A 461,373-nucleotide genomic window follows, 5' to 3' on the forward strand; every position below is an offset into this window, starting at 1 on the left:
CACAACGATGAGTTGCGTGAGCGTGCGACCCGGTTGGCGGTCGAGGCCCGCTGGGACCCGGCCAGCGCGGTGGGCGCGATCCGGCGGATCGCTGACCAGCTTGGAGTGCATCCAGAGGCGTTGCGGACGTGGGTGAAAGCTGGCAGCGAGGGTTCGACACTAGAGGATGTACAGGGACACGCACCTGTTGCCGTACATCGGAATCCCCGGCAGCCGATAGGTCCGACCGGTGGTCAGACAGCTCATGATCTTGAACCCGTAGAGCGTGGTGACCGCGAATGCCGCGGGCGCGCCGGCGCAGGCGGTCTGGTACCCCAGGGTGCCCGGGTTGTAGTCGAACTCGTACGCGGCGGTGACCGAACAGGTGGAGGCGTTGGTAGTTGTCGACGCCGTGCTGGTCGGCCACCCGGTGGCGTACCCGTCGATGACCGCGCCGGGCCGTTGCAGGCTGTAGTGCACGACACTCGGGCTCAGGAACTCCCAGCCGCCGTGGTTCGGCCACATGCGGAGTTCGGGGTCGTTGGAGCCGGACGGCAGGATCATCTTTGCCGTCTCGTGCCACGTGTCGTAGTAGTTGCGCAGTTGCAGAACCACGGTGTAGTCGCCGGGCGTCGTGTCGTGGAAGGTCGCACTGACCGTGCCGTCGCAGGCGACCCAGTAGTACGACTCGTCGTTGCCGGTGACTGTGAGCCAGGCGCACAGGCTCGGGTCGGGCGACGTGTCAGTGAGGGAGAAGCCGATGTCGCGAGTGGTGTCGCTGTCCCACCCGTACCCGTCCAGGGTGACACTCGGTATCCGCATCGAGTACGCCAACGTGCCCTGCGCGTCGGTCGGGTCCTCGTAATGCCAGCTCGCCGACCAGCCGGCGCCCGGGGGGACGCTGGTGGGCGGAGGGTGTGGCGGGTCGGCGTGGGCGGCCGTTGCCGGTAGGAGTGCGGTGGCGACGGCACTGACCACCAGCAGCGCCATGCCGATCCGCCCGTGGGTACGGCGTGCTCGGAGTGCCATGGGGGTCCCTTCCGAGGTCGAGGTGGCCCAATGGTTATCGATGTCACCGGACCGCGCCTGCCAACGTCAGCTACCGGACAGCACTGCCGCGGCTCGCGCACGCCAACGCCGGTCGTCGCCGTCCACCGCGGCCACGGCATTTCGTGAACAAGTGGGCGCATTGACCAGAAACTATGAATATAGATAGTGACGCATTTCCGATTGTCCGCAGGTTGGGCTTCATGCATTGTTTGACGTCTATTGGAAGGAACGAAAGGGGGCTCATGGGACCAACATCGTCATCGATGTCCCGCAGGGCGGTGATCACCGCGGCCACCGTAGGTTCGGTGCTTGCGCTGGCCAAGCCGGCGGCGGCGGCTCCGGGCGCCGACGCCAAGACGGCCGCCGCACTCATCGATCGAGATCAGCTCGGCACGGCCATCACCAAGTCGTCGGAAGGACGTCCAGTCACGCTGCGCTACGCGATGGACTTCCACGAGCGGCTCAGCGAGTGGCTGCGGTTCTGGTGGGCGAACGCGCCCGCGAGCTGGATCGCCCCGTTCGAGGTGCAAACGGCGGGAGCCACGCCGGACGGCCAGACATTCGTGCTGACCGGCATCACCTACACACGCGCCGACCGCCGCTACAGCGGATTTGACGCGCGGGACCGTGACGCTCGCTACTGGGCCACGGTCGCCAGCCTGTACTACCACTTCCCCACGGTGGCCCTGACTGATACGCAGGTGCGGGTGACCGACGAGCATGCCGGGTTCACCGGATCACCCGCGCAGATCGCGTTTGCCCGGGCGGCGCTCGCCAACGTTTGGCAAGACGCGTCGGCTGACTGGGAGAAGGCGGCCGAACGGGCCATCCGCTCGTCCGGGCGCGAGGGCAGCGTCACCAGCCGCGCCGGCTGGACCAATTTCACCCGGGCCACGCTTCGGCGCGGGCTCGGTACCGAACTGTGAGGAGCACGTATGGCACGTTATGACTTCCGCTTCGTGGTCGACGGCGTCGACCTGGACGAAACCGCCAAGGCCCAGATCGCGGCCGAGGTCCAGAAGGCCGGACTCGCGGCACTGCAGAACGTCGCCCGCCTGTCCAACCCGGTCGTGGTCGGACACAGCAACATCAAGCTGCGTCCGGAGTGGCTCGGCATCTGGGTTATCCATGGCCCCTACGCTGACGAGATCGGTCAGAAGATCAACGACATCGGCTTCTATCAGTAGGCGGCGAGCGAGATGACCGGTGAACCGGAGCGGATGTGCCCGAGTACCTCGGTCGAGAATTCCACCGTGTTTCTCGGCATGATCACACCGGCGCGAACAGTGGCGTACGTGACTCCTGAGGTACCGATCGATTCAGTCCGGGAAGTCCTGGACGAATCGCAGGGGCCATTGGAGGGCCACTACCGGTTCGCCGGTCCTTGCGTCACTGGCAACTGCGGCTTCTGGGCCGGTGACCACTGTGGACTGGGCGCCAAGTTGGTCGAGTCGTATCAGGGCACCGGAGAGCCTCAGCTCGATCTACCGAAGTGCGCGATCCGCCGTACCTGCCGGTGGTTCGCCGACCAGGGTCCCGCCGCATGTTCGCCATGTACATATGTGGTCACGGAGGGCCGGTCCTGAACCTCTCGGGCGCGGCTCTCGTAAACGAAGATCAAATTGGACGTCCAGCATCTACGCCAGACTTAACGATCCGCCCTAGCCAGTCTAGTGGGCCACAGCGACCCTCTGGGGTCCGGCGTGCAGTGCGATCCGCTGGAAGACCTCGGCCTGTGTCGGGTAGCAGTGAACCGTGTCGGCGAGCGCTTCCAGCGTCAGCTGGTTCGTGATTGCCAGCGTCAGCTCGCTGATCATCTCACCGGCGTGCGCCGCCACAAGCGTCGCTCCTGCGATCTCGCCGCTGCCGCTGTGCGTATAGATCGTACCGAATCCCTCCTCCTCGCCGTCGATGAACGCCCGCTCCACCTTGGCAAGGTCGAGCCGGTAAGCGTCGATGGCGACGCCTTCGTCGCGGGCTCGGCGCGGTGTCAGGCCCACCTCGGCCACCTCGGGATCGGTGTAGGTGCAGTGGGGAATGACGAGTTCCCGTGCCGGGCGATGCGCTCCGTCCAGCGCGTTCGCGATACAGAGCCGCGCTGTCGCGTTGGCCGCGTGCGTGAACTTCTGCGGGAAGGTCGCGTCGCCAGCGGCATAGATGTTGGGGTTGCTGGTCCGCAGGTATTCATCTACCTCGACGCCGTCCCTGGCGACGTGTACCCCTGCCGCGTCCAGGTCGAGATGCTCCACGTTCGCCTTGCGGCCGGTGCCGAGCAGCAGCGCATCATAGGGCAGCTCGCGTGTCCCGCCGGGGCCCAGCGTCAGCAAACGGCCGGCGTCCGCCCGTACTGCCATGAACCCAAGATGGAGCCGTATCCCCTCCTGCTCGAACCGGCGACCAATCAGCTCACCGACCTCCGGCTCATCATGGGGCAGCAGGGTCGTGGGGTGGCTGACCAGGTCCACCTCGCTGCCGAGACGGCGGAAGGCCTGGGCCAGCTCGCATCCCAGCGGACCGCTGCCGATGACGACCAGCCTGGCTGGCAGTTCGGTCAGTGAGAAGACGGTCTCGTTGGTCAGGTACTCGCCGGTCCGCAGTCCCTCGATGGGAGGCACCACGGGCTCCGATCCGGTGGCGATCACAGCCTTCCCAAATCGCAGCATCCCGCCCTCGACCTCCACGGCATTTGGCGCGGTGAAGCGCGTATGCCCGAGGTAGACCTCCGCCCCCGCTTGCTCGGCCACCTCGACCGCATCGCCTGAGCTGCTCAGGGAACGCATCCTGCGGACCCGATCCATGACCGAGCCGAAATCAGTTTCGGGTGGGCCATCGAGCCGAAAGCCGAACTCGGCCCCGCGGCTCGCATCGTGTACCGCGCGTGCGCAGCGAATCAGCGCCTTGCTCGGCGTGCAGCCGAAGTTGACACAGGTGCCCCCGGTCAGTCGCTGCTCCGTCATCGCGACGCGGTACCCGCCTGCGGCAGCAGTCGTGGCGGCGGTGAGGCCGCCCGGTCCGCCGCCGAGCACCACCAAGTCGTAGTCACCACCTTCGCGGTTGACCCAGTCAAATGGGTGGCCCTGGCGGATCGTCCGCTGGTTGTAAACGTCATCGGGGTACAGCTCGATAGTCCTCATGGCGCATCCTCCGTTCCCCGAGAATTGCCGTGGCGCACACGTGTCAGGCGGGCTGTCGTACCGCCGTCCCAAGACGATTGTCGATCAGGTACCGCCAGAGTCCATCCGCGCCGCGGCGCGCGACATCGCTTGCCGTGCCCGCGACGTGCACATGCCTGCCGTCGGGACCGGTGCCATCAATTGCCCAGTCCACCACGATCTCGGCGATATCGCCGGCAACGAACACATGGCGCGCCTTGGCCGCCAGCGGCAGGCCGAGGCTGAGATCGCGCTCGAGTTCGGCAGCGACCTCGGCGCGATCAGTGACGGTCCGCCCGTCGTCGGCGACGAGCACGGCTCCTTCGTACAAGGTCATCATCTCGCTGACCTTGCCGGAATTGAATCGCTCAATCAGCGACGGGATGACGCCTTCGGGTTCAGCGGGGAGGGAATAGGAATCGGACATCGCGCTCTCCTGTTCGTCTTGGTTAAGCGGTCTCCTGTTCGTGTTGGTTGAGCTGCGATGCGTCCCACGCTATAGCGCGGGTGATGACCTGGCTGGAGGAGAACGCGGGTGATGGCCTGGCTGGAGGAGAATCCGCGGGTCATCTTCTATTTCACCCCGGTCGGGTCGGGCTGGATCAACCAGATCGAGACCTGGTTCGGTATCTTGGCCCGCCAGTCGATCCGCCGCGCCACCACGGCAGAAGACGTGCAGGTTGATGGAGTACCGGCAGGGAATGCCTATCGCCCGACGATCGCGTCCCCGAGTCCTCACGGACGAACGCGGATGATCGTCTTCCCGCTGATCCGCTCGGTCGGGTTGAGGGCGGCGACGGCATCGTCGAGGGTTGCGGTGTTGCCGATGTTTGTCCGCAGTCGTCCGTCCCGCACCCGGTGGACAATCTCACTCAGTTGGGTGCGATCGGACTCGACGACGAAGTCGATCGCCAAGCCGTCCGCGGGCCGCGCCTCGGGCGGCCCGACGACGGTCACCAGTGTTCCTCCGGCGCGAATCAGGCCTGCAGACCGATTCTGGATGTCGCCGCCGATGACATCGAACACCAGATCAACGCCGCCGACGTCTTCCAGGGCGTCGTTGTCGAGGTCGACGAACTCCATCGCGCCGAAGTCGAGTGCCTTCTGACGGTCGGCCGCGCGCCCTGTACCGATGACATACGCGCCAGCCTCGCGCGCGAGTTGCGTCACCATCGTCCCGACCGCGCCAGCCGCGCCGTGCGCCAGGACACTCTGCCCCGCCTGAAGGCGGCCGTGCTCGAACAGCCCTTGCCACGCGGTCAGGCCCGAGATTGGCAGGCTCGCGCCCACCGTGAAGTCGACGTCGCCCGGCAGCGGCGCGAGGTTGCGTGCCTCGACGGCCACATGCCCCGCCAGGGTGCCGTCGCGATGCCAGTCCGTCAGGCCGAACACCCGCTGTCCAACAGACAGACCGGTCGTGCCGTACCCGAGAGCGGTGACCACGCCTGCCAGCTCGTGCCCGGGGATCGACGGTGTCCGGTCACGGTCGAGGCGATCGGTCCAGGTCGAGGGCCACGCCATCTCAGTCGGGACGAATCCCGACGCATGAACCTGAACAACGACGTCGTTGATCGCTGCCGACGGCTCGGGCCGCTCCACCAGCGTCATCCCGGCCGTTCCCGCAGCCTGGTCCGTCACCACAATCGCCTTCATCCGGCACCTGCCTTTGCCCCGTCCTCGCCTGCACGGCACTTTCGGTTCACCAGTGTTAGCGGCACCAGACCTCGGCGTGAGAACTATCCGGACACGTAGATCGTGTCGCCGTGCCGCACGGCCGGTGCCGACTAGCCATGGTTACGCCCGGTGTTCACCCAGGTCGCGGACCAGTCCGATGACGTCGTCCGACGAGTTGTCCGATGGCTCCGCAGAGTAGACGCTGACGGCCACGTACCTGGTCGGGTCGAGCACAAACTCGGTCGACTGCAGGTAGACGGGATCAGCTTCGATCCGTCCACTCCACTCCTGTCCTCCTCGCCGACGACACGACGAAACCGATCAAGGACGTCCAGATCGGCGACAAGGTCAATACGACCGGCAGCCAGCAGATGCGCGGCCTCACCGTCGCCAACATCCACACGTACTATGTGGGCTGGTGGTGTGGTCGTGTCTTCCTGTTTCGCCGGGTGTGCCGGAGAATCGGCGTCGTTGTTGCGGGTTTCGCACTCTGAAGTGGTGGGCGGATGCAGCCGGACTGGGTTCCCGATGGGCTGGACATTGACCGTCCTAGCGTCGCGCGGATCTACGACTATCTGCTGGGCGGGTCGCATAACTTCGCTGCGGATCGGGCGTTGGCCCGGCAGGCGATCGAGGCGATCCCCGACTTGCCGGTCCAGGCGGCGACCAACCGGGCGTTCATGCATCGGGCGGTGCGGTTCCTGGTCGACGCGGGGGTGACGCAGTTCCTCGATCTGGGTTCCGGGATCCCGACGCTGGGCAACGTGCACGAGATCGCCCAGGCCGCGGACCCGCAGGCCCGGGTGGCGTATGTCGACATCGACGACGTGGCGGTGATCCACAGCCAGCATCTACTGGCCGACAATCCGAACGCGATCGCGGTCCGCGGCGACCTGCGCCGGCCGGCGGAGATCCTCGCCGACGCCGAGGTGTCCGGGTTGCTGGATCTGTCCCGGCCGGTCGCGGTGCTGGCGATCGCGGTGTTGCACGCGATCAGCGACGACGACGACCCCGCCGGCATCATCGCCGCCCTCCGCGACGCGCTGCGGCCGGGCAGCTACCTGGCGATGGCGCACGGAGTCAACACCCGGGTTGAGGACGCGGACCTGGTGGTGGATCTGTCCAAGCGGACGACCACTCCCATGACGCTGCGCACGCCCGAGCAGGTCCAGCGGCTGTTCGACGGGTTCGACCTGGTCGATCCGGGACTGGTGTGGGCACCGCTGTGGCGGCCCGAATCCCCCCACGAGGTGCCGGACCGGCCGGAGCGGTCAGGGAACCTGGCCGGGGTCGGACGCAAGCCGTGAGGCGTCCGGAACCTGACGCGCCGGTGGTGCGGTTCGCGCGGGAGTGGATCCGCCGGCTGCCGATCAACCAGATGCCCTGGGTCCAGCGCGAAGCGCTGCTCATCGGCTTGGCCACGCAGCTCGCGGATTGTCTGGCCGCCCCGCGCTGGGACCCACGCCCGGCGCGGGCGGTCGGTATGGCGCTGGCCAGGGCCGGGTTCACCCAGCCCGACGTCGCGGCCACCACGCTGATCCTGTTCGCCGAATACGCGCATGAGCTCAGCGGCTCCGACCCCGGCGCGGCCGGCCGGCTGCTGCCGCACCTGCAGGCCGCCGTGGTCGGTGGGCACACCGCTGTGGCGCATGACCTGGCGCTGGATGGACACGAGACGCTGCTGCGCGCCGCGGTCACCGCCCGCCGGCAAGCACAAGTAGCGCTGCTCCAAGCGTCGTTGTACGACCAGGTCACCGGCCTGCCGAACCGCACGCTGTACACCGACCGGCTCACCCAGCTCATCCGCGAACGTCCCGACGCCCGGGCCGGTGTGTGCATCGTCGACCTCGACGGGTTCCGCGCGGTCAACGACAGCACCGGTTTACAGGCGGGTGACACGGTGCTGCGTCAGGTCGCCATCCGCATCCAGACCTACGTCGGTGACGTCGGCGGTTTCGTGGCCCGCCTGGGTGACGACGAGTTCGCCGTGCTGGTCGAGAACACCACAAGCCTCGAGGACGTGATCAAGGTCGCCGACCGGGTCCTCAGCCTGCTGGCTGAGCCCATCCAGGCCGGGACCCGGCGGCTGCGACTGCGGGCCAGCGCCGGGATCGTCGAACGGCCCCTGGCCGGCAGCGACGCCGGCGAACTCATCCGCGCCGCCGAGGTCGCGCTCGGCTGGGCCCAGGCGGCGGGCGGCAACACGTGGCGGCCGTTCGACCCGGCACGCAACGACACGCAACTCGCCCGGCAAGAGCTGTCCGCCGACATCCCCGCCGGGATCGACCGGGGCGAGTTCCAGCCCGTCTACCAGCCGATCGTCGCGCTCGACACCGGTAACATGATCGGCGCTGAAGCGCTCGTGCGGTGGCAACACCCCCAACAAGGGCAACTGCGGCCCGGCCATTTCCTCGATCTGGTCACCGCCACCGGCTACATGGTCCCGCTCACCGTGCGCCTGCTGAACCGGGCCTGCCACGACGCGGCCGCCTGGCCGGCGGCATCTGCGCTGGCGCCGTACCTGTCGTTCAACATCGCACCCGAGCACCTGACCCAGCCGGAGATCATCGCTCAGATCGCCGACGCACTGGACCGGTCTGGACTGGCGCCGTCACGGCTGCAGATCGAGATCACTGAGACCGAGCAGATCAGCACCAACACCGACAGCATCGCCATCCTGCGTGAGCTCGCCGCCATCGGTGTGCGACTCGTCCTGGACGACTTCGGCACCGGCAACGCCAACTACCTCGCCCTCGCCGAACTGCCCCTGCACGGGATCAAGATCGACGCCTCGTTCACCCGCAGCCTCACCGCCGGCGACCCCCGTGCCGCGAAGATCGTCCACGGGATCGTCCGGATCGGCCTCGATCTCGGCCTGAACGTCACCGCCGAGGGCATCGAATCCATTGACCAGCTGACCCAACTGCACCAACTGCGCTGCCATAACGGCCAGGGATACTACTTCAGCCGGCCAGTCGACGCAGCCGACCTCCCCGCCCGTCTCCGCGACCGCGCATAGAACAGGCGCCCGCACGAGCCCAAAGGTGGCACTGCGGGAAACCAGGGTTGTCAGCCCAGATCGCTGCGCCAGGCGTCAGATCGCGCGCAACCTGATCGCCGGGACACTGCTCAAGCTCGGCCCCATCGCCCGCAAGGCCACCGGCGTCATCTCGGGCATCGGGATCGACTACCGGGCCGCGCGACGGGCCACGGACGTCGCCCTGGCCGGCGACCCCGCCCGCCTCTACGAAGCCCTGCGCGGCGGAAGGTTCGTGCTGGTCGCGCCGGGAATGGCGGCCCACGGAATCATCGCGCCCTGGGCCGACCGAGTGACGGTCGTGGCTCCGGCCGACCCTTCCACGCCGACATGCTCGTCCGTCCCGACGCACACATCGCCTGGGCCGGCGACCGGCCCGAAGCCGGCCAGTTGACCGCGGCGCTCAACGCCGCCTGCGGCGCGCCCCACGCGGCCAACGCACGGCGGTGAGTAGCCCGGCGGTTGCCCCTCATCTCGCGTGAGGGGCATCGATCAGGTCCGCGAGCTGGTTGAGTGTGCGGGTGGACAGCACCACCCTCGGCGCCGGCCAGCTCGAAGACTTGTCCCACCTCCGCCGGACGTCCAGGAACAGTCGCGCGGGTTCCTCGCCGCGCACCCGTGAACCGCCACTGCCCTCCCAGGCGGCACTGATAAAGTGGTCGGCGTGAATGCATTGCGACTGCGGTGGATCGTTCCGGCGGCAGTGCTCGTCGCCGCTGGCGCGGTGACCGTGTTCACCTGGAAGCCCTGGAGCGCCGGCGTCATTACGGGTGCCACCGCCGGTCCGACGCTGACCGGCCACACCGACATCGTCAATGACGTCGCCTTCAGCCCCGACGGCACGACCCTCGCCAGCGGCAGCGCGGACACCAGCATCCGGCTGTGGAACGCCGCCGACGGCAACGCCGGCAAGGTACTCGTCGAGGGCGAGCGCGTCCATCGCATCGCTTTCAGCCCGGACGGAAAGAGGGTCGCCAGCACGGGCTCGGACGGGTCCGCACGGCTGTGGACGGTGAGCGACGGCAAGGTGGACCGCGAGTTCGAGCCGATCACCGAGCGGGGCCCCGGGCAGTACAGCATCTCGCTCACTGCCGGCTCGTCCGTTGCCTTCAGCCCCGACGGGCAGTCGATCGCCACCGGCGGAGGCAACCATACGCTCAAGTTGTGGACGTCCGGTGGCACAGTCCGCAGCATGCTCAAGGGCCCCGAGACCACCACGCTCAACGCGATCTGGGCCGTCGCCTTCAGCCCGGACGGCACGACCCTCGCCGGCAGTTGGGACGGCGCCGCCGAGCTCTGGCGGCTGGCGGACCCGAGCACCCGCCGCGGCCTGAAGGAGGTCGACGCCATCGTCAACGATCTCGCCTTCAGCCCCGACGGTTCAACCCTCGCCACCGCCAGCTGGGACGGCTCCGTGCGGCTATGGGAGGTGGTCAGCGGGCGGAAGGTGGCGACGTTCGACACGGGCACCGACCGGGCCAACACGGTCGCCTTCAGCCCGGACGGCCGGACCCTCGCAGTCGGCGGCGCCGACGCCGGCGTGCGGCTGTGGGACATCGCCGAGCAGCGGCCGGTCACCACGCTGACCGGCCACAGCGGGTACGTCACGAGCGTCGCCTTCAGCCCTGACGGCAAGACCCTCGCGAGCGCCGGATCCGACAAGACCGTGCGGCTGTGGCACCTGACCCGGAACTGAACGGACGTTCGCCCCGGCGACGGCAGAGTCAAGTGGCGGCGTCGGGATCTGCCCAACTACCCGCTTGTCCCAGTGATAGAAATGGATCAGACCCTTGGTGGCAGGTGAATGCCTAACGCCGACAGGTGGGTTTCGCCGACGGAGGTTATGGTCAGTGCTCGATCTGTTGCCCTGCGAGCCAGCCAGCCTTGTTCGAGCAGCGCTGCAAGGAGCGCTGAACCCAGCCGCCCAGCAAGATGTGGTGCGGACTCGGTCCAGTCGAGGCAGCCGCGAACAGCCGGGCCGGAGCCTGATGGCAACGAGGCGATGCCCAAGTGGACCAGGAGAGGGTGGTCGAAGGCCGACACGGACCCCGTTGATCCGGCAGCGAGGGGGTCGATGACCCGGCCGGTGACGAGGCGGTCGGCTATGGCGATGGACAAGTGGCCGCCGAGGTGGCTGTAGCAGGCCCGGGCGACCTGAAGTCTCGCGCCGCGCTGGGCGTCCCGTAGTGACTCCACCGGCAAGAGCGGCGCGACGGCCGCCAGCGCTTCGATGGCCGTCGCCACTTCAGCTGAAGCGAGCCGGTGCTGCTTCTGCCGCCCGACGATGTTGACGGAGATGAACCCGGCATCTAGCAGGTGCCGAAGGTGTGATGTCGCCGCCGAAGGCCGGACACCTGCGGCGTTGGCTAGGTCGCGTGCTGTGTGGGCCTGCCCGTCCATGAGTCTGAGGAGCATGGCAGCACGGACTGGGTCGGCGACCGCCTTGGCGGCAGACGCCAGGTTGTAGTCGGGCGCGTGCACTGGGCCAGACTACGGCAAGAACAGTTTCGGTCATCGTGAAGTGTTTTGCTGGAAGGCTGGCGTCATGGTGTACCAACCGATCTTCACCGAGCCCCGTCGCCAGTCCGAACCCAGCCGCACGCTGAGCGATGCGGACTTTGCCTGCCCAATCGAGGACCGGTATTTCGAGGACTACACGCAAGGAGCGGTCTACGAGTATGGCTACTACGAGGTCGAGGAGGCCGAGGTCGTCGATTTCGCAAGGCGTTTCGACCCCCAGTCCTTCCACATAGACCCCGATGCCGCTGCAAACAGCCAGTTTGGTGGGCTCATCGCCAGCGGCTGGCACGTCGGGGGCATGATGATGCGTCTTTTCGCCGACCACTACCTGACCAAGGTGGCGAGCCTGGCCTCGCCGGGTCTGGACGAGTTGCGCTGGAGCGCTCCTGTCCGGCCTGGCGATCGGCTGAAGCTGCGCACCACGATAGTAGAGACTCGCCTTTCCCAATCGAAACCTGATCGCGGTCTGGTCCGTACGAAAGCGGAACTCATCAATCAGGAGGGCGCGGTGCCGGCGATGTTCGTCGCCGTGAACTTCGTCGCCCGTCGCCCTGTTTGACTGATCTGAGCGGAATTACTCAGACGTGGTTACGGCGAGCCCGGCTGCTTCGTGCTGGAGCGGCACCTTCGCGACCAGCACCGGATGCCCGGTCAGTACCCCGAGTTGGGCAAGGTCGCCGAGGACATCGACGCCGCGATGGCCGGCGGCATGCTCACCCGGCCGATCGAGGTCTACCGCGGCCTCGACCTCTACGGCCTGATCGGCGCCGCACCGGGCCAATGGCGCGGCCGGGGGTTCCACGACCCGGCCCCGGCGCAGGTCAGCACCGACCGGGCCGCGGCCGCCCGGCACGGTGGTCGCCGTGACCGTCCCGCCCGGCGTCGGCGCGATCCGGCTCGCCGACCCCGCGGAGGAATCACGCAGGGCCGCGAGCAGCTGCAGGCACGCGAGTAGCAGGAACGGCCCGCCCGAACTTCGGGCGGGGCGTTCGTGGAGGGTGCCGGGGAAGCGGCGGGGTCAGCTGACCGCGGCGACGCCCGTGGCCTGGCAACAGACCACCTTCTGGGACAGGCGGTGACCGCATTGCTGCCTGTCGAGCCGAGTAGCCGGGGTGGGGATCATTTGGCCGTGGGGTCCGGTCGTGCTCACCATTCAGGAGGATGTCCATCGGCGCCGTCGTACCTACGCTGTTTGCGACGGACGGCTGGCGGGCCGGGGTGACGCGCGGAGGCGGGCGTGCAGTTCGACGAGCTCGACCTGACGTGGGATGACGGGGATGAGCGGCGCCGTCAATGGCAGCACCGTGCCGTCGCGCGAAGCGAGGCGCGAGCCCGCAGACGCCGGGGGTCGCGGGCATTTCTGGCGACGCTGCTGGTGCTGGCGGTCCTCGGGAGCGTCGCGGCCGGGGTGTACCTCGGTGCTGGCCGGTTGCAGAACCTGCGCGCTGCGCCCGACTACGACACCGGCGGTACCGGCGAGGTGATCGTCGAGGTCAAGCCGGGCGACACCGCGTTCGTCATTGCGCAGACCCTGCTCGACAAGGGCGTGGTGAAGAGCGTCAAGGCGTTCGTCCAGGCCGCCGACCGTGAGCCGCGGAGCACCGCGATTCAGCCCGGCACGTACCGGCTGCGCAGCCGGATGCGTGCGGCGGACGCGCTGTCGATGCTGCTCGACCTCGGTAACAAGGTTGTGAACCGTACGACGCTGCGCGAGGGGCTGTCGTATGTGGCGACGTTCAAGGAGCTGGAGAAGTCGACCGGCATCCCGTACGCCGACTTCGAGGCGGCGGCGAAGGACCCGGTGGCGCTCGGCGTGCCGGACTCGTGGTTCACCCGCCGGGACGGCAAGCCGTCGAAGAAGTCGGTCGAGGGCTTTCTCTACCCGCTCAGTTACGAGTTCGCGCCCGGCTCGACCGCCGAGTCGGTCCTCAAGGAGATGGTCGGCCAGTTCCTCAAGGTCGCCAACGAGATCGGCTTCGTCGACAACGTGCAGTCCGCGCTGTCGGTCAGTCCGTACGAGGCGCTGATCGTCGCGTCGCTGTCGCAGGCCGAGGCGGGGGTCGAGGAGGACCTGCCGCACATCGCCCGGGTCGCCTACAACCGTGCGTACAAGGCGAAGATCCCGTTGCAGTTCGATGTCACCGCTAATTATTGGCTGGAGATCAACGGCAAGGACCCGAAGCACTCCGGCAAGCTCTCCAACGCTGAGCTCGACGACCAGGCTAACCCGTACAACACGGTGAGCAAGACTGGGCTGCCGATTGGACCGATCAACAGCCCGGGGAAGGAGGCGCTGCTCGGCGCGATGAACCCGACGCCGGGGAAGAACTGGCTGTTCTTCGTGGTGATCGACAAGTCCGGAAAGTCGGCGTTCGCCGACACTGTCGCCGAGCACGACAGGAACGTCCAGCAGGCGTGCAAGAACGGCATACCCCTCTGCTGATGGGCCGGGTCGCTCAGGTCGGCGGCCGGGGGAGCCGCTCACGCCCAGCCCATGAGTCCCGCAGCGGTGACGTCCGCATGGCCGCGCAGCCTGCCGGGCCAGACGCTCGGCACGTCGCGGTGCAGCGTTCGCCCGGGCGGCCAGCTATCTCATGGCGGAGCTATCGCGCGGCTACCGTACGTCCCGCGTGGCGAGGTGGTCCTGGAGGCGGGCGTGGCGGAACTGGTACTCGGCGCCTACCCGCCGCAGGACGCCGCGGCGGTAGGCGTCGTCCAGGAAGTCCATCAACGACCATGGCAGTTCGCCGGACGCGGCCAGCAGGCACCGGGCTACCTGCAGCCGTGCCCACGCGTATTGCAGCCCGAGCAGGAGACCGGCCGCGAATCCGATCATGAGCGCGGCCATCAGCCCGTTCGCGAACCCGAACTGGTCGCCGACCAAGAATCCGAGCGCGATACCGAGCGCGGTCCCGGCGGAAAGCCCGTCGGTGAGCAGCGCCGTGCGGTCACGCCGGTAGGCAAGGCGTGGATCGAGCAGTTCGGTCGGCGATGCCATCCCGGCCGGCCCGAAGCCGAGCTTGCGCGAGAATATGCCGCCGACGCCGGCGACGATCCCGGCCGCCAACCCGCTCTTCGGCCCGATCAAAAATCCGAAGGCGATCCCGTTGGTGAGCATGGCCGCGCATTCGCCGCGCCGCAGATGCGTTCGGCGTGGCCGATGATGGCTGGCGGGATCGCCCGGGAAATCGGTGATGCGCAGCGCCGTGACCGCGATCCTGGTCAGGAGACCGACCGCGAACCCGGCCACGCCTCGACGCAGGCCGGCCGGCCGGTGCCCGCCGATGGCGTCGACGAGGTGCCACCAGGCCAGGTCGCGGGTGCGTTGCTGATCCAGATGGCGGGCAAGGAAGGCCAGCCACCGCTCGGCCTGCTGCGGCGCGTAGTCTCGCTGGGCCGGCAGGTCATCGTCACGGATGGGGGTGCCCGGGCCGTAGACGGCAGGCAAGTACGCACGGAGCAGGTGCTGCTGGATGGCGTTCGCATCGGTTACCGTGACTAGGTCCGCGGGGTCCGCGCGGACTGGGCTGTAGACGGTCCGAGCCAGATACACCATCAGCGGTGTCGCCAACGCCTGCGCGAGGGCTCCGTCCGGCTGGGCCCGCAGGTGTGCGATCACCGGTTTCCACCGATCATGCCCGTCGACCTGCCCGGTGGGTAGGTAGTCTGCGGCCTGCGCGGCGGTGACGGGCTCGATCTCGACCACGACAGCGCGGGCCAGCGGCGTGCCGGAGCCGGCGATGACGTCCTGGTACTCCTGCGCCCGGCAGGTCAGCACCAGCGGCTGGTGCGGGCCGACCGCATTGGTCAGCGCCGCGATCGCGGCCGGGCGCAGGGCGTCGGGCATCTCATCCAGGCCGTCGAGCACCGGCACGATCGCGGTCTGGTCGACCAGGATTCGTGCAGTGGTCCGGCCTTGCGCTGCCCGGGCAGTCAGGTGCGGGTACTGGGTGGCCAGGCGCTGGGCCAACCAGGTGTCCAGATGCGTGCCGGTCGGATCCCAACCGGCCAGGTTGAACAGTACCGGCACCGGGTCGCCGGACTCCCGGCGTTGCAGCAACCGGTGGACCAGCAGCACGGCCGCCGACGTCTTGCCGGCTCCCGGCGCACCGATAACCACCAACTGCCGGGCGGGCAGCCGCTGCCATACATCGGCGATTTCGGTGACGTCGCCGTGCAGCCGAAGCCGAGTCACCCGCCCTACCGCAGAGCCAAAGACTTCGGCAGGCGCTGCCGCCACCGGCCGGCCGGTCGAGGACCACCGTACCCGGATCGGGCCCGGCCGCAGCAGACCGCGTGCCTGGGCCTCCCGGTACCACTGCCGGGCGACCTGCCCGGCCAGCCCATCGGCCGCATCCCGCACGATCGCAGCCAGGTCGGCCGGCGCCGCCCGTGCCGCGTTGTGCCCCAGCACCACCGTGACGACCAACGCGGCTGCGGCCAGCACGGCGCCAGCAACGCTACCCAACTGGTCAGCGGTCGCCAGCCACGACGGCGCACCGGTAGCCAGGAACACCAGCATCCCGACCAGCGCGACCACCGCCGCTGTCCCACCGAGCATCCACCACCGCGGGCGTGTCCGACAACCGTCTGCTGGCACCGCGCCATCATGACCGGTCGACGCCAACCCCGCACCCGCGGCGCCGCATCATCGGACAACCAAGCCGACGATCACCGACCGAAGATTCGCGACAGCATGTCGCAGGGACGTTTCCGGGCTACGACCCTGACAGCCGGGATCGACAGTGCGTCGTCCTCGTCGGGGTCCGGATGCCATTCCCTCAGCGGCACGGCGCCGGGCGCCAGGATTTCCCAGCCGTCGAGCGAGCCGGCGATTCGTCGCCCGGCTGGAGCGGCTCGGATTGCGCGACGACACGATCGTCATCGTCACCTCCGACCACGGCGACATGCTCGGCGAGTGCGGACTCTGGTACAAGATGTCGCCGTTCGAGCCGTCCGCGCGCATCCCGCTGATCATCCACGCGCCCGCCACGTTTGCGCCGCGCCGCGTCCAGCAGCCGGTCTCCCTGCCGGACCTGTTGCCCACGCTGGTGGACCTCGCCGACGCTGCGCCGGCCAACACCGCCGGACGCAGCCTGCTGCGACTGGCCTGGGGCGAAGACAAACCCGGCCCCGACATCATCATCGAGTACCTGGCCGAAGGACTCGCCACCCCCCAGGTGACAGTCGTGCTCAGCCATGACGACCGAGATGGATCGGTCGAGCCCCGACCTGTCCGGGTTCACGGGCGAAGGCTTGGCATCGGCTCGTGATGTGGCGGCTAAACTGCATACACTTATTCCACTGTGGGTGCACGAACAGCAGGGAGACCGCCATGCTCGACGAACTCGTCACGGCTGCGCACACCCTCGCCCGGCAGGGCCTCGTGACGGCCTTCGGGCACGTCTCGGTGCGCACCGGCGACACTGTGACGATCACGCCTCCCGCCGACCTCGCGACGGTCACCGTCGGCGACCTGCGCCATCTCGATATCGGCACGGAGGCACTCCCGGCGGGTGTACCCCCGGAGACGTGGGCACACCTGGAGATCTATCGCAGTCGTCCCAACGTCACGGCAATCGCTCGTGCGATGCCTCCCGCTGCCTTTCCGGCGGCCGCGACGGCGGACCGCATCCCGGCCCTGCACGGCCAGGCCGCGTGGCTGGGCACCACGATCCCGGTGCATCGGCCCGCCCAGCTGCTGCGCACCCGGCAACTCGCTCAGGCGGCAGCCTCGGCCCTGGGTCCCGGCTCGGCGCTGCTGCTGCGAGGGAACGGCGCATTGACGGTCGACACGTCGCCCGGCCTCGCCGTGACCCGTATGTGGCTGGTCGAGGTGGCCTGCGATACCTGGCTGCGCGCTGCCGCCGCCGGAACGCCTCACGCCCTGTCCGAGGACGAGGTGCTGGCGTGGCAAGGCACCGCCGCATCGCTGCTGCCCCGGCTGTGGCAGAACCTCGCCCGGTAACCGCCCCGCGGCGCACCCACTCGCCGGACGGACCTGTGCGGACCGCTCAACCGGTCCGGCTGTGCGGGCAGTGGTAGAGGCGGGCCTGTCCCCGCGGTGGCCGCGATCGACGACCTTGCCGAAAGGTGGCGTCTAGTAAGGGCGGGCGCCGGGGTACGGGCCGTCCGGGTCGACGGTGCGCATGATGCGTCCGCAGATGTCGTGCAGCTGCCGGGGTTGTGCCTTGGTCAGCGGGTCGAAGACCAGGCGGCGGACCTCGGCGACGTGGCCGGGTGCGGTCTCGACGACCTTCTCCAGGCCCTCGTCGGTGAGGATGGCGAGCGTGTAGCGGCCGTCGTCGGGGTCGGGGGAGCGGCGCACCCAGCCCCGCTTCTCCAGCCGGCCGATGGCCTGCGAGAGGCGGGGGAGCGAGCCCTCGGAGATGGCCGCGAGCAGGCTCATCCGCAGCCGGCGCTCCGGCGCCACGGAGAGTCCGGCGAGGGTCATGTACTCGAAGAGGTTGATTCCGGCGTCGCGCTGGAGCTGGGCGTCGAGCGTGCCGGGGAGGCGCACCAGCACGGAGAACAGTGTCACCCAGGTGTTCTGCTCGTCCTGGTCCAGCCAGCGGGGTTCGTCGGTCACGCCGACATCATAACAACGACTTGCATGTTGAACTCACCGCGGCTACCTTCAACTTCACTGTTTAAGTCATCTCGCCTGATGGGGAATCATGAACATCGCTCTCTGGGTCGTCGCTGGGCTGGTCGCGGCCGGTTTCCTGTTCTCCGGTGTGTTCAAGCTCGTCCTGCCGCGGGAGAAGTACGTCGCCGCTCAGCCGTGGGCGGCGGATGCGCCGCTGTGGGCTCCGACGGTGATCGGTGTGCTGGAGGTGCTGGGCGCGGTCGGTGTGATCCTGCCGGCCGCGATTGGCGTCGTGCCGGTGCTGGTTCCGGTCGCCGCGGCCGGGCTGGTGCTGGTGATGGTCGGCGCGGTGGTGATGCATCTGCGGCGTGGTGAGTTCCCGGCGCTGGCGCCGAGCGGGGTGCTGCTGATCCTGGCCGCGGTGGTGGCGTGGGGCCGGTTCGGGCCGTACGCGTTCTGATCGGGGTGACGGGGGCCGCGGCGGCGCCCCGCGGCTCCGGCGCCTCGTCCTCGGGGGCGTGAGGAGTTCCTGCTCCCTGCCAATCCATTTCGCTCTCTAGTCATACGTGCCGCAGCGACGTAAAGTGTATGCAGTTTTGGGAAGGAGTGTCATGATCACCGGATTGCATCACTACGCATTGGAGGTTCCGGACCTCGAGGTCGCGGACGGTTTCCTCAACGACTTCGGCCTCGAGACCACCGACAAGGACGGCGCCCTCATCGCCTCCTGCCCCGGACGGGACCAGGAGCAGGTTCGGATGATCCGAGCCGATCACAAGCGTCTCCAACACGTCACGTTTACCGTGGCCGACGGTCAGTTGGACGCGCTACGGGAGCGTCTGGAGAGCGCCGGGGCGCCCGTCCTGGCAGAGCCGCCCGCCGGCGCGAGCGGCGAGGGCCTGTGGGTGGCCGACCCGGACGGAACGCCCGTCCAGCTGATCGAGAAAGACCCTGCGCCCGCGCGGGCGGTCACTGGCATCGCGGCGAACGTCGGCGGGCGGCGCGACCGCGTCGGGCAGCGGGCCTGGACCGAGCTGACCAAGGACACGACACCGCAACGGCTGGGCCACTCGCTGCTGTTCACCGCTCAGCCGGAGGCGATGGAAGCCTTCTACACCACCGTGCTGGACCTCCGGGTCAGCGATCGGATCAAGGGCCTGGTCACCTTCCTCAACGCGGGGCCCGGTGACCACCACGTCTTCGGGTTCATCCGCAGCAGCCACCGCGGCTTCCACCACGCCAGCTTCGAGGTCCCCTCCATCGACGCGATAGCGCTCGGCGCCGACCGCATGCGCTCGCGGGGACGAGCCGCGGGCTGGGGCCTCGGACGGCACACGGTGGGCTCGAACTTCTTCCACTACATCCCCGACCCCTGGGGCTCATGGATCGAGTGGTTCTCCGACATCGACCAGATCGACGACTGCTGGGTCGCCCAGGAATTCGACGTACCGCCACATCTGTGGGGAGCGCCGCCACCACCGGAGTTCCTGCAGAACCGCGAGCCGGCCACACCTTCCATCCACCCACGAACGGACAGGAGCACACCATGACCAACGCACAGACGATGGCCCAGGACGTCAAGACGATCTTCGCCGGCATCGACACCCTCGACCCCGCCAACTTCGTCCGCCATCTCACCGAGGACGTCGTCTTCCAGTTCGGCAACAACGATCCCGTCGTGGGACGGGACGCCGTCGCGGAAGGCGTCCGGGGTTTCTACACGACGATCGCAGGCATGCGCCACGACGTCCGCCAGGTCTACGTCGACGGCGACATCGCGATCGCGAAGGTGGACATCGTCTACACCCGCCTCGACGGGAAGTCGGTCACCGTGCCCAACGCCGACATCCTCACCTTCGAGGGCGACAAGGTGCGGGACTGGCGGATCTACATCGACCTGACTCCGGTGTACGCATGATCGAGCTGATCGACATCGCTTACGTCCGCTCCGGGGTCGCCGACCTCGACCGCGCCACCTGGTTCGCCACCGGCATCGTCGGGCTGGAGCTCGTCGAGTCTTCGGAGCGCGGGGTCGCCCATCTGCGTGCCGATCACCGGCACCACTGCCTCGCCCTGGTCGAGGGGCCGTCCGGCGTCCTCGCATCGGGATTCGAGGTCGCCGACTCCGACGCCCTGGCCCTCGCGGAGACCGAACTCGAGAGCAGGGGCTTCCAGGTCACGCGCGGCTCGGCCGAGGAAGCCCGCTCGCGTCGGGTCCGCGAGTTCATCGGCTTCGACGATCCGTTCGGCAACCACCTCGAGCTGGTGAGCCAGCAGGAAACGATCACGCGGCCGGTCGCCCTGACCCGCACCGCCGGTATCACCGAGTTCGGGCACCTGTGCCTGGACGCACCGGATGTGCACGAGGCATACCGTTTCTGGAACGGTACCTTCAACGCGCGGGTCTCCGACTGGCTCGGGGACAGCGCCTGCCTGATGCGGATCGACCCGGTCCACCACAAGCTGGCCGTCTTCCGGGGCGACGAACCGGGGCTGTGTCACATGAACTTCCAGGTGGCCACGATCGACGACGTCTTCCGGAACTGGCATTTCCTGCAGGATCACGACGTCCAGATCGAACAGGGGCCGGGCCGGCACCCGCAGTCGACGGCGATCTTCCTCTACTTCCTCGGCCCCGAGGGGTTCACCTACGAGTACTCCTTCGGGGTGCGCCGCATCGAGGACGAGGCCGGTTGGCGACCCCGCACCTTCGACCCGGCGGAGCCCGGATCCATCGACATGTGGCTCGGTCCCACCAAGCGAGTGTCGACCCAACGCCAGGTCGTCAAAACCTCCGTACGCTAGCGCATCGACCTCTGACGCGGAGCATCCATGTCACTGCACATCGAGACCGTGAGGATCGACGTCGGCGGTGTCGCCACGACCGTCATCGACACCGGCGTGCCGGCCGCCGACACCGGACACCCACCGCTGCTCCTGCTCCACGGGTCGGGGCCGGGCGTCACCGCCACGGCCAACTGGCGCGCGGTCATTCCGGCCCTGGCGCGTACGCGTCGTGTGATCGCACCCGACCAGCTCGGCTTCGGCGGCACGGCGACGGGGGAGGACCGCCAGTTCGGCCGGGCGGCCTGGACCGGTCACGCCGAGGCGCTGCTCGACACCCTCGGCGTCGGAACCGTCGACGTGATCGGCAACTCCATGGGCGGCGCCATCGCGCTCTCGTTGGCGCTGGCCCGCCCGACGGGAGTGCGCCGGGTGGTCCTCATGGGCCCGATGGGCGTGGCCATGACCCTCCCGGCGGGCCTCGACGCCGTCTGGGGATATGCGCCCGGCCTGGACAACATGCGCGCGGTCATCGATCTGTTCGCCTACGACAAGTCGCTGATCACCGACGATCTCGTGGAGATGCGGTACCGGGCGAGCCTGCAGACCGCCGTCCAGGAGTCGTGGGCGGCCATGTTCCCGCCGCCACGGCAGCGGTGGGTGGACGATCTCGCACTCAGCGGGGTGGAACTGGCCGCGATCGAGCAACCGGTGCTGATGGTGCACGGCCGCGACGATCGGGTGATGCCGTGGCGGGACTCGAGCGAGCCGCTGCTGGCCGCGCTGCCCGACAGCCGGCTGCACCTGCTCTCCGGCTGCGGCCACTGGACGATGATCGAGAAAACGGCCGACTTCCTCAGCGTCGTCAGCTCGTTCCTCGATCACCCTCGGGCCGGCTGAGATGGGCGTCGGCCTGGAGCCGCCGCTGAGGCGCTTCAGGCCGACGCGACGGCGGCGAGCGTGGCATGCCAAGCCGCTTCGTTGTTGTCCACCATCGCCACCGCCTGCGGCACGGCGCGCGGCTCGTACCCGGGAGCGCAGTCCGCCAGCACGTGCAGTGCCGTCCGGGCGAGGTGGTGGGCCAGACCGCTGGTGACGTCACTCAACCGGCGCTCGATGAGGGCGTCGAGGATCTCGGCGTGCTCGCGGTCGCCGGCCGCGTCCCATGTCCGGGGCTCTCGCGCCTGATAGATCCTGATGTAGCGCGCGGCCTGGTCGGCGTGCAGCCGCAGTTGGCGTTGGAGCGTGGCGCCCGCTCCGGCGGTCAGGGTGCGGTGGAATTCCGCGTGGACGTCGATCCAGCCCTCGATGTCGCCGCGTTTGGCGCAGGCCCGCATCTGCTTCAGTTGCTTCTGCGCCGTGCGCCGGCACTGCGTGTCGAACCGGTCGATGGTCAAGGTGATGCCCAGGACCTCCAGCAGGATGCGGCTGCCGTAGACCTCGTCCAGCTCCTCGGGGTCAAGCTCGGCGACCCGCGTACGCTGGTTCGGCTCGACCGTGACCAACCCCTCGTTCTGCAGCAGGCGCACCACCTCACGCAGCGGAGTTCTGCTCACCCCCAGCTGTTGCGCCAGGGTCACCTGGGACAGTTTGGAACCCGGCTGCAGCGTTCCGTCGAGGATCCGGTCGCGCAGGTACGCGTGGACATAGGGGATCGCCTGGCGGGGCTCCGGGATGTCGACCTTCTCGATGCCCGGGATCAGCGTGGTGCGTGGCATGGACCAATCATTCCTCACGTCGTTACATCGGCGGACACGAGCCCGAAACCTTGACGGGCCTGCAAAACTGCATACACTTTTGATATGGGTCGTGGAACTCCCGGCCCTGACCACCGGCCTTCCGGCCGGGACCACCGGCTCGTCTCCCGGGCCGCGGAGGATCCGTTCGTACACAAGGGCTTGCGCACGCGAGCTCTGGCGCCGGCGCCTCAACGAGGGCAGCCCGCAGATCCGATTCCTGGTGGGTGCCGGGACCTTCGACTGGAAGTGAGAACGCTGTGAACGTAGAAGCGGCATCACAGCCGCGCACCGTGGGAGTCATCGGCCTCGGCCGGATGGGGCTCCCGATCGCGCAGAACCTGCTCGAGCGCGGCTTTGCGGTCATCGGATACCGGCGCAGCGGCTCGCCGGAGCTGGCGAGCGCCGGCGGTGTCGTCGCCGGCAGCCCGGCGGAGGTCGCCGCGAGCAGTGACGTCCTGCTGTCGATCCTTCCCGACATCGCCGCCGTCGAACGCGTCATCGGCGGCCCGGACGGCACCCTCCGCTCGCTGCGGCCGGGCACCGTCCACGTGGAGATGAGCACCGTCGACGTCGAGGCCAAGCGCAGCCTCCGCGACGCCGTCCGGGCGCAGGGCGGCGACCTGCTCGACGCGCCGGTGAGCGGGAGCCCCGGCATGGTGCGGGCCCGCCTGGTGAAGGTCTTCGCCTCGGGCGAACAGGCCAGCGTCGAGCGGGTGAGTGACGTGCTGACAGCGGTGTCCGGACCGTGGGTCAACGTCGGCGGCTTCGGTGCCGGCGCGACGATGAAGTACATCTCCACGATGCTGATGGCGACCCACGTGGTGGCGGCCGCCGAGGCGATCGTGACGGCGCGCCTGGCGGGTCTGGACCTCGAGCTCGCGCAGCAGGTGCTGGACGGGTCGATCGCCGGGTCGGCGCTGCTGGCCCAGCGCGGTCCGGTGATGCGCCGGCGGGCCTGGCTGCCTGCTCCCGGACCGGTGGAGACGCTGCACGCGATCCTCGAACAGGCCGAGGAGTTCATCGGTACGCTCGGCCTCGACGCGCCCGTGTTCACCGCCAGCAAGGAGATCTTCGACAAGGCGGTCGCCGACGGCTGGTCGGAGCTGGACATCGCCTGCGTACACGATCAGATCGCGGGTCAGCAGGCCCTCGCGGGCGCCGAGACTCTCCGATGAGCACGGCGTACACCCAGCCGTGGTCGCTCATCTCCTATCGCGACGGTGACGCGGCATCGGCTGCGGTACTGCTGCGGGACGGGACCGTCGTCGCCCCTCCGGAACTCAAGCAGTGGGACACGATGCTCGACCTGCTCGACGACTGGGAAGCCGCCGAGCCGGTGCTGCGGCAGCTGCGATTCGAGGGAGCGCCGAGCGTGGCGGCGGAGGAGCTCCTGGCGCCGCTGCGGTATCCCCGCAAGCTCATCTGCGCCGGGGTCAACTACCGGCGGCACATCCGGGAGATGGGCGCCGAGGTCCCCGCCGAAGGATGGCGACCGTTCTTCTTCCTCAAGCCGCCGACGACGACCATCGTGGGGCCTGACGACCCCATCGTCGTCCACGACCCGGAACTCGCCCGCTACGACTGGGAGGCTGAGCTCGCCGTGGTCATCGGGCGCGGCGGGCGGGCGATCCCGGCCGCGGACGCGCTCGGCCACGTGGCCGCGTACGCCGTGGCCAACGACGTGACGGCTCGCGCGCGCCACGAGCGGACGGTGGTGCCGGGAGCGCCGTTCCGCTACGACTGGGTCGCCTCGAAGGCGATCGACAGTTCCTTCCCCATGGGGCCCGGCCTGACCCCGGCCTTCTTCGTGCCCGAGCCGCAGGACCTGCGGATGCAGCTGTGGGTCAACGGCGAACTGCAACAGGACGAGACGACCGGGGACATGATCTGCACGGTCGCCGAGCTCATCGCGGAGGCCAGTCAGGTGATGACCCTGCAGCCCGGTGACGTGATAGCGACGGGCACTCCCTCCGGGGTGGGCGCGCCCCGTGGCCGCTACCTGCGCCACGGCGACGTGGTCCGGGTGGCCATCGACGGCCTGGGCGCCATTCAGAACACCGTCTACGAGCCAGGAGCAGAAGCATGATTTTCGTGTCCCACGTACGCCCCGTCAACGAACCCGGCGAGCCGGTGCTCGACCGGACGGCGGTCTGGCAGGGGCTGGTCCTCAAGGCCAACAACGCCCTGCCCTTCGTCCCCAACATGACGTACTGCGAAGTGATCGGCACGATCTCTCCGACCGTCTTCGACCGGGAGATCGACTTCCGGGGCGACCGGTTCGTCGAGCGCATCACGCTCGAGGAGCCGCACCGGGTGGTGTTCACCCGCCTGTCCGGCCCGGTCCTCGGCACCATTGCCAATGAGATCGAAGCGGGCGAGGCCACCGGTGACCTCCGGCTGCGCTTCAGCTTCGCGCTGACGGTCTCGGGGGCGGCCGGCGGCTCCCGGGAGGAGAAGGAGTACGCCGACACCATGACCGGCGACTATCTCAAAGCCGTCCAGTCCACTTTGGAGGCCATCAGGCGGATCGCTCGCGAGGAGCGGGCCGGCGATCCGGCGACGGCGGCGCAGACATGAAAGTCATCGTGGATTCCGCGCGGTGCAACGGGCACGGGGAGTGTGTCATCGAGGCGCCCGATGTCTTCGATCTGCCGGACGACTCGGACGTGGCCCTCGTCCGTGACGAGTTTCCGGACGGTGCACGACGCGCCGCAGTGGAACGGGCCGCGGCGATGTGCCCCGTGGCAGCCATCCTGATCGAGGGCTGACATGACCGGCGTCGTTGTCGTCGGCGCGGGCCTGGCCGGCCTGCGCGCGGCGGAGTCACTACGACAGCGTGGTTACGAGGGCGCGCTGACGATCGTGGGCGACGAGGCACACGGCCCGTACAACCGGCCACCGCTGTCCAAGGACCTGTTGCGCGGTGCGGTCCCCGACGACTCCTGCCGGTTCGACACCGCCGGCCTGGACGCGACGTGGCTCCTCGGCCGCAGTGCGGTGCGACTGGACGTCGCCGGCCGCCACGTCACGCTCGACGACGGACGCCGGCTCGGGTACGAGCGGCTGCTCGTGGCCACCGGCTGCCGCGCACGGCCCTGGCCGGCGCCCGTCCCGCCGGTCGGCGTCCACATGGTCCGGACGCTCGATGACGCCCGGAAGCTGCGGGCGGCCGCACGCGAGTCGCGTCGCGCGGTGATCGTCGGGGGCGGCTTCATCGGATGCGAGATCGCCGCGACGCTCCGCGCGCTCGGTCTCGATGTCGTCCTGCTGGACACGGCCGAGCAGCTGATGACTCCGCTCGGTGCGGAGCTCGGCGAGCGCGCCCGTGCGTGGCACGAGGACGCCGGCGTCGCCATCCACCTGGGCATCGAGGTCGAGCAGTTCCTCGGTGCCGACCGGGTGAGCGGCGTGCGGCTGGTCGACGGCCGCGTGTTCGACGCCGACCTCGTGGTGATCGGCATCGGAGCCGTGCCCAACACCGAGTGGCTCGCGGACTCGGGTCTCGAACTGGTGTCCGGCGGCGTCCGGTGTGACGAGCGCTGCCTTGCGGTGGGCGCGCCCGAGATCGGCGTCATCGGTGATGTCGCCGCCCGGCCGGACCCCTGGACCGGCACACCGAGGCGGGTCGAGCACTGGACCAACGCGGTGGACACGGCGATCACCGCCGCCGCCAATCTCCTCGCCGGCCAGGGCGGCGGCACGGTTCACCGCTCGATACCCACCTTCTGGTCCGACCAGTACCACTACAAGCTCAAGGCGGTGGGATGGCTGGCGGCCACGGATGCCGTCACCGTGGTCGCCGACGAACCCGACCAGGGGCGGTTCGTCGCCGAATTCCACCGCGACGGGCAGCTCGTCGCGGCAGCGACGGTCAACGACCACCGCGCACACCTGGGCTATCGCCGGCGGCTGGCCCACGTGGCGATCCGTCCCGACCAGCTGCCGCTCTCCGCCTGACACCCCGATCCGCACCGAAGGAGCAATCATGACCGTGACCGAGTGGGTGCCGAGCACCGCGATGCAGGAGGTCGCCACCGGCACCGCGGACACCGTTCTGTCGGCCTACGAGACCATCCTCGCCGACCGTTCCGTCGCACGCTACGACGACGGCGAGGGCAACGTGATGTGGGGCATCTTCTCCTACGAGGAGGCCGAAAAGGCAGCGGTGGACTCGGATGCCTTCAGTAGCGTCACCGTGCCCGAGGGCGCACCGAGAATCCTCCCGCTGATGTCCGATCCGCCCGAGCACAGCGCCTACAAGCGGTTGTTCAACTCCTGTTTCCGTCCTGATCGCATCGCGGTCATCGAGACGCGGATGCGACCGGTCGCGGCCGAGCTGATCGACGCGATGATCGGCGCGGGCACCGCCGACGTGGGCGCCCAGTTGGCCTACGAGTTCCCCACACGCACGCTGTGCGAGTTCATCGGACTCGGCGACGAGTGGAAGTTCTACGGCCGTTGGGCCAGCGAGATGGAGAAGGCCACGGCCGCCGGAGTACGCAACGCGGGCGAGCGTCTGCCCGAAGAGCTCATGGCCGAGGTCACGCCGCCGCTCCTCGCGTTGATCAACGCCCGGCGCGAGGCACCGGGCGACGATGCGATCAGCCGGATCGTCACCGCCGGCCTCGACGGGGCACCGCTCACCGACAACGAGGTGGTCGGCCTCGTCATCGCGCTCTTTCTGGCCGGACTCAACACCACCGCCAGCGGCATCGGCAACCTCGTCTACCGCCTGGCCCGCGACCAGGAGGCCCAGCAGTTCCTGCGCGAACATCCGGACCGGATCGCCGACGCGATCGAGGAAGGTGTACGGCTCGACAGCCCGCAGCAGGAGATGCCGCGCCGGGCGAAGCGCGACGTCGAGGTCGCCGGCTCGGTGATCCCGGCCGGCTCGGCGGTCTTCCTCAACTACGGGTCCGCGAACGTCGACCCGAAGTCCTGGGAGAACCCTGACGTCTTCGACCTCGACCGCCCGGACAAGCGCCGGCACCTGGCGTTCGGACGCGGACAACACTCCTGCCCCGGCGCTCCGCTCGGACGCATGCAGATGCGGGTCGTCCTGGAAGAGCTCCTGAGCCGGACGGCGTCCTTCTCGGTGGCCGGCCCCGTCCAGCGCCTCACCTGGCCGCGGCTGTCGGTCGAGCGTCTCCCGTTGCGCCTCGTGCCCGCACATGCCGCCTGAGGGGCAGCTGACCTGGGCGATACGGGGCAGCTTCGTGGACTACATCGCCTCGCTGAGCGACGGCCGGGCCGTGCTCAGCGACGGCGCACACGTCACGCCTGGCGAAGGGATCGTCTTCCCGGTACGCCACGCCGACCTCACAGCCGGTGCCGGCAGGGTGTCCCTGCGTGGCGCGGTTCGATTCGTCGGCCACGGCGGTGCGCTGGACGTCCGTATCGCGGCCCCGGAGCTGGAGCTATCGCACTCCTCGGGAAGCATCACGATCGCATCGGCGCTCGGACGGGATCCGATCGCTCAATACGCTGTCACATCGCGGCACACACCCACCGAGATGCGCTGGCTGGCGCACGACGTCCGCCTGACCGAGGCGGGTGCCGATCTGTTCTCGGGTGTCTATCCGCCCGGCGAACAATTCGACCCGTTCACGGTGGCCATACGCCTCTAGTGCGTCATTCCGAGATCCTGCACCAAATAGTTTAGGAGGACGTCATGGGAGATGTCCGGTCAATTGTCATCGACGTTCCCGAAGCGGAGCTTGACGATCTTCGCGGCCGACTCGCAGCCACCCGATGGCCGGCTGCCGGTCCCGACGTCGGCATCGAGCAAGGACCGACTACAGCGAAGATCCAGAACCTCATCGAGCACTGGCGGACCCGGCACGACTGGCGGCAGGCCGAGCGGATGCTCAACAACTGGGGCGTGTTCCGTACCCGCATCGACGGACTCGACATCGACTTCCTGCACATCCGCTCACGGCACGATGATGCGTTCCCGCTGCTGCTCACCCACGGCTGGCCCGGTTCGGTACTGGAATTCCGGCACGTGATCGGAGCGCTGAGTGCCCCTGAGGCGCACGGCGGGCGCGCCGCCGACGCCTTTCACCTGGTGCTGCCCACGCTGCCGGGCTTCGGCTTCTCCGCCGCGCCGACCGAGACCGGCTGGGGAATCAGCCGGACGGCGGCGGCATGGGAAACACTCATGGCGCGCTTGGGATACCAGCGGTGGGGAGCGCAGGGCGGCGACCTGGGCAGCGCGGTCACTGAGGAACTCGCCCGCCGAGGGGCCTCCGGCCTGGCCGGGATTCATCTCAACATGCTCACGTTCCAGCCCACGGCGGCAGAGATCGAGGCCGCTGACGCGGCGGAACTCGAAGCCCTGGCCGACGCCGAGCACTATCGGCAGCATCTGGCCGGGTACGCGGCCCAGCAGACCACCAGACCGCAGACCATCGGCTACGCAATTGCCGACTCGCCGACCGGATTGGCCGCCTGGATATACGCCATCTTCCAGGACGCCTGCGGCACACCGGGCGACGCGGAGGCGAGCTTCGCCACAGACGACCTGCTCGACAACATCGCCTGGCACTGGTTATCCGGCTCGGCGGCGACCGCGCCGCGGTACTACTGGGAGATCGCCCGCGAGGGATGGCACCCCTCGTCCACCCCGGACAACCCCCTCGCATTGCCCACCGGGGTGACCATGACGGCACGAGACTGCATGCGCAAGTCCCGACGCTGGACCGAACGCCGCTACACCAACCTCGTCCATTTCGGAGAAGCCCCGGCCGGCGGTCACTTCGCTGCTTGGGAGCAGCCAGAGCACTTCGTGAACGACCTTCGAGCCACCTTTGCGGGCCTCCGCGGCCATGACGAAGGACTACGGAGCGACCATCGCGAATCAAGCCGCCGGTAACAATGTCCGCTCGACCACCCACGACGCATCGACCCGGGAAGCGATCGCAGCGCGGCTGGAGTAACCATTCGCATCGGTGCTGACGTACGGTGCGGTCTCGAGGGTGTCCAGGCCGTTCGTCTCGAATGCCCATGGACACCCTCGTTGCACCCTTGGCCGGTCTTGGCCCGGCTGGAATGGGCTTTCAGCCGGGCAGCAGGCTGCGGTCCCCGCCGTGCACGGGCACCACGGCCCCGTTCACGTAGCTGCTGTGGTCTGCGACCAGGAACAGCACGACGTCGGCGATCTCTTCCGGGTCGCCGATCCGGCCGCGCGCCGACAACTGGTCCATCACGTCGCCCTGGACGGCCAGCACGTGCTCCATTCCAGGGGTGCGCACCACCCCTGGCGCGATCCCGTTGACCCGGATACCAGAGCCGCCGAACTCGGTGGCCCAGTAGCGGGTCAGCGTCTCCAACGCCGCCTTCGACGCGCCGTAGACGGCACCGACCGGCCCGGTCATGTTCGCCACGGTCGAGCTGATATTGACGATCGTGCCGTGACCACGCTCGACCATTCCCGGCGCCAGCTCCGCGACGAGCTGGAACGGCGCGCGGGTGTTGACCGCCAGGTGTCGGTCGAAGCTGTCCGAGCTGGTGTTCGGGGTTGAGGCGATCTCGTACACCCCGGCGTTGTTCACCAGGATGTCCACCTGCCCCGCGTCGGCCGCCAGCCGCTTGACGTCCTGGGCGGCGGAGAGGTCGGCGGCGACGAATCGCGCCCGGCCACCCCGCTCGGCGATCGCGGACACCAGTTCGGCCCCGCGGCGTGCGTCCCGGCCGTGCGCCACGACCTCGGCGCCGTTTTCTGCGAGCCGCACCGCGACAGCCCGGCCGATACCCGACGTGGCACCGGTCACCAAGGCTGTCTTTCCTGCGAGATCAGACACGTCGATCCCTTTCTGGATTGATTGACCCGTTTGTGTGGACGCCTTTGAGGTTGCCATGTGTACGAAGCAGTACACATGACGATACGGTACTGTACACCTGTGACGGAGCGCGGGGAGGCGAGGGCGGACGCGATCCTCGACGCGGTGACTGAGCTGATCTCAGAGATCGGGTACGAGCGGCTGACCACCGACGCGGTGGTCAACCGTGCGCGAGCGTCGAAGACGACGCTCTACCGTCGGTGGCCGGGCGGTAAGCCGGAACTGGTGGCGTCGGCACTTCGACGCGCGGCCGATTGCGCACCGATCAGAGCGGGGGACACCGGCAGCGTCGAGGGCGACCTGGAGGCCTGTCTGGCCTCGATGGCGGATACGTTGGTTGGCAGGAACGGTCCTGCGTTGATCGGGCTACTCGAGGCCGGCCGTCAGGACGACGCCTTGCGCGAGCAGATGCGCCGCTCCTTCGAGGCGTCGTGTCGCGCGAACGCGGCCGCCGTGACGCGGTACGCAGCGGCGCGAGGCGAACGCGTCGATGAGCATCTCGTCTGCGAGGCCATGCGGGTCGCCTTCGCTTGGACAATGAGCCGGATGGTCTTCGACGGCACGCCCCCGGACGCGGAAGCCTGCCGAGACTTCGTAACGAGGACGCTGTCGCGTTTGGTGTCGGCCGCCTGACACTGCCTGGCCGGGGCCTTGTGGATAGATCGTGCTGGCAGTCGGAGTCATCAGAGTCTGAAGAAAGCTAGACGCCTTTGCGTTCTACCAGGTCGAGGGCGTGCTGGACGGCTCGCATGGGATAGTTGGGGGCGCAGTCGCGCAGCACGCGCTCGGCGGTGCGGGCGAGGTGGTGGGCCAGGCCGGACAGGGCGGCCTCGTGGTCGCGGGCCGCTAGCGCTTCCAAGATTGCCGCGTGCTCAACGTCGCCGGCGGCTTGCCAGCTGGCTGGCTCGGACAGCTGGTAGATGCGGATATAGCGGATCGTACGATCGGCGAACATCATGAGTTGTTTCTGCAAGGCCGTGCCGGCGCCGGCGGTGAGCAGGCGGTGGAACTGGGCGTGCGAGTCGAACCACTGGGCGAAGTCGGCAGTCTTGGCCGCCTTGCGCATCGCGGTGAGCGCTTGCGTGGCCTGGCGCTGGTGGGCGGCAGTGAACGACTCGAGCGTGAGCGACAAACCGAGCGTCTCCAGCAAGATGCGGCTGGCGTAGATGTCGTCCAACTGTTCGGGGTCGAGGCCGGCGACGCGCGTGCGCTGGTTGGGCTCGATCTCGACCAGGCCCTCTTCCTGAAGCATGCGCAGCACCTCGCGAAGGGGCGTGCGGCTGACGCCGAGTTGGTCGGCCAGGGCCACCTGCGACAGCTTGGTGCCGGGCGTCAGTGTGCCGTCGAGGACGCACTGACGGAGGTACGCGTGCAGCGCCGGGATCGCCTGCCGGACCTCGGGGAGATCCACCTTGCGGAGGCCCGGCACGAGCGTTGGGATTCGAACCATGCCGGCATTCTCTCCGATCCCTCGGCGGAACTGCATACACCTCGCAAGCGTGAAACAGACTCTTGACGCGCCCGCAAAACTGCATACAGTTTAGTTCATGACGGATCTGCTTGGGCGCGACTACTGGCTCATAAGGTCCATTCCCGCCGCGCATACCACCGACGCCGATGTCCTGGCGCACGTCGAGGAGCACCTCGACTGGCTGCTCAAGCTCGAGGCCGACGGCGTGGTCTTCCTGTCCGGACCGCTGACCAGCGGGCCCGATGTCCGGCCCGGCTCCGGAGTCACGGTCCTGCGCGCCGGCAGCGCCGAGGAGGCACGCGCGATCGCGCTGGGCGACCCGTTCGTCCGAGCCGGTCTACGCACCGCCGAGGTCTACGGGTGGCGCGTCAACGAGGGCGCGATACGCGTCCAGATCTCGCTGGGCACCGCTACCTACGAGTGGATGTGAGCTGTGACGCAGGCCCCGGGTTCGAATATCTGAGTTCCTGCCGTGTCCGACCGGCCGCCGGGTAGGGGCCGGTCGGACACGCCATTCACGTCGTACCTCAGTTCATCAGGCTCTCGGCGACGCGAGCGGCCGTACGTCGGATGATGTTCGCATCGCGGTGCACACGAGCGAGCACGAGCGCGCCTTCGACGGCACACAGGGCCATTTCCGCGCGCTCCTGGGCGTCGGCGATGCCGAAGGCGGTCAGACGAGCCGCGATCACGTCCTGCCACGTCCGATATGTGCGCGCGCAGAGGTCGCGGACCTGGGGGTCGTCCGACGCCAGTTCCAGCGCGGCTGTCGCGATCGGGCACCCCAATCGGTAATCGCTCGCCTCCAGCGCGCCGGCGAGCTCGTCTGCGAAGACGATCACCGCCGCAGCCGGCTCGATGCCGCTATCGGAGAGCGCCGTCAGTCCGTCGGATATGCGTCGGGCTTCGTAGTCCAGGGCGGCGAGCACGAGTTCGGCCTTGCCGCCGGGGAAGTGGTGGTACAGCGATCCCCGCGGCGCCCGCGCCCGTTCAAGGATCGCGAGCGTCCCGCTGCCGTGAACGCCCTGCGCACGGAACATGTAAGCCGCAGCCGCCAGCAAACGATCGCGCGTATCTTCCACGCCTGCAGTCTAGCGCCAGTAGACCGATCTACATACTCTATGGGCATGCGTTCGACGGGAATTGGCCTCTGGACAGCAAGCCTGGACGGAACGGCAGTAGCCGAGCTCCCCGGCCTCGTCGCCGACCTTGACGCCCAGGGCTGGGCGTCGCTGTGGTTCGGCGAGGCCTACGGCAGAGAGGCCACCACCACAGCCGCCATCCTGCTTTCGGCAAGCAGCCGGCTCCGCGTCGGAACCGGCATCGCGAACATCTATGGGCGCGACGCGATCGCCTGCGCCGCAGCGGCGCGCACCCTGCACGCGCTCCATCCCGGCCGCTTCACGCTCGGGCTCGGGGTTTCCCATGCTCCGTTGGTCGAACGCATGCGTGGCCACCGCTACGGCCGGCCGCTGCGGGAGATGGGCGCGTACCTCGACGCGATGCTCGCTGCTCCGAGCGTGGTACCGGGCGAACAGGAGCTGCCGCCGATCGTGCTGGCCGCCCTGGGCCCCCGGATGATCGAGCTCGCGCGGGATCGCACCCAGGGCGCGCTGCCCTATCTGGGACTTCCTGAGCACACTGCGCAGGCCCGAACGCTGCTCGGCGACGAGCCGACGCTCATCGTGGAGCAGGCCGCCGTCGTGACCCCGGGCATCGGCGAGGAAGAATGGCGCCGCCGAGCACACGTCCACCTCGAGCTCTACACCGGGCTGCCGAACTATCGCGCGTCGCTGACCCGGCAGGGATTCAGCGACGATGATCTCGTACGCGGCGGTAGCGATGCCCTGAAGCGAGCGATGGTGCCCTTCGGCCTCGATGCCACCCTCTCTCGCATCGACGAGCACCTCGCCGCCGGTGCCAATGAGGTGCTCGTCCAGGTCCTCGGGCCGCAGATGCTGACGCCGCCCCGGTCCGACTGGGCACTCATGGCAGAGGCACTCCGGTGACCGTCCCCGAGGCCAGCCAGTGGTGGGCAGCCGGCCGCACCCTGGAGGTGCCTGTCGCCGGTGGTACCCGTCGCGTCTTCATCCGAGACGAAGGCAGCGGTCCGTGCCTCACGCTGCTGCACGGCTACCCGGCGTCGTCCCTGGAATGGGCCCAGATGTGGCCGGCTTTGGCGTCCGTGCGACGGGTGGTAGCGCTGGACTTTCTCGGATTCGGCGCCAGCGAAAAGCCCAGCCGGTACTCCTATCCACTCGATGACCAGGCCGATGTCGTCGAGGCGGTGTGGCGCTCTCTCCGCATACGCGAGACCGAGGTCGTCGCCTACGACTACGGCGCGATCATCGCGCAAGTCCTGCAGGCCCGCCACGCCCCGATTTCGCAGGTCACCTACCTGAACGCCGGGCTCTTTCCCGACCTCTACCGGCCACGCCCCATCCAGCGCATCGCACCGCTGCCAGTCCTGGGGGCATTGCTCTGGCGTCGCTACGACGAAACCGCCTTCTACCGTAGTTGGCGTGCGGTCTTCGGGCCGGACCATCCGCTTGATCGCCGAGCCGCTCGTGAACACTGGGTCGCGCTGACCCGTAACGATCCCAAGGCCGGAGCAGCTCGCGCGCTGCTCTCATACATCACTCAACGTGCCGACCGGGCGGACGAGCTGGTCTCCACGTTGAGCGGGCCGACGCCTACCAGATATCTATGGGGCATGGCCGACCCGGTCTCCGGCCGGTTGGTCGCGGAAGGACTTCGCACCCGCCTCCGCGCACCGGATCTCATCGAATTTCCGACGGTCGGACATGCACCTCATCTGGAGATCCCTGACGTGATCGCCGCCGAACTTGTACGCGGATAGTTGGGGCGGGGGCAGCGGCAGTATTCCGGCACCGGCGGACGGGTCGAGCACTGCTCGCTCGGTCGCGGCGACCGGTCTGACGCTGGCCGCGACGTTCCTGCCGCCCGTGGTCCTCGGGCCGGTCGCCGGTGTGATCGTCGACCGGTGGGACCGCCGGCGGGTCATGATCGGCACCGATGTGGTCCGTGCGGGAGCAGTCGTGCTGCTGTTGCTCGTCCGTGCACCGGCCGACCTCTGGCTGGTCTACGCAGCGCTGGTGGTCGAGAACGTCGGCACGGTGCTGTTTCGATCGGCTGCCCAGGCGCACCACCCGCGATCGTCGGCACCGGTCCCGCGCTGAGCAGCGCCAGCGCCCTCAACGCCATCACGGACGGCACCGTCCGGCTCATCGGAGCCGCGCTCGTCGAACGGTCGCGCGCGCAGAATCCGTACTTCCGCCTCCTCGTCCGTGACCCGGAGATTCTGGCGGCCCGGACGAAGACCGACAACGACATCTTCTACAACGACAACGGCGGCCTGCCGCGGGCCGAGCGGGAACTGTCCGCGACCGCGGCGTCGCGGACCAACGGCTGCCTGTTCTGCGCGTCGGTCCATGAGGCCTACCTCGAGGTCGCGGTCGTGCAGTCGGTGCCGAACGCGCGGGCCTTTGTCGACGGCGTCTGGCGGGGACTGCAGTTCGCCGACCACGAGGGTATCGCCCACATCGAACGCAACTACGCACTGACCGGCCGGCCCGAGGAGTCCGGCCCGTTCACCCAGCCGGCACTGTTCATCACCGGACGGCAGGATCACGTCGTGGGGTATCGCGACGCGTGGGCGGTCGTGGGGCACTACCCGCGGGCGACGTTCGCTGTGCTGGATGCCGCCGGCCACAACACGCACATCGATCAGCTCGACGTCACCGCCGCGCTCATCACCGAGTGGCTCGCCCGGATCCGCGCCGAGTCCCAGCGATGAACACCACCGGATCGACCGCGCTGCTCAGCTGTGGGACGACGCTGAATGGTGGCCCCGCGTCGCTGGCGGTCGCGATGTCCTCGAACCGGGTTCTCCAGCGGCTGGTTCGGGATCGCCGCGAAGCGACCGGTGCGGGGCAGTCCGAGGGCGGCGACGGCATCCCAGAACGCGGGCAGCACCGGATTTCCGAAGAGCACGGACTGCAGCGATGCCGGCCAAGCCGCCGCGCGCTGCGCCCACGGGTCGGTGAAGGCCCAGGTATCGGCCGTGTCGTGCATTTGGGACCTATCTGAGCTCAGCTGGTGAATGGTTCGGCCTGCTGTTGGTGGCGCGCCGCAGCGGGCCACCAGCAGCAGCTGCTTCAGCTTTGGGCAGCCGCGGGCTGATACGGTGTCGGACGCCTTGAGCACCGCAGAGGCCAGGGCGGGCCGATCGAAAGGGCGACACAGTGGAATCCTGGGACACCTTCGCGGTCGTGGTGGGCGGGGCGGCCGCGGCGCTGCTCGGCCTGCTGTTCGTCGCCATCTCCATCCGGCTCAACGTGGTCGCGGCGTCGACCGAGCTGCGCAACCGCGCGGCGCAGACCCTCGTGTTGTTTGGCAGCGCCCTGGTGACGGCGATCCTCCTGGCGCTGCCTGGCCAGCCGCTGATTGTCTTTGGTGTCGAGTTGATGATCGTGGGTGCTCTTGCCGGGGTCGGCTTGCTCCTGCTCGATCGACGGGCCGGACGTGCGCCGACGACGCAGCCGATATCACGAATACTCGACACCGTGTCGCCGAATACGATCACTTCCCTGCTGTTCATCGCGGCCGGACTGGTGCTGGTCCTCGGGATATCCGCAGGTCTCTACGTCATGGTGGCGCCGATTCTGACCGCATTCGTCGGCGGAGTGGCCAGCGCCTGGCTGTTCATGACCCGCGTGGAGGAGTAAGCGGGCGGCTACATCTGCTACTGCCCTATGACCGGGCGTGGTAACGAGCGGGGCACGACGAGCCTGCCTCCATACACGCAGCTTATCGATGTGCGGCGGATTCTGTCCTCGACCGCGCCCCGTCGCACCGGGCACACTGAACATCGTGATTCGCATGTTGTGCCTGCATGGTTACCATGGCAGCGCGGCGGTGCTGCGCCAGCAGATGGCGCCCCTATTGGCGTCCGATGTGGATGATCTGGAGCCGGTGTTCGTGGACGCACCGTCCCTGGCCGAGGGCGACTTCGGCTGGTGGCATGCCGGATTCCGCGGCTGGGAGCGGACCCGGGACTGGGTGGCGAACGTGCTGCGGGCCGGTCCCCGGTTCGACGGGGTGTTCGGGTTCAGCCAGGGTGCGGCCCTGGCCGGGTTGGTCGCGGACCTGGCCGAATATTCCGACGATCCCGCACTGCGCCTGGACTTCGCGGTGCTGGTGGGCGGCTTCGCCGGGCCGCAGCCGGTCCGCCCGGTGTCGATCCGCTCGGCCCACGTGATCGGGCGGAACGACCTGGTGGTAGCGCCGGACGACTCGCGTGCGCTGGCCGACCGGTTCGTGGACCCGCTGCTGCTGGACCACCAGGGCGGTCACGTCATCCCGTCCGACCCTCGGCTGCTGGACCGGCTCCGGCGGTTCCTGCGAGGAACCCCGCTGACCTGATACCCGACGAGCGGTACCAGCGGGCACCTCCCCGGCGGGCCGGCAGGGCGGCCGCCGCGCCCGCACAAGCGGACTGGCCCGCATCGCCGGGCCCGTAATCCTCTGATGATGGCCAGGGCGGTACGAGTGTCCGGGTGACAAAGTCCGGCCGGGGCGATTATGTGCCACGGGCCAATGACGGTCGCGACGGCCATGGGCAGCTGGGAGACCTTGCTGGACGCGATCAGCTTGAGGTGAGCGGCTGGACCAGGGACCGCCAGGATTGCCCGTCGATGGCCACGGTGGAGAACCCGTCGGCCGGCGGCAGCGGGATCGGGCCGGGCGGCTGATCACCGCGATCGACTCGTGGGTGGTCCTCACCGCGTGCGAGCAGATCGACCGACCGCTCGTATCCGTTCTCGACCACGACGACTCGGCCACCGCGATCGTGCACATGGGCCACACCCTCGGCCTCGACATCGTGGCCAAGGGCGTCGAGACCGGCACCCAGGCCGACCTCCTTCAAACGCTCGGATGCGACGCCGCCCAGCCGGAGCGGGTCCGGGCGTAGACCAGGTCAGAGGCTGCCGCGCCCGAGCAGCGCGTGCAGCGCGGCCTGCCGCATGGTGGAGAGGAACGAATCCTCGTCCAGGCCCTTCTTCAGCGTCGCGGCCGTGTTGAGCATCGAGAACACGGACTGGGTCAGCAGGCGTACCTCGGGTTCGGACAGGTCGGGCCGCAACGGGGTCACGACGGAGATCCACTCCTCGGCGTACATCGCCATCTCGCGCCGGATTCGCCTGCGGTCGTGCTCGGGCAGCGCGTGCTCGTTCTTGGTGAAGATGAGCGTGCTCGGCGGCCCTTGCAGTATCAGCCGGATGTGGGACTCGACCATCTCCACGATGGCCGCCCCGGGGTCTGTGGTCGTCTCCCCGATCCGCCTTGCGGCCTCATGCACGGCCCGCGTGGGCTCCTCCAGAACGGCGATCAGCAGGGCCTGCTTGTTCTGGAAGTGGCGATAGAGCCCCGGCCCGGTGATGCCGGCGCGTGCGGAGATCATTTCGACGGTGACAGCGTCGTAGGAGTGCTGCAGGAAGAGCTCGGCGGCGGCCGCGATCAACCGCTCCCGGCGCCGACTGGTGGACGCGCGCTTGGTTGGCAACGGCTGAATGCTCATCGGTACGAACCATACTGCGCAGCCGGCGCGAGACAGCCCGCCGTCCCTCGCGCTGGCGTGATCCGCCCGTGGCTCCGTGACCTGGTCATGTACACGTCTCGTTTCATCCGTTGAGTTAATCCATCCTAACAGAGGGCCACCCGAGCTGGAACGCTCTCGACCCGATGACCTCCTGTAGTACGCACCGGCATCGGCAGTACCGACCTTCTCTACCAGGATGTTTCGCGGAGATCGGGCCGGAGGAAACGATCATCAGGTGACCGTTGACAAACCGGGGTACCCGGGCCGATTGTTAGTGACTATTAACACGCCGAGGTTGAAGGCGGTACAGACACATGCGGTTCATCTTCATGAGCGAGGGAGAGACCCCGCCCGGGCACACCCACGCCCAGCGCTATCGCGAGCTCATCGATGAGGTGCTCCTGGCGGAGCGGGTCGGATTCGATGCGTTCGGGACATCCGAGCAACACGTCGCGATCGGCACGGCGTCGACCTCCGCCCCCGAAGTGATCTATCCGTACCTGATGGCTCTGACCAGCCGGATCCAGTTCATCCACCTGGTCACGCTGCTGCCCACGAGGATCAATCACGCGCTGCGCGTCGCGGAGCGACTGGCGACCGAGGACATCCTGTCCAACGGCCGGGTCGCGCTCGGCGTCGGCCGCGGCAACACCACCCTCGCGCTGCACGCCTTCGAGGTCTCCCCAACGGAGAACAAGGCACAGCTCATCGAAGGCATCGAGGTCATCCGCCGAGCCCTGGCCAACGACGTCTTCTCCTTCGTCGGGGAGCACTACAAGATCCCGCCGCGCAGCCTGGTTCCCAAGCACGTCCAGCAGCCCTATCCGCCGATCCTGATGGCGGCCGGAAGCCCGGAGTCGGTCACCGCCGCAGCGCGGATGGGCATCGGCGCCATGATGGGTGGTGGCTTCGGCGGGTTCGAGTCCGTGCAGAGGATGGTCGACCTCTACGACAAGGAGCTGGCGAGCGCCGAGCACGTCTTCCCGGTCCAGGCCCAGAAGGTGGCGGTCGTGTCCGGCGTGATGCACTGCGCCGAGACGACCGCGGAGGCGGAGCGGTGGGCGGCCACCCTGGCCGAGACCGTCGCCCTGTCCACGGACGCCTACGAGCGGCTCTCGAAGCTGTCCAGCGACTACGCCTACCTCAGCAAGATCAAGAACGTCGACTTCAGTAACCAGCGCTACCTGTTCGACGAGTCGGCCAGCTTCATCGTCGGAGATCCCGAGACCTGCATCGCCCAGGTCCAGCGGTTCGCCGACATGGGCGTCGACGCGATCACGATGCGCATCGACGGCCTCCCGCACCGGGAGCTCATGAAGTCCATCGAGCTGTTCGGCAAGTACGTCATCCCCGCGTTCAAGAACCCCAGGGCGGTCGTGCGCAGGCCGGAGGAGGTCCTCACCGACATCCGAGCCGCTCGCCCCGCCCACTACGCCGAGCTCGAGGCCTATGAGCACGCCGCCAAGAAGACCGCCGGCACCGCCGCCACTGTCCCGACGGGAGAGACCCGATGACCGACCTGCCCCACGACGACGTCTTCGCGAAGTACCCCGCCGAGATCCTCATCGAGCGCAAGCCGCACGGCGTGCTGCTCATCACCATGAACCGGCCTGAGCACCTCAACGCGCTCACGATGCCGATGTTCGACGCGATGGCCGACATCTGGGAAGACGTCGACCGCGACCTCGAGACCAAGGTGGCGGTCGTGACCGGTGCCGGCCGCGCGTTCTGCACGGGTATGGACGTACGCCAGGCCGATCCGACGCTCGACTCGGCGATCGCGCTGGGCAAGAGTGAGCGCCGACGCATCACGACCCTGCTGCACATGGACAAGCCAGTGATCTCCGCGATCAACGGCCCCGCTGTTGGGTGGGGGCTGTCCATGGCCCTTCTGGCTGACATCAGCGTCGCGGCGGAGGACGCGGTCCTCGCCGACGGGCATACTGCGGTCGGCGTCGTCGCGGGAGATCACTCCTCGCTCATCTGGCCGCTGCTGGCCGGCATGGCCAAGACCAAGTACTACCAGCTCACCTCCGCCAAGCTGACCGGGGTCGAGGCTGAGCGCATCGGCCTGGTCAGCCTCGTCGAGCCCAGAGAGCGGGTCCTGGACCGAGCGCTGGAGGTCGCCACCAACCTCGCTCTGGGCTCCCAGGGGGCCATCCGGGGGACCAAGCGCTCGCTGAACATGGGCTGGCTGACCAGCGCCTTGCCCCAGCACGAGCTGTCGGCTGCCTTGGAGCTCATCGGCTTCGCCAGCGCTGACTACCTCGAGGCTCGGCAGGCCTTCCGCGAAAAGCGCCGCCCGCGCTTCCCCTCAGCCCACGGTGAGGGCCGCTCGGTCGTGGTCACCGGCTCGAGCGAGTAGAGGAAGACGCGTCCGATGACGGCTCCACCCACAGGACGCGAGAGCGAGGCGGCTGCCGGGTTGCGGACGGCGGAGCACGGGGGCGTCGTGGTCGCAACGCTCGACAGGCCACCGGCCAACGCCTTGAACCGTCCGTTGTTACGCGCCATGGCGGCGCTGTTCCGAGACCGTGGCGAGAGCGATCCGCTGCCTGTGGTGATCACTGGCGCCGGGGAGCGGTTCTTCTGCGCCGGCGGCGACATCAAGGAGTTGGATGGCGCCGCCGCCGACCAGATCGACGGCCGGATGCGGGAGTTCCACGATCTGCTCGTCGCGATGGAGCGGTACCCGGCGCCGGTGATCGCCGCCGTCAACGGTGACTGCGTCGGCGGCGGCGTGGAGTACGCGCTCTTCGCGGACGCGGTGCTCGCGGTGCCTCACGCCCGGTTCGGATTCCCGGAGATCAGACACGGCCTGCTGCCCGCTGAGAAGGGCATCCAGCGCGTTATCCGGCTGATCGGCATGCGGCCCGCGCGTGACCTGCTGCTGAGTGGTGAGCTCGTCGGTGCCGACCACGCGGCGTGGTTGGGTCTCGTCGACGCCATCGCAGAGCCCGGCCGGCTGATGGCGGAGGCGCTCGACCGGGCCCGGGAGGCCGGCCGCCGAACTCCTGTCCTCTATGCGGCGCTCAAGCACGCCATCAACGACTACGACGACCGCGAGGACCAGCGGCGAGCCGAAGTGACGCTCGCCAAGGCTGCCTCCTACTTCGACGACCCCGCGGCCAGGAGCCTCCGCGAAGGATGGCGGCAGGGCCGGGCGTCGTCGCGGCCTTCCGGCGGAAGGCTGCCAGCACCGACCACCACACCACACGCAGGCCCGACAGGCCTGCTCGACGAATCGGAGCGATGACCATGGCCACAAATCCCGTCCCCACGGCCACAGCCCGCACACGGCAGGTGCCAGCGCTGCGTGGCGCCACCGACTTCGAGGCCATCGAGCGCACCTTCGCCCAAATGGTGCAGGACCGGGCGGAGGCCGAACCCGAGGAGGTCGCGTTCTGTCACTGGGACGGAGCGCGCGCGATCCCGACCACGTGGGCGCAGTACGCCTCGGCCGTCCGCGAGGTCGCGCTCGGCCTGGCAGCCCTCGGCGTCGCGCCCGGGGACAGGGTCGCCATCATGGCGCCAGGCCGGACCGAGTGGGTCGTAACGGCGCTCGGCATCCTCTCGGCCGGGGCGATCCCGGTGGGCGTCTACCCCACGAGCTCCGCTGCCGAGGTGAGGCAGGCGCTCGGGCACAGCGAGGCCGTTGCCATCGTCGCCGGGAACGACGCCGACGTCGCAAAGATTGCCGCGGTCGCCCCGGAGCTTCCGGCGCTGAGGGCCGTGATCAGCTTCGAGGGCGCCCCGTCGGGGCTGCCCGCAACGCTCGTCAGCAAGACATGGGCCGACCTGCGCGAGACCGGTCGAGCCCACGACGCGGCCAACCCGGCACTGTTCGACGAACTCCTCGACGGCGGGGACATCGACCAGCCGGCCGCCTTGTTCTACACCTCCGGCTCCACCGGAGCCCCCAAGGGCGTCACCCACACCCACCGCACACTGCAGTACTCCGTCCTCGGCGCCGCCACGCTCTACCCGGAGTCGATCACCACCCGCCACGACGTGATCGGCTTCCTGGGCCTGTCCCACGTCTCTCCGGCCCTGTCCGGCATCTACGTGCCGATCATGACCCGGACGGTCGTCACCTTCTGCCGCATGGACCAGCGCTCCGAGGCCCTCCTCGGTGTACGTCCCAAGGGGGCCGTCTGGCCGCCGCGGCTGCACGAGAAGCTGCTCAGCGAGGTGCTGACCGCGCTCAGGGAGTCGCCCGCGCCGTTCCGGGAGGCCTACGAGGACGCGATGGAGGTGGCCCGAGAGGTCGCCGCCGTGCGCCGACGCGGCGACGCCGTGCCTGCCGAGCTGCGAGCACGCTACGACCAGGCCCTGGAGCAGGTGTTCCTGCCCCTGCGCGCGAAGGTGGGCGTGGACCGCATCAAGGTCGCCTGGACCGCGTCGGGTGCGATGACACCCGAGGTGCATGCCCTGTGGCAAATGTGGGGCCTGGACCTGCGCGAGCTGTATGGCACCACCGAGACCGGCGGCTCGGTCCTCGCGCAGTGGGACCGCTCCTTCCCGGCCCCGGGGACCGTGGGCAAGGCCATGCCCGACTCGCGATTCGCGATCAAGAGCAGCAGCGAGGGCGAACTGCTGGTGAAGGGACCCCTGCTGTTCCGCGACTACTGGAACAACCCGGAGGCGACCGCGGAAGTGATGGACGGGGAGTGGTACCGCACCGGCGACCTCGTCGAGATCGACGCCTCGGGCGAGGTCAAGCTCATCGGCCGGGCCAAGGACATCATCGTCACCAGCGGTGGCAAGACCATCAGCCCACAGCCCATCGAGTTGCGCCTCAAGGCTGGTCCCCTCGTCGATGAGGCCGTGGTCGTCGGCGACGGCCGCAAGTACCTCACCGTCCTCATCTGGCCAACCGAGAAAGGCGGCAGGCTCGACAGGGAGGCGCTGCAGGAGGGTCTGCGAGCCTGGATCGAGGAGCTCAACACCGAGCTCGCGCGCCCCCTGCAACTCAAAGACTTCCGTATCGCGCCGCGTGCACTCTCCGCCGACGCGGGCGAGCTCACGCTCAAGGGAACCATCCGTCGCGCTGCGGTCCTCACCTCGTTCAGCGCACTCGTGGATGAGATGTACAACGCCGCGGAGCACAACGAGTTCGCTCACCAGGCACGACTCCAGGGTTGAGGAGCGCCGTGAGATGAAGCACCCTGGGGGACCGCGGGAGCTGCGGATCGAGCACCTGACCAGCGCCGAGATCGCTGAGGCGATCGCTGCCGGTGCCCGCACGGCGATCCTTCCGCTGGCCGCGATGGAGCAGCACGGACCACACCTCCCACTGTCGATGGACAGCGATCACGCCGACGCGCTCGCGCTCCGCATCGCCCACCGGCTCGGCACCGCACTGGTCCTGCCCACGGTCAGGGTCGGGTACTCACCGCACCACCTCGGCTTCCCCGGCACCCTCTCGGTGCGTCCCTCCACCCTGGAGGCGATCTGCCTGGACCACTGCAGCAACCTGGCCGCGCACGGGTTCACCCGCGTCGTCCTCTTCTCCGGCCACATCGGCAACTACCCCATCATGCGCGACTTCGAGCCACGGCTGGCCGCGGCGCTCGCCCCGGCGTTGCAGGTCATCGTCTATGGAGACAATGCCGCGATCCTCGACGCGTGGCGTGAGTCCGCGCAGTCGATCGCTGGTCTGGGAAGCCACGTCGGTGGTCACGCAGACGTGGCGGAGACCTCGGTGATGCTCGTCCTGCACCCCGAGAGGGTCCGGGCCGGCCGGGCTGCGGCGGGGTACCTGGGCACGGTCGACGAGCAGTTCCTGCGTCGGGCGTTCGTCGAGGGTATCGGCACGTTCTCGGCCAACGGGGTACTCGGCGACCCCACCGGGATGTCGGCGGCGATCGGCCACGCCGCGTTGGACGCCGTGACCGATCTGGTAGTCGAGTACGCGACGGCACACGGAGCGTGAATGTCATGTCATCGATGAGCAAGCAGCTGGACAGCAGGATGCTGCGCGACGCCTTCGGCGCGTTCCCGACGGGCGTGGTGGCCGTGGCCGCGTCGATCGAGGGGAGGCTGGTCGGTCTCGCGGCTTCCTCGTTCACCTCGGTCTCGCTCGAGCCTCCGCTGGTGTCATTGTCTGTTGCGAAGGGCTCGACCACGTGGCCCGAGCTGCGCCGAGCCGAGCACCTCGGCGTCACCGTGCTGGCCGAGGACCACGGCGCATTGTGCCGCCAGCTCTCCGGCCCGGCCCAGCAGCGGTTCACCGGCGTCGCCTTCGAGATCACCGACAGGGGTGCGGTGATGCTCGCCGAGGGGATCGCCCAGTACGACTGCACCATCCGCGACGAGTTCGAGGGGGGCGATCACGTCATCGTGCTCCTCGAGCTCCACGCCGTCGCCCAGCGCCCTGGGCAGCCGCTCATCTTCCACCGTAGCGAGTTCGCAAGGCTCGCCTAGCTTGCGGGCGGTGCCCTGGATCGCCCGCAGTCGGCCGTGCTCGCGCCGGACGTGCTCACGGCCGGCGGTGCGCAGCCATGCCTCCACCTGTGGGCCGGCCTCGTCATACCACTCGCGGTGATGCGTTGCGACCAAGGTGGTGTCCGTCAATTTGAGCCCGGCAGGCGGGCTCGGGTCATGGAAGGGAGCAGCATGACGGAGCAGGGACAACAGTCCGAGCCGCTGTTCGCGATGAGCGGGGTCTCGGTCCGGTTCGGAGGCATCCGGGCGTTGACCGATGTCTCGCTGCAGGTCCGGCCGCATGACTTGCTCGGCCTGATCGGGCCCAACGGGGCGGGCAAGACGACCGCGTTCAACGTGCTGTGCGGTTTCGTCACGCCGAACGAGGGCGAGCTCTTCTACCGCGGCGAGCCGTTGCCGCGGGCGCGGCCCTGGAAGCTCGCCGAGCACCGCATCGCCCGGACGCTGCAGGCGCTGGGGCTCTTCGACCGGATGACGGTCCTGGAGAACGTCATGGTCGGCGCCGACATCCACGCCAAGGCCGGCTTCTGGTCCTCGCTGATCGGCGGCGGCAGGTCGCTGAAGGACGAGAAGGTGCTCACCGAGCGGGCCCACGCCGTCCTCGAGGAGCTCGACATCGCGCAGTACGCCGGCCGGCTGCCCACCAGCCTGCCCTACCCGATCCGCAAGCGGGTCGCGCTGGCCCGGGCGCTGGCGATCGAGCCCGAGCTGCTGCTCCTCGACGAGCCGGCCAGCGGCCTGTCCAACGACGAGATGGACGAGCTCGGCGCGCTGATCAAGACCCTGACCAGCCGGATGGCGGTGATGCTCGTCGAGCACCACATGGACCTGGTGATGAGCGTCTGCGACTACATCACCGTGCTCGACTTCGGCCGGGTGGTCGCCAACGGCACTCCCGACGAGATCCGGACCGACCCCGTCGTACTCGCCGCCTATCTCGGCGAGCAGGTCGAGCACGCCGAGCACTCCGCAGCGGAGGTCCACTGATGTTCGAGGTCAAGGACCTCGTCACCCGCTACGGCCCGGTGACCGCCCTCAACGGGGTGTCGTTCGCTGCGCCGCAGGGCAAGGTGACGGCGGTGCTCGGCGCCAACGGCGCCGGCAAGACGACGTTACTACGGACCGTCTCCGGGCTGGTGAAGCCCGAGAGCGGCCAGGTGCTGCTCGCCGGCCGGGACGTCACCGGCACCGTCGCTGAGGTGATGAGCGGGCTGGGCATGTCCCACGTCCCCGAGGGGCGCGGCGCCATCGCCGAGCTGACCATCGAGGAGAACCTCCGGCTCGGCGCCATGGGTCGTCGGAAGGGGGCCGAGAAGGTCCCGATCGAGCGGGTCTACGACATGTTCCCGATCCTCGGCCACCGCCGCGCCATGCGGGCCCACCAGCTCTCGGGCGGCGAACGACAGATGCTCGTCGTCGGCCGGGCGCTGATGGCGGCGCCCCAGCTGCTGGTCCTCGACGAGCCGTCCCTCGGCCTCGCGCCGCGGATCGTCGCGCAGATCTTCCAGATGCTGCGCGACCTGGTCGACACCCAGGGCCTGACCGTCCTGCTCGTCGAACAGAACGCCCGCAGCGCCCTCTCCATCGCCGACCTCGGCGTCGTGCTCAACCTCGGCCGCGTCGTCGTCACCGACGCCGCGGCGAAGCTCGCCGCCGACGAGCAGTTGCGCCACGCCTACCTCGGATTCTGACGGAGGAGTCCCAGTGCAACAGTTCGTCGCCACCCTGCTCAGTGGCCTCACCCTGGGCGCCGTGTACGCCGCCTTCGCGCTCGCCCTCTGCCTCATCTGGCGCTCCACGCGGGTCGTCAACTTCGCGCAAGCGCCGATGGCGATGCTGACCACCTACATCGCCCTGACGCTTATCGACCACGGCGCCAACTGGTGGGTCGCCTTCGTCGTCGCGCTCGTGTGCGGGTTCGTGATCGGTGCCGCCGTCGAGCGGGTGCTGATCCGCCCGGTGGAGGGCAAGTCCGAGCTCAACGCGGTGATCCTGACGCTCGGCCTCTTCATCGTGCTGCACGCGGTGGCCGGCATCGTCTTCGGCTCGAATTTCCGCGCGTTCCCGGCCGTCTTCGGCGTCTCCGGCGTCAAGGCCGACGGCCACTCGATCCCGATCACCGGGTTCGGCATCTTCACCATCGTCGCAGTGGCGATCCTGCTGGTGCTGCTGGTGCTGCTCTTCCAGAAGACCGGCATCGGCCTCAAGATGCGGGCGACAGCCTTCAGCCCGGAGGCCGCCCGGCTGCTGGGCGTGCGGGTCGGCCGGATGCTCACCCTGGGCTGGGCGCTCGCCGCCGTCGCCGGTGCGCTGGCCGGCATCCTCATCGCCGGTCGCGGCCCCGTCTCCCCGGGCTACATGGACTCGGTCATCGTCTACGGCTTCGTCGCCGCCGTCCTCGGCGGCCTCGACAGCCCGCTCGGCTCGGTCGTCGGCGGCCTCATCCTCGGCCTCGCGCTGTCGTTCGTGAGCGGCTACCACTGGCTCGGCGGTGCCGGCATGGTCCCGATCGCCGCGCTCGTCATCCTCATCGCCGTGCTGCTGCTCAAGCCGGGCGGGCTGTTTTCCCACGTCGCTGCCAGGAGGGTCTGACCATGGCCACGCTCTCGCTCCCCACCCGCGGCCCGCTCGCCACCCGGCTCGCCCGTCATGTCGGGATCGCGGTCATCGGCCTGGTCGTGGTGCTGGTGCTGCTGCAGATCCTCAGTCCGTTCCGCGTCACCCAGTTCACGAACATGGGCTACCTCGCCATCGCCGCCGCCGGTATGACGCTGCTCACCGGTCTCTCCGGCCAGCTCTCCATCGGTCACGGCGCATTCATGGCGATCGGTGCCTACACCACCGCGCTGCTGCTCGGCGACGGCGAGGGCAACCTGCCGCTGGTCGTCGTACTGCTGGTCGCGACGTTCGTCTCCGTCGTCGTCGGCGCCATCGTCGGCGTCGCCGCCGCCCGCCTGCACGGGCCGTACGTCGCCGGCGCCACCCTCGCGCTCGCGGTGGCCGTCCCTGCCGTGGCGATCGTCTTCACCGAGCAGCTGGGCGGTGAGCAGGGACTGACGCTGGTCGTCCCGCCCGCGCCCGGCTGGCTGCTCGACGCGTCGTTCTTCCTGACCGGCACCGAGATGGACGACACCGGCTACATCGCGCTGGTCGCCTGGGTGTGCCTGCTCGTCACGTTCGTGGTGCTGGCCAACCTCTCGCGCAGCCGGGTCGGCCGGGTCTGGCGCGCCCTGCGTGACGACGACGTCGCCGCCGAGCTGGCCGGGGTCAACCTGAGCCGGGCCCGCATCGTCGCCTTCGTGGTCAGCACCGCCTGTGCGGGACTCGCCGGCGCTGTGATGGCGCTGTCGGTGCGCATCGCCGCGCCGAGCGGCTTCGGCCTGTCGCTGTCGCTGCTGCTGCTCTGCGTCATCGTGCTCGGTGGGCTGGGCAGCCTCGCCGGAGCGCTGGTCGGCGCCGGGCTGCTGACGTTCCTCCCGCAGGTCGTCAGACAGATCGCTACGAACGCCGGGATGGACGGCATCTCGGCGGCCCAGCTGTCTCCGCTGATCTACGGCCTGGTCGTGATGGCCGTGATTCTGATGGCTCCGTCGGGACTCGTGGGGAGCATCCTGCGGGCCCGGCACCGCCGCAGGGGGCATCACACGACGATGCCCACGACCCGCCACGGCGCACCCGCCATGGCCAACCCGAGGAGGAGCGAATGACACGCATGGCGCGGACGGCGACCTCGGTCGTCTCTGTCGTGGCGATGGCCGCCCTGGTCGCCGCGTGCGGCGCCGGCAAGAGCCGGGACCACGGCGGCGGAGGTGACGCCGGCTCGACCGTCGGCGTGACCGACACGACCATCAAGCTGGGCGGCACCTTCCCGCTGACCGGTCTCGCGGCACCGGGCTACAACGAGATCCCCGACGGCGCCCAGGCCTTCTACAAGTTCATCAACGCCAATGGCGGGGTGAACGGCCGCAAGATCGAGTACATCGTGAAGGACGACGCCTACAACCCGACCAACACCAGCACGGTCACCAACGAGCTGGTCCAGCAGGACCAGGTCTTCGCCATGGTCGGCGCCCTCGGTACGCCGACCCACAACGCGGTGATCGACCGCCTCAACAGCGAGAAGATCCCCGACCTGTTCGTGACGAGCGGCTCGCCGTGGGGAAGCAACGTCGCCAAGCAGCCGATGACGTTCGGCTGGCAGCCCGACTACGAGATCGAGGGCAAGATCGCGGCGAACTACGTCAAGCAGAACATGCCCACTGCCAAGGTCGGCCTTTTCCTCCAGGACGACGACATCGGGGAGTACGCCGAGAAGGGTGTCCGCGAAATCCTCGACGGCAGCCGGATCGTCAGCGTCCAGAAGTACACGGCGGGCACCGAGGACGTGGGGCCGCAGATCGCCGCGCTCCAGGCCGCCAAGCCCGACATCGTGCTGGCGTTCGACTTAATTCAGTACACCGCTCTCTCCCAGCTGGCCGCCCTCAAGCTCAACTTCCACCCGACGTGGTACTACGGCGGCACCGGCAGCAACCCGCAGTTCGTCAGCAAGTTCCTCGAGGAGTACTCCGACGGCAAGGTCAAGGGCGCCTCCCTGCTCGACGGCGTGCTGTCGTCGACGTACATGCCCGTGGCTTCCGACACCGACGACCCGTGGATCCAGCTCTGGGAGAAGATCTGGAAGCAGTACGGCAACGGCCAACCGCTCAACACCTTCGATGTCTACGGCCTCTCCCAGGCCTACTCGGTGGTCTCGGCGCTCACCGCGGCGGGCAAGGACCTGACGCGGGAGAAGGTGGTCAAGGCGATCGAGAAAGCCGGCGCGTCGTGGCCGAGCCCCGCGTACGGCACGTTCCGCTGGTCGAAGGACAGCCACATGGGCATGAACGGCCTCCAGGTCATCGAGTTCAAGGATGGCGTCGGCGTCCCCAAGACCCCGGTGCTGGTCACCAACTTGGGCGACGCCCCGATCACCGAGGACGACTCCGCTGCCAAGGACGCGCCGCCGGCCGACGGCATCCCCCACGCCGACGTCGTGGAGTAGCACCATCCGTCCGGCGCCCCGTCCACCGGCAACCCCTGCGGTGGACGGGGCGCCGTCGATAGGCGCTTGCTGAGGGAGGTCTGTCAGTGAGACTGTCGCGCGGTTCTGACCAGCCCGCCGCCGATGATCAGGCGTTGGATCTCGCTGGTGCCCTCGTAGAGCCGCAGCAGCCGTACGTCGCGGTAGATCCGCTCCACGGGGACCTCGCGTATGTAGCCGGTGCCGCCGTGGATCTGCACGGCCTTGTCGGCGACGCGGCCGGCCATCTCGGTGCAGAAGAGCTTGGCCACGCTGGGGGCGATGCGCCGGTCCTCGCCGGTCTGGTACTTGCGTGCGCATTCGCGCACCAGTGCTTCGCCGGCTATCACGCCGGTGTACATGTCGGCGAGATGAGCCTGGACGAGCTGGAAGTCGCCGATCGGTGTTCCGCCCTGAGTGGCGGTGGCGGCGTAGGCGACCGACTCGTCCAGCGCGCGTCGGGCGGTGCCGACGGCGAGTGCGGCGACGTGGACGCGGCCGCGCGCGAGGGAGGCCATCGCGGCCTGGTATCCCGCCTGTTCCGCGCCGCCGACCAGCGCGGTGACCGGCACCCGGACTCCGTCGAAGGTGACGTCGGCGGTCCAGGCGCCCTCCTGGCCCATCTTGCGGTCGTGCGGGCCGACGACGATGCCGGGAGTGTCGGCCGGCACCAGGAACACGGCGATGCCGGGATCGTTGGCCTCGGCCTCGCGGGTGCGGGCGAAGACGACGAAGAGGCCGGCGATCGGCGCGTTCGTGATGAACCGCTTCGAGCCGTCGATCACCCACTCCTGGCCGTCGCGGACGGCGCGGGTGCGCAGCCCGGCCGGATTGGAGCCGGCACCGGGCTCGGTGAGTGCGAAGGAGGCGACGACCTCGCCCGAGGCCAGGCGGGGCAGCCACATGTCACGCTGCTCGTCGGTGCCGTAACCGACCAGGACCTGGCCGGCGATGCCGTTGTTGGTGCCGAACATGGAGCGCAGCGCGAGCGAGGTGTAGCCCAGCTCCATCGCCAGCTCGACGTCCTGGGTCAGGTCGAGACCGAGACCGTCCCACTGCTGCGGAATGGCGTAGCCGAACAGGCCGAGCTCGGCGGCGGCGGCGCGCAGGTCGGCCGGGATCTCGTCAGCGGCCATGATCTCGTTCTCGCGCGGCATGACCCGCTCCCGGACGAAGGAGCGGGTCGCTCGGAGGATCTCGGCGAAGTCCTCGGCTTCGACCTCACTCACCGCCGCGGGCCTTCATTGACGAACCGCTTCGCGATTGCCAGGCCGATGCCCTGTGCGCCGCCGGTGACGACTGCGGTTCTGCCCTCGGGAAGTCCCATCCGGTGTTGTCCTTTCATGCTGGTCATGCTGGCTTCAGTGGTGGTGTGCTCAGCTGCCGTGGCGCAAGGCGGCGTAGCGCCCGCGCAGGCCCTCGACCAGGCGGTCGAGGGCATAGTCGAAGGACTCGCGGTCGATCTGCTCGCCGAGTGCGGCGATGCGGTGCGCGTCGCGCAGGTGTGGGTAGCGGTCGGCGTACAGCTCGGGCTCCGCGGCGAATCCGGCGGCGAAGGAGGCGGTGGCCGCGCCGAAGACGAGGTACTTCGCGGCGGCGCCGATCATGGTGGCCTCCCGCGGTGGCCACCCGGCGTCGACCAGCCCGCCGTGCACGTCCTCCGCGCGTTGCAGCGCGTCGGCGCGGCGCCCCGGCGCCTGCGCGATGACCGGCACCAGCCGGGGGTGGGCGGCCAGCGCGGCGCGCAGAGACCGCGCCCAGGCGCGCAGCCCCTCCTCCCAGCCGAGGGTGAAGGCGGAGGTGTCCACATCGGCGAGGACATCGGAGGCGAGTGCTTCCAGCAGGTCGCCCTTGGTCGCGTAGTGGAAGTAGAGCGAGGCGGCCGTGACGTCGAGGGCCGCGGCCAGGCGGCGCATGCTCAGCCCGTCGAGTCCCTCGGCGTCGACCAGCGCGAGCGCGGCCGCGCGGATGCGCGACTGGTCGAGTTTCGCCGTCGTCGGCCGAGCCACGGTCACCCCAGTGCGGTCGTTGTACGGGTTACGATCGCCATAACCTAACACTGTTCGATTAGCCCCGAATACGCGCCACCCAGCCGGCTACCGAGGAGCAACCATGCGCCGTACCGTCTTCGACGGGGACCACGAGTCGTTCCGCAACGTCCTGCGAGCCTTCATCGAGGCGGAGGTCGGCCCCCACTACCAGGAGTGGTTCGAGGCCGGCCTGGTGCCGCGCGAGTTCTACTTCAAGCTCGCCGAGCTCGGCCTCTTCGGGATCAACGTGCCCGAGGAGTACGGCGGCGCCGGCCTGGACACGCACAAGTTCGAGGCGATCCAGTACGAGGAGACCTCCCGGGCCGGCGTCACCTTCGGCGGATCCGGCGTCCACGTGCTCCTCGCGCTGCCCTACCTGAAGATGCTGGCCACCGAGGAGCAGCAGCGGCGCTTCCTGCCGAAGTTCGTCTCCGGGGACGAGATGTGGGCGCTGGCGATGACCGAGCCGGGCACCGGCTCGGACCTGGCCGGGATGAAGAGCACCGCCCGCCGCTCCGAGGACGGCTTCCACTACGTGCTCAACGGCGCCAAGACGTTCATCACCGGCGGCGTGCACGCCGACCGCGTCATCGTCTGCGCCCGCACCGCGCCGCCGCGCGAGGACGACCGTCGCTTCGGCATCTCGCTCTTCGCCGTGGACACGAAGTCGGAGGGCTACTGCGTGGGACGCAAGCTCGACAAGCTCGGCCTGCGCACCTCCGACACCGCCGAACTGTCCTTCTCCGACGTCGTGGTGCCGGCCGAGGACCTGCTCGGCGAGGAGAACCAGGGCTTCTCCTACCTCGGTCGCAACCTGCCCTCGGAGCGGTGGGGCATCGCCTACGGCGCCTACGCCCAGGCCGCCGCCGCCGTCCGGTTCGCCAAGGAGTACACCCAGCAGCGCACCGTCTTCGGCAAGGAGGTCGCCTCCTTCCAGAACACCAAGTTCGAGCTCGCCGCCTGCCAGGCCAAGGTCGACGCGATGCAGGCCGTCGCCGACCGCGCCCTGGAGGCACTCGATGCCGGCGAGCTCACCCCCGCCGAGGCCGCGTCGGCCAAGCTGTTCTGCACCGAGGCCGCCGCCGACGTGATCGACCGCTGCCTGCAGCTGCACGGCGGCTACGGCTACATGAACGAGTACCCCATCGCCCGCCTGTACGCCGACAACCGGGTCAACCGGATCTACGGCGGCACCTCCGAGGTGATGAAGACGATCATCGCCAAGAACATGGGGCTGTGAGCCAATGACGTCTCTGTCGCTCGCCTCGCTGCTGGCCGAGCCGGCCCGCCGCTGGCCCGACCACACCGCGCTCGTCGAGGGCGCGACCCGGGTTACCTACGCCGAGCTGTGGCGCGACGCCCGCGCGGTCGCCGCGTCGCTGGCCGCCAAGGATGTCGCCCCGGGCGACCGGGTGGCGCTGCTGGCGCCGAACGTCGTCGACTTCGTCCGCTCCTACTTCGGGATCCTGGCCGCCGGCGCCGTCGTGGTGCCGGTGCCGACGCTGCTCAACGCGGCCGAGGCGGCCCAGATCGTGCGGGATTCGGGCGCCGGCACGGTGCTGCATCACGGCCTGTTCGCCGCGGTGGGCGCCGGCGCCGCCCAAGCGGCCGGCGCGGCGGCGTACGACATCGCCGGGCTCGGCGAGGACCATGAACCGCTGCCGACCTTCGTGACGCGGCAGGCCGAGGACCTCGCGGTCATCTTCTACACGAGCGGGACCACCGGGGCACCGAAGGGCGCGTTGCTCACCCAGGTCAACCTGGTCATGAACGCCACCACCAACGCGTTCGACAGCAACGGGCTCGTGCGCAACGACACGGTCTTCGGCGCGCTGCCGCTCTTCCACACGTTTGGCCAGACCGTGGCGATGGGCGCGACGTTCCGAGTCGGTGCCCGGCTGGTGCTGCAACCGCGCTTCAACGCCGCGGAGGCGCTCGAGCTCATGGTCGCCGAGGGCGTGACTCGCTTCCTCGGTGTACCCACGATGTTCATCCAGCTGCTCCGCGCCGCCGAGGAGCGCCTCGCCGGCGGCCGCCCGCTGCCGCGGCTGACCTCCTGCACCTCGGGCGGCTCGGCGATGCCGGTGGCGGTGCTGGAGGAGTTCCAGAGGGTGTTCGACACCGCGATCTACGAGGGCTACGGACTCTCGGAGACCTCGCCCACCGCTGCCGTCAACCAGAAGGTGTTCGGCACCAGGCCGGGCACCGTCGGCCACGCCATCTGGGGCGTCGAGGTGGAGATCGCAGACGCGGGCGTCGCGGACCGCATCGTGCTGCTGCCGTCCGGTGAGATCGGCGAGATCGTGGTCCGCGGCCACAACGTCTTCGCCGGCTACCTCGACCGCCCCGAGGCGACCGGCGAGGCACTGGTGGAGGGCTGGTTCCGCACCGGTGACATCGGCACCAAGGACGCCGACGGCTTCATCACCATCGTGGACCGGCGCAAGGACGTCATCATCCGGTCCGGCTTCAACGTCTACCCACGTGAGGTCGAGGAGGTGCTCGCCCGCCATCCCGACATCGGTCAGGTCGCCGTCATCGGCATCCCCGACACCGAGCGCGGTGAGGAGGTCTGCGCCGTCGTCGTAGCCCGGCCCGGGCACGAGATCGACGTCGACGCTCTCCGCGCCTGGGGGCGCGAGCAGCTGGCCCACCACAAGTACCCGCGGCTGGTGCACGTCCTGCCCGAGCTCCCGATGGGACCCTCGCAGAAGGTGCTCAAGCGCGACCTGCGCGCCCGCTTCACCCAGTAGTGCCCGCGCCCGCCGTCGCCTGCTCGGCAGTGAGATCGACTACGTCCCGCAGGACCCCTAGACCACCAGGAACGGCGTCGCGGCTGCTGGCCGACGTGGGACTCAGTGCAGACGACGGTGCCCTGCGACCTCACCAGTGCTCCGGCGGGATGCTGCGGCGCATCGCCATCGCCGCTGCCACCGCGCTCCGTCCCGGGTTGATCATCGCCGGCGAACCGACCAGCGCGCACTCGAACTTGCTGAGCTCGGCACGGTCACCTCGGGCGTTCCCACTGTGACCGGCCTACTGCGGTTGGGGCAGGTAGGTGCCGGGAGTTTGGCCGGTGACCCGGCGGAAGGCGGCGATGAACGCGCTGGGTTTGTGGTAGCCGATTGCTCGGGCGGTGGCGTTGACTGATGTGCCGTTGGCCAGCATTGGGATGGCGGCGCGGATGCGGACGTGGGCGCGCCAGGTGGCGAAGTTGAGTCCGGTCTCGGCGCGGAACAGCCGGGACAGGGTGCGGACGCTGGCGTGGACGTGATCGGCCCAGGCTGTGAGTTCGCGTTGGTCGGCCGGGTGGGCGATGAGCTGTTCGGCGATCGTGCGGGCTCGGGGGTCGGTGGGCAGTGTGACGTGGATGTCATGCGTGGGCAGCGGGGTGAGCAGTTCGAACATGAGCGCTTCGGCGGCCGGGCGGCTGTGGTCGTCGGGAGCGATGTGGTGCAGGTGGGTGATGATCTCGCCCAGCAGCGACCCGACGGTGAAGCAGGTGGGTTCGGTCCACGTGATGGGGCAGCGGTCGGCGGCGAAGGTGATGGTCAACATCTCGCCCGCGTGCAGGACGGCGCCGGCGTGTTCGATGCCGCCGGGTACCCAGAGCCCGTAGCCGGGCGGGATCACCCAGTCACGACCGGCGACGGTACCCATCAGTGTCGCGGTCGAACTCCAGGTGAGCATCGGTTCAGGGTGCGAGTGCAGATGCAGCAGTTCGTGGTCCTGGGCGATGTCGCGGTCAACGCTCAGGACGGGCGAGACCGCCGGCCCCACCGTCCTTGAGGTCGCTCCCGCGCGCCCCCCGTCCGTGGTACCCGTTGGCCGGGACGTCTCCGGCGAACCGCTCGCGGTCCGCCCCGCCAGGTTGGCCGGTTTGGGGTATCGATTGGCCTCTACGCGCACAGCCACCAGCATAGTTTAGGCGTGCCTAACTTGAAGCGTGGCTGATGAACGACGATCCGCCGGAACCGCAACCGGTCGAACCAGCGCCCAGGCGCCCAGGCACGCAGGCCCCAGTAGGAAAGGACGGCGCGATGGACAGCACCCGACGCGATCAGACACCTGGCGGCGGGGGTGCGGACGAACTCGCCGGCCCGGCTGGCGGTAGCAGCGCCACGGCGCCACCTGATGACGCCGCGCTGGGTGGGTTGCTGGGGCCGGTGCGGGGCAAGCTGATCGCCGGCGCGGCATGTCAGGCGGTCGGGTCGCTGGCGGCGGTGGTGCCCTACGTCGGCATCGGCGAGCTGGCCCGCACGTTGCTGCGCTCCCCGGTGGATCACGGGCGGGCGTGGACGCTGGTGATCGTCGCGGTGATCGCGTTCGTGGTCCGGTTCGCGTTCGTCGGCGCCGCCGGCTCGATCAGCCACTTCGCCGACAACGACCTGACCTATCAGGTGCGCGGCAAGCTGGCACGACAACTCGGCAAGGTGCCGTTGGGCTGGTTCGACCAGCGATCCAGCGGTCAGGTGAAGTCCGCCGTGCAAGACGAGGTGAGCGCGCTGCACACGTTGGTGGCGCACGCGACCAACGATCTGGTCGGCGCGGTCGTCACCCCGCTCGCGATCCTGGGCTATCTGTTCTGGGCGGACTGGCGGCTGGCGCTGATCACGCTCGGGCCGATCCTGTTCTTCGTTCTCGCCTACGCCCGCATCCTCAAGGGCTACGGCGAGAAGATGGCCTCGTACGTGGGCGCGCTCGGGAGGATCAACGCGGCGGCGGTGGAGTTCGTGCGTGGCATCGCGGTGGTCAAGGCGTTCGGGCAGGCCCGCCGCGCCCACGCACGATTCCTCAAAGAGACCGACGCGTTCGCCGATGCGTTCTATGCGTGGACCAAGCCAATGCTGCGGCCGTTCGCGATCGCGATGGCCGCCGTCTCCGGCCCGACGATGCTGCTGGTGATCCTCGGTGCCGGGATCGGGTTCGTGAATGCCGGCTGGTGCACCCCGGTGGACCTGGTGCCGTTCGTCGTTCTGGGCATCGGGTTGGCCGGGCCGCTGCTCAACCTGGAACAGTCCTCGAACGCGATGCAGCTGGCCCGCGGCGCCGCCACCAGTATCACAGCACTGCTCACCACCCCGACGGTGAGCGAACCGGGGCATCCGCGCGAACCCGATGGTCACCGGGTCGAGCTGCGCGGCGTCGCGTTCAGCTACGACGGCCGCACCCAGGTGCTGGACGGTGTGGACGCGGTGCTGGAGCCGGGAACGGTGACCGCGCTGGTCGGCTCGTCCGGGGCAGGCAAGTCGACGCTGGCCGGTCTGCTGCCCCGCTTCACCGACCCCACCGACGGGCAGGTGCTGCTCGGCGGTGTCGATGTGCGCGACCTTCCGACCGAGGTCCTCTACCAGACGGTCGGTTTCGTGTTGCAGGACGTCGGGCTGCTGCGCGCCAGTCTCCACGACAACATTGCGCTGGCCCACCCGGACGCCGCCCGCGAACAGGTCATCGCTGCCGCCACGGCGGCCCAGGTACACGAGGTGATCGGCGCGCTGCCGAACGGCTACGACGCGGTGATCGGACAGGATGCGCACCTGTCCGGCGGTGAGGCCCAACGGGTCACCATCGCGCGGGCGTTGCTGGCCGACACCCCCGTGCTGGTCCTGGACGAGGCCACGAGTTGGGCCGACCCCGAATCCGAAGCGGCAATCCAAGACGCGCTCTCGCGGCTTGCGGCGGGACGGACCGTGCTGGTGATCGCGCACCGGCTGTCCTCGATCACCAACGCCGACCAGATCCTCGTCCTGGACCAAGGTCGCATAGTCGAACGCGGCCGGCATCCGGACCTGCTCGCCGCGGGCGGCCGCTACGCTCAGCTCTGGGCCGCGCAGGACGTGGCGGAGGTAGCCGCATGAGCACGCCGACAACGACACCGACCGCGCGCTCACTGACCGCCGGTGTGCGCACCGGGATGTTCTGGCAGCTCGGCGTCGTCCTCGGACCCGAACGCCGCCCGGCCTACCTGCGTTACCTGACCGCCCTGGTCGTCTACAACGTCCTGCAGGGTGTGGCGTACGTGCTGCTGGTGCCGGTGCTGCGTGACCTGATCGAGCGTGACATCAGCGGGGCGGCGTGGTGGTTCGTCGGCCTCGCCGCTGCCGTGGTGCTCAGCTGGGCCACGTCCTACGTGCAGCAGCAGCTGGGGTTCGCCCTCGGACAGCAACTGTCGAAGTCGCTGCACCATCGTCTCGGGGACCATCTCGCTGATTTGCCGATCGGCTGGTTCGACGGCGACCGGGTCGGCAGCATCGGACAACTGACCAGCAAGGGCGTCATCGACATCATGGGACTGCCCGCGCACATGTTCCAGCCGCTGGTCTCCTCCCTCGTCACCCCCCTGACCGTCGTGGCCGGCATCCTGATCATCGACTGGCGCCTGGGCCTGTGCGCGCTGGCCGCGGTTCCGATCGTGTTCGCGGTGTTCTCCTGGGCGGCGCGCCGCGCGGCCAGCGTCGACGAGCAACTGCACGCGGCCGGCGCCGAGGCCGCCGACCGCATCGTCGAGTACGCCCGGCTGCAACCGGTGCTGCGCTCGGCCGGCCGGACCAGTGACGGGCACGCGCAGCTGTCGGACGCGCTGCACGAGCAGCACGTCATCGGGCGACGGCAGCTGAGCCGCACGCTGCCGGCGCTGGGCGCGAACGCGCTGACCGTGCAGCTGATCTTCACCGCGCTGATCGTGATCGGCACCGCGCTGGCCCTGCACGACCCGAGCCGGGCCGTCGAGCTGGTGGCGCTGCTGGTGCTGCTGGCCCGCTTCGCCGAACCCCTGGGCAACGCGGCCGAGTACGGCGGCGTGCTGCGCGCCGCGCGCAACAGCCTGGCCCGCATCAACCAGGTCCTGGCCACCGCGCCGCTACCCGAACCCCTCGCGCCGCCGACGTTGGACGGGCACCGCATCGACGTCGAGCACGTCAGCTTCGGCTACACCCCTGACCGGCCCGTGCTGCACGACGTCGGCTTCACCGTCGAGCCCGGCACGACCACCGCGATCGTCGGGCCCTCCGGGTCCGGCAAGACCACCCTGCTCTGGTTGCTGGCCCGCTTCCTCGACGTGCCCGACGGCAACGGCACGATCCGGGTCGGCGGCGTCGACCTGCGTCGGCTCAGCACCGAGCAGCGCTCGGCGCTGATCGCGCCGGTGTTCCAGGACGTCTACCTGTTCGAGGGCACGATCGCCGACAACATCCGCCTGGCCCGCCCCGACGCCACCGACGAACAGCTGCACGAAGCCGCGCAGCTGGCGCGGGTGGACGAGATCGTGGCCCGGCTGCCCGACGGCTGGGACACCCAGGTCGGCGAAGCCGGCGCCGCGCTTTCGGGCGGGGAGCGCCAACGGGTCTCGATCGCCCGCGCGCTGCTCAAGGACGCCCCCATCGTGCTGCTCGACGAGGCCACCGCCGCCATCGACCCCGAGAACGAAGCCGCCATCAGCAGCGCCCTCGCCGCGCTCACGCTCGCCCGCACCGTGCTGGTCGTGGCCCACCGGCTCAGCACCGTCACCCGGGCACAGCAGATCCTGGTGCTTCAGGATGGAGTGATCGCCGAGCAGGGCACCCACCGCGAACTCCTTGCGACAGGGGGCCGCTACGCGGCGTTCTGGCAGCAGCGCCGTCGAGCCGCCGGCTGGCACCTCGATACCCGGCGGGCAACCGCCACGACAGACCCGGGACACCGGCCATGACGCCGCCTCAGGCGAGTGCCCCAGCCGGGTGACGACCCGCGTGCGGGACCGTGACCAACGTGGCAACGCCCTCCGAGCGGAGCGGCAGTGAGGCGTCATGACCTGACCGACGCGCAGTGGACGGTGTTGGAGCCGTTGCTGCCTGCGGAGACCGGTCGTGGGCGCCCGCGGAGATGGGCCAGCAGAGACGTCGTTGACGGGATCCGGTGGCGGGTCCGGGCCGGAGTGCCGTGGCGGGATGTTCCTGAGGTGTATGCGCCGTGGCAGACGTTGTATCGCTGGTTTCGGCACTGGCAGCGTGATGGGACCTGGGCGCGGGTCCTGGCGGCGTTGCAGGCCGCTGCGGACGCGGGTGGGAAGATCGATTGGACGGTGAGCGTGGACTCCACGGTCAGTCGGGCTCATCACCATGCGGCGGGTGCCCGCCGAGACGGTCACCTGCAGAAGGAGCCGCCGGGCGGTGTACAGGACGAGCCCGGCGATCATGGGCTGGGGCGTTCGCGTGGTGGGTTCACCACGAAGATCCATCTGGCGTGTGAGCAGGGCCGGAAGACCCTCGCGGTGGTGATCACCGCTGGTCAGCGGGGTGACAGCCCGCAGTTCGCCCCGGTGTTGGAACGGATCAAGGTGTGTCGGGTCGGTGGTGGCCGGCCGCGAACCCGTCCGGGCCTGGTCCTGGCGGACAGGGCGTACACGAGCAAAGGCAACCGCGGGTACGCGCGCCGTCGCGGGATCAGGGTGTGTATCCCGAGCAAGGCCGACCAGGACGCTCACCGCAAAGCGAAGGGGTCCAAAGGCGGGCGGCCGCCCGCCTTCGACCCGGTCGTCTACCGACTGCGTCATGCCGTGGAATGCGGCATCAACCAGCTCAAACAGCATCGCGCCATGGCGACCAGATACGACAAGCTCGCCGTTCGCTTCGAGGCCACCGTGACCATCGCCGCCATCAACCAATGGCTCCGCGCGTTATGAAACGCGGCCTAGTCGACGGGATGCCACAGCCCGGCGCCGATGCTGAGCACGCACAACCCGACCAGCATCAGGGCGGCGTTATCGGCAAGGATCCCTGCGGGAATGCCGCACGATCCTGATGCGGTGGTCCACAACGCCGCGGTGCGCCGCCATCGGCGAACCGGGGACATGTGTGACATGGCATAGGACAGTTGCGGGTCATTCTGCTCGAGCTCGAGTTCGAGCCGGTGTAGCGCCCGTCGCTCCTCGTCGTTCACGATGCCGCGCTCCTCCGGGATGTCCGGTGTGTGCCCGTGTCAACTGTAGACGACCAGACGATCGGGTTCCGTCGTCGAAGGGCAACATTTGTGTGACTACAAGGGTCAACCGTTGCCGGCGAGGCGCTGTGGAGCGTTTGTCGCGCAACCGTCATGCGGCCGCCGGACCGCTGTCACGATGCCGGGCCAACGATGTTCATCCGGATGGGATGGCCGCAGGGTCCGGGGTCCAGGAGTCAGGGGCTTGCAGGAGGTATGGGTATGACGGTGTTGCAGGAGCCGGACGGCAACGTTTTCCGCCTCGTTTGCGACGGCTGCGGCGCGACAGTGGACCGTCTCGGTGACAACCTGCACAACTGGGACCGTGTCTGGAGCCTTATCCGGAGGCATGGCTGGATCGGCTGGATCGGTGAACGATCTCGGCAAGGTCCGCACGGCTGCCCGAAGTGCGTCTCGCGGTCCGCATACTCCGTCGACGCCTGATGGATCGGCGTACCGCAGCGGGGATCGTCACGTCACTGTCGTAAAGCCGCGACGGGATTGCCACATCCGCCGCCAAGAGTTGCATTGTGCACGCTTGATCGGGAGGTCGCATGACGGCGCTGCTGACCCGCGATGGGGCCGACTTCAGCCTGGTGTGTGACGGCTGTGGATGGGTGGCCGGCAACCTGGCCGCCTCGCTGGGTACCTGGGACGTCGCGTGGGGCCTGTTCGGCCGCGACGGCTGGCGGGGCAGCGAGCTGGCGATCGGTCCGCACGTGTGCGGCGGGTGCGAGGCGCCGGCGGCGCTGGTCGGGATGGTGGCCCGGGCGCTGGACCGGCGGTCGGTCACACCGGCTGGGCGGCCGTCGCCGCGGATGGTGGTGCAGTTGCTGTCCGACGTGCGGGCCGTCTGCCTGCGCGGTGACCTGCTGCCCGCTGACGACGCGCGCCTGTGGGACCTGCTTGGGGGTGAGCCTGGCCGGTACCGCCATCTGATGGTCGACGTGAGTGGCGTGCGGCGGCTGAGCTCGGCCACCGTCGGCGTGCTGGTCAGGGCATCGCGGCGGACGTCCGAGCGCGGCGGGCGGGCCTGCCTGGTCGGCGCTGCGGTCGGCCTGTCGAGCGCGTTGCGCATGCTCTGCTTGGATCAGGTGTTGCCTGGGCACGCCGATCAGGTCTCCGCGCTTGAGTGGCTGCGCGGTCGTCAGCCGGTGCGGAGCCTGGTTGCCTGAGTTGCTTCGTTGGACGAGTGCTGCGAGCGCGCCCGCCATTCGTCGTCGGGCAGTTCGCCGACGGCGCGAACGAGGCGTTGCAGCATGCTGAGGGCGCACGCCCGGACGCGACGAGCCCAGCCTCGTGAACGATCCTGCGCAGCTCCAGTTGGCGGGCGCGCATGACTTCGCCGACCGTTTCGCAACCCGCCGGGATGAGTCCGAGGCAGATGGTGCGGCGGTTGCCGTCGCGGTGGAACCGTAGGACGAGCCCGTTGTGACATGGCCCACCGGCGCATCCAGTGGCCGGCCGAAGCGCGCGACGGGCGCCGTCCTGGATCGACCCTTGCGCTCGACCATGCCTGAGCCGCCGGCGGCCGATGTGTTGCCTCAGCGGCTCAGCATGGCCAGTGCGGTCGCCGCCCACCAGTGTACGTCGTAGCGCAGCACCGAAGTGCGCATCTCGTGCATCGCGGGCCGGGCGTCGTGCCCGGGCTCGACCGCGGTCAGAATCGCCCGTTTGATGTCCTCGACGTCGTACGGATTCACCAGCCGGGCCTGCATGAGTTCCTCGGCGGTGCCGCTGAATTCGCTGAGCACGACCACGCCGGTGTCGTTCGAGCGGGCCGCGACGTACTCCTTCGCTACGAGGCTGGTGCCCTCGCGCAGGGGCGTGGCGAGCAGCACGTCGGCCAGGCGGAACAGCGCGACGGTGTCAACCCGGTCGAGTTGGCGGTGCACGTAGTGCACCGCGGGCCGGCCGACGGTGCTGTGCATGCCGTTGATCCGGGCGATCAGCTGTTCGACGCGACCGCGCAGCCGGTCCTGTTCGTCGGTCGGCCGCGGGCCGGGGATGACGACCTGGACCAGGGTGCAGTCGTCCGCGGGGAGCTTGCCGTCGGCCAGCAGTTCGCTATACGCACCGAGGCGTTGCTCGGTGCCGGCCATGGCGTCGAGCGCATCGACCGCGAGCAGGACGACGCGCGGTGCGCGCAATTCGCGACGCAGGGTCTCGACGCGGCGGGCGACGTTCGAGCCGGTGGCGAGCTGTGCGACGAGCCGCGCGTCGGCGCCCATCGGCAGCGTGCCGACCATCACGCGGCGATCCGCGGTCAGCACGCGGCCGTCGTCGAGCCGGTAGCCGCCGATGCCTGCCGCCAGCCGCCGGAAGTTCTCGGCGCTGCGCCGGTCGGGCAGGAGCACGGTGTCGGCGCCGAGCATGCCGTCGAGGAGCTCCGCACGCATCGGCATACGCCGGAACAACTCGGCGGGCGGTACCGGCAGCGGAAGGTAGAACGCGATCCTCAGGTCCGGTCGCTCGGCGCGCAGCAGCGCTGGGACGAGTTGCAGATCGTGGCCATGCACCCAGATGCCGGCGTTCGGGGCCGCTGCCGCCGCGGCCTCAGCAGCGAAACGCTCGTTGACGATCCGGTAGGCCCGCCGCCACCGGCGGTGGAAGGCGGCGCGTTCGGCGCCGTCGTGGTACAGCGGCGCGATCGTCGATGCGCATTGGCCCTCGAAGTGGTCGGCGATTTCGGCATCGGACAGCGGGACCGCGCGCAGTGAGACCGATTGCAGACAGGTGGGCGGCACCGGCGGACCGGCAACACCGTGCCAGCCGATCCAGGCCCCGCCGTTCATGGTCAGTCCCGGCTGCAGGGCCGCGGCCCAGGCGGCGTGCTCGCCGGTCCAGCGGGACGGTCGGCGAGCGGCGCCGGGCGGCTCGGCGGGTAGCCGGCCGGTGACGATGACCAGATCGTGGTGGCCGGCATCGGTCATGTGGGCACGCCGTGCCGCTCGGCGGCGAAGACGGACTCCCGTAGCGTATACATCAGTTGCATAGTGCTGACATTAGTCGTCCGGCACCCGCCCAGGTACCGGCGACAGTCGTGCGAATCGTCACCGCACCGGAGGTGATGTACGCCGTGTCCGCCCACGGCGGTCGGATCCGCACGCGGCTGGCCGTCGTGAAGTCCTTCGCCAGCGCGTTGTGCATCGGCGGCGGTGGTTCGGTGGGCCGCGAGGGGACGGTCGTCCAGGTCGGTTCGGCGTTCGCCTCTGCGGTCGGCCGGCTTGTCCCGAGGCGAGCCAGCTGACCGCGGGAAACCTGGCCTGCAGCGTTCCGGTTCTGCGGGCCGGCCAGTCGCTGGACGAGGCGCTCGATGCGGTGGTGCGGGCCGGCGGCGGGGTGCCGGCCCTCAGTCCAGTGGAGGCTCGGCCTCCTCGTCCATGGACGGGAATCCGAGCCACCATTCGCGTTCGGGGACCTCGCCGGCCGCGGCGGCGAAGGCGCGCAGGGCGGGTGCGACGGCCGGATGCCACACGTCGGCGGTCGCCGCGACGATGGTGGTGAGCTGCTCGAGCCGGCTGTCGGTCACCCGTTGCACGAGCCGGCGTCCGGCTGCGGTGAGGGTGAGCCGCACGACGCGGCGGTCGGACGTGGGCCGGGATCGGCGGGCCAGGCCCTTGCGCACCAGACGGTCGCACATGCGGGTGCCGGTGGACGCGGCGACCTGCAGTTCCGCGGAGATGTCGGCGACTCGCTGCGGCCCGCGAGCGGCGAGCACGACCAGCGCGCGGTACTGCGGCAGGGTGACATCCGGGTCGATGTCGGCCAGCGAGCGGGCGGCGATGCCGACCAGTGCCCGGCTGGCGGCGAGCAGCGCCTCGACCGCCTCCGGGGCGGCGATGGCGGGAGCCGGCGCGCGTGCGTCCTTGGGCATGCGATCACAGTAGCGGGGCGCCGTGCGGGACTGCGGTTCAGGCGGAACCTTGTGCGCACGGCGGGCAGCGGTGCCACCACATGCCGCCGAGCCGCTCCGTCTGCCAGCCTCGCGCTTCGGCCGCGACCCACAGTGACTGCGGGTCGGTGCGGGTGCGCCGGAAGGTGGCGCCGCAGCGGTCGCAGGAGACCGCGGCGGTGTCGGGCTGCTCGGTGACGAGCATGGTGACCACCTCCCTGGTGTTCATGCAGGTTGTCAGGCGTCGGCGGCGCTGACGGTGTGGATGGACACCCGGTGCTGGCACGGGACGCCGTCCAGTTCGAAGGCGGCCGGGAACCCGGCGTCGGCCCGGTCGATCGCGCCGGCGAGCGTGAACGACACCCGCGCGGTTAGTGGGCCGGTGCCGGTCACCGTGATCAGGGAGCCGGACTGGCTCCAGGCCGCGCCTGACGCCCGGGTGATGCGTTGCCCGGGCGGGGCCGTGAAACGCACGACCCAGGACTTCCCGACGTTGCCGTCGATCGACAGGTCGGCAGTGAACGTCGGTGGCGTGCGGTGTCCGACGTACTGCACGGTGCACATGGGCGGTGCCGGGGACGGCTCGTCGCTCGCGGTCGCGACGGGCGTCGCCCACAGTGGCCTCGCCCATCCAGCCGCGCCGATGAGCGCGACCCCGGCGGCCAGCGCGGCGCGGCGCGGCCAGCGGCGTACCGGCCGGCTCCGCCACGGCACCAGGCACGGGTGTCGTGGGCGCTCGGGGAGGTATGACGTGGCGGGCGCTGCCGGTGCGGCTTCGGTGTGCGGATGCCGGGCCAATGCCGCGCGCAGGTCGCTCGCGACGTGCTGCGCGGATGGACGAAGGTCGGGTTCGTCGGCGAGGCAGGCGTCGACCGCGGCGACGATCTCGGCCGGCACGCCCGCGGTCGGTGGCAGGCGCACCGGTCCCCACGCATGGCGTTGCCGCACCAGCACACGGCGGGCGGTGACGGTCCACGGCAGGGCGCCGGTCAGCATGTGGTACACGACCAGTCCCAGGGCATACAGGTCGGCCGCGGCCGTTACTGCCTCGTCCCGCAGCTGTTCGGGCGCCATGTACTCGGGCGTGCCGAGCAGGACCCCGGCCCGCCCAGCGTGGACCGTGCCGATGATCGAGGCGAGGCCGAAGTCCACGACCTTGACACCCGAGGCGGTGAGCATGATGTTGCCCGGCTTGATGTCGCGGTGCACGACGCCGTGCCGGTGCGCCGCCGCGAGGGCCTCGGCGACCTCGACGGCGATCCGCGCGGCGTCCGGCCAGTCCAGCGCCGAGCCGCCGACCAGGCGGCGGTCGAGGGTCTCGCCGTCGACGTATTCCATGACGAGGTACGGCACCGGCCGGCGCAGCCCGCGCAGCCGATGCCCGGCGTCGTAGAGCGCGGCCACGTTCGGATGGCTGATCCGGGCGGCCGCCCGGGCCTCCGCGACGGCCCGCTCCCTGGCCCTGGCCTCCCCGGACAGCTCGGGCAGCAGCAGCTTGACCGCCACGGTCCGGTCCAGCCGGGTGTCGACCGCGCGCCACACCTCGGCCATCCCGCCAGAGCCGGCCTGGCTTGTCAACCGGTAGCGCCGGGCAACTGTCGGCACCGCGGCACCTCCTTCGCGACGTTGGCCGTCGAGCCGCACGATAGCCACCGGGGCTCGGCGATGACCAGGCCCGGCAACGGTCCGCGGACGATTGACACGGGACCGTCACACCCGCGGACGCCGGAGAACGGAAATATTGCACTCATACAACACTTTGCGTCGCCCCATGTAATGTGCGCTGCAGCGCGGCATACTCGACCCGGGTGGATGTTCGCCCTTTCCGAGATGCAGAGGACGCGACGGCGGCATGGAGCTCGAAGGCCGGTACCGCCTGGATCGTCGCATCGGTGCCGGAGCCACCGCGGAGATCTGGCGGGGCCACGACACGCTGCTACGGCGCCCCGTGGCGGTGCGGCTGCTGCGCGCGGACCGCGCCGGCGACGCACGGCGGTTCCTCGACGGCGGGCGGATCGCCGCCCGCCTGACGCATCCCGGCGTCGTCACGGTCTACGACGTCGGCACCACCGACCTGCCCGCGCGGGGGCCGGCATCGTTCATCGTGATGGAGCTGGCTGCAGGGCCGACCCTCGCCGCGCGGCTCGACGCCGGGCCGTTGTCATGGTCCGAGACGGCGCGCATCGGGGCCGGCGTCGCCGCCGCGCTCGCCGAGGCCCACGGCCAGTGGGTGTGCCACGGCGCGCTCGTCCCCGCCAAGGTGATCCTCACCGAGGTCGGTGCGAAGGTGCTCGGTTTCGCGGGCGTGGTGTCCGACGACTTCGACGGCCCGGCCACCGACGTCCGTGCCCTCGGCGCGCTGCTGACGGCCTGCCTGGACAGTCCCGGCCCGCCGCCGCCCGCCGACCTGACGGCGTTCGTGGTCCGCTGCCTGAACGCGGAGCCGGCACTGCGGCCCGGCAGCCAGGAGGCCGCGGCCGCGCTCGCCGGGTTCGCCGACGCCACGCTCGACCTGCCGGTCGTCCGTAGCCCGAACGCGGCGACAGCGACGCGGCCGACGGGGGGCCGGCTGCGGGCCCGGTGGACTATGCGCACGGTCGCCGCCGCGTCCGGCGTAGCCGCGTTGCTGCTGGGCGCAGTGGCGGCACTTGGCCAGACTGCCCCCGGCCAGTTGCCCTGGTTCGGCCACCCGCCCCAGGTCGCGGCCGTGCCACCGGACGACGACGCATGTGCGGACGCGGCGCTCGATCACAGGGTGTGCGTGCCTGCCCCCGCGCCGACCCGCCCGTCGCCGACCAGGTCCGTGCCGCGGCCAAGCTCCTCGCCGCCGCCGACGAGCCGCCGGGCCGTCATGCCCGTCCCGCCGTCGCCGCCAGCCTCGCCGTCCCCGACGGCATCGGCCGTCCCGCCATCTGGACCGCCGCCGTCACCGTCCTCAGCGGCATCGCCCAGCGCCTCCGCCCCGGCGACGGTGTCGGGCTCGCCGAGCCTGCTCTGATCAGGTACGGTCCTACCCGGTGTGCCGGGAAGTCTGGTCGGCGAGTGGTTACGTCCTGTTGCCGATCGTCGGAGTCCCCTGGTGTCGCTGCTGCTGGTGTTCGCGGTCGTCCTGCTCGTCGCGGTGCTGCTGTCCGCGTTGGCGCACCGCACCGTGCTGTCGACGGCCGTCGTGTTCCTCGCCGCGGGTTTCCTGGCCGGCGACGGCGTGACCGGGTTGGTCCATATCGGCTCCGGCTCGCCGGAAGTGTCGTCGATGTCGGAGCTGGCGCTGTTCGCGGTGCTGTTCACCGACGGCATGCGCGTCGGCTGGAACGACCTGCGCTCGGCCTGGCGCCTGCCGGGCCGAGCCCTCGGGCTCGGGCTGCCGCTGACGCTGCTGGTTACCGCGGTGTTCGCCCGGTACGTGGTCGGCCTGGGCTGGGTGGAGTCCCTGCTCGTCGGCGCGATCCTGGCGCCGACCGACCCGGTCTTCGCCTCGGCACTGGTCGGTAACGACAAGGTTCCGGGCCGGCTGCGGCATCTGCTCAACGTCGAGTCCGGCGTCAACGACGGCCTCGCGCTGCCGTTCGTGGTGGTCCTGCTCGCCGTCGTTGCGCACGAACGGGAACTGCACGTGCTGGAGATCGGCTGGGAGCTGCTGCTGGGCGTGGCGATCGGCGTCGCCGTGCCGTGGGTCGCGATCCGCCTCGAGCGGACCCGCTGGTTCGCCGTGTCCGAGCAGTACGCCCCGCTCAACGCGGTGGCCATCGGGCTGCTCGTGCTGGCCCTGGGCAAGGCCACCCACGCCAACCTGTTCCTGGCCGCGTTCGCCGCCGGCATCACCGTCGCGACCATCGGGCACAAGGAGCGCGAGGCGTTCGAGCACTTCGGCGAGCTCGTCGCCGAGACGCTGAAGCTGGCCGCACTGCTGGTGTTCGGTGCTCTGCTGTCTCCTTCCTTCTTCGGTACGGCAGGCTGGGCGGGCTGGCTGTTCGCGGTGCTCGCGCTCGTGGTGGCGCGGCCGGTCGCGCTGTGGCTGTCGTTTCTCGGCTCCGGGCTCGCCCCGCGCGAGCAGCTGGCCGCGATGTGGTTCGGGCCGAAGGGCTTCGCCTCCGTCGTGTACGGGCTGCTCGTGCTCGCCTCCGGGGTGACCGCCGCGCACAGCATCTTCACCCTGGTGGCGCTCACCATCGTGTTGAGCATCGTGCTGCATTCCTCGACCGACATCGTGGTCGCGCGCAGCTTCGTGCCCGAGCTGATGCCCGCGTGGCAACAGCGCCTGGAGACCCGCGGCCGGCGCCTGCTGGGCCGTGGAGCCGACCGACCCGCCAGCACCGACCCAGGAGGACAGTGACGTGCGCGCCGCAGAACTCGCCGCTCCGTTTCCCACCGTGCGGTTGGACACACCGGCCATCGACGCGGCCCGGCTGCTGGCCGGCCAGGACCTGCCTGGCCTGATCGTGCTCGACGACAAGGGCTATCCGTCCACCGTGCTGGCCGGCACGCAGGTGCTACGCATGGCGGTGCCGCAGTACTGCCAGGACGACCCCGCGCTGGCCCGCGTCGTCGACGAGGAGGCCGCCGACCTCTTCCTGCGCGGCCTCGGCCAGCGCACCGTCGCCCAAACACTGCCCGCACACGGCCGGGATCTCGCCGTGGTCGGCGCGGACGCCACCGTCCTGGAGATCGCGGCGCTGATGGCGCGCACTGGCAACCCGGTCGTCGCCGTCGTCGACAAGCAACGCCGGCTGCTCGGCGCGGTCACCCTCGACGCCCTCCTCGATCGGCTGATCGGCCAGTGACCGTCACCGCCTGGATCGCCGTCGCCGTCTTCGCCGCCGCCTACATCCTCATCGCCACCGAGCTCGTCCACCGGGTCGCCGCCGCGCTCGGCGGCGCGGTCGTCATGCTGATCATCGGCGCCACCGACGGCCAGCACGCGTTCTTCGACGAACAGACCGGCATCGACTGGAATGTCCTGGTCCTGCTGCTCGGCATGATGCTCATCGTCGCCGTGCTCAAACGCACCGGCGCGTTCGAGTACCTCGCGATCTGGTCCGTCAAACGCGCCCGCGGCCGTCCCTTCCGGGTCATGACCATCCTGGTCGTGGTGACCGCGGTCGCCTCGGCGATGCTGGACAACGTCACCACGGTCCTGCTCATCGCGCCCGTCACGTTCCTGGTCTGCGAACGCCTCGCCGTGCCGGTGGCGCCGTTCCTCATCGCCGAGGCGATGGCCAGCAACATCGGCGGCACCGCCACCCTCGTCGGCGACCCGCCGAACATCATCATCGGCAGCCGCGGCGGGCTGTCGTACAACGACTTCCTGGTCCACCTCGCGCCGATCGTCACCCTGCTCGTCGTCGTCTTCGTCGGCCTGTGCCGGGTGCTGTTCCGCCGTGCGCTGCACACCGACGAGGAGCGGGTGAAGACGGTGATGGCACTGCGTGAGCGCGACGCGATCCGCGACCCGCGGCTGCTGGTGATCAGCCTGGCGGTGCTGGCCCTGGTCACCGCGGCGTTCGCGCTGCACACGCTCGTCGGCCTGGAACCGTCCGTCGTCGCCATCATCGGGGGGCTGGTCCTGCTGGCCGCCTCCCGGCTCGACGCCGGCGAGATCGTCCGCGACGTCGAGTGGCCCACCCTGACCTTCTTCGCCGGGCTCTTCGTCATGATCGGCGCGCTCGTCGGCACCGGCGTGATCGGCGAACTGTCGCAGACGCTCACCTCGGCGACGGAGGGCCGGCTACCCGTGGCCGCCATGGTGCTGCTGTGGGGCTCGGCGGTGCTGTCGGCGGTCGTGGACAACATCCCGTACGTGGCGACCATCAGCCCGATCGTCGCCGACCTCGTCCACGCCGGTGCCGACACGGGCAACTCGCACGTGCTGTGGTGGTCCCTCGCGCTCGGGGCCGACCTGGGGGGCAACGCCACCGCCGTCGGCGCGTCGGCGAACGTCGTCATCCTGGGCCTGGCCGAACGCGCCGGCAACCGCATCAGCTTCTGGCAGTTCACCCGCTACGGCCTCATCGTCGCCGGCGTCACCGTCGCCGTGTGCGTGCCCTATCTGTGGCTGCGTTACCTCGCCTTCGCCTGAGCCCGGTCCGGCGCCGTCTCGTCATCCGCGGCGCAGCTGCCGGCCGAACACCAGCGCGAACTGTTCGACGCTACGGATCAGCCCGATCAGCTGCGCGAAGTCGACCGGCTTGCGGAAGAAGTGCGTCGCGGGCACGCCGAAGTCGCGCAGCATGCGCTCCTCAACATCGGAGCCGGTGAGCACCACGACGGTCAGGCCGGCCAACCGCGGGTCGGCCGCCACACGGTCGAGCACCGTCCGCCCTTCGACCACCGGCAGGTTCATGTCCAGGAGCAGGATGTCCGGCACCGGCGCATCACGGTAGGCGCCACATTGCTGCAAGTAGTCGATGGCCTTCCGGCCGTCGTCCAGGACCGTCACGGGGTTGCGCAGCCGGTGCTCACGGAACTCGTCCAGCGTGTAGGCGACGTCCCCGGGATCGTCCTCCACCAGCAGGATCCGGGCGAGCGGCAGCGGCACCGTGGCCGCCGTCGCGTCGTCCTCGGCCGACGTGGCGTCGGTCATCGTGTCATCCTCCTGGTATGCACAGCGGATCATCACGCCGACCAGACCCCGGCATGCCGGCTGTGCCGAGGGGAGCTGCCGACAGCTGCCTAAGACACCAATTGTAGTATGCAACTAATCGGGAATGTGCCGGGGCCCGGTATCCCAGACAACGCCGGGGTGGACTCGCGCCGCGCAGGAGGGCCGGGGACGAGCGTCGCGATCGACGTCCGGGCCAGGCTGAGCGGCGACCCCGAGGTGGTCGTGCGAGGGGAACTCGACGCCACCTCGACGCCGCGGCTGGCCGCGGTGGCCGACGGGGTCCAGCGAACCAGGCCGGGACGGTTGTGCCTCGACCTCGGGCTGGTGACGTTCGCCGACTCCAGCGGCGGGTCGTCCGTGCCCGCCGCCATTGGCCCGCTCGTCGGCACCGCGACAGCGGCCACCGCTGCGGCCCTGCTCGCAGGCATCGCCACTGACCGGCCGTACGAGACCGGGCTTGTGTTAGGCCGGTGCGCGAATGAACGCGATGATGCGCTCGGCGATCGAGGGCCAGTCCGGTGAGCACCACACGAAGTGTCCGGCCGCGCGGCTCTCCACGAGTCCCGCACGTGGCAGCGCGGCGGCGAGCGCCTCGGCGTGCGCGAACGGCACGCCACCGTCTGCCCGGGAGGCGACCACCAGCGCCGGCTGGCGCACCGACCCGCACACGTCGGGCACCGGCCGCAGGTCGTGGATGAAGCCGCCGCCCGACCGCATTGCGCCGAACAGTGTCCGCAGCATGTCCCGGTCGATGTCACTGAGCCCGGCCAGCGCCGCAGGCCCCTTGGCGATCGACACGCCGCCCATCAACGGCCCGAGCGCCCGCCGCCCGGCGGCCCGGATGAACAGCCGAACCCCGGCCCAGGTAACGGACTCGATGCCGGGAGCGAACACCAGATACGCGCCCAGCCTCGTACGCCGGTCCGGCCAGGGCAGCGGGCCGACGGCGCTGAGCAGCACCAGCCGCGCGACCAGATCGGAGTGCCGGGCCGCCATCGTGACCGCGGTCGGGCCGCCGCCGGAGATCCCGACCACCGCCGCGATCCGGGTGATGCCGAGCTCGCCGCAGAGCGCTCGGATTGTGTCGGTGAAGTCGGCCACGGTGCGGCCGCTGCGCACCGGCGTGCGGCCGTAGCCGGGCCTCGACGGGACCAGGACGGTGTATCCAGCCGCCGCGAACGCATCCTCGCCCAGCGCCAGCCCGGCCCGCATGTGTCCGCCGTGCAGCACCAGTAGCACGTCGTCGCCGCGACGCTCGAGCCGGTACTCGACCGGCCCGCACGGCAAGTGCCGGACCTTGACGGGCCGCCGTACGTCCAGGGTGACCGTCGCGGGCGGCGTCGGACGTGCTCGCATGTCAGACGACGCCGACGATTGCGTGCCGGGCCGGCGTCGCGGTGCACGCTTCGCCCGGCGATGTGTGCGCAGCAGCAGCGTGGCCGCGGCCGCCGAGATGCAGGAGGCGAGCAGGATCGCCAGCCGGGCATGCTCGTCGGCGATGCTGCCGGCGCCGAAGGCGAGCTCGGCGACCAGCAGCGACACGGTGAACCCGATCCCTGACAGCAGCCCCGCCGCCACCAGGCCCCGCCGGGTCAGGCCACCGGGCAGCGTGGCCCCGGTCAGGCGACGCGTCAGCCAGGTCGCGGCGAGCACCCCGACCGGCTTGCCAAGTGTCAGCCCGGCCAGAACCCCAACGGCGACCGGATCGCGCAGGGCGGCACCGAGTGAAGTGGCGCCGGCGAGCGGTACACCGGCGGCGAAAAAGGCGAAGACCGGCACCCCGAATCCGGCCGACACCGGCCGCCATCGATGCTCCAGCCTCGCCGCGGTTTCGTCTCCGTCCCTGCGGCGAACCGGCACCGTGAATGCCAGCAGGACTCCCGCCACCGTGGCGTGGACGCCGGACGCGTGTACCAGCAGCCACACGGCCAGCGCCAGCGGCACGACCAGGTATCCGGCTAGCCGGCCGCCGTGGCGGACCAGCCAGGCGAACGCTGCCAGCGGTATGGCCGCGCCCAGCAGCGGCAGCACCGCCAGCGCGGCCGTATAGGCCACGGCGATGATGAGGATCGCCAGCAGGTCATCGACCACCGCTAGAGTCAGCAAGAACGTCCGCAGTGACGCCGGCACGCGGGAGCCCGCGACGGCGAGGACGGCAAGCGCGAAGGCAATGTCGGTCGCCGTGGGCACCGCCCAGCCGCGCAGATCGCCGCCTGTCGACGCGTTGACCGCTATATAGATCATCGCCGGTACGGCCATGCCGCCGACCGCTGCGGCCACCGGCAGTACCGCTTTCCGCGGATCGCGCAGCTCGCCCGTCAGGAACTCGCGTTTGAGCTCCAGTCCGGCGACGAAGAAAAACACCGCCAGTAGCCCGTCCGCGGCCCACGCGGTCAGTGTCAGGTCCAGGTGCCACGTGGCCGGTCCGGCCCGCAGATCGCCCAGGCGGGCATACTCGGCCTCCAATGGCGAGTTGGCCCAGGCGAACCCGACCATCGCGGCGGCGAGCAGCAACACCCCGCCGGCGGTCTCGGTGCGCAGGATCGTTGTAATGCGGCGGGACTGAGCCCATCGCGTGGTCGTGCCAGTCATGAACTCCTCCGGTGTCAGGCGGGCCCCAAACGCCGACCAGACTTCCCGGCACACCGGTGTCAAGGTTACGTGATCACCGCGCCCGACGGAAACGCTCGCGACACGCCCTCGCTCGGCAACGGCACATGCCGCACGGACGCTGTGTGGGCGAGACCCGCACGCGACTGTCGCCCCGTTGGCGGACAGGGGAGCTGAGGGAGCCTGTCAAGAATGCCCTCAGAGTTCCCCTTGTTCTTCCCCAAGTCTGAACGGCGCACTTTCCTGACGATGTTTCCGGGCCCCGGACTCGTGGGCTCGCTCATCGAGGGAGAGGTCGCCGCGCGTGAGAACGGGCCATGGCGCCACCGTCGAGGTCGCCAGAACGGCGGGCGGCACGCGGCGGACGCAGTCGCACAATACCGGAAGCACCTGCATCCGGCGAACGGCCGTCGCCGGCCGGGACAGGACGTCGTATCCCGAGGGGAACGCACCGGCCAACACCGAGCGCGGATACGCGGAGCTCGTCGCCCGGCACCGGGAGCCGGTCCGGGTCTATGTGACCCAGCTGACCGGCAACCGCGGCGCGGCCGAGGACATCGCCCAGGAGACGCTGCTGCGAGCCTGGCGTAACCGGGACTCGCTGGCTGGCCGGGAGGGGTCCGTCCGGGCGTGGCTGTTCACGGTCGCCCACAATCTCGCCGTCGACCTGATGCGCGGCCGGCGGGCGCATCCCGTCGGTGACGAAGGCTGGGACGGCGTGCTGCTCCCGGCGCGAGACCACGCCGACGCGGTGGTCGCGGGCGCTGTGCTGCTTCCCGCGCTCCGGCGTCTTTCTCTCGAGCATCGGACGGTGCTGTACGAGTTGTTCTACCGGCGCAGCAGTGTCGCCGAGGCCGCAGTCAGCATCGGTGTCCCGCCGGGCACCGTGAAGTCGCGGGCTCATTACGCGATGCGGGCGCTGCGCGCCGAACTGGTGCCATCGGCCTGAGCCCTTCGCCCATTCCCATCTCGTTCGGAAGGACCGTTGTGAGCAGGCGGCACAGCTCCGGGTTCGACATTCTCGGCCTGGCTCAGGATCCGACGCCGGGGGACCCGGATCGGATCGACGAACTGGCCCGGGACTACGAAGACATCCGCGACGACGCGCAGACCGCGCTGCGGGTCCTGGGCCGGGGCGGTTCGTTGTCCGCGGCTCGCGGTGAGTCCATGGACAAGCTGCGCGACATGCTCGACAGCCTGCCCGGCAAGCTGCAGCGGACGGTCGACTCCTTCGACGTGGCGGCGCAGGCGTATCGCCTGTATGCGCGCGCCCTGCGCGAGCAGCAGACCCGTATCGACACGGCGATGGATCAGGCCGGCCAGGTCGCGACCGTCTCCCGGCGCCGGCCGTAGGAGCCGGCGGCCGACGCGACCGATGCTGAACGTGAGACCGCCCGGCAGGCGAACGACGAGATCGCCGACGCGCAGGCGCAGCTGTCGGCCGCCCAGCGGCTCGCCCAGGACGCCCGTCGGCTGCGTGAGGCCGCCTCGTCGCGTTGCAACGACGCGCTCGACGACGCTGCGGCCAAGGCGATCAAGCCGCCGCCCAAGCGCAACTTCTTCCAGCGCATCGCCGACTTCTTCCGCAACAACCCGCTGGTGCAGCTGATCATCGACCTGGTGATCGCGGTCGTGTCCATCGTGCTGCCCGTGGTCGGCCTCGTGCTCGCCGCGGTGTCGCTGGTCATCACGGTGGTCGCCGAGGCGTCCGCCGGGAACTTCGAACTGGGCACGTTGCTGGTCGGGCTCTTCTCGCTCATTCCTGGCGGCAAGCTGCTGGGCCTGGCCGCGCGGGGCGCGGAACGGCTGGCACCCCGGCTGGTGGGGCTGGCCCGGGCCGGCGCCAAGAGCTTCGGCGAGCTGGGCAGCAACAACACCGTGATCAAAGGGATTCTCCGGGCCGGAGACCTGGGCGGTGGATTCGGCAAGCGGACCGCGACCGAGTTTGGGAAGGGGGTCACCGAGGAGGTCGCCACCAGCGGTCTGAACAACCTCACCGGCGCGAATCCGCAGCCGCTCAACGCGGCCCAGATCTTCACCGGCGCGGCGGCGGGTGCCGTCGTCGGCAGTGGCTTCGACAGTTTCGGCAAGGGGCGGGTCGATTTCGACGCGGGAACTGGCGGGCCGACCGGCTCCAGCGGAATCCTCTTCGAGGGCCGCCCGCCCGGTGACGCTCCTGCGGGTCTCGCCGGCGACGGCGGGCCGCCCCTGCCGCCGCGGCCTACGGCTCCGGACGGTGGTCCGCCGCTCCCGCCCAGGCCGGCCTCGGACGGCACGGACGGGTCGACGTTCGCTGAAAGGGTCAGGCAGCGCGCCGAAGCACAGGCCGAGGAGACCGCCAAGAAACTGACCGAGGCAGCGGTGAACATCGGCATCGCCGAAGCTGGGAGTCGTGGCGACGTCTCCGACGACGACATCGTCGACGAGGTGACCGATGCGGCGCCGGGCGCGCAGCCGGACGCCGCCGGAGACGAACTGGCCCGTCTCATCGGCAAGCGGTCCCGCAGATAGCACGCCTGCCGGCGCCCGCCGGCGGAATCACACCATGGATGCAAAGGAGTACCACCGTGCCCGACTTCGCCGTCAACAGTGACGAGACCGCACAGACCTCGGCCGCCCTGCTCAACGACTTCTCCCAGCTGCAGGACAAGCTCACCGAGGTCCGGGGCAAGGTGCAGAGCCTGCTGGCCCAGGGCTACCGCACGCCCGCCGCGCAGCAGAAGTTCCAGCCCTTCTTCGACGAGTTCGCCAAGGGCTTCGACCAGGTCAACCAGGGCCTGCAGGGGATCGGCAACTACGTACGATCCGTCGGTGAGGCGTTCGCCTCCGCCGACCAGGACCTCGGCTCCCGCCTCGGCTGAGCGGCCACGACGCCGCAAGGACCGAACACGCTCGGCGCGCGCACGCGCCGGGCGTGTTCCCGTTCAGGAAAGGAAGATAGGCGTGCGACTCAATGTAAGCCTTGCGTCCGGCGCTTCGCCGTCGGCGGAGCCGCTGGTCGTCGATGTGGAACCGGGCGCGTCGGTCGGAGTGTTCGCCACGGAGCTGGCGGCCGCCGTCGGCCGCGGGCCGGGCGTGCTGTACCACGGGGTGACACCGCTCGACCCGCGGCTCTCACTGGCCGATGCCCGCATCGGTGCCGGCGCCGAGCTGGGCCTGGACCGCCCGGCCCGCCCACCGGCCGGCCGGGCCGGGGCGGTCGAGGTGCGGGTGGTCAGTGGGCCGGGAGCCGGCGGCATCGTGTTGCTGCCGCCGGGGGAGTACGAGGTGGGCAGTGCGCTCAGCTGCCGGGTGCGGTTGGCCGCCGATGCGCCGCCGGTGGCCGCCCGGCTGCTGGTCTCCGTGGATCGGACGGTCGAGGTAACTGCCGTGGCCGGTGTGGAGATGGACGGCGTGGCGCTGGACGGCACGGCCGGGTGGCTGGCGGGACGTCAGCTGGCGGTGGGTGGCAATCTGCTGGAGCTCGCGACCGGGGTCGCGGCGCGGGCCCCGGTGACGCGGGCGCCGGACGGCTTCACCTGGGAGTTCAACCGGCCGCCCCGGTTCTTTCCGCAGATCCCGGGCGGCCAGTTCCGGCTGCCAGCCGCGCCCACGAAGCCGGACAAGAATCCGGTCCCGCTGGCCACCCTGCTGCTCACGCCGGCGATCGGTGCGCTGGTCGGCATCCTGTCGACCGGCAGCTGGAAGTTCGTCTTCCTGGCGCTGGTCTCGCCGGCGGCCGCGCTGCTGACCCAGCTCGGGAGCCGCAGGGGGCGGCGGCAGGGATTCGGCGATCAGATGCAGGCCCATGAGGAAGCGCTCGGACGGGTGCGGTCCGACATCGACGCGGCCGTGCTGGAGGAGCAACGGGCCCGCCGTTACGCCTACCCCGATCCGGCGCTGATCGGGCGGATCGCCACGCTGCCCGACGAACGGCTTTGGGAGCGCCGCCGGCGCGACGACGACTTCCTGGCGCTGCGGGTCGGTTCCAGTTCCATGCCTTCCGCGGTGCGGGTGGAGGATCCGGCCCGTGACGAGCACCGCCGGATCACCGTGCCGGAGCTGGGTCAGGTGCCGGTGGCGGTGAACGTCCGCGAGAGCGGCGTGGTCGGTGTCGCGGGCGAGCGCCTGGAGCGGCTGGCCCCCTGGCTGGTGGCCCAGGCCGCGGTCCTGCACAGCCCCGACGACCTGCGGATCTGCGTGCTCACCGACCTCGGCGGGGAGCGCCGCTGGTCGTGGGTGCGCTGGCTGCCGCATGTCCGGATCGACGGCGACGAGGCATACGCCATGATCGGTACCACCGCGGATTCGGTGTCGCGACGGATCGCCGAGCTCAACCGCATGGTGGCGGCCCGCGCGGCGGCGGACCGGCCGGACGCCGATCGCTCGGGCACGACCGCCGGGGAGCCGGACGTGCTGGTCGTTTTCGACGGGGCCCGGCGGCTGCGCTCGCTGCCCGGCGCGGTCACGCTGCTGCGCGACGGTCCGGCGGTCGGCATCCATGCGCTCTGCCTGGAGCCGGAGGAGCGGCTGCTGCCCGAGGAGTGCCGGGCCGTGGTGGTGTCGGGCCCGGGCGGCGTCTCGGTGCGAACGGCCAAGGCCGCGCTGATCTCCGGCACCCGGCCGGACGAGCCCGAGACCGGCTGGTACGAGCGGATGGCCCGGGGACTGGCACCGCTGGGCGCCGCCGGCGACGGCGACGACGCGGTGCTGCCGCCGTCGGCGCGCCTGCTCGACGTACTCAAGCTGGAACCTCCAACCCCCGAGGGCATCGAGGCCGGCTGGTCGGTCCGGCCGCGCAGCACCGAGGCGGTGCTCGGGGTGGGCCTGGACGGCGCGTTCTCGATCGATCTGGTCCGCGACGGTCCGCACGCCCTCATCGCCGGCACGACCGGCTCGGGCAAGTCGGAACTGCTGCAGACGCTGGTGGCGACGCTGGCGGTGGCGAACCGGCCGGACGAGATGACCTTCGTGCTGGTCGACTACAAGGGCGGCAGCGCGTTCGCCGAATGCGCCGACCTGCCGCACACCGTCGGCATGGTGACGGACCTGGACACCCACCTGGTGGAGCGGGCGCTGACCTCGCTCGGTGCGGAGCTCAGGCGGCGCGAGCACGCGCTGGCCCAGGCCGGTGCCTCGGACATCGTCCGCTACCAGGAGCGCCGGGCGCGGGACGCGGGCATGCCGCCGATGCCGCGGCTGGTGCTCGTGATCGACGAGTTCGCGTCGTCCGGGGCGGTGACCGCCGACATCCGGGCGAACACCAACCTGCGGATCGCGCTGCGCACCACGGACCAGGGCGAGAGCCGTGACATCATCGACGCGCCCGATGCGGGCGAGCTGTCGCCGCGCACGCCGGGACGGGCGTTCGCACGGCTCGGGTACGCCGCCCTGCTGCCGTTCCAGGCGGGCCGAATCGGCGGGAAGCGGCCCGTGCTCGGCGAGCGGGCCGACGAGGTCCGCATCGAGGTGGCCGCGGTGGAGTGGGGCCGGCTCGGGGAGCCGGTCCCGGTGCGCCGGGCCGCCGCGGGTCCGGCCGGCCCGGCCGGCACCGACCTGCGCGAGCTGGTCGGCGCGATCGTCGCGGCGGCCGGGCGGGTCGGCGTGCCGCGCCAGCCGAGTCCCTGGCTGGAGCCGCTGGCCGACGTGACACAGTGGACGGACCTGCCCCAGCCGCCGCCGGCGACGGTCGCCGGCAACCTGGGCCCGGTCGCCTACGGCATGGTGGATCTGCCGGCCGTGCAGAGCCGCGAGCCGCTGCTGTTCGATGTGGATCGCACCGGCCACGCCTTCTTCGTCGGCTCCAGCCGGAGCGGACGTTCGCAGGCTTTGCGCACCTTGGCGGGCGCGCTGGCGGTCCGGCACTCCACCGCCGATCTGCATCTGTACGCGATCGACTGCGGCAACGGGGCTCTGCTGCCGCTGGCCGGCCTGCCGCACTGCGGTGCCGTGGTGGACCGGTCGCAGACCGAGCGGCTGGACCGCATGCTCAGCTGGTTCGACACCGAGCTGACCCGCCGGCAGTCGCTGTTCGGCGAGCAGGGCGTGGCCGACCTGCCGGAGCAGCGCCGCGGTGCCCCGGCACAGCGCCGTCTGCCGCACCTGATGCTGCTGGTCGACCGGTTCGAGGTGTTCGAGCGGGAGTACGCCACCTTCGACAACGGCAGCTATCTGGAACGGCTGGTCCGGCTGCTGCGCGACGGCGTCGGCGTCGGCGTCCACGTGCTGCTGGCCGGTGACAAGGTGCTCGGCTCCGGCCGGTTCGCCGGGGCGACCGAGGAGAAGCTGGTGCTGCGGCTCAACGATCGCACCGACTACTCCCTGCTCGGCCTCAACCTGAAGGACGTACCGCCGGACCAGCCACCGGGACGCGCGATCCGGCTCGCCGACAGCGCCGAGGTGCAGATCGCCGTGCTGGGGCCGGACGTCTCCGGTCAGGGGCAGGCCGCGGCGCTCGCCGAGGGGGCGAGGCAGATCAGCGACCGCGACGCCGGCTTGCCGGCGCACGCCCGGCCCCGCCGGTTCGCCGCGCTGCCCGACCTGATCAGCTACCGCGAGGCGCGCGAGCTGGCGGCCGGGGGCGGCCGGGCGCTGACCGCGTTCGTCGGGGTCGGCGGCGACGAGGTGGTCCCGCTGGGTCCGGACCTGGCTGAGATCCCGACGTTCGCGATCGGGGGCCCGCCCCGGTCCGGCCGCAGCACCGCGCTGCTGACCGTGGCCCGGTCGCTGCTGGAGCGGGGCACCGGTCTGCTCGTGGTGGCCCCGCGGCGGTCTCCGCTGCGCGAGCTGGCCGGACAGCCGGGTGTCGGGGCGGTGGTGGAGGACGCCGGCATCGCCCGGGCGGACTTCCGCAAGCTGCTGCAGAGCATCCCGGAGGAGACCGGCGCGGTGGTGATCGACGACGCCGAGCTGCTCGCCCAGTCGGACATCGACGGCGACCTGAACACGCTGGCCCGGGGCGCGGCCGGCAACGGCTGGGGCGTGGTGGTGGCCGGCAACGCCGAAGCGCTCAGCCTCGGCATGGCGGGCTGGCTGACACAGATCAAGCGCAACCGGTCTGGCCTGCTCATCGCGCCGCAGAGCATCACCGACGGCGAGCTGATCGGGATACGCATCCCGCGGGGGATCGTGGGGCAGGCCGCCCAGCCGGGGCGTGCCTATCTGCACCTCGGCGACGGCGTGCTGACGGCCGTGCAGGTCCCGCGGGCGGACTGACGACCGAGGCCCGGGGGTGCCATGCGGTACCCCCGGGCTCGGCTTCGCCGCACGGGCTACGCGACGAACCGGAACGTGCCGGTGATCGTGTCGAAGAGCTCGTACAGCTCTGCGGCGAGCGGCAGGTTGGGGCTCATGCCCGTCACCACCAGGTACGACCCGGGCTGCGCCGGAATCGGAATGATCGTGTGCACGGCGACGACGACCGCGGAGTGCCCTCGGCGAGCTCGACGATCTCCGTGCCGGTGATCCGGGCCACGCTGCCGATCCCGGGCAGACGCACCGCACTGAGGGTGCGGTCGCCGTAACCGGTGGCGCCAGCCGGGCGGGACACCTGTTCGGCGATGTCGGCCGCGGAGAGGCTCTGCCCCTCGGGCACGGTCACGCCGAACACCGCCACGAAGGCCATCAGTAGGCCGTCGCCGTCGCGGGCGATCAGTCCGGCTGCGGAGACGGCGCCGCGCTGCCGAGCCGAGCGCAGCAGCCGGCGGGCCTGGCGGATCGCGTCGTCGGCGGCCAGCCGCTGCTCGGGAGTGGCCGCCGCCGCGCGCAGCTCGGCCCGCTGTCTGGTGAAGTCCTGCCGGGCCAGGTCGTAGTCGATCCAGCCCTCCGGTACATCGAGGAGAAACGATCCTGGAGCGTGCGCCTGCGTGGTCATCGACCGCCTCCCAGGCTGTCGCCGCTCTGGTTGTCGACGTCGGTGAACGTGCTGAGGATCATGTCGATCGCCTCCAGGATGTCGTCGCACTCCTGGCGCAACTGCTTGCGGCCCGAGTCCCACCTGTCCTCGAAGTGCTCCGCCGCGTCGCGCACCGGGCTACCCACCACCTGGTTGAAGTCCGCCGAGCTGCGCTTCACGCTGATGTGCTGCAGCACCCGCCGCATGGAGTCGGCCGCGTCCTGCAGGTCGGCTCCGGGGACCACAATGTCTGATCTCGCCATGGGTCCATCACGACCGAACCCGGGATTCGGTTCGGCGGCTATGACACGGCCCATGTTCATCGAACCGGATCGGCGGCTCGATCGTGCAGAAGGCGTCTGTAGAACCGAACACCTCTGGAGGTGCCATCGTGGCCGTGTTCTCGGCCCGCACCCTGGCCGTCCCGCTGGCCGCCGCGGCCGTGCTCGCCATGGCCGCCTGCGGCAGCCAGGCCCCCGCCGCGCCCGTCCCGTCGGCCCCGGCCGGCGGCGAGATCCAGCTGGTCGACGCCCCGGCGAAGACCGCCGGCCTCACCGGCGACGGCCGCGGCGACGCGTCCGCCGCTCCGGCCGCCTCGTCCGCGCCGGCCACCGGCGCCGCGGAACCGGCGGCGAAGTGGGTCCAGCTGTCCGCCAACACGGCGGCAATCGGCGCGACGGTGACCGACGTGCGCGGGTTCACCCTCTACCGCTTCGCCAAGGACTCGCCCGATCCGGCCACCACGAAGTGCACCGGTGTATGTGCGCAGAGCTGGCCGCCGGTGCTGATCCGGCCGGGCGGCCGGGTCTTCGTCGACGGCCTCGACGCGGCCAAGGTCGGCGCGGTCCGCCGGCCCGACGGCGGTGTGCAGGTCACCATCGCCGGCTGGCCCGCCTACCGCTCCGCCGACGACACCGTGCCCGGCGACGTCAACGGCCAGGGCGTCGACGACGCCTGGTTCGCCTTCACGCCCGCGGGCGAGGCGAACCCCGCGCTGATCGCCGCCGTCGCCGCCGAGCCTGCCGCTGCGGACAGCACCGAGGCGCTCACCGCCAAGCAGACCGGCGACGGCGCGATCATCGTCGACGACGAGGGCGCGACCCTCTACGTGAGCGCGCAGGACGGCACCGATCCACCGGCCAGCAAGTGTGCCGACGCCTGCGCCGCGCTGTGGCGGCCGGTGATCGCCAAGACCGGCGGCAAGGTGAAGCTCAACGGCATCGACGAGCAACGGGTCTGGTGGCTCAGCCGCAAGGACGGCACCAAGCAGGTGGCGCTGGACGGAGCGCCGCTCTACCGCAACGCCGCGGATAAGAGCACCGACACGGTCATCGCCAGCGCCGCCCAGCAGGGTTGGAGCCCGGCCCGATGATCCGACGACTCTTCCTGCTGGCCATCGGGTCGGCGGTGGCCGCCCTGATCCCCACATACCCCGCGGTCGCCGCGCCGGACGATGTTGTGAAGGTGGCTGTGGTACGCCCGCCGGAACAGAACGGCGGGCGCCCGGACTCTCTGGATCAGATCGCTCAGCGGACCCTCGGCGACGCCGGCCGGGCCACCGAGATCCTGAATCTCAACCGGGGCCGGCCGCAGAGCGACGGCGGCGCACTCGGCGACGACGGCGCGGTGCGCCCCGGCTGGATCCTCCAACTCCCCGACGACGCCGACGGGCCGGACGTGCGCCTGGGCCGGATCGGATCGGCGGCGGTGCCCGCCAAGCCCTTCTTCACGTGGAAGGTCGTGCTCGCCTTGATCGGCGCCGTGATTCTGGCGCTGATCACCGCCCTGATGGTGTTCCGCCGCCGGATCGTGCGGGCGGCGCGCGAGCGGTTCCGCACGTCGGCGGAGAGCGCCCGGCTGCGTCGCCGCATCCAGCTGGGCGCGCGGATGAGGGTACGGCTGGCGGCCGAGTTCGCTGCAGACCGGGCCGGTCCGGTCCTGGCCTCCCGAGCCGCCGCCGAGTTGGCGGCGGATCGGGTCGAGGCGTACGCCCTCCAGCTCGGACCGCAGCAGGTAACGGCATGGGTGGCCGCGGACCATGTCCCGCAGGCGCCGTGGCGGGCGGTTTCGGACGAGGTCTGGACGCGTCCGGCCGCTGCGGGTGGTGGCGCCGTGCCGTCCGGGGCCGTCGCGCCGTGCCTGGTCCGGGCGGGCGGCGACGAGCAGGGCGTCGTGTACGTCGATCTCACCTGGCTGGACGGTGTGCTCGCGATCGAGGGCGACACCCAGGTCGCCGCCGATCTTCTCGGGTGGATGATTGGCGACGTGACTCGGTTCCGGCCCGACCTGTTCGTGGTGTCGGTGCCGGGCCGTCACGGCGAACCGGCGGGTGTCCCGCCGGAGGCGATCCGTCTGCGGTCGGCGACGGACCTGCGCCTGCCCGGCCCCGCAGCCGAGGGCGACGACGGCATCGTGCGGCTGGCGGCTCGCCGCCGTGCGCTCGCCGGGTTGGTCGTGGTCGCCGACCGATCGGACTCGGAGGAGGCGGCACATCTGCTCGCCGCCTGCGGCCCCGGAAGCGGGCAGGTAGCCCTGGTCCTCGGCGACGTCCCGGGCGCGCACTGGCGCTGGACCGCCCACGCCGACGGTTCGGTGAGCATTCCGGCGTTCGGCATCACCGTGACGGCGCCCAGCCGGTAGCCGAGCCGCCGCGCAGCCCGGGCGGCACATGCGGCCCGGGCTGCGCGCGGGTTCCGCGCCGTCCTTGACCAGAAAACCGACCACCAGGAGACCGGAATGACTGTCATCGCGCCGCCCGCCCAACCGACCAGACTCCACCCCGCGCGGGTCGCACGCATCGTGACCTGGGCCTTTCTGATCACCAATGTCGTCATCATCCATGTGATGTACTTCTCGGTCAGCCGCCCGGCGCACAATGTCATCGGCGCCACCGGCCGTCTGCTCGGCCTGTACCTGGCCTTCATGATGGCCCTACAACTGCTGCTCGTCGCCCGGCTGCCGCTGCTGGATCGCGGGTTCGGCATGGACCACCTGACGGCGTGGCACCGCTGGACGGGGTTCTCGATCTTCTGGCTGGCCGTGCTGCACCCGATCTTCGTGCTGCTCGGCTTCGCCCGCTACGACCGGATCTCATTCCTGGCGGAGACGACGAACTTCTCCAAGCAGCTGCCGGTCCTGCTGGGCATGATCGCCGTCGGCCTGATCATCGTGGTCGTGGCGCTCTCGGTGCGGGCCGCCCGCAGGCGCCTGCCGTATGAAGCGTGGCACACCGTACACCTGCTGCTCTACGTGGTGGTTGTCCTCGGCGTCGTGCACCAGGTGTACGAGGGCACCGCGTTCAAGATCAATATCTGGACCCAGGTGTACTGGTGGGGGCTGTGGGCGTTCGCGATCGGCGCGCTGCTCACCGGGCGCCTGTTCCTGCCCCTGGTGCGCAACGCCCGCCATCGGCTGCGGGTCGCCGCGGTGGTCCCCGAATCGGAGGATGCGGTCTCGGTGTACGTCACCGGCCGGGACGTGCACCTGCTGCCCGCCCGGGCCGGGCAGTTCTTCCTGTGGCGCTTCCCCGGATACAACCCGTGGTGGCAGGTCAACCCGTTCTCGCTGTCGGCCGCCCCGAACGACCGCTTCCTGCGGCTGACGGCCAAGGGCGTCGGCGCCACCAGCCGGGGACTTCGTCAGCTGCCGGTCGGCACCCGGGTGTTCGTCGAGGGACCCTACGGCGCCTTGACCGCGTCCCAGCGGGTCCGGTCCGCGACGGTCCTGATCGCCGGCGGGATCGGTGTCACCCCGATCCGCTCGCTGCTCGAGGACCCTGACCTCACGGATGTGGTTGTCCTCTACCGGGTCCGCAACGCGGGCGAAGCCGTCCTGGGCGGGGAGTTGCTGAACCTGGCCCGGACCCGCGGCGCCCGGCTGCACCTGCTCAGCGGCCGGACCGGGCCGGGCAACCAGCCGTTCGCCCCCGAGAGCCTGGCCGCGCTCGTGCCGGACATCGTCGAGCGTGACGTCTTCATCTGCGGCCCGGCCGCCCTCACCGTGGCCGTGTTGGACGCCCTGCGCCGGCTCGGGGTTCCCAAGCGCCAGGTCCACGCGGAACTCTTCCGGCTGGCCGGCGGCTGACCGGCGGGCAGACTCATCGCTCGGCCAGAAAGGCGTCGATATGCGACAGGAACTCGGGCCAGGCCGGTTCGGCGGCGGTCAGCAGATGGTTGCGACTGTCGAGCATGACCAGCCGGCTGTCGGGAATCAGCGCGGCCAGCTCGCTGGCTTGCGCCGCCGGGACCCGCGCGTCGTCACGGGAGTGCAGGATCAGCGTCGGGCAGCTCACTCGGTGGGCGACGGCCGACACGTCGATCCGCGCGAACTCCTCCAGGAACCGCACCCCGTTGGCCGAGGAGGTCGTCTGCCGCTGGAACGCGATGAAGTCCTCCCACTCCTGCGGTGTGCCGTCGGGCAGGAACTGGGAGGCGAAGACCTGCAGGAATCTGGCGTCCTGGTGACTCCACCCGACCCTGGCCACCTCAAGGTCGAGGGCCGCCGCGTGGCGCTCGGCGTCGTCACGGGCCCGCACCTCGCGTCCCCGGGCGTACGCCCCGGCGAGGATCAACCGGCTGACCCGTTCGGGGCGGCGCGCGGCGTACGCGATCGCCACCGCGCCGCCCTGCGACACGCCGAGCAACGGGAACCGGTCGAGGCCCGCGGCGTCGACCACCGTCTCCAGGTCGTCGACCCAGTCGTCGAAGGAGAAGCTGGGTACGGTCCAGTCCGACAGGCCACAGCCCCGCTCGTCGTACCGGATGAGCCGGCGGTCGCGGGCGAGGCCGGTCAGCCAGTGCGACCACACCGGTGTCGTCCACTCCAGGTCGAGGTGCGACATCCAGTTGGCCGCCTTCAACAGCGGCTCGCCGGTGCCGACGGTGGCGTAGGCGATGCGGGTGCCGTCGTCGGCCCGGCAGTACCGGATGACCTGACGATCGGTGCCGATGGGTGTCACCGCCCGCGCGGTGCCCGACCCCCGCCCGATGCCGTCCGGCGAGCCGGAACGGACCACCGTGACCGAGGCCACGAACTGGTAGCCGCGCCGGTGCACGGTACGGATCACGCCTTGGCTGCCACCGGTGTCCCCGACGGCAAGACGCGCGGTCCGCAGCGCCGTGGTCAGCGCGGCCTCGCTGACGAACCGGTCGCCCCACACCAAGTCCAGCAGCTCGTTCTTCGGCACCACCCGGTCGCGATGGGTCACCAGATGACAGAGCAGGTCGAAGGCCCGTGGCTCGACGTGGATCGACTCGCTGCCCCGGCGCAGCAGGTGACCGGCGGTGTCCAGCTCGTACTCACCGAAACGGTACGTCTCACCAGTCATCGACGTAGCCTAATCTCCGGTGCTACTCGGCTAGGAAGGCGTACAACTCGGCCAGGAACGCGGGCCATGCCGGCTCCTCGGGGGTCAGCAGATGGTTGCGGCCGTCGAAGATGACCAGCCTGCTGTCCGGGATGAGGTCGGCCAGCTCTGCCGCCTCCGAGACCGGAATCCGCGGGTCGTCGCGCGAATGTGTGATCAGCGTTGGGCAGGCGACCTGGCGGGCGAGGTCCGCGACGTCTAGGCGGGACTGCGCCTCCAGGAACTTGGCCCCGCTGGCCGCCGGGACCGCCCGCTTCTGGTAGCTGTTGAGCTCGTCCCAGCGCTGCGGTGGGCTCTCGGCGAAGAACTGGGCGGTGAGGAACCGCTGGAAGCTGTGGTTGTGCGCGTTCCACCCGGCCAGCGAGAGCCTCAGATCGAGGTTCGCCTCCTCGCGCTCGGCCGCGTCGCGCGCCCGGGCCAGCCGGCCGCGGGCGTAGGCCGCGTTGAGGATCAGTCGGCTGACCCGCTCGGGCCGGCGCGCGGCATACGCGACCGCCAGCGGGCCACCCTGGGAGACACCGAGCAGCGGAAAACGATCGAGCCCCGCCGCGTCGGCCACGGCGTCCAGGTCCTCGATCCACTCGTCGAGGGTGAAGCTCGACCTCGGATCGGACAGACCACTGCCCCGCTCGTCATAGCGGATCAGCCGTCGGCCCCGGGTCAGCCCTTCGAACCAGTGGGCGAACAGGGGCGTGGTGCGCTCCAGGTCCATCCGGCTGAGCCAGTTGGCGGTCTTGACCAGTGGGGGACCGGTCCCCGTGGCGGCCCAGGCGATGCGCGTGCCGTCCGCCGTCCGGCAGAACCGGATCATGTCGCGCGAGCCGGCATTCGTGTCGCCGGCGGTCCCCCCGGCCGGCGTGACGGCCGTGGTCGGCTCCGCTGCCGGGCCCGATCCGGTGGGTGCGGTCGTCGTCGGAGCGACGAACTGGTAACCGCGCCGATGCACGGTGCGGATGAACTGCTGCTCCCGACCGCTGTCCCCGATCGCCAGCCGAACGGTACGCAGTCCGGTGGCGAGAGCGGCATCCGTGGCCGGCTCACCGTTCCAGACCGCGTCGATGAGTTCCTGCCGCGGGACCACCCGGTCACGGTGCTCCACCAGATAGCACAGCAGGGCGAAGGCCCGAGGCTCCACGGAGACGGGGCGCGCATCCTGACGGAGCCGGCGGCCTGCCGGATCTAGCTCGAACTGTCCGAAGTAGTAGATTGTCGAGCTCACCGACGCAGTGTATCGACTCGAGGCCCGGCGGTGGCGAGCCTCTTGCACAGGGCAAACGATGCCGTGTGCATATCCACCCGGTGGGCCGCATTCCGGAGGTCGACAGCGACCTGGTGGAAGCGGCGAACCCTGGGCCTGGGGCATGAGGAAGCGTCGCTCAGATCTGCGCGTGCGACCCTCAGAGCTTCCCCAAGCCCGGTGCGGCCGACGACGTCACGATGGGCGTGTGGCAGGGGAGGGAGATACGGTGAGCATTCGGCAGGCTCGATTGTCGGCCGAGGTCGACGTCCGGCATGCGACGACCGGCGATGCGGACGGCATCGTCGCACTGTTCGATCGGGTGTACCACGGCGGGTACCACATGCCGGAGTGTGCCGATGCGGCCCTGGTCCGGCGTACGGTGGCCAGCGGGGACCACGTCTGGGTGCTCGCGCTGGCGGCCGGCGCTGTCGTCGGGTCCGTCATGGCCAGGCATGACCCCGGCAACGGCAGCTACGAACTGGGCCGCGCGGCCATCGACCAGGAATACCGGGGACGGGCCGACGTCGGGGCCGCGCTGGACGTGCTGTTGCGCGACACGGTCCGCAGGCCGGATTGCGAGCTGCTCTACGGCAACGTGCGCTCGGAGCGGGCGCGCCGCAAGTTCGGCGGGGACCCGATGGGGTGGGCCTGGACCGGCGCCGACGGCGGGATGCACGTGCTGCACGGCGAACGCGAGGAGCACCTGTTCGGCATGGCCTTCAACCCAGAACGGCCGGTGACCAGGATCGTGCCGCACCGGTCGGTGCTGCTGCCGGGCAGTGCCGTGTCGTCCGCGATCGAGCGGCTGCGATCGGTCGTGCGCACCGGTGCTTATCCCGTGCGGATCTGCGCGCCGGGCGCGAGCGGGCACAGCCACGAGTCCGGCAACGGGCGGGTGGCGTTCTCGGTGTTTGAGCCCAGCCGCGCCGCGATCGTCACCGCCGTCGAGGCCGACACCCCGGGCGACGTCCGGCGCCTGCTGTGGGAACTCGTCGAGGGCGCGGCGCCGTCGAAAGTCGAACACTGCACAGTGCACGTGCTCGCCGACAAGCTACCGCTGATCGAGGAACTCTGCCGCCCTGACCACGCGGATTCGGCACGGCGGTTCGCGGTGCGCGGATACCTGCCCGGCTGGTACAAGGACGGCGCGTCGCGGTACGACTGCGTGACTCTGACCGCGCACGCCGGCGAGCAGATCCCGAACCGGTTCGGCCTCGATGCGCTGATCGAGGGCGTGTACCGCAGTTTTCCCTCGAGGCTGCGCTGATCGGGAGATCTGCGGGCGTCACTCCCTGTTCGCGGCAATGGTCGCGACGGCCGCCGAACGGCGGGCGGCCAGCAGTACCCGCACGACCATGGCAGGGGTGAACAGCGATGCCGGCCGTGCCAGCAGATGCTGCACCCGCAGCATTCGCCGCGACACCGGCACGGAGGTGTGGCAGGCCAGCAACACCTTGCGGAGGTATCGGTTCAGCAAGTCGGTGCCGGGGGGCTTGGGCCCGGTGGTTCTCGGGTCGGCGAAGTCGCACCTGCTGGCGATCCGCCACGGCACGTCGACCGCTCTGGCGGCGCGTCGATAGAACACACGGGGCAGCGCCGAAGAGGTCAGACCGTAGCGCGCGACGGTCCGGTCCAGTACCCGGGCCTGCAGAGCGGCCGACGACATCCCCTGCGCATGGACCGGATTGAGGCTGCAGATGGCGTCGCCGAGCACGACGAACCCCGGTGGCGTCCGGCGCAGCCGTTCCACGTGACGGCGCTGGCTGGAAGGCAACCGGTGGGTCAGCGCCGGCGTGAGCGTGCCGGCCCGGTCCAGGATGTCGGCGATGAGCGGCGACGGGAGTGAGCGGGCGAAGTCCTCGTACTCGGCGGGCTCGGTCGGAGGCACGTCGCCGTGGTAGGAACCGACCGTGACCATCCACCGGTCGCCCTCTGCGGGCAGCGCCATGCCGAGCCGGTGTCCTTGAGCCGGATCGTCGATCACGACGGCAAGCGCGCCGCAGAGGTCGTCCGGCCGCCGCGGCCCGACCCGGGTGGCATAGGCCACGTCGATGTGTACCGCCGAGACTTCGGGCGCCGGAAATCCCGCGCCGGCCAACTGGTCCAGGAAGCGGGTGTTGCGGCCCGAGCAGGCGACCACCAGATCGGCTCGGTGCTGCGCGCCGTCGACCGTGACCCCGACCACCCGGCCAAGCTCCAGGATCAGCCCGTCCACGGGCGTGTCATCGGCGACCGACACGTTTGACCGCTCCCGCAGCAGCCGCCCGCGGATGGTGCTCTCGAGCAGGGCTCGGCTCATCGACAGCGCGAGGAAGCCGAGATCGGTCGGTGCCCGATAGGCGCCGGCCTGATGCCATACCAGTTCCCCGGCGTCGATCGGCACCGCGCCTTTCGCGCGAAGCTCGTCGGTCAGTCCTGGGAACCAGCCGTCCAGCAGTCGCTGACCGGCGGCCAGCAGCGCATGGGCGTGGCGGCCCTGCGGGACACCCCGGCGGGTGGCCGCGTCCTCGGGCAGGCGATCCCGCTCCAGGATCGTCACCCGGTCGACATGGCCACTCAAGACCCGGGCGGTCAGCAGGCCGGCCATCCCCGCGCCGATGACTATCGCGCTGGTGCCCTGACGCTTGCTCATCCTCGTCCATCCCCCGATGCGGAAACCGGACCACGCGGATCTGATCGTCCGATCGTCGATTCCGTCCCCGGCCGCCGCTTGGTGAACTTCTGAGCGATTGCTGCGGGAGGACTGAGCACGCGCCTCGTTCGACGCGGGGGACGGGCACGACGTTCGGCGGGCCTCAGCCTTTCCTCAGCGCATCCTCATTCCTCGACCAAGTGCCGGGCTTGTGGAAACCCCAGTATCGAATGGTCCCGGTCCATGCCGGACCGGGGGCCGAATCGGAGGATTGGATCGAACATGAGCACGCGCAGCGGCCAGGACCCGGTGCAGGGCCGGCCCACGACGTACTGTGAGGCGTTTCAGCGGATCGCGGCGGTGGATCCCGATGCGATCGCGCTGCGTACGGTCGGGGGTGGGCAGACCGTGACGTGGCGGCAGTACGCGGATGAGGTCCGTGGGGTGGCCGCCGGGCTGAGCGCGCTGGGCGTCGGGCGGAGCGACACCGTGGCGCTGATGATGGCCAACCGGCTGGAGTTCTACCCGCTGGAGGTTGGTGCCCAGCACGTGGGCGCCACGTCGTTCTCGGTGTACAACACGCTGGCCGCCGAGCAGCTGGCCCAGGTGCTCGGCAACGCCGGCGCGAAGGTCGTGATGTGCGAGGCGCAATACGTCGAGCGGATCCGCGGCTGCGGTGCCCCGGTTCAGCAGCTGGTGTGCGTCGACGGCCGGCCCGAGGGCACGATCACGGTCGACGAGCTGATCGCGGGCGGTTCGCCGGACTTCGATTTCGACGCGGCGTGGCGGGCCGTGCGGCCGGACGACGTGCTGACGCTCATCTACACCTCGGGGACGACCGGCGAGCCCAAGGGTGTCGAGATGACCCACGAGAACCTGCTGTTCGAGCTGTACGCGCTCGGCGAGGTGCTGCCGGTGGAGTTCGGCGACCGGACCACGTCGTTCCTGCCGTCGGCCCACATCGCCGACCGGGTGGCCGCGCTGTACTTCCAGGAGACGATGGGCACGCAGATCACCGTCGTCCCCGACGCACGCCAGATCTCGGCGGCGCTGGCCGACTGCCGACCCGCGATCTGGGCGTCCGTGCCCCGCGTGTGGGAGAAGCTCAGGGCCGGCGTTCTCGCCGCTGTGGCGGCGGAGCCGGACGACGCCCGGCGGCAGGGCACGCAGTGGGCGCTGGGCGTCGCCGCGCGCACGGCCGCGGCCGGCCTGTCCGGTTCGCCGTTGCCGGCGGAGCTGGCCGCCGAATATGCCAAGGCCGACGAGTTGGTGCTCTCCGCGCTGCGTGCCAGGCTGGGGCTGGACCGGCTGCGGTGGGCGGTCTCCGGCGCTGCGCCGATCCCGAAGGAGGTCCTGGCCTTCTTCCGCGGGCTGGGCGTGCCGATCACCGAGGTCTGGGGCATGTCCGAGCTGAGCTGCGTCGCTACGGTGGTGTCGCCGGCCGAGCACCGGCTGGGCACGGTCGGCCGGCTGCTGCCCGGCATGGAAGGCCACATCGCCGATGACGGCGAGCTGTTGGTGCGAGGGCCGCTGGTGATGAGGGGCTACCGCAAGGAGCCGGGCAAGACCGCCGAGGCGATCGACGCCGACGGCTGGCTGCATACCGGCGACGTGATGACCATGGACGAGGACGGGTACCTCACCATCGTCGACCGTAAGAAGGAACTCATCATCAACGCCGCCGGCAAGAACATGTCACCGGCGCACATCGAGAACGTCATGAAGGCCGCGTGCCCGCTGATCGGCGGCATCGCGACCATCGGCGACCGGCGGCCGTACAACACCGCGCTCGCCGTCCTCGATGCCGAGGCCGCGGCCGCCTACGCCGCCCGGCACGGACTCCCGGACGCCTCGGCGGCAACGCTCGCGGCCGACGCCGGCGTGGTGGACCGGATCAGCGCGGGGATCGCCGCGGGCAACGCCCGGCTGTCCCGGACCGAGCAGATCAAGCGGTTCCGGATCCTGCCGACCTTCTGGGAGCCGGGCGGGGACGAGCTCACGCTGACGTCCAAGCTGCGCCGCAAGCCGGTCGCGCAGAAGTACGCCACCGAGATCGAGGCGCTCTATGCCCGCACACCGGCTGCGGGCGTCCTCGAGCCCCGGGCCGTGGTGGCGCCACTGCCTGCCTGACCGGACCGCCGGGCGCAGGGCATTTCAGGCGGTGACCCTGTCGTGGGCGATCTGCCATGCCTGGGAGCCGCCGATGAGGTCGGAGACGTCGTCGCCGCCGGCTCGGCGCGGCAGGCCGGCGGCGACGAGCGGTAGCCGCCGGCGCAGTGCACGACCACCGGGCGGTCGGCCGGCACCTCGTCGCGGCGTGCGGGCAGTTGGGCGAGGGGATGCGCAGCGACCCGTCGATCACGCCGCCCTCGATTTCGGCGGGGTTGCGCACATCGAGCACCGCGATCTCGGCCATGCAACCCCACCGGTGGCGTCGCCGAGTCGGGCATACCGGTGCGGGGCGTCCTGGCCGGCCGGTCGCCCGCAGCGGTGCCGGTCGGCGCCTGTGGCCGTCCTGCATGCTGTACGCGCTGCCACAAGAGCCTCCCGCTTCGAGCGGGTGCGACGGCGACCTGTAGGCGTCTATTGTTGACTTGGAGGTTCTGTGATAGCCGCCAGCAGTCCTTCAAGGTCCTCGCCGCACGGGCCGCAGGCGCGCAGGTGCGCGGCCACCTCGGGGTGGCGGCGGCGGGCCGCACCTGGATCATCGACGAGCATTTCCGCGTAGATGTGCAGCAGGTCCATCGCGGCGACGCAGCCGGCGTCCTGCGGCTCGGTCCGCAGGATCTCGTCGAGTCGTGCCCGGAGACTCATCGCTTACCCCCGTTCGCCCGGGTTCAGATAGCCGTCTGCGACGAGTACGGCGCGGAGCTTGCGGCGGGCGTCGAACATCGTCTTGTACACCGCGCCGCGGCTGCTGCCCAATTCGAGCACCAGAGCATCGAGTGGCACGCCGTCGACGACGAGGGCGACGAAGACCTTCCGCTGGTGGTCGGTCAGTTCCCGTTCAACGGCCCGTCGCAGGGCCGCCACCAGGGCACGCCCATCGGCCACCTCGGCCGGGGAGACGCCGAGCCGGTCCGGCAGCCGCAGCCAGGCGTCGGTGTCGAGCCGGCGCTCAAGGTTGGCGTCGGCGGCGTTCCAATAGTGGCGGCCGAGTTTCGCCGAGACCTCGAACATGGCGAACTTGTACACCCAGGTGGTGAAGCGGCTCTCACCGCGGAACTCGTGCAGTTTGCCCAGGACCGCGAGCATCGCGTCGGAGGCAGCCTGGTTGGCGACGTCGTCCAGCTCGGGGCCTCCGACACCGGCCCGGGACGAGCGCCGCTGCGCCTCGCGGGAGCAGGCCCGCAGCAGCAGCTGGTGCAACCGGCGTAGGCCCTCGTCGCGGTCGCGGCCGCGTGACGTCAGCTGCCGCAGCCATTCCGCGGATTCCTGGTCGACGCTGGCCACCGCGCCGTCGGAGTGCCCCGGCGTCATGCCGTCCACTCTACAAGGCCGCCAGGACGGCGACCGCCGTAACATCCGTCGCGCACCGACGTAAGAACCCGCGATCTCCCGCCACCAACATGACGTGAACCTTCTGCATCCCGGCAACATGTTTCCCGCGATCTCGCTGACGCTCCCGGGTGGCGGGACCGTGCAACTCCCCGACGCCCTCGCCGGACAGTACGGCGTTGTGCTGTTCTTCCGCGGCGCCTGGTGCCCGTACTGCAACGCGCAGTTGCGTGCCTTCCAGCGCTCGCTGCCCGCGCTGGCTGAGCTGGGCATCACGGTGATCGCCGCGTCGGTCGACGACGAAGCGACCACCGAGGCGCTGGTCGCGAAACACGGTCTCGGGTTTCCCGTCGGCCACAGCGTCGACGCCGATACCGCTGCGGCCGCGACCGGCGCCTTCGTCAACGACGAGCCGCGGTACCTGCAGTCGACCGGCTTCGTGCTCAACCCACGTGGCCAGGTTGTCGTCAGCGTCTACTCCAGCGGGGCCGTCGGAAGGCTCGTGCCGGAGGATGTGCTGGGTCTCGTCCGCTACGTACGGCAACACGCCCCCGACGGGCCGGCCTGACGTGTGCGCCCCGTGGCGCGGTCGGCCGTTGGCTGCCCGCGCTACGGCGTCGACCGCATCGGCCCGGGAATGGCGTCGGCTCACTCGAGGACGCACGTGCCACCGGGGTCTCCGCGGAGGGCGCGCAGGACGCGCCGGGGCAGCGGTCGGTACTGCCCGGCGCGCCCGGTGTTAGCGGGCCAGCTTCGGTCTGAATACGCGGTAGGAGTTGGCTGCGGCGGTCACGATGGCGGCGGCGAGTACCACCCAGACGACGGTTGGGCTGAAGCCGCTGCCGGCTTCGGCGCGTCCCTGTGCGGTCTGCAGGAGTGATCCGCTGTTGGCGATGTCCACTTCGGGTAGTGCGATCGGGGGTAGTTCGCCGTAGCGGACCAGGCCGGTGCTCTCCAGCATGGTCAGGTGGCCTTCGACGACGGTGTTGGCCTCTTGGGCGACCTTGCGGACGATCTCGTTGCGGGTGCCGGCGCGGACCGCGGCGATGATTGGGAAGATCTTGCCGTGTGCGGCGCGGAGCCGGGTGATGAAGATCTGATCGAACTCCTGGTTCGAGGAGGCGCCGCGCATCTCGTTGAGCCAGCCGGTCTGCTGGTCGGTGGGTTGGGTGGGCAGCGTGACGCCCAGCTGGTTCGCCGCGTCCGCGACGTCCTGGTCCAGCTTGACGTGCTGCTGGGCGATCATGGCACCGATCTGGCGAACCGAGGCGTGCGCGCCCCGCTCCGCGGCCATCTGCCCGGCCGGCATCTCCCACAGCCCGGCGGTGCGGACGCCGTTGAGCAGGGTCAGGTCGGCGTTGCTGAGCTGGGTCGGTATCGGTGGTGCGGCCGCTGCCACGGCGGGTACCGCGAGGGCTGCGAAACCGCCGACGGCCATCGCGATCCACACCCGCCGTAATATCGCCGTCACTGTCTGGCTGGTGGATCGTCTTGCCCTCTGCACCTGCCACCTCCTGCTCCTGCGTATCCGCGTGTTCGCGGCGCCTGCCATGCAGTTCGGGTGGGAGGCCCCGGTTGGTTCATTTCCCATGCGAATATTTCGCCAATGCAATGAACCCGGGGCCGGCTGGGTCCGTACCGGGTGACGAGGACAGCTCATGCCCGGTCTCGGGCCGGGCGGGGAGGGAGGCGGGAGCGGATGCGCGTCAGGCAGGTGGGAGACGGGCCGGTCCAGACCAGGAGCAGCCGTGAGGGGCGCTCCCGGCGTCGCGTGTGGCCGATGGTGTTCTCGACGTCCGCGGTCACCCTGTTACTGCTGGCCAGCGCCTACACGCAGGTGGGCCGGCTGGCGACCGCCTACGTGTTCGTGCTCCTCCACTACTACATCGGCGTGGTCGCGCTGGCGGCGCTGTCCCTGACGGTGATGGCCGGCCTCGCGTCCACGGATCGCCTCGTGCTGCGCATCGGTCACCGTGTGCTGCTGCAGACCGCGCACCGGGCGACGGCCATCGTCGCGGTGGTCGCGTTGGGCGTACACATCGCGGTGAAGGTGCTGGAGGCGCACGCGGCACTCGGGGACGTGGTGGTGCCGTTCTTCTCGCAGGGCCGGTCGCTGTTCATCGGCTTCGGTACCGTCGCGAGCTACCTGATGCTGCTTGCGTACTGGTCGGGTCTGGCCCGCAGCCGGTTCATCGGGCGGGTGCGCCCCTGGGCGTGGCGGCTGCTGCACAGCTGTGCCTACCTGTCCTGGGCGATCGCGATGTTGCACGGGCTCAACGCGGGCCGCCCGGCGGCGGCCTGGGTGACGGTGAGCTACCTGGTATGTCTCGTGCTCGTGGGGCTGGGCATGCTGGTGCGCATCCTGTCGCGATTCGGCCGCTACGCCGTCGGGGTCAAACCCGCGCCCGTCGTCGGCACGAACACCCAGACCGTGATGATGCCGCGGATCGCGGCCGGGCCCGCCCACACCGCCTCCCCACCGGGCTATGGCTTACCGGCCGCACTCGGTGCCGGGCGGGAACGACGAGGTCACCAGGACCCGTACGAGGACGGCCAACGAACTCCACCGATCCCGGACTACGGCTGGGATCTCGTCGACTCCGACCGACGCCCGCCGCCGCGCGGGCGGTACGACGTCTAGGCGGGGCCGATCGCCGTGGACAGCGAACAAGTGATGGGGCTGGCCTCCCTCGGCCCGGCGCGGCTGCTGGCCGGCGTGCGGGAGTACGGACGGCTGGATCTGTGGGCACAGACGAAGGTGTACGGCGAGCCGGAGCCGATCCCATTTCCGGATCTGGTCGATCTGGCGGAGCGGGTCCGGCTGTGCGGGCGAGGGGGCGCCGGCTTCCCATTCGCCCGCAAGCTCAAAGCGGTGTCCGGCTCGGCCCGCCGGCGCGGGCTGTCCACCGTGGTGGTCGTCAACGGTACCGAGGGGGAGCCGGCCGCCTGGAAGGACAAGATGCTGCTCAACCAGGTACCCCATCTGGTTCTGGACGGGGCACTGCTGGCGGCGTGGGCGCTGCAGGCCCGGGAGATGGTGATCGCGATCGCCGACGACGGGGTCGCCGAGGAGTCGCTTCTGGACGCCCTGGCGGAACGGCGCGACACGGCCGGACGGGCCAGGGTCGTGACGGTGCCGCACCGCTTCATCTCGGGCGAGGCCGGTGCACTGGTGCGCGGCATCAACGGCGAGGCGCACATCCCGCCCGGCCGCAAGGTACGGGCCAGCGACACCGGGGTGGACGGGCTACCGACCCTGGTGTCCAATGTGGAGACCTACGCCCAGCTCGCGGTGGCCGCGGCCACCGGGCCGCGGGAGTACGCCGCGGTGGGCACCGCCGAAGAGCCCGGCACCGTCCTGGCGACCGTGACCGGCTCGGCCCTCCGCCCAGGGGTGATCGAGACGCCGGTGGGGATGCCGTTGAAAGAGATCCTGCGGGTGTGCGGCGCCCCTACCGGGCAGGGCGTACTGACCGGCGGATACCACGGAACATGGATCACCGCGGAGGCCGCCGGTCGGGCCGAGATCTCCCGGCAGGGCTTCGGCGACGTCGGGGGCTCGCTCGGCGCCGGGATCATCCTGCCGTTGCCCGACGGCACCTGCCCACTGGGGGAGGTAGCCCGGGTGATGCACTACCTGGCCACCGAGTCGGCGGGTCAGTGCGGGCCATGCCGGCTCGGCCTGCCCGAAATGGCCCGGCTGCTGTCCGGCATCCTCGACGGCAGCGCCTCCCCCGAAGCGGTCCGTGGCCTGTCCGGGGCAATCCGCGGCCGGGGGGCCTGCAGCCACCCTGACGGCAGCTCCCGGTTCGTACTGTCCGCATTGGACACCTTCACCGATGACGTGTCCGCGCACCTGTACCACAACGGCTGCGGCCGTCCGGTGCGCGGCGTGCTGCCCATCCCGGACGGACCGGACGACGGCGGCGCCGGGCGGCTGTCGGTGGATTGGAGCAGCTGCGAAGGCCACGGCCTGTGCGCCCACATCCTGCCCGAACTGGTCCGGCTCGACGAGAACGGCTTCCCCTCCATCCCGGACGCGACGGTGCCGTCCTGGCTGGAAGCGCAGGCCCACCGCGCCGTGGACATGTGCCCCGCGCTCGCGCTGCGGCTGGGCGGCGTGTCCGGCCACGGCGGCGACCGTACCCCACGCCGCGCCGACCGGGCCGCCCGCCGTGGACGGCCGTCGTAGCGCGAGGTCCCGCCAGAGACTGATCGAAGCCCGGACCGCCGGCCAGCCCGGCGATCTCAAGGGCGCGGCCAAGAACAGGTGGCTGGACTTCAGACCAGCCCCGCACAGGGCTCGACACCGCCAGCGCGGGCGTGGCCGTGCTCAGGCACGTTCGCCAAGGCCGCTTCGAGCATAAGCCGGCCGGGTAAGGGAGTCTACGGCGGAGGTGCCGACCGGACCGGTGGCCGGGGACCGGCGGCGGCTGCTGGCGCTGTTCGGGGCGATGCGGTCCGGTTCTGGGTTCCTGCACGACCTGCGGCCCATGCCGGACGTCACTGCCGCGGTGCGGCAGCCGGCAATGATCGTCGCCACCCGCCGGGACGGCGGTATGCCGTTCGCGCGCTCCCGGTCCTGGCCACCTCGATCGCTCGGTCCGAGCTGGTGGAAAGGCTGCGCCGACGGTCATTTCGTCTGCTACGCCGCTGACTGGCCCGCCATCGCCCGACTGATACAGGCATTCGTGGCCGCCGCACCGTCGCTGCGCCTTACGGATCAGAGGGCCACGGGTTGAGTCCCTCCGGCAGCGCTCGAGTTGCTGACGCCCGGCCTGTGACAGGAAGGTAGGGACCCTATGGCAGAACCATGGTCGCCAGGGAGCTGGGTTGGTCCGGCTCGACGCTCGTCATTTCGCCGGCAGGGACCGGGCGTAGCCGACCCCTCGGGTAACCCACGTGGTGAGCCGGCGTTTCGTAGTCAACCCGGACGGATCGATCCGCAGCCAGCCGTCCATCTCCCGCCCGCGCATCTCGAACCGGGTGGCCTCGGGCCGTCGCACCAGGGCGGGCGTGTCAGCCGGATCGACCCGCAGGAGCAGGCCGCCCTGCCCGCTGGCGCTCAGCGCCATGTTGCCGTTGATCAGAAACGCCAGTCCGCCGAACATCCGCCTCTCGGTCACGCCCGGTTCGCCCTGCAAGATTTCCCGGATACGGTCGGCGAGGTTGTTGTCGTACACCACAGCGACAGTGTCGCACCGCTGGCCTGGTTGATACTTGCGACGGCGGCGTGGCAGGGTCTTTGCGTAGTCGATTGACAGGTGTTTGACCTGGGTGGATGTCGGTGTCCGGGCCGGGGGCCGGGCTGATACGAGACGGGTGCGACCCATCGGTGATCATGGAGTTGCTGAGACAACATGACACCGACGAAGGACCGCACCCGCTGATGCCATCATCGCTGATCGACGTGATCCGCCAGCACGTACCCACCGCTGCCAGCCTCACGATGGCGGCTCGCGTCGAGCAGCCCCGCGGCCTGCTTGCGGCCCTGGCCCGGGTGCCTGATCCGCGCGACCGGCGTGGGATCCGTTACTCCCTGGCAAGCCTGCTCGCGGTGGCCGTGTGCGCGGTCCTGGCCGGCGCGGTCACGTTCGCGGCGATCATGGACTGGGCCGACGACCTCGACCCGGCCGCCGGCCGCCGGCTCGGGTTCACCGGCCGGGTCCCCGTGCTGAGCACACTGTGGCGGCTGCTGATCCGCGTCGACGCCGCCACGCTGCAGGCCGTGCTGACCGACTGGCTGCGGTCCCACCTGCCCGTACCCCAACCGACCGTGCGACCCCACTGGCGGATCATCGCCATCGACGGCAAGGTCCAGCGCGGCGCCCGGCTACCCGACGGCCGGCAGGTCCACCAACTGCCGGCCTACGACACCACCGACGGCGTGGTCCTGGCCCAGGTCCAGATCCCGGCGAAGTCCAACGAAATCCCGGCGTTCACCCCGCTACTCGAACAGGTCGTGGCCCGGCTCGGCAGCCTGAACAATGTGGTGTTCGTCGCCGACGCACTGCACGCGCAGGTCGCCCACGCCCGCGAGGTCGCCAGACTCGGCGGGAACCTGTACGTTGCGGTCAAGGCCAACCAGCCCACGTTGTTCGCCCAGCTCAAACAGCTTCCGTGGGCGCAGGTCCCGGTCGGGGACCACCGCCGTGACCGTGGGCACGGACGCCGGGAGACCCGCACCGTCAAGGCCCTGACCGTGTGCACCCCGGGTGGTATCGCGTTCCCGCACGCTGAGCAGGCGGTACGGATCACTCGCACCCGCATCGTCGGCGACCAGCGCACCCACGAGATGGCATACCTGGTCGTGTCCCTGCCCGCAGACCAGGCACCACCGGCTGACCCGCAGGACTGGGCCTGCTCCGAGTGGCACATCGAAAATCGGCTGCACTGGATACGCGACGAAACCTTCCGCGAAAACGCCCACCAAGCCCGCACCGGCAACGGACCCGCGGTCGCAGCCGTCCTCCGCAACACCGCGATCGGATTCCACCGCAGCAACGGCGAACCCAACATCGCCCGAGCCACCAGACGCGCCAACCGCCGACCACACGACCTCATCGACGCCGTGACCAGGAACTACCCGACTACGCAATGACCCTGTCTAGGGGCCTGCGGTCAACCGAGCCGCCACATTGATGCTAAGCGCTGTGCAGCGAGGAACCAGCTCGCTACCGACGCTGAACTGTCGGGGTGATCACGGTGGTTGGGGTTCCAAGGCGAGGCCCGTTTCGGCGATGAAGGCGTCGAGGAGGCCGGCCCGGTACTGCATGCGCTTGAGCCGGGTCCGCACGAGTGCGGCGAGTTGGCCGGTACTGCAGGCGGCGAGGTTGCCCAGCCCGCGTTTGAGATGCGACCACACGCCCTCGGCCGGGTTCAGTTCCGGCGTGTACGCGGGCAGCTGGACCACGGTCAGCCAGTCGTGGGCCTGCACGAACGCCCGCATCACCGCGCTGACATGGTGATTGATGTTGTCCCACACGACGATCAACGGTGCCCGCAACTGGGCGTGGACCGCGGTCAGCAGCCGCATGTAGTCGGCCTCGCCCAGGCCCTTCGGCTCACGCTTCCGGCCGCGATACACGTGAATGCGGAAGAACAGCCGCGTCCGCAGCCCCGGCCGGGTAGCGATCAGCCCGGCCATCGACACCCGGCCCGACCCCTTCCCCGACACCGGCACCGCCGGCGTGTCCCCGCGCCGCGACCAGGTACGGGCCTTCGGCGGCCGCAACGACTGCCCGGCCTCGTCCTCGAAACACACCCACGCCCCGAGCGCGCGGGCCGTCATCTGAGGCGCGGCCACGTCTCCTCCCGCCACGCCACGGCCGCCGCCTCGTCCCGCTCCACCGCCCGATGCACCGGCACCTGCGGCGACCAACCCATCCGGTGCAGCAGATACGACACGCCCCGCTCGGTGTAGCGCACATGGAACAGCCGGCCGATCAGCACCGCGATCCGCGGCAGCGTCCACCGCTGATCCTCGACCCAGCCGTGCGCAGCCGGACCCCGCTTCAACTCAGCCCGCAACCGGGCCAGCCGTACCGCATCCAGCCGGCACCGGCCACCGCTGGGACCCCGGGACCGCAACCCGTCCCGTCCGTCACGGCGCCAGGTCTGCTGCCACTGATAGGCCGACTTGGCCGACACCCGCAGCACCGCGGCGACCCGCCCGGCCGGTACCTGCTCCTCGAACAGGTCCGCGGCCTGCATCCGCACCAGCTCACGGCGGGCCCGGCCCTTCGCGTTCAGCCCGCCACCATCGGCGTACCTCACACTCCTGGTATAGATCCCCGCCAGGCCCGGGTCACGCCGACACGCCGGACCGACATCGACTCACCTCGACACTTCGGCCTCAGTACTCTCGCGCTTGTGACGGGTTGGACGGCGATGTGGTGGGGACTGTGCGGAGGTACGGCCATCGAGGCCCTCAGCATGGGAGCACTGATCGCGAGGTGCCGGGGATTCCCTTGGAAGCGGCACAATCAACCCGATCTCGCGCCGACGATTGTGGCAATCGTGTGCAGAACGCTTCCTGGCGCCGGCTTAGCATCGGCTTTAGGGGCATCCGGGCGCGCCAACGACGCGCTGATGGCATTCGCCGTTGGCGTGGCAGCGCCGGCGATTATTGAGAAGCTTTTCCGAGCTACGACGCTTGCATCACCGCTACTACGAGACGGTCCGCCCCCGTGTCCGGCATCGGTACTCCGGCCCTCGCGGTTTCCGCCGCTTGGACCTCTCCCTCTCCCGACCGATCATCGGCCGGACCGCCTGGACGACAGGTTCTCACGTTCCACGCAAGAGCCCGGATCACGCTCGCGCCACCTCCACGCCGGACACCGCCTGGGCAGTCAGCAGGCACCTCCCAGACTCCTCCCGGGATAAGCCCACCCCGGTTCTGATGTCATCGAGTTCTCTTACGACGCGTCACCAGCGGTTCGCTCTCGCTCGCCTTCGTGACCCACACCTGACGCGCTCACGGCACGCCGTTTCCGCAACGCTCACCACCCCGGCTCATTCACCGACGCAGCTTGCGGTGGTTTGAAGCCTCCTCCTACAAGGCGACCCCGGAGGACCTACCTCCATCTCCTACGCAGCACCGCTCCAGCAGCAGCGCGTTACCTCCGCACACCGCCTTCACGTTCGTGACACACCGGCTTCGACGAATTCGAAGAATCCTGCCCCAGGCGGGCCTTCAGATCAGCGTTCTCCGCCCGCAACACCGAGTTCTGCCGCCGCAGCGCAACGTTGTCCCGCTCAAGCTTACCGACCCGAGTCTCCAACCGGGCAAACCGCTCCAGCAGCTCCACGATCGACGGCGTCCCAGGCACCCAACCATGATCCAGACATCAATCGACCCAAGTCAAACCGACTCGCCGACGGGCACCTGACCAGTCACATCTGCACATCGTCGGCATGCCTACCTGTCCATCTGTCGCACCGGCCGTCCGGGGCGAATTCGTGGACCATGCGGGTGATTCGGACGCATCGGCTTTGGTGCCCGACTGCGCGCACAACAGCATCTCGTCGTTGCGCGCAAATTGGGATGGGCGCCATCCGCGCCTCACCATGTTTCTCGACGGGTCGCGGCGCCCCAGCGATGTCGTCGCTCCGCCGATGCCGAAATCGAGGCACACCTGCACAGCCCGCGAGGTCGCACGTGAGCAAGCTTGCACGCTCAGCCGCCTTGCGCGCTTCTTGCAGCGGGCGGCCCGCCCGGTGCATAGTCGGTAGCGCAACCTGTCGCCGAGGTGACCACTGGTCATGGTCATCGGTCGGAGCATACTCACTGCCCATGACGTACGACCTCGCCGTTTGGGAAGGCGACCGCCCGGACGAGTCGGACGCGGCGGAGGTGTTCTCCGCACTGTACGACTGGTACGTCGCAGGAGGCGACTCGCCACCCACGCCGGCGATCAGGGCGTATGTGGAGGCGCTGCTCGACCGGTGGTACGAGATGGGCGACCCGCGGGATGCCGATGACACGAGCCCATGGTCCGACGCGCCCCTGCTCCAAGACCTCACGAACGTCGACCGCCACGCCCGACAAGGTAGCCGCCCTGCCACATCCGCGGAATCCGGTCCGTGCCCAGCTCAATCAGCTGCGCGCTCATGCCGCGATCGGCGCACCGAGTACCCGTAGGTGCCTCGACGATGTTTGACGCGTCCCGGGACTCGCAAACAGTGAGATGATCTTGCCTGCAGTGGCGCTTCACGATCACAATGTTCGGCGTGCACACCGATGCCGCCTGGCGGTTGATCGACGAGGCGCGAGCCGGGCTGCCCGAGCATGCAGGGGCGAACGACGTCGCCGCACGGATGGGGGCCTTGCTCACGCCACGCTGGCCGGCCGACATCCTCGGGTTCGCCCAGCCGCTGCGGGACCTGTTCGTCAACTCGTGCCAGGTCGATCTGTGGGTCGCCGCATACCTCATCAACCGCGGTGCCTCCGACGACGGCTTCGACGCCTTCCGCGGCTGGCTGATCGCCCAAGGGCGTACCACATACGAGCGGGCACTCGCATCACCGGACAGCCTCGCCGGCCATCCCGCGGTGATTGAGGTCGCGACCACCGGCGAAGACCTCTGGGGCGAAGACATGATCAACGTCGTATGGCGCGCCTACGAGACGGTCACCGGTAACCCACTACCCGACAATGCCACGACCGGCGCCTATCCGGACCTCGACCCGCTCTGGGAATTTGATTTCGACGACGACACCGAGATCCGCCGCCGCCTGCCCAGACTCGCCGATCTCTTCCTCCGCGACGGAGCCTGAACGGCCGCTGGTAACGCACCGCCGGTCCCGGCGATCTCGGTTTCCGGACATGCCGCGATCAGCTCGCTACGGAACGTCATCGAGAGCTGGTCGGCAGGCTCGCGGACATGCCGACGAGCGTTCACGCGATCTTGTCGATGTCCGATCTTTGCACTTGTGCGCCTGCTGCTGGCCGCGTAGCGATCTCACGGGTGTCGGAGCCTTTCGTATGCCGTGCGCCGCCTATGGAGCAGTCGGGTTGAGCAGCACTCTGATAGCGCGCTGTCGGCGCTCACGTAATTCGGTTCTGGCGATGATCTTGTGGTGGTCGGTGTCGGCGTGTCGGTCGATGTCCAGTGTGGACTGTGGTAGCTGGCCGCGGTGCGATCTTGAGCAATTGTTGCCGCACCTGGCAGAGATCACCATCGACCGGGTCCACGAGGCCGGCAGTCAGATCGTGATCGAGGCCAGATCCAGGCGGGACCAGGCGGCGTGTCCGGACTGCGGCACCGCATCGGCTCGGGTGCACGGCCGCTACCACCGGCGGCTGGCCGACACCGCCCTCGCAGGGCGGCCGGTCGTGATCCAGCTGCTGGTACGCCGGCTGGTCTGCCGGGAGATCGAGTGCGCTCGGGCCACATTCGCCGAACAGATTCCCGGCCTGACCAGCCCGCACTCCCGATACAGCCCGCCAGTGCGGGCGGCGTTGACCGCCATCGCGGTCGCCCTGGCCGGTCGGCCGGGCGCTCGGCTGGCCCGCAAGCTCGGCATGCCCGTCAGCCGGGACACCCTGCTCAGCCTGCTCCGCGCGGCACCGCTGCCGCAGCCGGGCACGGTCACGGCGCTCGGCGTCGACGATTTCGCCCTGCGACGCGGTCACGTCTACAGCACCGTGCTGCTGGACATGGACACCCACCGACCGGTCGACGTGCTGCCCGGCCGTGACGCTGACCCCCTCGCCGCCTGGCTGCGGGAGCACCCAGGGGCGGAGATCATCTGCCGGGACCGGGCTGGCGCCTACTCCGAAGGGGCGCGTGCGGGTGCACCAGATGCAATCCAAGTCGCAGACAGATGGCACATTTGGCACAACGTGGGCGAAGCTGTAGACAAGACCGTCGGCGCTCACGTAATTTCGTGAGCGGTGACACAAGACCGTCACCGCGCATCACACCTGCGTACGGGCCGCGATGACCGCTGAAGCCGGGCTGGAACCCAACCCGCTTCCCGATGCCGGGACGCAGCCCTCCTGCGACGCCGAACCAGCCGCAGACCCAGGACCAGCCGCAGCCGAGCCGGACGGGTTGCTCGACGTGTGCGGCCGCGAACGGTCGCTGGTCGTACGCACCCGCGAGCGCTACACCGCGGTGCAGCAACTCCTCGCAGACGGCGCCTCGCTGGCCGAGATCGGCCGACGGCTCGAGCTGGAACGCGGCACCGTGCGCCGCTTCGCCCGCGCCGGCAGTCTCGACGAACTCCTCGTCAAGGCCGTCAACCGGGCCAGTCAGCTCGACGGCTACACCCAGCACCTGACCGCTCGATTCACCGCTGGCGTCACCAACGCCGCCGTCCTGCATACCGAGCTGACCGCCCTCGGGTTCACCGGCAGCGTCCAGACGATCCGCCGGTGGCTCCACCCCTTACGGGCAGCCGCTCCCGACACGCCGAGACCGACCCGGCCGGCCCGGCCGACGGTCCCGAAACCGCGTCACATCACCCGTTGGATCATGACTGACCCGCAGCACCTGGCCCCCGATCACCACGCCCAACTCACCGACGTCCTCGCCAGCTGCCCCGAGCTGCAGGCCGTCGCCGGCCACGTCCGTGACTTCGCCGACCTCATGAACAAACACCGCGGCGACCGCCTGCCCGACTGGATCCGGCGGGTACAGGCCGACAACCTGCCCGCCCTGCACTCCCTGGCCACCGGCCTACGCCGCGACCTCGACGCTGCCATCGCCGGCCTGACCATGACCTGGAGCTCCGGCCCGGTCGAGGGCGCCGTGAACAGAATCAAAACCATAAAACGATCAATGTATGGCAGGGCTGGCTTCGATCTGCTACGCCGCCGGATCCTGCTCAGCGCCTGACGCTCGGGACCACAAGATCATCGCCAGAACCGAATTACGTGAGCGCCGACAGCCTGTCATGAAACTACCGCGCAGCGTGGCCGATGTCCTGGACCGGCATGTCACCTTCGAGATCGAGTCGATCGACAGGATGTACTGCAATGTCTACCAGCCGCTGCTGCAGTACCCACGCGGGGCAGCCGGGTTCTTGCACTTCCACCGGGGTCACCAGTTCGCGTCCTCGGCGTTGATGGCCCCGATGACCAAAGCGTTCGTGGCCAGCATCCACGATTTCATCGACCGGCACGGACTGGACCTGGTGCAGTTCGCCAAGGACCAGCGCAAGGACACCGTCGCCCAGCAGTACCTGGCCGAGCACGACGGCGCGGAGGGGGTTCTCTACGTCGGCCGCGCGCAGGAGAAGGCCAGTGTGGTGCGCACGGAACGTCGCTACGACCGCACCACCAGGGCCTCCTATGCCTGGCTGGTCAAGGCCTCCGCTTTGGTCAACCACTTCTACTTCTACTGCTTCGACACCGACTTCGGGCCGTTCTTCATCAAGTTTCTGTAGCTACTTCCCCTCCAACGCCAAGCTGTGCATCAACGGCCACGAGTGGGCCAAACGCCAGGCCACCAAGCGGGGTATCACCTTCACCGCGCTGGACAACGGGTTCGCCGCCGTCGACGACCCGGCCAAGCTGCAAGCCATCTGCGACCGGCTCGGACCAGACCAGATCGACGCCCTGCTCCGCAAGTGGCTGCGTCGGCTGCCACATCCGTTCACCCGCGCCGACTACGCCACCGGCTACCGCTACGAGATCTCCATCCTGCAGGCCGAGTTCTCCCTGACCCAGATGCTCGACACCCCGACCACCGGGCGGATCTTCTTCGAACAGGTCATCCGCGACAACCTCGACCTTGGCCGGCCCGACCAAGTCAGCCTGGTCTTCGCCCGACGCATCTTCAAACGCGGACCCCGGCCAACGCCGGGGCGATTCCGCACCCGCATCATCACCTCTGGCGTGACGCCCAGCCTGCACGTGGACTACAAACACTCCACAATCAAGCAGTACCACAAGGAAGGCCGCGCGCTGCGTACCGAAACCACCATCAACGACCCCGGCGACTTCAATCTCCGCAAAGGGCTGACGAACCTCACCGCACTGCGGAAGGTCGGCTTCACCGCCAACCGACGTCTCCTGCACGTCGAACATATCAGCCACGACCCCGCCGCCGGAGCCGCCGCATTCACCGCCGTCACCGCGCCCACCGATACCGGCGGACAACACGCCGCTGCGCTGCGGTTCGGTGACCCACGCGCCCAAGCCCTCCTCGCCGTATGGTCCTTGCCGAACTCGAAGTCCTCTTCGACCGGCCAGCGCAGACATGCCACCCGCACCAGGGTCATCAGCGGGACCGGTCGGCCTGGCGGGACGTGGCAGTAGTGGTAGGCGACCTCCCCGGTCTGCAGATGTCTGCGCAGCAACAGGACATGGTGCGGGCTGGCGGTGGCGACCCACGCCCAGGCGTAGCGTCGCTCGCCCTTGGACCCGGATACCGCACGGATCTGCCAGCCGTCCCCCGTGGACAGCACCGTGTTCACCACCGCGTCGGCGCGCATCCGGATACCCGCGGCCAGGTCGGTGCGGAACGCACGGCCCACCCGAAGCACGTACCCGATCCCGTCGTTCTCGCAGAAGGTCCGCAGTTCGCTGGACCGGCCGTAGACCTCGTCGCCGGCGCACCAGGCGGGCATCGTGGCGTCGGTGACCATGTCCTGCATGAGGTCCACGGCCAGTCGCGGTTTGGACCGGAATACCGTCGCTTCCCCGATGCCTAGCACGGCCCGGCGATCCGGGTCTGCGAGCTGGTCGGTGGGAACGTAGATCCGGGCGCCGACCAGGGCATGTCCGCCCGGGGTGGCGTAGGAGCAGTAGACCGTGTTCACCCCATTTCGCGATCCGCCCGGCGCAGCCCATGTACTGCCGCTGCACCCCGGCGGTGGCCGCACCGTCCTTCTCCTGTCCGGACTCGTCCAGCGCCGCCGCGATCAGGGGCTGAGCACCCAATGCCTCGACCACGAACCCGCGGATGACCGCCATCGCCGCGTCGTGGTCCCACACCGCGTGGTTGAGCAACCGCCGCGTCGGGTCCGGGCACGCATCACCGGCGTGTTCGGCGATCGTCCAGCCGTTCTTCCGCGGCAGGTCACTGACCAGCGCGGTCACATACTTCCCCGCTTGCTCGAACGGTTCCACCCGCCGGAAACACGACCTCAACCGCCGATGCAACACGGCCAGGTTCGCCACCGCCCAGGCACCCTCTACCATGGCAGCCGCAGCTGCCTCACGGTTTTCTTGCGTCACAACTCGATCATCGCGAGGCGGCTGCCACCATGATCACCGGGGGCCCACCCGAGTCGGCTACCAGCCAAAACCCATCGAAGTGCGGCTGCCCTATTAGGAGGAAAAAGGAATACGCCGACGGCACTGTCCGAATGTGCGCCCCGCATAACCGTACCGGCCGGACGAAACCACCGGATCGGATGGGCTGAACTGCCGTAGCATCGGGTTGGGTTTTCCGCGGTGGATCTCGAGCTGAGGGATGTCGATGGCGCATCTGGAGGTCATGGGCGAGTTCCAGGGGCCGGGTGAGGAACGCACCGCGACCAGATGCTATCCGATGTACGGATGGGGGCCCGACGTCGATGCACGCGCGATCGTCGAGCGGGAGCGGGTCGCGTTGCAGCGCCTCGACGACTTGGACCGCGGGTGGCGGGTGCAGGCGAGCTTCGTGCATGAGGCACGGCAGTGGACCGTGGTGCCGTTGGTGCCGCCTCGGCCGAGCAACAGCCTGGTGGCGTCGGTGATCCACGGCGAGCCGCCGCGCGTCGACGGGCACCTGCCGCGCGAGGTCGGCCTCAACGTGGTTCGTGACGCGTTCACCGGGCTGCAAGAGGTGCACGAGGAAGGCTTGCTGCACCGGGGCCTGCATCCACGGCGGATCTACCTGGGCCGTGGCGACCTTCCGGCGGCTGGCCGCGGCCGACGGCGTCGATCTGGCCCTCCCCGAGCTCTGGACGGCCGAGTGACCTGGGTGGTCAGGCTTCCGGCGGCGCGGTAGCCGGCCGGGGGATCGGCCAGGTACTGCGGTAGGCGGAGTCGTCGCCCTCAAGCGCGATGGTCAGCGTGCGGAGCAGGCCGATCAGCGTGTCCCGTCCCTGTTCGGGGAGCGAGGCGGTGAGGGAGCCGTCGATCTCGGCCATGCGCACGCGCCCCGCGGCGACGCCCGCCAGGCCGGTCTCGGTGAGCTCGTAGAGGATGACGCGCCGGTGCACCGGGTGCGGCACCCGGCGGACCCAGCCGAGGCGGTCCAGCTGGATGAGCGCGGTGTTCACGCTCTGCGGCGTGAGCCGGAAGAGGCGGGCCAGATCCGACGCCGACATCACGCCGAGATCGTGCAGGTGGACCACGAGGCCGAGCTGGGTCATGGTGACGCCGAGGTCCTCCAGCATGTCCTGCAGCCGCCGGTGCACGGCCTGCTGCGCTCGCCACAGGACGTACGGCAGCCCGTCCCACCACAGGCCGGGCATCTCAGCTCGCTCCTCCACGCAGTCAGCTTAAAGTGTTTCAGGTGCTTTAAAACTTATCAGTTGCCTGTTACCTTCGGGACATGGTCAGCCACGAAGACTCTCTGCAGGCGGGCATCGACCGGGCCGGCTCGCCGGTCGGGTTGTTGTGGAAGCCGAACCCGCCGGCCTGGACGCCGCCCATCCTCGAGCCGGAGTACACCGGCTGGCGCGCCGAGCAGGGCGCCTGGCTGGAGTCGGTGGCCATCGCCGACCTGTCGTACCACATGTGGGACACGTTTCTCAGCGGCCCGGGCGCCCTGCCGCTGCTGTCGGACCTGAGCGCCAACAACTACCGCGACTTCGCGTACGGGCAGGCCAAGCAGTTCCTGCCGGTGACCGAGAGCGGGCACATCGTCGTCGACGGCATCCTGCTGCGCGAGGCCGAGGACCGCTTCGTGCTCAGCGGCGTGCCACCGGCCCACAGCTGGCTGCAGTACCACGCCGACCGGGGCGACTACGACGTCGAGTGGACCTGCGACCCGTCGATGGAGTTCCGCCCCGGCGAGGTGCCCCGGCTCTTCCGCTTCCAGATCCAGGGGCCCAGGGCGGCCGACCTAATCGAGCGGGCCTTCGGCGGCCCGCTGCCGCCCCTGAAGTTCTTCCACTCGGTGCCGGTCGAGTTGGGCGGGCGGAGGTTCCGGGCGCTGCGCCACGGCATGGCCGGGCAGCCCGGCTGCGAGTTCATCGGCGACTACGCCGACCACGACCGCGTCTGGGACGCGCTGCTGGCGGCCGGCGAGCCGTTGGGGCTCGAGCGGATCGGTGCCATCACCTATCCGACGAGCAGCCCGACCAGCGGCTGGATCCCGTGCCCCCTGCCGGGCATCTACAGCGACCCGGCCCTGGCCGACTACCGGCGCACCTTGCCGCTGTTGTCGTTCGAGGGCCAGATCCCGCTGCACGGCACCTACTACTCGCCCGACGTCGAGGACTACTACGTCACGCCGTACGACCTGGGATACGGCCGGTTCGTGTCGTTCGACCACGAGTTCATCGGCCGGGACGCGCTGCTTGCCGCCGGCCGGCAGCAGCGGCGTACCAAAGTCACCCTGGTCTTCGACGCCGGACAGCTGGCGCCCGAGGACGGCGGCGTCTACACGCTGGCCATCAACCGGGTCGAGCGCGATGGCGAGCTGATCGGCACGACCGCGGTGACCACGTTCTTCAACCCGATGGGTGTCTACGTCGGGCTGGCCGTGCTCGACAGCGCCCACGCCACGCCCGGTTCGCGCGTCGAGGTCGCCTGGGGCGAGCACCCGGGGCCCGGCGCGGCGGCCGGCGTCCTCGGCGAGTTCCCGCGGCTGACGGCCACCGTCGCGCCCGCTCCCTACGACACCTACGCCCGCGCGCAATACCGCACGGGCGTGCGGCTGTGACCAGGCGCGGGGACGCCGCATGAACCGTACCTGCGCGGTCGATGAGCTGCTGGACGGCTTCTCGCTGGAGATGACCGGCCGGGACACCGGCGAGGTCGGCGCGATCCGGGACATCGTCCCGCCCGGCACCCGGATCAACGTGACGTTCCTCGGCGGCGAGGACCTGACCTTGCGCCGGTCCGCGGCCCGCGCCGTGAAAGCGGCCGGGTTCGTGCCGGTGCCGCACATCTCGGCGCGCCGGCTCGCCTCCCCGGCGGCGCTGAGCGAGCACCTCGCCACGTTGGCCGCCGACGGCACTGTGGAGTACGTCTTCGTCGTCGGGGGTGACCCGGCCACGCCGCACGGGCCGTATTCCGACGCGCTCTCCGTCATCGAGTCCGGGCTGCTGCAGGCGCACGGCGTGCGCCGGGTCAGCATCGCCGGCTACCCGGAGGGCCACCCGGACATTCCCCCGGCGGCGCTCTGGTCGGCGCTTACCGGCAAGTCCGCCGCGCTGCGCAGGACGGGGCTGGCCGGCGAGGTCATCACGCAGTTCGGCTTCGACGTCGACCCGGTCCTCGACTGGATCGAGGACGTGCGCGGGCTCGGCATCGACGCGCCGGTGCGGATCGGGGTGCCGGGACCGGCCGGAGTGCACCGGCTGCTGCGGTTCGCCGGGCGGTTCGGCGTGGGCACGAGCGCGTCGATCGCCCGCAAGTACGGGCTGTCGCTGACCAACCTCATGGGCACGGCGGGGCCGGACCGTTTCCTGCGGGCCCTGGCCACCGACTACCACCCCGACCGGCACGGCGTGGTGAAGGTGCACTTCTACACCTTCGGCGGCCTGCGGGCCACGTCGCAGTGGATCGCCGACTTCCGTGGGGGAAGACTGACATGACCGCTGACATGACCGCCGAGATGACGCTGGCCCGGCTCGCCTCGCCGACGGCGGTCCACCGGCCGCACGACCGCGCCTCGCTCATCGTCCACGGCAGCGACCGCACGGGCATCGTCGGCGCCATCGGCACCGTCCTGGCTCAGCACGGAGCGAACATCGTCGCCCTCGACCAGTACTCCGACAACCCGCACGGCGGCGCCTTCTTCCAGCGCACCGTCTTCCGGGCCGACGACCTCAAGGCCGTGCTGCCGGCCATCGAGCGCGACCTGCGCGCCCAGCCGGGCCTCGACCTTGACTTCCGCCTGCGTGACCTGTCCGTGCCGCAGCGGGTGGCGATCTTCGCGTCGAAGTCCGACCACTGCCTGCTCGACCTGCTCTGGCGGCACCGGCGCGGCGAGTTGCCGATCAGCATCGCCATGGTCGTCTCCAACCACCCCGACACCGCCGACGACGTGCGCAGCTTCGGCATCCCGTTCTTCCACGTGCCCTCGTCGGGCCCCGACAAGTCCGCGGCCGAGGCCGAGCACCTGCGGCTGCTCAAGGACAACGTCGACTTCGTGGTGCTGGCCCGCTACATGCAGATCCTCTCCGGCGCCTTCATCGCCGAGGTGGGCGTGCCGATCATCAACATCCACCACTCGTTTCTGCCGGCCTTCGTCGGCGCCGGCCCCTACGCCCGGGCGAAGGAGCGCGGTGTCAAGCTGATCGGGGCGACCGCGCACTACGTCACCGAGCACCTCGACGAGGGGCCGATCATCGAGCAGGACGTGGTCCGGGTGAACCACGCCGACACGGTCGAGGATCTGCGCCGCCGCGGCGCCGACGTCGAGCGCGCGGTGCTCAGCCGGGCCGTGGAGTGGCACAGCACCGACCGGGTCATCCGGCACGGCAACCGCACCATCGTCTTCGCGCGGTAGGTGCCGGCGGTGACCGCGGTCCGGCCGGGCCGCTCAGCCCCGGGGATCCGGGCCCTCGACGGCGATCAGGAGGGTGCGCAGGTCGTCCGGCGAGGCGGTTGAGGATGCCGGGGCCGATGCGGTCGAGGGGTGGTCCGCTGGGCGTGGTCGTTGGCGTCGATGACCTCGGCGGCGTGCTTGCGGCCCTCGTCGGTGAGGGTCACGATGATCTGGCGGCGGTCGGCGGGGTCGATGGCGCGGGTGACGTGGCTGTCGCGCTCCAGCCGGGTGATGCGGTTGGTGATCGCGCCGGCGGTGAGCTGCGCCGCGTCCTGCAGGTGCCCCACCGGCAGCGTGCCGCCCCGGCGCAGCAGCGTGGAGAGCAGCTCCAGCTCCCAGATCTCGATTTTGGACTGGGCCAGCTCCCGCCGGATCTGGGTGTCGACATAGTGCGCCGCCCGGCGCAGGCGCATGGCCACGGCCTTCGCGGTCAGGTCGCGATCCGGGTCGGAGCGGCGCACGAACGCGAGGGTGGGGTCGATCCGGTCGGGTGTCTCGGCGGTCACGTACCGGCGCTCCTGGCCATGCCCGGCTCCCGGGATACTTCTACGCTGAATAGTTCAATACGGACGCTATCATTCCGCCCGCAGCCCGGCGCGACGGTCTCCGGGCCGCCCGGCCCCGCCGGTCAGCGCGGGTCGCGGGGCGCGGCCCGGCGCGGGCCCTCGACGGCGATCAGGAAGGTGCGCAGGTCGTCGGCGAGCCGGCGGAGGATCTCGGGGTCGATGCGGTCGAGGATGCTCCGCTGGGCGTGGTCGTTGGCGTCGATGACCTCGGCGGTGTGCCGGCGGCCGTCCTCGGTGAGGGTCACGATGATCTGGCGGCGGTCGGCGGGGTCGATGGCGCGGGTGACGTGGCTGTCGCGCTCCAGCCGGGTGATGCGGTTGGTGATCGCGCCGGCGGTGAGCTGCGCCGCGTCCTGCAGCAGCGCGACCGGCGCGCTGCCGCCCTCGCGCAGCAGCGTGGCCAGCAGCTCGAGCTCCCACAGGTCCATGCCGGTCGGCGTGAGATGCCGGCGGATGCGCGTGTCCACGTAGTGCGACGCCCGCCGCAGCCGCATCGCCACGGCCTTGGCCAGCAGGTCGCGGCCCGGCTCGCGCTCCCGCAGGTACTCCAGGATCGGGTCGACTCGGTCTGGCTTCCGTTCGGGCATCGCGCTCCCCATGGACAGCAGTCTCATAGCGCTATACATTTTAACGTAAAAGAGTTTAGCGCCGATAGACCTCGGCGCGCGAGACCCGAACCGAGGGAAGGGGTGGACATGCGAGCGGCCGTCCTACGCCGACACGGCGGTCCTGAGGTGCTGCGTGTCGAGGGGGTGCCTGATCCGGTGCCCCGCGCCGGCGAGGTGCTCGTGCGCCTGCGCGCCGCCGACCTCAACTACCACGACGTGCTGCTGCGCCGGTCGGGGCTGGAGGCGCATACCTCGCCCGGGGCGGGCCCGGCGGAGTCCTGGGAGGGCGACCTCACCGCCCGGCGCGTGGTCATCATCCGCTTCCCCAGCGTCGAGCGGGCGAAGGCGTGGTACCACTCGCCCGAGTACACCGAGCTGCGCGAACAACGCCTGCGGGCCGCCTCCGGGCCGTTGCTGCTGACCGCCGGTCTCGACGAACCGTAACAGCACCGGAAAGGCGGCTCCCGTGCACACATCGAGAGCCCGCGGCGTCCCCCTCGCGGCGTCCCTGCGGCAGGCGATCGCCACGTGCGACGGGGTGGCCGCGGCGGTCGCCCGGGACGCCGGGCCGGACGAGCTCGCACAGGCCGTCGCTGCGGCGTCGGCGATGGCGGTGGTACTGCTGGATCCCGGCTTCCAGGCCGTCGCCCTCGCCGACAGCACCCCGCCCGGCGGCCTCGCCGGCTGGAGGGCCGCCGCCGGCCGCGCTCCGGCGCTGCTGCGCACCGTCGCCGAGGAGCGCCGGCCGGTGCGCATCACCCGGCCGGCCGCCGCGCGGCCGGGCGACTGGCTCGTCACCCCGATCATCGTGGCCGGCGGGCTGCTGGGCTACCTGCTCGTCGTCGACGACTCCGGCCCGGCCGGCGAGGATCTCGACCTGGTCGCCGCGAGCTACCTGGCGCGGATGTTCGGCCTCGCGCTGTCGCAGGACCGCACCGAGCGCCACCTGGGCCGGCGGTATCGGGCGGCGATCCTCAACGCGCTGGTCGGCGGCGACTTCGAGGACCGCGACGACGCCCGCGGCAAGGCGCGCGCCCTCGGCGAGGCCGGCCACGGGCGGTTCCGGATCGCCGTCGCGCGCCTGACACCCGCGTCCGGCGGAACCGGACCCGCCGACCCCGCCGTCACGCAGGAGGTGCTCGGCCGGCTCATGGACGGCGTCGCCTTCCCGTCCGTCCTGCGCGGCACGGAGCTGGTCCTGCTGCTGCCGGAGCCCGCCGCCGATCCGCCCGGCGCGGCCGCGCGGCCCGTCGCCGGGCGGCGCGACCCCGACGATCCGTTCGCGGCGCTGCGGGCCGAGCACGCCGGCCGGGTCCGGATCACCGTCGGGGTGAGCGAGGGCTCCGGGCGGCCGGAGCACGCACCGCACGCGCTGCGTCAGGCGCAGCACGCCGCGGACCTGGGGACCCGGCTGGGCCGGCCGGGCCGGACGACCCGATACGAGGACCTCGGCATCTTCCGGCTCCTGCTCAGGGTGGGCGATCTGGGCCACATGCGCGCCTACGCCGAGGACGTGCTCGGCGAGCTGCTCGCTTACGACGCGCTGCACAAGCCCGACCTGATCCGCACCCTGTCGATCTATCTGGACCAGAACAGCAGCCCGAAACAGACCGCGCGCGTGCTGCGTGTGCATGCCAACACCGTGTCCTACCGGATCCAGCGCATCGAGTCGCTGACCTCGCTGGATCTCGCGGACCCCGACGATCGGCTGAGCGCGCACGTCGCCGTGAAGATCGTCGAGTCGATGCGGGCCGACGGCGAGTCCGCCGGCCCGTCCCATTGAGAAGGGTTAATCCATGATCAGTGTCACTCACCTCGGCCACGCCTGCGTCCTGCTGGAGCTGGGCCACGGGGACTCCGGCGAGCGAATCCTCATCGATCCGGGCCTGTACTCGACCGGCTTCGAGGGGCTCACGGGCCTCGACGCCGTCCTCGTCACGCACGCGCACGCCGACCATGCGGACCTGCTGCGGCTTCCAGCGCTGATGGCGGCCAACGCCGGCGCCCGCCTGCTGGTCGACGCCGACACCGCGAAGCAGGACGGGATGGCCGACCTGGCCCTGGCCGCGCAGGTCGTCGCCGACGGCGACATCGTGGCCGTGGGCGACACCGCTGTGGCGGTCGTCGGCGGCCCGCACGCCGTGGTGCATCCGTCGCTGCCTAACGTCACCAACAACGGCTACCGGCTCGACGACCTGGTCTTCCACCCCGGCGACTCGCTGGACCTGCCGTCCGGGCGGGTGCGGGTGTTGCTGCTGCCCGTCGGCGGTCCGTGGATGAAGCTGGCCGAGGCCATCGAGTACATGCTGCGGGCCGAGGCCGAGGTGGTCGTGCCGATCCACCAGGCCGGCCTGGCCGCCGCGCATCAGCAGCTGCACCACCAGCTCCTGCGGGCCGTGGCGCCGGCCGGCACCCGGGTCGAGGTGCTCGAGCCGGGCGTCGCGCGGACCTTCTAGCGCCGCCGGTGTGGCGTCCGCCTCCTTTTCGGACAATCTTTTAGCGCTAAACTTTTGAGCGTTATAGTGAAGTAGCGCTCCGGGCAGCGCAGCCCGTTGAGAAGCAAGGAGTCCCCATGAAAACGATGTTCATGACCAGCTCGGCGATCCCGGTGACTCTGGAGGAGCGCCGCGCCAAGCGACCCGTCTCGCGCGACAACGAGGCGTTCCAGCGCATGCTGCAGGGCTACCAGAAGATCGTGCTCTGGGCCGACGAGCTGGGCATCGACGCCTTCGGCAGCACGGAGCACCACTTCCAGTACGAGGGCGGCGACTCGATCCCGAACAATCTGCTGCTCTACGCCAAGCTCGCCACGCTGACCCAGAACCTCACCTTCGTGCCGATGTCGGTGGTGCTCAACACGCACGACCCGATCCGCGTCGCGGAGGACCTGGCCCTCTTCAGCCACATGTTCCCCGGCCGGCTCGGCGTCGCCTTCGCGCGCGGCTTCCAGACCCGGTGGGTGCAGACCCTCGGGCAGACGGAGCACGCCGTGGCGCACCACCCCGAGTCGGAGGCGGCCAACCGCCAGAAGTTCGACGAGTTCCTCGAGATCATCGAGAAGGCGTGGACCCAGGACTCGTTCAGCCACAACGGGCCGAACTACCAGGCGCCGTTCCCGGCCACCGGCATCCCCGACTGGCCGCTGGCCGACTGGACCCGCGAGTTCGGCGTGCCCGGTGACGTCGACGAGCACGGCACGATCCACCGCATCGGCGTCACGCCGAAGCCGCTGAACCGGCCGGAGATCTTCATCCCCAGCACCCGCACGGAGCAGACGATTCTCGACGCCGGCCGAAACGGCCGCACCCTGTTCGTCTCCGCCAGCGGCCGGGACCGCATCCGCCAGGTCGCCCGGACCTACCGCGACGCCGCCCGCGAGGCCGGCCAGGAGGTGGAGCTGGGCGACAAGTTCGGCATCGTCGCGAAGATCGCCCTCGGCGACACCTTCGAGGAGGCATTCGACTTCGCCGTGCACACCGCCGGCTTCTGGTACCAGAACATCCTGGGGAAGTTCTGGTTCAACGAGGGCTACCGGATCGACTCCGACCCGCCCCAGCGCCCGCTGGAGTTCGCCGACGCGCGCGGCCTCACGCAGCGCATGTTCGACGCGGGCCAGCTGCTCTGCGGCACCCCCGAGCAGGTCAGCGAGCAGCTCACCGGTATGGCGACGCTCTACGGCGACGGCAAGCTCGACTGGCTGATCTGGGAGTCGTGGGGCCAGTCGATGCCCTTCGACGACTGGGACGGCGTGCAGCGCTACCAGCTCGAGACCTACGCCAAGAAGGTCATGCCGGCGTTCCGCTGAGCTCAACCTCCCCGGGCAGGGTCCGCCCCCGCCGGACTCGGCCCGGCCGCCTCGATCACACCGACGGGGAAGGGACAGAGATGGAAGACATCGCACCGTTCGACGAGGCCCGCGTCCGCGCCGTCCTCGGACACTTCGTGACGGGCGTCGTGCTCGTCACCGCCGCCGCCGCCGGCCCGCTCGGCTTCACCTGCCAGTCGTTCGCGTCGCTGTCGCTGAGGCCGGCGCTGGTGAGCCTCAGCCCCGCGCGCACCTCGACGACGTGGCCGCGCATCCGCGCGATCGGGCGCTTCTGCGTCAACATCCTGGCCGAGGACCAGGAGGCGCTGAGCCGCGCGTTCGCGCGTTCCGGCGCCGACAAGTACCGCGGTCTGGCCTGGACCCCCGCGCCCTCGGGTTCCCCGGTGCTTGACGGGGTCGTGGCGTGGGTCGACTGCGAGCTGCACGCCGAATACGACGGCGGCGACCACACCATCGTCGTCGGCCGCGTGCGGGCGCTGCACTGCGCCGCCGACCGCCGCCCGCTGCTCTACCACCGCGGCCGGTACACGCAGGTCCGGCCGGCCGGGCCGGCCGCCCTCAGCTACTGCGCCGCGTGAGCCGCCGTGGCGTCGACGAGGCGACGTAGGGCGGCCACGAACGCGCCGGCCGCGGCGAGGCCGAGCGGCCGCAGCAGGTCCTGCTCCAGCCGCTCGGCCGCCGGGGTCACGCTCGCGAGCAGCTCCCTGGCCCGATCCGTCGGCCCGGGCAGCCTCCGGCGCCGGTCGGCCGGGTCGCGCTCGACGACGATCAGGTCGCGCCGGGCGAGCCGGGCCACGATCTCGACGGTGGTGGCCCTGTCCAGCGAGCATGCCTCGCCGGCCGTGCTCTGGTCCATCTCGGGATGCCGCGACAGGCAGTCCAGCAGCCGGTACTGCGCCGGCGTGAGCACGGTGCCGACGCGGGCGTTCCAGTGCGCGCGGTGCAGCTGCTCGGCCCGGCGGATCAGATGGCCGGGCGCGGCGGGCAGCGGCAGCGCGAGTGCGGCGCCGGCCGCGCCGGTCGCTCCGGAATCGGACGGGGGCGGGGGATCGCCGGCGTAGGCGACGGCCGCCAGCGCGGCCAGGAACGGCCCGCGGGCGCGCGGCGGGAGTGGGTCGAGCAGGGCCTCCTGCACGAGCCGGACCCGCGCGGTCACGCCCGGCAGCGCCGCCCGCGCGGCCGCGGTCAACGCCAGCCGGATCTGCCGGCCGTCGGCGTCATCGCGGGTCCGGCTGACCCAGCCGTTGCGCTGCAGGCGGGCCATCACGTCGGCGGCGCTGGACCGGTCGAGCGAGGCCAGCTCGCCGGCGGCCCGCTGGCCGAGCCGCGGGGTGCCGGTCAGCACGCTCAGGACCGCATACTGCGGGCCGGTGAGCTCTCCGCAGAACTCGCGGGTCCAGCGTGCGGTGTGGACCCGCTGGGCGCGGCGGAGCAGGTCGCCGACCGGGTGCTGGGCAGCCATCGCGGGCCAGCCTACCCCCGGCGGAAGGGGCACCGGCGCGGCTCAGCGCGGCCGGACAGGGCGGACCCCGGCCGGCGGCACCGGTCCCCGCTTGGCCCCCAGGGTGGGGCAGTGCCGCGCGCCGGCGTCGCTGACGGACACGGCGAGGGTGCCGACGCGGCTGATGGTCACCGCGATGGTGTCACCGTCGTTGATCGTGCCGACCCCGGCGGGTGTACCGGTGGTGATGACATCGCCCGGCAGCAGCGTCATGACGGAGGAGACGTAGGCGATCAGCTTGGGCACGCCCCAGATGAGCTCGGCGATCGACGCGTCCTGCCGCGGTACCCCATTCACGCCGCACTCCAGGCGCAGCGCACCGAGCTCGCCGACCTCGTCGGGCGTGACGAGCCACGGCCCGATCGGCGTGAACGTGTCGAACGACTTGCGGGTGGAGCGGTCCTCGCCGCCGCGCATCGTGATGTCCAGCAGGCAGGTGTAGGCGAACACGTGGGACAGCGCAGCCTCGGCCGTCACGTGCCGGGCCTCCCGGCCGATGACGAGCGCCAGCTCGCCCTCCTGGTCGAAGCGCCGGTCGTCGTAAGGCAGCCGCACCACCCCGCCGTCGGCGCCTTGAGGAACACGCCGAGCCCGGCGATGTGACTCGACTCGTTCATCTCGGCCTGGTGGTCGACGTAGTTGACCGGCGCCGCGACGATCTTGGAAGGGTTCGGCACCGCGGGGGCGACCTCGATCCCGGCGAGCGCGACGCCGGCCGGGCCCACCCCGATCCGGGCCGGCTGACCGCCGGAGGCGGCGATGAGCTCGCGGGGGCCGCCGAGCCACGGCCGGCCGTCGAGCAGCACGTCGTGGACGGCGGGGTCGGTGGTGTCCAGGCCGAGCACAGCGCCCACGCGGAAGGCGTGTTCGTGCCGGTACGTCACGAGCCTCATCGGATTCCTCCGGTTGCCGGTCGAAGCGTGTCGTCGTCGAGATAGAGCCAGTCGAGCTCGGAGTAGTCGTCGGCGCGGCGGCCGGCGAAGACCCGGCGGCGCAGGCCCAGCATCGCCTCGTCGTCGGTGTGCCACACCTCGCCCCACGGGCGGGCGCTGAGCTGGCAGCGCGAGGCCCTGCCGATCCGCCGCCGCTCGTAGTCGGCGAGGGCCGCGGCCAGATCGGCGCGCCCGGCGACGGCGTCGGCCAGCGCGACGGCGTCCTCCAGGGCCTGGCAGGCGCCCTGCCCCAGGTACTGCAGCATCGGGTGGGCGGCGTCGCCGAGCAGCACGGCCCGGCCGTGGATCCAGGTGGCGAGCGGGTCGCGATCGAAGACCGGCCAGTTGCGCTCGGTCGAGATCAGCGACACGTGCCCCCGCACGGTCTCGCACGCGCCGGCGAAGCGGGACTCGAGCTCCTCGACGGTCCCATAGGGCTCGAGGCGCAGCCGGAACCGCTCGCTGCGGAACACCGCGACCTGGTTGTAGACCTCGTGGTCGCGGACCGGATACTGCATGAGGTGCATCGCCGGGCCGATCCACAGCCGCACCTCGTCGCGTCCGGCGTCGGGCGGGGCCTCGCGCATCGGCAGCGTGCCGCGGTAGGCGACGTAGCCGCTGTTGCGGGCGGGTGAGTCGTCGATCAGGGTCCGCACGCGGGAGTTGAGCCCGTCGGCGCCGACGAGCAGCTCCGCGCGGTATTGCGAACCGTCGGCGCAGCGGACCCCGGCCTCGTCGGCGTCGGCCCGGACCTCGGTGACCGTCTTGTCGTTCTCCAGCGTGACGAGCGGCAGCGCGCGGCAGGCGTCGAGCAGCACGGCCAGCAGGTCGCCGCGGTGCAGCACGACATACGGGTAGCCGTAGCGCTCGCGGAAGCGCGGCCCGAGGTCGAGGGCGGTCAGCGGCCGGCCGGTCAGCGCGTCCATGACGACGGCCCGGCTCGGGCGCACGGCGCCGGCCAGCGCCCGATCGAGCACGCCCAGCCGGTCGAGCATGCGAACCGCGTTGGGGCCGACCTGCAGTCCCGCGCCGAGCTCGCCGAAGCCGGGCGCCCGCTCCAGTAGGTGGACCGCGCGCCCCCGCTGGGCCAGCGCGAGGGCCGCGGCGAGGCCGCCGATGCCCCCGCCGACGACCAGCGTGCTCAGCGCGGGCCGCCTGTCCCGGCCGCTCACGCGGCGCGCTCCCGATACAGCCCGAGCGCGTCGAGCACCGGCGCGTCGGAGGTAGTGAACGCGTCGAGCTGCGCGCCGGCGGTCAGGCAGAACTCGGCCCAGGACGGCACGACGAAGATGTCACCGGGACCCACCTCGAAGGTCTCGTCGCCGATGTGCACGACGCCGTCGCCGTTGAGCACGGTGCCGACCCGCGAGCCGGTCTGCCGGCCGGGTGCGGTCCGCGCGCCCGGCCGCACCCGGGTCATCTCGCAGCGTAGCGTCGGCATGACGTCCTTGCCGCTGACCGGGTCGACGTAGCGGACCGTGCCCGACGAGATCCGCTCGCCGTCGAGCAGCGCCTCCAGCGCGCGGTCGGTGTCCGCCCAGCGGTAGGCCAGCAGCCGCGAGTACCGCCGCTCGGCCACCGCCTCGCCGGGGCGCCGCGCGACCAGGCCGGGCCCGCCGCCGTAGAGCACCTCCGAGCGCGACCGCGGGTCCGTGCGGGCCTCGACCGTCTCGCTCGGGCCCTCCTCGAAGAACACCGCGTCGAGGCCCGCGACGACCGGCAGGTCGAGCACGTCCATCCAGGTCATCGGCTCGTCGCCGGGGTTGTGGTGCTCGTGGAACGTCATGCTCGGGGTGAGCACCAGGTCGCCGCGCGACATGTACAGCGGGTCGCCGTCGACGAGGGTGAACACGCCCGAGCCGCTGAGCACGAAGCGCAGCGCCGCCGGCGTGTGCCGGTGCGCCGGCGCGAGCTCGCCGGGGCCCAGGTACTGCACCGCCGCCCACATCGTCGACGATGCGTAGGGCGCGCCGCCCAGGCCCGGGTTCGCGCAGGCGAGCACCCGGCGGTCGCCGCCGCGGTCGATGCCGACCAGCGTTCCGCTGCGCCGGGCGAGGCGGGTGAGCGTGGCGGCGGGCCACACGTGCGGCCGGGTCGCGACCACGGGCTCCGCGGTCAGCAGACCGCGCAGCATCCACAGCGGCTGCAAATCGTTCTCGGCGAGTTCGGCGTAGAGCGTGTCGAGCTCGGGTTCGTCCGCGGAAAAGCGTTTCGTCGGCACCGGGAACCCCTCCCGAAAGGGCATGAGAATCCATTATTCGTGTACGGACGATTTCCGACCGTAGGTCCGCGAAATCCCCGTGTCAATCGTGGTCGAGCGAATATCTCGTACACGGATGAAGCTTTTGTGTCGACGCCACAATGGCGGGCCTTTCATTTTGTGATGAGCGCCGACTGTTTTTGTCCGGCGCGGGCTGGCAACCTCCGTATCGGATCTGGTTCGTCACGTCGCCGAAACATTCCGTTGGCGGTGCGGGCGGCCGATCCGATCCGCGAGGAGGCGGTACATGAACGACCACCTGCGGCCCGCCGATGACGACGACGCGATCGACCTGGTCGTCCAGGGGTCCCACGCCCTCGCGGCGGCCGGCCAGACGGACATGATCTGGGGTCACTGCAGCGTCCGGGATCCGCGCGGCCGCGGCGCCTGGATGAAGAGCTCCGGCTGGGGATTCGAGGAGATCGACCAGGCGCGGGTCGTGCTCGTCGCACCGGACGGCGCGATACTCGGCGGGCGGGGGAGCCGGCATATCGAGTATCCGATCCACACCGAGCTCATGCGGCGCGACCAGAGCGTCGGTGCGGTCGTGCACACCCATTCCGCGGCCGCCAACGCCATCTGCGCCCTCGACGTGCCGCTGCGCCCGCTCGACCACGCCGGATGCCTGTTCGGGTATCCGGACCCGCCGCGGTTCACGCTGACCGGCGGGCTGATCCGCGACGCGAGCCTCGGCCGCGCGCTCGCCGACACCATCGCCGGGGCGCCGGCGTGCCTCATCCCGCAGCACGGGCTCGTCACGACCGGCTCGGACCTGCCCACCGCCGTCATGACCGCGGTCCTGCTCGACCAGGCGTGCCGCACGCAGCTGACCGCGATGGCCGCCGGCGCGCTGACCCGCTGGGGCGGACGCGAGGCCACGCTCGCGAAGCGCGCCGAGGTTTGGACCCCGCAGTCGATCCGCGGTGGCTGGGACTACCTGCTCCGGACCGGCATCGACGGCTGACGCCAAGGAAGGGAAACCGATGACATCCCCAACCACCGCACCGACCGCCGATGTCGACCCGGTCACCTTCGAGGTGATCCGGCACCGCCTGCTCGGCATCGTCGACGAGCAGTCCGCCCGGCTCTCGGCCATCTCCGGCTCGAAGAACGTCACGGAGATGTCGGACTTCAACGTCGGCATCTACCTGCCGGACGGCGCGATCGCGGTCATGGGCCGCACCATCCTGTTCCACGCCTCGTCGATGGGCTCGATGGTCCGGCACGTGATGGCCGACTGCGCCGAGAACCCCGGCATCAACCAGGGCGACATGTTTGTCGTCAACAACCCGTGGAAGGGCGCGGTGCACGGCCCCGACATGGCCATCGTGGCGCCGATCTTCGCCGGCGGCGAGCTGATCTTCTGGTCCGGCGGGCTCATGCACATGCCCGACATCGGCGGCATGCGGCAGGGCGGCATCGGCCTGGACGCGAGCGAGACCTACCAGGAGGGGCTGCTGCTGCCGCCCGTCAAGCTCGTCGACGGCGGCCGGATCCGCGACGACGTGTGGAACCTGATCCTCTCGCACAGCCGGGCCGCCGCCGCGATGGCGCTCGACCTGAAGGGCCTGATGGCGGCCAACCACGCCGCGGGCGAGGGCATCGGCAAGCTCGTGCGGCGCTACGGCGTCGACGAGCTGCGCAAGGTCATGGCCGCGCTCATCGGGCTCTCCGAGGAGCGCATGCGCCGCCGGCTGCTCGAGCTGCCCGACGTCACCGTCGAGGGCGTCGGCTACCTGGAGGTCGACGCCGCCCGGGCCGAGGTACCCCGCGTCGCGGTGACGCTCACCAAGACCGGCGACCGGATGATCCTGGACTTCTCCGGCTCGACCGACCAGCAGCCGGACGCGAAGAACTGCACGTGGGCCGGGCTCATGGCGGGCATCTCGGCGGCGCTGCTGCCGACCGTCGCCTACGACATCCCGTGGAACGCCGGGCTCTACGCGCCGCTGGAGGTCATCTGCCCCGAGGGCCGCGTCTGCAACGCCCGCAAGCCCGCCGCCGTTAGCGCGAACATCGCCGGCGCCGCCTACGAGGTGCAGATCGCGACGATCGCCGCGCTGTCGAAGCTGCTGGCGTGCAGCGACGAATACCTGGGGGAGGCGGAGGCCAGCCCGGGCGGGCGGCCCAGCATGTGGGCGTTCCTCGGGGTGAAGCACGACGACCGGCACGTCATCGGCTTCACCCTCGACAATCTCGCCTCCGGTGGCTCGGCCTACCACGACCACGACGGCGTCGCCGTGCAGGGCCACCACGACATCGAGCGCACGAACATCTCCAACGTCGAGTCGCTGGAGTTCGACTACCCGCTGCTGTACCTGTGGCGCGGCCTCGCGCCCGACAGCGGCGCCGGCCGGCACCGCGGCGGCCAGAGCATCGGCGCCATGTATCTGCCGCACAAGGTCCGCTCCCTGCTGCCGCTGGGCACGCAGGTCTTCCAGGTGCCGGACAACCACGGCGCCTTCGGCGGGCTGCCCGGCGCGCAGCCGGCACAGACCGTCGTGCGGGGCACCGACGCGCGCGCGTCCCTCGCCGCCGGGCACATACCGGGTATCGGCGAACTGGCCGGGCAGCGCGTGCCGGCCGCCGAGCTGCGCGGAGCACTGTCCACCAACGACGTGCTCGTCGTGACGGCCGAGTCCGGCGCCGGCTGGGGCGACCCGCTGGAGCGCCCGGTCGCCGACGTGCGGGCCGACCTGCGCGGCGGCGCGATCACCGCCGAGGGCGCCCGCCGGCTCTACCACGTCGCGCTGGACGCCGCCGGCGACGTCGACCCGGCCGCCACCGAGACGCTCCGGGCGGCCGTCCGCGAGCGCCGCCGCGGCCTCACCGCCCGGCGCGCACCGGCCGGGCCGGCCGCCGGCCCGCTCACCCGGGTGGGGCCGATCGGTGACCGGCTCGAGGTCGTCCGCGACGCCGAGGACCGCACGTGGACCCGCTGCGGCTGCGGCCACGTGCTGGCGCCGGCGCGGGAGAACTGGCGGCTCTACGCGGCGTCCGACGTGGCCGCCGGGCCCGACGTCGCCGTGACCCTCATGGTGCACGAGTCGGTCGAGTTCCGTCGGTACTTCTGCCCCGCCTGTGGCCGGTGCCACAGCGTCGACCTCGTCGCGGTGGGCGCCGCCGACCCCGACGACGTGCGCCTCGCCGCGACATCCCGCAAACCGCTGGAGACAACGTGAAACACGACCGCTTCTTCGTAGGCACGGACATCGGTGGCACCTTCACCGACATGGTCGTCATCGACGACCGCAACGTCGTGCACCAGTTCAAGACCCCGACGACCCCGGCCGACCGCAGCCAGGGCGTGGTCGACGCGTTCGCCTTGGCCGCCGCCGAGTTCGCGATGACGCCCGAGGAGTTCGCCGCCCGGGTGGTGTACTTCGCGCACGGCACCACCGCGGCGACCAACGCGCTCATCGAGCGCAAGGGCGAGCCGACCGGCATCATCACCACCCGCGGCATGGAGGACACGCTGCTCGTGCAGCGCTCGATGGGCTCCTGGACCGGCATCGGGCAGGCCTCCGGGCACTACAGCCGCCGGCGCAACCCGGTGCCGCTGGTGGACCGCTCGATGGTCATCGGCGTCGACGAACGCCGCGACTTCGAGGGCGACGAGATCGTGCGCCTCGACGCGGAGCAGGTCCGGGCGGCGGCGCGGAAGCTGCGCGACGCCGGGGCGAAGGCGGTCGCCATCGCGTTTCTGTGGTCGTTCGTCAACCCCGACCACGAGTGCGAGGCGGCCCGGCTCGTCGAGCAGGAGTGGCCGGACGCCTTCCTCACCCGCTCCAGCGAGATCGCCCCGGTCATCGGCGAGTACGAGCGCACCGCCACGACGGTGATCAACTCCTATCTGGGGCCGGTCATCAGCCGGTACGTCCGGCTGCTGGAACGGCGCCTGCAGGGCATGGGCTTCACCGGCGACTTCACCGTGCTGGACTCCACCGGCGGCGTGATGGACGCCGACGAGGCTGGCGACCGGGCCGTCACCATGATCATGTCCGGGCCGGCCGGCGGCGTGCTGGCCTCGGCGGCGCTGGCCCGCAAGCTCGGCTATCCCAACGTCATCACCAGCGACATGGGCGGCACCAGCTTCGACGCCGGCCTGATCGTGGACGGCGAGCCGCTGGTGACGACGAGCAGCATCGCCGACCGCTACCACCTCGCCACGCCGAGGGTCCAGGTGACCGCGATCGGCTCCGGCGGCGGCAGCATCGCCCGGGTCGACGAGGGCGGCATCCTCGTCGTCGGCCCGCAGAGCGCCGGAGCGGTGCCCGGCCCGGCGTGCTACGGCAACGGCGGCGAACGCCCGACGGTGACCGACGCCGACGTGGTGCTCGGCATCATCGACCCGGACTTCTTCCTCGGCGGCCGCTTCAAGCTGCACCGCGAGTTGGCCGAGGAGGCGGTCCGCCGGCACGTCGCCGAGCCGCTCGGGCTCAGCGTCGTCGAGGCGGCGGTGGGCATCCGCCGCGTCGCCGACAACCAGATGGCCGACCTGCTGCGCACGGTCACCGTCCAGCAGGGCTACGACCCCCGCGACTTCGTCGTCTTCGCCTACGGCGGTGCCGGCCCGACGCACGCCTACGCGTTCGCCGAGGAGGCCGGCATCGATACGATCGTGGTGCCGTACACGGGCACCACGCACTCCGCCTTCGGCGCGGTATCCTCCGACCGGTACCGCTCGTTTCAGGGCAGCGACCCGCAGCGCACCCCGCCCGGCGGCACCCGCCCGTCGCAGCATTTGGACCTCGACCGGGTCAACCGGAAGTTCGCGGAGCTCGAGCGGCAGTGCCGGGCCGCGATGCGCGACCATCCGCAGCTGCGGCTCAACCGCACCCTGTACTTCCGCTTCAACCGCCAGGCGCACGAGCTGCCGATCGCCGTCCCCGGCCACCCCCTGACCGCCGCGGACGCCGACCGGCTGGTGGCCGACTTCCGGCACACCTACGAGCGCATCTACGGACCCGGCACGAGCCTGCCCGAGGCCGGCATCGAGATCAACACGTTCCGGCTCGAGGGGCGCATCCCGTCGCAGCTCGCCGACGCGACCAACGCGGGCCGCACCACGCTCGCCGCGACGGCCGATGTGCCGGCCCCGATCGGCAGCCGCCGGGTGGTGTTCGCCGGCACGCCGCTGACCACCACCGTCTACGCCGGCGACCGGCTACCGGCCGGCATCCCGATCGCCGGCCCGGCCATCGCCGAGTTCCCCGGCACGACCGTCGTGATCGGCCCCGACCAGAAGGCCGTGGCGGACAAGGACGGCCACATCGTCATCACGCCCGCCGGCAAGTAGCGCACCGATCGCGAAGGAGACCACCGATGGCCGAGATCCTGGCGGCAATGGCGTCCTCACACGCCTACGCCCTGCTCAACCCCCAGTCCTGGGACACCCGCCGGGAGCTGAGCCGGCAACGGTTCGCCGCGAAGTACGGCACCGTCCCGGCCGAACACCCGAAGATCGCGAACGAGACCGCCGAGGACAGCGCCGAGCGCTTCCGGCGGCTCGCCGATGCCTTCCGGCAGTTGCAGGACGAGCTCGTCCGGCTGGCACCGGACACGGTGATCATCATCGGCGACGACCAAGAGGAGAACTACACCGACACCGTACCGCAGTTCGCCGTCTACACCGGTGAGCACGTCAACGCCTACGACCCCGAGTCGAAGGAGACCACCGGCTACCGGTGCGACGCGGAGCTGGCCAAGGCGCTGCACGCGGGCCTGGTCGAGCGCGGTTTCGACGTGACGTCGTCCAGCGCGTTCCCCGACGACCTGCTGATCTCCCACGCGCACGCCCAGGTGCTGACGCTGCTGCGCCCGACCGCACCCGTCGTGCTGGTGTTCGTCAACGCGATCAACCTGCCGGCCGCGACGCCCGCCCGCTGCCACGAGTTCGGCGAGGGCATCCGCGACTGCCTCGACTCGCTGCCCGACGCCGGCCGGGTGGTGCTCTACGCCTCCGGCGGCCTGTCCCACTTCAGCGCCGGGTACCCGTACCCGCAGTACGGCGGCCCGCTGTCGATGGGCGACATCTGCGAGGACTTCGACCGCAAGGTCCTCAAGTCGATCGAGCAGGGCAACGGCGCGGCGCTGAAGGAGCTGTCGTCGCGCGACCTGCTCGACAACGGCGAGGTGGAGCTGCGGCAGTGGATCGTCCTGCTCGGTGTACTGCGGGACGTCAAGCCCGAAACGCTCGTCTACGAACCGATGTACCGCGGCCTCATGGGGATGGGCGTCGGCCTCTGGCGCTTCTAGCCGGCCTGCTATGGAAGGGAGCTCACGCGTGGTTTCGCGCAAGTACACGAAGGAAGAGACCGACCGGTTCGTCACCATCGACGGCATCCGGCTGCACTACAACGAGGCCGGCGACGGCCCCGCGCTCATCTGCACCCACGGCGGCGGCCCCGGCGCCAACGCCTGGGACAACACCAAGTGGGCCCTCGACGCGCTCGCCGAGCACTTCCGCGTGTTCCTCGTCGACATGCCCGGGTTCGGGGAGTCCCAGATGCACGTCAGCCGCGAGGGCGTGCCCATGGACATCTTCTGCGCCCGGCTGAAGAAGGGGTTCATCGACCACCTCGGCATCGAAAAGACTCACCTCTACGGCTCGTCGGCGTTCAGCGCCGCCGCGCTGCGCTTCGGCATCGACTACCCGGACCGGGTGGGCCGCGTCGTCATCCAGGCCTACGCGCCGAGCCAGCACCCCGGCCTGACCCCGGGCCTGAAGGCCGTCGGCGACTTCGCCCGGGAGCCGTCGATGGCCAACATGGAGAAGATGATGGAGCAGTTCACGCCCAATCCCGAACTGCGCACCCGGGCCGCGCTCGAGGCACGCTTCCGCGCCGCCGACAATCCGGCGCACCTGCAGAGCCGCCTGGAGATGAGCGCCGCCTCCAACTCCGACCTCGTGGCGGAGCTTCGCTCCCTCACGGCCAAGGTTCTCGTGACCTGGGGCAACCACGACGGCATGATCCCCGTCGCCGGCATCCTCGCCGCGCTCGAGGAGATCCCGGACGTGCGGGCCCACCTGTGGGGCGGCAACAGCGGCCACTTCGTCGCCACCGAGCACCCCGACGAGTTCGCCCGGCTCGTCACCGACTTCCTGCTGAAGTGAGGACTCCCACCATGGACCGCGAAACGATCCCCAACCCGCCGGGCGCGCCCGAACGCATCCAGGGCATGGTCCCGGGCGTGCGCGCCAACGGCTTCATCTTCCTGTCGGCGATGCGCGGCCGCGACCCGGAGACCAACGTGCTCAGCGACGACCCGAAGACGCAGGCGCGGCAGGCGTTCGAGAACCTCAAGGTGACGCTCGAGGGCGCCGGCTCCAGCCTCCGCCACGTCGTGCACGTCATGCTCTACCTGACGGATCTGAAGCACCGCAAGGACTTCCACGAGGTGTGGCTGGAGTACTTCCCGACCGACCCGCCCGCGCGCACGGCCGTCGAGGTCTCCGACGCGAGCCCGGCCCCCGGCGGCAACGCGCACTTCGCCCTCGACGTCATCGCCCTGGCCGGCTGAGCGGGACGCCCCGCCATGCACACGCTGAGCGTGACCTACCGGGACGTCGACCGCACGCCCTACCTGTTCACGCTGCGGCACTGCGCGGCGCGGCGGGGCCTGGGGCTGCGGATCGTGCGCTACGACATGTCGCGGCTGACCGCGGGCCCGACCGGCCACGACTGGGGCGACCTGCTGCTCGACGGCGAGATCGAGGTCATCGCCGAGAACTACTGGGGCCTGCAGAGCTACCGCGCCCGCAGGCTGCCCCTGGTCTGCGTCGCCTCGACCGCGAGCCGGTGGCCGGAGAAGCTGCTCGCCGGGCCCGGCGTCGCCGCGGTGGACGACCTGCGCGGCAAGCGCTTCGCGCTGCGCTCGCCCGGCCCGCAGGCGCTGCTGCCGCAGCTGTGGGCCCGCGACGTGGGCCTCGGCTCGTCGGTCGAGTTCGTCACCTACCCCGACCGGCAGTACGGCCGGATGGGGCACTGGCGCAAGGTGGTGGAGGGGGAGTGCGACGCGTGCTTCGTGCCCAACCTCTACGCCGGCGAAGCGCTGGCCGCCGGCCTGACGGAGGTGCCCTACAAGCCGTATCCGTTCGAGGGCGCCACCGTCACCCTGACCACGACCGAGGCGGTCGCCGAGCGCAAGCGCGACGCCGTGCAGGCCCTGGTCGACGCGGCCTTCGACGCGACGGACCTGTTCCGCCGCGATCCCGGGCAGGTGCTGGGCATCATGCGGTCACAGTGCCGCGAGCTGCTCGCCGAGCACTTCGGCGAGCTCGATGACGCCGGGCTCGCCCGGCTCCAGGCGATCCTGCGCGACGAGCTGTCCGAGCTGCCCGTGCCGACTCCGGAGGGCGTGTCGATCGCCCGCCGGATCCGGCTCGGCTCGGCCCCGGAGCTCGAGCACTACAACCCGATGATCATGTGGGATCTGAGCTTCGCGCGGCGCGCCATGGACCGGCGCGCCGCCGACCGGTAGCGGCCTCATGCGGGAGTGCGCACGTCCGCGAACTCCCGCATGAGCTCGGTCTTCTCGGTGCGGTACCGCGCCACGTTGCCGAGCTTGATCTCCTCGTAGCCCCGCACGATGTCGGGCAGCGCCGCGATCCGCACGGCGAGCTCGTGGTTGTCCGCGCTCAGCCCGTCGAGCAGCGCGCCGACCGTGGACTCGTAGTCGGCGACCAGCCGCCGCTCCGTGCGGCGCACGGCGGCGAAGCCGAACGGGTCGAGCCCGGTCCCGCGCAGCCGCCGCATCGCGACGAGCGCCCGGAAGACCGGCCGCATCCACGGCCCGAGGCTGAGCTTGTGCTTGAGGCCAAGCGTCTGCAGGATCGGCGGGTGCAGCCGGTAGTGCACGCGCGCCCCCGCGCCGAAGTCCGCGGCGATCCGCTCGGCCACGCCGGGGTCGAGGGACAGCCGCGCGACCTCGTACTCGTCCTTGTAGGCCATCAGCTTGTGCAGGTTGACCGCGACCGCGTCGCCGAGCGCCGTCGCGCAGGTCACCTCGGCCTCGCGGGCCCGGACCCGATCGACGCGCTCGCGGAACCGCGCGGCGTAGCGCGAGTCCTGGTAGCCGGCGAGGTCGTCGTGCAGCCCGGGCACGTCCACCGACGCGGGCCGCTCGTCGGTCACGCCGAACCGGTACTCGTCGGCGTCGGCCGCCGGGGCGCCCGGGCCGGCCGGCTCGGCCACCAGCCGGCGTCCTAAGCGAAACGCGGCGATGTTGGCCGCGACCGCCGTGCCGTTGACGCCAGCGTCGACGGCGGCCCGCACGGCGAGGCTGCCGGAGTGCGCGAACGTGCCGTCGCCGAGGTTCTGCACGAAGTGGCCCTGCTCGACGAAGCGCGCGGCGCCGATCCACTGCGCGCCCTCGCAGCGCGGAGCCGTGAGTCAGCGGGGGAGCCGTGAGTCGGCGTAGAGTCGCGGGTCAGCGGGGGAGCGGGTTTTGTGCCATGCGTTGCTCGCCCATTTCGACGGACTCGCGGACCACCGCGAAACCGTACCGGGTCAGCCCGTCCTCGTAGTCGGCGAGCGCCTCGGGGATGGTCGCGGTGCCGTCGGCGACCTTCTTGATCTGCCGCGCGAGCAGGGCGCCGTCGCGCATGGCCAGGTTTGCCCCGCGGCCCAGCGTCGGCGTCATGGCGTGGACGGCGTCGCCGAGCAGCGTCACGTTGTGCGGCCGGTCCAGGGCGCCAGGCACGCTGGTGAACATCCCGACGCTGAAGAACGACTCCGCCTCACCGGCTTCCACCACTCGGCGGGCCGACTCCGGCCAGTCCGCGATCACCGCCAGCGCCTCCTGCTTGATCCGGGCCGGCGACATCCCCCGGAGCTCCTCGTGGGGCCGCGGGAAGTGCTCGTGGCGGCCGCCGACGATGCACACGAGGTAGTCCTCGCGCGGGCTGAGCAGGCCCGGCCGGCCGGCCGCACGGGCCGCTTCGGACGGCTCCTTGGGGAACTTGACCGCGCCCAGGCCGAGAAACACCTTCCGGTCGTCCATGCCGATCGTGAACACATCGCGCAGCGCTTCGTCCGGCACCAGGGCCTCGGCGGCCGCCCACGAGACGCGGCCGTAGATCGCCTGCACGCCGGCGTCCATGGTCCGCAGGTCCGGTGCCCGCTGTGCGCGCACGGCGGAGCGGATGCCGTCCGCGCCGACGAGGATGTCGCCGTGCGCGGTCGTGCCGTCGGCGAAGGACACCGTGATCCCGTCGCGGCCGGACTCGTAGGACACGACCCGTTTGCTGAAGGTTGCGAGCTCCTCGACGCCGTCGAGCAGGATCTCGCGCAGCGTGGAGCGGTCGACGTTGCAGTGCACCGTCTCGTCGGTGACGTACTGCGGCCAATGCTCCTTGTCCTGGCCGTCGTCCGTCGGGATCTTCTTGATCACCCCCAGCGCCGGGCTCAGGATCGTGGTGTAAATGGTCGTGCGCATCGCGGTCGTCTCGAACAGGGCGTGCCGCGCCGGCGGCAGCACCTCGCGGAGCGCGTTGAGCGCGTCGGCCTCCAGGTGTAGCCGGTAGCCCTGCGGCCGGTCCCACGGTGTCGCGTCGCGCTCGAACAGCCGCACCTCGATGCCGTGGCCGCGCAGCGCCTGGGCCAGGCACAAGCCGCCCAGGCCGGCTCCGGCGACCAACACGCTCGGCTTCGTCATGTCCAGACCTCCGCACTGACTCGATCTTGAACGCCTCCATGCAGAATCGCATCAGGGCCGGCCGCGACGGGCCGCTTTGGCCGAACCGGGTGCGCCGCGCGTGCACCGGCCGAAGGGCCGGTCGGGGCGGGTGGGTGGCTTTGGCGGAATCCGAGCCTCGCGCGTGCGTTGGACGAACATGTTCGCTACGATCGTGTTATGAGCCCGCGTCGAGTGCCCGTGAGTCGCCGTGATCGCCCGGCCAAGCCGCCGCTGAGCCGGGAGGCCCTGGTGGCCGCCGCGCTGGCGGTCATGCGGGTGGAGGGCCTGGAGCGGCTGACGGTGCGCCGGCTGGCCGCGGAGCTCGACACCGGGCCGGCGTCGCTGTATGTCTACGTGCGCAACACGGCCGAGCTGCACGGCGCCATCCTCGACGAGCTGGTCGCCGGCCTGGAGCGGCCCGGCGCGCCGGATCCGCGGCGGTGGCGCGAGCAGCTGTTCGACCTGCTGTGCTCCTACACCGACCTGCTGTATTCCTACCCCAGCCTGGCGCGTTCGGTGCTGATGCTGCGCCCTTCCGGGCCGCATTACCTGCGGCTGATCGACACGCTGCTCGGGCTGCTGCTGGCCGGTGGTCTACCGGCGAGGCAGGCCGCCTGGGGCGTCGACATCCTGCTGCAACAGGCCACCGCGATGGCGGCCGAGCACGGCAGCCGGGCCGAGTCGGTCGAGGCCGATGGCGAGGAGGAGGACCTGGCCGCGGCGGTGGCCGAGGCGAGGCCCGACACCTACCCGCACCTGGCCCGGGTGCGTGACGAAATCCTGTCCGGGACCGGTGACCAGCGCCGGCGCTGGGCCTTCGGCACGTTCATCGACGGTCTGCGCGCCGGCTGACCCACCGGGCACGACGCGTCCGGCTCACTGCGGGCCGGGCGCTGTGGGCCGATCTCGCCCGGGCGCCCCGGGCGGCGACGCAGATCCACGGAAAACATGTTCGTCGCGAACTTGTTCAGTACCGTTATTTGGGGAACTTCGCCGGATACACCCGATTCGCTGGAGGCATCGTGAGCACTCCCACCATCACCATCACCATCGTCGGCGCGGGGCTGGGCGGGCTGGCCCTGGCCCGGGTCCTGCACGTCCGCGGTATCGCCGCGACCATCTACGAGTCGGACGATTCGCCGGCCGCCCGCACGCAGGGCGGGATGCTCGACATCCACGACTACAACGGGCAGGTCGCGTTGCGCGACGCCGGCCTGTTCGAGCGGTTCCAGGCGATCATCCACCCCGGCGGTCAGGCCATACGGATCCTCGACAAGCACAACACCGTGCTGAGGGAGGAGTCCGAGGAGCAGAGCGACGGCGGACGGCCGGAGGTCGACCGGGGCCAGCTGCGGCAGATCCTGCTCGACTCCCTGCCTGAGGGCACCATCAAGTGGGGCAGGAAGGTCACCGCCGCGAAACCGCTCGGCGGCGGCCGGCACGAGCTTACCTTCGCCGACGGCGAGAAGGTCACCACCGACGTGCTGATCGGCGCGGACGGCGCCTGGTCGCGGATAAGGCCGCTGCTGTCGAAGGCCACGCCGGAGTACACCGGTGTCTCCTTCGTGGAGGTCGACCACCATGACGCCGACCGCAAGCACCCGGTGCCCGCCTCGGTCGTCGGCGGAGGCATGCTCTTCGCCCTCGCGCCGGGCAAGGGCTTCCTGGCACACAAGGAGACCGACGGCAGCCTGCACATCTACATCGCCCTGAAGAAGCCGCAGGAGTGGCTGGACGGCATCGACTGGACCGACACCGACAAGGGCAAGGCGGTGCTGCTTGAGGAGTTCGACGACTGGGCGCCGCAGCTGCGGTCGCTGATCACCGAGGCGGAGGGCGCGCTGATCCCGCGGACCATCAACGCGCTGCCCGTCGGGCACCGCTGGGACCGGACCGCCGGCGTGACGCTGCTGGGCGACGCCGCGCACGTGATGTCGCCGTTCGCCGGTGAGGGCGCAAACCTGGCCATGTTCGACGGCTCGGAGCTCGGCAAGGCCATCGCCGCCCACCCGGGCGACATCGAGGCGGCCCTTTCCGCATACGAGCGGGACCTGTTCGAGCGCAGCGAGGGCGTCGCCCGGGAGTCCGCCGAAAGCCTCGAGGTGATCTTCGACGACAACGCGCCGCGGTCGCTGATCGACATGTTCGCCGCCTTCGACGCCCCCGACGCCGAAGTGCACTGACGGAAAGGACCGCCGCGCGATGACCGCCTCACCGGCATTGACGGTGCTGCGGCCGCGGCCCGGTCTCGCGCTGAGCGTGCGCGAGGCCGGGCACGGCCACCCGATCCTGCTGCTGGACGGCACGAGCCGGATGAATCGAGAGGTTCACGTCCGGATCTGTGGGGGCGGAGCCCGAGTTCCGCAGGTAGGGGTGTTGAATAGGCCGCGGATCCGGTTGGTGACGTGCGGAAATGCGCCCTCGGCTGGTGACGGGGCGTGTGTCTAGGCGGTCGGAGGCCGTGGCGAGGTCTTGACCTGGGGTTCGGCGGTCAGGCGGCTGGGATGGCGGCCTGGACTCGCTTGGGCGGGTCGATTGCGAGCGCGGTGAACAGGTCGCGCTGGGTCTTGGTGAGCTCGGTGGTCTGCCGGAAGGTGCCGGCCGGGCCGGTGAAGGTGACGGCGTGCAGCCGGTCGGCCTCGGTGCGGATGCGTTGCCAGGTCTGTCCGGAGGTGTTCTCCGCAACGCGTATGAGCAGCAGCGCCAGCCAGCACAGCAGCACGTGGGCGCGTATACGCTCCTCTAGCCGGTGGTAGATCGGGCGCAGGTCGATGATCTGTTTCATGTCGCGCCAGCCGCGTTCCACCTCGAGCAGTTGCTTGTAGCCCAGGGCGATGTCCTCGCTGGACAGGTTCGGGTCGCAGCAGCGAAGGAGGTACTTGCCGTCCAGGTTCTCCTCGGCGGCGATCTTCTTCTTGTCGATGCGCAGCAGCCCGCCGGGCGTGGTGCGCAGGAACCGCTTGAGGTGCGGCTTGGTGGAGATGACGCCCTCCAGCTTCGCGCGCTCGGTGCCGGTGAGCGTGTCCGAGCCGGCGATCGCCTGCTCCAGCTGGGCGATCATCCGCTCGCGGGTGGCGGCGTCGCGGACGGCCTGCTCGGGGTTGTAGCAGAGCACGAACCGGTCGTCGGAGCCGATGTTGACCTCTTTGACCTGGAGGTTCTCGCGGACGTGCTGGTAGCGGCCTTGCCGGGACAAGGCGGCCTGCACCTCCGGTGACCCCGAGCGCAGCTTCTCGCCGATGATGTAGCCGCCGGCGCCGCGCATCAGCTCACGGCGGTTGCCCGATGAGGAGAAGCCACGGTCGGCGACCCACACGATCCGGGACAGCGACCAGGCGCGCATGTCGTTCTTGACCTGCCGGATCAGCTTGCTGTCGGCCGTCGATCCGGGCCAGGACCACACCCGCACCGGGATACCGTCGCGGGTGACGGCCATGCCGATGACGACCTGCGGCAGGTCGTCACGGGAGTCCTTGGACTTGCCGAACGAGCGGAACCCCGCGTGCCGCACCGCGACCGGATCGCCGGCGTCCACCACGCGGCCGTGCTCGTCGCGCCATACCGGCTCATCGGGTTCGTCGAGTTCGAAGTAGGTGCTGGTGGTGTCGAAGAACAGCAGGTCGACCTCAAGGTTCAGCAGATCGGTCACCCCGAAGTAGACCTGCTCGGCCACGCGCGCGTCCACGTCGACCAGCGCGTCCATCGCCCGGTAGCAGGCGTCGTCGGAGACTTCGGCCAGCCCGTCGATGTGCACGTCGTTGCTGATCCAGCCGGTCGCGGCCAGTTTGGAGGAGGCGGCCAGGGCCCGGTTGGCGACCAGCGCGAACAGCACCCGCTCGGTCGCCGCCGCATCCAGCCGCCGCCCGGCCAGCGCGGTGGTGACCGCCGCATCGATCCGCAGCCTGCGCCACAACGCGTCCAGGATGAACGTCCCGCCCAGCGGCCGCGAGCCGGTGACCGCCAGATCGGCCGGCGCGGTCAGCGCAGCGGCCGAGGCCGGGTCCAGCAGCCGGGACAACGCGCCGATCAGCCGCTCGATCCCGGTGCGGTCGAGCTGGTCCTCACGGCCGAAGGAGAACAGGATCCGCGGCCGCGACCGCCCGGCGTCCGCGTCCCACTCGTTGTGCGCGAGCTGTAGATACCGCACCTCGCTGCCGTCTTTGGTCCGCCGTGATGTCGTTCGTACATACACAGCTCTAGATCATATACCTATCGGCCCAGCTCAACGCTCAGTAGTCAGCCGAAGCGTGTTACTAGGCATCTTCCGCTCAGGGGCGGCTCGCCAACCCCGCGACCAGCGCTAACGCCTCAAACGGTATCTAGATCAAGCCCCGAACTGCGGAACTCGGGCGGAGGGGTGAGATTCCAGGGTCATTGCGTAGTCAGGTAGTTCCTGGTCACGGCGTCGATGAGGTCGTGTGGTCGGCGGTTGGCGCGTCTGGTGGCTCGGGCGATGTTGGGTTCGCCGTTGCTGCGGTGGAATCCGATCGCGGTGTTGCGGAGGACGGCTGCGACCGCGGGTCCGTTGCCGGTGCGGGCTTGGTGGGCGTTTTCGCGGAAGGTTTCGTCGCGTATCCAGTGCAGCCGATTTTCGATGTGCCACTCGGAGCAGGCCCAGTCCTGCGGGTCAGCCGGTGGTGCCTGGTCTGCGGGCAGGGACACGACCAGGTATGCCATCTCGTGGGTGCGCTGGTCGCCGACGATGCGGGTGCGAGTGATCCGTACCGCCTGCTCAGCGTGCGGGAACGCGATACCACCCGGGGTGCACACGGTCAGGGCCTTGACGGTGCGGGTCTCCCGGCGTCCGTGCCCACGGTCACGGCGGTGGTCCCCGACCGGGACCTGCGCCCACGGAAGCTGTTTGAGCTGGGCGAACAACGTGGGCTGGTTGGCCTTGACCGCAACGTACAGGTTCCCGCCGAGTCTGGCGACCTCGCGGGCGTGGGCGACCTGCGCGTGCAGTGCGTCGGCGACGAACACCACATTGTTCAGGCTGCCGAGCCGGGCCACGACCTGTTCGAGTAGCGGGGTGAACGCCGGGATTTCGTTGGACTTCGCCGGGATCTGGACCTGGGCCAGGACCACGCCGTCGGTGGTGTCGTAGGCCGGCAGTTGGTGGACCTGCCGGCCGTCGGGTAGCCGGGCGCCGCGCTGGACCTTGCCGTCGATGGCGATGATCCGCCAGTGGGGTCGCACGGTCGGTTGGGGTACGGGCAGGTGGGACCGCAGCCAGTCGGTCAGCACGGCCTGCAGCGTGGCGGCGTCGACGCGGATCAGCAGCCGCCACAGTGTGCTCAGCACGGGGACCCGGCCGGTGAACCCGAGCCGGCGGCCGGCGGCCGGGTCGAGGTCGTCGGCCCAGTCCATGATCGCCGCGAACGTGACCGCGCCGGCCAGGACCGCGCACACGGCCACCGCGAGCAGGCTTGCCAGGGAGTAACGGATCCCACGCCGGTCGCGCGGATCAGGCACCCGGGCCAGGGCCGCAAGCAGGCCGCGGGGCTGCTCGACGCGAGCCGCCATCGTGAGGCTGGCAGCGGTGGGTACGTGCTGGCGGATCACGTCGATCAGCGATGATGGCATCAGCGGGTGCGGTCCTTCGTCGGTGTCATGTTGTCTCAGCAACTCCATGATCACCGATGGGTCGCACCCGTCTCGTATCAGCCCGGCCCCCGGCCCGGACACCGACATCCACCCAGGTCAAACACCTGTCAATCGACTACGCAAAGACCCTGGGCCCCTAGACGGGCCGAGGTGAGCTCATCTGTTCGTAGGTGGCAATCGGGGCACCGATGTGGAAGGTTGACCCGGTCACGGCGCTCCGACCGTCTCGCGGGCCGGCGCGGCGCTCGCTGCGGACGTACTACCGTGCGTCACCACCGCCGATGAACGCCAGACCTCCCAACGCGGCATGAGAGTGCGTCAGATCAGTTGTGACAGCTGCAAATGGAGGGGTTCAAGGGCGGCTCCGGTTGAAACGGGCGGTGAATCGTGCGGTGAACAGGTCGGCGCCTTTGCGCTGGTGGACTGTCTCCGCGGTGGCCGCGACGGGGCCGTCTGCGGTCGGGAGTTGGCCGACGCCCGCGTGGGTTCCCAGTGGCAGCAGAATCCGTCGGTCGGAGGTCGGGATGTGGATCGCTTCGGGCATCTCGCCAGCGAGTTGCGCTTTGATGTTGGCGACCACGATGACGGCGTGTTCCATGGCGTAGGAGGCCATTTTCGGGTCGGGGAGGTCGGCGAGGTCACCGACGGCGTAGACGCGGTCGTGGCCTCGGACGTTCAGGTGTGGGGTTACCGGGATCATTCCGTGGTCGGTCAGGGCGGTGAGGTGTCCGTCCACCAGATAGCCGGTATTGATCTGGAGGCCGAACGCGCGGAACCAGATGTCGGCGACGATCTCCTCGTCGTTGTCGGTGGTGACCGCGAAACGGGCGGCCGTGCCGGCTGGGACCGGCGGCGGCGCGGTCAAGCTGGTACCGAGCCGCAGCTCGATGCCGCGTTCGTTCAACTGGCGGTGCAGGTTGTCACGCACCTCGGGGAGGAAGCCGGCAAGCAGCTCAGCGGCCCGGTCGATAATGATCACGCTTTTGTCCGGCCAGACGTCCGTGATCTCGCCGGCCAGCTCCAGGCCGACGGGGCCTGCGCCGAGGATCAGCGCACGGGCGGCGCCGGACAGCTCCTTGTGTGTCTCGCGCAGGTCGTCCAACTGCTCGGCTATCCCCGTTTTGTCCGGACGAGGTTTGGCCGGATACGGGTAGTCGGAACCGGTGGCTAGAACGAGGTAGTCGGCTCGAACTCGCTCGCCGGAGGCGAGTGTCACGCCGTGCGGGTCCACCGAGACCGCCCGATCACGAATGATCTGTCCCCGCTCGAGCAGGGTTGCGTACGGGAAGAACGCGTTGGGTGCCCAGTCGGGGCGGGTCAGTGCCCGCAGCGACGCGGCCGCGTTGACGAAGCCTTCCCTCGGGTCGATGAGGATGACGTTCGCGTCGGCGTCGAGTTCCTTGGCCACCAGCGTTCCGCCGTAGCCTCCGCCGATGATCACGACTGTTCGTTCCATGCCCGGGCCCTCCTAGAGTTGACGTGACAACTGTACCGACTGGAGTTGTCGCGTCAACTCCAGCGTCGGTATGATTTCGGCCATGGCCGAACCTCGCACCCTGGCACCGGAGCAGTGGGAGCTGTGGCACACCTGGATGCAGGCACAACGCTTGCTCCACCGCGAGCTCGACCGGGATCTGCAGCGGGACCACGGCATCTCCAAGGCCGAGTTCAGCGTGCTGGTGACCTTGCACGAGACCCGCGGCGGTGAGATGCGGGTCGGCGAACTGGCCGAATCACTCGGCTGGGAGAAGAGTCGCGTCGCGCATCAGCTGACCCGGATGGAGAACCGCGAGCTGGTGGATCGGACCGACCACGAGTCCAACGGCCGCCGCGCCGGCATTCGCCTGACCGCGAAAGGCCGAAGCGCGGCCCAGAACGCCATCGTGGGCCACGGAAGCAATATTCGTCGCTACTTCTTCGAGGCACTGACCTCCGACCAGGCTGCGGCCATCCAAGCATGGAGCCGCCAGACAATCGACCGCATCGAAGCCCGCGGCCCGAAGCTGACGAGCGGTACATGACACAGATGGCCGACGAGAACTGTGGTCCGCACAGTGCACTCCTCTCGGCATGAGCGGAACGCGCAAGACGGTAGCCTCAGTTAGCCCGACACTCGGGCACCGTCACCAATGGTCGTTGGGGCTTGTCAAGATTTCTTACAGTCCCGGTCGTTGAGAATCAGGTTCCGGTGGGGCGCTTTGCGGCCCGATCGCAGCAATTGCAGTTTCCCGTCCGAGTTGGACACTGCCGGCCCGCTACCGTCGCTTGGCCTATCGCCCCGCCGACTCCCCGCGTCGACCTGACCCGAACGAGGTAACGGACTGTAGCCAAGAGGGTCGGTGTCGTTAGTGTGCAGCGGTGTCTGCGTACTTCATCGGGTCGATGGTTGGTAGTGCGGTGGGGCGGGCGGTTCGCAACGAGCGGGCCCGGGCCGAGGAGGCACATTGGCATTCGCCGATGAGCCGGCTCGGGCGGTGCGGGGTGACCAGCCTCCGGTGGCGGAAGGCGACCGAGGAGGTCATGGATGCCATCGACACCGCGGCGGGCGGGCGCTGGCGGCGGGCCAACGGGGTGGCCGGGTTCGGGGTGCAGTGTTTCCTGGTCTTCGGGGCCGGTCGGGCCGCCGTCGTGTGGACGGTCATCGGGGACGACTACGTGGCTGCGGTCCAGGGCGCCGACAGCGCCGCTCGGGCCGTCGAGGCCGTGCGGGCGTTCGTCTGCCGGGCCGACCTCGCCGATGAACCGCGGGACCTGCCCGCTCCGTCCGGTCGTTCGGTGACCGTGAGCGGGCTGCCCTGGCTGGCCGGCCTGCTGCGGACCACCCTCAGTGACGGCGAGGCCCTCGTGCCGGAGGGCCTCGAGGCGCGGCTCGCGGCGGGGGAGCGGCGGCTGCTGCACCAGTGGAACGCCGACTGCGCGGCGCTGCAGTCCTGCCCGCCGCAATGGTGGTGGTACATCAGCGATCTCTACCTCGACGACGGGCTCCCGGAGCCCCTGGACCTGGTGATGGCCGGGCCCGGTGGCGTGTTCGTCTGCGGGTTCGGCAGCGGTGTCGCCGACGTAGGGCGGCAGGCGCAGCGGGTGCGGGGGTACCTGCCGATGGCCGAGGTGCTGCCGGTGATCGTCGACGAACGGGTGGAGGCGAACCGGTTCGGGCCGGCCGACGCCGCCGGGTTGCCGATCGCCTGGCTGCACCCCGACCGGCTGCTCGACTTCGTCCTGCGCACTCAGCGACGAGGGCTGGCGGCGCCGCAGATCAGCACACTGAACTTTCCGGCGCCCGACTGGTATCGGCGGCTGGACAAACGCCTCGACGGTACCGTCGAGGTGTCCTGGGGCTGGACCGTCTAGTGCTGTGAACAGGAACGTTAGCCGGGATGGGGGGGCAAGTCGGCCAATGTCCCCGATTCGGGCCTGTGCGGGTCGAGGCTGTCGGAAATGGCAGATCCCGTCCGGGCTCGACCGCCCTCCGATGACGAGGGCCGGCGGTTGCAGCAGATCGTGGTCGTGGGACCGGGCCGCCGATCCGGTGGCGGCGGGCGATGGTCATCATGGCTGGGGCCAGCGGCAGCACCGTCCCCACCATCATCGAACCGGCCTCTGCCTGACGCCCGGTGTGAGACAAATGCGTCTGGATTGCCGCAGTCAGGCGACTTCCGTCATCGAGTCGGGCCACCAGATTCCTGGGCCGTTCTCGACGCCGTACAAGATCCGCCGGCTCGCTACGGCGGCCACCTGAACCAGGCCACCGACGCCCAGCGCCACGACGACGCGGCTGGCCGGGGCTTTGCCGATCACCGTCCAGTCATCGAGTTCCTCGCTCCAGACGCATACCCCTGTGTCGGCCGCTATCGCGATGCTGATGCCACCGCGGTGGCCGACGCAGGCCACGTCTCGTGTTCCGGGCGGCGACCGAAAATCCTCTCGCTCCGCCCAGCCGTCTTTGAGCCGGTCGAGCCGCACGATCCGGTTGGCCGACGGTTCATGGACGATGCAGATCTGCACACCCCATTGATCGACTGTGACCGCCGCGGCAAGGACATCGCGCAGGCCGGTGGAAGCAAGCTCCTCGGGGGCGCCGCACAGGAGGTGCCCCCGAGGAGTCTCCACGGCGACGACCGCCTGCCCGGCTGGGCTGGTTCCGGCGGCGACCACTCGGCGGATCTCCACACCGAACTCGTGGACCAGGGGCAGACCGGGTCGGCTGCTGACCTCGATGCCCAGCAGCCGCCCGGATCCGGTCGAGACAAAGCCCATTGTCGTGCCGTCGCCCTGCGGCGTCGCGCGCACCGGCCCGGCGAGCGGGGGCGTCGGAGCCTGCTCCCACTGGCGTCCGGCCCGAACCCAGAGAGACCGCCGCCGATCGATGGCGAACAGCGCGATCCCGCCGTTGCCACGCCGCGCGGCATCGAGTGCTGTGACGTCGCGCGGCCCGGCCTCGGCTGCGGCCAACCGCCGGAACCCGGAGCGGTTGCGGCCCACCGCCACATAGCCGGTGCCGGCCGCCGCCAATTCCAGGAAGCCGTCACCGGACAGTGCAAGCGCGACGTCCGCGTAATGCGTCGGCGCTTTCGGCTGCGCAAGGAGGGCGTGGAAAGTGGTGGCCCAAGCGCTGAGCGGTCGTGGTCGTTGCTGAGGCTCGGGATGGACCAGGGCGGCCACGTGCTCGGCCAACTCCACCGAGTAGCCGGCGTAGTGGATGTCCCAGCGAGCCCGCTCGGCGGCCTGATAGATGGGCGGGTTCGCCTCGGTCAGCAGCGCGTAGACCATCGCCCCGACGGAATACCGGTCACGCGCGGGGTCCGTCCCGGCTTCGGGTGCCGCGTAACCCGGGGTTCCAACCCTGTCGGTGTCCGGAGATCCAGCGGCTCGCATGAAGGAGAAATCGATCAATGATACCGCGCCCGTGTTGTCCACCAGGACGTTGCGCAATGAGAGATCCCGGTGCACCAATCCGCGTTCGGCGACCTGATCGACGAGGTGGCACAACTGGTGAATGAGGTCGGCCTTCGACGACGGGCTGCGGCTTTCCCGGGCCAGCCAATCACCGAGTTCTTCGCCGTCCACCCACTCGCTGGCCAGGTACAACGTCTTCGCTGACGACTTCGGTGCGTCCTGCGTCGGGCGCGGCCAGACATCCTGGAAGGCCTCGTAGGTCGGCACGACGCCGCGGATGGAAGCCAATGCCCGCCCGCGGTGGACCGTATCCCGCCAGATGCCGAGCCACCGGTCGAGGGCAGCCTGCATATCGGCGTCGTTGTCGCGCAGCACATGCTTGAGCCGCAGAATCTTCAGCGCATAGTCGCGCGGCACCCCGTCCAGACTGCGGGTCGCGCGCCAGACCTCTCCCTCCCCGCTGGGCCGACCGATGCGTTGCTTGAGCCGGTACTGCCATGTGCCGCTCCCGACCAGCCAGCCGCGTTGTCCGATCTCCAACTGATCGTCGGCCATGGATGTCAGTTCATCACTGACAAGGTGGGCTGGTTACGGGACGGCACGTCACCGACCACTGTGCCCCCGCCACGGCGGGGGTGGATCGGGGTCATCGCCGGGTTCCCCGGCAGTTGTCCCGCGTCCGGCTGACAATTGGGCAGGGTATTCGCCTCCTGAACGATATCGGCCAGGGCGGCGGTCAGCCGCTTGATCAGCGCCACCACCAGCTCCGTCGGCTCGGTGCCCACTGCGCCGCAAGCGCGCGCGACCGCGGACAGATCCGGTGACTGCGTCCCGGCCGCACCCGACACGCCCTCGAGCAGTGCGCGCCAGGCTCGGATGGAGGACATCTGGTGGCCGACACCCTCGTCCGGCATCAGCACCTTGGCCACGTACAACAACGATCGCGCCGGATTGGATCCACGGACCGCTTTGCGCAGCGCTTCATCCGCCTGCCCGAACGACGTCTGTTCGATCACCGGCACGGCGAACACCCGGTGGGAAGCGGCGATGAGGTCTCGGCGGACACGTCCGTATTCCTCGGTGACCACGGGGAGCACCGCGGCGTGGTCACCACCTGGTCCGGCCGCGCGGAGCATCCGGCGCGCCTCGCTGTCGAGGTCGGCGACCGGCCGGGGCATCAACGGCGTGGTCACCCGATGGACGACGCCCGTACCCACCCCTGAGAAATACTCCATCAGAACGTCACGGCCGCCGATCCGGGTGGGGTCGCCACCACCGACCTGGAGCAATTCCGTCAGCAGGTCGTGATTGGGCACCACGCTCGGGTCGTGGACGTCGGGATAGCAGCGGTGAAACATCTCCCTGGTGCTGATCCCGATGGCATGCAGCCGGATGTTCATGTTCCGGTACAGGTGGGCCATGAGGCTGACGGGTTCCTCGGTGCCGCGCCGCAGGTCGCCGGTGCCGCGCTCGCCCGCCGGTTGCCAGTTGGCGCCGTCGCTCACCAGGACGATCAGACGCTCGTTCTTCGGGTGGCCGTGCCGGTGCAGCAGATCGGCCGCGGCGTGCAGCGCGTTGGGAATGTCCGTGCCGCCGTCGGCCTGCAGGGTGGCGACTCCGGAACGGAACTGCTCGATCACCTCCGGCGGCGACGACGCGTCCAGTTGCGCCATGCCGCCCCGCGGGGGGAACTGCGCTGTCGTCTCGGTCGTGAAGCCCAGCAGCGCTATTCGGGAGATGCGCCCAGCCACCTGGAGGCGGACCCGCAGCAGATCGAAGAGTGCCTGCTGAAGCGCCGCCTGGCGAGTCAGATGAGTCACGGGTCGGTTCGCCTGCGGAAGAGCCCGCGGCCGGTCCCGGCCGGCCGGGTCTGATCGCCTGCCGGAATGTCATCCCAGCTCATCGAGCCGCTGCAGTCGGCGAGGATGACGATGTCGACGCCGGCCTTGACCCCGGGAGCGAACACCTCGACGTTGGTGCGTGGGCCGATCCGCCCGATCACCTGCCGAGACGGCCCGACATCGATGTCGAGCACCCGGCACGGCAGGCCGTCGACATCGAGATAGAGACCACGCTCGACGTCGGGCACCCACATGACACGGTCAGCCAGGTCTGTGCGGGGAATCTGCCGGACGAGTTGCTCCGGGTCGCGTTCGGTCGGCAGCTCCAGCACCAGGTTGCTCGCCTCGACGACCGGTGCGGCCCTCAGTGACCAGCGTGCGGTCGCGACGCCACCGAGTTCTTGGTACAGATCCTCGCCGACGGCCACCACGCCGGGCGGCACTTCAGCGACCTCGTGCACGACGACTGCTGTGGGCGATCCAGGGTCGGCCGGGCCGTCGGTCTCGACGCTCAGCAGCGCCGGCCCGGCCGGGAATCTGCCCGAGATGCCGACATGCTGCCCGGCGAGCAGGCCGCTGGCAGGCAGCGGCAGCAGGCGGTACTGCTCAGATCCGATCATCGACGGCCTGCCGGCTGGTCGCCTTCGATCCGTACCCGCAGACCGTTGGGTTCGGTGTCGCTGAGCTGGTCGGCGAAGTAGCGCTGGTGCTGCCGAAATCTGGCCCGGTAAGGCTCTTCGACGTGCACGAACAGCAGCGCCGGTTGCATTTGATCGTTCCGCTTGCGCGACGGCACGTAGTCGGCCAGCCGTAGCTGCGCGGCTAGCCCTTCGCCGTCGGGCCTGATCCTTTGTGCGACCAGCTCCCGCAGCCGGACGACCAGTTGGTCACCTTCGCCCCCGGCTCGGTTGCCGTGCTTGATCTTGGCCAGCTCCTCACTCCAACTGGTGCGGCGCAGGCGCCCGGTGCCTTTGAGCCGCTCGTTAACGAGCGTCTGGAGCTTCCGGCCTTGCTGTGAGCCGCTCCCGGCTTGCCCGCCTACGCTCTGGGCGGTGGCGAGGATCCAGGCGTAGTCACCGGCTGCCTGATAGTGGTTGAGCTTCCGCAGGCTGAAGGCGAAGCCGCGCAGGGACGGCAGCGGCTCGGCGCCTGGCCGGCCGGCCCGCAGACTGGTGCCGACGATGATCTGCCGGAGGACTTCTTCTGGCCGCAACTGGCCCAGACCCTGCTTGTGCCGGGCGCACAGCCCCAGCCCCATGCTTTCGCCGCCGAATACCTGCCAGCGCCCCGCGTGCTCCGGGCAGATCCTGATACCGCACGGTCGCATCTGCTGGTCACTGGCCTCGCAGCGCACGCTGCCGATGCTGCGGCAACGGGACTGCTCGCAGGTTGGGTACTCCTCCGCGTAGCAGGTGGGGCAGTAGCTGAGGTCGGGGTCATTGGGGTGCACGACCCGATGTCGCGAGCAGTGCGCCTGCTTGGTCGCGCAGCGATCTCCAGCGCAACGGAAATGCCCCGGCGACCCACACTCGACGCAGGCGGGCCGGTGCTCGGCGCAATGCGCGAGCAGGGCTCCGTCGAGCACTTCGGCATGGTTGTCACACAACCGGCGAGCCGGATCGGCCGATCTGCACTGCGCGCACTGGAACGGCCCGTATCGCTCGATGCCCTGTCTGGCGCAGTCGGCGCACGAGTCGGTCAAAGCGGTTGGCGCTTCGAGCACAGATACGATTTGTACCCTGCTCTCAACGGTCAGCACGGAGCTGGATCCGGGCCGAACCCGGGCCAGGCGGACGTGCAATTCGCCCTGTGGACCCTGCAGCGAGTAGACCGGGCGGTCGGCCAGATCACAACCGAACAGGGCCGCTTCGATACCGGCCCACAAGTCCTCGAAATCCGCCGGAGTCTGCGGCCGGTCGGGCCATCTGCGGACGTCCAGGACGACCTCTAGGTCCGCGACGGCGTTCATGCGGAGCCTCCCGGTGTGGCACGCGGCTCCCGCTTGCGCTGCGCCGGGCGTCCACCCTGCCCGGGCTTGTTCTGCCCCGGCTGCCGCTGGTCGGTGTGCTTGGCGGGCCGCCCGCGCCGGGGGGCGATGGCCCGGCCCTCGGCGTCGACGCCACGGCGTCGGGCGATTGCGGCCGCCCATTCGTCGAGCAGCACTTGTGTCCGGCCCGGCGCGACCTGCAGCGCGGTGCTCAGACACGGGCCGCCGGCCCGGTCGTCCAGCAGCATGTCGGCCGCTATCCGGGAGAAGTGCGGTCCCTGGGTGCGCGCCCAGCCGCTGAGCAGGGCATCTTCGCTGTCGATTCGGCCCACTCCGGACTCGGCGAGATCGAGCAGGGCGATCAGCGGGAACAACTCCGCCGCCGTCGCCTGCAGATTGTCCAGCTCGACGGCCAGCGAATCGACGAGCAACTCCCGGGCCAGCACCCGTGCCGGCTGCTGGTCGGCCGCCTGGTCGCGACGCTCCAGGGTGAGCCGGGCGCGGATGCCGCGGGCTATGGCGCGGGCTCGGTTCTCCTCCAGCAGTGCCTGGTCCGGATTGGCCGTTCGGGCGCCGGCCCGGACCAGGCGCCGTGCTCGCACCCCGAACGCGGCAAGCAGCAGTGCGTGGGCGCGGGTGGCGGCCAGCGACACCGCCGCATCGATACAACCGACCGTGACCGTGAGCGTTCCGTCGGCCTCGACACTGGGGAATACGTCCATCCGGTCGATCGCCATTATGCCGTCCCGGCGGCGCAGTTCGGCAGTGACCCGAGCGAGGTGCTGCGGCGAAGTCGAGTCGAGATAGCGGGCGGCCACCTGTACATGCGAGTTGGCCAGCCGGTGCGAGCCCACCGGCGCGGCGCTGCGAAGGCTGGGTCGCCCGGTCAGCGCGATCAGCAGCGGGACGTGCTCGCGTATCAAATTGCACAGCACCTCCTGCTCAGCCGTCGAGGCGACCTCCAGAACGTGGACATCCGCGCCGGTGATCACGGGCGAGCCGGCGCCGAAATCGATACCCGGTGGAAAGCCGGCGTAGTCGGCCAGTGCTGCCCGCAAGGCGGCCGTCGCCTCCGCTCTGCTGTCCGGGCTGCCCTGCCAGCGCAGCGGCCCTGACGCCAGCCAGACGGCATCCGCGCCGCCAGCGGGCCGGATCACAACACTGCCGCGGGTCGTCGGCGAAGCGGCCCGACCCGGCACGAACGCCTTCTCGACCCGCTGACGCAATGCGCCGACCCGGATGACCGGTGCCTCGAGCATGCCCCGTTACCCCCTCGAATTACCAAACGTGTGCGGCGGTCAGTGATTCAGGTTGATGTCGGTGCCGACGACATCGTCCGAACCGTAGTCAGGCAGCACCGTGTCGGTCGTGTAACGCTGGCCGGAGAGCTCGATCTGCACGACGCCCGCCAGCCGGACGCAGTCGTCGTCGCCGATCCGCTCCGGGGTGTCGGCGGTCAGCACCTGGCCCGGCCCCCGGTCGGCCTGATACTTGCCACGCGCGGCAGCGGCACCGTCCCGGTGCACGGTCGACCCGTTCCTGGAGCCGAGATCGACCACTGTGAGCACGTCACGGGACTCCAGTTTCAACAGCAGGTGCACACTGCTGATCTTCGTAACCTCTGGCGGCATGCCGGGCACCGCTTCCAGCCCGATGCCGTCCTCCAGCCAGCCGCGTCCGAGCACGACCGGAAGCCCCTTCTCCAGCGGAAACCGCAGCAGACCGACCTCCGATCCGACGGCCGTCACGACAACCTGGCGGTAGACGCCACGCGGCCCCAGCGAGATCAGTTCCCGCTTGCACTCGGGACAGCAGGCCCGGTCGTACCTGTCGATCACCGGCCAGCTCAGCAGTTCGCCCTGGCGGTTCCGGCCCTCTCCACAAGCCCGGCTCAGACAACGCCAACGCGTTTCCAAGATCTTGTGGTGGCGCCTCGGATCGATTCGGGCGCCCTTGAATTCGGCCTCCTGCTCGGCCGCCGAGACCTTTCGATCCTGCTCGTGCTCGATGTGGCCGGTGCGGAAGACCGTCGCTCCTCCCTCCTGCTCCCAGGTCACGAACCGCTCCGGCTGCTCCTCGATCCAGGGGCGACGGCGTCGCTGGTCGACGAAATAGTCTCCGCTGATCACGGTGGCGTCCACCTCTTCGGCGTAGTCCAAGATCGGATCGTCGGCGAACGGGACGATCTCGATGCCGAATTCACGCGCGGCCGACTTGAACTGGAGCTGTTCATTCTCGGGCAGTAAGGACACGGTGCGCTTGTCGATGATGAGGCGCAACACTGAATCAGGAGGGCAGCCCGCCAATGTGCGTCAGATGCAGATCTCACGATTGAGTGCTACTAGCCGGTCTGCGTTGTAGCGCAATTCGTTCGCCGCCTGCACGCAGTTGCTTGTGGCTATGCCCACCGCTGGAGCCGTTCCGGGTCGTGCTACCTGCTACTGAGGCCGAAGTGTCGAGGTGAGTCGATGTCGGTCCGGCGTGTCGGCGTGACCCGGGCCTGGCGGGGATCTATACCAGGAGTGTGAGGTACGCCGATGGTGGCGGGCTGAACGCGAAGGGCCGGGCCCGCCGTGAGCTGGTGCGGATGCAGGCCGCGGACCTGTTCGAGGAGCAGGTACCGGCCGGGCGGGTCGCCGCGGTGCTGCGGGTGTCGGCCAAGTCGGCCTATCAGTGGCAGCAGACCTGGCGCCGTGACGGACGGGACGGGTTGCGGTCCCGGGGTCCCAGCGGTGGCCGGTGCCGGCTGGATGCGGTACGGCTGGCCCGGTTGCGGGCTGAGTTGAAGCGGGGTCCGGCTGCGCACGGCTGGGTCGAGGATCAGCGGTGGACGCTGCTGCGGATCGCGGTGCTGATTGGCCGGCTGTTCCATGTGCGCTACACCGAGCGGGGCGTGTCGTATCTGCTGCACCGGATGGGTTGGTCGCCGCAGGTGCCGGTGCATCGGGCGGTGGAGCGGGACGAGGCGGCGGCCGTGGCGTGGCGGGAGGAGACGTGGCCGCGCCTCAGATGACGGCCCGCGCGCTCGGGGCGTGGGTGTGTTTCGAGGACGAGGCCGGGCAGTCGTTGCGGCCGCCGAAGGCCCGTACCTGGTCGCGGCGCGGGGACACGCCGGCGGTGCCGGTGTCGGGGAAGGGGTCGGGCCGGGTGTCGATGGCCGGGCTGATCGCTACCCGGCCGGGGCTGCGGACGCGGCTGTTCTTCCGCATTCACGTGTATCGCGGCCGGAAGCGTGAGCCGAAGGGCCTGGGCGAGGCCGACTACATGCGGCTGCTGACCGCGGTCCACGCCCAGTTGCGGGCACCGTTGATCGTCGTGTGGGACAACATCAATCACCATGTCAGCGCGGTGATGCGGGCGTTCGTGCAGGCCCACGACTGGCTGACCGTGGTCCAGCTGCCCGCGTACACGCCGGAACTGAACCCGGCCGAGGGCGTGTGGTCGCATCTCAAACGCGGGCTGGGCAACCTCGCCGCCTGCAGTACCGGCCAACTCGCCGCACTCGTGCGGACCCGGCTCAAGCGCATGCAGTACCGGGCCGGCCTCCTCGACGCCTTCATCGCCGAAACGGGCCTCGCCTTGGAACCCCAACCACCGTGATCACCCCGACAGTTCAGCGTCGGGTAGCGACCGTTTGGCCGACTGCCGTCGATAAATTCATCGCCGGCTACCCCGGGCTGTTTCAAGAGGACCTCGATCCGCTCCTGGACACCGTACAACTCAGTGCTGCCTACGGATGGCACCGTAGTCGGGCATTGAGGTCTGCGTCTGTCCTGCGGACGAGTGAACCGGCGACCGATCCAGGGTCATTGCGTAGTCAGGTAGTTCCTGGTCACGGCGTCGATGAGGTCGTGTGGTCGGCGGTTGGCGCGTCTGGTGGCTCGGGCGATGTTGGGTTCGCCGTTGCTGCGGTGGAATCCGATCGCGGTGTTGCGGAGGACGGCTGCGACAGCAACTCCATGATCACCGATGGGTCGCACCCGTCTCGTATCAGCCCGGCCCCCGGCCCGGACACCGACATCCACCCAGGTCAAACACCTGTCAATCGACTACGCAAAGACCCTGGGCCCGCTGCGCGGACCTCGACCGATCCCCAGCGCGGCGCCGGTGGGGTCGACGCTCGCGTTACGGTCCACACCGAGGCGATGTTTGAGCCTGCGCGGCACAGTTGCGGACGCTGGGCTATAACGGTCCGCGGTCGATCATGCCGAGAGTGCCGGGTAAGGACAGCGGCGATGTGGTTCGTGGCTCGGGGCCGCAACCGCCGCGGTGTCGGCGCTGCCACGACCATCGGCGCCTCGATCGCAGACTTACATCCGCACCCTTAACGCGTGGGTTAAGGCAGCTTCACGCCACGGGACTTGCGTTGGATCCGGGCAGCTGCCAAAAGTCGAAAAGCAGTCTCTTGAAGTCGAAGCTGAGGTCCGTGTCGGCGAACGTCAGGCCGCCGCTCAGGTCGAGTACTGAGGCCGAAGTGTCGAGGTGAGTCGATGTCGGTCCGGCGTGTCGGCGTGACCCGGGCCTGGCGGGGATCTATACCAGGAGTGTGAGGTACGCCGATGGTGGCGGGCTGAACGCGAAGGGCCGGGCCCGCCGTGAGCTGGTGCGGATGCAGGCCGCGGACCTGTTCGAGGAGCAGGTACCGGCCGGGCGGGTCGCCGCGGTGCTGCGGGTGTCGGCCAAGTCGGCCTATCAGTGGCAGCAGACCTGGCGCCGTGACGGACGGGACGGGTTGCGGTCCCGGGGTCCCAGCGGTGGCCGGTGCCGGCTGGATGCGGTACGGCTGGCCCGGTTGCGGGCTGAGTTGAAGCGGGGTCCGGCTGCGCACGGCTGGGTCGAGGATCAGCGGTGGACGCTGCCGCGGATCGCGGTGCTGATCGGCCGGCTGTTCCATGTGCGCTACACCGAGCGGGGCGTGTCGTATCTGCTGCACCGGATGGGTTGGTCGCCGCAGGTGCCGGTGCATCGGGCGGTGGAGCGGGACGAGGCGGCGGCCGTGGCGTGGCGGGAGGAGACGTGGCCGCGCCTCAGATGACGGCCCGCGCGCTCGGGGCGTGGGTGTGTTTCGAGGACGAGGCCGGGCAGTCGTTGCGGCCGCCGAAGGCCCGTACCTGGTCGCGGCGCGGGGACACGCCGGCGGTGCCGGTGTCGGGGAAGGGGTCGGGCCGGGTGTCGATGGCCGGGCTGATCGCTACCCGGCCGGGGCTGCGGACGCGGCTGTTCTTCCGCATTCACGTGTATCGCGGCCGGAAGCGTGAGCCGAAGGGCCTGGGCGAGGCCGACTACATGCGGCTGCTGACCGCGGTCCACGCCCAGTTGCGGGCACCGTTGATCGTCGTGTGGGACAACATCAATCACCATGTCAGCGCGGTGATGCGGGCGTTCGTGCAGGCCCACGACTGGCTGACCGTGGTCCAGCTGCCCGCGTACACGCCGGAACTGAACCCGGCCGAGGGCGTGTGGTCGCATCTCAAACGCGGGCTGGGCAACCTCGCCGCCTGCAGTACCGGCCAACTCGCCGCACTCGTGCGGACCCGGCTCAAGCGCATGCAGTACCGGGCCGGCCTCCTCGACGCCTTCATCGCCGAAACGGGCCTCGCCTTGGAACCCCAACCACCGTGATCACCCCGACAGTTCAGCGTCGGTAGCTTGAGCTGGTTCTTGGCGACGGTATAAGAATGGCCCGAACCCAGCATGCTCCATCCGAGTTCCTGGACCACGTCGTGGCTTGGCAAGCGCAGTCCTCGCATGGCTGCCCCGAATTCGCGGGGGACGTACACGACCCTGTCGCTGAGACAGCCCAGCACAGTATCGACCCCGGCGTCCCGCAGCACACGGGCGACGCGTCCATACAGCTGTGGCGTACATGAAATCGCGACCATGGGCCCGACGTGGAGGAAGTGGTACCAGCCAACGGGCAAGTCGCTGTCGGCATTCTCCGCGGCCACCCGGAAGAAGGACGTCGTCACGCTGTCAAGGTGTTCGGATGTCCATACGAAGTACGTTGCGTAGAAGTCCGGTTGGCCGGCCGCCCTGCGGATGTCGCGGCGCATTGCCACGGGTATCTCGATCCTGACATGCAACTGGCTCGCCAGCGCTGCCACGACGGTGGCCCAGTGTGCCAGTCGTAGCAGTTCCTGGGGTGGCGGTAGTCCGTGGTCCCGCATGATCGTCTCGAATGCCGGCGCCGCGGCGATCTCGATCTCTTGCATCCAGTTGCTGTTGCAGTCGCCGCATAGGGCGGTCACCACGCTGTTTCGAATGTCGCCGCCGTGTTCGATCTCTCGATCGATGCCGCTCAACGCATGGCTGGCCGACCCAAGCCGCGTGATACCGTCGCCGGTTCCCATCAGGTCCCGGAACCGCTGCTGGAAGGGATGCGCCCTGGTGAGCTTCTCGTCTCGTCCGCAGTAGAAGCACTCCGCCATGGGCTTTCTCCAACGCGCTGGCTGACTGGCACTCAGCCTAGGCGCCGCCCCAGCAGCCAGTCATCCGAGTTAAGCGTGCAATACACCACCTGAAACGTCGCCGGACGGGCCCGCGAGCGGATGCGGCAGCCCGGTCATTGCGGCGAGGGCGGCGGCGACGGCTTGCAGGTCGGCGCGGATGTAGGTGGTGGTTGCTGGTCCGGTGGTGTCGGTGTGGCCGGCGTAGGCGCGGGCGACGCCATAACCGAAGTGCCGTTCGACCCACGTCAGCGTGGTGTGCCGCAGCCAGTGGGCGGTGATGCCGTGGGTGGCGACCCAGGGTAGGTGCTGGCCGATGCGGTGCCAGAGCTGGTCGTAGCGGCGGCTGGTCAGGGCGTTGCCGTTCGTGTACCGCAGCAGGGAGTCGGTCGGCAGGATCGCGCCGCGGACGGCGGCGTGCCGGCGGAGGTTGGCGGCGAGCTCGAGGCTGATCGGCTGCCAGCGCACCGTGCCGCCTTTCTCCCGTAGCAGGAGTAGGCCGCGTTCGGCGTCGAGGTCCTGCAGCCGCAGGCCGAGGGCGCCGCCGCGCCGGCAGGCGGTCTCGGTGTGTAGGCGCAGCAGGAGAGCGTCGAGGATGGTGTCGTTGCCGGTGGTGCGGGCGACTGCGTTGATGTCGGTGAGCTCGTCGGGGGTCAGCGCTCGCCGCGTGCTGGGGAGGCGCCGGGGTTTGGCGACGCGGTGTGCGGGGCTGTCGGCGGCTTGGATGAGCCCGTCGGCGATGGCCTGGTTGTAGAAGGCGCGGGCGGCCGCGACGAGGAGCTCGCCGGCGTGCCGGCCGTTGCGACTGTTGCGTCGGACCCGCGCGCGGTCGGTAACGCGTTGCCGCAGGGCTTGGATGTCGCCGGCCGTGACGGCGTCGATTGGGATGCCGGCCCAGGTCGTGGCCATGCGTTGCCAGTAACTGCGGTAGGCGCGCAGCGCGCCCGGGCCGGCGGCGGCGAGGACCTGTGGGAGGTAGGCGTCGAATGCCGGTCTTGGCGGTTGCGCGGAGCGCTGTAGGTCGGCGAGGGTGACGCCGAGGTCGGCCAGGAGCTTCCATGCCTGTGCGACGCGCGCCGGGTCAGCGGTCATGGCCGTCGGCTGTCAGGTGGGTGTGGAGGTTCGCGAGCAGCCGTGCGACCGTTGCCGCGGGGTGCACGATCAGCAGGTGGTGGGCGGGTTCGGCGGCGAGGACGACGAGGTCGCCGGTGCTGACGGCGCACATCTGCCGGACCGCGACGGGCAGCGCGAGGTCGCCGCGGGCACCGATCAAGTGGCGGCCGTTGGCTGTTGCCTGGATCAGGACTGCGCCGTCGATGACGTCGATGCGCACCCGGTGCCCGGGGCGCCAGCCGAGCTGGTCGAGCAGCGAACGCGCGGACACCCGGCCTGACCGGTCAAGCCGTGCGATGTCCAGCGTCGGCAGCGCCGGCACGGATTCCTGCCACGCGTACGAGCTCGTCGGCAAGGTCGGCAGCGGGCCGGTTTCGGCCGGCGGCGGGGGAGTGGTGTGGGGATCAGTGCGGCGATCATCTGCTCGGCGTCGGCCGGGATGGTGCGCTGGATGGCGGTCATCCTGGTCGCCCGCACTGGGTCTTGACGTGCGCAAACCGGGCCGGGTGGTTACCCGCTCGGTTCAGGTGGCGGGGGTGCCTGCGTGTGCGCCGGATTCTGGTCTTGGTGTTTTTCCACCAAGGGTGGTGTCGAAGGTCCGAGTTGGATTGCAACTACATGATCTTCCTTCGTCAGGAACTGCGGCTTCTCTGAGGGATGATGGGAGCGAGTCCACATCGGACTGCTGGTGGATCTGGTAGTACCTCCTCGATGCGGCCGGCCTGCAGGTCCAACTCGTCGATGCCCGTGGTGTCAAGAATGTGCCCGGCCCCGGCCAAGACGGACAGGTTGGATGCGGTGTGGCCGGCCGATCTCGTCGGGAAGGGCATGCTGCGGCCCTCGTTCGTGCCGCCCGGCGCTAATCCGGGGGGCTACGCGATTGCACCTGGATGCGGTGGACTTGGCCCGTAACTGGCAGTGGCTGGAGGAACTGCTCGAAGACGCGCTGATCAAGGTCACCGTGGTGGCCAGCAAGCTGCTGGTGGGAGATGCTGGACAGTGTGCGTGTCTTGCCGGCGGCGATTTCGATCGCCGCCGTATTCCACCCGGAGGACGACGACTACCTCGTCGACCGCGAGACCATCGTGATGCACTGCGAGGTCCCCGCCCGGCTGGACCTCGAACCGCCGTCCTTGAACGGATGACGCCCGGACAACTCGTCGGGCTGGCCATCGATGTTGCCCACGAAGGGCCGGCCGCCGGTGAACTGCCGGTGCCTGCCGGGAGTTCGGGCCGCGGATGTCTCCGTCGCGTGGCCAGTACACGGCTGGGTCCCTCCTGCAGGTCTGCGCCCAGGCCGCGGCGTGGACCAAATTAAGCTGTGCTCGCGGCACTCGGCGGCAGGATCGGGTCGCCAGGCTGCGGCGATGGTGACGGGAGACGGGAGACGGATGGCCTACTTCCGGATCGGCGGCGTTGATCTGTATTCGGAAGTCGCCGGCGAGGGCGATCCGGTCCTCCTGTTGCACGGCGGCTTCTGTTCGCTCGAGTTCATGCGGGCGCAGTCCGACGCGCTCGTGGCCGGTTACCGCGTGTTCGCCTTCGAGCGTCCGGGGCACGGCCGCTCGGCGGATATCGACGAGGAGTATGGGTACGCGCGCGGCGTCGCCGACACCCTGGCCTATCTCGATGCCGTCGGCCTCGAGCCGGTGCACATCGTCGGCTTCAGCGATGGCGCGATCATCGGGCTGCTGCTCGCGCTCGACCATCCGGCGCGGGTACGCTCGCTGGTTGCCATCAGCGCGAACCTTGATCCGTCGGGGTTCACGGATGCGGCCGAGGCCGGTGGCGGCCCAGTGCTCGACGCGCCCGCGGATCCCCCGGAGCAGGAGCCGGATGCCGAGCGGATGCAGTATGAGCGCCTTTCGCCGGATGGCCCGGAGCATGCCGATGTCGTGCTGGCCAAGCTGTTCCGCCTGTGGACGAGCGAACCGCACATCGATCCGGCCGACCTGGCCCGGATCGCGGTGCCGGTGCTGGTGATGTCGGGTGACCGCGACGCGATCCGGCCCGGCCACAGCCTGCTCATCGCCGCGTCCATCCCCGGCGCGCAGCTGTGCATCGTGCCGGGGACCACGCACCGCCTCGTCACCGAGCGCCCCGAACTCGTCAGCACACTCATCCGGGACTTCCTGCAGCAGGCGTCCGCGGGTACTGCTCAGCCGGGGGAGCGGCGGAGCAGCCAGACGAAGTAGGGGGCTCCGACCAGGGCCATCATGAGCCCGGCGGGGATCTGGGCGGGGGCGATGAGCGTGCGGCCGAGGGTGTCGGCGACGCAGACGAGCAGGCCGCCGAGCAGCATGGCGACCGGGATGATGCGTCCGTGCCGGACGCCGACGAGGGCGCGGGCGATGTGCGGGGCGACGAGTCCGACGAAGCCGACGACGCCGATCGGGATCACGCTCACGGCACCGGCGATCGCCGCGATCGCGAGCAGCGACAGTCGCGCGCCTTCGCGGCGGACGCCGAAGATGCGCGGAGTGTCCTCATCGATCGCCAGGAGGTCGAGCTGGCGGCGCATCAGCAGCACCGCGGGGGTCGCGAAGAGCAGCACGACGGCGACCGGGAGCACATCGGCGAAGGTCCGGCCGTAGGTCGTGCCCGAGAGCCAGGTGAGGATGCGTGGCGTGTCCCACGGGTCGGCGCGTAGCAGCAGGAAGGTGCTGACGTCGCTGAGCGCGTATCCGCAGCCGATGCCGATGAGCAGGAAACGGTCCGGCAGGAGACCTCCGCGCCAGGCCAGCAGCGCGATGAGGGCGAAGGTGCCGAGCCCGGTCCCGACGGCGGCGACGATGAGCGCAGGACGCCCGCTGGTCATGCCGGAGGTCACGACGATCACGGCGCCGAGGCCGGCGCCGGCGGTGATGCCGAGCACACCCGGTTCGGCCAGTGGGTTGCGCACCGTGCCCTGCACGACGGTGCCGGCCAGTGCGAGCGCCGCGCCGGCGGTGACGGCCGCCGCGACCCGTGCGGCCCGGTCGTCGAGCGCCCGGCCGATCAGCTCGGGCGCGGCGCCCCGCAGCCAGAGCGCGATGTCGCCGGTGCGCAGCCACAGGCTCCCGGCCAGCAGGCCGGCCAGCACCGCCGCGACGAGCACCACCGCCGCGACGGCTACGACGACGAGGAACCGGCGGCGGGAGCGGGTCGCGACGCGCGCCTGCGGCGCCTCGCGCGCGGCTCCCGCGTCGCGCAGCCGGAGCGAGAGGATCACGATGACGGCAGCGCCGAGCAGCGAGGTCGGAACGCCGGTGGGAATCGAGGCGGCCGCCTGGGCACCGAGAACCGCCCGGAGCACGGCGTCCGCGAGGAGCACGAGGAGCGCGCCGACCAGCCCGCAGGCCGGGATGAGGACGGCGTGCCGGGCGAGCACGCCGACGCGGTTCGCGGCGAGGCGCACGGCGACGGGCGCGGCGAGGCCGATGAAGGCGATGGGGCCGGCGAGCGTCACCGAGATGCCCGTCAGGAGGACGGCGCAGAGCACCGCGGTGACCCGGGTCGGCCCGATCAGCACGCCGAGCGAGGCGGCCGCGTCGTCGCCGAGGCCGAGCACGTCGAGCCGCCGGGACAACAGTAGGCCGGCGCAGAGCACGACGATGATGACCGGGGCGGCGCGACCGGCGGCGTCGAGGTTCAGCTGTGCGAGCGAACCGCTGCCCCAGGCGTACAGCCCGATGGTGCTCTCCTTGAACAGGATCAGCAGCATGGCGGTCGCCGCGTCGAGCGCCAGCGCGACCGCCGAGCCGGCGAGGATCAGCCGGGTCGACCCGAGGCCCGCGGCGCTCCCGGCGAGGGCGAGCACGAGTCCCGCCGCGAGCAGGCCGCCGCCGAAGGCGACGGCGCCCGAGGCCCACAGCGGCACCGCGAGACCGGCCGCGGCGACCAGGCACAGCGCGAAGTAGGAGCCGGCCGTGACCGCGAGGGTGTCCGGAGCGGCCAGGGCGTTGCGGGTGACCGACTGCAGCAGCGCGCCGGCCGTGCCGAGCGCCACGCCGACCGCGATCCCGGCGAGCACGCGCGGCAAGCGGGAGCCGGTCAGCACATTCCCGATCGGTACGCCGCCGACGTCCTCGCGCGCCCCGAACAGGTACCGCAGCAAATCCCAGAAACCAACTCCCGAGGTGCCCTGCGTCACGTGCCACAGCCCGACCGCGGCGACGGCCACGAGCAGGACAACCAGGACGGCCGCCCCGCTCGCGCCGCGACCGGGCCCGACGCGGGGCAGCGGCCGCGGCGCCGGTGTGTCGCTCACCCCTTGGTCAGGATGTTCACGTAGGCGTCAATCGCCTGCTCGTTCGACAGCGGGCCGCCGGCGCCCCAGACGCCCGCGGGGAAGGCGTACGCGCGGCCCTCCTTCACGGCCGGGAGGGAGGTCCAGATCGGGCTCTTGCGCAACTCGGCGACGTAGCTGTCCGGGGTGTCGTCGTCGGAGTAGAACAGGGTCGCGCTGCCGACGGCGGTGAGTCCCTCGATGTCGGTTTGCGCGAGACCGTAGGCGGGATCGACGCCTCCGTTGCCGTAGGTCTTGTCGATCTCGTCTGTCCAGGCCGGGGTCAGGCCGAGCTGTTCGCCGAGCTCGGTGAACAGGGCGCCCTTGCCGTACGGTCGGATGACGACGTTCCCGCCCTCGATCCAGCCGTCGAAGAACAGGAAGTTCGTCGTCTTCACGGGGACGGCCGCGACCTTCTGCTTGGCCTCGGCGAGGTGCTGGTCGAACTGCCGCAGTACCTGCTCGGCGCGCTCGGTGCGGCCGACGGCCGTGGCGATCATCGAGAAGACGTTCTTCATGTTCTTGATCTGGCCGGAGGCGTCGGCCCCGAGGGTGGCGAGCACGGGGACCCCGCGCTGCTGGAGCTTGACGAGCAACTCGTCGTCGGCCTTGAACGCTTCCACGATGATGAGATCGGGGTTCGTGGCATACAGCGCATCCAGGTCGGGCTCACCGCGCTGGCCGACGTCGACGACGCCCTGGGGAAGCGACTCCGCCTTCACATAGGTGCCGTATCCCTTCGAATCGGCGACCGCGACCGGGGTGCGGCACAGGGTGAGCAGGTCCTCGGTCTGCTGCCATTCCAGGACCGCGACCCGCTGGGCCGGCTTGGCGAGTTCCACCTTGCGGCCGACGCCATCCGTCAGCGACACCGGGCCGGTGGAGGTCTTCGTGGTGTCGTCGGCACAGCCCTGCGAGGAGGGAACGACCGCGCTGGGCCCGGTGCCGGCGGAGTCGACGTCCGTGGTACCGCAGGCCGTCACCGTCACGGCGATCGCGGCGAGCGTCGCGGCAGTGGCCGCGAGGCGGGTGGCAAGGGTCATGTGAGGTTCTCTCCCGGATGGATCGTGGATGGTGCCGAAGCGACGTTCCGGTTGCGGGCCGGATGCCGCCCGACAGGGTCGATGCGGAGGCGACCGGTGCGCGGATCGACGCCGACCTCGACGCGCAGGTCGTAGACCTCACCGATGTGCTCGGCGGTCAGGACCTCGAGCGGGTCGCCCGCGGCGTGGATGCGACCGGCGTGCATGAGCAGGAGCGTGTCCGCGACGCGGGCGGCATGGTCGAGGTCGTGCAGCACGATGCCGACGGCGACGCCGTGCTCGTCGGCGAGATCGCGGACCAGGTCGAGCGTCTCGATCTGGTAGCGCAGGTCTAGGTGATTCGTCGGCTCGTCGAGGAGCACGACGCCGGTCTCCTGGGCCAGGCAGGCGGCGAGCCACACGCGCTGCGCCTCGCCGCCGGAGAGTTCGCCGACCGGACGCTGGGCCATGTCCTGCACGCCGGTGAGCTCCATTGCACGGTTGACCGCGTTGCGGTCCGCCGCGGACGGCCCCGCGAAGCCGCGCCGGTGCGGATGGCGCCCGAACGCGACGACCTCGCCCACCGTCAGCCCGTGCGGAGCCGGACGCGACTGCGAGAACAGCGTGACCTCCCGCGCGAACTGCCGCGCGCTCAGCAGCGACACCACGCGTTCCTGCTCCCCGTCACCGCCGCGGAGCACCACGCGGCCGTCATCCACACGATGGAGCCGGGCGAGGGCACGCAGCAGCGTGGACTTCCCGCTGCCATTCGGCCCGACCAGCGCCGTCACGCGACCGGGCGACAGCACCACCGAGACGCCGCGGACGACCACGGTCTTCCCGTAGCGCAGCACCAGCTGTTCACCACGCAACGTGATCGCCGCATCCAGCCCGGCGGCCGCACGGCGATCGGCGAGAGGCGCAGACGGCGTGGGCATCGGTCGGCTCCGGATCACTGGGGGCAGCGGGCGCGCGGCACCGTTACAGAAGGTCGGGCGCGCCGCGCCGTCGTGTTCCAGGCTTGGTCGAGGCGACCGAGTCAAGTAAGGGTTGCCTTGCCTCAGCAGGCTAAGCGACGATCAAGCTGTCGGCAATCCGGTATCTGGGACAGGGGATACGGGATTCCGGACATCGGACTCGATGCCCGACCGCGTATTCGCGAGCACGCCGGGAGTCACCCTCATCACCCTGCGGAACGCGGCGATGAACGTACTCGGCTGGGCGTAGCCGAGCCATTCGGACACCCGCCGCACATCGGCGCCCTCCGACAGCAGCACCAGCGCCCCATGGATGCGCAGCGCCTGCCGCCACTGCGCGAACGACAGCCCTGTGGCGCTGCGGAACGCTCGAGTGATCGTTCGGTCGCTCAGGCCCAGGTGGGCCGCCCACTCCTGCAGGCCGCGATCGTCAGCGGGATCATCGAGCAGCGCCTCGGCGATTGCGTCGATCCTCGGATCCCCCGGCAACGCCAGCGCGAACTGTCGCTCGGAGGGCTCGAGCACGTCGAACACGACTGCCTCGGTCCGCGCTCTCGCCTCCGCATCGAGATCCTTGCGCACCAGGCGCAACAACAGCGACTCCAGCAGTGGCGTCATCGCGATCGACGTCGGCCCGGCGAACGCGACCGGCGTGCGGTCGGGAGCGAAGAACGCATCGCAGAAGTTGACCTTGGCCGTCAGCCGGCCCCCGTGGACCACTCCGGCGGGTATCCACAGGCCAAACCCCGCCGGCACGGTGAAGATCCGGTTCCCGACACGGGAGGTCAAGGTCCCGCCACGCACCCACACCAGCTCGTGCATCGGATGCGAATGCGGCGACCACTCGGTCGGGACCCCGGTCAGTTCCGACTCGGCGACGATCGCGGACGGTAGGGGGCCGCACTCCGGCGCCGACACGGCCCGGCGGACCACCGTAGTCCGTTCCCGCCGCCAGGTGCCAAGACCGATGTCATCGCGGGTCGACGGAACCATACCGACGAGCCTACGCGGCAGTGTACCCACCGCAGAGCGGGGAAGTTCGCCCATGTCGCGCCGCGAACCATGTGATGTCGACCCATACGACGGCCGGGCCCCACCCGGAAAGAATGGGGCGGCCCAGGTAGTCGACCAGGAAGCGAGCGACCGCATGAAGGCATTCGACGTGGCCGTCGTGGGCATGGGCGCTCTCGGCAGTGCCGCCGCGTACCACCTCGCTCGGCGGGGTGTGAACGTCGTCGCGTTCGAACAATTCGAGCTCGGGCACGTGCGCGGCGCCTCGCACGATACGTCGCGCATCATCCGGACCTCGTACGGGTCGCCGGCGTACGTGCGGCTCGCCAAGTCCGCCTACCGGGACTGGGCCGAGTTCGAGGCGGTCGCCGGAGAACGGTTCGTCACCATCACCGGCGGTCTGGTCTTCTGCCCGACGGAGGGGCCGTATCCCGCCGGGGATTTCACGTCCAGCCTCAGTGCCGCCGGCATCGACCATGAGCTGCTCGGCGCGGCGCAGGTGCACGCGCGGTGGCCGCAGTTCCGGATCCCCGAGCGCGTGGAGACCGTCTACACACCCGACTCCGGGATCGTCCACGCGTCCCGTTCGGTCGCTGCTCTGCAGATGCAGGCCCGCGCGCACGGCGCCGCCATCCGCGACCGCACACGGGTGGAGCGGCTGAGCGCCGGCGAACGCGGCATCGTGATGCACACCCGCGAGGGGGACGTCCGCGCGGGACGGGTGATCCTCGCGGCCGACGCGTGGACGAACCGGCTGCTGGAGCCGCTCGGCGCGCCGATCCCGCTGATTTGCATGCAGGAACAGGTCACCTACTTCAAGCCGGGGGATCCGCGGGCCTTCGACCGCGACCGTTTTCCCGTGTGGATCTGGGAGGACAACCTCTGCTTCTACGGGTTCCCGACCTACGGCGAGCCTTCGATCAAGGCAGCCCGCGACATGTCGAACAATCTGATGGCGCCGGACGAGCGTACGTTCGTGGCCTCACCGGAGCTCGTCGACGAGCTGTCCGCGTTCCTGCACGGCATCATCCCGGGCAGCGGGCAGGTGCTGCGCACGGTGACTTGTCAGTATGCGATCACGCCCAACCGCGACTTCGTCATCGGCCCGCTGCCGGAGCACTCCGACATCATCGTCGCGCTGGGCGCCGGCCATGCCTTCAAGTTCGCCCCCGCGATCGGGCGGATTCTCGCCGAACTCGCCACCGAAGGCGGGTCCGGCGATGACATCTCGGCCTTCGCGGTACCGCGCCGGATCGGGACGGCGGCGCGGTAGCGGTCCTACCGCGCGGCGAGCTCCTCGCCGCGGCGGACGGTGCGCGCGATCGCGGCGACGAGATCCGGCCAGAGCTCCCAGGGGATGAGGTGACCCATGCCGGGATGGATCTGCAGCTCGGAGCCGGGGACCGCCTCGGCGATGTCGACCGAGGAGCACCAGTGCAGCACGTCGTCGTCGCGGCCGTGGAACACGAGCGTCGGCACGTTCACCCCGCGCAGCCGCTCCAGCCGCTCGGGCGCGCGCCGCAGCGCCGACCACTGCCGGGCGAAGCCCTCGGGGGCGTACCCACGGTCGTAGGCCTCGCCGGCCGCCCAGCGGTGCCATGCCTCCTGCCGGTCGTAGCGTTGCGGTCCGGTCGTGCGGATCACGTCCATCGTGAAGGCGACGACCTCCTCGCGGGAGTGCCGCGCCGGCACGACCGTGAGGTCCTCGCGCTCGCCGTGCAGGATGTAGCGTGGGTCCTGCCCCGGGATGGTGCTGATCAGCCCCAGGCTGCGCACCCGGCCGGGATGATCGAGCGCCGCCATCTGCGCGATCATCCCGCCCATCGAGTGCCCCACGAGGTGCCCGGCCGGCACGCCGAGGGCGTCCAGCACGCGGATCACGTCGTCGCCCATGTCCGACAGCTCGTAACCGCCGTCGATGTCGGCCTCGCCCCCGAAGCGCTGGGAGTAGCCGGTGTCGCGGTTGTCGAACCGCACGACGCGGAAGCCCTGCGCGGCCAGCAGCGCCACGAAGTCCTCGGGCCAGCTGATCAGCTGCGCGCCTCCGCCGGAGACGAGCACGAGCGCGGGGCCGGCGGGATCGCCCGCCACGTCGTAGAAGATCTCGATCCCGTCGGTGTTCGCGTATGGCATCCGGTCGTCCCTTTCAGAGGTTGGCCCAGGTGAAGCCGCCGGCGACGAGGGTGGCGGCGACGGGCATGGCGCGCAGCTCGTCGCGGGTGGCGGCAGCCGGGTCGCGGTCGAGCACGACCAGGTCGGCGGGGTCGCCCAGGGTGACGCCCGTGCGGCCGCGGGTGCTGGCGGCCAGCGCGGTGGGCAGCGAAAGCCGCTGCTCGGGGTGCCAGGGCTCGCGGTCGCCGCGACTGCGGCTGGTGGCCGAGGCGATGGCGAGCCAGGGGTCGAGCGGGGCGACCGGGGCGTCGGAGCCGAGCCGCAGGGCGACGCCGGCCCGGTGCAGGGAGCCGTAGGCGAAGGCCGCGCCGGTGCGGCCGGCCCAGTGCCGGTCGGCGATGTCCCGGTCATCCATCGCGTGCTCGGGCTGCACGCTGGCGATGAGGCCGAGCGCGGCGAACCGGGCCACGTCGGGGTCGCGGACGAGCTGGGCGTGTTCGACGGTGCCCGGGATGCTCAGGGCCTCGAAGGTGTCGAGGACCTCGGTGTTGGCGCGGTCGCCGATGGCGTGGACGGCGGCGGCGATGCCGTGGGCATGGGCGTGGGCGAGCAGCTCGCGCAGCCGCTCGGGGCGCACGATCGCGGTGCCGCAGGCGTCGGGGTGGGCGGGGTCCAGGCCGGGGTACGGGTCCCAGCACAGGGCGGTGCGGGTGTTGAGGGAGCCGTCCACCACGACCTTGAGCCGGCCCATGGTGATCAGGCCGGACGGGTCGAGCGGGGCGCCGGTGCGCAGGCCGGCGGCGATGGCCGCGTCGAGGCGGTCGGGCCAGACGGACACCTCGACCCGCAGCGCGGTGACGCCGGCGGCGACCCGGGCGGGCCACTCGGCGATATTGTCGGTGTTCTCGAAGTCCACGATGCCGACCACGCCGCGGGCGGCGGCGGCCAGGGCCGCCTCGCGGAAGTCGTCGGCGGTGATGAGGCGGCCAGCCCGCAGGTCGCGGGAGGCGGCGAACCACGGGCCTTCCCGCAGTACCCCCGAAGCATCGACGGTCGCCCCGAGCATCGCCGCGGCGGGGGAGTTCAGCCACGCGCAGTGCAGGTCGCCGCTGATGAGCACCACCGGCGTCGCGGGGGCGACCGCGTCCAGCCCGGCGAGCGTCGGCGCGTCGGGCCACAGGCCGTCGCGGAAGCCGTAGCCGGTCAGCGGGCCGGGCGTGCCGGCCAGGTGGGTGCGGACCCGGGCGAGGACCTCGGCGGCGCTGGCCGTGCCGGACAGGTCGAGCCGGCGGTGCTGGATGACCCACTGCGTGAAGTGCACGTGCTCGTCCCACAGGCCGGGCATGACGAACCGGCCGTCCAGGTCCACCACCCGGACGCCGGGCGCCTCCAGCGTGCCGCGGGGGGCGACGGCGGCGATCCGGCCGCCGCGCAGCAGGATGTCATGGCGCTCGTCGGCCGCCGCGAACCGGGCGTCGCGCAGGAACAACATGGCTCTCCGATCACTGGGAAACCCGCGGGTCGATGATGCCGTAGACGAGATCGACGACGAAGTTGGCGATCACGATGAGGAACGCCGAGAACAGCGTGAGCCCGACCACGACCTGCAGATCGAGCAGCCGCACGGCGTCGATCAGCCGGGCGCCGAGGCCGTACATGGAGAACACCTTCTCCACGATGATCGCCCCGCCGAGCAGCGCGCCGAGGTCGAGACCGAAGACGGTCACCACCGGGACGATGGCGTTGCGCAGCCCGTGGCGCAGCACGACTCGCCGCTCGCGCAGCCCCTTGGCCCGGGCGGTGCGGATGTAGTCCTCGCCGAGGGCCTCCAGCAGTTGGGCGCGGGTGAGCCGGGTGTACACCGCCGCCGTCACCAGCGCCAGCGAGCACCACGGCAGCAGCAGGTGCAGCAGCCATTCCCCGGGGCTCTCCAGCAGCGGCACGTAGCCGCCGGTCGGCAGCCAGTGCAGGGTGAAGCCGAAGAGCAGGATCGCCAGCAGCCCGACCAGGTAGACGGGGGCCGACACGCCCGCCATCGACAGGGTCATGACGGTCCGGTCGAGCGGGCGACCGCGGCGCACCGCCGACGCGACCCCGCCGCCGACGCCGAGCAGCAGCCACAGCACAGCCGCGCCGACCGCGATCGACGCCGTCACCGGGAAGCCGGCCGCGATGACCTCGGAAACGCTCGCGTTCTGCTGGAACGAGTAGCCGAAGCACGGCGCGGCGCAGACCACCGCCGCGGCGCCGGTGCCGAAGGTGCGCCCGGCCACGATGCCCTTGCCGAAGGCGTACAGCTGCTGCCACCACGGCAGGTCGGTGCCCATGAACGCCTCGGCCCGGCGCAGGTTGTCCGGCGTGCACGGCCGGCCGCACGACAGCCGGGCCGGGTCGGCCGGCAGCAGGTAGAACACCGCGTAGGTGATGACCGCGATGAGTATCAGGACCAGCACCGTCGCGACCAGCCGGACCAGGACGAAACGCACCGTGCTCGCATTCATGCCCGGCCTCCGCGCGGGTCGAGGGCGTCGCGCAGACCGTCGCCGAAGGCGTTGAACGCGAACGTGACGAGGAACAGGGCGAGCCCGGGGAACACCAGATACATGGGGCTGGTCTGCATCCAGCCGACGGCGTCGCCGATGGTCCGGCCCCACGAGGGCGTGGGCGGGGCGACGCCGACGCCGAGGAAGGACAGCACCGCCTCGATGCCGATCATCCCGGGCACCACGATCGTGGTGACCACGATGACGGTCGCGGCGATGTTGGGCAGGACGTGCGAGCGGATGACGTGCCGCCGGGGCGCGCCCATGACGGTGGCCGCGGCGACGAATGCCCGCTCCCGCACGGCGAGGGTCTGGCCGCGCACCACCCGCGCGATGCCGGGCCAGCCGAACGCGCCCATGATGAGGATCAGGAACAACGGCCGCGGGAACCCGGCCGGGACGATCGTGGTCAGCGCGATGATGAACACCAGCAGCGGGAAGCCGAGGATGACGTCGACCGCGCGGCCGGCGACCCGGTCCGGCCAGCCGCCGAGGAACCCCGAGACCAGCCCGACCAGCACGCCGACGCACGCCGAGACCGCGGTAGCGCCGAGGCCGACGAGCAGCGAGGTGCGCGCCCCGTGCACGACGACCGCGAAGAGGTCGCGCCCGGTGAGGGGCTCCACGCCGAACCAGTGGGCGGCGCTGATCCCGCCGCCGAAGCCGCGCGGCACGCCCGAGTCGTCGAGCAGATCCAGATGGTACGTATACGGATCCTGCCCGGTGATCGCGCTCAGCGCGGGCGCGAGCAGCGCCGCGAGCACGAAACCCACGATCGTGACCGCGCCCGCGACGGCCCAGCGGTCGCGCAGCACGGCCCGCACGATCCGCCGCGCGCCGCCGCGGCCGGCCGCCGCCTCGTCCCCGGCGGGTCCACCGTGGACGGCGTTGTTGACGGTCATGGCGCACGCTCCAGGGTCGCGGGCGGCTCGGCCGCGCTGCGCCAGGCCGCCCGCCGGACCCGCTGCTCATCGGGGTCGGCGACCGGGGCGGCGGCGAGCAGCCGCAGCGTGTAGGGGTGCCGCGGCGAGCGCAGCACCGCGTCGGCGGGCCCCGCCTCGACGATCCGGCCGGCCCGCATGACGGCCACGTCGTGGGCCAGCCGGTGCACGACGCCGAGGTCGTGGCTGATGAACAGGCAGGCGAAGCCGAACTCGGCGCGCAACGACACCAGCAGGTCCAGCACCCGGGCCTGGACCGATACGTCGAGGGCGCTCGTCGGCTCGTCGGCGATGAGCAGATCGGGGCGCAGCGCCAGGGCGCGGGCGATCGCCACCCGCTGGCGCTGCCCGCCGGACAGCTCGTGCGGATAGCGCCGGGCGTAGCCGGCCGGCAGCTGGACCGCGTCGAGCAGCTCGGCCACCCGGGCGGCTCGCGCCGCCGCCGGCAGCTCGGACAGCAGGCGCATCGGCTCGTCGATGACGCGGCCCACCGGGTAGCGCGGGTCGAGCGACGAGGCGGGGTCCTGGAACACGTAGCCGATGCGCCGCCGCACGGCGCGCAGCGCGGCGCCCGACGCGCGGGCCAGGTCGGTGCCGCCGACGCGAACGGCGCCCTCCCGCACGCCGACCAGGCCCGCCAGCGCCCGGCCGAGGGTCGACTTGCCCGACCCGGACTCGCCGACCAGCCCCAGCGTGCGGCCGCGCACGATGCGCAGGTCGACCCCGTCGACGGCGACCGTGCGCCGCCGGCCCCAGCCGTCGCCGCCGTAGACGATCCGCGCACCGCGCACCTCCGCGATGGCCTCGCCGAGGGCCGCCTCGGGTGCCGCGCCGCCGGCGTCCGCGCGCAGCCGATCCAGGCGCGGCACGGCGTCGAGCAGTTCCCGGGTATAGCTCCGGGCCGGTGCGGCGAAGACGGTCCGCGCGTCCGCCCGCTCCACCACTTCGCCGCCGCGCATCACCACGACGTCGTCGGCGAGGTCGGCGACCACGCCCATGTCGTGGGTGATGAGCAGGATCGCGGTGCCCCGGGTGGCGCGCAACGTCCGGAGCAGGTCGAGGATGCCCGCCTGCACGGTGACGTCGAGGGCGGTCGTCGGCTCGTCGGCGATCAGCGCCACCGGATCGCAGGAGATGGCCATGGCGATCATCGAGCGCTGCAGCTGACCGCCGGAGAGCTCGTGCGGGTGCGACCGGGCGATCCGGGCGGCGTCCGGTAACCCCGCGGAGCGCAGCAGCTCGGCGACCCGCTCGCGCAGCCGGCGCCCACGCGCCGGAGCGCCGTGGGTCCGTAGCGCCTCGGCGATCTGCCAGCCGATGGTGTACGCCGGGTTGAAGGCGCTCATCGGCTCCTGGAAGATCGTGCCGATCCGCCCGCCGCGGACCCGGCGCAGCCGGCCCGGCCGGGCGCCCACCAGCTCCTCGCCCTCCAGCCGGACGCTGCCGGTCACCCGGGCGGAGGGCGGCAGCAGGCCGAGCGCCGCCATGGCGGTGACGCTCTTGCCCGACCCCGACTCGCCGACGAGCGCGAGGACCCGCCCGGCGCGCAGCTCGAAGCTCACGTCGGTCACGGCCGCGCGCGCCGGGCGGCGGGGGTCGTCCCGGTCGGCGAACGCGACCCGCAGGCCGTTCACCGCCAGGACGACCGGATCCGTCGATGCCGTCATTGCTTCAGCGACACCGTCAGGTAGTTCTGGAACGGGGGATAGGCGGCGACGAACATGTTCTGCACGTTGCTGCCGCGCAGGAACGCGTTGCGGCCGAAGGTGAGCGGTATGACGGGCGCGCTCTGCATCACGGCCCGGTCGGCCTGGGCCCACAGCTGCTGCGCCTTGGTCAGGTCGGGCTCGGCCACCGCGGCGTTGAGCAGGGTGTCCACCTCGGGGTCCTTGAACCGGGAGAGGTTGTAGCCTCCGCCGCCGATCTGGCTGGAGTGGAACAGCGGATAGACGTTGCCCCACGCGCTGGGGAAGTCCGGCAGCCACCATGACAGCATCAGGTCGTAGCCGGGGGGTGCGTCGCCGGTCGCGTCGGTGTACATCGTCGCGGGGTCCAACGGCACCATCGTCACCGCGACGCCGGCCCGCTGCAGGCCCTGCTGCACGGCCTGCCCGATCGCCTGGGACTGCTCGTCGTTGGCCACCCACAGCGTGAGCTTGAGATCCCGGTCGTGGCCGGCCTGCGCGAGCAGGCTCTTGGCCTTGTCGGGGTCGCCCGAGTCGCCCGCCGGGTAGAGGTCGTAGTCCTGCCGGCCCGGGATGCCCGGCGTGATGAGGGTGCTCGCCTTCACCGCCGCGCCGGGGCCGCCCTGGGCGATGATAACCGCCCGCCGGTCGACCGCGTACTCGAGTGCCTGGCGCACGCGCACGTCGGACAGGGCGCCGCGCTGGGCGTTCAGCGCGAGGTAGAACAGCGAACCGGCGTCGGAGGTGACCAGCCGGCTCTTGGCCGCCGCGTTGTTGTTTACCAGCGCGAGGTCCGCCGCGCCGAGCGGGTTGGCGTTGAAGGAGTTCTTCGCGTCGCCGACGTCGGCCAGCAGGGTCTGCGTGGTCGTGGAGAGGTTCTGCCCGAGCTTGAACACGATCCGGTCGGGGCCGGCGGTGCGCACGGGGTCCGTCGCGGCGCTCCACCGCTCGTTGCGCACCAGGGTCAGCGAGACCCCGGTGGTGTTGGAGTCCACTTTGTACGGTCCGGTTGCCGACGGCTTCGTGCCGTAGGTCTTCGGGTCGTCCTTGTCCTTGGGCACCGGCACGAACGCCGGCGTCGACACGATCCACGGCCAGTCGCCGTAGGGGTAGGCCAGGTGGAACACGATGGTCTTGTCGTCGGGCGTGCTGACCGCGGCGAGATCGGCGCCGTCGTAAGGGCCGGTGTACCCGCCGGCGTCCTTGAGGATCACCTTGTGGTAGGCCAGGCCGCCGGCCAGCTGGGGCGCGAAGGAGCGTTCCACGCCGTACTTGATGTCGCGCGAGGTGACGGGGGTGCCGTCCTCGTAGGTGATGCCGTCCTTGAGGGTGAACGTCCAGGTCAGTCCGTCGGCGCTGGGCTTGCCGAGGTCGGTGGCGAGGTCGGGCACCAGCTTCGGGGCCTGCCCCGGCCGGACGTCCCAGTTGGTCAGCCGCCGCCCGACCAGGCCCAGCCAGGTGGTGGGCAGGTTCAGGTTGCGGGCGGGATCGAGGTCGATGGACGTGTCCTGGGTGAGGACGTACAGCGTGCCGCCGGTCCGGCCCTGCGGGGCCGGCGTCGCGCCACAGCCGGAAACGAGCAGGACCGCCATAGCGAGGACCGCGGCGGTGCCGGTGCGTAATCCATTCATCCGGTTGCCTCCTCTTGGGGCAGATGACGGGCGGGGTGAGCAACCTCACGGCACCGCCGTAGCGGCCAGACTAGGGAGCGGCCACGGCCTGGGACACATGACGAACGCCCACTGTTGCGCCGGTGGCGTGGACGATTCGTCCATGCGCCCCGAGCCCGCCGCCGGACCGTCCACCATGGACGCCCGAGCGACGGTCTCGGGGCGCGGGCATGGCGAAGGCGGCCCGCCGCCGTGGCCGTGCCCGCCGAGCCATCCGTCGATCTGCCGGGCCGCGTCCCCCCTGTCACGGATCGGCGGGCAGGATCGGCCCAGCCAAGACCTTGCCTGCACCGGCGGGGGTGGGCATATGGTGTCCGCACCCAGGAAGAGGGGGATCCGATGGAGGAATCGCCCAAGGTCACAGCTATCGCCACGATCGTCGCCGCGGCGGGCGGCAGCGTCGCGGTCGGCCCGCGCGAGCTCGCCGCCGCGCTCGAACAGCTGGGTCTGGACGCGGCCGGGTCCGCCGGCGCCGCGGACGCGGTGCATCGCGCGCACCGCGAGAGCGTGCGCCTGCGCCGCCGCGAGCAGGAGCTTGCCGCGCTGTTCTCCAGCGCCCGCGAGCTGGCCGAGGTCCGCGACAGCGACCTGTTGCTGGACCGGCTGGTCAACCGGGCCCACGACATCATGGGCTTCGACGTCACCTACCTCTCCGTGCTGGACCAGGACACGCTGGAGCTGTATGTGCGCCGCACCGTCGGCTCGATCAGCGACGAGTTCCAGAACCTCGTCGTGCCCGCCGGTCGGGGGTTGGTCAGCGAGATCGTCGAGTCGCGCAAGGCGCGCTGGGTCGGCAACTACGACTCCTATGTCCGGTACCGGCATGAGCCGACCGTCGACCGGGCGGTGGCGGCCGAGGGGCTCGTGTCGCTGCTCGGCGTGCCGATGCTCACCGGCGCCGACGTGCTGGGCGTGCTGTTCGTAGCGACCCGGCGGGAGGCGGTGTTCACGCCGGAGCAGATCTCGTTGCTCTCGGCGCTGGCCGACCACGCGTCGATCGTGCTGCAGACCGCGGACATGCTGCGGAGCCTGCGCCGCTCCGAGGACGAGGCGCGCCGGGCGCTGGAGCGGCTCACCGATCACCTGGCTGAGCGGGACCGGGCCAACACGGTCCACCAGGAGCTGGTGCAGGCGGTCCTGCGCGGCGGCGGCTTCGGCCAGATCGCCGGCACCCTGGCCCGGGCGCTGGCCCGCCCCGTCACCATCATCGACGCCGCCGGGCGGGTGATCGCCGACTCCCAGCGCATGGCGCCCGCCACGACCCTGCTGACGCCGGGCCGCGAGGTCGCCGCCGCGATCGACGCCAGCCGGACGTCGGGGCTGTGCGCGCCGGTCGAGGGCGACCCGGCCACGGCAGCGGTGTCGGCGATGACCGCCGGGACGGACCACCTCGGCACGCTGTTGCTCGGCCCCGGCGACTTCGAGCTCGGCCCGGTCGACCGGCGCACGATCGAGCGGGCCGCCCAGGTCTGTGCCCTGGTCGAGCTGCAGATCAAGGCGGTGGCCGACACCGAGCGGCGGCTGCAGACCGAGCTCGTCGTCGACCTGCTGGAGGCGTGGCCGGAGCGTGGCGAGGACGTCACCCGGCGGGCCCGGTCGTTCGACGTGACGCTGGCCGAGCTGGACACGGTGCACGTGTTCGCGGTGCCGGGCCAGGCCCGTCCGGCCGCGCTGCAGGCGCTCATGCAGGCGCTGCGCCGGCACGGCCTGGTCGGGGAGTATCGCGGCTACATCGTCGCGATCGTCGGCTCGGACACCGTGGCGCGCGGCGGCCGGGGTGCGCGGGCGCCGATCTCGGTCGAGGGGATGCGGGAACGGATCACCCAGCAGGTCGGCGTGCCCGCCCTCGGCGTCACCGCCCCGCCCGCCGGATCCCCGGCCCAGCTGGGGGAGCGGTTCGTGCTGGCGGCGCGCACGGCCCGGCTGCTGGAGGCGATCGGCGCGACCGGCCGGTGCGTGACCACCGACGAGTACCTGCCGTATGCGACGATCTTCGACGCGGACGCCCGCTCCCTCACCGCGTTCCTCGACACCACTATCGGCGCGGTGCGCGCGCACGACCGGGAGAAGGGCACCGAGCTGATGCCCACCCTGCGGGCCTTCGTGCGCTGCAACGCCAGCCCGACCCGGACCGCGCGTATCCTGCGCTTCCACACCAACACCGTGCTGCAGCGCCTGGACCGGCTCTCGGCGATTCTCGGCGCCGACTGGCGCGACGACGAGCGCTACTTCCGCATCTCGGTCGCCGTGCGCCTCGACGAGCTGGCCGGCGGGCTGGCGGACGGCGCGGCACCGGGCGGCAACGGCGACAGGTTGAACAGCACACGATCCACGGCCAATCGTGGGTGAGCGCTCCATTCCAGGTGCCTGCGCCGCGGCCTAACTTTTGGCTGACGAACGACCGCCCCGCCGCGGCCGTCGCCGAGAGCGAAGGAGCTGCCGTGGCCGCCACCAGCCGAGTGCCGGGATTCAAGGACCGCACGGTCGAGGAGCGCCGGCGCATCGTCACCGAGCACACCCGGATACCGCGGGGGGATCTCGCCGCCCTCGACCCCGCTGCCGGCCTGAGCCTCGCCCAGGCCGACCACATGATCGAGAACGTCGTCGGCACGATCGGGATCCCGGTCGGCGTCGCCACGAACTTCACCGTCAACGGGCGGGACCGCCTCGTGCCCATGGCCACCGAGGAGCCCTCCGTGGTGGCCGCGGCCAGCAATGCCGCGCGGATGGCCCGCGACCACGGCGGCTTCCGCACGTCCAGCACCGGCTCGGTCATGATCGCCCAGATCCAGTTGGTCGACGTCGTCGACCCGTATGCGGCGCGGGCTCGCATCCTGGAGAGCACGGCCGAGATCGCCGCGCTCGCCGACGCGCAGGACCCGATGCTGCGCTCTCTCGGTGGCGGCGTGCGCGGCGTGGACGCCCGGGTGGTGGACACCCGCGCCGGGCGCCACGTGATCGTGCACCTGACGGTCGACGTCCGCGACGCCATGGGCGCCAACGCGGTCAACACCATGGCCGAGGCCGTCGCGCCGCGCCTGGCCGAGCTCGGCGCGGGCCGCGCGCTGCTGCGCATCCTCAGCAACAAGGCCGACCTGCGGCTGACCCGGGCCCGGGCGGTGTTCGACGCCCAGCAGCTCGGCGGACCGGCCGTGGTCGACGGGATCGTGCAGGCGTCGGCGCTCGCGGAGGCCGATCCCTACCGGGCGGCCACCCACAACAAGGGCATCATGAACGGCGTCACCGCCGTGGTGCTCGCCACCGGCAACGACACCCGGGCGGTCGAGGCCGGCTGCCACTCCCACGCCGTGCAGAACGGACGGTACTCGGCCCTGTCGCGCTTCGAGAAGGACGCCACGGGCAACCTCGTCGGGACGCTGGAGCTGCCGCTGGCGGTGGGACTGGTCGGCGGGGCGACGCGGGCCCATCCGGCGGCCCGGGTGGCCATCGCCATCCTGGGGGTCGCGACCGCGACGGAGCTCGCCGACGTCATCGCCTCCGTCGGGCTCGCCCAGAACCTCGCCGCCTGCCGGGCCCTGGCCGCCGAGGGCATCCAGCGCGGCCACATGTCACTGCACGCGCGCACGATCGCGGCCTCGGCCGGCGCCGGTCCCGACGAGATCGCCGCGGTGGCCGCCCGGCTCGTCGCCGATCGGCAGATCCGCGCTGAGCACGCCGAGCGGGTGCTGCGCGGACTGCGGGGCGAGGGCGACCCGGCGGCACCGGCGGCCGGGACGGCGCTGTCGTGACGCCGCGGTGGCGGCCGGAACCCATCGCCTTCCGTGCCCCCGGCGGCCTTCCCGAACAGGTGACGGTCTATGAGGTCGGACCGCGCGACGGGCTGCAGGCGGAGCCCGGTGTGGTACCCACGGCGGTGAAGGCGGAGCTGTGCCGCCGACTGGCCGCGGCCGGCGTCCGCCGCCTTGAGGTCACCAGTTTCGTGGCGCCGCGCTGGGTCCCCGCGCTGGCCGACGCCGAGGCGCTCATGGGGCAGCTGCGTGGCCGGCTCGACGCCGAGACGGTCTGCCTGGTGCCCAACCGTCGCGGACTGCAGCGAGCCGTCGCGGCCGGCGCCACTGAGGTGGCGGTCCTCACCAGCGCTACCGACACGTTCGCCCGGGCCAACCTCAACACCGATCGGGACGGCGCGCTGCGCGCCGCAGTCGAGCTGACCGGGCTGGTGCTGGACGCGGGCCTGCGGGTGCGCGGCTACGTCTCGATGGCCTTCGCCGACCCGTGGGAGGGCCCCGTGGACCCGGCCGCCGTGGCCGGGATCGGCGCCGCCCTGCACGGGGCCGGCTGCCGCACCGTCTCGCTCGGCGACACGATCGGCGCCGCCACCCCGGGCCACGTCACCGCGGTCGTGGCCGCGCTCGGCGCGGCAGGGGTGCCGACCGGTGCGCTCGCGCTGCACGGGCACGACACCTACGGCCAGGCCCTGGCGAACGTCTACGCCGCGCTGCTGGCCGGCGTCACCGAGTTCGACGCCTCCGTCGGTGGCCTGGGTCGCTGCCCGTACGCGCCCGGCGCCACCGGCAACCTTGCCACCGAGGACCTGGTGTGGATGCTGCACGGGCTGGGCATCGCCACCGGGCTCGACCTGGACCAGCTGGTACGCACCAGCGCCTGGCTGGCCGCGCGGACCGGACGGGCGGGCATCGCCTCCCGCGCCGCCACCGCGCTGCTCGCCGCCGACGCGAGCGCAACCGAGACCGAGGGAGCCGCCACATGATGCCGACCGGATCCGGGGGCGCCCTGGCCGGCGTCGTCGTACTCGACCTCTCCCGGGTGCTGGCCGGTCCGTACTGCGGCCAGATCCTGGCCGACTTCGGGGCCACCGTCATCAAGATCGAGAGTCCCCGCGATCCGGACGTTGCCCGCGGGTTCCCGCCGTTCCTGCGCCACGGCGAGGAGGAACTGTCGGGGTACTTCGCGCAGTACAACCGCGGCAAACTCGGTGTCACGCTGGACCTCGCCACCGACGGCGGGCGGCGCGCGCTGGTCGACCTCGCCCGCAAGGCGGACATCGTCATCGAGAACTTCCGCCCCGGCACGATGGACAAGCTCGGCATCGGCTACCCGGTGCTGCGCGAGGTCAACCCGCGGCTGGTGTACACCGCTATCTCCGGCTACGGCCAGACCGGGCGCAACCGCGCCAAGCCGGCGTTCGACTCGACCGCGCAGGCGGCCGGCGGGCTGTGGTCGATGAACGGTGCCCCCGGCGAGGTGCCGGTGCGGGTCGGCACGGTGCTGGGAGACCTCGCCGCGACCCTGTTCGCGCTCACCGGGACCCTCACCGCGCTGCGCCACGCCGAGCGCACGGGCGTGGGCCAGCTGGTCGACGTGGCCCAGGTCGACAGCGTCATCGCCCTGACCGAGAACGCCATCGTCAACTACACGGTCGACGGGGCCGTCGCCGCACCCGCCGGCAACCGCCACCCCTGGGTCCGGCCCTACGAACTGTTTCCTTGCGCCGACGGCCACGTCTTCTTCGGTGGCTACACCGACAAGCTGTGGCGGGTCAGCTGCGAGCTGTTCGGCACCCCGGAACATGCCACCGACCCCGAGATCGACACCATGCGCAAGCGGTTCGACGAGGAGGTCTACGAGCGGCGGGTCCGCCCGATCGTGGTGCACTGGTTCGCCGGCCGCACCAAGGCCGAGCTCGAGGCCATGGCCGGCGAGACGGTCCCGCTGACCGCGGTGCGCACGATCGACGAGATCGTGCAGGACCCCGGCACCGCCGACCGGGAGATGGTCATCAGCGTCGCGCACGACGAGTTCGGGCCGGTGCGCATGTTCGGGCAGCCGGTCAAGCTCAGCGCGACGCCGGCCGACGTCACCCGGCGGGCCAACCGCCTCGGCGAGCACACCGAGCTCGTGCTGTCCACCGTCGCCGGCTACGACACGGCGACGATCAAGGAACTACGCGAGGCAGGAGCGATCTGATGCCGCTGAGCAGCATCGTGGACACCATCCGGCGGGAACCGGCGCGGGCCTACCGCGACACGTTCGCCCCGGACGACCCGGCCGAGCCCGACCTCCTGCCGCCCGGATGGCACAAGCTCTACTTCACCCAGCCGGTGCCGCTGGACCGGCTGCGCCCCGACGGCACCCCCGCCGCGGACGGGATCGTGCCGGACGTCGGGCTGCCGCGGCGACTCTACGCGGGAGAGGAACTCATCCTCCACCGTCCGATCCGCTTCGGCGAGACGCTCGAACTCGCCACGAAGCTCGGCGACGTGCAGCACAAGCAGGGCGGGAGCGGGCGGCTGGTCATCGTGACGCTGGAGAGCAGCATCCTGGCCGGCGCCGAGATCGTCACCACGATCCGCCAGTACGACATCTTCCTCGGCGCGCCGGACCCCGGCGACCCTCCGCGAACGCCGCGCGTGACCGCGGGACCCGCCCAGCGGGACTGGGTGTGGCACACCGAGCTGACGCTCACGCCGGTGCACCTGTTCCGGTTCTCGGCCCTGACCTTCAACAGCCACCGCATCCACTACGACCCCGACTGGACCCGCCAGGTCGAGGGCCAACCCGGGCTGCTCGTGCACGGCCCGCTGCTCGAACTGCTGTTGCTGGACTTCTGCGCGCGCAACGCCCCCGGCCGCACGATCGCCCACTTCGTCATGCGCGTCGTGGCACCCACCTATGTGGACACGCCGGTGCGGCTGGTCGGCATCCCGAGCGATACCGGCGCGCGGCTGTGGGCGCTAGACCCCAAGGGCGACGTGCTCGTCACCGGCGAGACCGACTGGCTGTAGGAGGCGGGCGATGCGACACAATCCCGACTACGCGCTCACCGACCCCGGCACGGTGAAAGCGCTCATCCGCGGCAACCCCTGGTGCACGTTCGTCAGCCACGTGCCGGGCCGCGGTGTGGTGGCCTCCCACTACCCGGCCATCCTGGAAGAGTCCCCGCCGGGCGGCGCCGACGACGGGATCGTGCTGCTCAGCCACGTCGGCCGGCCCGACGAGGCCGCCCACGAGCTGGGCCGGCACGAACTGCTGGCCATCGTGCAGGGCCCGCACGGCTACATCTCGCCCGGCTGGTACCGGCGCGGCGCGGCCGTGCCGACCTGGAACTTCACCGTCGTGCACGCCTACGGCACCCCGGAGCTGCTCGGTGACGAGGAGAACCTCGCCGTCCTGGACCGGCTCGTGGACCACTTCGAGCTCCGCCTGCCCGAGCCGTTCCGGCTGAACGGGCCGCCAGGCAACAGCGCCTACGCCCGGTCGATCGTGCGCGGCACGGTCGGGTTCCGGTTGCGTGTCACCCGGTTCGAGGCCAAGCAGAAGATGAGCCAGGACGAGCCGGCCGATGTCGTCGAGCGGGTCATCCACGCCCTCACCCAGCCCGGGCCGTACCGCAACCCGCGCCTGGCCCGGTACATGTCACTGATACACGGGCTCAACCTCCAGGACGCGTGACGTGGACAGCGACGCGCTGGAACTGCGGGCGGCGGTCGACACCGACCTCGCCCGCATGTTCGCCGCCCTGCCGGTCGCCCCCGGCGTCGTCGTGGAGGAATACTCGGCGAAGGCCGCGGACGGCACGATGCTGCCGCTGCGGTGGTACCGCCGCGCAGGCTCCGCCGCGGCGTCGGCGGTCGTGTACGTCCACGGCGGCGGCATGATCTGCGGCTCCCCGGACCTCTACGACCCGGTCGTGCGCCTGTACGCCGGCCGCAGCGGCGTGCCGTTCCTCGCGCCCGGCTACCGGCGGGCGCCGGAGGCGCGCGGCAGCACCCCAGTGGAGGACGTCCACACCGCGCTGCGGTGGCTGCACGACCACGCCGGATCCCTGCGTATCGACGTCGGCCGCATCGCCGTCATGGGCGACAGCGCCGGCGGCGGCCTGGCGGCCGGCGCCGCCGTGCTGGCCCGCGAGCACGGGCCTCGGCTCGCCCGGCAGATTCTCGTGTACCCGATGCTCGACGACCGCACGACCGCACCCGACCCGGTACTGGCCCCGCTCGCGACCTGGACCTACGACTTCAACCGCATCGCCTGGCGCGCACTGCTCGGCGACGACATCGGCGGCGCGCGGATCCCGCCCGCCGTGGCGCCGGGCCGGCTCACCGACTTCCGCGGGCTGCCACCCGCCTACGTCGAGGTGGGCGAGCACGACATCTTCCGCGACGAGTCGATCGCCTACGCCGGTGGCCTGCACGCCGCCGGCGTCTCGTGCGAACTGCACGTCCATCCCGGCAGCCCGCACGGCCACGACTGGCGGGACCCGCAGGCTCCGGCCGGCCGCCGCGCGATCGCCGACCGCCTCCGTGTGATCGGCTCGCTGTAACCGTGGACCGTGGACACACCAACTCGACAAGGTTAGGCTACCCTAATATCGTGCGGACGAGCCGACCGGTGGGCCGCGCGTTCGCCGCGCCCACACGGGTCCCACCGGCCTGGTGACGGCGATGCTCGGTATCCCCCTGTTTCGTCTGGCTGCTGTGGCGCTCCGCGTCCGGATCGGTGTGTGAGCAATGGAACTGCCGTACCTGACCTTCCGCGCCCGGGTGGGGGCGCTGACCCGGCTGAGCCCGTCGTTCTTGCGGGTGACGTTCGCCGGGCCGGACTTGTCGCGCTTCGCCGACCACGGGCGCGATCAGCGGATCAAGCTCATCTTCCCGGCCTCGGCCGGCGGGTACGCACACCTGCCCGAGGGCTCGGACTGGTACTCCCGCTGGCGTGAACTGCCGCCGGAGCGGCGCCCGCCGTTACGCACCTACACCGTGCGGGCGGTGCGGCGGGCGGTGAGGGAGGTGGACGTCGACGTGGTGCTGCACGGCGACGGCGGTCCGGCCGCGCGCTGGGCGAACCGGGCTGTGGTCGGCGACGACATCAGGTTGCTCGGGCCCAACGCTCACTACGGCGGGGAACCGGGCGGGATCGAGTTCCGTCCGCGCCACGCCGGCGTGCCGCTGCTGCTGGCCGGCGACGAGACCGCGGTGCCGGCGATCGGCTCGATCCTGGCCGGGCTGCCGGCCGGGGCGCGGGGCGAGGCGCTGCTGGAGGTGCCCTACGAGCGTGACGCGCTGCCGCTGGCCGGGCCGGCCGGGGTGCGGGTGACCTGGCTGGCCCGTGAGGGCGCGGCGTACGGCGCGCGGCTGGTGCCCGCGGTGGCCGAGGCGGCCGCCCGGCTCACGCTCGCGCCCAGATCGGCCGTCGGCGATGACCTGGACGACATCGACGTCGATGCCGAGATCCTGTGGGAGGTACCGGAGCCCACTGCGGTGCCGGCCGGGGTGTACGCCTGGCTGGCCGGCGAGGCGGGCGTTGTCAGGACGCTGCGCCGGCACCTCGTCGCCGAGCGGGGCTGGGACCGCCGTTCGGTGGCCTTCATGGGCTACTGGCGGACGGGCCGGGCGGAGTCGGCGTGAGCGTGCCGGCGGGGCCCGTCCGCCACGAACGCCGAGCGGCCTGGGCCTGGTCGTCAAGCGTTGCGGCCGGCCTCGGCCGGTGGCGCAGGAGCAGTGATGTCGCCGCCGCTGCGCACGCGGCGGCCGCGCCGATGTAGGGCAGCGCGGGGCCGACGTCGAAGGCCGCTCCGGCGGCGATCGGGGCGACCACGCGGGCGGCCGCGGCGGCGGACTGGCCGATGCCGAGCGTTCCGCCGACGTCGGCGCGATTGGACCCGGCGATGAGGCTGGCGGCGGCCGTGGACAGCAGACCGTGCCCGACGGCCATGGCGCCGAGGCTGGCGTAGGCCAGCCAGTCGGGGGCGAGCGCCAGCGCGAGAAGGCTCGCGCCGAGGGTGGCGGCTCCGGCGGCTGCGGTGTTCCGGTGGCCGTAGCGGTCGCTGAGGCGTCCGACGAGGGTCGCCTGGGTCACGGCGACGGCTACGCCGACCGCGGCCAGCATCAGGCCGAGTGTGCCCGGGCCGTCACCGAAGCGGTCCAGGACGAGCAGTGCGAGGGTGGTCTCCATGCCGGCGAACGCGCACATGCCGAGAAACACGGCGGCCAGGATGCGAGCCAGCCGCGGTTGCCGGGCGGCCCGGACCAGCCGGCGCACCCGGGTCCGCAGCCCGGACGGCGGCGACGACGCCGGGACCGGTCCGCCGCGGGGCAGGAGTGTCCAGCCGAGCACGCAGTTGGCCAGCGCCAGCGCGGCGGCCGCCAGGCAGCTGCCCGCGAAGCCGATGCCGGCCGCGGTCAATGCCGCGCCGAGGGCTGGACCGGCGATGAATCCGGTCCCCACGGCGGCGCCGACCAGACCGAGGGCGCGGGTGCGTCGCCCTGGCGGAACGAGGTCGGTGGCGTAGGCCTGTCCGACTGCGATCGCCCCGCCGCAGCCGCCGGCAAGGACTCGCCCCGCCAGCAGCATGGCCAGGGAGCCCGCGGCTGCGGTCAGCCCCATGCATACCGCGGAGCCGGCCAGCGTGAGCAGCAGCACCGGTCGCCGGCCGTGCTGGTCGGACAGGGACCCGAGCAGGGGCGCCGCGACGAACTGCGCCGCCGCGTAGGCGGTGAGCAGCAGCCCGACCCAGGCGCCGGAGCCGCCCAGGTGCTCGACGTGGTACGGCAGCGACGGCAGCACGATACCGAAGCCGGTCATGTCCACGAAGACGGCGGCGCAGACGACCGCCAGTACTCCGCGCCGGGTAAGCGAGTCACCGCCGCGATCGGCTGTGCTCGCGGACGAATGCCGACCCGGCGCCCGGGCTGGTGCTGCTCGGCGTGGGTGCCGGGCTGACCGCGCCGCACCTGCTCGACGTGGCCGTCGGCGTGGTGCCGCCGCAGCGGGCCGGCATGGCCTCCGGCGCGGCGAACACGTTCTTCCCGCTCGGCACCGCGACCGGCGTCGCCGTCTACGGCGCCGTCCTGGCCGGCCGAGTGGACCGCCGGCTGCCCGACGAGGCTCTCGCCGGGCTCCCGATCAGCCCGCAGCAGGTGCGGGCGCTGGTCGCGGCCGGCCGGTTCGACCGGCTCGCCGCGCTGCCCCAACCGATTCGGCAGGCTGCCCGGACCGTGTTCACCGACGGGCTGTCGACCGTGTTCACCGTCGCCGGCATCGCCGGCCTGGTGGCCGCGGTGGCCGGGCTGCTGCTCATCCGCGCGGCCGACCAGTTCCGCGCGGAACCCGAGCCGGTGGCCGACGAGGCCACCGCCGCATGACGCGCGCGGGCCGGACGGCGCTTCGTATGCTGGTGCGGTGGGCACGGCGGGCGGCAGCGGGCGGCGCACCGGCCGCCCCCGTACGCTGGACCCGGAGCGGATCGTGGCCGCCGCCCGCGAGGTCGGAGTCGCCGAGTTCACCATGCCGGCGGTGGCCGGGCGCCTCGGGGTCAGCCATTCCACGTTGTACCGGTACTTCGCCGACCGGGACGACCTCTCCCGGGCGGTGATCGACCGCATCGTCGCGGAGCAGGCATGGCCGCAGCCGCGCGGGGACTGGCGCACCGCCGTCACCGACTTCGCCGCCGCGCTGTGGGCGGCCTTCGCGGCCAGTCCGGGCCTGGCCCAGGCGACGTGGGAGGCCACCACCATTCCCGATGCGATCGTGCCGGTGCTCGAGGCCCTCGCCGCGCACATCGTCGCGCACGGCTTCACCCCGGCCGACGCGGCGCTGCTGCTCGACTTCGTCTCCGACCTGGCGCTGAGCACGTTCATCCTAATGAGCCACCTCGACCGCCCGGCCCGGGACACGCCGGGGGCGCCGGCGGTCCGGGAGACCTACCGCCAGGGGCTCACCCGCCTCGGCGTCGTCGGGCCGCAGATCCCCGACGAGATCTGGCACGGCCGCGGCTGGTTCGACGAGAAGACGGCGATCTTCCTCGACGGCTTCGCCCTGCGCCGCGGGCGTCACCGGGCGGCCGATCGTGCCCATCCTGTCCCGGATCTGGCCGGCGACGGTGCCGGCGCGGCGCCCGGCCACCCGCCGGCGACCGAGGTCGAGGGCCGGTAGGCAGGGGCGGGCCACTGGCCCGTCACGGCGGCCGCCTCCTTGGTCGGGCTGTGCGCCAACGGCGTTCCTACCTCACACCGGAACGCAAAATTAGGTTAGCCTAACCTACTCATGTCACTGAAGGAGCGCACACCATGACCCTCTCCCTCCTCGGCTCGCCGGGACGCCCCGACGTCGGCCCCACCCGTGACACCGGGCTCGATCAGCGGTTCGCCGCGATCGTCGACGAGCTCACCCGGCGGGGTCTCCTCGCTGGAGCACTGGGCACGGCGGCGCTGGCGGGCCTGCCGGCGTGCGGCGGTAGCGACCCGGCACCGGCACGCGGCGGCGGTTCGTGGAGCTTCACCGACGACCTCGGTCGCACCGTTCGTCTGGACCGTGCGCCGCGGCGGATCGTGGCGCTCAACGACCTCCTGGCCGCGACGCTGTGGTCGCAAGGGCTCCACACGATTGTCGGCGCACCGCTCTACACCGGCAACGCCTACATCCTCGACGCGGGCGGTGTGAGCGCCGCCGAGCGCGCCCGGATGACACCGGTCAGCGGGACCGCCGGGCCCGACCCGGAGAAGGTGGCCAAGGCCGCGCCCGACCTGATGGTCACCATCGCCGACTCGGTCGAGAACTCCCTGGTGACCGCGATTCCGGCGCTCGCGAAGATCGCGCCGTGGATCGGGATCAACGCTCAGTCGGCCGGCTTCGAGGCCATCATGGCCTCCGGAGCCCGCCTGCTGGGCGCGCTGGATGTCGAGGAGGCGGACCTGTCCGCCAAGGCCGACTACGACACGCAGGCCGCGCGCCTGCGTTCCGCCCTGGCGGCGAAGCCGGGCCTGCGGATCGGCTTCGTCTTCACCGCCGATGCCAACGGCATCGAACTGATGGGCGCCGAGCAGTGGCCGTGCCTGCTCACCCTCGGGGGCCTGGGCGCCAACCTGGCGAAGATCTCCGGCTCCGACCCCTACTTCCAACAGGTCAGCTGGGAGAACGTCGCCGATCTGCCGCTGGACCTGGTGGTCTACACCGAGGGGGAAGGCGGTCAGCCCGACGTTCGGCAGCGGCCGTGGAACCAGCCGACCTGGCAATGGATGCCGGCGATCAAGAACGGCCAGTACCTCAACTCCGGCCAGAACTGGTACGTCTACAACTACGCCACCTTCGCCGGGCTGCTGCGCGATCTCGCCGATGCCGTCGGCAAGGCCGTCCCGGGCATCGGCCCCCGCTGAGCCGTCCGTGGACCATCGCGTTCGGGGGGTCGGCGCGTAGGCCGGGGCGCCGAATTGCCTGGCGGTCGCGTCGCTCCCCCGCCCGTTGGTCCGGCGCGGGAGCGCGGACTCGAGCCGTCAGGGTGATCGTGACCAGGCGCCCCACAGCTCGGCGTAGCGGCCGCCGGCCTCCAGCAACTCCTCGTGCGTGCCGTGTTCGACGACGCGTCCGTCCGCCATGACGAGGATCGTGTCGGCGGTCGTGGCCTGGGAGAGGCGGTGCGCGACGATGACGGCGGTGCGGCCGTGCACGGCGGCGGCGGCCGCCCGGTCGAGCGAGCGGGCCGTGTCGCTGCCGCCCTCGGCCGTGGCCTCGTCGAGCACCACCACGGGTGCGTCGAGCAGCAGCAGCCGGGCCAGCGCGAGGTGCTGCGCCTGGCTGGCGGTCAGCGCGGCGCCGCCCGGGCCGACCGCGGTGTCGAGGCCGTTGGGCAGGGTCGCGACCCAGCCGGCGCCGACCGTGGCGAGGGCGGCGTGGAGCTCGCTCGCCGTCGCGTGCGGGGCGGCGAGGCGGAGGTTGTCGGCGACGGTGCCGGCGAACAGGTGCGTCTCCTGGGTGACGAGGGCGACAGGGACGCGTCGCTCGTCGTCGGTCGGCTCGCCGGCCCGGGTGCCGTCGAGGGAGACCGTGCCGCCGGTGGGATGCCGGAGCCCGGCGATGAGGGACGCCAGGGTCGACTTGCCCGATCCGGTGGCGCCGATGACGGCGACTCGGTGGCCGGTGGGCAGCTGGAAGGTGATGTCGTGCAGCACCTCGGGCCCGCCGGGATAGCCGAACCGGACGTGGTCGAGCTCGACCGCTCCGCGGCCGGCGGGCGTGGTCGTCTGCGGCGGCGAACCGCTGCCGAGGGTGGTGATGCCGACCAGCCGGGCGAGCGCGGCGGCGGCCTGCTGGATGCCGTCGAAGACGCCCAGCACGGTGTTGATCGGGTTGAACAGGCGGGCGAAGAACAGCGCGGCGGTGGTCGCCGATCCGATGTCGGCGAGGTCGCCGCGGACCAGGAGGTAGGCGGTGAGCAGGATCGCGCCCAGGCCGATGAACTCGGCGAGGTTGAGCCGGCCGTAGAAGCGGGTGGCCGCGCGGACCGCGCGGACCTCGTACTCCATCGACTCGGCCGAGGCCGCCGCGATGCGGTCGCGCTGCCGCGGCCCGAGGCCGAGCGCCCGCAGCGTGGGCAGTGCGGTGAAGCCGGCCAGCATCGCCGCGGCCCGCCGCCCGTCGGCGACCCGGCCGGCGGCGTAGATCGGCCGCGAGGTGCGCAGATACCAGCGCAAGGTGTGGGCCTGCACGGGCACGGCCAGCAGGCCGGCCAGCGCGAACGCCCAGTCGAGGCTCGCCAGTCCGACCAGGGTCGAGGCGATCGCCAGGCCGGCGCGCAGGAAGCCGCCCAGGGCGCCCTCGGCGGTGCCGTTCACCCGCTCCGCGTCGCCGGCCACCCGTGCGACGAGGTCGCCGGTGCCGCCGGCCTCGATCGTGTCGACCGGCAACCGCACCGCAGTGCCCAGGGCGTCCTCGCGCAGCCGGGCCACCGCGGGCAGCACCAGCCGGGCCAGCAGCACCGTGGACGCCCAGCCGGTGACGGTCGCGGCGACCGCCGCGCCGACGAGCAGCACCACCGGCACGACGAGGGCGCCCGCGTGGCGGTGCGCCGCGACCGCCCCCGTGATCCGGCCGATCGCGACCGGCCCGGCCAGGCTCAGCGCGCTGTCGGCGATCATCACGGCGAGGGCGGCGGCGAGCCAGTGCTCACGCCCCCGTAGTAGGCCGCGCAGGTAGCCGCGGACCTGACGGGCGGTCGCGACGGGCAGCAACGCCCGCGGCCGGTTCATCGGGTCACCGCGTCGCGGTAGGTGGGGCTCGCGGCCAGCAGGTCCGCGTGGGTACCGCCGCTGCACCCCGACCGGTGCAGAAACATCACCTGCCGGCACCGGGCCAGCCACGCCGGGCTGGTCGACACGATGAGCGTGGTGCGTTCGCCGCGCAGTTCGGCGGTGCCCCGGGCGATGCGGTCCTCGGTCGCCGCGTCCACCGCGGTCGTCGGCTCGTGCAACACCAGCACCGGCGGGTCGGCCGCGAGGACACGGGCCAGAGCGATGCGCTGGCGCTGCCCGCCCGAGAGCGTCTCACCGCGGTCCCCGACGCCGGTGTGGTCGCCGTCCGGTGCCGCGTCGACGACCTGGTCGGCGAATGCCGCCCGGGCCGCCCGGCCGACGGCCGCCGGGTCGTCGCTCAGCGCGGCGAGGTTGTCGGCGATGGTGCCGGGCAGCAGGACCGCGTCGTGCGGGGCGGCGAGCACCGTGGCCCGCAGCGCCGGCAGCGGCAGTGTCGCGATGTCGCGGCCGTCGAGGAGGATTCGCCCGCCCTCCGGGTCTCGTTCCCGGGCCAGCAGCGCCGGCACCGCGGCCGCGGCGACCGGGTCCTCGCATACCAGGCCGGTCATCCCGCCCGGGTACACCGTCGCGGTGAGGTCGGCCCGGCTCCCGGCCGGCCGGACCGCCTCGAACCGCAGGGCCGCTACGCCTCCCATCTCATCGCCATGCGCGACGGGCGCATCGTCGCGCAGGGGCGGCCCGGCGAGATCATCTCGGCCGATCTCGTGGCCGAGGTCTTCGGGCTGCGCTGCGAGATCATCGACGACCCGCAGACCGGCACGCCGATGGTCGTACCGATGCACCGCCACCACCGCCGGGTGCCGCCGCGCGCCGAGCTCACCGGGGCGTCCGACGACAGCCATGGAGCCCGCCCCACCGCACCGACCCGCTGACCCAGGGAGAACCTCATGCCACCGACCATCGCGACCACGGATACCCGATTTGTACCTATCAAGAGGCCACCTACGCCGCCATCGCGAAGATCGGCAAGGCGGGCCAGGCCGACATCGAGAAGATCGCCGCGCTCAAACCCGACCTGATCCTCGGCGTCGACTACGGCACCGAGGACAAGCTCTACCCCAAGCTGACCCAGATCGCACCGACGGCGTACTTCTCCTTCACGACCACGGGCCAGTGGGAGCAGGTGGCCGCCGGCGTCACCGACGCGGTCGGCCGGGGCTCGCGCAACAGCGAGCTCGCCGCGGCCTACCGAAGCACGGCGGCGAGCCTGCGCACCACGCATCAGCGCGTCATCGACACCACGACCTGGGCCATCGTCAACGGGATGTCCGACGCCCAGTTCACCCTGTGGCTGCCCGGATCGGACGCGGGGCAGGTGCTCACCGCCATCGGCGGCCGCTTCGTGCCGGCGGCCGCGGGCGACGGCGACAGCCTGACGTTGTCCGTCGAGAGCCTCGACCGGCTCGCCGACGCCGACGTGATCGTGATCGGCGCGGACGCGTCCGGGGCGCCGTACCCGGCCACCAAAACGCTGACCGAGCAGCCCGGCTGGGGCCGCCTCCCGGCCGCGGAGGCGGGACACGTCTACCCGCTGGCCACGTTGTTCCCCTTCAGCTACCCGCAGGCCGAACAGCTGCTGGCGGAACTCGATCAGGTTTGCGCCCGGCTCGGCGGCACCCCGTGAACGCGGTGAGCGCCCGAGATCGATACTGTGCCGGCCGCACAGTATCGGCCGATTCTCCGGGCTGCCGGACCGTGGTTTGGCTTCCCGGTACCGCCCTATCGTGACGGCTATGGCTCACACACGCTGCCGGCCCTGACCGCCGATGAGCGCTCACGTGTCCGGCCGGCTGCCGGACTTCCCATGGGACAAGCTGTCGCCGCACGCCGAGGCGGCCCACGGGCACCGCGACGGCATCGTCGACCTGTCGGTCGGCAACCCCGTCGATCCGGCGCCGGCGGTCGCGCGGCACGCGCTGAGCGCGGCGGCCGACGCGCCGGGCTACCCGCCGGCGGCCGGCCGGCCGGAGGCCCGGCAGGCGGTCGTCGACTGGTTCGCGCGCCGCCACGGCGTGACCGGGCTCGGCCAGGACCAGGTGCTGCCGGTGATCGGCACCAAGGAGCTGATCGCCTCGCTGCCGCTGCACCTCGGGCTCGGCCCGAGCGATCTGGTGGTGTATCCGGAGCTTGCCTACCCGACCTATCAGGTCGGCGCCGCGCTGGCCGGCGCGCGGGCCCTGGCCTGCGACGCGCTGACGGCGATCGGCTCGCAGTCCCCCCGTCTCCTGTGGATCAATTCGCCCTCCAACCCGACCGGGCGCGTGCTGTCCAGGAATCACCTGGGGGCGCTCGTCGAGGTGTGCCGCGAGCGCGGCGTGCTGCTCGTCTCCGACGAGTGCTACCTCGAGTGCTGCTGGGACGCCGAGGCGTACTCCGTGCTGCACCCGGCCGTCTGCGGCGGCAGCCACGAGGGCATTCTGGCCGTGCACTCGCTGTCGAAGCGGTCGAACCTGGCGGGCTACCGGTGCGGCTTCGTCGCCGGCGACCGCGCGGTCGTCGCCGAGCTGCTCGAGGTGCGCAAGAACCTCGGACTGCTGCTGCCCGGCCCGCAGCAGTCGGTGCTGGCCGCCGTGCTCGCCGACGACCGGCACAGCGAGGAGCAGCATCAGCGGTACGCCGCCCGCCGGACGGTGCTGCGGACCGCGCTGGAGGCGGCCGGCTTCACGATCGATCACTCCGAGGCGTCGCTGTTCCTGTGGGCGACCAAGGGCGCCGACGGGCCGGACGACTGGGCGATGGTGGCCGAGCTCGCCGAGCTCGGCATCCTGGTCGCGCCCGGCACCTTCTACGGCGCGGCCGGCTCGCACCACGTGCGGCTCACCTTCACGGCGACCGACGAACGGGTCGCGGCGGCGGCACGGCGGCTCAGCGCCCGGCCGTGAGCCGCCGCCAGGCCAGCTCCGCCAGCAGGGCCGCCTGCTCGTCCAGCCTTCCGTCGTCGAAGACGGCCCGCTCCGAGTGCATCGGCGCGGCCGTCGCCGCGTCGACCTCCCGCGGCCGGACGCCGAGAAAGACCAGCGTGCCGGGCACCTGCTCCAGCACGTAGGCGAAGTCCTCCGAGGCCATGGAGGGCGCCGGCATCCGCACCACCAGCTCGCCGTAGCGGGCGTCGAGGAGGGCCAGGACGCGGCCGGTCTCGGTGGGGTCGTTGACGGTCACCGGGTACGAGTCGACGAACTCCGTCGCCACTTCGCACCGGTGCGCCGCCCCGAGGGCGCCGACGAGGGCGGGCAGCTCCGCGCGCACGAGCCCGAGCGTCTCGCGGGACAGCGTGCGGACGTTCACCTCGAGCTCGACCGAGGAGGCGAGGACGTTTCCCGCGACGGCGTCGGAGGACATCCGGGTCACCGAGACGACGGCCGGGCTCTGCGCGGGGACCCGGCGCGCGACGAAGCTCTGCAGCGCCAGGACGATCTCGGCGGCGACCGGAACCGGATCGACGGCGAGATGCGGATGGGCGGCGTGACCGCCGGTGCCGGTCACCCGGATGCGCAGCGCGCTCGCGCTCGCCATGATCGGTCCCTCGCGCGTCACGGCGAGGCCGCCTTCGGTGACGCAGTCCACGTGCACGGCGTACGCCGCGACGGGCCGCTCCCCGGCGGCGTCCAGGACGCCCTCCTCGATCATGAGGCGACCGCCCGCGAAGCCCTCCTCGCCGGGCTGGAACATGAAGATGACGGATCCGGGCAGGTCGTCGCGGCCGGCGGCCAGCAGCCGGGCGGCGCCGACCAGCCCGGCCATGTGCAGGTCGTGCCCGCAGGCGTGCATCGCCCGGTCGCCGGCGGCGAACGGCAGCCCGGTCGCCTCCGCGATCGGCAGCGCGTCCATGTCGGCACGCAGGAGGACCACCGGGCCGGGGCGACCGCCGTGCAGCACCGCCGTCACCGAGGTGAGCGAGGCGCCGGTCGAGACCTCCAGCCCGAGCCCGCCGATCGCGGCGAGGATCGCCGCCTGCGTGGCCGGCAGGTGCAGCCCGACCTCCGGGGTCGCGTGCAGGGCGCGGCGGAGGGCGACGAGGTCGGCGAGCAGGGCCGCGTCCGTGGCGAAGGTACTCATCGCGGTCCGCCGAGCCGGGCGAGCGGGCCGGCCGCCTTGACCGTCACCTTCACGGTCGGGCGGTCGCTGTAGGTGACCGGGGTCTCGACGATGTCGACGACGCTGACCTCCAGCGGGTCGGCGCCGGCCAGGATCGCTTTCGCGATCGCCGCCTCGGAGGCCTCCTCGATGGCCTCGGCGCGGCGTTCCATGGCGCTGATCCGGTCGGCGCGGCCGCCCGCGAGCGAGATGGCCGCGCCGACGGCGTTGGCGACGTCGCCGTGGTCGGGCCGGATGATCGGCCCGGCGCCGGGTAGCCCGTCGGGGACGAGGAACCCGCCGCCCCCGACCACGACGAGCGGCAGATCGGCGCGGCCGAGCGAGAGCCGCTCCACGGCGAGTTCGAGTCGCACGTGCGCGTGCCCGAGCGCCGCGCGCAGCGCCGACTCGATCGCGGCCGGCTGGGCGGGCAGCGTGCGTCCGCCGAGCGCCGCACCGGCCCGCACCGCGGCGTCGGTCAGCGTCGGCGTCGAGCCACCGAAGACCAGCGCCTCCCGCTCGATGCGGTGCCCGACCGAGCCGGGCCCGACGGCGCCGGTGGCCGGGTCGACGACCGTGCCCCCACCGACGGCCATGCTCAGGATGTCGGGCATCCGGAAGTTGGTGCGCACCCCGCCGATCACGCGCGGCAGCGTCGACTCCCGCGGAAAGCCGCCGACCACGACGCCGAGGTCGGAGGTCGTGCCGCCGACGTCGACGATGATGGCGTTGTCGATGCCGGAGAGGTACGCCGCACCGCGGATCGAGTTCGCCGGGCCCGACCCGATGGTGAGCACCGGATAGCGTGCCGCGTGGTCCAGCGACATCAGCGTGCCGTCGTTCTGCGCGAAGAAGGTCGTCGCGTCGAGGCCCTCCTCGGCGACGACGGTCACGAGCGCCTCCGTCACCGAGCATGCGACGCTGTAGAGCGCGGCGTTGAGCGCGGTCGCGTTCTCCCGTTCGAGGAGACCGACCGGGCCGATGTCGTGGCTCAGGAACACCCGGGTAGCCGGGCCCAGGTGAGCCCGTACGAGGTCGCCCACCTCCAGCTCCTGGTCCGGGACCACCGGGCTGAAGATCCCGGTCACCGCGACCGCGTCGAATTCGGCGAGCCCGTCGAGGAAACGCAGGATGCCGTCCCGGTCGAGCGGTGCGATGGGCGTGCCGTCGATCATGTGCCCGCCGCCGACCATCGCCGAACCGGCCAGCACGAGATCCGCCAGATCCGCCGGCCAGTCGATCAGCGGCGGGACCTCCGTCGCGGCCGGGGCGCCGATGCGGATCATCGCGATGCGGTCGAGCCGGCGTCGCGCGACGATCGCGTTCGTGGCGTGGGTCGTGCCGAGCATCACGCGGGAGACCCGTGCGCGGTCGGCGCCGAGCAAGCCGAGGACGTGCGCGACGCCGGCGCGGATGCCGCCGGTCACGTCGTCGGTGGTCGCCTGCTTGGTGCTCGCGAGCACCGTGCCGCGGGCGTCGAGGACGACCGCGTCGGTGTTGGTACCGCCGACGTCGACACCGATGGCGAGGTCTCGTTCTGTGCTCACCGGGAACCTCCGCGGAAGGGCGTGTAGGGCAGGTCGTATCCGAACGCCCGCGGGCCGGCGAGCTCGAGGCCGCGCTCGGTGCGCCAGATGGGGTCGCACGCCCAGGCGAGCACGGCGACGCGCTGGCCGTAGCGCAGTGATTCGGTCGAGATCGCGTGTCCGGTCTCGGCGTCGATGATGGTGACGTTGTCGGGAACGCTCACGAGCACCTCGCCGTCCTCGAGCACGACCAGGTTCTCGTTCTGCAGCTCGAGGCGCTGCAGTCTCCCGCGATCCGCGCCGGTGCCGGCGAGGGTGACCGAGCCGCGGGCGAAGCCGCCCTCGGTGCGGCGGTCGAGGTCGATGATTTTGCCGGTGAGCAGGATCGCGCCGTCGAGCTCTCCCGCGACCGCCGCGACCGGGTCCGGCGAGGAGAGCAGGGCGTGGCCGACGCGGATCGCGGCGCTCACCGTGCCCTCGACGACCGCACCGCGCGCGGTGCTGGCCGTGAGCGGGTAGTGGATGCCGAGGCAGATCGACCCGCTGGCGACCGTGAGGGCACGCGCATGTCGCTCCATCCAATGCAGGTCGACCGTCTTGAGTGTCGAGACGTTACCCACGACGTCGGTCAGGACGGCGAAGTCGCACGGCACGCCCGCGACGTTCATCGACACCATCGCGGCGTTGGGAAACGCGCGCCCCATCCCGTCGCCGTCGAGTACCTTCAGCCCGAGCCGCGCGGCCCACCCGATCGGCCCGACCCCGTTGCTGCCGCCGATCTCGGCGGCCATGAGCGCGGTGATGGGGCGACCCGCGACGGCCTGCCCCTCTCGCGCGAGCGTATCGATCTGGTGCGTCCCGAAGAGCATCTCGATGCCCACCGTCGGCGCGCCGATGCCGGACATGCAGATCACCAGGTCGTCGGGGCCGAGCTCGTCAACCGTGACCAGCGGCACCGGGCCGTGTTCGGTGAGCGCTCGCTCCGCCACGATCTGCGAGCTGTACACGGCGCCGCCGCCCCCGGTGCCGAAGATCGCGGTGCCGGCGGCGAGGGCCGGGATGTCCGAGGCCTCCACGGCGGTGACACGTCCCAGGGCGGGCGCGCGGAAGGATGGGTGAACCATGGCGTTCACGGTAAGGCGGCGTCGACAGGCCAGCCATGGACCATCAGCCCAGAGTATTGGGCGATACTGTGCCGATGGCACAGTTGACGGTCAGCGATCTGCGCGGCCAAGGCCCGCGCCTCGGCATCCGCCTCGCGGCGGGACCCGCGGACGAGCGCGCCGTCACGCGCGTCGACGTCGTCGCGCTCGACCGGCTCGGCACCGTGCCGCGCGGAACTCTCGCTGTGGTCCCCGCCGAACACAACCCGCCGCCGTACCGCGTCGACGTGGCCCTCCGGCACGCGAGCGCCCGCCAGCTCGCCGGGATCGTCTTCACGTCGGACCACCCGCTGCCCCAGACGGCGGCGGCGATCGCCGACCGTGGCGGCGTGCCCGTCTTCGCGGCGCCCGGTGCGAACCCGGCCGACCTCGCCATGGCCATCGACCGCTGGCTCTGCGGCGGTGCCGCCGAGGCGATGCGGCGTGCCGCGGCCGCCATCGAGCGGGCCACCGAGGCGGCTGCGGACCCCGACGCCGAGCTCGCCGGCATCATCGCCGCGGCGAGCGTCACCCTCGGCACGCCACTCGAGCTGGTCATCGACCCCACCGTCCCGTGGAGCGCGAGCGACGCCGTATGCGTCGCCGATGTACCGATCGGCCGGCTCGTCGCTTCCGATCCGGATGCCGCGGCATCCGTCGCCGTGCCCGCCATCGCATCGCTGCTGTCGCGTGCCGAGCAGCGGCGCGTGCGGGACCGCTTCGCGCCCGCTCAATCGCGGGCCGACCTCATCGTCGAGCTGGTGCTCGCCGAGCCGTCGCGCGTCGCCGGCTTCGCCGGCCCGGCGGCCCGGCTCGGCTTCCCCCTGCACCTGTCACACGTCGCCGCGTGGCTCACGCCCACGAAACTGTCCGAACCCGACGCGCGTGCACCGCGCGGCATCCAGCCCGCACTCGAGCTGTTCGCTCTCCAGCTCCTCGACGGCCGCACGGAAATGTGGCACGCCGCGTTTGTCCAGGACCACCTGCTCCTGGTCAGCACCGAGGAGGACGGCGCCGGCGACCACCAGCGGCGCCTGTGGGACGTCGCCGTGCGCGTCCAGGCACATGCCCGCACACTCACCGATCCCGAGTGGGCATTCACGCTCGGCATCGGAAGCCCGCGGGCCGGCGCCGCGGGCCTACGGACATCGGCCGCCGAGGCCCGGATCGCGGCGGAGTCCGCGATCGCCGCGGGCCGTCCCGGCAGCGTCGAATTCGCGGACATCACCGGACTACGCCGGGTGCTGCTCGACCTCTACGCGTCGCCGATCAGCCGCGGCCTGCTGCACGATCTGCTCCAACCGCTGGACGAACTCGGTCCGGAGCGCTCGCAAACCGCCGTTCGTACCCTCCTTGCCTACCTCGCCCACGGCAACTCGCTCGACAAGGCCGCGCGGGAGCTCCACCTGCACCGCAACGGGATCAGCTACCGGCTCAAGCAGGTGCGCGAGGCGCTGCGCCTCGACCTCGACGACCCGGACACGCGCCTCGCCCTCGAACTCGCATGCCGCGTCCGGCTGCTGGGCGTGAGCCGCCACTGACCACCGATGCAGCGCGCCTTGGAACGCGGCGGTCCGGTCCGGCATCAGTTCCGCGTGCAGAGCCGTGTAGCGCGTCATGAACGCAAGGCGTTCCGTTCGCCCGGCACCGCAGCGGCTTCACCCGCGACTTCGAAACCCTCACCGCGTTCCTGGCCCCAATCCCGTGCACGCCAACGACTTCCTGCCACCCGTCATTGTGATGGGCAGGCGTGTCGGGCACAGTCGGCCGGCGCCCGCCAGGTCTGCCGTTCTACGATCCCACCGACCTGACAAAGCGTCGCGCCACGAACGCTGCCGCGGTGCTCAGGTGGTGCGGCCGGAGCGGCGGTAGGCGAGCAAACCGGCGACCAGGCCGGCGAGGCCGAGGAGGAGGCCGATGACGGCGAGGGTGATGGCGGTGCCGTCGTTGTCGTCCTTGCTGTCGTTGGCGGTGGCCGCCGCGTCTTGCGCGGCGGTGCTCGAGGTGGACGTGGTCGCGCCGGCGGCCTTGGGGATCAACTTGAGGACCGGGGCGGGGTGTTCGGTCTCGGCGCCCGGCGCCGGTTCGTCGATCCAGCGCACGACGTCGCCGTCGGAGTAGGTCTGCAGGGCTTTGAAAACAATCTGGTCGGTTGCGGGTAGCGGGCCGAGGGAGATGTCGAACTCCTGGAACTGGCCGGGCTTGATGGCCGAGTTGGCGTCGGCGGTCCACGTGATCTTCGAGACGGCTCCGGTGACCTCACCGTCGTCGGTCTTGATCGGGGTGGCGAGCTTGCTTGTCTCGGTCTCGGCGGTCCAGCCCTGGACGGGTTTGAGGGAGACGGAGGCGACGGGTTTGTCGGTGGGGATGGCGATCTCGAGCTTGGTGGTGGAGGCGCTGTCCTTCTCGTTGGGTACCCGGAAGGTGACCTTGGTGTAGCCGCCCTGGGTGGCGGTGTTGGGGTTGACGGTGACGTGTGCGGAGGCGGCGGCCGGGAAGGCGAGGGCCGCCGCCGCCGCGGCGAGGGCGACGCCGGCGCGCAGCACGGGGGTCAGACGCATGGGTGCAGATCCTTTCGGAAGAGGTCGGGGAACTTTTGGGGGTGGTCCCGACGACCAACTCAGTGATGGTGCAGCGTAGTACCTACGAATCATGATTTTTCGTGACACAGGCGTTCGGCGGCTTCTGGCCGTTGCCGGTGGGCTGGCGGTGCTGGTCGCGACCCTGGTCCTCGCACTGCGCTGGGGTGGTGGCGTGCTCGGCCGTACGATCCCAGGACTGCCCTACCCTGGTCCGGCTACGGCCTGGGGGCTGCCGCTGGTCCGGGCGGCGGCCGACGCGTGTGGTGTGTGCGGGGTGGTGTGTCACGGCGGTGTTCTTGCTGCCGGGCAGCGGCGAGACCGGGTGCTACGGCGCGGGCCAACTGCTCGGCCCCTCCGGCTATCGGATGCTGCGCCGCGCGTGGTGCGCTGGATCCGTGCCGACGAGTGCGGGCAGCGCCGTCTCGACCGGGCCGCCGACCGCGCCGAGGCGACCGGCAAGAGGACGGCCTCGCCCGCTACAACGATTTTTGCGCCGAGCCGCGGAGGGTCGCTGAAAAGTCTGACGGAACTTCCTCGCGTCCGCCGGCGACTATTCACCGACACCGATAGCGCATCGGTATCGGTAAATCACCCTCGGAGGATTCCGTGTCCGTCGCTACTGACATCTCCCCATCCGCGGAGGAGTTGCCGCAACGGCCGGCCGCCGCCGCGCGGTCATGGTCGGTCGTGCCGCTGCTGACCCGGCTGCACTTCTACGCCGGCATCCTGGTCGCGCCGCTGCTGGCCGTCGCCGCGGTCACCGGGCTGCTGTTCGCGTTCAGCCCGCAGCTGGACCGGCTCGTCTATGACACCGAGTTCCACGCCGCCCAGGCCGGACCCGGCCTGCCCAAGCCGTTGTCGGAGCAGGTCGCCGTCGCGATCGCCGCCCACCCCGCGGGCAGCCTCGCCACGGTGATCCCGGCCGCCGCCCCGGACGCCACGACCCGGGTCGTGTTCAGCCTGCCGGAGCTGGGGGAGCAGCAGCACACCGTCTTCGTCGACCCCTACACGGGTGAGATTCGCGGGCAGCTGACCACCTGGTACGGCGAGACCCCGCTGATGACCTGGCTGGACGACCTGCACCGCAACCTGCACCTCTACGATGTCGGCCGGGTGTACTCCGAGACCGCCGCCAGCTGGCTGTGGGTGCTCGTCCTCGGCGGGCTGATCCTGTGGTGCAACCGGCAGTGGCGCCGCCGCGCCGAGGCCCGCAGGACCCGCAGCCGCACCGAGGCCACCCTGCTCTACGACCTGTCCGCCGCGAAGGGCGTGCGCCGCACCCGCAGCTTCCACGCGGCCACCGGGATCTGGCTCGTCGTCGGCCTGCTGTTCCTGTCCGCCACCGGCCTGACCTGGTCCCGCTGGGCCGGCGGCAACTTCTCCCTGGCCCTGGACAAGCTCAACGCCCACCAGCCGGACCTCGACACCGCGGGCGGCGGTGCCGCCCCGGCCCCGCACCACGTGGAGGCGCCGGTCGCCGCGGCCGGCGATCCCGCTCAGGTCGACGCGGTGCTGCACATCGCCCGGGCCAACGGCATCACCGGCCCGATGGAGATCGCCCCGCCGGCGGAGGCCGGTGCCGCGTGGACGGTGACGCAGACCGATAACGTCTGGCCGGTCCACCTCGACCGGATCGCGGTCGACCCGGTCGCCGGCACGGTGACCGCCCGGTCGGACTTCGCCGACTGGCCCCTGCTGGCGCAGCTGTCCAAGCTCGGCGTCCAGGCCCACATGGGCTACCTGTTCGGCCTGGCCAACCAGCTGCTGCTGGCCGCATTGGCGCTGGGCCTGCTGTGCGTCATCACGTGGGGGTACCGCATGTGGTGGCAACGCCGGCCCACGCGCACCGACCGCCGGGCCCTTGCCGGGCCGCCGCCCGCCCGCGGCGCCTGGCGGCGGCTCAGGCTCCCGCTGCTCCTCGCCGGCATCCTCGTGACCGCCGCGATTGGCTGGGCACTGCCGGCCTTCGGCGTCACGCTCCTGGCATTCTTGGTGCTGGACGTCGCCATCGGGCTGGTCCGCAGGCTGCGGCGCAAACCGCCGGTGCCGACCTCACCCGCTCCGGCCGGGGCGTGACCGCCGCCACAAGACCATACCGCCGGCCAGCAGGACGACCACCACACCGCCGGCGACGGCCCAGAGCAGCTCGGTCGAACCGTCATCGCCGGCGGCCGGACCGGCCACGGCGGTGGCCGCCGCGACGGACGTAGCCCGGGCGGGGCCGGCCACCGCCGCGGCGGTCGAGGCGGCGGCCGATGGGGCCGGTGCGGCGTTGGTGAAGGCGAACCGGCCCTCGATCGGGTGTCCGTCGGCGGACACGGTGCGCCAGGCCACTTGTACTTCTCCGGGCGGCAGCGGCTTGACCGCCTGGGTGAGCGTCGTGTCGACCGAGTGCGGTGTGCCGTCGCTGTAGGAGCGGCCGTCGGCGCCGGTCACCACGATGGTGCTGAACTGCTGCTTGACGTTCTGGTTGAACGTGAACGTCACCGCGGCCGGAGCGGCGGTCACTGTGGCGCCGTCGGCCGGGTCGGTCTTCAGCAGCGTGGCGTGCGCCCAGGCCGGCGCGGCCGGCATGAGGGGAATCAGCAACACCGCCGCTGCGGCGGCCAGGATCGCGCGGACGCTCACAGGAACTCGCATGCGTCCCATCCTGACCCCGGCGACCGCCGATGCGAAATCCGGGTGGCTTCGGTGGGATCGAGGGAACTCTTGTTGTGCGCGCGGCGACTACCCGGTGAATGTAGCCACCCTACCTAAGGATGTTCGATGTCACGCTCGCTGCGTGTCCGCTCAATGTTGGCGCTCACCGGTGCGGCCGTTGTCTTTGCATTGGCCGCGTGCGGATCCGATGACGCGCCGGCCGCAGCGCCGTCTGGAGCGCCACCGGCCGCCAGCGCCAGCGCGCAGCCGGTGCTGATGATGAAGGACCAGTGGGTGAAGACCGCCCAGTCGGGCATGTCGGCCGCGTACGGCACGCTGATGAACACCACGGACAAGGACATCGTCGTGGTGTCGGCGACCTCGACGGCCTCGCCGAAGATGGAGCTGCACGAGACCACGATGGTCGAGGGGAAGATGGCCATGCGCCCCAAGGAGGGCGGCTTCGTCATCCCGGCCAAGGGCAGTCACGAGTTCAAGCCGGGCGGCGACCACCTCATGCTCATGGACGTCACTACCCCGGTGAAGCCGGGCGACGAGGTCACCTTCACGCTGACGTTGAAGGACGGCGGCACGGTGCAGTTCACCGCGCTGGGCAAGGACTTCGCGGGCGGCAACGAGTCGTACATGCCCGGGATGGGTGACTCCAGCGGCATGCCAATGGGGAGCCCGACCGCCAGCCCGATGTCGATGGGCTGACATGACAGACAGCGTACAACGGCCGGTCAGCAGGCGTTCCCTGCTGACCGGCGGCGCGCTGACGGTCGGCGGCGCCGTTGCCGGTGCCGCCGCGACGGCGGTAGTCCGAGACGGCGGCGGCACCGATCCCGCGAAGGCGTCCACAGTGGACTTCGGCGCGCAGGTGGTGCCGTTCCACGGTGAGCATCAAGCCGGCGTCGAGACGCCGGCGCAGTCGCACGCCACCTTCGTCGCCCTCGACCTGAAACCGGGAGTCGACCGGGCCGCGCTGGTCCGGCTCATGCGGCTGCTGACCGACGATGCCGCCCGGCTCGCCCAGGGCACCGCGCCGCTCGCCGACGGCCAGCCAGAGCTCGCCGTGCTCCCGGCCCGGCTCACGGTTACGTTCGGGTTCGGGCCGGCGCTGTTCGACGCCGCCGGACTGGCCGGCCAGCGCCCGGAGTCGCTGCAGCAGTTGCCGCCGTTCGACATCGACAAGCTGCAGCCGCAGTGGTGCGAGGGCGACCTGCTGCTGCAGATCTGTGCCGACGACCCGCTCACCGTCGCCCACGCTCAGCGCATGCTCGTCAAGGATTCCCGGGCTTTCGCTACGGTCCGCTGGGTGCAGCGCGGCTTCCGCCGCGGCCGCGGGGTGCAGGACGACGGCGCGACCCAGCGTAACGTCCTCGGCCAGGTCGACGGCACTGCGAACCCGCCGCCCGGCACGGACGTGTTCGCCGGCGCTGTGTGGACCGACAGCGGCCCCGACTGGCTGCGCGGCGGCACCACCCTCGTCCTGCGCCGCATCCGCGCCGAACTCGAGGCGTGGGATGCCGCCGACACCGACGGCAAGGAGTTCGCCGTGGGCCGCCGCCTGTCCGACGGCGCCCCGCTCACCGGCCGGGCCGAGCACGACCCGCTCGACCTGGCGGCGAAGAATGCTTACGGCTTTCCGATCATCTCCGAGTTCTCCCACGCGGCCCGCGCTCATGTGCTCAGCGATCGGCAACGCATCTTCCGCCGCCCGTACAACTACGACGAGCCGCCGGACGCCGACGGCACCGCCGACTCCGGGCTCATCTTCGCCGCCTACCAGCGCGACGTCGCCCGGCAGTTCCTGCCCATCCAGCGCAACCTCGCCGAGGCGGATCTGCTCAACGACTGGATCACCCCGATCGGCTCGGCAGTGTTCGCGATCCCGCCGGGTTGCCAGCCGGGCGGCTGGATCGGCCAGGAACTGCTCGGATGATCCCGTGCCGGGTCAGGCCGCTGTTCGGCGGGGACGATCGATGCTCGCGCTGCCGTGGATGAGCCGGAGTGACGGCGGACCGGCCGGCTCAGCAGGCGGCGACTCGTCCAGGACGGCGGGCCGCCGCCAGCGCCGCGGCGGCCCCTGCCGATCCGCGGGAGGCTGTCCCGGGTCGAGACGGGACAGCATGACCACGACGACGTAGCCGGCCAGCATGACGGCATGGCTGAGCAGCCGGGTGCTGCCGACCTGCCCGGCGATGACGTCGTTGGCGCTCAGCAGGACCAGCAGCACGACGAACGCGGTCAGCATCGGCAGCACGTCGGTCGGCCGGCTGCGGCGAGCGGCGATCCAGGCGAATCCAGCGCCGATCGCGACGTTCCAGGCCGCAGACTCGTGGAGCAGGTGCCCCGAGCTGGTGCCGTGCTCGTGCGTGCCGCCGGTCCAGGACACCTGCGCCAGACCCAGCACGAACTGGACCGCGCCGAACGCGCCGAGCAGCACCCTGAGGAATTTGCTCAGCACCGGGTACCGAGGCCGGTACACCGCCAGCCGTTCCGTGGCGATCGTGCGGTGCCCGACGGGCTGGACCCGCACGAGCCGGGTAACTGAGGCGGCCTGATGCCGCCACTGCCGGCAGGACGCGCATCCTTGGAGGTGCGCGTCGAGCGTGGCGGGAGAAGTCGGTTCGTCCTCGCCGTCGATCCGCGCCGACAGTGCTTCCCGGAACTGCTCACATCCCACGGTTGGTAGTCGCGCCGGGCGGCGGGGCGGTTCCCGGTTCAGGCGACTTCGCCCGCCCGCAGTGCCATCGTCGCCTCTGCATGACGAGCGTGACCTAGTAGTACTTTGTTAGGTCGGCGTGTCGTGGGTGTCCGTCGGGCGGTTCGGGAGTTTCATGCCTTGGTGACCCCTGAGGAGCTTTCGGTTGTGCGGCAACGCCTTGAGGCGTTCGCGGCGGAGATGTTCGCATCTATGGCCCGGTCGGATCAGCGGGTGAAGGGCGAGACGTATCTGCGTGGGTTGTTGCTGGACGGTCGGCGCAAGTCGATGCAGCCGATGGCGGAGCGGCTCGGCGTGGATCATCAGGGGTTGCAGCAGTTTGTGACGACCTCGACCTGGGACACGGCGGCGGTGCGGGCCCGGCTGGCCGCCCGGGCGGTGGACCTCGTGCAACCGGTGGCGTGGGCGATCGACGACACCGGGTTCCCGAAAGACGGCACCGGGTCGCCCGGCGTGGCCCGGCAGTACTCCGGCACCCTCGGCAAGGTCGGCAACTGCCAGATCGGCGTCAGTGTGCATGCGGTCACCGACACGGCGTCGTGTCCGCTGGACTGGCGGCTGTTCCTGCCCGAGTCGTGGGACACCGTCAAGGCCGGACCGGCGGCGGTGAAAGCAGCCAAAGCCAAGCAGCGCAAGACGTTGAGCAACGCCCCACGCGCCGCCGCGCCTGCTGCGGCCACAGCTGTCGCTGTCGATGTCGAGGCGGTGACCGAGGCGGCCCGGCAGCGACGCCGCAAGTCCGGGGTGCCCCAGGAGGAGGGTCATCGTCCGAAGTGGACGCTGGCGATCGAGATGATCGACGGGCTTGCCGGGCACGGGTTGCGGCCGCCGCTGGTGGTCTCGGACTCCGGATACGGTGACAGCGGCCCGTTCCGGTCCGCGTTGGATGAACGTGGCATCGTCTACAGCGTCCAGGTCAACGGCGAAACCCTCGCCCACCCCGCCGGGGCGAGACCGGTGGCGCGCACCTGGTCCGGGCGCGGCCGGCCGCCGGCGTCTCCCCGGCCGGACTACTCGCACGACGCGATCAGCGTGGCCCAGCACGTCCTGGACGCCGGGCGTGGCGCGGCGGTCACCGTCTCCTGGCGCGAGGGCAGTAAAGGCACCCTCACCTCGCGGTTCGTGTTCCTGCGGGTCCGCCCGGCCGGGCACCGCATCCCCCGCGACGCGGACGGCAGCCTGCCCGAACGGTGGCTGATCGCCGAATGGCCCGACAACGAGGACGAGCCGGTCACCTACTGGCTGTCCAGCCAACCCGCCGACACCCCCGCCGCTGACCTGATCCGCTACGCCAAGATCCGCTGGCGGATCGAACACGACTACCGCGAACTCAAGACCGGCCTCGGCCTGGACCACTTCGAAGGCCGGTCCTGGACCGGCTGGCACCGCCACGTCACCCTCGTCACCGCCGCGCACCTGTTCATCACCATGCTGCGACTCGACCCAAAAGCGGATGCGCCGGCCTGACCCTCTACAAGGTCATCCACGAGCTGCAACTGCTGCTCGCAACCTGGACCGGCGCATGCCCCACCTGCCACCAGACGGTGAAACCGTTACACCGCAACAACCATCGACAGACCTAACAAAGCCCTACTAGTTGGGTTTGAGCCATGTTCGGGCGACTCGGCCGGAACTCGCACCTTGATTCGACGCGGGGATCGGGCGCGGTCGGGTCCCGGCGTAGGCCCGTCAGGCCTCGATGGCGGGCTTGAGGGTGTCCTGGCACCACTGGCGGAAACTGGTAGCGCCAGTCGAGTTCGGGCTCAAGGGTTCGGCGTCGTATATGCCGTTGTTCTGCGCGTCGGTCATCTCGGCCATGCCCAGCGCCATTGCCGGGCTCGCCCCGTATTGCTGCATTGTGGCCTGGTAGTCCGCGACCGGAACTTCCTGGTAGCGAATCGGGCGACCCAGAACATCGGAGATGACCTCGGCCATGGCGTCGGGGGGCAAGGTGTCCGGGCTGGCGACCGGGACTCTGGCTTGGCCACTCCACGAGGAGTCGAGCAGAAGCGCTGCCGCTGCCGTAGCGGCGTCGCGGGTGGCGACAGTCAGCAGCGGTCGATCGGCGGTGTTCGCCATCGAGAACCTTCCCTGCCCCTTGAGGTCTCGGACCTGGTGCAGCAGGTTTTCCATGAAGAACGGCAGGGCCACTGCCCGGTAGCTGACACCGGCGCCCTCGATCAGGGCGTCCATGGCCAGCGCAGCCGACAGCAGACCGGCCTTGCCCGGGTAGCCGTGGCCGAGGCTGGTAACCCCCACCACGCGAACGCCTTGGCCCGGCCCAGCCTGGACGAGAGGGCGAGTGAAGTTCAGGTAATACTCCTCGGCGCTGCTCGACGATTGGAACGAGGGCGGGGGCACGAGCCAGAACAGGCTGTCGGCGCCGGCGAGGGCTTTCGCGATCACGTCGGCGTCACCGTGGGACCCCTGCACCACCTCGGCTCGGCCGTGCACCTCCGCGGAGAGCCGGGACGGGTCGCGGGCGACGACACGTACCGCTTCGCCGCTCTGCAGCACGCGGGCCAGGACCTGCCGGCCGATGTTCCCGGTCGGTGTGGTGATGACGATCATGGGGACCTCCGTGAGAGACGGTGGGCGGCGGGACGATCGCAAGCCCGCCGCCTGATGAATCTAGCTAACCCTGAGTGACGGACGCAGGTGAAGGACCGATCCGATCACCTTTGATAGCCTGGAAGTTATGAATGATCTGGAGGTGCGGCAGCTGCGGTACTTCGTCGCGGTCGCGGAGGAACTGCACTTCGGGCGGGCCGCGGACCGGCTGGCCATGGCACAGCCCGCGCTGTCCCGCGCGATCCGACACCTGGAACGGCAACTCGGGGCGACGCTGCTGGAACGCACGACACGGCAGGTCAGCCTTACCGCGGCAGGACTGGTTCTGCTGCGCGACGCCCGGACCGCTCTGGAGGCGGTCACCGCCGCCGCCCACCGCACCCGGCAGGCCGGCAGCTTGTCGCCTCGGCTACGGATCGCACTCAAGGCCGACATCGACGGTGGGCTTCTTCCGCGCATCCTCGACGCCTACGGCGCCGATAGCGCGGCCCTGCCACCGCAGCTGATCCTCGGTGCATTCGGCGAGCAACCCCAAGCGCTACGCGACGGCCGGGCAGACGTGGCCCTGCTGCTCCACCCGTTCGACGACCGGGGCCTGGACAGCGAACCGCTGCTGACCGAACCCCTGCTGGCAGCCCTGGCCGCTGCCGACCCCCTCGCCGCCCGGACGCACCTGTGCCTGGCCGACCTGGACGGCCGCCAGCTCATCGGGGGATCCTCCGCGGGCCGAAGCCAGCCTGCCGGGTTCCACCACGACCCCCCGCTTCCCGACCACGAACAGGGCCCATCAGGCGCGCACAAGTCCTCGTCCAACCCGGCGCGGCCGGCCGCAAATCTGTCGGAGATCTTCAGCCTTGTCGAGACCGGCAGCGTGGTGTTCTTCGCCCCCGAATCGGTCGCTCAGCGCTACCCGCGACCCGGGATCGCCTACCGGCCGGTCGACGACCTCCCCGACACCACACTGGCCGTAGCCTGGCCACAGGACGCGCGCTCGCCGGCCGTCGCCGCTTTCGTACGCGCCGCCTGCACCGTCGCGACCACCGCGCACGCACAAACAGCACCTGTCATGCACAGCGCGACCACCTGAGCCTTGCAGCAGATCCAGCGACACGAGATCAGCGCATCTGAAAGCTGAAAGCCTTCGAGCGCACCTCGATCATCGGCAACAAGACCCAGATCGCCGAGCGGCTCAGACAGTACGCGGACGCTGGCGTGGGGAGGCTGTCCGTCTCCTCGTGCGTCGGCGACCTCAGCAGCGGCATCGACACGCTGCGGCTGGTCGCCGAGGCCTACGAGGATGCCAGCCTCGCGTAGTCCTGGAGCCGGTGTGTTGCCGCCGCGTCGGCGCCGGGGCTCATGGTCGGCGCAGACCCTCACGGGGGCCGGCGTTGGCCCGATCCACGAGTTCCGCGATGGTGGTCTTGTCCAGTTCGTCTTCGATGGCGTGCCGAGCGCGACGGTCGATCTCGGTCACCCAGGAGTCGATGCTGCGGCCCACCGGGCAGTCCGGGGCCCCTGTGTAGGAGCCGAGGACACGGTCGTCGCCGTGCACGATGCGCCAGACGTCGCCGAGTGTGATGGTCGCCGGGTCCTTGATGAGCTGCGAACCGCCGCCGACGCCGGGCTTGGAGGTCACCAGGCCGGCGTGACGGAACCGGCCCAGGACGCGGCGGACCTGGACCGGGTTGGCATCGGCCGACTCGGCCATGGCGTCCGACGACAAGGTCTCCGGCGCCAGGGCCGCCAGCAGCGTGAGCAGGTGGACGCCGAGGGCGAACTGTGTGTTGATCGACATGGCGGACGTCAGTCTACCGGAACCGTAGACAACACTGTTACGATCTAATCCGTAATAGTTCTGGCTACGAATTGAAGGATGATATGAGCCTCGTTGTCACCGGCGCATCCGGGCACCTCGGCCGTCGCACCGCCGAACTGCTGTTGGAAACGGGCGGCGTCGATCCCGCTGACGTTGTCCTCGTTACACGGTCGCCGGAGAAGCTGGCGGATCTGGCAGCTCGCGGGGCGGTGGTCCGCTGCGGCGACTTCGCGAGTCCTGACACGCTGCGGGCCGCCTTCGTCGGGGCGAGGCGGGTCCTGCTGATCAGCATCGACGCAGGTAGCGATCGCGTCGACCGGCACGCTGCGGCGATCGGTGCCGCGACGACGGCCGGCGCGGAGCTGATCGCCTACACTTCGTATCCGAACCCGGACTCCGGCCGCAACCCGGCGTCCGTCGTGCCCGATCACGCGGCGACTGAGGCCGCGATCCTCAGCAGCGGCGTACCCTACGTGTTGCTGCGTAACGCCATCTACAGCGAGTACGTCGGATCGTTCTCGTCTCAGCCCCCGTTGACGGCCGGGGCCTTCGTGCACAACTTCGGCGACGGCGCGAGCGCCTACGTGAGCCGTGAGGACTGCGCGGCGGCCGCTGCGGCGGTGTTGGCCGGTAGTGGGGAACACGCGAACAAGATTTACGACATCGCTGGTCCTGAGGCGATGACCGGCGCCGACCTGGCCGCGCTGTACACATCGGTCGGGCGCGTCGAGGTCGCGGCGGTGGCTGTCGACGACGCGACGTGGATTGCCGACGCTGTCGCGCACGGGCTGCCTGAGCAGGCCGCTCGAAATGTGGCCTCGTTCGGCCGGGCGATCAGGGAAGGAGCGCTCAACCAGCGCACCGGAGATGTCGAGCGCCTGACCGGTCGCAGGCCGATCAGCGTGGCCGACGTGCTCGAGGGCCTGGCCTCCGGGTCGGCGGATCGCTGACAGTGCAGCAGGGGCGATGGTCCATGGGCCGGCCGGCGCGACGCAATGGCTGAGCTGCTCGGGCCTGCCGGGGGTGGGGCCGTTGCTCGTCGCCCGCTGTGGACGGTCCGCAGGGCAGCCCACGCACGATCCCGACCAGGTCGCGTAGCCCGTCCTGGTCGGGTCCTGCCTGCTGAGGTAACCGCGACCGGTCTCGGGGTGAACCTGTCGCTGGTCGCCGTGCACCCCTCGGCCTTCACCACGAGGGACAAAACGGTCAGGTCGAAACAGAGCGGAACCCTCGATCGTCAGGGGTTCACCGTCGGGGGAAGGTGCATGACCTGGTTCAGTCCGCCGTCGACGGTGACGGCCGCGCCGTTGACGTAGCTCGCTTCGGGGCTGGCCAGGAAGGCCACGACGGCCGCGACCTCGTCGGGAGTGCCTAGTCGGCGCATGGGAATGTGCGCCGAGTACGCGTCGAGTACGCCGGGGATATCGGCCATGACACCAGTCATGCCGGTCGGGTAAATGACGCCGGGGTGCACCGTGTTCGAGCGGACGCCGTGCGCGCCGTGTTCGATCGCGATGGCGGCGCTGAGGCTGGCCGCGGCGCTCTTGGCGGCACCGTACGCGGGCTGGCCGTAGTTGCCGCGCAGCGCGTTGGACGAGCCGATGGTCACGACGTTGCCCTTCGTTCTCTTCAGGTGGGGTACGGCGGCCTTGGCCGCGTAGAAGACCGCGCTGGCGTTAACGGCGACGATGTCTTGCCAGGTTTGCGCGTCCAGCTCGGCGAACAGGCCGACGTCGGTGACGCCCGCGCAGTTCACGAGCACGTCCAAGCGGCCGAACTCGGCGGCCGTCCAGTCGACCAGTTCAACGACCGCCGCCTCGTCCCTGACGTCAACCGTTCGCGGGACGATCGTGCCACCCGCTGGCGCCTGCGCGACGGTCCGGCGCACCTTCTCGGCATCGCGCCCCGCGATGACGACCGTCGCACCTTCCTTGGCGAAACGGAGGGCGATCGCTGCCCCCATCCCGGACCCGCCTCCGGTGACCACAGCGACCTGGCCGGCAAAACGATTGAACTCCATCCTTGCCTCTCTCCTCGCCTCTCTCGTGGACTCCTGGTCCCGAGCCTAGGAAGATCGACCGGCGTACACTTGAACCCATGCGACAGGTGCGCTTGAACCAATACGTCCGCCGATGACGGGCGTACGCGGGCCCTTCCGCTTGGACACGACGGCCGCCCAACCCGTAGGCACCGGGTTCGCCGCATTCCGGGATACCTGGGGAACGCAGATCGGCGACAGCTTTCCGATGCCGGTCTTCAGCCCGACCACCGTCAACAACTACCGAGTCAAGACCCGCGCAGCCCAAGTGCACGACGTGGCCATCATCGACGGCCACAACGAGTCGGCGCTGCGAACCACGGACGCCCCGCATGCCGGGGATCAGGTGGAGCTGTTCGTCGTGCGGTGCGGCTCATGGATCCTGGGTGGGCGGGCTGTGTCGGCCGGGCAGTTCCTCCTCCAGCCCAAAGGACGGTCGACGACGTTCGAGACCGCACCGCGCACGACGGCGAGGATCTTCGTCCTGCCGGCCGCCATCCTCGCGCCCGTACTCAGGGGCCGCGCGATCGTCGGGCCGGCCGACTCGGCCGAGGTGCGACTGCTGGTAGCTCACTCGGACATGGTCAACGCGACCATGAACGAGCTCGGGCCGGCCGGCGTGGACGCCGCCCACAGCAGCCTGATCGAGCTGGCCAAAGCCGTGGCTGCGGGACGATTCGACGACGCGGAACCCCTGCTGGCTCCCGCAATCACCCAAGCTGCCAAGGATCTCGCCGAACGCCGGCTCACAGATCCCAGCCTGTCGGCGGCGATGTTAGCGCGTGAGCTGCACGTCTCCCCGCGGACGTTGCAGCGGGCGTTCGCCGCCGCCGGCGAGCTGACCGCCACCGCCTACATCCGCCACCGCCGGTTGGAACAGGCGCGGCTTGCCCTCGCCTCGCCGTCCCGCCGCATGAGCATCACCGAGATCGCCGCCCGCTGGCAGTTCGCGGACGGCAGCCACTTCACCCGGGCGTTCAAGGCCCGCTACGGCCGGACACCCACCGAGTACGTCCGCTCGGCCGAACCTCATGACGATGATCACATCGCGGTGCACCGTTCAGGACGGCGTTGACGGCCTGAGCCGTACCGCCGGCCATCGCCTCGAGCTCTCTGTCAGATGGTGACCAACGGCGGGGCGAGCAACAGCACGTCCGTGCCGTTGCCGCCCAGGTAGAGCAGCAAACCCGCGTCGCGGGCCGCCGCGACAAGCCAGACGGTGATGCGCGCGACGGGCGAGATCCTGAAGGCGGCGAGCGCACATTTCGCCTTGGAGCTCGACCCGACCCGGCGACGGTCATGACGTTTCATCGACGAACACCTGGACCGCTTCGCGGTCGCGCTCCTGTTACGAGTTCTGCAGATCTCCGCCTCCACCTACTACGCCTGGCGCAGCCGGGCCGCCGCGCCGTGCGACCGGGACCTGGTCGACCGTGGCCTGCTGTCCAACATCCACGACATCTGGACCGCCTCAGGCTGCACCTACGGCGCGGACCGGGTCCACCGGCAGCTGCGCCGCGGCGGCATCCACGTCGGCGCAAACGTATCGAGCGGCTGATGGCCGGCCAGGGCTGGCAGGGCCGCGTTCCTGCGCCGAGGCTGGCACGGCGGCTCGACCGTCTAGAACCCGCGAGCCACGCCGGCGCCCGATCTGGTCAACCGCCGGCTCGCCGCAGCCGCACCGAACCGGCTCTGGGTCGCTGACGCCACCCGCATCCGCTGCGGCGAAGGTGCGTTCTGGCTCGCCACGGTCCGCGACGAGTTCTCCAACCGCATCGTCGGCTGGAATGCCGGCGACCGCTACGACACCGACCTGTCCTCGGCGCCCTCGAGTACGGCATCTGGACCCGTGACGTTCGTGATGGTCAACTGACGCATCACTCGGATTACGCCGAGTTCTGCGTTAAGCCGAGGGATCGTGGGATGGTCGGTGCCGGAAGGGTTGTCGTGTCTGATTCCTCGGCTTAACGACGGCATGTCATCGGAGGCTGTAGAGGGCCTGGAGCCTGTCCTCGGTGAGTGGCTGCGCGGCTGGCGAGTCGATTGCAGGCGTGGCCGCCTCCACGGCTTGTCGCATCATGTCGATGGTGGCGAAGGCGTAGAACGCTGCTGTGGTCGACATGTTCTCGTGGCCGAGGAGCCGCATGATGACGGGCAACGGGATGCCCTGCTGGTAGAGGTCCATGGCCTTGGTCTTGCGCAGTATGTGGCAGTGGATGTTGTTCGGGATCGAGGGGCAGCTCTGCCGTGCGGCTGTGGCAGCGTGCGTGAGCACTGCGGCGACGGTATCGGTCGACAGCGCTGTTGGCTTGCCGTTGTGCAGGCTGTAGAACACCGGCCGGGTCGCGGGAAGCTGCGTCGTGCCTGGGTGGAACTCGGCGAGGTAGGCGCCCAGGTGCTCGATCGTCTTGCCGGTGAGGGGGACGATGCGGGTCTTGTTCCTTTTGCCGGTGAGGACGACGTGTCCGGGCTTGCCCAAGCGGAGGTCCTGCAGTGTCAGGCGGGTGATCTCACCGACGCGGGCCGCGGTGTCGTAGAGCAAGATCAGCAGCATCCGGTTGCGGCGCGATTTCGCGGTGCGGCCGGTGCAGGCGGCGAGGACGGCCCGTGTCGCGGGTTCGGTGAGGTACTCGATCGGTTTCCGCGCGCTGGCTGGCGTGCGTAGCGCCTTGGCTGCCTGACTGAGCGCGACGAGGGTGATGTCCTCGGCGGAGCAGTAGGTCAGGAACGCTTTGACGCTGGTCAGCCGCAACGCGATGGTCCTGGGCGCGTAGTGCTGCTGGTCGGCCATCCAGGCCAGCCAGCTTTTCAGGTGTGGCCGGTCGAAGTGGTCGAAGCCCACGTCGGGGCGGTCGATGTGCTCGTGTTCGGCGAGGTAGTGCAGGAAGCATTCCAGGCTGATCCGGTAGGCCTCGATCGTGTTCGGTGAGCGTCGGGCCACGGTGGGCAGGTAGGTGTGCAGGTAGTCCCGGGCGAAGCGGTAGAAGTCCGGGGCGCCGGTTGCCGGGTCACGTTTCATCGAACCCGACCTCCGGTAGCAACGACTGGCTCGTGGCGGTGAGGTCGGCGTAGGCGTGCAGGAACTCCGGCGAGGTGTGGATGTAGTAGAAGCTCGACTCGATGTCCGCGTGCCCCATGTAGCGGGCCAGGTAGGGAAGCATCGCCATGACGTCCTTGCCTTGGGCCATCCATCGTTCGACGTTGGCGTAGGCGAAGTGGTGGCGGAAGTCGTAGGGCCGGGGCTGCTGACCGCCCACCGGTCGTGGGAGACCGGCCTGGTCCCAGGCACGGTTGAACATCTTCCCGACGGTCGCGGCGGTGACCTGGTTGCCGGCCGCGGAGACGAAGAATGTGCACCGCGTTGGGCCGAAGCGTGCGCGGGTGACCCGGTCGCAGCCGGCCAGGATCTCGGCGACTTCGCCGGTGATAGGTAGGCGTCGGGAGCGGTTGCCTTTGGAAGCCACGATGTCGAGGTGCCGGTCGCGAAGGTGCACGTGTTCGGGGCGCAGCAGGCGGGTTTCCCCGGTCCGCAGCCCGCAGGAGTGCATCAGCGTGAAGAACGCGACCGCCTGCCACCGCCACGGGGAGGCGGCGTTCAGCGTTGCGGCGGCCGCGAAGAACGCCTCGATCTCGTCCCTGGTCAGCAGGTAGGGGTGGGCGGGGACGACTGCGGCCTTCCACCGATCGGACAGGACGTAGGCGTCGCGCTGCCCGTGGGCCTGCAACCAACGGCCGACGTCGCGGATGTAGGACATCCAGGACCGGTACCGCCCTGAGCGGGTCAGCTGCTGGCTGACCCATCCCTCGACCGTGTCGCGGTCGAAGACGGTCCGCTCGTGTGTGGTGCAGTAGACGTCGAACTGCTTCAGGTACCAGATCCGGGAGACGCCGTAGAAGCCCATCTTCTCCTTGAACGCGAGGTAGGCCTCCAGTTGCGGTGCGAAGGCACTGGTGAAGCGGCGGGCGTTCATGACCGCATTCCGACGGGGACGTCGAGGACGCAGTCGAGCAGACGGTCCTCATCGACGCTCAGATACAGGTCAGTCGATTCCGGGCTCGTATGGCCCAGCACGGCCGAGATCGTCGGCAACGGGACCGCCGCGCGCAGCAGCCGCGACGCGGCGTTGTGGCGCAACAGGCGAGTACCGGCCCTCACGTCGGTGACGCCAGCCTTGCCGAACACGGTGGCGATCACCCGGTGGATCGATGCGTGGTCCGACAGCCGCGTATGTGGCGCCACGCAACGCAGGAACACGTGGTCGTCGGGCGAGTCCGGCCGTTGATCCAGAACGTAGTCGGCGAGCCTGCCGACCAGCAGATCGGTCAGCGGCACGGTCAGCGGGTTGTGCGTCTTCTGCTGCACGATGTCGGCGGTCCGTGCGCGCCAGTCGATGTCGGCCAGCCCCAGGTTGATGATGTCGCACGCGCGCAGCCCCGTCGTCATCGCGAGCAGGGTGATCGCGGCGTCCCGCGCGGCGATCGCCGGTGTCGCGCATGCGTGCACGACCAGGCGTTCAACCTCGTCGGAAAGCACCGGCAGGATCGCGTGGGAACGCCTGACCCCGGCCAGCCCGGCCGCGTCGACCAGGTCGTTGCGGCCGGTGAACTTCAAGAACGGCCGGAAGTTCGACAGCACCCAGAACAGCGACGACGTCGCCCACGTGCCTGTCAACGAGTCCAGAAACCCCAGAACGCTGGACCCGTCGGCGCCACCGAGGCAGGCGATCCCGCGCGCCTCCAGAAACACCAGGTAGGCGCGGCATACCCGGCCGTAGGCGTCGCGGGTGGCCAGCGCCAGGTCACGGTCGGCCATGTCGGCGTCCCACGCGGCAGCCAGCGCGGTGAACTCGCGCGAGACCGGTCGTGAGCCACCCCCGCCACGCTTACGGCACGACAACTCCACCCGGCCGGTCAGCATGTAGGCGTCGAACACCCCGATCAGCCGGCTGTAGTCGAAGCTGCGCTGCGCACTGAACCTGCCAGTACGCGGACTGATCGTCATCGACGCGAACGCAGCACCCAGGGCAGGCGAGTAGACGCCACCGCACTCCGCGGCAAAACACGTCAACGCTTTGATCGACTTCCTGTACTGGCCGATCGTCGACTCCATGTAGCCGGCTGCCCGCAACTCCGTGACAACAACCGACCCGATCCCTGTGACCGTCGTATCCATGGCCGTCTCCTCTCCGCAACGCGAATGGACACGACGGACGGTAGCCACCAACCGCAGGATCGTTAAGCCGAGGAATCAGCCAGGGCCACCCGGCCACCACAGGCCATCCCACGATCCTCGGCTTAACGCAGAACTCGGCGTAATCGGAGTTAAACCGAAATCGGTTTAACTCCGACAGGGGCTCGAACTACACGTCGTTCCGCTTCACGCAACGCTTGTCCGACAACGGAATCCTGCCGTCGATGGGCTCCGAGGGCGACTCGTTCGACAACGCGTTGATGGGGAACTTCTGGTCCACCCTGAAGATCGAACTCGTCTACCGCACCAGCTGGCGGACCCGCGACGAGGCCGAGAACGCGATCTTCGAACACATCCACACCTGGACAACACCCGCCGCATCCAACGCGAACTCGGCTACCGCAGCCCAGACGAGTACGAGACCGCCTGGCACGCCCACGCCAAGCCACACAACCCCCACACCCGCCCCAACCGGAGGGCAGGTAACCACCGCTCCATAAAAGCAGCGGAAGCTCACGCCAGGGTTGCCAGCAGCGCGATCATGTGGACGTCGAGCGCGACCTGCGTGTTGATCGACGTGGCGGAACTCAGGTTTGCAGAATCGTAGCCAACACTGTTACGATATAATCCGTAATAGTGGTGGCTACAGATTGGGCCTGACAGTGCTGAAGGGCGATGTGACCATGGGGTCCGCAGTACACGATGCAATGGCTGAGCTGCTTGAGCGCGGCGCGGTGGGGCTGCAGGTAGCCGCCTACCATCAGGGTCGGCTCGTCCTGGATGTGCAGGCGGGCGACGTGCAGGCCGGCGGGCGTCCGGTGGGCCCGGGCACGATTTTCTGGGTCGCCTCGGCCGGCAAGGTGTCGACGGCAACGGCGCTGCACCTCCAGGTCGAGCGGGGACTGCTCAGCTACGACCAGACGGTCGCGTCGATCTGGCCGGAGTTCGGCGTCGGCGGCAAAGCGTCGTTCACCGTCCGCGACGCCCTTACCCATCGGGTAGGACTGCCCGATCTGCCCGCGGACGCTACCCGGCAACGGCTCGGAGACTGGGAATGGGTGGTGAACCGGCTCGCCGGTGCAACCCCGACCGCCGACCCGGACCACCACAACACGTACCACGCGATGACCTGGGGGTTCATCGTCGGGGAGATCGTCCGGCGCTCGGATGCGGCCAACCGCACCTTCGAAGACTTCGTTCGTGAGGAGGTGCACGCGCCGTTGGGCATCACCGATGTGTGGCACCGGCTGCCCGCTGCGACACACGGTCGTGTCGCGGTGGTCAGAGGTGATCTTCTCAAGGACGACCCCTTCACGTGGACCGTCACCGAGGACGACGCGATCAACACCCCCGAGTACTGGGATCGGGTAGATCCCAACGGCGGCTGGATGACGGCGCGCTCAGGGGCGCGGCTCTGGGCGATGTACGCCCAGGGGGGCGAGCTCGACGGAGTCCGGCTGTTGTCGGCCGAGCGGGTGCGCGAATGTCTTGAGCCGAGAGCGGGTGACCCCGCGGCCGGCGGGCTGGTCGGACCGTGGGCCTTCATCGGCCAGGGCGCGTTGATGCTCGGCGGGGCAGCTCCCGCGCACGCCGATGTCCTCGGGTTCGGTGAGCGTGTCCTGTGGCATCCGGGCGTCGGCGGCGCCCTGGGGTTCGCAGATCTTGACGCGCAACTGGCTGTGATGATCTGCCACAACGAGCTCTTCGACATCCGCCGCCTCCCAGCGCACCCGTTCGCTGGGATCGTGCGCGCCGTGCAGGCGGAGGTGCTGCACTAGCCGCGACCGAAATTGCCCCGAGGGGGACCAGGTGAAGCTTGGCACGGTTGAGTTCAACGCGACCTGTCGGCGCAGGACCGCGTTCTCATGACGGAGCACCAGAATCTCGACATCCTTGGCCGCGTTGGCACGGACGAGGAGCGTGAGTCAGCCGGCGATGCGGCAGAACACGACCGACCGGCTGCCGGCGTTGCAGCTGACGCTCGTGCTCGACGCGGTCGACCCACCAGTTGCCGCTGCCATCCGCAAATTCGAGCCCCAGCCCGCCGATCGGCGAAGCCAAAGCCGCACCTGGTCTCAGCCCGCGCCGGGGCTGCGCGACGACCCGCTGCTGTGCTGTCGGCGCCGCGCGCGCGGCCGCTGAACGCCGGCCCCCGCTGCCGGATGCGCACCGTCATGCACACCCGGACCACGGCTCTGCGAATGCGATCACGCGCTGGCATGCAGTGCGCAGCAGCAGAGTCACTCCGGCCGAACGAGCGCTGCTCGTCAATGACTTTGATGCCAATCACGGCCGCGCTGCCGGGGACCGGCGTGACGCACAACCGTCAGCCGCTACATGGCGGGGCGAGGCACGGCTATACCCCAGGATCGCGACCGCTCGCGGCGTGGTGAGGCCGCGGCCCGGTCTGGGCAGGGTCGCGGGCTGGCAGTCCTGGGTTGGAACATCGGTGTGCGGCCGGTCGTCGTCGATGGCGCCGGTGGTGGCCGTGTCGACGCTGGGCCTGGCGGCGGCGAGTCGAGTGGCCGGCGGGTCAGCCGCGGTCGTGCGAGCCGGGCGACTCGGCAGCAGGCCGGACTGGGCCTTCGCGAGTCCGACCGACTGCACATGCGGTGGTGGGCCGGGCGCGTCCGGCATGGCCGAACACGCCGACGAGCCGCGGTCTTTTGCACATCGGTGGAGCGGTTACGGCGCGCGGTAGGCCCGGATGATGGTCTGGTCGATCGTGCTGCCGGTGCTGCCGGTGGCTGCGACTCGCAGCGACAGCGGCTGTCCGGGGGCCGGAATGGGCAGGTGCGCGGTGAAGGTGTCCGCGCTCGCGCGGCTCACCGTCGCTGGCCGCCATGTGGTGCCGTCGTCGGTGGAAGTCCACAGGTGCAGCGTAGTGATGTGCTCGGTGGGCAGGCTGCTGGCCTGTCGTACGGTGAATGCGGCCGGGCCGGTGACGGGATGGTTGTCCGTGTCCAGCGGCAGCGTGTAGTCCAGCGAGAATAGCGGCACGGGCGCACTGTGCTCACCGGTTGGGCCAGTCGAGCGGAACGTCCAGGCGGTGCTCACCCGGGTGGAGATCGGCAGGATGGCGCTGTTGTCCTGAAGCTGGACCAGCCGGTACGTTCCGGTGTCCGCTGGAACGGCGAAGTCGGCGGTGAACCCGGATGCCGTCGCGATCTGGTGTCCGTCGCGGTAGAGCGTCAGCGTCGGCTGGCTGCCCGGCCAGAACGTCGCCAGGCAGTTGTACCGCTGGTGCTGATCGGTGAGCGCCACGAGGTCGACGTGCAGGTTTCCGCGGGTTCGCGCGACCGGCTGCGGTGCGCAGCCGTTCCCGCCAGGGGCGTCGAACCAGTCCGGCCGCAGCGGCTGCCGGAAGCCATCTCGGCGCTGTCGGCTGGCCGCGGGATAGACTCTCGGCACGTCCTTGGTGAGCAGCAGTGGGCCGAGCTCGGAGGCGGTGTTGATGGTCGTCTCCTCGGTCCAGGTGACGCCGGGCGTGAGGTAGTCCACTCGGTTGGCTGGCACCTCGTCGCTGTCGTTCTCGGACACCCACACGCCGTCGCTCTGTCCTCCCTTGCGGTTGTGGCCGGTGTGCGTTCCGGGCAGGTCAAGCTGGTTGAACCGTTCGTCGAGTCGGGCGAGTTTGGTTTTCGCGGCGGGATCGATGGTGTACGACGGGTCGGCCGGCACGCTGCCTGGCAGGGTTCGTACGAGGTCGTACATGAAGGGGCTGGGGCCGGCCGTCGGGGAGCGCAAGCTGAAGACCTCCGCCGTGTGCAGGAATCCGACGTCCACGGCGGCGATGGGGGTGCTGTAGACGGGCCAGCCGGCCGCGGAAGTGCCCCAGGCGACCGTTTCCTGCCACTGGAACAGGCCCCCGACTCGGGCGCCTTGCAGCGCCGAGATGCCGACCTGCTGGGCCTGCGTCTCGACGCCGGTCACCTGGGCGGTGACCGGTTGAGCCCGCGCGCCGTCCAGGAGAACCGTGGTGGTTCCTGCGACATCGACTTCGGCGGTGCCGGCGAGAGCGATACGGGGGGCCGAAGGGGTGGCGTCGAACACGTTACCCAGGACGCTGTACCGGCCGGCCGGCACCTGTACCGTGCGGTCCGTTCCGACAGCGCTGAACACCGTCTCGCTGAATCTTCCTGAATCGTCGAGGTTGGCGACGGTGGCGTACCAGGCCAGGGCGCCGTCGGGCGTGCTGGGCAGGGCGGTCGCCCGGACGGTCAGTTCGTAGCTCGCCGGCTCGACGGAGAACACGACGGGCGTGCGTAGCACTGTGCCGTCGGCCCGGGCGGTCAGCACGCCCTCGTAGTCGTCTGGATGAGCTGCGAATGCGGCCCGGTCGGCGGTGATGCTCACCGACCTTTGCTGCCCGGCCGGCAGGGTCACGGTGTTCGCCGACAGCGCGACGGATCCGTCCGGTGTGGTGAGCCCCGTGCGGTCGGTCACCGACAGGCTCAGCTGCAGCGTCATCGCCTTGCCGCCGGTGTTGACCCAGCTGACGGTGCCCGTGGTGGTGCCGGACTGTGGATAGCTGAACGTGCTGAGGTCGGCCACCGCCGTGCCACCGACAACGTCGGACAGCGCCGGGGGGATGAAGAGTTGTCCGGCGCCCTGCTCGTACAGGTCACCGCCGCGCGCCGGGCGGGCCGCGCCGGTCAACGCCGCCTTGAGCCGATCCGGCGCCCAGTTCGGATACCGCTGGCGAAGGATCGCCGCGGCGCCGGCGACGTGCGGCGCCGCCATCGAGGTGCCGGACAGGCGGGTGTGATACCGGTCAACGACTTCGCCGATACTTGTACCGGCGGCGCGAGCGGAAACGATGTCCACACCGGGCGCTACGATCTCGGGCTTGAGTCTGCGGGTTCCGCTGACTGGTCCCCGGCCGGAGAACTCGGCCAGCGTGCCTGTGCTGTCGACAGCCCCGACGGCGAGCGCCGAGGCGGCGGCTGCGGGGGTGGAGATGGTGCCTGAACCGGGGCCACTGTTGCCGGCCGCGACCACGAACAGCGTGCCGTACTGGGCGGTGAGCGAGTCCACGGCCCGTGACACCGGGTCGGTACCGTCGCTGAAGTCACCGCCCAGGCTCAGATTGACCACACTTGCCTGCGGGGCCGCCCATTCCATGCCGGCGATCACCTGAGAATCCGTTCCGAAGCCATCATCGTCGAGCACCTTGCCGATGACGAGCTTCGCGTCCGGGGCAACCCCCCGGTGGACTCCGTGTGAGGCGGCACCCATACCGGCGATCGTCGCGGCCACATGTGTACCGTGCCCGTTCCGGTCAACCGTATCGGTGGACGTCGAGAAGTTGGCACTGGCGACGATCCGGCCGGCAAGGTCGGGATGGGTCGGGTCGACGCCGGAGTCGAGCACTGCCACCCGAACGCCCTGACCCGTGAGTCCAGCCGACCACGCCTGCGGCGCGCCGATGTCGATCAGATCATCCGCGACACCCGCAGCGGCGCCGATCGGTGGGGCTGTGGTGTCATCTGTCGCACTGGCCCGCAGCCGCCGGTCCAACCAGACGTGACTCACGCCCGCCAGGTCATCCAGAACGCTGCCGTCCGAGCGGGACCGCTCGGCACCCGATGACCGCTTGGGCCGCCGGCCGGCGACTCCACCGAGGATCGGGAGCCTGCGCTGCTGGTGAAGACCCTCGCCGAACCGGGTCGAAGCGTGCCCGGCCGCATACGCGACGATGAGCGGAAGCTCGGCGGTGTGGGCGTCGTCGTAGCCGTTCTGCACCAGTTCCGTGGCATCGAACAACGCAGGGTCCAGCGTACGACCTAGCAATCCCGCGCTGTCCGCCGGCACAACTCGAACATGCCCGTCGGGCCCGCAGCTCTTGCTCACAACCCGTCCCGGGCGGGCCGGATGTACCGAGACCTGCGGGCAGCGCCCCGTTGTCCCGGTCAGCGTGACGACGTCGCCGGTCAACAACGTGACCACGTAGGAACGGCCGACAGGCAGGGGGACCGTGTCGCGGGCCGCCGTCACGACCGCCGGCGGTGATGTTGTCGCGGCCGCGAGCGGCGAGATGGTAAGCGCCGACCAGACCTGCGCGGCAACGGTTGCTGCCGCCAAGCCACCAACAATGAGAGATCTTCGCAACTCAACACTCCTTGGAAGCGGACCCGTCACCACCACATGGCCGCAGGCCGCACGCGTGTTACACCCGGCGGCGGGGAACGATCGGGGCGGCCGGAGCCCACGCACCGTCCCGCGCCGTCAGTACGGCCCGACGCACAACGCATGACAGCGTTTGCACGACTTGAAGCGACACGCATCGGGCGACGAGTCTCGACGGCGGTGTCGCCGGCGCTCGGCGGACGGGCTCAGCGACGCTGTCGTCGACAGCGCCGACAGGCAGGAGGTTTCTGGTGAGACCGCAACCCGCGTCGGTACGTCTCCGACGCCTCATCGCAATGACCTCGGCGGCGATCGCGGCGGCGGCCGCGCTGATCGCGGCCGCGTCGTCGCCGGCCCAGGGCTCCTCGGGCATCAGCCAACGTCGAGGTTGGGACGCCTGTGGTATCGGGTCCAGCGGCAACGCACAAGCGTTCTGGAGCAACACACCGTACTGGAACATGGGGCTGTACCTCGGAGGCTCAAGTTACGGCACCGGCTGTACCCAATGGACCCGGACCGGCGTGGCCAACCTGCGCAGCGAAGGGTGGAAGTTGCTACCGATCTGGGTCGGACCGCAAGCGCCCTGCAGCGGCTTCCCATCGCGGTTCAGCACAGACCCGTCAACCGCATACAGCCAGGGTTTCACCGAGGCGTCAAAGGCATACAACCGGCTGATCGAGCTGGGCCTCGACGTGAGCGGCACCCCGGTCATTTATGACCTGGAAGGATTCGACACGTCCAACTCGGCCTGCGTCAACGCCGTGAAACAGTTCGTCTCCGGATGGGTGGCCGACCTGCATCTCGCACCTGCGCAGAAGGCGGGCGTGTACGGCTCGGCGTGCTCCTCAAGCCTCAGCACGTTCAGAAGCCTGCCCAACCCGCCCGACTTCATCGACGCTGCGCAATGGGACGACAACCCGAGCACGGCTGCACTGAGTCCATGCATCCCCGCTGCGGCGTGGAGCAATCGGCAGCGGCACAAGCAGTACCGGGGAGACCACAACGAGACCTGGAACGGCGTGACGCTGAACGTGGACAACGACTGCTCGGACGGGCCCGTGTATCCCTCCCCGGATGAACTCGACAACGGTCAGGGCTGCGTGTGAAGGCGCTGAGGGGTCGCATGAAGAGACTGCTTGGCACGGTCCTCGTCGGCTGCACGCTGCTGCCGGCGGGCGGCTGTGCACGTCTGCCGGCCGGAGACGGCGCAGGAGCGGATCCGCTGCCGGTCAAAGCAGACGAGTCGCCGGTCGACGCCGCGCTGGTAACGGCCGACTTCGGCTGGGTACTGACGACCCGGCGCTTGCTGTTGACCCGTGACGGCGGACGCAGCTTCAGTGTCGCGTCACTTCCGGGCCCGGCGGGCGTAACTCGGGCGGCCGCCTTCCTGGACGACCGCACTGGGTTGACCGTCACCGCCTCAGGGGACGCCATCGTCGCCTACAAGACCGATGACGGCGGCGCTACCTGGCGTCCGACGCTGCTACGTGAGCGTTCGGGCGGCATGGCCGGATACTCGGCCGTGGCAGTCGCCGTCGGTGACTCCAGATTCAGCGCGATCCTGGCGAAAACGGCAACCAGCCAAGCGTTCTCGCTCGGAACGATCTTCGCCACGCAGGACGGCGGGGCGTCGTGGGCGGCGGCTCCCGCTCCCGAAGCGGGCCGGCTGGCCGTCGAGCCGACCGGCCGGATCTGGCTGGCCGGCGAGCAGCTCAACCTCAGCACCGATCAAGGCAGGAGCTGGACCCGCGCTGGGCTGGATCTGCCGGCCGCGACATCTGGTACCACGGCGATATCCACACCGGTCCGCGATGTCCTGCCAGTGACGCGATCCCTCGATGGCCAGTCCGAGGTCGACCTGTTGACCAGCCCTGATCAAGGGTTCACCTGGGGCCGGGCGACGCGCGTGGCGATCCGTGCGCGCACCGGCGGTCGCGCCCGGATACCTGTGGCTTCGACCGCCGAGGGACCAACCGTCTTCGACACCGTCGCCGGGCACGCATACCGCGTCAACGCCAAGCGCGAGATCGCGCCGTCCGGCCTGCCAGAGGGCGTTGACGCGGTCACGTTTGCCGCAAACGGTTCCGCCGGCTGGGCGTTGGCGCACTACGGCACCTGCTCCCACGCCAAGCGGGACTGAGTGCTGCATCACGAGCTCGTCGCGTCCGCTGACAGCGGGGCCACGTGGCGACGACTGGCCATCTGGAACGAAAGCCTGGGATAGCGGCGTCGACCGCTTCTCCGACATGGGCGCGGATCGGGAGTACGTGCGGTACCGGAACAGGTTCCGGTACCGCACGTACTACACGTGTCGCGATGCGGGTGAACACATCGTCAGCAGCAGCTGGTGCACCACCACCATGAGATCCCGGGCAGGCACGCACCCGCTTGTTGATGCCCGGACCGCCGCTGTCTCCGCGCGCTCTAGGGGATCAAGGGGTTCGGCGCGGCGAACGACTCCGGTGTCGCCATGCGAAGGCCGGCGTACACGGGTATCGGCGTGCCACTACGATCCAGGGCGGATGTGAGCTGTTCAACCGCGGCATAGGGCGCGTGTGCGGTCGTCCGGGGCAGGAGCGCCGCGACGGATGCGGCGGTGGTCCAGTGGAACTGCGACGGCACCACCGCCGTTCAGCGATGGCGCCGGCAGTCGACAGGAACAACGGTCGATGGCTGGCCGGTGTAGACACCGGTTAACGCGCAGCCGGGGCAGACCTCGGAATCACCGGCGGCAGTATCGCGCCGGGTGCCATCATCGTGCAGCGGCCGTCCGAATCAGTGCTGGTACCGGTGAGTCCTCCGAGCCGGGGCTCCGACAGAGAGAATGTGTCCGATGATAATTACGATGCCGGTCGTCTCAGGCGCGACGACATGATTCGGGTGGCGATCGTTGACGACCATCCCATCGCCCGCCGCGGCGTCGCGCAGATCCTCGCCGAGGACGGCCGGTTCGAGGTCGTGGCGGCCGCCGCCTCCCCTGGTGAGCTCGCTGGCCTTCGTACCGCCGACCTGGCCGGAGGCGGTGTGCCCGCTGATGTGATAATTCTCGATCTGTACCTTCACTCGGAGACCCCGTGCCTGCCCGCCGTCGCGGAGCTGGCCGCGAGCACCAAAGTGCTGGTGATGTCAGCATCCGGTCGGCGCGAGGACGTGCTCGGCGCGATGCAGGCTGGCGCGGCGGGCTATGTCACCAAGCACGCCAGACCGGAAATGTTCGTGGCGGCCGTCGAGACCGTCGCGGCCGGCGGGTTCGCGCTGTCCCCGCAACTCGCCGACGTCCTGCAGGCCGCGTTGCACGGCCCGAGCGAGCTGCCCGCTGAGACCAGGCGGCCGAGTGTGACGCCGCTGTCGGCGCGCGAGGAGCAGACGCTTGACTTGATCGCCCGCGGCTTCACCCATGGACAGGTGGCAACCCGTATGGGTATCAGCAAGGCGACAGTGGGCACCTACGTCGAGCGCATCCGGACGAAGCTGCAGGTCGGCAACAAGGCGGAGCTCACGCGCGCCGCGCTGGAACGTTCGCGGCGGGCTCAGCCCATGTAGCGGCGCTTCGTTGAGCATTGTCATGGAGTAGCGTATCCATCGGCATTTCTGAGGAGGTCGGACGGCGTGCGGGTAGAGCCGTGACATGCCCGCAATCTTGCGCACAGAGTGGATTCTGGCCGTCGCCGCAGTGATCACGCGGCTGGGCGTGCTTAGCCAACTTGTCCTCGCGATCGCGCAGTTGCTGCCGGGCCCCGGCTCGCGTGTCATCGTGGGTATCGGGGCTGCCGCTGTCGTGGAGACGTGCTGGTTCGCCGCGGCCGTTTGGCGGGCCCGCCGCGTAGCCTGGTGGGCCAGCCTGATCGACTGGCTGGCGTTGCTCGCCCTGCTCGGGTTGCCGGCTGTGTCCGCGCCGGCATCTCGAAGCCCGGGCGAGAGTCCGTTTTTCAACGTGGTCACGCCGGCCAGTATCACGCTTGGGCTGACCGATTGGCGGGTAATGGCGGCGCTGGGCACGGCGATGTCGCTGGCTGCCGTCAACGTGCTGCCGTCGATCGTCGCGGCGCACACTACGTATCCGGCATGGAACGCGGTCGCCGATGGCCTGGGTATCGTCAGCGCGGTGACCGTGGCGGCGGTCGTCGCGGCGCTGGCGCGTGGAAGCGCACGGGAGACCGACCGGAAACGCGCCGAGTCGGCCGCCCGTGCGCGCGACCTGGCCCGCGAGCGGGAACGCCTGCGTCAGGGCGCCATGCTGCGGCGCCGGCTGGTGTCCACGCTCGACGAGCTGGCCCGGCCTGGCGTGGTTGGCGATGACCAGATCGTGGCGCAGATCCGCAAGGATCGGCGCTGGCTGAGCGACGTTATCGAGCGCGGCGCGGTAAAGACGGGCCGTGCTGTGGACCAGACACTGTCCGGCGCGCTGTGCGAGCTTGTCGTCGACAGGGCGGCGGCAGGCCTGCACGTTCGGTTTGACCTGCCCGAGCGAGAACCGGAGCTCGGCGGTGCAGGCCGGGACGCTCTTGTCGGCGCGGTACGGGAAGCGCTGACCAACGTCAGCAAGCACGCCGCTACCGAGGCCGCCGAGGTCTGCGTCTCGGTGAGCGGCTCCGCCGTCGTCGTGGTGGTGTCCGATCACGGCCGTGGCTACGACCCGGACGTGGTCACCGAACGCGCCGGCCAGAGGGGATCGCTGCGCCGGCGGATGGCCGATGCCGGTGGCCGGGCCGATATCCAGTCCGCGCCGGGCCGTGGCACAACCATCACTCTCACGCTGTACCTGACGTCGCCATGATGCGCCGCTTCGCCGATTGGTCGTGGGCTCGGCTGTCCGGACCGGATCGCACGGTCGTACTCGCCGCCGCAGTGACCCGTGCCGCCGCCGTCCTGCTCACGGTGAGCTTTGTCAGCCTTGCCTGGACTCACCTGCGCCATCCCGGCTGGTCCGTGATGGTCGCTGCGGTCCTTGCCGTCGAGTGCGCCGCGATCGTCGCCTGGTGGCTGGGCAAGCGGCGACCCACCGCGGCGACCCTGCTCGTTGACGTGCCGACGGTCGGGGCGGCCCTGGTCGTCGCGGGCGCGTTCGCGGCCCACCCGCGTCTCGGACTGTGGGCGGGGTTCGTCATGCCGTACTCGGTCGTCGTCGCGTTCACCATCGGCCTTGCCTGCCGGACCATCCATCTGGCCGTACTGTGCGGGCTGTTGCTCGTCGCGGTCGGGACCGTCACAGCGGTCGTGTTCCAGCACCAGCGGCTGCCGGTCGCCGCCGCGGGACTGGCCATGCTGATCGTCAACCCGGTCGTGGGCGCGGCCAGCGCCCGGCTCCTTCGCCGCGGAACCGCCGAGTTGGACGCCGCGGACGCCGAAGCTCTGCGCCAGCTCGCTGACGTCACGGCCGTGCAGGAACGGGCCCGCTACGCCATGGCATTGCACGACAGGGTTTTGCAGACGTTGGAGGCGCTGGCCCGCAGCAATGTGCTCGCCGATCCGGGTCTGCACGAGCGCGTCGCCGGCCAGGCATTCTGGCTGCGCCGCTACGTGGACGTGGGCGGCGAACTGCATGACGACGACCTGGCCACTGGCATCGCGGAGACGGCCTGGGAGGTCATGCGGGGCATTGGCACGCCGATTGAGATCAACGACGCGGGGATCCGCTGGCCAGACGCCCCCGCCATCGACGCTTCGCGCCGCAAGCAGCTCATCGAGGAACTCCGCCATATCCTCGAGTTCCTGGGCACGCACTGCGAGGCGCTCGTGCTGCGCGCCACTCGATCGGACACCGGCATCCGGGTCAGTATTCTCGGCTCGGGCGGCGACGCTGGCCTCGACGTCGACCGGCTCAACCCGGCCCGCGCGCGCCTCGCCGCGGTGGGAGCGATGCTGTCCGTCGAGCCGATCCCATATGTCGAAGTGCACGTGCCAGCGGCCGGGGACGGCACGCACCCGCCCCCGGGCCAGGGACCGGATCAGTAGCAAACTTTCTGGCCCTTGCTGATCGTCTCGTAGTAGCCGGTGCCGCAGCCGAGATGCCACAAGTGCCGCGGCTGTGCGCTCTGCCCGCCATACAAGCCGCCAGCGGCGGTCAGCTTCGCGTTGTACTGCAGACCGAAATGCAGATGTGGTGCGAACCCCCCGGTGCCGCCGACCAGGCCAATGACGGTCGCATCGGTGATGTGCTGGCCCTTGCTCACCTTGACAGCGCTGAGATGACAGACGTAGCTCCACCAGCCGCCGCCGTGGTCGATGATGATGTACTGCCCGCACGTCTCCCAACCAGCTGGCGCCCAGCCAGCGTAGAGAACCGTTCCAGGGCCGCCCGGCGCGAGCACCTGATCGCCCTGCACCAGACCGAGATCCAACGCGTAGTACTGGTTCATTTGATTCGTGGTATTGCAGTTGATGTGGTAGCCCTCACCGTAGTAGCTGCCGTTCTGCCACGCGTACCCGGCGCCGCCGTTGGCGGTGCGCGTCAACGGAGTCTGCAGGAACTTGCTCGTCGGCCAGTCAACGCACCCGCTGGCCGCGGCCTGCGCGCTCGGCGTTGCCAACCCGGTCACCGCGAGGAACGCGCCGACCGACAGGAGGCGGGCCAAAATCTTGCGTCGCGATGAGTTCTTGAGCATCAGCCGCGATCCTCTCCTGACATCGATCAGAGTGACTTGATCAGTTGCTCCACGATACGTACGGCCCACGCGAGTCGTCCTGTCGTGCGTTTGCACCACCTGCTCGGGCGGTACGGCGCCGTCCACGGGTGGCGCGACGCTGTTCATGGCTCTTGCTGCGATGGAACCTCGGCGATCCCGGATGACGCCGCCGCGACGGGCGGCTGAGGACGTGCTGAGGACCTGACAGGGACCGGAGCGGTGATGATTTCCCGGCCGAATGTGTGGCGCCGTCCGGGCGGGACGCCGGATCGGCCGTACTGCCAAGGAGAATGATGCCTCCTACCAATCGCGGCGCGGCCCTGGCCGACGCCGACTTGCGGGGCCCTCAACGGCGTGGCCTGCGACTGTGCTCCGGCCTGTTCGTCGTGGTCGCGACGACCGTCGCATTGCTCCTGCCAGCTCCGTCGCTGGCCGCGCCGTCGGCGGCAGCGCCCTCGGCGATGGCCGCCACGGCGGGCGTACCGTCGACCACGGACTACCCGTGGGCCGGGCTCACTTACCGCGACGGCGCCGATCAGTGGGGCATGGCCTACGGGCAGTGCGTGTCGTTCGTCGCCTGGATGATCTACAAGAACCTCGGCGGCGCCCAACACCCGGCGGGCATCCCGTCGCGGGGCTGGTTTCCCTCTGATGGGCTTGCCAAAGGTCCCGTGCGCAACTGGTGGGGCAATGCAGGCTCCTGGAACATCACCGCAGCCTCGGCCGGGTACACCGTCGACAGGACACCGCGCGCGGGTTCCGTGGCTCAGTGGATCAACGGCGGCAACGGTGGTTCGTTCGCCGTCGGTCACGTCGCATACGTGACCGCGGTTCACGGCGACGGTTCGATCGACATTGCGCAGTACAACCTCCGCGAGGACGGCCGGTACTCGACCATGCACATGACCCGTGGCGGTGCCACGGACACATCCAACGGCAACGGCCCGTTCTTCGTTGCATGGCCGGACTATTTCCTGCATATCGGCGACGCAAATGTAGCGAAGCCCCAGGCGCCGCGACTTTCCGGATCGCCAGCCCTTGTGTATGGCGATGAGCAGCATGTGTTCGGTCGGGATGTGGCTGGGCGGTTGCATCATTGGTTCTGGTCGCCTGGCGGTGGTGGTGTGAAGGAGCAGGACTGGGGCGGCGGTCTGGCGGGTGATCCGGTCGGGTTTGTGTACGGGGATGAGCAGCATGTGTTCGGTCGGGATGTGGCTGGGCGGTTGCATCATTGGTTCTGGTCGCCTGCCGGTGGTGGTGTGAAGCAGCAGGACTGGGGCGGCGCCCTGGCCGCCCGGTAGCGCCATCACCAGGGCGGCGGCCGATGACGTCAATGCTGTAACGCGGTGACGGCATCCGACCATGTACGCGGTGGATGCGCGCACAACCCTGGTGCGCGCGAAAGGGGCACCGTGACACGAACGAACACGCCGGGACCCGTGGCCGATCCCCTAACGGACGCGTTCGGCTCCCACTACCACGACGTCTATCGCTACATCCGATCCCGGGTGGGTGACGATGCCGCCGAGGACATCGCGCAGGACACGTTCCTGACGGTGGCGAGAAGCGCAACGCTTCGCCAGGCCCTGCCGGACGCGGCGCGTCCGGTTCTCTTCGGGGTCGCGACGCGGTTGATTCGCGGGTTCTGGAGAGCCGAATCGCGTCGACACGACGCGATCGAGCGGGTGGCGCATCGGGACCATCGGCCGGACACGAGCGAAGCGGACGACGCCGATGGCAGGCTCGACGCGATGGCGCTCGGCCCGCACATCAGCCGCGCGCTGACCGGCCTGTCCGAGGGCGAACGCGAGGTCGTCCTGCTCTTCGCACTGGCCGAACTGGGCCACCGGGAGATCGCCTCGGCGTTGCGGATCAGCACCGTCGCGGCCCGGGTGCGGCTGATGCGGGGCCGGCGCAAGCTCCGCGCCCTCCTCAGCAGCGACGCCATGCAGCAGCATGCCAACCAGGGCCAACGACTTATCGAGGGAAGATCCTGACCATGAACGAGATCGAACTGCTGCAGCGGGCGTATCACCGTGTGCCCGGCCCCGACGACGAAACGGTCGCCCGGGCCAGGCACCGCTTGGACGCCGCGTCTATCGCGGCGGCGGTACCGAACCGCAGCCGGCCGCGGCGGCTCACCTTCGTCGCCGCCGGGCTCGGCCTGGCCGGCATCACTGCCGCGGCAATCGCGGCGCTCACCCCGCCACGGAGCCCGGCAGAGCACACCAGCCCGGTGATCACCGGTGTGGGCACAGGGGCGACGACCCGGGCGGTGCTGACCGCCGCGGAGTACCGGCAGGCGATGGCGGACGCGGTCCAGAACCATGACTACGTTGTCGTGCAGACGGAGGCGGAACCCAACGGGGTTTTCCGGTACTGGTACGACACCGCCACATCGGCGTCCCGCCTTCAGACGGCTGCCCGCTCCGGCGCGATCGTCTACGACATGGCCAGCCGTCCAGCATCAGGCGGTGGCACGGATATGATCGAGTACATCGGCAAAGTTAACCAGTACGCGCAGACCAGAGCCGGCACCAGTCCCGTCACGAAGCCGTCTCTACCGGCCGCGACGCCCCAGCCAACCCGGCCGACGGCGCAGGACTGGTTCCGGACCAACGTCGCCAACGGCAACCTGACCGTGATCGGACCCACCACGATCGACGGCCGGCCCGCCATCGAACTCGGCTTCACCGAAGGCTCCTCCGCCGAGCCGGGCTACAAGACCGGCCGCATCTACGTCGATGCCACGTCGTACCTGCAACTCCGCGCTGTCGAATCATTCGGGGGAGCAACACACACCTTCGACTACGAATACCTACCCCGCACGAACGAGAACCTCGCACTGCTCTGGTTCAGCGCCCAGCCCGGATGGCAGCAGGTCGCATGGGCCGACCTGCCCCGCGGTCTCATCTCCTGACCGCGCAGACACCAGGACAGACACAGCCGGACGACCGGACACGGCACGCCTGGAATCTGTGGGAGCCGGAGGGTGCGAACCCTCCGGCTCCCCAGCGCCATGGCGCACAGCCCGATGAACATGTTGAGCCAGAGACCCAGTCGTTGTGATCGCCACCTGTCGAGCAGCATGGATGGCCCCAGCGAACGAGTCCGCTGCCGAGTTCCGCCGCATGGCTTGCACTCCCGTCTCGCGTGACCCACCCTCGTCCCCCAAGGAGCGTCGTGCACCGCTGGCTGCTGCTGTTCTACCCCCACGAGTACCGACGGGAGCGGGCGGCTGAACTCCTGGAGATCGTCCGCGACGTCAGGACTGCCCGGCACCCAGTACGGGTCGCGGCAAACCTCGTTGGCCACGGCCTGCGCGCCCGGCTCGGCTGGCCGGCAAGCCGAACGGTCGTCGTCATGGCATCGGTCGTCGCGACGGCCTGTGGCCTGTTCGCCGCGTCCTTCGGCACCTGGCTCGCGTGGCTCGATTCCCGACCGTTGCGCGCGCAGGAGCTTGCGGCGGTGCTCGGCCAGCTCTATCCCGACCAGCCGGCGCTGCACGTCGACCAGGACGGTCCGCGCGCCGTGTTCCTCATCTACGGCGGACCGCTCGACTGGGGCAACGTTCGCGACCTGCTGTTCGGCGACGGCGGCGAGTACGAACTGGCATCCGTCGAGGCGTCCCTGGACCACCTGCCGGCCCACAGCCGTCCCGAGGCCCTCGCCGAGCTGCGACAGCGGCTGCGGGCCGCCGAATGGGACGTCGGCGAGCCCGTGTACTCGCCTGCATACGGCTGTCTTCCCGACGACCCGCGCTGCGACCCCACCTCGATCCCATCCGACATCACGGTGGACGCGCGGCGCGGCGACATCATCCTCGAGATCAGCATCCGCACGGAGCAGGCGAGCCCGGTCATGGGCTTCTCGATGGCGCGGGCGACCCCGTGGCCTGTGTACCCGGCCGGCGTCGCCGGCTTCCTCGTGGGTGCGGCGGGCGGCTGGATCCTCTTCGGCTGGGGCAGCCGGCGTCTTGAGCGCGGCTGCCGGGCGGCGCAGGCACTGGCGAAAGGGCTGTTCGGATTCGTGATGATCCTGTGGTACGCACCGATCCTGCTGATCGCACCTCCGACGTACCTGCACTACCTGCGGGACCCGCGATTCCGATGGGTTCCGCTGTGGGTGTGGCTCGGCCAGCCCGCCCTGTTGCTGCCGTTCCTGCTCGGCTGCGCCATGGCGATCCTCATGCTGGGCATAGCCGCCCTGCCACGCCCGGTGCGAGCCGACCAGATCGTCGCCAACGGCTGACCCGTGGTGCCCGTGCGGGCCGCACCGGGTCCCCGCTGAGGATCCGGGGACGGGGCAGGGACGGTCCGGGGACGCAATTGGGACCGTCCGAGTGACGATTCCGTCTGGCCAGACTGGCATCGTCCGGGCGTGATGCGGTTCAGCGCCCGGCTACTCACGGACCTGGATCGACGCCGTACCGCTCGGCGAGTTCCCGCACGGTCAAGGCTTGGCCGGACAGCTCAAGCAGTTGGGTGTCGGCGGCCAATGCCGCGACCACACGACCGACGCCTTGTGGAGATTCAGAGGCTGCGAGGTCCAGATGTTCGGCGAATTGCATGACTCCTTCGGTACGCACAAGACCAGGATGTAGCGCTACCGACGCCACGCCAGCCTCGCGGAGTGCAACGGCGACCGCGAGAGCAAACCGGTCGTCGGCGGCCTTGGCCATGCTGTACAACACGCCGTGCCGTGGGTCGTGCGCGGAGCCAACCTCCATTGAAACGGTAACGACGGCACTGCCGGCGGTTCGCCGCAACAGATCGGCGCACAATGCCGTCGTGACGTAATGTGCTCGCACGCCAGCATCGAACATCGACTCCCATAGGTGGATTGGTTGCTGCCAGAACGGTGCGGTCCATTCAGTCCAGCCGCCGGCGTTCAGCCTCTCGTAGCCGCCCCACACATTGTTGACAAGCAGTCGCAATGAGCCTGACTCGGCCTCGATGCGCTGAACGAGGGAACGGGTCTGCGCGTCGTCACGATGATCACAGACAACCGCCACACCGACACCACCGGCGACAGTGACTGCGTCCGCCGTTTTCTCAACTGTGCCGGGCAGATGGGAGGTGGACCCGTGGCGGGTCGAAGATCGACCGGTCACCCAGACTTGCCACCCGGCCGCGCCGAGCGCTACCGCGACACCTCGGCCGACGCCCCGACTCGCCCCGGTCACAAGCGCAACGTTCGTTCCCATAGCAAGGCACGATAGCTGGCTCACGTGCAACTCGATTCCATAGGGCGAATGGGCACCGACTACACACCAACGTTGCGACGCACCTGCAGGCGGGGTGCATGGCGCCCGTGCGGCTGTGCCGGTCCCCGCTGAGGATCGAGGACGGGACAAGGACGGGCTGGGGACGTAATCGGGACCGTCCGAGTGACAATTCCGTCTGGCCAGGCCGACATCGTCGGGCCTTTGCGGATTCGTCGCGTGGCACACGATGAACACGATGCTGCTCGTTCGTCGCCGCGGTGAAGCCGCCGTCGTTCCGTGCGGTGCTCGGATACCTGTCGTGACAGTAGCAGCGATGACAATCTATTTTGGGAGATCATGAACAGACACCTCGACAGCGGCACGTCCGATCCTGCCGACCTGCGCGTGCTCATCATCGGAGCTGGGATCGGCGGCCTGTGCCTGGCCCAGGGCCTGCGGCGCGCCGGCATCGCCTTCACCGTGTTCGATCGGGCGCCCTCGCTGGTCACGCGGCGGCAAGGCTATGGGTTCCACATCAACCAGGATGGTGATCACGCGCTGCGCGCGTGCCTGCCGACCGACCTCTACGAACTGCACCGGGCCACGTCATCGCCGGCCCCGACGGGCGACTTCGTGCTGTACAGCGCTCAGCTCCAGGAGATCTTCCGACGTCCGTTGCCCGCGCCACCGCGTGCCTACCGTGGCGTCGGTGTCAACCGGCAGACCTTGCGTGAGATCCTCTCGGCCGGCATCGATGATGCGATCCGCTACGACAGCGACTTCCAGCGTTACGGGACCAGCCCGGACGGGCGGCCCGTGGCGTATTTCACCGGCGGAGAGACCGAAGCGGGTGCGCTGATCGTGGGCGCCGACGGCGCGGGCTCGGCCGTTCGGCATCAGCTGCTCCCCGGTGCGGAGTTCGACGACACCGGCCGGGCGATCTACGGTCGGACGCCCCTGACACCGGAGCTGCGCGCCCAGATCCCGGCCGACTTCATCGAAGGTATGGCGCGCGCCCGGGACGAGCGCGGCATCGCTCTCGCAGCAGCGGCGTTCATCAGTGCCGAGCCGCTGCGCAAAGCTGGTGCCCGGCTCGCATCCGGCGTACAGCTCACCGAGGTCGGCGACCACCTGCGTTGGACGCTCAGCCGGCGCGGCGAAAGTCCAGCTGCCGACACCAGCCAGTTCTGGGGGTCAGGCGGAGCCGAGTTGCACACCGCCGTCGCGGACATGGTCGCCTCCTGGCATCCTGCCCTGCGTGCGATTGTCGACGCAGCCGACGCCGAGGCGACGTATCCGTTCGGCATCTTCTGCGCCCGGCCGGTCGAGCCCTGGACCGTGCCGGGCGTGACACTGCTCGGTGATGCTATCCACACCATGACACCGGGTCGCGGTGAGGGCGCCAACACCGCGCTGCGCGACGCGCAGTTGCTGACTGAGCGGCTCATCGACGTCGCGTCCGGTCGCAGCCCGCTGAGCACCGCGAAGCAGCTCTATGAGGCCGAGATGTTGCGCTACGGCTTCGAGGCCGTGGAACGGTCACGCGCCGCGTACTTCGCGCCGGCGATGAAACCACAAGCGGGCCCGTGAGGCCGCGTCCGGTGTGACCGGTCGGAAGGGGAGGTGGCCGTGCGGGACCTGGCGCGGCGTGTGGAGACCATGATGCGCATGACGATGGCCGACGTCGCCGATGCGGCGGACGCTTTGCCGGACGCCTACCGCCTGGAGAATGCCGATACTCACCTGACCCCGGCGCCGCATGTGCTAGCCGCGACCAGAGACGCCGTGGGAGTGGACGAGTACAACTCCTATCTGCCGCTGCGTGGCCTGGCCCGGCTGCGCCAGGCGATCTCGGACCGGTACCGCGCCGACTGGGGGATCCGATACGACCCCGACAGTGAGATCGTCGTGTCCAGCGGCGCGGGCGAGTCGCTGCTCAACGCATTGCTGGCGCTGATCGACCCCGGGGACCGCGTCCTGCTGACCAATCCCACCTATTCCGGCATGGCCCAGCGGGTCCGGCTGGCCGGTGGTGCGCAGGCGTTCGTCGGGCTCGTGCGCCGCGGCGGGCGCTGGGAACTGGACCTCGACCGGCTGCCGGCTGCGGCGCAGGGCTGCCGGGTGCTGTTCCTCGCCTCGCCGTGCATGCCGACCGGCACCGTCTTCAGCCGGGAGGAGACCGAAGCGATCGCGGCCGTGGCGCAGGCCAATGACGCGTGGATCGTCTTCAACGGACACGCGGACAAGGTGGTCTTCGGCGGGCGGAAGGTGATCTGCCCGGCGACACTGGCCGGCCTGCGGGAGCGCACGGTCCTGGTGGGTTGCGTGTCGAAGAACTTCGGTATGCCCGGCTGGCGTGTCGGCTGGGAGCTGGGACCACGGAAGGTCATGGCCGCGATGGAGGACGTCCACATCTTCAACGGCGTCATGCCAAGCGGCTTCGGCCAGGTGGGCGCGGCCGCGGCGTTGAGCGGCCCACAGGACTGGCAGCGCGAGGCGGTGGCCACGTACGAGCGCGGCCAAGCGGTACTGCTCGAGCAAGTGCACCGCTCCCCGGTGCTCGCGGCGGTGCCTGCCGAGGGCGGCTACTACTGCCTGCTGGACGTGGCCGGCACCGGCACGGACGCCGTCACCTTCGCCCGCGGTCTGCTGGCTGGGCATCGGGTGGCGGTCACACCGATGCAGGGCTGGGGTAGCGACGACTTCGGTGAGCATCTGGTGCGGCTCATCTTCACCAACGAACCGGAGGACCGGCTGCGCGAGGCGGGCCGGCGCATCGCCGCGTTCGCCGACGGGCTGGCCGGCGGTTCCTCCCCGAACCCCTGGAGCGTGTGATGCACCGACGGGTCTGGTTGGCCGTCGGTACCGCGGCGGTGCTCGCGGTGGCCGCCGTATGCTTCGTTCCCCGGGTCGCGGGGGCCTCTGCCGGTAACGTCGTCGAGGACAACTTCGTCCGCGCGGACTCGGCGCCCGGGGCGGGCTGGGGCAGCACCACCAATGGCCGCGGTCTCACCAACCGCACCTACGGCATCTACAACGCCGCCGCCACCGGCTATCACATCCAGTCGCATGCTGGGCAGCTCGACGGCGGCTACGGGCGGCAGGCCGACGCGTACATCAGCGGGTTGAGCCAGTCTGGCGGTGACGCCCTGCTGCAGTTCCGATTCGCGTCGACCGGTTCGGCACGCGCGCTGCTGGCGTTCAACGCGACGGTCGACGACGCCAACCACTTCCAGCTACTGGCCAGGTCGGCCACCAACACGCTGGAGATCAACACCCGGGTCGGTGGGGGGATCAGCAGTACCTGCGGAACGCCCTATCCGAACGTTTTCGTGGCCGGTACCGTCTACTGGCTCCGGTTCGACGTTTCGGGCGGGCGGCTCAGCGGCCGCGTCTGGCGTTCCAGTGATCCCGAGCCGCAGACCTGGCAGACCTCCTGCAACGACGGCCGGCTCGGCAGCGGCGCGATCGGAACGGGCCTGTACTGGGAGAATCCCGCGCCGGCCGCGACCGCCGCCGTCTACTGTTACGCGGTCGCCGCCGCCGGGTCCGTGGCGCAGCCCTGCGTCACCACGAAGCCGGAGGTGACCGGGTACGTCCCGGTGGCGGGTGATCCCGGATACCAGGTGACGATCAGCGGACGGGCGTTGACCCGCACCACCAGCGTGCTCTTCAACGGCGTGCCTGCGCAGTTCACGGTCCGCTCCGACACCGCGCTCAGCGCGACCGTCCCCGGCTCGGCCACGACCGGCCCGCTTGCCGTGGCCACTGCGGACGGCGCCAGCACCTCGGTCGGCGCGTTCACCGTCTATCCGCGCCCGGCGGTCGCGGGCGTGGACACCAGCCGCGACGTGCACCTGTTCATGCCGTTCACGACCAATGTCCAGGACGCGAACACGCTGGTCGACAATGACCCGCCCGTCGACCTCGTCTGGGGCTACAACCACGGCCCGGTGGCGGCCGTAGCGCAGGTTCCGAAGTTGTACTACGCGCCCTTCGACCGTGAGCAGAGCACCCGATGGTTCCCGCAAGCGCACGACCTGGCCTGGTTTCGCAGCAACCACCCGGACTGGATCGAGTACCGATGCGACCGTACCAGCGTGGCGTACGAATTCGACGCGACCACGAACGTGCCGCTCAACCGGGACGATCCGGCCGTGCGTGAATACCTGGCCAGCCAGTACTTCGTTCCCGCACTGACAGCCGGGAGTGGGTACAGCGGCATCGCCTTCGACAACCTTCAGTTCAACAATGGCGGTACCTGGAGCGGACAGCGATGCGGCCACTACGACGCGTCCGGCGGCTGGGTGGCGCAGTACAACGGGACGGCCGACGATCCCGCCTATCGTGCCTCGGTGGTCGCCTGGGCCGCCGCCATGCGGCAGTGGATGCGGGCCAGTTTCCCGGGCCAGACGTTCGGGGCGAACATGAGCCCGGATCCCAGCTATCCGGAGCAGACCACCGCCGTGTACGCGGCACTCGATTTGATCTTCGATGAGCAGGGCTTCACGAACGGCAACGCCGCCTCGCCGGGGCCGTATACGGACGGCTCGTGGCTGGCGGTCACCACGGCCTTGGCCGCCGCGGCCCGCCAAGGGCACGGCTTGGCCGTGATCAACCAGCAGCCGGTCTCCTTCGCCCAGGTCACCAAGGCGCAGGTCCAGTGGGCATTGGCCAACTACCTGCTGGTCAAGAACGCGGCCAGCGGTGTGTGGATCAGCGGGCAGCAGGAGTACGGCACGCTGCTCAACCGGCCTGAGTACGCCGCCGCCACGGTGGGCGCGCCGACCGGTGACCTCTTCGCCGACCAGGGCGTCTACCGCCGCGACTTCACCACCGGGCTGGCGCTGGTGAACCCGTCATCCGCCGGCAGCCGTACCGTCCAATTGCCCGCCAACCACGCCTGGCGCGACCTGTACGGCGGAACCGTCGCCGGCACGGTGACCCTGCCCGCGGCCGCCGGCCTGGTACTCGTCGCGGCATGACGGCAGCGGCACGGCTCACGGTTGTTCCGCCGCCGCGGCGAGGTTCGCCCGCATCCGCAGGAACATCGCGTCCAGGGCGATGATCTCGTCGCTGGTGAACCCGGCGAACAGCTGACCGGTGGCCTGCCCGAACACCGGTGGCAGAGCCGGCACCAACTCCCGGCCGGCTTCGGTGATCTCGATCAGGATGGCGCGCCGGTCCTCGGCATGCGGCCGGCGGTAGAGCAGGCCCTTGGCCTCCAAGCGATCCACCAGCCGGGTCATGCCGGCGGTGTCGGTCCCCAGCACCTTGGTCAGGTGGCTGGGACTGACCGGCTGATCGGAAGCGTGGATCAGCAGTGCGGCCTGTTGGGTGGTCAGGCCGAACCCGGCGAATCGGCGGTCGAGGACGGTGGAGTGATCGCGGCCGATCTGGCTGAGCAGCCTGGCGGCGTCCAGAGCGCGGGCCAGCTTTCCGCCGCGTCGACGGCCGGAACCCCTCGTCGGGTCTGTCATCGACCGATTCTACTGGCCCGACAGGAGCTGTTCGTACAGGTGCCGTGGCGACCGGCCGGTTGAACGGGGACGCAACGGAGCGTCCATGTAGCTAAACTGGGTTAACTAGTTTAGGTTAGCTCTGTGACTGATGACAGCGTCCTGGCCCGGGACCTGCGCCTCGCGGTCGGCCGGTTCGCCCGCCGCCTGCGACAGCTTTACGCCGAAGACGACGGGGAGCTCACGTTCCTCGAGCTTGCCGTTCTGCAACGTCTCAAGCGTGCGGGCCCGACCTCGCCGGGATCGCTGGCCAAGGAGGAGAACGTGACGTCGGCCGCCATTGCCGCCGTGCTGCGCACCCTGGACCAGAAGGGCCTGGTCACCCGGATGCGGGATCCGGCCGACGGGCGGCGCCTCGTCGTGACGATCAGCGCGGCCGGGGCCGTCGCCCTGTCCTCGCGTGAGGCCGCCAGCGTGGCCCGCGTCCACGACGCCCTCGTCGCCGCACTCGACGTCGACGAACTGCAGCACCTCGCCCGGGTAATCCCATTGATCGAGAAGGTGACCCCACTACTGTGAACCGGACCGGATGGACCGAACTCGACACCGACGTGGCGGAGTTCGTCGATGACTACGACACCAGGAATCGCATCGGCGGGGCGGAGGCGGTCTTCGCCGACTCGTTCCTCGCCCTCGACCCCGCACGGGCGGTGACCCTCACCCCGGCGATGCTCGCCCGGGTGCTGCCGGTGCGGCGCAAGATGTTCGACGACGCGGGCGTCGGCCGGCTGCGCCGCACCAGCGCCAGTCAGTTCCGGCTCGATGACCGGCACGTCCTGGTCGGCATCGGCTGGTCGGGCGACCGAGCCGGCAGCGGACCGGTCGAGCTGGACTCGACGTTCCTGCTGCGCCGCGAGGGTGATCGCTGGCAGATCGTCGTCTACCTCAACCACACCGACCTCTCCGCAACGCTCGCAACCGCCGAGGAGGCGTCATGACCACGTACGTCAGCGACGACGAGATGCGCGCCGGTATGGCGTCCACGAAGGCGTACACCGCGATCGTCCTGTACGCCGGGCCGAAGTACGGCACGCCCGAGGCGGCGCCGATCGTGTGGGAGCACGGCCGGCGGAACTTCGGTCTGCGGGCCGATGGCCTGCTCAACATCGTGTGCCCAGTAATGGACGACAGCGACGTGTGCGGCATCGGCGTCTACGATCTCCCGTTCGACGAGGCCGTCGAGCTCGCCGGGCGGGATCCTGGCGTCGTTGCCGGCGTGTTCACCTTCCGCGCCCACCCGGTGCGCAGTTTTCCCGGCGACAGCCTGCGGTGACCCGGGGCCGGTCGGGCACCGCCGGCGGTGGCTGTGCTGAGGACATTTTGGGGATCGGCCGGCACAGCATGAGCCAGACCGCCGGTCATGTCGTGTGCTGGCCGGCGGGAGCGCGATCCTTCGCGGTGCCTTTGGCCGACCTGGCTCGGAACGAGCCGACCCTTGGAGGAAACGTCGATGCGGTTCGTGATGCTCGCCGGCCTGACGGCGGCGATCTGTACCACCGCGGTGGCCACCCCGGCCTCTGCCGCGGTCACCAAATGCACCCGGACCTCCTGCCCGTACGTGGGCCAGAATCCGGAAACGACCGGTTGCTCGGCCGGTGCGTACGCCGTGGCCAACACACACGTGATCCAGCCGTCCGACCGTGTCTGGATCGGGGCGGTGAATCTCATGTACAGCCCCGGGTGCAACACCAACTGGACCGAGGCGGACAGCTACGCCCAGCCCGTTGACATCGTCGTGTGGAACACCGCGAACCAGCTGAAGTCCAAGGACAATCTGGCCAACTACGGCGGCTATGGGTTCACGCCGATGGTCAACGGCTCCTACGACGCCGGTGCATGTATCCAGAGCGACCGGTTCATCACCTGTGTCGGACAGCCGGCCGTCACCGCCCACCCGCCGTTCGGCAGCTTCTGATGGGCCGGCCGATGCGCGACGCTGCCCGCATGCTGCGGCGTGTCGCCGTGCTCACGGTTCTCGCCGTGGCGGCCGGCGTGCTGACGCCGGTCGCGGCGCACGCCGCTCCCGGCGCCGGAGTGATCCACACCATCCGCAACATCGGTGGCGAGTCGGCCCGCAGCAAGCAGCCGTATCCGCGCGTGGACGTGTGCCTCGACGCCGACACCAACACCATCGGTCGCAACGGCACCAAGGTCCAACTGTGGCGGTGCAACGACACGACCCAGCAGGATTGGTACTACCAGCCGGTGACCAGCAGCGACGGGGTCATCAAGAACACCCGGGCAGGCAGCGGCTACTGCCTGGACGCCAATGTGCACGAACTGGGCAGCAACGGTACGTCGATCACCCTGTGGTCCTGCAACGGTTCGGCCCAGCAGCGTTGGAGCGGTGTGGACACCCGGACCATCAGAAACGTCGCCGCCGGCGTCGGCTTCTGCCTCGATGCCGACGCCAACGCCATCGGCTCGGACGGCACCAAGATCACGCTCTGGGGCTGCAACAGCCGGGTGCAGCAGCAGTGGTACCTCTCCCTGCCCTACACCCGCACCTGCAAGAACTACGCCATCACCCGCGCCGGTCAATGGCAGTTCGTCGCGAACGCGGGTCAGGGCATCCACGTCGACATCGTCAACGCCAGCCTCGGCGCGGTGTCGGTGGCCGCGCAGGAACTGGGCACCACCATCTACAACGGTTCGCTCCTGCCCGAGCAACAGACAACGTTCCATTGGGCGAGTTGGGGCACCGAACCGTTCGGTCACGAGCTGGTGTTCTTCGTCAACGGGGTGAACATCGGCACGATCAACGTCACCGTCCGCTCGTACATCTGCTGACGGCTGGCTGCGGTGGTGGGGCGTGCATCGGCTGCACCACCACCGCAACGGCGCTCATCACACATCCACTCTTCCGTTCGCACAGGAGGAAACGCCCGATGAAAACACTGGAAAGCCTGGTCGGCGGCGGCCCGAGACCCGCCACCAGCATGTGTGGCATGCGGACGCCGCATACGGCCAGCGCCTGCACACTGGCCGGTACTTCGGCCCGGACATCTCAGACCGGCAATCGGTGACCGGCGTGATCGTGCGGGGAATCGACAATGTGCTGTTCGCGGTCGCCGACCTCGACGCCGCCATCGACTTCTACGCCATCGGGCTGGGCCTGCCGCTGGTCTTCCGGCTGGACGAGTCGGGGATCGCGCTCTTCCGGCTTGGCGACGAGCCGCCGGGCCTTCTCCTCCGGCGTAGCACCGTGGCCGTGACGGGCGAGGGTCGGCCACGCCTGTGGCTGGAGGTTGATGACGCCCGCGCCACCGCGAACGGTCTCGCCGTGCGAGGTATCCCTGCGTTGGCGGAACCGTTCCCGGTCGCCACCGGCTGGACTGTCGAGGTCGCGGACCCGTGGGGCAACGTCATCGGCTTCACCGACTACACCACCATGCCGGAGCGCGGCCGACCCAGGCCGGAACGCACCGCTGATCCTGTTGCCGATGTCCGCGGTAGTGGATGACCGGCTGTTCGTGACGGTTCACGGCGGCGAGCTCACAGATCCTTGATCGCGGACCGGATCCCGGCCAGGTACCGGTAGCCGAGCCATTCGTTGATGGCGAGCATCGGCTTGTTCGTCTCGTCGTTGGCTGTGAACGCGGTCGTGACGCCGAACTCGGCCGCGCGTCGCAGTGACGCGGACTTGAGCAGGCGCATGAGTCCGAGTCCGCGGTGGGCCGGCAACGTGCCGGAGCCGATGGACATGGCGCGTCCGGTGACCCGGTTGACGTCGAGCATGGTGAGGGCGGCAGGCGAACCGTCCACGGTGGCCACCATGCTCACCTCGGGATCGAGCACGTTCCAACGTCGGTCGAGCCACTCACTGTGGGCCATGCCGGCGTGCCTGATGTCGCCCGGCTCGTCTTGGCTGGCGGTGTTGTCCACCGCGTAGCACGCCGCTGGTCCGGCTTCGCCGGCCGTCAGCAGCACCACGTTGGCCGGCGCCGGCGACAGCGGTGGGAGGCTTCGTGGGTCGAGCGACAGGTAGCGCACCGTTGCGCCGAAGGTGAACCCCCGTCGCTCGGCCCAGTCCAGCGAAGGCGGCTCGAGCATCGCGTATCCCTGTGCGTGACGTGCTCCAACGCCCCGCAGATGCCCCTCCAGCCGCGCATGGATGGCCGAGCCGATGCCTCTCATGCGGAAGTCTGGCTGTACCGCGACACTCACTGAGCCCACACCGGGCTCCGCAGCATTGACCTCGAGCATGGCCACGCCGAATCCGACCACTCGTCCGCCCAACTCGGCGCATACTCGCAGGGCACGGGCGTGCGGAGGTTGAGCCCGAAGCAGCGTGCGTTGTGTCTCGAGGTCAGCGGTGTGCCACGGAAATACGGCCGAACGGATCCGGTCGACCTCTGGTAGATTATCGAGGGCGAACTCCCTGAGCCTCACACCTCGTGTCTAGCACGCCGTCCGCTTGTGTATGGATCCTGCGCCGGATTGCCGCAGCAGACGACGCGGCCGGCGAGCCGGCCGACGTCGTTGTCGGCTGCGAGTATCTACCAGGGAGCCGGATCGGTGCAGGAAGCGCTATTGTCCAGCGCACACCGGCCGATGTACGAGGCTAACGAGTCCTGCGGGCGGGGTCGTTGCGGCCCCGCCTCCCCGGCAGCGTGTGCGTTTGCCAGCTCGGCCAGCGCTGCGGCCGCTGCGGCGGACAGAGCCACCGCGGACCGGGCGCGCAGGGACCGGGCGGGTTGCCGGTCCAGCACGGCGGCCACGATCCGCAGCGGCAGTGGCAGGAATCCACACCGCGCGGCCAGTTCGGCAGCGGCCTGTGGTTCCCTGGCCACCCGGTCGTCGCCGAGCAGGCCGGCCAGCAGCGTCATCGCCTCGGCCGAGGTCAGCGCGCCCAGCCGGAGCCGTCGCACGCCGTGCGAGGCGACCAGACCGTCGAGCTGGTCCCGGCTAGTGAGCACGGTGACGCAGTCCGGGTTGCCTGGCAAGAGCGGACGCGTCTGCTCGGCGCCGGACACGTTGTCCAGAAGCACCAGCGCTCTGCGCTGGGCAAGGATTGAGCGGTACATCGCGGCGGCTTCCTCCAGGTCCGTCGGCACCTGTCTCGCCGCGACACCCAACGCGCGCAGGAAGCGAGCCAGCACTGCGACCGGGGCGACCGGCGGATCCGGCGCGTAGCCGTGGAGATCGGCGTACAGCTGGCCGTCGGGGAATGCGGCAGCGGCCCGGTGCGCCCAGAACACCGCGAGCGCGGTCTTGCCCGTGCCCGCCGCTCCGACGATCGCCACCGTGGCCGGTAGCCCACCGGCCGTCGCCGCCGTGCTCGAGTCGAGCACATCGAGCTCGGTCAGGCGTCCGGTGAAGCGACCGACGGCGGCTGGCAGCTGTCGTGGTATGGCGGGTGACGGCGGCGCTGGGATGGCGCCCGGGTCCTGCAGTGATGGGTCTGCGCGCAGGATGAGCTCGTGACGTTCGGCCAGCCGCGGGTCTGGGTCGATGCCCAGTTCCTCGTGCAGGTCGTGGCGCAGCTTGTGATACACGCTCAGCGCCCGGGCCTGTTGGCCGCCGCGGTACAGGGCGAGCATCAGGTGCCCGACGAGCTGCTCGCGCAGCGGGTTCGTGGCGACCAGCTCGGTGAGCGCGCCGAGGATCTCATTGTGGTGGCCCAGCCGCAACTGCGCATCGGCGTAGCGTTCCCACGCCACCAGCCGCTGCTCCTCGAGGTTGGCGATCACGGGGGCCAGCGCCAGGCTGGTCAGGCCGTCCAGCGCCCGCCCCCGCCACAGGCCCACTGCCGCCCGAAGCTCATCGGCTCCAGGGGAGAGCCGTCCGGCGGCGGTGAGCGCCGCGGCACGGCGCAAATGAGTGTGGAACACGTTGATGTCCAGTTGCTCATCCGGTACTACCAGCCGGTATCCGGTACCAGTGGTGTGCAGGACGGCCGGGTCGCCGGACCGGTTCAGCGCGGCCCGCACCAACGACACGCAGTTCCGGGCGGTCTTTACCGCACCTGCGGGTGGTTCACCGTCCCAGAGCACCTCCACCAGCCAGTTCACGGGGACGACCTCACCGGACCGCAGCAGCAACGCCGCCACGACCTTGGTCGGGCGGGTACCACCGAACTCCAGCGGATCGCCGGGATCGCCCACCAACAGCGGACCCAGCAGCCGGTACCGCATCATGTGTCCTTCCACTCGCTCTCGCCGGCTCACGTCGGGTGCCGCACCTGATCGGTCGCAGCGCCGGTACGACAAGGGATGCCAAGACCAGTGCCCGGTGCCGACCGGGCGCCGCTGAACGATGTGGTCAGCCGTCGAGATAGGCGAGCACGGCCCGGACGCGGCGATGGTCGTCCCCGGAGGGCGGCAGGTCGAGCTTGGTGAAGATGGCCTTGATGTGCTTCTCGACCGTTGCCTCGGTGACCACGATGGCCTGGGCGATCGCGGCGTTGGACCGGCCCTGGGCCATGAGGTGCAGCACCTGGCGCTCCCGGTCGCTCAGCGATGCCAGGGCCCGGCGGGTGCGGTCCCGGGCGAACATCTGGGTGACCGCCTCGGGGTCGAGCACAGTGCCGCCGGCGGCGACGGTGCTCAACGCGTCGACGAATTCCCGCGGCCGGGCGATGCGGTCCTTGAGCAGATAGCCGGTGGCGCCCCCGGCCGTGAGCAGGTCGCGTGCGTAGGCGGTCTCCACGTACTGGGACAGGATGAGCACCGGGGCGCCGACGGTCCGGCGCAGTGTCACGGCCGCGGCGAGTCCTTCGTCGGTGAAGGTCGGCGGTAGGCGGATGTCGACGACCGCCACGTCGGGCCGGTGCGTGTTCACTGCGGTGATGAGGTCTGGTCCGGTGTGGACGGTGGCCACGACGATATGCCGGTAGGCGGCCAGCAGCCGGGCCAGGCCGTCGGCGAGCAGCACGTGATCCTCGGCGATCACCACCCGCATGGCAGTACCGCCTCGACCATGGTGGGGCCGCCCGGGGGACTGTCGATGCGCAGTTGTCCGTCGAGCGCGGCCACCCGGTCGGCGAGACCGCTCAGCCCTCCGCCGCGCGGGCCGGCGCCGCCCACGCCGTTGTCGCGCACGCCGACCAGGCAGGCCCCGCCGTGCTGCCGGACGGTCACGTCGACCCGCGCGGCGCGGCTGTGCTTGACGGCGTTGGTCAGCGCTTCGCAGGCGACGAAGTATGCCGCCGCCTCCACCGTCTCCGGCGGGCGACGCGGCAGATCGACGTCGAGGGTGACCGGGATCGGGCTGTGCGCGGTCACCGCCTCCAGCGCTGGGCCCAGGCCGCGATCGCGCAGTACAGGCGGTCCGATGCCCCGGACCAGGTCGCGCAGCTCCGCCAACGCGGCGAGAACGCCGTCCCGGGCGTGTTCGACGAGCCAGCGGGCGCGTTGCGGATCGTCGTCGAAGCTTTCGTCGGCCAGGCCGAGGTCGGCCGAGGCCGCGACCAGGCGGGCCTGCGCGCCGTCGTGCAGGTCCCGCTCGATGCGGTGCAGTTCCCGCTGCCGATCCGCTACGGTCGCGGCACGGGTCACCGCCAAGGCGGCGACCCGTTGCCGTAGGCTGTCGTTGCGCGTCGCGCGCAGCAGCGCGGCACCGGTCCGGGCCACCCCGGCGGCGGCGGCGCGGGTCAGCCACCCGGCGGCCAGGACCAGCACGAGGCCCGCCGCAGCCCACGGCAGCGCCGTGGGCACGCTGTCGACGACGCCGTGCGCGACACCGCCCGAGTCGTACACCTTGGCCCGTCCGTCCGGCAGATACCGGTACCAGATCGGGATGGTGACCAGGGAGGTCCCGGTCAGCCACACCGCGGTGGCGAGCACCGTCGCGGCGAGGTTGAGCGGGAACGCCACCAGCAGCCACGCCAGCTCCCGCCACAGCGCCGGATCGCGCAGCGCTATGGAAGCCCGGTCGCGGCCACCGAGATCAGCTGCGGGTCGCAACGGTGGCCGGGGCCGCTCGGCCAGCACGAGACCGCACCGCCACCGCTCGATGGCGGCCATCGCCCGCAGCAGGGCGGCCAGCGGAGGGACCACCCGCAGCCCGACGACGCTCGCTGCGAGCAGTGCGCCCGCTGTGACCGCCGCCAATGCTGCGGTCAGGCCCAGCGCGGTCGACGCGACACCTAGCAGCAAGTAGCCCAGCGCCCGCCAGGCCGGTCGGCCGAGACCAGTCGTCATGTCGACCTACGCTCCTTCCGTCCACCGTGGGGACATATCGGTCAGGCGAGGACACCGATCAGGCTGACTACGATGCCGAAGCTGTTGGCCAGCACATGCATCACCACACCCAGCCGCAGGCACCGCAGCCGGACCACGAGGCTGGTGAGGATGAGCTGCAGCACGAAGATCAGCGGCCAGTTGTAGGGCTGCCAGTAATGCTGGACCGCGAACAACGCGGCCGAGACCGGTACGCCGCCCCAGCCCGCCAGCGGCAGGCGGGGCAGCAGGAACCCGCGGAAGTACAGCTCCTCGACGGCCGGGTTGACCAGCCCGTCCACCACCAGCGAGACCAGCAGCGTGGCCACGAGTACGGGCCGGGCCACACCGGCAGCGTCGTCGACGCCAGGCAACATCCAGCCGGGCAACACGCCCGACATCGGCCGGGCGGCGGCGGCACCGACCGGCGCCCAGACCACGGCGATGAGCAGGGCGACAGCGAACAGCACCGGCACCGACCACCACCAACGGCCGATCGGCCGCCGATACGCCAGCACCGCCGGGAACGCGCGCACCGACCACCGTCCCGTCACGGCATGCGCGGCGCGCAGCAGCAGCCCGAGCTCCAGCGGCGTGAGCACCACCGCGAAGGCGACAGGCAACGCAAACCCGGCGGGAAGACCGAGCCGGACCGTCAACGGTGCGAACGCCAAGGCCGCCGCGAAGGCCACGGCCGCCGGCAGCAGATGCAGCGCGACGGCACGCCCCCACCCCATCCGCCGCCAAGCCGGTGTCACCTCGACGCCCGACCGGGCTACATTCATCGATGTCATAGCATTCGACGCTACGCGGGCGACGGCTCTGCCCGATTCCCTGCGCTCCCGAGTCTTCCGGTTCGGGCTATCCCTACCCATCCAGGCGCCTCCGAGCGCGGGCCGGACCTCCCACCGCTCCAGCGACGTGGCATAAAGGTCCAGACGGTAACAGCTGCGACAGTATGTGTTGTGTCAGAGAATGTGTGTGCGTGGGGGAGTGGCCGCGGCTCACCGCGGTCTGAAGTCAGTCTCGCCGCGGGGCGTCGTCGGGGTCGGGCAGCAGGGCATGCACGTTGCCCAGCATCGTGGCCAGCGCCGCCGCGGTCGCCTTCGCGTCGACCCCACGGACCAGTTGCTTGCCCACGGCCTCGAAGATGGGCGGCAGCTTCGGAACCAATGCAACGCCCTCGGGTGTCAGCTCGACTACGATCGCCCGCCGATCGCCGGGGACCGCTGCGCGCCGAACCAGGTCCTTGGCCTCGAGCCGGTCCACCAGCCGACTCACCGACGCGGTGTCGATGCCGAGCAGGTCCGCCAGACCTTTCGGGCCGGACTGGCCGGTGAAGACGTGGATGAGCAAGCCGGCCTGCTGCGAGGTCAGGCCCAACTCGGCGAAGTGCTGGTCCAGCACCGTACGCAGATCCCGGGCCAGCCTGACGATCAGACTCGACGCCCGCACCGCCGGACCAGGCATACCCGCCCCTTGTTTGTCGCGACATCATTTGTCTAGGCTGCTATCCAGATCGTAGGCGGCGCGGGGGTCCGGCGCCATCCCCTGTGTGGGGCAGGAAGGGTGGACGCAGAACTCGTTGCTCTCGGGGTCAGTCAGCACCAGCCAGCGCCCCTCGCGCACCACGCGCGCGCCGGCCGACAGGAGCTGCTGCACTGCGGACGGGTCGAGCGTGAGATCAAGGTGGACGCGGCCGGCGGGCGCGGGCAGCCGCGCAGCGGGCGTGATCCACACGTCCGGCCGCCCGCCGGTGCCGACCAGCCGGACCGATTCGGTGGGGCTCGGGGGAGTGCCGGTCGATGCTGGGCCGGTCGGCGTCGGCGATGGACAGCCCGGTGGCCAGGCTCCAGAACTCAGCCATCCGGTACGGGTCGCGGCAGTGAATGAGGACTGCGCTGATCATGACGGCAACCTGCCGGGCATTCGGGCTCCGATCGGGGCGCTGGGGCGGCGGTGGACGGGTCAGGCGTCGTAGCCGATGCCGTCGGCCGTGCTGCTGTGAATGCCGCGCATCACGTTCTCGATCAGTGCGTCAGCGAACGCCGTGTCGAGCGGGGCATGCCCGGCCAGCAGCCGGAAGTACACCGGGCCGACGAGCGAGTCGATGGTGGTTTCGACATCCAGGTCCGGGCGTAGTTCTCCTCGGACGCTGCCCCGGCGCAGTGCCTCCCGGGCGTCGGCGCGGCGTCCGGCCAGCAGATCGGTCCGGATCGTCTCAGCGGTGCGGGGGTCGAGCTGGGCGTCGGCGATCAGGGCCGCCAACAGGCCTCCATCGCGGGGGTCGGCCATGGTGCGGACCAGCCCGGCGAGGAGCTGGTGCAGGTCGCCGCGAACCGAGCCGGTGTCGGGGAACGTCAGCTGAGCGCCGGCCCGGTCGAGCAGGACACTGATCGCCAGCGCGGCCTTGGTGGGCCAGTGCCGATAGATGGTGGCCTTGCTGACCCGGGCGGCTGCGGCAACGTCATCGAGCGTGAGAGCCCGGTAGCCGACCTGCTCGAGCAGTCCGGCGGCGGCGGTCCGAATCGCGACCCGCGCGGCCTCGCCCCGCTTGCGTGGTGCGGCGGACCGGGTCGGCATCCCAGGTTCTGGCATGACCACAGTCTAGCCTCAAGTACGGTAACATGAGTACCGTACTTAGAGTACTAAAATTGAGGAGGCGGAGATGACCCTTGACGTCCGGCCGCGGCAGCACAGTGCGAAGACGGTGATGGGCGGCTTGCAGAGCGTGCGGGTGGCGGTGGTCCAGCGCTCACACCCGTACCTGGACCGGCACGGCTGCGTCGACGCCGCCTGCGTGGCGATCGCCGAAGCCGGCCGCAATGGTGCCAAGCTGGTCGTGTTCCCGGAGAGCTGGCTGGCGGGCTACCCCTACTGGACCGACGGGTGGAACACCGACCGGGCCCGCTGGATCGAAGGGCGGGTCCGCTTCTACGACGCTGCGGTGCTGGCGCCCAGTGAGGACACCGAACGGCTCGCCGCGGCGGCCCGTGCCGCCGGCACCGTGGTGGTGATGGGCTGCAACGAACTGGACCCACGACCCGAGTCGGACACCATCTACGGCAGCCTGCTGGTGTTCGACGCGGACGGCACCCTGGTCGGGCGGCACCGCAAGCTCGTTCCGACCGGCCAGGAACGCACCTTCTGGGGTACCGGGGACGGCAACGACCTGGCCGTGTTCGACACTGCAGTGGGGCGCGTCGGCGGCCTGATCTGCGGCGAGCACTCGATGACCCTGGTCCGCGCGGCGCTGATCGCGCAGCGGGAGGATTTCCACGTCTCGGTGTTCCATGGCTCGTTCTCGCTGCAGAAGGGGCCGACGCTGGTGGAGAACGACACCCAGGACACGTTCATCGGCTGGCCACTGTGCCGCGCGCATGCGATCGAGTCCGGCGCGTTCACGCTGATGGCCTGCACCTACTTCGACCCGGCGGACTTCCCAGAAGACTTCCCGTATCGCCGGGACGAGCTCAACCTGCACCACTCCAACGGCGGCAGCGCGGTGCTCAGCCCGCTCGGGGCTCCGCTGGCCGGTCCGGTGTTCGACGCGGCCACGATCGTGTACGCCGACTGTCCATCGTGGATCCGCAAGGCCCGGGCCGCGCTGCTGGACACGTTCGGCCACTATGGACGCCCGGACCTGCTGCGGCTACTGCGGGCCACCCCCGACGGCTGGTCCGCCCTGGGCGGCGCCGGCCTGCCCGCCCGGCAGGTCTCCGACGCTGTGCGCCGGGCTGCGGAGCGCCACGAGGTCGACGAGCGGCTGGTCCTCGAGGCGTTGGATGCGACACAGCGCTGAGGGTCTACGACGGTGGCCGGCGGCCGGTCCCGCTGGCCACCGGCTCGCCTACCCCGCCGAGGAGTGCTGGCGGATCGCCGCCGCGGTGGTCTCCAGGTGGTGGTGGACGGCACTGACCGCGGTGGCGATGTCCCCGCCGCTGATCGCGTCCACGATCGCGGTGTGTTCGTCGATGATTGACGAGGTGCGGTCGTGAACCCGCAGCGCCGCGGAGCCCATGAGCCACATGGCGCCTCGAAGGGTGGCCAGCATCCGATGGGTCCGCCCCATCCCGAGCAGCATCGGCATGGACAGGTGGAACCGCTCGTCGAGCTCCAGGAAGCCGCTCGGGTCGGACGCCAGGCCGCGTTGCTGCTGGATGATCACCCGCAGCTGCATGACGTCGTCGGCCGAGGCGCGCCGGGCCAGCCGCTCGACCACCAGCGACTCGAGCGCGGCGCGCAGCTCGAACACCTCGTCCTGCTCGGCGGCCGACAGCACCCGCAGCTGGAAGCCCTTCTGCGGGATGATGTCGATGATCCCCTCCCGCTCGAGCTCGATCAGCGCCTCGCGGACCGGGGTGCGGGAGATGCCCATCGACGCGCCGAGCGCGTTCTCGGAGTACCGGCTGCCCTGCTGGAGCTGCCCCTCGCGGATCGCCCGGCGCAGTGCCGCGTAGGCGCGCTGGGCCAGCGTCTCCGGGCGGCCCAGCTCGGGCAGGGCGAACCTCTCGACAGTCACCAGCTGGCTCCCTCGCGTCGGGTCAGGACGGTCGGTGCGTCCTGGCGCATCGTGTCACACCACCGTCGGCCCGCTGGTCGGCGGCCCGGCCGGGCGGCTGCGGACGGGTCAACTACGCTGCCGGCTCCATCGGGCGCTCAGCCCGTCCAGTACCACCGGCTGTGCCCGCAGGTCGGCGATGCTGGCGGCACCGCTGAGCGTCATCGCGCACCGCAACTCGTCGAGGAACTGCTCGACGGCGTCAGCCAGGGCGGCCTCACCGCCGACGGCGGCGGCCAGCAGCGGCCGGCCGATCGCGACCAGGTCGGCGCCGAGCGCGAGGGCCTTGGCGGCGTCGATCCCGGTGCGGACGCCGCCCGAGGCGATGACGGGCACGCCCTGGCCGCGGGCCTCCAGCACGCTGATCGGCGTCGGCAGGCCCCAGTCGGCGAAGGCCAGGCCGAGCCGGTGCCGGCGGACGTCGCCGGCCCGCTGCGCGCGCTCGGCCTCGATGCGGGCGAAGCTCGTGCCGCCCCGCCCACCCACGTCCACGGCGGCCACACCGACCTCGATCATGCGGCGCACGCTGCACCGGTCCATCCCGGCGCCGGTCTCCTTGGCGACGATGGGCACCGGCGAGTCGGCCACCGCGGCGGCGAGCGCCTCCAGCCACCGGCCGGACAGGGCGTCGCCTTCCGGCTGTACCAGTTCCTCCAGGGCGTTGAGATGCACGGCGAGCGCGTCCGCCCGCACCATCTCCACCGCCCGTGCGACGTCCCCGGCGGCGCGGCCGCGGTCGCCGCCGAGCAGTTGGGAGACGCCGAGGTTCGCCAGCACCAGCGGCGGGTCGGCGACCTGCCGGACCACGGCGAACGTCGGCGCGAGCGACGCGTCGCGCAGCGCCACCCGCTGGCTGCCGACGCCGAGCGCCAGGCCGTAGCGCTCCGCGGCGCGCGCCAGCCGGGCGTTGATCAGGTGGCCGTCCGGATGGCCACCGGTCATGCCGGCCACGCACAGCGGCGCGGCCAGGCTGCGGCCGAGCAGTGTGGTGTGGATGGCGATCTGGTCGGGAGGGCCGGCGGGCAGGCAGGACGGCACCAGATGTACCTCCCGCCACGCGGCCGGCGCCCGGTCCTGCGATGCCTCGGCCAGGCCGAGCGCGACGTGCTCGGCCTTCCGGCGAGCGAGCTCCGCGCTGCTTGCGTCTGACATACTTGTATACTAGCATACAAGAAGTGAGGGAGGGGACATGCGACGAGTTGTGGTGGGGATCTCCGGCGCCAGCGGCGCCGCCTACGGCGTGCACCTGCTGGACGTGCTCCGCTCGGCGCCCGACGTCGAGACGCACGCGATCGTGTCACCCGGCGCCGAGCGGACGCTGCGCCACGAGCTGGATCTGTCGGCGTCGGCAGTTGAGCAGATGGCCACACGCCGCCACCATGACGCCGACGTCGGCGCCGCCGTGGCGTCCGGCACCTACCCGGTCCACGCCATGGTCGTCGCGCCCTGCTCGATCCGCACGCTCGGCGCGATCGCCTCGTGCCAGGCCGACAGCCTGATCACCCGCGCCGCGGACGTCTGCCTCAAGGAGCGGCGGCGACTGGTCCTGGTGGTCCGCGAGACCCCGCTGCACCTCGGACACCTGCGCCTGATGACCGCGGTGACCGAGGCCGGCGCAGTCATCATGCCGCCGGTGCCCGCGTGGTACGCCCGGCCGCGAGCCGTCGCGGACATCGTCGAGCACACCGTGCTGAAGATCTGCGACCTGATCGGCGTCGACACCGACATCGCGCCCCGATGGACCGGGCTCGACCCGGACCCGTCCTGCGACCAGCCAGCTGACCGGAGGAACCCATGACCGCCGTCGACTCACCCAAGCCGTTGCAACGCGTGATCGAGCAGGAAGGCGACACGGCCGCCTTCCTGCCCTACCCGCCGATCGGCGACGAACTGGAGCACGTGCCGATGGCGGTCCGCCCGGACGTGTTCTACTACCTGTCCCGGATGGGCTTCCTGCCCAACACCATCAAGCTGTACCTGCACGTGCCGTGGGTTGCCGAGCAGCTGTTCCGGCTCAACAACGCGATCATGCGGGACGAGCGGAACGGGCTCAGCGAACATCTCAAGTACCGGCTGTCCATCATCGCCAGCCGGGACAACGACTGCGAATACTGCACCGCCCACCACGTGGCCATCCTCAAGGGTCGATGGGGCTACGCCGAGTCCGCCGTCGAGCAGATCCTGCAGATGGAGCACGGCCAGGACGAGCGCGAGCGGGTCGCCGTGGAGTTCGTCCACCGGGCCAGCCTCGACCCGACCACGGTGCCCGGCGAACTCCGGCGCCGGCTGGCGGAGCTGTTCAGCCCGCAAGAGGTCATGGAGATCGTGTTCGTCGTGGGCTTTTGGAAGATGTACAACACGATGCACTCCGCGATGGCCGCTCCGCTGGAGGATCCGGTCAGCCAGTACGCCGGCTGGGTGCATGTACAGCCCGCGGCGGAACCCCGGGACCCGCGTCCATGACCGGGCCGGGCGTGCTGCGGTTCGACACTGCCGACGCGACGCATCAGCTGCGGCCGAACACACTGGTCGCCGCTGGCTACACCGGCCGCGACCCGGCTGCGGTGGGGCGCCACATCGCCGAGCTGGCCGCCGAGGGCGTGCCTGCACCCGCGCGGGTACCGGCCTTCTACGCGTTGCCGCCTGCGCTGCTGTGCCAGGACGTGTCTGTCGTGGTCGACACCGCGCACAGTTCCGGCGAGGTGGAGATCGCCCTGGTGCACACCGGTCGGCAGCTGCTGGTCACGCTGGCCTCCGACCACACCGACCGGGCGTTGGAACGTCTCGACGTCACCGAGTCGAAACGGGCCTGCCCCAAACCGATCGCGACCCGGGCGTGGCCCCTGGACGACGCGCTGGCCGAGCGCTGGGATGCTCTGCTGCTGCAGAGCTGGACCCATCCCGACGACACCGGGCAGCCCTACCAACAGGGCACTGCAGCGTCGCTGCTGCCACCCGAGGACCTGCTGCTGCGGTGGCGGCAGGAGCGGCCCGACGCGGCCGAGCCGTGGGTGCTGCTCTGCGGCACGGTGCCGACCACCGCCGGTGTCCGCTACAGCGGGCAGTTCGTCGCCCGGCTCACCGATCCAGTCGGCCGACGCGCCATCGATCTGCACTACCGCGTGCAATGCGGCGACACCCTGGACACCGGCAGTTCGCGGAGGCCGGCATGAGCACCGACCGGGCGCCGGGCCTCCCGTACAGCGCGCCGGCGCTGACCGAGCACGGTGGCGCCTACGCCTACCTGGTCGCACGGCCGCCGGCCGCGGGTCACGGTGCACTGGCGGGCGTCCGGCTGGCCGTGAAGGACCTGATCTCAATTCGCGGCTATCCGATGCGGGCCGGGTCGAAGGCCCGTCAGAGCGCGGTGCCGGAGACCACCACTGCGCCCGTGGTGGCCCGGCTGCTCGAGCGTGGCGCGTCACTGATCGGCGCTACGACGTTGCACGAGTTCGCGTTCGGGGTCACCGGCGTGAACGACCACGCGGGGACCCCGGCGAACCCGCGCGACCCGCGGTGTATCCCCGGTGGGTCCAGTAGCGGCAGCGCTGTCGCGGTCGCCGAAGGCAGTGCGGACCTGGCCGTTGGTACCGACACCGGCGGTTCCGTGCGGATACCGGCCGCGCTGTGCGGTGTCGTCGGGTTCAAGCCCGCCTACGGCAGCTACCCCGTCGACGGCGTATATCCGCTCGCGCCGTCGCTGGACCATGTCGGCCTGCTGGCCCGCACCGTCAGCGTCGTGGTGCGCGCTCACACGGCCCTGACTGGGCAGCGGCCCAGCCCCGCAGACCGGCTGCGGATCGGCCTGCTGCGCGCCGAGCTCGACGACGCCGATCCGCTGGTGTCCGAGTCCGTGGCCCTGGTGGCCGACGTCCTGGCCCGCAGTGGACACACCGTGTGTGAACTGCCCTGGCTCGACCCGCAGGACGTGTTCGAGGCCAGCACCACCCTCCTGCTGGCCGAGGCGGCCCGGGTGCACCGTGCGGCGATCGTCGGCGGCGCCCTCGACCGCTACGGCGCGGACGTGCGCGAGCGGCTGCTGCGCGGCGCCGCCGTCGACGCGGTCGCGGAGACGGCCGCCCGCCGCGTCCAGGATCGGCTGTGCCGGCTGGCCCGCGAGCGGTTCGGCGCGGTGGACTGCGTCATCGGCCCGACCGTCCCCGTGCTCGCCCCCCGGCTGGACGACGCCTGGCAGGCCACCATCGCGGCCCGGCTGGTGCGCAACACGAGGGCCGCCAACCTGGTCGGCCTCCCCGCCGTCACCCTGCCCCTGCCCGGGCCTGGCCTGCCTATCGGCCTGCAGATCTGCGCGGCGAGCAACGTCGCGGTGCTCGGCGCCGCACAGCGGATCGCACCACTGCTCGCCGCCGCCGACCCGTCCGTCGCTCGCCGGTCCGGAGGCACCCGATGACGACCATCACGGACCATGCGGTCGCCGTCATCGGTGGGGGACCGGCCGGCCTCACCGCCGCCATCTACCTGGCCCGGGCAGGCCTCGCGCCGGTGGTGTTCGAGGGCGACCACGGCCCGGACGGGCAGCGGCCCGGCGGGCAGCTCACCACCACCACGGCGGTCGACAACTATCCGGGCTTCAGTACCGGCGTGGACGGGCCGGCCCTGGTCGCCGACATGCGCGAACAGGCGCGCAGGTTCGGCGCCACGATCCGCACCGAACGCGTCGCGGCGGCCGATGTCCGCGGCCATCCGATGCGGGTGCGCACCGAGAACGGTGACGAGCACACCGCGGTGGCCGTGGTCGTGGCGACCGGCGCGACCGCCCGCATGCTCGGCCTGCCCAGCGAGGCCAGGTTCCTCGGCCGCGGCGTTTCCACCTGCGCCACCTGCGACGGCCACTTCTTCCGCGACCGGCACGTCGCCGTGGTCGGCGGCGGTGACTCCGCGATGGAGGAAGCCCTCGCGCTCAGCCACCTGGCCGGCGCCGTCACGGTCGTGTACCGCGGCGCACGGCTGCGGGCGTCGCACGTCATGCAGCAGCGGGTGTTGGCCCGCGCCAACGTCACCCTGCTGTACGAGACGGTCGTGGCCGACATCGTCGGCGACCAGAAGGTCTCCGCCGTGTCTCTGGTCCATCCCACCGCCCGCCAGCGGACCCTGCCCGTGGACGGGGTGTTTTTGGCCATCGGGCACGAGCCGAACACCGGCCTGTTCGCCGGGCAACTGCCCACCGACGAGCGCGGCTACCTGGTGACCGTGGGACGTACCGCCTGCACGCCGGTGCCGGGCGTGTTCGCCTGCGGCGACGTGCAGGACCCCACCTACAAGCAGGCGATCACCGCCGCCGGATCCGGCTGCATGGCCGCCCTGGACACCGAGCGCTGGCTCCGCGAACGCGACCCGGTGACCGCGAACGGATTCGGAGGCTAGGCGATGCTGGACCTGGAACAGTTCCTGGACATTCACCACGACCGGCATGTGCACGTGCGCGGTGCAGTCGAGCTCGAGCAGGTCGGCACGCTCACCGCACAGAGCCCGGAGAGCATCGTGTTCCACAACCTGGTCGGCTATCCCGGCTGGCGGCTCGTCGACCTGCTGTTCCACACTCGGCAGGCGCAGGCCCGGGTCCTCGGCTGTGCCGCCGACGCGGTCGTGCCGGCCCTTGTCGAGGTGCTGCGCCGGGGGCCCCGCCCGCTGGTCGAGGTCGACGAGGCACCCTGCCAGCGGATCGTCGTCGAAGGCGCCGACGTCGACCTCGGGCTGCTGCCGATCATCCGGCACACCGACACCGACCCGATCGCGTGCACGACCAGCTTCGCTGTGCATCGCGACCCCGACACGGGACGGTACAACCAGATGTTCCCCCGGCATGGCGTGCTCGGCCGGGCCGAGATGGTCTCCTCCTTCGTCACCGGCACCGCCATCCGATACCTGTCCCGGCACCAGGCCCGTGGTGACCTGATGCCGCAGGCCATCGTCATCGGCGCCCACCCGGCCTGGGAACTGGCCGGCACGTACACCCACCCGCATCGCGACTGGTGGGAGATGCAGCTCTTCGAGTCGATCACCGGCCAGCCCGGCCACGTCGTACGGTGCAAGACCGTCGACCTCGTCGTGCCCGCGGACGCCAGCGTCGTCATCGAGGGCTATGTGAACCCGCGGCGGGTCGCCACCGATGGGCCGTCGCCCGGCCCGACCATGCTGTTCACCCCGCACTCCGCCGAGGCGCCGGTGTTCGAGGTCACCGCGATCACCATGCGCGACCGGCCGATCTACCGCAACCACCTGATGTCGCCGTGGACCGACCACCAGGAGCTCCCGCGGCTGTTCCAGGAGGCGATCCTGTACGAGCGGCTGCAAGCCATGGGGCTCACTGTCCACGACGTCCACTTCCCGCCCGCCGGCGGCGCGCTGTCCTGCGTCATCCAGGTCGACCCGCAATGGGAGGGCCAGGTCACCGACGCGCTCCTGGCCACGCTCGGCTCCAGCTGGATCAACACCAAAATGGTCGTCGCGGTCGACCCGGACGTCGACATCTACGACCCGCGCGACGTCCACTACGCGATGGCGACCCGGGTGGACCCGAGTCGCGACGTGATCATCGTGCCCAACGCTCGCGGCTGGCCCTTCGACCCCAGCGCCCGGCCGATCCTCGACGCCGGCCCGGCCACCGCGCAGACCCGCTTTCCCAGCCTCATCGGTAAGTGGGGCATCGACGCGACCAAACCACCTCGGTACCGCGCCGCCGACCGGGACCGGTATGGGCGCGCCTGGCCGATCGGCTGGGGCCGGCTCACCCTGGCCGACTTCCTCGACCCGCCAACGCCCACCCACCCCGAGAGGCCGTCATGAACATTCCACGATGGACACCCGACGCGATGCACGACCAGGTGGCCACCGGCGTGCCGGTGCTGGTCGACCTGCGCGCCGACTGGTGCAGCCAGTGCGAACCCCAGGAGCAGGTGCTGGACCGGCTGCTGGCGGAGTACACCGGCACCGTCACCCTCGGTAGCGTCGACGTCGGCGTCCACCCGGACATTCCGGACCGCTACGGCGTCCTCGGACTGCCGTCGTTTCTGCTGTTCACCGGCGGCGAACTGCGCCAGGTCCTCAACGGCTACAAGCGCGCCCCCGAGCTGCGCCAGGCCCTGCGCGACCTGCTGCACCAGCAAGCCTGACCGACACCGAGGAGCCACCGATGCCCAAGCCCCAGTACGAGTTCCACCGACCCCGGCAGCAATGGACCCCCGCCGGCGGGCCCGTCGCCGGTGTGTGGGAACAGATCCTCGCCCGCGACCCGCACAGCGGCGACTACACCCGGCTCATGCGGTTCGAACCCGGCACCGACACGACCCCCAACGGCCCGCTCGCGCACGACTTCCACGAGGAGGTCTACATCGTCGACGGCGATCTGACCGACCTGACCCTCGGCCAGACGTTCAACGCCGGCATGTACGCCTCGCGACTGCCCGGCATGCCGCACGGCCCATGGCGCTCCGACAGCGGCGTGCTCATGGTCGAGTTCCGCCACGGATTTCCCCGATGACCGCCGCCTACCTGGTCATCTACGAGGGTCGACCGCAGGATCCGGGCGCGTTCCTGCAGTACTACATCGACACCCACGTGCCCATCATCTGGACCTGGCCCAGCATCCGCAACGTCGAGCTCGAGCTCGGTGACGACGGCGGCGACTTCTTCATGATCGCCCGATTCACCTTCGACTCCATCCAGGACCTGCGAGCGGCACTGACCTCGCCGCAGCGCGAGCACGCCCGCGCCGACCGCGAGCAATTCCCACCGTTCCACGGCACCATCCGGCACCAGGCCGTCCGGATCCGGCAGGTGACCGCGTGAGCGCACCCGCCGCCCGCGAACCCGTGCCGCTGTTCACCCCGCTGCGGCTACGTGGCATCGAGCTGCCCAACCGCATCATGGTCTCGCCGATGTGCCAGTACTCCGCCGACGACGCCGTGCCGGGCGAGTGGCACTTCGTGCATCTGGCCAGCCGGGCGGTCGGCGGTGCCGGCCTGGTCATGACCGAGGACACCGCGGTCGAACCGGCCGGTCGCATCACCCCGCACGACCTCGGCCTGTGGAACGACGAGCAGGAACGGGCCTTCGCCCACATCGCCCGGTTCATCGCCGCGCGCGGCGCGGTGCCTGGCATCCAGCTCGGCCACGCCGGACGCAAGGCGTCCCACCGCCGACCCTGGGAAGGCCGGGCCCCGCTCACCACCGCCGAAGGGGGCTGGCCCGTCGTCGGCCCGAGCCCCGTTCCCTGGCGCCCCGGCGACCTCATTCCGCAGCCCCTCACCCCGACCGGGATCACCGCCGTGATCGACCGGTTCACCCGATCCGCGCAGCGCGCCCTGCGCGCAGGCTTCCAGGTCCTGGAACTGCACGCCGCGCATGGATACCTCGCGGACTCCTTCCTCAGCCCGCTCAGCAACCGGCGCACCGACGCCTATGGCGGCTCGATCGACAACCGCACCCGCTTCCTGCGCGAGCTCGTCACCACCGTACGCACCGTCTGGCCCCATCACCTGCCCCTGTTCGTGCGGCTGTCCTGCACCGAATGGGTCGACGGTGGATGGGACCTCAGCCACACGATCGACCTGTGCCGGCGACTACAGGAACTGGGTGTGGACCTCATCGACTGCTCCAGCGGCGGCAATGCCGCGCGCCAGCAGATCAAGCCCAGCCCCGGGTACCAGGTCCCGTTCGCCCGGACGGTGCGGACCGAATGCCGCATCGCGACCGGTGCGGTGGGCCTGCTGAGCGACCCGCGCGAAGCCAACCACCTCATCGAGGCTGGAGAGGCCGACCTCGTGGTGCTCGGCCGTGTCATGCTCTGGAACCCCTACTGGCCGCACCACGCCGCCGCCGTTCTCGGCGCCGGCAACCGGCTGCCCGTGCAGTACGAGCGCGCCTGGATCCATGCCCCCGCACCAAGCACTGCCACACCTGCGACCGGCACCGCCGGCTGAGCAAGGAGAACACCTTGGTCACCTTCGACATCACGCCGCACCGCACCGCACTGCTCATCGTCGACCTTCAGCGCCTCTTTGTCGAAGGCTCACCCGTGGCCGCACCCGACGGGCCGGCGGTCCTCGAACGGCTCCGCCGCCTCGCGGCCACCTGCCGGCAGGCCGGGATCCGAATCATCCACACCGCCCATGTGGTACGCCCGGGCGGTGCCAACGCCGGCGTCATGGGTGAGGTTGTGCCTGCGGTCCGCGCCGGACTCATCGACGACGGAAACCCCATCGCCGAACTGCACCCCGGCAGCGAGGTTCACACCGGTGACGTGGTGCTGAAGAAGCCGCGATACGGCGCGTTCCACGGCACCGACCTCGAACTCATCCTACGTGGCGCCGGCATCGACACGCTCATCATCGGCGGGATAGCCACCCACGTCTGCTGCGACACCACCGCCCGCGAGGCCAGCGTGCGCGACTTCCGCGTCCTGTTCCTCAGCGACGGTACCGCCTGCTTCCCGCTGCCGGACATCGGCTTCGGCCCCGTCACCGCCGACGACCTTCAGCGTGCTGTCCTCGGCGCCATCGCCTTCGCCTTCGGCGAGGTGCTCAGCACGGAGGAAGCGACCCGCCGGATCGCCCTGAGCCAGACGACAAGATCGTCAAGTGCGCTGGCACCCAGCGGCGCCGGGGACGCCGCGGGGACCGGCTGAGGACGGTGTAGCGGAGCGTCTGGCGTCACGAAGACCTGCTGACTGGCGGGTCCACCAACGACCCCATCCGAAGGACGACCATTGAAGACGACACATCGCCTTGCCGCGTTCGCTGTGACCATCGCACTGGCTTCGGCGCTGACGCAACTGGCCTCGGCGACGTCGGCCAGCGCTGGTGCGTGCATCGCCCGGCCGATCAGGATCAGCGGACCATCGCCGAACGTGTGGTGCAACTGACTCGACGTGCCCGGGCCCGGCGTATCGTCCGTTCGGCGTGGTCCGGGCCCGTTCTCGTCGCGTCGCTGGTGTTGCTTGCGCTGATGGCGACCGCCAGCCGCTACGGCTACGACCGCGACGAGTTCTACTTCATCGTTGCCGGCGGCCACCCTGCTGCGGGCTATCCAGATCAGCCACCGCTTGTCCCGCTGGTGTGCTGGCTCATGCACTCCATCGCACCCGGCTCGCTGCCCATGCTGCGCCTGCCCTCCGCGCTGGCGGCGTCGGCAACGGTGCTCGCATCGGCCGCGACGGCACGGGAGGTGTCCAAGGACGCGATGGCACCGCTGATCGCGGCCGCCGTCGCCGGTGTTTCGGCCATCTCGCTGGCGACGGGTCATTTCGTCACGACGACGACGTTCGATGTGCTGTCGACGGCGTTGCTGGGCTGGCTCATCGTGCGTGTGATGATGCGCCGCAGCCGGACTGCGCTGGTCGTTGCCGGCCTCGTGGCCGGTATCGGGTTCGAGGCGAAGCCGCAGGTCGGCATTGCAGCCATCGCGCTGCTGGCTGCCGTAGCCCTCGTCGGGCCCCGATGGCCGTTGCGATCAGCACAGCTGGCGGTGGGCGCCGGGCTGGCGATCGCGCTCGCCGCGCCCTATCTCCTGTGGCAGCTGATGCACGGCTGGCCGCAGATCAGTGTCGCCCGCAACATCGGCGGAGACGCCGAAGGGGGCCGAGCCGGCTTCATCCCGTTCCAGATCGTCCTCGTGTCGCCATTCCTGGTGCCCATCATCGTGGCAGGCCTCGCCGTGCCGTGGCGCTTGCCCGCAGCCCGCCCGCTGCGACCGATCCCGATCGCCTTCGGGTTGCTCGCTGTGGCCTACATCGTTGGCAACGGCAAGGCCTACTACCTGGCGAGCATGTACCCCACGATCATCGCTCTGGGCGCGGTTGCCACCGCGTCATGGATCAGCAACGGCCGGCAACGCCTGCGCCATGCGGCCTTGGCCGCTGGCGTCGTCGCCGCAGGAGCGGTCAACGCGACCATTGCCCTGCCGTTTCTGCCACCCGATCGGCTCGATCACAGCGTGACGATGGGCATCAACCCGGACCTGGCCGAAGAGATTGGCTGGCCCGACTTCGTCCGAAGCGTCAGCGAGGCGTGGCATCGAATACCGGTGGCGGATCAGACGAACGCGGCCATCATCGCGAACAACTACGGCGAAGCCGGCGCCATCGACGTGCTCGGCCCCGGGCTCGGACTGCCGCACGCCTTCTCCACCCACAACGGCTACAGCCTCTGGGGAAGACCAACCGACGCACAAACACCGCTGATCCTCACAGGATTCGATGAAGAGACGGTCAATCAGCACTTCAGCGGTTGCCGCACGGTCGCCACCGTCACGAATCCTGACCGGGTCCACAACCAAGAATACGGCGGACCAATCTTCGCATGCACCGGACCGACGGTCGCCTGGAGCGAGTCATGGCCGCGCTTGCGGCACTTCGACTAACCGCAACCGGCCCCGACAAAACACGGATGGGAAAGGCTCTGACGCGTGGCTCAACACCCGGTCGACCTCTTGCCGCAGGTGACAGAACAAGATGAGATCAACATGACGGCGGCCTTCATCAACGTAACGGTCCAACAAGGAACCGTCCTCGGCGCACCGGCGGAGGAGAGACTGGAGGATCCTTGGCTCGTGGCGATCTGTCATCGCTGGGTACTCTCATTGAAGCACGCCTATACCAGCCGTGATCTGTCCGGTGCAGTGTGGCAGCAATTCGTCAGCGCCTGGGAACGCGCCCACCTGGACCGAACCGGCTACTTCGACGATCACCCCCGAGCATTTGGCTGAGGTCACCTCTTGGTAGGTTGCCCCTCCGCTGATTTTCCCGTGGATGGCCAGCCCGCACGGCGGGCGTTGCCGCCGCAACTGGGCCGTCCGCGTCCTCGTTGCGGGCGGTGCCCGACGGGCGCCGGTGGCGCGGGCCGTGCCCCGGTCGCGCGAGCCGGCAAACGGGTGCGTGTGACCATCTCCGCAGGACCGGGATGCATACCGGACCGCGTTGCGCATGTCGGCAGTCTGCCAGAGCAGCACGGCGCCGCACAGCCGACAGGACCTCCGCCGTCGAGGACGTTCCATCACCGGACGCCGCACAGCACCGCCGGTTGTCGCCGGCACGCCGGTTGCCGCCCGGCGGCTGGCCGGGCTGGGCCCGTTACGCGGCAGTGGGCTCGGTGGGCGTGGGTTGCGGCTGGTAGATGTCTGGCTCGACGAAGATCAGCGTGGCGATCGGCACCGCGGCGCGGATGCGGGCCTCGGCGCTGTTGGTGGCCTCGCTGATCTCCTCGGCGACGGTGTCGGCCGCGACGGTGACCTTGACCGCGATGAGGAGTTCGTCGGGGCCGAGGTGCATGGTGCGCAGGTGGATGATCCGGTCGAAGCGCGGCTCGTCCAGCAGCGCCTGGCGGATCTTGGCAATGTGCGTCTTCGACGCGGACTCGCCGACCAGGAGGCTCTTGGTTTCCATGGCCAGGATGACGGCGATCGCCACCAGCAGGGCGCCGATGATGAAGGTGCTGATGCCGTCGAAGACGCCGTTGCCGGTGATCACGGTTAGCCCGACGCCGAGCAGCGCCACGACCAGGCCGGTGACCGCGCCCGCGTCTTCGAGCAGGATCGTCGGCAGCTCGGGTGCTTTGGCGTGGCGGATGAACTGCCACCAGGACCGGTTGCCGCGGGTTTCGTTCGCCGAACGGGCGGCGGTGATCAGGGCGTAGCCTTCCAGGCCGATCGCGATCACCAGGATGATCACCGCGACCAGCGGTGAGCTCAGCTCCTCCGGATGCGTGATCTTGTGGTAGCCCTCGTAGAGCGCGAACAGCCCGCCGAGGGTGAACAGCACGATCGAGACGATGAACGCGTAGATGTAGCGTTCCCGGGCGTAGCCGAACGGGTGCTGCTCGTCCGCGGCCCGCCGGGCCCGGCGCCCGCCGACCAGCAGCAGCGCCTGGTTCGTGGTGTCGGCCAGGGAGTGCACCGCCTCGGCCAGCATCGACGACGACCCGGTGATCACCGCGGCGACGCCCTTGCTCACCGCGATGCCCAGGTTCGCGCCCAACGCGGTCAGCACCGCCCGGGTACTGCCACCGTCTGCCGCCACCGACACCAACCTCCACCATCGTGCGCACCGGACCCGCCTGGACCGGCTCTTCGGATCGGTCACCAGTGTCGCAGACGCGCGCCGGTGCAGCCTGGCCAGCACACGGCCGCCCGGGCGGGACAGGTGGCGGGGCCTGGCGTCAGCACAACACCAGGCCCCGCCACCACGGTAGCCAACCCGCGCCACGCCCGCGCCCGGCGACATCGAGGCGACCGGCCCGGCGGTGCCGGGGCCGGCCGGGATCGGGCAAGATGAGCGGTGTGTGCACCACGGCGGCCGTCAGACGCGTCAGCATCGGCTGCGGCACCGCCGCGGCCGCACTGCTCACCGCCGCGTACACGGCCACCACGGCCACACTGATCGTCGCGGTCGTGGCCCTCGCGATGGCCGGGCTCGTCACCCAGCTGCCCCGGCCCGTCCTCCCGGTCGTGGCACGCCCCGTCCGGCGTGACCGCCTGCTGCTGCCGCTGCTGGCCAGCGTGGCCGTCTCTACCCTCGTAGCGCTGTGCGTCCTGTGGGCGGCCGTCACCCCGCAAGGGCCGATCCCGTGCGTTGGCCCGTCGAACACCGCCCGCCTCGAGCTGGCCGCCGCGTCCGCCGTGCAGATCGGCGCCGCGGTTGTCGTGCTGCGCACCGCGAACCGCGACCGTGGGCAGGCGCCCTGGCGGGCATACCTGCGGCACAGCCCACGGATCCGCATGTCGCTGACGGTCGTGCTGCACGTGGCCGCACCGGTCGCGACGCTGGCCATCCTCGCCGGCGTCGCCGCCTGCCAGCTCAGCCACACCCGGCTGCTGGACACCGTCGCCGCCGCCACGGTCGCCGCGGCCATCACCGGCGTCGACCTGCTCCTCGCGGCCCGGCTCGTCGGCCTGGCCGTGCTCGCCCCGGCCCGTACCGCCGACACCGACAGCGTCGAGCTCGCGCTGCTAGCCGCCGACATCCGCTCCGTCGCCGACCTGCACGTCGTGCACCTCGCCCACAACGAGCTCATGGTCACCGCCCGCGTCGGCCTGCCCGCCGACGCGGACATCGCCGCGACCCTGCACCGTGCCCGCGCACACATCCGAGACTTCCTCCCCACGGCACGCCACATCTACCTGCAACCGGAGCCGCAGACCTGAACGCCGGGATCCGTCCCGCGCGACGAACCACACCGGGGCCGCCCGGGCCGGTCGGTGATCCGGATCACTTGGCACCGTCCGGACAGGGTGCGCGTTCATCCGGTCGCCGGAAAGCTTCGCCGATCGGATGAACGGGGCCCGGATCCAGCGTGCATAGGCTTCCCCGCATGGACCGGGGGAATGCGCGCGTCACCCGCGTCAGGGCTGTGACACTGCTCGTGCTCACACTCCTCGGGCCCACGGTGGCGGCCGGGGCATGTGCGGGCAAACCCAAGATCAAGCCCGGAGCTGACATCGACGCCGCCGGGCCGCACTACACCATCTCCGCCGAGCCGCCGGGCGCGCCCACCGCGCCGGTTCCAGGGCAGCAGTCCACGCCCGCCCCAGTCCCCGCTGCTTCGGTGCCGGCCTCACCGACCGGGCCGGCATCCCCGGTGGACGGGGTACGGGCGGCCGCGTTCGAGGCCGTGAGCGCCGACGACCTGGCCGCGGCGTCCACGATCGAGGTCGAGCAGCGCCCGTTCGCCGAAGACCAGCTCGTGTTCACCTGGACCGTCACCAACGATCCGGACGACCGCGAAGCCCGTGACCGGGTTCGCGATCAGGCCCTGCTTATCCTCCAAGCGGCCAAGCTCTCCGGCCTGTCCTACGGCTCCGTACTCCTTATCGCCAACGCCGCCGTCCGCGACACCGGCGGCCGCAAATCGGTGGTCACCGCCGTGCGGGCCAAATACACCCGTGAACTCGTCCAGGCCACCGACTTCACGAAAGTTGCACCGAACACCATCTTCAAGCTGCCCGACGACAAGCCCGCCGAGATCGACCCACACTTCGCGTAGGAGCCTGCCGCCGGCCTCGGCACCGGCCGTAGGCGCGACGGAGCTGGCGGGCACGAGGAGTGTCGGCGATCGCGATGCTGCAGGCGCTCCGGTCGGCCGATCGTGGCACCGCACACGTGGTCGAGGGTCATCGTCATGAGTACGTGCCGGTCGGCGACCACTCCGGGCGGAGCAGCCGGTCGAGGTCGGCCTCGATCGAGGTACCCGGCTGCTCGCCAGGGACGACTGGCGTCGGGCGAGGGTTAGGGCCGCCAGGAGGAGATGTTCCGCCGGGGCTGGCGTGCTACGGCCACGCCTCACAACGCGCAAATGCCACACCTGCGCGTGACAGCCCGGGCCATTTGACCAGCGTCGTGCACCATGGACCAACAACACGGTGGTTGCTGAGCGGGCTTCGACTATCACCGTCGCGGCGGTCGGCGCCGATCCGGGCGCTCGTCCGCTACCAGTAGTGTCGTCGTCCGGCGACGGGCCGGCCGAGCGAGCCGAGGATGAACAGCACCGCGCCGATCACGATGAGGATCACGCCGATGGTGGTGAGGATCGTGATGTGGAGGAACAAACCGAGTACTAACAGGATCACACCGAGGATGAACATCGCCGCCTCCACTCAGCTCAGCGTGAGCCGTGGCACTACCCTGCTGGCTGGTAACCAACCCTTGGAGCCGCGACGCATCGTGGTTCACAGCTGCCGCTCCGGGCACCGATGAGTTCCCAGGGCAAAGCTCAGCGCACGGCCGAACAGCCCAAGGGCGCGGGCAGGGAGCACAGTAGCGAACCTGACCAATAATGAGCGCCTGCAGGCCGAAGGCCCGGCCGGAGCAGGGCTCCGCCAGGACCAAACAGGCTGGAGACAAGGCGAAGGACGCGGCCGACAACGTCAAGGACGCCCTGAGCTGCGCCGGCAACGACGTGGGTTGCGTGTAGCGCGATGCCACAGGTGCCGCATACGCACAACGTCATCTTGACGTCGGCCTCGCCTCGCCGCATTGCCATGTCGTACGAGCCGCGCCCGGGGGAATGCTTACCGTCGGAACGTATTCGGGGCGGACACCAATGCGTCCACCATCTTCGCTGCTTGCGCCGACCGCTTCGGTGAGGGGCCGTGCGGCCTGCGGGGCGCGGTCTGCCCTTGCGCGGGGCCGAGGGCGTCTATCATCGCTGACCGCCTGCACTCGCAGCGTGGTCCGCCGGCGGTGCCTCGCTGCCAGCGGCATCTCGTGCGCGCCGCCGCCCGTGAGGCGGGCGTGCCGGGCCGGGGACAGGCGGATCATCCTGGCCCTCACACCGGAAGCCGCCGACCGTCGCATCCGCGCTGTTCCGGTTCATCGCTGTTCCCCGGGCTCGGTGTGGTCGAGACCTGTGTGGAGCCGCAGCGCGTCGCCCGCGCTACGGTATACGGTGACCGCGGGCGAGGACAGGGCCAGCATTGCCGCTGACACCGCCGCCGACGGGGCGGCGACGCGCAGGAACCCGCCGCGGTCGCGGGCCACCTGTCCCGCCGCGTGCAGCATGGTCGCGGCGGTGGCGTCCATCTCGGTCACGCGTTGCACCTCCAGCACGATGCGGGGTGGCTGGCGGCTCAGGGCCCGTGCCAGGTGCTCCTGGACGTGCAGTGCGGTCAGTGCCACGAACCGGCCTGCGAGGTGAATGAGGACGAAGCTGGCGTGCTGCTCGTGGTGTATCCGTAGCCGTGGTACCACCGGGCCGCTGGTCGTGTCGGTCATGTCGGCCGTGCCTGACTGCGGGCGGTGGTCGCGGTTGCGGGTACTGCGGGCCCGCGCCGATGCCGAGCAGCGAGGCGGAGGGCGGTATCAGGGTTTCGTCGTCGCTGAGCGCGGATCACCAGGTCGCCTGGCTGCCTGGTCGGCTGGCTGTTCGCGGCACTCGCTACGCCAGACCTGCGGTGACGCTGCGGCAGTAACGCGGCACGCGCGCAGGCGGGAGACCGTGCGGCAGGGCATTGACGTGGCCACGGTCTTGGACGGCCGGGCTGGCGTGGGCCTCGGGCGGCCGAGGATGGCAGGAGATCGACGCTCCACATGCAGGAGATGGTGGCATGTGGCGCTGGCCTTTGTCGCCGCCGGTTTGGCCTCGGCCGCGGGGATGTCGTGATCGGCAGCACGACGCTCGGGCTGCGGGCGGGTAGGCCGGCTGGGACACCCGGGGGCCGGGGCGCGTGCCGGCCTTCGCCAAGCGGTAGCGTCAGCGATGTATCGGCTCGACCTGGTCAGGGCAGGCGATAGCCTGGGTCGTCGGCCGCTTGCTGCGGCAGTTGGCGAAGTCGCGCCGTTCATCGTCACTGAGCGCGCTGACCCCCTTGCCCGGAGTGCCTGGACGATCAGTCATTCCCGGTCCCGCAGGGTGGACCTGCGCGCTGGGGATGCCCGGCGAGGTGACGTGGCGGGTCGGGACGGAGCCGGCAGGCGAGTTCGCTGCAGTGCGCACATCCGGGTCGGCGTGCGGTATGCCACGTTTACGCGACCTGACCCGAGACCGAGATCGGTGTCCGCCGTATCTGGGGGCGGATGGAAGACCGGTATCCATTGGGGGAAGATGCTGGTCTTGCGTTGACGACACCCGGCGAGCGGCGAGTTACGCACGGGGCGGCACCGGTCGCGCGTGAGCTGGGAAGCCCGCAGGCTGTAGGCATCTTGGTCGCGCATCGGCGGCGCAAAAGGCTGGATTTCTCGGGCGGGTGTGCCGATCGGTGGGCTGTGCGATGGTGGCGCGTGCTGTCGGCGTGCCGGCGGCTGGTGTGGCGGGGCGGGCTGGTGGCTGCGGTGCTGGTGCTTGGGATGGGGCTGGCGGTGTCCGCGGCGGCGGTCGTTGACCGTGACCAGCAGCGGTACGTGGCGCAGGTGATGGACCGCTACACCGCCGATGTCGCTGTGGCGGTAGCGGACGAGGTGGCGGTGTACCGGGACACTCTGGCGGATCTGGCGGCTTCCCTAGGTGCGGAGACGGACCCGACGGTGGCCTACTTCGGCGCGGTCACGTCGGGATTGAACCGGGATCGGCTCCCGGCGGCGACTGGGGTCGGGTTCGTGGTGCCGGCCACCGGCGATGCCGTCGCGGGTCTGGAACAGACGTGGCGAGGCCGTGGTGCCGCCGGGTTAGTGCTGTCCCCGGCGGGCTCGGCGACGGAGCACGCGTTTGTGGTGGTGGACCGGGTCTTCGACGGCGGCGGGTCGGGCGCCGGCCGGGATGTCAGCGCCGCCGGCGAGCCGGCCGAGGCGCTGCGGGTGGCGCGGGACACCGGTGCGTTCGCGGTGTCGCGTAGTTTTGTGCTGCTGCGGGACTGGGGACTGCCGCCGCAGCAGCGGCAGTGGTCGTTCCTGTTCGTGCAGCCCGTCTACAACGGCGTCGCCGGGCGGGCGGACGTCGGGCAGTTTCGTGGCTGGGTGGTGCTGGGGGTGCGGGGCACGGACTTTATGCAGGACGTGCTGCGGCTTGAGGCGCACGACGCGGTGCAGGTGACGCTGACCGAGCCGTCGATCGGCGGCGGCCGCGTGGTGGCATCGGTGGCTGCCGCGAGTGCCCTGTCCAGGTCTCGGCTGTTGAGCCGTCGACAGCTGGTGCCGGTGGGGCAGCGGACGTGGGAGTTGTCGCTCACCCCGACCGCGCGGCTGTTGAGCACCAACGACCGGCGCATCGCCTGGTTCACCCTGTACGGGGGGCTGCTGGTGACGCTGCTGCTGGCGGCGTTGGTGGCTACCCTGGCTGGGGCCCGGGACCGGGCCGTCGCCCAGGTCCAGGCGGCGACGGCGGCGCTGCGTGACGACATCGCCCGCCGGGAGTCGGTGGAAGAGCGGCTGCGGCGCAGCGAAGCCGAACTGCAGCAGCTGGCTCTGCATGATCCGCTGACCGGGCTGGGCAACCGGCTGCTGTTTTACCAGCGTGTCGAACGCGCGCTGGAGACGCACGGGCCGCAGCACGAGCGGTTCGCGGTGCTGTTCGTAGACCTGGACGGCTTCAAACAGGTCAACGACGGCCTTGGGCACCACGCCGGCGACACTCTGCTGCGGGAGGTCGCCACGCGGCTGCGGGCGTGCACGCGCGCTGCGGACACGATCGCCCGGCTCGGCGGCGACGAATTCGCGATCCTCATCGAACACATCACCGACGTGCAGCAGGCCCGGCAGGCCGCCGACCGCATCGTGCGCACGGTCGCGGCGCCCTGCCTCATCCCGGTGGAACACCGGCCGGGCCGAGCCGGCGACGGCACGGCGCACACCACGGAGATGCCAGTGGTAGTGTCGGCCAGCGTCGGAATCGCCATCAGCGGCGACGGCCGAGATGCTGACGACATCCTGCGCCACGCCGATACCGCCATGTACCAGGCGAAACGCGCAGGCAAAGGCCGCTACGCCCTGGCCAGCAGGCACCGGAGCCGCGACCTCCCGGCTACGTAGTGCAGCGACAGCAGCAGCGCCTCCACCGACGACCGGGCGCCCCAACCGCACACCACCGAACTGGTCGAACCGCCGACGCCAGCCACCCATGACCTCGGTGTGGACAACGCCACCCACAAGCCGCCGGCGACGCCTTGGCCGAACCCGACGGCCCGCGACCCGAAGGTGGTCGCTGTCGACGGCGAGCTACCAGCCGTCTACCGTCTCGCGTCGGCTGTCGGTCGTGGCCGGGTTCTACCGGGTCTGTGTCATCGACGCCATCCTGCCGCACTCGCCAGCCGACTACGTCCGACATCCCACCGTCCCGGCCGAGTCGCCCACGCTCGGGTTGGGACACCTGCAGGTCGAAGGGCTGATCACCACAGCCCGGCTGTCGACCCAACATCAACGACTTCGCCCTGATCGCACCACTAAGCCTGCTCGGCCTGCGGATCTTCGAAGCCTGCGGATCGAATATCGCCGATCTCGGCGAGGAACACGGCCACCGCGTCCGATGGCAGCGGGCCGCCTGACCGGTCCCTGGTGTGCGCGGGCCGGCCGTCGGACCAGGACGGCCGGCCCGATTGGCCTGCCTCGGCGGACCTGGGTGTGGCGTAGGGGGTTGCGGTTCTGCTGCGGGGTGGGGCTTTCAGGTGGCCGGTGGAGTAGTGGCGGCGCGCCGATGTTTGGCCTGTCGGCGTTCCGCCGAAGCAGGTTTGTGGCTGCGGTTCAGGTGTTGAACTGCCCGACCAGCCCGCGTAGCTCGGTGGCCATGCCGTTGAGCTCGTCGACCTGGGTCCGCGCGTCGAGCACCGCGTCGGCCGTCGCGGCGGCGGCTGTGGCCACCGTCGCGACCCGGGCCGAGATCCCGTCAACGCCGGCGGCGGCGGTCGACACGCTGCGGGTGATCTCGCTCGTGGTGGCCGTTTGCTCCTCCACCGCCGACGCGATCGTCGTCTGGTGCTCGTTGATCTTCTCGATCACATCGGTGATTGCCTCGATCGCGCTCGTCGCGTTGCTGGTGTCGGACTGGATCGTCTCCACCTTGCCGGAGATGTCGGTGGTCGCGGTGGCCGTCTCCAGCGCCAGCTCCTTGACCTCCCCGGCGACCACCGCGAAGCCCTTGCCGGCGTCGCCGGCCCGTGCCGCCTCGATGGTCGCGTTGAGCGCGAGCAGATTCGTCTGCTCGGCGATCGAACGGATTACCGCCAGAACCTGACCGATCTGCTGGCCGGACTCGCCGAGGGTCGTCATGGTTGCCCGGGTGGTTCCGGCCGAGCGTACCGCGCCGGCGGCGACGTGCGCCGCTTCCTGGGCGCTGCGGGCGATGTCGCTGATCGACGCGTTCATCTGCTCGGCCGCGGCGGCCAGCGTCTGGATCGAACGAGCGACCTCCTCGGACGCGTTCGACACCGTGGTGGCGTTGCCGGCCGAGCGGTCGGCGATGTCGGCCAGTTGTTGGGTCGTGCCGTGCAGCCGCTGCGCCGCGCCGGCCACGCCACCGGCGGTGCGGGTCACTCCGGCGACCGTGCCGCGCAGCGCCTCGACGGTGGTGTTGAGCGCGGTTCCCAACTCGGCGATCTCGTCGTGCCCGGCGACGTGCGCACGGGTGGTCAGGTCACCGCGGGCGACCGCGCCCATCGCGTCCACGACCCGGTGCAGCCGCCGGGTCATGCCCCGGACCAGCACCGCGCTCAACCCGCCGGTCAGCGCGATCGCGGCCACGATCGCCACGGCCGTCCAGATCCGGCGGCTGCGGTTGAGCGCGTCGGCCGACGCCAGGCTGGCCGCGGCATGGGCGCGTTCGGTGTCCAGCAGCCGGACCAGCAGTTCGTCGGCCTCGTTCGCGAACGGCACAGCCTTGGTCCGCTCACGGTTGTAGGAGTCCCAGTCGTCGTTGACGCCGTAGGGCATCAGTGAGCGACCGACGTCGAGGTAGCTGTGCCATGCCTGCACCATCCGGTCCAGGGCGGCCGGGTCGGCGCTGGTCGTTCGGTACGCGGCCACGTCGGTGTCGAACGCCGTGGCGGCCTTGTCGAAATTGGCCTGCTGGGCGGACATCCCGTCGGCGGTGTTGGCCACCACGTAGTTCAGCAGCGCGATCCGGCTGTCCTTCATATCGGCCCGCACCTGGTCGAGACGCTGGGTCGGCACCACGTTGTAGCGGTACATCTGCTCGGTCCGGGCGTTGAGCGTGCCGATCGTGGCCAGTCCCAGCACCCCGATGCCGGCCGCCGCGAGCAGCGCCAGCGCCACCACGCCGTACACCCGGGTTCCCAGACGCCGCCAGACCCTCACCCGCGACCGGGCGGAAGGCGAAGCACCCGACCAAACCTGCATGACCGCTCCCTGCTGCCGGACGCCACCACAACCGACATCGACACCCGGCCAGCAAAGGTGAGGAATCCGCCGGTGGGGCCGGCAACACATGGCCCGCAGACTCGGTGCGGGGAGCGACCGGACGGGCGAAGATGGCAGGTCGAGCATGGGGGAGCTCAGACATTGACCGCGCAGTCCAGCGCCAGGTCCAGCACGGCGTCGCGGACTGAGAGTTCCTCGCGTGCATCGAAGGCGATCACGGAGACCCGGTCGGCGACGGCGACGGCCCAGCGTACCGTCTCCGATCGCTGGCCAGGCGGCCGTTGAAGGCGTTCACCGCGACGACGAACGGCAGGCCCAGGCGCTCGAAGTAGTCGACCGCGGGGTAGCAGTCATCCAGGCGGGCGCTGTCGAGGATGACGAGCGCGCCGAGGGCGCCGGCGGACAGGTCGTCCCACATGAAGCCGAATCGGGCTCGTCCAGCGGGACCGAACAAATAGAGCTTCAGGGTTCAATCGATCGTGACGCAGCCGAAGCCCATGGCCACCGTGGCGGTCACCTTGTCGAGCCGGGGCCGGGGTCGTCGATGCCGACCGCGGCCGAGGTCATCTCGGCCTCCGCGGTCAGGGGCGGGATTTCGGACATCGCGCCTACGGCGGTGGTCTTGCCGACGCCGAAGCCACCGGCGATGACGATCTCGACGGGAATCGGGGCCGGGGATGGCCTGCAGCTGGGTCGGCATGCTCGAAGAGTCATCTCGTATGCCACCGTGCCCAGGTTGGCGGACCGGCTCGCCGCGTGGAGGATGGGCCGCTCGGATGTGCCCGGATCGCGCAGTATGGCACGCCCGGTACTCGCCGGGTCAGGTTCCGCGCGGCGTGGCGGGTCGCGGTGGGACCTCGACGGTGACATCTTGCTGCGGCCGGCCCACGCCGGCCTCGACCAGTGCCTGCGCGCCGCTCGGGTCGGCGTCGGACACGTGGGGTGCGGTCCGTCCCGCCCGGGTCTCGATCGGCGGCTGCGTGCCGGGAATGCGCCGGCGCAGCGCCGGGCCTTCCAGGACGGGGCAGCTCGGTGGTTGCCGCGTCCGCCGTCATCTCGGGGCGGGGCGAACGCGTTCCACGGCCGGCGCCCGTCGATCAAGCGGGTGGCCCGGGCCGTCGCCGCGATGTTGACCACCGCGCGACGACGGTTGTCCACCGTGTGCGGTAGCCGTGGTGTCGAACATCTCATCTCCCGCAGGAGCACCACAGTCGCGGTGACCCCGCCCCGGCCGTCTCGCTCAAGGCCACCCGCAGGTGCTCGGCCTGCGCGTGGTCGGCCGGCTGTCCCGCCGATACGAGAGTGTCCCCAATGCAGTCCGCCGTGGTACGTGCAGCCCGCTGCCGGACCCGTTGGTGGGTATGAGCCGGACTCCAGTGCCTGCGACCGGGTGGACCGATCGGGCGGTTGCGGAATTCCGCATCACCGACACCTGGCGAGTCGGTGGCGGGAATACTGCGGCTATCTGCTGCGCAGGCGAGGGGATTGTGATGGCGTTCTCGTCCAAGGTCGACCAGGTGGCGACGGCCGGCACCACACCGCCGGAGGTCGACGCGGGTGTGGTGTTGGGTGATCTGCGGCTGGCGCAGGCCGTTCTGGACGCGCTGCAGGCGAACGTGTTCGTCGCCGATCCACAGCTGAACCTGGTGTACATGAACCCGAAGGCGAGCCAAACCATGCGGATGCTCACCCCGGAGGTGCAGCGGGTGTTCAACATCGGGTTCACCCAGGTGCTGGGCGGCAGCATCCATCGGTTCCACAAGGACCCACGCCGAGTCGAGCAGATCTTGCGGGATCCAGCGGCGCTACCGCACGATGCGGCCTTCACCTTCGGGACGGTGACCCTGGACACGCACATCAACCGGATCGTCGGCGCGGACGGGCAGACCGCCGGATATGTGGTGGCGTGGGAGGACATCTCGGAAAAGAAGGCCTCGGACGAACGGGCCCGGGCCCTGTCGGGCCGGCTGAACGAGATCCAGGAGGTGTCGGCGGCGTTGCAGGCCGTAGCCAGCGCGACGGAGCAGATGGCGGCCAGTTCGAACGAGATCGCCCGCAACGCCGCGCAGGCCAATGACACGGTCACGTCAGCGGTGACGGTCGTCAACGTCGCCGATCAGACGATGGCGCGGCTGTCGGCGGCGTCGGTGCAGATCAGTGACATCGTGCAGACGATCAGCTCGGTGGCCAAGCAGACGAACCTGCTGGCGCTCAACGCGACGATCGAGGCAGCACGCGCCGGTGAGCTGGGTAAAGGGTTCGCCGTGGTGGCGGGGGAGGTCAAGGAGCTGTCGAAACAGACCACGGCCGCCACTGAGGACATCAACGCGATGATTGCCGGAGTGCAGCATCTCAGTGCCGCGGCGGCCGAGGCAATCACCAAGCTGGCGGAGGTGATCGATCAAGTCAACCAGAACCAGGCCTCGATCACATCAGCCGTCGAGGAACAGACCGCCACAACTGCGGAGATCTCCGGCAACATTGGCAGCGCCGCACGCCGGGCCGAAGAGATCGCCGGCTTCGTCACGGCCCACACAGTCTGAACATCATTACCGTACCGAAACCGATGGTGCCATCGACGGGAGCGGAGTGTTTCGTGGGATGGGCGGCGGTGGACCTTCGGGGTTGACCGCGCGGTCGTGGCACGGTGGCTGGTGTTCGCGCGGGGCTGCCGAGGACGCCGATCGGCACAGGCCATGTTTGCGGCGCACTCGGGGCGGGCCGTGGTTGCGGTAGCCCGCTGCGCGGGCGGCCGAGCGGCTGACGCCCGGGTCAGGATGGACGACATCGATGAGTCGTTCGGCAGATTGTGGTTGTGGGCGCGGACGAGGCATCGTTCGCCGACGATGCGGAGCTGATGCTGTTGACGGCCCAGCCGCGTGCCGGCGGCAGCGCATTCAGTGCAGTGGTCCTGCTCGGCGCGCACGATCACCACCACGGCGACCACGATCCCCGCCCAGCGAGGCGGAGCAACTGGCCGTACCCACCGAGACAGCGCACCAAGCCGCACCCGGTCAACGCTAACCCGATCCCGATATCGCCCGGCAGCCTCATAACCAACACCGGTGCTGGGCTGTGCCGCGGACGGGGGCCTGCGCTCGAATCACGACGTGACGGCCGGGTTGGTGATCTGGCCCGCAGACGGTGACCAAGTTAAGTAAGCGGTTCCTACAGCGGCGACTCGAAGACCTAACTGATGAGCAGCGGCCCGGCGCGTCCCGGAAGATCACCGACGAGCAGATCGAGGATGTGTTCGTGCAGAAGCCGCCTCGGCCAACGCCACGCACTGGTCGCGGACGTCGATGGCCGAGCATCGGGGTTGTCGAAGTCCACGGTCGGGCGGGTGTGGAAGGCGTTCGGGCTCAAGCCGCGCCTGGTCGAGCTCGGTCGGGCTGATGTGCGTTGACGTGACCGCTCACATGGCGATTCTCCAGCCGGCCCGCCGAGTAACGTAGGCCGCCGGCGAGGTGCCCGTAGTGCCGGGTCCTTTTCCCTCGACCCCTTCCCGAGCCGTGCTGATCACGTGCGCGACACACGGTTCACCAACGATCGCTGCCGGGTGGCGGGTGTTGATGCGGCCTGTGTGGGTGTCCTCGTGGCAGCCGCGGCAGATGATCAAGCTGTTGCGGCGCCGTTTGGCCGAGGTGAGCCCAGGAGGGCCTGTCGGGCCGGTCGGGCCGGTCGTGACGGTTGAGATCTAGGGCCCATCTCCGCGGCCGCCCACGCCCGTTTCTGCCGACGGTAATGGCTCCATCGTCGCCAACTACGCGTCGGTCAGGTCACGGTGCCTCGCTGCCGCTACGCTCGGCAAGAGGTCTCCGGTCTGGTATTCGGTTTGCTTGGTCATCACACCAGCTACCGGAGACCTCTTGAATAATCGATTACCGCCATGCCGAACCGAGCCGCCCCTTCGAGGCATCGCCAAGGCGAGCACCACAGCCTGGACGCGGGCGCACGTGCCGATCTTTCGTCAGCCAGGTCTGCGCCCATGAGCTGCCGCAGCTCGTACCGGTCGAGCACGGCCACGCAGCGCGCCGCTGTTCGACTTGGAGTAGGTCCGCTTCGACGCCGGTCAGGTGCGCCACCGTCATCAGCAGGGCGGGCACGTCGGCGTCACGAAGATACTGACGCACCCGCGCGTCATCAGCATGGAGCGTCATCATCGGACATCTTCCGGTCGGGACCGGCACACAGACCACCGGCGAGCCGTCGTCCGCGCGCGAAGCCGCCTGTGCCGATCCAACGACGGAAGAAACAGCGCTCGAGCCCCCGATGTACCAGCAGGCTAACATGCAGCCATGCCCGCCACGGCCGGTTGACGAAGACAGCCAACACGGGCTGCGACACCCCCAACGGCACGACCGAGACCAGCCGTGGCGGATGAGCGCGTGGCCGAACTGCGGCATCACCCGCTGGCGGCCGCGGCTGGCCGGGTCGGTGACCTGCACCGCAGCGGGCCGCGTTGCGGGCGAGCTGTCCCAGCGGGGTGAGCGGTGGGTAGCCGTTGGCGAAATCGTCCGGCGGGCCGCTGTGCGCTGCCATGATGCGCGGATGACGCAGGCCACGGGTCGTGACCGCTACCTCGATGTACTGCGCGCGGTTGCCATTGTCCGGGTCGTGACCTTCCACATGTTCGCGATCCCGTGGCTGAGCTGGCTCCCGGCGATGGGTGTGATGTTCGCGCTGGGCGGTTCGCTCATGGCGGCATCAATGCAGCGTTCCGCCGTCCGGGCGGTCGGCGGCCGGATCCGGCGGCTGCTGCCGGCGCTGTGGGTGATGGGCCTGATCGTGGTACCGGCAATGTTCCGGCACGGCTGGACCGCCGGCGACGACGGCCGTGACCGCGCCACCCTGGTGTTCTGGCTGGTGCCGCTGGCCCAGCCGCCCGGCAACGCGTGGGCCGCTGACGTGACGGTGGTGCTGTGGTACCTGGCGACCTACCTGTGGCTGGTCGTGCTGTCCCCAGTGGCATGGTGGATGTTCCGCCGCCGGCCGCTGCTCACCGTGCTGCTGCCCCTGGCGCTGCTGCCGCTGGTTGAGCACGGGCTGTCATACGGCGGCTGGCAGCTGGACTTCTTCGCGCTGAACAACCGCGCCGCCACCGTGATGCTCCACGTCGCCACCTTCGGCGCCTGCTGGTGCACGGGCTTCGCTCACCGCACCGGGGCCCTGCACCGCATGCGCCTGCCGGTACTGCTCAGCGCGGCCGCCGTCTGCATCGCGGCTGGAGCGGCCCGGGCGCTGATCCCCAACGGCGTGGCAGGCGCCGCTGACCTCGACGACATCCCGGCCGGCGAAGCGCTGTACTCGCTGGGTTTCGTCGTGCTGCTGCTGCGCGCCGCCCCGGCAATGTCCTGGCTGCGCCGCGCCCGCCCGCTGGACGCGCTGGTGACACTGATCAACGCCCGGGCCGTCACCGTGTACCTGTGGCACAACGCCGCCATCGCCGTGTGCTTCCCGATCGGCGACCGGCTCCATGCCTGGCGGGCAGGCCAGTTCGGCTACTTCGCTGTGGCGCTGGCCCTGCTCGCCGCAGTCGCCGTGGTGCTCGGCTGGGTCGAGGACCTGGCCGCGAAACGCCGGCCGGTGTTGTTCCCGACCGGCCATACCCGCACCTCGCAGCCCCCACACATCGCGACACCACCACCGCAGTCCCAGCAAGCCACCACCGGCGGCAACAGCTAGCACGAAACCCCGCCCAGCGGCAACTCGAGGGCGCAGCTGCCGTGGTTGCGGCCGCGCGGGTGTTGCGGCTTTGTCACAGTGTCTCCGCAGATTTGTCGTACTCCGCGCCAACAATGAGCGTTTGTCCAGGCTATCCGGGCGAATGGGTGTGGTGTGCGCAGCGACGACGAGCGGTGGTGTCCGCGGCAGTTGCCGCCCTACGACGGTGGTGCGCTGCGGCGCCTCCAGCAGTCCAGGCAGGCCGTTCGCCCACGGCTTGAGCTGGATGTTGCGGACCTCCTCGGTACGTGGTGCCGGCGCGGGCCAGTGGTACCCGTGACGGCGGCTGGCGCCCTACACCGGGGACGGCCGGCATGACCAACGAACAGCTGCGCAGCCCGGTCGTGTCCGGGCTGCAGGTCCACCGCGTCCGCCATCGGGGCTTCGTCCTCATCTACCTGGCCGGCCGGTTCGTGGCGCTGACCGCCCTGACGGTCGAGGAGCACCTGGCACGGGGGCTGAGCGGGCGGCTGCCGCGCATCGTCCTGGAGGCACAGCGAGTGACCGAGATGGACGTCACTGCGGCGACGATGCTGCACGTGGCGGGGCAGGTGGCCCGTGACCGCGGCGGGTTCCTGCGCGTGGCCGCCCCATCCGCGGCGGTGTCGGCGGCGCTGCGGAGCGTGTCGTCCACGGCGGTGAGCGTGTACCGCAGCGCCGGCGACGCGCTGCGGCTGCAGGCTGGCGGCGAGACCGGAGGGCGGCGGTGAGCCGGGGTGCCGCGGTGGCCCGGCGCCATCGGATGCTGGTCGGCGCTTTCCGGCCACAGCCGGCCGCTGGCCGGTGGCTGGGCGTGCTGCTCGCGCCCAGCGACCCGGCCGGACTGCTGCTGCTGGTGTTGCCGGTCTTGCCGGCGCTGGCCCTGACCGGCTGGCTGCTGACCGCGGTCCCGCTCGCCGTGCTGGGCGCGTTCCACTGGTGGACGGTGCTGCCGGCGGCCGTACTCGCCGCGGGGCTGCTGATCCGCTGGGCGCTGCCCCGGCTGCTGGTGCTGCCGGCCCGGCCCGCGCCCTGGTGGGCCCTCGGCGCGGTGGTGGCGGTCGCCGCCGGGTTCGCGGTGCTGGCCGTGCTGACCCACAGCCAGCAGGCGGTGCTGCACCGCGACGCCGGCACCTACGCGCAGATCGGGCTGTGGCTCAGCGGGCACCCCGGGCTGACCTCGCCGGTGCCGGCCGACGCGTACGGGTCCGCGAGCGACATGGTCGTCTACCACCATCCCGGCTTCTACGTCCAGAACGGCCGGATCGTGCCGCAGTTCATGACCGGCTGGCCGACGCTGCTGGCGGCCGGGTTCTGGGCCGCCGGCTGGCACGGCGCGTTCGCGCTGCCGGGGCTCGTCGGCGGCGCCGCGGTACTGGCCGTCGGCGGCCTGGCGGCCCGCCTGACCGGCCCGCGGTGGGCCCCGTTCGCGGCGCTGCTGCTGGCCCTGGCGTGGCCGATGCTGCGGGTCAGCCAGACCACCTACTCCGAGCCCCTGGCATGTCTGATGCTCGCCGGCGGCCTGTGCCTGCTCGCCGACGGCTGGACGACCGGCGCGCCGACATCGGCCCGGCGGGCCACCGGCGCCAGGCAGCGCAACACCGGCGTGCTGCTGGGGCTGGCCGGGCTCGTCCTGTCGGCCGGCGAACTGGTCCGGCTCGACATGGGCGTCGACTTCGCCCTCGTCCTGCCCGCGATCGGCTGGTGGTGGCTGCACCGCCGGCCCGGCCTCGGCTGGTTCCTGCTCGGCACCGCGGTCGGCGGCAGCCTCGGTTACCTCGACTGCCGGTACGTGACCCGGCCCTACGTCGACGTGAACTGGTCCTCCGCCCGGCTCATGATCGTCCTGCTGGCGGCGGTCGCCGCCGGCACCACGGGCGGAGCGCTGCTGCTGCGCCGCCGCCCGCTCCGGCTGAGCCCGGCCCGGCGCCGGCTGATCGCCGCCGCGGCGGTGGCGGCGATCACCGTAGCCGGCGTAGCCCTCGCGGCCCGCCCGCTGCTCTACGTGGACCACTCCATCACCGCACCGGCCACCATCGACTACGTCCAGACCCACCAGCAGGCACTCGGGCTGCCGCTCGACGGCACCCGCGGCTACACCGAGCACAGCCTGTCCTGGGTGTCGTGGTACCTCGGCTGGCCCGCCCTACTGCTGGCCTGGACCGGCATCATGCTCGCAGCCGCCGGCGCCGCCCGCGGCCGGGACTGGCGGCTGCTGCCGATCCTGCTCGTCTACGCCGGGTCCGGCGCGGCCACGCTCCTGCGCCCAGCCATCACCCCGGACCACCCGTGGGCCGACCGGCGGCTCGTGGTCGAGGTCCTCCCCGCCATCGCGCTCTTCGCCACCCTCGCCATCGCCCGCGCCACCCGCGCGTGGCTGGGCAGGCCCGCAGCCCGGGCCGTACGACTGCCGTGGCCAGCGTTGCGGGTACTGCCGCCACTGCTGCTCACGGCGGCCGCGGTGCTGCCCGCCGTACCCGTCTACGCACAGCTGGCGCCGCTGCGCACCGAACTGGGCGAGCCCCAGGCCACCGCCGCCGTATGCCGCGCCCTGCAGCCGAACGACTCGGTGATCCTCATGGACACCTGGTGGGAGCCGACCATCCGCAACCAGTGCGGCATCCCGGTCGCGACGCTGCTCGACCCCACCGTGCCCCGCATCCAGACCGTGGTCGCCGCGGTGCGTGCCACCGGCCGGGACCCCGTCCTGCTGGCCAGCACCACGATATTTCTCCTGCCCTACGGGCTGCCGCCACAACAGGTCGTGAACCACTGGGAACAGGAAGACCAGCACCAACTCCTCCAGCGGCCCAAGGGCACCACGTGGGAAAACCTGCAATGCTGGCTGGTACGCGCATAGCCTCCGCCCCAGGGCAGGCCTATCCACCACAGCCCCCGCTGGCTGATGAACAGCGGCCCGGCGTACGCGCAGCGCAGACCCGCTGCCGTCTGGCGCCGTCGATCGTCAAGGTCGTGACGTCGGCCCAGCGCGTGATGGCTGCACACCGCAGCCGGAGGTCCATCCGCTGCACACCGCCGGTGTGCCAGTCGCGGGTGTCGGCGTCGAAGCTGGACGCCAGTTGCGGTTTCCACCGCCAGTGGAGGTGTGCGTCACGGACCAGGCGGCCAGTCCCCGCCGTCGAGGAGCACCTCACCGACGACGGTGGACAACAGGGGCGGCGTGGCAGCGGCAACCACCGGGCATCCGACCGCGGCCAGCTGACCCGTTCTTCTAGCGGCGCGGATGATGTCCCACAGTTCGGTGCTGGCCGCGACCACCGGCTGGCCAGACGGGCAGCAGACCACCATTTCCCCGCCGTCCGGCGCCGCCGCGGGGGCGCAGGTGAAGTGCTGCACCCATCGTCATAGACCTCGCCGCACGGTTCGTCGAGCACGGCCGCGCCACCGGCCGCCCGGTACGCGCTGCCGAACGCCCGCCGGAGGCTGGGCTGGCCCTGGCCGACCCGTGAACCGGGCGGCGTCGGCGAGAGCCGCGTTGACACTGTTGATCGAGTCGATCGCCTTGACCAGTACCTGGCTCGGCACAATGAACTCGGCGAACCGTACTGTGACCTGGGGGTGGGCGTTGAGCAACGCCGTGAGCTTGTTGGCGCATAGGTCCCAGTCCTTCAAGGCGAGCCGCTCTTTGGTAGCCGGCCAGGAGGGTCCGGACTCGACCGATATCGCCGCGCCGCGGGACGCTGGTTGGTCGCGGTGATCAGACATTGCGGGGGACGGCCTTCCGCGACCGGTCTGCGGCTCGGGTCGTCCCACTGATCCAGTTCCTGCTTGACCGTACGGATTGCGCCAGCAGGGCCGTTCTCGAACAGATCGAGAGCGGCCCTTGGGCCCCGCGATGTCATGCAACGGTGTCAGTCACCAAGATAGACGGACCAACGTTCCGGCGGGCAGTTCCAGATGGCGCCTGGGCTTTGCTGTGCGCAGGCCTGGTAGGCGGAGAACTTGCCGACCCGGACGGAGGCTGTGTAGACAGGGTTGCCGTCGGGGCCGGCGTAGGCCGCCGCGACGTCCGACCAGTAAACGGGATCGCCGTATACAGCCCCAGGTCGGCACCCCGCTGACGTGCACTGCCTGAGCTTTACCCCGTAGTAGCCCGGAATCTGCGCCCGCACGTATCCGGACGGGTACCCGCCTGTGTACTCGACGCAGTACGCGACCGTGGGAAGACCCGGGTTGTAGCACTGCTGGTACCAGTCGTCGGCCTGTGCGGGTTTGCCGGCGAAGGCGATGACGCCGACCGCGGACAGGACGGCGAGGACACTCGCCACTGCGTGCTGCAGCCGCCTACCGATGCGTGTAGGGCGTGTTGTGAACATGGAGTCCCCGTTCTTCGAATTGCGTGAGCTTCGATATGGTCCCTTCGCGGCCTCCTGGCCATCGAGCAATGTCCAGACAATCGTGCTGGACTCTGCCCAAACCATCGGAGCCTGAGTAGCAGTGTGTCTTGACCGGCGGGCGTCTCTATTGACTGTCAACGACAACCGATTGACCGGCAGCGACAGGTGCTATTGGTCATGCGCGCCGTCGAGCCACAAAGCGGCGTCGACCATCCTCGGCCGTTCGCGCCGGACTCGCGCGGTACCTGGGCAAGGACAGCGGCGAACGCGCATCCGTCGGGTTTGTGGACCGCCCGGCCGTCCAGTTTCCGCAGATGGCGGGCGTTGCGCGGCTTGCGCGTTCCCGTGGCCGCAGTTGAACCCCTCGATTGACTCGGCCGCTTCATCGAGTCGGCGAAGGCGCATCCGCGCGGGTTGAAGCTGTCGGGTGGGGCCGGGGACGGCGAGCATGATGTGGTGACGCTCGGCGGCGGCGACGATGCGGTGGGGCCTGGTCTGGCCGGGCAGGCTGCCGAGGCCGGCCATCCACCCCGAAGCTGGAGGGCGCATGTCATCGGGCTCGGAGAAGAGGCCCGCCGGTGGCGCGACAGCGTGCCCGCGGTATTGGCCACGTTCGGCACATCCGAAGCGGTCGATGCGCTTGGCCTCGATCCACCGATTAGCCCGGGTGCGTGTGCCGCCCGGGTGATGTATCGATGTGTGCTGATTGAGATGGTCGGTGGGTGTGACGGACCCGCCGGGCGCTCCGGCGTGCTCCGCGCCGGTGGTCGGGCCCGAGGTGGGCGGTTGGTCCGGATCGGGCTGTAGCGGGTGGTGCGTGGACTCGGTCGAAGAGGGTCTGCCAGGGCTGCTGCCAGGGCCAGTGGGCGGGCAGGTGCAGGATGTGGCGGCGAGCGCAGCGGGCCAGCCGGGCCGGGATAGTGATCAGTTGCCGGCGGATGGTGGCGGCTCGGGCGGTGGCGTAGCGGGGGCCGGTCAGGCAGCCGGCAGCGCGCAGCAGGTTGTGGCTCATCGCGGCCAGGCCGAGCCAGGCGGCGTTGGCGGCGAACCGGCCCGAGGGCAGATGAGCGAGGGGTCCGTCGATAGGGTCGGCGAAGACTTGTTCGACGACGGCGTGACCGCGGTGGGTCAGGTCAGCGTCCACTGTGGATTCCGTGGTGTCGGTGAGGAAGGCGTGATACCGCCACAGCGGGAACAGTTCCTCCTGGCCTTCGGGGGCGGGGTTGCGTTCCTTGACCCGGCGAACGATCAGGCGGGCGGTGACCTTGTGGCGGTTGGACTCGAACGCGGTGTAGACCGTTTCGGCGACCTGGGCCTCGCAAGATCCAGCATCCGGTGTCCTCATCGTAGACGGCACCGGGGTCCACGCCTGCTCGTCGATGCCGGCGATCGCGGCGCGGAGCTTGGGGTTGGACTGCAGGGTGAGCGAGAAGTTCACCCCGGCCTTGCGGCAGGCGGTGGCCACCGGGCCGGAGCCGAACGCCGAGTCGGCGCGGACCAGGATCCGGCCGGGTGGCGCTGCACGTCCGCGCAGTGGCGATCGCTTGCGTGACAAGGGATGCCGTGCCGCGGGCGGAACCGGCGCTGCCGCCACGCAGCCAGGTCGCGGCGATCACCGGCGCCGCTGCGGCGGTGCTGATCGTGGCTACCAGCGGGGACAAGCCACGCAGTCGCACGCGGTAGCCGCCGACCTTGGCGTGGCCGAACGCTGCGCCCTGCTTGGCGTGGCCGTCGACCCGCCGCAGCAACGAATCCACGTCGACGTACGCCTGCCTAGCCGCGTCGGGCAGCAGCGGTGTGACCACGGCGAGGGCGGTCAGCAGGTCCCGGGCCACGGCCGCCAACTGCAGGGCATGGCCCCAGGTGAAGAACGCAGGAACGAACCCAGCGTCGAGGGCGCCTACACCCCCGTGAACAGCGTGGTCATCCCGCCGTGCCGCAACACGTCCAGGTCGTCGATGCTATCCGCGCCAGCAGCCATCCCGGCCACGACCGCGGCCGTCGTGGCGCCCGGGTTCGACCCCGTGGACAGGTCCGGACGCACCCGAGCCGGACCAGCCCGGCCAGATCGATCTGCTCGGCCAGGCCCATCACCGGAACCAGGCCGGCACACGACACTAGATTCGCCTCGTCGAACACCGCGTCCACCGCGCGGCGAGCATGCAACAATCCCACCTACGAGATGCCCTCTCGACCGGAGTGACGGAAGCCTAGAGAACTCCCATCCTTCCAGGTCAGAGGGCTTTTCCCATACCCTCTCATCTCACAACGTCGCCGTTGGTCGGTGGATCGGGGCTTAGCGCGAAGCGTCTCCGGAGCCTCGGTTCCTGCTGTACCGCCTCGCCCGCGGCCGCTTCGCCGCCGCCGAACGCTGGCGGCATCGGAACCCAGCGGACGTTGCGAAACTGCTCGAGGGCGCGGTACGCGGCGTGCCGGCCCTCGTCGCCCTGGCGGCGTTGTCGGTGCCCGTGGCGGTGCCTGCGGCTGTGTTGGCCGTGACGACCAGGCCGGGTGATCGGTATGCGGGACCTGTGCAGCGGAGAGCGGCCTGACCATGGTTCGTCGGGTGCATGCATTTGGGGCGGTTGGTCCGATGTAGCGCTGGTGGCGGCAATTGGCGGACGTCGGCCGGTTCCTGGAGAGTGTCTGTCGCGTCAGATCGCGCATATTCGGGCGTCACTCACGGTGAGGAGGCGCGGCTGGTATACCCGCTGAAGCTCAAAGTTTCATTGGAGCTGGCTGGGAATGTCATGAGACCGTCATGGACCGTGATTGTTGCCGCTGCATAGAGTCCGCTCACTGTCGTGATCGTTCAGCGGGGGAGGCTGGGTCATGCGCAATGCGCCGTGGCGCCATCGGGGTTGTTTCATTGCGTTAGCCGAGTGGTTTGGCCGTCGCCGTGGCCGAGGCGTGACGTATGCGGTGGCGCTGGTGTTGGCCGTGACACTGCTCGACGCGGTGGCCGCGCCGAATGCGGTGCAGGCTGCGCCGGCGGGCAAGCCGGCTTGTCCGGCAGACCGCGTGGATCGGGTGTCGGCGGTGATGGTGGCCCGGTTGTGCGGCGGCAAGGTGGAGGTGTCGGGGGAGAAGTCCGAGACGCTGCAGGTGTGGGCGAATCCGGATGGGTCGCTGACGGCGGAGCAGCATGCGGGTCCGGTGCGGATGCGCGATGGTAAGGGCGGTTGGAAGCCGGTCGACTTCGCGTTGCAGGCGGATGCGGATGGTTCGGTGTCGGCGAAGGCGCATCCGCGCGGGTTGAAGCTGTCGGGTGCGGCCGGGGACGGCGAGCATGACGTGGTGACGCTCGGCAGCGGCGACGATGCGGTGGGCCTGGTCTGGCCGGGCAGGCTGCCGAGGCCGGCCGTCGACGGGACGCGCGCCACCTATACGGACGTGCTCGACGGCGTCGACCTGGTGATCGAGTCGACCCGGACCGGTTACGAGCAGTTCTTCGTGGTGAAGACCCGGGAGGCGCTGTCGAGGTCGGGGAAGCTGACCCTGCGGCTGAAGGCGCCGAGGCTGACCGTCACCCCGGACGGTGCGGGTGGTCTGCTGTTCGAGGGCAAGGACGGCAAGGACGCCGGCCGGATCCCGGCGCCGTCGATGTGGGACGCCTCGGTCGGTGCGCAGTCGCTGGATCACCTGCGGGTCGGTAGCGTCGGGCTGTCCGCGGTGCAACGGGGCGCGAACATCACCCTGGAACTGGCGCCGGACCCGCAGTTCCTGGCCTCGCCGGATCTGACGTTTCCGATCACGATTGACCCGACGATCTATCCGACGTTCGACACGTTCGTGCAGACCGGCTGGGTCGATGACCAGTCCGGCTCGACCGATCTGAAGCTCGGATACTCCGACGACGGCGGGACGTGGACAGCCCGGTCGTTCCTGACCTGGAACACCGCGTTCCTGGCCGGGGCACAGGTGAACTCCGCGACGGTCTATCTGTGGAACTACTATTCGTGGTCGTGCACGGCGGCGTCGTGGGAGGTGTGGGACACCGATTTCGTGTCCACTGCCACGAGGTGGACGAACCAGCCGACGTGGAAAGCGAAGTACGGCACGTCGACCCAGACCAAGGGCTTCAGCTCGTCGTGTAACGATGGCTGGGTTTCCGCCCCGGCAACCGGATTTTTCCAGATCGGGTCGACCTACAGCGTGCTCACGATGGGGTTGCGGGCCACCAACGAGACCGATCACCTGTCGTGGAAGCGGTTCCATTCCTCGGAAGGAGCTAACCCGCCGTACGCGGTGGTGACGTTCAACGGCACGCCGCAGGTGACGGCGCGGTCGACGGATCCGTCCACGGAATGCGTCACGGGTGGCGGCCGGCCGTTCATCAACAAGACGCAGCCGAAGCTGCGGGCGCAGGTGACGGACCCGGAGGGGTCGCCGGTGTCGGCGACGTTCGAGTGGTCGGGTACGGGCGGTACGGTGCTGGGTTCCACGACGGTCGGGCCGCAGGCGTCGGGTTCGACGTTCGAGGCGACCATTCCGTCGGGGGTGATCGGCAACAACGGCACCTACCGGTGGCGAGTCCGCGGCACCGACGGCAGCACGACGGGGGCCTACAGCTCCTATTGTGAGTTCGCTGTCGACACCGCCGAACCGGGTAGCCAGCCGGGCGTATCGTCGGCGACGTTCTCGGAGAACACGTGGACCGGGCAGCTGACCGGCTACACGACCAGCACCGTCAGCACCCCGTATGTGGCCGGCACGACGACCCTGGCGCTGACCGGCGACGACAATGTGCAGCAGATCAGCCTGCCGTTCCCGGTGAGTTTCTACGGGCAGTCCTACAGTTCGGCGTGGATCGACACCAACGGCATGGTGTCCTTTGTGGACCCGCACGGTTCGCACCCGGACGATATTGTGCAGTTGCCCAACAGTGCCGACCCGAACGCCGCGATCTACGCGTTCGCGCAGGATCTGATCGTGGACGCGTCGGCCAGCATCCGGACCGCGACGAGTGGCACGGCGCCGAACCGGATGTTCCTCATCGAGTGGAACAACGCCAGTCAGTTCGCGGACCAGACCCGCCGGCAGAACGCCGAGGTGCTGTTCACCGAGAACAGCGGCACCATCAAGCTCAACTACTCGGGCATCGACAACGCCTTCGAGCAGGGCTCCCTCGCGCTGGTCGGGGTTGAGAACGCCGACGGGACCATCGCCACGCAGTACTCGTACCAGGCGTCGAGCCTGAACAACAACACCCAGGTCGTGTTCACCTACAACGCCGGGACCGCGCCCGTCTCGGCCGGTACCGCGGCGGACTTCACGTTCACCCCGACGGGCGTCGCCGATGTGGCCTCGTACCAGTACGGCGTGGATACCAACCCGCCCTCGACGGTGGTCAACGCGGCGGCGCTGGGCGGCAACGCCACGGTGTCGATCACGCCGGACTCCGACGGGCCGCACACCTTGTATGTGCGTTCCCAGGACCGGGCCGGCAACCAGTCGCCGATCAAGGCCTACCAGTTCAACGTCGGCTACGGCGGCCTGACCTCGCCGAAGACCGGCGACATCAGCGCCGGCAAGGCCGCACTCACCGTGGCCACCGGCCCCTCCGTGGTCGGCGTGACCTACCAGTGGCGGCGCGCCGACACCGATACCTGGCAGACCATCCCGCTCGCCGACGTCTCCCTCGCCGCCGGCGGCGGCGCGATCACCTGGCCGTTGCAGCGCTCGAGCGGGCAGTTCCCGAAGCTCAACTGGAACCTCGACACCACGCTGAACAACGCCGAGGCCGGCCCCGACCCGCTGGACGGGCCGCTGCAGGTCCGGGCGCTGTTCACCGGCGGCGCCTCGGTACCGGTGAAGATCACGTTCGACCGCAACCAGGCCTCGGCCGCGTCGCAGCAGGTAGGTCCGGGCTCGGTCAACCTGCTGACCGGAAACCTCGCGCTCGGCGGTGTGGACGTGACGGTGTCGTCGTACGGCTCGGACCTGACAGTGACGCGGAGCTTCAACACCCGCCAGGCCGCGGCGACCGACAAGGCCAACATGTTCGGGCCCGGCTGGGTGTCCGGGGTTGTGGTCGATGCGGCCGACGCGCCGTACACAGATCTCACCGTCACCGGTTCGCTGGTGCAGGCCGGTCTGCCGGACGGCAGCTCGCTGGGCTTCACCGAGACCGCCGTCTCCGGGTCCGGCAAGACCTACGAAGCGCAGAACGGATTCCAGCAGCTGCGACTGACCTACGCGACGGCGAGTGACACGTTCACGCTGGTTGACCTCGACGGCAACACGGTGACGTTCACGCACGTCACCGGGGCGGCGGCCGGGACCTACAACCCGACGGCGGTGACCACGCCCGGGGTGAATCAGACAACCTCGATCGGCTGGCAGAAGGTGACCGTCGGCGGCGCGGACCTGGTCCGGCCGACCCGCATGCTGGCACCGGTCCCGAGCGGGGTCTCGTGTACAACGCTGGTGAAGGGATGCCGGGCGCTGGACTTCAGCTACGCCGGCACCACGACGGCCACCGGTACCGGGGCCACGCAGTGGGGTGACTACCTGGGCCGGGTGGCCCAGGTGTCGTTCACCGCCTGGGACCCCGACGCCAGCCCGGCGGCGATGCGGACCGTCGTCGTCGCGCGGTACAGCTACGACAGCAACGGCCGACTGCGCGCGGTGTGGGACCCGCGACTGGACTGGACCGACACGAGCACCATGCCACCGACCACCCGACACCTGGCCACCACCTACGACTACGACGCGGACGGCATCGTCTCCACGCTGACGCCGCCGGCCCAACAGCCGTGGCAGTTCACCTACACCACCCTTCCGGGCGACCCGGGCAAGGGCCGGGTGGCCCAGGTGAGCAGATCGGCGCTGAGCGCCGGAACCGCGCGGCAGACCGTGGTGTACAAGGTTCCGGTGTCCGGCACTGGCGCGCCCTACGACCTGTCCGGGGCCCAGACAGCTCGCTGGGGACAGCCGGAGCAGCCGGTCGACGCCACCGCGATCTTCGACCCCGGCCAGGTCCCGAGCGCCGACCAGAGCGGCGGCACCCTGCCCGCCTCGTACGAGCGGGCCACGATGACCTACCTGGATCCCAACGGCCGGGCAGTCAACACCGTCGAGCCGGGTGGCCACACCAGCACCACCTGGTACGACAGCTTCGGCGGCACCGTGCGGGAGCTCACCGCCGGTAACCGGGCACGGGCGCTCGACAGGTCATCGAGCGACTCGGCAGTGCAGGAGGCGGCGATCGCCGTATCGCTGTCGACCGTGAACGTCTACACCGCCGACGGCCGCCGGCTGCTGGAGGCGTGGGGACCCGAACACGAGGTGGCGCTGCCGACCGGCTCGGTGGGTGCGGGGCCGCTCCCGCACCAGCTACACCTACGACCAGGGCGCCCCGTCCACGGGTGCCCCGTTCGACCTGGTCACCACCGAGACGACCGCGGTGTGCTACGGCTCTGCCGGCTGCACGCCGGTCGACGGGCGCACCACGACCACCGCATACGACTGGACACTGCGCGAACCGACCGTGTCCACGGTCGACCCGTCCGGTCTAGCGCTGGCCACCCGGACCGGCTACGACACCAGCACGGGGCTGGTCACCACCGTCACACAGCCCGCGGGCGGCACGACGACCAACACCCCGGCCACCCGGGCCACCGTCTACTACCGCGCCGGCACCGGCTCCGGCGCCACTGAATGCGACAGCCACGCCGAATGGGCCAACCTGCCGTGCCGGGTCCAGCCCGGCGGCCAGCCCGCCACCGGCCCGGAACTCCCGGTCACCGTCACCACCTACGACATCTACCAGCACCCGCGCACGGTCACCGAGAAGACCAGCGCCGGCGTCAAACGCACCACAACCACCACCTACGACGGCGCGGGCCGCCCGGCGACGGTCGCCGTCACCGGCGCTACCGGCACCGGACAAGGCGTGCCGACCACCCGCACCGTCTACGACAACGCCAGCGGCCAGGCCATTCGCACCGAATCGCTGGACCCGTCCAACACCGTGACCGCACAGATCATCCGCGTCTACGACACCCTCGGACGGATCACCTCCTACACCGACGCCGACGGCATCCAATCGACCACCGGCTACGACCTGTTCTCCCGCGTCGCTACATCCTCGGACGGTCAAGCCAGCCGCTCCTATACCTACGACGGCGGCACCGAACGGCGCGGCCTGCCAACCGAGATCAACGACTCCCAAGCCGGTATCACGACCGCTGTGTACGACGCCGACGGGCAACTCGTCACCGAGAGCTGGCCCAATGGCGTCACGGTCACCACCGGCTACCGCGAGGACGGTCAAACGGGCACCATCGCCTACAACCAGCCAGGCTGCGGGCAGAGCAACTGCACGCTCTACACCGAAACTGTCCGGACCTCGGTGCACGGCCAGGTTCGGGACGGTATCTCCTCGCTGTCCACGCAGCGTTACACCTACGACAACGCCGGCCGCATCACCACCGTCAACGACACCGTGAACGGCGCCTGCACTACCCGAATCCAGGGCTACAACACAGCGTCCGACCGGACCAGCCTCACCACCTACGGGCCAGCCGCGGGCGGCGACTGCCAGGCAACCACGTCAACCACCACGGCCACATGGACGTACGACACCGCCAGCCGCGTCAACACCACCGGCTACTCCTACGACACGCTCGGCCGCACCACCACCATCCCAGGCGCCGACACCATCACCACCGGCACCGGCAACACCACCGCCACCTACCACGTCAACGACATGGTCCGCACCCAAACCCAGGACACCCGGACCATGACCTACACCCTCGACGTGCTGCCGAACCGGTTCCGCAACTGGACCGACAACGACGGCACCAGCAGCCTCACCAGAACCAGCCACTACGCCGACGACACCGACAGCCCCACCTGGATGATCACCAACACCGGCGAGGTACTCCGCCCGATCCGCAACTTCGGCGGCGTCTCGGCGACCTACACCAGCACAACCGGCACCAGCTGGCAGATCACCAACCTGCACGGCGACCTCGTCGCCGGCATCGCGCCCACCGGATTCGGCCTGGCCTACACCGGCGACTTCACCGAACTCGGCCAGCCGCACAACCCCACCAGCGAGCAGCGCGGCTACGGCTGGCTCGGCGCCGCCCAACGATGGTCCGACACACCCGGCGGAATGGCTCTCATGGGGGTTCGGCTATATTCGCCGACGACCGGCCGTTTCCTTTCATCTGATCCGGTCTATGGCGGCAACGCGAATCCCTACGACTACTGCCACGGCGACGCGGTCAACTGCGGGGACACCAGTGGGATGGCTTCGTGCCGCCGAACCGGATCCTGGAGCAGACGGTGGTTGAGCTTCAGGGCCATCAGCGCGCGTTGTTACATAAGCGACTGGACCATCCAAGATGCCTTGAAGCGAATGAACTTCTATGCGGCTGTGTATGGGATCGTTGCCGCGGTTCTTGCATTTCTCGGGATTACCTGGGTAGCGGCGGCATTCGGTCTCGCATCCGCGATTGTCTGGGCGCTCGGGGCGTGGGCCGATTGGAGGTATCACAACAAGTGCAGAGGGAACGGGCTGAACTTTGACATCGTTGCCATGGTGGCGAAGTGGCCGCGTTTCATCTTTTGGTGGTCGCCTGTTTCTGTCCGCTGTGCATAGCTGGTAAGAGCGTCTTTCCCGGACGACAAGCGCGGCAAGAAGGTCTGCCCCGCTGGTGTGAGAACTAAGGAGAAGGCAAGGACTATGTCATCCGTGTCGTGGAGATTCGATGTGGTGGATTTACCTCTGCCTGATCATTCTGTCGTGGACGGTTCGGCGGGTACCCATCTTGTTGCAGTGCCCGCAATCGGTCGGATGGTCCGGCGGCCGCAGATCCAGCTACCACTGGATGGCGGAAGCGAGCGCCAGTTCCGTCGGTTCGATCGGAGCATGCGGATCGTGCGATGGGTTGCTCTTTTGTTGCTCGTGGCCGCCGCGTCCCTGATCGTCACCACCGCGACTGCGCCCGGTTCGAAATTTGCCTTCGTGTCGGGTGCGGTCATGGCTGCCCTCGCCTTCGGCCTATTTGCTATCTTGCTGCGTTCGGCGAACTCCAAACCGGCGCAGTATCCGCAGATTCGGCACGGAAAAGTGATACTCAACGATGTGCACCCGGAAACCGTGCGGCAATGGAAGCTGATTGCGGGAGACTTGATTATCATTGACGGATGACCGGGCCGGCCGCGCGTTGGTCTCCGTTCCTGCCCCCGGCAGCAGCGCTGGCCAGGACCTCTTCCAGGGCCGCTCCCTGCGCAGCGACGTCCAGCGGCGAGGCCGGGTACACGGTGCTGTCGAACTGGGCGTCCGAGGCGCCGCGCAGCCGGGCGAGGGCCAGCGGGTCCAGCGCGGAGAGCGCGTCGTCGTAGGCGCTGGCCTCGTCCCGACTAGTCTCCAGGCTCCACGGGCGGCGACGTAGCCGGCCCGGGCATGGCCGTTACCGGGAACTGTGCCGCGCACGCCGGGGATCGCGGTCAGGGCGAGTTCGTACTCGGTCGGCTTCGGGGGCGGCGACGTGTTGAGCCGGCGGCCGGCGTCGTCGCGTCGGCGCCGGGGGCGGGGAACTGGCTGGGGCGGGACACGATGATGACGTCGAGGATGTCGTCGCGTCGCATGAGCGCTGCGATCGTGACGTCGTGCTCCTGGGCGGGAGGCCGATGCGTCGTAGATGAACACGATGAGCTTTGTGTAGGTCGCGCGCTCGTGCAGGTAGGCGATGGAGTCCTCGAGGATCTCCTTCTCGACCTTCTTGAACTCGGCGGCCGAGCGCACGTATTTGATCTCGATGAGCAGGCCGAGTCGCGGGATGCCGACGTCCGCCTTTCGCGGGCCAGCTGACCGCAGCTTCACCACGCCGCCGTACCTGTCGCGCCGGTTCCAAGCCGCGCTGGCCACACTCGAGGATAGGTCGCTGGCGTTTCGCAGCGACGGCGCTGTGGATGCGCTGCCAGCGGCATCTCTTGCGCACCGCCGCCCGTGAGGCGGGCGGGTCCCGCACGGTTGCGATCCCGAGCCGGCGACGCTTCGTCGTGCCCGGCTTGGGGATCATCCGCTCCCGTACGGGCAACGGCCGGAACCTACGGGCCTTCAGACTCGCCCGCAACTCCTCCAGGAATCCTTCAACACCACGCTCAGCCTCGACGTAGTAGGCGCTCTGCCCATCCACGCCAGCCGTGCGGGCACCCTTGTTTCCCCGCACCCGATCCCACGCCATCAGAAGGAACGCCGGATCACAGACAAGGTTGTACAGATCATCGAACACGCGATGAGGATCGTCGTTAGCCCAACGGTGCAGCTTGGTTTGGATCTCTCGTACCCGCCGCGCAGCCGCGCCCCACAGGAGCGGCTGAGATGGCGGTGCGTCGGTATTCACCAACGACCTCCCAGCGTTCCAACCTCCGCACTGCGCACTTGCTGGCCCCCTTCGCCATGTGCACGCCTCTCGCGTGCTCGGACTACTACAGGGCCTCCGCCCAGCCTTGCGGTCGTCAGTCGGCGACGGACCTTGCCCCTCCACCGAGCTGGCTGCCCAGCGGCAAAGGCGACCACAGCGCTGCTCCCACGTTCGCCACATGACCGTTCGACGCGGGAGGTGCCCAACTCCTGCCCCGGCAGCATCGCCACGCCTACGCCGCAGACCTTCACCGTGGCCTCCTCACCGACGCAACCCACCGGCTTCGGAGTCGACCGCCCACACAGGACGGTCGTGCACTGCACCCCGGCCCCTATCTACCAGATTTGAGCCGGTGGAACGCTTACGAGGCTTAACGCTGGTTCCTCTCGTACACCTTCGCGTCTGGCTAACCGGACCCGGACCGTCTGGCAGTACCGGCCCGTCCCGACGTTGTCAGGGCTGCTTCCCACCCTTCTCGAGCCCGGGGACGGCGGTACTCTCCCGACCGGATGCCGTGCCCGATCGGCGCCTGCCGCATCACCACGGCCTGTCCCTACACCCTGCTGCAGCCACCCATCGACAGGGCTCCGTTTTACGAGGCATCAACGAAGGTTCACGCGATTCACCCGTCCGGTCTGCCCCTCACCCGTAACTCCCGGATGGAACGGGAGCCCTTCGGCTTCCTCCCGGGCTTCGCACCCTGCCGTTGCCAGCAGCGCACGCCGAGAGCGGGGCCAGGCCATGAGCACGCGCCCGGAACTACGCCACCGACATCACGCCGGCCTCCAATCAGCGAGTTCTCTCGCAAGGTGTGACTTCGTGTCGCAACGGCAGATCCGGACACGCGATCAAGCGGGGTAGGCGTGCGCGTCGAGGTCGTTTCGTTGCGGCGACGTCCGCGTCGCATTGATTCTGGATGTGGTATCGCCCTCAGCGGGCGCCCGCGCGAGTGATTAGGTTGTTCCGGGGCCTGTCGCTCGCTCTTGGCGTATCTGGTCGAGGAGTGCGGTGTCTGACGCCAGGTCGGGATGGTCGACTTGCCGGTCGAGTTCGAGGACGCGTTCGAGTTCACTGATCGCTTCGTCGAGGTTGCCTACTGCTCGGTGGATCGTCGCGATGTTGTACCGGGTGGCGGCTTCGCCGGCCCGGTCGCCGACCTGCCGGCGGATGGGCAGGGCCTGCTCGTAGTAAACGAGGGCCTGCCGCCGGTCCCCGAGCCCGTCGTACACCGCGCCGATGTTGTTGAGGGTGGCGGCGGTGTGGCCGCGGTCACCGGCCTCGCGGTTCAGGGTGAGGGCCTGTTCATAATCGGTCAGCGCCGGTCGGGGCTGCCCGGTGGCCGTTCTGGCCCAGCCTCGGGTTGACCCGGACCACGAGGGCGGCCTTGGCCCACTCGGTGTACTGCTTGGCGTGCTGCGGATCTCTCGATGTCGACGCCGGTCGCCAGCATGCGCATGGTCCAGAACTTGGCCGGACCGTAGCGCCGCTCCTCGTCCGCCGCCGCCGTCACCTCGGCTGCGATCTCATCGATGTGCCGGCGCAGGACCGCCGGCTCGGCGCACCCAGCGGTCGGCCAGGTCGGCGGCGAACAGGTAGTCGATGAAGGTACGGACGCTCGCCAGCAGCGTCGGGCTCTCCTCGGCGTTGCGGCGGCCCGGTCTGCGGTGCGAGGGGATCAACGTGCTCGTGTATGACGGGGTGGTCGCCGTCCAGACGGTCTTCCACTTCCACTGCACGTGATACCGCGGTACGCCGGGACGGTGGACCATCAAGGTCGAGACGCCCGAGCGGGAGCGGGAGCGGGCGCTGTTCGACGGTGACGCGTAGGCGATCAGGGACGCCATCGCGCCCGACGGGCTGACGAACGTACGGGCACGGGTCCGGACGGTTCGGGCGGAACGGCTGGCCCGAGCGGGTGAATCGGGGGCGACTCATGTCCAGTTCGGCCGCTGCACGCTCGACGAGGCGAGGTCGGCTGCGGAAGAGTCGAGCGGGACGAGCATGCAACAGGCGCAAGGGTGTACATGAGCGAGCCGCTCCTTCTTACCGTCGTCTACGTCGGTCAGCCGGATGAGGTGTTCGAGTTCCGGCGCGAGCATCAGCGGATGTCGTTCGGGCGGGACGACGGGTGCGACATCGTGATCTGGTCTGCGCTCAACGGGGCCGAGCTCTCCCGCGTGGCCGGGTACATCTGGCGCATGGAGGGCGAGCTGTGGCTGCGCAACGTCTCCTCGGCGCACGACATGTGGGTGGAGGAGCCAGGTACCGCGCCCGAGCTGCTACGGACCCGGAGGGCGGAGGGGTGGGATCCCGGGGCCGCCCGGTCGATCGGCGCCACCCTGGCCAACGTGAAGGCGCCGGGCGGGTGCGAGCTGCTGATCCGCCAAACCGCCGGCGGGGTCGCGGCGCGGGACCCGGACGAGGCCGGGGACCTGGCGACGGTCCGGATGCCGCCGGTACCGGAGCGACTGCGCCCGGTCGCCGCCGCGCTGTGCGAGCCGCTGCTCGACGGCGGGCAGCTGCCGGCGACCTACCGGGAGGTGTCGCTGCGGCTCGGCACGCACACCCAGAAGCAGGTTCGCACGCTCGTCGCCGAACTGTGCCAGCGGTACGAGCGTGAAGTACCCCTCCTGCACGAAAGGGTGTCGGAGCGCAGGCGGCGGGAGGAGCGGGAACTCGCGCTCACCGGGACGGCCCAGCTGCGGCGCGGCGTGTGGACCTTCGACCCGGACACCGCGAAGGAGCCCGAGGAGGAGCAGGAGGTCCGGCGGCGGCGGGCGCTGGCGCTGCCGGACTACTACGAGGTCGCGCACCTGCTGGTGCGGCGGCGAATGATCACGGCCGGCGACGTGCAGCGGCTCGGGTGAGCATGGACGACAGTCGATCACAGCACCTCGGAGACTTCCAGCTCGGAGAGAAGCTCGGCGAGGGCGGCTCGGCGGAGGTGTTCCGCGCCAGCAACGACGTCCTCGGCTGGACCGGCGCGCTGAAGCGCTGGCGGGCGCCGCTGACCGAGGACCAGCGGCGCAAGTTCCTCGACGAGTGCCGGCTGCACTGGCGCCTCTCCGACCATCCCAACATCGTCCGGCTCTACTGGGCCGACGCGAGTCCGGGCGAGCCGGCCTGGCTGGCCACCGAGCTGTGCGAGACATCCCTGGCGGCGCGGCTGCGGGAGGGGCACCGCCCCCAGCCCGCCGAGGCGTGGCGGCTCGCGGCCGACATCCTTGCCGGGCTGTCCGCGATCCACGCCGAGCGCCACCTCCACCGCGACGTCAAGCCAGCCAACGTGCTGCTGCAGGGTGGCCGGGCGCTGCTGTGCGACCTCGGCATCGCGATGGCGGCCGACGGCTTCACCCAGGACGGCGCGGCCGGCACGGCGTACTTCCTGGCCCCCGAGCTCGCCCGCGGCGGCCGGCCCACCTACCGCTCCGACGTGTACTCCGCCGCCGTCACCATCCGACAGCTGTTCGGCGACACAGGGCCGCCGGCGCTCGACGGCCTGCTCCGCCGGGCCACGTCGAGCGACCCTGGCGACCGTCCGGCCGACGCCGCCGCCTTCGCCGCGATGCTCGCCCTGGCAGCCGCACCCGCAGACAGCAGCCGAACCGAGAGAACTGCCCGGACCCCCACGATGGGGGCCGCGGACCACGCGACCGCGCGTCGGCGACGGCGGCGTTGGCCGGTGATCGCGGCCGCCGTAGGCACCTTCGGGCTGCTGGCGGCGGTCGCCGCCGTCACGCGCCTGGGCGGCGCCTGGGACCACTCGGTCGCGACGCCAGCGACGAGCATCACCGCGTCGATCGGCGCACCCTCCGCCAGCGCCACAGCCGAGGAGCGGCTGTCGCCGAGCCCGTCGGCGCAGACCGCATCGGCTGATCCGAGCCCTGAAGTGATCGTCAGTCCGACCGTCGCGAGCAGCCCGGTCGCCTCGGCGGCGCCGGCCCGGCCGTGCGGCAACCGGCCGCCGGCCGGCACGGTGATCGCCGTGACCCAACAGCTGCTGACCACGCAGCCGGACGCGGCCCGGCTTACCCGCAGCGGCGGGACGGTCCGGCTCGACTTCCAGGACAGGTACACCTGGGCCGGCCTCTTCCTGAAACTCCCGGCGGGCACCTGCTCCTACCGGTTCGACCTTGAGGCACGGATCGTCGAGCCGGTCCGCACGATGCAGAACGCCGAGGGCTGGGGCTTCGGCATCGGCCCGTGCAACCTGTGGACCAGCGGTGGCCCGTTCGGCTACTCGCTGCAGAACGCCTTCTACCGCGCGGGCACCGCCGACCAGCCGAACTCGGGCACATTCCGCAACCCTGACGTCAACGACGGGCGGGTGGTCAACGTGCCGGCGGACTACGGCTGGCATCGCTGGTCCTTCCTGGTCCAGGACAACGGCGTCACGGTGACCCGGGAGTTCGGGGTCGCCGTCACGTCCGGGGCCGTGGCCGGGGAGTCCGGCCTGCCGGGCAACTGCGGCGGTGCGGGCATCTTCCTGCGCGTCTTCAACGGGGCCGCGGAGTTCCGGGAGCTCGCCGTCACGGCCCTATGACGACGAGCTCCCGTCAACGCGGACCTAGAGCGCGAAGTACCGCGACCACTCGGCGTTGCCGGTGCTGCGCCACCCCTGCCCGTCGTTCTTCACGTCGGCCTCGATGCCGATCGCGCTAACCCGGTAGTCGCCGCGGAACCGCAGCGGCATCCAGCCACCCTCGCAGGTGTAGGTGCGGCTGCTGTCCTTCGGCCAGGTCGTCGTGAACGCCCCGACCTGGCAGGCCTGCTCGCTGCCGGCGCCGGTCGGGTCGCTCCAGGTGAGGCGCAGGTGCAGCTCGTACACGCTGAGCTGCTTGATCTTGTGCAGCTCGCCGAGGCTGCAGCCAGCCGAGGGCGGCAGCCCGACCGAACACGACGTCGGCCAGTCGATCTGCACGTTGGCGTACGGCCGCACGATGCCGCGGTCGAAGACGAAGCACACCTGCGCGCGGACCCGGGCGTAGGTGTTGCTCGTCGACCAGATCGTGCCGCCGGTGTACTCCCCGCAGGCGCTGTTCTGCACGCCGTTGTACAGCCCGTACCACTGCTGCTGCTTGCTGCCGTTGCAGCTCCACAGCTGCACCCGGGCGCCGTTGGCCGCGATGGCGTTGAGGTCGGCGTCGAGGCACTGGCCGCTGTACCCGCTGCGGATGACGCCGTTGATGACCGACCAGCGCTGCGCCGCGGAACCGTTGCAGTCCCACAGCTGTACCACCGCACCCAGCCGGCCGGCCGTGTTCGTGTCGCTGTCCAGGCACTTGTTGTTGCGCCCGACCCGGATGGTGCCGTCGCCGGCGAAGTTCCAGGTCTGCTGCGGCGAGCCGTTGCAGTCCCAGAGCTGGATCCGGGTGCCGTTGCGGTTGATGGTGTTGAGGTCGGCGTCCACGCACTTGCCGTTGTACGAGGTGTGCAGCGCCGCGGTGTTCGCGCTCGCCGGCGGGCCGGCCAGCACCATGCCGGCCAGCGCCGCCGTCAGCGCCGTGGCGAGCGTCAGCGTCACCCGGACCCATCGCCTACTCCGAGTCGTCATGCTCGATCCCCCTCCCTTGCGGTCGTGACGATCGTGATCCGTCTGGCCGATCGGCGCAGGGCAGGGCTGCCCGGCGGAAGATGTACACCTCCGGCGGTAACCCGGCGGTCGTCGGGCGATGTCGTGAATAGGTAGCGACCGATGGGAGAACGCGTGGACAGGAATCGCGACGCGGCCTTCGAGGAGTTTGTGCAGGTCCGGGCGGCTGCGTTACTGCGGTCGGTGAAACTTCCACATTTACGCGCACGGCGGCACAGACACCGTGACCCTGACGGTGACCGACGAGCTCGGCCAGAAGCGACCACCAGCCGGGTGATCCCGCTGCAGCGCGGCGAGCGGCTTGCCCGACGCGAGGGCCCGCGGCCGGCAGTCGGCCCGAATCGTCTTCCGCCCACAGGTCCTCCGTCGGGCCGTTGCCGCCGACGTAGTACACGGCGTCGTAGTCCTCCAGGAGTGCGCCGGCCAGCTCGATCGGCCGGAGCAGCTCGTCGGCGGCGTGCAACCCGCACTCGCTCCAGGGCCTTCTGCTCACCCCCGCCATCGAGGGGCACAGACTCATGACATCGACATGCGGTATGAGTAAGCCAAGATCACTATCCGACGGTCGTTAGGGTACAACGGCGACGACCTACGGACGCGATCCTCGCCGCGATCGACCGGCTGCCGGCCAGCACTGCGCATTTGCCCAGGCAAGCTCATCATCAGCGAACCCATCGCCGGACACCGGGGAGTGCGGATCCTGAGATCGAATCCGATGGCACGCGACCCCATGTAGCGCACGGCAGGGCGGCTAGGGTGCTCGGATGCACACGCGGAACTGGGTTGCAGCGCTGGCGGCCATCGTCGGCGTCGTCGCGTTGTGCGCCGGCTGGCAAGAGTTGTCCAGGCGCGACGCTGAGCGCGAACAGTACCGCAGCGACGAGACCGTCCGCCGTTGCGCCCGGCCGTGCATGAGGCCGTGGCCCAGCGGTTGGGCCTACGTGGTGACCCGCCGCCGTCACTGACCGCATGTGTCTCCGGAACCGGCATCAAGATCGAACGGCTCCGTCAGCTCACTCTGCAAGTGCGGTTCGTCGCCGCCGTATGGGTGTGGGCGCCGACGCTCGACCGAGCGCTGGATCTCGGATCCGATCCGGTCGACCGGTCCGACTACGCCGCGGCGCTGAAAGCGGCTGGCATCGCCAGGCGACCCTGGTATCCGGAGGCGGTCAACGCGCTCGCCGAGCTCTGCGGGCGCGAGCGGCGGGTCGCCACCTACCACGACCTCGACGTGACCAGGCTGGCCGGCACAGCGGAGCGGGTCGTGAACCGCGACCACCTCGGCGTAGCCGCGCTCGGCGATGTCGTCGCCGTCGCCGCCGACCAGCAACGCCCGGTGAGTCCTGAGGACGTCTCGGCCGCGCTGACCGCCCACGGCAGCAGCCTGGCTGCCGATCGGACGTGGGCATGGCGGACGGTCGCCGGACGGCGGACGCCAGCCCTGCTTCGCGCGGCACAGGGCATGCTCGCGGTCGCCGGCCGTCTGCCCGTGCCGACGGTCCATGACGGTTGGCGCCGGCGGCTATGCGGGCGCGGCGTACGTGCCGAACCGCCGGTCGAAGCAGTCGAGGCCGTGCTCCGCGCCGAAGCGTTGTTTGTCGACGACGACCGATCCGGCGACAGCCCAGCCATGGTCCGCCTGGCCCGACCGCTACGCCCCGAGCAGGTCTACCGCGGCGCGGTCACTGCGCTCATCGAAGCGATCCGCACCGCGCCAGGACACGCCCTCACCCACAGCGAACTGCAACGGATCGCGGCCGCCGCGGGCGTCGGCCCGCACAGCGTGTCCCGCTACCTGGCCTATCGCGAGGTCTTCGTCCACCACGGCTTGGACTCCTGGACCGTTGTGGGCAATCACCGAAGTCCCGAGCGCTGACTCTCTCGGCCGCCCGGCGCAGAACGCTTCCATCCGTGCAGCGTGCGGGCGAGCACCGCGCGCCGAGTGCACCGGTCGGCGGGTATGCCGACGAGGTGGACCCCGCCCTCCTGTGCCGTCCTCGCACCATGATCCACAGCAGCGTCGTCACGACCTCGTCCCGACCGTGCACCTGCCGAGTAGGCCCGTGCCGACCCGTGGTTGGCCAGGTTCCCGGCGCCGCGGGAGCCGTCGGCGCGGGCACACCGGCCCGTGACTCCGGCCGCCGGGCGATTCGCGCGTTACTTGCTGGCTCCTCATGCCGGTTATCGTTCGGCGGAGTCATCGGCCGCATTCAGGCGCCGGTAGATCTCGGCCATCGCGGCTTCGCGTGCTTCGCGGCGTTGTTCGCCGATCACTGGGAGCAAGACCATCGTGGCGCTGACGGCACTCGCCACACTGACCATCGCGGCCAGCTGCAGCAGCCGATCAACCGCCCCGGGCCGGTCCGCCACCAGAGCGGGGACACCGCTCACGACCGCCGCCACGATCGCCGTACCGGCGACACGGCGCAGCGAACGGTTGATCCGCCTCAGGTCAAAATCCGGACCACGCCGTATCCACCCGAAGCCGGTGTGACACATCACCATCGCCGCCACACCGAAGGCCACGGCCAGGAGAACCTGCCACGCATAGCCGGCGGCACGCCCGGCAGCGCCGCCGAGGACGACCCACAACACCGCATCGGCCACGGCCGTGCCGACTCCGATCGTGGCGATCAGCCACGCGGCGGTCGGCCGACGCCACCGAACGACCGCCAACAGCAGCGCCAACGCGAACGCTTGTCCTGCGGCGGCGAAGCTGCTCAGCGCGCCGCTCCACCCCAGCGCCGATGCAGGTAGGCCGCCGCGGCTGAGCACCCACGCCACGACACCGGCTCGAACCAGGCCATATCCGGCCAGCATCAGCAGCAGCGGCGTCCAATCCATCTACGGGTTGTCCACCCATCGCGGTGGCTTGGCCCGCTCGTTGTTCGACGGCATGATCGTCCCCGTCTGTCTCGACATCGCACACCGACCATAGGCAGGCTACGTGCGGTGCCCGGAGCGCAGCCAGTCCGTTACCGCGCGCCCGCCTCGTCCCACGGCGACCCAGTCGGCAGTACTCGGCGGGCTGGATCTCGGCTCGTCGCCGTTCATGAACAGGGAAGATGCGGAGTGCTGCCGGCGCGGGCTCGGCGGGTAATGCACTTGTCTGCCCGTCACGGCGCCCCGACCGGTCGATGCAGGAGGCGACTGCGGACCGGGAGCCGACGTGCCGGACGGCGACGCCCCGGACGCCAGCGGCCTCGCGACCGTCTCGCCGTCCCCGGCGGACGCTTTCCCGTCGCCGACGAGGTGCCTCTGGCCGGCGGTCGCTCACGGCACGGCACGCTGTCGACGGCGGCTCCGCGGCGGCGAACTCGTTGGTCGGTACGGTGAGCAACACCGATGATGTGTGTCCCATCCGGGTCGGCAGGGCAGGAGGTACGGTGCGCGCCACGTTGATGGATCGTGCGGACGGCGATCAGATCGACGTCATCCTGACGCATCCGGCGCACCAGCGGACCCTGCGCACCTTGATCGATCTGATCGGGGCATTGCGCGCCTGCCGCTCGGTCGAGGACATGTACCATTTCCAGGGGCGGCTCCGCGGCATGGTCCTCGAGACCGAGCAGCACCGCGCCGCGATCAGCCAACAGATCAAACGACTGGATCGGCACCGCAACCTCACCGCTGACGCGCCCGAGCTCGGCACGGGCCTCGACCGCGCCGACCGAGCGTCGTGGGTGTTGGAAGGTGACGTCTACGAGCGGAGATCTCCAACATCACGGTGTGCGGGTTTAGGCCTGCGTCGCTCATGGCCTGCCGGATGACGTGGACGTAGGCATCGCTGAGCAGCGACCGGACCGCCACGTTGATCGACACCGGGAGCGTCCGGGGCGTGCCGGCCTCCTTATTGGCCGCCGTGTACGAGTGGATCGCCTTGGTCGCCAGGATCGAGTCGCGGGCGACGATGAACCGATCGCCCCACGCGTGCGCGATCTGCAGGATGGGGAACGGTGCGCTCTGCTCGGCCGGCGAGCGGCGTACCAGGCCTCGTAGCTGTGCGGGCTGACGCCGTGGTCCTGCAACGCGATCTCGATGACCGGCTGGAACACCATGTTCAGCGATTGGAGCAACTCCTCGTAGCGGTTGAGGCAGTGGTCGTACAGCGTCAGCGGCAGGCGCCCGAAGGCCTTGCGCAGCTCGGTGAGCACCCGGACCTCCGCGTACACCGGGTCGTCGCCAACGCCGACGCCCCAGATCGCCCGCAGGGCCCCGGACAGCAGTTCGCCCATTGCCAGCAACGCCGGCGCGGGCTCCACGATCACCAGCGCGGGCGCCTCGGCCGGGTTGGGGGACGGCAGCGGCACGCACAGCATCTGGCGCCCGCCCGGGTCCGAAGCGAGATAGCCGAGTGAGGTGGTCGACCCCATGCCCGGGCGGACGAACTGCAGGCACTGCTGCAGCATCGGCCGGCTGTCCGCCTCGTTGAACCGGTCCGTGCGGTTGATGATCCGCACGTCCGGAGGTGCGAAGGAGACCCAGGCGGCGGAGTGCGCATCGAGGGCCACCTGAATGCGTTCGAGGGCGCCGGCGCCCTCGTCGCGTCCCTGTCGCTGTGCCGGAACCAGCTCCTTGGATTTGAACACCCGCTTCAGGAGTTGCTGCACCGTCCCGGTGAACTGTTCCATCGGGTTGGCACAGGGGATGATCTTGCCGATGCCGACGGGGTCGGTGAGCGGCTGGACTCTGGCGTGCCGGGATGCCGCTGGTTGAGTCAATGTGGTCGTGGTGGAGCCCCACATCGGAACCAGGTGGCCGGGCGTGGGTTGGGTGACGTGCTCCACGGCGTGCCGGGCCAGAGCGTTGAACGTCACTCGGCCGTCAGCGTCAGCGGCGGCGCCCCGCAGCGCGTTGAGCAGCTCATGGGTCAGCACCCCGTGCTGCAACTGCTCGCGTTCGCGGGAGCTGGCCTCGCGCGGGCACGACAGCAGCGCGCTGTGCCGATCCATCTGCTGCCCGTAGGCGTCGATGGCCGGGATGTGCTGGCGGCGGTTCGTGAGATACGCGCCCGCGTGGCAGCAGTCGAGGATCAGAAACGAGGTGCCGGCGAACAATTCGAAGACGTCGTGCCGGAGGAACGACATGCGCAGTCCGTGATCGGGATCATCGCGCAGCATCGACGGGTCCAGGTCGGCGAGGCCGAGATAGGCGTCGGTCTGCGGTGCCCAGTCTGGGACCAGCGCGTGCCCGGCGAAGTACACCAGCAGCACGTCGGAGGGGGAGCCACCGAGAGCGATCTCCCGTAGAGTAGTCTTCACAGCCGCCGCCGTCGCTCGATGGCCGAGCAGAAGGTGCGTGTCGGTACTGTCGAACGTTCCGATGTTGCCGTCGGTCAGCAGCGCGTGCATGTCGCGCGCGTCGTTCTCGGCGTACTTCAGGGCCGGCACCCGAACCTGGACGCCGCACTGGTTGGAGCCGACGAACATCGCCCATCGCCGGTCACTCACGTAACCCCCTTGATGCGCAGAAAGGCCGTGGTCACTTTGCGCTGAGAAGCTAACACGTAAGGTGATGGATGCCTGCTCCGCCGGAGGGAACTGCGTACGAAAAGTCATCGATGGGCGACGTTCGGTTCGGCCATTCCGTTTCGCGGGGGAGCGCCTCGGGCGGTGCCCTTCCCGCGCTTCGGCTCGTGCTTGGAGGGCTTGATGCGGGAGGCGAGGGGTACCGACCACTGATATGCCGATCGGTCGATCATTCGTCACCGCGACCGACGTGAGGTTCGTGAGGCTGCGCTGATCTCGCCGCCACCTCGGCCATGGTCAACAAAGTCACGCTCGTTCTCAGGGACATCGCGAACGAAATCACGTTGTAGTCCGAGACGGCGACGCAGCGTGGCGCATTCCCCTAGTTGATCGAGATTGGTGGGCTTGCGCCGGCCAGCGGTATTTGGGTGACGGCGTGCCAGGAGTAGGCGCGGCTGCGGCGTTCGATCACGACGAGTGCCACTTGACTGACCGGGACGGTGACGATGTCGAGTGGGCTGAGCCGCTCGACCGCGGTGATGGCCTGTGTTGCCGGTACGTCGGAGTTGCAGTACGCGATCGCTACGTGAGGATGGAATCCCGGCGGTCTGACCGGGGCCTGCGGATACGCCGACAGCGTCGCCTCGCGGAGGGTGTCGCGCAGGGCCCTGAGCGGTTCGTGCGGGACGACGCTGAATCCGAGCGCTCCTGGCGTACCCCCGAGTCCTGCGACAGCGATGGTGAACGGCCGCAAGGCGCTGCACGCTTGCGCGGCGGCAGCGACTATCGTGTCGATCTGCTCTAGTCCGATGTCACCGTCGAATGCGACCCGTTCGAGCGTCATGTGCAGCTCGGCCAGTGGTGTGAAGTCGTAGTAGGGCAGGGGAATGCCGTCTCGGCAGCGCTGTGCCAGGGACTGCAGCTCGGTGCAGTGCTCGAAAGTCAGGTACCAGTAGTAGGCGCGCCGCGTCGTTTTGCGTGCCCAATGGTTGTGCAGCTGACGAATCTCTCGGAATCGCTGGAGTTCCTGCGCTGCAACGGATCGGACGGACGATGCGTGTTCCAGGTCCGCGTCCATCAAGACAATACCTCGTCGGCGACGGCGTCATGGACGGCCCGGATCTGTCTCGTATCGCCCCATTGCCGGGTCGCGTGCCGGACGAAGTCCAGCGTCCGCTGCTGCACCGCGATGATCGGGCGGCCGGCCGAGAGGCTGACGGCGTCGATCGCCAGGCGGCTTGCGCGTTCCAGATCGCCGTGCTTGGACACCACGAGGGCGGCGGCCTGGTCGAGCATCACCAGGGAGCGGCTCCACGGCGATCCTGAACGGGTGACCTCGGGCAGCGCCAGGCCGATATAGCGCTCGACGTGATCGGCCAGGCCGAGCGACACGTAGGCGGTGGCGGCGTTACTTGCCGTCTGGGCCGGACTGTAGCAGTCGAATGACACGCTGGAGGGGAGTCCGCCCGGGGCGTCGTTGCGGCCCATGAGGTCGTACGCGCTGTCGACGGCTCGATGGACACCATCGGTGTCGCCGAGCTTGCCGAGTGCCCGGGCGACGCCGTTGACCATGAGCCGCACGCTTTGTGGACCGGCACCGGCGTGCACGAGACCGTCTTCCGCGAATCGCAGGGCGGCGTCGTAGTCCTGGGCGTAGTACTCGCAGAGGCTCTGCAGGCCGCGTGCCCATGCCTGCAGGTTTGGCGTCTGCGCGAGTTCACCGAGCTTGAACGCCTCGGCGCAGTACGCCCTGGCCAGATGGTGCTGCCCACGCCCGACGGCAAGGTATCCGAGGAGGCCCGATGCGGCGGCGCCGATCTCGAATAGCTGCTGGCGTTGCCCGGAATAGTTGCATTCGTCGAGTAGAGAGGCAATCCACGCGCGTTGGTTGACGAGGGTCGGACGGATCTCCGCGTGATCGAACTGCTCGTAGCGGGCAACAGCGTCGTTGACCAGGATGCGCAGCTGCCTGATGATCTCCGGATCGATCGTCCGATTGAGTCGATGGATACGCTGGAGGATCGCCACAGCGTCCTGCTCGGCGCTGGCGTCTGGCGTGGCGGGGGTCTGACCTGCTGCCGGCGTCGCGACGCCGGTGGCGCTCGGCAGCGGCACGGCGACGTAGTCCGGCGCCGGCGAGCTTGGCGCGATCGTGTCGTCGCGGGACGGACGGGGGTTGTAGAAGCCGATGTCGAGTGCGGTGGCGGCGCCGAGCACCCGTTGAAATGCGCTGCGCCGCACGGCGGTCGGCCAGCGGTGCAGCCCGCGCTCGAGCTTGCCGATGTAGTTGGCGTCCACGTCGGCATCGTGGACACCGGCAGAGTAGAGGTCTCGGTTCACCGCGTCGGCCAACTCGCTCCGCGACATGGACTTGCCCGGGCGGACCGGTGAGGCCAGTTGTCGCCGAGCGGCGATGAGCAGGTGGTTAGGCTGCGACGGCGTGTCGGCCTGCGGCATGACGGTTCGCCTCCCTGCTTCGACGGCGGCCTGGTCCTGCCGATAAGCATGCCAGCCGGCGTGCTGCTGCTGTAGCGCTATGGGCGGGAGGCTGGTGCGATGCGGCGACCTCACCACGGCAGTCAGGGGGCGCGCGTCGGCTGCTGGTCATGATCTGGGCTGTTGCAGCAGTTGCGCGACGGCGGCTGCGGCGATGCCGATTGCGGTGTCACGGCTGACGTCGCCCAGGAGGTACCAGATGGTGCTGAAGCCGAAGACGTCGTCGGCGAGGTCAGGGTCCAGCGAGTTGGCCTGGGTGGTCAGGCGGTCGAGGTTTGTCCGGGACACCAGGCGCGCCGCGGCGGCTTGGGCGAACGCCTCGGCAGGTGGCGGCTGATCATGCATCGTCGATCACTTCACCGGGTTGCTGCCTGTAATGGGCTCGCGATGGCCTGCGGTGGCGAGGGTGGGGTCGCCGGTCGGCGGAGCTGCTGGCCGGCCGGCGACCCCGAGAGGTGCCGTGCCACTCCCGCAATCGCGGGTTTGGCGCGTGAGCACTGCACCTCGGCTACGGATGCCGAAAGGATCATAGGGCGATCACCGCGGTGACGAGCCGGTGGTCGGATGGATACGGGGCACGGTCCGGGACATGGACGCGGTAGCTGCCGGGGATGACGTGGGGCCGCATCGCGTCGTTGACCAGCAGCCAGTCGATGAGCAGGGAGCTGCCGCCCGGGTTGACGGTGGGCGCAAAGGCTTGCTCGGGAGGCTGTCCGGCCCGCAATGCTAATTCGGCCACGGCGTGGAATCCAATGCCGCCGAATCGATTGCCGTCGGGCCCACTGCCGCAGCTCATCCATCGGCCGATAAGGTGGTCGACGGCCTCGGTGTCCACGGTCCAGGTCCCGTCGGGGTGCCGGACGCCCTTGTGGGCGCGCAGCCGGGGCTCGACCGCCGACCAGTCCGGTTGCGCCGGAAACGGGCCGCTCGCGGTCGCGTTGAGATCGCCGCCGCCGATGACGGGCAGCGGGTCGTGGCCGTATCGGTCGATCCGTTTCGCCTCATCCAGCCGTGTGGTGGCGGACCGGAAGTCCCAGTGGGCGACCAACGCGAGGAACTCCGGTCGGGTCGCCGCGACCTCAGCCGAGCCACGGACGGCGAACCGCGCGACGTTGCGCTGGTCGTCGAATGCTCCCGGCTGATCGGGCGCCCACCAGCTGCGCAGGATCAGCTGGGTCGGGTCGTAGAAGATGGCCGGAGGCATCGGCCCGCGACCGGACCAGCCCAGCAACCCGACGTAGGGGGTGCCCAGCTGGTCCTGCAGCGCCTCGGCCGCTAGTGGTCCTGCCTGTTAGTCCGTCGGTGTTTGGTCGGACCATGTGGTGGGGTCGTTGAGGTAGAGGCCGCAGGCGCAGTCGAGGGCGTCTTCGGGGCTGCCGGCGAGGTGTCCGTTGGGCAGGTAGGAGTCCTCGTAGCCGTCTTTGCTGGCCAGGTAGATGGCGAAGCCCCAGGTGCTGGCGGATGCGCCGTAGCGCAGCCGGCACAGGGGCAGGACCTCACCGTCGGGCAGGTGCCCATCGACGTAGGCGAACTGGGCGCGGAACCGTACCTCGACCCGGGACAGCGCCGGCCATCGCTCGCGGGCTCGGCGGGTCAGCCGTTGTTGCAGGCTGGTCTTGGTGGATTCCGGTGGTTTGGCCACGGCCCTATCTTGCCTGGTTCAGGTGGCAGCGGGCGGGTACCGGCCCGGCTGGTACCCGCCCGGCCTGGCGGGCCTCGATACGCTGGAGCAGGTGGTCCAGGTCGGTGCGGGTGAAGCGCCAGTCGAACGGCCGGGCGGCGGCGTTGTAGCGGGGTTCGAAATCGGTGAGCCGCTGGGCAAGCGCGTCCAGATCGGTGAAGTCCGCCGGCTTGACGACCTTGCGCTGGATCACCGAGAACACGATCTCGTCGGGTAGCCCCGGCGCATTGCTGCGCCGGGGCCCCCTCAGAACCGGCCGTGCCCGATTTCCGCGCTATCCCGAACTCTGGATAGCGCGGAGAGGCGCACGGCGGGTTCGGCGAGCGGCCTGGGGAAACGGACCGGTAGCAACACCGGCACCGCGCCCCAGGCCGACTCAACCTGCTGTGTTTCCTGGACAACACCCGCAAAGCCCTCGCGGGGATGCTGCGGGAAGGCCGGGCCGGGTCGAACTCGACCGCTGATCACACTGCGCCACGAGGCGCTCTGTCATATCCCCGGTCCAGCCGGGAGAAACTTGAAGGGAGGTTTCTGGGTCTAATGGCTCACCTGGATCTGAAAAGTGAAGGGAAACGTAGCATGCCAGAAAAGTGTCGCTCGTGTTCAGGCGTATGAAACGAGGCGATGCGGGACCCGCGCGTCATGGTCAAAGCTGGATTGCCTGAACCCCAATTCCCGGGAGGTGAAATGGCGGCACCCGCCGGAAAGACGTCTGAAACCGGCGCCGCGTCCTGCGTCGACATGATGTGGTGGTCGACGCAACCTTCAGGGCGTGGAACGACTCCCAGTGAGGGACGTTCAAGGGAATGAGTGGGGGACCTAAAACGCGCTATCACGTATGACAGAGACGAACGTGGGATCACCTGTCGGACGCGAGTCCTATGGTGACAGAGGCCCCGTAGTAGTCGTCGGAATCACGCCCGACCAGGGAGGACGGGAAGGCCGTCCACAGGGCGAAGGGGGCCAGGTGACTGGACACTCAACAACCACGAGGTATGCGGAATGCAGAACGCCGAAACGGTGCTGAATGTCCTGCGTGAACGCGGAAGGCGTGGCCTGCCGCTGCAACGAACTGTATCGACAATTGTTTAACCCGCATCTGTACCTACTGGCCTACGGGAGAATCTACTCCAACGACGGGGCGATGACACCTGGGGCCTGCGGAGAGACCGCGGACGGCATGTCCCTGGCTAAAATCGGACGCATCATTGATGCGCTGCGCCACGAACGCTATCGGTTCCAGCCAGTACGACGCGTCTACATACCGAAGAAGACCGGAAAACGGAGACCTCTCGGCTTGCCGTCCTGGTCGGATAAACTCGTCGGTGAAGTCATCCGCCTCGTCCTTGAGGCGTATTACGAACCGCAATTATCCGACCGCTCACACGGCTTCCGTGCCCGCCGCGGCTGCCACACCGCACTGACCGAGGTGGCAACCGCCTGGACTGGGACGACCTGGTTTATCGAGGGAGATATCGCCGACTGTTTCGGCAGCCTTGATCACGAGATTATGCTGTCGACCCTGGCGGACAAGATTCACGATAACCGGTTCCTTCGGCTCATCAAACAGATGCTGCGAGCCGGGTACCTGGAGGACTGGGAATACAATGCGACGCTCAGCGGCGCGCCGCAGGGCGGAATAGCATCCCCGATCCTTTCCAACATCTATTTGGACCGGTTGGACACATTCGTCGAAACAGTGCTCATCCCGCAACACACCCGAGGCGACGGCAGGGCATCCAACCCTGCCTACCAGAGAAAATCAGCCGCGATCACACGCGCGCGCGGGCGCGGGGACCGGGTCGCGGTCCGGCAACTACGCAAGGAACGACGTGGCATCCCGGGATGGGATACCCATGACCCCCACTTCCGGCGGCTACGCTATTCCCGCTACGCCGACGATCATCTTCTCGGGTTCACCGGACCCAAAGCCGAAGCCGAGCAGATCAAACAACACCTCGCCCAATTCCTGCGTGACGACCTCAACCTGGAACTGAGCCAGGAAAAGACCCTCATCACGCACGCCCGCACCCAGGCTGCGAGATACCTCGGCTACGAGATCACCGTCTTGCACAGCCAGCACCGTCCCGCGTCAACGGCAACATCTGGCTGCGCGTGCCACGGACGGTCATCAAGGCCAAGACCGCCCCGTACCTCAAACACGGCAAACCCGAATGTCGCCCGGACCTGATGAACTGCGACGACAACGCCATCATCAAGACCTACGACGCCGAGTATCGGGGCGTGGCACTGTACTACCTGCTCGCCGGCGACGTATCGAAGCTGAACCGACTCCGATGGGTCGCGGAGACCTCGATGCTCAAGACGCTCGCCGCGAAGCACCGCTCGACGGTGGCGACCATGGCCCGCAAACACAAGGCCACGATCGATACACCGCACGGGCCACGCAGGTGCTTCGAGGCCGTCGTGGCACGGCCGGGCAGGAAGCCGCTGGTCGCCAGGTTCGGTGGCATTCCCCTCAAACGGCAGAGGAAAGCGGTCATCAACGACCGCCCACCAGCCCCGATCTCCGTCCCCCGCAAAGAGTTGATCACCCGGCTCACCGCACGACGGTGCGAGTGGTGCCAGCAACACGGCCCGGTAGAAACCCACCAGGTCCGCAAGCTCGCCGAACTCGACACACCGGGGCGACCACAGCCCGCCTGGGCACAACTGATGGCCAGCAAACGCCGCAAGACCCTCGTGGTCTGCGCCGCCTGCCACCAGACCATCCACGCCGGGCAACCAACCGCAACATCCACGCGATAGTCACTGGAGAGCCACGTGCACCGAAAGATGCCCGCGTGGTTCGGACCGGGGGCCGTTGGAAAAGGGGCCGCTACAGCGGAAACCTCGCCAACGGCCTACCGGTGTTCACCGTCCTGGACGACGCCCTGGCCCAGATCCCCGACGCCTACCGGCACGGGACCCCGATCCTGATCCGGTCGGACTCCGCCGGCTGCACCTTCGGTCTCCTGGCCCACATCCGCGGGCTGCGCGAGCACGGCGTGGACGCCCGGTTCTCCGTCGGGGTCGCGATCACCGAACCGATCCGCCAGGCGATCCTGACCGCCAAGGCACGGCCCGGCGGCTGGGTTCCGGCCGTGGACACCGACGGTGAAACCCGCGACGGCGCCGAGGTCTGCGAACTCACCGGCCTGGTCCCGGACGACGGCTACCCGCCCGGGACCCGGTTCATCGCCCGCCGGGAACGACCGCACCCCGGCGCCCAGCTGTCGCTCTTCGACACGATCGAGGGCATGCGCCACCAGGTAACAGCCACCGACACCCCGCCCGGCGACCCGACCAACGGGTCTGTCCAGTACCTCGAAGCCCGCCACCGCGCCCACGCCCGCGTCGAGGACCGCATCCGCACCGGCAAGGACACCGGCTTCGGCCGGTTCCCGTCCCGCGTCTTCGCGATCAACCAGGCCTGGCTAGAACTCGCGCTGACCGGTATCGACCTGCTCGCCTGGACCCAGATGCTGCTCCTAGACGGCCAACTCGCCGCCGCCGAACCCAAGAAACTGCGCTACCGGCTCCTGCACGTCGCCGCCCGGATGACCCGCACCGCCCGCCGAACCCGCCTCCGGATCCCCGAAACCTGGCCCTGGGCAACAGAACTCGCCACCGCGTTCACCCGCCTCGCCGCACTACCCCAGCCGATCACCTGAACCGCGCACCACAACCCCGACGACCGGATGGAGCGGCCCGGCAAGAGCCGGGCGCTCACCATGCCCAGACGCGGACACGCCACCCGGAAAAGATCAACTCCAGGCCGAACAACCTAGATCAACAACGGCTAGCTTCCCGGCCACCTCGAACGCCGTGGCGGCCCCGGTCGCGACGTGGTCGTAGACGACCTTGAGGCGCCGCTCGTGATGTGAGCTCGCCGCCGACCTGGTGGATCGCCGTCTTGACGTCGGCGCGCAGCTCAGCCCGGCCGGCGGTGACGAACCTGGCGGTCCGGTGGGCTGCCCGACCGGCCAGGCCATTTCCGGTGATGAGGTAACGAGCGAATCGTCCTTGTGGACGCCGGTGCGCGGCGTATGGCGGTTTGGGAACGTGCCTATTTCGGTCGCGTAACGGGTGCCTGCCGGTCCTTACCGTTCACCTTTCGTTCGTGATCGATACCTGATCAATCCTATCGACTGGATGTAGTTTACGGCTGTCCGAGTACTCCGAGGGGTGCACGACCTTGAGCGGTGGCGTAACCACCGGGGCGGTGGCGGTGGTCGGCCTGGCGTGCCGGCTACCCCAGGCACCGGACCCCGGGGCATTCTGGCAGCTGTTGCGTGACGCCGGCGACGCGATCACCACCGTGCCGGCGGGGCGCTGGGCATACCTGCCGGCGGCGCCCGGCGCGACGCGGGGTGGCTTCCTCGACGACGTGGCCGGCTTCGACGCGGGCTTCTTCGGCGTCTCGCCGCGCGAGGCCGCGCGCATGGACCCCCAGCAGCGGCTCGCGCTGGAGCTGGCCTGGGAGGCGGTCGAGGACGCGGCGGTCCGCCCGGCCGATCTCGCCGGCGCCCGTGCGGGCGTGTTCGTCGGGGCGATGTGGGACGACTACGCCACGCTGAGCCTCGCCGCCCCGGTCGGCCACCACACCATGACCGGTACGCAGCGGGGCCTGATCGCCAACCGCGTCTCGCACTTCCTCGGCCTGACCGGGCCGAGCCTGACCGTCGACACCGGGCAGTCGTCCTCGCTGGTCGCCGTGCACCAGGCGTGCGAGAGCCTGCGCACCGGCGAGATCGACCTGGCCCTGGCCGGCGGGGTGAACCTCAACCTGTCCCCGCACCGGGCGGAGGCCGCCGCCGAATTCGGCGGGCTGTCGCCGGACGGGCGCTGCTTCACCTTCGACGCCCGGGCCAACGGCTTCGTGCGCGGCGAGGGCGGCGCCTTCCTGCTGCTCAAGCCGCTGGAGCGGGCGATCGCCGACGGCGACGCGGTGTATGCCGTCATCCGCGGCAGCGCCGTCAACAGCGACGGCCCGGCGGCCGGGCTGACCACGCCGAGCGCCGCGGCCCAGGAGGCGGTGGTCCGCGCCGCGCTGGCCCGGGCCGGCGTCTCCGCCGACGACGTGTCCTACCTGGAGCTGCACGGCACCGGCACGCCGGTCGGCGACCCGGTCGAGGCGGCGGCGCTGGGCGCGGTGTTCGGCGGCCGGTCGGCCGGGCCGCTCGCGGTCGGGTCCGCGAAGACCAACGTCGGGCACCTGGAGGGGGCCGCCGGGATCGTCGGCCTGGTGAAGGCCGTGCTCGCGCTGCGGCACGGGGAGATCCCGCCGAGCCTCAACTTCGCCGCCGGCAACCCGGCCATCGACTTCGCCGCGTGGAGCCTCGACGTCGTCCGCGAGCGGCGCCCGTGGCCGCCGGCCGGGCCGCGGATTGCCGGCGTTTCCTCCTTCGGCATGGGCGGCACCAACTGCCACGTCGTCGTCGCGGAGGCCGTCGCGGAGGCAACCGGAAGTACCCCCGCGGAAATCGGCGGACCGATCCCGTGGCTGCTCTCGGCCAGGAGTCCGGCGGCGCTGCGCGGCCAGGCCCAACGGCTGCTCGCCCGGGCCGGCGGCGACGTGCCGGTCGCCGAGGTGGCGGGCGCGCTGTGGCGGCACCGCACGGCGTTCCCGCATCGGGCGGCCGCGGTGGGTACCGACGGCGAACAGCTCCGGCGCGGGCTCGAGGCCATCGCCGCCGGGCGGGGCGCGATCACCGGCACCGCCGCGGGCCGCTCGGGGCGCACGGCGATCCTCTTCACTGGGCAGGGCAGCCAGCGGGCCGGCATGGGGCGCGAGCTGTACCACCGCTGGCCGGTCTTCGCCGCCGCCCTCGACGAGACGCTGGCCGAAATCGATCCGCGGCTCGACCGTCCGCTGCGCGAGCCGCTGCTCGGGGACGGCGACGCCGAGTTACTGGGTCGTACCGAGTATGCCCAGCCCGCCCTGTTCGCCGTGGAGGTGGCGCTCTACCGGCAGCTCACCGCGCTCGGCGTAACCCCCGCGGCGCTGGCCGGGCACTCGGTCGGGGAGATCGCCGCGGCGCACGTGGCGGGTGTGTTCGACCTGCCGGACGCGGTGGCGCTGGTGGTGGCTCGGGGGCGGCTCATGCAGGCGTTGCCCGGGGGCGGTGCGATGGTGGCGGTGGAGGCGTCCGAGGAGGAGGTCCTGCCCCTGCTGGTCGGTGTGGTGGTGATCGCGGCGGTCAATGGTCCGCGGTCGGTCGTGCTGTCGGGTGCGGCCGATGCGGTTGAGGGGGTTGTCGCCGGTCTGGGGCGGCGTAGCAGCCGGCTGCGGGTGTCGCACGCGTTCCACTCGCCGCTCATGGACCCGATGCTGGACGAGTTCCGCGCGGTCGTGGCCGGGCTGCGGCTCGACGCACCGCGGATCCCGGTGATGTCCACCGTGACCGGCACGGCCGGCGCCGACCTGACCTCGCCCGGCTACTGGGTGCGGCAGGTCCGCGAGCCGGTCCGCTTCGCCGACGCGGTGCGCGCGCTGGCGGCCGACGGCTGCGACACGTTCGTGGAGGCCGGCCCGGACGCGGTGCTCGCGGCGATGGTCCCGCCCAACGCCGGTGCGGCCGCGGTGGTGGTACCGCTGCTGCGTTCCCGGGTCGCGGACGGCACCGCGTTCGTGGAGGCTCTCGCGCGGCTGCACGCGGCGGGCGCGGACATCGACTGGACCCCGCTGCTCGGCGCCCCCGGCACCCGCCTCGCCGGGCTGCCGACCTACGCCTTCGACCGCAGCCCGCACTGGATCGGTGCCGAGGCCGAGGTCGTCGCGCCGGCGGCGGCCCCGGCCACGGACGCGACGGCCCTGGTCGCCGCGGAACTGGCGGCGGTGCTGGAGATCGCCGATCCGCGCGCCGTCGACGGCCGGGTGCCGTTCCGGGAGCTCGGCGTCGACTCGATCATGACCGTGGAGCTGGCCCGGCGGCTCGCCGCCGCCACCGGCCTGGCCCTGGACGCCTCGGTCCTGTTCGACCACCCCACCGTCGAGGACCTGGCCGCACATCTGTCCGGTGCGGTCACCCCTGACGTGGTTGTCCGCGAGCGCCCCGCCGATCCGATCGCCATCGTGGGCATGGCCTGCCGCTACCCGGGCGGCGCCGACGACCCCGACGCGCTGTGGCGGCTGGTCGCCGACGGTGTCGACGCGATCACCGGCTTCCCGCTCGACCGCGGCTGGGACCCGGCGCTCGACGGCCGGGGCGGGTTCCTCGCCGACGCCGCCGGCTTCGACCCCGCATTCTTCGGCATCAGCCCGCGCGAGGCCGTCGCCATGGACCCGCAGCAGCGGATCCTGCTGGAGGTCGCCTGGGAGGCGGTCGAGCGGGCCGGGATCGTGCCGCAGTCGCTGCGCGGCACCCGCACCGGGGTGTTCGTCGGCGGCACCGCCCAGGAGTACGCCCCGCGCCTGCACGAGGCCGGCGGCGACGTGCAGGGCTTCGTGCTGACCGGCAACACGCCCGCCGTGCTGTCCGGCCGGATCGCCTACACGCTCGGCCTGCGCGGCCCGGCGATCACCGTGGACACCGCCTGCTCCTCGTCGCTCGTCGCCGTGCACCAGGCCGCCCGCGCCCTCGCCCACGCCGAGTGCGGGCTGGCCCTGGCCGGCGGCGTGACGGTGCTGGCGACCCCGGGCATGTTCGCCGAGTTCGGCAAGCAGGGCGGCCTGTCCTCGGACGGGCGGTGCAAGGCGTTCGCCGAGGACGCCGACGGCACCGGCTGGGCCGAGGGCGCCGGCATGCTCGTGCTGGAGCGGCTCTCCGACGCCCGCCGCAACGGCCACCCGGTGCTCGCCGTGATCCGCGGCTCGGCGGTGAACTCCGACGGCGCCAGCAACGGCCTCACCGCGCCCAACGGCATCGCCCAGCAGGACGTGATCCGGCAGGCGGTGGCCGCGGCCGGGCTCTCCCTCGCCGACGTCGACGCGGTCGAGGCACACGGCACCGGCACCGTCCTCGGCGACCCCATCGAGGCCGGCGCCCTGCTGGCGACCTACGGCCGGGACCGGCCGGCCGACCGGCCGCTGCGGCTCGGCTCGATCAAGGCCAACATCGGCCACAGCCAGGCCGCCGCCGGCGTCGCCGGCATCATCAAGCTGGTCCTGGCCATGCGGCACGGCGTGCTGCCCCGCAGCCTGTATGCGGCCAACCCGACCTCCCGGGTGGACTGGTCCTCGGGCGCGATCCGCCTGCTGGCCGAGGCCGAGCCGTGGCCCGCCGGAGAGCGCCCGCGCCGGGCCGGGGTCTCGTCGTTCGGCATCAGCGGTACCAACGCACACCTCATCCTCGAAGACGTCCCGGCCGGGGAACCGGCGCCCGGCGCCGAGGCCGTGGCTTCGCCGGTGCCGCTGGTGCTGTCGGCGCGCACCGTGGACGCCCTGGCGGAGCTGCGCGAGCGGGTTCACCGGCACCCGGGCCGGGCCGCCGACGTCGGCCTGTCACTGGCCACCACCCGCGCCGTCTTCGACCACCGCGCCGTGCTCGTCGCCAGCGTCGACGGCCCCACGGAGGCGGGCGCCGGGGTGGCCGAGGAACCGATCCGCCCGGTGTTCGTCTTCCCCGGCCAGGGCACCCAGTGGGCCGGCATGGGCCGCGAGCTGCTGGCGGCCTCGCCCGTGTTCGCCCGGCGGATGGCCGAGTGCGCGGCCGCGCTGGCCCCCTACACCGACTGGACGCTGACCGACGTGCTGGACGACGAGGCGGCGCTGGAACGCGCCGACGTCGTGCAGCCGGCCCTCTGGGCCGTCATGGTGTCGCTCGCCGAGGTCTGGCGCTCCTTCGGCGTCCGGCCCGCCGCCGTGATCGGGCACAGCCAGGGCGAGATCGCCGCCGCCTGCGTGGCTGGCGTGCTGTCGCTCGACGACGCTGCCCGGGTGGTCGCGCTGCGCAGCCGGGCGATCGAGCGCACGCTGGCCGACGCCGGCGGCATGGTGTCGCTGGCCCTGGCCGCCGACGAGGCCGAGGAACTGCTCGCCGGGCGCCCCGGCGTGTCGGTCGCCGCGCTGAACGGCCCGGCCGCAACCGTCGTGGCCGGCGACCCGGCCGAGCTCGCCGCGCTGGTCGCCGAGTGCGCGGCGGCCGGCGTCAAGGCGCGGTGGCTGCCGGTCGGCTACGCCTCCCACTCCGCCCAGGTCGACCGGGTCCGCGACGAGCTGCTCGCCGCGCTGGCCCCGATCCACCCGCGGCCCGCGACCGTGCCGTTCCCCTCGACCGTGACCGGCGGCGAGGACGACGCGCGGGACGCCGAGTACTGGTTCCGCAACCTGCGCGAGCCGGTCCGCTTCCTGCCCGTCGCCCAAGACCTGGTGGCGCGGGGGCACGGCGTGTTCCTGGAGATCGGGCCGCACCCGGTCCTGGTGCCGGCCCTGGAGGCCCTCGGCGCGCAGACCCCCGTCGTCACCCTGAGCACCCTGCGCCGGGACGCGGGCGACCGGCGGCAGCTGCTCGCCGCCCTCGCCCAGGCCTGGACGGCCGGCGTGGAGGTCGACTGGACCGCCGCCTTCGAGGGCACCGGCGCCCGCCGGGTCGAGCTGCCCACCTATCCATTCCAGCGGCGGCGGTACTGGCTGGAGCCCGCCCCGCCGGCGACCGGCCCGGCCGCGGACCCGTGGCGGTACCGGATCGCCTGGACCGCGCTGCCCACCCAGGCGGCGAGGCCGCTCGACGGCGCCTGGGCGGTCCTGGCCGCCCCCGGGGACGACCTGGCCCCACCCGTGGCGGCCGCGCTGGCGGCGGCCGGGGCGGCGGTGGTCACCGTCGACGACCCGGCCGGCCTGCCCGCGGGCCTGCGCGGCGTCGTGTCCCTGCTCGCCCTCGACCCGTCCCCCGAGCCCGGGCATCCCGCGGTGCCGCGCGGCCTGGCCGCGACCGTCGACGCGGTCCGGCGGCTGCGCGACGGCGGCGCCCGCCTGTGGTGCCTCACCCGCGGCGCCGTGTCGACCGGCCCCGGCGACCCGGTCACCCGGCCCGACCAGGCGACCGTCTGGGGGCTCGCCCCCGCCGTCCGCCAGGAGCACCCCGGGCTGTGGGGCGGCGTGATCGACCTGCCCGAGACGGCCGGCGCCGACACCCTCGCCCGGCTCGCCGCGATCCTCGCCGGCGACGGCCGCGAGGACGAGATCGCCCTGCGCCCCGCCGGCCCCCTCGCCCGCCGCCTCGTGCGGGCCGCCCCGCCCCGCCGCGCCGCCGGGGAACCGTGGCGGCCGACCGGCACGGTCCTGGTCACCGGCGGCACCGGCGCGCTCGGCGCCCGGGTGGCCCGGTGGCTGGCCCGCCCCGGCGTCCACCTGATCCTGCTGAGCACCCGCGGCCCCGACGCGCCCGACGCGCCGGAGCTCGCCGCGGACCTGGAGCGCCGGGGCGCGGGCGTGACCCTCGTCGCGGCGGACGCGGCCGACGAGACCGCCCTCGCCGCCGTCCTCGCCGCGATCCCGGCGGAGCGGCCGCTCGGCGCAATCTTCCACACCGCCGCCGTGCTCGACGACGCCCTCGTGGAGGCGCTGACGCCGCAGCGGATGGCCGGGGTACTCCACGCCAAGGTGCGCGCCGCGCGCGTCCTCGACCGGCTCACCGCCGGCCTGCCGCTCGCCGCGTTCGTGCTGTTCTCCTCAGTGGCCGGGGTCGCCGCCACGGCCGGGCAGGGCAACTACGGCCCGGGCAACGCCTGGCTGGACGCGCTCGCCCGGGACCGGCGCGCCCGCGGCCTGCCCGCGACCTCGATCGGCTGGGGGCACTGGGCCGGCTCCGGCATCGGCGCCCGGGTCGAGCAGCGGCTGCTGCGCGGCGGCCTGCGCCCCCTGCCGGTGGAGCGGGCGCTGGCCGAGCTGCAGCGGGCCCTCGACGACGACGAGACCCACGTCGTCTTCGCCGACCAGGACTGGGCGGCCGCCGCCGCGACCCGCGCCAACCCGCTGCTGACCGCCCTCGTCGCGGCCGGCCCGCGGCCCGAGGCGCCGGCCGCCGGCGCCGACATCGCGAGCGTCGTGCGCCGCCGCCTCGCCGCCGTGCTCGGCCACGACGCCCCCGGGGAGCTGCCGCTGCGGCGCACGTTCGCCGAGCTGGGCATGGACTCGGTCACGGCGGTCGAGTTCCGCAACCGGCTCGGCGCCGACCTCGGCCGGCGACTGCCCGCCGGCCTGGTGTACGCCCACCCCACCCCGCAGCGGCTCATCGAGCACCTGTCCGCGGCGGGCCCCGCTCCTGCGGCGCCGACCGGCCCGGACCGGCCGGGCGACGACCCGGTCGCGATCGTCGCCATGGGCTGCCGGCTGCCCGGCGACATCGACTCGCCCGAGGCGCTGTGGCGGCTGCTGGAGGCCGGCGGGGAGGCGCTGACCCCGTTCCCCACCGACCGGGGCTGGGAGCCGGACCCGGCGTACCCGGCCGCCGGCGGCTTCCTGCGCGCCCCGGGCGCGTTCGACGCCGAGTTCTTCGGGCTCTCCCCGCGCGAGGCCCGCGAAACCGACCCGCAGCAGCGGCTCTTGCTGGAGGTGGCCTGGGAGACCGTCGAACGGGCCGGCATCGACCCGGAAACCTTGCGCGGCAGCCGCACCGGCGTCTTCGCGGGCGTGGCGCACAATGGCTACGGCGGCACGGCCGACACCGGCGGCACGGCCAGCGTCGCCTCGGGCCGGATCGCCTACACGCTCGGCTTGCACGGCCCCGCCATCACCGTGGACACCGCCTGCTCGTCCGCCCTGGTCGCGCTGCACCAGGCGGTTCGCGCCCTGCGGTCCGGCGACTGCGACCTGGCCCTGGCCGGCGGCGCCGCGGTGATGGCCACCCCGGCCGTGTTCACCGAGTTCGCCCGGCAGCACGGCCTGGCCGCCGACGGCCGGTGCAAGGCCTTCGGCGCATCCGCGGACGGCACCGGCTTCGCCGAGGGCGCCGCCCTGGTGCTGCTGGAGCGCCTCTCCGACGCCCGCCGCAACGGCCATCCGGTGCTGGCCCTGGTCCGGGGTACCGCCGTCAACTCCGACGGTGCCTCGAACGGCCTGATGGCCCCGAACGGCCTCGCCCAGCAGGCCGTCATCCGGCAGGCCCTCGCCGACGCCGGCCTCACCGGCGCGGACGTGGACGCGGTCGAGGCCCACGGGACGGGCACGGTCCTGGGCGACCCGATCGAGGCCGAGGCCATCCTGGCCACCTACGGCCGGGACCGCGACCGGCCGCTGCTGCTCGGCTCGGTCAAGTCGAACCTCGGCCACACCCAGGCCGCCGCCGGCGCGGCCGGCGTGCTGAAGGCGGTCCTCGCCCTGCGCCACGGCGTCCTGCCCCGCACCTTGCACGCCGGCGACCCGTCACCGCTGGTCGACTGGGACTCCGGCGCCGTGACGGTGGCCGGCGATCCGGCTCCGCTGCCGTCCGCGGCGGACCGCCCGGCCCGGGCCGGGGTGTCGTCGTTCGGGATCAGCGGTACCAACGCCCACGTCATCCTGGAGCAGGTCCCCGCCGCCGACGACTCCGGCCCGCGCGGCACGGACGGCCCGTGGGTGCTCTCCGCCCGGGACGACGCCGGGCTACGGGCCCGGGCGGCGCAGTTGCTGGAGCTGCTCGACGGCGATACGCCCTTGCCCGCGATCGGCTACGCCCTGGCCACCACCCGCACGGTCTTTCCGGTCCGGGCCGCCGTGGAGGCGAGCGATCGCGACGGCTACCGGGCCGGGCTGATGACCCTGGCCGAGGGGCGCCCGGCGGCCGCGCCCACCGGCGCGGCGAACGCCTTCCTCGCCGGCGAACCGGTCGACTGGCGGGCGGTGTTCGGCCCGGTCCGCCCGGCCGCCCTGCCGACCTACCCGTTCCGGCGCACCGGCTACTGGCTGCGCCCCGCCCCGCCCGCCGCGGTGCTGCCCGCGTTCGGGCTCGCCGCCGCCGGACACCCGCTGCTCGGCGCCGCGGTGGAGCTGCCCGACGGCGCCGGCTTCGTGCTCACCGCACGGCTGTCGCTGCGGGCGCAGCCCTGGCTGGCCGACCATGTGATCGACGGCGAGGTCGTGCTGCCCGCCGCCGCCCTGACCGAGATGGCCCTGGCCGCCGGCCGGGCGGTCGGGCTCGAGCACCTCGCCGAGCTGACCCTGCGCGCCCCGGTGACGTTCCCGGAGCCGGGGGAGCGCATCCTGCGGCTGGTCCTCGGCCCGGCCGACGGAGCCGGCCGGCGCCCGCTCGCCGTGCACGCCCGCACCGGGGACGGCTGGGCCCGGCACGCCGACGCCATCCTCGCCACCGCCGTCCCGGTCCCGGACCGGCCCGAGCCGGAGTGGCCCCCGGCCGGTGCCGAACCGGTCGACGTGGACGCGTTCCGGGCCGGTTTCCACGACCGGGGGGTGCGGCACGGCCCGGCGTTCGGCGGCCTGCGCGCCCTGTGGCGGCGTGGCGACGACGTCTACGCCGAGGCCGCCCTCCCGGCCGAGCTCGACCCGTCCGGCTACGGCCTGCACCCGGCGCTGCTCGACGCCGCGCTGCAGGGCGGCGACCTGTTCGGCCCGCGCGGCCGGCTGCCGTTCGCGATCGAGCACGCCTCACGCGCCGGCACGGCCATCGCGGTCCGGGTGCGGCTGCACCGCCTCGGCGCCGACCGCATCGAGGTGACCGCCGCCGACCGCACCGGCCGGACGGTCTTCGCCGCCACCGTCACCCTCCGCGCCCGGCGGCCCGAGCCGGCCCCGTCCCGCCTCGGCTGGGCTCCGGTGCCGGCTCCCGCCGGAGCCGCCGGGGACTTCCGGACCGTCCCGATCGGCGTCGAGGCCGCGGACATACCGGCGGCGGTGCGGGCCGAGACCGGCCGGGTGCTGGCGCTGCTGCAGTCGGGTGACGCCCGCCTGGTGTTCACGATCCGGCTCGGCGGCACGCAGAGCGCCCGGCTGACCGCCCGCGCGGCGGCCGGCCTGATCCGCTCCGCGCAGGCCGAGCACCCGGGCCGGTTCGTGCTGCTGGAGCACGACGGCGACCTGGCCGTGGAGACGGTGTCCGCCGCCGTCGCCTCCGGCGAGCCGTGGCTGCGGCACGACGCCGACGGCCTGCACGCCGCCCGCCTCATCCCGGCACCTGCGGACGATGCGACCGCACCGAGCCCGTGGTCGCCGGACGGCACGGTGCTCATCACCGGCGGCACCGGCGGGCTCGGGCCGCTGCTGGCCCACCACCTCGCCGAGGTCCACGGCGTGCGGCGCCTGTTGCTGGTCGGGCGCCGCGGCACGGCCGGCCCGGCCGCGCTTGCAGCCCTGCGCGGGCTCGGCGCCGAAGTGAGCGTCGCCGCGTGCGACGTCGCCGACCCCGACGCCCTCGCCGCCCTCCTGGCCGCGCAGCCGGCTGAGCATCCGATCACCGCCGTCGTGCACGCCGCCGCGGTCCCGGCCGACGGCGTGATCAGGGGCCTGACACCCGAGCGGCTCGCCGCGGGACTGCGGTCCAAAGTGGACGGCGCCTGGAACCTGCACCGGCTCACCGCTCGCCTCGGCCTGCGCGCGTTCGTGCTGTTCTCCTCCGCCGCCGGGGTGCTCGGCACCGCCGGACAGGGCGCCTACGCGGCCGCCAACGCGTTCCTCGACGAACTGGCCGAGGTCCGGGCCGCGGCCGGGCGGCCCGCCCAGTCCCTCGCCTGGGGCCTCTGGGACACCGCGACCGGGCTGACCGCGCACCTGTCTGAGGCGGACCGGCAGCGGCTCTCCCGCGCCGGACTCGCCCCGATGCCGCCGGCCGATGCCCTCGCCCTGTTCGACGCCGCCACCGCCCGGCCTGATGCGGCGCTGGTCACCGCCGCGTGGCACACGCCGCCCGCTCCGGTTGCCGCGCCGCCGTCACCCGCGCCGAGCCCCGCCGGACGAAAGCTCCCGGCGGTCGACCTCGGCACGCTGGTGCTGGAGCACGCCGCGGTCGTCCTCGGCTACGCCGACGGTGCCCGGATCGACCCCGCCCGCGCCTTCCGCGACCTCGGCCTGGACTCCCTCGGCGTGCTGGACCTGCGCAACCGGCTCGCCGAGGCCACCGGCCTGCCCTTGGCGGCGACCGTGGTGTTCGACTTCCCGACCCCGGCCGCGCTCGCCGGGTACCTGGCCGACCTCGTGGGCGCCGGCGAACCAGGGCCGGTCGAGGAACCGGCCGGCTTGCCGGACGCACCCGATCCCGGGACCGCCGACGACCCGATCGCGATCGTCGGGATGGCGTGCCGCTACCCCGGCGGCATCGGCTCGCCCGAGGACCTGTGGCGGGTGGTGGCCGGCGGCACGGACGCGATCTCCGGCTTCCCCGAGGACCGTGGCTGGGACCTCGCCGCCCTGCACGACCTCGCCGCCGCCCACCTCGGCGACGGCTACCGGCAGGCGGGCGGCTTCCTGGCCGGTGCCGCCGACTTCGACGCCGACTTCTTCGGCATCTCCCCGCGCGAGGCCCTCGCCATGGACCCGCAGCAGCGGCTGCTGCTGGAGACGTCCTGGGAGGCGGTCGAGCGGGCCGGCATCGACCCGGCGGCGCTGCGCGGCAGCGCGACCGGCGTGTTCTTCGGCGTCATGCACCACGACTACGCCCTCGCCCTGCAGGACACGCCCGAGGATCTCGACGGCTACCGGGCCAACGGCAGCGCGGGCAGCGTGGCCTCGGGCCGGGTCTCCTACACCCTGGGCCTTGCGGGTCCGGCGGTCACCGTCGACACGGCCTGCTCGTCGTCGCTGGTCGCGCTGCACCTGGCCGGCCAGTCGCTGCGGCTGGGGGAGTGCTCCCTCGCTCTGGTCGGCGGGGTGGCGGTGATGGCCACGCCCGGCGTGTTCGTGGAGTTCGCCCGGCAGCGCGGCCTGTCGCCCGACGGCCGGTGCCGGTCCTTCGCCGACACCGCGGACGGCACGGGTTGGTCCGAGGGCGTCGGCGTCCTGGTGGTCGAGCGGCTCTCCGACGCCCGCCGCAACGGCCACGAGGTCCTCGCCGTGGTCCGCGGCACGGCGGTCAACTCCGACGGCGCGTCCAACGGCCTCACCGCCCCGAACGGGCTCGCACAGCAGCGGGTCATCCGCCAGGCCCTCGCGGCGGCGAATCTGTCCACGGTGGACGTGGACGTGGTGGAGGGCCACGGCACGGGCACCCGATTGGGTGACCCGATCGAGGCGCAGGCCTTGCTCGCGACGTACGGCCAGGACCGCCCGGCACCGCTGCTGCTCGGCTCGATCAAGTCCAACCTCGGCCATACCCAGGCCGCGGCGGGCGTGGCCGGTGTGATCAAGATGGTCCTCGCCATGCGGCACGGGGTGGTACCGGCCTCGCTGCACGCCGACCGCCCGTCGTCGCACGTCGACTGGTCGGCCGGCGCGATCCGGCTGGCGGACACGGCCCAGGACTGGCCGGAGGCGGACCGTCCGCGCCGGGCCGGGGTGTCGTCGTTCGGCATCAGCGGCACGAACGCCCACGTCGTCCTCGAACAGGGCCCGGCCCGGCCGGAGCCCGCCCCGGTCGGCGGCGTGGTCCCGGTGCCGCTGTCGGCCCGCACCGAGCCGGCGCTGCGCGAGCAGGCGGGCCGGCTGCTGTCCCACCTGGACGGCGGCACGCTCGCCGACCTGGCCCGCTCGCTCGCCACCGGCCGGGCCGCCCTCCCGGTCCGCGCCGCTGTCGTGGCCGCCGACCGGGCCGAACTCGCCGCCGGCCTCACCGCCCTCGCCGCCGGTTCGGCGCCGGTGGTGGAGGTGGCGGGCGCGCCGCGGGTGGGTGTGGTGTTCGCGGGTCAGGGTTCGCAGCGGGTGGGGATGGGGCGGGAGCTGGCCGGGCGGTTCCCGGTTTTCGCGGAGGCGTGGGGTGAGGTTGGGGCGTTGCTGCCGGAGGTGGATGAGGCGCGGCTGGATGCGACGGAGGTGGCGCAGCCGGCGTTGTTCGCGTTGGAGGTGGGGTTGTTCCGGTTGCTGGAGTCGTGGGGGATTCCGGTGGAGGCGGTGGTGGGGCACTCGGTCGGTGAGATCGCGGCCGCGCACGTTGCTGGAGTGTTGTCGGTGGCGGACGCGGCGGCGTTGGTGGTGGCTCGGGGTCGGTTGATGGGGTCGCTGCCTGCCGGTGGGGTGATGGTGGCGGTGGAGGCGGCGGAGGACGAGGTGGTGCCGTTGTTGATGGATGGGGTTGCCGTCGGGGCGGTGAACGGTCCGCGGTCGGTGGTGTTGTCGGGGGTGGCGGAGGCGGTTGATGCGGTGGTGGCGGGGTTGGGGCGGCGGTCGCGGCGGTTGCGGGTGTCGCATGCGTTCCATTCGCCGTTGATGGCGCCGATGCTGGCGGAGTTCCGGGCGGTGGCGGAGGGACTGTCGTATCGGCGTCCGACGTTGGCGGTGGTATCGACGGTGACGGGGCGGCCGGCGTCCATGGACCGGCCGGAGTACTGGGTCGAGCAGGTGAGCGCCACCGTGCGCTTCGCCGATGCCATCGCCACCGCCGCCGGTCTTGGCATCGGGGCGTTCATTGAGGCCGGGCCGGACGCCTCGCTCACTGCCCTGGTGCGCCAGATCGCCGGGCCCGGTCCGGTGGCGGTGCCGCTGCTGCGGCCCGACGCCGAGGAACGCACCGCGGCGGCCGCGCTCGGCGCGCTGTTCACCGCCGGGATCCCGCTGCCGAGGTCCGCCTACCCGGCCGGGGCGCGGCGGGTCGACCTGCCGACGTATCCCTTCCAGCGCGAGCGGTTCTGGCCGCGCACCGCCACGCCGGACGGCACGGCAACCGACCGCTGGCGGCACGCCGTCGAGTGGCGGCCCCTCACCCCGGCACTGGCCGTGCCGGACGGGACCTGGCTGCTCGCCGGGCCCGGCGCCGCCGACGTCCGCGCCGCCCTGGCCGCCTCGGCGCTGGACACGATCGACGTGGACCTCGGCGACGTCGAGGCCGCGCTGCGCCGGGAGCCGGCGCCCGCCGGCGTCCTGCTGCTCCCGCCCGCCGGCGACCCGATCGCGCCGGTGCCCGTTGACGGGCTCGCCGAACTCGTCCGGGCCGCCGAGGCGAGCGGCGTGGCCGCGCCGCTGTGGTGCCTCACCCGCGGCGCCGTGGCCGCCGCCGCCGGTGACGCCGTCGCCCGCCCCGGCCAGGCCACGCTGTGGGGCCTCGGGCGGACCGCCGCCGTCGAGCACCCGCGCCGCTGGGGCGGCCTGATCGACCTGCCCGAGGACCTCGGCGGCGACGCCGTCGCCGCGCTGCTGGCCGTCCTGGCGGCGCCGGGCGGCGAGGACGAGATCGCCGTGCGGCCGGGCGGCGCCCTCGTCCGGCGCCTGGCCGCCGCGCCCGCGCCGCGGCCGGCCCGCCGGTTCGGCCCGCAGGGCACGGCCCTGGTCACCGGGGCGACCGGGGCGCTCGGCGGACGCGTCGCACGGTGGCTCGTCGCACAGGGCGCCACCTCGCTGCTGCTGACCAGCCGCCGCGGGCCCGACGCCCCCGGCGCCGATGCACTGGTCCGCGACCTCACCGCCGGTGGGGCCCGGGTCGACCTGGTCGCCGCCGACGCCGCCGACCGGGGCGCCCTGGCCGCCGCCCTTGCCCGCGTTCCCGCCGGCGCGCCGCTCACCGCGGTCTTCCACGCGGCCGGCGTCCTCGACGACGGCGTCCTCGCGGCGCTGACCCCCGGCCGCTTCGCCGCCGTGCTCGCCGCCAAGGCCGGCGCCGCCCGCCACCTGCACGAGCTCACCGCGGACCGGGACCTCGCCGACTTCGTGCTCTTCTCCTCGCTCGCCGGCACCGTCGGCGCGGCCGGGCAGGCCAACTACGCCGCGGCCAACGCCTACCTCGACGCCCTCGCCGCACACCGGCGGGCCGCCGGCCGGCCCGCCACCGCCGTCGCCTGGGGCCCGTGGGCCGGTGGCGGCATGGCCGACGAGGCCGCCGTCCGGGCCCGCCTCGACCGCACCGGCCTACGCCCGCTGCCGCCCGCCGCCGCGCTGACCGCCCTGCGCCGCGCCCTGGAGACCGGCGACACCGCCGTGACCGTCGCCGACGCGGACTGGGCGAAATATCGCGCCGCCAGCACCGCGGGCCGCCCCGCGCCGCTCCTCGCCGCGATCGCGCCCGAGCGGCCGGCCGCACCGGAGCGGCCGGACGCCGTCGAACGGCCCGGCCTGGCGCGGCTGAGCGCGGGTGCCCGGCGGCGGGCGCTGCTGGACGCCGTCACCGCGCACGTCGCCGGGGTCCTCGGCCACGCCGACCCGGCCCGGGTCGGCGTGGCCCGGCCGTTCTCCGCCCTCGGCTTCGACTCGCTTATGGCGGTCGAGCTGCGCAACCGGATCGACGCGGCCACCGGCGCCGGGCTGTCCGCGGCCGCCGTCTACGACTACCCCACCGCCGAGGCCCTCGCCGCACACCTCGACGAGCTCCTCGCCGGCGGCGAAACGCCGGCCACCGCCGCGCCGGGGCGGGACGATCCGCTCGGGGACGACCCGATGGTGATCGTCGGCATGGCCTGCCGGTTCCCCGGCGGGGCGAGCACGCCGGAGGCGTTCTGGGAGCTGCTGGTCGCCGGCACCGACGCGCTCACCCCGTTTCCGGCCGACCGCGGCTGGGACGGCCTCGGCGAGGGGCTGCCGCCGGTCGGCGGGTTCCTCGACGACGTCGCCGGCTTCGACGCGGCCCTGTTCGAGCTGTCGCCGAACGAGGCCCTGGCGATGGACCCGCAGCAGCGGCTGCTCCTCGAAGTGGCCTGGGAGGCGCTGGAGCGGGCCGGGGTACCCCCGCTGAGCCTGCACGGCTCGACCGCCGCCGTGTTCGTCGGCACCAACGGCCAGGACTACGCCGGCCTGCTGCAGCGGGCGCCGGGCGGCGGCGCCCACGCCGGCACCGGCAACGCGGCCAGCGTCATGTCCGGCCGGCTGTCCTACGTGCTCGGCGCCGAGGGGCCCTCGCTCACCGTCGACACCGCCTGCTCGTCGTCGCTGGTCGCGCTGCACCTCGCCGGACAGGCGCTGCGCCACGGCGAGACGGGTCTCGCCCTGGTCGCCGGGGTGACGGTGATGGCCACGCCGCGGGTGTTCGAGGAGTTCGCCGTCCAGGGCGGGCTCGCCGCCGACGGCCGCTGCAAGGCGTTCTCCGACGACGCCGACGGCACCGGCTGGGGCGAGGGCGTCGGCGTGCTGGTGGTGGAGCGCCTCTCCGCGGCCCGCCGCAACAACCACGACGTGCTGGCCGTGGTCCGCGGCACCGCGGTGAACTCCGACGGCGCCTCCAACGGCCTGACCGCGCCCAACGGCCCCGCCCAGCGCCGGGTCATCCGGCAGGCCCTCGCCGCGGCCGGGCTCACGCCGGCCGAGGTCGACGTCGTGGAGGCGCACGGCACCGGCACCCGGCTCGGTGACCCGATCGAGGCGCGGGCTCTGCTGGAGGCGTACGGCGGCGAGCGCGCCCACCCGCTGCTGCTCGGCTCGGTCAAGTCGAACATCGGCCACACCCAGGCCGCCGCCGGCGTGGCCGGCGTCATCAAGACGGTCCTCGCGCTGCGGCACCGCACCGTGCCCGCGACCCTGCACGCCGCCACGCCGTCCACCCGGGTCGAGTGGCCGGCCGGTCAGCTGGAGATCGCCACCACCGCCCGCCCGTGGCCGCCGACCGGCCGCCCCGCCCGGGCGGGCGTCTCGGCGTTCGGCATCAGCGGCACCAACGCCCACGTCCTGCTCGAGGCCGCACCGGCCACCCTGGCCGAGAGCCCCGCGGGCGAGGACGGCGCGGTCGCGTGGGCCCTGTCCGCCCGCACCGGCGAGGCACTGACCGTGCAGGCCGAACGGCTCGCCGTGCTGCTCGACGACCGCCCGGAGGCGCGCCTCGCCGACGTCGCGCACTCCCTCGCCGGGGGCCGCTCCCCGCTGGAGCACCGCGCGGTCGTGGTCGGGGCGACGGCGCAGGAGATCCGCGCCGGCCTCGCCGGGCTGCGCGCCGGAACCGCCGCGCCCGGCCTGGTCCGCGCCACCGCGCGGCGAACCCCGGTCACCGCCCTGCTGTTCGCCGGCCAAGGCTCGCAGCGGGCCAGGATGGGCCTCGACCTCGCCGGTCGGTACCCCATCATGGCGAACGCCTTCGACGAGGCGCTCGACGCCGCCGATCCCGGGCTGGCCCGGCCGCTGCGCGCGGTCCTGGCCGCCGACCCCGGCACCCCCGACGCGGCCCTGCTCGACCGCACCGGCTACGCCCAGCCGGCCCTGTTCGCCCTCGAGATCGCGCTGTACCGGCTCGTCACCGCCTGGGGCGTCGCCCCCGACGTGCTGGTCGGGCACTCGATCGGCGAGATCGCCGCCGCCCACGCGGCCGGCGTGCTGTCCCTCGGCGATGCCGGGGCGCTGGTCGCCGCCCGGGCAAGGCTGATGGACGCGCTGCCCCGCGGCGGCGCGATGCTCGCCGTCCAGGCCACCGAGGCGGAGGCCGCCGAGCTGCTCGCCGGGCTGGAGGGGATCGGCATCGCCGCGGTCAACGGCCCGCGGGCCGTCGTCGTCGCCGGCGCCGAGGACGCGGTGCGGACCGCCGTCGCCCGGGCCCGCGAACGGGGCCGCCGGGCCGGGCTGCTGCGCGTCTCGCACGCCTTCCACTCCCCGCTCATGGAGCCGATGCTCGCCGGCTTCCGCCGGGTCGCCGACGGGCTCGCCTACGCCGCGCCCGCCGTGCCGGTGGTGTCCACCGTGACCGGCGCCCCGGCCGGCCCGGACCTGCTCACCGACCCCGGCCACTGGGTCCGCCAGGTCCGCGAGCCGGTCCGCTTCGCCGACGCCGTCCGGGCCGCCGGGGCGGGCGTCCACCTGGAGCTGGGACCGGACGGCACCCTGTCCGGGGCCGCCCTGGACACGCTCGGCGATACGGTGGCCGTCCCGGTGCTGCGGCGCGACCGGGACGCGACCACCACCCTCCTGACCGCCCTCGCGACGCTGCATGCCCAGGGGGTACCGGTCGATCTGGCCGCCGCCCACGCCCCGGCCCGCCCGCGCAGGGTGCCGCTGCCGACGTACCCGTTCCAGCGGGCCCGCTACTGGCCCGGCGTCGCCCCGGCGATCTCCCCGCGCACCCGGCCCTGGCTGGCCGACCACGTCATCGACGGCCGGCTGCTGCTGCCCGGCACCGCCCTGCTCGACCTGGCCCTGGCGGCGGGCCGGGCGCACGGCTGCGACCGCGTCGACGAGCTCACCCTCGCCGCCCCCGTCGTCCTGGGCCCCGCCGGCGCCGAGGTCCGGACCGAGGTCGCCGAGCCCGGCCGCGACGGGCGGCGCCCGGTGCGCATCCTGGCCCGCGGTGAGCACGGCGCCTGGAACCTCCACGCCGAAGGCTTCCTGAGCGGGGGTACCCCGGCCGCCTCCCGCGCCGCCGAGGCCTGGCCCCCGGCCGGCGCCGCCGAGGCCGACCTGACCGGCTTCTACCCCCGGCTGGCCGCCCGCGGCTACCACTACGGGCCCGCGTTCCAGGGCCTGCGCGCGGCGTGGACCGGCCCCGGCGCCGAGGTCTACGCGGAGGTACACGCCCCCGCCGAGGTCACCGACACCGGCGAGTACCCCTTGCACCCGGCGCTGCTCGACGCGGTGCTGCACGCGGCCGCCCTCGGCGGCGCCGTCGGCACCGACGCCGCCCGCATCCCGTTCGCCTGGCGCGGCGTCACCGTGACCCGGGCCGGCGCCTCCGTGCTGCGCGCCCGGATCATGCCCGCCGGCCCGGACACCGTCGCGATCGCCATCACCGACGGCGCCGGCCGCCCGGTGGCCGCGATCGAGGCGCTGACCCTCCGCCCGGCCGCCCCCGCCCACCGCGCCGGCCTGTTCACCGTCGCCTGGGAGCCGATCGCCGACGCACCGCCGGTGGAGCCGGACCTGATATTCGCCGAGGTGGAGACCGCGGAGGCGGCCCTGGCCGCCGTCCAGCGGGCGACCGGCCGGCTCGCGGTGACGACCCGGGGCGCCGTCGAGGCGGGCGGCGTACAGCCGGAGCCCGACCGCGCCGCCGCGTGGGGGCTGCTGCGCACCGCGCAGACCGAGGACCCCGGCCGGCTCATCCTCGCCGACCTCGACGCCGCCGCCGACCCGCGCGCGGTCGTGACCCGCGCCCTCGCCGCCGGCGAGCCCCAGGTCGCCGCCCGCGACGGAGCCGTGCTCGCGCCGCGCCTGCGCCCGCTGCCCCCGGCCGCCGGGCCCGCGCGGCCGTTCGCCGAGCCCGGCCGCACCGTGCTGATCACCGGCGGCACCGGCGCCCTCGGCGCCGCCCTCGCCCGGCACCTGGTGGCCGCGCACGGCGTGCGGCACCTCGTCCTCGCCGGCCGCTCCGGGCCGGCCGCCGCCGGCGCAACCGAACTCGCCGCCGAACTCGCCGCGCGCGGCGCCCAGGTCGCGATCGAGGCGTGCGACGCCGGCGACCGGGCGGCCGTGGCGGCCCTGCTGGACCGCATCCCGGCCGAGCACCCGCTGGGCGCCGTGGTCCACGCGGCCGGAGTCCTCGACGACGGCGTCGTGGCGGCGCTCACCCCCGACCGGCTGGCCGGCGTGCGCCGGCCGAAGCTCGACGGCGCCCGCCACCTCGACGAGCTGACCCGCGGCCTGGGCATCACCGCGTTCGTGCTGTTCTCGTCGGTCGCCGGGCTGCTCGGCGGTGCCGGGCAGGGCAACTACGCCGCCGCCAACGCCGGCCTCGACGCGCTCGCCCGCCGCCGCCACGCGGCCGGCCTCCCGGCCACCAGCATCGCGTGGGGGCCGTGGGACGCCGCCGGCATGACCGCCGATGCCGGGCCGGCGGACCGGGCCCGGGTGGGGCGGGCCGGCATCGCGTTCCTCGGCGCGGACGCGGCCCTGCGGCTGTTCGACGCGGCCGTCGCCTCGGCCGAGCCGGTGGTGGCCGCCCTCGCCCTCGACCCGCGCGCGGCCGTGCCGGCCGAGGTTCCGGCCCTGCTGCGAGCCGTCCTGCTGGCCGGGGGTACCACCGCCGAAACGACGTCGGCGGCACTGCCACGGCTGGTGACCGAGCAGCTGGCCGCGGTGCTCGGCCATGCGCCCGGCGCCATCGACCTGGAGAGCCCGTTCACCGCCCTCGGCGTCGACTCGCTCACCGCCGTCCAGCTGCGCAACGGCCTCGCCGCCGCCACCGGCCTGCCGCTGCCCGCGACCCTCGTCTTCGACCACCCCACGCCCGCCGCCGTCATCGCGCTCCTCGGCCGCGAACTGCGCGGCGAACCGGCGGCCCGGCCGGTGCCGCCCCCGCTGCCCGCGGCGCCCGCGCCCGGCGACGACCCGGTCGTCATCATCGGCATGGGCTGCCGCTACCCCGGCGGGATCGCCTCGCCGGACGAGCTGTGGCGGTTCGTGCTCGACGGCGGCGACGCGATCTCGGCGTTCCCCACCGATCGCGGCTGGGACCTGGCGGCGCTGTTCGACGCCGACCCGGACCGCGCCGGCACCTCCTACGTGCGCTCGGGCGGCTTCCTGCACGACGCGGCGCTGTTCGACGCGGGCTTCTTCGGGATGAGCCCGCGGGAGGCCCTGGCCACCGATACGCAGCAGCGGTTGCTGCTGGAGACGTCGTGGGAAGCGGTGGAGCGGGCGGGTGTCGACCCGCGGTCGCTGCGCGGCAGCGCGACCGGGGTGTTCTTCGGCGTGATGTACAACGACTACGCCGAGGCGCTCAAGGGCAACCCCGAGGCCGAGGGCTACCAGGGCAACGGCAGCGCGCCGAGCGTCGCCTCCGGCCGGGTCTCCTACACCCTCGGCCTTGAGGGTCCGGCGGTCACGGTCGACACGGCCTGCTCGTCGTCGCTGGTCGCGCTGCACCTCGCCGCTCAGGCGCTGCGGCAGGGGGAGTGCTCGCTCGCCCTGGTCGGCGGCGTCACGGTGATGTCGACGCCGCAGACGTTCGTCGAGTTCAGCCGGCAGCGCGGCCTGGCCGGCGACGGCCGGTGCAAGTCCTACGCCGACGCCGCCGATGGCGTCGGCTGGTCCGAGGGCGTCGGCGTGCTCGTGGTCGAGCGGCTTTCCGACGCCCGGCGCCACGGTCACGAGGTCCTGGCCGTGGTGCGCGGGTCGGCGGTCAACCAGGACGGCGCGTCGAACGGGCTGACGGCGCCGAACGGCCCGTCGCAGCAGCGGGTGATCCGGCAGGCTCTCGCGGCGGCCGGGCTGTCCACGGTGGACGTTGACGTGGTGGAGGGCCACGGCACCGGCACCCGGCTGGGCGACCCGATCGAGGCGCAGGCGTTGCTGGCGACGTACGGCCAGGACCGGTCGACGCCGCTGCTGCTCGGCTCGATCAAGTCGAACCTGGGGCATACGCAGGCCGCCGCGGGCGTGGCCGGCGTCATCAAGATGGTCCTGGCCATGCGGCACGGCATCGTGCCCCGCACCCTGCACCTCGACGCGCCGTCGTCCCAGGTGGACTGGACGGCCGGCGCGATCGACCTGGTCGCCGACACCGCCGAGTGGCCCGGCGGCGGGCGGATCCGGCGGGCGGGCGTCTCCTCTTTCGGCATCAGCGGCACCAACGCCCATGTCATCCTCGAACAGGGCCCCGAGCCCGTCCCCGCACCGCCGGACGCCGAGCCCGGCCCCGTCGCCTGGGTCGTCACCGGCCGCACCGAGGAGGCCGTGCGCGCCCAGGCCGCGCGGCTGAGCACCCACCCGCCCCTGCGGCCCGCCGACGTCGCCGCCTCGCTCGCCCTCACCCGCACCGCCTTCCGCTACCGCGCCGCCGCGACCGGCACCGACCCGCGCGCCCGCCTGGCCGGCATCGCCGACGGTTCGATGCCGGTGACGGCGGCGGCGGGCGCGCCGCGGGTGGCTGTGATGTTCGCGGGTCAGGGTTCGCAGCGGGTGGGGATGGGCCGCGAGCTGGCCGGGCGGTTCCCGGTTTTCGCGGAGGCGTGGGGCGAGGTTGGGGCGTTGCTGCCGGAGGTGGACGAGGCGCGGCTGGATGCGACGGAGGTGGCGCAGCCGGCGTTGTTCGCGTTGGAGGTGGGGTTGTTCCGGTTGCTGGAGTCGTGGGGGATTCCGGTGGAGGCGGTGGTGGGGCACTCGGTCGGTGAGATCGCGGCCGCGCACGTTGCTGGAGTGTTGTCGGTGGCGGACGCGGCGGCGTTGGTGGTGGCCCGGGGTCGGTTGATGGGGTCGCTGCCTGCCGGTGGGGTGATGGTGGCGGTGGAGGCGGCGGAGGACGAGGTGGTGCCGCTGTTGACGGATGAGGTTGCCGTCGGGGCGGTGAACGGCCCGCGGTCGGTGGTGCTGTCGGGGGTGGCGGAGGCGGTCGATGCGGTGGTGGCGCGGTTGGGGCGGCGGTCGCGGCGGTTGCGGGTGTCGCATGCGTTCCATTCGCCGTTGATGGCGCCGATGCTGGCGGAGTTCCGGGCGGTGGCGGAGGGACTGTCGTATCGGCGCCCGTCGTTGGCGGTGGTGTCGGAGGGCATGGACGGGCCGGAGTACTGGGTCGAGCAGGTGAGCGCCACCGTGCGCTTCGCCGACGCGGTCCGGGCGCTGCGCGGCCACGGCGTGACGGCGTTCCTCGAAGCGGGCCCGGACGCGACCCTCAGCGCCGCGGTCCTCGACACGCTCGGCGGCGACGGGGTGCTCGCCGTGCCGATGCTGCGCCGCGACCGGCCCGAGCCGCAGGCCGCCGTCGAGGCCGCGGCCGCGCTGCGCGTGCACGGCGTCGAGCTGGACCCGGTCGCCGCCCTGGCCGGCGGCAGCACCCGCCGGGTCGCCCTGCCCACCTACCCGTTCCAGCACCGCCGCTACTGGCCGCCCCGCCGCGCCGACGGCCGTCCGCGGGTCGCCGGGCTGCAGGCCCAGACGCACCCGCTGCTCACCGCCGGCACCGCCCTGCCCGGCCGCGGCGCCCACCTGTTCACCGGCCAGGTCTCGGCCGCGGAGCACCCGTGGCTGGCCGGGCACCGGGTGCGCGGCGCGGTCCTGCTGCCCGGCACCGCCCAGCTCGACCTGGTCGCCTGGGCCGGCGCGGCCCTGGGCGTGCCCCACGTGGCGGAGCTGACCCTGGAGGCGCCGCTGACCGTCGCCGACACCCGCCTGCAGGTGCTGGTCGACGCCCCCGACGAGCAGGGCACGCGGACGGTCACCATCCACTCGGCCGCCGCCGATGACGACGCGTGGGTACGGCACGCCTCAGGCACCCTCCGCCCCGCCCCCGGCACCGACAGCGCGCCCGACCTCGACCCCTGGCCGCCCGCCGGCGCGACCCCGATCGACCTGACCGGCGTCTACGACCGCCTTGCCGGGCACGGCCTGGACTACGGGCCGGCGCTGCGCGGGCTGCGCGCCGCCTGGCGCGCGGGCGCGGACGTGATCGCCGAGGTCACTCTGCCGGATGTGGGCGACCTCGACGCCTACGCCGTGCACCCGGCCTTGCTCGATGCCGCCCTGCACGCCGCCGTCCTCACCGCGGCGGGCGACGACGGGTCGACGCGGCTGCCGTTCGCCTGGACGGATGTGACCGTCCGGGCCACCGCCGACACCGTCCTGCGCGCCCGCCTCGCCCCGGCCGGCGACCCCGACCGCCTCACGCTGACCGTCACCGACACCGCCGGCCGCCCGGTCGTCACCGCCCGGACCCTCGCCCTCCGGCCGCTGCCGGCCGCCGCGCCCGACGGGCTCTACGAGGTCGCCTGGGTCGAGGCCGGCCGGGTCACTCCGGCCGCAGTCCCGGACGCCCCGGTCTTCACCCCGAGCGGCGACGACCGGCTCGCCGAGGCCCTCGAACGGATCCAGGCCGCGATGGCGGGCGGCGGGCGGCTGCTCGTGCGCATCGGCGCGGACCTCGCGGACGCGGCCGTGGGCGGCCTGGTCCGGGCCGCGCAGGCCGAGTACCCCGGCCGCATCGTGCTGGTCGAGGCCGACGACGACGCCGCACTGCCGGCCGCGTTCGCGACGGGGGAGCCGCACGTCCGGGTCCGCGACGGGGTCGTCTGCGTGCCGCGCCTCGCCCCGGCTCCCGCCGGTACCGCCGAAACCGCCTGGGATCCGAACGGCACGGTGCTGATCACCGGCGGCACCGGCGGGCTCGGCGCCCTGCTCGCCCGCCACCTCGTCACCCGGCACGGCGCGCGGCACCTGTTGCTGGCCAGCCGGCGCGGCCCGGACGCGCCCGGCGCCGCCGCCCTGACCGCCGACCTCGCGGCCCTGGGCGCCGACGTCACCGTGGCCGCCTGCGACGTTTCCGACCGCGCCGCCGTGGACGCGCTGGTCGCCGCGGTCCCCGCCGCCCACCCGCTGACCGCGGTCGTCCACGCGGCCGGCGTGCTCGACGACGGCGTCATCGACGCTCTCGACCGGCGGCGGCTCGCCACCGTGTTCGCCGCCAAGGCCGGCGCCGCCCGGCACCTGCACGAGGCCACGCGGGACCTCCCGCTGGCCGGGTTCGTGCTCTTCTCCTCGGTCGCCGGGGTGCTCGGCGCCGCCGGTCAGGGCAACTACGCCGCCGCCAACGCCTACCTCGACGCCCTCGCCGCCCACCGCCGCGCGGCCGGCCGGCCCGCCCTGTCCATCGCCTGGGGCGCCTGGGACACCGGCGCCGGCATGGCGGGCGCCCTCGACCCGGCCGCCCGGCAGCGCCTCGCCCGGGCCGGGCTGCCGCCGCTCACCGCGGAGCAGGGACTGGCGCTGTTCGACGCCGCCCTCACCGCCGGGGCGCCGGCCGTCGTCGCCGCCCGCGTGGACCGCGCCCGGCTCGCCGCCGCGCCGGACGTCCCGCCGCCGCTGCGCGACCTCGTGCCGCGCACGGTGGCGCCGGCCGCCGCCGGCTGGCGCGAGCGCATCGCCGGCCTCGCCGGGCCCGACCGGGAACGCATCACCGTCACCCTCGTCCGCAACCAGGTCGCGGCCGTGCTCGGCCACGACGGGCCCGACACCGTGCCCGCCGCCGGGGCGCTGGGCGACCTCGGTTTCGACTCGCTGACCGCGCTGGACCTGCGCAACCGGCTGGCCGCCGCGACCGGGCTGAGCCTGCCCGCCACCCTCGTCTTCGACCACCCCACCCCGGCCCGCATCGCCGCGCACCTGCTCGACGCGGCCGCCCCGCCCGAACCCACCGCCAGTCCCGCCGGGCCGGCCCCGGATCCGCTGGCCGAGCTGGACCGGCTGGAGGCCGCCTTCGCCGGCGGGCCGGTCCCGGACGCCGACCGGCAGCAGCTGCGCCGCCGGCTGCTGGCCGTGCTCAGCACGCTCGGCGACCCGGACGGCTCCACACCCGGCGCGCTCGACGCGGCCACCGACGACGAACTGTTCGCGATCCTCGATGACTGACCGAACGGTGGCCATGAGCAACGAAGAGAAACTGCGCGGCTACCTGCGCAAGGCGACCGCCGACCTGCTCCAGGCCCGGGAGCGGGTGCTGCAGCTGGAGTCCGGCCGGCACGAGCCGATCGCCGTGGTCGGCATGGCCTGCCGGTACCCGGGCGGCATCGACGGTCCCGACGACCTCTGGCGGCTGGTGCTGGCCGGCGGCGACGGCATCGGCGAGTTCCCCGGCGACCGCGGGTGGGATCTGGCCGCCCTCTACCACCCCGACCCGGAGCACCCCGGCACCTCGTACACCCGCCACGGCGGCTTCCTGCGCGACGTCGCCGCCTTCGACGCCGAACTCTTCGGCATCTCCCCGCGCGAGGCCCTCGCCATGGACCCGCAGCAGCGGCTGCTGCTGGAGACGTCGTGGCGGGCGTTCGAGGACGCCGGGATCGACCCGCACACGCTGCGCGGCAGCCGCGGCGGCGTGTTCGTGGGCGCGATGTACCATGACTACGCCACCGGTCCGGTCGAGTTCCCGGCCGAGGCGGAGGGCTTCCTCGGCGTCGGCACCGCCGGCAGCGTCCTGTCGGGCCGGCTCGCCTACACCTACGGCCTGGAGGGCCCGGCCGTCACCGTCGACACCGCCTGCTCCTCGTCGCTGGTCGCGCTGCACCTGGCCGGGCAGGCGCTGCGGGCCGGGGAGTGCGACCTGGCCCTGGCCGGCGGCGTCACCGTCATGGCCACCGCCGACGCGTTCGTCGACTTCAGCCGGCAGCGGGCGCTGTCGCCGTCCGGCCGCTGCCGGTCGTACTCCGACGACGCCGACGGCACCGGCTGGTCCGAGGGCGTCGGCGTGCTCGTGCTGGAGAAGCTCTCCGACGCCCGCCGCAACGGCCATACCGTGCTGGCCGTCGTCCGCGGCACCGCGGTCAACCAGGACGGCGCCTCCACCACCCTCACCACCCCCAACGGCCCGTCACAGCAGCGGGTGATCCGCCAGGCCCTCGCCTCGGCCGGGCTCGACCCCGCCGACGTCGACGCGGTCGACGGGCACGGCACCGGCACCACCCTCGGCGACCCGATCGAGGCCCAGGCGCTGCTGGCCACCTACGGCCGCGAGCGCACCGAACCGCTCTGGCTCGGCTCGGTGAAGTCCAACCTCGGCCACACCCAGGCCGCCGCCGGCGTCGCCGGGCTGATCAAGATGATCCAGGCCATGCGGCACGGCGTGCTGCCGCGCTCCCTGCACGCCGGCGTGCCGTCGACCCGGGTCGACTGGGCGTCGGGCGCGGTCCGGGTGCTCACCGAGCAGCGGCCGTGGCCGGCGACCGGGCGGCCGCGCCGGGCCGGCGTCTCGTCGTTCGGGGTCAGCGGCACCAACGCCCACGTCATCGTCGAGCAGGCGCCGGAGGCGGAGCCGGCCGCGCCCGGCCCGGCGCGGCCCGCCGTGCCGTGGGTGCTGTCCGCGGCCACCGCGGCCGGGCTGGCCGACCAGGCGGCCGCGCTGCTCGCCTGGCGGGAAGCCCACCCGGACCAGGCCCCGCAGGACGTCGGTCTGTCGCTGGCCACCGCCCGAGCCGCGCTGGCGCACCGGGCGGCCGTGGTGGGCGCCGGCGACCGGCTGGCCGAGGCCCTCGCCGCCCTCGCCGACGGCGGCACCGCGCCCGGCGTGGTGCCCGGCGCCGACGCCTTCGCCGAGGGCGGCATCGTCTTCGTCTTCCCCGGCCAGGGCGGCCAGTGGGCCGGCATGGCGAGCGAGTTGCTCGACGCCGAGCCGGTGTTCGCCGCCCGGATGGCCGACTGCGAGCGGGCCCTGGCGCCGTACGTGGACTGGTCGCTGACCGACGTGATCCGCGGCGGCGACCCGCTGGAGCGAGTCGAGGTCGTCCAGCCCGCGCTGTTCGCGGTGATGGTGAGCCTGGCCGCGGTGTGGCAGTCCTACGGCGTGCGTCCGGCCGCCGTCGTCGGGCACTCCCAGGGCGAGATCGCCGCCGCCTGCGTGGCCGGTGCCCTGTCCCTGCCGGACGCGGCCCGCATCGTCGCCCTGCGCAGCGCCGCCGTCGCCGGATCGCTGGCCGGCACCGGCACCATGCTGTCCGTCGCCGCCCCCGCCGGCTGGGTGCGGGAACGCCTCGGCCCGGGCGCCGTGGTGGCCGCGGTCAACGGGCCGGACGCCACCGTCGTGTCCGGCGCCCGCGACAGCCTCGAGGCGCTCCTGGCCCGCTGCGGTGCCGACGGCGTGTGGGCCCGGATGGTCCCGGTCGACTACGCCTCGCACTCCCCGGCCGCCGACGCCCTGCGGGACCGGCTCCTGGCCGACCTGGCCCCGATCGCCCCCGGCCCGGCCGGCGTGCCGATCCGGTCCACGCTCACCGGCGACTGGCAGGACGGCGCCGGCCTCGACGCCGAGTACTGGTTCCGCAACCTGCGCGAGCCGGTGCTGTTCGCCGCCGCCGTGGAGGGGCTGCTCGCCGAGGGCTTCGACACGTTCGTGGAGTGCAGCCCGCACCCGGTGCTCACCGCCGGCGTCGAACAGACCGCCGAGGCCGCCGGGCGGTCCGTCGCCGCCCTCGGCACGCTGCGCCGCGACGCGGGCGGGCCGCAGCGCCTCGCCGCCGCCCTGGCCGAGGCGCACGGGCGCGGCGTGCGGGTCGACTGGGCCGCGGTGTTTCCCGGCGCGCGGCGGGTCCCGATCCCCGGGTACCGCTTCCGCCGCACCCGCTTCTGGCCCCGCCCCGCCGCTACCGCCGACCCCGGCGCGCTCGGCCTGGACGCGCCCGAACATCCGCTGCTCGGCGCCGCGCTCAGCGTCGCGGGCGGCGAGGCGGTGCTGTTCACCGGGCGGCTGTCGGCCCGCATGCAGCCGTGGCTCGCCGACCATGTCGTGGGCGGAGGGGTACTCGTGCCCGGCACCGCCCTGGTCGAGCTGGCCGGCCACGCGGCCGAGCGCACCGGCTGCGCGGTCGTCGAGGAGCTGACCCTGACCGCGCCGCTGCCGGTCGAGCCCGGCGGCGCCGTCACCGTGCAGACCGCGGTCGGCGCCCCCGACCCGGCCGGGCGGCGGAGCATCACCATCCATTCCCGGGCCGGCGACGGCTCCTGGACCCGGCACGCCACGGGCACCCTGGCCACCGCCGGCGCGCCGGTCGACGCCGCCGAGCTCGCCGCGTGGCCGCCGGCCGGCGCCGTGGAGCAGCCCCTCGACGAGCTGCGGGCCGGGCTCGCCGGGGCCGGCTTCGGCTACGGCCCGGCGTTCGGCGGGCTGCGGGCCGCCTGGCGGCGCGACGGCGACGTCTTCGCCGAGGTGGCGCTGCCGGACCGGGAGGCCGCCGACGCCCGCCGCTACGGGCTGCACCCCGCCCTGCTCGACGCCGCCGTGCAGGCGGCCGGGCTGCTCGACGGCGCGGCCGGGGCCCGGATCTCGTTCTCGTGGGACGGCGTGACGATCGCCGGCACCGGCGCGGCCGCGCTGCGGGTGCGGCTGCGGCGGACCGGGCCCGACGCGCTGAGCCTGCTCGCCGCCGACGACCGGGGCCGCCCGGTCGCCGCCGCCGGGCTGACGCTGCGGCCCTACGACCCCTCGGCGCCGCGCCCGCGCGGCGCGGGACGCCTGCTGCGCCTCGACTGGGTCCCGGCGCCCGGCGCGGCGCCCGGCCCGGACGCCGTCGTGCTGGACGTGCCGGCCGGCGCCGACGTCCACGAGGCCACCCGGTCGGTACTGGCCGCGCTGCAACGGTTCCTGGCCGACGACGGCGGAGCACGGCTCGTCGTGCGGACGAGGGGCGCCGTCTCCACCGCGCCCGACGAGCCCGTGCGCGAACTCGCCGGCGCCGCCGTCTGGGGCCTGGTCCGCGCGGCGCAGACGGAACACCCCGGCCGGTTCGTCCTGCTGGACACCGACAGCGACGGGCCCGTGCCGGGCCACGGTGACCGGCTTGCCGTCCGGCGCGGAGCGGTGCTCGTGCCCCGGCTCGGCCGCGGCCCCGAACCCGCCGGACCGGCCGTCCCGCTCGATCCGGACGGCACCGTCCTCATCACCGGCGGCACCGGCGCCCTCGGCGCGGTCCTCGCCCGGCACCTCGTCACCGAGCACGGCGTGCGGCACCTCCTGCTCGCCGGCCGCCGCGGCGCCCAGGCCCCGGGCGCCGCCGGCCTTGCCGCCGCCCTCACCGAGCTCGGCGCGAGCGTCCGGATCGCCGGCGGTGACCTCGGCGACCGGGCCACCGTCGCCGCCCTGCTGGCCGGCGTCCCCGCCGAACACCCGCTCACTGCCGTCGTCCACGCCGCCGGGATCAGCGCCGACGGCCTGCTCACCGCGCTCACCCCGGACCGGCTCGCCGCCGTGCTGCGGGCCAAGGCCGACACCGCCCGGCACCTGCACGAGCTCACCGCCGACCGGCCGCCGCACACGTTCGTGCTGTTCTCCTCGGCCGCCGGGCTGCTCGGCGGCGCGGGCCTCGGCCCCTACGCCGCCGCCAACGCCGTCCTGGACGCCCTCGCCACCCAGCGCCGCGCCGCCGGGCTGCCGGCCGTCTCCCTCGCCTGGGGCCTGTGGGACACCGAAGGCGGGCTCGCCGGCCGCGCCGATCGGGACCGCCTCGCCCGGTCGGGCCTGCCGGCCCTGGATGAGCGCGACGCGCTGGCCCTGTTCGACGCCGCCCTCGCCCACGACGACGCCGTCCTCGTGCCGCTCGCCCTCGACCCGGCCGCCCTGCGCGCCCGGACCGGGCCGCCCGACGAGTTCGCCCTGCTCGCCCCGCGCGCCGCCCGGCGCGCCCTCGCCGGGCCGGACGGTGGGGCGCCGGACGCCGGGTTCGCCGACCGGCTCGCCGCGCTGCCCGCCGCCGAGCGGGACGCGCTGCTGCTGCGCGTGGTCGTCGACGCCGCCGCCGACGTGCTCGGCCACGCATCCGCCGAGGCCGTGCGGCCCCGCCGCGCCTTCAAGGACCTCGGCTTCGACTCCGTCACCGCCGTGGAGCTGCGCAACCGCCTCGCCGCCGCCACCGGGGCGCGGCTGCCCGCCACGCTGCTGTTCGACCACCCGAACCCCGAGGCGCTGGTCCGCCACCTGCGCGTCCTCCTGCTCGCCGGCCGGCCCGCGACCACACCTGCGGCACCGGCCGCGGCGCCGGCGACCGGCGACCCGATCGCCATCGTCGGCATGGCCTGCCGCTTCCCGGGCGGCGTCACCACCCCCGAGGGCCTGTGGGAGCTCCTCGCCGCCGGGCGGGACACGGTCGGCGACATCCCCGCCGACCGCGGCTGGGACCTCGACGAGCTGGAGGCCGCCACCGGCGCGCCGATCCCGCGCCGGGCCGCGTTCCTGGCCGACATCGCCGGGTTCGACGCCGCGTTCTTCGGGGTGTCGCCCCGCGAGGCCCTCGCGATGGATCCGCAGCAGCGGCTCCTGCTCGAGGTCGCCTGGGAGGCCCTGGAACGGGCCGGGGTGCCGACGCTGTCGGTCCGCGGCACCGACCTCGGGGTCTTCATCGGTACCAACGGCCAGGACTACGCCGGCGTGCTCGCCGCCTCCGGCGCGGACGCGGGCGGCCACGCCGGCACCGGTAACGCCGCCAGCGTGCTGTCGGGCCGGCTCTCCTACGCGCTCGGCGCCGAGGGCCCGTCGCTGACCGTCGACACCGCCTGCTCGTCGTCGCTGGTCGCGCTGCACCTCGCCGCCCAGGCGCTGCGGCAGGGGGAGTGCTCGGCCGCGCTGGTCGGCGGCGTCACCGTCATGTCGGCGCCCGGGGTGTTCGCCGAGTTCGGCCGGCAGGGCGGCCTCGCACCCGACGGCCGCTGCAAGGCCTTCGGCGACGGCGCCGACGGCGTCGGCTGGGGCGAGGGCGTCGGCGTGCTCGTGGTCGAGCGGCTTTCCGACGCCCGGCGCCACGGTCACGAGGTCCTGGCCGTGGTGCGCGGGTCGGCGGTCAACCAGGACGGCGCCTCGAACGGGCTGACGGCGCCGAACGGCCCGTCGCAGCAGCGGGTCATCCGGCAGGCTCTCGCGACCGCCGGTCTGTCCACGATGGATGTCGACGTGGTGGAGGGCCACGGCACCGGCACCCGGCTCGGCGACCCGATCGAGGCGCAGGCGTTGCTCGCGACGTACGGCCAGGACCGGGCGACGCCGCTGCTGCTCGGCTCGATCAAGTCGAACATCGGCCACACGCAGGCCGCCGCGGGCGTGGCCGGCGTGATGAAGATGGTCCTCGCCATGCGGCACGGCCTGGTACCGGGCACGCTGCACGCCGACGCGCCGTCGTCCCAGGTCGACTGGGCGGCCGGGGCGATCCGGCTCGCCGCCGGCACCGAGCCGTGGCCCGAGGAGCCCCGCCCGCGGCGGGCCGGCGTGTCGTCGTTCGGCATCAGCGGCACCAACGCCCACGTCATCCTCGAACAGGCGCCCCCGATCCCTGCGCCCGTCGCGCCGTCGGTGAGCCCCGTCGCGTGGCCGCTGTCCGCCCGTACCCCCGAAGCATTACGACTCCAGGCGGCGCGCCTGCGCGACCGGCTCGAAGCCCGCCCCGCACCCGCGGATGACGTCGCCCGGGCCCTCGCGACCGCGCGCCCGCCCTACGAGCACCGGGCCGTCCTCGCCGGCGCCGGTGACGACCTCCTCACCGCCCTCGACGGGCCGCTGCCGACCGGCCCGGCCGCCGCACCCGGCCGCCTCGCCCTGCTCTTCAGCGGTCAGGGCACCCAGCGCGCCGGCGCCGGCCGGGCCCTCGCCGCGCGGTTCCCCGCGTTCGCGACCGCCCTCGACGCCGTCCTGGCCGAGCTGGACCGCCACCTCGACCGGCCGCTGCGCGACGTCATGCTCGCCGAACCCGGCACACCCGACGCCGCCTTGCTGGACCGCACCGAGTACGCCCAGCCGGCCCTCTTCGCCCTCCAGGTCGCCCTGCACCGGCTCACCGAGTCCGCCGGCCTGCGCGCCGACATGCTCGCCGGGCACTCGGTCGGGGAGATCGCCGCGGCGCACGTGGCGGGTGTGTTCGACCTGCCGGACGCGGTGGCGCTGGTGGTGGCTCGGGGGCGGCTCATGCAGGCGTTGCCCGGGGGCGGTGCGATGGTGGCGGTGGAGGCGTCCGAGGAGGAGGTCCTGCCCCTGCTGGTCGGTGTGGTGGTGATCGCGGCGGTCAATGGTCCGCGGTCGGTCGTGCTGTCGGGTGCGGCCGATGCGGTTGAGGGGGTTGTCGCCGGTCTGGGGCGGCGTAGCAGCCGGCTGCGGGTGTCGCACGCGTTCCACTCGCCGCTCATGGACCCGATGCTGGAGGACTTCCGGGCCGTCCTCGCCGGGATCACCTTCCACGCCCCGGCCACGCCGCTGGTCTCCACCGCCACCGGGCAACCGGCCGCGATGGACACCGCCGGCTACTGGGCCGAGCAGGTGCGCGGCACCGTCCGCTTCGCCGACGCGATCGGCACCCTGCGCGGCTCCGGCGTCACGACGTTCCTGGAGCTGGGGCCGGACGGCACCCTGTGCGGGCTGCTCGGCGGCCACGAGCCGGCCCCCGGCGAACTCGCCGTCCCGGCGCTGCGGGCCAAGGCCGACGAGCCCCTGACGTACCTCGGCGCCCTCGGCCGGCTGCACGAGCGCGGTCTGGACGTCGACTGGGCCGCCACCCTGCCCGCCGGCCGCCGCGCCGAGCTGCCCACCTACCCGTTCGAGCACCGGCGGTACTGGCCCGGCCCGCCCCTGCCCGCCACGCCCGACGCGCTCGGCCTGACCCCCGTCGGCCACCCGCTGCTCTCCGCCGCCCTGACCCTGCCCGGCTCCGGCGACCTGGTCCTCACCGGCCGGGTATCGGCCCGCACCCACCCGTGGCTGACCGGGCATCGGGTCGACGGCCGGGTCATCCTGCCCGGCACCGCCTTTCTCGAGCTCGCCCTGCGCGCCGGCCGCCTCGCCGGCGCACCCCGGGTCGAGGAGCTCACCCTGCACGCGCCCCTGGAACTGCCCGGCCGCGGCGGCGTCGACCTGCGGGTCACCGCGGCCGCCCCGGACGACGACGGGCGCCGCGAGCTGACCGTCCACGCCGGCACCGGCGACGTGTGGACCCGGCACGCCTCCGGCGTCCTCGCCGTCGGCCCCGCCCACCCCGAACCGATCGGCCCGCCCCCGCCGGACGCCGAACCCCTCGCGGTCGACGACTTCTACGAGCGGGCCGCCGCCGACGGATTCGACTACGCACCGCCGTTCCGCGGCCTGCGCGCCGCCCGCCGGCACGGCCCGGACCTCCACGTCGACGTCGCCCTGCCCGACGGCGGCGCGGACGGCTTCGAGCTGCACCCCGCGCTGCTCGACGCCGCGCTGCAGGCCACCGGGCTGGCCGGACTGGACGCGGCCGCCGCCGGCCGGATGCCGTTCTCCTGGCGCGACGTCACCGGCCACGCGGCGGGCGCCGCGGCGCTGTCGGTCCGGCTGCGCCGCACCGGGCCGGACTCCGTCGCGATCCTCGCCGCCGACCCGGCGGGGACCCCCGTGCTCACCGTCGGCGGGCTCACGCTGCGGCCCAAGCCGGCCGCGGTCGCCGGGGCCCGGCCGGTGCCGACCGACTCGCTGTTCGAGGTGCGCTGGCGGCCGCTGCCGGAGCCGCCCGCCGCCGACCCGCCACAGTGGACGGTCACCGGCGACCTGGCCGGGCTGCGGGAGGTGCCGGCCGTGGTGGTCGTGCCGGTGCCGCCCGGCCCGTCCCGCGACCGGGTCGTCGAGGTCCTCGGGCTGCTGCGCGAGTGGCTCGCCGGCGAGCGGTACGCCGCCGCCCGGCTGATCGTCGCCACCGCCGACGAGGCCGTCGCCGCCCTCGTCGGCTCCGCCCAGGCCGAGCACCCCGGCCGGTTCGCCGTCCTCGACGGGGAGGCCACCGCCGACTCCGTCGCCGCCGTGGCGTCCGGCGAGCCCCGGCTGCGGGTCCGCGACGGGCAACTGCTCGTGCCCCGGCTCGCCCGGGCCGCCGACGGCGACGACCTCATCCCGCCCCTGGACACCCCGTGGCGGCTCGACACCCGCCGGCGCGGCAGCCTCGCCGCGCTCACCCTGGCCCCCTGCCCGGAGGTCCTCGCCCCGCTTGGTCCCGGCGAGGTCCGTCTCGCCGTGCACGCCGCCGGCGTCAACTTCCGCGACGTGCTCAACGCCCTCGGCATGTACCCGGGCGACCCGGGCCTCCTCGGCGGCGAGGGCGCCGGCGTCGTCACCGAGATCGGCCCCGGCGTCACCGCCGTCGCCGTCGGGGACCGGGTCGCCGGCGTGCTCTCCGGTGCCTTCGGCCCGGTCGCGGTCACCGGCGAGCACCTTCTCGTCCGGGTACCCGAACACTGGACGACCGAGCAGGCCGCCTCCGTGCCCCTGGTGTTCCTCACCGCCCTCTACGCGCTCACCGACCTCACCGGCCTGCGCACCGGCGAGGCCGTGCTGATCCACGCCGGGGCGGGCGGCGTCGGCATGGCCGCTATCCAGCTCGCCCGGCACCTCGGCGCCGAGGTCTTCGCCACCGCGAGCGAGGCCAAGTGGCCGGCGCTGCGCGAACTCGGCCTCGACGACGAGCACATCGCCTCCTCCCGCACCCTCGGCTTCGCCGCCAAGTTCCTGCGCGTCACCGGCGGCCGCGGCGTCGACGTCGTGCTCAACTCGCTCTCGGGGGAGTTCGTCGACGCCTCCCTGCGGCTGCTGCCGCGCGGCGGCCGGTTCGCCGAGATGGGCAAGACCGACGTCCGCGCCGAGGGCGTCCCGGCCGGGGTCGACTATCGGGCCTTCGACCTGTCCGACGCCGGGCCGCAGCGCCTCCGCGCGCTCCTCGCGACCCTCATGGACCGGTTCGCGGCCGGCGCGCTGCGGCCGCTGCCGGTCACCGCCTTCGACGTGCGCCGCGCCCGCGCCGCCTTCCGCCACGTCCAGCAGGCCCGGCACGTCGGCAAGGTCGTCCTCACCCTGCCGTCCCGGCGCGACCCGGACGGCACGGTCCTGATCACCGGCGGCACCGGCGGCCTCGGCCGGCTGGTCGCCCGGCACCTCGCCGCATCCGGCGCCCGCCACCTGCTCCTCGCGGGCCGCCGCGGCCCGGCCGCCCCCGGCGCCGACGACCTGGTCGCCGAGCTGGCCGCGCTCGGCGCCACCGCGACCGTGGCCGCCTGCGACGTCGCCGACCGCGAAGCCGTCGCCGCGCTGCTCGCGGACATCCCGGCCGTGCACCCCGTCACCGCGGTCGTCCACGCCGCCGGCGTGCTCGCCGACGGCGTCGTCACCGCACTCACCCCGGAGCAGGTCGACGCCGTCTGGCGGCCCAAGGTGGACGGCGCCCGGCACCTGCACGAGCTGACCGCCGGGCGGCCCCTCGCCGAGTTCGTGCTGTTCTCCTCGGCGTCGGCCACGTTCGGCAGCCCCGGCCAGGCCGGCTACGCCGCCGCGAACGCCGCCCTCGACGCGCTCGCCCGGCACCGCCGCGACCTCGGCCTGCCCGCCACCTCGATCGCCTGGGGCCCCTGGGCCACCGCCGAGGGCATGACCGGCGGCCGCCACCGCGCCGGCCTGCCCCTGCTCACCGACGCGCAGGGGCTGCTGCTGCTCGACGCGGCCACCGCCCTGGCCGACCCCGCGCCGGTCGCGACCCGCCTCGATCCGGCGGCCCTCCCGGCGCCGGTGCCGGAGCTGCTGCGCGACCTCGCCCCGTCCGGCGCGGCCCCGGCGGCCGGCCCCGCCGCCGACCTCGGCACCCGGCTCGGCGTGCTGCCGGCCGGCGAGCGGGAGCGCGCCGTGCGCGACCTCGTGCGGGCCGAGGCCGCCGCCGTCCTCGGCCACCTGGGCGCCGACGCCATCCTGCCCGGCCGCGCCTTCCGCGACCTCGGCTTCGACTCGCTGACCGCGGTCGAGTTCCGCAACCGGATCGCCGCCGCCACCGGGCTGCGCCTGCCCGCGACGCTGGTCTTCGAGTACCCCACTCCGGAAGACCTGGCGGCCCACCTGCTCACGGCCCTCGGCGCGGATGCCGACCCCGCCGGCACCGTCGCGCAGGTGGCACCGGTGGCGGCCGCGGACGACCCGATCGCCATCGTCGGCATGGCCTGCCGCTACCCGGGCGGCATCGGCTCGCCCGACGAGCTGTGGTGGTTCGTGCTCGGCGGCGGCGACGCCATCTCGCCGTTCCCGGTGGACCGGGGCTGGGACCGGACCGGTTCCGGCGGTTTCCTGCACGACGCGGCGCTGTTCGACGCGGGCTTCTTCGGGATGAGCCCGCGGGAGGCCCTGGCCACCGATACGCAGCAGCGGTTGCTGCTGGAGACGTCGTGGGAAGCGGTGGAGCGGGCGGGTGTCGACCCGCGGTCGCTGCGCGGCAGCGCGACCGGGGTGTTCTTCGGCGTGATGTACAACGACTACGCCGCCGTCCTCGGCGATTCCGCCGACCCCCTGGAGGGGCACCGGGCCAACGGCAGCGCCGGGAGCGTGGCCTCGGGCCGGGTGGCCTACACCCTCGGGCTGGAAGGCCCGGCGGTCACGGTCGACACGGCCTGCTCGTCCTCGCTGGTCGCGCTGCACCTCGCCGGTCAGTCGCTGCGCGCGGGGGAGTGCTCCCTCGCCCTGATCGGCGGCGTGGCGGTCATGTCGACGCCGCAGGTGTTCGCGGAGTTCGCCCGGCAGGGCGGGCTGTCCGCGGACGGGCGCTGCCGGTCCTTCGCCGACGCCGCGGACGGCACGGGCTGGTCCGAGGGCGTCGGCGTCCTGGTGGTCGAGCGCCTCTCCGACGCACGCCGCAACGGCCACGAGGTCCTCGCCGTGGTCCGCGGCACGGCGGTCAACTCCGACGGCGCGTCGAACGGGCTGACGGCCCCGAACGGGCTCGCCCAGCAGCGGGTGATCCGGCAGGCTCTCGCGGCGGCCGGGCTGTCCACGGTGGACGTTGACGTGGTGGAGGGCCACGGCACCGGCACCCGGCTCGGTGACCCGATCGAGGCGCAGGCGTTGCTGGCGACGTACGGCCAGGACCGGTCGACGCCGCTGCTGCTCGGCTCGATCAAGTCGAACCTGGGGCATACGCAGGCCGCCGCGGGCGTGGCCGGCGTCATCAAGATGGTCCTGGCCATGCGGCACGGCATCGTGCCCCGCACCCTGCACCTCGACGCGCCGTCGTCCCAGGTGGACTGGACGGCCGGCGCGATCGACCTGGTCGCCGACACCGCCGAGTGGCCCGGCGGCGGGCGGATCCGGCGGGCGGGCGTCTCCTCTTTCGGCATCAGCGGCACCAACGCCCATGTCATCCTCGAACAGGCGCCCGACGCGCCCCGCCCGGCGCCCGCGGCCGAGCGGGCCGTGCCGCTGCTGCTGTCCGGTGCCAGCCCCGGCGCCGTTCGCGAGCAGGCCGCCCGCCTGCTCGCCCGGCTCCAGGACAACCCCGCCGCCGGACTCACCGACGTCGCCTACACGCTCGCCACCGCCCGCCCCGCCCTCGCCGAGCGGGCCGCCCTGGCCGCCGCGACCCGCGCCGACGCCGTCGCCGGGCTGGCCGCGCTCGCCGACGGCGCCGCCGAGGTGCGCCGGACGCCCGCCGACCCGCCCCGCCTCGCCCTGCTCTTCACCGGGCAGGGCGCCCAGCGCCCCGGCATGGGCGACGGGCTCGCCGCCCGCTTCCCCGCCTTCGCCGACGCGCTGCGCGAGGTCCACGCCCACCTCCCGGGCGACCTCGTCGCCGCCCTGCGCACCGCCGGCGAGACCGCGCTGCGCCGCACCGACCTCGCCCAGGCGGGTCTGTTCGCGATCGAGGTCGCGGCGTTCCGGCTGGCCGCCTCCTGGGGCCTGCGCCCGGACGCGCTCGTCGGCCACTCCGTCGGCGAGCTCGCCGCCGCCCACGCCGCCGGGGTGCTGTCCCTCGCCGACGCGGCGACGCTGGTGACCGCCCGGGGCCGGCTGATGCAGGCACTGCCGGCCGGCGGCGCGATGGTGGCGGTCGAGGCCACCGAGGACGAGGTCCGGCCCCTGCTGGACGGCCGGGTGGCCGTCGCCGCGGTCAACGGCCCCCGGGCCATAGTCCTCTCCGGCCCGGCGGAGCCGCTCGAGCGGATCGTCGCCGCCCTCGGGCGCCGCTCCCGGCGGCTGCCGGTCGACCACGCCTTCCACTCGCCGCTCATGGCGCCGATGCTGGACGAGTTCCGCGCCGTGGCCGAGTCGCTGACCTACCACCCGCCGTCGACCCCCGTCGTCTCCACCGTGACCGGCGGCCCGGCCGCCGTCGACACGCCCGGCTACTGGGTCCGGCAGGTGAGCGAGCCGGTCCGCTTCCACGCCGCCATCACCGCCGTCCGCGCCGCCTTCCTGGAGGTGGGACCCGACGGCGTGCTGAGCGCGCTGGCCCGCGAGGCCGGGGCGGACGTCGCCGTGCCGCTGCTGCGCCGCGGCCGCGACGAGGAGCTCACCGCCGCCGCCGCGCTCGGGGAACTGCACACCCACGGCGTCAGCGCCGACTGGGCAGCGGTCTTCGCCGGCACCGGCGCACGCCGGGTCGACCTGCCCACCTATCCATTCCAGCGGCAGCGGTACTGGCCATCCGGCCGGCGGTCCGTCCCGGCGCCCGGCTCGGGGCACCCGCTGCTCGGCGTCGCCGTGCCGCTGCCCGAGACCGGCGGCGTGGCCCTCACCGGCGAGCTGTCCCTCGCCGCGCACCCCTGGCTCGCCGACCACGTCGTCGGCGGCGCCGCCGTCGTGCCGGGCACCGCGCTGCTGGAGCTGGCCCTGGAGGCCGGGGCCAGGGCCGGCTGCCCGGCCGTGGCCGAGCTGCTGCTCACCGAGCCGATCGCCGTGCCGGCCGAGGGCACGGTCGGCGTGCAGGTCACCGTCGGTGCCGCGGACCCCGCCGGGCGGCGGCCGATCGGCATCCACAGCCGTACCGGCGACGCGGACTGGACGCGCAACGCCACCGGTACCCTCGCCGCCGAAACGGCCTCGGTGAGCGTGTCGCCGTGGCTCCCGGACGGCGCCGAGCCGGTCGACCCGGACGAACTGCGCGCCGGGCTCGCCGCGGCCGGCCTCGACTACGGCCCCGCGTTCCACGGCCTGTCGGCCCTCCGGCGGCACGGCGACGACCTCTACGCCGAGCTCGACCTCCCGGCCGGACTCGACCCCGCCGGCTACGCCATCCACCCGGCGCTCCTCGACGCCGCCCTGCACCCGATCGCCGCCTGGGCGTCCGGCGGCCCGGCGCGGCTGCCGTTCGGCTTCACCGGCGTCACCGCCCGCCCCGGCACCCCCCGCCGGGTCCGCCTGACCCGCGGCGCGGACGGTACGGTGACGCTGGTCGTCACCGACCGCGCGGACGCGCCGCTGCTGGCCGTCGACGCCCTCGCCCTGCGCCCGGCCCGCGTCGCGGTCCCCGGCGACCTGCTGCGCGTGGCGTGGACCCCGGTCGCCGACACCGGCGACGCCGGCCCCGCGACGGTCGTCACCCTCGGCGCGGGGGACACGCCGGACGACGTGCTGGCCGCCACCGCCGCGGCGCTGCACGCGTTGCAAACCCTCCCGCCGGACGAGCCGGCCCTGTTCGTCGCCGGCCCGGGGATCGCCGCGGCCGCCGCGGCCGCGCTGGTCCGCTCCGCCCAGGCCGAGCGGCCCGGCCGGCTCCGGCTGCTGGAAACCCCGGACGGCACCCTGCCCGCGGCGCCGCCCCGCTCCGCCGAACCCTGGCTCTCGCTCGGGCTCGACGGCACCCTGCGCGCCGCGCGCCTCGAACGCATCCGCGCCACGGCGGCGGGGAGCCTCGATGCGACCGACGCCGTCCTCATCACCGGCGGGCTCGGCGGGCTCGGCGCGATCCTCGCCCGCCACCTGGTGGCCCGGCACGGCGTCCGGCGGCTGATCCTCGCCGGCCGGCGGGGCGCCGACACGCCCGGAGCCGCCGCGCTCGCCGCCGAGCTGGAGGCGCGGGGCGCCGAGGTCACCGTCGCCGCGTGTGACGTCACCGACCGGGCCGCCCTGGCCGACCTGCTCGCCGGGTCGCCGGTCACCGCAGTCGTGCACGCGGCCGGGGTCCGGCAGGACGCCACGCTCGGCGCGCTCACGGCCGAGCGGCTGGCGGCGGTGCTGGCCCCGAAGGTCGCCGCCGCCTGGCACCTGCACGAGCTGACCAGGGACCGGTCGCTGCGGGCCTTCCTGGTGTACTCCTCGATCGCCGGCATCTCCGGCACCGCTGGGCAGGGCGCCTACGCCGCCGCCAACGCCGCCCTCGACGCGCTCGTCCGGCTGCGCCGCGCCGAAGGGCTGCCCGGGCAGTCCCTCGCCTGGGGTCCGTGGGACCCGGCCGCCGGCATGACCGGCGAGCTGAGCCCCGCCGACCTCGCCCGGCTCGCCCGCACCGGGCTCGGCCTGATCGGCGCCGCCGACGGGCCCGCCCTGCTCGACGCCGCCCTCGCGACCGACGAGCCGGTCGTGGCGCCGGTGCGGCTCGACCCGGCCCGCCGCGACCGCGTCGCCGCCGTACCGCCGCTGTGGTCCGGCCTCGTCCCCGCGCCCCGCGCCGCCGTCGCGGCCGCGCCGCTCCCGCCGGTGCGGGACCTGGTGCGCCGGCACCTGGCGGCCGTGCTCGGGCACGCGTCCACGGACGCCGTCGACGACGAACGGCCCATCGCCGAACAGGGCCTCGACTCGCTGATGGCGATCGAGCTGCGCGACCGGCTCGGCGCCGACACCGGCCTGGCCCTCTCCGCGACGCTCGTCTTCGACCACCCGACCGTCCGTACGCTCACCGACCACCTGCTTGCCCGGCTCGCTCCGGACGCCGAGCCCCCGGAGCCGGACGCGCCGGCCGGCCCGGCGCCGGTCGACGGCGACCCGGTGGTCATCGTCGGCATGGCCTGCCGCTACCCGGGCGGCGCCGACACCCCCGAGCGGCTGTGGGACCTCGTCGCCCGCGGCGGCGACGCCGTGGCCGGGCTCCCGACCGACCGCGGCTGGGACCTCGCCGCGCTGCGCGACACCTCCGCGACCGCGTCCGGCGGATTCCTCTACGACGCGGGCGAGTTCGACGCCGCGCTGTTCGAGATCTCGCCCCGCGAGGCCCTGGCCATGGACCCGCAGCAGCGGCTGCTGCTGGAGCTGTCGTGGGAGGCGCTCGAGCGGGCCGGGATCGCGCCCGACTCGCTGCGCGGCAGCCGGACCGGCGTGTTCGCCGGCCTGATGTACCACGACTACGCGGCTACCGCCTCGGGCGCCGCCATCGACGAGGTCACCGGCTACGTCGGCACCGGCAACGCGGGCAGCGTGCTGTCGGGCCGGATCGCCTACACGTTCGGCCTGGAGGGCCCCGCCCTGACCGTCGACACGGCCTGCTCGTCGTCGCTGGTCGCCCTCCATCTGGCGGTACGGTCGCTGCGCTCCGGCGAGTCCGACCTGGCCCTCGTCGGCGGCGTGACCGTGATGGCCGGACCGCAGACGTTCGTCGAGTTCTCCCGCCAGGGCGGCCTCGCCCCCGACGGACGCTGCAAGTCCTTCGGCGCCGGCGCGGACGGCGTCGGCTGGTCCGAAGGCGCCGGGCTGCTGCTGGTCGAGCGCCTCTCCGACGCCCGCCGCAACGGCCACGAGGTCCTCGCCGTGGTCCGCGGCACGGCCGTCAACTCCGACGGCGCCTCCAACGGCCTCACCGCGCCCAACGGCCCGTCGCAGCAGCGGGTGATCCGGGCCGCGCTCGCCGATGCCGGCCTGACCCCCGCCGACGTCGATGCCGTCGAGGGCCACGGCACCGGCACGACCCTCGGCGACCCCATCGAGGCGCAGGCGCTGCTGTCCACCTACGGCGACCGGCACAGCGCCGAACGGCCGCTGTGGCTCGGCTCGGTGAAGTCGAACATCGGCCACACCCAGGCCGCCGCCGGCGTCGCCGGCATCATCAAGATGATCCAGGCCCTGCGGCACCGCACCCTGCCCCCGACGTTGCACGCCGCGGACCCGTCGGCGGCGGTGGACTGGTCGGCCGGCACGGTCCGCCTGCTCGCCACCGCCCGCGACTGGCCCGAGGCGGCCACCCCGCGCCGGGCCGCGGTGTCGTCGTTCGGCATCAGCGGCACCAACGCCCACGTCATCCTCGAGGAACCCGCTCCCGCCGCGCCCGCTCCCGCCGCTACCGCCCCGGCCGGCGTCGTTCCATGGGTGGTTGCCGCGCGCGATGCGGACGCCCTGGAGGCAGGCATCGCCGGGCTCGCCACGGACCCGACCGGCTCGCCCGCCGACGTCGGGCTGTCACTGGTCGCCGGCCGCGCCCGGCTCCCGCACCGCGCCGTGCTGCTCGCCGGCGACGGCGCCCTCGTCCCCCTGGAGCGGGGCACGGCGAGCGGGCGCCGCCTGGCCTACGTCTTCGGTGGCCAGGGCGCCCAGTGGCCCGGCATGGGCCGGGAGCTCGCCGCCCGGTTCCCGGTGTTCGCCGGGGCCCTGGAAGAGGTCGGGGCGGTGCTGCCGGAGGGCACGGTCACGGCCGCGTTCGGCACCGACGCCGCGGCGCTGGAGCGCACCGGCCGGACGCAACCCGCACTGTTCGCGGTCGAGGTGGCGCTGGCCCGCTTGCTGGCCTCCTTCGGGGTACACCCGGATGTCCTGCTCGGCCACTCGATCGGCGAACTCGCCGCCGCCCACGTCGCCGGCGTGCTCGACCTGCCCGACGCGGCCGCCCTGGTGACCGCCCGCGGCCGGCTCATGGAGGCGCTGCCACCCGGCGGCGCGATGGTCGCCGTCGAGGCGTCCGAGGAGGAGGTACGCCCTCTGCTGGACGACCGGGTCGCGATCGCCGCCGTCAACGGCCCACGGTCGGTCGTGCTGTCCGGGGCCTCGGATGCGGTCGAGCGGGTCGTCGCTGATCTGAGCCGGCGAAGCACCCGGCTGCGCGTCTCGCACGCGTTCCACTCGCCGCTGATGGACCCGATGCTGGAGGAGTTCCGCACGGTCGCCGAGGGGCTGACCTATCGCCGGCCCTCGCTGCCGCTGATCTCGACGGTGACCGGGCGCCCGGACGGCATGGACCGGCCCGGCTACTGGGTGCGCCAGGTCCGCGAAACCGTGCGCTTCGCCGACGCGGTGACCGCCGCCGGCGCCACCGCCTGGCTGGAGGTCGGCCCGCACGCGGTGTTGTCCCCGTCCGTCCACGAGGTCGCCGGCCCCGGCGCCGTGGTCGCCGCCGTGATGCGCCGCGACGCGGACGCCGACCGGAGCCTGATCCGCGGCCTGGCCCAGCTGTTCGTGGCCGGCGTGCCGGTCGACTTCACGCCGTTCTTCCCGGGCGCGCGGCGGGTCCCCCTGCCGACGTACCCGTTCCAGCGCCGCCGCTACTGGCTCTCGTCCACCGCCCGCCGCGGCCACCCGCTGCTGCCGGACGCCCTCGACCTGCCCGGCGGCGGGGCGGTGCTGACCGGACGCCTGTCGCTCGACACCCACCCGTGGCTGGCCGACCACGCCGTGCTCGGCACGGTCCTGCTCCCTGGCTCCGCCTTCGTCGAGATGGCCCTGCGCGCCGCCGCCGCGACCGGTGCCGTGGAGGTGGCCGACCTGACCCTGGAGTCCCCGCTGCCGCTGCCCGCCGGCGCGGCGGCCGACCTGCGCGTGACGGTCGGCGCCGAATCCGACGGGCGGCGCTCCCTGGCCATACACTCCCGCCGCGACGCCACCGACGCTTGGACCCGCCACGCCCGCGGCGAACTCGCTGTCGCCGCCGCTTCCGCGCCGGCCACCGCCGAGGAGTGCCCGCCGCAGGGCGCCGTCGAGCTGGACACCGCGGATCTCTACGAACGGCTCGCGGAGCGCGGCTACGCCTACGGCCCGGCGTTCCGCGGCCTGCACCGGGCCTGGCGGGCCGGCGACGACATCTATGCCGAAGTCGGCCTGAACACGCCCGCCGAACGCTACGGCCTGCACCCGGCCCTGCTCGACGCCGCCCTGCACGCCAACCTGCTGGCCGACACCCTCGCCGGCGGCGCCGCCACGCTGCTGCCGTTCGCGTGGACCGGGGTCCGGCTACACGCCACCGGGGCCACCGCGCTGCGGGTGCGCTTCTCGCCCGGCCCCGACGGCTCGGTCGCGATGTCCGCCACCGATCCGAGCGGCCGCCCGGTCGCCACGATCGCCTCCGTCGTCGGCCGCCCGGTCACCCCAGACCAGCTTGGCGCCGCCTCCACCTCCGGCGAACAGTTGCTGCGGCTGCGGTGGAGCCCGGTCGCCGGCACGGACGCGATGCCGCCGGCCGCCCATGACGTGCTCGACCTGACGGATCCGGGGATCGGTGAACTGCCGGAGCGCGCCCGGGCCGCGGCGGGCGCCGCGCTGGAGGCGCTGCAGGCTCGGCTTCGCGGGACGGACCCGGCCAGATCCCGGCTCGTCGTGCTCACCCGGGGCGCCGTCGCGGCGACCGACGGCGACACCGTGCCCGACCCGGGCGCCGCGGCGGTATGGGGGCTGGTCCGCGCCGCCCAGGACGAGCATCCGGGTCGGATCGTCCTCGTCGACATTGACGATCACCATCGACCACCCCTGGCCGCAGGCCTCGACGGCGGCGAGCCGCAGCTCGCCCTGCGCGGCGGGGTCGTGCTGCGCCCGCTGCTGGAGCCGGTGCCGGCACCGCCGCCCGGCGACCGCGCACCGCTGCTCGACCGGGACGGCACGGTGCTCATCACCGGCGGTGCCGGCGGGCTCGGCGCACTCCTCGCCCGCCACCTCGTCACCGAGCACGGCGTCCGCCACCTGCTGCTGACCAGCCGCACCGGCCCGGACGCGCCCGGCGCCGAGGCGCTGGGCGAGGAACTGACCGCCCTCGGCGCCACCGTCGACATCGTCGCCTGCGATGTCGCCGACCGGGAGCGGGTCGCCCGGCTGGTCGCCGGGATACCGGCGGAGCACCCGCTCACCGCCGTCGTGCACGCCGCCGGAGCCGCCGACAACGCCGTCCTCGAGGCCCTCACCGCGGACCGGCTCGACCGGGTCCTGGTCGCCAAGGCCGACGGCGCTTGGAACCTGCACCTGGCGACCCGGCACCTGCCCCTGGCGGCGTTCGTGCTCTACTCGTCGGCCGCCGGCCTGCTGCTCGGCGCGGGCCAGGCCAACTACGCCGCCGCGAACGTCGTGCTCGACGCGCTGGCCGCGCACCGCAAGGCCGCCGGGCTGCCCGCCGTCTCGATCGCCTGGGGCGCCTGGGACACCGCCACCGCGATGGCCGACCGGCTGCGCGACACCGACCTGCGCCGCATGCGCCGCCTCGGCCTGCCGCCCATGGATCCCGCCGCCTGCCTGCGGCTGTTCGACGCCGCACTGCGCGGTACCGATGCCGCCGTCGTGGCCATCAAGCCCGACCGCGCCGCCCTGCGCGCCCGCCCGGACGGCATCCCGGCGGTGCTCCGCGGCATTGTGCGAAACCCTCAAGCAGGCGCCCCCCGGCAAGGCCGGGATCTCCTCGACCTGGTGCGCGTGGCCGCGGCGACGGTCCTGGGACACGACGGACCGTCGGCGATCGACCCCACCCGCCCGTTCCAGGAGCTCGGCGTCGACTCCCTCGCCGCCGTGGAGCTGCGCAACACGCTCGCCCGGGCGACCGGCCTGCGTCTGGCCGCCACCCTCGTCTTCGACCACCCGACCCCGGAGGCGGTCGCCCGCCACCTCGCCACCCGGACCGCACCGGCCCCGGCGACGCCGGCCCCCGCGCCGAAGCCCGGCGGCGAGCCGATCGCGATCGTGGCCATGAGCTGCCGGTACCCGGGCGGCGTGCGCAGCCCCGAGGACCTGTGGGACCTCGTCACCGGCGGCGTCGACGCGATCACCGGCTTCCCGGCCGACCGCGGCTGGCAGACCACCGCGGCCGTGCGCCGGGGCGGATTCCTGCACGACGCCGCCGACTTCGACGCCGCGTTCTTCGCCATGAGCCCGCGCGAGGCGGCCGCCACCGACCCGCAGCAGCGCCTGCTGCTGGAGGTCTCGTGGGAGGCGGTCGAGCGGGCCGGCATCGACCCGTCCTCGCTCGCCGGCAGCCTCACCGGCGTCTACGTCGGCGCGATGTACCACGACTACCCGCACAGCAGCGCCGCCGGCTCCGGCATCTCCGGCCGCATCGCCTACGCCCTCGGGCTGCAGGGCCCGACGATGAACGTCGACACGGCCTGCTCCTCGTCGCTGGTCGCGATCCACCTGGCCGCGCAGGCGCTGCGCCAGGGCGACTGCACCCTCGCCGTGGCCGGCGGCGTCACCGTGCTGGCCACCCCGGACAGCTTCGAGCAGTTCGGCGAACTGGGCGTGCTGTCACCGGACGGGCGCTGCCGGTCCTTCGCCGACGACGCCGAGGGCGCCGGCTGGGCCGAGGGCGCCGGCATGCTCGTCCTCGAACGGCTCTCCGAAGCCCGCCGCCACGGCCACCCCGTCCTGGCGGTGCTGCGCGGCTCCGCCGTCAACTCCGACGGCGCCAGCAACGGTTTCACCGCCCCTAACGGCCCCTCGCAGGAGCGGGTCATCCGGCGGGCCCTCGCCGTCGCCGGGCTGCGGCCGGCCGACGTCGGCGCGGTCGAGGCGCACGGCACCGGCACCCCGCTCGGCGACCCCATCGAGGTGCAGGCGCTCATGGCCACGTACGGCAGCGAACGCCCCGCCGGCGAGCCGCTGTGGATCGGCTCGCTGAAGTCGAATATCGGCCACGCCCAGGCCGCCGCCGGCGTCGGCGGCGTCATCAAGACCGTCCTGGCGCTGCGGCACGGCATCCTGCCCCGCACGCTGCACGCCGAGCGCGCCAGCACCCGGGTCGACTGGGCGGCCGGCACCGTCGCCCTGCTCACCGAGCAGCGCCCGTGGCCGGCCACCGCCGCGCCCCGCCGGGCCGGCGTCTCGTCGTTCGGCATGACCGGCATCAACGCCCATCTGGTACTCGAGGAAGCGCCGCCCCTGGCCCCGGCGCTGGCGGAGGAGGCCGGACGGCCGGTACCGTGGGTCATCGGCGGCCACGACGCCGAGGCGCTGTCTGCGCAGGCGGCCAGGCTCGCCGCGCGGTTCGCCGCCGACGAGGGCCTGAGCCCGGCCGACGCCGGCTTCTCCCTCGCCACCACCCGCGCCGCCCTGCCCCGCCGCGCGGTGCTGCTCGGCACCGGCCGCGACGAACTGCTCAAGCGGCTCACCGCCCTCGCGGAGGGCGACACCGCGGGGCTGATCGTGGATGAGGTCCGGGCCGGGGAGCGGGTGGCGCTGCTGTTCCCCGGGCAGGGTGCCCAGTGGGCCGGCATGGGCCGGGCGCTGTACCAGAGCTTCCCGGCCTACGCGCGGGCATTCGACGAGGCCTGCGCCCTGCTGCCGGCCGGCATCGCCGCCGCCGTCCACGGTGACGGGCCGGGCGACCTGGGCCACACCGCCCTGACCCAGCCCGCGCTCTTCGCCGTCGAGGTCGCGCTGGCCCGCCTGTTGCACGATTTCGGGGTACGCCCGGACGTCGTCCTCGGCCACTCGGCCGGCGAGATCGCCGCCGCCCACGTCGCCGGCGTGCTGTCCCTGGCCGACGCCGCGACCCTCGTCGCCGCGCGGGGACGGCTCATGGGCGAGCTGCCCGCCGGGGGCGCCATGGTGTCGATCGCCGCCGCCGAGGAGGAGGTCCGCGCGGCGCTGGCCGACGGCGCCGTGGTCGCCGCCGTGAACGGCCCCCGCTCGGTCGTGGTCTCCGGCGCCGCGACGGCGGTCGAGCGGACCGCGGCCCGCTTCGCGCACACCACCCGCTTGCAGGTCAGCCACGCGTTCCACGCCCCGGCCATGGATCCGATGCTGGCGGAGTTCCGGGCGGTCATCGCCGGCCTGGACCTGCGGCCGCCGCGGCTCACCCTGATCTCCAACCTGACCGGCGAGCAGGCCACCGCCGAGCAGGTCACCGACCCCGAGTACTGGGTGCGCCACGCCCGGGAGACGGTGCGTTTCGCCGACGGGGTACGCGCGGCCGCAGCTACCGGCGCCACGGTGTACGTGGAGGCCGGCCCGCACGCCGTGCTGTCCCCGCTCGCCGCCGAGATCCTCGCCGGTCGGGACACGGCCGTGGTGCCGGTGCTGCGCCGCGACGGCGACCAGGTCACCGACCTGCTGACCGCGCTCGGCCGCCTCTACGCGCGCGGCCTGCCGGTCGCCTGGGCGCCCGCCTTCCCGCCCGGGGCGCGCCGCGTCGACCTCCCCACGTACGCGTTCCGCCGCACCCGCTACTGGACCACGGCCGACCGCAACGCCCCGCCCGCCGACCCGCTGCGCTACCACGTCGCCTGGCACCCGTACGCCCCAGCCGACGTTCCGCCGCCCGCCGCGGACGGCACCTGGCTGATCGTCGCGCCCCCGCGCCCCGGGCCCGTGGTCGCGGCGGTCCGCGACGGCCTCGTCGCCCGCTACCCGGACGCCCTGGTCATCGACGCGCCGGCGAGCGGCGACGGCCTGGCCGCTCTGCCGCCGGTGTCCCGGGTGGTCTCCCTGCTGGCCCTGGCCGACCCGCCCGCGGACGCCGCGCCGGAGGACCCGGCGCCCACCCTCGCCCTCGTCCAGGCGCTCGGCGCCGCCGCCATCGGCGCGCCCCTGTGGTGCCTGACCCGGGGCGCGGTCGGCGTCGGACCCGGCGAGGCACCCACCGACCCGGCCCGGGCCGCGGTGTGGGGGCTCGGCCGGGTCGCGGCCCTCGAACACCCGCAGCGCTGGGGCGGCCTCGTCGACCTGCCGCCGGCGGTCGAGGACGGCACGCTCGACCGGCTGGTGGAGACCCTCGGCCACGCCGGGCCCGGCGAGGATCAGGTCGCCCTGCGCGAGGCCGGCGCATACGTCCGCCGGTTCGTGCGCGCGGCGGAGCCCGCACCGGCGGACGCGCCGAGCTGGAGCGGCACCGTGCTGATCACCGGCGGCACCGGGGCGCTCGGCGCGCACCTGGCCCGAGGGCTCGCCGACCGGGGCGCCCGGCACCTGCTGCTGGCCGGCCGCCGCGGCGCCCAGGCCCCCGGCGCCGACACGCTCGTCGCCGACCTGAAAGCGCGCGGCGCCGAGGCCACCGTGGCCACCTGCGACCTCACCGACCCCGCGCAGATCGCCGGCCTGCTCGCCGGCATCCCCGTCGACCGGCCGCTCACCGCCGTGCTCCACGCGGCCGGGACGCTCGCCGACGGCGTCCTCGACGCGCTGACCCCCGAGGCGATGCGCGCGGTCGCCGCGCCCAAGGCCGACGCCGCCTGGCACCTGCACCGGCTCACCCGCGACCGCGGGCTCGAGGCGTTCGTGCTGTTCTCGTCCGTCGCCGGCACGCTCGGCAGCGCCGGGCAGGCCAACTACGCCGCCGCCAACGCCTACCTCGACGCCCTCGCCGAACACCGCCGGGCCGAGGGCCTGCCCGCCACCGCCGTCGCCTGGGGGCCGTGGGCCGGCGCCGGCATGGCCGGCAACACCGCCGGGGCCTGGTGGCGCGGCCTGCGCCCGCTCGCGCCCGCCGCCGCCGTCGCCGCCCTGCTGGACGGCCTCGGCGACCCGGCCGCGACGGTCGCCGACGTGTCCTGGCCCGACCTGCTGCCCGCCTTCACCGCCGCCCGCCCGAGCCTGCTGCTCGCCGGGTTCGCCACCGGGTTGGCGGCCACCGCGGCGCCGGTGCCGGAGGACTTCGCCGCCTTGCCGGCCGCCGAGCGCGGCCGGGCCGTGCAGCGCCTGGTCCGCGCGCAGGTCGCCGACGTGCTCGGCCATGCCGGGCCGCAGGCCGTCCGGCCCCGGGTCGCGTTCACCGATCTCGGCTTCGACTCGCTCAGCGCGGTCAACCTGCGCAACCGGCTGGCCGCCGCCACCGGGCTCGACCTGCCGGTCGCCGTGGTGTTCGACCATCCGACCGCCGAGCGCCTGGCCGCCCACCTCGCCGACGCGCTGGCCCCGGCGGCCGACCCGGAGCCGCCGGTCCTCGCCGCGCTGGACCGGCTGGAGCGGGCGCTGGCCGGGCTGAGCCCCGCCGACCTCGACCCGCTCGCCGCCCGGCTGCGCGGCCTCGCGGCCCTGGTGGAAGCGGACCGTCGTCCCGGCGGCACCGACCGTCGTCCCGGCGGCACCGACCTCGGCACGGCCACCGCCGAGGAGATCTTCGACATCCTCGACGACGAGCTGGGCGGGTACTGATGGCCGACGACGACAAGCTCCTGGAGTACCTGCGCCGGGCCACCGCCAACCTCAAGGACGTGCGGCAACGGCTGCACGAGGTGGAGGAGGCCGGCCGCGAACCCATCGCCATCGTCGCGATGGCGTGTCGCTTCCCCGGCGGGGCCGACACGCCCGAGGAGTTCTGGCGGCTGCTGGCCGACGGCCGGGACGCGGTGGGTCCGCTGCCGGCCGACCGCGGCTGGGACCTGGCGGCGCTGTACGACCCGACCGGCGAGACCCCCGCAACCAGCTACGTGGACCAGGGCGGGTTCCTGGCCGACGCGGCCGGCTTCGACCCCGACCCGTTCGGCATCGCCCCGCGCGAGGCCCTCGCCATGGACCCGCAGCAGCGGCTGCTGCTGGAGGTGGCCTGGGAGGCGCTCGAGCGGGCCGGCCTGGCGCCCGACGGGCTGCGCGGGCGACCGGTCGGGGTGTTCGCCGGCACCAACGGCCAGGACTACGGCCACCTCCCCGCCGGCACGGTCACCGCGGCGGCGCTGCTGTCCGGTCGGCTGTCCTACGTGTTCGGCCTGGTGGGCCCGTCGCTGACCGTCGACACCGCGTGCTCCTCGTCGCTGGTCGCGCTGCACCTCGCGGCCCGGTCGCTGCGCGCCGGCGAGTCGTCCCTCGCGATCGCCGGCGGCGTCACCGTCATGGCGACCCCGGCGACGTTCGTCGAGTTCAGCCGCCAGCGGGGGCTCGCCCGCGACGGCCGGTGCAAGTCGTTCGCCGACGCTGCCGACGGCACCGGCTGGGCCGAGGGCGCCGGCGTGCTGGTCCTGCAGCGGCTGTCCGACGCCCGGCGGGAAGGCCGGGAGGTACTCGCCGTGCTGACCGGCTCCGCGGTGAACTCCGACGGCGCCTCCAACGGCCTGACCGCCCCCAACGGCCCCGCGCAGCGCCGGGTCATCGAGGCCGCGCTCGCCGCCGCCCGGCTCGCCCCGGCCGACGTCGACGCCGTCGAGGCGCACGGCACCGGCACCGTCCTCGGCGACCCGATCGAGGCCGAGGCCCTGCTGGAGACCTATGGCCGGGACCGTTCGGAGGCCCTGTGGCTCGGCTCGGTGAAGTCGAACATCGGGCACACCCAGGCCGCGGCCGGGGTGGCCGGCGTCATCAAGACCGTCCTCGCCCTGCGCCACGGCGTCCTGCCCCGCACCCTGCACGCCGATGCCCCGGCGACCCGGGTGGACTGGAGCCGGGGCGCGGTGCGGCTGCTGACCGAGCCTCGGGACTGGCCCGCCGGGGACCGGCCGCGCCGGGTGGGCGTGTCGGCGTTCGGCATCAGCGGTACCAACGCGCACTGCATCATCGAGGAAGCGCCTCCACCGCCGGACGAGGTCCCCGCGCCGGCGCCGTGCGTCATCCCGCTGTCCGCCGCCACCGGCGCCGCGCTGCGGGCCCTCGCCGAACGGTGGTACGACCACTTCGACCGCCACCCCGAAGACCTCGCGGCCGCGGCGGCGACCCCGCGCGCCTGGCTCGGCCACCGGGCCGTGATCCTGACCGGGGACGTCGCCGTAGCCCGCGCCGCGCTGCGCGCCCTGGCCGACGGGGCCGGCCACCCGGCGCTGCTGACCGGCGGCCCGACCGACGAGCTCCCGGAAGACGAGAAGCCCGACCCGGCGCTCCCGCTCGCCCGCCTGGCGGAACTGGCCGTGCGCGGCGCGCGGGTCGACTGGCCGTCCGTGGCCGGCGGGCGGACCGCGACCGCGCAGCGGCTGCCCACCTACCCGTTCCAGCGCCGCCGGTTCTGGCCGTCCACCGGCGGGCCGGCCCTGCCCCTCGCGGTCACCCCGGTCGCCGGGACCGGCGGCCACCTCGCCACCGCCACGCTGTCCGCGAGCGGCCACCCATGGCTGGCCGACCACGTCGTCCTCGGCGAGACCGTGGTGCCCGGCACCGCGCTCCTCGAGTTCGCCCTGGCGGTCGGCGCGCGGCTCGGCGCGCCGAGGGTCGGGGAGCTGACCATCGAGCGGCCGCTGCCGCTCGGCGACGGCGTCGACGTGCAGCTCGCCGCCGGCCCGCCGGAACCGGACGGCGGCCGGCCCTTCGTCCTCTACGCCCGGGGCGCCGGGGACGCCTGGACCAGGCACGCCTCCGGCACCCTCACCCCACCGGCCGGTGACCCGCCGCCCACGGCCGAGGACGCCGCGACCGAGCCGGTCGACGCCGAGGCGCTCTACGCCGCGTTCGCCGCCGAGGGCTTCGCCTACGGCCCCGCGTTCCGCGGGATCACCGCGCTGCGCCGCGGCGACGGCGAGGCCGACGTCGACGCGGCCCTGCCCGGCCCGGATCCGGTCCGCGCGGGTGGCTACCTGCTCCACCCGGCCCTGCTCGACGCCTGCCTGCACGCCGTCGCGTTCCTCGGTGACCAGCGCGGCGCCCGGGTGCCGTTCTCCTTCGCCGGGGTCACCGTGCACCGGACGGGGGCGACCGCCGTCCGGGCCCGGCTGCGGCGCGGCCCCGGCGACACCGTCTCGCTGCTGCTCACCGGCCCGTCCGGCCCGGTGGCAACGGTCGACTCCCTGGTCCTGCGGGCGCCGCGGGGCGAGTCGGCGGGCGGCGCGCTCTACCGGACGGACTGGGTGCCCCTCGCCCCGGCCGCTTCCGGACCCGAGCCCGAGGCCGAGATCCTGCACGTCGAGCCGCCCGCCGGGGACGACACCCCGGCGGCGGTCCGGCGGAGCGTGGCCGAGGCGCTCGGGCGGCTCCAGGACCGGCTCACGGGCGGCACCGGCCGGATCGCCGTGGTCACCCGGCGGACCGGCGAGCCCGCCGCCGACCTGGCCGCGGCCGCGGTCCGGGGCCTGGTCCGGGCCGCCGGCACCGAGCACCCCGGCCGGCTGCTGCTCATCGACGGCGACGGCGGGGACATCGGCGGCGCGCTGCGCGCCGCGGCCGCGGCGGGCGAGACCGAGCTGCGGATCCGGGACGGCGAGATCCGGGCGCCCCGCCTGGCCCGAATCCCGGCGGCGCCGGCACCGGATCGCTGGCACGGCGGCGGTACCGTCCTCATCACCGGCGGCACCGGCGGGCTGGGCCGGCTCTTCGCCCGCCACCTTGTCACCCGGCACGGCGTGCGCGACCTCGTCCTCACCGCCCGCGACCCGCACCGCGCCGGCCTCGGCGACCTCCTTGCCGAGCTGCGCGCGCACGGCGCCACGGTCACCGTGGCCGCCTGCGACGTCGCCGACCCGCACGCCGTGCGCGACCTGATCGCCGCCCACCCGGTCACCGCCGTCCTGCACGCCGCCGGGGTCCTCGACGACGCCACCGTCCTCGCCACGACGCCCGAGACGCTCGAGCGGGTGCTGCGGCCCAAGGTGGACGGCGCCTGGCACCTGCACGAGGCGACGAGCCACCGCGACCTGGCCGCGTTCGTCGTCTGCTCCTCGATCGCCGGCGCCTTCGGCAACGCCGGGCAGGCCGCCTACGCCGCCGCCAACGCGTTCCTCGACGCCCTCGCCGCCCACCGGCGCGCCGCCGGCCTGCCCGCCCTCAGCCTCGCCTGGGGCGCCTGGGACCTCTCCGGCGCGGCCGCGGCCGGAATGACCGGCACCCTGAACGAGACCGGCCGGGCCCGCCTGCACCGCTCCGCCGCCCCGCCACTGTCGGCGGCGCAGGGGCTCGCCCTCTTCGACGCCGCGGTGTCCGCCGACGCTTCCGTTCTGCTGCCGGTACACCTGGAGCTCGCCCGCCTCGACCCGCTCCCGCCGCTGTTCCGCGGCCTGGACCCGGCCCGCACGACCCCGGCCCCCGCGGCCGCGCGGCCCGCCCGCCCGGCCGACGTGCTCGCTCTGGTCCGGGCCGAGATCGCCGCGGTGCTCGGCCACGACTCCCCGGACGACGTCGAGGCCGACCGGGCCTTCTCCGACTTCGGCTTCGACTCGCTCAGCGCCGTCGAGCTGCGCAACCGCCTCGCCGCCGCGACCGGCCTGAGGCTGCCCACCACCCTGGTGTTCGACCACCCCCGCCCGCGGGCCCTCGCCGCCCACCTGGCCACCCTGACGCCGGCCGCACCGAGGCCCGTCGCGGCCGCCCCGGCTCTGCCCGCCGAGCAACCGGTGGCGGCCGGCGGCGACGATCCGCTGGTCGTGGTCGGCATGGCCTGCCGCTTCCCGGGCGGCGTGCGCAACCCCGACGACCTGTGGCGGCTGCTGCTCGACGGCGGCGACGCCGTGTCGGAGTTCCCGCGCGACCGCGGCTGGGACGTCGACGGCCTCTACAACCCCGTTCCCGGCACGCCCGGCAAGTCATTCACCCGCTCCGGCGGCTTCCTGGCCGGCGCCGCCGGCTTCGACGCCGAGTTCTTCGGCATCGCCCCGAACGAGGCCCTGGTCAGCGACCCGCAGCAGCGATTGCTGCTGGAAACCGCGTGGGAGGCCCTGGAGGACGCCGGCATCGACCCCTCCGGCCTGCACGGCACGCCGACGGGCGTGTTCGCCGGCCTGATGTACCACGACTACAGCCTCCTCGGCGTCGGCTCGGTGGTGTCCGGGCGGGTGGCCTACGCCCTCGGGCTGGAAGGCCCCGCGGTCACCGTCGACACCGCCTGCTCCTCGTCGCTGGTCGCCCTGCACCTCGCCGCCCAGTCGGTCGCCGCCGGCGAATGCTCCCTCGCACTCGTCGGCGGGGTCACGGTCATGTCGTCCCCGGCGACGTTCGTGGAGTTCTCCCGCCAGCGCGGCCTCGCCGCCGACGGGCGGTCGAAGTCGTTCGCCGACGCCGCGGACGGCGTGGGCTGGTCCGAGGGCGTCGGCGTCCTCGTGGTCGAGCGGCTCTCCGCCGCCCGGCGGCACCACCACCGGGTCCTCGCGGCGGTGCGTGGTACCGCCGTCAACTCCGACGGCGCCTCCAACGGCCTCACCGCCCCCAACGGCCCCGCCCAGCAGCGGGTCATCCGGCAGGCTCTGGGGCGGGCCGGGCTGCGACCGTCCGATGTGGACGTCGTGGACGGCCACGGCACGGGGACCCGGCTCGGCGACCCGATCGAGGCCCAGGCGCTGCTGGCCACCTATGGCCAGGACCGCGACCGGCCGCTGCTGCTCGGCTCGGTGAAGTCCAACCTCGGCCATACGCAGGCCGCCGCCGGGGTGGCCGGGATCATCAAGCTGATCCTCGCGATGCGCCACGGCCTGGTGCCCGCGAGCCTGCACGTCGACCGCCCGACCAGCCGCGTCGACTGGACGGCGGGCGCCGTCGAGCTGGTCACCGCGGCGCGGCCCTGGCCCGATGCCGGCCGCCCCCGCCGGGCCGCCGTGTCCTCGTTCGGCATCAGCGGCACCAACGCCCACGTCATCCTGGAGGCGCCCCCGGCCCCGCCGGAGCCGGTCCGGGCCGCGCCGCCCGTCCTGCCCTTCGTGCTCTCCGCCGCCACGCCGGACGCCCTCGCCGACCAGGCCCGCAGCCTCGGCGCCCACCTGGACGCCGACCCCCTCGACATCGCGTTCACGCTCGCGACCGGCCGGGCCGCGCTGCGGCACCGGGCCGTGGTCACCGCCGCCGACCGAGACGCCCTGCGGGCCGGGCTGGAGACCGTCGAACCCACGGCGGCCCGCTCCGGGCGCACCGCGTTCCTGTTCACCGGCCAGGGCTCCCAGCGCCTCGGCATGGGCCGCGACCTCGCCGCGGTCTTCCCCGTCTTCGCCGAGGCCGTGGCCGCGGTCGACGAGCTGGCCGGCGGCGGGCTGCGCGCGGTCATGTGGGGCACGGACCGCGACGCCCTCGAACGCACCGAGTGGGCGCAGCCGGCCCTGCTCGCCCTGCAGGTCGGACTGTTCTGGCTGCTGGAGTCCTGGGGCGTGCACCCCGATGTCCTGCTGGGCCACTCGGTCGGCGAGATCGCCGCCGCGCACGTCGCCGGGGTGCTGTCACTGCCGGACGCGGTCACCCTGGTCCGCGCCCGGGGCCGGCTGATGCAGGCGCTGCCCGCGGGCGGCGTGATGACAGCGATCGCCGCGCCGGAGAGCGACGTCCGGCCGCTGCTCGACGACCGGGTCGGCCTGGCCGCGGTGAACGGGCCGCGCTCGGTCGTCGTCGCCGGCCCCGCGGACGCGGTCGCGGCGGTCGCCGCCCGCTTCCCGCGCACCGCGCGGCTGCAGGTCAGCCACGCGTTCCACTCCCCGCTGATGGAGCCGATCGTCGACGAGCTGCGCGCGGTCGCGGCCGGCCTCGCCTGGCAGCCGCCGGCCGTCCCGGTCGTCTCCAGCGTCACCGGCGCCTTCGCCGACGACTTCGGCACGCCCGACTACTGGGCGGCTCAGGCCCGCGCGACCGTCCGGTTCGCCGACGGTGTCATCGCGATCGAGGCTTCCGGAGTGGTACGCCTGGCAGAGCTCGGACCCGACGCCGTGCTCACCGCCCTGGCCCGGCAGACCCTCGCCGGGCCGGACACCCTCGCCGTGCCGCTGCTGCGCGCCGGCCACGACGAGGCGACCACCGCCGTCGCCGCCCTCGCCGCCCTCCACGCCGACGGTGCCGCCGCGGACTGGCGGTCGTTCTTCGCCGGGCGGGGCGCCCGGTCGGTGCCGCTGCCGACGTACCCGTTCCGGCACCGCCGCTACTGGCAGCGCGGCGTCCCGGCGGACGTGCCCGGCCTCGGCCAGGACGCCACCGACCACCCGGTGCTCGGCGCGATCGTGCCCTCCCCGGACTCCGCCGGCCTGCTGCTCACCGGGCTGCTGTCCACCGCCGCGCAGCCGTGGCTCGCCGACCACACCGTCGGCGAGGCGGCGATCGTGCCCGGCGCCGCCTGGTGCGAGCTGGCCCTGCGCGCCGCCGCCGAGACCGGCCGGGCCGGCGTCGCCGAGCTCACCGTCCGCGCCCCGCTCCCGGTCCCGTCCGGGGTGCGCATCTCGCTCCAGATGCGCGTCGACGCCGCCGGGTCGTTCACCATCCACGCCCGCCCCGGCGGCCCCGAGCGGCCATGGGCCCTGCACGCCGACGGCCTCCTCGCCGACACCCTCCCGGAGCCGCCCGGACTCGACGGCGGGCCGCAGGGCGAGCCGATCGACGTATCGGCCCTCTACGCGGCGCTGCGCGGGCACGGCCTCGGCTACGGCCCGGCCTTCCAGGGCCTGCGTTCCCTCCGCCGGTACACGGACGACGAGGCGCACGCGGAGGTGGCGCTGCCCGAGCCGGTCGCCGGGGAGGCCAGCCGCTACGGCGTCCACCCGGCCCTGCTCGACGCCTGCCTGCAGGCGGCGACCGCGCTCGCCGGCGACGGCCCGGTGCTGCTGCCGTTCTCGTTCACCGACGTGCGGCTCGCCGCGCCCGGCGCCGGCGCGGCCCGGGTCCGGGTGCGCCGCCTCGGCCCGGGCCGGGTGGCGATCGATGCCGCCGACGCGCTGGGCCGCCCGGTGCTCTCCATCGGCTCCCTCGCCTCCCGCCCCGCCGCCCCCGCGACCGACGACCGGCTCCTCGCCCCGGTCTGGCGCGGCCTGCCGTCGATCCCGCCGGCCGCGGCGCCCGACTGGATTGCCTGGTCCGCGCTCGGCGCCGGCCCGGTGCCCGACCTGGTCGTGCTGGAAACCGCGGGGCTGAACGAGGCGGACGCGCTCGCGGCCGTGCAGCGCTGGCTCGGCGACGACCGGCATGCGCACGCCACCCTCCTCGTGGTGACCCGCGGCGCGGTCGCGGTCGGCGGCGAGCGCGTCGCGGACCTGACCGGCGCCGCGATCCGCGGCCTGGTCGGCTCCGCCCAGGCCGAACACCCGGGCCGGCTCCTCCTCACCGACCTCGCCCGGCCCGCCACCGAAGGCGCGGACCTCGCCGCCGTGCTCGCCTCCGGGGAGCCGGGCACGGCGGTGCGGGACGGGGTTGTCTACGTCCCGCGGCTGGCGCCCGCGCCCGCGTCGGCCGGGCCGCCGGCGACGGTCTTCGACCCCGAGCGGGTCGTGCTCGTCACCGGGGCTACCGGCGCGCTCGGCGCGATCGTCGCCCGGCATCTGGTCCTCCGGCACGGCGTGCGCCGGCTGCTGCTGGCCGGCCGGCGCGGCGCGGCGGCACCCGGCGCCCCCGAACTGGCCGCCGAGCTCACCGCGCTCGGCGCCGAGGTCCGCCTCGCCGCCTGCGACGTCGCCGACCGCGCGGCCGTGGCGGCGCTGCTGGCCGGCGTGCCCGACCTGGGCGGGATCGTGCATGCCGCGGGCGTCCTGGACGACGGCGTGGTCAGCGCGCTCACCCCGCCCCGGCTCGCCGCCGTGCTCGGCCCCAAGGCCGGCGGCGCGCGGCACCTGCACGAGCTGACCCTGGACCGGGACCTCTCCGCCTTCGTGGTCTTCTCCTCGGCGGCCGGTGTGCTCGGTACCCCCGGACAGGCCAACTACGCCGCCGCGAACGCCTTCCTGGACGCGCTCGCCGCGCAGCGCCGGTCCGACGGCCGGCCCGGGCTCTCCCTGGCCTGGGGCAGTTGGGCCGGTGGGGGCATGGCCGGGAGCCTCGCCGACGCCGACGCCGGCCGCATGCGCCGGGCCGGCATCCGCCCGCTCACCACCGCCGAGGGGCTCGCCCTGTTCGACGCCGCCTGCGCCCGCGACCTGCCGGTGCTCGTGCCGCTCGGGCTCGACCGCGCGGCCCTGGGCGACCCCGAGACCCTACCGCCGCCGCTGCGGGAACTCGCTGGAACGGCCGCGCGCCCGCGCCCGGCCGCCCGCGAGGCCACCGCCGCGCCGGCCCTGGCGGAGCGGCTGCGCGCAATGGCTACGGCCGAGCGCCGGGCGCTGCTGCTGGAGCTGGTCCGCACCGAGGCCGCGGCGCTGCTCGGCCACGGCACCGCGGCCGCCATCGCCGCCGACGCCGCCTTCGCCGACCTCGGCTTCGACTCCCTCACCGCGGTCGAGTTCCGCAACCGCGTCGGCGCCGCCGCCGGCATCCGCCTGCCCGCCACGCTCGTCTTCGACCATCCCACGCCGGCAGCCCTCGCCGACGCCCTCGCCACCGAGTTCCTCCCGACCCGGACCGCCCCGGATCCCCTCCCGGGGCAGGGCACCACGGAGGCACTCCCGGCGCAGACCGCGGGGCCGGGGCCGGACGACGGTTCCGCGGACGCGGACGTCATCCGGGCCATGAGCGCCGACGACCTGATCGCCCTCGCCCTGGGCCAGGCCGCCGACGAGACCGGGAGCCGCTGACATGACCGCCGCCCAGGATCCCCGCCTCGTCGAGGCCTTGCGCACCGCCCTGCTCGACGCCGAGAGCCTGCGCCGCGCCAACCGCCGCCTCACCGCCGAACGGGACGCGCTCGCCGAACCTCTCGCCGTCGTCGGCATGGCCTGCCGGTTCCCCGGCGGGGTGCGCAACCCCGGCGACCTGTGGCGGCTGCTGCTCGACGGCCGCGACGTGGTCAGCGAGTTCCCGCGCGACCGCGGCTGGGACGTCGACGGCCTCTACGACCCGACGCCCGGCACCCTGGGCCGGTCCACCACCCGCTTCGGCGGCTTCCTCGACGACGCGGCCGGCTTCGACGCCGAGTTCTTCGGCATCGCCCCGGCCGAGGCCCGCTCCCTCGACCCCCAGCAGCGGCAGTTCCTCGAGGTCGCCTGGGAGGCCCTGGAGAGCGCCGGCCTCGACCCGGCCGGGCTGCGCCGCTCGCCGACCGGCGTCTTCGCCGGCCTGATGTACCACGACTACATCACCGGCGCGGTCTCCGGCGCCGCGGTGTCCGGGCGGGTGGCCTACACACTGGGGCTGGAGGGCCCGGCGCTCACCGTCGACACCGCCTGCTCCTCGTCGTTGGTCGCGCTGCACCTGGCCGGCCAGTCGCTGCGTGCCGGGGAGTGCACGCTCGCCCTGGCCGGCGGGGTGACGGTGATGGCCACGCCGCAGACATTCGTGGAGTTCTCCCGTCAGCGCGGCCTGTCCCCGGACGGCCGGTCGAAGTCGTTCGCCGATGCCGCGGACGGCGTGGGCTGGTCCGAGGGCGCCGGCGTCCTGGTGGTCGAGCGACTGTCCGATGCCCGGCGCAACGACCATGACGTCTTGGCGGTAGTACGGTCCACCGCCGTCAATTCCGACGGCGCCTCCAACGGGATGAACGCCCCCAACGGCCCCGCCCAGCAGCGGGTCATCCGGCAGGCTCTGGGGCGGGCCGGGCTGCGACCGTCCGATGTGGACGTCGTGGACGGCCACGGCACGGGGACCCGGCTCGGCGACCCGATCGAGGCCCAGGCGCTGCTGGCCACCTATGGCCAGGACCGCGACCGGCCGCTGCTGCTCGGCTCGGTGAAGTCCAACCTCGGCCATACGCAGGCCGCCGCCGGGGTGGCCGGGATCATCAAGCTGATCCTCGCGATGCGCCACGGCAAAGTACCGGCGACCCTGCACGTGGACCGCCCGACGACCCACGTCGACTGGACGGCCGGCGCCGTCGAGCTGGCCACCCGCGCCCGCGACTGGCCGCCGACCGACCACGTCCGGCGCGCGGCTGTGTCATCGTTCGGCATCAGCGGCACCAACGCCCACGTCATCCTCGAACAGCCGGCTTCGGTGGCCCCCGCACCGCCGGCCTCGGCGCCACCGCCGGCGGTCGTGCCGTGGGTGCTGTCCGCGCGCACTCCCGATGCCCTGCGCGCCCGCGCCGCCCAGCTCGCCGGTGAGGAGCGGGATCCGCTCGATGTCGCGGCCGCCCTCGCCCGCCGCACCGCGTTGCGCCATCGCGCCGTGCTCCTCGGCGCCGACTCCGCCGAACTGCGGCGCGCCGCCGCGGCCCTCGCCGCCGGCGATACGCCACCGCGCCGTATCACCTTCCCGCCGCCCGACGCGGCCGCCCCGGCCGTAGGAGCGGGCGCCGAGTTGGCCGTAGGGGAGACCGCCGAGTTGGCCGGGCTGGCGCGGCGCTACGAGGCCGGGGGCGACGTCGACTGGAGCGCCGTGCTCGCCGGCCGTGGCGCGCGGCGGATCGGCCTCCCGACGTACCCCTTCCGCCATCGCGACTTCTGGTGGACCGCCGCCGCGCCCGCCCCGGCCGGCGCCCACCCGATCCTCGGCACGGTCCTGGCCGCACCGGAGCCGGGCCAGGCGGCCGTGCTCGCCGGACACCTCAGCCTCGACGCCCAGCCGTGGCTGGCCGGGCACCGGGTCCTCGGCCGGATCGTCCTGCCCGGCGCGGCCCTGGTCGAGCTGGCCCTGCGGGCCGGCGCCGAGGCCGGCGCGACCACCCTGGCCGACCTCACCCTGCACACCCCCGTCCGCATCCTCGAGTCGGGTGGGCTCCTCGTGCAGGTCCGCCGCGCCCCCGCCGACCGGCCCGGCGCCCACACCGTGACCATCCACACCCGTCCGGACGGCGACGGCGCTGCGCCGTGGACCCGCCACGCCGACGGTCTGCTCACCACCGAGCCCGCCCCGGCCGCCGAGCCCGACGACCCGGCCCTGGGCACCGGCGTGGACCTCGGTGGCCTGTACGAGCGGCTGGCCGACGGCGGGTTCGGCTACGGCCCCGCGTTCCAGGGCCTCACCGCCCTGCGGCGGCGCGGCGACGAGCTGATCGCCGACGTCACCCTCCCCGACGCGGCCGGCGGCCCGGCCGGCTACGGCATCCATCCCGCGCTGCTCGACGCCTGCCTGCACGCCGTCGTCCCGGCCGGCGGCGACGAGGTCCGGCTGCCGTACGCGTGGACCGGCGTCCGCCTGCACGCCACCGGGGCCCGGCGGCTGCGGGTGACGCTGCGCCCGGACGGCGCCGGCGGGGTCTCGCTGCGCGCCGCCGACCCCGGCGGCGCGCCCGTGCTGACCGTCGCGTCGCTGGTCTCCCGCCCGATCACCGCCGGGCAGCTCACCGCCACCGACGCGCTGTGGCGGATCGAGTGGACCCCGGTCGTGGCGCCCGCGCCCCGCCCCGTGGACGCCGTCGTGCTGGAGTGCCCGGCCGCCGACGCCGTGCAGTATACCCTCGCCGCCCTGCAGGAGTGGGCGGCCGACCCCGCCGACCCGCTCGTCGTCGTCACCCGCGGCGCCGTCGACCCCGGCACCGGTGTACCGCCAAACCTCGACCAGGCGCCGGTGTGGGGCCTCGTGCGCGCCGCGCAGGCCGAACACCCGGGCCGCATCCGCCTGCTCGACCTCGCGGGCGAAGACCCGGCCGAGCCCGCTGTCGCCGCCGCGCTCGCCCTCGATGAACCCGAGCTCGCCCGGCGCGACGGGCGGCTGCTCGTCCCGCGCCTCGCCCCGCTGGCCGCCCCGCCGCCGCGGGCCGGCGCGTTCGGGACGGGCACCGTGCTGATCACCGGCGGCACCGGCGGCCTCGCCGCGCCGGTCGCCCGGCACCTGGTCACCCGGCACGGCGTGCGTCACCTGCTGCTGGCCGGGCGGCGCGGGCCGGACGCGCCCGGCGCCGCCGCGCTCGCCGAGCAGCTCACCGGGCTCGGTGCCGAGGTCACGGTGGCCGCCTGCGACGTCACCGACCGGGCCGCGCTCGCCCGGCTGCTCGCCGGCATCCCCGCCGACCGGCCGCTCACCGCCGTCGTCCACGCCGCCGCGCGCACCGCCAACGGGCTGCTCGGCACGCTCACCCCCGACAACCTCGACGCGGTGCTGGCGGTGAAGGCCGGGGCGGCGTGGCACCTGCACGAGTTGACCCGGGATCGGCCGCTCGCCGCGTTCGTGCTGTTCTCTTCGGCCGGCGGGCTGGTCCTCGCCGCCGGGCAGGCCGCATACGCCGCGGGCAACGTCTACCTGGACGCCCTCGCCGCCCGGCGGGCGGCCGAGGGGCTGCCCGCCACCGCGATCGCCTTCGGGCTCTGGGACACCGACGCCGGGCTGGGCGCCCATCTCGGTGAGGCGGACCGGGCCCGGATGTGGGCGCAGGGGCTGCCGGCCCTCGCCGAGCGCGACGCCCTGGCCCTGCTCGACGCCGCGGTGAGCGGCACCGACCCGGCCGTCGTGGCGCTGCCCGTCGACCGGGCCGCCCTGCGGAGCCGGCAGGACTCCGTGCCCGCCCTGTTGCGGGGGCTGGCACCGGCCCGGACCGCGGCGCCCGAGTCGCCGCGCGCCCGGATTCTCGGGCTGCCCGCGCGGCGGCGCGAGGGTGCGGTACGGGACGCGATCGTCGCGCTCGGCGCCCGCGTGCTCGGCCTCGGCGCGGGCGCCGCGCTCGACCCGGGGGAGGAGTTCGTGCGCTCCGGGTTCGACTCGCTGTCGGCGATGGAGCTGCGCGCCGCGATCGAGCGGGACCTCGGTGTGCGCCTGCCGCCGGCCGCGGTGTTCGACGCCGGTACCCCCGCCGCCCTCGCCCGGGTCGTGGCCGAGGCGCTCGCGCCCGCCGCCCCGGAGGCGCCGGCCACGGCGGGGGAGACGCTCAGCGACCTGTTCCGGGCCGCCACCCGCACGGTCGACATGCGCACCGCCATGGCGATGCTCTCCGCGGTGGCCGCCACCCGGCCGAGCTTCCCCGCAACGGCGGCGGCCGTCGTTCCGGCGGTGGTACCGCTCGCCGCCGGCCCGGGCCGGCCCCGGCTGCTGTGCTTCGGCACGCCCATGGTGACCGCCGCGCCCGGGCAGCTCGCCCGGCTGGCCGCCGCGTTCGACGGCGTCCGCGACGTCCTCGCCGTCCCGCTGCCCGGCTACCTCCCCGGCGAGGCGCTGCCCGGCGGCGCGGACGCCGCCCTCGACGCGCTCACCGCCGCCGTCCGCGCCGCCGCCGGCGACGACCCGTTCGTGCTGCTGGGCTACTCGGCCGGGGGCGTGCTCGCCCACGCCGTCGCCGCCCGGCTGGAGCGCGACGACGGCCCGCACCCGGCCGGGGTCGTGCTGCTGGACACCTACGGGATCGACCGCTTCCTCGGCGCCGACGACACCCTCGGCCAGAGCTTCATGCACGCCTGGACCCGGCTGGAGGGCCCCTTCGGCGGGTACGACAGCGCCCGCCTCTCCGCCACCGGCCGCTGGGCCGACATCCTCGCCGACCTGGAGCCCACCCCCGCCGCCCGGCCCCCGATCGCGGCACCGGTGCTGTTCGTGCGGTGCCGGGAGTGGTTCGTGCCCGGCGAGCACGACCCGGGCCTGCTCGCCTCGGTGGCCGACCCGGCGTACACCGTCGCCGACCTGGCCGCCGACCACCTCGGCATGGTCGACCGGCACGCCCCGGACACCGCCCGCGCCATCGAGGACTGGCTCGCCCCCCGCCCCCGTACCCCAGGAGAGTGACATGCCCGAGCCGTTCTCGCGGCCCATCTCGCCGGTGGAGTGGACCTACCTGGCCCACCCGCCCGGCCTGGAGACCGTCCTGCAGGTCTTCGTCGAGGGCACCGGCACCCTCGACCCCGAGACGGTCCGGGCCGCCGTCGCTCGGGCCGGAGACGCCTGCCCCGGATCGCGGCTCACCCGGCGCGGCGGCCGCTGGGTCGACATCGGCGTGCCGCCCGCCGTCCGGGTGAGCGACGGCGACGCCCTCGACCGCACCACGTTCGCCGGCCTCGACGCGCTGCAGCAACCCTTGCGGGGCCGGGCCGGCAGCCCCACCTGCGAGGTGGTGCTACTCACCGGCGAACGCCCTGGCCTGCTGTTCCGGGCCTTCCACGCGGTCATGGACGGCCGCGGCGTCTTCCTGTGGATGGCCGAGGTCTTCCGCGCGCTGCGCGGCGAGGCACCGCGCCCGGCCGTGTCGCCCGAGCTGGAGATCGACCTGGTCCGGCGGTTCCGCCGCACCGGACCCCGGCCCCAGCCCGTCCCGGTGCCCGCCTCGCCGCTCAGCCGCCCGGCCGGGCTGCGCGGCCGCGGCCAGGTGTTCCGCCGCCGCACGGTCGACGGCAACCACCCCGCGCTGATCGCGAAGATCGCCGTGGCCCTGACCGAGCTGTGCGACCTGCCGACCGGCACCTTCCTCGTCCCCTCCGACCTGCGCCGCTACGACCCGGCGCTGCGTTCGACCGGCAACCTCGTGCTCGGCGTCCGTCTCGATCTCCCCGCGGGTACCACCTGGCAGCAGGCCCAGGAGACCCTCCTGCGCTCGCTGGCCCGCGACGAGGACCTGGAGGGCATCCCGGACGTCGCGATGATGGAGCGCGTCCGGCGCCTCCCGCTGCCCGCGCTGCGCGGCTTCATGGCCACCTCCGACACGCTGATCGCCCGCCGGGGCCGGGCCCAGGGCCATTTCGTCCTCACCCACCTCGGCCGCCCCGACCTCGCCGACTACAGCGGCCCCACCTTCACCGCCGAGTCGATCTACGAGGCGCCGGCCCGCGGCTACTTCGTCTCGCCGTCGCTCGCCATCACCGAGCTGGACGGACGCACCGAGCTGGTGCTGCGCGCCGACGGCGGGCCGGACGCCGGGCGGCGGGCCGACGAGACGATGGACGCGCTGGTCGACCGGCTATCCCCGGCCGGCAGCCGGATCGCCGGCGGGCCGCCCGCCGACGCCGGCACCGACACGCTCACCGGCCGGTTCGCCCGCCAGGTCGAGCGGTTCGGCGACCGGGTCGCGCTGAGCACCCCCGCCGAGACGGTCACCTACGCCGAGCTGGACCGGCGGGCCGACGTGGTCGCCGCCGAGCTGCTCGGCCGCGGCATCGGCGCCGGGGACGTGGTCGGGCTGCTCGGCGACCGCTCGGTGGCGACCCTCGCCGGGCTGTGGGGCGTGCTGAAGGCCGGCGCGGCGTACCTGCCTCTGGATCCCCGCCGGCCCGACGCCGGCCTGCGCGACGTCCTCGCCGACGCCGGAGCCCGGGTCAGCCTGGTCGACGCCGCCCAGGCGGATCGCGACCTCGGCGGCGATGTGATCTGGCTCGCCGCGCTGCCCACCGGCGGCGCCGCCCCGGCCCCGGCGGCGGCCCGCCCCGACGACCTCGCCTACGTCATCTACACCTCCGGCTCGACCGGGCGCCCCAAGGGTGTCGAGATCGAGCACCGGGCGGTCGTGCATTACGCCGCCTGGGCCGGCCGCGCGTTCGGCGTCGACGAGCACACCTGCTTCCCGCTGTTCACCTCCCTCGCGTTCGACCTGCCGGGCACCGCGCTGTTCCCCACGCTGCTCGCCGGCGGCCGGCTGGAGCTGGTCCGCGAGGAGCCCGACCACGTCGTGCTCACCCGGATGCTCACCGGCCGCGGCGTGACCGCGATCAAGCTCACCCCTTCGCACCTGGACCTCATCGACCGGCTCGGCCTCACCGCCGCCGGCATCCGCCTCGCCGTGCTCGGCGGGGAGGCGCTGACCCCGGCCGCGCTCGCCGCCGCGCGGCGGGTCTTCGGCCCCGACTGCCGGATCGTGAACCACTACGGGCCGACCGAGGCCACCGTCGGCTGCGTCTTCCACGACTGCGGCGGCGACGGCTACGACGGCGTCGTGCCGATCGGCCGGCCCGCGCCCGGGACGGTCGTGCACCTGCTGGACGAGACCCGGGTCCGGGTGCCGGCCGGCGAGGCGGGGGAGATGTACCTGACCGGGCCGCAGCTCGCCCGCGGCTACCGGGGCCACCCCGAGCTGGACCGGGACGCGTTCGTGCGGCTCGCCGACGGCGGCCGGGCCTACCGCACCGGCGACCTGGCCCGGCGGCTGCCCTCGGGCGAGCTGGTCTACGCCGGCCGCCGCGACCACCAGGTGAAGATCCTCGGCCACCGGGTGGAGCCGGGCGAGGTGGAACTCGCCCTGCAGCGGCATCCCGCGGTCGCCCGGGCCGTCGTGGTCGCCCGCCCGCCGACCGGCCCCGGTGCCCGGCTATACGCCTACGTGCAGCTCACCGGGCCGGCCTCCGGCGACGAGCTGGACGCGTTCCTCGCCGGGACGCTGCCGCCCTACCTGCGGCCCGCCGCCATCCAGGCGGTCGAGGAGTTCCCGCGTACCGCCAACGGCAAGGTGGATCGCTCCGCGCTGCCCGACCCGTCCGGCCGCGCGGTTCCGGCCGATGCACCCGCGCCGGACGACGACGAGCCCGTCGACGACACCGTGGCGGCCCGCTGGGCGGCGGCGCTGGGCACGGCGCCGGACAGGCTCGCCGCGAGCAGCGACTTCCACCGCCTCGGCGGCGACTCGATCGCCCTGCTGGCGCTGATCGCCGGCATCGCCCGGGAGGAGCTCGACCCGCCCGCCGCCGAGGCCTTCATGGCCGGCATCGGCCCGATCCTGGTCCACCCCACTCTCGGTGCCATGAGCGACGCGGTGCGCTCCGCCCGCGGCGCCGAGCCGGTCGAAGTCCCCTGAGTTCGCCCTCCACCCCCACCGACTGGAGCCCTGTCATGACGACCGCCGAATCCGCGCCCGAGAACGCTACAGTCACCCCGGCCCCGGCCGAACCGACGACCTGGCGGCGGATCCTGCCGTCGCTGACCGGCCTGCGCGCGATCGGCGCCGGCATCGTGTTCGCCTTCCACTCCATCGTGGAGATCAACCTGTTCGCCGGCGTGCCCGGGCTGCTGCTGGCCGTCGTGCTCAGCATCGTCGGTACCGTCTGCCTCACCGGATTCTTCATTCTCAGCGGCTTCGTCATCACCTGGGCGGCCCGCCCCGGCGCGTCGCCGGTGACGTTCTGGCGCAACCGGCTCGTGCGGCTCTACCCGGTCCACTTCGTCACCACGATCGGGGCCATCGCGCTCGTGCTGGGCTTCGGCGGCACGGTCACCGCCCCTGAGATCATCAACAACCTGCTGCTCGTGCAGACCTGGAAGTTCGGCGACCCGACCATGGCGACCTCGCTCAACGCGGTGTCGTGGTTCCTCGCCGTCGAGGCGTTCTGCTACCTGTGCTTCCCAGGCCTGCTGTGGCTGCTGAACCGGCTGCGCCCGGAGCGGCTGTGGACGGCGCTCGGCGTGGTGACCGCGCTGAGCTTCATCATCCCGATCGCCGTCGACCTGCTCCTGCCCAACACCCCCTACGTGGGCAACGGTCCCAAGGCGTCCGCGCTGCAGATCTGGATCGTGTACTTCTTCCCGCCGGTCCGCCTGCTCGAGTTCATCGCGGGCATGCTGCTGGCCCGGATCGTACTGACCGGCCGGTGGCCCGCCTGGCGGATGCGCACCGGTGTGCTGCTCTTCATCGGCGGCTGCGTGCTCACCCTCGTCATCCCGTCCGACCCGCTGCGCGCCGGCGCCCCCACCGCGATCCTGGCCGCGCCGATCATCGCGATCCTCGCCACCCGCGACGCGCGGAACCAGGTGTCCGGCCTCGGCGGCCGGGTCTGGCTGTGGTTCGGCGAGCTGTCGATGGTCATCTACCTGGTACACCGGCTCGTCATCCAGTACGGCTACCGGGCGATCGGCTCACCCCACCTCAACCCGCTGGTGGCGATCGTCTTCTGGCTGGCGCTGGCGGCCGTCACGCTGGGGCTGTCGTGGCTGTTGTACCGCTTCGTGGAGACCCCGATCGCGCGCCGCTTCCACACCCGCCGCCGCGCCGCCGAACCCGCGGCGCCTTCCTGACACACGGCCGGCCACCAGCCGAAGCGGCTGGGTCGCTGGGCCCGTGTCGCATCGGATCGCGGCACGAGCGAGCGTGGGTGTTGTCCACTCAGATGCCGCCGCGCCTCGCGGATTCCTTCGTCGTGCCCGTCCATCCGGTGTCGAGGGTCCAGTGTTGTGCGGAGCCGGCTCGGCTGCGGCTCGCCGTCGCCCGAGCCGGGCAATCCACGTGGAACGCTGACGGTTCTTGCAGGTCCCCACCAGGAGACGAAGGCCTTGTTTGGTTAGGCGAGTGGGTGCGGTTCGCCGGTGAGAGCTGCGAGTGCGGCGGCGATGTCGTGGACGCCGATTGCTTTTCGGCGATTCCGCATGAGCAGTTGATGCAGGCGGTGCAGGAACGTGTCTGCGATCAGACGGTCCTCAAGCTGTTGCGCGCGATCCTACGTGCTGGAGTGATGGAGGACGGGCAGGTGCGACGCCCGGTGACCGGTGCTGCACAGGGTGGCTTATGTTCAGCTGAACATAACCCAGCGCTGCTCATTAGGCGGGGTGGCCTCCCCGGTTCTGTCCAACATCTACCTGGACCGTTTGGACAAATTTGTCGAGACAGTTCTCATACCGGAATACACCCGAGGTGCACGCAGAGCGCGCAACACCGCGTACTGCGAGGTGGAGAACGCGGTGGCGCGGGCCCGCAGACGCGGCGATCGCTCCGCCGTGCGGCAGTTGCGTCAGCAGCAGCGCGGCCTGCCCAGCGGGGATCCGCAAGATTCCGGCTTCCGACGGCTGCGCTATGCCCGTTATGCCGACGATCACCTGCTCGGGTTCACCGGACCGAAGGCCGAGGCCGAGGAGATCAAGCAACGCCTGGCCCAGTTCCTGCGTGATGACTGTCAAGCCCCGGGTTTGATGGAGACGAAGTTATTTGGTTTCCAGGGTTGCGGTGAGTGGGTGGGTCATCGCGTGTAGCGCTTCGTGTTCGGCGGGCGGGACGTGCCCGAGCTCGCCGTGCAGGCGCCGGTTGTTGTACCAGTCGATGTACTCGACGGTGGCCATCTCCAGGTCGTCAAGCCCGCGCCAGGGTCCTCGGTTGCGGACGAGTTCGGCCTTGTAGAGGGAGTTGAACGCTTCGGCCATCGCGTTGGTGTGTCCTGAAGGTGATTGCGAGGAGGCGATGTAGAAGGTGTGGCCTTGTGATTGCCGTGCTGTTGTGGAGATGAAGGTAGGTCCTTCGGCATCGGCATGCAGGTGCAGGTGCCAAACCGCCCCGAGCTGCTGCGGTGAATGAGTCGTGGTGGTGAGCGTCGTGGGAAAAGCCGCACAGATGCGGCAGGTATGGACCGAGAAGGCGAACGCAAGTGAACCACCGACGACGTGTCGTTAGGACAAATGACATCGAAACCGGGGCCTCAATGCTGTCCCGGGATGAACCAGACGGGTGCCTGCTGATTGGTCTGGTGGTGTCCGGCATGAAGGTGGCGCGAGTTCGGTCCGGGCTTCACAACGGAACAGGAGAACTCCTCGACACGAAACGGTGTCCGCTGGTTGAGGTGGACACGAGACGGGTGCAGAGCCCGGTTGCGTGTCAGGAGGGCGGAATGCCCCGTAGTAGTGGTGAAGCTCCTGTAATGGGGGTGGAGCGAAGGGGGCGTGTTGTTGAGTTTCGATCGACGATCAACCAGCAATGGGAGGAATCCGATGACCGAAACAAGATCGGTAGGCAAGCCGTTCGACATCCCGAAAACTCTGGTGTGGAACGCGTATCAGAGAGTCAAGGCCAACAAGGGAGCGGCCGGTGTGGACGGACAATCCTGGCGGAGTTCGAACAGGACGAGAAGAACAACCTGTATCGACTCTGGAACCGGTTGTCGTCGGGAATCTACTTCCCGCCGCCTGTCCGGGCGGTGGAGATCCCGAAACAGGGCGGTAGCCGGACCCTTGGGGTTCCGACCGTCGCCGACCGGATAGCGCAGACGGCAGTGGCCATGGTCTTGAATCCCGACGTTGAGAAGGTGTTCCATAGGGACTCGTATGGCTACCGTCCAGGCCGGTCGGCGTGGGAGGCGGTGGAAACGTGCAAGCAACGGTGCTGGCGACAGCCTTGGGCTATCGACCTCGATATTCAGGGATTCTTCGACAACGTGCCGCACGGTCCCATCGTCGCCGCTGTCGAGAAACACACCACGCTGCCGTGGGTTCTGCTGTATGTGAAACGGTGGCTTGTCGCGCCGATGCAGCAAGCCGATGGGACGCTCATCGAGCGAGACAAGGGGACTCCACAAGGATCCGCGATCTCGCCATTGTTGTCGAATCTGTTCATGCACTACGCTTTCGATGCCTGGCTGGATCGAGAGTTCCCGACGATCAGATTCGAGCGGTACTGCGACGACGCCGTGGTCCATTGCGCAAGTGAGAAGCAAGCGGAGTTTGTCCGCGACGCGATCGGGCGCAGGCTGCGGCAGTTCGGTCTGAACCTGCACCCGGACAAGACCCGAATCGTGTACTGCAAACAGGAGGGCCGTGACCTGGATTTCCCGGTCACGGCTTTCACCTTCCTGGGGTTCACGTTCCGGCGCCGGGCGGCGCGCCTGCGGGACGGAAGACTGAAAGACCTGAGTTGAGGGCCCTGTGTCGACGGTGGTGATGGGCGGGCAACGGGGGGACTGCCTCGATGTGGGCCTCCCGCGACGCCTGGTAGGTCACGCCGCACGCCCACACCTCGGTGAGGTGCCGACGGGGGCGGGCAGCCGCACGGCGGGGCGCGGCACCGTGCGACCCGGTCCGGGCCTACTTAGCCGCTCCCAGCAGCTCGACGTCGGGCCCGGCCGCGTCGTGGACGAAGGCGGTGAGCTCGATGCCGGCCGATGAGCGTGCCGAACAGGCTTTCAACCGGCACCAGGTGTCCGCCCGCCGCGGCGCGATCATCAGCGGCGCCTCGGGCACCGGCAAGACCACCGTGCTGTCCCCGCTCGGCTCAGCGAGCGGCTCGCGCTGGGCGCCGCCGCCCGCCCCGCCCGGACGGTCGCCCACCGCCTCCTGGAGCGCGCGAGTACCGCCCGGTCGGTCGATTGGCGGCCCTCACTGCCATGCCCAAGATGTGCACATCTATCGATGCGTGGGAGCCGCATATGACCCGATTCATGCGCAGCCTGTTGCCATTAGTCCTGCTCATGACCGTCGGCGTGGCCGTACTGACCGCCAATCCGGCCACCGCCGCTCCGGTGACGTGCTCACCGGGCGTGTTCTCCTCATGCCTGTCCAACAACGCGTCGCCGGCGGTGCGGTGGGGCGACGGTTGGTGTGACGGCTCGACCTACGACTTGGACGCCGAGAGCTACTCCTGCGGGAGCAAGTTAACCCTAGGGCCGGCCAGCGTGACGAGCGGCGTCGATGTCGACGCCGTCCGGGCCGACGCTAACTGCACCACCGTGATCCAGGGCGTCACCTACAACCAGCTGGGCCTGACCAGCCACTGGAAGCGCTTCTCCCCGCCGCTCGGCGGCCTGGAGATCAACGTGTCGTCGAAGACGTGCTACGGACCCACGGGCCTCACCGTGAGCGGCACCTCGTCGAGCACCGTCTCGCTGGCCTGGAACACGATCCCGTCCAACTCCAGCGATCCGGTCGACGCGATCACCTACCGCGTCTTCCGGTCCGGCGCGCTGATCGCCGTCCTGCCGCGCACCCAGGGTTCCTTTCAGGACTCGGGTCTGCCCGCCAACAGTACCTATCTGTACGGCGTAACCGTGCAGCGGACGTACCAGGAGTCGTCGGCCTCGACGGTCTACGGAGGCACGTCAGCACCGCCTCCGCCGACGTATCCCGCCGAGACGGCGCCACCGTACTAACCCCTCCGCCTCGTACGCGAACCTGTACTACGTCAACACGTTCGGCAGCGCACCAGGCAAGATCGGATCCACAGTGGTCGGGTACGTCGACGCGAACCCGTTTAACTACGTCTTCTGCAAGGCCGAGTACGGCGTCACCACCGGACCCTACCGGTACAACAAGTGGTGGATGTACACCGACCTCGACAGCCCAGCCGGGGCGCGCGGCTGGATCTCGGCCTACTGCCTGTCCAACTACGGCAACGACCAGGTCTACGCCAATGGCGGCGGAGAGATTCCGTACTGCTGAGCCTCGACCGGCCCGGTCTCCGGCGCGCACACCGCCCGCCGGAGACCGGTGCTGCCCGGTTCGCCAGGGAACCACGAGTTGTGGAGCCGCGCGTCGACCGTCCGCCTCCTGCTCGCCGTGCGGATTCGCGGCCTCAGGGGGATGTGCCGAATCCCCGGGACAAAGGCGCGCCCAAGTCCGGCATCGGCAGCCACCGGGCTCAGCCCCACCTGCTCCAAGCGCCTAGGCACTCGGGGCTCCCGCCGCCGCGCACTTCACCGCGACCGCGGCGCTGCTGATCCACATCATGGGCGCCGGCGCCCAGAACGCCGCGAACTCCGGATCGCCGACAGCGCTCCGCGAGCGCCAAGACGCCCTTGACATCCAGGCGGCGGATCGGGAACAACTCGACCCCGAGAAGTACCTCTTCACGCGCACGATGGCAGGACAACTGCGAGCGCATGACGATCGTACCGAGTTCCTCGCCAGCATCACCGACCTGCGCCGACCGGCGGCGGGTATCCTGCCCCGCCAAGGGACAGCCGGTGTCCGTACCCACGTAACCCGACCCACGGCAGGTCTACGAGTCGATCATGGGCGACGGACCTCGGTCAGTGGGCTTCGCCGCCGGCAATTCGCCGCAGTTCCCGAAGCGCGTGGTTGGCGCCCCAGCGCTGCTGCGGATCCTTTTCGAGCAACCCCAGCAGTACCGGGCCGAGCGGACCAGCCCGCAACAGTGGGCGCGGTGGTGCGTTCGTGATCACGTTGATCGCCGCGATCGGGTTGAGGCCCGTCAGCACGAACGGTTCCTTTCCCTCCACGGCCTCGTACAGTGTCGCACCAAGCATGAACAGGTCGCCCGGCGGCCCGGCGGAGGCGCCCATGGCCCGCTCCGGCGGCATCAGCGGTACAGCACCGCTCAGCAGGTTGAGGCTGGTGAGCGTCATGTCGGTTTCGAAGCCGGTCGTCGAGGCGTCGGTCAGGACGCATCGGCCGCCGTCGCAGAGGAACACGTTGCCGGGCCGGAGGTTCCGGTAGGTGATTCCGGCGCGATGCTGCGCCATGAGGGCGTCGAGCACCGACGATCCGATGCTGGCAACCGTGCGTACGCCGAGCGGGCCGTCCTCGATGACCTCGCTCAGGGTGCGGCCGGCGAGCCACTCCATGATGAGCCAAAGCCCGTCGTACGGGGCCGGTTGCCGCAGGGCCGCGTGGACCCGGACGACGCCTGGATGGTCCACGCTCGCCGCAGTTCGTATCGCGTCGAGCGCATGCTCCAGGCCTTTTCGTTGCTCGTCCACCGTCTGCCCTCTGGAAACCGTCAGGGCCTTGGCGGCGACCGGTGTGCCGTCCGCGGTGTCCTCCGCCTTCCAGGTAATTCCGGTGGCACCGGAACCGACGACGTCCAGGAGCCGGTACCGACCGGCGATGATGCCGCCCGCTCCGGCAGGGGCGGCGCCGTCGTGCTGCTTGACCAGCGGCAGGTCGGTGCTGACGCGCAGCGCGGCACGACCGAACCGGATTGTGTCGCCGTCGAGGAGGTCGGTGGTGGTCACGCGTACGTCGTTGACGTACGTGCCGTTCGCAGAGCCGAGATCGGTGACGCGCATGGTGGTGCCGTCGAAGGAGATCCGGGCGTGCACCCGCGAGACGCTGCGGTTGGCGAGGCGCAGGTCAGCCAGCTCACCCCTGCCGACCGTCGCCCCGCCACGGGATATGGCGAAGCGGTTGCCGTCCGTGTCGACGAGCTCGATCGAGGGCCCGGCCGATTCCTGCGCGTGAGCGGGGCCGGTGGTGAGCGGGCGGCCGGAGCCGCTGGTGCGCAATTCTGCCTTCGCGCCGCCGTACCGGACCGAGGCGTCGGCGAATAGCTCCACACCGATCGCGTCCGATGGCGTGACGCCCCTGTCCGAAAAGTACATCCGCAGCGCCCGGATCAGCAGCGGTATGACGAGCCGCTGCCGTCCGTGTAGGGCGCGGTAGTCATCCGGCGAGAGCATGACCAGGTAGTCGCAGCCGGATACGCTGTCCGGTAGTCGTGGACCGAGACGGGCGACGGTCACCCGCTGCATCGCGGTGGTGATGGTGTCCAGTAACGGCAGCACGACCGGGCTGAGCGACTCTGTTACCTCATCGGACGCTGGCGCGTCGACCGGCACGAACAACGCCGGGTCGTGGACGAAGAACGGTGCGCCGCGCGGCCGGGGCGCGTCGGCGAGCAGCTCGACGACGACCTCGCCGGTGGCCCGGCCGTGGCGCTGGACGAGCGTCCACGCCTGTTCGGCGGCGAGGAGGGCGGCGATCTGGTGAACCGCCCCAGCCATGATCGCGACGTCTTCGTAGGCCAGGTGAACGAGGTACCGGCCCGTCGGATCCAGCCCGGACCGCGCCACGTCCGCGGCCCGGTCGGCCAGGCCCGCGACGAGGTGAGCACCGGTCAGCGGGGCCAGGAACGCGAGTGCGAACTGCGGCCCGGCGAGATCGGACAGCGGCCTCGCCGTCCCGGCGCCCAGCACGGCGATCCCGCGCGCGACGGTTCTTGACGCGTCCGACGGTTCGCCGACCGACTGCACGTCGGTTGAGGGCGGCCGGTCGGGCTGCGACTGGCGCGGCCCGGTGAGTTGCTGCTTGAGGCGGTCTGCCAGGCGGGCGTAGTCGCCGCCAAGGCGGCGCAGGACCAGTTGGGAGACGTGGGCGAGCGGACGGTCGACGCCACCGATGGCAGGCAACGGGGTCCCCATAGGATCGCGCAACATGGCGGGAAAGCTGAAGCCGTGGCCTAAGCGCGGGGCGACGAACTGGGAGACCGCGGTGAGGATCTTCACCGCCGCGGCACGGTCGGTGAGGTCGAGGAGAATCTCACGGACGCCGGCGACGAAGTCGTACTCCACCTGGTCGGCCGGTACGGGGGCGCGGCGCGAGATCTCCCGCAGCAGGCCGCCGAGGAACACTTCGGCCAAGTGCGCGGTCTCCGAGGCCGGTAGGACGAGGCGCTGCACCATACGCATCACCGGTAGACTGAGCGGCGCCGCGGCCAGGTTCAGGGCGAGTTGGACGGCAGTCGGGGACGCCACTGCGCGGAAACGGCGTATCCGCTCGGCGGGGGTGACGTCCTCGTCGGGCTCCACCATGGGCACGGAGGTGGGTGCCCCGGCGAGCACCGCGGCTCGCGCCCACCCGGCGGGCGCGGCCACCGTGTGCGCGAGGGCCGAGAGCCAGCGCGCGGAGAGCTCGACGATGGGGATGGGCACCGCGGGCAGGGGATCCTGTGGGCCGTGCGCCGCACCGGACTGCCGCCAATGCCGGTTCGGCTCACCGGGACGGCCGATGAGCAGTCGGGCCGGACGCGGTTGCAGTGCTCCTCCATCCCACAAGCGCCTCGGTAGCACCGACACTGCGGCGACCACCCGTGCCGCCGCCCAGTGACGCAGCATTCGATGCATACGGCCGTCCCGCCAGGCTGCGCCGACGCCGTCAGTGACCACCAGCACCAGCTCGGCCGTGCCGGGGCCGAGCCGAACCGCGCTGGCCCCCGGCACTCCGTGACCGATTCCACCGTCGCCGGTCCCGAGCCGGCTCGGCGCGGCCGGGGCTGAGCAGTCGATGGTGACCCGGCGGATGGTGCGAAACGCGCCGAGCGTCTCCAGCAGCCGGATGAACTCGGCGGTCGTACGGCGCCAGATCCCCATCGACGGGGAGGTATCGACCACCACGCACAGGTCGAGCCAGCGGCTGTGCGCGGGAGTGAGTACAGGCAGCCACAGGCGCTCCTCGGCGATCAGCCTCGCGGTCGCGCTCTCGTCCACTACGGTGTCCGGCTCGGTCGCTACCCGTCGCTTGAACGGCCGCAGCGCCCGCGCGATCGCTCGCGGCTGCGGCAGCGCGCCGACGGCGGGCGCGTCGACCGGCAGCGCGGAGGGCCAGCCGGCGCCGTCGTCGCCGTCACGATCACCGTCGCGCATACGTGCGGCGACGGGGTGCAGCGTTGTGTCCGTATCGGCTCGTTGCGCACGACCGCGCGCCTGTTCCCGCGGAGGCATTGCTCCGGGCGGCCCGGTGATGATGTGGGGCCGCGGTGTCTGCGTCCCGTCCTCCGCCCGATGCCGTCCGGCCTGTGCCGCGGAGGCAGGCCGGGCGTCATGCTCGGTCCCCGTGGCCGGGAGGAACTGTGCGAGCCAGAGCGCCTCGGCCACCTCGACCGCGCCTGGGCCCAGGCCTGCGGCGGCGAGAGCGGAAAGCAGCGGTGAGGTCATTCGGCGGGGAACTCGTCGAGGCTTCGCAGCACCGCCTCGGTCACCTCGCGGACCGCTTGATCGTCGCCCCGGCCGGCGGAGAAGACGAGATAGAGCGCGCCGAGCAGCTGGTCGATGGCGAGCCGGGAATTTTCCCGGTCCCGGCGTTCGACAAAGCCTCGGATGTACGGCGCCGACGCGGCGGCCAGCGCGGGGCCGAGGTGCGCCTCGACGACGGCGGCGAGCTGCTCCTCGCTGGGCTCGCGCAGGTCCAGGCGCAGGCACCGGCGCAGGAACGCCGGCGGGAACTCGCGCTCGCCGTTGCTGGTGAGGACGACGAAGGGGAACGCCCGGCACAACACCCGGCCTCGATGGACAGCCGCCTCGATGCCTTCATCCGCGGTCTTCACCGTGACCGCGGCGACCTCGCGCGGCAGCCGGCTGAGCTCCGGGATCTCGAACTCACCCTCCTCGAACACGTTGAGCAGGTCGTTGGGTAGATCGATGTCACTTTTGTCGATCTCGTCGATGAGCAGCACCCGCGGTAGCTCGTAGGGCAGCAGCGCGGTGCCGAGGGGGCCGAGCGTGAGGTACCGGCCGATACCTGCGTGCGGTGGCTCGTCGTCCTGCGGATGGGCGAGCTGCTCGCGTGCCTGGCGGAGGTTCTCGTCACGGAGGCGGCCGATCGGATCGTAGCGGTACAGCGCGTCCTGCAGCGTCGAGCGGCTCGTGATCGGCCAGCGCAGCACCGGCCCCAGCTGCAGCTCTCGAGCGACCGCGTATGCCAGCGACGACTTGCCGCTGCCCGGCCGCCCGGTGACGAGTAAGGGCCGCCGCAGGTACAGCGCCGCGTTGATCATCTTGACGGCGAACGGGTCGGCCTGCGGCCCGATCATGCCGGCCAGCGCGTCGAGCCGGCCCAGACGGCGCTGGTGCAGCGGGTCCGGGCTCGGCGGGACGGGCCGGACCGGGCCGCCGTCGAACCGGCGCCAGTTCGGCGGCTCCGGCAGCATCTGTCGCAGCCGGTCGTGCGGGATGCCGGTGCCGGTGAATATCTGCCAATCGCTCATCGATGGTCCCCGTCTCGTCGGCCGGGTAGGCAAAGGTCGTACCGCTCGGGGGGCATCCGCGTCGGATCGTCCCAGAACAGCACGTAGTCGCGCCGGATGTCGCCGTCGCCCGCGCGCCATCCATTGGCCCGGAACGCGCGCACGGAGTCCGGCAGCCCGGCGAGCTCGCGTCCGCGCAGCACCATGTCGATCGCCGTGCGCCGCTCGGCCAGTGCGTGCGGGCCGCGGATCCACAGCATGACTGGCACGCCGGCCTCGAGCAGCTCACGCAGGTGCGGCTCGGCGGTGCGCGCGGGGTCCAGCGCCAGCACGACGCAAGGCCGGTCGGTATGCCGCAGCTGAGCCTCTCCGAGCTCGTGCGGCGATCCGTCGAACCAGTGCACGACGTCGCTCAGCGGCCGCTCCAAACTGCGACCGACTGCGGCCCAGTGTCGATGCCACCGTTGACGTTCAGCCGGTGTGCGGGTGGCAGGGCGCACAACGACCGGATAGCGGGCGCCGAGCGACCCGAGGCCGTCGCCGCCGTCCCACGAGTCGACCGGATGGTTCATCTCGTGCGGCTCGACCATGAACTCGATGATCGGCCGGCGGTCCGCAGGCATCATCGCGCGCAGGTCGGCGAGCGTGCGCTCGAGCCATCCGGGCAGCTGCGCGGGGCGCAGCGGTGTCTCGCTGCCGGCACTCATCTCCGCCGCGCCGCCGTCCGGGAAGATCCACGCCTGCGCGGTGGCGAGACTGTCGCTGAGCTCGTCGGGCTGGAGGCGGATCAACACGTGGGTCCGGGCGCCGAGCACGGCCGGCGTGCCCCCGAGCCGCGCCCGCAACGACCGCAGTTCGGCGTGGCGGCGCTCGTCGAGCGTGGCGATGTTGGCGTCGACCCATTCGCGGATGGGGGCGGCGGAGTCCGGCTCCGCCGCCGTGACCCGCTCCAGGAATGAGAAGAGCGGGAACGAGGATGTGCGCTCCTCAAGCTCGGCCACCAGAGCGCGGAAGCTGTCTGGCCGTCGCGGCGGCATGCCCAGCGGGGCAGTCGCGGCCATGAAGCACTCGACCAGGCCGATCGGCGCCGGAGTGCCGTCGAGCACGTCGAGGAGCCAGTCACGTTGCCGCCGGGTGAGCATGGCCGGGACGAGGCCGCCCGTCGCCGCGCAGTCGGCCGCGAACCGCGTCGTGGCCGACTCGCCGGGCGCGATGAGCTCCACCACCTGCACAAGCACGGCCAGGCCCGAGCGGGCGGCGAGGCAGGCGCGGAGAATCTCAACCGTGTCGAGCCAGTCGTTCGCCGTGCGGGCGGCGTGCAGCGGGTCTCCCAGCTCGCCCTCGACCATGCCGACGACCGCGTTGCGCGTATCTCGGTCCTTCATCGCGGATATGGCGTAGAGCTCGCGGGCCAAGTGCCGCAGAACGTCGACCGGCAGGACCGGTGGATGAGACATGCTGGCTGACCCGGTTCGATTGAGAATGGCGGTCCCGTAACGCGCCATTGGCCGATGTTGATCAACACCTTAGCGGCTGCGCCCGGCGCCGTGAAGTGGACAAACGGCGACTCATTATGGCCGTCGGACGGTGGCAGTACGGCTATGACCGTTACCGCCCGGTACGGGTGCGTTCCCGCGTCTGGAGCGTGTTTCGGTGTTCGGCGCTTTCGATATGATGATGCCATGGCTGCCGGGATCGCCGTCGAATCTGTGCGCGTCTCGCGTTCGACACTTGGCACAACCGAACCTGTGCATTTTACGGATTTCGATACGTTGGCGGCCGACATCGGCGGCGCCGGACTGTATGTGCGGTTTGCTTACGACGGGGGTTACGGTGTCGGCGTCGCATCCCGCGATCGGGTGGTGCGACTCACCCCGCAAGTAGTAGGCGGCATTGCCTCTTCGGGTGGCTGCCCCGTGTCGCGGTCGCTGATCCGGCGAGGCGGTGGCAGGGTTGGTGTGGTGGCCGAGTTCGACAGGGCGGCCGACCTCGCCGCCGGGTCGGCGACGAGCGTGATCGAGCGGCCCGGCGACGCCGCTCCCGGCGCGGCGCCGGACGCATGAAGCTCGACGCGCCCGCCAGGCGGGGCCAGCTATGACCGTGCCCAACCCGCTCGTTGCCGCCCACCGCACGCATGCAGTCGATGAGAAGAATCGGCTCCGCCGCGCAGCCGTCGATCTGCTGGCGGAGACGCGGATGTTCCAGAATGCCGCCGAGCGGGCATCGCTGCTGGAGCTGTTCCGTGATTCCGTTCCGGAGTCGCTAACGGTGCGGGAAGTCAACGAACCGCGCGCGCAGGCGCTGGAGGTCGTGCGCGCGTGTGAACGGCACCGCGGCAGCCTGCGCCAGCTCGCGGAGTGCCTCGAGGTGTTCGACCCGGCCACGCCTGACGCCCAGGCATTGGTCAGCCTCGCCGAGGAGTGGCACGCGGTCGAGCAGTTCGCCACCTACGACCTTCGCTGGCTGCGCATCCGGCTGTCCGAGCTCCGGCTTTCCGAGGTCGCGGTCACCGTCGACCTGAGCGAGCTCGAGGCCTGCTGCCGCGACGGCTTCCAGCTGCGGCCCGCTCCGACGGCGTGGGAGATGTTCGCCCACCTCGCCTCCCTGCATGCCCCGGCCGCCGGCCCGCCGTGGCTGCGGCTGCTTCATGCCGTTCGGCAGGCGGTCGCCCCGGGCTACCGCGAGCAGCTCGACCGGCTTATCACGGAGCTGTCCGCCGATTGGCAGACGCCGGTGCGGCCGGCGGCTCCGGCTGTGTCCGGGCCGAGAGCCGCCCACGGATACGTCGTGATCCAGTTTGAGAAGTACGGCGGCGACGACGACCGCTTCATCATGAGCCACTGGCGGCAATGGGGAGATGCGTCGGCGTGGCGGCCGACGCGTGGCGAGGACCGACTCGTCGGCCGCGGTGAGCTGGAGCAGGAGGCCGACGCGCTGATCCGCGAGATCGAGACCGAGTGGGCCCGGCAGGCCGGGTCGGTGACGATCGAGGTGGTCCTGCCCAGGCAGTTGCTGGGCGAGCGGGTCGAGGCGTGGCGGCGTAAGCCCAGAGGACGCCTGGCCAACCAGTATCCGCTGGTGATCAGGAGCCTCGAGCGGCTGCGCACCGAGCACTGGCATCTGCCGTGGCGTAGTCGCTGGCTCAACCTCGCCGAGCTAGCGAAGGACGATGAGGTGGTGTTCTGCGCGAGTCCCGACCAGCTCGACGACCAGCTCGAGGCGGCACTTGCGCAACACAGTAGAGTCTTCGTCTTAGTGCTGAGTGAACCTCCAGCACCGGACAGCGTCGGTGAGCTTCAACTGCTGATTGGCCTGCAGTCCGGCATTCCGTGCATTGTTTGGCGGCGCGACCCGCTGGCCGGCGATGCCGCACTGTGCGCGGTTATCACATCGACGCTCGCTAACACGATCGTGACCGGATTGGGAGTAGCGCAATTGCCTGCGCGTGTCGCAGAGTTAAGACGTCAGGCATGGATCGATGATCCTCATGACCGGGAAGGGCATCCCGGCCACCGATTGGTGATCCTCTGGGACGACCCGGATCGTCAGCCCGGACGGACCGGTAACCCCGAAGGCGGCTACCGAGAGGTCCGCGGATGAGCGGATATGGACGTCGGGGCAGTGGCGGGCGGATCGACCCTGCGTGGTCCGTCGACGGACCGCACGGGCCGGTCATCGTCTGGGCGGGCGCGGCGAGGGTCTGCCGATGAACCACTCACGGTCCACAGTGCGTCCCGGCTCGAGCGGCGGACCCGCGGCCGACACTGGCGCCGCACGCCGTGAGGCGGTCGTGGTGATCGACGACGACCCGGCCATGCGGTTCTGGCCCGCGGAGATCGACGACCTGCTCGACGTCCTTCGGTCGCTGGGGACCTTCACATCCGTCTCCCGCCGTTCCATCGTCGTCGACGGAACGGCCCTGCGCCTCGACGGCGGAAAGGACGACCCGCGCACCCTCGTGGCCGGTGAGCCCGGCCCCCGCGTCGTCCTCCTGGTCACCCACGGCCGCTCGGCGGCATGGAAGCGGGGCCTGCTGGGGCCTGTTCTGCACACGTGGGCAACCGGCGCGGCGGTGGCCGTAATCAACCTGTTGCCGCAGCAGTGCTGGTTCGACCGCGGCATGCTCACCACCGAGGTGCGGTGGAGCCCGGCCGACCCGGCGGCGCCGACGGCGCAGATGCCATGGCGGGTCGCCGGATTCGACGTGCGCCGATCGAGCGAACGGGCCGCGGGCCGGCAGACGGCCGTGGCTGTTCTGGAACGGGGCGAGGACTGGCTGCGGCGCTGGGGGCGGCTGCTGTCCGGTGCGGGCGGCGAGGTGAACCTGCCGGCGCTGCTCGTCGGACCCGGCGAGGGCCCGCCGACGGATCCTGCGGGTTCTCCGCCGTCATCCACGTCGGACACGGTGCTCCCGTCGGTTGAGGACCTCGTCGCGCGGTTCCGGGCGACCGCCTCGCCCCGTGCCTTCGGCCTCGCGGTCCGGCTCGCGGCCGCGCCGCTCACCGAGCGTGTGATCCGCGCGGTCCTGCGCGCCGCGGTCGGGTCGGGCACAGCGGAGCTGACCGAGGTGCTGACCGGCGACCTCGTCGAACCGGTCCGCCACGGTCGGGCCGCCACGAGCGAGTCGCTGATCCTGTACGAGTTCCTGCCCGGTGCGCGGCCGTTGCTGCTCGCGCAGGGCTACCGTGACCGCACCGTCGAGACCCAGCACCTCGTCCAGCGGGAGCTCGCCGCCGACACCGACGCGGTGCCCGGGCTAACCCGGCGGATCCTGGATCCGCGCAATGCCACCTTCCCGCGTGTCACGCCCAGAACGGGCCCGTACTTGCGGGTGGAGCTGGCCGTGCACGAGGCGCTCGGCGGCCCGAACCGCCTTGCCGCCGCCACGCTGCGTCAGCTACTGGGCCTGCCGATTCCCCGGCAGCACCGGCGGCATACCTTTTCAACCGATTCGCGCGCGGAGTCCCCAATGTCTGAGACAATGCCCCCAATGGGTTATGACCTGCCCGAACAACGGCAGGCCACCCGCACGGATACGGAGGAAAGCACCATGGCGGTCACGGGCGGCCTGATCGCCACCGGGCGGCGCACCCAGCAAGCGCCCGCGACCGAAAATCTGCCGCCCCGCAACGTTAACTTCACCGGCCGGCGGGAAATGCTGCAGCGGCTGCATGAGCGGCTGCAAGCGGGGACGACGGCGGTTTTGCCGGAGGCCCTCCACGGCGCCGGCGGCGTCGGCAAATCACAACTGGTGAACGAATACGTGTACCTCCACCAGAATGATTTCGACCTGATCTGGTGGATCCCGGCCGAACGCACCGCACAGATTCAGTCGGCGCTGTCGGAGCTGGCCGAGCGCATGGGACTGCCGGTCACCTCGAACGCGAACACGGCCGTCCCGGCGGTGCTCGACGCGCTCGGGATCGGCCGGCCCTTCAGTAACTGGCTCCTCGTGTTCGACAACGCCGAGGTGCCAGAGGAGGTCGAGCAGTTCTTCCCGAAGGGCGGTCCCGGCCGGATCGTGATCACCTCACGCAACGCCGAATGGAACACGAGCGGCAGGGCAAGCACCCTAGCCGTGAACGTGTTCGACCGGCAGGAGAGCGTCGATCTGCTGCGGCGGCGGGACGACGGCCTCGATGTCGGCGATGCCGGCAACCTCGCCGAGGCACTGGGCGACCTGCCCCTCGCCATCGAGCAGGCCGCCGCATACCGCGCCGAAACAGGCATCACGGCGGCGGACTACCTGCAGCGGCTGCAGCGCAAGCTCGCCGAGCTCGGCGCCGTCGTCACCAGCCAGGATCAGGAGTATCCGCCGCTGGTCGCCGCGGCGTGGACGCTGTCGCTGGATCTGCTCGCCGAGCGGGATCCTGCCGCGATGTCGCTGCTGCGTGTCTGTGCGTTCTTCGGACCGGAACCCATCAGCCAGGTACTGCTGACCAAGCCCTGGGCGCTGAGCATCAGCGAAGAGCTTGACCCCCTCGTGCGCAACCCCAACCGGCTCAAGCGGGCGATCCGCACGTTGGACCGGCTTTCCCTGGTGCGGCGCAACCACCGCACCAACTCGTTCCAGATGCACCGCCTGGTCCAGCTCGTCCTCATCGACCAACTGGAGCTGCCGAAACGCAACGCCACCCGGCACGCCGCTCACCTGCTGCTGGCCGGCAACGACCCGGACAGCCCCGACGAGCGCGCCCGCTGGCCGTTGTACGCGGAGCTGTACCCACACATCGTCTTCTCCCGGGCACACCGCTGCAGCCACCCGTCGGTCCGCAGCCTCGTGCTCAACGAAGCGAAGTACCTGTGGCGCTGGGGCGATCACACCGGAGCCCGTGACCTCGCGGAGAACGCCCACAACGCGTCCATCGAGGAAGGCCGCGAGCGCGATACCGACAGCTTGCGCATGGCCGCCTGGCTCGGTTTCATGTACTGGGTGAACGGCGACTACGCCAAGGCCGCCGAACTCAACATCCACACATACGAGTTGTACGAGTCGATCGACGACCCCGACGACGAGGAGTTCCTGACGCTCGGCGGTGCGCTCGCCGCCGATCACCGGGTCGCCGGAGACTTCGCTGGCGCCCTGCAACGCACCCAGGCCGTCTACGAGGCGGCCGCGCGGGCCTTTACCGATGACGACCCGTTCACCCTGCGGGCCGCGCACAACCTGGCCGTGAGCATGCGACTGTCCGGCCTGTACGGGCAGGCGCTGCGACTGGACCAGCAGACCTACCCGAGGCTGGTCCAGATCTACGGCGCCGAGCAGGCCGACACGCTCAGCACCGCAGGCGGCATCAACCTCGACCGGCGGGAGCTCGGCGACTACATCAAGGCCCACGTCGACCAAGAGAGCGTGGTGGCGACCGCACGGCGGGTGCTGCGCAACGAAGATCATCCGGAGCTGCTGCACCAGAGTTACCTGCTGGCGAGCTTCCGCCGCAAGGCCGGCCTGCACCTCGAGGCTCTCGACCTGTCAACGGATGTGTTCAACCGGTTCCAGCGCCGCTACGGCCCGCGGCACCCGAACACCGTGCTGGCCCAACTCGCCGCGTCCATTGACCAGCGGGTCATCGGGGATCTTCCAGCCGCCCGCGCGGCCGGCGAGGCCGCGATCGAAGGACTTGAGGCGCTCTACAGCGAGGATCACCCGCATACCGCCGGGGCGCAGGTCAACCTCGCCGTGACGCTACGGCTCCTCGGAGCCGTCGAAGAGGCCAAGGCGAAGGACACCGCCGCCCTGCGACGGCTCGTCGACCGGCTCGGGGAACAGCACGCCGTCACGATCGCCGCCCGAATCAACCTCGCCAGCGACCATTTCGAGCTCGGTGAGTACGACGAGGCGCGGAAGCTTGACGAGGTGAGCTATCCGCTGTGCGAGAGGCTGCTCGGCCGCAGCCACCCCACGACGCTCGCCTGCGGTGCCAACCTCGCCATGGACTGGCGCGAAACCGGACGAAGCATGAAAGCAAGCGAACTGTTCGAGACCGTCATGGACCTGTTCCGGCAGCACCTCGGCGACCTGCACCCGGCGACCGCCGCCGCCAGCGCCGGCGCCCGGGCGAACTGCGACATCGACCCTCTGCCGCTGTAACGGCATGTCTCACCCCGCGGGCGGCGCGATCCGCCAGCCCGCGGGGTCGTCCGCGGGCTCCCGCTCGACGATCCGCTGACCGATCCAGGTGGCCAGGCCCAACGCGTCGGCCGGTGCCGCGCCGATGGTCCCGGCGACGGCGAGGACCAATTCGGGACGGCCCAGCAGTGCGCGGCGCTCCGGACTGCCCGGATCGCAGGTCAGGCCCAGCCCGACCCATGCCCGGCCGCTGCCGGGGTCTGCCGTCAGGATTTCGAGATACCCGGCGCGGGCGCGGTCGGTTTCACCGGCGGCCAAGGCGACGTCTGCCGGCAGGGCGCCGGTGACGTGCTCACCGATCCGGTGCGCAGCGGCCCGGAACTCGTCGAACAGCGCGGGACGCAGCAGCCGCAACCGGGTGAGCACGGCCCGGGTGTCCAGACCCTCGAAACGCGGCTCGTTCCCGACGACGTGGGCGTCGCGCAGCCGCGGCGGCAGCGGCTCGCCAGCGTCCGTGCCTCGACGCCAAGCGTCGGCCAGCGCCCGGGCCGTGCCGCTGCCGACCCGCACGTTCGCCGCCCTCCAGAGCGCACGATGGTCCACGGCAAGTCGCGCCGCGGATCGCCGCGCCGGATCGGGGAAACCGTCGGCCCCGGACCGCTCGACCTCCTGCCGCAGGATGGCCACGAACTTCGAGCCGTGCCCGGTCAACCGCTCCGATCCGGCCAGGATGTCCAGCGCCAGCAAAGTCTGCCGCCACCACAGCGCTTGCTCCAGCTCGGCGATCGCCAGATCTGCACCGCGGGCGTGCCGGCGGCGGACGCACCAGAAGTCGGTGATGCCGGCGAATGCGTAGGCGCCCTGCAGCAGCCCGTTCAACGGCCGCGGATCGTCCCGCCAAGGGGCGTAGAACCGGCGTTCCGGGACGTCCTCGACCAGCGTCAGCAGATGCTGCAGAGCACCCAGCCGATGATGTTGCACCTCATGGACCAGCGTCACGGCCATCTGAACCGCATCGTCCGGCTCGGACAGCGATATCCCACCGAATGCCTCCGCGCCCGACGCCGACATCGGCCTGAACAGCTTGCGGCGCCGCGACGGCGCCAGCGTGCGCAGGCCGACGGCCATCGACTCGGCGCGGCCCCGGTGCTCACGCACCAGCAGCGCCCACGCGCGCGTCACGTGTTCACGCCACGCCGCGATCTGCTGTTCCGACAGGGGCTGCGGGTCTCGGGCGACCTGCAGCTCCCGATACGCGTCGTGGTCGACCAGCTCGACAACCAGCCGTATTCCGTCCGACTCCGCCTCGACCGTCGCCGGTTCGCGCCAGCCGGCTGCGCCGGATCGGGCGTGGACGACTAGGTCGCCGGCCACCAGTCGCAGGTGTCCGGCGTCGGCGTGCGCCGTGGCCAGCTGCGGACCATCGGCGAAGGCGGCGACGCCGAGCGTCGGCAGCACCGCGAAACCGGCGCGGAGCGGCACCGCCAGCTCGAAGGACAGCCCGGCCCGCGCTCCTGCGGCCACCCCCACCGCGTGCAGGTAACCGACGTCGACCCACAGCGGTGCCGAGGACGGCGGGCTGTCGCCGCCGGTCTCGAGCCGGCGCAGCGTGTACGCCAGCCAGACGCCGACCTGCGGGTGGGCGAGCACGTCCTCGGTCGCGTCCGGATCGGCCCGGTAGGCGCGGTCGAGCAGGCTCCAGGCGCTGGCAATCGGCGGCAGTGGGCCGAGCGCGTCCGGGCGGCCGCCGCATGCCTCGATGAAGCACAGCAGCGAGATCAACCGCCAACTGCGTTCCGACCGCCACAGCTCGGCAACGACACGCCGATTGCCGGCACCGGCTGCGAGCTGCTGAAAGACGTCGTGATCGACGATGTAGGCCGGCCAGTTGCCGCTGTCGATCAAGCCGCATGGCCGTCCGGGAAAGGGCCGGCCAGTGCTTCAGGTTCACCGTATGCGCCGTTGCCGTTGTAACCGCTGACGGAATCCTCGGCGCTGAGGATTCGGCGCCGCACGCGCTCCATTGCGTCGCCGAGGGCGGGCAGTGCAACGCTGCGCAGGGTGGTGACATTGACCGTCGAAAGATCGGGCAGTTCGGACTCGATACCCGCCGGGGCTGCATCCATGCGGTGACCTCCCACGACTGTACTGGCGGACAGGTCAATCATCACCTATCGGAACCCGGCAAGAAAGCGTCGCGTCACGGCGGCACCAGCCATCGAATGGTGGCTATGAGTCATAGCGTAGCAATTGTCGCTCGACGGTGACTCGGCGACGTTCGGTTGATCGAGGAACACCAGCCGGTGCGGTAGCGTGTCCCGGCAGCCCTCGATCGACCAGGGACGGTTATGACCAGCCTCGTGTTTGTGCACGGCACCGGAGTGCGCATCACCAGCTTCGAGAAGACTCTGGCACTCGTCACGACCGGCGTACGGAGCCGTGCACCGGTGGTTCCGTGTTACTGGGGCGAGCCGCACGGCGCCCGGCTGCGGCTCGGGGGCGCTAGCATCCCCGACGGTGTCCGCCACCGCGGCGCCGGTGATGAGCCGGACGAGGTCGAGCTCTGGCACCTGCTGGAGCTTGACCCGCTCCTTGAGCTGCGCCTGCTGGCTGGTGACCCGCTGGAGGTCCCAGTCAACGAGGAAGCCCCTGGCCAGGGCCTGCGCCGTGCGGCCGGGCGCGCCGCCGACGACCCGCATGTCCGCGCCGCCGTCGCCGCCGCCGGGCTCAGGGGGGTGTTTGCCGCCGCGCTCGAGGCCGTGCTGGCGGCGCCGGCCTTGGACCGCAGCGCCGACCGTCAGTCGCTGGCCGAGGCGGTCGCCCGAGCCGTCGTGGCCGAGTCGCTGGCCCGGGCCGACGACGCGGCCGGCGAGCCGGTGCCGGTCGATGGTGACCACCGCGACGCGATCGTGGCCGCGCTGCTCGTGGCGCTCGGCGCTGACGTGCGCGGGCTCGGGATGTCGCTGCTGAGCGTGGCGATGCGCCCGGTCGACCGGCGTCGCTTCCTACTCACCAGCGCGGCGAGTCCGGCGGCCGGCGACATCATGGTGTACCTCGCCCGAGGCGCGGCAATCCGCGAGCGCATCGCCTCGGTCGTCGCCGCTCAGCCCGGCGGTGTCGTGCTGCTGGCACACAGCCTCGGCGGCATCGCCTGCGTCGACCTGCTCGCGACCGTGCCGCCGCCGAACGTCCGCGCTCTGATCACGGTCGGTTCGCAGGCACCGTATCTGCACGAGCTCGGCGCACTGCCAGGCCTGGCGCCGGGCGCCGATCTCCCGCGCGAGTTTCCCGGTCCGTGGATCAACGTCATGGACCAGCGCGACCTGCTCTCGTTCTACGCCGAGCCGGTCTTCGGCGACCGGGTCCGCGATGTGGAGCTAAACAGCCGGGTGCCGTTCCCGCGCGCGCACAGCGCCTACTTCACCAACGACGCCCTCTACTCGGTGATCGGCTCGGTGCTGGCGGCGGTCGGCTGATGGCGTCCGTCCACGCCGTCGTGGTCGCTGTCGAGGACTACCGCGCCGGCCGGGTGCTGCCCCCGCTGCGCGGACCCGCTGCGGACGCGGCCCGATACCTTACCTGGCTGCGTGAGCGGGGCGTGCCGGACGAGTCCGTCACCTTGTTCGCCTCACCGCTGCCCGGCGGGCCGGACTTCGGCCTGGTCCCGCGCCCGGCGCGGCAGCAGGAGTTGTACGACTTCCTGACCGGCGAGCTGCCCAGTATCGACGCCGAGCAGCTCGTGCTGATGTGGGGCGGGCACGGCGCGGTCGACGCGGATGGTCGCAGGCGGCTCTTCTATGCCGACGCAACCGTCGATGACAAACGCAACCTGGACTTCAACGAGCTGACCCGGTCGCTCACCACGACATACTTCCCGCGGCTGCGGCGTGGGCTGCTGATCGTCGACGCCTGTCAGAACGAGGCCCGGTTCGCCAACCGGCTGCCGCACCAGGCCCTGCCCTCGGGCTCGCAGCTGGTGGTGGGCCGCAGCCAGGACGTGCTGTTCGCCGCCGGCCCCGGCCAGCTGGCGGCGAACGACTCGAGGCGCGCCGCCGGCTTGTTCTCCGAGGAACTGCTGCGCCTGCTGCGGGACCCGGCCACCCCGTTCCCGCCCGATGCGGACCGGCTGGCGAGCCGGATCAGGCGCCGCTTCGCCGAACTGCGCGTCGCGGACGCGACCGCGCAGATGCCCCAGTACCTGTGGCACCGCACCGGCGACCGGGAGGGGCTCGACGTCGTGCTCGGCGCACCGCAGCCCGGTCGCAACCGCATCCCGCTGCGGTCGCTCGGCGCGATCGTCGACGAGATGACCGACGTGGACGAGTTGGCCAGCGTGCCCGGTCTGCAACGGCTCGTCGCGCTGCTGCCGAAGCGGATCCGGTCCGCGGTGCCCTACACCGGGGTGCCCCGCACCGACCTGATTCAGCTTGTGCGCACCTGTGAGTGGTACACGGAGGGCCGCGAGGCGCTGGTCGTCATCCTCGCGACGGCGCTGGCCGACCGCGAGGGCTGTGCCCGGGTGCTCGCGGCCATCGACGCACACTGGCCTCAGCCGTGACCTGCCCGGCCCTGGCGCGTGCGGCGGGGAATCGGACGCGGTGCTTGACACGGCTAAGAAGGGCGCTTGACCAAAGCTATCAATATAGACAGCTTACGCATTTCAGGTAGCTCGCCGCGTAGGCCTCTTGTTGGACATCAATTGCATGAAACGAAAGGCGAAATCGTCATCGATGTCCCGCAGGGGGGTGATCACCGCGGCCGCCGTAGGTTCGGTGCTTGCGCTGGCCAAGCCGGCGGCGGCCGCTCCCGGCGCCGACGCCGGTACGGCCGCCGCACTCATCGATCGCCGGAGGGACGTCCAGTCACGCTGCGCTACGCGATGGACTTCCACGAGCGGCTCAGCGAGTGGCTGCGGTTCTGGTGGGCGAACGCGCCCGCGAGCTGGATCGCCCCGTTCGAGGTGCAAACGGCGGGAGCCACGCCGGACGGCCAGACATTCGTGCTGACCGGCATCACCTACACACGCGCCGACCGCCGCTACAGCGGATTTGACGCGCGGGACCGTGACGCTCGCTACTGGGCCACGGTCGCCAGCCTGTACTACCACTTCCCCACGGTGGCCCTGACTGATACGCAGGTGCGGGTGACCGACGAGCATGCCGGGTTCACCGGATCACCCGCGCAGATCGCGTTTGCCCGGGCGGCGCTCGCCAACGTTTGGCAAGACGCGTCGGCTGACTGGGAGAAGGCGGCCGAACGGGCCATCCGCTCGTCCGGGCGCGAGGGCAGCGTCACCAGCCGCGCCGGCTGGACCAATTTCACCCGGGCCACGCTTCGGCGCGGGCTCGGTACCGAACTGTGAGGAGCACGTATGGCACGTTATGACTTCCGCTTCGTGGTCGACGGCGTCGACCTGGACGAAACCGCCAAGGCCCAGATCGCGGCCGAGGTCCAGAAGGCCGGACTCGCGGCACTGCAGAACGTCGCCCGCCTGTCCAACCCGGTCGTGGTCGGACACAGCAACATCAAGCTGCGTCCGGAGTGGCTCGGCATCTGGGTTATCCATGGCCCCTACGCTGACGAGATCGGTCAGAAGATCAACGACATCGGCTTCTATCAGTAGGCGGCGAGCGAGATGACCGGTGAACCGGAGCGGATGTGCCCGAGTACCTCGGTCGAGAATCCCACCGTCACTATGCTCGGCGCGAGAGCGGCTGAGCCGGGACCCTGCACCGCCGCACGCTGGCGCTCGGCAGCCGTTCGAAGTCGACCAGGGTCAAGCCCGGCGGAGGTGGGGTGAGCCACGGCGACGATCCGCTCAGCGACGATGGACAGGAAGTCGATGGATGCGTCGCGCATCCGCTGCAGGCGCAGCAGTTGCCGCAGGCCGCGGGTCCGGGAGGCGTCGCCCGCGTTGATGATGGCACCGCGCTGGCGACCAGCCAAGTCGTTCCTGGTTCGGCCAGCGCTCGCCGTCACCGCGAGCCTGCAGGCAGTCCACCGTCCACGGGGTACGAGCGGCCATCTGTCCAGAAGGTAGGCGCAGCCCGACATTGGTTTAGGCAACGCCGTCGGCGGATTAGTGTGGCTGGCAGACCGGTTCGCCGCTGTCATCGGCGTCGAAGTCACAGGCTTCAGTGAGCGCGGCGCGCAATCGGGCCCGGCCGCGATGGATACGGATCTTCATAACGGCCACCGAGCAGCCATCTGCGGAAACTGGGCGGCGGTGCACGAACCGGACGGATGCGCGTTCGCTGCTGTCCTTGCCCAGGTACCGCGCGAGTCCTGCGCGAGTCCTGCGCGAAGGGCCGAGGATGGTGGACGCTGCTGGTGGCTCGACGGCGTGCATGATCAATAGCACCTGTCGCTGCCGGTCAATAGGGTGTCGTTGCCAGTCAATAGAGGTGCCCGCTGATCAAGGCACACTACTACTCAGGCTCGGATGGTTGGCAGAGTCCAGCACGATCGCCTGGACATTGCTCGATGGCCAGGGGGTCCGTGAAGGGCCCGTATTGGAGCTCACGCGGTTCGAAGAACGGGGATTCCATGTTCGAAACACGCCCTACACGCATCGGTAGGCGTCTGCAACACGCGGTGGCGAGCTTCCTCGCCGTCTTGTCCGCGGTCGGCGTGATCGCCTTCGCCGGCAAACCCGCACAGGCCGACGACTGGTACCAGCAGTGCTACGACCCGGGTCTCGGCACGGTCGCGTACTGCGTCGAGTACACAGGCGGGTACCCGTCTGGCTACGCGCGGGCGCAGATTCCGGGCTACTACGGGGTAAAGCTCAGGCAGTGCACGTCAGCGGGGTGCCGACCGGGGGCTGTGTACGGCGATCCCGTTTACTGGTCGGACGTCACGGCGGCCTACGCCGGCCCCGACGGCAACCCCGTCTACACAGCCTCGGTCAGGGTCGGCAAGTTCTCCGCCTACCAGGCCTGCGCACAGCAAAGCCCAGGCGCCATCTGGAACTGCCCGCCGGAACGTTGGTCCGTCTATCTTGGCGATTGACACCGCTGTATGACATCGCTGGGCCCAAGGGCCGCTCTCGATCTGTTCGAGAGCGGCCCTGCTGGCTGAGTTCGGTGAGGAACGCGATGAGGCTTTCGGGGTTGTAACCGCCTGGCTTGGTCTGGCGCAAAAGCTTTGTCCGGCTGCGGTCGGGCCAGTAGGGCAGGACGCTGGCCATTGACAAGCAGGCCGGGAGAACCGTTCCGCACCACCGGGGTCCGGCGGCCCGGTTGATGCGTCCGGGCTGTTCAGGTGTGTTGACGGGTGGGCATGCCCTGGACCCGGCCGATGCGCGGCCCGGACGGAGCGGTGGCCCCGGCCGGTAGGTCATCCGATCCGCCGCACGATCCGCTGAAACATGGTGTCGAACGCCGCCCAGTCCAGCATCCGGTCGGCACTGAGCGCTCGGCGGTGGCGTGCTGCTGGACATCGGCGTTTATCCCGTACGCGCGGCCATGCATCGTCTGGGATCGGACCTGACGGTGATCACTCTGTCCTCGGGCGTGCGCCGCACCCGCAGCCTGCACGCCGCCACCGGCGTGTGGCTCGTCGTCGGCCTGCTGTTCCTGTCCGCCACCGGGCTGACATGGTCGCGCTGGGCCGGCGGCAGCTTCACCCTCGCCCTGGACAAGCTCAACGCCCACCAGCCGGACCTGGACCCCACCGACTCCGGTGCCGCCCCCGCCGCCGGGCATCACGCCGAGGCGCCCGCAGCCTCGGCCGGAGACCCGGCCCGGGTCGATGCGGTGCTGCACATCGCGTGCGGCAACGGCATCACCGGCCCGATGGAGATCGCCCCACCGGCCGATCCGGGTGCCGCGTGGACCATGACGCAGACCGACAACGTCTGGCTGGTCCGCCTCGACCGCGTCGCCGTGGACCCGGTCGCCGGCACCGTCACCGGCCGCTCGAACTTCGCCGACTGGCCCCTGCTGGCCCAGCTGTCCAAGCTCGGCATCCAGGCCCACAAGGGCTACCTCATCGGCCTGGTCAACCTGATCCTGCTCGCCGCCCTCGCGCGGGGCCTGCTGTGCGTCATCATTTGGGGTACCGCGTGTGGTGGCAATGACGGCCCACGCGCGCCGACCGCCGCGCCGTCGTGGGACCGCCACCGGCCCGCGGCGCCTGGCGGCGGCTCAAGCTGCCGAAGCGTCTCCTCGCCGGGTCCAACTTCGTCTTCACCGTCGGCAGCGGCCTCTACCTGACCGCCAGCGTGCTCCCCTTTACTGAGGTGGTCCGTCTCCCGCCCGGCCAGGTCGGGCTCGGCCTCGGCACCGCCGGGCTGCTCGGCCTCGCCGCCGGTGTCGTCGCCGGCCATTTCGCCGACCAGCGCGGCGCCCGGGTGGTCTACGCCGTCACCCTGCTCGCCCAGGCCCTCGCGACCGCCGGGTTCCTGCTGGTGTATACCTTCTGGCCGTTCGTCGCTGCGGTCAGCGCGGCGACCGCAGCGAAAGCGGCCGATGTCGCGGCACGCAGCCCGCTGATCAGGCGCTACGGCGGCGACCGGCCGCAGCAGTTCCGGGCCTACCTGCGGGTCGTGATCAACGTCGGCATCTCGCTCGGCGCGGTGCTGGCCGGCTGGGCCGTGCAGACCGGCACCCACACCGCCTATGACCTCATAGTGGCGGGCATCGCCACAGACACTGCGGCGTCGGCGGTCTTCCTCCTGTTCGTCCCTACGGCCGACCCGCTTCCCGCCGTGGCCGGTCCGCGCTGGATCGCGCTGCGCGACGCGCCGTACCTCCTGCTCACCGGCCTCGACGGGATCATGTCCATCCAGTTCAAGGTGCTCACCGTGGCCATCCCGCTCTGGGTCGTCGGCGCGACGCGGGCCCCGCACTGGGTCATCTCCGCCACGATGCTCACCGGCACCATCATCGTCATCGCGTTCCAGGTCCACGCCGCCCGCCGCATCGACTCGCCGACCGCTGGCGCGAGCGCGTACCGCCGGGCCGGGATGGCTTTCCTCGCCTCCTGCACCCTCATCTCCCTGACCGCCGGCCTTCCGAAGTGGGCCGCCGCGACCCTGCTGGTCCTCGCCGCGGTGGTGCACGCCCGTCGGCGAGCTCTGGCGCTCTACCGCCGGATTCGAGCTGTCCTTCGCGCTCGCCCCCAAGGCGGCCACCGGCCAATACCTCGGCGTGTTCGGGCTCGGTGCTGGCCTGTCCGAGGCGATCGGGCCGGGCCTGCTCATCTGGCTGTGCATCACCGGGGGCCGGCCCGGCTGGTACGTCGTCGGCAGCCTGTTCCTCCTCACCGGCCTCGCCATGCCGCCCGCCGTCCGATGGGCCCGCCGTCACCGACGGCACCACGCCGCCGAGCAACTGGTGCCCGTCTGAACGGAGCTCCCGGGACGCCGACCACATCGCCGCGGTGGACAACACCACCCGCAAGCTCATGGCCGACAACACGGTCACCGGCGAGGACCGCAAGCCGCTGTCGGTCGGATTCTGGTTCTCCCTCGGCCACTCCACCATCGTGTTTCTGCTGGCATTCCTGCTCTCGATCGGCGTGAAGACCCTCGCCGGTCAGGTCGAGAACGACGACTCCGAGCTGCACTCCGTCACCGGCGTCATCGGCGCCTCGGTGTCGGGGGTGTTCCTGTGGATCCTCGGCATCCTCAACCTCGTCGTGCTGCTGGGCATCATCCGCGTCTTCCGCCGGATGCGCTCCGGCGAGTACGACGAGCAGCAACTGGAGGACCAGCTCAACAAGCGCGGCTTCATGAACCGCATCCTGGGCGGCCTGACCCGATCGGTCCGCCGGGCCTGGCACATCTACCCGATCGGCGTGCTCTTCGGCCTCGGCTTCGACATCGCCACCGAGGTCGGCCTGCTCGTCCTGGCCGGCGGCGCCGCCGCGTTCAACCTGCCGTTCTACTCGATCCTGGTACTGCCGATCCTGTTCGCCGCCGGCATGTGTCTCATGGACACCATCGACGGCGTGTTCATGAACGCCGCCTACGGCTGGGCGTTCGCCAAACCAGTCCGCAAGGTCTTCTACAACATCACCATCACCTCGATCTCCGTCGCCGTCGCCCTCGTCATCGGCACCGTCGAACTCATCGGCGTCCTCGCCGAGCAGGCCGGCATCACCACCGGACCGATCGCCGCCATCGCCGACATCCCGCTCGACTACGCCGGCTACGGCATCGTCGCCCTCTTCGTCCTGGCCTGGGCGGTCGCGATCGCCGTATGGAAGGTCGGCCGTATCGAGGACCGCTGGACCGCCAGGCTCGCCACCGCACCGGCGGACGAGACCGGATGAACGATCCCGGCCCGCGGGCCAGCAACGCAGCAGTCAGCCCTGCTCCACCGGCCCGACGACGGCCAGGTCACCATCGACGGTGTGCCGGTCGTCGGCGCCCGGCACACCGTCCCGGCCGCCACCCGGCCCGCATTGGCGCGCTCTTCCAGAGCCCACGTGGCGCCGCCGATCCGCGGCTGAGCATCGCCGAGCCGCTGCACGGCCATGCACCGCCCGGCCAACGAGGTCCGATCCCAGATCCCCGAGCTCGCCGACACCGTCGGCCTCACGAGACCGGGCGTGACGGTGTCGGTGTGCAGGCCACGGGTGAGATGGTCGATCTAGACGAGAGTCAAGACCGTGTCGGCAGGGCGCCTGAACCGGTAGCCGCATCTGAGCGCGTCGGTGGGTGTCGCCGGTGGGTCAGGTGGGGTCGTAGGCGAGGTTGGGGCGCAGCCAGCGTTCGGTCTCGGCGATCGGCAGGCCGCGGCGGGTGGCGTAGTCCTGGACTTGGTCGTGGTTGATGCGGCCGACCGTGAAGTAGCGCGAGTCGGGGTGGGCGAAGATCAGGCCGCTGACGGCTGCGGCCGGGGTCATCGCGAACGACTCGGTCAGGGCGAGGCCGAGCTTGTCGGCTTCGAGGAGGTCGAACAGGGCCTGTTTGACGGAGTGGTCGGGGCTGGCGGGGTAGCCCAGTGCCGGGCGGATGCCGCGGAAGCGTTCCGCGTGCAGGTCCTCAAGGGCCGGGGTGGCGTCAGGCTCGAACCAGGCGCGGCGGGCCTCGAGGTGTATGTACTCGGCGAACGCCTCGGCGAGCCGGTCGGCGAGGGCCTTGACCATGATGACGCGGTAGTCGTCGTTGTCGGCCTCGTAGCGGGCGGCGAGGTCCTCGGCACCGTGGATGGCGACCGCGAAACCGCCGAGGTGGTCCGGGAAGGCGGCGTCCGAGTTGGCAGGGGCGATGTAGTCGGCGAGGCAGCGGTTTGGGCGGCCGTCCGGCTTTTCCGTCTGCTGGCGCAGCATGGGGAAGGTGACCGAATTGTCCAGGACGATGTCGTCGCCGTGGGAGGCGGCGGGCCAAAAGCCATAGGCGCCGCGGGCGGTCAAGGAACCGTTGGCGATGATCTCGTCGAGCAGGGTGTTGCCCTCGGCGAAGAGCTCGGCGGCGACGGGCTGGTCCAGAATCGCGGGGTACTGGCCACGAAGCTCCCAGGCGAGGAAGAAGAACTGCCAGTCGATCATGTCGCGGAGCGTCTGCAGGGCGGGCTCGACGATCCGTACACCGGTGAAGGCCGGCACCGGAATGTCCGCGAACGACACGTCGGAGGCGTTTGCCCGGGCCTGTGCGAGGGTGCGCACGGCGGTGTGGCGGCGCTCGGCGTGCTGGCGGCGCAGGCGCTCCTGCTCGGTGCGGTTGTCGGCGGTGAGCTGCTCGACCCGCTCGGCATCCAGCAGCCCGGCGACGACCCCGACGACCCGCGAAGCGTCCTGCACATGGACGGTAGCGCCTTCGTACGCCGGAGCCACCCGCACCGCCGTGTGCTGCCGCGATGTGGTGGCGCCGCCGATGAGCAGGGGCAGTTTCAGGCCGCGGCGCTGCATTTCGGTGGCGACCGCGACCATCTCGTCCAGCGACGGGGTGATGAGACCGGACAGGCCGATCGCGTCAGCGCCCTCTGCGACCGCGGTGTCGAGGATCTTCGCGGCGGGGACCATGACGCCGAGGTCGATGACCTCGTAGTTGTTGCAGCCGAGGACGACGCCGACGATGTTCTTGCCGATGTCGTGCACGTCGCCCTTGACGGTCGCCATGACGACCCTGCCCTGGCCGCTGCGGCCGCTGTGCGTGACGCCGGCAGCGCGGGCGGCCTCCTTCTCGGCCTGCATGAACGGCTCGAGGTACGCCACGGAACGCTTCATCACGCGGGCGCTTTTGACCACCTGTGGCAGGAACATCTTGCCGGCGCCGAACAGGTCGCCGACGAGCTTCATGCCGTCCATCAGTGGGCCCTCGATCACCTCCAGGGGGCGCTTGGCCTGCAGGCGCGCCTCTTCCGTGTCCGCCTCGATGAAGTCGACGATGCCGTGCACGAGGGCGTGGGACAGCCGCTCGCGGACCGAGGCCGCACGCCATGACAGGTCCACGACGCGTTGTGTGCCGGAGCCGCTGACCGTGCCGGCGAACGTGACGAGCCGGTCGGTCGCGTCCTCACGCCGGTCGAAGAGCACGTCCTCGACGAGCTCGAGCAGGTCGGCGGGGATGTCGGCGTACACGGCGAGCTGGCCGGCGTTGACGATGCCCATGTCGAGCCCCGCGCGGACCGCGTGCAGCAGGAACGCCGAGTGCATCGCCTCACGCACGACGTCGTTGCCGCGGAAGGAGAACGACAGGTTGGAGATGCCGCCGCTGGTGCGCGCGCCGGGGCAGCGCTGCTTGATCTGCGGCAGCGCCTCGATGAACGCCTTGGCGTAGCCGTTGTGCTCGGCGATGCCGGTGGCGACGGCGAGGACGTTCGGGTCGAAGACGATGTCCTCGGGTGGGAAGCCGGCGCGGTTGACGAGCAGGCCGTACGCCCGGCAGCAGATGTCCACCTTGCGCTGCGTCGTGTCGGCCTGGCCAAGCTCGTCGAAGGCCATCACGACGACGCCGGCGCCGTAGGAGCGGATGATCCTGGCCTGCTCCAGGAACGGCTCCTCACCCTCCTTGAGGCTGATCGAGTTGACGACGCCCTTGCCCTGCGTGCACTTGAGGCCGGCCTCGAGCACGCTCCAGCGGGAGCTGTCGATCATGATTGGGATGCGGGCGACCTCGGGCTCGGTCGCGATGAGATTGAGGAACGTGGTCATCGCCTGCTCGCTGTCGAGCAGGTCGGCGTCCATGTTGACGTCGAGGAGGTTGGCGCCGCCGCGGACCTGTTCGAGGGCAACGTCGACCGCGCCCTGGTGGTCGTCGGACTCGATGAGCCGGCGGAAGCGCTTCGAGCCGGTGACGTTGGTCCGCTCGCCGATCATGACGAAGCCGGTGTCGGGGCCGATCTCGAACGGCTCCAAACCGCTGAACCGGGTCGCCGAGGCGGGCGTCGGGACCTGCCGGGGTGTCATTCCCCGGACCGCCTCGGCGATCCTGGCGATGTGTGCGGGCGTGGTGCCGCAGCAGCCGCCGACGACGTTGACCAGGCGGTCCGACACGAAGCCGGCGATCAGGGCGGACGTCTCGGCCGGGGTCTGGTCGTAACCGCCGAACGCGTTGGGCAGGCCCGCGTTGGGGTGCGCAGCGACATACGTGCCGGCGAGGCGGGCCAGGTCCGCGACATGCGGGCGCATCTCGGCCGCGCCGAGAGAGCAGTTGACACCAACGATGAGCGGCTCGGCGTGCTCGACCGAGCGCCAGAACGCCTCGACGGTCTGCCCGGACAGCGTCCGGCCGCTCATGTCGACGATCGTGACCGAGATCCACAGTGGCAGGTGCGGCGCGACCTCGTGAGCGGCGGCCACGGCGGCCTTCACGTTGAGCGTGTCGAAGATCGTCTCGATGAGCAGCAGGTCGATGCCGCCCTCGACGAGCGCACTGATCTGCTCGGCGTACGCGGCGCGGACCACGTCGAACGTCACCGCCCGGTATGACGGGTCGTCGACCCGCGGCGACAGCGACAGGGTGACGTTGAGCGGGCCGACCGACCCGGCCACGAACCGCGGGCGGTTAGGAGTGGAGAACTCGTCCGCCGCCTGCCGGGCCAGCCGAGCGCCCTGCACGTTCATGTCGCGGACCAGCGCCTCGAGTCCGTAGTCGGCCTGGGCGATCGTGGTGGCGGTGAACGTGTTGGTGGTGGTGATGTCGGCGCCGGCGGCCAGATATTGCCGGTGTACGTCGAGGATCACGTCGGGCCGGGTGAGGTTGAGTAGGTCCGGGTCGCCGGTGACATCCTGGAGGTGATCCGTGGCGATCAGGTCCGCGCGGTAGTCGGCGGGCTTGAGGCCGGCCGTCTGCAGCATTGTGCCCCACGCGCCGTCGAGCACGACCACTCGCTCGTCGAGCATCTTGCGCAGGCCTCCGAGCGGTCCTGAGGTCGGCGTTCTGGTCGACATGGATCCACCTTCCGTGGGTCAGACGCAAGGCGCCTTTATGTACTGCGAATCCGGGTTGAGCGGGTGGATCGTCGACGACCTGTCGCAGTGCCCCTCGCCTGAGCCGTTGATTCTTGTCATGAGCCGTGAAGCATGCGACTGCTAACCACGACCATGACGCCGAAGGGTCCGAGACCCGGGTGGTTTAGCGGCTGACGATTAGGTTGTGGGATGCACCTGGCCGCGAGCTCGCGGCGGTACTCGCCTACGCTTGCTCGGTGGTCATTCGCACCTGTTTACTGTTCGTCCTTGCCGCCGTCACTGAGATCGGCGGCGCGTGGCTGGTGTGGCAAGGTCTGCGCGAACAACGTGGGCTGCTGTGGATGGCCGCCGGGGTAGTTGTCCTAGGAATTTATGGCTTCGTGGCGGCACTGCAGCCTGATGCCAACTTCGGGCGAGTCCTCGCTGCGTACGGAGGCGTGTTTGTCGCCAGCTCACTCCTATGGGGGGTCGTCGCGGATGGATTCCGGCCGGACCGTTGGGACATCACGGGCGCTGTAATCTGCCTGGTCGGTGTCGTTGTCATCATGCTCGGCCCCGGCAGAGTGGCCTCGACGACCGCACCGTCCCAGGGCAACGAGACGCCCAAGAGCGCCAGCACGCATGGCACCCCCTGAGGCTCCGGAATGTGGATTTTGGCGGTCGGCTCGACCTCGCCCTGAGTACGCCTCGGCGCGTCGCCGGCCAAGCGACACGCTGCTCGGTGCGCGGCCGATGTGATCGCTGCCTGATGCAATCGCGCTGGGGGAGCCGCCCGGCCGTCAGCGCCCGAATCGGGGTTTAGGGGCGCTGACGGCCGGGGTTTTGTGGGGGCGAGTAAAGCATGGGCCCAGCGGTTTGCCGATGTCTGGGCTGCCGCGGCCCGGTGTTGAGCAGTCGGTGTCACGACGCGGCCTCCTCAGTCGTCCATGAGCGTGTGACGGGCGAGAGCGGCCGAGCCGGGACCGGGTCGCCGGCAAGGTTTCCGCGTATCGAGCGGACAACCGGCCGGTAAGGAAACGCTCGCGCATGACGTCTCGCGCCCTCTGCGCAGTGCCCGCCCCGCGTCACGGCTTTGCACGCTGTATCTCATTGGAGGGCGGACAGCCACGCAGGCGTGCTGGGCATCTCGCTCCTGCCGTCCGGATGCGGTTTCACGCACAGCACCTGGTTGACACCCAGCCGACCAGCCTCGAACGCGAGCGCGCACGCAGCCATGTACAGACGCCAAACACGCGTCCTCCCCACCGTTGTCAGCCGTACCGCCTCTTCCCAGCTGGTCTCGAGGTTCGACACCCACGCGCGCAGCGTCCGGCCGTAGTGCTCACGCATCGCCTCGACACCCCGCACCTCGAACCCAGCTGCCTCCAGGAACGCAATCGTCGTGCCGACGGGCCTCAGCTCGCCGTCGGGAAAGACGTAGGCGCCGATAAACGTGGGCTTCCGCTCGCTGCGACGCGCGTGGACGCCAGACGACGGTGGTGACGGCGTCGCCGTCGGGTGCAGCTGGGCGATCTGATGGTTGAGGAATCGTCCGCCAACGCGGAGGTTGCGGTACATCGTCTCGGTGTACTGCTGGAACTGACGCACGCCCACGTGCTCAGCCATGCCGACACTGGATATTGCGTCATACGGTCCGTCATCGACGTTCCGGTAATCCTTGACCCGGATATCGACGTGTTCTTCGAGCCCTAGATCGGCTACCTGCTGGCGTGCGTATGCCGCCTGCTGTTCCGAGAGCGTCACGCCGACGACCTGTGCGCCGTGATGCTTGGCAGCATGGATGGCCAGCGCTCCCCATCCGCAGCCAACGTCCAGCAGACGAGTGCCTGACTCAACGCCGAGTTTGCGGCATATCAGTTCCAGCTTGTCGAACTGAGCATCTTCGAGGCGGTAACCAGGAGCTGTCGAGGCCCAGTAGGCACACGAGTAGACCATCGAGGGCCCCAGAACACGACGGTAGAAGTCGTTGCCGACATCGTAGTGATGAGAGATAGCGCTGTTGTCTCTCGCCATGCTGTGCCTCCGGCCACGCAGCCGCGCCTCCTCCGGCGGCGGCGCCGGTTGCCGCCCGACCGCACCCAGCTCGATTAGGCCGCGTACGACGATGAGCCGCTGACGCGAAGTCATGCGGCCCCGGTACGGGCCTTCGTCTATGAACCTGGTCAGACTCGCAAGCGCCTCGTAGAGATCACCATCGACATCCAGTTCACCGCCGACATACGCCCGAGCAAGCCCGAGCTCGTTCGGCTGCCACAGCAGGCGGCGAAGTGCCCTCTTGTCGCGGATGACAAGGGCCGCGGCACCCGAGGGCCCTGACTCTGACCCATCCCAGGCGCGGATCCGGACGGGTAAGGGCCTACCGGTGACTTCGCTTGCCAGGGCGGCAATTCTGTCGGCCACTCCGCTAGATGACAAGTCCCACCTCACCGTAGATCATCGACCTGCTCAACCTGCGGGACACCGGGATGTGCCTATGCGAGGCGGACGAACAACTGCTCCGCCGCCACACGTGAGATCGATGTTGGGCTGGCGCGGCTGGCTGCGCTCCGCGCCGCCCTCGGTTCGATGGCCGATTCCCTGCCCGGCGGTCAGTGTGCAAATCGTGCGTCCGAGACTTGGCAGCCTGAGCCTTGCGCCAGGGCCATGGCGTGCGGCGTGGCGTCGCCATGACCCTGTCGCCCTACACCATCCGATGCGTCGGTGGTTAGCAGTCGCATGCCGCGCTGTGAGTACCACCCTGGCTGCTCGTGTCGGAGATGGCCTTGCCGTTGCCGTTGAGGCCGTGCTCGGTTCGTACCGCGCGGCCGATGATCATCGCCTCGATGAACTCCCAGGCACCCGGGATCTTGTCGTGCTTGAGCTCCGCGATCTCCAGGTACTGCTGCTCCTGCAAGGTCTGCACCGTCGGCCGGTTGCAGTGGCACTCGTTGCCGAACCAGTACCAGCCGATCTGCACCAGGTCCTGCTTGCGGGCCACCTTCGGGTCGGCGTGACGCACGTGCTCCAGGAACAGGTACTGGCCACCCGGCTTGAGGACCCGGCTGATCTCAGCCAGCGCCGGACCGGGATCCGGCACCGTGCACAGGATCATCGCCGCGGCCACCGTGTCGAAGCTGGCATCCGGGAACGGCAGCTTCTCCGCACCCGCCACGGTCAACTGCACCGGCCTGGGGTAGTCGCGGACCTTCTCCTGCAACTTGGCCACCATCGGCGGGTACGGCTCGGTCAGCACCAGCTCAGTCACCGCATCCGGGTAGTGCGGCAGGTTCAGGCCGGTACCCGTACCCAGCTCGATCGTGCGCCCGTACGCCGGCGCGAGCATCTCCGCCCGCTTCTCCGACAACCCGTGCTTCTCCACCCGAGCCAGGAACCGGTCGTACATCCCGGCAAAGACGTACTTACCCCAGGTTGCGTTGTACCCTTTACGCAGGGCACCAGTCAGAACACTCACGACGACTCCTTCTCACGTGAGCCAGCGACGCTCCACCACCAAGGGCGTGAGCTCGCACTTCAAAAGCCATCAAGTTACGTTTGTGTGCGTGCGGAGGCCGTGTGCTTGCGGCGTGTGCACACGTGGATCTAGCGCCGCCGGCCACTCTCGGTCAGCAAAACTTCCGTCATCGTCGGCGCTCGGGTCATTGAGCAGCGTCGAAGTTAGATGCACCCGTGCTGATGCGCCGAAAAACTGCACGGATAGCAACGTAAGACGCTGGAAATCTGCCTGACACAACACGGGGCTGCGCGTGTGCCGCCTTCCTGCTACTGGTTTCCGTCGGCTCGTCACCCCCTTCCGCTTTCGGTAGTCTTGCCGTTGAACCGGACTTCAAGTCAAGGCTGGGTGAGCCGTGGGTGAGTCACTGATGTCAATCGACAAGATCGCCAAGCAGGCTGGTATCGCCTCCTCGGCGCTGCGGTACTACGAGCGCTGCGGCCTGATCGGCGAGGGTGCGAGAATCGGCGGGCGGCGGCACTATCCGCCATCGGTGCTTCAACGCCTCTCAGTGATCAAGGTATGCCAAGGCATAGGCTTCAGTCTTTCTGAGATCAGTGATCTCCTGGACGGCCCACGCGGGCACAACGGGGCATGGCGGGACATGGCACTGGGTCGACGCGTCGAGGTCCAACGCCAGATTCGCGAGCTCCAGGACCTTCTCGGGCTCCTTGACGCGGCCATCGCCTGCGCCTGCTCGGCCCTGTGTGAGTGTCCGCATATGGGGCCGGACGGACACCTTGCCCGCCGGCCGCCCGAGCTTCTGAAGCGTCTTGTCGGGCGGTGGCAGCAGAGCACGGCGGGCGGTCCGGATTGCCGTGATCACGTCGCGGCCAAGGTCACCTGAGCCTGAGCCCGAGCGGCAGAAGATCTTTCGCTGGGCAGGCGGGTCCGTGGTGTCCGTTACGCGACGCATCCATCCGGCCGCGGCCAGATTAGTCGCTTTCGGAGTGCATTGCCGCTTCTCAGATTTCGTACTTTTCGGACTCGCGTCGCCGTGCTTTTGATCTCGACCGACCGGGACGTGAGTCAGGCGCTACGAGCATTCAGGGGTTTCTCGATAGTTGAGTAAGGAAACTTTTCCGTCGTTCGAGCCGTTGTTGAGACGTGGTGGCAGCTCGCGTGGATTCACGCGGCATTTCGGTGATTGATGTTGCGTAGCGGCGGCGGTCCGCCTATCGTCTGTTGCCTACGGGGCTGTGTGTCGTCGCGATCGTGGATCACTGCTGGGCGAGGTTACTTTCTGGCGTTCGGATGCCAACGCCAGACCGCGTCGCCCTTTGAGGATCCGCATCGAAATGCGCCCTTCGTCGTTCTGGCAGGCCAAGGGTTTCTGCTGCTCGTGTTTTCAGGCCATCTGCGGCCGATCGTCGCATCGTCACCTCCGTGAGTATTGGAGGTGGACAATGTCCGAAAATGTCACGAGTCCGCCGGGCGGACATGGCGGCGCTGCGAGGGACCCTCTGCAGCGACCGTCGACGCCAAGCGCGTTGTTCCCCGGGCGCAGCCGCCTGCCTGTCACCGCGCCATGGTGGGCGGCGATCCTGGTCGCGATGGGCGGCTCACTGATGATCGTGGTGTCCCTCGGGGCCGAGGTTGCGGACATCGGCAACCTCTCGATCTGGGTTTGGGTTGGGACCGCAGCGATCGGAGGATTGCAATGCTTCCTCATCGCCGAGATGGCTTCCCGCTTCCCGGAACGTGCCGGCGGCACCGCCCAGTTCGCCTATCGCGCCCTGCCGGGCGGATCACGAAGCCTCGGTGCACTGTCCGCCTGGTGCTACTGGTTTGCGTGGACCCCGGGCATCGCCGTCAACCTCATCCTGGCGGCCACATTCCTGCGGGATCTGCTGCTCCCTGGTGTTAATGCTGTACTGCTTGCTGGCCTGATCGGTGCAGTGCTCTACATCATCACGGCGCTGGGTCTGCGGCTTGCAACGGTGATCAACGCGTGCCTGGCCCTGGTTGCCGCAGGCGTCATCTTGATCGTGGTTGTCGGGCCGCTGCTGCGCCCAGGTGCGTTTCACCTCGAGCAAGTGATCCCGGCCGCCCTGCCGTCGGGCGCTCCAGACGACTTCGGTTCGATCATCGCATTGGTGCTCAAATGGGGCTTCGTGGCCACATGGTCCTCCTACGCTGCTGAAATGGCATCCACGGTCTGTGCTGAGATCCGACAGCCCGAGCGCCACATGAAACGGATCATGACCGCGTCCGCGACGATCTGCTTCGTCGCGTTCTCCGCCATACCGATCATGTTGTTCGGCCTACTGGGAGCCGGCGGGTTGGGTGATCCTTTCAAGGCATTCACCGCGGCGGGCAGAATCGCGCTGGGGCCCGTCGGCGAGACTTTCGTGGGTGTCGGCTTGGCCGCGGTGCTCATCCTGGCCGCCGAGACGTTCATCATCGGCTCGTCGCGGACGGTCTACCAAATGTCCCAGGATGGCCACATTCCACGGTTCTTCGGGAAGATCAACAAGAGGGGCGCGCCGGTCGGATCCATCGCCTGGGATGCTGTTGTCATCGGCATCATGCTCGTCGTCTTCGGCACCCACGTCGTCGAGGTCGTCGCCGCAGCCAACTTCGGATATCTGATCGTCTTCGTACTCATGCCGATCGCGTATCTGGTCCTCCGACGCCACCCGGGCGGCCGGGCCGGTGGCCTACGGCTTCCCCGGCCATTCATCATCGTGGCCCTGGTGCTGGCCGCCTTCAACGCGATACTCCTGGTCTTCGGCGGATCGCAGTGGGGGCCGCATGTGGTGGCGGTCGGCGTCGTGATCAGTTTGATCATTCTTCCTGTGTCGGCCGTGACTCACCGGATGCGCCGCCGGGTCGAAGACGACGTGGCGGCGACGTACGAAGCACCGGTCGAACCTGTATCCGCGGGAACGCCTTCGCCGTAACCGAACCGGGCCGGCCGTGCGCGGCGGACAACGTGTACCTCCAAGGACCTCGGAACTGCGTGGGTGCACGCCGCCCGACCGATGGTGCGAGGCGACGCCACGTGCGGCCGGGTCGGATTACTCCGCCAATCTGCAACGGTCGTGCCGGGATTGGTCCGGCCCAACTCGTCAGGAGTCCGCGTGAACAGCCCGCCAAGATCCTTCAGTGACGTTCTGCCCGTAACGCTTGCGGCGCTTGCCCGCGGTGGCATTGCCGCCAGCCAGGCAAAGCTGCCGCCCGCGCTGAGGGCGTTCCATCGAGATCTGCTGCAGATCTTTCTCGACGCGGGGATCGCGCCCACCTTGGAGCAGCTGGTGAGCCCGGCTGCCGCGCGCGGCCTCGAACTCGTGAGGGCGCTTGATGATCTGGCCGAGGCGGACCTAGTGCACGCCGACGCCGGCGCCCGTGCCATCCGGGTGGCCTATCCGCTGTCCGGCCGTCCGTCGCCCCACCGAGTACAGCTGGTGGGTGACCGACCTCCATTGGCAGCCATGTGCGCGGTGGACGCGCTCGGTATCCCGCTGATGGTTCACGTAACCGCGACCATCCTCTCGGGCGATCCCACCACAGGCGAGCAGATCTGCATCAACGCGGACCCGGACGGCTGGCGTTGGCGGCCAGCCTCGACCGTCGTGTTGCTCGCGACGGAAGACTGCGGTGGTCCCATCGCCGGCGCCTGCACGTCGACCGGCTTCCATGTCAGTCGTGCGCACGCGGAAACGTACCTGACGGAACACCCGGAATACACCGGGCAGATCCTGGAACAGGAAGAGGCCATCGCGATCGCCAGCAGTGAGTTCGGTCGACTGCTCGATTCCGCAGAGTAGGCCCTGTGCGCTCACGCGCTGCAAACAGAGTCGACGGCGAGCAGGCTCCGAACGACTGATTGCCTGCCACCCCGGGCAGCCTAAGCGCCGACGTGATAGCCGGCGCGGCCTGGCCGCCGGAGTCGGTGTTGCAGCAACCTTGTCATCGTGGCCAAGGTTCGTGCCGGCCTCATGCGATCCGTCAGCTACCAACCGATTGGGGGACAGGCCGATGACCTACGTCATCGCCGAGCCATGCGTCGACGTACTCGACAAGGCATGCATTGAAGAGTGTCCCGTAGATTGCATCTACGAGGGAGGGAGGATGCTTTACATTCATCCTGATGAATGCGTTGACTGTGGGGCCTGCGAGCCGGTGTGTCCCGTCGAGGCGATCTTCTACGAGGACGACCTGCCGGAGCAGTGGCGCCACTACCAAAGTGTGAACGTGGAGTTCTTCGACGACTTGGGATCACCCGGCGGCGCGTCGAAGATCGGCAAGCTCGACAAGGATCACCCGGCAGTTGCCCAGCTCCCGCTCAAGGAGCGCAAGAACTAGTGCTTTGACCGGAGACGTTGGCCGGGTCGGGGGTCATGCTGCGGCGCGTGCGGTGTGGCCCCGTCGGCGTTGACGTTCACTGCGAACTCGGGCGCGTTCATGCCTCCGGGATTTATGGCCACCCGCGAAGAACTCGCCGAACGGCTGCGCGGGGCATTCACCGTGCGCTGCGCGCCTCCGCTCCAGGCGACGTGGGGCCGTACCTATCCACTCCAACGTGAGTCAGCTCATTCTGCGTTTCGACTTGAGGTTGGACCAACTCCAAGGCATAGCGTGGCTCGAGATAGTCGTTTTCCTTACTGACAGGCGGTGACCCGAGTGAGTACGCCACCAGGAGCAGGAGGGGTAGACGCACCCCCGGAGGCGGACGTCGAGATTCGGCGCTACCGAGTCCTCCAAGGATGCGTCGAATGCGCCAGCGACCTCACCCCTTTGCGCAGAGTCGCGGGCGTGCGCGATGTCCGAATGTTGGCAGCAACTGGAGTTCTGGCCGTCGAAGCCCCGGTCGAGCTGGACGACGGGGTCCTTCTCCGGACCGCCGCTGCGTCCGGGCTCACGCTGGAGCCTGAGCACACCAGCAAGGGCGGTGACACACCCCGGCGGTCGAAGCGGTGGTGGATGCGCCCGGAGATGATCACCCTTGCGGTCGCGGCCGTCCTGCTGATTGCCGCCGAAGTGAGCGAGTTGGTCCTCAAAGCTGAGACTCCGGCGCTCGTGCTTGCGCTCGCGTCGATCGTCATCGGCATCGTGTACCCGCTGCGCAGCACTTGGACGATGCTGCGGATGAAGCGATTCTCCATCAACCTGCTGCTGATCGTGGCCGTCGTTGGAGCGATCACACTAGGGCGGGCGGGCGAGGCTGCCGACCTCGTGGTGATCTTCTCGTTGGGCGCGGTCCTCGAGAGCTATGTGGCGGACCGGGCGAGGCGCTCCATCCAGGCATTGATGGATCTCAGCCCGCAGATGGCGGAGCGGTTCCGGTCCGACGGGCTCACCGATACCGTTCCGGTGGAGGAACTCGGCGTCGGCGACCAGGTGCTCGTCCGGCCGGGCTCGCGACTGCCCAGCGACGGCGAAGTCGTCGAAGGCACCTCCTGGGTCGACGCATCTGCCATCACCGGCGAGTCCATGCCGGTCGAGGTCAATCCCGGGACGGTCGTCTACGGCGGCACCCTCAACGGAGACTCCGCATTGCGTATCGAGGTCGCCAAGCCGTACGTGGACACGGTGCTGGCTCGCGTGATCCGCGAGGTTGAGGAGGCGCAGGCCAATCGCGGGCGGGCGCAGCGCTTCGCGGATCAGTTCTCGAACATCTACACGCCATCGATGATCGGACTCGCCATTCTCATGGCGATATTCGGGCCGGTCGTGTTGGGCCTGACGCTCGAGGAGGCCGTGTATCGCGGCCTGGTCGTGCTGATCGTTTCCTGCTCGTGCGCACTGGTCCTGTCCGTACCGGTCAGCGTGGTCTCCGCAGTCGCCCGTGCCGCACGCGACGGCGTCCTCATCAAGGGCGGGGCATACCTGGAACGGCTGGCCGATCTGAGCCGCGTCGCATTCGACAAGACCGGCACACTCACCCGCGGCCGGCCCGTCCTGGTCGAGGTCCATACGCTCAACGACGTATCCGAGACCGAACTGCTCGCCCTCGCGGCGGGCGTGGAAGCCGGAGCCACGCACCCGATCGCGGACGCCATCGTGCGTGCCGCCCGCGACAGAGGGCTGCAGGTACGCCCGCTGCCGGACACGCGGACGATCGCCGGCGTGGGCGCGGAGGCGACTGTCGACGGTCGTAAGGTCGCCGTTGGTCGTGTTCCGGCCCTGGGGGCTGACCGCGACGCCACTCGCGCGCTCGCGGCCGTCGAAGCCGCCGGAGCTACACCGGTCGCGGTCATCGATAACGGGCGACTCATCGGTCTTCTCGGCGTCGCCGATGAGCTCCGTCCCGACGCCCGCGCAGCGGTCGATGGACTGCGTCGCCTTGGGATCACCCACACAGTGATGCTCACCGGCGATCGCGAACGTGTCGCACGCGCCATCGCGGACCAGCTCGGCATCGAAGAGGTCCGAGCGGAGCTGATGCCGGAGGACAAGAGCGCCGCCGTCAACGCCTTGCGGGCAGGGGGCACGGTGGCCATGGTCGGCGACGGTGTCAACGACGCGCCCGCGCTGGCCACAGCCGACGTAGCGATCGTCATGGGCGCCGCTGGCACCGATGTCGCGCTGGAGACCGCGGATGTCGCCCTCATGGCAGACGACCTGACTAAGCTGCCCTACGCGGTTGCACTGGCCCGCAGGTCACGGCGGAACGTCAACCAGAACGTCGTGCTGTCGATGCTGATGGTTGTCCTGCTCGTCACGACCGCCCTCACCGGCGCCTTCACACTCACCCAAGGTGTCCTCGCGAACGAGGGCTACGCCCTGGTGATCATCGCCAACGGTCTGAGGCTGCTGCGGCGTCGACCGCTGCGCCGCTACCTCGGCGTCTCACACAGCGACAGCAGCGTCACAGCCGCCGTAGGCGCGCGGTCTCCCATCGTGGCCAGCGTGACTGCACCGACCCGTCAGACGTTGCCGCTGGCCGGCTCTGCATGCGGGTGCGTTCCCACCAGCGCCGCCGAATCTGCCTGCGGGTGCGGCCCCACCATCAACAAGGTCGAATCCGCGTGCGGCTGCGGCGACACGACCGATGCTGGATCAGCAGGCGCCTTGCAGCCACAGCAGCTAGGCAACAGGGTCTAGCAGGGCCCAAACCGGACTGGTGGCGCGGCAGCAACGGTGATGCCGCGCCTCCCTGAGGCACCGCAGAAAGGAACGTGGCTGCATGGCCACCAAGACGGTCATCAACCGACAGCGCGGGGACCGGCGGGTGATCGCTCTGGTCCCTCTGCTCCTGCTCTTGGGCGGAGCGGGGTCCAACGCAAACCCTGCCGGCTCCGTGGGCGACCCCAGCCGAACCGACCCTGCCGTCGTCACCGACGTCGGAGAGAACGACGAGCTGAGCTGGCCACTGTGCATAGCCACGTCAGCCGGGAAGACCGGAATTCTCTAGGCCTGCTGACCAGGTAGAAAGGCAGACGATGGGCTCGAACGCACGCGCTCGGATGGCGGCACGTCGCCGGCGGCGGCGGACCTTAGTCGCTGCGGCGGTCACCACTTCCCTCGCGGTCACTTTGGTCATCGTCCTGCTTGTAGTCAGTGGCCAGCTCGGCGACCGCGACGAGCCCGCCAACCGCAGCGTCGACTCAACCCCGGAGTCGGTGGGCATGGCATTCCCGGACTTCGCGTTGACCAGTCCAGACGGGCAACAGATCAGCAAGGCGTCGCTGGCGGGCAAGAAGTCCATCATCTGGTTCGTCGACGAGTGGACCTGCGCATCCTGCGCTCCGGGCGCCGTCCAGGTCAGCAAACTCGACGATGAGACCGGGGGCGATGCTTTCAATGTGCTCGCCGTCTTTGTCACGGGGAGCCAGAAACCGTCCGACCTGGACGGCTGGCGCAACCGGTACGCGCGTCCCGACTGGCTGGTGGCCACGGACACCGGAAACCGGCTGGCCAGCAGCGTCAAGCTGCCGTGTCTGGACAGCAAGTTCCTCCTTGACGAGTCCGGCATCATCCTGGACGTCCATACCCAAGTCACCGACTCCGGATACGTGAGCATGTTGCGCAGCGAGGTCAGGCACTGATGCCCGTCGCACTCGCTTTTCTCGCCGGGGGTCTGGCGATCCTCAATCCGTGCAGCTTCGCGATGCTGCCGGTCTTCCTCTCCTACTACGTGGGAGCGCAGGAGCGAGAACTACCGTCCGTCTCGAGCAGGACTGTTCAGGCGCTGCTGGTCGGCCTGACGGTGACGATCGGATTCCTGTCCGTATTCACGGTGCTGGGACTGCCCATCACCTTGGGCGCCGGTCAGATCGCTAGGGCGGTGCCGTGGGTGGGGTTTTGTCTCGGACTGGCGATGGCTGTGTTCGCGGCGGCGACCCTCGCCGGCAAGCGACTGGAGCTATCTCTGCCGAAACTGAGGCTGGACAACCACCGGCGGCGTCCTACAGGTATGGCTATGTTCGGCGTCGCGTACGGGCTGGCGTCCCTCAGCTGCACCCTGCCGATCTTCCTCGTCATCGTGGGAGCCGCCCTGACGAACGGCGGTCCCCTGGGCACCCTGGCCGTCTTCGGCGCGTACGCCGCGGGGATGGCCCTGGTGCTGGTCTCAGTGTCAATGGGTGCCGCGCTGCTGCGCGAGGGTATCGCGCGCGCGCTCAAGCGCGTGCTGCCGCGACTGCGCTGGATCAACGGCTCGTTGCTGTTGTTCATTTCTTTGTACCTGCTCTATTACTGGGGAATGGCGCTGTTCGCCTCCGCCGAGACCAGAGCAGCTGACCCTGTTGTGACGTTCGTGCAGCGGTCGACGTCGTGGGTCGAGTCCTGGGTCAACTCCGGCGCTGGTAGATGGCCGCTCGCGGCAGCCGCAATCTTCGTCGCGGTGGTCGCGTCGGCTGCGCTATGGCGCTGGGTGCTGCGATCCGATGACGCAGACGCAGACTCAGACGGAGGCTCAGAACGAGACGATGACGCCCGGACTACCACTGCAGATGTTCGGCCGGACCGCCTTCCAACGTCGACGGCAACGGTCGCCGTCGACGCCACCGAGCGTGACATCCCCCGCCTGTCCAAAAGCGTGTGATTCGGCGCGCGACGCTGCGCAGACCGCTTCAGCACCCGCAGGGCTAGATCAGGCACTGCAACGATCGGAGGACACTGATGGGACGACTCTTCACGTCGGAATCGGTGACCGAGGGGCACCCAGACAAGATCGCTGACCAGATCAGTGACGGGATTCTGGACGCTTTGCTGGCCGTCGACCCACGCAGCCGCGTCGCGGTCGAGACACTGATTACTACCGGCCTGGTCCAGATCGCCGGTGAGGTGAGTACACAGGGCTACGTCGACGTGCCTGGCATTGTTCGAGGGATCATCCTCGACATCGGCTACGACTCCTCGGCCAAGGGTTTCGATGGTGCGTCCTGCGGGATCAACGTTGCCCTCGGGGCGCAGTCCACGGACATTGCCCAGGGCGTCGACGAGGCGTTGGAGGCGCGTACCGGCGGTGGCGACAAGCTCGATGGGCAGGGAGCCGGCGACCAGGGAATGATGTTCGGGTTCGCCTGCTCGGAGACACCGGAGCTGATGCCCCTGCCGATCGCGCTGGCGCACCGGCTCGCCCGGCGCCTCACGCTGATACGCAAGGACAGGACCGTGCCCTACCTACGACCGGACGGCAAGACCCAGGTGTCGGTCGAATACGACGGGCATCGTCCCGCACGACTCACGACCATCGTCGTCTCGTCGCAGCACGCGTCCGACATCTCCCTGGAGTCTCTCCTGACGCCGGACATCCAAGACCATGTGATCAGGCCTGAGCTCGAAGGTCTCGAACTGGACACCAGCGACTACCGACTCCTCGTGAACCCAACCGGGCGCTTCGAGATCGGTGGGCCCATGGGCGACTGCGGCCTGACCGGTAGAAAGATCATCGTCGACACATACGGCGGGTATGCGCGGCACGGCGGTGGTGCCTTTTCCGGCAAGGACCCGTCCAAGGTGGACCGCTCCGCGGCGTACGCCATGCGGTGGGTCGCGAAGAACGTGGTCGCCGCCGGCCTTGCCGAGCGATGCGAGGCACAGGTCGCGTACGCGATCGGGACGGCCCACCCAGTGAGCATGAGCATCGAGACATTCGGCACGGAGAAGGTTCCGGTGGAAAGGATCGAGAAAGCGGTGTTGGACGTCTTCGACCTGCGGCCCGCAGCGATCATCCGGGACCTGGATCTGTTGCGGCCGATCTACCTGGAAACCGCCGCGTACGGGCACTTCGGCCGTGAGCTGCCCGACTTCAGCTGGGAACGCATCGATCGGGCGGCCGACCTGCTGTCCGCAGTGGACTGATGGAGGCCAAGATGACGAGCACTCTGCCGGTATCGGACCCGGCGGCCTCGGCCCGACCGCGTACGGTCGTCGAAGGCGACTTCAAGGTTGCGGATCTGTCGTTGGCCGGGTTCGGCCGCAAGGAAATTCAGCTGGCGGAACACGAGATGCCAGGGTTGATGGCGTTGCGCCGCGAGTACGCCGCCGCCCAGCCCCTGGCGGGGGCCCGGGTAACGGGATCGCTGCATATGACGATCCAGACTGCGGTGCTGATCGAGACGCTGGTCGCGCTGGGCGCCCAAGTCCGCTGGGCATCCTGCAACATCTTTTCCACCCAGGACCATGCGGCCGCCGCGATCGTCGTCGGCCCGGACGGCACGATCGAGGCGCCGGCGGGTGTACCGGTGTACGCGTGGAAGGGCGAGACCCTCGCCGAGTACTGGTGGTGCACCGAACAGGTGATGCTGTGGCCGGACGGCCAGGGTCCCAACATGATCCTGGACGACGGCGGCGACGCGACTCTGCTGGTGCACAAGGGTGCGGAATTCGAACAGGCGGGCGCCGTGCCGTTGGTCGAGACCGCAGCCAGCGAGGAGTATGCGGTCGTTCTCGGCGTGCTGCAGCGCTCGCTTACGGAGGACAATCGCCGCTGGACGCGAATCGCCGCGGGCATCAAGGGCGTGACCGAGGAGACCACCACCGGCGTGCACCGTCTCTACGAGATGCATGCCGCCGGCAGTCTGCTCTTCCCGGCGATCAACGTGAACGATTCGGTGACGAAGAGCAAGTTCGACAACAAGTACGGCTGTCGGCACTCGCTCATCGACGGCATCAACCGAGCGACCGACGTGCTGATCGGCGGCAAAGTCGCCGTGGTGTGCGGGTACGGCGACGTGGGCAAGGGTTGCGCGGAGTCGCTGCGCGGGCAGGGCGCCCGGGTCATCGTGACCGAGGTCGACCCGATCTGTGCGTTGCAGGCGGCAATGGACGGCTACCAGGTGGCCACACTCGAAGACATCGTGGCGACGGCGGACATCTTCGTGACCGCGACCGGTTGCCTCGACGTCATCACCGCCAAGCACATGGGGCGGATGAAGCACCAGGCAATCGTGGGTAACATCGGCCACTTCGACAACGAGATCGACATGGCCGGCCTAGCCAAGCGCGGCGACGTGGAGCGGATCACCATCAAGCCGCAGGTCGACGAGTGGCGCTTCGACGACGGTCACTCGATCATCGTCCTGTCCGAGGGTCGGCTGCTGAACCTCGGCAACGCAACGGGCCACCCGTCCTTTGTGATGTCGAACTCGTTCTCCAACCAGACGATCGCGCAGATCGAGTTGTACACGAAGACGGACCAGTATTCGATCGGCGTGCACACGCTGCCGAAGCACCTCGACGAGAAGGTGGCCCGCCTGCATCTGGACGCGCTGGGTGCCAAGCTGACCGAGCTGTCGAAGGAACAGGCTTTGTACCTGGGCGTGCCGGTCGACGGTCCCTACAAGCACGATCACTACCGGTACTAGGAGCGGAGCGACATGGGCCGCACGGTCGTTACCGGCTCCATTGCCACGGATCACCTCATGCGTTTTCCCGGACGCTTCGTCGAGCAGTTGCTCCCAGACCAGTTGCATCGCGTGTCGCTGTCATTCCTGGTCGACGACCTGGTAATCCGTCGTGGAGGGGTGGCCGCAAACATCGCCTTCGGTATGACCCAGCTCGGCGAGCGCCCGATTTTGGTGGGCGCGGTGGGTAAGGACTTCGCCGACCACAGGTCGTGGCTTGAGGACCGTGGCGTGGATTGCTCCCATCTTTGGGTGAGCCAGCAGGCGCATACCGCACGGTTCGTCTGTACCACCGACGAGGACCTGTGTCAGATCGCGTCGTTCTACCCAGGCGCGATGACGGAAGCTCGGAAGATCAGCCTGGCTTCAGTCCTCCGCCAGGTCGAGGACCTGGACCTTGTACTGATCGGAGCCGACGATCCGCTGGTAATGCTCCGGCATGCCGCGCAATGTCGCACCAACGGCGTACCGTTCGCAGCCGACCCGTCCCAGCAGTTGGCTCGCATGTCCGGCGATCAGGTGGTCGAGTTCATCCGGGGAGCCAACTACCTGCTCACCAACGAGTATGAGCACGGCCTGCTGCTCGCCAAGACCGGCTGTACGGCGGAGGACATCGAGCGTTCCGTGGAAGTGGTGGTGACCACCCTCGGGGAGCGAGGCGTCCGGATCACGCGCAGAGACCATGATCCGATCCACGTCCCTGCAGCCAAGGTGCAGGCCCTGAGCGAGCCCACCGGTGTCGGTGATGCCTTCCGCGCCGGCTTCTTCATCGGCATCTCCCGAGGCATGTCCCTGGAGGAGGCGGGTCGGGTGGGCTGTCAGCTGGCTGTCTTGGCGCTGGAGACAGTTGGTACGCAGGAGTACAACACAGACGCGTCGATGTTCTGCCACCGCCTCTCCGTGTCCTACGGCGAGGCGGCGGCAGTGCGCATGTGGAGCAGCTGGCCAGGCTTTGGCAGGACCGGCCCGGACCGGCCCGCCGGGATGGTGATCGAGTTGCGGTCGTGAGGTCATCGCGACCGTATGAGCCGCGGAACGACCCAGACGAAGATCACCATCCCGACAATCTCCACCAGCCTCTGGGTCACGACCGCGGCCGGAGCTAGTTCCAGTCCGGCTGGCAGAGCGAGCGCCAATGGCAAGACCACGAGGGAGTTGCGAGTGGACCCGGTGAATACCACCGCACGGCTGCCACCCACGTCCAAGCGGAATACTCGGGCCAAGGCCATGCCTACCGCCAACATGATGATCATGAAGGCCGTGTAGACGGGAACGACGCCGATGATGTCAACCAACGCGCCACTGACCGTGGGTATCTCCGACGCGACCACCATCAGTAGCGTCAGGCTCATAAGAGGTACTGGTAGCGGCTTGGATACGTCCAGCACGGCTGGTCGTACGAGTCGACGGCTCGCCGCGGCCTGCAGAAGCCAGGCCGCGGCGAGCGGGATGAGGATGACGACGACGAAGGCGTGAACGAACGGCCTGAAGTCGAAGGCTGAGACGAATGCCGGGTCGGCCATCAGGTACAGGAACAGTGGCAGCAAGGCCATCTGGGCGAACAACTGCAGCGGCGTCGCGGCCAGCAGGCGTTGGGTGGAACCGTTCGCGAGCGTGCAGAACACGATGACGTAGTCCACGCATGGGGTCAGCAGTACGAGCAAGACTCCAATGCGCAGTCCGCGATTGTCCGGTACGAAGTGGACGAGCCCGGCCACGATCACCGGGACCGCCATGAAGTTCAGCGTGAGGGCGGCGCCGAGAAACCGTGTCTCCCGCAGGCCGCGTTTGAGAGCGGCCACCGGCAGCTGCAGGAATGTCACGAACAGCAGCGCGCCCAGTACTGGATTGATGGCGTGTTCCAGCGATGGAACGTCGTGAGGCAGGTGTAAGCCGACAAGGGCCCCGGTGGCGATCGCACCAAGGTAGATCAGAACCTGGTAGCGCTCGAGGCGAGCGGTGACTGGGTCCCAGCGTGTGGGTCGCGCGTTGAGTGGTGAGGCGTCATGGCCGTAGGTGGCTTGGCCGTCGTGGGGTCCTGTCGTCATTGGCCTTGAAGGCGACCGTGGCGTGATCGGCCTAGTTCGCCCAGACGTGCGGCGTGCGGGCCGTATTCGGTGGCGTCACCTATTGCGCCCTGGCCGCCGAGTAGCCCGGCGGTGGTGCAGCCACCACATACCCAGTGCCGTGACCACCAACGCGACGGTGACAGCGACCAGCGTACGTTGCAGGATCGCAGCGCCCGCACTCGTAATTATGCCCGCGGTGATCAGCAGTGGGACCGCGCAACCCACAGCGCACGCTACCGCGGCCAATGCGCCCGTAACCTTGCTACGCATCGGCGGTCGGGCATCAGGCTGCGGTGGGGTATCGGGCCGGTGGTTGGTTGTGTGCGGTCGTGTTGGTGTCATCTGTCATCCTCTGTGTTGGCTACATCGGCGAACGGTGGCCAGTAATCGGTACAGTTGCAGTCAAGTCCACATTCGTCTCGAGCTTGCGCGACCTTGTTGAGGCCACTGCGGATCGCAGATAGCTGCTGGATCTTCAGATTGACGGCGGCAAGCCTGTCAAGCAGCTCCTGGCGAACGCTTGGAGTGATGTGACCTTTCTTGCTTGCTTCGAGGATCGCGGCGATCTCGTCGAGCGAAAAGCCGAGCCCTTGTATGGTCTTGATGACCATGACGAGCCTTATCGTCTCCGGCACGTAGGTGCGGTGTCCGCCCACTGTGCGCTGCGGTGCAGGTATCAGACCCCGACGTTCGTAGTAGCGAAGCGTCTGAACGTTCACGCCGGCGAGTTTCGCGACCTCACTGGTGCGCAGGCCCCGCCGTCTGTTCTCGGACATCGTCACGCCTCCATCGGGTGAGGGCTTGACTAGAGACCCGCCAACGACGCGGAGCCGTGTGAGACAGGTGTGATCGATGACAGGTTCAAGCGTCCAGGGGCGCGGCCGCGGCCCTCGAAGCTCACCACGGGGGCGGCGCGGGGCATCTTGAATCTCCTTACACGCAGCTTGGCAACCGGCGGTGCAGAACCGCACGACTCACGGGCTGCTACTATGCGGGCAGTCCATTCGGGTGCACGGATCCATACACATGACTGCTCACGGTCGCTGGGTGTTTCGACCTCGTCCTGGACGGTAAAGGTTGGACTATGCACCAAGGTCAAGCGCGTTTGGCATGATATATCTAACATTGACAAGCGGTGTTGAACCTCAGTGTGCAAATCTCCGCTACTGAGATATGGACGAGGCCCGCGCCGCGAGCTCCCCTGGCGACGAGTCGCCGAATAATCGCGAGCCGTGTGGTGTCGGTCAGCGACCTGAACGACGCCACGGCTGGCGCAAGAGCCACCAGGGGACGAACCAGTTTCATGTGCCCTGCCAGCGATCGCCATCGCCAGCTCGCGCGGGCACATCACGCGGTCGTTTGCCAGGTCTTGCGCGAGGTCGTGAAGTTCCACCCCAGGATCGGACACCGGGGTTTCATGCCGCGAGGGCGGTGGCCTGACGGTAGCAGACGCGGGCCTCGTACGGGGTTCGGTGACTGAGTGTCGAATGTAGACGGTTGCGGTTGTAGTAGGCAAGGTACGCGAACACGGCTCGGCGGGCGTCGGCCCGGGTGGCCCAGACCCGGGTGCCGATCTCGGCTTTCAGGGTCGCGAAGAACGATTCGGCGACGGCGTTGTCATAGCACGAACCCACGCGGCCCATCGACCCTCTCATGTGGAGCGTCCTGAGCGTGGTGCGGAACTCGGTCGAGGTGTACTGGGAGCCGCGGTCGGAGTTAAACCGAAATCGGTTTAACTCGGATTACGCCGAGTTCTGCGTTAAGCCGAGGGATCGTGGGATGGTCGGTGCCGGAAGGGTTGTCGTGTCTGATTCCTCGGCTTAACGACGGCATGTCATCGGAGGCTGTAGAGGGCCTGGAGCCTGTCCTCGGTGAGTGGCTGCGCGGCTGGCGAGTCGATTGCAGGCGTGGCCGCCTCCACGGCTTGTCGCATCATGTCGATGGTGGCGAAGGCGTAGAACGCTGCTGTGGTCGACATGTTCTCGTGGCCGAGGAGCCGCATGATGACGGGCAACGGGATGCCCTGCTGGTAGAGGTCCATGGCCTTGGTCTTGCGCAGTATGTGGCAGTGGATGTTGTTCGGGATCGAGGGGCAGCTCTGCCGTGCGGCTGTGGCAGCGTGCGTGAGCACTGCGGCGACGGTATCGGTCGACAGCGCTGTTGGCTTGCCGTTGTGCAGGCTGTAGAACACCGGCCGGGTCGCGGGAAGCTGCGTCGTGCCTGGGTGGAACTCGGCGAGGTAGGCGCCCAGGTGCTCGATCGTCTTGCCGGTGAGGGGGACGATGCGGGTCTTGTTCCTTTTGCCGGTGAGGACGACGTGTCCGGGCTTGCCCAAGCGGAGGTCCTGCAGTGTCAGGCGGGTGATCTCACCGACGCGGGCCGCGGTGTCGTAGAGCAAGATCAGCAGCATCCGGTTGCGGCGCGATTTCGCGGTGCGGCCGGTGCAGGCGGCGAGGACGGCCCGTGTCGCGGGTTCGGTGAGGTACTCGATCGGTTTCCGCGCGCTGGCTGGCGTGCGTAGCGCCTTGGCTGCCTGACTGAGCGCGACGAGGGTGATGTCCTCGGCGGAGCAGTAGGTCAGGAACGCTTTGACGCTGGTCAGCCGCAACGCGATGGTCCTGGGCGCGTAGTGCTGCTGGTCGGCCATCCAGGCCAGCCAGCTTTTCAGGTGTGGCCGGTCGAAGTGGTCGAAGCCCACGTCGGGGCGGTCGATGTGCTCGTGTTCGGCGAGGTAGTGCAGGAAGCATTCCAGGCTGATCCGGTAGGCCTCGATCGTGTTCGGTGAGCGTCGGGCCACGGTGGGCAGGTAGGTGTGCAGGTAGTCCCGGGCGAAGCGGTAGAAGTCCGGGGCGCCGGTTGCCGGGTCACGTTTCATCGAACCCGACCTCCGGTAGCAACGACTGGCTCGTGGCGGTGAGGTCGGCGTAGGCGTGCAGGAACTCCGGCGAGGTGTGGATGTAGTAGAAGCTCGACTCGATGTCCGCGTGCCCCATGTAGCGGGCCAGGTAGGGAAGCATCGCCATGACGTCCTTGCCTTGGGCCATCCATCGTTCGACGTTGGCGTAGGCGAAGTGGTGGCGGAAGTCGTAGGGCCGGGGCTGCTGACCGCCCACCGGTCGTGGGAGACCGGCCTGGTCCCAGGCACGGTTGAACATCTTCCCGACGGTCGCGGCGGTGACCTGGTTGCCGGCCGCGGAGACGAAGAATGTGCACCGCGTTGGGCCGAAGCGTGCGCGGGTGACCCGGTCGCAGCCGGCCAGGATCTCGGCGACTTCGCCGGTGATAGGTAGGCGTCGGGAGCGGTTGCCTTTGGAAGCCACGATGTCGAGGTGCCGGTCGCGAAGGTGCACGTGTTCGGGGCGCAGCAGGCGGGTTTCCCCGGTCCGCAGCCCGCAGGAGTGCATCAGCGTGAAGAACGCGACCGCCTGCCACCGCCACGGGGAGGCGGCGTTCAGCGTTGCGGCGGCCGCGAAGAACGCCTCGATCTCGTCCCTGGTCAGCAGGTAGGGGTGGGCGGGGACGACTGCGGCCTTCCACCGATCGGACAGGACGTAGGCGTCGCGCTGCCCGTGGGCCTGCAACCAACGGCCGACGTCGCGGATGTAGGACATCCAGGACCGGTACCGCCCTGAGCGGGTCAGCTGCTGGCTGACCCATCCCTCGACCGTGTCGCGGTCGAAGACGGTCCGCTCGTGTGTGGTGCAGTAGACGTCGAACTGCTTCAGGTACCAGATCCGGGAGACGCCGTAGAAGCCCATCTTCTCCTTGAACGCGAGGTAGGCCTCCAGTTGCGGTGCGAAGGCACTGGTGAAGCGGCGGGCGTTCATGACCGCATTCCGACGGGGACGTCGAGGACGCAGTCGAGCAGACGGTCCTCATCGACGCTCAGATACAGGTCAGTCGATTCCGGGCTCGTATGGCCCAGCACGGCCGAGATCGTCGGCAACGGGACCGCCGCGCGCAGCAGCCGCGACGCGGCGTTGTGGCGCAACAGGCGAGTACCGGCCCTCACGTCGGTGACGCCAGCCTTGCCGAACACGGTGGCGATCACCCGGTGGATCGATGCGTGGTCCGACAGCCGCGTATGTGGCGCCACGCAACGCAGGAACACGTGGTCGTCGGGCGAGTCCGGCCGTTGATCCAGAACGTAGTCGGCGAGCCTGCCGACCAGCAGATCGGTCAGCGGCACGGTCAGCGGGTTGTGCGTCTTCTGCTGCACGATGTCGGCGGTCCGTGCGCGCCAGTCGATGTCGGCCAGCCCCAGGTTGATGATGTCGCACGCGCGCAGCCCCGTCGTCATCGCGAGCAGGGTGATCGCGGCGTCCCGCGCGGCGATCGCCGGTGTCGCGCATGCGTGCACGACCAGGCGTTCAACCTCGTCGGAAAGCACCGGCAGGATCGCGTGGGAACGCCTGACCCCGGCCAGCCCGGCCGCGTCGACCAGGTCGTTGCGGCCGGTGAACTTCAAGAACGGCCGGAAGTTCGACAGCACCCAGAACAGCGACGACGTCGCCCACGTGCCTGTCAACGAGTCCAGAAACCCCAGAACGCTGGACCCGTCGGCGCCACCGAGGCAGGCGATCCCGCGCGCCTCCAGAAACACCAGGTAGGCGCGGCATACCCGGCCGTAGGCGTCGCGGGTGGCCAGCGCCAGGTCACGGTCGGCCATGTCGGCGTCCCACGCGGCAGCCAGCGCGGTGAACTCGCGCGAGACCGGTCGTGAGCCACCCCCGCCACGCTTACGGCACGACAACTCCACCCGGCCGGTCAGCATGTAGGCGTCGAACACCCCGATCAGCCGGCTGTAGTCGAAGCTGCGCTGCGCACTGAACCTGCCAGTACGCGGACTGATCGTCATCGACGCGAACGCAGCACCCAGGGCAGGCGAGTAGACGCCACCGCACTCCGCGGCAAAACACGTCAACGCTTTGATCGACTTCCTGTACTGGCCGATCGTCGACTCCATGTAGCCGGCTGCCCGCAACTCCGTGACAACAACCGACCCGATCCCTGTGACCGTCGTATCCATGGCCGTCTCCTCTCCGCAACGCGAATGGACACGACGGACGGTAGCCACCAACCGCAGGATCGTTAAGCCGAGGAATCAGCCAGGGCCACCCGGCCACCACAGGCCATCCCACGATCCTCGGCTTAACGCAGAACTCGGCGTAATCGGAGTGGAAGATGGCCCGTGGCTTGACCAGACCGCGCCGGTGGGCCAGCTCGACCGCGCCGCACACGAGGTCGGCGCGCATGTGCTCGGCCATCGCGTGGCCGACGACCTCGCGGTTGAACAGGTCGATGGTGGTGGCCAGGTAGAGCCAGCCTTCCTGGGTGGGCAGGTAGGTGATGTCGCCGACGAGGCGGTGCCCTGGAGCGGGCGAGGTGAAGTCGCGGCCGATCAGGTCCGGGGCGGGCGCGGCGGTCGTGTCCTGCTTGGTCAGCGACCGCCGTCGGCGGCGGGTGATGCCGACGATGTGGCGTTCCCGCATGATCCGCTCGACGCGCTTACGGTTGACCCGGCGGCCGCGCCGGCGCAGCTCGTCCGTCACACGCGGCGAGCCGTAGGAGCCCTTGTGCTCGCCGTGGATGGTGCGGATCTCGGCAGCGAGGTCGTCCTCGGCCTCAGCACGCTCCTGACGGGCGGGCTGGGCAGCGACCCACTCGTAGTAGCCCTGCCGGCGACCGACCGCCAGAACGCGGCACAGCCGCGTGACGCCGTAGGTGGCGTGGTACTCGGAGATGAACCGGTAGCGGTGGATCATCGACCCATCTCCTTGGCAAAATACTGGGCCGCCTTCCGGAGAATCTCCTTCTCCAGCTCCAGCTCAGCGACCTTCTTCCGCAACCGGCGCAGCTCCTCCCGCTCATCCGGGCTGACCTGCCCGTCGCGCTCGGAGCTGCCCCCGCTGCCCGCGCCGGCCTGCTCAGCCTGCTTGGCGACGTTCACCCAGTTGCGCAGGGTCTCGTGGTTCACGCCGAGCTCTCGGCCGATCTCACGAATCGTCCGGCCGGGCGAGGAGCGGACCAGCTCGACCGCATCCCGGCGGAACTCCTCGGGGTACTTCGATGGACGTGGCACCAGGACATCCTTCCCCAGACCAACTGTCTGGTTTCAGGGTGTCCGGTCCGCGGGTGGAACTTCAGTCGAGCCTCGGACAGGTCATCGCGACGGCCTCTGGCGATGGAAGGTCGGCGTCACGGATCGCCATCACCAAGGCCAGTGTCGGCCCAGTCGCCGGCTACGACAATGTGCTCCGTGCCGATGCCCCGTCCAGGAGTCCTTGGTAAGCAGGCCAGGGCGTCGTCCAGCGCGTCCGGGTGGGGATCCTCGGGATTGAAGCTAGCGTGGCCGCGACGCCGACGCCGACTGTGAGCTGGGCGACGAGGCTGCGCTATGAGCGTGGCGAGCCGAGGTTGTAGCACCCGCCGTGAAAATAGAGGACGTGGCCGGTGCTGCCGGGCGCTTGGGTGGGCTGGGGTCTGCTCGGCGGCGATGCCACGCAGACTGGCCGAGGAGACTGATGCGCCGCCGAAGCTCGTTCTTCCGGGTCATTGGCCGTCCATGCGGCTGAGATCCGCGAAGGGTTTTGTGTCGTCGGTGCAGGTGCAGTCGGTAACGGTTTCGCAATTCGCGTCGACCAGTCGAACGAGGGCGTCGCGTATGAGGCGGAGGCCGAGAATCTTGGCGTCGATTTCGATGATCTTGTCGGCAGCGCGTTGGTGCAGATCAGGTGAGGGATGGCGGCGCCCGCCCGCATCGAGCAGATCCGCAACCTCGTCCAGTGTGAAGCCGAGGCGTTGCGCGGTCTTGATGACGCCGAGCAGCGCGACCGTGTCAGCGGGGTAGATGCGGTGGCCGCCAACGCTGCGGCATGGTTGAGCGAGCAGCCCGCGGCGTTCGTAATAGCGCAAAGTCTGGATGTTGACGCCGGCCTTCTCTGCGACCTGGCCAACGCGCAGTCCGACCTCTCTGTAGCTGTTCATGTGTAGGCCTCCAAGCGGGGTGCTTAGCCGGTCAGGGCAAGCCAATCGCCCTGGACGCCTCACGCATGAGAGTGCCGGGGTGCCGGGGCAAGGCCGCATGCAAACCGGCGGCGCTGCCGGGCACCAACCCCGATGACGCCCCGAGCGGCGTCGTCTTCGACGATAAGCCTGTACCCAAATACCGAATGCAAGCCCCGGCGCGCATTTTGGCATTGCGACTTCTGCGTTCGGCCTTTGAGGCTGCTGCCGAACCATGACGCAGTCGTGCGACGCCACTGCACCGAACAGGCCCGACTTATTGTGAAGCAATGCAAGGTTCGAGATCGTCACAACGCGATCGGCGATCAACTACTTGTTCGACGGCTTTCGGGTTAGGTCATGACCGGAATTCCGCGCCTGCAACCCGGCGCGCCCCACTGAACGCCGTCGTCAGGGGCGAGGTACAGCCTGCTGGCGGTGCTCTGGTGGCGCCACTACCACAGTCGTTGAAGTTGATCGAGTGTGCTATGTAGTGCCGCCGCGGGGCAAGACGGGCGAGAGTCGCGCTGCTGACTTGGTTCGCATTGTGCCGCGGCTGCCTCTGCGATCAACTGATCGCGGATCGCCGTGAGCCTCATCAGCTCTCGGTCAATTGCTTCCATCTGGCGGTGTACTACCTGCCCGATGGCCATGCACGGGCACGTGTCGGCCTTCCGTACCAAAAGCAATTCGGCGATTGCGGGCAACTGCAGGCCGAGCTGTCTCGCGCAGCGGATAAACCACAAATGCTCGACCGCCGCTGGCTCGAAACGGCGGTGGCCTCGCGGCGTACGGCTTTGCTCCGGAAGCAGCCCTACCAACGCGTAGTAGCGCACGGTGCTCACCGGAACGTTTGACGCCGCCGCCAACGCCGATGTACGTAGCCCGCCCCTTGATGGGGGTAGCAAGGCTCGAGTCACGAGATGTGACGATAGACCTTGGAGTCGAGTACAACGTCAAGTGGCAGCGGAGGGGCCGCCGCTAGTTGACTGCGCTGACGCTCTACGCGTCGGCATAGGCGGGCGGCTTCCAAACCCCCGGCACAGGGTCGGGGCAATTAGGACTGGGCAGCTGGCTGACCATCTGCTGAAGCGTCGCCTGGAGTTGCGACAGCCGTTCGATCTCCGTGTCGACCTCGGCCTTGCGTTGACGCAGGAGGACTGCGGCGTCTCCGCACGGACAAGCGCCCGAGTCTCGCACGCCCAGCAGCTCGCGGATCTCGCGAAGCCTGAGCCCTAGACGCTGCGCACCCTGGATGAAGAGGAGCCGGTCCAGGGCGTCGGCGCCATAGTGGCGGTATCCGGCCGATGTGCGAGGCGGGGGAGGCAGCAGGCCCACCCTCTCGTAGTAGCGGACCGCGTCCGAGCTGAACCCGGACAGCCGTGCGAGGGCCGTGACGGTCATCGCGCCCTGCGCAGGAGCTGGCTGATTGTTGCCCGTCGGCAAGGAAGTGCCCCGTCTGGCTGGCGACTCTTGGTCCATGACTCTGGAGGATAGTCCGTGTTCGGGATTGACCACCACGCTTCGGGCAGTGGGCCACGTCCGATTCGGCACGATAGGCGGCTTATCTCGATGGGTATCGATCTGAATTTGTGAAAGCTGGGCCGTTCGACCTGCTCGCCATCGGTTGCCCTTCCCGGGGAAGGCAAGATCACGCGATCTGTTTACTGAGCTGGAGAATTGGGGTGATCAAATCAGCGCCTGCGTAGGATCGCGTCCGTTGGCGGACGCAGGGAGGCCACCGGCAGGTCGCGCCATGGCGGAGGAGCGTTCGCCGTCAGGCGGCGGGGCCTGCCGCGGAGCCGGTGTCCGATGTTGTGGCCTTGCGGCGCGGCGCAGCGTGCACCTGCGGCTCGGTTGGCCCGTCGAGCCGGCATGCGTGCACGCGGTCTATTGGTCGTGGCGGTGTGGGTATGGCGCTGGTGACGGTGTGCCGGCGCACGCGGCGATGGCGGCTGCGGCCCCGTCCCGCCCGGACGAGGCACGCGGCGGCGATCCACGACCGACAGGCCCGTCTCTTCGGCGACCTCGGGCAACTGACCGTGGGCCGGCTGTGGGTTGCGGTGGTCGGGTTCGGCGGTGTCCGCAGCATCCTGGTCCGAGGGGCCGGCCCGCATCGGCGTAGGTGCGCTGCTGCTCGTCGATGCTGACGTGGTCGACGAGACGAACCTGCCGCGGCTCGTCGCGGCCGAGTTCGACGACGTGGGCAACCCAAGATGGTGCCCGCGGTCCGCAACGCCCGCCGCCAACCCTGCCATCGAGCTGACCGTCACCGCCGACGACCACAAGGCGTACTACCCCGGCGCCACCCCCGTCCACATCCGCATCACCGGCGACCGCACCACCGGTCGGCTCCTCGGTGCACAGCTGCTCGGCCACCACGGCGCCGAGATCGCCAAACGCGTCGACACCTACGCCACCGCCATCAGCTACGACGCCACCGTCGCCGACATCACCGACCTCGACCTGTCCTACACCCCACCACTCGGCAGCCCCTGGGACGCCGTCCAAATCGCCGCCACCGCCTGGCACCGGACCGTCCTGGAACCAGCGGCCTGACCGGCTGGACCCCAACAACCGGCAACGCGGAAAGGACAGGCCGGTCATGGCCACCGTCGCACTCACCGCGATCATCGCCGGTCTGCTGACCGCAGTCGCCACCCTGCTCACCGTCGGATTTCTCAACCGCCGAGGCGAGGCTGATCACCGTCGAGGTGTATGCGGACGCCGTACTCCCGGCCGTCACCGTCACCGTCACCGTCAGCGGCGGACCTGATGGACCAGCACCCGCAGATGTCCCAGACCCACGCGTCGCGGTGATTGAGATCCGCAGCGCCGGCCACGCGTCCATCCCCGCCGCCGATGTGCATGTGCCGCTGACTGTCACCCTCACCGGCCGGCAGGTCATTAGCGCCGACATCGTTGACGCCGAACCGTGCTCGGTCATACGACTGATCGCCGATCACGGCCCGTTGCACCACGAAGGCGGCACCATCACCCTGCCGCCAATCCCGATGAACCCCGCCGACGAAATACGCCTGGTTGCACTACTGTCGGGCGCCCAGGCGGGCATTACCTGCGACGGCCACATCCACGGCGCCCGCATCAGCCGCGTCGTCGGCAACGGAGCGTAAGGGTCCCCACGGGCTGCCGAAGTTGGGTGTGGCGGCGAGCCGCACCTCAGGTTGCAGTGTTCTGAAATCCAAGCTCAGCTGAACAACCAGCTGAGAGAGCACCCCCAGCTCAGCCTTCGAGCGCCCTCAAGCGACGCAGAACCTCGTCAGAGCCGAGCGCCTGGGTGATGGCGCGCAGACTCCAGCGCCTGCGTCGGTCGCGCCGGCCCTCGGGGAGCACACGGCGGAGATACTCGCAGGCATTGGCTACTCGTCGAGCCAGATCAATCGGTTGTATCAGAGTAGCGCCGTGGCGTGACGCCGCCGGATGGGCGGCTCGCATCCGAGGTAAATGTGCGCCTGCCGGTAACTCGTGGCGGTGCCCGGCGGGAGCACCACCGTCAGTGCGTAGGTGGCCCTGGGGTGGGCCTATGTCGCTTGGTACCGGGCGGCCAGCATGCCGATGACCTGCTGCAGGCCGCCGATGAGCGCTACGGTTCGGCTGATGCGGTCATCGGCGATGGTGATGCAGAGGCGCTCCAGGGTGTGGGTTTCGTGGCAGCGAGTGTACGTCGGGTGCGGCTCCAGCACGCGGGTGGACTTGCGGAGCTGCCCCGTCCAGAGCCCGCTGAGGGCGCTCATCTCGGTTCGGGTGCACAACGTCCTGGCCGCGTCTGCCCGACGGGCACGCCCGCGCACTCATCGACGCCTGCCTCAAGATCGCCGTCCAACGGCGGCGAACAGGGCGCGACTGGAAACGCAGCGGCGCCGGGCGTTTTCGATGAACCGATCCCTGGGCGGTCCGCCGTGGTTCGATCTAGACTGATTATCACGTTTGACCGGTTCGTGCCTGGAGTCCGATCAGAGCGATTGCCGGCCGGTCTGCGCAGGTCCCGTTGGCTAAAGAATCGACCTCAACAGATGGATCGCGTGTCGCTGGGCTTGTCAAAAGGAGGGGTTTTCGGGGGGTGCTCCGAGAGTCAACTCGCAAACGTAAATGCGGCGACCGCATTTCTGCTGGCCACCGCATTCTCTGTGTCGGGACGGCGGGATTTGAACCCACGACCCCTTGACCCCCAGGCCATTGATGCCGGACTTTCCGCACGTCGAGCACGGTATAGCCATGATCAGGACGTGTTCATGGGCGCACGTTGTCCGCCATCGCGCATTACGTGTGGTCCCCAAGTGGTCCCCAGCACGAGTGACAGGTGTGGGCCCGCAGTTCGGGCCGCATACGACTTTGGCGTGATCGGGGGGGCGTAGGGGCGGTTACGTCGATCGGTCAGGCGGGACGGTTGGCTGTGTGGAGGGGCGCCGGTGGAGTGCGGCGGCCAATTATGCCCTATCTAGAGGCGTCCGCACCGGTACGATCTCGGCGACCCCCCTGACGGCTTCTGTGGAGTGGCAAGAGAGGCTGGTGTGTGACGCGATGCCTGATGAAGCAATGACTCCCTCGGATCTTATGCTAGAAGACTTGAAAGAGAAGTATGCCTCTTGGGATGTATCAAAACCATTCTTGCGGCTCTACAATGACGAACAACTTGGGCACATGTTCGCTGTCCTTCATGAGCAGCTAAATACGCACTTTGAAAGTATCAACGACCGCGCAAGAAGCACTCACCACTATTGGGCGAACAATAGTCGCGACCTCATTGCTCTTATCGACGAACTGAATGGTATTCTCCAAGGTCTTAAGCATGTAGGCGTTGAGGTGGCGCTCGACGAGAGATATGGGCAGGCAATAGAGAGGTGCAATCCATGGCTTTCAAGCAGTGGAGGTAGCACGGTTCCTGACGATTTTCAGCAAATCATCGTCGTCAAGTATGAGCCGGTCTTCACTCGGCTGGGACGAACTGTGGCACTGAAGAAGCGACAGGCGGCGGTGAAGTTGAAGATGGAAGGGGAAGGCTCCTATGCTATTGTCTATTCCTACGTTGATCCGGACTACGGCATCAAGTTCGCAATAAAGCGAGCCAGGCGGGGGATCGCTGAGCGAGACCTTATGCGGTTCAAACAAGAGTTCGACATTATGAAACGGCTGAGCTTTCCGTACGTACTTGAGGTCTACCAGTATGATCAGGAGCAGAACGAGTATCGAATGGAGTACTGCGACGCGACGCTGAGGACCTTTATGGCTCGGCGCAACAGCAACCTGTCGTTCAACTCTAGGAAGCGCATAGCGCTCCAGTTTCTCTATGGAATCAACTATGTACACGGGCAGCGGTTGCTGCATCGCGATATCAGTCTCCAGAATGTGCTTCTTAAGGTGTATGAAAGCGGTGCGGTACTGGTGAAACTTTCGGACTTTGGCCTAGTTAAGGAAGAATCCTCCAAGTTCACTCGGACTCAAACCGAGATGCGCGGGACTATTCGCGATCCGCTTCTGCACGACTTCAAGAGCTATTCGGTGCAGAACGAAATGTATTCGATTGGCTGGATATTGGCCTACATCTTCACTGGTCGAGAATCCCTGAAAGTGGCAGACGACGAAGTTGGTCGGATCGTACGCAAATGTACGACGACCCACAACATTTCGGAGCGGTATCAGACTGTGCGCCAGGTCATTTCGGACGTAGAGCGGCTTGATTCGCCTGCCACGGATTCACCGGCCTGACCGCGGCGCAGCGGCCCGAAGGGCCGACTCCTTTGGTGTGAACGCCCTGCTAGGGCGGCTGGAAATGCCGGATCCCGTTGCGGCGCAGCGTTTTGGGTCTGCATGAGTTCGTGACTGTGCGTGGCCGTTCCTCCCGGTAGCCCCCCTGTTCGACCCCTGGGGGCGAGGGGCGGAGCAGAGGGCCGGACCGTGCCGATCGGATATGACATTTCTGCCCCACCGAGTTGTCTCGATGCCCCGTCGCTGTTATTCCTCACGCTTGATGTCGGAAGGCTGGTCGAGTTGTTGCTGACGTTTATTCTGCTCGTCACGTAGCTTCTCGACACATTCGGCGAATGATGAATAAGCGTCCTTTTCGTTCAAGCCCCTATATCTTCCGACCCGCAACTCGACTGCCTCATACTCCCGCTCTATGGAGTCTGCAGTTTGTTGGGCACTAGAACTTCGCTCATGAAATTTGAAGTAGCCAGCAAAGCCGGCCGCAAGACCTACGGCCGCAGTTACACCAACGGCATACCACCTCGTAACGCTGTATGAAACGGATGCTGTTGTGACGGTCGAGGCAGTGACTGATCCTCCGATGATGACGACTTGAAGGCGATTGTGGATTCGGCGATTCCGATTCGCCTCTTCTCGATACTGGGATATTATGTCGGGTGCGTCGTCTCGGTAGCGCTTCTGATGGGAAAGCGCCGGATCGCCATCGACATTTGCTGCAGTTTCCGCTTTCTCGGCAAGCTTCCGTCGACGTATCAAGGCTAGTCTCTTGAGGGCGAACTGCAGTTCTCTGGTTCGCTTATACTGTCGGTATGTAAGCACCGAGGCCAGTATGGTCGAACCAAAGAATATCGTGTACAAATACGGCGCCAGACGCATTCCAGATTTGGAGATATTGGCAGCGGCGGCGATCGGAGTAAAGTTAGCAAGAATGGCCAGTACGAGCAGAATAAGATTCCCGGCGAATAGCCACAGACGCCCAATTCGCTGCCACAATAGTCGGTAATGAAGTCTTTCCTCAACGTCGGCTATCCGGCCCTGCACGTAGTCATAGTGCCACTCGGGGTTCTGGTCATCCGCTATGACCCTCTTCCACTCATCATCATCGATGAGAGTAGAGATTTGGGGATTTGACCCAGGTTTCCGGCGTGCCATCGAATTACCGTACGTCGATGCTTTGTGACGTTAGGTAAAGGGGTCACATAGTTGACATTCGTTCGTCGGGGCACCTGGGGATGTGGTATCATCGACGCTTTACTTGGCGGCGGATTACGAAGTCTGTGACGTTGCGCCGCTATCGGTATAATCCGTGGTTGGGCCCTGCGGGGCAGGCTGTAACAGAGGGGCGGTCAATGCGCCCTCTGCTCTAGCCGTTTCGTGTCGTCGAGACATTCGGGGACAGCCGCGATCAAGCTGACCCTGGCAAAGGCAAAGGTCAGGGGACGTTGAGGGACAGTAGGGACAGCTACGTCCAGGCGTTCCATGCGTCGGCGATAATCTCGTCCAGTGCCGAGTGGCGTGGTGTCCAGCCGAGATCACGTGCGGCAAGCGTGACGTCGGCGACCAGGTGCTGAGCTTCCGGCTGCGGAGGGTTCCTCCTGACTGGCACTGCCCGTCCGGACGCCATCTGCGCGGCCTCGATGATCTCCGCAACGCTGACCCCGTGACCGCTCGCGATGTTGTACGTCCGACTCTCCCCGACGCGCGTCGCGTTGAGCGCGCTCAGGACGGCTGAGGCCGCGTCCCGGACGTGGACAAAGTCGCGTACCGCCGATCCGGTGCCGTTGAGCGTCACGTGCTCCAGTTGGCCGGTGATTGCCCGGAAGACATTTGGGATGATGCGAGCCGTGTCGATGTCGCCGTGGCCGTCGACCGCACCCGCGAGGTTGAAGCAGCGCAGGGTGACTGCGCCGATAGCGCCCGTGGCGGCATAGGCCCGCACGAGGTCTTCGGCAGCGGCCTTCGACGCACCGTATGGGCTGTTGGGCCGGGGTGCCAGGTCCTCGCTCAGCGCGCCGTCGTAGTTCGCGCCGTACACCACATGAGATGAGGCGAAGACGAACCGCGCGGGCGGCCGATCGTGCTTGACCGCGTCAAGGGCCATCAGCAGGTTCAGTGTGCCGGCCGTGTTGACGTCCCAGTACGTGAGGGGGTCCGCGAACGACTCGCGGCCCTGCGCGACCGCGGCGAGGTGGCACACCCCCTCGAACTGCTCGGCCTTCACGATCTCGGCGACCCGCTTACGGTCCCGGATGTCGCCCTCGGCCAGTTCGGCGCCCGCCGGTGGTTTGGCGTCGGCTCGGCCGCGTGTCATCACGACGACGTCGTGCCCTGCGGCCTGGAGTTCGAGCATGGTTGCATGCCCGAGGTAACCGAGTCCGCCGGTGACCAGTACCCGCACGTCAGTTCCTCCCAAGGATGGTTTGGCGGTGCTGCCAGGCCAGTTCGAGACATCCTGCGGCAGCCGGCGCGAGCCGACCGCCGCTGATCAGCTCATCTAGCACGTGCCGGGTGAACGGCAGCGCCGACGTCGGCTGAACCTTGCCAGTCTTCACCACGACACCTTCGTCGTTGCTGTCGACCATGTCGGCGAACAGCCGGTCATACGTCTCCCCCTCGTAGACGGCCACCGTCAGCAGCTCGCCATAGAGGGTGAGTGCGTCAAGCGCGACGCCCATGCAGTACACGCGAACTTGCCCGGCGGCACGGGCCGCCTCGAACGAGGCGAGCGGCTCGGCGGCGTAGTCGGCGGGGTTGCCGTCGCCGCCGTGTTCGGCGTTGCCGAGGAACTCTTCGCTGTACTCACGCATGATGTTGCGCCACAGGTCGAAGTCGGCGACCTGAGCGGCGGGCAGGATGCTGGAGGGCTGGAAGACGCCTGCGGGCATGATGTGCAGCATGCCGCCAGCCACGGCGACGTTGCCCGCACCACGGTTGTGCAGCACGAACGTGGCTCCGTCTGCGTCGATACGGATGGTCAGGGTGTCGGTCGACGGGACCAACCCGCGGCGAGCGAGGTCGAACGGATCGCCGAGGTACCTGCGGAACGTCAGTCCGCGCCAAGATGCGATCGCGATCCGGTCGCCTTCGCCGGTCACGTGCTGCGCGGCCATCTCGTGCGCGAGTGCCTCTGCGGTGTCAACCATGCCGAAGTACGTCGACATACCGAACCTCAGCGCTGCGTCAGTCCGGCCCCAGTCCACGCCGGTTAGGCGCCACGCGATCCGGTTGTCGAACAGCCGCGGGTGGTCGACGTCTCGGATTGCTTGGCTGTACCTCGCATACCGGCGTTCCTCGCTTGCCAGTGGCCGGGTCGCGGCGCTGGCGTCCTCAGTCCCGGTCACAACGGGTTCAGCGGCCGACGCGTCAAGAGCGATGCTGAATGCGGCGAGGTCCTTGGGGGTGTCCGGCAGCCAGCCCGGCGGCGCAATGAGGCCCGTCGCGCCGATGCGGAAGGTCTCGTCGTAGAGGCGGGCGGCCTCCCTCGCGAGCGCGACCCGGTGCGCGTTAAGTGCCCGGCGGATAGCGCGCCACTGTCCTTGGCTGTCGAGGACCCGCCGCGGCACGTCGGGTTGACCGTCGTCGGTGCGGATCACCAAGACGTCCGCAGCCCTGGGGTGTGACGGGCTGGCGACACGCGCCCGGGTGAGGCCGAGTTCCGCGACGGACACTCCGAAGTGCTCAGCAAGTAGCTTGCGGTAGAAGGGCGTCGCCCCGGTGATGCCGCGCTCCCACCGGCTGACCTGGTTGGCCGTGATGGCGATTGGCCTACCGTGCTTCGCGCCCAAGTCGTTCAGCGCGTCGGCGACGTCCTGCTGTGTTTCGCCGGCGCCCTCGCGCAGGTTGTACAGCACGAGATTGGGCGTTGCGTCTGCCGCGCTCGACGCCACTTGGTACCTCCCCGCGAGTGTCGATCTGTCCGATGTGACGCCGGATGCCTAGCAGATGCCTACCCGCTGGCGAGCTGCGGCCGAATGGTAGCCGTTCAATGTCTGCCGCCTGGCTGGTGTGCTTGACGCATGACGAACTTCGGCAAGTTGAGGCGTCAGGAACGGCACTACGAGGCGCCGGCCGACCGTTTCGGACCAGGTGGCGCGGGCGGGATGCCGTGGTCACGGGCGACCTTGCGGATGTAGGCGCCGGTGAAGGGCGACAGCCGCTCGACCTCGGTTGGGCTGACGCCAGCCTGAAGTGCCGCTACAACCGCGGCGATGGCCTGCTGGCGAGCCTGTTCGTGGTTGGCCTCGGTGGTCTTGTACCGCCTGGTAGCGGTCGCTAGGGCCTCTCGTACGTCGGTCACGAACCGGATCATACCGCAACTGACTTGCGCAACACGCTGTTGTTCCGATACCGTGTTGCGCAACAGGAAATCGCATCTCTGAATTGCAATACCGCCCGAAAGGCGGCCTAAGCGGGCGGTGCGGAGGCCCCGGAACGGCGGCACGTGGTTGCCGTACGCCGTGCATATCTGTGCCCGCATGTTGGTTGAGAATTCAACAGAGGCAGCGTTCGACCGGTCTGCACAGTGAACGGTCAGGAGCCCTACCCGGGCCGCTGGGAAGCGGCATGCGGGCGGTTCTAGCAACACAGCGTGGCGAGATCCGTGCGCGACGGAATCCTGCGATGACGCCTGGTAGGTCCCGGGTGAGCGGGCGAGCAAGACCGGCGAGCCGCGCTGAATGCGTTGTGCCGTAAGGGTTTCGGCTCTTGCGGTGTCCGCCCTGCTGTGTCGAGGCGGTGTGTGGCATCGGCCGGGACGCCTGTTCGTAGGTGTCCCGGCCGCCTTTCTGCTGGTCCTGACTTGGGGAGGCGTTCCGGTGCTGACTTTGAAGCTTTCCGCGGTTGTCCGCGTGTCGGCCAGGGGCAACGCGGTCTGGCGTGAGTGCGCCGGCTGCGGGTTCCTGGCTCCTTTGGCCCCGAACGAGTCCCGCTGCCGGGAGTGCCCGGCGTCCGGCAGTGGTGGGCGCCGCCGCTGCGCGGCGCCGGCCCGGCCGGTGTCTGGAAGGAACTGAAACGACGTGGAGCACGACGAAGACGATTTCGACAGTCTGGAGCCGTCCGCGGCGCAGCTGGCCGAGATCGAGGATGAGGAACCGCTGCTGGCGGCCGAGCTGGAGTTGCTGGACGTGCAGCTGATGCTGTTGTCCGGACGCGGGCCGGTGGATGCGGTTACGGCGCTGCGGTTGCAGCGTGCTCGCGCGGCGGTGGTCCGCGAAACCTGCGAGTGGTGGCGCCTTCGGTACAACGCGCGGCGCAGTGTGGCCTGAAGGCCCGGCGCTGCAACCCCCTTGTCTTTCCGCGCTCGCCGCTGGTGGGCGCGGCTGTTCGTCTGCCCTGAGGAGGGCTGTCATGAGGTTCAATCACCCGGCCGATCTGGCCAGGGCGGTGCATGCCTTGGCTGATGACCTGGCGGCGTTGCCGCCGTTCGACTTGCTGCCGGATCTGGTCGTGAGTTTCGGTATCCAGGCGCTGGCTGGCGGCGGGGTGCAGGTCGAGCGGGTCGCGGCGGTCGACGCGTTGCTGTTTGCGCTGTTCGGCGTGGACGGTGCGTTGGAGCGCGGGCCTGACGGGTCGTGGCGCTACGCGTCGCCGGCCGCGGCTGGCGAGCACCACACCGGTATGCGGGTGTCGGTGTCCACGCCGGTGGCGGCGCCGGTTGCCCGTCTGGCGGTGGCGGCGTGACGGCCCCGGCGGCCCGCATCTACACGGCGTCCGCGGCCGGGCCGCTGATGCTGGAGCTGCGGCTGTCGGCGGGGTCGGTCCGGGTGGTCGTGGAGGACCGCGACCGCGCTGAGGTCACGTTGACCAGCCCGACCCCCACGGTGCTTGAGCGGGTTCGGTTCGCCGAGTCCTACCAGCGGCTCAAGGTGCACGTGCCCGACCCGCCGCCGCTGGCCGGCGGGACGGTGCAGGTCACCGGCGGGCACGTCGGGATCGTGGCTGGTGTGGTCTACGGCGACGTCTTCGTGGGCGGTGGCCGGGTGGATCCGCAGCGCCGTCGCCGGGCCGGCCGCGGCGAGATCGGCGTGGATGTCCGGTTGCCGCTGCACAGTTCGGTGTTCGTTGAGACGGTGGCCGCGCCGGTGACGTGCACGGGCGCGCTGCTCACCGCCACCGTGCACACGACGTCCGGCGCGATCCGCCTGGACACGGTGGCCGGTCCGCAGCTGTACAGCGTCTCCGGGGCCGTCACGATCGCCAACCTGATCGGCATTGGCGCCATTGAGACCGTCTCCGGTGACATCACCGTCACCGCGACCGCCCCGACCGAACTCAACGCCCAGTCCGTGGACGGTGACATCCGCGCGGCCGGTCCGATCCGGCTGACCGCGCGCACGGTGTCCGGCCGCGTCATCACCTACTGATCTTTGTGACCTGGGGAGGTTCACCATGTACGCCATAACCCCCGAATTGGCCGCGGCCGAACTGCACGCGCTCGCCGACGCGGTGCGGGCCGCGGGCGTGGACAAGGTCCGCGTCTACCTCAGCATCGGCCCGGATATGTTCGCGGATGAGCCCGAGCGGATCGCGGTCGTGGACCGGCTCGCCGAGGCGTTCGGCCTGACCGCCGAGACCGTGGATGACGGCGGCTGGCACCGTATCGCGGTCCGCCGCGACGGCGGGTTCACGCTGCGGGTCGACACGAACGTGTCGGCGCCTCAGCGGTGCGTCTGCGGCGCGGCGTGCGAGCACACCGAGGCGGTGCCGGCATGAGCACCACGACGGCCGCGGATCTCGACGCGGACTTGGCTCGCACGGTCCGCAACACCGGCTACCTGCGTCAGCTGTTCTATGTGGTGGTGCTGCTGGTCGCGTTGACCGGGCAGGTGATCGGCGCGCATGAGGCGCTGGGTCTGCCGGTGGCGTTCGCGATCCCGGCGGTGGCCGCGTTGGAGTTGGGCGGCATTGTGGTGCTGTCCAATGCCGACGTGCGGCGGCGGCTCGGCGAGCGGGCGACCGCATCCCGGGTGCTGTCCGGGGCGATCGCTGCGGGTGCGGTGTCGTTCAACTGGCTGGCCCACGACAACAAGCTCCTTGCCGGGTTCTTCGCGGGCATGTCCGCGTTGGGCTACCTGGTGTGGCTGATGCACACCGAGAACCAGCGCCGTGACCGGCTGCGGGCCACCGGCGATCTGCCGCCGACCACGCCCGCGTACGAGCTGGTCGGTCACTGGCTGCGCCACCCGGCGTTGACCCTGCGGGCGAAGTCGTTGGCCAAGGCTACGCCGGGGCTGGGCCTGTACGGGTCCCTCGGCGCGGCCCGGGATGAGGTCCGCCGGGAGCGGCAGCACGCGGCGATCGCCAAGGTGCTGCACCGCAAGATCCGGGCCGTGGTCGACCCGGTGACCGCGGACATCGCCACCGCCACCTACGACCTCGGCGAGGTCGCCGCCCGGCTCACCGCGACCGCGGACTACGACGGACTGACCGCGCTGATCGCCGCCGACCTCGTGCCGCAGCGGCTCGCGCCGGCAGCCACCACCGCGGAGGCGCCCGCGCCCGAGGCGCCCGAGGTAGCCGAGCCCGAGGCGCCCGCCGCCGATGAGACGGTCGCGGAGGCCGCCGGTCAGGGCGCGGCGAAGCGGCAGGCCGCGAAGCGGCAGCCGTCCGCGGCCGATCGGGTCGCCCGGGCGGTGGCGAAGAACCCCACGGCCACCGCCGCGCAGATCGCGGGCCGGCTCAAGCTCTCTGAGCGCACGGTGCAGCGGCACATGCGTGCCAGCGCCGCCCCCACCGCGGCGCCTGCCCTGCACGTCGCCTGATCACGTCCGGCGCGCGGCTGTCTGGCCTAGGAACCGTGGCCGCGCGCCGGCCCCCTTCCACCACGAACCGGAGGAACCCCTGGTGGGAAAGAAGATCGTCAACGTGGCCACGTCGGGCTACACGCCGCTCATGGTCGGGGTGATCGGCCCGGAGACCGCAGACGAGCGTGCCTCGCTCGCCGAGCGGGCCGAGCGTGCGGACGGCCTGTCCGGTGAGCGGACGGAGTCCAGGAACATCCGCGCTGGTAACGCCCATGTCGGCCGGCAGGTCGACGTGTGGGACGGCGACCTTTACATCGGCCTCGGCGACGCGCACGACCAGCACGACGACAGCTTTTAGTCCCGTCCGGCGCGCGGCCGTCTGGCCTAGGAACCGTGGCCGCGCGCCGGCCCCCCGCTCGCCTTGTGACAGGAGGAACGCCACTCATGGCGCGCACACGTACCATCCATCCTCGCCTGTTCGGCGCTGGGCTGGTCGCCACGGCGACCGGTTGGGCGCTCACGCAGGCACCGGACGCCACGAACGCGGCCGGTTACGGCTACGCGCTCGGCGTGGCCGGTGTGGCGACCGCCGCCGGCACCGTCTACCACCGCTTCCGGGGCGGCGCCGCGGGCAGTAACCGGTTGATCGGCCGGTGGGACCGCAACAGCACCCGCAACGGCGGGACCGCCTCGCGGTGGCAGATCCTGACCACGTCGTCGCGGTGGGCGATGTACCGCCGGGCCGCGGTGCTGCGCCCGTCGCTGCGTGACGCCGGCTGGTGGCAGCGGTGGCGTACCCCGGCGCTGTCCTACGCGACGCCGCTGTGCACGGTGGGCCGGCACACGGTGTGGACCTCGTGTGAGGAGTCCACGCTGCGGATCGGCATCCCGGGCACCGGCAAGACCGCCGAACTGGCCTGCCGGGTGATCGACGCCCCGGGCGGGGCGCTGGTCGCCTCGACCGCCGCCGACCTCTACGAGCTCACCGCCCAGTTGCGGGCGCGGCGCGGGCCGGTCACGGTGTTCAACCCGGGCGGGATCGGCGGGGTCGCCTCGACGCTGCGGTGGTCGCCCCTGGCCGGGTGTGGCGACCCGGCGACCGCGGCCCGGCGGGCGGCCGACCTGATCGGCCCTACGGGTAGCGAGGAGGGCGAGCGGTGGAACATCCACGCCCGCCGCGCCCTGTCGGTGTTCCTGCACGCCGCCGCGCTCGGCGGCTACCGCATCCGGGACATTCAGCGGTGGGTCGCCAACCCGGACGGCGCCGGCGGCCAGGTCGTGGCCGCGCTCGCTGCGTCGCCGAACGCGGCGGAGATGCTGCTGGTGGCGGAGCAGACGTTGCGGATGACGGCCCGCACCCGCGACGGCGTGATGCTCGCCCTGGCCCCGGCCGTGGCGTGGGTGACCCACCCGGCCGCCGCCGCGTGCGGCGACGCCGACCCGGCCGCCGCCGACACGCTCGTAGCGGACCTCACCGACCGGGCGGGGACGCTGTACCTGCTGGGCGATGAGGACGGCACGGTCGGGCCGCTGGTCGCCGCGCTGACCGCGGAGATCGTGCACCGCGCCCGCGCGACCGCGGCGGCCCGCCCCGGCGGGCGGCTCGACCCGGGGTTGGCGTTGGTGCTGGATGAGGTGGCGCTGATCTGCCCGACCCCGCTCGACCGGTGGATGGCCGAACTGCGCAAGCGTTCGATCGTGGTGCACGCCGCCTGCCAGGGTCTGGGGCAGTTGCGGCAGCGGTGGGGCGTGGACGGCGCGGCGATGATCCTCAACGCTGCCGCGGCCGTGCTGGTCTTCGGCGGCTGCAAGGACCCCCGCGATCTGGCCGCGTTCACCGATCTGGCCGGGGAGCGCGACGTCACCACGACCACCCGCGACGCGGACGGGCGGGTCAGCTCGAGCACGACCCGGCGGGCGCCGGTCATCTCCGCGGCGATGCTGGCCGGGCTGCCCAACCACCGGGCCATGCTGATCCGGCGTGGGATGCCGGTCGCGCTCGCGGCGACGCCGATCGTGTGGCGGCGCCGTGACGTGCGCCGCGCCCTGGCCGGGCGGACGCGGACGGCCCGCGCTGCCGCCTGGACGGTGCGCACCGTGCGCCGCGCGGTGCGGGCGCGGGCGGAGGTGGCGGCGTGAACCTGCGGGCGCAGCTGTCGCAGCTGGTCACCGAGTACACCGAACTGACCTACCCCAGCGACGCCGAACGGGCCGCGCTCACCGAAGCGCAGGCTGAAGACCGCGAGGTCCGCGCGATCAACGCCGCCTGCCGCATCGCCGACATGCTCATCGGCAGCGACCTGATCGCCGAGGACGACGACGGAGACGAGCCGTGAGCCGCCGGTGGGACCGTCAGCCGGAGACCGACGCTGACCGGCGGTTCTTCGACCTGCGCGAGTCGGGATACACGGGCTGGATCGACCAGGACGGCTACGCGGTCGAGGGGCCGACGTTCATGCACACCTCACCCGACGCTGCCGTCTGGACGGCAGACGCCGCAGATGGGGACGAGTGGTGAGCGCTGCGGACCGGGTGGAGGAGATCCGGTTCCGGCAGTGGCTACGCACGGTGGAAACGCTGCCGGCCGACGTGCCCGGCGACGACCGGTGGAACTTCCGCACCGCCGCTGCCGCGTGGGATGCCGTCACCGCCCCGCTGCCGGCCGTGGACACGGCCGATGACGCGGACGGGTGGTGACCGGTCGTGACCCCTGACCCGGTGACGCTGCCCGGCTGCGACAACGCCGATCTGCTGGTGCAGGTCGAGCTGCACCAGCAGGAGCCGGACTGCTCAACGGCCACGCTGCGGGTGCAGCCCTGGCAGGAGCGCCATGACGGCACCGTACCGGCGGACATCTACGCCAATGACGACTGGCTCAGCCTCGACCGGGCTGGCCTGGCCGCGTTGCGGGACCTGACCGATCAGGCCATCGCCCGCATCGACGCGCACACGGCCGCGGTACAGGCCGCGGACGACGCGGACGGGTGGTAGGCGGTGGCCGTCCGCGTGCCCACCGCCTACCAGACCGGTCCGGACAACGAGGTCCGGTCGGTCATCGCACCGGAAACCGTTGCCGCACCGCCGGATCGGTGGCTGCTGGCGCCGGAAACCGTTGCCGAACAACACGATCAGGACAACGACGACGACACGGACGGGATGTGACACCAGACATGACCGGCCCTCGGTCGATCGGGGACTGGCCGCTGACCGCGGACCAGACCCGGCTGCACGACGAACTGTCCACCCTCGCCGGCTGGACCGGCGCCGACCCGCATCACTTGCTCGACGACGCCGACGCGTCGGCCGCGGACAAGGCCGCGGTCGCCGAGGTGTTCGGCGGCCCCGGTTCCGGCAGCCGCTACCAGGCCATCACCGCCGCGGTCGCCGAGGCCCGCGGCGAGCACACCACCGACCACGCCAGCGACGACGACACGGACGGGATGTGACCACAGTGCACGCCGACAGGCAGTATCTGCTCAACCTCGCGGACCGGTGCGAGCGGGGCGCGGCCGAACTCGACGCCGAGGCGGCCGACCCGCGCGGGATGCTCACCGACCGCGGCTACAACCCCGACAGCTACGACCTCGACGCGATGACCGTGCAGAAGACCGCCGCGGCCGGCACCGCCCGCGCCTACGCCGAGTACCTGCGCAGCCTAGCCTGCACCGGCACCGGTCCGGTGCCGGACGGCATGATCCGGCAGGCCGAGACGGTCGCCGACGCGGCCAACCTCGGCGGCATCCTCATCGACGGTCGCCCAACGGCTGAGGCGACGGCCACCGCGCCCAACGCGCACATCTGGCACGCGGCGGACAAGAACGCGTGGGAAGCCGGGACGCACCCGACCCAAACCAAGGCCGCCGCCGTCGACGGCACCGGCGCGTTCGTGCACATCGCCGACGAGGGTCAGGTGCCGTTCTGGCACCTCGGCCACACCGACCAGACCCACCCGCAGGCCATGGCCGAACCGGCAGCACAGGCCGACAACGCCGACGACGCGGACGGGATGTGAACCCACCCCATGACTAGCCCCTACGACCTCGGCCCGGCGCTGCGTGCGCTCTACGACGACGCGTTGCACCGCGCGGATTGGGACGTCGCACACACCCGTGACGACGAGGACCGCGACGACGACGATCCGGCGGACGCGCCGGCCCACGACGACGCCGACACGTTCTGATCCTGCCCGGCGCGCGGCTGTCTGGCCTAGGAACCGTGGCCGCGCGCCGGCCCCCTGCACGACAGCGCCCACGTACGGAGGAATCCCGGGTATGACCCACCCCACCCTGACCCGCCCCGGCCACACCAGCGACCGCACCGCCGCGCTGGAGGCGATCGTGCTCGGCCTCGCCGCCGGGCACCCCGACACGACCCGGCAGGCGGTGGCCCAACTCGGGCCGGTCCTGCGCGGTGTCTACGACCAGGGCGACACGGCGTGGCAGGCCGGGGCCGCGGCCGATTTCCTGGCCGCGACCCTGTACGCCAGTCCCCGCTTCTACCTGCGCCTGCACGCCCACGCGGTCGGCGCCCGCGACAGTGACCTGCACACCCACAAGGGCACCGTCTCCTCGACCGTGCTGTGCGGGGACCTGGTCAACATCACCGCGGCGCCGGCCTTCACCCCGGCGTCGCAGGCGGGTGCGCTGGACGTGTGGCAGTGCGGCTGCCTCGCGGACGGCAGCCACACGCAGCAGCGCACCGGCGTCCGCGCGGTGATCGACCCGCAGGAGGTCAGCCACGACCGGTTGACGGCCGGGCAGGGCTTCACCGTGGCGCCCGGCGACTACCACCGGCTGACGATCAGCCCCGACCCCGCCGCGCCCACGGTCACGCTGTGCCTGTTCGAGTGGGCCGACCCGGACGCGCCGGACGCGTTCGTGCTCACCGGCCGGCCGACGCCGGTCGTCGCCGACCGGGACATGACGACCGCCGCCGCCCGCGCCGCGGTGCGGCAGCTGCTCGACACCTCGTACTGATCCTGCCCGGCGCGCGGCTGTCTGGCCTAGGAACCGTGGCCGCGCGCCGGCCCCCTCACGGTGGAGGAACCCCCATCATGTCAACCGAACCGCACGGTGGCGAGGGCCAGGGTGTCGACAGCGTGTCGACACCCGCACCGGACGCTGCTGTGGTCGACCTGTCCGCGGCGCGGGCGCGCCGCGCCGGCACCGACCCGCCCGGCCGCGCCGATGCTGTCGGGCACGGTGTCGACAGCACGGGCGCGGCCGGGCACTACGACGTGCCGCTTGACGAGGAGTCGCAGCCCGGCGGGGCGCTGGTCGACCCGCCCCCGACCGGGCGGGCGGGTCGGCAGCCGATCATCCCGATCCGGCTGCTGGGCTGGCAGAACTTCAAGGCCACCCTGCGCGATATCGGCGCCGAGGTGCTGCACCGCGGCGCGTACCACGCGGTCCGTACCCCGTGGTACGCCGCGCAGGCCGGGTTCTGGTCGGTGGTCGGCGTGGTCCGGCTGGCCGGCCGGCAACTGCGGTGGTGGTGGCTGTCGGAGCAGTACGGGCTGCGGCAGGCCGCCGCGGACGCCAACGACCCGCAGACCTGGTACAAGCTGCACCGCGAGGTCAAGGCCACCCGCGCCTGGCGCGGCATCGTCCTGGCCGCCGAGGTCGCCGCGCTCGCCATCGGCGGGCCGGTCGCCTACGCCCTGGCCCCGTGGTGGGTGGTCGGGCTCGCCGCGGCCGGTGCGGTGTGCGGGCTGGCCCGCCTCGGCCGGCCCGAGGACCGGCCGATCCTGCGCCCGGCGGTGGTCGCCGGCCGGTACCGGCGGGTCAACCCGGACATCATCCTGCGCGCCTACTACGCCGCCGGGCTGGGCCACCCGGACAAGGCGCACCTGCAAATCAGCTTCGGGTCGACCATGGCCCGTGACCACAGCGGTACCGGCTCGCAGGTGGTCATCGACCTGCCCTACGGCAAGACGTGGGAGGACGTGCTCAAGGCCAAGGGCGCGATCGCCTCGGGTCTGGACGTGTCGGTCAACCAGGTGTTCCTCACCCGCGACCCGTCTTCGCACCGGCGGCACCTGCTGTTCGTCGCCGACCGCGACCCTCTCGCCGTCCCGGCCGGGCGGACGCCGCTGCTGGACGGCAAGGTCCGCGACATCTGGACCGAGGCGCCGTTGGGGCTGGACGAGCGCGGTCGGAAGGTCGGGCTGCTGCTGATGTGGATCAGCGTGCTGATCGGCGCGCAGCCGCGCAAGGGCAAGACGTTCTTCACGCGGGCCTTGGCGTTGTTCGCGGCGCTGGACCCGTACACGGTGCTGCTGGTCGTGGACGGCAAGATGTCCGCCGACTGGGACAAGTTCCGGCTCGTGGCGCACCGCTACGTGTGTGGGGTGGTGCCCAACAGCCGCGACAACGACCCGATCATGCACATGCTCGACATGCTGCGCGAGGCCAAGCAGCACATCGAGCACGTGAACGACTTCCTGGCGAAGCTGCCGACCGCCGAGTGTCCCGAGGGGAAGATCACCCGGGAGCTGTCGCGGAAGTACCCGCTGCTGCGGGTGTGGGTGCTGGTCATGGAGGAGTTCCAGAACTACTTCGAGACCGACGACCAGGACGTCAACAAGGAGATCGCCGCCCTGCTGTCGTTCATCAAGGCGGTCGGCCCGTCGGCCGGGGTGGTCGTGCTGTCGAGCTCGCAGAAGCCGTCCGGGGTCGGCGCCGGTGACGTGCAGCGGCTGTTCAACCGCTACCGAGACAACCACGATGTTCGGTTCGCGCTCAAGTGCGGCAACCGCATCGTGTCCGAGGCGATCCTCGGCGGTGACGCCTACGCCGAGGGCTACGACGCGTCGTCGCTGCCCAACGGGCCGCAGTACCGCGGGGTCGGCATCCTCTACGGCGCCTCGGATGACACGAAGGTCGTGCGCACGTACCTGGCCGACCACACCGACGCCGAGCGGATCCTCCACGCGGCGCGCCGGCACCGCGAGGCGGCCGGCACCCTGTCCGGGTTCGCCGCCGGTGAGGTCGTCGCCCGCGAGGTGCGCGACACCCTCGCCGACGTCCGGTCGGTGTTCCACCGCGATGAGCCCGGCCTGCACTGGGAGCACATCGCCGCCCGGCTCGCCGAGCGGTACCCGGAGCACTACGCCGACATCACGCCCGCCGCGGCCTCGGCGCTGCTCCGCGAGCATGTACGCAGCGTGCAGGTGAAGGTCGCCGGGATCAATCGGCAGGGCATCCGAATTGCCCTGATTGACGACGCGATCGCCAACCGCAAGACCAGCTGAGCGGGTAGCGGTGGTGCCCCTACCGGGTAGCACCGCTGCTACCCCTGCCGCTACCGCCCTGGCCAGCCCCTACCCGGCCCGGTAGCGGGTATCGCCGGGCGCCCCACCACCCCGGAAACCGGCCCTGGAGGCATCGTCGTGCCCACGTTCGCCGCTACCGCTACCCACGATCCGGCCGTCACTGGCCTGTTTGTCGTCGCCTTGATCGTTGTCACGTTCGGTTACGCGGTGGCGTGCTGGCTCTGGCCGTTTACGGCCTGCCGCCGATGCCACGGCACCGGCAAACGCCGCGCCCTGTTTGGCGGCCCCGCGTTCGGGCTGTGCCGCCGCTGCGACGGCACCGGCCGCCGGCTGCGGCCCGGCCGCCGCGTCATCAACTACCTGCGCACCACCCGCGGAAGGGACACCAACCGATGAACCCCGTCGCCCGCCGCGCACCGGCCGCGGCCGCCCGGCACGACCCGCGCCGGCACACCGCATGGTGCGCCCGCGGCCACCTGTGCAACCTGCGCGAGCACCGCGCCGAACCCCTCATCGTCGCCGTGCCCGGCCTCGGCCGGGCCACCCTCACCCGTGTGCGTGGCGCGGACGGCCGCGAACACGCCGAGGTCCGGCTTTCCGTCGCCCTCGCCGAGGACGAGGCGTGCGCCCGCGTGCAGTTGCTCGGCATCGCCCGCGACCTCAAGACGCTGATCGAGCGGGCCACCCACGCCGGGCAGCGGCGGGCGGCATGAACACGCCGCAGCGCATCCAGCGCCGCCGCACCCGCGGATGGCGGATGCCGCCCGGCGTGGTCTACGTCGGGCGGCCCGGCCCGTTCGGCAACCCGTTGCCCACCGCCGAGCGGTTCGCGCTGTTCCTCAGCGACCGCCGGTATCGCCGCTTCGCGCACCTGCTGTGGCCGGGCATCACCTATCCCAGCGACGCCGAGATCCGGCGCGTGTTGGCCGGCAAGACCCTCGCGTGCTGGTGTCCGCTGGACCGGCCCTGCCATGCCGATGTGCTGCTGCGCCTGGCCGCGCAGACGGAGGGATCGTGATGGGCCTGCGGGCGATCAGCTACGGCGGCGGTGTCCAGTCCACGGCGCTGCTGGTGTTGGCCGCTACCGGGCGGATCGACTTTCCGGTGTTCCTGTTTGCCAACGTGGGTGACGATTCGGAAGATCCGGCGACCTTGGCCTACCTCGACCGGTACGCCAAGCCGTACGCCGCCGCGCACGGTGTCGAGCTGCATGAGCTGCGCCGGGTACGCCGCGACCGGACCGTGGAGACACTGTTCGGCCGGCTGACCCGGCCCGGGTCGCGGTCACTGCCGATCCCGGTGCGGATGTCCAACGGCGCGCCCGGCACGCGCGGGTGCACGGCGGACTTCAAAATCAAGGTGATCGGGCGGTGGCTCAAGGCGCACGGCGCTAGCAAGGCGGCCCCCGCGGTCGTCGGCATCGGGATCAGCCTGGACGAGATCGAGCGGGTCAACGCCCGCCGCGCGATGCCGTACGAGCAGCCGGTGTATCCGCTGCTGGACCACGATCCGCCGCTCCGGCGCATCGACTGCCAACGCATCATCCGCGCCGCGGGACTGCCGATCCCGCCCAAGTCCGCGTGCTGGTTCTGCCCGATGCATCGGCCCTCGACCTGGGCCGAGATGCGCCGGGACCGCCCCGACCTATTCGAGCGCTCCTGCGTGCTGGAAGACCTCCTCAACGAGCGGCGCGCCGAGCTGGGACGAGACCCGGTGTACCTCACCCGGTTCAACCGGCCGCTGTCGGCCGCGGTCAGCGCCGCGCAGGCCACCCTGCCCGGCCTCGACCACGCCGACGACGGCGGCTACTGCGACAACGGCGCCTGCTTCACCTGACCTGCTGGCCCCGCCGGGACGGCGGGGCGAATGCCAGCACACCCGCGCCGGCCCGCGGGCCGCGCAACCCCTCGACATCTGAAAGGACGCTGACCGTGGCATCCAACGAGACCCCGCTGACGGTGATCGGCAATCTGACCGACGACCCGGAGTTGCGGTTCACCCCGTCTGGGACGGCCGTGGCGAAGTTCCGGATCGCCTCGACCCCGAGTTACTTCGACAAGGCCAGCAACACGTGGAAGGACGGGGAGGCGCTGTTCCTGTCGTGCACCGCGTGGCGGCAGATGGCCGAGAACGTCGCCGAGTCGCTGTCCCGCGGCGCGCGGGTGATCGTGTCTGGCCGGCTGCGTTCCCGCACGTTCACCGACCGCAGCGAGCAGAAGCGGACCGTGTTCGAGCTGGAGGTGGACGAGGTCGGCCCGTCGCTGCGCTACGCCACCGCGAAGGTCGCCAAGCTCGCCCGCCACCACGGCGATGACGCGTGGGCGTCTGCGTCCCGGTCGCGGCCGGCCGACGACCAGGGCGACCACCGCGCCGGCTTCCCCGGCGACGACGAGCCGCCGTTCTAGCCCGAGAGCGAGCCGGGCGTGATGAACGCAGTCATCGACGGGCACGGCCAGTGGATCGCCGCGAGCAAGGCGCTCGGCCGGGCCGTGCCCGTCGATGGACCGTACCCACACATCTGCGGCCGGGTCGTCGCCGCTGAGCACACCGCCAGCGGACGGCCGATCCGGCTGCACCGCCGAGCCTGCGCCGCTTGTACGGAGCCGGACGACAGCCGCGCAGGCCAGATCGAACCGGAGATGCCCAAGATGGAACTTCGTGCTGATTCTCAGGCGTTGCTGCGCAACGCGTTGGCGTTCGCCGAGCGTGGCTGGCACATCTTCCCGCTGCGGCCGGATGACCGGCCCGGCGATGAGGACAACGCCAAGCGGCCCGCGTTCCCGGCCCGGTGCACCGCCGAGCACTGCGACCGCAGCGATCCGCGCTGCCGGGCGGCTGGCCGGCACGTCGGGTGGGAGGAACGCGCCACCACGGACCCGGACCGCATCCGCCGTGCGTGGTCTCGAGCCCCGTACAACATCGGCATTGCCTGCGGCCCGTCCGGGCTGCTGGTCATTGACCTGGATCGGCCCAAGCCGCATACGGTACGCCCGCCACGCTGGGACCTGCCCGGGGTGACGGACGGGTTCGACGTGCTCGCCACCGTCTGCACCGAGGCCGGTCAGCCGCTGCCGACCGAGACCTACACGGTGAGCACCGGCCGCGGCGGCACACACCTGTACTTCCGCCAACCCGCCGACGTGCAGCTACGCAACACCGGCGGGCAGCAGGGCAACGGCCTCGGCTGGCTGATCGACACCCGCGGCCACGGCGGCTACGTCGTCGCCTCCGGCAGCACCGTGAACGGACAGCCCTACAGCTGCGCCCACGACGCCGACCCGGTGCCGTTGCCCGGCTGGCTGGCCGGGCGGCTGCGACCGGCGCCGCTGCCACCGGTCGGGCCGGTCGTGGTCGCCCTCGGCGCGGGCCGCCGGGCCGTGTTCCTGGACAAGGCAGTCCAGGCCAGCCTCGACGCGATCGCCGCCGCGGTCGACGGGACGCTCAACAGCACCCTGTGGGGCGCGTCTGTAGCACTCGGCCAGCTGGTGGCCGGTGGCGAGCTGGACGAGTCCGCCACCGAGGCGCTGCTGCTGGACGCGGCCGTCCGCGCCGGGCACCCCGCCGCTGGTGCGCGGCGGTCGATCCGGTCCGGGTTCCGCCGCGGCGCGCAACGCCCGCGCCACCTCGACGCCGCCGCATGACCGCATCTCGCGTCAGCGACTCCTGGAAAGGGGGGCCAGCCGATGGCCAGTCTGGGTTACCCGGCCCGACGCCGGGCAGAACGGCCGGCGCGGTGAGCCGCCCGCCGGTGGAGGTCGGGTCTGGGCCGGAGACCATCCGCGCGCTGAAGGCGGCGCTGGTCGACGGGCTACTGCCCGACACGTACGTCTCCGATGGCGCCCTGGTCCACATGGAGGAGGTGTCCGGCGGGCACGCTGCACCCGCGGTGGACGAGGACTCGCCGCTGCCAGTCTCGGCCAGCATCGTCACGCCCGCGCTGCTGGCCGCGCTGCTGGCCGAACACGCCTACGTCTACCGGCACGCACCACGCAAG

377 protein-coding genes and 10 pseudogenes (1 of these 387 only partly in view) are annotated in these 461,373 nt (G+C 71.1%); 240 read left to right on the plus strand and 147 right to left on the minus strand.

Annotated features, from left to right (window positions below; genetic code table 11):
* Nucleotides 1-159 precede the first annotated feature (159 nt).
* Complete coding sequence (locus tag ACQPXD_RS13570) at nt 160-1,008, minus strand: hypothetical protein (RefSeq protein ID WP_432838257.1); 849 nt, start codon at nt 1,006-1,008, stop codon at nt 160-162.
* 284 nt (nt 1,009-1,292) lie between these two features.
* On the opposite strand from ACQPXD_RS13570, the gene ACQPXD_RS13575 reads away from it, so the two are divergent.
* Both ACQPXD_RS13575 and ACQPXD_RS13580 read left to right on the plus strand, forming a co-directional pair.
* The gene (locus ACQPXD_RS13575; protein WP_432838259.1) at nt 1,293-1,955 is read left to right on the plus strand and encodes a hypothetical protein; all 663 of its coding nucleotides are present in this window, start codon (nt 1,293-1,295) and stop codon (nt 1,953-1,955) included.
* A gap of 9 nt (nt 1,956-1,964) precedes the next feature.
* Nucleotides 1,965-2,216, plus strand: coding sequence for a hypothetical protein (locus ACQPXD_RS13580; RefSeq protein ID WP_432838261.1), 252 nt, complete (start codon nt 1,965-1,967; stop codon nt 2,214-2,216).
* A 483-nt stretch (nt 2,217-2,699) separates the two neighbouring features.
* On the opposite strand, the gene ACQPXD_RS13585 is transcribed toward ACQPXD_RS13580, so the two are convergent.
* The 3 genes from ACQPXD_RS13585 to ACQPXD_RS13595 all read right to left on the minus strand — a co-directional run bounded on the left by ACQPXD_RS13585 (nt 2,700) and on the right by ACQPXD_RS13595 (nt 5,834).
* Nucleotides 2,700-4,163 (minus strand): FAD-dependent oxidoreductase, encoded by a 1,464-nt coding sequence (locus ACQPXD_RS13585; RefSeq protein WP_432838263.1) that lies wholly within the window; start codon nt 4,161-4,163, stop codon nt 2,700-2,702.
* Nucleotides 4,164-4,206: 43 nt separating this feature from the next.
* A complete protein-coding gene (locus ACQPXD_RS13590; protein WP_432838265.1) occupies nt 4,207-4,608 on the minus strand; it encodes a YybH family protein in 402 nt (133 codons plus the stop codon).
* Nucleotides 4,609-4,916: 308 nt separating this feature from the next.
* Entirely contained in the window at nt 4,917-5,834 is a 918-nt protein-coding gene (locus ACQPXD_RS13595) for an NADP-dependent oxidoreductase (protein ID WP_432838267.1), read from the minus strand.
* 527 nt (nt 5,835-6,361) lie between these two features.
* On the opposite strand from ACQPXD_RS13595, the gene ACQPXD_RS13600 reads away from it, so the two are divergent.
* The 5 genes from ACQPXD_RS13600 (at nt 6,362) to ACQPXD_RS13620 (ending at nt 10,588) form a co-directional block, all read left to right on the plus strand.
* Nucleotides 6,362-7,162 carry an SAM-dependent methyltransferase gene (locus tag ACQPXD_RS13600; protein WP_432838269.1) on the plus strand — a complete coding sequence of 267 codons (801 nt, stop codon included), beginning with the start codon at nt 6,362-6,364 and terminating at the stop codon, nt 7,160-7,162.
* Nucleotides 7,159-8,874, plus strand: coding sequence for a putative bifunctional diguanylate cyclase/phosphodiesterase (locus ACQPXD_RS13605; RefSeq protein ID WP_432838271.1), 1,716 nt, complete (start codon nt 7,159-7,161; stop codon nt 8,872-8,874). Before ACQPXD_RS13600 ends, ACQPXD_RS13605 begins: the two co-directional genes overlap by 4 nt.
* Nucleotides 8,875-8,899: 25 nt before the next feature.
* On the plus strand, nt 8,900-9,286 hold the full coding sequence (locus tag ACQPXD_RS13610) for a hypothetical protein (RefSeq protein WP_432844392.1): 387 nt from the start codon (nt 8,900-8,902) through the stop codon (nt 9,284-9,286).
* Complete coding sequence (locus tag ACQPXD_RS13615; protein WP_432843828.1) at nt 9,247-9,342, plus strand: hypothetical protein; 96 nt, start codon at nt 9,247-9,249, stop codon at nt 9,340-9,342. The genes ACQPXD_RS13610 and ACQPXD_RS13615 overlap by 40 nt, the downstream gene beginning before the upstream one ends.
* A 214-nt stretch (nt 9,343-9,556) precedes the next feature.
* Nucleotides 9,557-10,588, plus strand: coding sequence for a WD40 repeat domain-containing protein (locus ACQPXD_RS13620; protein WP_432838273.1), 1,032 nt, complete (start codon nt 9,557-9,559; stop codon nt 10,586-10,588).
* Between the two features lie 86 nt (nt 10,589-10,674).
* On the opposite strand, the gene ACQPXD_RS13625 is transcribed toward ACQPXD_RS13620, so the two are convergent.
* A complete protein-coding gene (locus tag ACQPXD_RS13625) occupies nt 10,675-11,373 on the minus strand; it encodes an ArsR/SmtB family transcription factor (protein WP_432838275.1) in 699 nt (232 codons plus the stop codon).
* Nucleotides 11,374-11,437: 64 nt separating this feature from the next.
* Between ACQPXD_RS13625 and ACQPXD_RS13630 the strand changes: the two genes are divergently transcribed.
* The 3 genes from ACQPXD_RS13630 to mltG all read left to right on the plus strand — a co-directional run bounded on the left by ACQPXD_RS13630 (nt 11,438) and on the right by mltG (nt 13,855).
* Nucleotides 11,438-11,971 (plus strand): MaoC family dehydratase, encoded by a 534-nt coding sequence (locus tag ACQPXD_RS13630; RefSeq protein WP_432838277.1) that lies wholly within the window; start codon nt 11,438-11,440, stop codon nt 11,969-11,971.
* 84 nt (nt 11,972-12,055) lie between these two features.
* A complete protein-coding gene (locus tag ACQPXD_RS13635; protein ID WP_432838279.1) occupies nt 12,056-12,367 on the plus strand; it encodes a hypothetical protein in 312 nt (103 codons plus the stop codon).
* 282 nt (nt 12,368-12,649) lie between these two features.
* Nucleotides 12,650-13,855, plus strand: a complete 1,206-nt coding sequence (gene mltG, locus ACQPXD_RS13640; RefSeq protein ID WP_432838281.1) for an endolytic transglycosylase MltG — start codon at nt 12,650-12,652, stop codon at nt 13,853-13,855.
* A 171-nt stretch (nt 13,856-14,026) separates the two neighbouring features.
* Here the strand turns inward: mltG and ACQPXD_RS13645 are convergent, their stop codons facing one another.
* Nucleotides 14,027-15,952, minus strand: coding sequence for an NACHT domain-containing protein (locus ACQPXD_RS13645; RefSeq protein WP_432838283.1), 1,926 nt, complete (start codon nt 15,950-15,952; stop codon nt 14,027-14,029).
* 322 nt (nt 15,953-16,274) lie between these two features.
* Here ACQPXD_RS13645 and ACQPXD_RS13650 point away from each other — a divergent pair, with 322 nt between their 5' ends.
* Both ACQPXD_RS13650 and ACQPXD_RS13655 read left to right on the plus strand, forming a co-directional pair.
* Nucleotides 16,275-16,685 carry a sulfatase-like hydrolase/transferase gene (locus tag ACQPXD_RS13650; protein WP_432838285.1) on the plus strand — a complete coding sequence of 137 codons (411 nt, stop codon included), beginning with the start codon at nt 16,275-16,277 and terminating at the stop codon, nt 16,683-16,685.
* A 62-nt stretch (nt 16,686-16,747) separates the two neighbouring features.
* Nucleotides 16,748-17,380, plus strand: coding sequence for a class II aldolase/adducin family protein (locus ACQPXD_RS13655; protein WP_432838287.1), 633 nt, complete (start codon nt 16,748-16,750; stop codon nt 17,378-17,380).
* Between the two features lie 132 nt (nt 17,381-17,512).
* Here ACQPXD_RS13655 and ACQPXD_RS13660 read toward each other — a convergent pair whose 3' ends face one another.
* Nucleotides 17,513-18,001 (minus strand): MarR family winged helix-turn-helix transcriptional regulator, encoded by a 489-nt coding sequence (locus tag ACQPXD_RS13660; protein WP_432838289.1) that lies wholly within the window; start codon nt 17,999-18,001, stop codon nt 17,513-17,515.
* A gap of 88 nt (nt 18,002-18,089) precedes the next feature.
* On the opposite strand from ACQPXD_RS13660, the gene ACQPXD_RS13665 reads away from it, so the two are divergent.
* The 5 genes from ACQPXD_RS13665 to ACQPXD_RS13685 all read left to right on the plus strand — a co-directional run bounded on the left by ACQPXD_RS13665 (nt 18,090) and on the right by ACQPXD_RS13685 (nt 21,685).
* Nucleotides 18,090-18,461 carry a DoxX family protein gene (locus ACQPXD_RS13665; RefSeq protein ID WP_432838291.1) on the plus strand — a complete coding sequence of 124 codons (372 nt, stop codon included), beginning with the start codon at nt 18,090-18,092 and terminating at the stop codon, nt 18,459-18,461.
* A 151-nt stretch (nt 18,462-18,612) separates the two neighbouring features.
* The gene (locus ACQPXD_RS13670) at nt 18,613-19,551 is read left to right on the plus strand and encodes a VOC family protein (RefSeq protein WP_432838293.1); all 939 of its coding nucleotides are present in this window, start codon (nt 18,613-18,615) and stop codon (nt 19,549-19,551) included.
* Nucleotides 19,548-19,919 (plus strand): nuclear transport factor 2 family protein, encoded by a 372-nt coding sequence (locus tag ACQPXD_RS13675; RefSeq protein WP_432838295.1) that lies wholly within the window; start codon nt 19,548-19,550, stop codon nt 19,917-19,919. The genes ACQPXD_RS13670 and ACQPXD_RS13675 overlap by 4 nt, the downstream gene beginning before the upstream one ends.
* Nucleotides 19,916-20,806, plus strand: coding sequence for a VOC family protein (locus tag ACQPXD_RS13680; protein ID WP_432838297.1), 891 nt, complete (start codon nt 19,916-19,918; stop codon nt 20,804-20,806). Before ACQPXD_RS13675 ends, ACQPXD_RS13680 begins: the two co-directional genes overlap by 4 nt.
* A 27-nt stretch (nt 20,807-20,833) precedes the next feature.
* Nucleotides 20,834-21,685: an alpha/beta fold hydrolase gene (locus ACQPXD_RS13685; RefSeq protein ID WP_432838299.1), complete on the plus strand. Its 852-nt coding sequence runs from the start codon at nt 20,834-20,836 to the stop codon at nt 21,683-21,685.
* Nucleotides 21,686-21,720: 35 nt separating this feature from the next.
* Here ACQPXD_RS13685 and ACQPXD_RS13690 read toward each other — a convergent pair whose 3' ends face one another.
* Complete coding sequence (locus tag ACQPXD_RS13690) at nt 21,721-22,503, minus strand: GntR family transcriptional regulator (RefSeq protein WP_432838301.1); 783 nt, start codon at nt 22,501-22,503, stop codon at nt 21,721-21,723.
* Between the two features lie 311 nt (nt 22,504-22,814).
* Between ACQPXD_RS13690 and ACQPXD_RS13695 the strand changes: the two genes are divergently transcribed.
* From ACQPXD_RS13695 to ACQPXD_RS13730, 8 genes are read left to right on the plus strand one after another with little or no spacing between them, the layout of a single operon-like run.
* On the plus strand, nt 22,815-23,699 hold the full coding sequence (locus ACQPXD_RS13695; RefSeq protein ID WP_432838303.1) for an NAD(P)-dependent oxidoreductase: 885 nt from the start codon (nt 22,815-22,817) through the stop codon (nt 23,697-23,699).
* Entirely contained in the window at nt 23,696-24,610 is a 915-nt protein-coding gene (locus ACQPXD_RS13700) for a fumarylacetoacetate hydrolase family protein (RefSeq protein WP_432838305.1), read from the plus strand. Before ACQPXD_RS13695 ends, ACQPXD_RS13700 begins: the two co-directional genes overlap by 4 nt.
* Nucleotides 24,607-25,101: an SRPBCC family protein gene (locus ACQPXD_RS13705; protein ID WP_432838307.1), complete on the plus strand. Its 495-nt coding sequence runs from the start codon at nt 24,607-24,609 to the stop codon at nt 25,099-25,101. The genes ACQPXD_RS13700 and ACQPXD_RS13705 overlap by 4 nt, the downstream gene beginning before the upstream one ends.
* Nucleotides 25,098-25,292 (plus strand): ferredoxin, encoded by a 195-nt coding sequence (locus ACQPXD_RS13710; RefSeq protein ID WP_432838309.1) that lies wholly within the window; start codon nt 25,098-25,100, stop codon nt 25,290-25,292. The genes ACQPXD_RS13705 and ACQPXD_RS13710 overlap by 4 nt, the downstream gene beginning before the upstream one ends.
* A 1-nt stretch (nt 25,293) precedes the next feature.
* Nucleotides 25,294-26,481: an NAD(P)/FAD-dependent oxidoreductase gene (locus ACQPXD_RS13715; protein ID WP_432838311.1), complete on the plus strand. Its 1,188-nt coding sequence runs from the start codon at nt 25,294-25,296 to the stop codon at nt 26,479-26,481.
* A 28-nt stretch (nt 26,482-26,509) separates the two neighbouring features.
* Nucleotides 26,510-27,706, plus strand: coding sequence for a cytochrome P450 (locus tag ACQPXD_RS13720; RefSeq protein ID WP_432838313.1), 1,197 nt, complete (start codon nt 26,510-26,512; stop codon nt 27,704-27,706).
* Between the two features lie 34 nt (nt 27,707-27,740).
* The gene (locus tag ACQPXD_RS13725) at nt 27,741-28,151 is read left to right on the plus strand and encodes an HtaA domain-containing protein (protein ID WP_432838315.1); all 411 of its coding nucleotides are present in this window, start codon (nt 27,741-27,743) and stop codon (nt 28,149-28,151) included.
* Between the two features lie 44 nt (nt 28,152-28,195).
* Nucleotides 28,196-29,398 carry an epoxide hydrolase family protein gene (locus tag ACQPXD_RS13730; RefSeq protein WP_432838317.1) on the plus strand — a complete coding sequence of 401 codons (1,203 nt, stop codon included), beginning with the start codon at nt 28,196-28,198 and terminating at the stop codon, nt 29,396-29,398.
* Nucleotides 29,399-29,582: 184 nt separating this feature from the next.
* On the opposite strand, the gene ACQPXD_RS13735 is transcribed toward ACQPXD_RS13730, so the two are convergent.
* The gene (locus tag ACQPXD_RS13735) at nt 29,583-30,401 is read right to left on the minus strand and encodes an SDR family NAD(P)-dependent oxidoreductase (RefSeq protein WP_432838319.1); all 819 of its coding nucleotides are present in this window, start codon (nt 30,399-30,401) and stop codon (nt 29,583-29,585) included.
* Nucleotides 30,402-30,470: 69 nt separating this feature from the next.
* On the opposite strand from ACQPXD_RS13735, the gene ACQPXD_RS13740 reads away from it, so the two are divergent.
* Nucleotides 30,471-30,998: a TetR/AcrR family transcriptional regulator gene (locus tag ACQPXD_RS13740; RefSeq protein ID WP_432838321.1), complete on the plus strand. Its 528-nt coding sequence runs from the start codon at nt 30,471-30,473 to the stop codon at nt 30,996-30,998.
* A gap of 67 nt (nt 30,999-31,065) precedes the next feature.
* Here the strand turns inward: ACQPXD_RS13740 and ACQPXD_RS13745 are convergent, their stop codons facing one another.
* Nucleotides 31,066-31,815: a GntR family transcriptional regulator gene (locus ACQPXD_RS13745; protein WP_432838323.1), complete on the minus strand. Its 750-nt coding sequence runs from the start codon at nt 31,813-31,815 to the stop codon at nt 31,066-31,068.
* A 97-nt stretch (nt 31,816-31,912) separates the two neighbouring features.
* Here ACQPXD_RS13745 and ACQPXD_RS13750 point away from each other — a divergent pair, with 97 nt between their 5' ends.
* A complete protein-coding gene (locus ACQPXD_RS13750; protein ID WP_432838325.1) occupies nt 31,913-32,266 on the plus strand; it encodes a YciI family protein in 354 nt (117 codons plus the stop codon).
* A 97-nt stretch (nt 32,267-32,363) separates the two neighbouring features.
* Here the strand turns inward: ACQPXD_RS13750 and ACQPXD_RS13755 are convergent, their stop codons facing one another.
* Nucleotides 32,364-32,918 carry a TetR/AcrR family transcriptional regulator gene (locus ACQPXD_RS13755; RefSeq protein WP_432838327.1) on the minus strand — a complete coding sequence of 185 codons (555 nt, stop codon included), beginning with the start codon at nt 32,916-32,918 and terminating at the stop codon, nt 32,364-32,366.
* 45 nt (nt 32,919-32,963) lie between these two features.
* On the opposite strand from ACQPXD_RS13755, the gene ACQPXD_RS13760 reads away from it, so the two are divergent.
* From ACQPXD_RS13760 to ACQPXD_RS13800, 9 genes and pseudogenes are all read left to right on the plus strand, one after another.
* On the plus strand, nt 32,964-33,845 hold the full coding sequence (locus tag ACQPXD_RS13760; protein WP_432838329.1) for a TIGR03620 family F420-dependent LLM class oxidoreductase: 882 nt from the start codon (nt 32,964-32,966) through the stop codon (nt 33,843-33,845).
* Nucleotides 33,842-34,696: an alpha/beta fold hydrolase gene (locus ACQPXD_RS13765; protein ID WP_432838331.1), complete on the plus strand. Its 855-nt coding sequence runs from the start codon at nt 33,842-33,844 to the stop codon at nt 34,694-34,696. Before ACQPXD_RS13760 ends, ACQPXD_RS13765 begins: the two co-directional genes overlap by 4 nt.
* Complete coding sequence (locus ACQPXD_RS13770; RefSeq protein WP_432838333.1) at nt 34,683-35,036, plus strand: MFS transporter; 354 nt, start codon at nt 34,683-34,685, stop codon at nt 35,034-35,036. The genes ACQPXD_RS13765 and ACQPXD_RS13770 overlap by 14 nt, the downstream gene beginning before the upstream one ends.
* A gap of 152 nt (nt 35,037-35,188) precedes the next feature.
* Nucleotides 35,189-35,266 (plus strand): annotated as a pseudogene (locus ACQPXD_RS13775) (hypothetical protein); the annotation flags it as partial.
* 48 nt (nt 35,267-35,314) lie between these two features.
* On the plus strand, nt 35,315-35,653 hold the full coding sequence (locus tag ACQPXD_RS13780) for an alpha/beta fold hydrolase (RefSeq protein WP_432844394.1): 339 nt from the start codon (nt 35,315-35,317) through the stop codon (nt 35,651-35,653).
* Nucleotides 35,650-35,946, plus strand: a complete 297-nt coding sequence (locus tag ACQPXD_RS13785) for a hypothetical protein (RefSeq protein WP_432838335.1) — start codon at nt 35,650-35,652, stop codon at nt 35,944-35,946. The genes ACQPXD_RS13780 and ACQPXD_RS13785 overlap by 4 nt, the downstream gene beginning before the upstream one ends.
* Nucleotides 35,947-36,101: 155 nt before the next feature.
* A complete protein-coding gene (locus ACQPXD_RS13790; protein WP_432838337.1) occupies nt 36,102-36,584 on the plus strand; it encodes a hypothetical protein in 483 nt (160 codons plus the stop codon).
* A gap of 154 nt (nt 36,585-36,738) precedes the next feature.
* Nucleotides 36,739-37,281 carry a hypothetical protein gene (locus ACQPXD_RS13795; protein WP_432843830.1) on the plus strand — a complete coding sequence of 181 codons (543 nt, stop codon included), beginning with the start codon at nt 36,739-36,741 and terminating at the stop codon, nt 37,279-37,281.
* Nucleotides 37,282-37,543: 262 nt separating this feature from the next.
* Nucleotides 37,544-37,831 carry an EAL domain-containing protein gene (locus ACQPXD_RS13800; RefSeq protein ID WP_432838339.1) on the plus strand — a complete coding sequence of 96 codons (288 nt, stop codon included), beginning with the start codon at nt 37,544-37,546 and terminating at the stop codon, nt 37,829-37,831.
* A 6-nt stretch (nt 37,832-37,837) separates the two neighbouring features.
* Here ACQPXD_RS13800 and ACQPXD_RS13805 read toward each other — a convergent pair whose 3' ends face one another.
* A complete protein-coding gene (locus ACQPXD_RS13805; RefSeq protein WP_432838341.1) occupies nt 37,838-38,437 on the minus strand; it encodes a TetR/AcrR family transcriptional regulator in 600 nt (199 codons plus the stop codon).
* 335 nt (nt 38,438-38,772) lie between these two features.
* Here ACQPXD_RS13805 and ACQPXD_RS13810 point away from each other — a divergent pair, with 335 nt between their 5' ends.
* The 11 genes from ACQPXD_RS13810 (at nt 38,773) to ACQPXD_RS13860 (ending at nt 49,946) form a co-directional block, all read left to right on the plus strand.
* Nucleotides 38,773-39,972 carry an LLM class flavin-dependent oxidoreductase gene (locus ACQPXD_RS13810; protein WP_432838343.1) on the plus strand — a complete coding sequence of 400 codons (1,200 nt, stop codon included), beginning with the start codon at nt 38,773-38,775 and terminating at the stop codon, nt 39,970-39,972.
* Entirely contained in the window at nt 39,969-40,823 is an 855-nt protein-coding gene (locus ACQPXD_RS13815; protein ID WP_432838345.1) for an enoyl-CoA hydratase-related protein, read from the plus strand. Before ACQPXD_RS13810 ends, ACQPXD_RS13815 begins: the two co-directional genes overlap by 4 nt.
* Nucleotides 40,824-40,910: 87 nt before the next feature.
* The gene (locus tag ACQPXD_RS13820; RefSeq protein WP_432838347.1) at nt 40,911-41,714 is read left to right on the plus strand and encodes an enoyl-CoA hydratase/isomerase family protein; all 804 of its coding nucleotides are present in this window, start codon (nt 40,911-40,913) and stop codon (nt 41,712-41,714) included.
* Nucleotides 41,715-41,761: 47 nt separating this feature from the next.
* Nucleotides 41,762-43,603, plus strand: a complete 1,842-nt coding sequence (locus ACQPXD_RS13825) for an AMP-dependent synthetase/ligase (protein ID WP_432838350.1) — start codon at nt 41,762-41,764, stop codon at nt 43,601-43,603.
* Nucleotides 43,604-43,616: 13 nt separating this feature from the next.
* Nucleotides 43,617-44,393 carry a creatininase family protein gene (locus ACQPXD_RS13830; RefSeq protein ID WP_432838352.1) on the plus strand — a complete coding sequence of 259 codons (777 nt, stop codon included), beginning with the start codon at nt 43,617-43,619 and terminating at the stop codon, nt 44,391-44,393.
* 14 nt (nt 44,394-44,407) lie between these two features.
* Nucleotides 44,408-44,884: a flavin reductase family protein gene (locus ACQPXD_RS13835; RefSeq protein ID WP_432838354.1), complete on the plus strand. Its 477-nt coding sequence runs from the start codon at nt 44,408-44,410 to the stop codon at nt 44,882-44,884.
* A 192-nt stretch (nt 44,885-45,076) separates the two neighbouring features.
* Nucleotides 45,077-45,892, plus strand: a complete 816-nt coding sequence (locus tag ACQPXD_RS13840) for an ABC transporter ATP-binding protein (protein ID WP_432838356.1) — start codon at nt 45,077-45,079, stop codon at nt 45,890-45,892.
* The gene (locus tag ACQPXD_RS13845; RefSeq protein ID WP_432838358.1) at nt 45,892-46,596 is read left to right on the plus strand and encodes an ABC transporter ATP-binding protein; all 705 of its coding nucleotides are present in this window, start codon (nt 45,892-45,894) and stop codon (nt 46,594-46,596) included. Before ACQPXD_RS13840 ends, ACQPXD_RS13845 begins: the two co-directional genes overlap by 1 nt.
* A gap of 13 nt (nt 46,597-46,609) precedes the next feature.
* Nucleotides 46,610-47,497 carry a branched-chain amino acid ABC transporter permease gene (locus ACQPXD_RS13850; protein ID WP_432838360.1) on the plus strand — a complete coding sequence of 296 codons (888 nt, stop codon included), beginning with the start codon at nt 46,610-46,612 and terminating at the stop codon, nt 47,495-47,497.
* Nucleotides 47,498-47,499: 2 nt separating this feature from the next.
* Nucleotides 47,500-48,612: a branched-chain amino acid ABC transporter permease gene (locus ACQPXD_RS13855; RefSeq protein WP_432838362.1), complete on the plus strand. Its 1,113-nt coding sequence runs from the start codon at nt 47,500-47,502 to the stop codon at nt 48,610-48,612.
* Nucleotides 48,609-49,946, plus strand: a complete 1,338-nt coding sequence (locus ACQPXD_RS13860; protein ID WP_432838364.1) for an ABC transporter substrate-binding protein — start codon at nt 48,609-48,611, stop codon at nt 49,944-49,946. The genes ACQPXD_RS13855 and ACQPXD_RS13860 overlap by 4 nt, the downstream gene beginning before the upstream one ends.
* Nucleotides 49,947-50,029: 83 nt before the next feature.
* Here the strand turns inward: ACQPXD_RS13860 and ACQPXD_RS13865 are convergent, their stop codons facing one another.
* The gene (locus ACQPXD_RS13865; protein ID WP_432838366.1) at nt 50,030-51,193 is read right to left on the minus strand and encodes an acyl-CoA dehydrogenase family protein; all 1,164 of its coding nucleotides are present in this window, start codon (nt 51,191-51,193) and stop codon (nt 50,030-50,032) included.
* 147 nt (nt 51,194-51,340) lie between these two features.
* Nucleotides 51,341-51,979: a TetR family transcriptional regulator gene (locus tag ACQPXD_RS13870; RefSeq protein WP_432838368.1), complete on the minus strand. Its 639-nt coding sequence runs from the start codon at nt 51,977-51,979 to the stop codon at nt 51,341-51,343.
* A 97-nt stretch (nt 51,980-52,076) separates the two neighbouring features.
* Between ACQPXD_RS13870 and ACQPXD_RS13875 the strand changes: the two genes are divergently transcribed.
* Both ACQPXD_RS13875 and ACQPXD_RS13880 read left to right on the plus strand, forming a co-directional pair.
* Nucleotides 52,077-53,234, plus strand: coding sequence for an acyl-CoA dehydrogenase family protein (locus ACQPXD_RS13875; protein WP_432838370.1), 1,158 nt, complete (start codon nt 52,077-52,079; stop codon nt 53,232-53,234).
* Between the two features lie 4 nt (nt 53,235-53,238).
* Nucleotides 53,239-54,747, plus strand: a complete 1,509-nt coding sequence (locus ACQPXD_RS13880; RefSeq protein WP_432838372.1) for a long-chain-fatty-acid--CoA ligase — start codon at nt 53,239-53,241, stop codon at nt 54,745-54,747.
* A 283-nt stretch (nt 54,748-55,030) separates the two neighbouring features.
* On the opposite strand, the gene ACQPXD_RS13885 is transcribed toward ACQPXD_RS13880, so the two are convergent.
* Complete coding sequence (locus tag ACQPXD_RS13885) at nt 55,031-55,684, minus strand: AraC family transcriptional regulator (RefSeq protein ID WP_432838374.1); 654 nt, start codon at nt 55,682-55,684, stop codon at nt 55,031-55,033.
* Between the two features lie 263 nt (nt 55,685-55,947).
* Between ACQPXD_RS13885 and ACQPXD_RS13890 the strand changes: the two genes are divergently transcribed.
* The 3 genes from ACQPXD_RS13890 to ACQPXD_RS13900 all read left to right on the plus strand — a co-directional run bounded on the left by ACQPXD_RS13890 (nt 55,948) and on the right by ACQPXD_RS13900 (nt 60,653).
* Complete coding sequence (locus ACQPXD_RS13890) at nt 55,948-57,852, plus strand: ABC transporter ATP-binding protein (RefSeq protein ID WP_432838376.1); 1,905 nt, start codon at nt 55,948-55,950, stop codon at nt 57,850-57,852.
* Nucleotides 57,849-59,681 carry an ABC transporter ATP-binding protein gene (locus ACQPXD_RS13895; protein ID WP_432838378.1) on the plus strand — a complete coding sequence of 611 codons (1,833 nt, stop codon included), beginning with the start codon at nt 57,849-57,851 and terminating at the stop codon, nt 59,679-59,681. The genes ACQPXD_RS13890 and ACQPXD_RS13895 overlap by 4 nt, the downstream gene beginning before the upstream one ends.
* A gap of 87 nt (nt 59,682-59,768) precedes the next feature.
* On the plus strand, nt 59,769-60,653 hold the full coding sequence (locus ACQPXD_RS13900; RefSeq protein WP_432838380.1) for an IS5 family transposase: 885 nt from the start codon (nt 59,769-59,771) through the stop codon (nt 60,651-60,653).
* Nucleotides 60,654-60,661: 8 nt separating this feature from the next.
* Here ACQPXD_RS13900 and ACQPXD_RS13905 read toward each other — a convergent pair whose 3' ends face one another.
* Nucleotides 60,662-60,910, minus strand: coding sequence for a DUF3040 domain-containing protein (locus tag ACQPXD_RS13905; RefSeq protein WP_432838382.1), 249 nt, complete (start codon nt 60,908-60,910; stop codon nt 60,662-60,664).
* Nucleotides 60,911-61,503: 593 nt separating this feature from the next.
* Here ACQPXD_RS13905 and ACQPXD_RS13910 point away from each other — a divergent pair.
* Nucleotides 61,504-62,124: an STAS domain-containing protein gene (locus tag ACQPXD_RS13910; RefSeq protein WP_432838384.1), complete on the plus strand. Its 621-nt coding sequence runs from the start codon at nt 61,504-61,506 to the stop codon at nt 62,122-62,124.
* A 369-nt stretch (nt 62,125-62,493) separates the two neighbouring features.
* Here the strand turns inward: ACQPXD_RS13910 and ACQPXD_RS13915 are convergent, their stop codons facing one another.
* On the minus strand, nt 62,494-63,882 hold the full coding sequence (locus tag ACQPXD_RS13915; protein WP_432838386.1) for an alpha,alpha-trehalose-phosphate synthase (UDP-forming): 1,389 nt from the start codon (nt 63,880-63,882) through the stop codon (nt 62,494-62,496).
* 110 nt (nt 63,883-63,992) lie between these two features.
* Between ACQPXD_RS13915 and ACQPXD_RS13920 the strand changes: the two genes are divergently transcribed.
* Nucleotides 63,993-64,199, plus strand: coding sequence for a chloride channel protein (locus tag ACQPXD_RS13920; RefSeq protein ID WP_432838388.1), 207 nt, complete (start codon nt 63,993-63,995; stop codon nt 64,197-64,199).
* A gap of 102 nt (nt 64,200-64,301) precedes the next feature.
* Here the strand turns inward: ACQPXD_RS13920 and ACQPXD_RS13925 are convergent, their stop codons facing one another.
* The 3 genes from ACQPXD_RS13925 to ACQPXD_RS13935 are packed head-to-tail and all read right to left on the minus strand — an operon-like array spanning nt 64,302 to nt 66,449.
* Entirely contained in the window at nt 64,302-64,826 is a 525-nt protein-coding gene (locus tag ACQPXD_RS13925) for a MarR family winged helix-turn-helix transcriptional regulator (protein WP_432838390.1), read from the minus strand.
* 37 nt (nt 64,827-64,863) lie between these two features.
* On the minus strand, nt 64,864-65,073 hold the full coding sequence (locus ACQPXD_RS13930) for a hypothetical protein (protein ID WP_432838392.1): 210 nt from the start codon (nt 65,071-65,073) through the stop codon (nt 64,864-64,866).
* Between the two features lie 8 nt (nt 65,074-65,081).
* Complete coding sequence (locus ACQPXD_RS13935; RefSeq protein ID WP_432838394.1) at nt 65,082-66,449, minus strand: serine/threonine-protein kinase; 1,368 nt, start codon at nt 66,447-66,449, stop codon at nt 65,082-65,084.
* 247 nt (nt 66,450-66,696) lie between these two features.
* Here ACQPXD_RS13935 and ACQPXD_RS13940 point away from each other — a divergent pair, with 247 nt between their 5' ends.
* From ACQPXD_RS13940 to ACQPXD_RS13955, 4 genes are all read left to right on the plus strand, one after another.
* Entirely contained in the window at nt 66,697-67,842 is a 1,146-nt protein-coding gene (locus tag ACQPXD_RS13940) for a protein kinase (RefSeq protein WP_432838396.1), read from the plus strand.
* 81 nt (nt 67,843-67,923) lie between these two features.
* Nucleotides 67,924-69,177 carry a cation:proton antiporter domain-containing protein gene (locus ACQPXD_RS13945; protein ID WP_432838398.1) on the plus strand — a complete coding sequence of 418 codons (1,254 nt, stop codon included), beginning with the start codon at nt 67,924-67,926 and terminating at the stop codon, nt 69,175-69,177.
* Between the two features lies 1 nt (nt 69,178).
* The gene (locus tag ACQPXD_RS13950; protein ID WP_432838400.1) at nt 69,179-69,625 is read left to right on the plus strand and encodes a CBS domain-containing protein; all 447 of its coding nucleotides are present in this window, start codon (nt 69,179-69,181) and stop codon (nt 69,623-69,625) included.
* Nucleotides 69,622-70,920, plus strand: coding sequence for an ArsB/NhaD family transporter (locus tag ACQPXD_RS13955; protein WP_432838402.1), 1,299 nt, complete (start codon nt 69,622-69,624; stop codon nt 70,918-70,920). The genes ACQPXD_RS13950 and ACQPXD_RS13955 overlap by 4 nt, the downstream gene beginning before the upstream one ends.
* Before the next feature lie 21 nt (nt 70,921-70,941).
* On the opposite strand, the gene ACQPXD_RS13960 is transcribed toward ACQPXD_RS13955, so the two are convergent.
* The 3 genes and pseudogenes from ACQPXD_RS13960 to nhaA form a co-directional block, all read right to left on the minus strand.
* Entirely contained in the window at nt 70,942-71,424 is a 483-nt protein-coding gene (locus ACQPXD_RS13960) for a response regulator (protein WP_432838404.1), read from the minus strand.
* A 483-nt stretch (nt 71,425-71,907) separates the two neighbouring features.
* A complete protein-coding gene (locus tag ACQPXD_RS13965) occupies nt 71,908-72,657 on the minus strand; it encodes an alpha/beta fold hydrolase (RefSeq protein WP_432843832.1) in 750 nt (249 codons plus the stop codon).
* An 84-nt stretch (nt 72,658-72,741) separates the two neighbouring features.
* Nucleotides 72,742-74,037: pseudogene (gene nhaA / locus ACQPXD_RS13970) on the minus strand (Na+/H+ antiporter NhaA); the annotation flags it as partial.
* A gap of 535 nt (nt 74,038-74,572) precedes the next feature.
* On the opposite strand from nhaA, the gene ACQPXD_RS13975 reads away from it, so the two are divergent.
* Together ACQPXD_RS13975 and ACQPXD_RS13980 are read left to right on the plus strand one after the other, a co-directional pair.
* Nucleotides 74,573-75,004 carry a sigma-70 family RNA polymerase sigma factor gene (locus ACQPXD_RS13975; RefSeq protein WP_432838406.1) on the plus strand — a complete coding sequence of 144 codons (432 nt, stop codon included), beginning with the start codon at nt 74,573-74,575 and terminating at the stop codon, nt 75,002-75,004.
* Between the two features lie 38 nt (nt 75,005-75,042).
* Nucleotides 75,043-75,408: a hypothetical protein gene (locus tag ACQPXD_RS13980; protein ID WP_432838408.1), complete on the plus strand. Its 366-nt coding sequence runs from the start codon at nt 75,043-75,045 to the stop codon at nt 75,406-75,408.
* On the opposite strand, the gene ACQPXD_RS13985 is transcribed toward ACQPXD_RS13980, so the two are convergent.
* Nucleotides 75,366-75,695 (minus strand): hypothetical protein, encoded by a 330-nt coding sequence (locus ACQPXD_RS13985; RefSeq protein ID WP_432838410.1) that lies wholly within the window; start codon nt 75,693-75,695, stop codon nt 75,366-75,368. The genes ACQPXD_RS13980 and ACQPXD_RS13985 overlap by 43 nt on opposite strands.
* Here ACQPXD_RS13985 and ACQPXD_RS13990 point away from each other — a divergent pair.
* From ACQPXD_RS13990 to ACQPXD_RS14000, 3 genes are all read left to right on the plus strand, one after another.
* Complete coding sequence (locus ACQPXD_RS13990; RefSeq protein WP_432838411.1) at nt 75,676-76,566, plus strand: hypothetical protein; 891 nt, start codon at nt 75,676-75,678, stop codon at nt 76,564-76,566. The genes ACQPXD_RS13985 and ACQPXD_RS13990 overlap by 20 nt on opposite strands.
* Nucleotides 76,567-76,622: 56 nt before the next feature.
* Nucleotides 76,623-76,916 carry a WXG100 family type VII secretion target gene (locus tag ACQPXD_RS13995; protein ID WP_432838413.1) on the plus strand — a complete coding sequence of 98 codons (294 nt, stop codon included), beginning with the start codon at nt 76,623-76,625 and terminating at the stop codon, nt 76,914-76,916.
* A gap of 82 nt (nt 76,917-76,998) precedes the next feature.
* Nucleotides 76,999-81,249 carry an FtsK/SpoIIIE domain-containing protein gene (locus ACQPXD_RS14000; protein WP_432838415.1) on the plus strand — a complete coding sequence of 1,417 codons (4,251 nt, stop codon included), beginning with the start codon at nt 76,999-77,001 and terminating at the stop codon, nt 81,247-81,249.
* Between the two features lie 142 nt (nt 81,250-81,391).
* Here ACQPXD_RS14000 and ACQPXD_RS14005 read toward each other — a convergent pair whose 3' ends face one another.
* Both ACQPXD_RS14005 and ACQPXD_RS14010 read right to left on the minus strand, forming a co-directional pair.
* Nucleotides 81,392-81,907, minus strand: a complete 516-nt coding sequence (locus ACQPXD_RS14005) for a hypothetical protein (protein ID WP_432838417.1) — start codon at nt 81,905-81,907, stop codon at nt 81,392-81,394.
* On the minus strand, nt 81,904-82,191 hold the full coding sequence (locus ACQPXD_RS14010; protein WP_432838419.1) for a hypothetical protein: 288 nt from the start codon (nt 82,189-82,191) through the stop codon (nt 81,904-81,906). Before ACQPXD_RS14010 ends, ACQPXD_RS14005 begins: the two co-directional genes overlap by 4 nt.
* A gap of 128 nt (nt 82,192-82,319) precedes the next feature.
* On the opposite strand from ACQPXD_RS14010, the gene ACQPXD_RS14015 reads away from it, so the two are divergent.
* From ACQPXD_RS14015 to ACQPXD_RS14025, 3 genes are all read left to right on the plus strand, one after another.
* The gene (locus tag ACQPXD_RS14015; protein ID WP_432838421.1) at nt 82,320-83,300 is read left to right on the plus strand and encodes a hypothetical protein; all 981 of its coding nucleotides are present in this window, start codon (nt 82,320-82,322) and stop codon (nt 83,298-83,300) included.
* The gene (locus ACQPXD_RS14020) at nt 83,297-84,568 is read left to right on the plus strand and encodes a hypothetical protein (protein WP_432838423.1); all 1,272 of its coding nucleotides are present in this window, start codon (nt 83,297-83,299) and stop codon (nt 84,566-84,568) included. The genes ACQPXD_RS14015 and ACQPXD_RS14020 overlap by 4 nt, the downstream gene beginning before the upstream one ends.
* A 96-nt stretch (nt 84,569-84,664) precedes the next feature.
* Entirely contained in the window at nt 84,665-86,011 is a 1,347-nt protein-coding gene (locus ACQPXD_RS14025) for a ferredoxin reductase family protein (RefSeq protein WP_432838425.1), read from the plus strand.
* Between the two features lie 13 nt (nt 86,012-86,024).
* On the opposite strand, the gene ACQPXD_RS14030 is transcribed toward ACQPXD_RS14025, so the two are convergent.
* On the minus strand, nt 86,025-87,254 hold the full coding sequence (locus ACQPXD_RS14030; protein WP_432838427.1) for an alpha/beta fold hydrolase: 1,230 nt from the start codon (nt 87,252-87,254) through the stop codon (nt 86,025-86,027).
* 22 nt (nt 87,255-87,276) lie between these two features.
* Complete coding sequence (locus ACQPXD_RS14035; RefSeq protein ID WP_432838429.1) at nt 87,277-88,512, minus strand: alpha/beta fold hydrolase; 1,236 nt, start codon at nt 88,510-88,512, stop codon at nt 87,277-87,279.
* A gap of 247 nt (nt 88,513-88,759) precedes the next feature.
* Between ACQPXD_RS14035 and ACQPXD_RS14040 the strand changes: the two genes are divergently transcribed.
* Nucleotides 88,760-89,800 (plus strand): hypothetical protein, encoded by a 1,041-nt coding sequence (locus ACQPXD_RS14040; RefSeq protein ID WP_432838431.1) that lies wholly within the window; start codon nt 88,760-88,762, stop codon nt 89,798-89,800.
* An 18-nt stretch (nt 89,801-89,818) separates the two neighbouring features.
* On the opposite strand, the gene ACQPXD_RS14045 is transcribed toward ACQPXD_RS14040, so the two are convergent.
* Nucleotides 89,819-91,165, minus strand: a complete 1,347-nt coding sequence (locus ACQPXD_RS14045; RefSeq protein ID WP_432838433.1) for an FAD-dependent oxidoreductase — start codon at nt 91,163-91,165, stop codon at nt 89,819-89,821.
* A 282-nt stretch (nt 91,166-91,447) separates the two neighbouring features.
* Between ACQPXD_RS14045 and fadD11 the strand changes: the two genes are divergently transcribed.
* Nucleotides 91,448-93,295: a fatty acid--CoA ligase FadD11 gene (gene fadD11, locus ACQPXD_RS14050; protein ID WP_432838435.1), complete on the plus strand. Its 1,848-nt coding sequence runs from the start codon at nt 91,448-91,450 to the stop codon at nt 93,293-93,295.
* A gap of 453 nt (nt 93,296-93,748) precedes the next feature.
* Here fadD11 and ACQPXD_RS14055 read toward each other — a convergent pair whose 3' ends face one another.
* Together ACQPXD_RS14055 and ACQPXD_RS14060 are read right to left on the minus strand one after the other, a co-directional pair.
* Nucleotides 93,749-93,979 carry a hypothetical protein gene (locus tag ACQPXD_RS14055; protein WP_432838437.1) on the minus strand — a complete coding sequence of 77 codons (231 nt, stop codon included), beginning with the start codon at nt 93,977-93,979 and terminating at the stop codon, nt 93,749-93,751.
* A gap of 3 nt (nt 93,980-93,982) precedes the next feature.
* Nucleotides 93,983-94,645: an RNA polymerase sigma factor gene (locus ACQPXD_RS14060; RefSeq protein WP_432838439.1), complete on the minus strand. Its 663-nt coding sequence runs from the start codon at nt 94,643-94,645 to the stop codon at nt 93,983-93,985.
* Between the two features lie 94 nt (nt 94,646-94,739).
* Here ACQPXD_RS14060 and ACQPXD_RS14065 point away from each other — a divergent pair, with 94 nt between their 5' ends.
* The gene (locus ACQPXD_RS14065; RefSeq protein WP_432838441.1) at nt 94,740-95,231 is read left to right on the plus strand and encodes a peroxiredoxin family protein; all 492 of its coding nucleotides are present in this window, start codon (nt 94,740-94,742) and stop codon (nt 95,229-95,231) included.
* A 171-nt stretch (nt 95,232-95,402) separates the two neighbouring features.
* On the opposite strand, the gene ACQPXD_RS14070 is transcribed toward ACQPXD_RS14065, so the two are convergent.
* Nucleotides 95,403-96,113, minus strand: coding sequence for a DUF4142 domain-containing protein (locus ACQPXD_RS14070; RefSeq protein WP_432838443.1), 711 nt, complete (start codon nt 96,111-96,113; stop codon nt 95,403-95,405).
* A gap of 330 nt (nt 96,114-96,443) precedes the next feature.
* On the opposite strand from ACQPXD_RS14070, the gene ACQPXD_RS14075 reads away from it, so the two are divergent.
* From ACQPXD_RS14075 to ACQPXD_RS14085, 3 genes are all read left to right on the plus strand, one after another.
* On the plus strand, nt 96,444-97,304 hold the full coding sequence (locus ACQPXD_RS14075; RefSeq protein ID WP_432838445.1) for a hypothetical protein: 861 nt from the start codon (nt 96,444-96,446) through the stop codon (nt 97,302-97,304).
* Between the two features lie 15 nt (nt 97,305-97,319).
* A complete protein-coding gene (locus ACQPXD_RS14080; protein WP_432838447.1) occupies nt 97,320-98,855 on the plus strand; it encodes an NADH-ubiquinone oxidoreductase-F iron-sulfur binding region domain-containing protein in 1,536 nt (511 codons plus the stop codon).
* A gap of 205 nt (nt 98,856-99,060) precedes the next feature.
* Complete coding sequence (locus tag ACQPXD_RS14085; RefSeq protein ID WP_432838449.1) at nt 99,061-99,405, plus strand: hypothetical protein; 345 nt, start codon at nt 99,061-99,063, stop codon at nt 99,403-99,405.
* Between the two features lie 111 nt (nt 99,406-99,516).
* Here ACQPXD_RS14085 and ACQPXD_RS14090 read toward each other — a convergent pair whose 3' ends face one another.
* A complete protein-coding gene (locus tag ACQPXD_RS14090) occupies nt 99,517-99,849 on the minus strand; it encodes a TfoX/Sxy family protein (RefSeq protein ID WP_432838451.1) in 333 nt (110 codons plus the stop codon).
* Nucleotides 99,850-100,052: 203 nt separating this feature from the next.
* On the opposite strand from ACQPXD_RS14090, the gene ACQPXD_RS14095 reads away from it, so the two are divergent.
* Nucleotides 100,053-101,264: an ISAs1 family transposase gene (locus ACQPXD_RS14095; protein WP_432838453.1), complete on the plus strand. Its 1,212-nt coding sequence runs from the start codon at nt 100,053-100,055 to the stop codon at nt 101,262-101,264.
* A 99-nt stretch (nt 101,265-101,363) separates the two neighbouring features.
* Here the strand turns inward: ACQPXD_RS14095 and ACQPXD_RS14100 are convergent, their stop codons facing one another.
* From ACQPXD_RS14100 to ACQPXD_RS14110, 3 genes are all read right to left on the minus strand, one after another.
* On the minus strand, nt 101,364-101,969 hold the full coding sequence (locus tag ACQPXD_RS14100) for a transposase (RefSeq protein ID WP_432825686.1): 606 nt from the start codon (nt 101,967-101,969) through the stop codon (nt 101,364-101,366).
* Entirely contained in the window at nt 101,951-102,439 is a 489-nt protein-coding gene (locus ACQPXD_RS14105) for a winged helix-turn-helix domain-containing protein (protein ID WP_432825688.1), read from the minus strand. The genes ACQPXD_RS14100 and ACQPXD_RS14105 overlap by 19 nt, the downstream gene beginning before the upstream one ends.
* A gap of 842 nt (nt 102,440-103,281) precedes the next feature.
* Nucleotides 103,282-103,473 carry a hypothetical protein gene (locus tag ACQPXD_RS14110; RefSeq protein ID WP_432838455.1) on the minus strand — a complete coding sequence of 64 codons (192 nt, stop codon included), beginning with the start codon at nt 103,471-103,473 and terminating at the stop codon, nt 103,282-103,284.
* 922 nt (nt 103,474-104,395) lie between these two features.
* Between ACQPXD_RS14110 and ACQPXD_RS14115 the strand changes: the two genes are divergently transcribed.
* From ACQPXD_RS14115 to ACQPXD_RS14135, 5 genes are all read left to right on the plus strand, one after another.
* The gene (locus ACQPXD_RS14115; protein ID WP_432838457.1) at nt 104,396-104,941 is read left to right on the plus strand and encodes a DUF4240 domain-containing protein; all 546 of its coding nucleotides are present in this window, start codon (nt 104,396-104,398) and stop codon (nt 104,939-104,941) included.
* Between the two features lie 376 nt (nt 104,942-105,317).
* On the plus strand, nt 105,318-106,058 hold the full coding sequence (locus ACQPXD_RS14120) for an ISL3 family transposase (RefSeq protein ID WP_432838459.1): 741 nt from the start codon (nt 105,318-105,320) through the stop codon (nt 106,056-106,058).
* 586 nt (nt 106,059-106,644) lie between these two features.
* Nucleotides 106,645-107,007 carry an ISL3 family transposase gene (locus ACQPXD_RS14125; RefSeq protein WP_432843834.1) on the plus strand — a complete coding sequence of 121 codons (363 nt, stop codon included), beginning with the start codon at nt 106,645-106,647 and terminating at the stop codon, nt 107,005-107,007.
* A gap of 76 nt (nt 107,008-107,083) precedes the next feature.
* A complete protein-coding gene (locus ACQPXD_RS14130) occupies nt 107,084-107,557 on the plus strand; it encodes a hypothetical protein (RefSeq protein ID WP_432838461.1) in 474 nt (157 codons plus the stop codon).
* Entirely contained in the window at nt 107,463-108,431 is a 969-nt protein-coding gene (locus tag ACQPXD_RS14135; RefSeq protein WP_432844396.1) for a hypothetical protein, read from the plus strand. The genes ACQPXD_RS14130 and ACQPXD_RS14135 overlap by 95 nt, the downstream gene beginning before the upstream one ends.
* 269 nt (nt 108,432-108,700) lie before the next feature.
* Here the strand turns inward: ACQPXD_RS14135 and ACQPXD_RS14140 are convergent.
* Both ACQPXD_RS14140 and ACQPXD_RS14145 read right to left on the minus strand, forming a co-directional pair.
* Nucleotides 108,701-108,997: pseudogene (locus ACQPXD_RS14140) on the minus strand (transposase); the annotation flags it as partial.
* 1 nt (nt 108,998) lies between these two features.
* A pseudogene (locus tag ACQPXD_RS14145) lies at nt 108,999-109,316 on the minus strand (IS701 family transposase); the annotation flags it as partial.
* 280 nt (nt 109,317-109,596) lie between these two features.
* Between ACQPXD_RS14145 and ACQPXD_RS14150 the strand changes: the two are divergent.
* Complete coding sequence (locus ACQPXD_RS14150; protein WP_432838463.1) at nt 109,597-110,109, plus strand: hypothetical protein; 513 nt, start codon at nt 109,597-109,599, stop codon at nt 110,107-110,109.
* Here the strand turns inward: ACQPXD_RS14150 and ACQPXD_RS14155 are convergent.
* On the minus strand, nt 110,087-110,596 hold the full coding sequence (locus tag ACQPXD_RS14155) for a MarR family winged helix-turn-helix transcriptional regulator (protein WP_432838465.1): 510 nt from the start codon (nt 110,594-110,596) through the stop codon (nt 110,087-110,089). The genes ACQPXD_RS14150 and ACQPXD_RS14155 overlap by 23 nt on opposite strands.
* Nucleotides 110,597-110,658: 62 nt before the next feature.
* Here ACQPXD_RS14155 and ACQPXD_RS14160 point away from each other — a divergent pair, with 62 nt between their 5' ends.
* The 3 genes from ACQPXD_RS14160 to purU are packed head-to-tail and all read left to right on the plus strand — an operon-like array spanning nt 110,659 to nt 113,787.
* On the plus strand, nt 110,659-111,993 hold the full coding sequence (locus ACQPXD_RS14160; RefSeq protein ID WP_432838467.1) for an aminomethyl transferase family protein: 1,335 nt from the start codon (nt 110,659-110,661) through the stop codon (nt 111,991-111,993).
* A 19-nt stretch (nt 111,994-112,012) separates the two neighbouring features.
* Nucleotides 112,013-112,870 (plus strand): methylenetetrahydrofolate reductase, encoded by an 858-nt coding sequence (locus tag ACQPXD_RS14165; protein WP_432838469.1) that lies wholly within the window; start codon nt 112,013-112,015, stop codon nt 112,868-112,870.
* Nucleotides 112,867-113,787 (plus strand): formyltetrahydrofolate deformylase, encoded by a 921-nt coding sequence (purU, locus tag ACQPXD_RS14170; protein ID WP_432838471.1) that lies wholly within the window; start codon nt 112,867-112,869, stop codon nt 113,785-113,787. The genes ACQPXD_RS14165 and purU overlap by 4 nt, the downstream gene beginning before the upstream one ends.
* A 65-nt stretch (nt 113,788-113,852) precedes the next feature.
* Here the strand turns inward: purU and ACQPXD_RS14175 are convergent, their stop codons facing one another.
* Together ACQPXD_RS14175 and ACQPXD_RS14180 are read right to left on the minus strand one after the other, a co-directional pair.
* Nucleotides 113,853-114,332 (minus strand): MarR family winged helix-turn-helix transcriptional regulator, encoded by a 480-nt coding sequence (locus tag ACQPXD_RS14175; RefSeq protein WP_432838473.1) that lies wholly within the window; start codon nt 114,330-114,332, stop codon nt 113,853-113,855.
* Between the two features lie 122 nt (nt 114,333-114,454).
* Entirely contained in the window at nt 114,455-115,006 is a 552-nt protein-coding gene (locus ACQPXD_RS14180) for a MarR family winged helix-turn-helix transcriptional regulator (protein WP_432838475.1), read from the minus strand.
* Between the two features lie 120 nt (nt 115,007-115,126).
* Here ACQPXD_RS14180 and ACQPXD_RS14185 point away from each other — a divergent pair, with 120 nt between their 5' ends.
* The 5 genes from ACQPXD_RS14185 (at nt 115,127) to ACQPXD_RS14205 (ending at nt 119,404) form a co-directional block, all read left to right on the plus strand.
* Entirely contained in the window at nt 115,127-115,444 is a 318-nt protein-coding gene (locus ACQPXD_RS14185) for a DUF1330 domain-containing protein (protein WP_432838477.1), read from the plus strand.
* A 22-nt stretch (nt 115,445-115,466) separates the two neighbouring features.
* Nucleotides 115,467-116,783 (plus strand): PucR family transcriptional regulator, encoded by a 1,317-nt coding sequence (locus ACQPXD_RS14190; protein WP_432838479.1) that lies wholly within the window; start codon nt 115,467-115,469, stop codon nt 116,781-116,783.
* 13 nt (nt 116,784-116,796) lie between these two features.
* Nucleotides 116,797-117,456 (plus strand): MBL fold metallo-hydrolase, encoded by a 660-nt coding sequence (locus ACQPXD_RS14195; protein ID WP_432838481.1) that lies wholly within the window; start codon nt 116,797-116,799, stop codon nt 117,454-117,456.
* Between the two features lie 116 nt (nt 117,457-117,572).
* Nucleotides 117,573-118,805, plus strand: coding sequence for an LLM class flavin-dependent oxidoreductase (locus tag ACQPXD_RS14200; RefSeq protein WP_432838483.1), 1,233 nt, complete (start codon nt 117,573-117,575; stop codon nt 118,803-118,805).
* Between the two features lie 80 nt (nt 118,806-118,885).
* Nucleotides 118,886-119,404, plus strand: a complete 519-nt coding sequence (locus tag ACQPXD_RS14205; RefSeq protein ID WP_432838485.1) for a flavin reductase family protein — start codon at nt 118,886-118,888, stop codon at nt 119,402-119,404.
* On the opposite strand, the gene ACQPXD_RS14210 is transcribed toward ACQPXD_RS14205, so the two are convergent.
* Genes ACQPXD_RS14210 through ACQPXD_RS14230 form a run of 5 tightly spaced genes read right to left on the minus strand, consistent with a single transcriptional unit; the run spans nt 119,389 to nt 123,504 of the window.
* Nucleotides 119,389-120,288 carry a MarR family transcriptional regulator gene (locus tag ACQPXD_RS14210; protein WP_432838487.1) on the minus strand — a complete coding sequence of 300 codons (900 nt, stop codon included), beginning with the start codon at nt 120,286-120,288 and terminating at the stop codon, nt 119,389-119,391. The genes ACQPXD_RS14205 and ACQPXD_RS14210 overlap by 16 nt on opposite strands.
* A 42-nt stretch (nt 120,289-120,330) precedes the next feature.
* Nucleotides 120,331-120,885 (minus strand): fumarylacetoacetate hydrolase family protein, encoded by a 555-nt coding sequence (locus ACQPXD_RS14215; protein WP_432838489.1) that lies wholly within the window; start codon nt 120,883-120,885, stop codon nt 120,331-120,333.
* Nucleotides 120,801-121,220, minus strand: a complete 420-nt coding sequence (locus tag ACQPXD_RS14220; RefSeq protein ID WP_432838491.1) for a hypothetical protein — start codon at nt 121,218-121,220, stop codon at nt 120,801-120,803. The genes ACQPXD_RS14215 and ACQPXD_RS14220 overlap by 85 nt, the downstream gene beginning before the upstream one ends.
* The gene (locus tag ACQPXD_RS14225) at nt 121,217-122,431 is read right to left on the minus strand and encodes an FAD-dependent monooxygenase (protein WP_432838493.1); all 1,215 of its coding nucleotides are present in this window, start codon (nt 122,429-122,431) and stop codon (nt 121,217-121,219) included. The genes ACQPXD_RS14220 and ACQPXD_RS14225 overlap by 4 nt, the downstream gene beginning before the upstream one ends.
* Nucleotides 122,428-123,504, minus strand: a complete 1,077-nt coding sequence (locus ACQPXD_RS14230) for a cupin domain-containing protein (protein ID WP_432838495.1) — start codon at nt 123,502-123,504, stop codon at nt 122,428-122,430. The genes ACQPXD_RS14225 and ACQPXD_RS14230 overlap by 4 nt, the downstream gene beginning before the upstream one ends.
* 262 nt (nt 123,505-123,766) lie before the next feature.
* On the opposite strand from ACQPXD_RS14230, the gene ACQPXD_RS14235 reads away from it, so the two are divergent.
* The 7 genes from ACQPXD_RS14235 to ACQPXD_RS14265 are packed head-to-tail and all read left to right on the plus strand — an operon-like array spanning nt 123,767 to nt 132,003.
* Nucleotides 123,767-124,483, plus strand: a complete 717-nt coding sequence (locus tag ACQPXD_RS14235; protein WP_432838497.1) for a class II aldolase/adducin family protein — start codon at nt 123,767-123,769, stop codon at nt 124,481-124,483.
* A 19-nt stretch (nt 124,484-124,502) separates the two neighbouring features.
* On the plus strand, nt 124,503-126,701 hold the full coding sequence (locus tag ACQPXD_RS14240) for a hydantoinase B/oxoprolinase family protein (protein WP_432838499.1): 2,199 nt from the start codon (nt 124,503-124,505) through the stop codon (nt 126,699-126,701).
* Nucleotides 126,698-128,818 (plus strand): hydantoinase/oxoprolinase family protein, encoded by a 2,121-nt coding sequence (locus ACQPXD_RS14245; RefSeq protein ID WP_432838501.1) that lies wholly within the window; start codon nt 126,698-126,700, stop codon nt 128,816-128,818. The genes ACQPXD_RS14240 and ACQPXD_RS14245 overlap by 4 nt, the downstream gene beginning before the upstream one ends.
* Nucleotides 128,819-128,844: 26 nt before the next feature.
* Nucleotides 128,845-129,777, plus strand: a complete 933-nt coding sequence (locus ACQPXD_RS14250; RefSeq protein ID WP_432838503.1) for a hypothetical protein — start codon at nt 128,845-128,847, stop codon at nt 129,775-129,777.
* Nucleotides 129,778-129,805: 28 nt separating this feature from the next.
* Entirely contained in the window at nt 129,806-130,636 is an 831-nt protein-coding gene (locus ACQPXD_RS14255; protein WP_432838505.1) for an alpha/beta fold hydrolase, read from the plus strand.
* An 11-nt stretch (nt 130,637-130,647) separates the two neighbouring features.
* Nucleotides 130,648-131,043, plus strand: a complete 396-nt coding sequence (locus ACQPXD_RS14260; RefSeq protein ID WP_432838507.1) for a RidA family protein — start codon at nt 130,648-130,650, stop codon at nt 131,041-131,043.
* A 15-nt stretch (nt 131,044-131,058) separates the two neighbouring features.
* Nucleotides 131,059-132,003 carry an ABC transporter substrate-binding protein gene (locus ACQPXD_RS14265; RefSeq protein ID WP_432838509.1) on the plus strand — a complete coding sequence of 315 codons (945 nt, stop codon included), beginning with the start codon at nt 131,059-131,061 and terminating at the stop codon, nt 132,001-132,003.
* A gap of 5 nt (nt 132,004-132,008) precedes the next feature.
* Here the strand turns inward: ACQPXD_RS14265 and ACQPXD_RS14270 are convergent, their stop codons facing one another.
* Complete coding sequence (locus ACQPXD_RS14270; RefSeq protein ID WP_432838511.1) at nt 132,009-132,845, minus strand: DUF6537 domain-containing protein; 837 nt, start codon at nt 132,843-132,845, stop codon at nt 132,009-132,011.
* Between the two features lie 106 nt (nt 132,846-132,951).
* The gene (locus ACQPXD_RS14275; RefSeq protein WP_432838513.1) at nt 132,952-134,178 is read right to left on the minus strand and encodes an FAD-dependent oxidoreductase; all 1,227 of its coding nucleotides are present in this window, start codon (nt 134,176-134,178) and stop codon (nt 132,952-132,954) included.
* A 219-nt stretch (nt 134,179-134,397) separates the two neighbouring features.
* Here ACQPXD_RS14275 and ACQPXD_RS14280 point away from each other — a divergent pair, with 219 nt between their 5' ends.
* Entirely contained in the window at nt 134,398-135,051 is a 654-nt protein-coding gene (locus ACQPXD_RS14280) for a TetR/AcrR family transcriptional regulator C-terminal domain-containing protein (protein ID WP_432838515.1), read from the plus strand.
* A gap of 170 nt (nt 135,052-135,221) precedes the next feature.
* The gene (locus tag ACQPXD_RS14285) at nt 135,222-136,382 is read left to right on the plus strand and encodes an FAD-dependent oxidoreductase (RefSeq protein WP_432838517.1); all 1,161 of its coding nucleotides are present in this window, start codon (nt 135,222-135,224) and stop codon (nt 136,380-136,382) included.
* Nucleotides 136,383-136,690: 308 nt separating this feature from the next.
* Here the strand turns inward: ACQPXD_RS14285 and ACQPXD_RS14290 are convergent, their stop codons facing one another.
* The 3 genes from ACQPXD_RS14290 to ACQPXD_RS14300 all read right to left on the minus strand — a co-directional run bounded on the left by ACQPXD_RS14290 (nt 136,691) and on the right by ACQPXD_RS14300 (nt 141,259).
* Nucleotides 136,691-138,391, minus strand: coding sequence for an IS1634 family transposase (locus tag ACQPXD_RS14290; protein ID WP_432824727.1), 1,701 nt, complete (start codon nt 138,389-138,391; stop codon nt 136,691-136,693).
* Nucleotides 138,392-138,570: 179 nt separating this feature from the next.
* Nucleotides 138,571-139,782, minus strand: coding sequence for an ISAs1 family transposase (locus ACQPXD_RS14295; RefSeq protein ID WP_432838519.1), 1,212 nt, complete (start codon nt 139,780-139,782; stop codon nt 138,571-138,573).
* Nucleotides 139,783-140,155: 373 nt separating this feature from the next.
* A complete protein-coding gene (locus ACQPXD_RS14300) occupies nt 140,156-141,259 on the minus strand; it encodes an NAD(P)/FAD-dependent oxidoreductase (protein WP_432838521.1) in 1,104 nt (367 codons plus the stop codon).
* Nucleotides 141,260-141,341: 82 nt separating this feature from the next.
* On the opposite strand from ACQPXD_RS14300, the gene ACQPXD_RS14305 reads away from it, so the two are divergent.
* Together ACQPXD_RS14305 and ACQPXD_RS14310 are read left to right on the plus strand one after the other, a co-directional pair.
* Nucleotides 141,342-141,824 (plus strand): MarR family winged helix-turn-helix transcriptional regulator, encoded by a 483-nt coding sequence (locus tag ACQPXD_RS14305; protein WP_432838523.1) that lies wholly within the window; start codon nt 141,342-141,344, stop codon nt 141,822-141,824.
* A 337-nt stretch (nt 141,825-142,161) separates the two neighbouring features.
* Nucleotides 142,162-143,154 carry a hypothetical protein gene (locus ACQPXD_RS14310; RefSeq protein WP_432838525.1) on the plus strand — a complete coding sequence of 331 codons (993 nt, stop codon included), beginning with the start codon at nt 142,162-142,164 and terminating at the stop codon, nt 143,152-143,154.
* A gap of 294 nt (nt 143,155-143,448) precedes the next feature.
* On the opposite strand, the gene ACQPXD_RS14315 is transcribed toward ACQPXD_RS14310, so the two are convergent.
* From ACQPXD_RS14315 to ACQPXD_RS14340, 6 genes are read right to left on the minus strand one after another with little or no spacing between them, the layout of a single operon-like run.
* On the minus strand, nt 143,449-145,254 hold the full coding sequence (locus tag ACQPXD_RS14315; protein ID WP_432838527.1) for a protein kinase domain-containing protein: 1,806 nt from the start codon (nt 145,252-145,254) through the stop codon (nt 143,449-143,451).
* A gap of 5 nt (nt 145,255-145,259) precedes the next feature.
* On the minus strand, nt 145,260-146,519 hold the full coding sequence (locus tag ACQPXD_RS14320) for a vWA domain-containing protein (RefSeq protein WP_432838529.1): 1,260 nt from the start codon (nt 146,517-146,519) through the stop codon (nt 145,260-145,262).
* A complete protein-coding gene (locus ACQPXD_RS14325) occupies nt 146,516-147,160 on the minus strand; it encodes a hypothetical protein (protein ID WP_432838531.1) in 645 nt (214 codons plus the stop codon). The genes ACQPXD_RS14320 and ACQPXD_RS14325 overlap by 4 nt, the downstream gene beginning before the upstream one ends.
* Nucleotides 147,157-148,509 carry a hypothetical protein gene (locus ACQPXD_RS14330; RefSeq protein WP_432838533.1) on the minus strand — a complete coding sequence of 451 codons (1,353 nt, stop codon included), beginning with the start codon at nt 148,507-148,509 and terminating at the stop codon, nt 147,157-147,159. Before ACQPXD_RS14330 ends, ACQPXD_RS14325 begins: the two co-directional genes overlap by 4 nt.
* Entirely contained in the window at nt 148,506-149,786 is a 1,281-nt protein-coding gene (locus tag ACQPXD_RS14335) for a hypothetical protein (protein ID WP_432838535.1), read from the minus strand. Before ACQPXD_RS14335 ends, ACQPXD_RS14330 begins: the two co-directional genes overlap by 4 nt.
* A gap of 39 nt (nt 149,787-149,825) precedes the next feature.
* Complete coding sequence (locus tag ACQPXD_RS14340) at nt 149,826-150,809, minus strand: hypothetical protein (protein WP_432838537.1); 984 nt, start codon at nt 150,807-150,809, stop codon at nt 149,826-149,828.
* 242 nt (nt 150,810-151,051) lie between these two features.
* On the opposite strand from ACQPXD_RS14340, the gene ACQPXD_RS14345 reads away from it, so the two are divergent.
* The 4 genes from ACQPXD_RS14345 to ACQPXD_RS14360 all read left to right on the plus strand — a co-directional run bounded on the left by ACQPXD_RS14345 (nt 151,052) and on the right by ACQPXD_RS14360 (nt 154,149).
* Entirely contained in the window at nt 151,052-151,540 is a 489-nt protein-coding gene (locus ACQPXD_RS14345; RefSeq protein WP_432838539.1) for a winged helix-turn-helix domain-containing protein, read from the plus strand.
* Nucleotides 151,522-152,127, plus strand: a complete 606-nt coding sequence (locus ACQPXD_RS14350) for a transposase (protein ID WP_432825686.1) — start codon at nt 151,522-151,524, stop codon at nt 152,125-152,127. Before ACQPXD_RS14345 ends, ACQPXD_RS14350 begins: the two co-directional genes overlap by 19 nt.
* A gap of 946 nt (nt 152,128-153,073) precedes the next feature.
* Nucleotides 153,074-153,562, plus strand: coding sequence for a winged helix-turn-helix domain-containing protein (locus ACQPXD_RS14355; protein ID WP_432825688.1), 489 nt, complete (start codon nt 153,074-153,076; stop codon nt 153,560-153,562).
* Nucleotides 153,544-154,149 carry a transposase gene (locus tag ACQPXD_RS14360; RefSeq protein WP_432825686.1) on the plus strand — a complete coding sequence of 202 codons (606 nt, stop codon included), beginning with the start codon at nt 153,544-153,546 and terminating at the stop codon, nt 154,147-154,149. The genes ACQPXD_RS14355 and ACQPXD_RS14360 overlap by 19 nt, the downstream gene beginning before the upstream one ends.
* A gap of 875 nt (nt 154,150-155,024) precedes the next feature.
* On the opposite strand, the gene ACQPXD_RS14365 is transcribed toward ACQPXD_RS14360, so the two are convergent.
* Both ACQPXD_RS14365 and ACQPXD_RS14370 read right to left on the minus strand, forming a co-directional pair.
* Nucleotides 155,025-156,065 carry a tyrosine-type recombinase/integrase gene (locus tag ACQPXD_RS14365; RefSeq protein WP_432838541.1) on the minus strand — a complete coding sequence of 347 codons (1,041 nt, stop codon included), beginning with the start codon at nt 156,063-156,065 and terminating at the stop codon, nt 155,025-155,027.
* A complete protein-coding gene (locus tag ACQPXD_RS14370; RefSeq protein ID WP_432838543.1) occupies nt 156,055-156,408 on the minus strand; it encodes a hypothetical protein in 354 nt (117 codons plus the stop codon). The genes ACQPXD_RS14365 and ACQPXD_RS14370 overlap by 11 nt, the downstream gene beginning before the upstream one ends.
* Before the next feature lie 679 nt (nt 156,409-157,087).
* Here ACQPXD_RS14370 and ACQPXD_RS14375 point away from each other — a divergent pair.
* Complete coding sequence (locus ACQPXD_RS14375) at nt 157,088-157,231, plus strand: hypothetical protein (protein ID WP_432838545.1); 144 nt, start codon at nt 157,088-157,090, stop codon at nt 157,229-157,231.
* A 246-nt stretch (nt 157,232-157,477) separates the two neighbouring features.
* Complete coding sequence (locus ACQPXD_RS14380; RefSeq protein ID WP_432838547.1) at nt 157,478-158,281, plus strand: alpha/beta fold hydrolase; 804 nt, start codon at nt 157,478-157,480, stop codon at nt 158,279-158,281.
* Here ACQPXD_RS14380 and ACQPXD_RS14385 read toward each other — a convergent pair.
* The 4 genes from ACQPXD_RS14385 to ACQPXD_RS14400 form a co-directional block, all read right to left on the minus strand.
* The gene (locus ACQPXD_RS14385; RefSeq protein WP_432838549.1) at nt 158,245-160,335 is read right to left on the minus strand and encodes an iron ABC transporter permease; all 2,091 of its coding nucleotides are present in this window, start codon (nt 160,333-160,335) and stop codon (nt 158,245-158,247) included. The genes ACQPXD_RS14380 and ACQPXD_RS14385 overlap by 37 nt on opposite strands.
* The gene (locus ACQPXD_RS14390) at nt 160,332-161,396 is read right to left on the minus strand and encodes an iron-siderophore ABC transporter substrate-binding protein (protein WP_432838551.1); all 1,065 of its coding nucleotides are present in this window, start codon (nt 161,394-161,396) and stop codon (nt 160,332-160,334) included. Before ACQPXD_RS14390 ends, ACQPXD_RS14385 begins: the two co-directional genes overlap by 4 nt.
* Nucleotides 161,393-162,313, minus strand: a complete 921-nt coding sequence (locus tag ACQPXD_RS14395; protein WP_432838553.1) for an ABC transporter ATP-binding protein — start codon at nt 162,311-162,313, stop codon at nt 161,393-161,395. Before ACQPXD_RS14395 ends, ACQPXD_RS14390 begins: the two co-directional genes overlap by 4 nt.
* A gap of 141 nt (nt 162,314-162,454) precedes the next feature.
* A complete protein-coding gene (locus ACQPXD_RS14400; RefSeq protein WP_432838555.1) occupies nt 162,455-163,345 on the minus strand; it encodes a helix-turn-helix domain-containing protein in 891 nt (296 codons plus the stop codon).
* 154 nt (nt 163,346-163,499) lie between these two features.
* Between ACQPXD_RS14400 and solA the strand changes: the two genes are divergently transcribed.
* Nucleotides 163,500-164,636: an N-methyl-L-tryptophan oxidase gene (solA, locus tag ACQPXD_RS14405; RefSeq protein ID WP_432838557.1), complete on the plus strand. Its 1,137-nt coding sequence runs from the start codon at nt 163,500-163,502 to the stop codon at nt 164,634-164,636.
* A 5-nt stretch (nt 164,637-164,641) separates the two neighbouring features.
* Here the strand turns inward: solA and ACQPXD_RS14410 are convergent, their stop codons facing one another.
* From ACQPXD_RS14410 to ACQPXD_RS14435, 6 genes are read right to left on the minus strand one after another with little or no spacing between them, the layout of a single operon-like run.
* Nucleotides 164,642-165,496 carry an alpha/beta fold hydrolase gene (locus ACQPXD_RS14410; protein ID WP_432838559.1) on the minus strand — a complete coding sequence of 285 codons (855 nt, stop codon included), beginning with the start codon at nt 165,494-165,496 and terminating at the stop codon, nt 164,642-164,644.
* Between the two features lie 13 nt (nt 165,497-165,509).
* Nucleotides 165,510-166,967: an amidohydrolase gene (locus ACQPXD_RS14415; protein ID WP_432838560.1), complete on the minus strand. Its 1,458-nt coding sequence runs from the start codon at nt 166,965-166,967 to the stop codon at nt 165,510-165,512.
* Nucleotides 166,968-166,977: 10 nt separating this feature from the next.
* On the minus strand, nt 166,978-167,976 hold the full coding sequence (locus ACQPXD_RS14420; RefSeq protein WP_432838562.1) for an ABC transporter permease: 999 nt from the start codon (nt 167,974-167,976) through the stop codon (nt 166,978-166,980).
* On the minus strand, nt 167,973-168,920 hold the full coding sequence (locus ACQPXD_RS14425; RefSeq protein WP_432838564.1) for an ABC transporter permease: 948 nt from the start codon (nt 168,918-168,920) through the stop codon (nt 167,973-167,975). Before ACQPXD_RS14425 ends, ACQPXD_RS14420 begins: the two co-directional genes overlap by 4 nt.
* A complete protein-coding gene (locus tag ACQPXD_RS14430) occupies nt 168,917-170,626 on the minus strand; it encodes a dipeptide ABC transporter ATP-binding protein (protein WP_432838566.1) in 1,710 nt (569 codons plus the stop codon). The genes ACQPXD_RS14425 and ACQPXD_RS14430 overlap by 4 nt, the downstream gene beginning before the upstream one ends.
* Nucleotides 170,623-172,275: an ABC transporter substrate-binding protein gene (locus ACQPXD_RS14435; RefSeq protein ID WP_432838568.1), complete on the minus strand. Its 1,653-nt coding sequence runs from the start codon at nt 172,273-172,275 to the stop codon at nt 170,623-170,625. The genes ACQPXD_RS14430 and ACQPXD_RS14435 overlap by 4 nt, the downstream gene beginning before the upstream one ends.
* Nucleotides 172,276-172,653: 378 nt before the next feature.
* Here ACQPXD_RS14435 and ACQPXD_RS14440 point away from each other — a divergent pair, with 378 nt between their 5' ends.
* The 8 genes from ACQPXD_RS14440 to ACQPXD_RS14475 all read left to right on the plus strand — a co-directional run bounded on the left by ACQPXD_RS14440 (nt 172,654) and on the right by ACQPXD_RS14475 (nt 181,703).
* Nucleotides 172,654-174,663: a helix-turn-helix domain-containing protein gene (locus tag ACQPXD_RS14440; protein WP_432838570.1), complete on the plus strand. Its 2,010-nt coding sequence runs from the start codon at nt 172,654-172,656 to the stop codon at nt 174,661-174,663.
* Between the two features lie 92 nt (nt 174,664-174,755).
* Nucleotides 174,756-176,063 carry a hydroxymethylglutaryl-CoA reductase, degradative gene (locus ACQPXD_RS14445; protein WP_432838572.1) on the plus strand — a complete coding sequence of 436 codons (1,308 nt, stop codon included), beginning with the start codon at nt 174,756-174,758 and terminating at the stop codon, nt 176,061-176,063.
* Between the two features lie 59 nt (nt 176,064-176,122).
* Nucleotides 176,123-177,046, plus strand: a complete 924-nt coding sequence (locus ACQPXD_RS14450; RefSeq protein ID WP_432838574.1) for a hydroxymethylglutaryl-CoA lyase — start codon at nt 176,123-176,125, stop codon at nt 177,044-177,046.
* Nucleotides 177,043-178,263 carry a CaiB/BaiF CoA transferase family protein gene (locus ACQPXD_RS14455; RefSeq protein ID WP_432838576.1) on the plus strand — a complete coding sequence of 407 codons (1,221 nt, stop codon included), beginning with the start codon at nt 177,043-177,045 and terminating at the stop codon, nt 178,261-178,263. Before ACQPXD_RS14450 ends, ACQPXD_RS14455 begins: the two co-directional genes overlap by 4 nt.
* Nucleotides 178,263-179,081, plus strand: a complete 819-nt coding sequence (locus ACQPXD_RS14460; RefSeq protein WP_432838578.1) for an FAS1-like dehydratase domain-containing protein — start codon at nt 178,263-178,265, stop codon at nt 179,079-179,081. Before ACQPXD_RS14455 ends, ACQPXD_RS14460 begins: the two co-directional genes overlap by 1 nt.
* 10 nt (nt 179,082-179,091) lie before the next feature.
* Nucleotides 179,092-179,748, plus strand: a complete 657-nt coding sequence (locus tag ACQPXD_RS14465; protein WP_432838580.1) for an FMN-binding negative transcriptional regulator — start codon at nt 179,092-179,094, stop codon at nt 179,746-179,748.
* 1 nt (nt 179,749) lies between these two features.
* Nucleotides 179,750-180,619 carry an alpha/beta hydrolase gene (locus ACQPXD_RS14470; RefSeq protein WP_432838582.1) on the plus strand — a complete coding sequence of 290 codons (870 nt, stop codon included), beginning with the start codon at nt 179,750-179,752 and terminating at the stop codon, nt 180,617-180,619.
* A gap of 187 nt (nt 180,620-180,806) precedes the next feature.
* Nucleotides 180,807-181,703, plus strand: a complete 897-nt coding sequence (locus tag ACQPXD_RS14475; RefSeq protein ID WP_432838584.1) for a siderophore-interacting protein — start codon at nt 180,807-180,809, stop codon at nt 181,701-181,703.
* Here ACQPXD_RS14475 and ACQPXD_RS14480 read toward each other — a convergent pair.
* Nucleotides 181,663-182,880: an MFS transporter gene (locus tag ACQPXD_RS14480; RefSeq protein WP_432838586.1), complete on the minus strand. Its 1,218-nt coding sequence runs from the start codon at nt 182,878-182,880 to the stop codon at nt 181,663-181,665. The genes ACQPXD_RS14475 and ACQPXD_RS14480 overlap by 41 nt on opposite strands.
* A 122-nt stretch (nt 182,881-183,002) precedes the next feature.
* Here ACQPXD_RS14480 and ACQPXD_RS14485 point away from each other — a divergent pair, with 122 nt between their 5' ends.
* From ACQPXD_RS14485 to ACQPXD_RS14495, 3 genes are all read left to right on the plus strand, one after another.
* On the plus strand, nt 183,003-183,440 hold the full coding sequence (locus tag ACQPXD_RS14485) for a hypothetical protein (protein WP_432838588.1): 438 nt from the start codon (nt 183,003-183,005) through the stop codon (nt 183,438-183,440).
* Between the two features lie 37 nt (nt 183,441-183,477).
* Nucleotides 183,478-184,230: a TetR/AcrR family transcriptional regulator gene (locus ACQPXD_RS14490; protein ID WP_432838590.1), complete on the plus strand. Its 753-nt coding sequence runs from the start codon at nt 183,478-183,480 to the stop codon at nt 184,228-184,230.
* 134 nt (nt 184,231-184,364) lie between these two features.
* Nucleotides 184,365-185,450: an ABC transporter substrate-binding protein gene (locus ACQPXD_RS14495; RefSeq protein ID WP_432838592.1), complete on the plus strand. Its 1,086-nt coding sequence runs from the start codon at nt 184,365-184,367 to the stop codon at nt 185,448-185,450.
* Between the two features lie 117 nt (nt 185,451-185,567).
* Here ACQPXD_RS14495 and ACQPXD_RS14500 read toward each other — a convergent pair whose 3' ends face one another.
* Together ACQPXD_RS14500 and ACQPXD_RS14505 are read right to left on the minus strand one after the other, a co-directional pair.
* Nucleotides 185,568-187,319, minus strand: coding sequence for an ABC transporter ATP-binding protein (locus ACQPXD_RS14500; protein WP_432838594.1), 1,752 nt, complete (start codon nt 187,317-187,319; stop codon nt 185,568-185,570).
* The gene (locus ACQPXD_RS14505) at nt 187,316-188,017 is read right to left on the minus strand and encodes an ATP-binding cassette domain-containing protein (protein WP_432838596.1); all 702 of its coding nucleotides are present in this window, start codon (nt 188,015-188,017) and stop codon (nt 187,316-187,318) included. Before ACQPXD_RS14505 ends, ACQPXD_RS14500 begins: the two co-directional genes overlap by 4 nt.
* A gap of 9 nt (nt 188,018-188,026) precedes the next feature.
* On the opposite strand from ACQPXD_RS14505, the gene ACQPXD_RS14510 reads away from it, so the two are divergent.
* The 3 genes from ACQPXD_RS14510 (at nt 188,027) to dapC (ending at nt 190,264) form a co-directional block, all read left to right on the plus strand.
* Entirely contained in the window at nt 188,027-188,254 is a 228-nt protein-coding gene (locus tag ACQPXD_RS14510) for a hypothetical protein (protein WP_432838598.1), read from the plus strand.
* Nucleotides 188,255-188,334: 80 nt separating this feature from the next.
* A complete protein-coding gene (locus ACQPXD_RS14515; RefSeq protein ID WP_432843836.1) occupies nt 188,335-189,006 on the plus strand; it encodes an ABC transporter substrate-binding protein in 672 nt (223 codons plus the stop codon).
* Between the two features lie 142 nt (nt 189,007-189,148).
* Nucleotides 189,149-190,264, plus strand: coding sequence for a succinyldiaminopimelate transaminase (gene dapC, locus ACQPXD_RS14520; protein WP_432838600.1), 1,116 nt, complete (start codon nt 189,149-189,151; stop codon nt 190,262-190,264).
* Here the strand turns inward: dapC and ACQPXD_RS14525 are convergent.
* The 3 genes from ACQPXD_RS14525 to ACQPXD_RS14535 are packed head-to-tail and all read right to left on the minus strand — an operon-like array spanning nt 190,248 to nt 194,106.
* Nucleotides 190,248-191,438 carry a M20 metallopeptidase family protein gene (locus ACQPXD_RS14525; RefSeq protein ID WP_432838602.1) on the minus strand — a complete coding sequence of 397 codons (1,191 nt, stop codon included), beginning with the start codon at nt 191,436-191,438 and terminating at the stop codon, nt 190,248-190,250. The genes dapC and ACQPXD_RS14525 overlap by 17 nt on opposite strands.
* Nucleotides 191,435-193,003 carry a hydantoinase/oxoprolinase N-terminal domain-containing protein gene (locus ACQPXD_RS14530; RefSeq protein ID WP_432838604.1) on the minus strand — a complete coding sequence of 523 codons (1,569 nt, stop codon included), beginning with the start codon at nt 193,001-193,003 and terminating at the stop codon, nt 191,435-191,437. Before ACQPXD_RS14530 ends, ACQPXD_RS14525 begins: the two co-directional genes overlap by 4 nt.
* On the minus strand, nt 193,000-194,106 hold the full coding sequence (locus ACQPXD_RS14535) for a DUF917 domain-containing protein (RefSeq protein ID WP_432838606.1): 1,107 nt from the start codon (nt 194,104-194,106) through the stop codon (nt 193,000-193,002). The genes ACQPXD_RS14530 and ACQPXD_RS14535 overlap by 4 nt, the downstream gene beginning before the upstream one ends.
* 74 nt (nt 194,107-194,180) lie before the next feature.
* Here ACQPXD_RS14535 and ACQPXD_RS14540 point away from each other — a divergent pair, with 74 nt between their 5' ends.
* A complete protein-coding gene (locus ACQPXD_RS14540) occupies nt 194,181-195,665 on the plus strand; it encodes a PucR family transcriptional regulator (protein ID WP_432838608.1) in 1,485 nt (494 codons plus the stop codon).
* Between the two features lie 303 nt (nt 195,666-195,968).
* Here the strand turns inward: ACQPXD_RS14540 and ACQPXD_RS14545 are convergent, their stop codons facing one another.
* Entirely contained in the window at nt 195,969-196,685 is a 717-nt protein-coding gene (locus tag ACQPXD_RS14545) for a YcnI family protein (protein WP_432838610.1), read from the minus strand.
* A 627-nt stretch (nt 196,686-197,312) separates the two neighbouring features.
* Here ACQPXD_RS14545 and ACQPXD_RS14550 point away from each other — a divergent pair.
* Nucleotides 197,313-198,782 carry a PepSY-associated TM helix domain-containing protein gene (locus ACQPXD_RS14550; protein ID WP_432838612.1) on the plus strand — a complete coding sequence of 490 codons (1,470 nt, stop codon included), beginning with the start codon at nt 197,313-197,315 and terminating at the stop codon, nt 198,780-198,782.
* On the opposite strand, the gene ACQPXD_RS14555 is transcribed toward ACQPXD_RS14550, so the two are convergent.
* Nucleotides 198,759-199,346, minus strand: coding sequence for a copper resistance CopC family protein (locus ACQPXD_RS14555; RefSeq protein ID WP_432838614.1), 588 nt, complete (start codon nt 199,344-199,346; stop codon nt 198,759-198,761). The two genes, ACQPXD_RS14550 and ACQPXD_RS14555, sit on opposite strands and share 24 nt — an antisense overlap.
* A 126-nt stretch (nt 199,347-199,472) precedes the next feature.
* Between ACQPXD_RS14555 and ACQPXD_RS14560 the strand changes: the two genes are divergently transcribed.
* Both ACQPXD_RS14560 and ACQPXD_RS14565 read left to right on the plus strand, forming a co-directional pair.
* On the plus strand, nt 199,473-200,063 hold the full coding sequence (locus tag ACQPXD_RS14560) for a copper chaperone PCu(A)C (RefSeq protein ID WP_432838616.1): 591 nt from the start codon (nt 199,473-199,475) through the stop codon (nt 200,061-200,063).
* Between the two features lies 1 nt (nt 200,064).
* Nucleotides 200,065-201,291: a Dyp-type peroxidase gene (locus tag ACQPXD_RS14565; RefSeq protein WP_432838618.1), complete on the plus strand. Its 1,227-nt coding sequence runs from the start codon at nt 200,065-200,067 to the stop codon at nt 201,289-201,291.
* 12 nt (nt 201,292-201,303) lie between these two features.
* On the opposite strand, the gene ACQPXD_RS14570 is transcribed toward ACQPXD_RS14565, so the two are convergent.
* Nucleotides 201,304-202,035, minus strand: coding sequence for a zf-HC2 domain-containing protein (locus ACQPXD_RS14570; RefSeq protein ID WP_432838620.1), 732 nt, complete (start codon nt 202,033-202,035; stop codon nt 201,304-201,306).
* 162 nt (nt 202,036-202,197) lie between these two features.
* Here ACQPXD_RS14570 and ACQPXD_RS14575 point away from each other — a divergent pair, with 162 nt between their 5' ends.
* The gene (locus tag ACQPXD_RS14575) at nt 202,198-203,541 is read left to right on the plus strand and encodes an IS701 family transposase (protein ID WP_432838622.1); all 1,344 of its coding nucleotides are present in this window, start codon (nt 202,198-202,200) and stop codon (nt 203,539-203,541) included.
* A gap of 222 nt (nt 203,542-203,763) precedes the next feature.
* On the opposite strand, the gene ACQPXD_RS14580 is transcribed toward ACQPXD_RS14575, so the two are convergent.
* Nucleotides 203,764-204,645, minus strand: a complete 882-nt coding sequence (locus tag ACQPXD_RS14580; protein ID WP_432838624.1) for an NmrA family NAD(P)-binding protein — start codon at nt 204,643-204,645, stop codon at nt 203,764-203,766.
* Nucleotides 204,646-204,772: 127 nt separating this feature from the next.
* Between ACQPXD_RS14580 and ACQPXD_RS14585 the strand changes: the two genes are divergently transcribed.
* Nucleotides 204,773-205,732, plus strand: coding sequence for a LysR family transcriptional regulator (locus ACQPXD_RS14585; RefSeq protein ID WP_432838626.1), 960 nt, complete (start codon nt 204,773-204,775; stop codon nt 205,730-205,732).
* A gap of 267 nt (nt 205,733-205,999) precedes the next feature.
* Here the strand turns inward: ACQPXD_RS14585 and ACQPXD_RS14590 are convergent, their stop codons facing one another.
* Nucleotides 206,000-206,440 (minus strand): Rrf2 family transcriptional regulator, encoded by a 441-nt coding sequence (locus ACQPXD_RS14590; protein WP_432838628.1) that lies wholly within the window; start codon nt 206,438-206,440, stop codon nt 206,000-206,002.
* 83 nt (nt 206,441-206,523) lie between these two features.
* Between ACQPXD_RS14590 and ACQPXD_RS14595 the strand changes: the two genes are divergently transcribed.
* Nucleotides 206,524-207,411 carry an NAD(P)H-binding protein gene (locus ACQPXD_RS14595; RefSeq protein WP_432838630.1) on the plus strand — a complete coding sequence of 296 codons (888 nt, stop codon included), beginning with the start codon at nt 206,524-206,526 and terminating at the stop codon, nt 207,409-207,411.
* 287 nt (nt 207,412-207,698) lie between these two features.
* Here ACQPXD_RS14595 and ACQPXD_RS14600 read toward each other — a convergent pair whose 3' ends face one another.
* Nucleotides 207,699-208,481 (minus strand): SDR family NAD(P)-dependent oxidoreductase, encoded by a 783-nt coding sequence (locus ACQPXD_RS14600; RefSeq protein ID WP_432838632.1) that lies wholly within the window; start codon nt 208,479-208,481, stop codon nt 207,699-207,701.
* Between the two features lie 139 nt (nt 208,482-208,620).
* Here ACQPXD_RS14600 and ACQPXD_RS14605 point away from each other — a divergent pair, with 139 nt between their 5' ends.
* Nucleotides 208,621-209,574 carry a helix-turn-helix transcriptional regulator gene (locus ACQPXD_RS14605; protein ID WP_432838634.1) on the plus strand — a complete coding sequence of 318 codons (954 nt, stop codon included), beginning with the start codon at nt 208,621-208,623 and terminating at the stop codon, nt 209,572-209,574.
* A 41-nt stretch (nt 209,575-209,615) separates the two neighbouring features.
* Here the strand turns inward: ACQPXD_RS14605 and ACQPXD_RS14610 are convergent, their stop codons facing one another.
* The gene (locus ACQPXD_RS14610) at nt 209,616-209,876 is read right to left on the minus strand and encodes a hypothetical protein (protein WP_432838636.1); all 261 of its coding nucleotides are present in this window, start codon (nt 209,874-209,876) and stop codon (nt 209,616-209,618) included.
* A gap of 64 nt (nt 209,877-209,940) precedes the next feature.
* Here ACQPXD_RS14610 and ACQPXD_RS14615 point away from each other — a divergent pair, with 64 nt between their 5' ends.
* The gene (locus tag ACQPXD_RS14615) at nt 209,941-210,057 is read left to right on the plus strand and encodes an IS3 family transposase (protein ID WP_432843838.1); all 117 of its coding nucleotides are present in this window, start codon (nt 209,941-209,943) and stop codon (nt 210,055-210,057) included.
* 420 nt (nt 210,058-210,477) lie between these two features.
* Here the strand turns inward: ACQPXD_RS14615 and ACQPXD_RS14620 are convergent, their stop codons facing one another.
* Genes ACQPXD_RS14620 through ACQPXD_RS14630 form a run of 3 tightly spaced genes read right to left on the minus strand, consistent with a single transcriptional unit; the run spans nt 210,478 to nt 213,672 of the window.
* Nucleotides 210,478-211,518, minus strand: a complete 1,041-nt coding sequence (locus ACQPXD_RS14620; RefSeq protein WP_432830766.1) for a tyrosine-type recombinase/integrase — start codon at nt 211,516-211,518, stop codon at nt 210,478-210,480.
* Nucleotides 211,508-212,470: a tyrosine-type recombinase/integrase gene (locus tag ACQPXD_RS14625; RefSeq protein WP_432830768.1), complete on the minus strand. Its 963-nt coding sequence runs from the start codon at nt 212,468-212,470 to the stop codon at nt 211,508-211,510. Before ACQPXD_RS14625 ends, ACQPXD_RS14620 begins: the two co-directional genes overlap by 11 nt.
* Nucleotides 212,467-213,672 carry a site-specific integrase gene (locus ACQPXD_RS14630; RefSeq protein WP_432838638.1) on the minus strand — a complete coding sequence of 402 codons (1,206 nt, stop codon included), beginning with the start codon at nt 213,670-213,672 and terminating at the stop codon, nt 212,467-212,469. The genes ACQPXD_RS14625 and ACQPXD_RS14630 overlap by 4 nt, the downstream gene beginning before the upstream one ends.
* A 725-nt stretch (nt 213,673-214,397) precedes the next feature.
* Here ACQPXD_RS14630 and ACQPXD_RS14635 point away from each other — a divergent pair.
* Both ACQPXD_RS14635 and ACQPXD_RS14640 read left to right on the plus strand, forming a co-directional pair.
* Nucleotides 214,398-215,468 carry a serine hydrolase domain-containing protein gene (locus tag ACQPXD_RS14635; RefSeq protein WP_432838640.1) on the plus strand — a complete coding sequence of 357 codons (1,071 nt, stop codon included), beginning with the start codon at nt 214,398-214,400 and terminating at the stop codon, nt 215,466-215,468.
* 142 nt (nt 215,469-215,610) lie between these two features.
* Complete coding sequence (locus ACQPXD_RS14640; RefSeq protein WP_432838642.1) at nt 215,611-215,832, plus strand: hypothetical protein; 222 nt, start codon at nt 215,611-215,613, stop codon at nt 215,830-215,832.
* A 543-nt stretch (nt 215,833-216,375) separates the two neighbouring features.
* Here the strand turns inward: ACQPXD_RS14640 and ACQPXD_RS14645 are convergent.
* Complete coding sequence (locus tag ACQPXD_RS14645) at nt 216,376-219,774, minus strand: S8 family serine peptidase (protein ID WP_432838644.1); 3,399 nt, start codon at nt 219,772-219,774, stop codon at nt 216,376-216,378.
* A 341-nt stretch (nt 219,775-220,115) separates the two neighbouring features.
* Between ACQPXD_RS14645 and ACQPXD_RS14650 the strand changes: the two genes are divergently transcribed.
* From ACQPXD_RS14650 to ACQPXD_RS14670, 5 genes are all read left to right on the plus strand, one after another.
* Nucleotides 220,116-220,925 carry a DUF1906 domain-containing protein gene (locus ACQPXD_RS14650; protein ID WP_432838646.1) on the plus strand — a complete coding sequence of 270 codons (810 nt, stop codon included), beginning with the start codon at nt 220,116-220,118 and terminating at the stop codon, nt 220,923-220,925.
* Between the two features lie 17 nt (nt 220,926-220,942).
* The gene (locus tag ACQPXD_RS14655; protein WP_432838648.1) at nt 220,943-221,959 is read left to right on the plus strand and encodes a YCF48-related protein; all 1,017 of its coding nucleotides are present in this window, start codon (nt 220,943-220,945) and stop codon (nt 221,957-221,959) included.
* A gap of 686 nt (nt 221,960-222,645) precedes the next feature.
* Nucleotides 222,646-223,362 carry a LuxR C-terminal-related transcriptional regulator gene (locus ACQPXD_RS14660; protein ID WP_432838650.1) on the plus strand — a complete coding sequence of 239 codons (717 nt, stop codon included), beginning with the start codon at nt 222,646-222,648 and terminating at the stop codon, nt 223,360-223,362.
* Between the two features lie 85 nt (nt 223,363-223,447).
* A complete protein-coding gene (locus tag ACQPXD_RS14665) occupies nt 223,448-224,596 on the plus strand; it encodes an ATP-binding protein (protein ID WP_432838652.1) in 1,149 nt (382 codons plus the stop codon).
* Nucleotides 224,593-225,774, plus strand: a complete 1,182-nt coding sequence (locus ACQPXD_RS14670; protein WP_432838654.1) for a hypothetical protein — start codon at nt 224,593-224,595, stop codon at nt 225,772-225,774. The genes ACQPXD_RS14665 and ACQPXD_RS14670 overlap by 4 nt, the downstream gene beginning before the upstream one ends.
* Here the strand turns inward: ACQPXD_RS14670 and ACQPXD_RS14675 are convergent.
* Nucleotides 225,768-226,424: a M23 family metallopeptidase gene (locus ACQPXD_RS14675; RefSeq protein WP_432838656.1), complete on the minus strand. Its 657-nt coding sequence runs from the start codon at nt 226,422-226,424 to the stop codon at nt 225,768-225,770. The two genes, ACQPXD_RS14670 and ACQPXD_RS14675, sit on opposite strands and share 7 nt — an antisense overlap.
* A gap of 407 nt (nt 226,425-226,831) precedes the next feature.
* On the opposite strand from ACQPXD_RS14675, the gene ACQPXD_RS14680 reads away from it, so the two are divergent.
* From ACQPXD_RS14680 to ACQPXD_RS14695, 4 genes are all read left to right on the plus strand, one after another.
* Complete coding sequence (locus ACQPXD_RS14680; protein WP_432838658.1) at nt 226,832-227,746, plus strand: CHAP domain-containing protein; 915 nt, start codon at nt 226,832-226,834, stop codon at nt 227,744-227,746.
* Between the two features lie 138 nt (nt 227,747-227,884).
* Nucleotides 227,885-228,442: an RNA polymerase sigma factor gene (locus ACQPXD_RS14685; protein WP_432838660.1), complete on the plus strand. Its 558-nt coding sequence runs from the start codon at nt 227,885-227,887 to the stop codon at nt 228,440-228,442.
* 2 nt (nt 228,443-228,444) lie between these two features.
* Complete coding sequence (locus tag ACQPXD_RS14690; protein WP_432838661.1) at nt 228,445-229,365, plus strand: hypothetical protein; 921 nt, start codon at nt 228,445-228,447, stop codon at nt 229,363-229,365.
* Nucleotides 229,366-229,628: 263 nt separating this feature from the next.
* Nucleotides 229,629-230,696 carry a hypothetical protein gene (locus ACQPXD_RS14695; protein WP_432838663.1) on the plus strand — a complete coding sequence of 356 codons (1,068 nt, stop codon included), beginning with the start codon at nt 229,629-229,631 and terminating at the stop codon, nt 230,694-230,696.
* A gap of 154 nt (nt 230,697-230,850) precedes the next feature.
* On the opposite strand, the gene ACQPXD_RS14700 is transcribed toward ACQPXD_RS14695, so the two are convergent.
* Entirely contained in the window at nt 230,851-231,651 is an 801-nt protein-coding gene (locus ACQPXD_RS14700; RefSeq protein WP_432838665.1) for an SDR family NAD(P)-dependent oxidoreductase, read from the minus strand.
* Nucleotides 231,652-232,008: 357 nt separating this feature from the next.
* Between ACQPXD_RS14700 and ACQPXD_RS14705 the strand changes: the two genes are divergently transcribed.
* The 3 genes from ACQPXD_RS14705 to ACQPXD_RS14715 all read left to right on the plus strand — a co-directional run bounded on the left by ACQPXD_RS14705 (nt 232,009) and on the right by ACQPXD_RS14715 (nt 236,636).
* A complete protein-coding gene (locus tag ACQPXD_RS14705; RefSeq protein WP_432838667.1) occupies nt 232,009-233,241 on the plus strand; it encodes an FAD-dependent oxidoreductase in 1,233 nt (410 codons plus the stop codon).
* A 78-nt stretch (nt 233,242-233,319) separates the two neighbouring features.
* Nucleotides 233,320-234,486, plus strand: coding sequence for a pyridoxal phosphate-dependent aminotransferase (locus ACQPXD_RS14710; protein WP_432838669.1), 1,167 nt, complete (start codon nt 233,320-233,322; stop codon nt 234,484-234,486).
* Complete coding sequence (locus ACQPXD_RS14715) at nt 234,486-236,636, plus strand: IPT/TIG domain-containing protein (RefSeq protein ID WP_432838671.1); 2,151 nt, start codon at nt 234,486-234,488, stop codon at nt 236,634-236,636. Before ACQPXD_RS14710 ends, ACQPXD_RS14715 begins: the two co-directional genes overlap by 1 nt.
* 15 nt (nt 236,637-236,651) lie before the next feature.
* Here ACQPXD_RS14715 and ACQPXD_RS14720 read toward each other — a convergent pair whose 3' ends face one another.
* Nucleotides 236,652-237,131, minus strand: a complete 480-nt coding sequence (locus tag ACQPXD_RS14720; RefSeq protein ID WP_432838673.1) for a MarR family winged helix-turn-helix transcriptional regulator — start codon at nt 237,129-237,131, stop codon at nt 236,652-236,654.
* Nucleotides 237,132-237,254: 123 nt separating this feature from the next.
* Between ACQPXD_RS14720 and ACQPXD_RS14725 the strand changes: the two genes are divergently transcribed.
* From ACQPXD_RS14725 to ACQPXD_RS14750, 6 genes are all read left to right on the plus strand, one after another.
* Nucleotides 237,255-237,689 carry a MarR family winged helix-turn-helix transcriptional regulator gene (locus tag ACQPXD_RS14725; RefSeq protein ID WP_432838675.1) on the plus strand — a complete coding sequence of 145 codons (435 nt, stop codon included), beginning with the start codon at nt 237,255-237,257 and terminating at the stop codon, nt 237,687-237,689.
* Complete coding sequence (locus ACQPXD_RS14730) at nt 237,686-238,108, plus strand: hypothetical protein (RefSeq protein ID WP_432838677.1); 423 nt, start codon at nt 237,686-237,688, stop codon at nt 238,106-238,108. The genes ACQPXD_RS14725 and ACQPXD_RS14730 overlap by 4 nt, the downstream gene beginning before the upstream one ends.
* Nucleotides 238,105-238,443, plus strand: a complete 339-nt coding sequence (locus ACQPXD_RS14735) for a hypothetical protein (protein ID WP_432838679.1) — start codon at nt 238,105-238,107, stop codon at nt 238,441-238,443. The genes ACQPXD_RS14730 and ACQPXD_RS14735 overlap by 4 nt, the downstream gene beginning before the upstream one ends.
* 189 nt (nt 238,444-238,632) lie before the next feature.
* Nucleotides 238,633-239,085 (plus strand): DUF2690 domain-containing protein, encoded by a 453-nt coding sequence (locus ACQPXD_RS14740; RefSeq protein ID WP_432838681.1) that lies wholly within the window; start codon nt 238,633-238,635, stop codon nt 239,083-239,085.
* A gap of 29 nt (nt 239,086-239,114) precedes the next feature.
* Entirely contained in the window at nt 239,115-239,960 is an 846-nt protein-coding gene (locus ACQPXD_RS14745) for an RICIN domain-containing protein (protein ID WP_432838683.1), read from the plus strand.
* 22 nt (nt 239,961-239,982) lie between these two features.
* Nucleotides 239,983-240,633: a VOC family protein gene (locus tag ACQPXD_RS14750; protein ID WP_432838685.1), complete on the plus strand. Its 651-nt coding sequence runs from the start codon at nt 239,983-239,985 to the stop codon at nt 240,631-240,633.
* A 32-nt stretch (nt 240,634-240,665) separates the two neighbouring features.
* Here ACQPXD_RS14750 and ACQPXD_RS14755 read toward each other — a convergent pair whose 3' ends face one another.
* The 8 genes from ACQPXD_RS14755 to ACQPXD_RS14790 all read right to left on the minus strand — a co-directional run bounded on the left by ACQPXD_RS14755 (nt 240,666) and on the right by ACQPXD_RS14790 (nt 247,930).
* Nucleotides 240,666-241,562 carry a GNAT family N-acetyltransferase gene (locus tag ACQPXD_RS14755; protein WP_432838687.1) on the minus strand — a complete coding sequence of 299 codons (897 nt, stop codon included), beginning with the start codon at nt 241,560-241,562 and terminating at the stop codon, nt 240,666-240,668.
* Nucleotides 241,563-241,669: 107 nt separating this feature from the next.
* Nucleotides 241,670-243,184, minus strand: coding sequence for a BTAD domain-containing putative transcriptional regulator (locus ACQPXD_RS14760; protein ID WP_432838689.1), 1,515 nt, complete (start codon nt 243,182-243,184; stop codon nt 241,670-241,672).
* A 250-nt stretch (nt 243,185-243,434) separates the two neighbouring features.
* Nucleotides 243,435-244,073 (minus strand): response regulator, encoded by a 639-nt coding sequence (locus ACQPXD_RS14765; RefSeq protein ID WP_432838691.1) that lies wholly within the window; start codon nt 244,071-244,073, stop codon nt 243,435-243,437.
* On the minus strand, nt 244,061-245,314 hold the full coding sequence (locus tag ACQPXD_RS14770) for a sensor histidine kinase (protein ID WP_432838693.1): 1,254 nt from the start codon (nt 245,312-245,314) through the stop codon (nt 244,061-244,063). Before ACQPXD_RS14770 ends, ACQPXD_RS14765 begins: the two co-directional genes overlap by 13 nt.
* A 41-nt stretch (nt 245,315-245,355) precedes the next feature.
* Nucleotides 245,356-246,117: a lysostaphin resistance A-like protein gene (locus ACQPXD_RS14775; RefSeq protein WP_432838695.1), complete on the minus strand. Its 762-nt coding sequence runs from the start codon at nt 246,115-246,117 to the stop codon at nt 245,356-245,358.
* A gap of 235 nt (nt 246,118-246,352) precedes the next feature.
* A complete protein-coding gene (locus ACQPXD_RS14780) occupies nt 246,353-246,802 on the minus strand; it encodes a MarR family winged helix-turn-helix transcriptional regulator (protein ID WP_432838697.1) in 450 nt (149 codons plus the stop codon).
* Between the two features lie 24 nt (nt 246,803-246,826).
* Nucleotides 246,827-247,072 (minus strand): VOC family protein, encoded by a 246-nt coding sequence (locus ACQPXD_RS14785; protein ID WP_432838699.1) that lies wholly within the window; start codon nt 247,070-247,072, stop codon nt 246,827-246,829.
* Between the two features lie 228 nt (nt 247,073-247,300).
* A complete protein-coding gene (locus tag ACQPXD_RS14790; RefSeq protein WP_432838701.1) occupies nt 247,301-247,930 on the minus strand; it encodes a TetR/AcrR family transcriptional regulator in 630 nt (209 codons plus the stop codon).
* A gap of 70 nt (nt 247,931-248,000) precedes the next feature.
* On the opposite strand from ACQPXD_RS14790, the gene ACQPXD_RS14795 reads away from it, so the two are divergent.
* Nucleotides 248,001-249,134, plus strand: coding sequence for a carbon-nitrogen hydrolase family protein (locus ACQPXD_RS14795; protein WP_432838703.1), 1,134 nt, complete (start codon nt 248,001-248,003; stop codon nt 249,132-249,134).
* Nucleotides 249,135-249,182: 48 nt separating this feature from the next.
* Here ACQPXD_RS14795 and ACQPXD_RS14800 read toward each other — a convergent pair whose 3' ends face one another.
* Both ACQPXD_RS14800 and fni read right to left on the minus strand, forming a co-directional pair.
* Nucleotides 249,183-249,854 (minus strand): GntR family transcriptional regulator, encoded by a 672-nt coding sequence (locus ACQPXD_RS14800; RefSeq protein WP_432838705.1) that lies wholly within the window; start codon nt 249,852-249,854, stop codon nt 249,183-249,185.
* A gap of 108 nt (nt 249,855-249,962) precedes the next feature.
* Nucleotides 249,963-251,045, minus strand: a complete 1,083-nt coding sequence (fni, locus tag ACQPXD_RS14805) for a type 2 isopentenyl-diphosphate Delta-isomerase (RefSeq protein ID WP_432838707.1) — start codon at nt 251,043-251,045, stop codon at nt 249,963-249,965.
* 37 nt (nt 251,046-251,082) lie between these two features.
* Here fni and ACQPXD_RS14810 point away from each other — a divergent pair, with 37 nt between their 5' ends.
* From ACQPXD_RS14810 to ACQPXD_RS14870, 13 genes are all read left to right on the plus strand, one after another.
* Complete coding sequence (locus tag ACQPXD_RS14810) at nt 251,083-251,691, plus strand: UbiX family flavin prenyltransferase (RefSeq protein ID WP_432838709.1); 609 nt, start codon at nt 251,083-251,085, stop codon at nt 251,689-251,691.
* On the plus strand, nt 251,688-252,356 hold the full coding sequence (locus ACQPXD_RS14815; RefSeq protein ID WP_432838711.1) for a carboxymuconolactone decarboxylase family protein: 669 nt from the start codon (nt 251,688-251,690) through the stop codon (nt 252,354-252,356). Before ACQPXD_RS14810 ends, ACQPXD_RS14815 begins: the two co-directional genes overlap by 4 nt.
* Nucleotides 252,353-253,066, plus strand: coding sequence for a DUF2848 family protein (locus tag ACQPXD_RS14820; RefSeq protein WP_432838713.1), 714 nt, complete (start codon nt 252,353-252,355; stop codon nt 253,064-253,066). Before ACQPXD_RS14815 ends, ACQPXD_RS14820 begins: the two co-directional genes overlap by 4 nt.
* Nucleotides 253,063-254,304, plus strand: a complete 1,242-nt coding sequence (locus ACQPXD_RS14825) for an amidase (RefSeq protein WP_432838715.1) — start codon at nt 253,063-253,065, stop codon at nt 254,302-254,304. The genes ACQPXD_RS14820 and ACQPXD_RS14825 overlap by 4 nt, the downstream gene beginning before the upstream one ends.
* A complete protein-coding gene (trxB, locus tag ACQPXD_RS14830; protein WP_432838717.1) occupies nt 254,301-255,278 on the plus strand; it encodes a thioredoxin-disulfide reductase in 978 nt (325 codons plus the stop codon). The genes ACQPXD_RS14825 and trxB overlap by 4 nt, the downstream gene beginning before the upstream one ends.
* Before the next feature lie 3 nt (nt 255,279-255,281).
* Nucleotides 255,282-256,700: a UbiD family decarboxylase domain-containing protein gene (locus ACQPXD_RS14835; RefSeq protein WP_432838719.1), complete on the plus strand. Its 1,419-nt coding sequence runs from the start codon at nt 255,282-255,284 to the stop codon at nt 256,698-256,700.
* Complete coding sequence (locus ACQPXD_RS14840) at nt 256,697-257,026, plus strand: thioredoxin family protein (protein ID WP_432838721.1); 330 nt, start codon at nt 256,697-256,699, stop codon at nt 257,024-257,026. The genes ACQPXD_RS14835 and ACQPXD_RS14840 overlap by 4 nt, the downstream gene beginning before the upstream one ends.
* Nucleotides 257,027-257,046: 20 nt before the next feature.
* Nucleotides 257,047-257,394: a cupin domain-containing protein gene (locus tag ACQPXD_RS14845; RefSeq protein ID WP_432838723.1), complete on the plus strand. Its 348-nt coding sequence runs from the start codon at nt 257,047-257,049 to the stop codon at nt 257,392-257,394.
* Entirely contained in the window at nt 257,391-257,702 is a 312-nt protein-coding gene (locus ACQPXD_RS14850) for an EthD family reductase (RefSeq protein WP_432838725.1), read from the plus strand. Before ACQPXD_RS14845 ends, ACQPXD_RS14850 begins: the two co-directional genes overlap by 4 nt.
* A complete protein-coding gene (locus tag ACQPXD_RS14855) occupies nt 257,699-258,835 on the plus strand; it encodes an NADH:flavin oxidoreductase/NADH oxidase (protein ID WP_432838727.1) in 1,137 nt (378 codons plus the stop codon). The genes ACQPXD_RS14850 and ACQPXD_RS14855 overlap by 4 nt, the downstream gene beginning before the upstream one ends.
* A 14-nt stretch (nt 258,836-258,849) precedes the next feature.
* Nucleotides 258,850-259,539, plus strand: coding sequence for a cysteine hydrolase family protein (locus ACQPXD_RS14860; RefSeq protein WP_432838729.1), 690 nt, complete (start codon nt 258,850-258,852; stop codon nt 259,537-259,539).
* 179 nt (nt 259,540-259,718) lie between these two features.
* Entirely contained in the window at nt 259,719-261,272 is a 1,554-nt protein-coding gene (locus ACQPXD_RS14865; protein ID WP_432838731.1) for a glycosyltransferase family 39 protein, read from the plus strand.
* Between the two features lie 45 nt (nt 261,273-261,317).
* Entirely contained in the window at nt 261,318-261,617 is a 300-nt protein-coding gene (locus ACQPXD_RS14870; RefSeq protein ID WP_432838733.1) for a hypothetical protein, read from the plus strand.
* 364 nt (nt 261,618-261,981) lie between these two features.
* Here ACQPXD_RS14870 and ACQPXD_RS14875 read toward each other — a convergent pair whose 3' ends face one another.
* Entirely contained in the window at nt 261,982-262,926 is a 945-nt protein-coding gene (locus tag ACQPXD_RS14875) for a cation diffusion facilitator family transporter (protein ID WP_432838735.1), read from the minus strand.
* Nucleotides 262,927-263,186: 260 nt separating this feature from the next.
* Between ACQPXD_RS14875 and ACQPXD_RS14880 the strand changes: the two genes are divergently transcribed.
* Both ACQPXD_RS14880 and ACQPXD_RS14885 read left to right on the plus strand, forming a co-directional pair.
* Nucleotides 263,187-264,050 (plus strand): hypothetical protein, encoded by an 864-nt coding sequence (locus ACQPXD_RS14880; RefSeq protein WP_432838737.1) that lies wholly within the window; start codon nt 263,187-263,189, stop codon nt 264,048-264,050.
* A 467-nt stretch (nt 264,051-264,517) separates the two neighbouring features.
* The gene (locus ACQPXD_RS14885; protein WP_432838739.1) at nt 264,518-264,889 is read left to right on the plus strand and encodes a hypothetical protein; all 372 of its coding nucleotides are present in this window, start codon (nt 264,518-264,520) and stop codon (nt 264,887-264,889) included.
* A 442-nt stretch (nt 264,890-265,331) separates the two neighbouring features.
* On the opposite strand, the gene ACQPXD_RS14890 is transcribed toward ACQPXD_RS14885, so the two are convergent.
* Complete coding sequence (locus ACQPXD_RS14890) at nt 265,332-265,499, minus strand: DUF6131 family protein (protein ID WP_432838741.1); 168 nt, start codon at nt 265,497-265,499, stop codon at nt 265,332-265,334.
* A gap of 179 nt (nt 265,500-265,678) precedes the next feature.
* Between ACQPXD_RS14890 and ACQPXD_RS14895 the strand changes: the two genes are divergently transcribed.
* On the plus strand, nt 265,679-265,816 hold the full coding sequence (locus ACQPXD_RS14895) for a hypothetical protein (RefSeq protein WP_432838743.1): 138 nt from the start codon (nt 265,679-265,681) through the stop codon (nt 265,814-265,816).
* Nucleotides 265,817-266,214: 398 nt separating this feature from the next.
* Here the strand turns inward: ACQPXD_RS14895 and ACQPXD_RS14900 are convergent, their stop codons facing one another.
* Nucleotides 266,215-266,616, minus strand: coding sequence for an STAS domain-containing protein (locus ACQPXD_RS14900; RefSeq protein WP_432838745.1), 402 nt, complete (start codon nt 266,614-266,616; stop codon nt 266,215-266,217).
* A 1,047-nt stretch (nt 266,617-267,663) separates the two neighbouring features.
* Here ACQPXD_RS14900 and ACQPXD_RS14905 point away from each other — a divergent pair.
* Complete coding sequence (locus ACQPXD_RS14905) at nt 267,664-269,304, plus strand: diguanylate cyclase domain-containing protein (RefSeq protein WP_432838746.1); 1,641 nt, start codon at nt 267,664-267,666, stop codon at nt 269,302-269,304.
* 708 nt (nt 269,305-270,012) lie between these two features.
* On the opposite strand, the gene ACQPXD_RS14910 is transcribed toward ACQPXD_RS14905, so the two are convergent.
* The 3 genes from ACQPXD_RS14910 to ACQPXD_RS14920 form a co-directional block, all read right to left on the minus strand.
* Nucleotides 270,013-271,551, minus strand: coding sequence for a methyl-accepting chemotaxis protein (locus tag ACQPXD_RS14910; RefSeq protein WP_432838748.1), 1,539 nt, complete (start codon nt 271,549-271,551; stop codon nt 270,013-270,015).
* Nucleotides 271,552-271,858: 307 nt separating this feature from the next.
* Nucleotides 271,859-272,062 carry a hypothetical protein gene (locus tag ACQPXD_RS14915; RefSeq protein WP_432838750.1) on the minus strand — a complete coding sequence of 68 codons (204 nt, stop codon included), beginning with the start codon at nt 272,060-272,062 and terminating at the stop codon, nt 271,859-271,861.
* 95 nt (nt 272,063-272,157) lie between these two features.
* The gene (locus ACQPXD_RS14920) at nt 272,158-272,358 is read right to left on the minus strand and encodes a hypothetical protein (protein WP_432838752.1); all 201 of its coding nucleotides are present in this window, start codon (nt 272,356-272,358) and stop codon (nt 272,158-272,160) included.
* Nucleotides 272,359-273,134: 776 nt separating this feature from the next.
* On the opposite strand from ACQPXD_RS14920, the gene ACQPXD_RS14925 reads away from it, so the two are divergent.
* The 4 genes from ACQPXD_RS14925 to ACQPXD_RS14940 all read left to right on the plus strand — a co-directional run bounded on the left by ACQPXD_RS14925 (nt 273,135) and on the right by ACQPXD_RS14940 (nt 280,207).
* Nucleotides 273,135-274,187 (plus strand): methyl-accepting chemotaxis protein, encoded by a 1,053-nt coding sequence (locus ACQPXD_RS14925; RefSeq protein WP_432838754.1) that lies wholly within the window; start codon nt 273,135-273,137, stop codon nt 274,185-274,187.
* Nucleotides 274,188-276,195: 2,008 nt separating this feature from the next.
* A complete protein-coding gene (locus tag ACQPXD_RS14930; protein WP_432838756.1) occupies nt 276,196-277,329 on the plus strand; it encodes an acyltransferase family protein in 1,134 nt (377 codons plus the stop codon).
* A 353-nt stretch (nt 277,330-277,682) separates the two neighbouring features.
* Entirely contained in the window at nt 277,683-278,078 is a 396-nt protein-coding gene (locus tag ACQPXD_RS14935; RefSeq protein WP_432838758.1) for an STAS domain-containing protein, read from the plus strand.
* The gene (locus ACQPXD_RS14940; protein ID WP_432838760.1) at nt 278,075-280,207 is read left to right on the plus strand and encodes a hypothetical protein; all 2,133 of its coding nucleotides are present in this window, start codon (nt 278,075-278,077) and stop codon (nt 280,205-280,207) included. Before ACQPXD_RS14935 ends, ACQPXD_RS14940 begins: the two co-directional genes overlap by 4 nt.
* A gap of 251 nt (nt 280,208-280,458) precedes the next feature.
* Here ACQPXD_RS14940 and ACQPXD_RS14945 read toward each other — a convergent pair whose 3' ends face one another.
* The 3 genes and pseudogenes from ACQPXD_RS14945 to ACQPXD_RS14955 all read right to left on the minus strand — a co-directional run.
* Nucleotides 280,459-280,704 carry a hypothetical protein gene (locus ACQPXD_RS14945; RefSeq protein WP_432838762.1) on the minus strand — a complete coding sequence of 82 codons (246 nt, stop codon included), beginning with the start codon at nt 280,702-280,704 and terminating at the stop codon, nt 280,459-280,461.
* 515 nt (nt 280,705-281,219) lie between these two features.
* Nucleotides 281,220-281,636 (minus strand): hypothetical protein, encoded by a 417-nt coding sequence (locus ACQPXD_RS14950; protein WP_432838764.1) that lies wholly within the window; start codon nt 281,634-281,636, stop codon nt 281,220-281,222.
* Nucleotides 281,637-282,498: 862 nt separating this feature from the next.
* A pseudogene (locus tag ACQPXD_RS14955) lies at nt 282,499-283,880 on the minus strand (IS1380 family transposase); the annotation flags it as partial.
* A 756-nt stretch (nt 283,881-284,636) separates the two neighbouring features.
* On the opposite strand from ACQPXD_RS14955, the gene ACQPXD_RS14960 reads away from it, so the two are divergent.
* From ACQPXD_RS14960 to ACQPXD_RS14970, 3 genes are all read left to right on the plus strand, one after another.
* Nucleotides 284,637-289,367, plus strand: coding sequence for a hypothetical protein (locus tag ACQPXD_RS14960; protein WP_432838765.1), 4,731 nt, complete (start codon nt 284,637-284,639; stop codon nt 289,365-289,367).
* Between the two features lie 1,201 nt (nt 289,368-290,568).
* Nucleotides 290,569-291,318, plus strand: a complete 750-nt coding sequence (locus ACQPXD_RS14965) for an RHS repeat-associated core domain-containing protein (RefSeq protein ID WP_432843840.1) — start codon at nt 290,569-290,571, stop codon at nt 291,316-291,318.
* Between the two features lie 144 nt (nt 291,319-291,462).
* Entirely contained in the window at nt 291,463-291,870 is a 408-nt protein-coding gene (locus ACQPXD_RS14970) for a hypothetical protein (protein WP_432844398.1), read from the plus strand.
* Between the two features lie 537 nt (nt 291,871-292,407).
* On the opposite strand, the pseudogene ACQPXD_RS14975 reads toward ACQPXD_RS14970, so the two are convergent.
* From ACQPXD_RS14975 to ACQPXD_RS14985, 3 genes and pseudogenes are all read right to left on the minus strand, one after another.
* Nucleotides 292,408-292,590, minus strand: a pseudogene (locus ACQPXD_RS14975) (hypothetical protein); the annotation flags it as partial.
* Nucleotides 292,591-294,042: 1,452 nt separating this feature from the next.
* Nucleotides 294,043-294,552: a tetratricopeptide repeat protein gene (locus ACQPXD_RS14980; RefSeq protein ID WP_432843842.1), complete on the minus strand. Its 510-nt coding sequence runs from the start codon at nt 294,550-294,552 to the stop codon at nt 294,043-294,045.
* Between the two features lie 60 nt (nt 294,553-294,612).
* Entirely contained in the window at nt 294,613-294,933 is a 321-nt protein-coding gene (locus ACQPXD_RS14985) for a hypothetical protein (protein ID WP_432838767.1), read from the minus strand.
* A gap of 180 nt (nt 294,934-295,113) precedes the next feature.
* Here ACQPXD_RS14985 and ACQPXD_RS14990 point away from each other — a divergent pair, with 180 nt between their 5' ends.
* Entirely contained in the window at nt 295,114-295,956 is an 843-nt protein-coding gene (locus ACQPXD_RS14990; protein ID WP_432838769.1) for an FHA domain-containing protein, read from the plus strand.
* A gap of 2 nt (nt 295,957-295,958) precedes the next feature.
* The gene (locus ACQPXD_RS14995) at nt 295,959-297,632 is read left to right on the plus strand and encodes a protein kinase domain-containing protein (RefSeq protein ID WP_432838771.1); all 1,674 of its coding nucleotides are present in this window, start codon (nt 295,959-295,961) and stop codon (nt 297,630-297,632) included.
* A gap of 24 nt (nt 297,633-297,656) precedes the next feature.
* Here ACQPXD_RS14995 and ACQPXD_RS15000 read toward each other — a convergent pair whose 3' ends face one another.
* Nucleotides 297,657-298,643, minus strand: coding sequence for a ricin-type beta-trefoil lectin domain protein (locus tag ACQPXD_RS15000; protein ID WP_432838773.1), 987 nt, complete (start codon nt 298,641-298,643; stop codon nt 297,657-297,659).
* Between the two features lie 934 nt (nt 298,644-299,577).
* Here ACQPXD_RS15000 and ACQPXD_RS15005 point away from each other — a divergent pair.
* Entirely contained in the window at nt 299,578-300,558 is a 981-nt protein-coding gene (locus ACQPXD_RS15005; protein ID WP_432838775.1) for a hypothetical protein, read from the plus strand.
* 305 nt (nt 300,559-300,863) lie between these two features.
* On the opposite strand, the gene ACQPXD_RS15010 is transcribed toward ACQPXD_RS15005, so the two are convergent.
* Nucleotides 300,864-301,526 carry a hypothetical protein gene (locus ACQPXD_RS15010; RefSeq protein ID WP_432838777.1) on the minus strand — a complete coding sequence of 221 codons (663 nt, stop codon included), beginning with the start codon at nt 301,524-301,526 and terminating at the stop codon, nt 300,864-300,866.
* A 542-nt stretch (nt 301,527-302,068) separates the two neighbouring features.
* Here ACQPXD_RS15010 and ACQPXD_RS15015 point away from each other — a divergent pair.
* Entirely contained in the window at nt 302,069-302,452 is a 384-nt protein-coding gene (locus tag ACQPXD_RS15015) for a hypothetical protein (protein WP_432838779.1), read from the plus strand.
* Here the strand turns inward: ACQPXD_RS15015 and ACQPXD_RS15020 are convergent.
* From ACQPXD_RS15020 to ACQPXD_RS15050, 7 genes are all read right to left on the minus strand, one after another.
* Entirely contained in the window at nt 302,435-304,132 is a 1,698-nt protein-coding gene (locus ACQPXD_RS15020; RefSeq protein WP_432838781.1) for a caspase family protein, read from the minus strand. The two genes, ACQPXD_RS15015 and ACQPXD_RS15020, sit on opposite strands and share 18 nt — an antisense overlap.
* Before the next feature lie 400 nt (nt 304,133-304,532).
* Nucleotides 304,533-305,228, minus strand: coding sequence for a 2'-5' RNA ligase family protein (locus ACQPXD_RS15025; RefSeq protein ID WP_432838783.1), 696 nt, complete (start codon nt 305,226-305,228; stop codon nt 304,533-304,535).
* Nucleotides 305,228-306,607, minus strand: a complete 1,380-nt coding sequence (locus ACQPXD_RS15030) for a hypothetical protein (RefSeq protein ID WP_432838785.1) — start codon at nt 306,605-306,607, stop codon at nt 305,228-305,230. The genes ACQPXD_RS15025 and ACQPXD_RS15030 overlap by 1 nt, the downstream gene beginning before the upstream one ends.
* A gap of 147 nt (nt 306,608-306,754) precedes the next feature.
* Nucleotides 306,755-306,991: a hypothetical protein gene (locus tag ACQPXD_RS15035; protein ID WP_432838787.1), complete on the minus strand. Its 237-nt coding sequence runs from the start codon at nt 306,989-306,991 to the stop codon at nt 306,755-306,757.
* Between the two features lie 181 nt (nt 306,992-307,172).
* The gene (locus ACQPXD_RS15040) at nt 307,173-307,850 is read right to left on the minus strand and encodes a hypothetical protein (protein ID WP_432838789.1); all 678 of its coding nucleotides are present in this window, start codon (nt 307,848-307,850) and stop codon (nt 307,173-307,175) included.
* Between the two features lie 87 nt (nt 307,851-307,937).
* Entirely contained in the window at nt 307,938-308,288 is a 351-nt protein-coding gene (locus tag ACQPXD_RS15045; RefSeq protein WP_432838791.1) for a hypothetical protein, read from the minus strand.
* Nucleotides 308,289-308,292: 4 nt separating this feature from the next.
* Entirely contained in the window at nt 308,293-308,520 is a 228-nt protein-coding gene (locus ACQPXD_RS15050) for a hypothetical protein (RefSeq protein WP_432838793.1), read from the minus strand.
* An 843-nt stretch (nt 308,521-309,363) separates the two neighbouring features.
* Between ACQPXD_RS15050 and ACQPXD_RS15055 the strand changes: the two genes are divergently transcribed.
* The 10 genes and pseudogenes from ACQPXD_RS15055 to ACQPXD_RS15100 all read left to right on the plus strand — a co-directional run bounded on the left by ACQPXD_RS15055 (nt 309,364) and on the right by ACQPXD_RS15100 (nt 381,913).
* On the plus strand, nt 309,364-310,518 hold the full coding sequence (locus tag ACQPXD_RS15055) for a reverse transcriptase/maturase family protein (RefSeq protein ID WP_432838795.1): 1,155 nt from the start codon (nt 309,364-309,366) through the stop codon (nt 310,516-310,518).
* Nucleotides 310,518-311,096: a group II intron reverse transcriptase/maturase gene (locus ACQPXD_RS15060; protein WP_432838797.1), complete on the plus strand. Its 579-nt coding sequence runs from the start codon at nt 310,518-310,520 to the stop codon at nt 311,094-311,096. Before ACQPXD_RS15055 ends, ACQPXD_RS15060 begins: the two co-directional genes overlap by 1 nt.
* Before the next feature lie 107 nt (nt 311,097-311,203).
* Nucleotides 311,204-312,001 (plus strand): annotated as a pseudogene (locus tag ACQPXD_RS15065) (transposase); the annotation flags it as partial.
* Nucleotides 312,002-312,525: 524 nt separating this feature from the next.
* Nucleotides 312,526-337,524 carry an SDR family NAD(P)-dependent oxidoreductase gene (locus ACQPXD_RS15070; protein WP_432838799.1) on the plus strand — a complete coding sequence of 8,333 codons (24,999 nt, stop codon included), beginning with the start codon at nt 312,526-312,528 and terminating at the stop codon, nt 337,522-337,524.
* Between the two features lie 7 nt (nt 337,525-337,531).
* Nucleotides 337,532-362,596: an SDR family NAD(P)-dependent oxidoreductase gene (locus ACQPXD_RS15075; protein ID WP_432843844.1), complete on the plus strand. Its 25,065-nt coding sequence runs from the start codon at nt 337,532-337,534 to the stop codon at nt 362,594-362,596.
* Nucleotides 362,597-362,598: 2 nt separating this feature from the next.
* A pseudogene (locus ACQPXD_RS15080) lies at nt 362,599-371,751 on the plus strand (SDR family NAD(P)-dependent oxidoreductase); the annotation flags it as partial.
* 37 nt (nt 371,752-371,788) lie between these two features.
* Nucleotides 371,789-376,762, plus strand: a complete 4,974-nt coding sequence (locus tag ACQPXD_RS15085) for an SDR family NAD(P)-dependent oxidoreductase (protein ID WP_432843846.1) — start codon at nt 371,789-371,791, stop codon at nt 376,760-376,762.
* A 1-nt stretch (nt 376,763) separates the two neighbouring features.
* Entirely contained in the window at nt 376,764-379,751 is a 2,988-nt protein-coding gene (locus ACQPXD_RS15090) for a non-ribosomal peptide synthetase (protein ID WP_432838801.1), read from the plus strand.
* Between the two features lie 35 nt (nt 379,752-379,786).
* Entirely contained in the window at nt 379,787-380,965 is a 1,179-nt protein-coding gene (locus ACQPXD_RS15095; RefSeq protein ID WP_432838803.1) for an acyltransferase family protein, read from the plus strand.
* Between the two features lie 480 nt (nt 380,966-381,445).
* Nucleotides 381,446-381,913: a hypothetical protein gene (locus tag ACQPXD_RS15100; protein ID WP_432838805.1), complete on the plus strand. Its 468-nt coding sequence runs from the start codon at nt 381,446-381,448 to the stop codon at nt 381,911-381,913.
* On the opposite strand, the gene ACQPXD_RS15105 is transcribed toward ACQPXD_RS15100, so the two are convergent.
* Nucleotides 381,866-382,081 carry an IS3 family transposase gene (locus ACQPXD_RS15105; protein WP_432838807.1) on the minus strand — a complete coding sequence of 72 codons (216 nt, stop codon included), beginning with the start codon at nt 382,079-382,081 and terminating at the stop codon, nt 381,866-381,868. The genes ACQPXD_RS15100 and ACQPXD_RS15105 overlap by 48 nt on opposite strands.
* 491 nt (nt 382,082-382,572) lie before the next feature.
* On the opposite strand from ACQPXD_RS15105, the gene ltrA reads away from it, so the two are divergent.
* Nucleotides 382,573-383,565, plus strand: a complete 993-nt coding sequence (gene ltrA / locus ACQPXD_RS15110; RefSeq protein ID WP_432838809.1) for a group II intron reverse transcriptase/maturase — start codon at nt 382,573-382,575, stop codon at nt 383,563-383,565.
* 166 nt (nt 383,566-383,731) lie between these two features.
* Here ltrA and ACQPXD_RS15115 read toward each other — a convergent pair whose 3' ends face one another.
* Nucleotides 383,732-383,974 carry a hypothetical protein gene (locus ACQPXD_RS15115; protein WP_432838811.1) on the minus strand — a complete coding sequence of 81 codons (243 nt, stop codon included), beginning with the start codon at nt 383,972-383,974 and terminating at the stop codon, nt 383,732-383,734.
* 110 nt (nt 383,975-384,084) lie between these two features.
* Here ACQPXD_RS15115 and ACQPXD_RS15120 point away from each other — a divergent pair, with 110 nt between their 5' ends.
* Both ACQPXD_RS15120 and ACQPXD_RS15125 read left to right on the plus strand, forming a co-directional pair.
* Complete coding sequence (locus tag ACQPXD_RS15120; protein ID WP_432838813.1) at nt 384,085-384,792, plus strand: hypothetical protein; 708 nt, start codon at nt 384,085-384,087, stop codon at nt 384,790-384,792.
* Between the two features lie 73 nt (nt 384,793-384,865).
* Nucleotides 384,866-385,081: a hypothetical protein gene (locus ACQPXD_RS15125; protein WP_432838815.1), complete on the plus strand. Its 216-nt coding sequence runs from the start codon at nt 384,866-384,868 to the stop codon at nt 385,079-385,081.
* 590 nt (nt 385,082-385,671) lie between these two features.
* Here ACQPXD_RS15125 and ACQPXD_RS15130 read toward each other — a convergent pair.
* From ACQPXD_RS15130 to ACQPXD_RS15140, 3 genes are read right to left on the minus strand one after another with little or no spacing between them, the layout of a single operon-like run.
* A complete protein-coding gene (locus ACQPXD_RS15130) occupies nt 385,672-389,313 on the minus strand; it encodes an SAV_2336 N-terminal domain-related protein (RefSeq protein WP_432838817.1) in 3,642 nt (1,213 codons plus the stop codon).
* Nucleotides 389,310-390,362, minus strand: a complete 1,053-nt coding sequence (locus tag ACQPXD_RS15135; RefSeq protein ID WP_432838819.1) for an AAA family ATPase — start codon at nt 390,360-390,362, stop codon at nt 389,310-389,312. The genes ACQPXD_RS15130 and ACQPXD_RS15135 overlap by 4 nt, the downstream gene beginning before the upstream one ends.
* Nucleotides 390,359-391,798, minus strand: coding sequence for an effector-associated domain 2-containing protein (locus ACQPXD_RS15140; RefSeq protein WP_432838821.1), 1,440 nt, complete (start codon nt 391,796-391,798; stop codon nt 390,359-390,361). Before ACQPXD_RS15140 ends, ACQPXD_RS15135 begins: the two co-directional genes overlap by 4 nt.
* 225 nt (nt 391,799-392,023) lie before the next feature.
* On the opposite strand from ACQPXD_RS15140, the gene ACQPXD_RS15145 reads away from it, so the two are divergent.
* The 3 genes from ACQPXD_RS15145 to fxsT all read left to right on the plus strand — a co-directional run bounded on the left by ACQPXD_RS15145 (nt 392,024) and on the right by fxsT (nt 397,932).
* Complete coding sequence (locus tag ACQPXD_RS15145) at nt 392,024-392,404, plus strand: hypothetical protein (protein WP_432838823.1); 381 nt, start codon at nt 392,024-392,026, stop codon at nt 392,402-392,404.
* Between the two features lie 31 nt (nt 392,405-392,435).
* On the plus strand, nt 392,436-393,941 hold the full coding sequence (locus ACQPXD_RS15150) for an effector-associated domain 2-containing protein (RefSeq protein WP_432838825.1): 1,506 nt from the start codon (nt 392,436-392,438) through the stop codon (nt 393,939-393,941).
* A 358-nt stretch (nt 393,942-394,299) separates the two neighbouring features.
* The gene (gene fxsT / locus ACQPXD_RS15155) at nt 394,300-397,932 is read left to right on the plus strand and encodes an FxSxx-COOH system tetratricopeptide repeat protein (RefSeq protein WP_432838826.1); all 3,633 of its coding nucleotides are present in this window, start codon (nt 394,300-394,302) and stop codon (nt 397,930-397,932) included.
* A 9-nt stretch (nt 397,933-397,941) separates the two neighbouring features.
* On the opposite strand, the gene ACQPXD_RS15160 is transcribed toward fxsT, so the two are convergent.
* Together ACQPXD_RS15160 and ACQPXD_RS15165 are read right to left on the minus strand one after the other, a co-directional pair.
* Nucleotides 397,942-399,693 (minus strand): HEXXH motif domain-containing protein, encoded by a 1,752-nt coding sequence (locus tag ACQPXD_RS15160; RefSeq protein ID WP_432838828.1) that lies wholly within the window; start codon nt 399,691-399,693, stop codon nt 397,942-397,944.
* A 119-nt stretch (nt 399,694-399,812) separates the two neighbouring features.
* On the minus strand, nt 399,813-400,037 hold the full coding sequence (locus ACQPXD_RS15165; protein WP_432838830.1) for a hypothetical protein: 225 nt from the start codon (nt 400,035-400,037) through the stop codon (nt 399,813-399,815).
* Between the two features lie 222 nt (nt 400,038-400,259).
* On the opposite strand from ACQPXD_RS15165, the gene ACQPXD_RS15170 reads away from it, so the two are divergent.
* The 4 genes from ACQPXD_RS15170 to ACQPXD_RS15185 all read left to right on the plus strand — a co-directional run bounded on the left by ACQPXD_RS15170 (nt 400,260) and on the right by ACQPXD_RS15185 (nt 403,534).
* Nucleotides 400,260-401,387 carry a hypothetical protein gene (locus tag ACQPXD_RS15170; protein WP_432838832.1) on the plus strand — a complete coding sequence of 376 codons (1,128 nt, stop codon included), beginning with the start codon at nt 400,260-400,262 and terminating at the stop codon, nt 401,385-401,387.
* Nucleotides 401,387-402,469, plus strand: coding sequence for an effector-associated domain 2-containing protein (locus ACQPXD_RS15175; protein ID WP_432838834.1), 1,083 nt, complete (start codon nt 401,387-401,389; stop codon nt 402,467-402,469). The genes ACQPXD_RS15170 and ACQPXD_RS15175 overlap by 1 nt, the downstream gene beginning before the upstream one ends.
* 321 nt (nt 402,470-402,790) lie before the next feature.
* Complete coding sequence (locus ACQPXD_RS15180; protein WP_432838836.1) at nt 402,791-403,273, plus strand: hypothetical protein; 483 nt, start codon at nt 402,791-402,793, stop codon at nt 403,271-403,273.
* Nucleotides 403,274-403,282: 9 nt separating this feature from the next.
* The gene (locus ACQPXD_RS15185; RefSeq protein WP_432838261.1) at nt 403,283-403,534 is read left to right on the plus strand and encodes a hypothetical protein; all 252 of its coding nucleotides are present in this window, start codon (nt 403,283-403,285) and stop codon (nt 403,532-403,534) included.
* Here ACQPXD_RS15185 and ACQPXD_RS15190 read toward each other — a convergent pair.
* A complete protein-coding gene (locus ACQPXD_RS15190; RefSeq protein ID WP_432838838.1) occupies nt 403,528-403,857 on the minus strand; it encodes a hypothetical protein in 330 nt (109 codons plus the stop codon). The two genes, ACQPXD_RS15185 and ACQPXD_RS15190, sit on opposite strands and share 7 nt — an antisense overlap.
* A gap of 648 nt (nt 403,858-404,505) precedes the next feature.
* On the opposite strand from ACQPXD_RS15190, the gene ACQPXD_RS15195 reads away from it, so the two are divergent.
* The 5 genes and pseudogenes from ACQPXD_RS15195 to ACQPXD_RS15215 all read left to right on the plus strand — a co-directional run.
* Nucleotides 404,506-404,922, plus strand: a complete 417-nt coding sequence (locus tag ACQPXD_RS15195; protein WP_432838840.1) for a hypothetical protein — start codon at nt 404,506-404,508, stop codon at nt 404,920-404,922.
* 482 nt (nt 404,923-405,404) lie between these two features.
* Entirely contained in the window at nt 405,405-406,127 is a 723-nt protein-coding gene (locus ACQPXD_RS15200) for a PepSY domain-containing protein (protein ID WP_432838842.1), read from the plus strand.
* An 8-nt stretch (nt 406,128-406,135) separates the two neighbouring features.
* Nucleotides 406,136-406,906, plus strand: a pseudogene (locus ACQPXD_RS15205) (MFS transporter); the annotation flags it as partial.
* 157 nt (nt 406,907-407,063) lie between these two features.
* Nucleotides 407,064-407,261, plus strand: a complete 198-nt coding sequence (locus tag ACQPXD_RS15210; protein WP_432844400.1) for a hypothetical protein — start codon at nt 407,064-407,066, stop codon at nt 407,259-407,261.
* A 13-nt stretch (nt 407,262-407,274) separates the two neighbouring features.
* Nucleotides 407,275-408,189: pseudogene (locus ACQPXD_RS15215) on the plus strand (HoxN/HupN/NixA family nickel/cobalt transporter); the annotation flags it as partial.
* A 402-nt stretch (nt 408,190-408,591) separates the two neighbouring features.
* Here ACQPXD_RS15215 and metH read toward each other — a convergent pair.
* Nucleotides 408,592-412,254, minus strand: a complete 3,663-nt coding sequence (gene metH, locus ACQPXD_RS15220) for a methionine synthase (protein WP_432838844.1) — start codon at nt 412,252-412,254, stop codon at nt 408,592-408,594.
* Between the two features lie 257 nt (nt 412,255-412,511).
* Between metH and ACQPXD_RS15225 the strand changes: the two genes are divergently transcribed.
* On the plus strand, nt 412,512-412,910 hold the full coding sequence (locus ACQPXD_RS15225; RefSeq protein ID WP_432838846.1) for a YnfA family protein: 399 nt from the start codon (nt 412,512-412,514) through the stop codon (nt 412,908-412,910).
* Nucleotides 412,911-413,361: 451 nt separating this feature from the next.
* Here the strand turns inward: ACQPXD_RS15225 and ACQPXD_RS15230 are convergent, their stop codons facing one another.
* Entirely contained in the window at nt 413,362-414,675 is a 1,314-nt protein-coding gene (locus tag ACQPXD_RS15230) for a class I SAM-dependent methyltransferase (protein ID WP_432838848.1), read from the minus strand.
* A 304-nt stretch (nt 414,676-414,979) separates the two neighbouring features.
* Nucleotides 414,980-415,726, minus strand: coding sequence for a class I SAM-dependent methyltransferase (locus ACQPXD_RS15235; protein ID WP_432838850.1), 747 nt, complete (start codon nt 415,724-415,726; stop codon nt 414,980-414,982).
* Between the two features lie 409 nt (nt 415,727-416,135).
* On the opposite strand from ACQPXD_RS15235, the gene ACQPXD_RS15240 reads away from it, so the two are divergent.
* The 10 genes from ACQPXD_RS15240 (at nt 416,136) to ACQPXD_RS15285 (ending at nt 428,571) form a co-directional block, all read left to right on the plus strand.
* Nucleotides 416,136-416,612, plus strand: coding sequence for a MerR family transcriptional regulator (locus ACQPXD_RS15240; RefSeq protein WP_432838852.1), 477 nt, complete (start codon nt 416,136-416,138; stop codon nt 416,610-416,612).
* A 559-nt stretch (nt 416,613-417,171) separates the two neighbouring features.
* The gene (locus ACQPXD_RS15245; RefSeq protein WP_432838854.1) at nt 417,172-418,668 is read left to right on the plus strand and encodes an APC family permease; all 1,497 of its coding nucleotides are present in this window, start codon (nt 417,172-417,174) and stop codon (nt 418,666-418,668) included.
* A gap of 180 nt (nt 418,669-418,848) precedes the next feature.
* A complete protein-coding gene (merB, locus tag ACQPXD_RS15250; RefSeq protein WP_432838856.1) occupies nt 418,849-419,535 on the plus strand; it encodes an organomercurial lyase in 687 nt (228 codons plus the stop codon).
* A 211-nt stretch (nt 419,536-419,746) separates the two neighbouring features.
* Nucleotides 419,747-420,073, plus strand: coding sequence for a ferredoxin (fdxA, locus tag ACQPXD_RS15255; RefSeq protein WP_432838857.1), 327 nt, complete (start codon nt 419,747-419,749; stop codon nt 420,071-420,073).
* 450 nt (nt 420,074-420,523) lie between these two features.
* Complete coding sequence (locus ACQPXD_RS15260) at nt 420,524-422,815, plus strand: heavy metal translocating P-type ATPase (RefSeq protein ID WP_432838858.1); 2,292 nt, start codon at nt 420,524-420,526, stop codon at nt 422,813-422,815.
* 338 nt (nt 422,816-423,153) lie between these two features.
* On the plus strand, nt 423,154-423,759 hold the full coding sequence (locus ACQPXD_RS15265) for a TlpA disulfide reductase family protein (RefSeq protein WP_432838859.1): 606 nt from the start codon (nt 423,154-423,156) through the stop codon (nt 423,757-423,759).
* Nucleotides 423,759-424,757, plus strand: coding sequence for a cytochrome c biogenesis CcdA family protein (locus ACQPXD_RS15270; protein ID WP_432838860.1), 999 nt, complete (start codon nt 423,759-423,761; stop codon nt 424,755-424,757). The genes ACQPXD_RS15265 and ACQPXD_RS15270 overlap by 1 nt, the downstream gene beginning before the upstream one ends.
* A gap of 74 nt (nt 424,758-424,831) precedes the next feature.
* Nucleotides 424,832-426,019 carry a methionine adenosyltransferase gene (gene metK, locus ACQPXD_RS15275; protein ID WP_432843848.1) on the plus strand — a complete coding sequence of 396 codons (1,188 nt, stop codon included), beginning with the start codon at nt 424,832-424,834 and terminating at the stop codon, nt 426,017-426,019.
* Nucleotides 426,020-426,030: 11 nt separating this feature from the next.
* The gene (ahcY, locus tag ACQPXD_RS15280) at nt 426,031-427,524 is read left to right on the plus strand and encodes an adenosylhomocysteinase (RefSeq protein WP_432838862.1); all 1,494 of its coding nucleotides are present in this window, start codon (nt 426,031-426,033) and stop codon (nt 427,522-427,524) included.
* A 12-nt stretch (nt 427,525-427,536) separates the two neighbouring features.
* On the plus strand, nt 427,537-428,571 hold the full coding sequence (locus tag ACQPXD_RS15285) for a carbohydrate kinase family protein (protein ID WP_432838864.1): 1,035 nt from the start codon (nt 427,537-427,539) through the stop codon (nt 428,569-428,571).
* Between the two features lie 2 nt (nt 428,572-428,573).
* On the opposite strand, the gene ACQPXD_RS15290 is transcribed toward ACQPXD_RS15285, so the two are convergent.
* The 11 genes from ACQPXD_RS15290 to ACQPXD_RS15340 all read right to left on the minus strand — a co-directional run bounded on the left by ACQPXD_RS15290 (nt 428,574) and on the right by ACQPXD_RS15340 (nt 438,041).
* A complete protein-coding gene (locus ACQPXD_RS15290; RefSeq protein WP_432838866.1) occupies nt 428,574-429,611 on the minus strand; it encodes an arsenic resistance protein in 1,038 nt (345 codons plus the stop codon).
* A gap of 359 nt (nt 429,612-429,970) precedes the next feature.
* Nucleotides 429,971-430,408 carry a MerR family transcriptional regulator gene (locus ACQPXD_RS15295; RefSeq protein ID WP_432838868.1) on the minus strand — a complete coding sequence of 146 codons (438 nt, stop codon included), beginning with the start codon at nt 430,406-430,408 and terminating at the stop codon, nt 429,971-429,973.
* A 639-nt stretch (nt 430,409-431,047) separates the two neighbouring features.
* Nucleotides 431,048-431,266: an integrase core domain-containing protein gene (locus ACQPXD_RS15300; protein WP_432830764.1), complete on the minus strand. Its 219-nt coding sequence runs from the start codon at nt 431,264-431,266 to the stop codon at nt 431,048-431,050.
* 200 nt (nt 431,267-431,466) lie between these two features.
* Complete coding sequence (locus ACQPXD_RS15305) at nt 431,467-432,507, minus strand: tyrosine-type recombinase/integrase (RefSeq protein ID WP_432830766.1); 1,041 nt, start codon at nt 432,505-432,507, stop codon at nt 431,467-431,469.
* Nucleotides 432,497-433,459 carry a tyrosine-type recombinase/integrase gene (locus ACQPXD_RS15310; RefSeq protein ID WP_432830768.1) on the minus strand — a complete coding sequence of 321 codons (963 nt, stop codon included), beginning with the start codon at nt 433,457-433,459 and terminating at the stop codon, nt 432,497-432,499. Before ACQPXD_RS15310 ends, ACQPXD_RS15305 begins: the two co-directional genes overlap by 11 nt.
* Nucleotides 433,456-434,490: a tyrosine-type recombinase/integrase gene (locus ACQPXD_RS15315; protein WP_432830770.1), complete on the minus strand. Its 1,035-nt coding sequence runs from the start codon at nt 434,488-434,490 to the stop codon at nt 433,456-433,458. The genes ACQPXD_RS15310 and ACQPXD_RS15315 overlap by 4 nt, the downstream gene beginning before the upstream one ends.
* Nucleotides 434,372-435,397, minus strand: coding sequence for an IS3 family transposase (locus tag ACQPXD_RS15320; protein WP_432830772.1), 1,026 nt, complete (start codon nt 435,395-435,397; stop codon nt 434,372-434,374). The genes ACQPXD_RS15315 and ACQPXD_RS15320 overlap by 119 nt, the downstream gene beginning before the upstream one ends.
* Nucleotides 435,394-435,714, minus strand: a complete 321-nt coding sequence (locus ACQPXD_RS15325) for a transposase (RefSeq protein WP_432830774.1) — start codon at nt 435,712-435,714, stop codon at nt 435,394-435,396. The genes ACQPXD_RS15320 and ACQPXD_RS15325 overlap by 4 nt, the downstream gene beginning before the upstream one ends.
* 470 nt (nt 435,715-436,184) lie before the next feature.
* Nucleotides 436,185-436,619, minus strand: a complete 435-nt coding sequence (locus tag ACQPXD_RS15330) for a MerR family transcriptional regulator (protein ID WP_432838870.1) — start codon at nt 436,617-436,619, stop codon at nt 436,185-436,187.
* A gap of 473 nt (nt 436,620-437,092) precedes the next feature.
* Complete coding sequence (locus ACQPXD_RS15335) at nt 437,093-437,557, minus strand: MerR family transcriptional regulator (RefSeq protein ID WP_432838872.1); 465 nt, start codon at nt 437,555-437,557, stop codon at nt 437,093-437,095.
* A gap of 82 nt (nt 437,558-437,639) precedes the next feature.
* On the minus strand, nt 437,640-438,041 hold the full coding sequence (locus tag ACQPXD_RS15340; protein ID WP_432838874.1) for a heavy metal-responsive transcriptional regulator: 402 nt from the start codon (nt 438,039-438,041) through the stop codon (nt 437,640-437,642).
* Nucleotides 438,042-438,716: 675 nt separating this feature from the next.
* On the opposite strand from ACQPXD_RS15340, the gene ACQPXD_RS15345 reads away from it, so the two are divergent.
* A complete protein-coding gene (locus ACQPXD_RS15345) occupies nt 438,717-439,196 on the plus strand; it encodes a hypothetical protein (RefSeq protein ID WP_432838876.1) in 480 nt (159 codons plus the stop codon).
* A gap of 155 nt (nt 439,197-439,351) precedes the next feature.
* Nucleotides 439,352-439,771 (plus strand): hypothetical protein, encoded by a 420-nt coding sequence (locus tag ACQPXD_RS15350; RefSeq protein WP_432838878.1) that lies wholly within the window; start codon nt 439,352-439,354, stop codon nt 439,769-439,771.
* 408 nt (nt 439,772-440,179) lie between these two features.
* Here the strand turns inward: ACQPXD_RS15350 and ACQPXD_RS15355 are convergent, their stop codons facing one another.
* Entirely contained in the window at nt 440,180-440,392 is a 213-nt protein-coding gene (locus tag ACQPXD_RS15355; RefSeq protein WP_432838880.1) for a hypothetical protein, read from the minus strand.
* Between the two features lie 832 nt (nt 440,393-441,224).
* On the opposite strand from ACQPXD_RS15355, the gene ACQPXD_RS15360 reads away from it, so the two are divergent.
* A complete protein-coding gene (locus ACQPXD_RS15360) occupies nt 441,225-442,364 on the plus strand; it encodes a protein kinase family protein (protein ID WP_432838882.1) in 1,140 nt (379 codons plus the stop codon).
* 246 nt (nt 442,365-442,610) lie between these two features.
* On the opposite strand, the gene ACQPXD_RS15365 is transcribed toward ACQPXD_RS15360, so the two are convergent.
* The 4 genes from ACQPXD_RS15365 to ACQPXD_RS15380 all read right to left on the minus strand — a co-directional run bounded on the left by ACQPXD_RS15365 (nt 442,611) and on the right by ACQPXD_RS15380 (nt 446,661).
* The gene (locus ACQPXD_RS15365) at nt 442,611-443,516 is read right to left on the minus strand and encodes a DUF4231 domain-containing protein (RefSeq protein ID WP_432838884.1); all 906 of its coding nucleotides are present in this window, start codon (nt 443,514-443,516) and stop codon (nt 442,611-442,613) included.
* A gap of 310 nt (nt 443,517-443,826) precedes the next feature.
* The gene (locus tag ACQPXD_RS15370) at nt 443,827-444,762 is read right to left on the minus strand and encodes an NAD-dependent epimerase/dehydratase family protein (protein WP_432838885.1); all 936 of its coding nucleotides are present in this window, start codon (nt 444,760-444,762) and stop codon (nt 443,827-443,829) included.
* A gap of 1 nt (nt 444,763) precedes the next feature.
* A complete protein-coding gene (locus ACQPXD_RS15375; RefSeq protein WP_432838887.1) occupies nt 444,764-446,251 on the minus strand; it encodes an XRE family transcriptional regulator in 1,488 nt (495 codons plus the stop codon).
* 167 nt (nt 446,252-446,418) lie between these two features.
* Nucleotides 446,419-446,661 (minus strand): hypothetical protein, encoded by a 243-nt coding sequence (locus ACQPXD_RS15380; RefSeq protein ID WP_432838889.1) that lies wholly within the window; start codon nt 446,659-446,661, stop codon nt 446,419-446,421.
* Between the two features lie 718 nt (nt 446,662-447,379).
* On the opposite strand from ACQPXD_RS15380, the gene ACQPXD_RS15385 reads away from it, so the two are divergent.
* From ACQPXD_RS15385 to ACQPXD_RS15500, 24 genes are all read left to right on the plus strand, one after another.
* Entirely contained in the window at nt 447,380-447,628 is a 249-nt protein-coding gene (locus ACQPXD_RS15385; protein ID WP_432838891.1) for a DUF6284 family protein, read from the plus strand.
* An 82-nt stretch (nt 447,629-447,710) separates the two neighbouring features.
* Entirely contained in the window at nt 447,711-448,043 is a 333-nt protein-coding gene (locus ACQPXD_RS15390) for a hypothetical protein (RefSeq protein ID WP_432838893.1), read from the plus strand.
* Complete coding sequence (locus ACQPXD_RS15395) at nt 448,040-448,726, plus strand: DUF4097 family beta strand repeat-containing protein (protein ID WP_432838895.1); 687 nt, start codon at nt 448,040-448,042, stop codon at nt 448,724-448,726. The genes ACQPXD_RS15390 and ACQPXD_RS15395 overlap by 4 nt, the downstream gene beginning before the upstream one ends.
* Before the next feature lie 25 nt (nt 448,727-448,751).
* Complete coding sequence (locus tag ACQPXD_RS15400) at nt 448,752-449,075, plus strand: hypothetical protein (protein ID WP_432838897.1); 324 nt, start codon at nt 448,752-448,754, stop codon at nt 449,073-449,075.
* Nucleotides 449,072-450,124: a hypothetical protein gene (locus ACQPXD_RS15405; protein ID WP_432838899.1), complete on the plus strand. Its 1,053-nt coding sequence runs from the start codon at nt 449,072-449,074 to the stop codon at nt 450,122-450,124. Before ACQPXD_RS15400 ends, ACQPXD_RS15405 begins: the two co-directional genes overlap by 4 nt.
* 82 nt (nt 450,125-450,206) lie before the next feature.
* Nucleotides 450,207-450,464, plus strand: a complete 258-nt coding sequence (locus ACQPXD_RS15410; RefSeq protein ID WP_432838901.1) for a hypothetical protein — start codon at nt 450,207-450,209, stop codon at nt 450,462-450,464.
* 86 nt (nt 450,465-450,550) lie between these two features.
* Nucleotides 450,551-452,245 carry a type IV secretory system conjugative DNA transfer family protein gene (locus ACQPXD_RS15415; protein WP_432838903.1) on the plus strand — a complete coding sequence of 565 codons (1,695 nt, stop codon included), beginning with the start codon at nt 450,551-450,553 and terminating at the stop codon, nt 452,243-452,245.
* Nucleotides 452,242-452,442, plus strand: a complete 201-nt coding sequence (locus ACQPXD_RS15420; protein ID WP_432838905.1) for a hypothetical protein — start codon at nt 452,242-452,244, stop codon at nt 452,440-452,442. The genes ACQPXD_RS15415 and ACQPXD_RS15420 overlap by 4 nt, the downstream gene beginning before the upstream one ends.
* Nucleotides 452,439-452,624, plus strand: coding sequence for a hypothetical protein (locus ACQPXD_RS15425; RefSeq protein WP_432838907.1), 186 nt, complete (start codon nt 452,439-452,441; stop codon nt 452,622-452,624). The genes ACQPXD_RS15420 and ACQPXD_RS15425 overlap by 4 nt, the downstream gene beginning before the upstream one ends.
* Nucleotides 452,621-452,803, plus strand: a complete 183-nt coding sequence (locus tag ACQPXD_RS15430; RefSeq protein WP_432838909.1) for a hypothetical protein — start codon at nt 452,621-452,623, stop codon at nt 452,801-452,803. Before ACQPXD_RS15425 ends, ACQPXD_RS15430 begins: the two co-directional genes overlap by 4 nt.
* Nucleotides 452,804-452,809: 6 nt before the next feature.
* Nucleotides 452,810-453,097, plus strand: coding sequence for a hypothetical protein (locus ACQPXD_RS15435; protein WP_432838911.1), 288 nt, complete (start codon nt 452,810-452,812; stop codon nt 453,095-453,097).
* A gap of 3 nt (nt 453,098-453,100) precedes the next feature.
* Nucleotides 453,101-453,268, plus strand: a complete 168-nt coding sequence (locus tag ACQPXD_RS15440) for a hypothetical protein (protein WP_432838913.1) — start codon at nt 453,101-453,103, stop codon at nt 453,266-453,268.
* An 8-nt stretch (nt 453,269-453,276) separates the two neighbouring features.
* Nucleotides 453,277-453,552 (plus strand): hypothetical protein, encoded by a 276-nt coding sequence (locus tag ACQPXD_RS15445; protein ID WP_432838915.1) that lies wholly within the window; start codon nt 453,277-453,279, stop codon nt 453,550-453,552.
* The gene (locus tag ACQPXD_RS15450; RefSeq protein ID WP_432838917.1) at nt 453,549-454,118 is read left to right on the plus strand and encodes a hypothetical protein; all 570 of its coding nucleotides are present in this window, start codon (nt 453,549-453,551) and stop codon (nt 454,116-454,118) included. Before ACQPXD_RS15445 ends, ACQPXD_RS15450 begins: the two co-directional genes overlap by 4 nt.
* A 9-nt stretch (nt 454,119-454,127) precedes the next feature.
* Nucleotides 454,128-454,286 (plus strand): hypothetical protein, encoded by a 159-nt coding sequence (locus ACQPXD_RS15455; protein ID WP_432838919.1) that lies wholly within the window; start codon nt 454,128-454,130, stop codon nt 454,284-454,286.
* Nucleotides 454,287-454,377: 91 nt separating this feature from the next.
* Complete coding sequence (locus ACQPXD_RS15460; RefSeq protein ID WP_432838921.1) at nt 454,378-455,082, plus strand: hypothetical protein; 705 nt, start codon at nt 454,378-454,380, stop codon at nt 455,080-455,082.
* Between the two features lie 77 nt (nt 455,083-455,159).
* Complete coding sequence (locus ACQPXD_RS15465) at nt 455,160-457,358, plus strand: cell division protein FtsK (protein ID WP_432838923.1); 2,199 nt, start codon at nt 455,160-455,162, stop codon at nt 457,356-457,358.
* A gap of 138 nt (nt 457,359-457,496) precedes the next feature.
* Nucleotides 457,497-457,775 (plus strand): hypothetical protein, encoded by a 279-nt coding sequence (locus ACQPXD_RS15470; RefSeq protein WP_432838925.1) that lies wholly within the window; start codon nt 457,497-457,499, stop codon nt 457,773-457,775.
* Entirely contained in the window at nt 457,772-458,092 is a 321-nt protein-coding gene (locus ACQPXD_RS15475; protein ID WP_432838927.1) for a hypothetical protein, read from the plus strand. Before ACQPXD_RS15470 ends, ACQPXD_RS15475 begins: the two co-directional genes overlap by 4 nt.
* Nucleotides 458,089-458,397, plus strand: a complete 309-nt coding sequence (locus ACQPXD_RS15480; RefSeq protein ID WP_432838929.1) for a DUF4326 domain-containing protein — start codon at nt 458,089-458,091, stop codon at nt 458,395-458,397. The genes ACQPXD_RS15475 and ACQPXD_RS15480 overlap by 4 nt, the downstream gene beginning before the upstream one ends.
* Entirely contained in the window at nt 458,397-459,215 is an 819-nt protein-coding gene (locus tag ACQPXD_RS15485; RefSeq protein WP_432843850.1) for a phosphoadenosine phosphosulfate reductase, read from the plus strand. The genes ACQPXD_RS15480 and ACQPXD_RS15485 overlap by 1 nt, the downstream gene beginning before the upstream one ends.
* A gap of 95 nt (nt 459,216-459,310) precedes the next feature.
* Nucleotides 459,311-459,784 carry a single-stranded DNA-binding protein gene (locus ACQPXD_RS15490; RefSeq protein WP_432838931.1) on the plus strand — a complete coding sequence of 158 codons (474 nt, stop codon included), beginning with the start codon at nt 459,311-459,313 and terminating at the stop codon, nt 459,782-459,784.
* 243 nt (nt 459,785-460,027) lie between these two features.
* Entirely contained in the window at nt 460,028-461,020 is a 993-nt protein-coding gene (locus ACQPXD_RS15495) for a bifunctional DNA primase/polymerase (RefSeq protein WP_432838933.1), read from the plus strand.
* 92 nt (nt 461,021-461,112) lie between these two features.
* On the plus strand, nt 461,113-461,373 hold the beginning of the coding sequence (locus ACQPXD_RS15500) for a hypothetical protein (protein WP_432838935.1). The gene runs 1,305 nt beyond the window's last position; only the first 261 of its 1,566 coding nucleotides appear in the window; its start codon is at nt 461,113-461,115; the stop codon falls past the right edge of the window.

The organism is Dactylosporangium sp. CA-092794 (genome assembly GCF_050948465.1).
GTDB lineage: Bacteria > Actinomycetota > Actinomycetes > Mycobacteriales > Micromonosporaceae > Dactylosporangium.

Coding starts and splice junctions, on each gene's coding strand:
- ACQPXD_RS14915 (WP_432838750.1), bottom strand. CDS start 272,062: ATGTGGGACGACCTGTCCGCCGGCGCCCTCGGCGCGCTCGTCATCCTC.
- ACQPXD_RS14455 (WP_432838576.1), top strand. CDS start 177,043: ATGATGCCGACCGGATCCGGGGGCGCCCTGGCCGGCGTCGTCGTACTC.
- ACQPXD_RS13630 (WP_432838277.1), top strand. CDS start 11,438: ATGGTGTACCAACCGATCTTCACCGAGCCCCGTCGCCAGTCCGAACCC.
- ACQPXD_RS15140 (WP_432838821.1), bottom strand. CDS start 391,798: ATGTCTCATCCACCGGTCCTGCCGGTCGACGTTCTGCGGCACTTGGCC.
- ACQPXD_RS13985 (WP_432838410.1), bottom strand. CDS start 75,695: ATGGACACGACCGCGATCACCAGGTCGATGATCAGCTGCACCAGCGGG.
- ACQPXD_RS13835 (WP_432838354.1), top strand. CDS start 44,408: ATGAGCAAGCAGCTGGACAGCAGGATGCTGCGCGACGCCTTCGGCGCG.
- ACQPXD_RS14995 (WP_432838771.1), top strand. CDS start 295,959: ATGGACGACAGTCGATCACAGCACCTCGGAGACTTCCAGCTCGGAGAG.
- ACQPXD_RS13590 (WP_432838265.1), bottom strand. CDS start 4,608: ATGTCCGATTCCTATTCCCTCCCCGCTGAACCCGAAGGCGTCATCCCG.
- ACQPXD_RS14260 (WP_432838507.1), top strand. CDS start 130,648: ATGGACCGCGAAACGATCCCCAACCCGCCGGGCGCGCCCGAACGCATC.
- ACQPXD_RS14625 (WP_432830768.1), bottom strand. CDS start 212,470: ATGAACGCCCGCCGCTTCACCAGTGCCTTCGCACCGCAACTGGAGGCC.
- ACQPXD_RS14540 (WP_432838608.1), top strand. CDS start 194,181: ATGGCACAGTTGACGGTCAGCGATCTGCGCGGCCAAGGCCCGCGCCTC.
- ACQPXD_RS13915 (WP_432838386.1), bottom strand. CDS start 63,882: ATGACCGATGCCGGCCACCACGATCTGGTCATCGTCACCGGCCGGCTA.
- ACQPXD_RS13655 (WP_432838287.1), top strand. CDS start 16,748: ATGCTCGACGAACTCGTCACGGCTGCGCACACCCTCGCCCGGCAGGGC.
- ACQPXD_RS13805 (WP_432838341.1), bottom strand. CDS start 38,437: ATGAGCATTCAGCCGTTGCCAACCAAGCGCGCGTCCACCAGTCGGCGC.
- ACQPXD_RS14735 (WP_432838679.1), top strand. CDS start 238,105: ATGACCACGTACGTCAGCGACGACGAGATGCGCGCCGGTATGGCGTCC.
- ACQPXD_RS14710 (WP_432838669.1), top strand. CDS start 233,320: ATGACGATGGCCGACGTCGCCGATGCGGCGGACGCTTTGCCGGACGCC.
- ACQPXD_RS14595 (WP_432838630.1), top strand. CDS start 206,524: ATGAGCCTCGTTGTCACCGGCGCATCCGGGCACCTCGGCCGTCGCACC.
- ACQPXD_RS15150 (WP_432838825.1), top strand. CDS start 392,436: ATGACCGTGCCCAACCCGCTCGTTGCCGCCCACCGCACGCATGCAGTC.
- ACQPXD_RS14555 (WP_432838614.1), bottom strand. CDS start 199,346: ATGCGAGTTCCTGTGAGCGTCCGCGCGATCCTGGCCGCCGCAGCGGCG.
- ACQPXD_RS15495 (WP_432838933.1), top strand. CDS start 460,028: ATGGAACTTCGTGCTGATTCTCAGGCGTTGCTGCGCAACGCGTTGGCG.
- ACQPXD_RS15405 (WP_432838899.1), top strand. CDS start 449,072: ATGAGCACCACGACGGCCGCGGATCTCGACGCGGACTTGGCTCGCACG.
- ACQPXD_RS13830 (WP_432838352.1), top strand. CDS start 43,617: ATGAAGCACCCTGGGGGACCGCGGGAGCTGCGGATCGAGCACCTGACC.
- ACQPXD_RS14795 (WP_432838703.1), top strand. CDS start 248,001: ATGACCCTTGACGTCCGGCCGCGGCAGCACAGTGCGAAGACGGTGATG.
- ACQPXD_RS14135 (WP_432844396.1), top strand. CDS start 107,463: ATGCCTGGCTGGTCAAGGCCTCCGCTTTGGTCAACCACTTCTACTTCT.
- ACQPXD_RS14690 (WP_432838661.1), top strand. CDS start 228,445: ATGAACGAGATCGAACTGCTGCAGCGGGCGTATCACCGTGTGCCCGGC.
- ACQPXD_RS13760 (WP_432838329.1), top strand. CDS start 32,964: ATGCGTTCGACGGGAATTGGCCTCTGGACAGCAAGCCTGGACGGAACG.
- dapC (WP_432838600.1), top strand. CDS start 189,149: ATGAGCGCTCACGTGTCCGGCCGGCTGCCGGACTTCCCATGGGACAAG.
- ACQPXD_RS14665 (WP_432838652.1), top strand. CDS start 223,448: ATGCCCGCAATCTTGCGCACAGAGTGGATTCTGGCCGTCGCCGCAGTG.
- ACQPXD_RS13890 (WP_432838376.1), top strand. CDS start 55,948: ATGAACGACGATCCGCCGGAACCGCAACCGGTCGAACCAGCGCCCAGG.
- fdxA (WP_432838857.1), top strand. CDS start 419,747: ATGACCTACGTCATCGCCGAGCCATGCGTCGACGTACTCGACAAGGCA.
- ACQPXD_RS14505 (WP_432838596.1), bottom strand. CDS start 188,017: ATGGGAGGCGTAGCGGCCCTGCGGTTCGAGGCGGTCCGGCCGGCCGGG.
- ACQPXD_RS13580 (WP_432838261.1), top strand. CDS start 1,965: ATGGCACGTTATGACTTCCGCTTCGTGGTCGACGGCGTCGACCTGGAC.
- ACQPXD_RS14480 (WP_432838586.1), bottom strand. CDS start 182,880: ATGACCGGCTTCGGTATCGTGCTGCCGTCGCTGCCGTACCACGTCGAG.
- ACQPXD_RS15145 (WP_432838823.1), top strand. CDS start 392,024: ATGGCTGCCGGGATCGCCGTCGAATCTGTGCGCGTCTCGCGTTCGACA.
- ACQPXD_RS14400 (WP_432838555.1), bottom strand. CDS start 163,345: ATGGTTCCGTCGACCCGCGATGACATCGGTCTTGGCACCTGGCGGCGG.
- ACQPXD_RS15460 (WP_432838921.1), top strand. CDS start 454,378: ATGACCCACCCCACCCTGACCCGCCCCGGCCACACCAGCGACCGCACC.
- ACQPXD_RS14435 (WP_432838568.1), bottom strand. CDS start 172,275: ATGAATGGATTACGCACCGGCACCGCCGCGGTCCTCGCTATGGCGGTC.
- ACQPXD_RS15035 (WP_432838787.1), bottom strand. CDS start 306,991: ATGCATGATCAGCCGCCACCTGCCGAGGCGTTCGCCCAAGCCGCCGCG.
- ACQPXD_RS14815 (WP_432838711.1), top strand. CDS start 251,688: ATGACCGCCGTCGACTCACCCAAGCCGTTGCAACGCGTGATCGAGCAG.
- ACQPXD_RS14740 (WP_432838681.1), top strand. CDS start 238,633: ATGCTCGCCGGCCTGACGGCGGCGATCTGTACCACCGCGGTGGCCACC.
- ACQPXD_RS13845 (WP_432838358.1), top strand. CDS start 45,892: ATGTTCGAGGTCAAGGACCTCGTCACCCGCTACGGCCCGGTGACCGCC.
- ACQPXD_RS13895 (WP_432838378.1), top strand. CDS start 57,849: ATGAGCACGCCGACAACGACACCGACCGCGCGCTCACTGACCGCCGGT.
- ACQPXD_RS14180 (WP_432838475.1), bottom strand. CDS start 115,006: ATGAGACTGCTGTCCATGGGGAGCGCGATGCCCGAACGGAAGCCAGAC.
- ACQPXD_RS14655 (WP_432838648.1), top strand. CDS start 220,943: ATGAAGAGACTGCTTGGCACGGTCCTCGTCGGCTGCACGCTGCTGCCG.
- ACQPXD_RS14895 (WP_432838743.1), top strand. CDS start 265,679: ATGAGCGCCTGCAGGCCGAAGGCCCGGCCGGAGCAGGGCTCCGCCAGG.
- ACQPXD_RS13795 (WP_432843830.1), top strand. CDS start 36,739: ATGTTGTGCCTGCATGGTTACCATGGCAGCGCGGCGGTGCTGCGCCAG.
- solA (WP_432838557.1), top strand. CDS start 163,500: ATGAAGGCATTCGACGTGGCCGTCGTGGGCATGGGCGCTCTCGGCAGT.
- ACQPXD_RS14715 (WP_432838671.1), top strand. CDS start 234,486: ATGCACCGACGGGTCTGGTTGGCCGTCGGTACCGCGGCGGTGCTCGCG.
- ACQPXD_RS14075 (WP_432838445.1), top strand. CDS start 96,444: ATGGTGTTCTCGACGTCCGCGGTCACCCTGTTACTGCTGGCCAGCGCC.
- ACQPXD_RS14840 (WP_432838721.1), top strand. CDS start 256,697: ATGAACATTCCACGATGGACACCCGACGCGATGCACGACCAGGTGGCC.
- ACQPXD_RS15010 (WP_432838777.1), bottom strand. CDS start 301,526: ATGGATTGGACGCCGCTGCTGCTGATGCTGGCCGGATATGGCCTGGTT.
- ACQPXD_RS14415 (WP_432838560.1), bottom strand. CDS start 166,967: ATGTTGTTCCTGCGCGACGCCCGGTTCGCGGCGGCCGACGAGCGCCAT.
- ACQPXD_RS15480 (WP_432838929.1), top strand. CDS start 458,089: ATGAACACGCCGCAGCGCATCCAGCGCCGCCGCACCCGCGGATGGCGG.
- ACQPXD_RS13595 (WP_432838267.1), bottom strand. CDS start 5,834: ATGAAGGCGATTGTGGTGACGGACCAGGCTGCGGGAACGGCCGGGATG.
- ACQPXD_RS15485 (WP_432843850.1), top strand. CDS start 458,397: ATGGGCCTGCGGGCGATCAGCTACGGCGGCGGTGTCCAGTCCACGGCG.
- ACQPXD_RS15295 (WP_432838868.1), bottom strand. CDS start 430,408: ATGTCCGAGAACAGACGGCGGGGCCTGCGCACCAGTGAGGTCGCGAAA.
- ACQPXD_RS14810 (WP_432838709.1), top strand. CDS start 251,083: ATGCGACGAGTTGTGGTGGGGATCTCCGGCGCCAGCGGCGCCGCCTAC.
- ACQPXD_RS14205 (WP_432838485.1), top strand. CDS start 118,886: ATGGAAGACATCGCACCGTTCGACGAGGCCCGCGTCCGCGCCGTCCTC.
- ACQPXD_RS14275 (WP_432838513.1), bottom strand. CDS start 134,178: ATGACGAAGCCGAGCGTGTTGGTCGCCGGAGCCGGCCTGGGCGGCTTG.
- ACQPXD_RS14465 (WP_432838580.1), top strand. CDS start 179,092: ATGCGACACAATCCCGACTACGCGCTCACCGACCCCGGCACGGTGAAA.
- ACQPXD_RS14030 (WP_432838427.1), bottom strand. CDS start 87,254: ATGACTGGTGAGACGTACCGTTTCGGTGAGTACGAGCTGGACACCGCC.
- ACQPXD_RS15090 (WP_432838801.1), top strand. CDS start 376,764: ATGCCCGAGCCGTTCTCGCGGCCCATCTCGCCGGTGGAGTGGACCTAC.
- ACQPXD_RS14585 (WP_432838626.1), top strand. CDS start 204,773: ATGAATGATCTGGAGGTGCGGCAGCTGCGGTACTTCGTCGCGGTCGCG.
- ACQPXD_RS15320 (WP_432830772.1), bottom strand. CDS start 435,397: ATGATCCACCGCTACCGGTTCATCTCCGAGTACCACGCCACCTACGGC.
- ACQPXD_RS14305 (WP_432838523.1), top strand. CDS start 141,342: ATGGCCGAACCTCGCACCCTGGCACCGGAGCAGTGGGAGCTGTGGCAC.
- ACQPXD_RS14535 (WP_432838606.1), bottom strand. CDS start 194,106: ATGGTTCACCCATCCTTCCGCGCGCCCGCCCTGGGACGTGTCACCGCC.
- ACQPXD_RS13925 (WP_432838390.1), bottom strand. CDS start 64,826: ATGCCCAAGGACGCACGCGCGCCGGCTCCCGCCATCGCCGCCCCGGAG.
- ACQPXD_RS15025 (WP_432838783.1), bottom strand. CDS start 305,228: ATGGACGCGGACCTGGAACACGCATCGTCCGTCCGATCCGTTGCAGCG.
- ACQPXD_RS13720 (WP_432838313.1), top strand. CDS start 26,510: ATGACCGTGACCGAGTGGGTGCCGAGCACCGCGATGCAGGAGGTCGCC.
- ACQPXD_RS14560 (WP_432838616.1), top strand. CDS start 199,473: ATGTCACGCTCGCTGCGTGTCCGCTCAATGTTGGCGCTCACCGGTGCG.
- ACQPXD_RS15340 (WP_432838874.1), bottom strand. CDS start 438,041: ATGACCGTCACGGCCCTCGCACGGCTGTCCGGGTTCAGCTCGGACGCG.
- ACQPXD_RS13690 (WP_432838301.1), bottom strand. CDS start 22,503: ATGCCACGCACCACGCTGATCCCGGGCATCGAGAAGGTCGACATCCCG.
- ACQPXD_RS14630 (WP_432838638.1), bottom strand. CDS start 213,672: ATGGATACGACGGTCACAGGGATCGGGTCGGTTGTTGTCACGGAGTTG.
- ACQPXD_RS13785 (WP_432838335.1), top strand. CDS start 35,650: ATGAACACCACCGGATCGACCGCGCTGCTCAGCTGTGGGACGACGCTG.
- ACQPXD_RS14315 (WP_432838527.1), bottom strand. CDS start 145,254: ATGGCCGACGATCAGTTGGAGATCGGACAACGCGGCTGGCTGGTCGGG.
- ACQPXD_RS14820 (WP_432838713.1), top strand. CDS start 252,353: ATGACCGGGCCGGGCGTGCTGCGGTTCGACACTGCCGACGCGACGCAT.
- ACQPXD_RS14025 (WP_432838425.1), top strand. CDS start 84,665: ATGACTGTCATCGCGCCGCCCGCCCAACCGACCAGACTCCACCCCGCG.
- ACQPXD_RS14650 (WP_432838646.1), top strand. CDS start 220,116: ATGACCTCGGCGGCGATCGCGGCGGCGGCCGCGCTGATCGCGGCCGCG.
- ACQPXD_RS14935 (WP_432838758.1), top strand. CDS start 277,683: ATGACCAACGAACAGCTGCGCAGCCCGGTCGTGTCCGGGCTGCAGGTC.
- ACQPXD_RS13680 (WP_432838297.1), top strand. CDS start 19,916: ATGATCGAGCTGATCGACATCGCTTACGTCCGCTCCGGGGTCGCCGAC.
- ACQPXD_RS14700 (WP_432838665.1), bottom strand. CDS start 231,651: ATGGGAACGAACGTTGCGCTTGTGACCGGGGCGAGTCGGGGCGTCGGC.
- ACQPXD_RS15265 (WP_432838859.1), top strand. CDS start 423,154: ATGGGCTCGAACGCACGCGCTCGGATGGCGGCACGTCGCCGGCGGCGG.
- ACQPXD_RS14835 (WP_432838719.1), top strand. CDS start 255,282: ATGCTGGACCTGGAACAGTTCCTGGACATTCACCACGACCGGCATGTG.
- ACQPXD_RS14265 (WP_432838509.1), top strand. CDS start 131,059: ATGCACACGCTGAGCGTGACCTACCGGGACGTCGACCGCACGCCCTAC.
- ACQPXD_RS14475 (WP_432838584.1), top strand. CDS start 180,807: ATGGAACTGCCGTACCTGACCTTCCGCGCCCGGGTGGGGGCGCTGACC.
- ACQPXD_RS14705 (WP_432838667.1), top strand. CDS start 232,009: ATGAACAGACACCTCGACAGCGGCACGTCCGATCCTGCCGACCTGCGC.
- ACQPXD_RS14060 (WP_432838439.1), bottom strand. CDS start 94,645: ATGACGCCGGGGCACTCCGACGGCGCGGTGGCCAGCGTCGACCAGGAA.
- ACQPXD_RS14565 (WP_432838618.1), top strand. CDS start 200,065: ATGACAGACAGCGTACAACGGCCGGTCAGCAGGCGTTCCCTGCTGACC.
- ACQPXD_RS14325 (WP_432838531.1), bottom strand. CDS start 147,160: ATGATCGGATCTGAGCAGTACCGCCTGCTGCCGCTGCCTGCCAGCGGC.
- ACQPXD_RS14510 (WP_432838598.1), top strand. CDS start 188,027: ATGCGCGACGGGCGCATCGTCGCGCAGGGGCGGCCCGGCGAGATCATC.
- ACQPXD_RS13840 (WP_432838356.1), top strand. CDS start 45,077: ATGACGGAGCAGGGACAACAGTCCGAGCCGCTGTTCGCGATGAGCGGG.
- ACQPXD_RS14775 (WP_432838695.1), bottom strand. CDS start 246,117: ATGAATGTAGCCCGGTCGGGCGTCGAGGTGACACCGGCTTGGCGGCGG.
- ACQPXD_RS13940 (WP_432838396.1), top strand. CDS start 66,697: ATGGAGCTCGAAGGCCGGTACCGCCTGGATCGTCGCATCGGTGCCGGA.
- ACQPXD_RS14985 (WP_432838767.1), bottom strand. CDS start 294,933: ATGGCGTCCCTGATCGCCTACGCGTCACCGTCGAACAGCGCCCGCTCC.
- ACQPXD_RS15000 (WP_432838773.1), bottom strand. CDS start 298,643: ATGACGACTCGGAGTAGGCGATGGGTCCGGGTGACGCTGACGCTCGCC.
- ACQPXD_RS14365 (WP_432838541.1), bottom strand. CDS start 156,065: ATGACCGCTGACCCGGCGCGCGTCGCACAGGCATGGAAGCTCCTGGCC.
- ACQPXD_RS13635 (WP_432838279.1), top strand. CDS start 12,056: ATGCCCGGTCAGTACCCCGAGTTGGGCAAGGTCGCCGAGGACATCGAC.
- ACQPXD_RS13860 (WP_432838364.1), top strand. CDS start 48,609: ATGACACGCATGGCGCGGACGGCGACCTCGGTCGTCTCTGTCGTGGCG.
- ACQPXD_RS13705 (WP_432838307.1), top strand. CDS start 24,607: ATGATTTTCGTGTCCCACGTACGCCCCGTCAACGAACCCGGCGAGCCG.
- ACQPXD_RS14990 (WP_432838769.1), top strand. CDS start 295,114: ATGAGCGAGCCGCTCCTTCTTACCGTCGTCTACGTCGGTCAGCCGGAT.
- ACQPXD_RS14380 (WP_432838547.1), top strand. CDS start 157,478: ATGGCCTACTTCCGGATCGGCGGCGTTGATCTGTATTCGGAAGTCGCC.
- ACQPXD_RS15305 (WP_432830766.1), bottom strand. CDS start 432,507: ATGAAACGTGACCCGGCAACCGGCGCCCCGGACTTCTACCGCTTCGCC.
- ACQPXD_RS14635 (WP_432838640.1), top strand. CDS start 214,398: ATGGCTGAGCTGCTTGAGCGCGGCGCGGTGGGGCTGCAGGTAGCCGCC.
- ACQPXD_RS13880 (WP_432838372.1), top strand. CDS start 53,239: ATGACGTCTCTGTCGCTCGCCTCGCTGCTGGCCGAGCCGGCCCGCCGC.
- ACQPXD_RS14410 (WP_432838559.1), bottom strand. CDS start 165,496: ATGCCATACGCGAACACCGACGGGATCGAGATCTTCTACGACGTGGCG.
- ACQPXD_RS15175 (WP_432838834.1), top strand. CDS start 401,387: ATGGCGTCCGTCCACGCCGTCGTGGTCGCTGTCGAGGACTACCGCGCC.
- ACQPXD_RS13745 (WP_432838323.1), bottom strand. CDS start 31,815: ATGGTTCGAATCCCAACGCTCGTGCCGGGCCTCCGCAAGGTGGATCTC.
- ACQPXD_RS14845 (WP_432838723.1), top strand. CDS start 257,047: ATGCCCAAGCCCCAGTACGAGTTCCACCGACCCCGGCAGCAATGGACC.
- ACQPXD_RS13855 (WP_432838362.1), top strand. CDS start 47,500: ATGGCCACGCTCTCGCTCCCCACCCGCGGCCCGCTCGCCACCCGGCTC.
- ACQPXD_RS13700 (WP_432838305.1), top strand. CDS start 23,696: ATGAGCACGGCGTACACCCAGCCGTGGTCGCTCATCTCCTATCGCGAC.
- ACQPXD_RS14220 (WP_432838491.1), bottom strand. CDS start 121,220: ATGAGGCTCGTGACGTACCGGCACGAACACGCCTTCCGCGTGGGCGCT.
- ACQPXD_RS14780 (WP_432838697.1), bottom strand. CDS start 246,802: ATGCCTGGTCCGGCGGTGCGGGCGTCGAGTCTGATCGTCAGGCTGGCC.
- ACQPXD_RS14240 (WP_432838499.1), top strand. CDS start 124,503: ATGACATCCCCAACCACCGCACCGACCGCCGATGTCGACCCGGTCACC.
- ACQPXD_RS13965 (WP_432843832.1), bottom strand. CDS start 72,657: ATGCGGGCCGGGCTGGCGCTGGGCGAGGATGCGTTCGCGGCGGCTGGA.
- ACQPXD_RS14390 (WP_432838551.1), bottom strand. CDS start 161,396: ATGACCCTTGCCACCCGCCTCGCGGCCACTGCCGCGACGCTCGCCGCG.
- ACQPXD_RS15135 (WP_432838819.1), bottom strand. CDS start 390,362: ATGAGCGATTGGCAGATATTCACCGGCACCGGCATCCCGCACGACCGG.
- ACQPXD_RS13885 (WP_432838374.1), bottom strand. CDS start 55,684: ATGCTCACCTGGAGTTCGACCGCGACACTGATGGGTACCGTCGCCGGT.
- ACQPXD_RS15415 (WP_432838903.1), top strand. CDS start 450,551: ATGGCGCGCACACGTACCATCCATCCTCGCCTGTTCGGCGCTGGGCTG.
- ACQPXD_RS15170 (WP_432838832.1), top strand. CDS start 400,260: ATGACCAGCCTCGTGTTTGTGCACGGCACCGGAGTGCGCATCACCAGC.
- ACQPXD_RS15060 (WP_432838797.1), top strand. CDS start 310,518: ATGAACTGCGACGACAACGCCATCATCAAGACCTACGACGCCGAGTAT.
- ACQPXD_RS15400 (WP_432838897.1), top strand. CDS start 448,752: ATGTACGCCATAACCCCCGAATTGGCCGCGGCCGAACTGCACGCGCTC.
- trxB (WP_432838717.1), top strand. CDS start 254,301: ATGACGACCATCACGGACCATGCGGTCGCCGTCATCGGTGGGGGACCG.
- ACQPXD_RS15390 (WP_432838893.1), top strand. CDS start 447,711: ATGAGGTTCAATCACCCGGCCGATCTGGCCAGGGCGGTGCATGCCTTG.
- ACQPXD_RS13910 (WP_432838384.1), top strand. CDS start 61,504: ATGACGGCGCTGCTGACCCGCGATGGGGCCGACTTCAGCCTGGTGTGT.
- ACQPXD_RS15455 (WP_432838919.1), top strand. CDS start 454,128: ATGACTAGCCCCTACGACCTCGGCCCGGCGCTGCGTGCGCTCTACGAC.
- ACQPXD_RS13585 (WP_432838263.1), bottom strand. CDS start 4,163: ATGAGGACTATCGAGCTGTACCCCGATGACGTTTACAACCAGCGGACG.
- ACQPXD_RS14330 (WP_432838533.1), bottom strand. CDS start 148,509: ATGAACGCCGTCGCGGACCTAGAGGTCGTCCTGGACGTCCGCAGATGG.
- ACQPXD_RS14195 (WP_432838481.1), top strand. CDS start 116,797: ATGATCAGTGTCACTCACCTCGGCCACGCCTGCGTCCTGCTGGAGCTG.
- ACQPXD_RS13570 (WP_432838257.1), bottom strand. CDS start 1,008: ATGGCACTCCGAGCACGCCGTACCCACGGGCGGATCGGCATGGCGCTG.
- ACQPXD_RS15330 (WP_432838870.1), bottom strand. CDS start 436,619: ATGAACAGCTACAGAGAGGTCGGACTGCGCGTTGGCCAGGTCGCAGAG.
- ACQPXD_RS14965 (WP_432843840.1), top strand. CDS start 290,569: ATGATCACCAACACCGGCGAGGTACTCCGCCCGATCCGCAACTTCGGC.
- ACQPXD_RS15120 (WP_432838813.1), top strand. CDS start 384,085: ATGCGCAGCCTGTTGCCATTAGTCCTGCTCATGACCGTCGGCGTGGCC.
- ACQPXD_RS14125 (WP_432843834.1), top strand. CDS start 106,645: ATGACTGACCCGCAGCACCTGGCCCCCGATCACCACGCCCAACTCACC.
- ACQPXD_RS13715 (WP_432838311.1), top strand. CDS start 25,294: ATGACCGGCGTCGTTGTCGTCGGCGCGGGCCTGGCCGGCCTGCGCGCG.
- ACQPXD_RS13960 (WP_432838404.1), bottom strand. CDS start 71,424: ATGACCGACGCCACGTCGGCCGAGGACGACGCGACGGCGGCCACGGTG.
- ACQPXD_RS14770 (WP_432838693.1), bottom strand. CDS start 245,314: ATGACGACTGGTCTCGGCCGACCGGCCTGGCGGGCGCTGGGCTACTTG.
- ACQPXD_RS15315 (WP_432830770.1), bottom strand. CDS start 434,490: ATGACGATCAGTCCGCGTACTGGCAGGTTCAGTGCGCAGCGCAGCTTC.
- ACQPXD_RS14675 (WP_432838656.1), bottom strand. CDS start 226,424: ATGCTCAAGAACTCATCGCGACGCAAGATTTTGGCCCGCCTCCTGTCG.
- ACQPXD_RS13600 (WP_432838269.1), top strand. CDS start 6,362: ATGCAGCCGGACTGGGTTCCCGATGGGCTGGACATTGACCGTCCTAGC.
- ACQPXD_RS15285 (WP_432838864.1), top strand. CDS start 427,537: ATGGGCCGCACGGTCGTTACCGGCTCCATTGCCACGGATCACCTCATG.
- ACQPXD_RS14420 (WP_432838562.1), bottom strand. CDS start 167,976: ATGAATGCGAGCACGGTGCGTTTCGTCCTGGTCCGGCTGGTCGCGACG.
- ACQPXD_RS14850 (WP_432838725.1), top strand. CDS start 257,391: ATGACCGCCGCCTACCTGGTCATCTACGAGGGTCGACCGCAGGATCCG.
- ACQPXD_RS14335 (WP_432838535.1), bottom strand. CDS start 149,786: ATGCTCGAGGCACCGGTCATCCGGGTCGGCGCATTGCGTCAGCGGGTC.
- fni (WP_432838707.1), bottom strand. CDS start 251,045: ATGTCAGACGCAAGCAGCGCGGAGCTCGCTCGCCGGAAGGCCGAGCAC.
- ACQPXD_RS14825 (WP_432838715.1), top strand. CDS start 253,063: ATGAGCACCGACCGGGCGCCGGGCCTCCCGTACAGCGCGCCGGCGCTG.
- ACQPXD_RS14720 (WP_432838673.1), bottom strand. CDS start 237,131: ATGACAGACCCGACGAGGGGTTCCGGCCGTCGACGCGGCGGAAAGCTG.
- ACQPXD_RS15270 (WP_432838860.1), top strand. CDS start 423,759: ATGCCCGTCGCACTCGCTTTTCTCGCCGGGGGTCTGGCGATCCTCAAT.
- ACQPXD_RS14150 (WP_432838463.1), top strand. CDS start 109,597: ATGGCGCATCTGGAGGTCATGGGCGAGTTCCAGGGGCCGGGTGAGGAA.
- ACQPXD_RS14440 (WP_432838570.1), top strand. CDS start 172,654: ATGGAGGAATCGCCCAAGGTCACAGCTATCGCCACGATCGTCGCCGCG.
- ACQPXD_RS13675 (WP_432838295.1), top strand. CDS start 19,548: ATGACCAACGCACAGACGATGGCCCAGGACGTCAAGACGATCTTCGCC.
- ACQPXD_RS14425 (WP_432838564.1), bottom strand. CDS start 168,920: ATGACCGTCAACAACGCCGTCCACGGTGGACCCGCCGGGGACGAGGCG.
- ACQPXD_RS15465 (WP_432838923.1), top strand. CDS start 455,160: ATGTCAACCGAACCGCACGGTGGCGAGGGCCAGGGTGTCGACAGCGTG.
- ACQPXD_RS14495 (WP_432838592.1), top strand. CDS start 184,365: ATGACCCTCTCCCTCCTCGGCTCGCCGGGACGCCCCGACGTCGGCCCC.
- fadD11 (WP_432838435.1), top strand. CDS start 91,448: ATGAGCACGCGCAGCGGCCAGGACCCGGTGCAGGGCCGGCCCACGACG.
- ACQPXD_RS15040 (WP_432838789.1), bottom strand. CDS start 307,850: ATGCCTCCGGCCATCTTCTACGACCCGACCCAGCTGATCCTGCGCAGC.
- ACQPXD_RS13665 (WP_432838291.1), top strand. CDS start 18,090: ATGAACATCGCTCTCTGGGTCGTCGCTGGGCTGGTCGCGGCCGGTTTC.
- ACQPXD_RS15365 (WP_432838884.1), bottom strand. CDS start 443,516: ATGGCACGCCGGAAACCTGGGTCAAATCCCCAAATCTCTACTCTCATC.
- ACQPXD_RS14200 (WP_432838483.1), top strand. CDS start 117,573: ATGAAAACGATGTTCATGACCAGCTCGGCGATCCCGGTGACTCTGGAG.
- ACQPXD_RS15310 (WP_432830768.1), bottom strand. CDS start 433,459: ATGAACGCCCGCCGCTTCACCAGTGCCTTCGCACCGCAACTGGAGGCC.
- ACQPXD_RS15445 (WP_432838915.1), top strand. CDS start 453,277: ATGACCGGCCCTCGGTCGATCGGGGACTGGCCGCTGACCGCGGACCAG.
- ACQPXD_RS14010 (WP_432838419.1), bottom strand. CDS start 82,191: ATGGCGAGATCAGACATTGTGGTCCCCGGAGCCGACCTGCAGGACGCG.
- ACQPXD_RS15030 (WP_432838785.1), bottom strand. CDS start 306,607: ATGCCGCAGGCCGACACGCCGTCGCAGCCTAACCACCTGCTCATCGCC.
- ACQPXD_RS13810 (WP_432838343.1), top strand. CDS start 38,773: ATGCGGTTCATCTTCATGAGCGAGGGAGAGACCCCGCCCGGGCACACC.
- ACQPXD_RS13930 (WP_432838392.1), bottom strand. CDS start 65,073: ATGAACACCAGGGAGGTGGTCACCATGCTCGTCACCGAGCAGCCCGAC.
- ACQPXD_RS14020 (WP_432838423.1), top strand. CDS start 83,297: ATGATCCGACGACTCTTCCTGCTGGCCATCGGGTCGGCGGTGGCCGCC.
- ACQPXD_RS13685 (WP_432838299.1), top strand. CDS start 20,834: ATGTCACTGCACATCGAGACCGTGAGGATCGACGTCGGCGGTGTCGCC.
- ACQPXD_RS14235 (WP_432838497.1), top strand. CDS start 123,767: ATGAACGACCACCTGCGGCCCGCCGATGACGACGACGCGATCGACCTG.
- ACQPXD_RS14930 (WP_432838756.1), top strand. CDS start 276,196: ATGACGCAGGCCACGGGTCGTGACCGCTACCTCGATGTACTGCGCGCG.
- purU (WP_432838471.1), top strand. CDS start 112,867: ATGACCGCTGACATGACCGCCGAGATGACGCTGGCCCGGCTCGCCTCG.
- ACQPXD_RS14160 (WP_432838467.1), top strand. CDS start 110,659: ATGGTCAGCCACGAAGACTCTCTGCAGGCGGGCATCGACCGGGCCGGC.
- metH (WP_432838844.1), bottom strand. CDS start 412,254: ATGTCGACCAGAACGCCGACCTCAGGACCGCTCGGAGGCCTGCGCAAG.
- ACQPXD_RS15240 (WP_432838852.1), top strand. CDS start 416,136: ATGTCAATCGACAAGATCGCCAAGCAGGCTGGTATCGCCTCCTCGGCG.
- ACQPXD_RS14765 (WP_432838691.1), bottom strand. CDS start 244,073: ATGCGGGTGGTGATCGCCGAGGATCACGTGCTGCTCGCCGACGGCCTG.
- ACQPXD_RS14230 (WP_432838495.1), bottom strand. CDS start 123,504: ATGCCCTTTCGGGAGGGGTTCCCGGTGCCGACGAAACGCTTTTCCGCG.
- ACQPXD_RS14580 (WP_432838624.1), bottom strand. CDS start 204,645: ATGATCGTCATCACCACACCGACCGGGAACATCGGCCGGCAGGTCCTG.
- ACQPXD_RS14095 (WP_432838453.1), top strand. CDS start 100,053: ATGCCATCATCGCTGATCGACGTGATCCGCCAGCACGTACCCACCGCT.
- ACQPXD_RS14005 (WP_432838417.1), bottom strand. CDS start 81,907: ATGACCACGCAGGCGCACGCTCCAGGATCGTTTCTCCTCGATGTACCG.
- ACQPXD_RS14620 (WP_432830766.1), bottom strand. CDS start 211,518: ATGAAACGTGACCCGGCAACCGGCGCCCCGGACTTCTACCGCTTCGCC.
- ACQPXD_RS15245 (WP_432838854.1), top strand. CDS start 417,172: ATGTCCGAAAATGTCACGAGTCCGCCGGGCGGACATGGCGGCGCTGCG.
- ACQPXD_RS15185 (WP_432838261.1), top strand. CDS start 403,283: ATGGCACGTTATGACTTCCGCTTCGTGGTCGACGGCGTCGACCTGGAC.
- ACQPXD_RS14395 (WP_432838553.1), bottom strand. CDS start 162,313: ATGCCCACGCCGTCTGCGCCTCTCGCCGATCGCCGTGCGGCCGCCGGG.
- ACQPXD_RS14590 (WP_432838628.1), bottom strand. CDS start 206,440: ATGTCGATCAACACACAGTTCGCCCTCGGCGTCCACCTGCTCACGCTG.
- ACQPXD_RS14600 (WP_432838632.1), bottom strand. CDS start 208,481: ATGGAGTTCAATCGTTTTGCCGGCCAGGTCGCTGTGGTCACCGGAGGC.
- ACQPXD_RS14055 (WP_432838437.1), bottom strand. CDS start 93,979: ATGAGTCTCCGGGCACGACTCGACGAGATCCTGCGGACCGAGCCGCAG.
- ACQPXD_RS15475 (WP_432838927.1), top strand. CDS start 457,772: ATGAACCCCGTCGCCCGCCGCGCACCGGCCGCGGCCGCCCGGCACGAC.
- ACQPXD_RS15180 (WP_432838836.1), top strand. CDS start 402,791: ATGGACTTCCACGAGCGGCTCAGCGAGTGGCTGCGGTTCTGGTGGGCG.
- ACQPXD_RS14250 (WP_432838503.1), top strand. CDS start 128,845: ATGGCCGAGATCCTGGCGGCAATGGCGTCCTCACACGCCTACGCCCTG.
- ACQPXD_RS13815 (WP_432838345.1), top strand. CDS start 39,969: ATGACCGACCTGCCCCACGACGACGTCTTCGCGAAGTACCCCGCCGAG.
- ACQPXD_RS15105 (WP_432838807.1), bottom strand. CDS start 382,081: ATGGCCGAAGCGTTCAACTCCCTCTACAAGGCCGAACTCGTCCGCAAC.
- ACQPXD_RS14295 (WP_432838519.1), bottom strand. CDS start 139,782: ATGCCATCATCGCTGATCGACGTGATCCGCCAGCACGTACCCACCGCT.
- ACQPXD_RS15165 (WP_432838830.1), bottom strand. CDS start 400,037: ATGGATGCAGCCCCGGCGGGTATCGAGTCCGAACTGCCCGATCTTTCG.
- ACQPXD_RS13750 (WP_432838325.1), top strand. CDS start 31,913: ATGACGGATCTGCTTGGGCGCGACTACTGGCTCATAAGGTCCATTCCC.
- ACQPXD_RS15095 (WP_432838803.1), top strand. CDS start 379,787: ATGACGACCGCCGAATCCGCGCCCGAGAACGCTACAGTCACCCCGGCC.
- ACQPXD_RS14500 (WP_432838594.1), bottom strand. CDS start 187,319: ATGAACCGGCCGCGGGCGTTGCTGCCCGTCGCGACCGCCCGTCAGGTC.
- ACQPXD_RS14165 (WP_432838469.1), top strand. CDS start 112,013: ATGAACCGTACCTGCGCGGTCGATGAGCTGCTGGACGGCTTCTCGCTG.
- ACQPXD_RS15130 (WP_432838817.1), bottom strand. CDS start 389,313: ATGACCTCACCGCTGCTTTCCGCTCTCGCCGCCGCAGGCCTGGGCCCA.
- ACQPXD_RS14790 (WP_432838701.1), bottom strand. CDS start 247,930: ATGCCAGAACCTGGGATGCCGACCCGGTCCGCCGCACCACGCAAGCGG.
- ACQPXD_RS14430 (WP_432838566.1), bottom strand. CDS start 170,626: ATGACGGCATCGACGGATCCGGTCGTCCTGGCGGTGAACGGCCTGCGG.
- ACQPXD_RS15355 (WP_432838880.1), bottom strand. CDS start 440,392: ATGAGCGCCCTCAGCGGGCTCTGGACGGGGCAGCTCCGCAAGTCCACC.
- ACQPXD_RS14745 (WP_432838683.1), top strand. CDS start 239,115: ATGCTGCGGCGTGTCGCCGTGCTCACGGTTCTCGCCGTGGCGGCCGGC.
- ACQPXD_RS13710 (WP_432838309.1), top strand. CDS start 25,098: ATGAAAGTCATCGTGGATTCCGCGCGGTGCAACGGGCACGGGGAGTGT.
- ACQPXD_RS14925 (WP_432838754.1), top strand. CDS start 273,135: ATGGCGTTCTCGTCCAAGGTCGACCAGGTGGCGACGGCCGGCACCACA.
- ACQPXD_RS13875 (WP_432838370.1), top strand. CDS start 52,077: ATGCGCCGTACCGTCTTCGACGGGGACCACGAGTCGTTCCGCAACGTC.
- ACQPXD_RS13730 (WP_432838317.1), top strand. CDS start 28,196: ATGGGAGATGTCCGGTCAATTGTCATCGACGTTCCCGAAGCGGAGCTT.
- ACQPXD_RS14460 (WP_432838578.1), top strand. CDS start 178,263: ATGCCGCTGAGCAGCATCGTGGACACCATCCGGCGGGAACCGGCGCGG.
- ahcY (WP_432838862.1), top strand. CDS start 426,031: ATGACGAGCACTCTGCCGGTATCGGACCCGGCGGCCTCGGCCCGACCG.
- ACQPXD_RS14045 (WP_432838433.1), bottom strand. CDS start 91,165: ATGAGCAAGCGTCAGGGCACCAGCGCGATAGTCATCGGCGCGGGGATG.
- ACQPXD_RS14300 (WP_432838521.1), bottom strand. CDS start 141,259: ATGGAACGAACAGTCGTGATCATCGGCGGAGGCTACGGCGGAACGCTG.
- ACQPXD_RS13670 (WP_432838293.1), top strand. CDS start 18,613: ATGATCACCGGATTGCATCACTACGCATTGGAGGTTCCGGACCTCGAG.
- ACQPXD_RS14670 (WP_432838654.1), top strand. CDS start 224,593: ATGATGCGCCGCTTCGCCGATTGGTCGTGGGCTCGGCTGTCCGGACCG.
- ACQPXD_RS14900 (WP_432838745.1), bottom strand. CDS start 266,616: ATGACCGACACGACCAGCGGCCCGGTGGTACCACGGCTACGGATACAC.
- ACQPXD_RS14545 (WP_432838610.1), bottom strand. CDS start 196,685: ATGCGTCTGACCCCCGTGCTGCGCGCCGGCGTCGCCCTCGCCGCGGCG.
- ltrA (WP_432838809.1), top strand. CDS start 382,573: ATGGGGGTGGAGCGAAGGGGGCGTGTTGTTGAGTTTCGATCGACGATC.
- ACQPXD_RS14525 (WP_432838602.1), bottom strand. CDS start 191,438: ATGAGTACCTTCGCCACGGACGCGGCCCTGCTCGCCGACCTCGTCGCC.
- ACQPXD_RS13575 (WP_432838259.1), top strand. CDS start 1,293: ATGTCCCGCAGGGCGGTGATCACCGCGGCCACCGTAGGTTCGGTGCTT.
- ACQPXD_RS14210 (WP_432838487.1), bottom strand. CDS start 120,288: ATGGCTGCCCAGCACCCGGTCGGCGACCTGCTCCGCCGCGCCCAGCGG.
- ACQPXD_RS14920 (WP_432838752.1), bottom strand. CDS start 272,358: ATGACTCTTCGAGCATGCCGACCCAGCTGCAGGCCATCCCCGGCCCCG.
- ACQPXD_RS15290 (WP_432838866.1), bottom strand. CDS start 429,611: ATGACGACAGGACCCCACGACGGCCAAGCCACCTACGGCCATGACGCC.